The sequence below is a fragment of the Sphingomonas sp. genome (assembly GCF_035998645.1).
Classification (GTDB): Bacteria; Pseudomonadota; Alphaproteobacteria; order Sphingomonadales; family Sphingomonadaceae; genus Sphingomonas.
In genome coordinates this window covers 228,894-680,417 of record NZ_DASYHL010000005.1, presented here as the reverse complement: position 1 = coordinate 680,417, position 451,524 = coordinate 228,894, and the positions used below count along the sequence as shown (strand labels likewise).

Genomic DNA, 451,524 nt, shown 5'->3' with positions numbered 1-451,524 from the left:
TTATATCCGCATCGTCGGTACCGCGCCGGGCGTGCTCGCACAGCCGCCGGCACTGCCGGGCCTGCCTGCCAATCCGGATCAGGCGGTCGAGGTCGCGCTGGCCGACAACCCCGCGCTCGAAGGTGCGCGCAAGGCGCGTGAGGCGAGCGGCTATGACGTTCGCGTCGCGCGTGCCGGCCGCCTGCCGACGGTGAGCGTCGGCGTGGGTGGCGATTATTACAACCGCTTCGGATCGGTCCCCGGGCCCGGCCGTACCGCCGGCCTTCAGAATGACGGCTTTGCGACCTCGGCAGGCGTCAGCCTGAGCCTGCCGCTGTTCCAGGGCGGTCGCCCTGCAGCGCAGGTCCGCCAGGCGCAGGCGCGCGAATCGGCGTCGATCGAGCAGGTCACTGCGACCGAGCGCGGCGTGATCGCGCAGGCGCGTTCGGCCTATGCGGTCTATCAGTCGGCGCTGCGCGTGATCGAGAGCAGCCGCGTCGCGGTGCAGGCGAACCAGCTGAGCCTCGAGGGCGTCCGCGCCGAGAACAGCGTCGGCACGCGCACCATCCTCGACATCCTCAACGCCGAACAGGAACTGCTCAACAGCCAGGTCCAGCTCGTGACGGCCGAGCGCGACGCCTATGTCGCTGGCTTTGCGGTGCTGGCGGCGATGGGGCGTGCGGAGGCATCGGATCTGGGGCTCGACGGCGGGCCGCTCTATGATCCGGTCGCGAATTACGATCGCGTGCGGGGCAGCCTGTCCGACTGGCGCGACAATCCAGCACCCGAAGCCGAAGCGACGCGGACGGTCAACACGCCGGCGCAAACCCCCAATGTCGTCGGCCCGGTCGATCCGCAGCCACGCTGAACGGTTGACAGGACCACTGTAAATCTCACAGGTGGCGGCGTCTGCGATTCCTGGTTAAGGAATGACTATGGGGGACGTGAGCAACGAGCCGTCGATGGAGGATATTCTCTCTTCCATCAAACGCATCATCGCCGAAGAGGGCGATGCAGCGGCCGCGAATCGTCCGCGTCGTCCGGCGCGTGCGGCTGCGACTGCTGCGGTTCCCTCCGACGACGACGAGATTCTCGAGCTGAACGAACCTGCTCCGAGCGAGGCGCTGCGACCCGAGCCGCGGCGCGCGCCGCAGCCGGTCCAGCGCGAAACACCGCGAGTCGATCTGCGCGATGTGACCCCGGAAGCCGTGCCGCAGCCGGCTCCTGCCGATTCGATCCTGTCGCAGACCACTGCCGAGGCGACCCGTGGCCCGCTCGAGGCGCTGTCGCGCATGGTGGTGAAGCCTGAGGCAGCTCCGGCCGCGCCGCCGGTCGGCGAAACCTCGCTGGAAGGCATGGTGCGCGAGATGATCCGCCCGATGCTGCGCGACTGGCTCGACGCCAATCTGCCGCGCATGGTCGAGGAAATGGTTCAGCGTGAGATTTCGCGGATCGCTGCAGGGCGGGACTGAGTCTTGCCTAAGCCGTCCCGCCCGTTAGAGGGCGGGGCATGAGCGAACTTCCAAAGACCTTCGACCCCGCCGAGATCGAGCAGCGCTGGTACGCGCATTGGGAAAGCAACGGGCTGTTCCGGCCCGAGCGTCCGGGCGCGCAGCCCTGGACCATCGTCAACCCGCCACCGAACGTGACGGGTTCGCTGCATATCGGCCATGCGCTCGACAATACGCTGCAGGATATCCTCGTCCGCCATGCGCGGCTGAAGGGCATGGACGCGCGCTGGGTGGTCGGGATGGACCATGCCGGCATCGCGACTCAGATGGTGGTCGAACGCCAGCTCAACGCGCGCCAGCAGAAGCGCACCGACTTCACCCGCGAGGAATTCATCGCGAAGGTGTGGGAGTGGAAGGCGGAGAGCGGCGGCGCGATCACCGGCCAGCTGCGTCGCCTCGGCTGTTCGATGGACTGGTCCGACGAACGCTTCACGATGGACGAGGGCTTTTCGAAGGCCGTGCTCAAGGTCTTTGTCGAGCTGCACAAGCAGGGGCTGCTCTACCGCGACAAGCGTCTGGTGAACTGGGATCCGGGCCTTGGCACCGCGATCAGCGACCTTGAGGTCGAGACGCGCGAAGTGAACGGCAAGTTCTGGCACCTACGCTATCCGCTCGCCGATGGCAGCGGCTTCATCCATGTCGCGACGACGCGACCGGAAACGATGCTGGCGGATATGGCGGTCGCGGTGCATCCGACCGATGAGCGCTATGCTGCGCTGGTGGGCAAGCAGGTGCGGCTGCCGATCACCGGTCGCCTGATCCCGATCGTCGCCGACGAACATGCCGATCCTGAACTGGGTTCGGGCGCGGTCAAGATCACGCCGGGGCATGATTTCAACGACTTCGAGGTCGGCCGCCGCGCCGGGATCGAGGCGCGTGACATGCTCAACATGCTCGATGCCAAGGCGATGATTTGCCAGACCTCGGACGGGTTGATCCCGGCCGAGCTGATCGGCCTCGACCGCTTCGATGCGCGTGAGAAGGTCGTGGCGCGGCTGAAGGACGAGGGCTTCCTCCTTCCCTGGACCGACAAGGACGGCACCGAGCACGATGCCGAGCCGCGCAAGATCCAGACGCCGTTCGGCGACCGGTCGGGCGTGGTGATCGAACCGTGGCTGACCGACCAATGGTATGTCGACGCCGCGACGCTGGCGAAGCCCGCGATCGAGGCGGTGCGGTCGGGCGCGACCAAGGTTGTGCCGAAGAGCTGGGAAAAGACGTATTTCAACTGGATGGAGAATATCCAGCCGTGGTGCGTGTCGCGTCAGCTGTGGTGGGGGCATCGGATTCCGGCTTGGTTCGCCGAGGATGGCAGCGTCTATGTCGCTGAAAGCGAAGCGGAAGCTCAGGCCCAGGCGGGTGAGGGCGTTGCCCTGACGCAGGACGAGGATGTCCTCGACACCTGGTTCTCCTCCGCGCTGTGGCCGTTCGCGACGCTGGGCTGGCCCGACGACAGCGACCCGACGCTGGGCGGACGCTACCCCAATGACGTGCTGATTTCCGGGTTCGACATCCTGTTCTTCTGGGATGCGCGGATGATGATGCAGGGGTTGCACTTCATGAAAGAAGTGCCGTTCAAGACCCTGTATCTGCACGGACTTGTCCGCGCCGCCGACGGCGCGAAGATGTCCAAGTCCAAGGGCAATGTCGTCGATCCACTCGGTCTGATCGATCAATATGGCGCGGATGCGCTGCGCTTCTTCATGGCGGCGATGGAGAGCCAGGGCCGTGACGTGAAGATGGATGAAAAGCGGGTCGAGGGGTATCGCAACTTTGCGACCAAGCTGTGGAATGCGGCGCGATTTGCCCAGTCGAACGGGATTCGCGCAAGCGAACATGTCGACGCTCCTCGCGCCACGCTTGCCGTGAACAAGTGGATTGTCGCGGAGACAGTTTCCACGGTGCAGGCGATGGACATCGCCTTTGCCGACCATCGTTTCGATGGCGCGGCGAATACGATCTACCAGTTCACCTGGAGCCGCTTCTGCGACTGGTATCTGGAGCTGATCAAGCCGGTGCTGCAAACCGAAGGCGCTGAGGGTGCCGAGGAGACGCGGCAGGTTGCGGGCTGGGTCCTCGACCAGATCCTGGTGATGCTGCATCCGTTCATGCCCTTCATCACCGAAGAGCTGTGGTCGAAGATGGGCGACCGGCCCGCTTATCCGATCATCACCGCGAAGTGGCCGATGGCGGATGCGCGCGCGCTCGATCCCGAGGCGGCGCAGGAGATCGACTGGCTGATCCGGTTGGTGAGCGAGTTGCGCGCGGCGCGGACCGAGCTGAACGTGCCGCCGGGCGCGCGGCTGGCGCTGCACGTCCGCGATGCGCATGGCGAGACGCTGGAGCGGCTGACGCGCCAGAATGCGGCGCTCGCCCGTCTGGCGCGCGTCGACCGTGCCGCGGGTGAGGCCCCGGCGGGCGGTGCGCTGCAGATCGTGGTGGATGAGGCGACCTATGTCCTTCCGCTCGAAGGCGTGATCGACCTCGACGCCGAACGCGCGCGTCTGACCAAGGCGATCGCGGCGGCGGAGAAGGAACGCGACAGCCTGAATGCGCGCCTATCCAACCCCGCCTTTGCCGAGAAGGCCAAGCCCGAGGCGGTGGAAAAGGCGCGGGCGGACCATGCCGAGAAGTCGGCTGAAGCGGCGCGGTTGGGGGCTGCGCTGGGACGGTTGGGGTAAGCAGCCTCCACCGTCGCCCCGGCCTTGAGCCGGGGCAGGGCTTCTTCCCCGTCTCAAGGCAGCCCAGCCCCGGGTCAAGCCCGGGGCGACGGGGGAGGGGGTGGAGTCCGCCGCTATTCCCGCACCGCTTGCGAGCGCGCGGGACTTGGCCCAAAAGCCGGGCATGTCCCATTATCCCGCGCTTCGCCTTCGTCGCACCCGTAGTTCGGCATGGAGCCGTCGGCTTCATGCCGAGACCTTGCTGACCCCGGCTGACCTGATCTGGCCGCTGTTCGTGACCGAGGGGGACGGCGTTGAAGAGCCGATCTCCTCACTTCCCGGCGTGTCGCGCTGGTCGGTTGATGGGGTCGTGGCCAAGGCGCGTGAGGCGGCGGCGGCGGGGATTCCGTGTCTGGCGCTGTTTCCCAATACGCCGCCGGCGCTGCGCACCGAGGATGGCGGTGAGGCGCTCAATCCCGATAATCTGATGTGCCGGGCGATCCGGGCGATCAAGGATGCGGTGCCGGAAATCGGCGTGCTGACCGATGTCGCGCTCGACCCCTATACCGCGCATGGGCATGACGGGCTGGTCGATGCGGCGGGCTATGTGCTCAATGACGAAACGGCGGAGGTGCTGGTCGGGCAAGCGCTCAATCAGGCGCGCGCGGGGGCGGATGTGATCGCGCCGAGCGACATGATGGACGGGCGCGTCGGCCTGATCCGCGCGGCGCTGGAGGATGAGGGCTTCGTCAACGTCCAGATCATGGCCTATGCCGCTAAATATGCCTCGGCATTCTATGGCCCGTTCCGCGACGCGGTGGGATCGCGCGGGCTGCTCAAGGGCGACAAGAAGACCTACCAGATGGACCCGGCCAATGCCGAAGAGGCATTGCGCGAAGTCGCGCTCGACCTCGACGAGGGGGCGGACAGCGTGATGGTGAAGCCCGGCCTGCCCTATCTCGACATTGTGCGTCGGGTGAAGGAGCGGTTCGAGGTGCCGGTGTTCGCTTATCAGGTCAGCGGCGAGTATGCGATGATCGAGGCGGCGGCGGCGGCGGGCGCCGGAGACCGCGACGCGCTTGTTCTCGAAACATTGATGGCGTTCAAGCGTGCGGGATGCAGCGGGGTGCTGAGCTATCACGCGCTTCATGCCGCGCGGCTGATGGGCGGATGATCGAAACCGAACGGTTATTGCTGAGACCGCCGGTCGCGGCGGACTCTCCGGCGCTCTACGCGATGTGGGCGGACCCGGTGGTGATGGCCGATCTGGGACCGGTCAAGGACGAGGCGGCGAGCGCGGCGACGCTGGTGCGGCATGACGGCTATCGCGCCGATGGGCTGGGGTTTCTGAGCGTCCTTCGCAAGGAGGATGGCGCGGTGCTGGGCTTTTGCGGGCTCAAGCGCGGCGATCCGCCCAACCCGATCGCGGGGCAGGTCGAGGCCGGGTGGATGCTCGGCCAGGCCTATTGGCGGCGCGGCTATGCGCTGGAGGCGATGCGTGCGGTGCTCGACTGGGGCTGGGCCAATCACGACGTGCCGCACATCGTGGCGATCACCGCAGCGCGCAACGCCGCGAGCCGGGCGATGATGGAGCGGCTGGGCATGGCCTATGTCGCGGGCGGCGACTTCGATCACCATGCCTTTGCGGCGGATGACCCCTTGCGCCATATCGTTACCTACCGCATCAATCGCCCCGTCAGTATAGCGTGAGAGAAGGGGAGGCGATGAGCGCCGAAGCAGTCGCCGAACCACAGCCGGGTGCGCCCGGATGGCTGAAGGGCGCGAGCGGCCCGCTGTTCGTCATCACGATCCTGCTCGGCAGCTTCCTGCTGTTCCTCGTCCAGCCGATGATCGCGCGGATGGCGCTGCCGCGGTTGGGCGGTGCGCCGGCGGTGTGGAACAGCGCGATGCTGATCTATCAGGCGCTGTTGCTGGGCGGCTATGCCTATGCGCACTGGCTGGGCCGGGTGCCGGTGCGGCGGCAGGCGATGATCCATCTCGGCGTGCTCGCCGTCGCGGCCCTGTGGCTGCCGATCGGGCTGATGGCGATGCAGATGCCTGCCGATGCCGAGCCGGCAGTGTGGGTGCCATGGCTGCTCGCGGCGTCGATCGGGCCGTTGTTCTTTGCGATTTCGGCGCAGGCGCCGTTGCTGCAGCGCTGGTTTGCGTCGGCGTCGGGCGGGCGCGATCCTTATGCGCTCTATGCGGCGTCGAATGTCGGCAGCTTTGGCGGGTTGATCGCCTATCCGCTGCTGGTCGAGCCGGGGATGGCGCTGCACGCGCAAAGCTGGCTGTGGACCGGCGGCTATGCGTTGGTGTTCATCGCGGTCGCGGCGTGCGCGCTGCTGTTGCCGCGCAAGGCGGCGAATGAGCCGCATGTCCATGCCATGAGTGCCCCGCCGTCGAAGCGACGCGTGGGACACTGGATCGCGCTTGCGTTTGTCCCTTCGGGCCTGATGCTGGCGACGTCGAGCTTCCTGACGACTGATATCGTCGCGGTGCCGATGCTGTGGGTGCTGCCGCTGGGGCTGTATCTGCTGAGCTTCACGATTGCGTTTGCGACGCGGCGGGCGGTCGCGGTGACGCTGACCCGCTTTGCGCCGATCACGATCCTGTTGTTCGGCGGGCTGATGATCGCCGGGCATAATGCCAATCCCGAGCTGAATGCACTGATGGCGCTCGCCCTGCTGTTCATGGTCGCGGTGGCGCTGCACACGCATATGTACGACTTGCGTCCCGAGCCGGACCGGCTGACCGGCTTTTACCTTGCCATGTCGGTGGGTGGTGCGCTGGGCGGGGTGTTCGCGGCGCTGGTGGCACCGTTGGTTTTCGACTGGACCTATGAATATCCGATCCTGATCCTCGCCGCCGGGCTGTTGGTGCCGCAGGAGTGGCTGCTGCCGTTTTTCCGGCGACTCTGGGGTGAGCCCGGGCAGGGGCGGCGGGTGCGGACCCTCGCCATTGCGCTGATCGTCGCGCTGATCGTGTGGTTCGGCGTGTCGCAGGGGTCGGATATCCTTGGCCAGAGGCAGGCGGGAATCATCTATCTGACGCTCGCCGCGATCGGGCTGTTCACCGTGGGGATGCGGGTGCCGTTCATGATCGTGCTGGCGGGATCGCTGTTCCTGTTCGGCGGGTTCCGATCGATCGCGATGAGCTGGCAGGGTGATTTGCGGACGCGGAGCTATTTCGGGGTCTATACGATCACCGATCTCGCCGACCAAAAGCGGCTGGCGCATGGCACGACGCTGCACGGGGTGCAGCTGGAGGGGACGCCCGAGCGGCTGAAGCTGCCGACCACCTATTATGTTCCCGGATCGGGCGTGGGGCAGGCGATGCAGGCCTTGCCTCCGCTATACGGCCCCAATGCGCGGGTCGGTGTGGTTGGCCTTGGGACCGGGACGCTCGCTTGTTATGCGAAGCCCGGCCAGTCGTGGCGCTTCTACGAGATCGACCCGGCGGTGGTTCAGTTGGCGCGCGGGCCATTCCGCTTCCTTGAGCAGTGTTTGCCCGATGCGAAGGTGGTGCTGGGCGATGCGCGGGTGCGGCTGGTCGAGGAGCCGGCGCAGAGCCTCGACCTGCTGGTGCTCGACGCCTTCTCGTCTGACGCGGTGCCGATGCATCTGATGACGCTGGAGGCGTTTGCGGCCTATGATCGTGTGCTGGCGAAGGACGGGTTGCTGCTCGTCCATATTTCCAACCGGTTCCTGGCGCTGGAGCCAGTGGTCGAGCGGGCGGCGGCGCTAGGTGGCTGGTCGGCGGCGCAGCTGACCTATTACCCGCCGTTGCTCGAGGAATTGAACGAGGCGGCGACGTCGGACTGGATCGCGCTGTCGCGGTCGCCGGAGAAGCTGAAGCAGCTGACGGCGCGGGCGCAGGGGTGGCGGCCGGTGGAAGGGCGGCCGGGCTTTACGCCATGGACCGACGATTATGCCACGATCCTGCCGGTGCTGCGCAGCCTGAACAAGGATCTGCCGTAGGGGGCTTCCAATCCTCCCCCGCAAGGGGGAGGACAAGCAACATGATTCAGCTGCTCAGCGCATCCTCGAGCGCGCGGACCTTTTCGGCCTGCTCGGCAGCGGTGCGGGACAGGCTGGCGAGCGCCGAATCGAGTGCGGGGTAGGGGGCGGTGCCGGCGCGAAGGCGCTCGGCGGCGGTTTCTTCGAGGCTGGTGACGATTTCGACCAACTCGCCGCGCGCGCGGTTGAGGTCGGCGAGCGCGACCTGTGCCGCGATCCAGCTGTCGCTGCCGGGCGGCACGCCGCGCGCCACGGCGACCTTCGATTCGGTTTCCATCGCGAGCGAGCGGAAGCGAGTCGCGATCTTTTCCGCCGCGGCGACCTGTTCGGTGATGCGCGAATCAAGCGCTGCATCGGGCGTGGCGACCGGATCGGGGCGCTCCACCTCTCCCTCATCACGCGATTCGATCGGCCGTGGCAGCAACGAGGGGTAGCCGTCGCCGGTGGTGCTGCACGCACACAGCGCCAGCGGGAGCGCGAGGAGAATGGGATGTCGCATCGCGGCGGGTGTATGCCGCGAAGAAACTCTGCGCAACGGGCTTGCGTTTCCCGAAAACCGCTTCTATCAGCGCCCCTCCACTGCGCACCCGTAGCTCAGCTGGATAGAGCATCAGACTACGAATCTGAGGGTCGGACGTTCGAATCGTTCCGGGTGCGCCATTCAAAGCCCCGCCAGGCAATTGCCCGGCGGGGCTTTGTTGCATCTGGGCCAGGGCGACCAGAAGCAGGGGCTTCCGGCCCGTCGCGTGGCTCGGGCAGCTTGTTATGAGTCCGTAACAAGCCTCTAGATTTCTAGCGTTTTGAGCATTCTATGTGCTAGAAAGCGGCCATGGGAATACTCAGCGTCATCACGTGCCTGATTCGCGGCCATAGATGGACCCATAGCCGCTCGCGTGAGGGCTATCGCACCTGCATGCGGTGCAAGCGTCGTGAGTTGGACCCGTATGGGCCGGCTGCGGATCGCGAGTCGCAGGACCACTAAAAGCTGTAGGGAACGGCCGCGCGGATATCGGGGTCGATGCGAATCTCGCTCGCCGCCGGGGGGAAGGCGCGCTGGTCGCAATCGCTGCGTGGGCAGATGCGGCAGCTGGTGCCGATCGGTGTCGCAACGCCACCCGGACGCAGGCTGTCGGCATAGACGAACTCTGCGGCGTGTGTCTCTTCGCAGCCCAGCGCTACGGCGTAGCGGCGCGGGGGGCGGTCGTAGCTGGCGGACGGCTTTACCAGCCCCTTGGCCATGATCACGTAGCGCGCGCCGTCCGGCGTCTCGGCAAGCTGGGTCAGGATGCGGTCGGGAATCGCCACTGCCTCATGCACCACCCATAACGGGCAGGCGCCGCCGAAGCGGGCGAACTCCAGCCGCGTGGCCGAGTGCCGCTTGGTGATGTTCCCGGCCATATCGACGCGACAGAAGAAAAAGGGGATGCCCTGCGCGCCGGGGCGCTGGAGCGTCGAGAGCCGGTGGCAGGCCTGTTCGAAGCTGGTGCCGAAGCGCTGGCGCAGCCGGTCGATATCGTGGCGCAGGTCGCGCGCCGATTCGCGGAAGCGCGCATAGGGCATCAGCAGCGCCCCGGCGGCGTAGTTGGCGAGGCCGAGTCCGAGCAACTCGCGCGCTTCGGGTGAGGCGAGGCCGCTGGCTTCGGCGACCGCGCGCATCTCGTTCGTGAACTCAAGGCTCGCGAGGCGCTGGGCGAGGAGGAAGGCGCGGCTTTCGGGCGGGAGCACGCCACTGATGATCAGCCGCCGATATTCGGGGTCGAAGCGCGAGAGGCGCAGATCGTCGTCGCGGGCCTCCTCGATCGCGATGCCGTGCCAGCGGTGCAGCCGATCCTCGATCGCGCGGGGATGGTCGAAGCCGTCGGCCAGCGCCTCGGCCGCGCGGTCGAGCGGGTCGATGTAATTGCCCTCGGCCTGATACCAGTCGCGCACCGCCTCCCACGGCAAGGCGCCGCCGCGACCTGCGCCGCTTTCGACCTTGTCGTCGAGCACGTGCAGCTGCGCCTGACTGCGGCGCCAGGCGTCGTGGAGCGCGACCATGCGGCGGGTGAGGGCGGGGTGTTTCTCGACGCCGCGCTGGACGGCGGCTTCGTCCAGCGTTGCGGTGGGGATGCTGGTGTCGGTCGCCGCCTCGATCGCACGGACCAGTTCGGCGGTGCTGTCGTCGCTGCCGACCTCACCCCATAAATCGGGAAACTCGCGGCTGAGCGCGATCAGCACCGGCGGAGTGAGCGGACGTTCCTCATTCTCGATCTGTGAGAGGTAGCTGACCGAAACGCCCAGCCGGGTGGCGAGCGCGGCCTGGGGCAAAGCGAGCCGCTTGCGCAGATCGCGGACGCGGTTTCCGGCGAAGAGACGGCGGCGCTGTTCCATGGCCTCACAATATCCGCAGATATGAACAATGCAACTTCGCAACATTGCATTTGCGTGTGCGCCCGTGTCCTGTGCAGGGGCTGGCCAAGGGAGTACGCCATGTCTTCGACGATCGAGGAACTCGAACGCCGCCGCGCTGCGGCCCGGCTGGGCGGGGGCCAGAAGCGGATCGACGCGCAGCATGCCAAGGGCAAGCTGACCGCGCGCGAGCGGCTGGAGGTACTGCTCGATGAGGGATCGTTCGAAGAGCTGGACATGTATGTCGAGCATAACTGCGTCGATTTCGGGATGCCGGAGCAGATCGTGCCGGGCGACGGCGTCGTCACCGGATCGGGCACGATCAACGGTCGCCTCGTGTTCGTGTTCAGCCAGGATTTCACCGTGTTCGGCGGATCGCTGTCGGAACGACACGCGCAGAAGATCTGCAAGATCATGGACATGGCGATGAAGGTCGGCGCGCCCGTGATCGGCCTGAACGACAGCGGCGGCGCGCGGATTCAGGAGGGCGTCGCGTCGCTGGCAGGCTATGCCGAGGTGTTCCAGCGCAACGTGCTGGCGTCAGGTGTGGTGCCGCAGATTTCGCTGATCATGGGGCCGTGCGCTGGTGGTGCGGTCTATTCTCCCGCGATGACCGACTTCATCTTCATGGTGAAGGATTCATCGTACATGTTCGTCACCGGCCCGGATGTAGTGAAGACCGTTACCAACGAGATCGTCACGCAGGAGGAACTGGGCGGAGCTGTGACGCATACCACGAAGTCGGGCGTTGCCGATGTGGCGTTCGAAAATGATATCGAGGCGCTGCTGGCGGCGCGCGACTTCGTGGACTTCCTTCCCGCGAGCAACCGCGAACCTGTGCCGGAGCGTCCGTGCAGTGACCCGTGGGATCGCCTCGAGCACAGCCTCGACACGCTGATCCCGCCGAGCGCCAACCAGCCGTACGACATGCATGAGCTGATCCGGAATACGGTCGACGAGGGCGATTTCTTTGAGGTCCAGCCGACGCATGCCGGCAACATCCTGATCGGTTTTGGCCGGATCGAGGGGCGTACCGTCGGCATCGTCGCCAACCAGCCGATGGTGCTGGCGGGCGTGCTCGACATCAACTCGTCCAAGAAGGCGGCGCGGTTCGTGCGCTTTTGCGATGCGTTCGAGATTCCGATCGTGACCTTTGTCGACGTGCCGGGCTTCCTGCCGGGCGTCGGGCAGGAGCATAGCGGCATCATCAAGCATGGCGCGAAGCTGCTGTTCGCCTACGCTGAGGCGACGGTGCCCAAGATCACCGTGATCACGCGCAAGGCCTATGGCGGGGCGTATGACGTGATGGCGTCGAAGCACCTGCGCGGTGATTTGAACTATGCCTGGCCGACGGCGGAGATCGCTGTGATGGGCGCGAAGGGCGCGGTGGAGATCATCTTTCGCGGGCGCACCCCGGAAGAGATCGCCGAGAAGACTGCGGAATATGAGGCGCGGTTCGCTAACCCGTTCGTCGCGGCGAGCAAGGGGTTTGTGGACGAGGTGATCATGCCGCATTCAACCCGGCGGCGGATCGCGCTGGGGCTGCGGAAGCTGAGGAACAAAAGCCTCGAGAATCCGTGGAAGAAGCATGACAATATTCCGCTGTGAGTGAAAATACGCTTCTGATGTTAGCGCAGGTGGCGATCATTGCGCTTTTTGGGTCGACGATGATGTTGACGATGATTGCGCTGAAGCAGAGCCCTCATTTTACGATGTTGACCGCCGACCCTCCGGGTTCGTGGGGACGTGTAATGCGCTGGGGCTGGGCGGTTTGGGCTCTTTCGCTTGCGATGATAGCGGTCGTGGCAGTGAAGGTTATTCAACCATGAAACTGGGATTTCTCAATCATGGCGGCGCTGCGCTTGCGGGCGCGCTTGTGCTGCTCAGCGGTTGCCAGCAAGCACCCGAAACCGGCAACACGACCGCGCCGGTGCCGTCTGCGACCCCGACGCCGACCGGCGTGCGCGCACTGCCCGAGACCGAGCAGCTCAAGCTCGCCTTCCGCACGACCTATGGCAAGGATGGGGCGGCGCAGGTGCAGGAAGACGATGCCGGTGTCATCAATGTGAAGCCGCGCCAGCTGTTGTGGATCGGCGATACTGCGGTGCTGCTGAGCCCCGGGGCGAATGAGTCCGATTGCCATGCCTGTTCGGGGGCGCTGGCGATTGCTTATCTGAAGCCGCAGGGTGACGGGTTTGAGGTTACGGGCAAATGGCCGACGCTGGTGCGCGGCTCTGGCTGGGGTGCGGTGCCCGAATGGCGGGTCACCGAAGAGTTTACCGATCGCCCCGCGATTTATGTCGAGAGCGGTGACGCGGCGCAGGGCTATTCGTGCGGCGGGGCGTCGATCACCGAGTTGAAGCCCGAGGGGCCGGTGCAGTCGGAACGGGTGTGGCTGTCGTCGTCGAACGAGGGCGCGGTCGATGATACGACCGGCAAGACCTTTGGCGGCGAACCGCTGATCCGGCTTGAGGGCAAGATCACCGATATCGTGAAGGGCAAGTCGTTCGCGGTGCAGGCGACCGGTACGGCGAAGTTCGTCGAACGCTATGAATATCGCGATGGGAAGTTCGTGCCGCTGGAAAAGGAGTCGCGGCTGTCATGTTGAACGGGCTGGCGCTTGCGGACATCGGCCTTCAGTCCCCCTCCCGCTTGCGGGAGGGGTTAGGGGAGGGCGTGTCCCTTTCCGTCAGCTACACCGCGTGCGGACAGGCCCTCCCCCGGCCCCTCCCGCAAGCGGGAGGGGAGAAGACGTGAAACTCGGCCGGCTCAACCATATCGGCGTTGCGACGCCGTCGATCGCGGACTCGATCACCTTTTATCGCGCTGTGATGGGGGCGGAGACGATCCATGAACCCTTCGACCTGCCGGCGCAGGGGGTGAAGGTGTGCTTCGTCGATACGCCGAACACCCAGATCGAGCTGATCGAGCCGCTGGGCGCGGACTCGCCAATTCACGGGTTTCTGGCGAAGAACCCGGCGGGCGGGCAGCATCACCTGTGCTACGAAGTCCCGGATATTCACGCGGCCAAGGCGTGGTTCGAGGACAAGGGCGCGCGGGTGCTGGGCGAGCCGCGTATCGGGGCGCATGGGACGTTGATCTTCTTCGTCCATCCGCGCGACATGGGCGGGGTGCTGACCGAGATCATGGAAACGCCGAAGGGAGAGGCGCATTGACCGACGAGACCGTCCTTTACAGCCTCGATAATGGCGTCGCGACGATCCGGCTGAACCGGCCCGAGCGGCTAAATGCGGTGACGTTCGACATGCTCGACCTGATCCGAGCATCGCTGTTGCGCGCGGTGAATGAGGGCGCGCGGGCGGTGCTGCTCACCGGGGAGGGGCGGGCATTCTGTTCGGGCGCGGATCTGGCCGGGCGGATGGATCGCGGGCCGGTCGATCCGGCGGAGAGCCTAGAGTTTCATTACAACCCGCTGGCCGAGACGCTATCGAAGCTGCCGATCCCGATCGTCACCGCGATCAACGGGCCGGCGGCGGGTGCTGGTGTCGGCATCGCGCTGGGCGGAGACATCGTGGTGATGGCGAAGAGCGCGTATCTGCTGCTCGCCTTCAGCAATATCGGGCTGGTGCCCGATTGCGGCGCGACCTGGCTGGTCGCCAAGTCGGCGGGACGGGCCAAGGCGCTGGAAATGGCGTTGCTGGGCGAGAAGATGTTCGCCGATGACGCCAAGGATGCAGGGCTGGTCGCGCGCGTGGTCGAGGACGACGCGCTGATGGCTGAGGCGGGCAAGCTCGCGGCGACGCTCGCCGCCAAGCCGACGATCGCGCTCGGCCTGATCCGTGCGCAGATCAAGGCGGCGCTCAACAACACGCTGTCGGAGACGCTGAGCGTCGAGGCGGCGCATCAGCGCATTGCGGGCAAGACCGAGGATTTCCGCGAAGGCGTGATGGCGTTTCTCGGCAAGCGCGCGCCGGAGTTCAAGGGTAAGTAGATGAGTGAGAAGCCGACCCCCGAAGCCTGGAAGGCGCTGGCCGACAAGGAAGTGAAGGGCCGCGACCTGACGTGGCGCACGCCGGAGGGGATTGACGTCAAGCCGCTGTACACCGCGGAGGATGTCACTGCCGATCCGGGGATGCCCGGCTTTGCGCCGTTCGCGCGCGGGGTGCGCGCGTCGATGTATGCCGGGCGGCCGTGGACGATCCGGCAATATGCGGGGTTTTCGACCGCCGAGGAATCCAACGCCTTTTATCGCCGCAATCTGGCGGCGGGGCAGAAGGGGCTGTCGGTCGCGTTCGATCTGGCGACGCATCGCGGCTATGACAGCGACCATCCGCGCGTGACGGGCGATGTCGGCAAGGCTGGCGTCGCGATCGACAGCGTCGAGGACATGAAGATCCTGTTCGACGGGATTCCGCTCGACCAGATGTCGGTCAGCATGACGATGAATGGCGCGGTGATCCCGATCCTCGCCTTCTTCATTGTCGCGGGGGAGGAGCAGGGGGTCGACCAGAGCCTGCTCGACGGGACCATTCAGAACGACATTCTGAAGGAGTTCATGGTCCGCAACACGTACATCTATCCGCCCGAGCCGTCGATGCGGATCATTTCAGATATCTTTGCATATACCTCGGCCAAGATGCCGAAATTCAACAGTATTTCGATTTCCGGCTATCATATGCAGGAGGCCGGGGCGACGCAGGTGCAGGAGCTGGCCTTCACCATCGCCGACGGCATGGACTATGTGAAATACGGGGTCGCCAGCGGCCTCGACATCGACAAATTTGCCGGGCGGCTGAGCTTCTTCTTCGCAATCGGTATGAACTTCTTCATGGAAGTCGCTAAATTGCGGGCGGCGCGCGTGCTGTGGCACCGCGTGATGACGCAGCTGGGCGCGCAGGATGAGCGCAGCAAGATGCTGCGGACGCACTGCCAGACCAGCGGTGTGTCGCTGACCGAGCAGGATCCGTACAACAACGTCATCCGCACGACGATCGAGGCGATGGCGGCGATGCTGGGCGGGACGCAGAGCCTGCACACCAATGCGCTCGACGAAGCCATTGCGCTGCCGACGGATTTCTCCGCGCGCATTGCCCGCAATACCCAGCTGGTGATCCAGGAAGAGACGGGGATGACCAATGTCGTCGATCCGCTCGGCGGCAGCTATTATGTCGAGGCGCTGACACAGGAGCTGGTCGACAAGGCGTGGGCGATCATCGAGCGGGTCGAGGGCGAGGGCGGGATGGCCAAGGCGGTCGCCGCCGGCTGGCCCAAGGCGATGATCGAGGAAGCCGCCGCCGCCACTGCCGCGCGGATCGACCGGGGCGAGCAGGTGATCGTCGGGGTCAATAAATACCGCAAGGCCGAGGAAGACCCGATCGAGACGCTCGACATCGATAACCACGCCGTGCGCGAGGCGCAGGTGGCGCGGATCGCGCGCGTGAAGGCGGAGCGGGACGATGCGGCGTGCCGGGCGGCGCTGGATGCGCTGCGTGAGGGCGCGCGGGGCGATGGTAATCTGCTGGAGCTGGCGGTTGTGGCGGCGCGGCATCGCGCGACGCTGGGCGAGATCAGCCTGGCGATGGAGGATGTGTTCGGGCGGCACGGGACCGTGCCGACGCCGGTCAAGGGCGTCTATGGCGGCGCTTATGATGCGGACCAAAGCTGGGAGCGGCTGAAGGACGGCGTTGCCGCGACGGAGCGGCGGCTGGGCCGCGCGCCGCGCATGCTGGTCGCCAAAATGGGCCAGGACGGGCATGATCGCGGGGCGAACCTCGTGTCGTCGGCGTTTGGCGATCTGGGGTTCAAGGTGGTTCCCGGCCCGTTGTTCCAGACGCCGCAGGAAGCAGCCGAGCTGGCGCTGGCCGAGGATGTCGATGTGGTCGGCGTCTCCAGCCTTGCGGCGGGGCACAAGACGCTGATCCCGCAGCTTATCGGGCATCTGCGCGATGCCGGGCGGAGCGATATCAAGGTGATCGCGGGCGGGGTGATCCCGGCGCAGGACTATCAGATCCTGCGCGACGCGGGGGTTCAGGCGATCTTTGGGCCGGGGACCAATCTGGTTAATGCTGCTGAGGAAGTGCTGACCCTGCTCGGCCACAATATGCCACCGCGCGAGGAGGCCGCCGAATGATCGATGATGACGAAAGCCGCGTTTCAGCCTCGGACACCGATGGCAGCGCGATGCTCTACGATTATTTCAAATACCTCACGTCGCTCTGTGTTCTTTCGCTGGGGGGCGTACTGGCGCTGGCCGATCGCGTGCCCGCGGATGGGCGAGGCAAGGAGTTGCTGGTCGCCGCGCTTGGCGTCCTGTGCCTTGCCGGGCTTTTAGCGTTCACTGGCGTTGGCGAAATGGTGAATGCCCGGTCAAAGGGCGTACCCGTTCGGCCCGCTGCGACCCGTTATGCTGCCGTCGCCCCTCTGCTGCTGGCCGTTGGTCTGGGCATGTTCACTTATCTTTTCACCCGGAGCCTGTTCTGATGCTGCGTACCGACTGGACCCGCGACGAGATCGCCGCGCTGTTCGACCTGCCGTTCATGGAGCTGGTCTATCAGGCCGCCACCGTCCACCGCGCGCAGTTCGCCGCGGATGAGGTGCAGCTGTCGACGCTGCTCAGCATCAAGACCGGGGGGTGCCCGGAGGATTGCGGGTACTGCAATCAATCCACCCATGCCGAGACAGGGCTGAAGGCGACCAAGCTGATGGACGTGCGCGCGGTGCTGCAGGCGGCTGCGCAGGCGAAGGATAATGGCTCGTCGCGCTTCTGCATGGGCGCGGCGTGGCGCAACCCCAAGGACCGCGACATGCCCGCCATCGTCGAGATGGTGAAGGGCGTGCGCCAGATGGGCATGGAAACCTGCATGACGCTGGGCATGCTGACCGAGGGGCAGGCGGCGCAACTCGCCGATGCCGGACTGGATTATTACAACCACAATATCGACACGTCGCCGGAGCGCTATGCCGAGGTGATCACCACGCGGACGTTCGAGGACCGGCTGGAAACGCTGGACCATGTGCGTGAGGCGGGGATCAACGTGTGTTGCGGCGGGATCGTCGGGATGGGCGAGACGCGCGGCGACCGCGTCGGATTTATCCATGCGCTGGCGACGCTGCCCAAGCACCCCGAGAGCGTGCCGGTGAACGCGCTGGTGCCGGTCAAGGGCACGGTGCTGGGTGACATGCTCCACGACACGCCGCTGGCGAAGATCGACCAGGTCGAGTTCGTCCGAACGGTCGCGGTGGCGCGGATCACGATGCCGGAGTCGATGGTGCGGCTGTCCGCCGGGCGCGAGAGCATGAGCGATGAGACGCAGGCGCTCTGCTTCATGGCGGGGGCGAATTCGATCTTCACTGGAGACAAGCTGCTGACCACGGGGAATGCCGGCGACGACAAGGACGCGGCGCTGTTTGCGCGGCTGGGGATGCGGGCGATGGCGGGCGAGGTGAAGACGGAGCTGGAGGCCGCGGAGTGACGGCTCGGGCCAGCACCGCAGCGTATGTGACCGCGACCGTCATCGTGCTCCTCTGGCTTGCATTTTGCTGGTTCGATTACCGCATGGCGGGGTTCGACTGCATGGATCGGCTGGAGCCGACGCCGTTCGAACCTTGCGTGGCATCCGTCAGAACATTCGCGACGGTTGGCGCGATAATCGGGGCGTCGCTCTGGCTCGCCGCCGGCTGGCTATACTTCCGCAATCGAAAGACGCGATAATGTTCAAGAAAATCCTGGTCGCCAATCGTGGTGAGATTGCGTGCCGTGTGTTCCGCACCGCCAAGCGGATGGGGATCGCCACCGTCGCGGTCTATTCCGACGCTGATGCGCGCGCGCCGCATGTGTTGATGGCCGACGAGGCGGTGCGGCTGGGGCCGGCGCCGGCGGCGGAGAGCTATCTCAAGGCTGAGCTGATCCTGGCCGCGGCGAAGGCCACCGGCGCGGATGCGATCCATCCGGGATACGGGTTCCTCTCGGAGCGGGAGAGCTTTGCCAAGGCGTGTGCGGAGGCGGGGATCGCCTTTGTCGGGCCGCCGGCCAATGCGATCGCGGCGATGGGGGACAAGATCGAGTCCAAGAAGCTCGCCAAGGCGGCGGGGGTCAATGTCGTCCCCGGCTATCTGGGCGAGATCGCCGATACCGATGAGGCGGTGAAGATCGCGTCGGACATCGGCTATCCGGTGATGATGAAGGCCTCGGCCGGCGGCGGCGGCAAGGGGATGCGGCTGGCGTGGAGCGAGCAGGACGTCCGCGAGGGCTTTGAGGCGACCAAGCGCGAGGGGCTGGCGTCGTTCGGCGACGACCGCGTGTTCATTGAGAAGTTCATCGAACAGCCGCGCCATATCGAGATCCAGCTGATCGGCGATCAGCATGGCAACATCCTCTATCTGGGCGAGCGCGAATGTTCGATCCAGCGGCGGCACCAGAAGGTGGTCGAGGAAGCGCCGTCGCCCTTCGTCACGCCCGAGATGCGCCGCAAGATGGGCGAACAGGCGGTCGCGCTGGCGCGGGCCGTTGGGTATTACAGCGCCGGGACGGTCGAGTTGATCGTTTCGGGCGCGGACAAGACCGGGGAGGGGTTCTACTTCCTCGAGATGAACACGCGGCTGCAGGTCGAGCATCCGGTGACCGAGGCGATTACCGGGCTCGATCTGGTCGAGCAGATGATCCGGGTCGCGGCGGGTGAACGCCTTGCGTTCACGCAGGATGAGGTGACGCTGACCGGCTGGGCGATCGAGAACCGCGTCTATGCCGAGGATCCGTATCGCGGGTTTTTGCCGAGCACGGGGCGGCTGGTGCGGTATCGGCCGCCTGAGGCGCAGGCGCGGCAGGAGCCCTTCCGGGCGCGGAAGCGGTCAGAAGGCTTGCCCTTCGAACAGGCCCTCCCCCAAGCGGGAGGGGAGCAAGAGCAGAAGGGTTATATCCGCGTCGATGATGGCGTCGCCGAGGGGGGCGAGGTCAGCATGTTCTATGACCCGATGATCGCCAAGCTGATCACCTGGGCGCCGACGCGTGAGGAGGCAGCGGATTTGCAGGTCGCGGCGCTCGATCGCTTCGAGCTGGAGGGGCTGGGCAACAATATCGATTTTCTGTCGGCGCTGATGCAGCATCCGCGCTTTCGTTCGGGGGCGCTGACCACGGGCTTTATCGCGGAGGAATATCCCGAGGGGTTCGCGGGCGCGCCTGCCGATGCGGCGCTGCTGCGCAAGCTGGCGGCGGTGGCGACGGTGCTGGACCTGATTCAGGCTGCGCGGGCGGTCGAGATTTCCGGGCAGCTCGCCACGCCGACCCTGTCGAGCGCGCGTGTCGTGCTGATTGGGGACGAGCGGTTTGATATCATTGTCGATGGCTATGACGGTGGCCTGCTGGTCAATTTCGATCCAAATGAAGCGCCGCTCGACATTGCCACCGGCTGGCAGCCGGGACAGCGGCTGGCGCAATTCCGTATCGATGGTGAGGAATTGCTGAGCGCAGGCGTCAAGCACACGCGGGCGGGCTGGATGCTGCGCGCACGCGGTGCGTCGCACGATGTGAAGGTCTATGCACCGCGCGTGGCTGAGCTTGCCCGCCACATGATCGCGAAGATCCCGCCGGACATGAGCCGCTTCCTGCTCGCGCCGATGCCGGGGTTGCTGACGCGGATCGAAGTGGGCGAGGGCGAGAAGGTCGAGGCGGGTCAGCCGCTCGCGGTGGTCGAGGCGATGAAGATGGAGAACATCCTGCGCGCCGAGAAGGCGGGCGTGGTCAAGGCGATCAACTTTGCCGCTGGCGACAGCCTGGCGGTGGACGCGGCGATCCTGGAGTTCGAATGAGGGTGGTGGCGGTCAGGGCCGAGGCGTAGCGATGCGCGCCGTGGCCCAGACGCGCGCGCGGCGAGCCCAAGGACGCTATTCGATCCCCGCATCAAGCGAGTCGAGAATCCGTCCACCCGCCATGAAGACGGCGATTGGGCAGACCGCGAACAGCAGCCAGCCGCCGATCCCGGGATATTGCTCAAGATAGTGGATTCCGCGATCGACCGCCCCGACGCCAAGGCCATAGATCACGGCAAATGCCTCGAATCTGGTCTTGATGGTGAAGAGACGTTTGACGCGCGACAACATGGTAGTCGTTAAGCAAGGCCCGGGCCAAGCGCGGAAATCGCCGATTTCGCGTTAACGAATATGGTTACCTGTCAATTAACCCGACAGGGCGGCGGGGTCGATGCCGAGCAGGTCGAGCAACGCGGTTCGCGCGGTGGCAATGCGTGCGATGAGCGCGGGGTCGGCGATCTCATCCTGTGCGATCCGTTCGGGCCAGTGCGCTTCGATCACTGCGGCGATGCGATCGAGTTTGGCGGGGTCGACCAGGAAGCGGGGGTCGACCGTCGCGGGGTCGGCGACGACGCGCAGGCGCAGACAGGCGGGGCCGCCGCCATTGGCCATCGACTCGCGCACATCGACCACCTCGAGATGGCGGATCGGGCCGTTGCCCGCGACATGGCGCTGGAGCCAGCTCCACACGCTTGGGGTATCGCAGGCTTCGGTGGGGAGGATGAGGCCGGTCTCGCCGCCCGGCAGCGTCACCAGCTGGGCGTTGAACAGATAGGAGCTGATCGCGTCGGCGAGGCTGACTTCGGCGGCGGGCACCTCGACGATCTCGACGCGGGGCATCAGGCGGCGCAGGTCGGCGTAGAAGGCGTCCTTGTCGGCGAAGGCGAGTTCGTGCGCGAAGAGGACGTTTGCGTTGGCGACCGCGACGACGTCATTGTGGAAGGCGCCGGCGGCGATCGCCTCTTCGGACTGCTGCACGAACAGGGTGCGTTCGGGGTCGAGGCCGTGGCGGCGGGCGACGGCTGCGCTCGCCTCGCGATGCTGGCGCGCGGGGAAGGGGCCGCCGCTGATGCCATAGACGAAGACTTCGACGCCGGGCGCATCATGCTCGGGGGCGAGGCGCATGTGGTTGGCCGCGCCCTCGTCGCCGAACGGGGCGGGGACGGGGCCGTGGACGCGGAAGGCGTCGTGCGCGAAGGCAAGGCGCAGCTGGGCGAGCGTCTCGGGCCATTCATGGCTGCGATGCGGCATCGTCACGAGGTTGGCGACGCTGAGGTGGCAGCGGCCATCGGCGGTGTCGGGGGCGGGGGAGACGGTAGCGGCGTTGGCGGCCCACATCGCCGAGGCCGACAGCGCCTGTGCCTGAAGGTGCGGCGCTGCTTCGGCGTAGGTCGTTGCCAGCGTGTCCAGCCAGCGATGGTCGGGGCGGGCATGGGGGAGGAGAATGCCCTGCGTCAGTCCGAGCGCCAGGTTGGCGCGCATCTTCGCGATCCCCTGCAGTGCGGCGGCGCGGGGTTGCGACACTGCGCCCTGATTGCGGGTGGCGGCGAGGTTGCCGTGGCTGAGGCCGGCATAATTGTGGCTGGGGCCAATGATGCCGTCGAAGTTGATCTCAACGCGGGGCATGGCACACGTCCTGTCCCGCCGCGACGTCGAGCAAAGCGGCGGCGGCGGGGTCGAGCGTCACGCCCTCCGCTCCGCGCGTGATCCGGCCATGACACGCGCGGAACTCGGCGAGCGTGCCGCGCGCGATGATGCTCGCGTCGCCGCCCGGCGCGATGTCCGCCACTGGCTGGGTCCGGCAGTCGCGGATCGTCACGACATGGTCGGTCCGCGCGGTCATGGTTGGGCCGCCGTCGAAGATGTCGATGTAATTCTCGAACGCGAACCCTTCATGCTCCAGCATCCGCATCGCCGCGCGGCCGGACGGGTGGGGGACGCCGATGACGCTGCGGGCATGTTCGGTGAGCATCGCGGTGTAGACCGGGTGGCGGGGCATCAGGTCGGCGATGAACTGGTTGCCGTGGATCGCGTTGAACTCGTCCGCCTGCTGGAAGCTCATCCCGAAGAAGCGGCCCGCGACTCCGTCCCAGAATGGCGATCCGCCGGCCTCGTCGATCACACCGCGCAATTCGGCCAGAATGCGGTCGGCGAAGCGCGCGCGGTGCATCGCGATGAACAGATAGCGGCTGCGCGCGAGCAGCATGCCGAGGCCCCCGGCGCGCTCGCCCGGGTGGAGGAACAGCCCGCCGACCTCGCTCGCCCCCTCCAGATCGTTGACGAGATTGAGAATTTCGGCGCGGAAGGTGCGGTTGAGTGCCTCGCTATGCTTGGTCACCGTGCCCATGCGATAGGAGTAGAAGGGCCAGCGCTGGCCGACCTGGGTGAAGATCTGGCAGGTGCCGCGTACTTCCTGCGTCGCGGTGTTCTCGAGGACGAGGACGAACAGTTCGTCCTTCTTCGCATCATCGGTGCGGGCGAACGCTTCCGCGCTGCGCTCGAGCTTGGTCTTGAGCGCGGGTTTTTCGGGGGGCAGGTTGGTGAAGCCGCCGCCGGTCAGCTTGGCCATCTCGTAGAGATGCTGCAGGTCGTCGGCACGGGCGGGGCGGATGATGAAGGTCATACGCGGCCCTTTTCGATGATGCGCAGGATGGTGAGCGCCGAGAGGGCGGCACGTTCGGGCAGGCTGTCGGGGATCAGAAATTCCTCCTGCGAATGAATGGCGCCGCCGCGCGCGCCCATCGTGTCGACGACGGGGACGCCACAGGCGGCGATGTTGTTGCCGTCACACACCCCGCCGGTGGCTTTCCAGGCGACGGGGATGTCGAGATCGGCACCGGCCTGTTTGACCAGACCAAACAGGCGCTCCGCGCCCGGGTCGAGCGGTTTGGGCGGGCGGTTGAAGCCGCCATGGACATGGACCGAGACATCATGTTCGGCGGCAATGGCGTCGGCGAGGGCGTGGACGGCCACGCCAGCGCGCTGGATAGCGTCGGGCGAGGCGGGGCGGAAATTGACGCGCAGGATGGCGAGATCGGGCACGACATTGTTCGGCCCGCCGCCCTCGATCCGCGCCGGGTTGACCGACAAATCGTCGGTCATCAGCTGCGACAGGCGCAGCGCGAGATCGGCGGCGGCGACCAGCGCGTTGCGGCCGTCGCGCGGGTTGCGACCGGCGTGCGCGCTGCGCCCGCGCACGACGATCGAGAAATTGCCGGTCCCGCCGCGCGCGCCCGCGAGTGTGCCGTCGGGGAGCGCGGGTTCGTAGGTGAGCGCCGCGACCTTGCCCTGCGCGGCCTGTGCGATCAGCGCGGCGGAGGCGAAGGAGCCGGTTTCCTCGTCCGAGTTGATCACGACTTCATAGCCGAAGCGTGCGGCCGCCGGGGTTGCCTCGACCGCGCGCAGCGCGGCGAGCATCAGCGACAGCCCGCCCTTCATGTCCGCCGCGCCCGGAGCGTTGAGGATGCCGTCGGGCAGCCAGGTTGCGGTCTGGAACGGGTGATCGGCGGGGAAGACCGTGTCCATATGGCCAGTGAACAGCATCTGCACCGGCGCTCGCGGCCGTACGCGCAGGTGCAGGTGGCGGCCATGCGCGAGCGACTGGACGGTGCCGCTGGTGTCGACCATCTCGACCGGCGCGGATTCGACCAGCGTCAGGTCGCCGGGCAACGCCGAAAAGGCGTCGGCGAGCAGGCCCGCCATCGTGGCCAGTCCGGTCAGGTTGCGCGTGCCGCTATTGACCGCGACCCAGCGTTCGACCTGCGCCAGCATCGGCGCGGCGCGGGCCGCTTCGACGGCGACGGCTTCGGTTGCATTCAGCCCCATGCACCGGGTGTATCGGCTGATCCGCGGCGGGTGAACCCCCCGTCTCGGTAAAAGTATCAGGCGTTACGAGTTAGAATAGCCGGGTGAGCATGTAGAACAGCGCGCCGACCGCCGCCGATGCGGGAATGGTGATCACCCATGCCGCGATGACATTCTGCGCGACGCCCCAGCGCACCGCGCTCGCACGCCGGGCGGTGCCTGCGCCGATGATGCTGCCGGTGATGGTGTGGGTGGTCGAGACCGGGATGCCGAGCAGCGAGGCGGTGAAGACCATGATCGATCCACCGGTCGAGGCGCTGAACCCCTGATGCTGCGACAGCTTGGTAATGCGGGTGCCCATCGTCTCGATGATCTTCCACCCGCCGGACAACGTGCCCATCGCGATCGCGATGTAGCAGGAGATGGCGACCCAGTGCGGGACGTGGAACTCGCCCGACAGATAGCCGGTCGAATAGAGCAGCACGGTGATGATCCCCATCGTCTTTTGTGCGTCGTTGAGGCCGTGCGCGGTCGAATAGGCGGCGGACGAGGCGAGGTGGAGCCAGCGGAAGCTCTTTTCGGCGTTGCGGTTGCTCACGCGATGCAGCGCCCAGCTCGACAGCAGCATCACCAGCATCGCCAGCAACATGCCGAGCAGCGGTGAGAGGACGATCGCGATGAGGGTCTTGTTGAGGCCGCTCCACTGGATGCCGGTGAAGCCGGCATGCGCGACGCCCGCGCCGACGATCCCGCCGACCAGCGCGTGGCTGGAGGAGGAGGGGATGCCCTTCCACCAGGTGACGATGTTCCAGAACATCGCACCGACCAGCGCGCCGAACACGACCGAAGGCGTGACCAGATCCTTGTCGATCAGCCCCTTGCCGATCGTCTCGGCAACCTTGTGCAGTTCGGGCCAGGCGAGGGTGAGGAAATAGGCCGCGAAGTTGAAGAAGGCGGCGAAACCGACCGCCTGCACCGGGCCGAGCAGCCGCGTCGCGACGACGGTCGCGATCGAATTGGCGGCGTCGTGCAGGCCGTTGAGGAAATCGAACGCCAGCGCGAGGATGATAAGGCCGACGAGCAGCGGAAAGGCGAGTTCGTGCATCGGATCGGATCAGGCGTGGTCGATGACGATGCCGTCGATCTCGTTCGCGACATCCTCCAGCGCGTCGGTGATTCGTTCGAGATGCTTGTAGATCTCGCGCGCGACCATGAACTTCATCGCATCGTCGCCATAGGCCTTGAACGCGCGGCGCACGCCGGCGTCGTGGATGTCGTCGGCATGCCCCTCCATCCGCACCAGACGCTCGGTCAGCTCGTGCAGCCGCACGCCATTCTTCGCGACATCGCGCAGCAGCGGCATCGCCTCGGCAGTCAGCCGCGCGGCATCGACGATGATGGCGACGATGTCGCGCATCTCGGGCTCGAACGTGTTCACCTCGTACAGGTCGACGGCGGCGGCGGCGGCCTGCATCTCGTCGATCGCATCGTCCATCGCGCCGATCAGGCTGGTGATCGCGCTTCGGTCGAACGGGGTGAGGAAGGTCTTGCGGACGGTCTGCAGCACCTCACGGATGATCCCGTCGGCGTCATGCTCACGCTCGATGATCTCACGGATATGGTCCTGCGTCGGACCATTGCCCTGGAACAGGCGCGCCAGCGCGTCTGCAGCGGCGGTGATGGTCACCGCATGCGCCTCGAACAGCTCGAAGAAATTTCCGGTCTTGGGCAGAAGGCGCTGAAACCACGCGAACATGTGATGAGCTTTCGATTTCTGGGCGACGACGGCGAACATGCTCGTGCGCCGCGCGGCGGCATTGAATTCGGTCGGGCCGAAGCTGCGGATCAGGTCGCTGAGGTCGGGTTCGTCGACCGCGTCGGCGGCTTCTTCGAGCGTGAACCAGCGGCGCTCGCGCTGGTCCTGTTCCTTCCAGCGGGCGAGTTCGGCGGTGACGGCGAGCGGGAATACCTCGACATCGGCCATCAGATAGGCGCCGTTGCCGCGCCGCTTGCGATAGCGATAGGCGCCGATCGGGGTGGGGCAGGCCGCGCCGATGACACCGGCCTCCTCCTCGGCCTCTTCGGCCGCGGCGAGGTGCGGGGGCATGCCGCTGGCGACGTTGCCCTTGGGGATCACCCAGCGGCCAGTGCCGCGCGACGTGACGAGCATCACGCGCACGGGGGCATCGATGGCGGTCCCTTCGGTGCGATACGGTAATGCGGCGATCTGGCGAATGGCTGTGGCTCCGGGTTGCGGCCCGATGCCCGATTTCGCCGAATGTTACAATCGTGTGAAGTTACTGTGACAGTTGTTTGCTGTGTTCAGCTTCGCTGAAGCGGCACCGGCCCGCTCCCCCACCCGGCCACCCATATCATGCTCGCGCTGGGTGGCCGGGTTGGGGGAGCGGGCCGGTGCCGCGAAACAGAAGGTAGCCCTAGAAATCCACCAGCAGCGACGCGCGGGTCGTTGTGTCGGTCGACTTGCGGCCGTTGGGCGGCGCGCTTTCATAGTTCACGGCATAGGACATCTGGGTCGAGAAGGGGCCGAACAGCTTGACACGCAGCGCGGTTTTGCCGGTGATCGTGCTGTTCTGTTGCTCGACGAATGCCGAGGCGTCCTGGCTGAAGGTCACGCCCTTGCTCAGCTTCCAGTCGAGGTCGAGTTTGCCGCGCGCGGCGATCTGGCGCTCGGTCGGGGCTGTCACGAAGTCGGTGTAGCGAAACGCAGGGCCGATTTCGAGGTCGAGGGTCAGCGCGGGCGATTTGACCGCCGAATAGCCGGCCCCGGCCGAGATGGCGTAGCGTTCGTCGAAGCCGAGGAAGCGGTCGCTCTCGAACTGCGCCGCGCCATAGACATAGGCGCGGTCGTCGATCTTCCAGTTCGGCTCATAGGCGGCGAGGTAGCGTTCGCGCACCGTCTGGCCGAGGCTTTCCTGATAGTCGGCCTGCACGCGCAGCTTGTGCCGCCAGCGCAATGCCTCACGCTTGACGTCGAGAATGCCGGTCAGGCCCAGCGTTTCGGTGTTGCCGGTGGTAAAATAGCCGCCGAGTTCGGCCCGGCCCTTGACCAGATCGAGGAACTTGGCCTCGCGCAGGCGGCGTTCGGCGGCCTCGCGACGCGCGCGCTTCCACGCGCTGGCGGTGGATTCGAACTGTGCGGCGCGTTCCTTGTCGGCGGCCTTGGCATATTTGACGATCGCGTTGACCGCGCCCTCGTCGCCCGCCTTCATCGCGGCGTCGAGCATCGCCTTGACCTCCGACGAGCGCTCGACCGACTGGTTGGGCGGCGGAGGCGCTTCCGGTGCAGTCGAAGCCGTCACATCGGCGTTGGCGAGCAGCAGCGGGGCCGCGAGGATAAGGAGCAGGGAGCTACGCATGTAACCGGTTACTACCCGATTTTCTGCCAAAGATCGAGTGCGGTGCAGCATCATGCCTCTCCCGCTTCTGCGATGCCGAGCGGCTCGGCGAATATGCGCAGGATGTCGATATAGAGCGTGCGCTTGAACGGCACGATCACGTGCGGAAGCTCGCGCGGGTCGATCCAGCGCCACGCGCGGAATTCGGGCTCGGCGGTGGCGATGTCGATCACGTCGTCACCCGCGTTCAGGCGGAACAGGAACCAGCGCTGACGCTGCCCGCGCCATTTGCCCTTCCATACCTTGCCGACAAGGTCGTCGGGCAGGTCATATTCGAGCTCAATCTCGGGCGCGGCGAGCAGTTCGACATGGTCGCGAACGACCCCGGTTTCCTCCCACAGCTCGCGATAGGCGGCGTCGAGGGGGTCTTCGCCCGGGTCGATCCCGCCTTGTGGCATCTGCCATGCCTCCAGCGTCGAATCGAGCCGCTGGCCGACGAACACCTGACCCTCGGTGTTGAGCAGCATCACGCCTGCGCAGGGGCGGTAGGGAAGATGGGCGAAGCTGGTCATGCCGCCGCCTGCGCCATGACGCGGTTCGCCTCAGCCTCGGTCAGTAGCGCGCGGAACGCGACGAGCATGCCGGCAACGTCACCCTGGGCGGACGGGATCGCGCGACGCAAAGTGATGAAACCGTGGATGGTGCCGACCGCCTCGCGGAAGATGACGGGGACGCCGGCGGCCGCCAGCGCGCCAGCATAGGCGCGGCCCTGATCGCGGATCGGGTCGAGGCTGGCGGTGAGCACCAGCGCGGGGGGCAGCCCCTCCAGCGTCGCATGGCGCATCGGCGAAGCGCGCGGGTGATCGAAGTCGGGGCCGTAGCATTCGTTGAACCACTCCATGCCCTTGGCCGTGAGCAGATAGCCCTCCGCGAAATGATCGGCGGAGGCATAGTCGCCATCGAAATCGGCGGCGGGGTAGATCAGCAGCTGGCCGATCACCGGCACGGCGGCAGGAGCGTCGCGCAGGTCGATCGCGGCGACCGCAGCGATCTGGCCGCCCGCGCTGTCGCCGGCGAGTGCGATCGCGGTGACTGCGCGGCCCAGTTCCGCCGGGTTGGACGCGACCCAGCGTGCCGCTGCCTCGCAATCGTCGGATGCGGCGGGCCAGGGGCTTTCGGGGGCGAGGCGGTAGTCGATCGACACGACGGGCAGGTCGAGCATGCGGCTCATTTCCGCAGTGAAGCTCGCATGGCTGTCGATATTGCCGATGACGAAGCCGCCGCCGTGGAAAAACAGCACGACCGGTCCCGGCTCGCGACTTTCGCGCACGTCGAACAGGCGGGCGGGGATCGGGCCGGCGGGGCCGGGGATGGTCAGATCCTTGACCGTCGCCAGCTCGCCCTGCGGCAGATCGACCAGATCCTTCATCGCCAGATATTGCGCGCGATAGGCGGCGGGCTGCGGCGGCCACGGCATTTCCGGCATCGCGGCGAGCATGTCGAGAAAGGCGCGGGTGTCGGGACGGACGAAATGGTCGGCCAAGATCGGGTCTCCTCTGATGTGCCGGGTCATAGGCGAGGCAACCGCGCGCCGTCCACCCGCGCAACCCGAGCTTTGCCGCAACTAAAGAAGAATTTCGCTGTCGCGCGCGCAACAGTGATGCTAACGGCGCGGCATGTTTCGAAAACGGCCCATTATCACCACCCGGACCGCGACCCGCCGCTGAAGGCCGGTCGCGCGGGTTCGGGTATCCGCCGCGAGACATTTCCATCGGCGCGCCGTGAACGGCCCGCTGACTTCCCACCGAAGAATGACTATGTGCCTGCCCATGTTCCGGGCGGGTCGACCGCATGAAAGGGTCTATTGATGGGTTACCGTGTCGTAGTCGCAGGCGCCACCGGCAATGTCGGGCGCGAGATGCTCGCTATTCTGGCCGAGCGCGAATTTCCGATCGACGAACTAGCCGTGCTCGCGTCCTCGCGCTCGACCGGCGATATGGTCGATTTCGGCGAGACCGGGAAACAGTATAAGATCCAAAATATCGAGAATTTCGATCCCACCGGCTGGGACATGGCGCTGTTCGCGATCGGGAGCGAGGCGACGAAGCTGCACGCCCCGCGTTTCGCCAAGGCCGGCTGTACGGTGATCGACAACAGCTCGCTCTATCGCATGGACCCCGATGTGCCGCTGATCGTGCCGGAAGTGAACCCGGAGGCGATCGACGGCTATAAGGCCAAGAACATCATCGCCAACCCGAACTGCTCGACCGCGCAGATGGTGGTTGCGCTCAAGCCGCTGCACGATGCCGCGACGGTCAAGCGCGTGGTCGTCGCGACCTATCAGTCGGTGTCGGGCGCGGGCAAAGAGGGAATGGACGAGCTGTTCGAGCAGTCGCGCAACATCTTTGTCGGCGACAGCGCGGAAGCGAAGAAGTTCACCAAGCAGATCGCGTTCAACGTGATCCCGCATATCGACAGCTTCCTGGACGATGGATCGACCAAGGAAGAGTGGAAGATGGTGGTCGAGACCAAGAAGATCCTCGATCCCAAGGTCAAGGTGATCGCGACCTGTGTGCGCGTGCCGGTGTTCGTCGGCCATTCCGAGGCGGTGCATGTCGAGCTGGAGCGCGAGCTGTCGGCGGAGGACGCGCAGAGCATCCTGCGCGAGGCACCGGGGATCATGCTGATCGATAAGCGCGAGGATGGCGGCTATATCACCCCGGTCGAGTGCGTCGGCGACTATGCGACCTTCGTCAGCCGGGTGCGCGAGGATTCGACCGTCGAGAACGGCCTCGCTTTCTGGTGCGTCAGCGACAATCTGCGCAAGGGCGCGGCGCTGAACGCGGTGCAGATCGCCGAGCTGCTCGGTCGTCGCCATCTGAAGAAGGGCTGAGCCGAGCCCGATGGGCCTCCCCGCCGCGCAACGCTGGTGGCTGCTCGCATGCCTTGCGGGCGTGCCGTTGAGCGCGGTGGGGGCGGCCTATCCGCCCAATACCTGGTTGCAGGTCGGGCCGGTGGTGGCCGGCGTGCCGCTGGCGTGGTGGGCATTGCGGCGCTGGCCGATGAGCACCGCCAGCGTGGGCTGGGCCTGCGTCTTCGTGCTGCTCCACCTGTTCGCGGCGCGCTGGACCTATAGCAGCGTGCCTTACGACGCCTGGGGGCAGGCAGCATTCGGCTTCAGCATCGATGCCATGTTCGGGTTTCAGCGCAACATGTTCGACCGGCTGGTGCATTTCGCATCCGGCCTGTGCTTCGCGCTGCCGCTGGTCGAGATCGGGATGCGCCATGCCGGGCTGACGCGGCGGATGGCTATGGTGTTCATGCTGCTCGCGGTGCTGGCGATCGGCGCGCTCTACGAGATTTTCGAATGGATGCTGACGCTGGGCCTCAGCCCGGAGGCGGCGGACCAGTATAATGGGCAGCAGGGCGACATGTTCGACGCGCCCAAGGACATGGCGCTGGCGCTGTTGGGCGCGCTCGTGGCGCTTGCCGCCGGGCTCACGGGGCCGCGCACAAACGCGGCTCCGTCTCCGCCCGCCTGAGTGGCGCTACCCTAGCGTCAGAACTCGTCCCAGTCGTCGATCGCCGCTGCAGCAGCGGCACCGGAGCCGTTGGTCGTGATCGGCAGCTTCGGGCGGACCAGCGGCGCGGCCTTGGGCTTCGCTGCAACCGTTGCGCGCACCGGCTTGGGGCGTGCGGGAGGCTGCTGGGCGGGTTGCGCAATCGCGGCGGGTGCCGGCGCAGGAGCTGGCGGCGCGACGGGCTTGGGACGTGCTGAGGTGCTGGCCGCCTGTTGCCCCGCGTCGAACTGCGATGCCTGATCCGACAGCGCGTTGACCTGAGCGAGCAGGCCGCGCGCGGCGGCGGAGGTTTCCTCGACCATCGCTGCGTTCTGCTGGGTCGACTGGTCCATCGTGCCGACGGCAGCGGCGATCTGGATCATCGCGGCGGACTGGGAGCTGTTGTCGGTCGCCATCGTCGCGACCAGTCCGGTGACGGTGCCGACCGTGTCGACGATCCGCGCCAGCGCGCCATCGACGCTGCGCACGGCATCGACCGCGACGGCGACTTCATCCTGGGTCAGGGTCAGCTGTTCGCGGGCGCGCTTCGCCTCTTCCTCGGCGCGCATCGCGAGGGCGGAGACGAGGTCGGCAACCACCGCGAAGCCGCGGCCTGCCTCGCCCGCACGACCCGCTTCGACGGCGGCGTTCATGGCGAGGACGCGGGTCTGGAAGGCGATTTTGTCGAGGCCCTCGATGACATCATCGATCCCGCGCGCGCTTTCGCTGACGCGGCCCATCGTCGCGACCGCGCGTTCCGCCGTGGTGCGGCCTTCCTCGACGACGCTGCCGGCCTCTTGCGCGCGCGACACCACGTCTTGCGCGGCGCGCGCCATCAGCTCGAGCCGGCCATTGATCTGCGCGATCGCGGCGGTGGTTTCTTCGATGCTGGCAGCGTTGCTCTCGGAGCGGCGGGCAAGATCATCGGCCGCGAAGGAGATTTCGCCGGTGCCGGCCTTGATCGCCACGGTCGATTCGATCACCGCACCGACCAGCCCCTGCAGCGCGACAACGGCCGAATTGAAGTCGGTGCGCAGCGCGGCATATTGCGGGTCGAATTCGGCGTCGATGCCGTGGGTCAGCTTGCCCTGCGCCACGCGCTTCAGCCCGTCGCCCAGCGCGCGGACGACCTTGTCGAGCGCCTCCTTGTTGCGCGCGATTTCCGCCTCGGCAGCGGCGCGGGCGGCGGATGCTTCCTGCAGGATGGCGAGGGCACGCGCCATGTCGCCGAGTTCGTCCTGGCGGTGAGCGCCGGCGATCTCGGTGTTGGTATCGCCCTCGGCGAGGCGACGCATCGAGGCGATCATCGCGGTGATCGGCGCAAACAGGCGGCGGCAGATATAGAATTGCAGCGCGCAGCCGATCAGCAGCGCAGCGAGGCCGATTTCCTCAAGCATCATGATTAGCCCGGACGCGCTCCCCGCGACATCCTCGACCGGGATGCCGACATACAGGATGCCGATCGTCTTGCCCGATGCGTCGCGGATGGGATCATAGGCGGTGTAGTATTCCTTGCCGAGAATCTCGGCCTGACCGCGATAGGGCTTGCCGTCGCGCAGCACCGCGTCGAACACCGGGCCGGGGGCGAGTTTGGTGCCGACCGCGCGGCTGCCATCGTCCTTGACCACATTGGTCGCGATGCGGGTGTCGCCAAGGAAGATCGTCGCGGTGCAGCCGACCAGCTTCTTCACCTTGTCGACCGGATCGTTGAACCCGTTGAGCGGGCGTCCGTCGAGCAGCATGCGGTCGCCATCGACCGAGAAGCGCTTGCCGTAGCGGCTCAGCACCTCCTGCGCGACGCCCATGTTCGTCTCTTGCCGCTCGGTCGCCCGCGTCTGCATGTCCTGATTGAGCGCCCATTGGGTCGTGACCACCAGCGAGGCGGCGAGCGCAAGCATCGCGAGACAGGATAGAAGGGTGATCTTTGTCGCGAGCTTGAGACGGCTGAGCATAGCTGGACCTTGGCAAAAATCGATCTGGTTCGGTCAACTATAGAACGGTCGCCGGGCATCCGGTCGTCAGTGGCCAGCCGCCGCCGGATCATTTGCGATCGGGGCCTTGGGCCGCTTGAGGAACAGCACCAGCGGGATTGACGCTGCGGTGACGATCATCATCGCGTGGAAGTCGTTGAGATAGGCGATCATCGCCGCCTGTCGTGTCACTTCCGCATTCGCCATCGCCAGCAGCGTGTCGGTCTGGCCGCCGAGATTGGCGAGCAGGCCGGGGTCGAGTGTCTGCAGCCGCTCGGCGGTGATGTGCGGGGCGAGGTCGGCGTGGCTGACCTGGGTCCCGCGCGCGAGGATCGTGGTGACCAGCGAGATGCCGATCGACGCGCCGATGTTGCGCGAGAGGTTGGTCAGGCTCGCCGCTTCGGTCCGCTGGTGCGCGGGGAGGGTGGCGAAGGCCATGCCGTTGAGCGGCATGAAGATCATCCCCATGCCCAGCCCCTGAACCAAGCCCGAGACGATGAACGGCGTCGACCCCATCTGCAGCGTCCAGGTCGTCATGTCCCACAGCGACCAGGCGGCGAGCGCAAAGCCGGTGCCGACCAGCAGTCGCGGATCGACCCCGCGCGCGACCAGCCGCGCCGACAGCCCCATGGTGATCAGTACGCCGACGCCGCGCGGCATCAGCAACAGGCCGGTGTCGACCACCGGATAGCCATAGAGCGTCTGGAGCATCGGCGGGAGCAGCGCCATCGTCGCCATCATCACCACGCCGACCACCAGCATGAAGGCGAGCGCGGTGACGAGGTTGCGGTTCTTCCACAGGCTGCGCTCGAACATCGGGTTCTTGCCGGTCGTCATATGGACGATGAACATCCACAGCGCGGTGCCCGCGACCAGCGTCTCGATCCAGATTTCGGGGGATGAGAACCAGTCAGCATGCTGGCCACGATCGAGCATCAGCTGAAGCGCGCCGATACCGACCGCAAGCAGCGAGAAGCCGAACAGGTCGAACGCGCGCTTGCGCACCGGACGGCTGGGCAACAGCCACCACAGGATGACGAGGCAGATCAGCCCAAGCGGCAGATTGACGTAGAATACCCAGCGCCAGTTGAAATTCTCGGTCAGCCAGCCGCCGAGCACGGGGCCGAGGATCGGGCCGATCATGATGCCCATGCCCCACACCGCCATCGCCTTTTGCTGATCCTGCGGGCGGTTGATGTCGAGCATCACGGTCTGGGAGAGCGGATTCATGAACGCCGCCGCGATGCCCTGAAGCACGCGGAACAGCACCATCTGCTCAAGGCTCTGCGCCGCACCGCACAGCGCAGAGGCGATGATGAAGCCGATGGTGGAGATCAGGAACAGGTTGCGCGAGCCGATCCGGTCGGAGACCCAGCCGGTGATCGGGATCGCGATGGCCGAGGCGACGATATAGCTGGTCAGCACCCAGGTGATCGTATCCGCCGTCGCGCCGAGCGAGGTCTGCATATGCGGCAGCGCGACGTTGGCGATGGTGGTGTCGAGGATCTGCATGATCGTCGCCAGCATCACGCCAAACGTCAGCAGCCCCTTGTTGCGCACGGGCAGCGCTGCCTGACCCGCCGGTGGCGGGGCAGGGACGGCGGCGGGGGATGCGGCGCTGGCCATCGGGCGCAGATTACTTGCTCGTGTCCACGGTCACTTCGGCGGAGAGGCCGGCGATCAGCTGGCGCTGGCTCTTTTCGTCGATCGCGATGCGGACGGGGACGCGCTGGGTGACCTTGACCCAGTTGCCGTTGGCGTTCTGGGCGGGAAGCACCGAGGTTTCCGAGCCGGTCTGCGACCCGATCGACGCGACATGGCCTCTCAGTTTCAGGCCCGGATAGGCGTCGAAGCGGACTTCGGCGGGCTGGCCGACGCGCATGTCGGCGAGGTCGGTTTCCTTGAAATTCGCCTCGATCCACGATCCGCTCGAGCGGACCAAAGTGACGGCGGGGAGGCCCGACATCATCATCTGCCCGACCTGGAGCCGGTCCGCCTGGCTGACCACGCCATCGACCGGCGCGCGGCGCGCGGTGCGTTCGAGGTCGAGCAGCGCCTTGGCCCGCTGCGCGCGTGCCGCCGCGATGGCTGGATTGACGCCGGGTACCGCGCTGCCGCTCGACAGCTTGGCGCGCGCCTCGTCGGCTTCGGCAACTGCGCTTTGATAGCTTGCGCGCGCCTGTTCGACCGAATGCTGCGCCTGTTCGAAGCGCGCGCGGGTGGTGAAGCCGCGGTCCATCAGCGCCTTTTGCCGATTATAATCCTCCTGCGCAGAGGCGATGCGGTCGCGGGCGGCCTGAATATCGGCGCCGGTGCCGACATAGCTGGCCTGCATCGTCGTCACCTGAACCTGCGCATTGGCGATCGCGGCGTCCGCCTGCGCCAGTGCGATGCGATAGGGTTCGGGGTCGATGCGGAACAACAGGTCGCCGGCCTTGACGGTCTGGTTCTCCTTCACCGCCACCTCGACGATCCGCCCGGCGACGTCGCTCGCCACCGACACCTTGTCCTGCTGGACATAGGCATTGTCGGTCGAGACGGTGCCGCCCGACATTGCCCAGCCGATCGCTGCGGCAATGATCACCAGCAGCGGCACGCCGAACATCAGCAGCGGGCGCAGCAGGTTGCGGCGCGGCTTTTCCGCGAGTGCGGGCTCGGCGGCGGTTTCGATGCGGGGATCGGCTTCAGCCATTCGCGGCCTCGTTGGACTGGTCGGGGTTGAGGTTGGCGCGGAGCTGTTCGAGCAGCGCGTGGAGCTGGACCTGATCGTCGGGGCTGATCCCCACGGCGGCATCGACGAACAGCGCGTCGGCGATGGTCTTGAGCTGGAGCAGGATCGGCTGGGCAGCTTCGGTCAGGTGGATGCGCCACACGCGGCGGTCGCCCGGATCGCGGCGGCGCTCGACCCAGCCGGCTTCTTCGAGCCGGTCGATCATCCGGCCGAGCGTGATCGGTTCAACTTCGAGCAATTCGGCGAGCATGCCCTGATTGCTGCCCTCATGCCGTTTGAGCACGCTGAGCGTCCGCCATTGCTGGCGGGTGACGCCGATGAGCCGTGCGCGTTCGTCGAAGCGCTTGCGGAGCAGGCGGGACACGTCGCTGATCAAAAATCCGAGTGAGTCGGTCATAAGCGGCGATATAATAAGCATGCTTATAGAAAGCCAGCGCTATAGGTTGCGATCTGCGACCTATGCGATTGCACGCAACGCAACCGGCGCGGGTTTCGCGCGGGGCCAATTCGGTGCATCAGGGTTGGCATGACCGAGACTTTTGAGACGTTCGATGGCCAGCGGCTGGCCTGGCGCGAGATGGGCGAGGGGCGGGCGGTGTTGCTAATCCACGGCTTTTTCTCTGACGCGGACACCAACTGGATCAAATATGGCACCGCCGAGAAGCTGGTCGCCGCGGGCTTTAGGGTCATCATGCCGGACCTGCGCGCGCACGGGGAGAGTGCGAAGCCGCACGATCCTGCGGCCTATCCGCCCGACGCGCTTGCGAGCGACGCGGAGGCGCTGATCGCGCATCTGGGGCTAACCGACTATGATCTCGGCGGCTATTCGCTCGGCGCGCGGACGATTGTTCGCGTGCTGGCGCGCGGGATTGCACCCGCGCCGCGCCGTGTGGTGCTGTCCGGGCTGGGCGATGAGGGCGTGACCGATACCGGGCGCCGCGTCGGCCATTTCCGCAGCGTGCTGACCGGCTTTGGCAGTTTCGTGCGCGGGGACCGGGAGTTCATGGCGCAGGCGTTCCTGAAGACCACCGGCGGCGATCCCAAGGCGCTGCTCGGCATCCTCGACACTTTTGTCGATACGCCGCCCGAAGCGGTGGCGATGCTCGACGTGCCGGTGCTCGTTGTGGCGGGGGCAGAGGATGACGAAGTGGGCTCGTTCACCGGCCTCACCGCGATGCTCCCCGATGCGCGCTTCGTCGAAATACCGGGCAATCACATGAGCGCGGTGACGCGGCCCGAGCTTGGCGACGCGATCGTAACATTTCTGACTGCTTGACCCCATCGGAGGGCAGGCGCACTCTTCCCCCATTCACATTCAACCAATCGAGGGATTGATGATCCGCACCGGAATTTCGACGATCGCGCTTGCCGTGTTGCTGGCGGCCCCGGCCTTTGCGCAGAGCCAGAAGGCGGCGACCCCGACGGCGGCCGAAGCCGACGCATTCGTGGCGCGTGCGACCAAGGAGTTCGAGGAATTCTCGATCGACGATGCGCGCATCCAGTGGCTGTATGCGACCTATATCAACGACGACACGTCGGCGCTGGTGGCCAAGAGCGGTGCCAAGGGTACCGAACTGGCGGTGAAGTTTGCGCTGGAAGCGGCGAAATATGACAAGGCGAAGGGCCTGTCGCCTGACACCAAGCGCCAGCTCGACATCCTGCGCAGCGCGATCACCTCGCCCGCGCCGACGCGTGACGGTGCGGCGTCGGCGCTCGCCAAGCTGCAGACCGACATGCAGACGGTCTATGGCACCGGCAAGGGCACGCTGAACGGCAAGCCGCTGAACGGCAGCGACATCGAGGCGGCGATGGGCACCAGCCGCAACCCCGATGAGCTGAAGGAAATGTGGACCAGCTGGCACGACACTGTCGGCGCGCCGCAGCGTCAGGATTATCAGCGCTCCGCCGGGCTGCTGAACGAAGGCGCGCGCGAGCTGGGCTTCAAGGATGTCGGCGCGATGTGGCGGTCGAATTACGACATGCCGCCGGAGGAGTTCGCGAAGCTCACCGACAAATTGTGGAACGAGGTGAAGCCGCTCTATGAGTCGCTGCACACCTATGTGCGGTGGAAGCTGCACGAGAAATATGGCGACGCGGTCCAGTCGAAGACCGGGCCGATCCGTGCCGACCTGCTCGGCAATATGTGGGCGCAGGAATGGGGCAATATCTATGACGTCGTCGCGCCGGCGGGGTCGGGCGATCTCGGCTTTGATGTAGGCGAGCTGCTCGTCGCCAAGGATTATGACGCGATCAAGATGGTCAGGACTGGCGAGGGCTTCTACTCCTCGCTCGGGCTTGAGCCGATGCCGGAGACGTTCTGGAAGCGCTCGCAGTTCGTGAAGCCGGCCGACCGCGAGGTGCAGTGCCATGCGTCGGCGTGGAATCTCGACAATGTCGATGATCTTCGCATCAAGATGTGCATCAAGGTGAATGGCGACGATTTCGTCACGATCCACCATGAGCTGGGTCACAATTACTACCAGCGCGCCTATAACAAGAAGCCGCTGCTGTACCGCAACGGCGCCAATGACGGCTTCCACGAGGCGATCGGCGATTTCGTCGCGCTGTCGATCACGCCGGATTACCTCGTCTCGATCGGCCTGCTCGATGAGAGCAAGGTGCCGAGCGCGGACAAGGACACCGGGCTGTTGCTGCGTCAGGCGATGGACAAGGTCGCGTTCCTGCCGTTCGGCCTGCTGATCGACAAATGGCGCTGGGGTGTGTTCTCCGGCGGGATCCCGGCCACCGGCTATCAGGGCGCGTGGGATGCGCTGCGTCTGCAATATCAGGGCATCACCCCGCCGGTGAAGCGCGATGAGACCAAGTTCGATCCGGGTGCGAAATATCACATCCCGGCGAACGTGCCGTACACCCGCTACTTCCTCGCGCGACTGCTGCAGTTCCAGTTCTACAAGGCGGCGTGCGATCAAGCCGGGTGGACCGGGCCGCTCCACCGCTGTTCCTTCTATGACAATAAGGAGGTCGGCGCGAAGCTGAACGCGATGCTGGAGATGGGCGCTTCGAAGCCCTGGCCCGACGCGCTTGAGGCGTTCACCGGCAGCCGCGAGATGTCGGGCGCGGCGATGGTCGAATATTTCGCGCCGTTGAAGACGTGGCTCGACGAGCAGAACAAGGGCAAGCCGACCGGCTGGTAACGAAAAGGGCCGCCGCGAGGATCTCGCGGCGGCCCATTTTCGATGGCGAGAGCGCGGGGGTTACTTGCCCGGCTTGTCCTTCGACTTGTCGGCGTCGCTGGGGCCGCCCTGACCCTTTTGCACCGCGTAAAAGATGCCGGCGACGGCTGCGCCGATCGCGGCGACTCCGCCGATCACGGTCGCGAAGAAGTTGCGGTCGCCCATCTTCTCACGCGTCTCGGCAACGAACTGCACGGGGGCGGATTCGGTGACGGTTTGCGCGGCGCTCTGGGCTGCCGACGAGACCTTGGCTGCGGCCGCCTCGACCGCGGCGCGCGGGCGGCTGCTGGTTGCAGTCTTGCGCGTCGATGCGCGTGGCTTGGCGCTCGCGGCCGGCTTGCGCGTCGCGGCGGAGCGGCGTGGGGGCGGTGCCTTGTCAGCGGCGGCCGGAGCCTTGGCGGTAGCAGGCTTGCGCGCGGGTGCCGTGGCCGGCGTAGAGGGCTTTTCGATCGCGACGGGCGCCTCAGCGGCTGGCTTGGGCGCGACCTTGGGCTTTGCCGGAGCCTTGGGCTTGGCGGGAGCCTTGGCCTTCGCTGGCGCCTTGGCCGGGACGGCTTCCTTCGCTTCCCCCGCCTTAGCCGCAGGCTTCGCTGCCGCCTTGCGTGGCTTGGCAGCGGCCTTGGCTTCGGTCGGGGTGTCGGCGTCGTTCGATGTGGTCGGGGCTTTCGCCATCACGCAACTCCAGTGGTTTCGTGTCTGTAACCAACCTGAGGCAAATCGGTTTCCCGCGTCAATGAAAAGCGCGTGTTCGGCCCGAACTTACCGGAAGGGCGGCTCATTGAACGCGCGCAGCTTGCGACTGTGGAGCTTTGCGCCCTCGCGCCGCAATTCTTCGCAGGTTTCGATGCCGATCTTGAGATGCTCGGCGATCGCGCGCTCGTAGAAGCGGTTGGCCTGGCCGGGCAACTTGAGTTCGCCATGCAGCGGCTTGTCCGACACGCACAGCAGCGTGCCGTAGGGAACGCGGAAGCGATAGCCTTGTGCGGCGAGCGTCGCGCTCTCCATGTCCACCCCGACCGCGCGGCTGAGCGAGAAACGCAGAGCCGAGCGCGAGAAGCGCAGTTCCCAGTTGCGGTCGTCGGTAGTGACGATCGTCCCGGTGCGCAGGCGGCGCTTGAGCTCGTCGCCCGACTGGCCCGATACCGTCTCCGCCGCGCGGGCGAGCGCCTGCTGCACTTCGGCGATGGCAGGGATCGGGATTTCCGGCGGGAGCACCTCGTCGAGCACATGGTCGTCGCGCAGATAGGCATGGGCGAGGACATAGTCGCCGATGCGCTGGCTCGGGCGCAGGCCACCGCAATGGCCGATCATCAACCATGCCTCCGGGCGCAGCACAGCGAGGTGGTCGGTGATCGTCTTGGCGTTGGACGGGCCGACGCCGATGTTCACCAGCGTGATGCCGCTGCCGTCCTCGGCCATCAAATGCCATGCCGGCATCTGGTGACGCCGCCACGCGCTGTCGGTCAGCAGCATTTCGGGATCGTCGCCAGCCTTGAAAATCATGCCGCCCGGGCCGGACACGCCGGTAAAGCGGCTGCCTTCGCCAACCTGCTCCGCCGCCCAGCTGACGAATTCATCGACATAGCGATGATAGTTGGTGAACAGGATGTACTGCTGCACATGCTCGGTCGGCGTGCCGGTATAGTGGCGCAACCGCGCGAGGCTGAAATCGGTGCGCAGTGCGTCGAACAGCGCGAGCGGGCGGGTGCCATCCTGGCTGATCCAGCTGCCGTCGGCGATCTCGTCGCCGATATGCGCCAGCTCGGTCGCGGGGAAATGCCGCGCGAGTTCGAGCACCGACACCTGATCCATCTTCAGCACATGGCTGGGGTCGATGACGTAGGGGAAGGGGATTTCCTGTCGTCCGGTGGTCGCGGTGACCTCGACGTCATAATCCTCGATCAGCAGCGTCAACTGCTCGATCAGATAATCGGCGAACATCGCGGGGCGAGTGACGCTGATTGCATAGTCGCCGGGCTCGACGAGGCGGCCAAAGCTGCGGGCAGGGGTCGGGCGATCGACCTCGTTGCGGTAGCGGACGCGGATTTCGGGATAGGCGAAGCTGCCGTCGTGACGGTGCTGCGGATCCGGGGCGATCCCCTGGGTCAGATAGAGATCGAGGGCCTCACGCAGGCGGGTGACGGAGGCGGTGTGCAGCCGATCCAGTTCGGCGACGATTGTTTCTGCTTGTGTCATCTTCAACGGCTAATTTGCCGCGATGACATTGGCAAGCGTCGATGGGGCAGTCGACGAAGGAGGCGATGTCGCTTTCGCGGCACGCCGATCGCGGGGATCGACGTGCCGCAAAGCGTCACTTCGCGTCGTCGTCCTTGTCGAGCAGCTTGCTGATGCCGAATGCGGCACCCGCAACTGCGGCGGCCGCGCCTGCAGCAATCGCGGCGGTCGCGACCGGGTTCTTCTTGGCCGCTTCCACCAGATCGTCGACAACATCGCCGATCGTCTCACCGGCGTCGGAAAGTGCTTCCTTGGCCTGGCTGAACAGCGTGTCCTCGCTGGCGGTTTCGGTCGTCGCCGGAGTGGCGGCGGGCTTGGTCTCGGTGGTCATTTCGGGGTCTCCCTTCCACAGTGACAACAGCTTCGCCGCACACCGGTTCCACCGTCAACGGTAAACCGGCGCGCGACTGAAACGGTTAGTCTTCCGATCCCGGTTGATCGTCAATCCGGGCAAGACCCCATGGCGTCAGAGATTCTCGAGCAGATGCTCGGCCGAGCTGACCTTGAACTCGCCCGGTGCTTCGACGTGGAGCTGTTCGACCACGCCGTCGTTGATCAGCATCGAATAACGCTGGCCGCGCGTGCCCATGCCGAACTTGCTGCCATCGAACTCGAGGCCGACCGCCTTGGCAAAGGCACCATTGCCGTCCGACAGCATGGCGATGTCGCCGGCATCGGCGCCCTTCGCCCACGCGCCCATCACGAACGCGTCATTGACCGCAGTGCATGCGATTTCGTCCACGCCCTTGGCCTTCAGCTCCTCGGCCTTCTCGACATAGCCGGGCAGGTGGCGCGCCGAGCAGGTCGGGGTGAACGCGCCGGGGACCGAGAACAGCGCGACCTTGCGGCCCGCGAAATACTCGTCCGAGCTGACCTGCTCAGGCCCGCTTTCGGTCGCCTTGACGAAGGTGGTGCTGGGAATGCGCTCGCCGATCTGGATCGTCATCTGGGTTTCCTCTCTCTCCGCGGAACTGCGGCTTGCCGTCCAAGTGGCATGGTTGTCGGGATTTTCAAGCGTGGCGGAGTGCAAGCCATGCGCCTATGTTGACGCGCGATGGACGATAGCAGCTTTCTGACCGGGCAGATCCTGCTCGCTTTGCCGGGTATAGGCGATCCGCGGTTCGAGCGCGCGGTGATTGCGATGTGCGCGCATGACGATCAGGGCGCGCTGGGCGTGGGGATTGGCCATGAGATCGAAGGGCTGAGCTTTCACGAACTGCTCGGGCAATTCGAGATCGATCCGGGTGTCGCGCCGGATGCACCGGTCCACTATGGCGGCCCGGTCGAGCCGCGACGCGGATTCGTGGTGCATTCGACCGACTGGGGCGGACAGGACACGATCGATGTCGCCGGGCGCTGGGCGCTGTCCGGGACCGTCGACGTGCTGCGCGCCATTGCCGACGGGACCGGCCCGTCGCGCTGGATCGTCGCGCTCGGCTATGCCGGTTGGGCCGAGGGGCAGCTCGACGAAGAGATGACGCGGCACGGATGGTTCAACGTTCCGGGCGACGCGGCGCTTCTGTACGACAACACTGCCGATCGCCGCTGGGAACGCAGCTTCGCCCGCGCCGGCATCGATCCACGGCTGTTGTCGAGCGGCGCGGGGACGGCCTGATCGCATTGCGCGCACCTATCGGGCTGACAGCGGACGCGAGACGGGGCAGGAGCGGGGCATGAACCACCCCCTCGACCGCCCGATCTGGTCCGCGCTGACGAGCGGCTGGACTCATCTCGCCGAAGGCAGCCCCGCCGCGTGGCGGATTGACCGAGCGGTTGGCCTGTTCGGTGCGGCGGCGGATGACTCGCCCGAAAGCCTTGCCGCGCTCGCCGACCTTGTGCCCGAGGATGGCGAGTTGTGGCTGGTTGAGCGTGAGCCTGCCCCTGCGCCACAGGGAACGCGGGTGGCGCGGGAGGGGCTGGCGGTGCAGATGGTGCTCGACACCCTGGTCACCGCCGACCGCACGCCGCCGGTGATCGCGCCGCTGGGCGAAGCCGATGGTGATGCGATGTTCGCGCTGGCGATGCGCACCGAACCGGGGCCATATGTCCGCCACAGCCATCGCCTCGGCGGCTTTGTCGGCGTGCGTGTCGATGGACAGCTGGTCGCGATGGCGGGCGAGCGGATGCGGATGCCGGGCTATGCCGAGATCAGCGCCGTGTGCACCGATCCCGACTGGCGCGGTCGCGGGCTGGCCGGGCATCTGACGCGGCATGTTGCTCAAGCAATATTGGCGCGGGGCGAGACGCCATTCCTGCACTGTTATGCCAGCAACATCCGCACTGTCGCGCTCTATGAAGCGATGGGATTCCGCATCCGGACGGAGATCCGCGCACCCATATTGGTACGCGATGCGCCATAACTTCGTAAAGGACATATAAAGATATCTTTATGTTTCATTTGCACATCGCACGCTGATCGGCTAGGGGCGCGCGCAGAGCCGCGGGCATGCTGCGGCGACACCGTTCATTAGCCGGAGAAAGATCGTGGCCACCGCGCTCGACAAGACCGATTACGTCATTCAGGACCTCAGCCTCGCCGATTTCGGTCGCAAGGAAATCGACATCGCCGAAACCGAAATGCCGGGCCTGATGGCGCTGCGCGAGGAATTCGGCGCGAGCAAGCCGCTCAAGGGTGCGCGCATCACCGGCTCGCTGCACATGACGATCCAGACCGCCGTGCTGATCGAGACGCTGGTCGAGCTGGGCGCCGATGTGCGCTGGGCGACCTGCAACATCTATTCGACCCAGGACCATGCCGCCGCCGCGATTGCCGCCGCCGGCATCCCGGTGTTCGCCATCAAGGGCGAGACGCTTGAGGAATATTGGGACTACGTGATCCGCATCTTCGACTGGGGTCAGGACCAGACCTGCAACCTGATCCTCGACGATGGCGGCGACGCCACCATGTTCGCGCTGTGGGGCGCGCGCGTTGAGGCGGGTGAAGAGCTGTTCACGCCGTCGAACGAGGAAGAGGAAATCTTCGTCGCGACGCTCAAGCGCTTCCTGGCCGATCGCCCGGGCTACCTGACCAAGACCGTCGCCGCGATCAAGGGCGTGTCGGAAGAGACCACCACCGGCGTGCATCGCCTGTATGAGCTGTCGAAGAAGGGCAAGCTCCCGTTCCCGGCGATCAACGTCAACGACAGCGTGACCAAGTCGAAGTTCGACAACCTCTATGGTTGTAAGGAATCGCTGGTCGACGCGATCCGTCGCGCGACCGACGTCATGCTGGCCGGCAAGGTCGCCTGCGTCGCCGGCTTCGGCGATGTCGGCAAGGGTTCGGCGCAGTCGCTCCGCAATGGCGGCGCGCGCGTGCTGGTCACCGAGGTCGATCCGATCTGCGCACTGCAGGCGGCGATGGAAGGCTTTGAAGTCGTGACGATGGAAGAGGCCGCGACCCGCGCCGACATCTTCGTCACCGCGACCGGCAACGAAGGCGTGCTGACCGTCGATCACATGCGCGCGATGAAGAACATGGCGATCGTGTCGAACATCGGTCACTTCGACAGCGAGATCGAGATCGCTGGCCTCAACAACATGAAGTGGACCGAGATCAAGCCGCAGGTCGACGAGGTCGAGTTCCCCGATGGCAAGAAGATCATCATCCTGTCCAAGGGCCGTTTGGTGAACCTGGGCAACGCGACCGGCCACCCGTCGTTCGTGATGTCGACGTCGTTCACCAACCAGGTGCTGGCACAGATCGAGCTGTGGACCGGCGCGGACAAGTACAAGAACGACGTGTACGTCCTGCCCAAGCATCTCGACGAGAAGGTCGCTGCGCTCCATCTGGAGAAGCTGGGCGTCAAGCTGACCAAGCTGAGCCAGAAGCAGGCCGATTACATCGGCGTTCCGGTCGAGGGTCCGTACAAGCCGGATCACTACCGCTACTAAGCGGCGGTCAGTCCTAAACAGAAAGGGGGCGCTTCCGGGATCGGGAGCGCCCCTTTTTTATGCGCTTTGGGGATTATGTGGATGGGTGCGGGTTTTCCGCAGCCGCACCATGTCTTAAGAGCCGTCCTATGCAGCATGGTGGCCGCCGTTGATCGAGATTTCCCAAAGTGCGGCGACGCTGGCCGGCGCCGGTCTGGCGGTGCTGGTCGCGGGTGCTGCGGGTATGTTGTTCGCCGGCCTGCGCGCGCGGTCGCGGGCGGGGCAGTTGAGCGACGCGAACGCGCGGCTGCTTGCGCTGGCGGCGGGGTCGCCGGCGTTGGCGATGATCGTGCGGGCGGATGGACGGATCGAATTGTCGATCGCGCTCGCCAATTTGTTCGGGTTCGACGCGGTGCCGGCCCATTTTTCCGACCTGATCGATAATGACGCGGTGCTGGCGCCTGAAGACGCGCGGGCGCTGGATCAGGAGGTGAGCGCGGCGCAGCGGGCGGGCAAGCCGTTCCGGATGATCGTGCCGGTGCGCGGGGCGAGCCGGACGCTGCTCGCGACCGGCGTCCGCGCGCCCGATGCGGTGCGCGCGCCGGGCGGGGCGGTGCTTTGGTTCCTCGATGCGACCGAGCCGAGCGAGGAAGTGGCGCGCTTTGCGGCGGAGGCGGATCGCTATCGCGTCGCGTTCGATGCGCTGACCGGCCTCATTCAATCCGCGCCGATGCCGATGTGGTATCGCGATCCCGAGCTGCGCATCGCGATGGTCAACAACGCCTATGTCGAGGCGGTCGAGGGCAAGGATGCCGAGCAGGTCGTCGCCTCGGGCGTTGAACTGGTCGATGCCTCTGCGCCCGGCGGGCCGCTCGCCAGCGCGGCGCATGCGCGCGAGGTGGGTGCGCCGCAGATGGTCAAGCTGCCGGCGACGATCGGGGGCAAGCGGCGCACGCTGCACATCCATGACGTGCCGCTGCCGACCGGTGGGGTCGCGGGCTTTGCCGTGGATGTCGAGGAATTGGAACAGGCGCGCGGCGGGATCAAGCGCGCGGCCGAGGCGCAGCGCGCGATGTTCGACCGGCTGTCGGCAGGCGTGGCGCAGTTCGGGCCGGATCGCGCGCTGGTGTTCTGCAACCAGCCGTTCCGGCGCATTTTCGAGCTGAAGAACGAGTGGCTGGCCGACCGGCCCGAGTTCGACCGCATCCTCGAGCGGATGCGCGAGGCCAACCGCTTGCCGGTGGTGCGCGACTTTCCCGGGTGGAAGAATGAGCGGCGCGAATGGTTCCTGGCGGCGGAGAGCGCGCGCGAGGAAAACTGGACGCTGCCCGGCGGTACCCATTTGCGCGTCGTTGCCCAGCCTTTGCCCGAGGGCGGGTTGCTGACGATTTTCGAGGATCTGACCGAGCAGGTGCAGCTGGCGAGCGCGCGAGACACGCTGTTGCGGGTGTGCACCGCGACGTTCGACAATCTGTTCGAGGGGTTGGGCGTCTTCTCCGCCGATGGGCGGCTGCAGCTGTGGAACAACCGGTTCAAACAGGCCTGGGGGTTCGACGACGCGTTCATCACCGGGCATCCGCGGGTCGATGCGCTGGCCAAGGAAGCAGCAGGCAAGCTTGCCAAGCCGGGTCGCGCGGCGCTGATCGGCGATCTGGTGCGTGCGGCGACGGTCGAGCGGCAGCAGCGCGGCGGGTCGATCGACTTTGCCGACGGTCGGATTTTCGAGGTCGCGGCGGTGCCGCTGCCCGATGGCAACGCGCTGTTCACGATGCTGGACATTTCGGACCGGCGGCGGATCGAGAATGCGCTGCGTGAGCGCAACGACGCGCTGGAGGCGGCGGACCGGATCAAGACCGCGTTCGTTGCCAGCATGAGCTATGAGCTGCGCACCCCGCTGACGTCGATCAAGGGCTTCGCCGAGATGCTCTACAACGGCTATGCCGGGGCACTTCCGGAGACGGCGGTGGAGTATTCGGGCGCGATTCTGGAGTCGGTCGGGCGGCTCGGCGACCTGGTCGACGATGTGCTCGACCTGACCCGCGATGGCGGGGCGCTGGCGCGGGAGGTGGTCGATCTCGAACTGGTCGCGGGCGCGGCGGTCGAGAATGTCCAGCCGTCGATCAAGGCGAAGAAGATCGAGCTGGTGGTCGAGATTCAGGGCAGCGCGGGCAGCATCCAGGGCGATCCGCGCCGCATCCGCCAGATTGTCGAGAATCTGCTACGCCATGCGGTGAGCGGGACCGGCGAGGGCGGTCGGGTGCTGCTGCACATCGACGGGTCGGACACGCGGGCGCGGATCGTCGTGTCGGATGACGGCCCCGGCATGGCGGAGGCGGTTGCGGCCAAGGCGTTCGACCGCTTCGCGCAGGCCGGGATCAGTCGCAATGGCGAGCGCGCGCTGCAACTTGGCCTGCCGCTCGCCAAGCAGTTCGTCGAGGCGCATCGCGGTACGATCGAGCTGGTGTCGGAGCCGGGGCAGGGGACGATGGTGGTCGCGGAGCTGCCGCGCGCATGATCACGCTGGCCGATGCTGCCGCGACGCAGGCGTTTGGGCGCGCGCTCGCGGCGCAAGTGCGGCCGGGCGATGTCGTGGCGCTGTCGGGGCAGCTGGGCGCGGGCAAGACCAGCATCGCGCGCGGGCTGCTCGCGGCGCTGGGGCTGGAGGGTGAAGCGCCGTCGCCGAGCTATGCAATCGTCCAGCCCTATGACCCGCCCGAGGTCGCGTTTCCGGTGCTGCATGTGGACCTCTATCGCATCGACGATCCGGACGAGGCCGAGGAACTGGGGCTGGAGGATGCGCGCGGCGATTCGCTGCTGCTGGTCGAATGGCCCGAGCGGCTGCCCGATGCCTGGTGGGCGGATGCCCTGTGGCTGACACTGACGATCGAAGCCGATGGGTCGCGTGGCTTGACAGCGCGGGTACCGGCGGCATGGAAGGACCGATGGCCCCTGCAAGCGATGGCGTGATTTCGCCCCCCGACATGAACCCGCCCGCACGGGCTCCGCATTTCCTGGCCGAGATCGGCTGGGGGGATGGCGAGATCCTGCCGCTGGCGGGGGACGCGTCGTTCCGGCGTTACTTCCGGGTGCAGGCACCGGGGCGCAGCGCGATCCTGATGGACGCACCGCCGCCGCATGAGGACCCGCGCCCGTTCATCTCGATCGCGCGCTGGCTGACCGATCGCGGCTTTGCTGCGCCGACGATCTATGGCGAGGATCTCGACACGGGACTGGTGCTGATCGAGGATTTCGGCGACGCGCGGTTGCGCGAGACCGTCGATGCCGCGCCCGAGAGCGAGTTGCGGCTGTACGAGGCCGCGATCGACGTACTGATCCGGCTGCGCGGGCATGAAGCGGCGGCCATCGACCCCTATGACGTCGACACCTGCCAACGTGAGGCGGCGTTGCTGACGGACTGGTATTGCCCGGCGATCGGGGTCGAGGCGGATGTCGAAGGCTATCGCGCGGCGTGGGATGCGGTGCTGGCCCCGACGCTGCAGGGCCAGCGGGTGACGGTGCTGCGCGACTATCATGCCGAAAACCTGATGCTGATCGAGGGCAGCGAGACGCTCGGCCTGCTCGATTTCCAGGACGCGCTGGCGGGGCATCCGGCTTATGACCTTGTCTCGCTGCTGCAGGACGCGCGGCGCGATGTGCATCCCGATCTGGAGGCGGCGATGCTCGACCGTTATCGCCGGATTACCGGGGCGGATCAGGCGTTCGTCGATGCCTATCATGTGCTCGGCGCGCAGCGGAATGCGAAGATCATCGGCATCTTCACCCGGCTGTGGCAGCGCGACGGCAAGCCGCGTTATCCCGGGCTGTGTCCGCGCGTGTGGGGCTATCTGGAGCGCGACCTTCAGCATCCGGCGCTCGCCCCGGTGAAGGCGTGGTTCGACGCGAACATCCCTGCGCATCTGCGCGGCGACCCGATGGTGGTGGTGCAGGCGTGAGCGCGAAGAAAACGCTGGCGATCCGGCCGATCCCGGCCGGTGCCGTGCCGCGCACCGCGATGGTGATGGCCGCGGGGCTGGGTAAGCGCATGCGCCCGCTGACCGCGACACGGCCCAAGCCGTTGGTCGAGGTCGCGGGCAAGCCGTTGATCGACCATGTGTTCGACCGGCTGCGCAGCGCGGGCGTCGAACGCGCGGTGGTCAATGTCCATTATCTTGCCGATGCGCTGGAGGCGCATGTCACCCATCGGGTGAAGGATATCGAGGTGCTGGTGTCCGACGAGCGCAAGCAGCTGATGGAGACCGGCGGCGGGCTGGTGCAGGCGCGCGACATGCTGGGCGATGACCCCTTTGTCTGCGTCAACAGCGACAATCTGTGGATCGACGGCCCGATCGACGCGATCCGCCAGCTGGCGGCGGCGTGGGACGATGACCGGATGGACGCGCTGCTGCTGCTCGTTCCGCTCGCCCGCGCGCATTGCCATGGCGGGCAGGGGGACTTTCACCTCGACCCGTTCGGCAAGATCGTCGGACGGCGCAAGCCGGGGCGGTTGGCGCCGTTCGTCTATACCGGGGTGCAGATCCTCTCACCGCGCGTGATCCGCGACTGGCCGGAGGGGGCGTTCTCGACGAACCTGTTCTGGCAGCGCGCGATGGAGGCCGGACGGGCGTTTGGCGTGGTCCATCAGGGGCTGTGGTTCGATGTCGGCAGTCCGCCGGCGATTGCGGCGACCGAGGCGGTGTTGGCGGATGGGTGAGGGCACGAAGAGCCTGAACATCCATTTCTGACAGACGACAATCGCGCTGCTTTTCCGCATGATGGGGCGATGGCTGTCCGTAAAACCCTGCTGATGGCATTGGCGCTCGCGGTCGTTTCGCCTGCGAACGCGCAGCAATGGCCTGTGCCGGTGGCCGCCCGGGAAGCATCCGAGCGCAACGACCACCGTCAGGCAGCGGCGACGATCCTTGCCGAGCTGAAACAATGCGAAGTGGGCGAGCCATCCCGCTGCGCGCTGCTGTTGATGTGGGCGGGGTCCGAGACGTTCCAGTTCGATTATCAGGCGGCTGAACGGCTTGCGCGAAGGGCCGTCACGCTGTCTGCCCCACCCGACGGCAAGTCCTATCCTGATCGCGCGCATGCGCTGGACTTCTTGGCTTTGACGCTCGGCACACAAGGCCGGTTCGTTGAAGCGGAGGCGCCCCGACGCGCGGCGCTGGCGCTGCTCGAGCAGACTTTGCCCGAAGCCGATTTGCGGGTTGCAGACGGTTATAATCAGCTGGCCGGCGTTCTGGATCGGCTGAGCCGCCATAGCGAGGCAGAGGTATTTCTTCGGCGTATGCTGCTGCTGCATGAGCGCCATCGGCCGCCGGGGCATTTGTTGATCGCGATGAGCTACAACAACCTCGCAGACAATCTTGCGAGTCAGGCCCGTTACGTCGATGCGGAGCCATTTTATCGCAAGGCAATGGTGCTGCGGGAGCAATTGTCGCCGTCCAATCCATCCGCACTCGCCGCGAGCTACGAAGGATTGGGGCGGGCGTTGATCAACATGTCCCGCGCCGACGAAGCCGAGCCGCTGTTGCGACGTGTCATCGACATTCGCATCAAGACGTTCGGGGCAGAGGAGTATATCGTCGCGTGGAGCTACGACAATCTCGCTATGCTCCTGGAAAATCGCGGTGATCTTCGTGAAGCCGAGGCGCTGCGCCGGAACTCATTGGAAATTCAGGAGGCACACTGGCCCGCTGGCCACCTTACGATTGCTGCTGGTCAATCGATGCTGGCGACCAACCTGGATCTGCAGGCGCGGTACGTTGAGGCCGAGCCGCTGCACCTTAAAGCGATTGCGGCATACGCCGCCGTGACGCCGGAGGATTCGCCAGCGATGGCGGATCTCTACGACAGTCGTGCCTTCAACCTGGAGGGACAGGATCGCGACGAGGAAGCCGAGCAGTTCTATCGGCGATCGCTTCGTGCCCGGGCAACGCTGCCAGCAGCCCACCCCAGACGGATTTTCGGCTACCGGTCATTGGCGGGGTATCTTCGCGATCACGATCGTTCGTGGCCCGAGGTTCGTTCGCTGTATCGTGCCGCGCAGGCTGGCATCTTTGACCGCCTCGCCACCTATTCGAGTTTCGACCGTGAAGCGCAGATCGAACTGAGGGACTACCAGCCGGTGTTCACCGGGCGGGTGCGTGCTGCATGGACGCTATCGAATATGCCCGCCCGCCCATAATCGCCTTGGCGAGGACGGCGCATGGCGGCTACGCATTGGCGGATGACCACCCGCCTCAACTTCTACACCATCCCGCCGCATCGGGCCTTTGCCGATGCGCTCGCGCAGGGGTTGATCCGGCGGCATGGGGGCGATCCGTTGCGGCTGGCGCGGGGGGTGGTGCTGGTGCCGACCAATCGCGCCAAGCGGACGATCACCGATGCGTTCGTGCGGGCGAGCGGGGGTGGGTTGTTGTTGCCGCGCATGGTGGCGATTGGCGATCCCGAGCTGGATGAGGCGGCGGGTCCGTTTCTCGATCCCGCCGACGATGACGCGCCGATCCCGCCCGCGGTCGATCCGTTGCAGCGGCGGATGATTCTGGCGCGGCTGATCGAGGCGCATGACCGCAGCGTCGATGCGGCGGAGGCGGTGCGGCTGGCGGGGGATCTGGGGCGGACGCTCGACCAGATGCTGGTCGAGGAGATCGCGCCGAGCGCGCTGCGCGACGTGGTGCTGCTCGATCACCTGACTGTGCATTGGCAGCGCGCGCTCGACCTATTCGAAATCATTCTCGAGAAGTGGCCGCAAGCGCTTGAACGGCTTGGTCGGATCGACCTGGCCGAGCGGCGCAACCGCTTGCTCGACCGGGTGGCGGCGCGGTGGCGGGCGGAGCCGCCCGAGCGCTTTGTCTGCGCGGCGGGGATTACCACGAGCGCGCCCGCGATTGCGCGGCTGCTGCGCGTGGTTGCGGGATTGCCGCAGGGGCAGGTGGTGCTGCCGGGCGTCGATCTGGCGATGGCGGACGAAGAATGGGCGATGCTGGGGCCGTTCCCGGCTGACCCGGTCAGCGGACGGCGCAAGCGCAGCCTGGAGACGCATCCGCAATTCCATCTGAAGCTGCTGATCGACCGGATGGGGGTGCAGCGCGGCGAGTTCGAGAGCTGGCGCGTCGCGACCGAGCTGGACGCGCCGCCCGCGCGCAGCAAGGCGATTGCGAGCGCGATGATGCCCGCCGAGCGCACGACCTTGTGGAGCGACCTGCCCGCTGGCGAACGGCGGCTGGCGGGGGTGCGCGTGCTGGAGGTCGCGACCCCGGCGGAGGAGGCACAGGGGATTGCGCTGGCGTTGCGGCAGGCGCTGGAGGAGCCGGGGCGGACGGCGGCGCTGGTGACGCCGGATCGCGCGCTGGCCAAGCGGGTGGCGGCGCATTGCGCGCGTTGGGGCATCGCGATCGACGATTCCGCCGGGTCGGCGCTGGCGATCCTGCCGCCGGGGACGCTGTTGCTGGCGCTGGCCGAGGCGGCGGCGCAGGGGTTTGCGCCGATGGCGTTGCTGGCGCTGCTCAAACATCCGCTGGTGCGCGCGGGGGAGGCGCGGATCGGGTGGCTGGAGCAGGTGCGGTCGCTCGATCTGGCGTTGCGCGGGCCGAGGCCGCCTGCCGGGCTCGCGGGAGTAGCGGCGCATCTGGCCGATCCCGAGGGCTATGATGCGCGGACGCGGGGGCGGGCGATCGAGCCATGGGCGGAGATTGCGGCGCTGCTGGAGCCGATTGAGGCGGCGTTTGCGGCGGAGATGGTGCCGCCTGCTACGCTGCTGGCGCAGTTGCGCGAAGGGGCCGAGCGGCTGTGCGGCGAGCGGTTGTGGGCGGGCGTCGATGGGCGTGCGGCGGCGGCGTTGCTCGACGATCTGGAGCGTGAGGCGGTGCATGGGCCCGCGCTGATTGCGCCGGCGAGCCTGCCCGCATTGCTGCGCACGTTGATGGACGAGGTGGCGGTGCGGCCGCCGCAGGGCGGGCATCCTCGGCTCGCGATTCTCGGCGTGATCGAGGCGCGGTTGCATGCTGCCGATCTGGTGGTGCTGGGTGGGCTGAATGAGGGGGTGTGGCCGGGGCTGCCTGCGCCCGACCCGTGGCTGGCGCCGCGTATTCGCAGCGAGCTTGGCCTTCCGGGGCTGGAGCGGCGGATTGGCCTCGCGGCGCATGATCTGGCGCAGGGGCTGGGTGCGCGCGCGGTGCTGCTGACGCGGGCCAAGCGCGATGCGGGGGCACCGACGATCGCGTCGCGCTTCTGGTTGCGGCTGGAGGCGCTGTCGGGGGGGCTGGAGCGGGCGAGCGAGCTGGAGGCCTGGGCGCGGGCGATCGATGTGCCGGGGGTGCATGAACCGGTGACGCGGCCCGAGCCGTGCCCGCCGGTGGCGATCCGGCCGCGATCGATTCCCGTCACCGATGTCGATCGGCTGAAGGCCGACCCCTATGCCTTTTACGCCAAGCGGATGCTGCGGCTGCGCCCGCTCGATCCGGTCGATGCCGATCCGAGCGCGGCGTGGCGCGGGACGGCGGTGCATGACGCGCTGGAGCAATGGGCGCGGCACGATGGCTGTGACCCCGACGCGCTGGAGCCGCGCGTGCTGGAGATGCTGCGCGCGGCGCACCCGATGATGCGCGCGCTGTGGCAGCCAAGGTTGATCGAGGCGGTGCGCTGGATCGTGCGCGAGACGGCGGCGCATCCGGCGCGGCGCATCCTGGCGGTGGAGCAGGAGGGCGGGATCGACATTGCCGGGGTGCGGCTGACCGGCAAGTTCGACCGGATCGACGCGATGGGCGACGAGACGATCGGGATTGTCGATTACAAGACCGGCCAGCCTCCCAGTACGCGGGCGGTGCGCGCGGGGTATAGTTTGCAGCTGGGCCTGCTCGGCCTGATCGCCGAGCGGGGCGGGTTTGCGGGGATTTCGGGGCGGGCGAGTTGCTTCGAATATTGGTCGCTGGCGCGCAAGAATGGCGAGTTCGGCTATGTCGCGACGCCGGTCGATCCGGCGGAGAAATATGGGCGGATGAAGCCGGAGGAGTTCGTGCCGACGGCGGCGGAGAATTTCGCCGATACGGCGGGGCGGTATCTGACCGGGGGCGAGGCGTTCACTGCCAAGCTGCATCCGGAATATGCGCCCTATTCGGATTATGACCAGCTGATGCGCCGGGACGAATGGTATGGGCGGGAGCGGCGGTCTTGAGCGGGGTTTTGGTTCACGCGAAGGCGCGAAGGCGCGAAGAAGAAGTGATTCTTTCACGCAGAGACGCAGAGAGCGCAGAGATGATGGCCCGCCGCGTTAGCGGTTTCCATATTCTCAGCGGGGCCGCTGGGCGCAACATGCATGCGCTTCGCGCAGGGCCTAGCGTCTCTGCGCTCTCTGCGTCTCTGCGTGAACAAAAAGCCTTCGCGCCTTTGCGCCTTCGCGTGAACCAAAGCCGGGGAGTCGCGCATGTCGTCGGCTAACATCTCGGCACTCCCCCCGCTCGCCGGGAGCCAGGGCGCGGCGTCGCAGCCGGAGGCGAGCGTGTGGCTGTCGGCCAGCGCGGGGACGGGGAAGACTCAGGTGCTTGCCGCCCGCGTGTTCCGGCTGTTGCTGCGCGGGGTCGATCCGGGTGCGATCCTGTGCCTGACCTTTACCAAGGCGGGCGCGGCGGAGATGGCGGCGCGGGTGAGCGGGCGGCTCGCCTATTGGGTGCGGGCGAAGCGGACCGAGCTGTTTGCCGATCTGGAAGCGCTGGGCGAGCCGGCCGATGACGCGCAGATTGCGCTGGCGCGGACCTTGTTCGCCAGGGTGCTGGATGCGCCGGGCGGAGGATTGCGCATCCAGACGATCCACAGCTTTTGCCAGGCCTTGCTGTCGGCGTTTCCGGTCGAGGCGGGGCTGACTCCGGGGTTCCGGCCACTGGAGGCGCGCGAGGAGTCGGCGCTGGCGCGCGAGGCGCTGGCGGAGATGCTGGTGACCGCCGAGCGCGAGGGGCGCGGCTGGGTGATCGATGCGGTGGGCGCGTTGAGCTTGCGGCTGGGCGAGGGCAAGGCCGAGGCGTTTCTGAGCGCGTGTGCGCGCGCTCCCGAGGCGATGGCGGCGATGCCGAGCGGGATCCAGCCATGGTTGCGGCGCGCGTTCGGGCTGCCGTCGGGGGATGTCGCAGCGGCTGCGGCGGAGTGGTGCAGCGACGATGCGTTCGACGTGGACGGGCTGGCGCGGATTGCCGATGCCAATGACGCTTGGGGGACGGCGACGGGGACGCGCGATGCCGGCGTCGCGCGGGCTTGGCTGGCGGCGGACCCGGTGGCGCGGGTGGCGGGGCTGAGTGATCTGCGCAAGTTGGCGCTGACCGGCAAGGATGAGCCGCGCAAGGTGTCGGCGAAGCTGGCGGGGATCGACCCGGACTATGAATCGCTGCTGATCGCGCTGGGCGAGGCGTGTATCGCCGTTCAGGGGATGGTGGCGCGGGCGGGCTATGTCGATTGTCTGGCGCAAGGACTGGCGGCGGGGCGGGAGTATGCCGCGACCTATACCGCGGCGAAGCGGCGCGCGGGGGCGGTCGATTTCGACGATCTGATCGGCAAGGCGGTGGCGCTGCTGGAGCAGGACGGGATGGGCGACTGGATCCGCTACAAGCTGGATCAGGCGACCAGCCATGTCCTGATCGACGAGGCGCAGGACACCAATGTCGCGCAGTGGCGGATCGTGCGCGCGCTGGCCGACGAGTTCTTTGCCGGCGAGGGCGCGCATGGCGAGGAGGTGCGGACGATCTTTGCGGTCGGGGATTACAAGCAGGCGATCTTTGGCTTTCAGGGCACCGACCCGGTCAATTTCCGCGCGGCGCAGCAGCATTTCGATACACGCGCGGCGGGGGCGCTGGATACGCTGTCGCTGGTGCACAGCTTCCGCTCAACCGCGCCGGTGCTGGAGTTTGTCGATGCCGCGATCGACGCGCTGCCCCCGCCGGGGATGGGCGCATTTGCCGAGCCCGAGCCGCATGCCAGCCGGGTCGAAGGGCCGGGGACGGTGACGCTGTGGCCGCCGGTGGTAACGGGCGGCGACCCCGAGGATGAGGAAGGCTGGATCGACGATGCGACGCGCGAACTGGCCAACCGGATCGCGCGACAGATCCGCGAGTGGATCGGCACGCTGGAGCTGGAGAGCAAGGGGCGGGTGCTGCGGCCCGAGGATGTGATGATCCTGGTGCGGCGGCGCGGCGAGCTGGCGGGGCTGATCGTCGCGCGGCTTTATGCCGAGGGGGTGTCGGTGGCGGGGGTGGACCGGCTGCGGCTGAATGCGCCGCTGGCGGTGCAGGATTTGCTCGCGGCGGTGCGGTTCGCGTTGCAGCCGGACGATGATCTGTCGCTGGCGGCGTTGCTGGTGTCCCCGCTGATCGGGTGGACGCAGGATGAGCTGATGGTCGCGGCGACGCGCGAGCGCGGGAGCCTGTGGCGGCATTTGCGCGCGACGCAGACGCCGGAGCGGCTGGAGCCGCTGTTCGGGTTGCTGGCGCGGGCCGACTTCATGACGCCGCACCGGTTTCTGGAGGCGATCCTGACCGGGCCGATGGACGGGCGGCGCAAGCTGCTCCACCGGCTGGGGGCCGAGGCGCTCGATCCGATCGAGGAGTTGCTGACGGCGGCCTTGGGGTTCGAGGGGGTGGCGACGCCGACACTGCAACGCTTCCTCGACTGGTTCGACCGGGGGGATGTCGAGATTGTGCGCGACGCGGCGCAACCGCAGGCGGCGGTGCGGGTGATGACCGCGCATGGCGCGAAGGGGTTGCAGGCGCCGTTGGTGATCCTGGCCGATGCGACGGCAGACCCGGTCGCGGGCAATCGCGGGGATTTTGTGGAGTGGGAGCCGGAGGGCGAGGGGTTCAAGCTCCCCGTCTTCCGTCCGGGCAAGGCCGAGCGTGGCGGGCCGGTTGATGCGGCGGTGAGCGCGGCGGAAGCGCGCGAGCTGGAGGAGCATTGGCGGCTATTCTATGTCGCGGCGACGCGGGCCGAGGAGCGGCTGGTGATTGCGGGGTCGCTGGGGCCGAAGGCGAAGGGCGAGCCGCCGGAGTTGAGCTGGTACACGGCTGCTGCGGCGGGGCTGGACGCGCTGGGCGTGCCGGAGGGCGAGGGGGAGCGGAGCTTTGCCGGGCTGGCACCGACCCGTGCGGTGTCGCGCAGGGTGGTTGTTGCGGATGCCGGTGAGGCGGCGGGTGCGGTGCCCGATTGGGCGCGGCGGGCGGCTCCGGTCGAGGCGCGACCGCCGCGGCCACTGGCGCCGTCTTCGTTGGGTGAGGATCTGGTGGCCGATCCCCCGCCTGCTGCGGCGTTGCGCGCGGCGGCGGAGCGGGGGCGGTTGATCCATGCTTTGCTGGAGCGGCTGCCGGTGGTGGCTGCCGAGCGGCGCGCGGAGGTGGCGGAGCGCTGGCTGGCGGGCGCGGGTGGCGTTGAGGATGCGGGCGAGCGCGCCGAGCTGGCGCGGGCGGCGCTGGGGGTGCTGGCCGAGCCGCGCTTTGCCGATTTGTTCGGGCCGGACGCGCTGGCCGAGGCGCCGGTCGCTGCGGTGGTGGGCGGCGGGCATGTCGTTTCGGGAACGGCGGACCGGCTGCTGGTGACCGACAGCCGCGTGCTGGTGGTGGACTTCAAGACCGGGCGGCGCGCGCCGGGGGCGCTCGGCGATGTGCCGCCCTATCATGTTCGGCAGATGGCCGCCTATGTCGCGGCGCTGGAGGTGATCTTTCCGGGGCGCGAGGTGGCCGCGGGGCTGCTCTATACAGCGGGGCCGGTGCTGTTCGAACTGCCCGCCGATCTGGTCGCGGCGCACAAGCCGGGCTTCGCGGCGAGCGAACAAAGCTTGGCACTCGATGCTTGAGACGCGCGGCTGCCGACCCTAGTTAGGTGGCAACACACAGGAGATTTGAGACATGGCGAAGGCCGTTACCGACGAGAGCTTTGCAACCGACGTGCTGCAATCCGACAAGCCCGTGCTGGTCGATTTTTGGGCCGAATGGTGCGGCCCGTGCAAGATCATCGGACCGAGCCTGGAAGAGCTGGCCGAGGAGCTGGCCGACAAGGTTACGATCACCAAGCTGAATATCGAGGAAAATCCCGACACGCCGGGTAGCCTGGGCATCCGCGGCATCCCGACGTTGTTCGTCTACAAGGATGGGCAGAAGGTTGCGCAGCAGGTGGGGATCCAGGAGATCAACACCAAGTCCAAGCTGAAGGCGTGGATCGAGAGCGTGGTGTGATTTTGGTCGCCCGTTGATTTCCCCTCCCTGAAAGGTAAGGGGGCAGGGGTGGGTTCTAGCGGCGGGGGAGGCTCGATGCCTCCCCTGCCGCTTTGTTTCGTGGCGCCAATCGAGTCTTTTGGAGCGCGCAGACACGCGCACCCACCCCCGTCCCCTCGCTTTCAGGGAGGGGTGAATTAGCTCCGATAGTCCGCGTTGATCGAGATGTAGCCGTGGGTCAGGTCGCAGGTCCACACCGTGGCGCGGCCCTCGCCCAAGCCGAGATCGACGCCGATTTCGATGTCCTGGCCCTTGAGATGCGCAGCGACGGGGGTTTCGTCATAGCCTTCGACCGCGAGGCCTCCTGACGCGACCTGCACGCCGCCGAAGGTGATGGCGAGCGTGTCGCGGTCGGCGGGTTCACCGGCCTTGCCGACGGCCATGACGATGCGGCCCCAGTTTGCATCCTCGCCGGCGATGGCGGTCTTTAACAGTGGCGAGTTGGCGATGCTGAGCGCGATGCGGTGCGCGCTGGCGTCGCTCTCCGCGCCTTCGACATCGATGCGGATGAACTTCGATGCGCCCTCGCCGTCGCGCACGACGAGATGGGCGAGCTGGAGGCAGAGGTCGGCGAGCGCGGCGCGGAAGGCGTCGGCGCCGTCGCTGTCGTCATCGCTCAGCACTGCGTTGCCCGCCGCGCCGGTGGCGAAGGCGAGGACGGTGTCGCTGGTCGAGGTGTCGCTGTCGACAGTGATGCAGGAGAAGCTCTTGCGGTTGGCGTCGGACAATGCGCGCTGAAGGAAGGCTGGATCGACTGCGGCGTCGGTGAAGACGTAGCCCAGCATCGTTGCCATGTCAGGGGCGATCATCCCCGACCCCTTGATTATCCCGACCAGATTGACGCTGCGTCCATCGACGATGGCGGAGGTCATCGCGCCCTTGGCGAAGGTGTCGGTGGTGCCGATCGTGTTCGCGGCGTCCTCCCAGCCGCAGGGTTCGGCGGTGAAGGCGGCATCCAAGCCGGCCTCGGCTTTGTCGATGGGAAGTGGCACGCCGATCACGCCGGTTGAGGAGACGAACACGTCGGAGGGCTGGCAGGCGAGATGGCCCGCGACCCGCGCGGCAATCGCCTCAACCGCCGCGCGGCCGCGATTGCCGGTGAAGGCGTTGCTGTTGCCGGCATTGACCACCAGCGCCCGCGCGCGGCCGAGCGGGAGCGCGTCGCGGCACCATTCGACTTCGGGCGAGGGGCATTTGCTGGTCGTGGTGACGCCCGCGACTGCGGTGCCCTCGTCCAGCGTCACGAAAGTCAGGTCGCAGCGGTCCCATTGCTTATACTGCGCGCGGGCGATGCGGAGCGTGACGCCGGGGATTGCGGCGAGTGACGGGAAGGCGGCGGGGGCGAGGGGGGAGCGGGTCATGTCTGTTCCCTAACAAACTTGGCGGCCCCGGCCTGCGCCGGGGCGACGGTAACTTAAGCCAGCGCGCTCGCGGCGCTGAGCACGGCGCGGACGCTGGCGGTGGCGACGTCTTCGTCGATGCCGACGCCCCAGATGGTCTGGCCGTCGGCGGTGCGGCATTCGACATAGGCGGCGGCCTGCGCGGTCGAGCCATGGCCGATCGCGTGTTCGGCATAGTCGGCGATGTCGAGTTCGACGCCGAAGCCTTCGCGGATCGCGGCGACGACGCTGGAGATCAGGCCGTTGCCGCGCCCGCTGACCGATTTGGACACGCCGTCGACTTCGATCGATCCGGCGAAGATGCGTTCGCCGTTCGCGGCGCGGGTCTCGTCATAGGCGCCGAGCGTGAACCGCTGCGGCGTCTCGAGGCGATAGGCGCTCTGGAAGGTCGCCCAGATGTCCTGCGCATTGAGTTCGCGGCTGGTTTCGTCGGCCATGCGCTGGACGTGGCGGCTGAAATCGGCCTGGAGGCGCTTGGGGAGCTTCAGCCCCTTGTCCTGTTCCAGCACCCAGGCGACGCCGCCCTTGCCCGATTGCGAATTGACGCGGATCACCGCTTCATAGCTGCGGCCGAGATCGGCGGGGTCGATCGGGAGATAGGGGACTTCCCACAGATCGTCGTTGCGCGCTTCCTGCGCGGCAAAGCCCTTTTTGATCGCGTCCTGATGGCTGCCCGAAAAGGCGGTGAACACCAGGTCGCCGGCGTACGGCGTACGCGGATGGACCGGGATGTTGGTGCAATATTCGACCGTTTTCACCACCTCGTCGATGTCGTCGAACGCCAGCTTGGGATCGACGCCCTGCGTGTACAGGTTCATCGCGACGGTCACGAGGTCGCAATTGCCGGTGCGCTCGCCATTGCCGAGCAGGCAGCCCTCGACGCGATCGGCGCCCGCCATCAGGCCAAGCTCCGCCGCCGCGACGCCGGTGCCGCGGTCGTTATGGGTGTGCAGCGAGATCACCACGCTGTCGCGGTTGGGGATGTGGCGGCAGAAATATTCGATCTGGTCGGCATAGATGTTGGCCGTCGCCGCCTCGACCGTCGCGGGCAGGTTGAGGATCAGCGGGCGATCGGGGGTGGGCTGGAGCACCTCCATCACGGCGGCGCAGACCTCGACCGAGAAATCCAGCTCGGCGGTCGAGAAGGTTTCGGGCGAATATTGGAAATGCCAATCAGTGTCCGGCTGGGCCGCCGCACCATCGCGCAGCATCCGGGCGGCGTCGATGGCGATGCCCTTTACCTGCGCGCGGTCCATGCCGAACACGATCCGCCGCCATGCCGGGCTGACTGCGTTATAGACGTGCACGATCGCCTGTTTCGCGCCGCGCAGGCTCTCGAAACTGGTCTCGATCAGGTCGCGGCGGGCTTGGGTCAGCACCTGCACCGTCACATCATCGGGGATGCGCCCATCGCGGACGAGGCCGGAGATGAAGTCGAATTCGGTTGCGCCAGCGCTGGGGAAGCCGACCTCGATCTCCTTGATCCCGACACGGCAGATCAGGTCGAAGAAGCGGGTCTTCTTCTCCGCATCCATCGGGTCGATCAGCGCCTGATTGCCGTCGCGCAGGTCGGTGGAGAGCCAGCGCGGCGCTTTGGTGATCGTGCGGCTGGGCCATTGGCGATCGGGCAGATCGACCTGGGGGAAGGGGCGGTATTTGACGCTGGGGTCGCGCAACATGGGACTTCTCGCTTCGAAACGGACGGTCGGGGGAGGGGTTGCTCTGCCCTTAGGCCGTGTGCGCAGGCGATGCCCGCGCGAATCCACGCCCTAAGGGCGGATAAGTCGAAGCAGGGGAAGGTTGGCACCGTGCAACATTATGCGGGGCGCTTAGCCCGGACGCGCAACAAATGTCCAGTACGGATTCCTCCGCCCGGCCACCGGCCTAGCGATATCATTCTATAAAGATTTGAGCGGCATAGGATGAGATGGGGGCCGGACAGGACGAAAAATGCTTCAAATCATGTACATCAGCAGCGCCTCCAACTGCGCCCCGATCGACGTTGCACAGATTTTGACGGTTTCGCGGCGTAATAACGCGCGCGATGGTATCACCGGCTTTCTCTACGCAGACGGGCGGCGGTTCCTGCAAGTGCTGGAGGGGCCGGAAGAGGCGGTCGAGCGCGCCTTTGTCCGGATCGGAGGCGACCCGCGCCATCGCGCGGTCGTGACGCTTTCCCGCCGCGCGACCGAGGCGCGTGAGTTCGGTGAATGGGCGATGGCGCACCGCATGCCCGGTGGCGATTCCGACGCGCTGATGGAACAGATTGCCGAGCGACTCGAGGCCGCGTCACCGAATGTTCGCGCCACCTTTGAGGGCTTTGCGAAGATCCGGCGCGCGGCCTGAACCCTTACTTCTGGAACGCGGCGGCGATGGTCAGTTCGACCTCGTCGCTGACCAGCGGCACGGCATAACCGAGACCGAAGTCGCTGCGCTTGATCTTCGCCTCAGCCTCGAACCCGACATTCTCCTTGCCGCCCATCTGCGCCGGCGCCTTGCCCGCGCCGTAGAAATCGACGTCGAGCGTTACCGGCTTGGTGATGCCGTTGAGCGTCAGGTTGCCATGGACCTTGGCCTCGTCGCCGTCTTCATCGACCATGACATGCGTCGACACGAACTTGGCGTCAGCGGGTGCCGAGCCGAAGAAGTCAGGCTTGCCGCCATCCTTGCCGTCGCGCAGCAGGTGTGCGGTGAAGCCGGGGACGCCAGTCACCATCTTCGATACGGGGATGGTCACGTCGACCTTGGACGCGCCGGGGTTCTTGGGGTCGAGCTGCATCGTGCCGGTGACCTGGCCGAACAGACCCCAGAGCGGCGAGAAGCCGAAATGGTTGACCTCCCACTTCACCAGCGTGTGGTTGGCATCGACGGTATAGGTGCCGCCGGTGATGGCGGCCTTGTCCTTCGTACCCGGCATCTGCTGGGCGACGATGGGCGTGGCGATGGCGGTGGCGGCGAGCAGGGTCGCGAGTACGAGGCGCATGGGTTCGGTCTCCGGATTGCGTTACGGGGGCGCCACGACAATGCGCGACACCCCCGACTTGTTCAAATGGCGAAACGGGAACGCATGGTTTCCCGAACTGCGATCAAAGCTGCGGCAGGATCAGATATTTCTCGCCCGTCGCGCGGCGGTTGTATGCGGCGATGCAGCCGGGTTGGACCGCGTCTTCCAGACTGATGCGGTTGCTGTAGCTGCTGGCGAAGGTGGTGCGTATTTCGGCCGTAACCTTGGCGCGCATCCGCGCCACTTCCTCCATTCCCGCCTTCATCAGATATGGGGTGAGCAGCCAGCCGCCGACGCCCCAGATCATACCGAAACCGCGATTCAGCTCGGTCGGCGCGGTGCTGAGGCCGCCATAGATATAGACCTGCTTCATCGTCGAGGAGCCATAGGGGCCGTTCGCCGGGTTGGTGCGGACCGCCGCCGCCTCCATCGCCGTCAGGATCTGGCCGGCGAGTTTGCCGCCGCCGATCGCGTCGAAGGCGAGGAAGGCTTGCGTCTCGGCGATCGCGTCGGTGAGCTGGGCCATGAAGTCGGGCGCGCTGCTGTCGACGACATGGGTCGCGCCGAGATCGCGGAGCAGCAGCGCCTGCGTCTGGCTGCGCACGATGTTCACCAGCGGCACGCCTTCGGATAGGGTCAGCTTGACCAGCATCTGGCCAAGGTTCGATGCAGCGGCGGTGTGGACGAGGCCCTTATAGCCTTCACGCCGCATCGTTCCGACCATGCCAAGCGCGGTCATCGGGTTGACGAAGGACGAGGCGGCTTCCTCGGCCGCGATGCCATCGGGGAAGACGAGGCAGTCGCGCGCGCGGAGCAGGCGATACTGGCTGTAAAAACCACCGCCTGCCGCGGCGACACTCTTGCCGATCAGCGCCTGTGCCGCGGGATCGTCTCCGGCGGCGACGACCGTACCGGCGCCTTCATTGCCGATCGGCAGCGGCTTGCCCGCGCGCACCGCGACATGGCGGCGGAGTGCTTCGGGGATTTCGGCACGCGCGCCATAGCCGAGCGGCGCGAAGGCGTTCGAGTCGGCGACGCTCAGCATCACCGCGAGGTCGGACGGGTTGATCGGGGTCGCCTCGACCCGGATCAGCACCTCGTCTCCGCTGGGCTGGGGCACCGGCACGTCGCGCAGGGTGAGTTCAAGGCCGCCATCTTCGGTGACGGTCGACAGCATCTGCTTGGCCTGGGCCGGGATCGGGTGGGTCATTGCATCCTCCTTTATCGTTTGAACCGGGCATACCGTGAATTCGAAAGCGGGATCAATGGGGCTTTACGGATTTGCGCGGGGTCGCGATTGCCCCCTCGCATCTGCGGCTGGTTTACGTTAAGGTGAACCCATGACGCGCGCAGCCATCCCGTTCGAAGTGCCCATCCCCGTCGATCCCGCCGACATCGACTTCATGGGGCACGTCAATAACGCGAGCTACCTGAAATGGGTGCAGGAGGCGGTGCTGGCGCATTGGCAGAAGCTGGCACCGGCCGAAGAGGTGGCGAAACACCTTTGGGTCGCGCTCAAGCACGAGATCACCTATCGCAAGCCCGCCTTCCTCGATGACGAGGTGGTCGCGACGGTGCTGCTGGAGAAGGTGCAGGGCGTCAGCGCGTTCTACGAAACCATCATCCGCCGCGGCGACGATGTGCTGGCCGAGGTCAAGTCACGCTGGTGCTGCGTGGATGCAACAACGCTGCGCCCGGCGCGGATCGCCGAGCATATCGTCGAGCATTTCTTTGGGAAGCGTGAGGGTTAGAGCCTCGAAGCTACAGCCAACGCGGGACGTTGTGGGCGTAGTTGATGTAGGGGACGCCGAATTTGTCCGCCATGTAGCGTTCCTCGCGCGCGATCACGCCATAGTGGATCGTCATGATCAGCGGGACGACCAGCCATAATGCGACGGGCGCATTCGCGGCGACGGTGAGGCCGAGATAGGCGAGCGTCATGCCGAGATACATCGGGTTGCGGGTCCAGCGATACACGCCCTGCACGACGAAGGCGGTGGTTGGCTGCCACGGCGGGGCGGGGGTTCCTGCTGCCTTGAACCGGCCGAGCGCGGCGGCGATCAGGCCACCGCCAGCCAGCAGGAACAGCGCGACGACCGTCCAGCGCAGTGAGCCGGGCATATCCAGCCCCTGAGTGCGGACCACCAGATACTCCAGCGCGATCCCGGCGATCAGATAGCCAAGGAAGATCAGCGGCGGCGGGGCGATGACGCCCGGAATGTCGGGTTTCGTGTCGGTCATGGGGCGTTCCTAACCTTCCGAATCGAACTTGTCGCGCTTTCGCTTGCCGAACAACAGGCGGCGTTCGAGATGGCGGCGCGCGGCGGCGTAATAGGCGTCGAGGAAGGCGCGATCCTCGCCGACATGGCTGCCATTGTCGGGGCGGCCGAGCTTGCGCCGGATCACGCCGGCGACGGTGACGATCGTATCCGCCTCGTCACGATGGAGGATGTCGGCGAGGCGCTGCACCTCCATCTGGCCATAGGTTTCGAGTTCCTCGGGCGTGAAGGCGTAGCGTTCGATCCGCTCGGGCTCTGCATCGGCGAGCAGGTCGGGCGCGATCTTGGGCCGCTCATTTTCGACCACCCAGGTGCCCGCGATCAGGTCGCCCGCGCGCAGCCGGTCGCGGTTGAACAGCGGGAACAGCATGAAGATCGCGGTCCAGCCAAAGCCGAAAAGGGTCAGCCAGCGGCTGCTGAACCCCTCGGCCTGTGCCGAGAGCAGGAACAGCAGGGGCAGGAACACCTCGATCTCACGCGTCAGGTTGCGCGCGAGGACCGCGCCGCCGGTGAGCCGGCCGCCGTCGCGGGCGACGACGCGCAGCTTGAGCGCGCGCTTGCCCAGTGTCGCCGCGCGCCCGCCGCTCTCGAACAGGGTGAAGTAGAAATTGCGGAGCAGAAAAAAGCCGAGCAGCCACAGGATCGCCGCGACGCTCGACGATTGCTGATTGGTCAGCAGGCCGACTGCGGCGAGCGTCAGCCCGATCAGCGCGGCGAGCATGATCGCGGCATCGATCGTGAACGCCGCGGCACGCGACCCTGCGTTGGCGAGGCGCAGGTGCAGCACCGCGCCCTCGGGCGTGACCAGTTCGCGGACCAGCCGATCCTTGCGCTCAGCCATGGCGGCGGCGTCCGCCCAGCGTGAAATAGACCACCCAGATCGCGAACATCGTCGCGGCGATCGCGAACCGCGCCGCGTCGGCGGTGATCAGCTGGCGCGCGAACCCTTCGAGCAGGCCTGCGGCGAGCAGCATGATGACGACCCCGATCATGACCAGCGCCCCACGGCGCCCCGCTTCGCCTGCGGCGGCAAGGCGGCTGCGCTCCCCGGGAAAGGCGACTGCGCGGCCGATATGCAGCCCGGCGGCACCGGCGAGGATGATTGCGCTGAGTTCGGTCGATCCGTGGATCATCAGCCAGCCGGTGAAGCCGACTCCCAGCCCCTTGGACATGAACGCGGCATAGAAGGCGCCGAGCAGCACGCCGTTGCTGGCGATCAGGAACAATGTCGGGATGCCGAAGGCGAAGCCGAGCGCGAAGGCCATGATCGACACCTGGCTGTTATGCGTGAACAGCGAGGTGGCGAAGATTTCGAGGCCGCCCTGCCTCGGCGGGCCGTAGATCGATTCGCGCAAGGTTTCGACGCTCGCCTGCATGTTGCGCCCGCCCGCGAGTTCGCCGGGGACGATCGCGCCGAACCAGCCGGGATCGGCGAGCACGAGGAAATAGCCCGCGAGCCCGCTGCCCAGGAACAGCGCGGCGATGATCAGGATTTCCGGGACGACGCCGCGTACAGCGGTGGGCCAGCCTTGCGCGAAGAAGCTGCCAATCTGCTTCCAGAAGGATTCGCGGCAGCCGTAGAGGATGAAATAGGCGCGGGTCGACAGGCTCTCCAGATAGGCGATCATCGACCCGTCGAGCGACGTTTCGCGCGCGATCGATAGCGCGGAGAGTGTCGAGCGATAGAGGCGCGGGAGTTCGAACAGATCTTCGCTGGATAGCCGCCGGGGCGATTTCTTCTCGATCAGGTCGAGCATCGCCTCAAGCCGCTTCCAGTCGGCTTCGCGTTCGGCGCGGAACTGGCTGACGCCAAAGACGGTGCTGCTCATGGGCGTTCGCGGTCCCGGACATAGCGCTCAGCGAGCGCGAGGGCGAGGTCGTCGGGTTCGGCTTCGAGCACGTCGATGCCGAGCCGCTTCAACCGTTCGATGACGATCCGCCGCTCGCGCAGCAGCGCATGGGCGACGTTGGCGCGGGTGACGTCGTCGGGGGTTTCGGGACGCGCCTCAAGAAACGCCTCCAGCTCGATATCGCGGAACAGGACGAACAACAGGCGGTGCCGCTTGCGCATCCGCGCGGCGGCGGTGAGCATCAGTTCGGCGCTGGTCGGATCGGTGAATTCGCTGAACAGGATGATCAGGCTGCGGCGCTGCAGCCGCTGGTCGAGCGAGACGAGCGAGAGGGTGAAGTTGCTCTCCTGCGCGCCGTAATCGAGTTCGGCGGCGGTGCGATGGAGCGTCGCGAAGCCGCGCGCGCCGGTGATGCTGCCTGAATCCGCGGTCGGGCGTCCGGCGAACCCGAACAGGCGGACGGTGTCGCCCGACTTAAGCGCGACGAAGGCGGCGAGCAGGGCGGCGGAGACGGCGCGGTCGATGCGCGGCATTCCGGCGACCGGTTCGCTCATCGTCCGCCCGCAATCGACCGCGAACACGACGCTGTTGTCGCGCTCCGTGCGATACTCGCGGGCGAGCAGCGAGAGGTGGCGCGCGGTCGCCTTCCAGTCGATCGCGCGGCGCTCCATGCCGGGCTGGAAATCGGTGAGCGACTGAAACTCGGTACCGTCGCCGCTCTCGGGACGGATGCGCGCGCCGAACTGGCGGCTGCGCAGGAATTGGCGCATCCCCTGTTCGCGGACGGGGCGCAGGTCGGGGAGGATGCGGATGCTGTCGTCGGTCGTGATGCTACGCTGGCGATAGGCGAGGCCGAGCGGACCGGAGGCACGTGCCCAGATGCGCGAGAGCTTTGCGGTGCCGCGCCGGGTGGCGGTGAAGTTGAGCTTATCCCCCTCCTGCTTGCGGGAGGGAAGAGGTTCCAAGGGCGGCGAGATGTCAGCGGCATATGCGAGGCCCGGAGTTGCGCCTGCAAGTGCAACCGTTCCGCCGACATCCACTGCGCCTGGTCCCTCGACCCTGAGATCGCCTGCCCGGATGCGTGGAGCCATGAGGCCGTCGAGCAGGACAAGCAGTGCGACGCCGAGCGCCCAGGCGACGGCGAGGAGCCAGCCGTCCGGACGCACGACGCCGAGCAGCAGCGCCATCGGCGCCGCCACCAGCGTCAGCGCGACCGCACGCTGGGTCGGAACGATCAACGCGGTGCCTCGACCCGGTCGATCAGTTGCGCGACAATGTCGTCGGTGCGGCGGCCGTCGATCTCGGCGGCGGGCGACAGGACGACGCGGTGGCGCAGCAACGGCTGGGCGAGCAGCTTGACGTCATCGGGGATGACATAGTCGCGGCCCTCCAGCGCGGCGGCGGCGCGGGCCGCAGCGGCGAGCGCGGAGGCGGCACGTGGCGATGCGCCGTGCGACAGGTCAGCGTGATCGCGGGTCGCGCGGATCAGGTCGACGACATAGGCGATGATCTCGTCAGCCAGCCGCACGGTTAACACCGTGTCGCTGGCGGCCTTGAGCGCATCGGGGGTTGCGACCTGTTCGACGCCGCTATCCTCCGGGCGCGGCGACCCGGTGCGGGTGCCATATTGCGCGACGATCGCGCGTTCGGCCTCAGCATCGGGATAGTCGATCGCGAGTTTGAACAGGAAGCGGTCGAGCTGAGCCTCGGGCAGCGGATAGACGCCCTGCTGCTCGATCGGATTCTGGGTGGCGACGACGGTGAAGCGGTCGGAGAGCTTCTCGGTCGAGCCGTCGATCGTCACCGCACGCTCCTGCATCGCTTCGAGCAAAGCGGCCTGGGTCTTGGGCGGCGTGCGGTTGATTTCGTCGGCCAGCAGCAATTCGGTGAACACCGGGCCGCGCCGCAGTTCGAACGACGAACTCTGGAAGTTGAACAGGCTGGCGCCGACGATGTCGCCGGGCATCAGGTCGGGGGTGAACTGGATGCGACCGAAGTCGAGCCCGAGCGTGCGCGCGAAGCTCTGCGCCAGCAGCGTCTTGGCCGTGCCCGGCGCGCCTTCGAGCAGGACATGGCCGCCCGAGAGCAATGCAATGGTGAGGAGGCGCGTCGCGCGCCCCTGACCCACCACGGCCTTGGCGACCTGGGCTTCGATCGCCGCACCGAGGTTGCGGACGTCGTCGAGTGTCATGCCTTCACTTCCTTTCGCCAATCATCGAGCGCCTGTGCGGCGTGGAGCAGTTCGGTTTCTGTGGTCGCGCCGCGGACCCGTTCGGTCGCGGCGGTGTACGAGGTCGTTGTCGGGATCGCGTCGAGCTGCGCGTCGAGCGCCTCGCCCTGTAGCGTGCGCGGCAGCGCGAGCCGGCGCGCAGCCCAGTCGCGGATCGCGTCGGCATAGGCGCTGCCCCCTTCGCGGGTGCGCCGCGCGCGGCGGGCGAGGCTGACGATATTCTCGATCAGCGCGGCCTTGCCGAACGGCACCGCGCGCTGTTCGCGGCGGACTGGGCCGAACCTTACGAGCGTCGCGATCCCCGCAAGCAATGCCGCGATCAGCAGCGCGATGCTGACCCCGGCAAAGGGCGGTTCGAACGCGAGCTGGAGCAGGTTGCGCCCGCCGCTGCCATACGGGACCATCGTGTCGAAGATGACGGTGCCGGGCGTGTCGGGGTCGAGCGCAGCAAGCAGGGCCATCGCGGCACGGGCATTCTGCCTGTACGCCAGACCATGATTGTTGAGCAGATCGGGATCGGCGAGGATGTAGGTGCCGGAAGCGCCGACCTGGGAAAGCACCGACGCACCATCCGGCGCGACGATCAGCGGGACCAGCTTGTCGCTTTCCACCGCCTGAATCTCGCCGTCGATGCGAAACGGAGAGCCCGGCAGCCCGGAGCTATAACGCAGCCGAGTTCCGGACTTCTCCGTGTGCGGGGCGACAGTGACGGTCTGCGCGAGCATCGCGACCAAACGCTCCGGGGACACTGTCGTCAGCCGCTGCTCGCGGTTGGGACGATTCTGGATCGGGGCGGCCACCCATTTGGGCAGGATCACGAGAGTCGGACCTTCGTGCCCGCCCATCGCCTGCCGAATCTCATCGGAACTGGTCCCGACATTGGGGGTCAGGACTAGGATGCCACTTTCCGGCCGCTCTTCCGCATCGCTCGACAGCGATACGGTGCCGCCGGACAGTTCGACCAGCTTGGTCAGGCCGTAAAAGCCTGTGGCAAAGCGCGACGACGGGCTCGGGATGTTGCCGCGCTGGCGATCGAAGCGGTCGCCATAGGCGCTGACCAGCAGGAAGCCGAGCGCGAGGATAAACCCCGCCGCGACGAGGATCAGCACCGTGCGGGTGCGAAAGGGGCTGGCGGTGCTTTGGGTCATCGGCCGAGCGCGAATCCGGCATAATCGGCGCGGGCGCGGGTCCAGTCGGCCTCGCCCAGCGGATGGCCGGCGAACAGGCTGCGCTCCACATCGGCGACGATGCGGCCGAAGACGGTGCGCGCGGCGTCGGGCAGCGCCTCGATCCGGGCGATGTCGCGGCTGGTCCAGGACGGGCGGAGCGGATCGCCGCGCCAGCGTTCGATATCCTCGACGCTGCGGTGGAGCAGCAGGCGGACGGCTTCGTCATAGCGACCGGTGGCGGCGAGTTGGTCGGCCTCAACCAACAGCGCGCGGGCGACCGATGCTTCGGGAGCCCAGCCCGGCGTCGCGACGACACCCCCGCGCGCGGCGATGCGGTTGGCGAGCCAGGCGCGGAGCGGGGGGAAAATCGCGAAGGCGAGCGCGACCACGACCAGCGCGACCGCGACCCACATCAAAACCGCCCAGCCACCGCCAACCCATTCGATGAAGCGGCCGAGCGCGCCGAAGACATCCTTAAGCCATTGCGGCATTTCGCGCTGTTCGGGGATGAACCACGGAAAGTCGAACTGGATGCTCGCATCGCCCTTGAGCGTTTGATGCGCGGCATCGGCGGCTGCCGGATCGCCGAACGACGTCGTGGCGGTGCCGGCGGCCGCGCCATCGCGCGCGGCGGCGCTTGCGCCTGGTGCCGTCATTCGCCTGTGCCCCCCGCAACTGCTTCATCCCCTTGGAGCAAATCGGCAAATTGCGCGCAACGCTTTTCATCCCTAACGTCGCCAGAACGGCGCGGCGGATCGACCGCGCGGCATCGGACAGGGAGAAGTAGGCGTTGATCCGGATCATCATCGGCACGGCTGCGGCGGCGACGTTGGCGGCCTGTAGCGCGACCGCAGGGGGCAAGGCCCAGAGTGCGTCGTCGGAGGCTCCCGCGAAAAAGGGGCCGGGCAAGAACAAGGGATATGATCACAATCCCTATCCTTCGACCTACAAGGCGTATCCCGGCGTGCCGACGCTGTTGACCAATGTCACGATTCTGGACGGCGAGGGCGGAAAGATCGAGCGTGGCGCGGTGCTGTTCCGCGACGGCAAGATCGTCGAGGTCGGCCAGACCATCGCAGCGCCCGAAGGCGCGACGGTGATCGACGGCGCCGGCAAATATGTGACTCCCGGCGTGATCGACGTGCACAGCCATCTGGGCGACTATCCCAGCCCCGGCGTGTCGGCGCATTCGGATGGCAACGAAGCGACCGGGCCGGTTACCGCCGAGGTTTGGGCCGAGCATAGCGTGTGGCCGCAGGATCCCGGCTTTTCGCGCGCGCTCGCCAATGGTGGCGTGACGACGCTGCAAATTCTGCCAGGGTCAGCGAACCTGTTCGGCGGGCGCGGCGTGACGCTCAAGAATGTCTATGCGCGCACGATGCAGGGGATGAAGTTCCCCGGCGCGCCCTATGGCCTCAAGATGGCGTGCGGCGAGAACCCCAAGCGCGTCTATGGCGGCAAGGGACGGATGCCCTCGACCCGCATGGGCAATATCGCGGTGGATCGCCAGACCTGGGCGCGGGCGCAGGACTATAAGAAGCGCTGGGACCGCTATGAGGAAAATGGCGGCGAAGCGCCGTCGCGCGACATGGCGATGGATACGCTGCGCGGGGTGCTGGCGGGCGAGATCATCGTCCACAACCACTGCTACCGCGCCGATGAAATGGCCATCGTGCTCGATATGGCCAAGGAGTTCGGCTACAAGGTCGGCACGTTCCACCACGCGGTCGAGGCGTACAAGATCGCCGACCTGCTCAAGGCCAATGGCACCTGCGCCGCGGTCTGGGCGGACTGGTGGGGGTTCAAGATGGAATCCTATGACGCCATCTCCGAAAACCTCGCCGTGCTGGAGCGCGAGGGTGCGTGCGGCATGATCCATTCGGACGATGCCAACGGCATTCAGCGGCTCAATCAGGAAATCGCCAAGGTCCGCGCCGCCGCCAAGCGCGCTGGCTTCGTGATCTCTGAAGAGATTGCGTGGAAATGGGCGGCGATCACGCCGGCCAAGGCGCTGGGCATCGACAAGGTCACCGGCAGCCTGAAGGCGGGCAAGATGGCCGATGTCGTGCTGTGGAACGGCAATCCGTTCAGCGTTTACACCCGCCCCGAGAAAGTCTGGGTCGACGGCGCATTGCTGTTCGACATGCACAACCCCAAATTGCGGCCGGTGTCCGACTTCGAGCTGGGCCAGCCCGGATCGGGAGATGTGAAGTGAAGAAGCTCCTGATTGCAGCCGCGGCGATGGGCGCCGCTTTCCCCGCAGCCGCGCAGACGGTTGCGGTGACCAACGCGCGTCTCGTCATTGGCGATGGCTCCGCCCCGGTCGAGAATGGCACGGTGGTCGTGCGTGACGGCCGTGTCGTCGTTGCGGGCGCTGGGGTCGCTGTTCCTGCGGGCGTTCCGGTCGTCGACGCCGGTGGCCGCTGGGTGACGCCGGGCCTGTTCGCGGGCTTTACCCGAATGGGCATCGTCGAAGTCGACGGGGTCAGCGAGACCGATGACTCTGCGGCAGGCAACTCGCCGTTCAACGCCGCGATCGACGTGTCGCCGGCGGTCAACCCCAAGACCAGCGCCGTCACGGTCAACCGCGCCGAGGGGATTACCCGCGCCGTGGTTGCGCCCGAGGCGCGCGGCTCGATCTTTGCCGGACAGGGCGCGATCATCGATCTGGGCGTGGACATGGATGCGGTGAGCAAGCCGCGCGCGTTCCAGTTCATGGTCTATGGCGAAGAGGGCGGACGCCGCGCCGGGGGCAGCCGCCCCGCCGCGATCGCGATGCTCAAGAACATCCTGTTCGAAGTGCGCGATTATGCCCGCGCACCCGCCAGCTTTGCCGATCGCGGCAAGGACGCGCTGTTGACCCGCGCCGATGCGCAGGCGCTGGTGCCGGTGGTGACGGGGCAGGTTCCGTTGCTGGTCCATGTCGAGCGTGCGTCGGACATCCTTGTCGTGCTCGACCTCAAGCGCGAGGTACCGGCGCTCAAGCTGGTGCTCGTCGGCGTCAATGAGGGCTGGACCGTCGCGCGCCAGATTGCGGCGGCGAAGGTGCCGGTGCTGGCATCGGCGCTGTCGGACCTTCCGGCATCGTTCGAGCAGCTGGCGGCAACCCAGTCGAATATTGGGCGGATGCAGGCTGCCGGCGTCACGGTGGGCATCGGCATGATCAACGACGATGAGGCGCGTCAGGCGCGGCTGATCAAGCAATATGCCGGCAATCTGGTGGCGCTGACCAAAATTCCGGGTGCGTCCGGGCTCGACTGGGGGCAGGCGTTTGCGACGATCAGCTCCAAGCCCGCCGAGGCGATGGGCATGGGTGGCGACTATGGCTCGCTGCGCCCCGGTCGTCGCGGCGACGTGGTGGTGTGGGACGGCGATCCGCTGGAGATCGGGACTGCGGTGGTGAAGCTGTTCATCGACGGCGTCGAACAGCCGATCGAAACGCGTCAGGACCAGCTGCGCAAGCGCTACTTCGATCCGAAGGAAGGCGCACTGCCCAAGGCGTACGAACGCTGAGCGTCCCCTTTCACACGGCCTGCGCGGGCGATGAGCCGCGCCGTGCGGGCCGCCCGCGTGATCCCGCCAAATATGCGGCGATCATCGAGGCGGCGCGTCAGGCGTTCTTTTCGCGCGGCTTCCACGCTGCGACGATCGAGGAGATCGCGCAGGCCGCCGGCGTGTCGAAGGTCACCGTCTATAGCCGCTTCGGCGACAAGGAGACGTTGTTCGAAGAAGTGATCCGCGTCGAAAGCACGCGGATGGCTGAGGTGTTCGACGCCGGGGTTGCCGACCAGCGGTCGCTGGAGGACCAGCTTAATGCCTATGGCGTGTCGCTGCTCACCTTCATGTTCAGCGAGGATCATGTCGCGATCGATCGGGTGCTGCTGAACGAGATCTCGCAGATCCCGACGTTGGCGCGCCGCTTCTACGAGGCCGGGCCGGGGGTGTGTTTCGGGCGTCTGGCGGAGGTGCTGGCCGAGGCGCAGGCGCGAGGCGAGGTGGAGGTCGATGATCCCAATCTGGCCGCGCAGGATCTGTGCGGACTGTGGAAGGGCGCGGCGGACATGGGCCTGAAGCTGGGGCTGGAGCCGCTGCCATCGCCCGAGGCGATCCGGGCACGGGTCGAGCGGGCGACGCGGCTGTTTCTCAAAATGATCGGATCGAAGCCGTGACGATCGGCGTTATCACCGCAATGGAGGTGCGAACGATGCGAACCATAATGGCAATTGTTGCGGGTGCGGTGCTGCTGGCGGGCTGCGGTGGCGGCGCAGACGAGAGCGTGCCGGATCCTGCGGCCTCGAAGACCCCGGCGGCATTGAGCGACCTTCAAAAGCGGGTCGTCGCGCTGCCCAAGCGGTTGCAGGATGGCGTGATGCTGCGCGCGATCCGCGACGCCGGGCTGAACTGTCAGCAGGTCACCGAACTGACGCGTGTCGATACGCGTGCCGACCGCATCCGCTGGCGGGTCGTGTGCGACAATACTCAGCCTTATGTGGTTGAGATCACCCCGGACGGCACGGCGCAGATTCGCAGCCGTCCCTGATCCGGACCCGGCACAGCTACAAAGAAGGGGGCGGTCGCAAGACCGCCCCCTTTTAGTTGGGGTAACTGGTTAGAGGCCGACGACGCCGCCATCATTCTTGGTGATGACGACTACCGCCGAGCGCGGGCGCGTGCCCGCCGGTGCGGTGCCGGTCGCCTGGGTCGCGGGCCAGCCGCTGTCCGGGGCGGCGGCGGTGCCGTCCTCACCTGGATGCTGGATGCCGACGAACAGGGTGCGGCCGTCCGGCGTCGAGTCGACGCCGGTGATCTCGCAGCCGATCGGACCGACCAGGAAGCGCTTGAGCGTTGCGTCGGTCGCCAGCGCGCCGCGCCGGGTCGCCTGCGTGCCGGTGGTGCCGCCACTGCCGCGGTTGGTGATCGTCACGTTCGCGCCATCGCCGGTGACGCCGGGCATCGCGACCAGCATCTGGTTGTTGGTGCGATCGGTGAAGGCACCGTCATCGGTCTGGATCCACAGCAGCGGCTTCACGAGACCACCCGCGTTGGTCGGACGCGAGAACCACAGGCCGTCGGGGCTGGAGAAGTCGTTCGCCGCGGTCAGGCCCGAAATGTTGACGTCGCTGTTCGCCTCGGCCGAGTCAGCGCCGAACAGGTAGATGTCCCAGGCGAAGGCAATCGCGGCAGGATCGTCGCCAGTTTCGCGCAGGCGCAGGATGTGGCCATTGGGATTGCCATATTGGTTCGACGCACCCTTGGGGTCGTTATAGTGGCGCGGGTTGGCGGCGTTGGTGCCGGTGATCGGGCGCAGCGACGCGTTGTTGTTGGTGAGGGTGAGGTAGATCTCACCGGTCACCGGGTTGGTCGCGGTCCATTCCGGACGGTCCATCCTCGTCGCACCGACCGCGTCGGCGGCGAGGCGGGCGTTGGTCAGGATGTCGGCCTGATCAGCGAAGACATATTCCGGATCCGCGTTCACCGCCGGACGGTTCGGAACCTGACCGAACACCAGCGGGAGCCAGGTGCCCGATCCGTCCGCGTTGAAGCGCGCGACATAGAGCGTGCCAGCGTCGAGATATTTGTCGCCGATTGCGAGGCGGTCAGCCGCCTGTGCATCACTCGCGGTCCAGGTCGCATTGGAGACGAACTTGTAGAAATATTCGCCGCGCGAGTCGTCGCCGAGATACACGGCGAGCTTCTTGCCGGGCGTGGCGTTGCTGAGCCATGCGCCTTCATGCCCCATGCGGCCGAGCGCGGTGCGCTTCCGTGGTGCCTTGGTCTTGTCATAGGGGTCGATCTCGACCACCCAGCCGAACTGGTTCGGTTCGTTGCGCCAATCGGTGGTGGCGGTGCCGCCCGCAGTCGCACGCGCGTCCCAGCGGCGGAACAGCGTGTTGTTGGTATCGGCCGGGGTCACGGTCGACCAGCCATAGCTGCCGCTGCTGCTGGTGACGCCATAGCGGCGCAGTGCAACGAGTTCGCGTGGAGTGCGCTGGGCGTCGTCGCCGCTGCGGCGGAAATAGCCGGCCCAGTTTTCCTCGCAGGTGATGTTGGTGCCCCACAGGGTATGGCCGTTGGCGCAATTGTTGATCGTGCCGCGACCGGCGGTGCCGTCGGTCGAGAACGGGGTACGCAGCAGCGTCGCGCCGCGCACCGGGCCGTTGAACACCATCGGCGTGCTCGGGGTGATGCGGCGATTGAACGTCGAGTTTTGGACATAGGTCCAGGCGCGCCCGGCGCCTTCGACGACTTCGGTCACCGACACGCCGTGCGCCTCGATCTCCTTGAGCGCTTCGGCCTCCGGACGCACGCCGCCGGGCGTGGTCGGGCCGGCGGGGTGGAGATACTGGACGCTGAGATTTTCGTGGTTCTGGACCATCAGCCCGCGCACCGAGCTGTTGTCGTCGCGCGCACCCGCCGCCGACAGGCCATACCAATAGAGCGCGTCGCCATGATCGCCGATGCGGTTGGCGAAATCGGTGTCGGTGCCGTCATTCTTGTACGCCGGGACGCCCGAAGCGATCGGGTCGCCGAGGCGGGTCAGGACGCTCACGGAATAGCCCGCCGGCACGCTGACGATGTCGTTGCGGTTCTTGGCGATCGAGGTGAAGCCCAGTTCGGCGGCTTCGATCGCGACCGTGACGCTCTGGGTGGAGACTTGGCCGGCGCTGTCGACGGCGCGATAGTCGAAGCGCAGCGTGGTGCCACCCGCGACCGACGGCGCAATGAACGATGTGGTTGCAGCGTTCGGGTTGCTGAGCGTTACCGCAGGCCCTTGAGTCTGAATCCAGACCGAAGCAGTCGGGCCATTGTCGGTGGCGTTGCCGGTGAGGGTGACGACCCGACCCGATTTGCTGGCGCCCGACGATCCGACCGAGACGATGGTGGGGAAGGGGTCCGTGCCAGTCGCGGCGCTGTCGCAGCCTGCGAGCACCGCGCCGCCGAACACTGCCGCCGACGCCGCGATCGCGCCCGAGCGCAGCGCCTGACGCCGCGAATAGCGCTGTTCGATCATCGCGTTGAGGCTGGGATTGCTGCTGGTGTTCGTATCGACGTCGCCATCGCTATACGCGAAGCCGTGCGCAGTGAGTTCGGTCATGTCTGTGTCCCCTGACCCCGTGTCCCGTTTGGACTGGGTGCAGATGGCCTGTGGGCGCGGCGCTTTACGGCGTGATGCAGGTTTGTGGACGAACGCGTTGCGATCTGGCGTCATTTTGATGACGTTTGGCAGGGGCCAGCGGCTTCGCTAGAGGCGGGGCGATGAGCGAACCGCGCGACAGCCTGACCGATCGGCTTGCCCGACGCGCCGCGCGCGCGGCGCGGGCGCGACCGGCGCTGGCTGTGCCCGACATCCGGCTGGTGCTGGCGCTCGCCGGAGTCGTGGCGCTGGGGCCGTTGCTGACGATTGTTGGTGCGCAGGTGTTGCGCGGCGGGGTGGAGGCGGACAATCGCGCGCTGGAGAGCCAGTTGCGGAGCCGAACTGCCCCCCAGCTTGCGCGGAGTGCGGCGGCGGCGGTGCTGCGCGATTCGGTGCGCCAACCGGCGCTCGCTGCGACGCTGGACCGGCTGGCGCGGGCGTTGCCCGACGATGCGCGGCTGGTGTCGGCGGCACGTGGCGCAGATGGCCATGTGCAGGTCGAGATTTCGGCGAGCGACCCCGATCTGCTGCGCGGGGCACTGCGGCGCGATCCGTTGCTCGCCGCGATGCGCGAGAGTGGACAGCGGCGGACGCAGGACGCGCGCGTCGTCGTGACGCTGCGGACCCGCGCATGAGGCGGGGGAGTCTCGCGATGGGGCTGGGCGGCGGGCTGGTTGCCGCTGCGCTGCTGGCGTTCCCGGTGGCCGATGCGCTGGTGGAGCTATGGTCCGCGCGCCAGACCCGCGCGGACCTCACGGCGACCCTCGCTGCGCCGCCCTCGCCGGTTCGTCCGCTGGTAGCCCCCGGTCTGGCAATCGCCGCAGCGGATCGCGCGTCCGCCGCGCTGAGCCTTGCAGGGCGAATCCGGGCGAGCGCGGCGTCGGCGGGTTTGCTGGTCGAGACGCTTTCGCCTGTGCCGTCACAAGCCGATATCGTTACGCTGCGCGTTCGCCTGTCCGGCCCCGAAAAGGCGGTGGTCGCGATGATTGACGGGATCGAACGCGGGACGCCGCTGACCCGTTTCCGCAGCTGGCGCGTGACAGCGCTCGCCGATGGCGGGGTGCGGGTTGAGGGGGAAATGGTGGCGGCATGGCAATGAGCCGGACCGAACGCCGCGTACTGATCGCGGCGGGACTCGCATCGGCGATCCTGCCGGTGATCGCGCTCTATCCCTATGCGCGAGAGCCACATCTCGGCGCTGGGCCAGCGGTCGCGACGCTGGTGCCGCCGCCCTTACCGGCGCCCGCGCGGGTATTTGAACGAGCATTGTTCGCGGCGGCAGAAAGCGACGCTGCCCCCGCCGACGCGCCCGTGCTGACGGGCATCGCTGGGCGTCTCAACCGTGACGCAGTGGCGCTGGTGCGGATCGCCGATGGCACCGCGCGAACGCTGGCCGTGGGCGAAAGCGTCGATGGGTGGCGGCTGGAGAGCCTGGCGATCGACGCTGCCTTCTTCACCCGCGGCCGTGAGCGGGTGCGGGTGGCGATGTCAAGCGAACCGCCGCCCGGCGAGTAACTATTGGGCGCAGGTCTTGAGCGCCTCTGCACGGGTCGTGCGTCCGCTCGCGATCCAGCTCTCCGGGATCACGCTCAAATTCTGCTGAGTGATCAGATACGATCCCGGGCGCTGGCGGTAGATCACCAGCGTGCCGCAATAGGCGGCGATCTTTGGATAGGTCGCGGTCACCTTAACGAACGCATAGCGGCCGGGATGCGCCGCGCCCTCCGGATTGTTCACCCAGCCCAGCGTCTGCAGCGTCCAGCGTCCCTGTCCGCCCGAATGCTGCTTGAGCATGTTGGGGACGCTGAGCCATTCGTCCTTCTCGATCTCAAGGATCGACTCCATCATCGGCATACCAGCGAGGTAATCGCTGCGGTCGAGCAGGCCCATATAGCGCTGGGCGAAGGCCGTGAGATCGGCCTGGTCCTGCGCGCTTGGCTTCCAGTCAGCCGGCGCGCGCTGATAGGGATCGGTTGCGGGGTCGTAGCAGGTGAAGCTGGCACGATAGTTGGTGAGGGCCGCTCGGCCGCGCGCATCGGTGCTGGTGAAATATTTGTAGCGGCCCATGCGCGCCGACAGACGGCCACAGCGCTGTTTGGCCAGCGCACTGATACGATTGCTGACCGGGGTGAGTTGCGCGACCGGAAAGGTCTCGACGATGGCGGCGTAACCTTTGCCGGGGACGGTTTCGATCTTGATCACAGGCAGTGGCGGCGGTGCCGGGGGGACAGGTGGTGCCACCGCCGCTCCCGCCGCCTGTGCGCTCGTCGTCCCGCCACATGCGCGAACGAGCCGGTCGATCGCAGATTTCAACATGGCGGCGGTGCGGCCGGCATAGAGAAAACGGCCCCGCGCCGGCTGGTCGGGCGCGACGATCACGACATAGGTATCGGCGTTCGACAGGCGCGTTTCGCGCACGCGATTCCATGCAATCGTGTGTGTATCGGTGCGCGCCGGATGGGTGGTGCCGTTGATCTGATGCGAGGGAAAGCTGACTTCGATCTTTGTCGCGCAGCCTGCGCCGGACACGGAATAGGTCGCGGTCTTGTCCGGTAACGTCGCGCCCGCTGCGGTGTACATCGGCGCACGTACCTGCTCGAGCAGCACCTTGACCTCGCCTTGCCCGCCGGACTGATTATTCTGCGCCGCCGCCGTTACGGGCAGAAGTGACGCGATCAACCCCGGTATCAGCAAACGCATACGACCATCCCCACAAGCATCGCCGAACAATGCGCTGATGTTCCACCCTATTCCAAGCGCGGACTTCATCAAATGAATTCTGGCGATTGCGCGGTGATGCGGGACGGTCAGTAAATCCCGTCGATCTCGAGCGTCAGGCGCGGCTGGAGCGGCTTGAGCAGCAGGTTGCTCGGCGAATTGAGGTCCAGTTCCTCCGACCGCAGCCGGGCATATTTGGCCTTGGCGATGGCCGCTGCATCCTCGCCATTGCGCAGGATCGTCGGCTTGAGGAAGATGAACAGGGTGCGCTTTTGCCGGGTTTCGCGGCGTGCCTTGAACAGCTCGCCCAGGATCGGGATGTCGCCGAGGATCGGCACCTGGCTTTTCACCTGCCCGTAATCGTCGGAGGTGAGGCCTCCGAGCACGATCGTCTGGCCGTTATCGGCGAGCACCGTGGTGTTGATCGCACGGCGATTGGTGATGAGGTCGGTTGCCTGGCTCAGCTGGGTCGCGGCGATCGACGAGGCTTCCTGTACCACCTCAAGCCGGATCGTGTCGCCGGCATTGATGCGCGGGAGCACCTTCAGCGTGATGCCGACATCCTTGCGCTCGATCGAGGTGTACGGGCGCACATCGCTGGAGTCGGTCAAGATCGATCCGGTGACGAACGGCACTTCCTGCGCCACCACGAACTCGCCGACCTTGTTGTCGAGCGTGGTGATCTGTGGCGTCGAGAGCAGGTTCGACTTGGTCGAGGTGCCGAGTGCCTGGACGAGGATCGAAAATTCGTTACCGATCGACACGTTGCCGATCAGCCCTTGGCTTTGTCCCAGCAGCGCGCCCGCCGGAACACCGAGCGTACTCAGGATCGCGCCCAGCGACGGTCCGACGGTGCTGAACGAAGTTCCCGCACCCTCGACCCGATTGAGCGCTGCGCCGCTGGTGCCAAGTTGGACGGCGAGTGCCTCGGCCTCCTCGCCGGTGATTTCGGCGATGGCGGCTTCGATCAATACCTGCGGACGGCGAACGTCGAGGTCGGTGATGATCGCCTCAATCGCGGCGATGGCGCTGGGGGTGCCGCGCACGACGACCGCATTGATGTCGGGCGAGGGCTGGACGGTGATTTCGGGAGTCGAGAAGCCTTGCGGCGTTGCTTCCGACTGCTGGCCGAGCTGCGCCGATTGTGCGGTCGCGGCTGCTGCTGCCGCGGCGGCGGTTTCGGCGGTGCTGGTGCCGCCCGAGGCGATCAGGCCACCGAGCACGCCGGTTGGGCTACGCGTGCTGCTGCGCGAACCCGACAGGCTGCGCGCGACCGGGTTGGTGGTGGTCGATTCCTGTCCGAGAATGCCGCGCAGCACTTCGGTTACCGCCTCGGCGTCGGCATAGTTCAGGCGGAACACGCGGGTCATCGGCGTCGCGCCGCCGGGGGCGTCGAGCGAGGCGATCATGCGGCGCGCATCGGCGACGGCGGAGGGCGATCCGCGCACGATGATCGTGTTGCTGCGTGCATCCGCCGCGACGCGGGCGCCGCCCGATGCGGCGTCGCCGAGCACGGTCTGCAGCGCCTGTGCAACTTCCGGGGCGCTGCCGTTGCGCAACGTGATGGTGGCGAAGGTCATGCCGCTGCCGGTGCCGTCGAGCGAGCGCAGGATCGCCTCCACCCGGCGGACATTGTCGGCATAATCGGTGACGACGACGGCGTTGGGCTGGGCGAGCGGTTCGACGCTGCCGAAGCTGGCGACCAGCGGGCGGACGACGCGCGCGGCTTCGGCGCTGGGGACGTTGGACAGGCGGATCATCCGCGTGACCAGTTCCTGTCCCGATGCCGAGCGCGAGGACACGCCGCCGTCGCGCACGGCGTTACCGGCAGGCACGATCCGCCACGCGCGGCCCGAGCGGACTGCGGCAAAGCCATTGGCGCGCAGGACCGACAGGAACAGCTCCCACACCCCTGCCGAGGTCAGCGGGGTGGCGGAGGTCACGGTGACGCTGCCCTTGACCGCCGGGTCGAGGATCAGGGTCCGGCCGGTGAGGCGCGAGATCTGGTCCGCGACATCGGCGATCTCGACCCCGCGCATGTTGACGACGATGTCCGCGCCGTCGGTCTGCGTGGCCAATACCGGCTGAGCGGTCATGGCGGCGAGCGCGAAGATGAGAGCGGTCTTGCGGATCATGTGCGGCACGGTGGGTTACCTAGCGGGTCGGGATGGTCAGCGTCACGGGCTTTCCATCGCGGGTGATCTGAACTTGGACGGAGCCGCGGCCTTGCGCGGCGGCAATGGCGGAGGCGGCGCTGGCGGGGCTGGTCAGCGGGGTGCCGCCGATCGAGGTGATGACGTCGCCGGTCTGAAGGCCGGGCGGGGCGTTCGCGCCGACCTGCATCCCGCCGCCGGGGGCCGGGGTCATTGCGGCAAGGACGCCGGCCGCTGCGGTCGCGGGGGCCGCTGCTGACTGTGCCGGGGCGGCGGGCGCTGCGGGAGGTGCCGCTGCCGCCGTCTGTTGCTCTGCGGTCAGCGAGGGATCGGGGAAGGCGAGATATTCGATGCGGCCAGCCACGCGCAGGATCACGCGGTCGCGCAGGATGCCCTCGATCGTGCCGCCGCCGGGGGCTTCGCCGATGCGGAAGGGCTTCGCCGCTTCGCCGCCGACCTCGATATAGGCAACCGAAAGCGCGGCGGGGCTGGCGGCGAACACGCCCTTGAGCTTGAGCGGCAGCGCGGTCGCCTGAGTCGCATCCGTTGCCGCGCCCTTGCCGAACGGTGCGAAGGCGAGGGCGGGGGTGACATCGGCGGCAACCGCAACCGGTCGCGCGCCTGACGGGATCGTGACCGCGCCGGTACTGGCATGGCCCGCGATCCGCCAAGTGAGGCCGGCGAGTGCGACCGCGACCGATACGATCACGGCGGCTGCGACGATATCGAGTGTCGTGCGCGCCTGACGCGGCGAAAGATCGAGGAAGCGGATCATGTCCGAGCGCCCTCCACGAAGCCGTCGAGCGATGCAAGCGGCGAACGTTCACCCTCCGGAATCACCTGAATGCGCACTTTGTCGATCGCGGGGTCTTCGGTGCGGGTGCGGGCGACATCGACCAGCCATTGCTGGCCGAGCAGCTCGACCTGCTTCTGCGCGGCGGCGGGGTCGGACAGCTGGAGTTCCGCTAGGCGGTTTTCCGCCACCCACATCGCGGCGGCGCGGCGTTCGAGGCCGCGGGTCGAATCGACATGGCTCTCGACCGCGCGGACAAGGCCAACGGTCGCGATGGCAAGCACCGCGAGCGCGACCAGCGCCTCGATCAGCGAGAAGCCGTCGTCGTGCTTCACGAGGCTTCGGCCCGGCTGGCGGTGGCGGTCATGCCGTCATAGCGCACGACCCAAATCTGCTCGCCATTGCTGATCGTCGCGTTGAGCGGCTTGCCCGCGCCATCCACGCCCATCATCACCGGGGGCGTCACATCGAGTTCGACCGCGATGCCTCCGGGCAGGCGGTGAAAGGCGAGGCCATCGGACAGCGGCGCCATCGACCCGTCGCGGCCGACTGCGGCAAAACCGTAACCGTCCTTCTCCACCGTGAACGCGATAATGCGGTCGCCGATCATTGCGTCGTCGGCGGCAGCCTGAAGCCGCAGGGCAAGGCGGCGCGCTTCGGTTTCGACCGAAGGTGCGCGGGTGGCCGAGCCGATGCCGAGCGCGACTCCGCCCGCCGCGACGCCGATGATGACGAGCACGATCAGCATTTCGATGAGCGTCATGCCACGCTCACCGCTGCGGATGGTCGCCCCCCGCATGTTGCTTATCCGCCCTTGGCGGGCGTCTGGGCCGCATCGCGCGAATCGAGGTCGGCGTCGAGTTCGGTTCCGCCGGGCTTACCGTCACGACCCAATGACTTCAGCTCGAAGCTGCTGCCGGTCGAGACATAGGTGTAGGGATTGCCCCAGGCGTCGACTGGTGCGGATTTCACATAGCCCCCATCGGGCCAGGCGGTGGGCAGCGGCGGGGTGGTCGGCTTTTCGACCAGCGCCTTCAGCCCCTGTTCGGTGGTCGGATACTGGCCATTGTCGAGGCGATAGGTGGTGAGCGCGCTCGATAGGGTGACAAGGTTGGTTTTGGTCGTGGTCACGCGGGCCTGATCGGGGCGCCCAACGACGTTCATCGTCACCAGTCCGGCGACGATCGCGATGATGACGAGAACCACGATCATCTCGAGCAGGGTAAGCCCCACCTCGCCATTTGGCACCGTCCGGCGCTTGCCCTTCGTGGCCTCGACTGCCACGGTGTCATCGAATTGTTTCAAAACTATGCGCATCGCAGCCCCATGCGTGTTCATCGTGAAAGCCATGTTACAGCCGGGACCTCTCAAAGAATGACTGGCAAACCCTTTTCGGAGTCCGCGAACGCCGCGTCCGGCGGCGTGTGGACGCTGGCGGGCGGGCAGGCGATCATAGCCGAGCCTGATGGCCCTGCAACCATCCTCGTCCCGAGCGAATCGGTGTCGCTGCTGCGAGTCGAGCTGCCGCTGGCGAGCCGGGCGAAGCGGATCGAGGCGCTGCCTTTTGCGATCGAGGACCGGATCGCTGACCCGATCGAATCGGTGCATATCGCGCTGGGCGCGGAGGTCGCGCCGCGGACCTATCTGGTCGCGGTGGTGCGGCATGCGCAAATGACGAGCTGGGTCGAGGCGGCGGAACTTGGCGGGCTGGGTCATGCGGCGCTGGTGCCGGATGCGCTCGCTTTGCCTGCGCCGGGGCCGGGCGAGTGGTGTGCCGAGGCGCGGGATGGCCGGGTGCTGGTGCGTAGTGGTGACGGGACCGGATTTGCGTTGCCCATAGCTTTGGTCGGGCCAGCTTGGGAGCGCGCCGGGAACCCGCGCATCTGGAACTGCGGGCCGATGGCGATCGGTGAGTTGCCGCAAACGCCGTGGACTGGCGGCGGTGGGGGGCTGGCCGAGCGGCTGACGAACCCGGCGATCGACCTGCGGCAGGGTGTTTATGCCCGGCGCGGGGCGAATGGGAGCAGCTGGAAGCGGCGTCTGGCATGGATCGCGGCTGCGGGCATTGCGGCGCATGTCGTGATCGCGGCGGCGGACGTGGTGATGCTGCGCGTGATTGCGGAGCGGCGCGCCGAGGATGTGCGGTCGGCCGTGGCGCAGGCGGCGCCGGGGGCCAATCTATCGGGCGATCTTGAGGCGTCGGTGGTCGGGATGCTGCCCATGGCTGGCCCGCCGCCGGGGCGCTTTGTGCCCGCCGTGACCGCTGCGTCGCGGGCGCTGGCACCGTTGTCGAGCGCAGTGACCGCGCGGGCGATGCGGTTTGAGGGGAATGCACTGGTGCTCGATATCGAGCCTGGTCCTCCTGATTTGCCCGAGCGCATCCGCGCGGCGTTCCGTGCGGCGGGGGTTCCGGCGCAGATTGGGGCAGGGGCGGATGGTGCAATTCGCGTGACGGTGACGGCATGAAGATCGAACGTTCGCCGACCATTGACGCGGCGGTGCTGCGGTTCCAGCTGTGGTGGCGTGGCCTTAGCCCGCGCGAACGGGTGCTGGTCGGGACGCTGGGTGCGATCCTGGCGGCGCTGATCCTGGTGTTCGGGATCGTCAAGCCGCTGCAGGGGGCGCGTGCTGATGCCCTCGCCGATATCCGCAGCCACGAAACGCTGGCCGCGCGGGTGCGTGCGGCGGGGACGCTAGTCGCGCCGGGCACACAGCCGAAGCTCAGCGACGGTCCACCAATCGAGGCTGCTCAGGCGGCGGCGAGCGCAGCCGGGCTGACCGTGACGCTGACCCCGGGCGGGGCCGGTGCGACCGGGCAGGTTGCCGAGGCGAGCTATGAAGCCGTGGTCGGCTGGATCGCGGCGGTCGAGCGCACCACGGTGTTGCGCGCGCGCCGGGTCGAGCTGACCAAAGCTGGCGCGCCGGGCCGGGTGAGCGCGAGCGTGGAGTTCGGCCAGTGAATGCGGTGACGATGGATTTGCCGAGCCTGCCCTATGGCTACGCGCGCAACCATGGCGTCGTGCTGCGCGTGGGCGCTGGCGGGGTTGAGTGCGTGCATCGGCCAGATGCTGCGCTCGACGCGCTGCTGGAAGTGCAGCGGGTGGCGCCGGGCGCCCGGTTCGTGGCGGTTTCGGTTGCGGAGTTCGATCAGGCGCTGGCGGCAAGCTATTCGGGCAGCGCGGGTGCGGCGGCGGAGTTTGACCTGGGCGGGATGGACCTTGCCGCATTGGCCGACAGCGCTGCGGCGGTTGATGATCTGCTCGACTCGCGCGATGATTCTCCCGTCATCCGACTGATCAACGCGCTGTTGCTGGAGGCGGTGAAGGAAGGTGCGTCGGACGTGCATGTCGAGACGCAGGAAAAGCGCGTCGTGGTCCGTTTCCGAATCGACGGAGTGCTGCGCGACAAGCTGGAGCCGCGCCGCGAGCTTGCGCCACTGCTGGTCAGCCGCATCAAGGTGATGGCAAAGCTCGATATCGCCGAAAAGCGCGTGCCGCAGGACGGACGCGTGACACTGCGCATTGGCGGGCATGACGTCGACGCGCGCGTGTCGACCATCCCGACCCAACATGGCGAGCGGGTGGTGATGCGCTTGCTGGAGAAGGGCTCGCTCAGCCTTGACATGGAGGCGCTGGGCATGAGCGCGCGCGATCGCGATGTGTTCGCGCGGCTGCTCGAACGGCCGCACGGGATGCTGCTGGTCACCGGGCCGACCGGTTCGGGCAAGACGACCAGCCTCTACGCAGCGCTTCATCGCCTGAACGACCGCAAGCGCAACATCATGACGGTGGAAGATCCCATCGAGTATGAACTTGCTGGGGTCGCGCAGACTCAGGTGAATGCGCGCACCGGCATGACGTTCGCCCGCGGGCTTCGCGCGATTTTGCGGCAGGACCCCGATGTCATCATGGTCGGCGAAATCCGCGATCAGGAGACGGCGGAGGTCGCGGTTCGATCGGCGATGACCGGGCATTTCGTGCTCTCGACGCTGCACACCAACAGCGCGGTCGGATCGGTGACGCGCCTGATCGACATGGGGGTCGAGCGCTATCTGCTCGCGCCGATGCTGGTCGGCGTGGCGGCGCAGCGGCTGGTGCGGCGGCTGTGTCCGAGTTGTCGGCGGCAGGATGTGGCGAACGAGGGCGATGTGCTGCTGATCGGTGGCGGCATCCGTGTCGGCGAGACGCTGTGGCGCGCGGCTGGATGCGATGACTGCCATGGCGACGGGTATCGCGGGCGCGCGGGGCTGTATGAGGTCGTTGCGGTCGATGACAAAATCCAGGCGATGATCCATGAAGGTGCGGCCGAGGCCGAGATCGAGGCGCATGCGCGGCGGAGCAACCCGTCGCTGCTCGATGACGGCGTGGACAAGGTGCGCGCGGGCGTCACTACGGTCGAGGAAGTCGCGCGGGTCGTGAGGGACGAGGCGTGACGCTGGTGGCGGGGAGCAGGTGCTAGATGCCCGCATTTACCTATCGCGCCGCTGATCGCACGGGCGTCCAGAAAAAGGGCACCGTCGAAGCCTCCAGTGCCGCAGCCGCGCGGGCGATGCTGCGCGATCAGGGGCTGCTCCCGCTGGCAGTGGAAGCGGCGGGCGAGCGGCGGTCGATCGGGTCGATCCAACTGCCCAAGCTCGGTCGCTCGGGGATGAGCGCGCGCGAGCTGGCGACGGCGACGCGGCAGATTTCGACGCTCGTCGGTTCGGATATTCCGGTCGAGGAGGCGCTGCGGCTCGCGGCGAACCAGTCGGAGACGCAGCGGGTCTCGGGCATCCTGATGGAGGTGCGCGGCGCGATCCTCGACGGGCGCAGCTTTGCCAGCGCGCTGTCGACCCATCCCAAGACCTTCCCCGAATTCTACCGCGCATCGGTCGCGGCGGGGGAGGCGTCGGGGAAGCTCACGCAAGTGCTCGGCCACCTCGCGCATTTCGTCGAGAACCGGCAGGCGAATGCGCAGAAATTGCAGCTCGCGTTGCTCTATCCCGGGCTGCTGGCGACGGTGTCGCTTGGCGTCATCGTGCTCCTGCTGGTCTATGTCATCCCGGACATCGTCAATGTGTTCGTGTCGCGCGGGACCGACCTGCCGCTGCTGACTCGCATCCTGATTGCGGTGTCGGGGTTCCTGCAGGCTTGGGGACTGTACCTCTTGATTGCCGGGCTCGCGGCGTATTTCGTGTTCAATCGTTGGGCGGCGGTCCCGGCGAACCGGTTGAAGGTCCATCGCGGCTTCACGGAACGCTGGCCGTTCAAGCGCTTTTCCCGCCAGCATAACGCCGCGCGATTTGCGGGGAGCCTGGCGACGTTGGTCGAGAGCGCGGTGCCGTTGGTCGATGCGCTGCACGCGGCGGCGGCGGTGACGCCGAACCTGTGGGTGCGGGCGCGGGCGATGCACGTCGCGGCGCGGGTGCGTGAGGGGATCAGCCTGCGTGCGGCAATGGGTGAGGCAGGGGTGTTCCCGCTAATGCTGACCGCGATCGTCGCTTCGGGCGAGGCATCGGGCAAGCTCGGCCCGGCTTTGTCGCGCGCCGCCGATGAGTTGGACCGCGAGCTGGATGCGGTGACCAGCGCACTGGTCGCTTTGGTCGAGCCGATGGTGCTGTTGCTGATGGGCGGGATGGTGCTGATGATGGTGCTCGCGATCCTGCTGCCGATCATCAATCTGAACGATCTGGTGACGTTGTAGGGGTGGCAGTCCTCCCCGGAACGGGGAGGGGGACCAGCGAAGCTGGTGGAGGGGGCCCGAGGCAACGGATTCCCTTGCCTCGGGCCCCCTCCGTCAGCGCTGCGCGCTGCCACCTCCCCGTTCCGGGGAGGATTTTTGCTACAATTCCCCGGCAATGCTCGCCCCGGCGGGCAATCCTGCAAAGGGCAGGATACGCGCACCCTCCGGCGTCATGCGGATCGTCAGCTGACCATCCTCGCTGAGCGTCGCGGTCATCAGCAGCTGACGGCGTTGCGCGCGGGGGGTGAGGCGGATCTGGGTGGTGGTGCCGATCTTTTCGGAGGTCAGCAGCAGCGCGGGGACCGCGACCGGCGCGCCGCCGCCCTTGGGCGTGCAGGTGCCGGCGTCGGTGGTCAGGCGGCCGTCGATGCCCTGGCTCGACCCGCCGACCGCGATCCGGTCGAACTCGAGCTGCATCACCATGTCGCAGGTGAAGGGGAGGTTGGGCTGCAGCGCCTGAAGCAGCGCGGCGTGGGTGCTGCCGCTGACCTTGTCGAGCACGGTGCTGCTGAAGCCCGCCAGCGCGCGACCGCCCATATCGGTGTCGGGGCCGGTCGCGGTCCAGTCGGTGGCGAAGGCAAGGCTGGTGAGCGAGCGCAGCGGTGCCCAATGCCATTCGAACTTGCTGCCGCCGGCGACGCCGACTTCGCCATTCCACACGGTTCCGGCGACACCGGTGCGCCATGGCTGGTTCTTCACGAACACGCTGGCTGGCATCGTCGCGACCATGGCGAGGGCATAAGCAGCTATGCCCAGCACCACGAAGACGGTAAGACGCCGCCGAGCCGACCAGGATGCCCGTGAAAATGCTGCCGATTCGCCGCCGAGCACTGTTGACTGCTCTGGGATCAGGGCTGGTATTGCCATCGGCATTGCTCGCAAGTCCCTCTGTCTTCGCGGCCGACAAGGTCAAGCGTGACAAGCGGCCGGTGGCGTTGCTGCTGCCGCTGAGCGGGCCGCGCGCCGCGCTGGGCCTTAGCATGCGTCAGGGCGTGTTGCTCGCTGATTCTGGGCCGGAAATCACGGCTTATGATACCGGCGGGACGGTCGAAGGCGCGGCGCTGGCGGCGCGCAATGCGCTCAAGGCTAAAGCTGCGATGATCTTGGGGCCGGTGACCGCCGAAGAGCTGAACGCGGTGACGGCGGAGGTTGCGCGGCGGGTGCCGGTGATCGCCTTTACCAACAACGCCGTTGCGCGCGGCCCGGGCAGTTTCGTGTTCGGGATTACGCCGGCACAGGTGACCAGCGCGGTGCTGCGCTATGCGCGGTCGCGCGGGGTGCGCAATGTGGTGGTGGTCGATGACGGATCGCCCTGGAGCGTCGCGGCCGCGCTGGCGGCGGGCAAGGCGCAGGGCGAGGTCGGTCTCGACATTCGCGTGCTGACAGTCGTTGAGGGCCAGCCCTTGCCAGCTGCCGGGGATGCGCCCGATGCGGTATTGTTGCCGGGTAGCAGCGAGACGGTGTTGGCGGCGGCGCGCAACCTGAAGGGGACCGGGGTGCAGCTGCTCGGCACCGTGCAGGCGCTCGATCATCGTCCGGCGGCGCTGGAAACGCTGGAGGGCGCGTGGATCGCGAGCCCCGATCCTTCGGCGTTCGGGCGGTTTGCGGGGGAGTTTCGGTCGCGCCATGGCGGCACGCCGGGGGCGTTGGCGGCGCTGGCCTATGATGCCGGCGGGGTGGTCAAGACGTTGCGCGCGAAGGGCGCGCTCGACGAGGCGGCACTGCTGGCGGAGACAAATTACAGCTGCGTCACCGGCAATGCGCGGTTCCGCAGCGATGGGAGTGTCGCGCGCGAACTCTCGATCCTCGTCGCCGGGGCGCAGGGGTATGAGCCGGTGGCGGTGAGCCTGGGGGCGTGAACGATGGAGCTGGCGAGGAGGGATTTACCCTGCTCGAACTCATCATTTCGCTGGGCCTGTTCGCGCTGATCGCGGTGGCCGGGCTGACGCTGCTCAACAGCGTGATGACGACGCAGGAGCGGACCGAGGGGCGACTCGACCGGACCGCTGCGATCCAGCGGACGATGTTTGTACTACAGAGCGACCTTGATCAGATTACGCGTGGTGCGGTCAGCGGCGGGGGCAGCAACATCGCCTTTACCCGCGTCGCTGCCGGGATGGGCGGGCCGCCGGTGCCGCTGCGCTATGCCGCGACTGGCGGCGCATTGGTCCGTGCCGCGCCGCAGCCGCAGTTGTTGCTGACGGGGGTGAGCGGGGTGCGATGGCGCTTTCTCGACGGACAAAACTGGGTCGATCGCTGGCCACCGAATGCGGAGCGCAAGGACGCGTGGCCGCGCGCGGTGCAGGTCGAGATGCAGTTGGCGGGCGAGCGCGGGCCGCAGGGAACGTTGCGCCGTGTGGTGGCGCTGCCGGTCAAGCCGCAGGACGAGGCGCAATGATCCGGCGGGACGACGAACAGGGCATGATTCTGGTCAATGTGCTGATGTTCGTCGCCATTGCCAGCGGGCTGGTGCTGCTGATGATTGGGCGCGAAGAACTGGCGCTGGACCGGGCGCTGCGTAGCCGGGAAGCTGCGCGGGCGGCGGCTGTGGTGCGCGGGGGCGAGCTGTCGGCGGTTGCCGCGCTCCAGCGTGATGCGCTGGCTACGCCGCAGGTCGATCATGCGGGTGAAGCGTGGGCGGCGATCGGGGCGAATGGCGCTGCGATCGATGGTGGCACGTTCGACCTGGCCGTCAGCGATGCCGAGGGGCGGTTCAACGTGAACATGCTGCGCAGTGGCGACGCGGTGCCGGTGATCCTGTTCCAGAAGCTGGCGCGGATCGCGGGGCTGGACGAGCAGCAGACGGTGGAGGCGATCGCCTATATCCGCACGCAAGGGCCGGTCAGCGACATCCGCCCGATCCGGCTGATCCCCGGCGCAGACCCGGCGGCGATTGCGCGGCTGGAGCGGATGGTGACGGCGCTGCCCGGCAAGACGACGATCAACCTGAATGCGGCGGACGAGGAATTGCTGGCGTTCCTGATCGGCGATCCGCTCGCGGCGCAGCGGATCGTGGCGATCCGCAAGCGCAATGGGCAGATCACTTTGCGCGACCTGTCCGATCTCAAGGTCAGCCAGCCCCCGGGGACGGCGTTCAGCTCGAACACCTATTGGGTGCGGGTGCGGGCGAAGATCGGCGACACGACGCAGCAGGGCGCGACGCTGATCCAGCGGCGGCGGACGGCGCAGGGTGCGGTGACGACGGTGCCGGTGGCGCGCTGGCGCAATGCTGCGCTGCCGCCCGAGGCTCCGGCGCTGGCCGGCGGGTGACGGAAGTTTACACTGGCTTTACACTATCGGCGGTTTTGGCTGAGCCCCGTGTTGGGGGCGCGGTGCCGGGTGGGCTTTGGTCGGCGGGGTCAAAGAGCGCGGGGCGTTACGCCGCCTGAGATCATTGGATCATTTGAAATCCAACATTGCAAGCGCGAATGGGTCCGCCCCTTGTAATGAAGGATACACTATATCATTTGCGCCACTCAGTGATGGAGTGGTGGCGATGCGGGCGCGGTTGGTGAGTTGGTTCGACGGGTTGGCAGTGGGCGCGTCCGTGCTGTGCCTGATCCACTGTTTGGCGCTGCCAATCCTGATCGCCGCATTGCCCGCGCTGGCCGCGCGGCTCGATCTGGGCGAGGGGTTTCACCTTGCTGTGCTGGCGTTTGCGCTGCCGGTCAGCGCGGTTGCGTTGGGTGAGGGATGGCGGCGGCATCGCGGGCTGACGCCGTTGTTCGTTGGCGCGGTGGGGTTGGTGCTGCTGGCGGCAGGGCTGGCGTTCGAGGAGTGGGTTGCGGTCGAGACGGGGGTGACGGTGGCGGGGAGCCTGTTGCTGGCCGGGGCGCATGTGGCGAATTGGCGGGGGCGGGTGGTTTAGCTCCCCTCGTCGTCCCGGCCTTGAGCCGGGACAGGGCTGTCTTCCGCTCCGCGAAGAAGCCCAGCCCCGGGTCAAGCCCGGGGCGACGAGGGGTTAGAGGATTGCTGGCAGATCCAGTCCCATTTCCCCGGCGCAGGTCTTGGCGATCTCGTACCCAGCATCGGCATGGCGCATCACGCCGGTGGCGGGGTCGTTCCATAGGACGCGTTCGAGGCGCTTGGCCGCGTCCTGCGTGCCGTCGGCGACGATGACCATGCCGCTGTGCTGGGAGTAGCCCATGCCGACGCCGCCGCCGTGATGGAGCGAGACCCAGGTTGCGCCCGACGCAGTGTTGAGCAGGGCATTGAGGAGGGGCCAGTCGCTGACTGCATCCGAGCCGTCCATCATCGCTTCGGTTTCGCGGTTGGGGCTGGCGACCGATCCGCTGTCGAGGTGATCGCGGCCGATGACGATGGGGGTTTCGAGTTCGCCGTTCGCGACCATCTCGTTGAAGGCGAGGGCGAGGCGGTGGCGGTCGCCCAGGCCCACCCAGCAGATGCGCGCGGGCAGGCCCTGGAACGCGATCCGATCGCGCGCCATGTCGAGCCAGTGGTGGAGGTGGTGGTTGCCGGGGAGCAACTCCTTCACCTTGGCGTCGGTCTTCCAGATGTCCTCCGGATTGCCCGACAGCGCGGCCCAGCGGAACGGGCCGATGCCGCGACAGAACAGCGGGCGGATATAGGCGGGGACGAAGCCGGGGAAGGCGAAGGCGTTGGCGACGCCCGCGTCCTTGGCGACCTGACGGATATTGTTGCCATAATCGAAAGTGGGGACGCCCATTTCCTCGAACGCCAGCATCGCGCGGACATGGGTGGCCATCGAGGCGCGGGCGGCGGCCTCGACCTCATGCGGCGCGGTTTCGCGCTTGGCGAACCATTGGTCGAGCGTCCAGCCGGCGGGGAGGTAGCCGTTGATCGGATCATGCGCGCTGGTCTGGTCGGTCACCATGTCGGGGCGGACGCCGCGCCGGGCCAGTTCGGGGAGGATTTCGGCGGCGTTGCCGAGCAGGCCGACCGAGACGGGTGTGTCGGAGGTGCGAATGATTTTAAGTGCTTCATCGATGCTGTTCGCAGCGCGATCGAGGTAGCGGGTGCGCAGGCGCATTTCGATGCGGCTCGGCTGGCATTCGATGGCGAGGCACGACGCGCCCGCCATCGTCGCGGCGAGCGGCTGTGCGCCGCCCATGCCGCCAAGGCCGGCGGTGAGGATCCAGCGGCCCGACAGGTCGCCGCCATAATGCTGCCGCCCGGCTTCGACGAACGTCTCGTAGGTACCCTGAACGATGCCCTGGGTGCCGATGTAGATCCACGATCCGGCGGTCATCTGGCCGTACATCGCCAGCCCCTTGCGGTCGAGTTCGTGGAAATGCTCCCAGGTCGCCCAATGCGGCACGAGGTTGGAGTTAGCGATCAGCACGCGCGGGGCGTCGGGGTGGGTGCGGAACACGCCGACTGGCTTGCCCGACTGGACCAGCAGAGTCTGATCGGCGTCAAGGCGGCGGAGCGTCTCGACGATCTTGTCATAGGCTTCCCAGTTGCGCGCGGCACGGCCGATCCCGCCATAGACGACCAGGCTCTCGGGCGCTTCGGCGACATCGGGATCGAGATTGTTCATCAGCATCCGCAACGCCGCCTCGGCCTGCCAGTTTTTGGCGGAGAGCGTGGTGCCGGTGGGCGCCTTGATGCGGCGGCTATTGTCGGTGCGGGTCGTCATGCTTGGGCTTTCGCGAAGTCGATGGCGGCGGTGAGGAGCGGGCGGAGGGTGGCGTGCGCCTGCGCGGCGTGGATATCGTCCCAGCGCGGGGGCCAGTTGGCGGGGGGTACTTCGGTGACATAAGTGCGCATCGCCAGTTCCATCTGGATGGCGTGGACGCCCTTGTCGGGTTCGCCGTAATGGCGTGTGGTCCAGCCGCCCTTGAAGCGGCCGTCGATGACATGGCTGCGCTGTTGCTTCGCGCAGATCGCGGCGATCGATTGGGCGAGTTCGGGCGCGCAGGATTGACCGCTGTTGGTGCCGATGTTGAATTCGGGCAGGCGGCCGTCGAACAGCTTTGGCACCACGCTGCGGATCGAATGCGCTTCGTAGAGGACGATTGCGGGGTGAAGGGCGCGGAGGCGTTCGATCTCGGCGCGCAGGGCGGCGTGATAGGGCGCGAAATAGGCTGCGCGGCGGCGGGCGATTTCGGCTGCGTCCGGTTCCTTGCCGGGGTGGTAGAGCGGGTCGCCGTCGAAGGTTTCGGTCGGGCACAGGCCGGTGGTAAACTGGCCGGGATAGAGCGTGGCGCCGCTGGGGTCGCGGTTGACGTCGATCACGGTGCGGGAGGTTGTGGTGCGGACGATTGTCGCGCCGAGCTGAAACGCGAAGGCGTAGAGCTGGTCGATGTACAGATCGGCGTCATAGCGCGCGCGGCTCAGCGAAACGAGGTTGGGCGCGATGTCGGGCGGGATTTCGAGGCCGGAGTGCGGGATGCTGACGATCAGGGGGCCTTCGCCGCGGACGGTGACGATCATGCCTCCACCCCCGGCAGTCCGTCGCCCAGCGCGCCGCTGGTCACCAGCGCCGTGGCTAGGGCCATGTCGGGCGCGAAGTGGCGGTCATCTTCCAGCGTCGGCACCGACTCACGCAGCAGGGTGCGGGCGGCTTCGAGCGGGGCGCTGGAGGTCAGCGGGGCGTGGAAATCGCAGCCCTGCGCCGCCGCGAGATATTCGATACCGATGATGTGCGCGAGGTTGGCGGTCATCGCGAGCAGGCGGCGTGCGCCATGGCCGGCCATCGAGACATGATCCTCCTGATTGGCGCTGGTCGGGATCGAATCGACGCTCGCGGGATGGGCGCGCTGCTTGTTCTCGCTGACCAGTGCGGCGGCGGTGACCTGCGGGATCATGAAACCGGAGTTGAGGCCCGGTCGCGGGGTGAGGAAGGCGGGGAGGCCGGAAAGCGCAGGGTCGACCAGCATGGCGATGCGGCGTTCGGCGAGGCTGCCGATTTCGCAGATGGCCAGCGCCAGCATGTCGGCGGCGAAGGCGACCGGCTCGGCGTGGAAATTGCCGCCGGACAGGGCCTCGCTCGTATCGGTGAAGATGAGGGGGTTGTCGGTGACGCCATTCGCCTCGATCGCGAGCGTCGCGGCGGCTTGGCGGATCAGGTCGAGACAGGCGCCCATCACCTGGGGCTGGCAGCGCAGGCAATAGGGGTCCTGCACCCGCTCGTCGCCGTCGCGGTGCGAGGCGCGGATCGCGGAGCCTTCCATAAGACCGGCCAGCGCCTGCGCCACCTCGATCTGCCCGCGATGGCCGCGCACGGCGTGGATGCGGGGATCGAACGGGGTGTCGGAGCCTTTGGCCGCCTCGGTCGACAGCGCGCCGGTGACGAGCGCGGCGCGGAACAGCTTTTCGGTCTCGAACAGTGCGGCGAGGGCATAGGCGGTGCTGAACTGGGTGCCGTTGAGCAGGGCCAGCCCTTCCTTTGGGCCGAGCGTCAGGCCACCGAGCATCGTGCTCGCAGGCAGGCGGCGCGGGCCCATTTCGACTTCGCCGACGCCGATCATCGCGGCGGCGAGATGGGCTAGCGGGGCGAGGTCGCCGCTCGCACCGACCGATCCCTGTGACGGGATGATGGGGGTGATGCCGCGTTCGAGCATGTCCTGAAGCATCGCGATCGTTTCGGGCTTCACGCCGCTATGCCCCTGGGCGAGGCTGGCGAGCTTGAGCGCGATCATCAGGCGCACGACCGGGGCGGGCATCGGGTCGCCGACGCCGGCGGCGTGGCTGAGCACGATGTTGCGCTGGAGCGTTTCGAGGTCTTCGTCGCCGATGCGGACGCTGGCGAGCTTACCGAAGCCGGTGTTGATGCCATAGACCGGTTTGTGCCGGGCGAGGATCGCTTGCACCGCGTCGGCGCTGGCTGCGACCTTTTCATGGCACGCCGGGTCGAGCGGGGCGGGCTCGCCGCGATAGATGGCGTTCCACGTGCTGAGCGGGGTGTTGCCGGGGACGATCATAAGCCTGCGAAAACTCGTGCATGGAGGGGATTGGCGGCGATGCGGTAGACGAGCTCGGCGGGGTCGGAGATGTTCCAGATGGCGAGGTCGGCGGATTGGCCGGGTGCCAGCGTGCCGCCGTCAATGCCCAGCGCGCGGGCCGCGTTGACCGTTACCCCTCGCAGGGATTCGGCGACGGTCAGGCGAAAGAAGGTCGCGCCCATGTTCATCGCCAGCAGGATCGACGCCATCGGCGAGGTGCCGGGGTTGCAGTCTGTGGCGATGGCGATCGGGACGCGCGCGTCGCGCAAGGCCTGAACTGGCGGGCGGCGTTCTTCGCGCGTGAAGTAGAAGGCACCGGGGAGGAGCGTGGCAACGGTGCCGTTGGCGGCCATGGCGGCAATGCCGGCGGCGTCGAGATGTTCGAGGTGATCGGCGGACAGCGCGCCGTGGCGGGCGGCGAGGGCTGCGCCGTTGAGGTTGGAGAGCTGCTCGGCGTGGAGCTTGACCGGCAGGCCGTGGGTGGTGGCGGCGGTGAAGATGCGGTCGGTCTGTTCCGGAGTGTAGCCGATACCTTCGCAAAAGGCGTCCACAGCATCGGCAAGGCCGATTGCTGCTGGGATGATCTCGTTGCAGACCAGATCGACATAGCCATCTGGGTTTCCCCGATACTCGGGCGGGACGGCGTGGGCAGCTAGCAATGTGGTGCGGACGCGGATGGTGCGGACCTCGCCGAGGCGGCGGGCGGCGCGGAGCATCTTGAGCTCGTCGTCGACCGTGAGGCCGTAACCGGACTTGATCTCGACCGTGGTGACGCCTTCGCCGATCAACTGGTCGAGACGGGGCAGAGCGCTCGCAACCAGCTCGTCCTCACTCGCCGCGCGGGTGGCGGTGACGGTGGAGAGGATGCCGCCGCCGGCGCGGGCGATTTCCTCATAGGTCGCGCCCTCCAGCCGCGCCTCGAACTCCTTCGCGCGCTTGCCGGCGTGGACAAGGTGGGTGTGGCAGTCGATCAAACCGGGGGTGATCCAGCGGCCTTCGCAGTCGATGATTTGGGCGGCGTCCGGGGCTTCGGCGTCGGGGCCGACATAGCTGATCGTGTCGCCGACCGCTGCCACCGCGCCAAGCTCGATCACGCCCAGCCCGTCCCCGGTCATCGTCGCGAGACGGGCGTTGCGCCAGAGCTTGTCCGCGGGAGTCGCCATGCGTTTAGTGTTGGACAGCGCGGCCATTATGTCTAGACATATTCGCATGGCGCTCTGGTTTGAAACTGCGTTGCTGGACCATGGCTGGACCGACCGGGTCCGGCTGACGCTGGCGGGCGGGCGGATCGAGCGGGTCGAGGTCGGGGTTGAACCTGACCGGTCAGATGAGCGGCATTTCGCGGCGCTGCCGGGCCTGCCCAATCTCCACAGCCATGCCTTTCAGCGGGCGATGGCGGGGCTGACCGAGGCGCGCGGCGCGTCGGATGACGATTTCTGGTCGTGGCGTGAGCTGATGTACCGGTTCGTGGCGCGGATCGGGCCGGAGCAGTGCGAGGCGATCGCGGCGCTCGCCTATGCCGAAATGCTGGAGAGCGGGTTCACGCGGGTCGGCGAGTTTCACTATCTCCACCATAGCCCCGACGGATCGCCTTATGCGGATGTCGCTGAGATGAGCGGGCGGATCGCGGCGGCGGCGGAGATGGCGGGGATCGGTTTGACGCTGCTGCCGGTGTTCTACGCACATGGCGGATTCGGCGGTCAGGCGCCCGGGGTGGCGCAGACGCGGTTTATCCACGATGTCGATGGCTTTGCGGCGCTGGTCGAGCGCGCGGCGGCGGTGCTGCCCGATGACGGGGTGATCGGCATCGCGCCGCACAGTCTGCGCGCCGTGACGCCGGATGAATTGGGCGCATTGCTGCCGATCGCCAAGGACGGGCCGGTGCATATCCATATCGCCGAGCAGGTGAAGGAGGTGGAGGACTGCATCGCCTGGAGCGGGCGGCGCCCGGTGCGCTGGCTGCTCGACGCGGTGCCGGTCGATGCGCGCTGGACTTTGGTCCATGCGACGCATGTCGATGCCGCTGAGGTCGCAGAGATGGCCGCGCGCGGGGCTGTGGCCGGACTGTGCCCGATCACCGAAGCCAATCTGGGCGACGGGCTGTTTCCCGCAGGCGCATTTCTCGATAGCGGCGGCCCGATTGGGGTTGGGAGCGATTCGAACGTGCGGATCGATGCGGCGGAGGAGTTAAGGGTGCTCGAATATGGCCAGCGGCTGACGCTGCGCGGTCGCAATCAGCTGGCGAGCGATGTGCAGCCATCGACCGGCGCGCGGTTGTTCGATGCGGCGGTGCGCGGTGGTGGCCAGTCGCTGGGCCTCGAAACCGGCCTGGCCGCGGGACGTCCTGCCGACATCATCTCGCTTGACCGGTCCGACCCCGCCTTTGCCGAACGCAGCGGCGACGCGCTGATCGACAGCTGGATCTTCGCCAGCCGCCGCCCGATCGACTGCGTGTGGCGTGGCGGAGTCAAGCAGGTTGCGGGCGGACGGCACCGGTATCGCGACGCGATCGAGGCGCGCTATCGCACCGTGCTCCGCGAGCTGCTGGCATGAGCATCGAGGCGCGCATCCGGGGCGAGATCGAGGGGCGCATCCGCTCGGGCGAATGGGGGCCGGGAACGCGCGTGCCCACCGAATATGAGCTGATGGACGCCTATCGCTGCGCCCGGGCGACGGCGAACAAGGCGCTGAGCCGGCTCGCGAGCGAGGGGCTGATCGAGCGCAAGCGGCGCGCGGGGAGCTTTGTCGCGCGGCCCGCGATCCGCACCCCGGTGGTCGGTGTGCCGGACATCGCTGCGCTGATCGCTGATCGCGGTGAGGCGTATCGCTGGGACTTGCTGACGGTGAACCTGCACCGCCGCGCGCCCGCTGGCTTCCCGGTACGGGGATCGGGCAGCGGCTGGCTGGTGCTGACCGGGGTGCATCATGCCGGATTGCCGCCGTTCGGGTGGGAGGAGCGCTGGCTCGACCTCGCCGCTGCGCCGGGCGCGGCGGATGCGGATTTCTCCGCGACCGCGCCGGGCAGCTGGCTGCTGGCCAACATCCCGTGGACCGATGCTCGGCATCGCATTGCGGCAGTGGGAGCGAGCGCCGAAGCGGCGGGGCGATTGAAGCTGACCGAGGGCGCGCCGTGCCTGCAGGTCGAACGCTGGACCTGGCGCGGCAAGGCGCCGGTGACGTTCGCGCGACAGATCTTTCCGGGCGAGCATTACCAGCTGGTCGAGGATTTCACGCCGCGCGGCTAGCGGCATGCATGGAGACGCACATGTTCAACCGCCTGTTCCTGGACCATCCGCGCGATGTCGGCGAAAGCTATGGCGAGCATTTCGCGACGGCGGCGGGCTTTGGGGTACGGATGGTTGGCGGCGGGCTGGCGTGCATCGTCCATGCGGTCGTGCCCGTGCTGTTCGTGCGGACGGCGAGCGATACGGTGAAGTCGCTCTACGCGACGATGAAGGCGCGTCAGCCGGCCTTTGCCAAGGAGCCGCCCGCCTTCGCCGCGCCGGAGTGGCAGCTCGACTACGAAATTTAGGGGTATGCGGATCGAGCATGTCGCGATCGTTGGGGCAGGCTTTTCGGGCACGTTGCAGGCGATCAACCTGCTGCGCCATAAGGGCCCGCGCGCGACGCTGATCGAGCGGTCCGCGACTCCGGGGCTTGGCCTCGCCTACGGCGCGGCGCATCCCAGTCATGTGCTGAACGTCCGTGCGGGCAATATGAGCGCCTTTCCTGACCAGCCGGGGCATTTTGCGGAGTGGCTGGCGGCGCGCGGGGTGGCGGATGCCGCCAACGCCTTTGCCGCGCGCGTGACCTATGGCGCGTATCTGCGCGAATTGCTCGACGCGGCGGTGGCGGGGAGCGGCGGGCGGCTGGCCGTTGTGCGCGGCGCGGTGTTGGGTCTCGACCAGCAGGAGGACGGCGTTTCGCTGGCGATGGCGGACGGGAGTACAATCGGCGCCGACGCGGCGGTGCTCGCGATCGGTAATCTGCCGCCGCACGACCCGCCGGGCCTCGACCCGGCGGCGCTGCCGGACGATCTCTACAAGGGCGATCCCTGGGCCGGGGATATTGCCGACGGCCTGAACGACAGCGACACGGTGCTGGTGATCGGCACGGGCCTCACCATGATCGACGTTGCGCTGATGCTGGAGGCGCGCGGCTTTGGCGGGCGGGTCGTCGCGCTGTCGCGGCGCGGGTTGCTGCCCCGGCGGCATGAGGCGGGTGCTTCGTGGGCGCGGATCGATGAGCGGCCCGCGACCGTGGCGTCGGATTTGGTGCGAAAGGTCCGCATGCGGGCAGCGGACATCGGCTGGCGCAACGCGGTGGACGAACTGCGCCCCTTTACCCAGCCGATGTGGGCCAACGCGAGCGTGGCTGAGCGGGGACGGTTCCTCCGACATCTGCGACCGTGGTGGGACGTGCATCGCCATCGTTTGGCTCCGCAGGTGGCTGACCGGCTCGACGCAATGGCGGCGCGGGGGCAGCTTGAGGTGGTCGCGGGCAAGACGTTGGGCTTTGCTGCGGCGGATGGGGGCGTCTCGCTTCACTGGCGGCCGCGCGGTACGGATACGGCGCAGACGCTGCAGGTCCGGCGCGTGGTCAATTGCACCGGGCCGCTGGGCGATCTGGGCCGCACCACCGACCCCCTGTTGGTCGCGCTGCGCGAGTGCGGTGCGATCCGGCCCGATGCGGCGCATCTGGGGATCGACGTCAACGGCGCGGGTGAGGTGATCGGCGCTGATGGCCGCGCCAATCCGCGCCTCTTCGCGCTCGGCCCGATGACGCGCGGGGCGTTCTGGGAAATCGTCGCGGTGCCGGATATCCGGCGCCAGACCTGGGATGTCGCCCGGCGGCTGTCCAACGCGCATTGGGTCGGCGGCGAGGGGCTTTGATCTGGCTCACTGCGCCGGCCGAGATCAGAAAATGGTCGGGGAAAGAGGATTCGAACCTCCGGCCCCTGCCTCCCGAAGGCAGTGCTCTACCAGGCTGAGCTATTCCCCGACTGAGCGGCGAAGTCCTTGTCAAAGGCCCCGGGTGGGCAGACCGCGTCGCTTGGAGGCGCGCCTATAACCGCCGCTATCTTGCCTTGCAAGCGCCCCGAGCGCCTTTTTTCAGTCGCCGCGCGCGTCGAGCATTCCGGCGACGCTGGTGAACTTTTCCCGGGGAGAATCGCTGCGCGCGGCGGCGATCTCGGCGGCGTCGATCTTTTGCCAGTCGCGAAACGTGACAACGTCGACGTTGCGCGAGGCGAGGAGGGCGTCGAGCCCCGGACGACCTTGCTTGCCGCTGCCGCCCGGTGCGTCTTCGGCGATCTTCTCGGCGATGGCGAAGCCATCCGGGCGGTTGGTGCCGATCGTGCCGGTCGGTCCGCGCCGCGCCCAGCCGACCGCGTAGAGGCCGGGCACTACACGGCCTTCGTCATTGGCGAAGCGACCCGCGCGATCGTCATAGGGCACGCCTTCGATCTTCGGGGTGCGGTAGCCGATGCACGAGACGACGAGACCGGCGGGGATCGCATAGGTTTCGCCCGTGCCGATCGCCGCGCCGCGTTCGTCGAGTCGCGTGCGCTCCACGATGACCCGTTCGGCGCGGCCGTCGCCCTCGATCCGCACCGGCATGGCGTAGAAGTCGAAGATGATATGGACCGGCTTCTCGACGCTGGCCGCGGCGAAGTTGCGCAGATGCGTCACCGCCTTGCGATGGCCCGGCTCGAGCAGCGCGTCGTCCAGATTCGGCGGGAAGTCAGCGGGATCGACCACCGGGGCGGCGCGCGTCAGATTCGCGAGCTCGCCAAGTTCCTTTGGCGTCATCGCGATCTGGTGCGGACCACGGCGGCCGAGCAGCGTGATCGTCTCGATCCCCGAGCCGACCAGTGCATTGAGCGCAGGGCTGACGATGTCCGATCCGGCGAACTCACCGCGCGTCTTGGCGAGGATGCGGGCGACGTCGAGCGCGACATTGCCATTGCCGATCACCACTGCGCCGGGGCCACCGAGCGGCGGGCTCAGCGCGGCGAAGTCGGGATGGCCGTTATACCAGCCGACGAACGCGGCCGATCCGGTGACGCCCGGCAGGTCTGCGCCGGGAATCTCCAGCGGACGATCGAACGGCGCGCCGGTCGCGAGCACCACCGCGTCGTACAGGCTCATCAGTTCGGGGATCGTCACGTCCTTGCCGACCGTGACATTGCCGACGAAGCGGACCGTGTCGGTCAGCGCGACTGCCTCATACCGCCGCGATACGCTTTTGATCGACTGGTGGTCGGGCGCGACGCCGCTGCGGATCAGGCCGAACGGGACGGGTAGCCGGTCGATGATGTCGACCCGGACATCCTCCCCGAACTGTTTCTGGCATGCCTCTGCGGTGTAATAGCCCGCCGGCCCCGATCCGATCACCGCGATATGCCGCATGCCCGGTCCTTTTCTGTTGTGAGCAGAGGCTAGCGGGGAAATGGGGAAGGGCAAGGGGAATGGTCGCGGCCGTGCGGCGGGCGGGGTCAGTGCCCTTTCTGTGGCGTCTCGAGCGCGAGGCGGACGGCGGCCAGCATCTGTGAGTCGGTGAACGGCTTGACCAGCCAGCCGCGCGGGTCGGCCGCCGCGCCACGCGCCCGGATCGCGTCGTCGCAATGCGCGCTGGCGAACAGGCTGGCGATGTTCATGCCGTGCAGCGCGACGGCGGTGTCGATGCCGTCCAACTCTCCCGCGAGTCGGATGTCCATCAGGACCAGGTCCGGGGCGGCGTCGGCCACGCTTTGCAGCGCCTCCTCACCGCTATCGACGACCGCGAGGACTTCATAGCCAGCGTCCAGCAACGCCGACTCGACGCTGAGCGCGACGAAGTAATTGTCTTCCACGACCAGAATCCGGGCGCGATCCGCCGAGGGTTCGGTCCCTAAGCGCGGGTCCGATTCCGGCGTTTCGCCGGGGGGCGGACCGGCCATCGTCCAGATCATGGCAGTGTCGAGGCCGATCATTGCGACTCTCCCGCGCGTGGGGTCGGCAGCGCAAACCGCGCCATACAGCGCGCGCCGCCCTGATTTTCGATATCGAGCCTGCCGCCAAGCTGGCGGAGCAGGGCCCGGACGAGGCCAAGTCCGGAGGCCCGGCGCTGGGCGTCGGGTCCGGTAAAGCCCGGGCCATTGTCGTGAACAATCATCGTGATGTGCCCCGCATCGTGCCGGAATTCGACGGCGATCTGCTGATTGCCCTGCGCAGGCACGCCATATTTGACGGCATTGACGAGCAGTTCGTTGAGCACGAGCGCGATCGGCGTGGCGGGCTCGATCGGGAGATCGACCGGATCGACATGCTTCGCGGTTTCGAGCGGTGCGCGGGTCATGCCAGCGAGACTTGCGATCAGGCTGTTCACCAGCGCCTCGGACCCGATCGTATCCAGTCGTCCCGAACCATAGAGCAGCTGTTGCACTGCGCTGACCGCTGAAAAGCGATTGGCGGCATCGCGCAAGGCGAGATGCGCCTCGTTGCTCGTCGCCTCACGCGCGGCGCCGAGCAGCATTCCGGCGAGCATCTGCATGTTGTTCTTCACCCGGTGCTGCAATTCGCGCAGCAACAGCTCGCGTTCCCGCAGCGATTCCTGAAGCACCGCCTCGGCATGTTTGCGTTGAGTGATCTCGGTATGAAGCTCATGCACCTTGCGCGAGAGGGCGCCGAACCGATCCTCGTCGGTTTCGAGCATGCGCAGCAGGACTGCCGGGCCGTCTGACAGGGCGATGCGGTTGCCACGGCATTTCAGGCGCTCGCTGCCGCGCGCGTCGGACACGATCAGCGCGCCGACCAGCGGCGCAGACGAGCCGAAACAGCGCTGGATGAAGCGCAGTGCGTCCTGCCCGTCTCCCGCGAGGCGGTCGAGCAAGGAGCGACCCGGAAGATCGCTGCCGAGGCGCTGTTGGGCAGCCCGGTTCAGGCCGAGCACGGTTCCGTCCGCGGACACGATCAGCGTCGCTTCCGCCAGCCCGTCGAGCAGGGCCTTTGCATCCTGAGACAGCAGCGTGCTCACCGTCCGTGATAGGCGCGCGCGGTCAGTGGAAGGTCATCGCTCGCGCGCAGATAGACGGTCACGCGACAATCGGGATGGCCCTCGGCGATCGTGCGTTCCAGATCGACGGCGGCGTAGCCCAGATTCTGTGCGGCGATATGGCCGAACACGTTGGAGGTCATCATGCACAGCGACGGACGGTCGCGCACCAGTTCGCCGAACGGGCAGGCGCGATTGCCAAGGACGATCCGATCCTCGGTCTCTTCGATCACGAAGAAATCACCCTGGATGCGCCGCTTGAGGTCGATCAGCACGTCGGTGACCTGCGCCCGAGTCAGCCGATCGACGGCGAGCGCACTGCGATACTGGTGGTCGATCTGTTCGCCGACCGCGACGCCGACGACGCTGATATAGCCCGACGCGTCGTCGAGGCCGACCACGTCCTGTAGCGTTCCGGCGAGCTCGCGGATCAACGTCCGCGAAAACACGTCGCGTTCGAGCGGAAGCTCAAGTTCAGATGCTTGCATGCGCCATCGCCCCCTCTTGCCGCTCGACGCGTTACGCTTGCGCGGAGCAAGTCAAACTCATCGTCGCCGCGATGCGGTGTTCGCCAACGTCGGTCAGCCGCCGCCGCTTAACCGTCTGCCCCGAGTGAAGGCCAAATCGGGAGCCGACGCAAGGGGTTATCCGAACCGGACATACCCACCTCGCCGCTGCATGGGGACAGCGAACCTGTCCCCATGCGGCTGGCGATGTGACCTTACTGGTCGAGGAAGCTGCGCATTTTGCGGCTGCGGCTCGGGTGTTTGAGCTTGCGCAGCGCCTTCGCCTCGATCTGGCGGATGCGTTCGCGGGTCACGCTGAACTGCTGGCCAACCTCTTCGAGCGTGTGGTCGGTGTTCATGCCGATGCCAAAGCGCATGCGCAGCACGCGCTCCTCACGCGGGGTGAGGCTGGCGAGGACGCGGGTGACCGTTTCCTTGAGGTTCGCCTGGATCGCGGCGTCCACCGGAATGATCGCGTTCTTGTCCTCGATGAAGTCGCCGAGGTGCGAATCTTCCTCGTCGCCGATCGGCGTTTCGAGGCTGATCGGCTCCTTGGCGATTTTCATCACCTTGCGCACCTTTTCGAGCGGCATCGAGAGGCGCTCGGCCATCTCTTCCGGCGTCGGCTCGCGGCCCTGCTCGTGCAGGAACTGGCGGCTCGTGCGGACCAGCTTGTTGATCGTCTCGATCATATGGACCGGGATGCGGATCGTGCGCGCCTGATCCGCGATCGAACGCGTGATCGCCTGACGGATCCACCAGGTCGCATAGGTGCTGAACTTGTAGCCGCGGCGATATTCGAACTTATCGACCGCCTTCATCAGGCCGATATTGCCCTCCTGAATGAGATCCAGGAACTGCAGGCCGCGGTTGGTGTATTTCTTGGCGATCGAGATCACGAGGCGGAGATTGGCCTCGACCATCTCCTTCTTTGCGATGCGTGCCTCGCGCTCGCCCTTTTGGACCATGTTGACGATGCGGCGGAATTCGCCGAGCGCCATGCCGGTCTGCTGGCTGATTTCCGAGACTTCGACGCGGATGCGATCGACGGCGGCGGCCTCATTCGTGACGAACGCGGCCCACTTCTTGTCGAGCTTGGCGACCGATTCCAGCCAGTTTTCGTCCATCTCGTGATCGACATAGCGATCGAGGAAGTCCTTGCGGCTTACCTTGTGGCGCTCGGCAAGACGCAGCATCTGGCCGCCCAGCGCGGTCAGGCGCCGGTTGTAGCTGTACAGCTGATCGACCAGATACTCGATCTTGGCGTTGTGGAACTGGACGCTTTCGACCTCTGCGGTCAGCTCTTCGCGCAGCTTGTGGTATTTTTTCTCGTCCGACGCGCTCAGCTCGCCACCCGCCGCCATCGCGTCGAGCCGGTTCTGCTGAACCTTGCTGAACTTCTTGTAGATCGCCGTGATGTTCGCGAAGCGCTCGAGTGCCTGCGGCTTGAGCGTTTCTTCCATCTGGGCGAGCGAGAGGGTGTTGTCCTCTTCTTCCTCGTCCGAAATGCGCGGAGCACGACGTTCGGTCAGCTCATCGTCTTCATCGGCAGGAGCCTCTTCGGGCTCTTCCTCTTCCTTGAAGCTGGCGCCGGCGGTCTTCTCGCTGATCTCGCCATTATCGTCGGCCTCGGCACCCTCGACCTGCTCGGCCGACGGTCCCTTGGACAGCATCGCGTCGAGATCGAGGATCTCGCGCAGCTGCATCGTGCCTTCGTTGAGCGCGTCGGACCAGCCGATGATCGCGTTGAACGTGATCGGCGATTCGCACAGGCCCAGGATCATCGTGTCCCGGCCGGCCTCGATCCGCTTGGCGATCGCGATCTCACCCTCGCGGCTGAGCAGCTCGACCGCGCCCATCTCGCGCAGATACATGCGAACGGGATCGTCGGTGCGATCGACGATCTCCTTCTTCTTCGCGATTTCAAAGGCGGGTTCGTCGTCCTTACCCTCGGCATCGACCTCGTCGGGCGTGTCGTCTTCGGGCTGATCGTCCTCGCCGACATCCTCATTCTCGACGACGTTGACGCCCATGTCGCTGAGCGCAGACATGACGTCTTCGATCTGGTCAGTCGTGAACTGATCCTGCGGGAGCATTTCGTTGAGCTGGTCGACGGTGATGTAGCCGCGCTTTTTCGCGCGAGCGACCAGCTTCTTGATGGAACCTTCGTTGAGATCGATCAGGGGCGCGTCGCCCGTCTCGGTCGAATCCCCATCGTCTGCCATATTTGCCTTAGCCATCGACTGCCTTTGAAATCATATGGCGGCAATTATACGCCGCCCTAATCACCTAATTACGTCTCGTCCGCAAGCATCAGATTAGCGAGCCGCATTTCCAGCTCTGCCTTTCGCCGTACCAGCGCGACTTGGCGCTCGAATGCCTCGTCACTGAAACGCGCCTGCACCGCCGCAGTTGCCTCTGCCAGCGCCGCCTCGACCTGAGGTCGCGCCGCCAGCACCGCGATCGCCTCGCCAAGGTCGAGCGCGGCCCGCCCCGCATCCCATTCCTTCTGCGTGAAGGTGAAGGGAAGCTGGTCGGCGCGCAGCAACTCAGCTGCTTGTGAATCGAAACCGGACGTCGCCAATATGGTACGCAGGCGCGCGCTATCAAGCGCCCGGTCCTCCAGCGCGACATCGACCACCGCCTCGAACAGCCGCCCGAGCGCGCCATCGGCATGGGCAAGGCTGGTCAGCGTTTCGACATGACGTGTGATTTCGGCAGGGTGGCGGATCAGGCCGGCGAGCACAGCCTTGGCCAGCACCCGGTCGATCCCGCCCGTGCCCACCGCGTGCGCCGCCGGGCTGGGGGGCGGTTCGGGTGGTTGCCAGCGCTGGCCGGGCTTGAACGGGCCGCGGCTCTGGTTCCGGGGCGTGAAGGTGCGCGGGGGCGGGGCGAAGTGTTCGTCGACGCGGCGGCGGAACTCGTTGACATATTCGTGGCGGACATTGCCGTCCTGGATCGTCGCGGCGAGATCGGACAGGCGACGCTTGAGGCCCGCGCGCGCCTCAGGCGTGTCGACCGGCTCGGCGGCGAGTTCGTGGGTCCACAGGCGATCGGCGAGCGGCTGGGCCGACGCCAGCAGCGCCTCGAACGCCTGCGGTCCCGACGCGCGGACGAGGTCGTCGGGGTCTTGCCCTGGGGGCAGCGTGACGAAGGCCAGGCTGCGGCCCGGTTGGAGCAACGGGAGGGCGCGGTGCGCGGCGCGGATCGCCGCTTTCTGGCCCGCATTGTCGCCGTCAAAGGAGAGGTAGGGGATGTCGGCCAGCCGCCACAGCCGCTCCAGCTGGGTCTCGGTCATCGCGGTGCCGAGCGGGGCGACCGCTTCGCCAAACCCGGCCTGCGCCAGCGCGATCACGTCCAGATAGCCCTCTACCGCGATCACGCGCCCGGCCTTGCGCGACGCGGCGGAGGCGCGGTCGAGATTGTAGAGGGTGCGGCCCTTGTCGAAGAGCGGGGTTTCGGGGGAGTTGAGATATTTCGGCTCGCCCTCACCGATGATCCGCCCGCCAAAACCGATGATGCGACCACGCGCATCCTTGATCGGGATCATCAGGCGTCCGCGGAAGCGGTCATAGGGCTCCTTGCCATCGACCTGGATCAGCAACCCCGCCTCGACCAGCATCGCGTCGCCATAGCTTTTCAACGCTTCACGCAGCTTCGTGCGGGAGTCGGGCGCATAGCCCATGCCGAACGTGCGCGCGGTTTCCGCCGTGACGCGGCGGCGCTCCAGCAATGCCCGCGCGTCGGCGCCGGCGATGCCGTGGAGCTGGTCGGAATAGAATTTGGCGGCGTCCGCCATGACCTCATGCAGCCCCTTGGCGCGCTCGGCCCGTTGCGCGGCGCGGGGATCGTCGGCGGGCATGTCGAGCCCCGCCGCCTGTGCCAGTTCCTTGACCGCGTCGATAAACGGCAGCCCGTCATGCTCGGTCATCCAGCGGATCGCATCGCCATGCGCGCCGCAACCGAAACAGTTGCCGGTCAGGATATTGTCTTCGAGCGCGAAGGCGTAGGTTTCCGGGACGGATGCGCAATAGACGGTTTCGATCCGGTCGGACGGCGCGACCGCCCGCACGACCCAACGCAGCCGGTCGAAGCGCTTGGCGTGGGTCGCGAACCGATCGCGTGCGCGCGACAGCAGGAACAGCGCCGGGTCGAGCGAGGACGGAACGAAGTGAATGCGGTGCAGCGCGCTGGGGCTATCCCCAAAGCCTCTCCGCATCAGGGTGGTGCGGCCATAGGTAGCGATGCCCAGCTTGAGCGCGATGTCACGCACGTGTTCCAGCGCGGCGGGATCGGCCGAGTTCAACATCGCGGTTCCGTCCTTTGAGACGTGACCATCTGCAGCGATGTAACCGGCGAGGAAGCCGAGGAGATAGGCGTCGGATCGGTCGAGCGACGGGAGCGCCTTGAACCCCTCGAACGCGCGGCCGCCGTATATCCGAAGATAGGTCTGGCCGTTGGCGCGCGCGTGGGTGTGATGCTCCTGATCAGAGAACCACCGTGCGAGTTCGGCATCCTTGTCGCCGTGCAGGTTGACCGTCCCGTAGACGTCCTTGAACATCGTCCCGTCGCCAAACACGATCCCGTGCCGAACACCCTCTGGATCGAGTTCCCAGTCGGTGCGGGGTTCGGGCAGCACGCTTTCGAGCGCATGCCCCGGACGTAGCTGGTCCGTGCGGACCTCCGACTTCCGGCCCTTGACGAACCAGCGGTGGCCGTCGGTCGCCCAAAGCGTCTTGCTCAACCCGTTGCGGGAGAGATCGATCCGCCAAAGCCGCTGCTGGCCATAATCGTCGAATCGGGCGTCGACCCATTTTCCGCCGCGGGTCAGTACCGTCGCTTGTTGCCCGGCGAGCGATCCGATCGGTCGGCGCCCCGCGCGCGTGACGACGGGCGTTTCGGCGGCCAGGCAGTGATAGAAGCCCTTGTCGTCGTTGATCGTGAACGACGGCGTCTTCTCGTTATGGAAGGGGCAGCACGCCTTATACTCGCGGCCCGCGCGCGTGATTTTCACGCTGCGACCGATCAGGGCGGACAGCGTGGTGCGGGCGCGCAGCTCGTCGAGAAAGGCGGGCGTGAGGCTCATGGGGCTGAGTCGGACATGCCCAACCCTTGCCCGGCCCGCAAGCGGCTGGTCGGGGTCAGAGCGTCGCGACGGTTTTGAGGAAGGCGGCGATCCGTGCCTTGTCCTTGACCCCCGGCGCGCTTTCGACGCCGGAGGAGACATCGACCAGCCGTGCGCCGCTGGTCGCGACCGCCTCGCTCACATTGTCCGCGTCGAGGCCGCCGGACAGCGCCCAGGGCAGGGGATGGTCGAAGCCGCGGAGCAGCGTCCAGTCGAAGCGCAGGCCCATTCCGCCGGGGAGCTTGGCATCCTCCGGGGTCTTTGCGTCGTAGAGGATGCGTTGCGCCGCGCCGCGAAAGGCGTGGGCGGCGTCGAGATCGGCGCGGGTCTTGACCGCGACCGCGATCCACACCGGCAGGCGCGTGCGCGTTCCGATCTCTGCGGCGCGTTCCGGTGTCGCGCGATGGAGCTGGATCGCATCGAGCCGGGCGGAGCGAATCGCCTGGTCGAGCAGCGCATCCTCCGGGTCGACGAACACGCCGACTCGCTCGACATGGCCGGGCACCTGCGCAGCGAGTGCTGCGGACTGGTCGAAGGTGACGTGGCGGGGGGAGGGGGGGAAGAAGACGAAACCGATATGGCTCGCCCCGCCCGCGACCGCGGCGTCGAGCGTCGCGGCGGTGGACAGGCCGCAAATCTTGGCTGTGACGGGCATCGCGGCTGGCAATCGGCCCCGGGTGGCGGTTTGGCAAGCGGAAGTTGGGGCGCGGTGGACATGATCCACCGCGCCGCCAAGCATGCCGGTCCTATTTCTCGAATTCGCGGACCAGCGCGTCGAACAGGCGGACGCCATAGCCGCGCGCACCCTTGGGCATGGTCGGGAGCGATTCGTCGGCGCCATCGACCCCGGCCATGTCGATATGCGCCCATGGCGTCGGCTGGGGCGTCAGGAACCCGATGAAATGCGCGCCGCGCCCGGCACCGGGGCCGGACTTGGTGGTGCCGTTGGCAATGTCCGCGATCGGCGACTCCATGTCCTTGGCGTAGCTCGGGTGGAGCGGGAGCCGCCACACCGACTCGCCCGATGCCGTGGCGGCGGACTGGACGTGTACCGCCAGCGCCTCGTCACGCGCGAACAGGCCGGCATAATCGTCGCCGAGCGCGGTGATGACTGCGCCGGTCAGCGTTGCGATGTTGACGAGGGCGGCGGGCTTGAACCGCTCGATCGCATATTGGTTGGCGTCGGCCAGCACCATGCGGCCCTCGGCGTCGGTGCTGATGATCTCGATCGTCTGGCCGTTCATCGTGCGCACCACGTCGCCGGGACGCGAGGCGTTGCCGCCGGGCATATTCTCCGCCAGCGCGGCGATGCCGACGACGTTGGCCTTCGCCCCGCGCTTGGCCGCGGCATAGACGCCGCCCATGACGGCGGCCGCTCCGGCCATGTCGCCCTTCATATCACCCATGCCCGCGCCGGGCTTCAGGCTGATGCCGCCGCTGTCGAAGGTGATGCCCTTGCCCACGAGCGCGAGCGGGGCGGCGTTCCCGGCGCCGGTATATTCGACGATCATCATCCGCGCGGGGTGCCGCGATCCGGCGGAGACCGAAAGGATCGCCCCCATGTTGCGGCGGCGCATTTCGGCTTCGTCGAGGATGGTGATGCGGACATTGGGGACGCCAGCGAACTGGGCGCGAACGGTGGCGACGAAGCTGTCGGGGGTCTTGGCGTTGGAGGGCAGCGTGATCAGGTCGCGGGCCATGCGCGCGCCGTCGGCGACACCGGCATGGTCGCGCGCGAACGTCGCCTCGCCGGTCGGGGCGACGATGGTCAGGGGCTGAACGGCGGGGGCATCGACGCCGCTCTTGAGCTTGTCGAAGCGATACTGGCCGAGGCTGGCACCGAGCGCGACATGCGCGGCGGGGTCGCTGGCGGCGCTGGACAGGGTTCCGGCGAGAATCGCGACCGGCTGACGGTTGTCGCGCGTTTCCTGCGCGGCGCGGCCACCGAAATCGGCGAGCGCTGCGGAGTCGAGCTGGCCTGCGGGAACGCCGATCAGGACGACGCGGTGATAGCCGCCGACGCCGTAGAGCGAGAGCGTCTTGTCGGCGGCGGCCTTGAACCCCGCGGTCTGCACGGCGCTGGTCACGGCGGCGCGGAGGGCGGCGGGGACGTGGGAAAGGTCGGTTGCGCCCGCCATCGGGATCACGAGGACGCCATCGCTGGGGGCGGTGGCGGCGAAGCGGATCGGGCGTTCGGCGCTGTTCGGGCGCTCGCTGGCGCTGACCCCGGTGCCGATGGCGACCCGTTCGGATTGGGCGAGAGCCGGGGCGGTGGCTAGAATCGTGGCGGCAAGCAACAGGACACGCATCGGCATCAACTCCCTGGACGTTGTGATATCGTCACATCCGTAACCAGCGCGGCGGGTCAGGGCAATTGCTGTTGGTCGAACAACGGTTTGACCAGCACGGCCATGGTCAGCGGGGGATCGACCGGAACGGGGAAGGGGCGGGTCTCGCCCGAGCGGGTGTAGCCGTGGCGCTCATACCAGGCGATCAACTCGACGCGGCGGTCGATCACCGTCATCTCGATGCGGGTGGCGGCGAAGGTGTCGCGCGCGGTGGCTTCGGCGGCGGCGATCAGCTGCTTGCCGATGCCGCCGGCCTGAAGTTGCGGATCGACGCAGAGCAGGCCGAGATAGGCGAGGCCTTCGCCGCGATTGGCGACGTTGACGCAGCCGAGGATGGTGTCGCCGTCGAGCGCGATCAGCAACCGGCTGTCGCCATCGATCAGCGTCGCGAGTGTGGCGAGATCGGTGCGGGTATCGCTGAGCAGGTCCGCCTCATGCGTCCAGCCCTGCCGCGCGGAATCGCCGCGATAGGCGCGCTCGACTACGGGGTGGAGGCGGGGGAGGTCGGTGGGGGTGGCGGGGCGGATGGTGGGCATTGATCAGCCGAATGCCGCCCAAATTCTTCGGCTGCAAGGAAAGGGTTGAGGAAGGCTAGTGGTCGCCGCGAATTCTTCGGACCAGCCAAGCCGCGCCAAGGCCTAGAAGCGCGAGAGCCATCCACGCTGGCAAATAGAAAACCAAGAGGAAGGGCGCGATGACCAAAGCCAGACCGCAACCGTCGCCAGGACTGGAGGAAAAAGCACAGCCAGACGCTAGCAAGCCGAGCGCCAACTCCGCGAACGGGAGAACCGCCAAAACTCCCAAAAGGGTGAATCGCAGTGCGCGGTTGGGCACAAATGACAGGGCTAAGCCTGCAATAAACGCCACCGGCAGATACAGTAATGCGAACAATGGCCCGCCTTACAGCGTCGCCTCGATCTCGCGCGCGGCGAGGTCGGGGTCTGCGGCCTGCGTGATCGGGCGGCCGATCACGAGGATCGACGCGCCGGCGTCGAGTGCGGCGCGGGGGGTGACGACGCGCTTCTGGTCGCCGCTTGTCGCGCTCAGCGGGCGGACGCCGGGGACGACGAAGAAGCCATCCTTCCACGCCGCGTGCGCGGCCTTCACTTCCTCGCCCGAGCAGACGATACCGTCGACGCCGGCCGACTTGGCGAGTTCGGCGAGGCGGACGACCTGTTCGTGCGGGTCGGGCGAAAGGCCGATGGAGGTCAGGTCATTGGCGTCGAGGCTGGTGAGCATGGTCACCGCGACGACCTTGGTGCCCGTTGGGGCGGCGGCCTTGGCATCCTCGAGCATCGCGCGACCGCCCGAGGCGTGGACCGTGATGATCGCGGGCTCGAGCGGGCGGAGCGCCTGCACCGCCTTGCCCACCGTGTTGGGAATGTCGTGGAACTTGAGGTCGAGGAAGATCGGCAGGCCGATATCCGCCATCTCGTGCACGCCGTGGCGGCCGTTCGCCATGAAGAACTCAAGGCCCAGCTTGATCCCGCCGACATGGTGGCGGACGCGGGTGGCGATCGCCTTGGCGCGTTCGATGTCCGGCGTGTCGAGGGCGACGTAGATCGGGCTCATGGCGTGACCAGCGGCGGTGCAGAAGGCGTTTCGGCAGGGGTGTCGAGATCGCCGGGATCGCTCGCTACGACCGGCGCAGGCACGACGGCAGGGGCGGGGCGCAGGTCGTCGACGGTCCGCTCCAGCATCGCGATCCGGCTGCGCATCCGCCAGCGCACGGTGTGGTAGATCGCCAGCATCGGCACCAGGCCGCCGAGATAGACGACGAATAGCAGGAAGGGGAGGTTCACATCGGCGATCAGGCCGCTCCACAGATGGATTTCGACCGGATGCCAGTTGGTCACGGCGAACGCGGCCGCGAGACCCAGGATCAGGAACCAGAACAAAGCCTTCAGAAACTGCATCCGCTGCGATCACCCTGTTGTATGTGCGGGCAGCTTAGGCCCGGACCGCCCGCTTGGCCAGCCTCAGCCGATCTCGGCGCGCAGCTGATCAAACAGGCCGGGCACCGCTTTCAGCCGGGGTTCCTCCTCATCAAGGATGGCGAGGAACAATTCGCGCTTGATCGTCGCGATGCGTCCTGCCGCGAGACGCGCGCCCGGGGGAAGGGTCGAGAGGATGATATCGACCAGCCGGTCCGCACCGTGGAGGCGGCCCCAGAGATAGTCGTTCTCACGATAGGCGCGGCTAAAAAAGGCGCCGAAATTGTTGAACTGAATGCCCTTGAGCGTCGCCGCCGCGCCGCCGCTTCGGATTGCTGTCGCGTCGTCGGGGGAGATGCGGTCAACGCGGATCGGATCGAACTCGTTGAGCCCCTCGCCCCGCAACAGCGGTAGGGTCGCGATGTCGAAAAACGGGAAGCCGAGATAGGCGAGCAGCATCGGTCGGCGCAGGTCGCGGGGCAGTTGACTAAGCCCTTCGGAGAGGCGCGCGTCGGTCTCGTCATCGAGCGTGCGCAGGTCCATCCGCGCGGCGAGCTCGTCCATCAGCGCGGCGGCGTTGCAATCGGTCGCGCGGATCGATTCACGCATGCCGAGGAACGGGTCGGAGCGCTGGCATTCGAGATAGCCAGCGAGCGATTCGTAGATGGCGGTGCGGATCGGCGCCAGCTCCGCGCGGCTATTGTCCTGATCCAGTTCGGTCGCGCGGCGGGCGAGCAGGCGCAGGCGGCGGATGCGGAAGCCCAGATCGTGTGCGCGCAGCAGGTCGAGCGTCGCGGGGTTCGCCGACGCCGTGTGGCTGGTGCTGAAATCGTCCGCGCCACGGCGGACGATCTCCGCCCCGATCGCGGTGCGCATCCGCCGCCAACGATCCGAGCCATGCAGGTCGGCGATCTGATTGAGGTGGGTCGCGATGCGGTCGGCAACGCCCTCGACCTTGAGCAGGCCATAGGCGGCGTGGCCGTAACCGGCGCGGGAGGCTGCGGCCTGTTGCGCGCGGGCGCGCCACGCGGCGAGGCGCTTGGGCGTCGGGTAGTCGAGAAACAGCGTGTAGCCGAACAGCGATTCGACCTGTCCCTCCACCTCCGACCGGATGCGTTCGATGATCGTGAGCATCCGCTCGATCTGCGCCGAGCGCTGGTCGAGCGATTCGAGATTGTCGCGGATCGGCTGCTGGCGGGGGAGTTCGGACAGCGCGCCGATGATCGTACGGAAAAAGCCGGGACCTTCCTGCGGACCGGGACCGGGGCTGGCGATGCGATAGCCCGGCGTCGGGTCGATGAAGACGAACCGGCGATCGATCTGGCGCCGAGCCGGGCGCTCACGCAGCGCGTCGATTGCGGGACGGAACGGCGCATTGGCGAGCACCGACCCGTCGATCAGCGGGGCGGTATCGGCGACGCCTGCGGCAAATTGACGCGGCAGCGCGTGTTCCAGGAAAGAGGCGCGGCCGGGCCAGTCGGTACCGCGTTCGGCCAGCACTGCATCGACTTCGGCGACGGTGGCGGGCGGGAAGGCACCGGGAAAGCTGGACGTGGCGCGCGCGGCGAAGGCGAGCTCTGCAGCATGGCCGAGCGCCCCGCCATCACTGCCGTGATCGCTGAACGAGAAGACCAGGCGATGTTCGGTCTCCACCACCTCGGGCGGTGAGTTCAGCCGCAGCCGTTCGGGATGGCCGCGAAAATCAGTGACGGTGACGAACAGGTCGAGCGGCTGTCCTTCGGGCAGCAGGCGCGGGCCGGCGGGCGCGTCGCGCATCGCCTCCAGCGCATCGAGCAGCATGTTCATCAACTGCTTGCCGCCAAAGGGCGGTTCGAACCAGCGCGAGCGGACGAAACGTTCGAGCTTGGCGCGCACCTCGGCCCGGGCAGCGGGTTCGACCGTCGCATTGACCGCCGAATCGCGACCGGCGAGCATCCACGCGATCGGCATCGCCCACATCTTCGCGAAGCGGTGGGAGGGGCCATGCTCGGGGTTGAGCAGCGCCTCGACATCCGCGATTTCGAGCCACAAATCGGTCAGCGGGTCGAGCGACTGGCCGCTGGTCACCGCCTGGGCGAGGAACACGCCGTTGATGCCACCGGCGCTGGCTCCTGCGACGATATCGACCATGACGCGCAGGTTCAGGCCAGCCTCGTCCCCGATCGATTCGAGCAGCGCGTAATAGACCCGCTCGCTCGCCCCGGCTGCGGGCTCGAAATCGCGATGCGCACGGCTGGCGCGGGCCAGGTGCCAGATTTCCTTGGTGATGCCGTGCATGTAGATCGCGAGGCTGATCCCGCCATAACAGACCAGCGCGAGGCGGAGTTCCTTATCTTGCACGCTCAGCCGCGCCGGACTTCGGCCCAGACGGGCAGGTGATCGGATGCGGTGCGCGCGGCGGCGCTGTCATTGACCCCGCACTCACCGATGCTGAGGTCGCTCGATACCATGATCCGGTCGAGCCGGGCGATCGGGCGGCGGGCGTGGAATGACCGGCCGGTCGGTGCGAAGGCGAACTCCTTGCCGAAGTCGCGCAGGCACCCCGATTGCGCGCTCCAGTCGTTGAGGTCGCCCATCATCACGGTCGGCATGGCGCGCTCGCTGCTCGCCAGATGGGTCAGGATCGCATGCGCCTGACGCCGCCGCCAAAGGCCCGATAGATCGAGGTGCATCCCGACGACGCGCAGCATTTCGCCGCCGATGCGCAGATCCGCCATCACCGCGCCGCGCGGTTCGAGCGCGGGCAGATGGATGATCTCGCAATCGAGCACCTGCGCCTCCTTGCGCACCAGAATCGCATTGCCGTGCCAGCCCATCGATCCCGAGCGGACACCGAACGATACCGCCTTCCACGGACTGTGTTCGTCGAGCATGTGCGGCGAGATCACCCCCTGGCGCTGGCCAAAGCGGCGGTCGCATTCCTGCAGCGCGATGACATCGGCATCGATCTCGCGCAGCACCTCCAGCGTACGCTCGGGGCGGCGGCGGCGATCGGTGCCGATCGCCTTGCGCATATTATAGCTGGCTACTTTCAGCATCGGCCCTGTTTGGGCGGCGCGGCGGCGCGAAGCAAGCGCAGGATCAGGGGGTGACCGGGGGAATGGCCATCGGCGGCTGGTTGCGCGCTTCGGCGGCGGCCTCCTGAAGGCTGCGTGCGGTCGCGTCAGCGGCGTCGGGAGTCATGGCAATCGCGACCCCGTCGGGGCCATCAAGCAGGACGAGGCCTGCTTCCGCGCTGGCAACGCCGGACTTTTGATGAGGTTCGCGTCCCTGACCGTGCATCGCCCTGACTTTCCCTGTTACTCACGTTAACCGCGCCAAACGCGCCGTCTCGGCAAAATATCCCGCGATTTGTGGGGCTTTTGTCGCGTTTTGGGTCAGCGTCCGCCAGCTTCGAGCAGGCGGCGCGGCGCGACAAGCTCCCAACTGATTGCGACACGGTCGCCGACGCGGTCCCAGTCGATGTCGGGGCGGTCGAGATGCATGCCGACCCAGCCCGACGGGCCGAAATAGGGTGGACGGTAATAGAGGTCGGGCTCCATCTCGATCAGCATCGCCTGTTCCTCCGGCCCGCTGGTCTTGACGATCGCGGCGGTGACATCGTCGCCATGGTGCGCGTGCCAGAAAAAGGCGAACATTCTGCCTTTGGTGATGAAGAAGGCGGGCATGCCGTGCGAGAGTTTTTCGTTGGCCTCGGGCAGGGCGAGCGCGATGGCGCGGAGCTTGTCCAGCGCTGCGCTCGCCTGAGAGGTCATCGGCTTAGCCATTGTGCGACAATGCGGGGGTAGAGTTTGTGTTCCTCGGCCAGCACCCGTTCGGCCAGTGCATCGGAGGTGTCGCCGGGCAGGATCGGGACGCGCGCCTGTCCCAGAACCTCCCCGCCATCGAGTTCCTCGGTCACGACATGGACCGAGCAGCCGCCATGGCTGTCACCCGCTTCGATCGCGCGGGCGTGGGTGTCGAGGCCCTTGTAGAGCGGGAGCAGCGAGGGGTGGATGTTGACGATACGGCCCCGCCAGCGCGCGACGAAATCGTCGGAGAGCAGGCGCATGTAACCGGCGAGGGCGATGGCTTCGACGCCGGCGTTGCGCAGGGCCGTGTCCATCGCGGCTTCGTAGTCCGCCTTGGCCATGCCCTTGGGCGATTGGGCGAAGGTAGTGATCCCCTGTTCAGCGGCCCAGGCGAGGCCGGCAGCTTCCGGCTTGTCGGAAGCGACGAGCGCGACGCTGTAGGGCCAGTCAGCCGAGCGCGATCCCTCGACCAGCGCCTGCATGTTCGACCCACGGCCAGAGATCAGGATGCCGAGCTTTCGTCTCATCCGTTCCCCTCCCGCGTGTGGGAGGGGCTAGGGGAGGGCCTGTCCTCACAAGGGGCGGCCTGTAGTAACAGGCCCTCCCCCGACACCTCCCGCAAGCGGGAGGGGAGATTATGCATGATGCGTCGCTTCCCACGCTTCGCGCGCGCTCCAAGTCTCGACGCTGCCCGAAACGGTGCAGCCGCGCTGGCCGGCCTCGATCGTGCCGATGCGGTGGACGGTCTCGCCTGCTGCCTCGAGTTCAGCCGCGACGGCGTCCGCCTGATCGGCCGCGACCACGGCGATCATGCCGACGCCGCAGTTGAAGGTGCGCGCCATTTCCTGCGGTTCGATATTTCCCTGCGCCTGCAGGAACGCCATCAGGCGGGGCTGCGCCCAGCTATCGGCATCGACGCGGGCGTGGCAGCCTTCGGGCAGGACGCGCGGAATATTCTCGAGCAGGCCGCCACCGGTGATATGGGCGAGGCCGTGGATGGTGCCCTTGCGCAGCTGCGGCAGCAGGCTGCGGACATAGATGCGGGTCGGCGCCATCAGCGCGTCGAGCAGGATCACTTCGGGATCGAACAGTGCCGGACGGTTGAGCTTCCACCCCTTGTCGGCGGCGAGGCGGCGGACGAGCGAATAGCCGTTGCTGTGGACGCCGGTCGAACCGAGGCCGAGGATGACGTCGCCCGGCGCGATCTTCTTGCCATCGAGCAGCTGGTCGCGCTCGACCGCACCGACGCAAAAGCCGGCAAGGTCATAATCACCATCGGCGTACATGCCGGGCATTTCGGCGGTCTCGCCACCGATCAGCGCGCAGCCGGCCTGTTTGCAGCCCTCGGCAATCCCCTCGATCACGCGCTCGGCGACGCCGTTCACCAGCTTGCCGGTTGCGAAATAGTCGAGGAAGAACAGCGGCTCGGCACCCTGGACGACCAAATCGTTGGCGCACATCGCGACCAGATCGATCCCAACGCCGTCGTGCGACTCATGGTCGATCGCCAGCTTGAGCTTGGTGCCCACCCCGTCATTCGCCGCGACCAGCAGCGGATCGGTGAACCCCGCCGCCTTGAGGTCGAACAGGCCGCCGAACCCGCCAAGATCGGCGTCGGCGCCCGGACGGCGGGTGGAACGGGCGAGCGGGGCGATGGCACGGACCAGCGCATTGCCGGCGTCGATCGAAACGCCCGCCTGGGCGTAGGTATAGGACTTGGGATCGGTCATGTGGCTGCGCTTAGCGCCGGGGCGTCCAAAGCGAAACCATGGATCGTGTAGAAACCGCGCGCCAACCCTTCTCGTCTGCCCGGGCTTGACCCGGGCCGGGGCTTCTTCCTCTCACGACGGCCAAGAAAAGCCCTGTCCCGGGTCAAGCCCGGGACGACGATTGGAGGAGGATAGCGCTTGGATTTCCACGCCCTCTTCGCCAAAAGGGCGCGGAATGTCAGTTCGTCCTTCCCCCGCCATCGCCGCAATCGGCATTGCAGCCCTGCTTGCGTCAGCCGGATTCGCCGTCGCGCAGTCCGGCAAGGGCGCGGTCAAGACCGATGCGAGCGCGGACGCCGGCAACAGTTCGGGCAGTTTCGAGGTCAGCGGCGTCGATGTCGATGTGCGCGGCAAGAGCGCCGAGGCCGCGCGGCTGGGCGGCTGGCGCCTGGCGCAGCGCAAGGGCTGGTCGATGCTGGCGCGACAGCTGACTGGATCGCCCTCGACCCTGTCCGATTCGGCGCTCGACGGACTGGTCACCGGCATCGTCGTCGAGAATGAGCAGATTGGCCCCAATCGGTATGTCGCGCGGCTGGGCGTGTTGTTCGACCGCAACCGCGCCGCATCGATCCTGGGAGTCGGCGGCACGCTGATGCGCTCGCCGCCGATGCTGCTCGTGCCGGTGCAGGTGTCGGGCGGCACGCATCGCGTGTTCGAGGGCAGTAGCGCCTTTGCCGAGGGCTGGGCGCGGTTCCGGACTGGCAACAGCAGCATCGATTACGTCCGGCCCAACGGCTCCGGCCCTGACCGGCTGCTGATGAATGCGGGGCAGGTGGCGCGGCGCGGGCGTGGCTGGTGGCGCGCGATCCTCGATCAATATGGCGCGACCGACATTCTGGTGCCTACCGTCGAGCTGCGGCGCAGCTATCCGGGCGGGCCGGTCACCGGTATTTTCACCGCGGGCCACGGCCCGGACAACCGCCAGCTGGCGCAATTCGTGCTGCGTGTGAATGACGGCAACGCGATCCCCGCGCTGATCGACGCCGGCATCGCGCGGATCGACAAGGCGTATCAGGACGCGTTGCGCTCCGGCATCCTCAAGCCCGACCGCTTGCTGGTGACAGAGCCGCCACGCCCCGAAGTCCCGCTCGAAGAGACGGGCGAGGAAGACCTGATCGACACCGGCGAGACTCCCGCAGTGGCTACCGGCGCGGTGATCACCATCCAGTTCGATACGCCGACCGTTGGCGCGCTGACCGGCGCGGAAGCGTCGGTGCGCGTTGTTCCGGGTGTCAGCTCGGCGACCACCACCAGCACTGCGCTCGGTGGCGTGTCGCTGATGCGGGTTACGTATGACGGCAGCCAGTCCTCGTTGCGCGCGGCGCTGGAAGCGCGCGGCTGGCAGGTTCAGGAAGGGGCGGGCGTGCTGCGCATTCGCCGGGGCGGTGGATCGCCCGCACCCGCACAACCCTCCGCGCCGATCCCCGAAACGGGGAACAGCAGCAGCGAATGAGCCAGCTTTCCCTGCCGCTCGCCCGGCCAGCCGGTGCGCGCGAGGACAGGTTCCTGATCGGCGAGTCGAATGCGCAGGCGGTGCAACTGCTCGAACGCTGGGCGACCTGGCCGGTGATGACCGGGATGATCGTCGGGCCACGCAAATCGGGCCGCAGCTTGCTCGCGCGGACGATGGTCGCGCGCAGTGGCGGCACGATGGTCGACGACGCCGACCGCGCGGACGAAGTGGCGCTGTTCCACGCCTGGAACACCGCGCAGGCCGAACACCGGCCTCTATTTCTGGTCGCCGAGCGCGCGCCGCCGGGCTGGGCGGTGCGGCTGCCCGATCTGCGCTCCCGGCTGGGCGCCAGCGTGATCGCGCGGATCGAGGCCCCTGACGATGTGCTGGCGCATGATCTACTGGCGCAATTGATCGACCGTCACGAACTTGTCGCCCAGCCTGATATAGTGGCGTGGATCCTGCGGCGGATCGAACGGACGCACCTTGCGATCCTACGCACCGCCGAAGCGCTGGAGGAAGATGCGAGCCGCCGCGGCAACCGGCGCTTGTCGATTCCGACGGCGCGCGCCACATTGACTGCGGCGGGGCTGCTCCGCGAGCCCGACGCCCAATCCTGAAACGAGGCCCGATGACCCGCGCGCGCACCAAAGCCGATCTGACCCGAGCAGAGGGTGGCGAGGTTCCGTCCGCAGCGACATCCGCCGACGCGCGCTATTTCAACCGTGAGCTGTCGTGGCTGGCGTTCAACCGCCGGGTGATGGAGGAGGCGCGCAACACCGCGCATCCGTTACTCGAACGGCTGCGCTTCCTGTCGATCTCGGGCTCAAATCTCGACGAGTTCTTCATGGTCCGCGTCGCCGGCCTCAAGGGGCAGCAGATGCAAGAGGTGGAGGCGCATTCCACCGATGGCCTGACCCCGGCTCAGCAGCTGGCGGCGATCGTGTCCGATGCCGCCGATCTGGTCGATAGCCAGCAGTCGGTGTGGCAGGACATCCGCGCTGAGCTGATCGGACGGGGGATCGAGGTGCTCGACGCCGAAGAAGTGACCGGCGACACCGCGACCTGGCTGGAAGAGCATTTCCGCCTTCAGATCTTCCCGATCCTGACCCCGCAGGCGCTCGATCCGTCGCATCCGTTCCCGTTCATCCCGAACAAGGGGCTGAGCATCATTTTCGACCTTGTCCGCACCAGCGACAAGGAGGCGGTGCGCGAGCTGGTGCTTTTGCCGGCCGCGACCCCGCGTTTTGTGCGCGTGCCGGGCGAGACTGCGCGCTACATCGCGGTCGAGACGCTGGTGAAGCGGTTCGCGCCGATCCTGTTTCCCGGGTTCGAGAACCGCAAGTCCGCCACGTTCCGCGTGCTGCGCGACAGCGATATCGAGCTGGAAGAGGAAGCCGAGGATCTCGTCCTCTACTTCCGCACCGCGATCAAGCGCCGCCGCCGTGGCCGCGTGATCCGCCTCGAAATGGAGGAGGGGATCGACCCCGGTCTTGAGGCGGTGCTGAAGGAGGAGCTCGGCGGCAGCGAGGCGTTGCTGACCGAGACCGGCGGGTTCTTGGGCAATGGCGACCTGGCGCTGATCGTTGACGAGGATCGCCCCGACCTCAAATTTCCGCCCTTCGTCGCGCGCTTTCCGGAGCGGATCCGCGAATATGACGGCGATTGTTTCGCGGCGATCAAGGCCAAGGACATCGTCGTCCACCACCCCTATGAATCGTTCGACGTGGTGCTCGCCTTCCTCAAGCAAGCCGCCAGCGACCCCGATGTGATCGCGATCAAGCAGACGCTGTATCGCGCGGGCAAGCAGTCGGCGGTGATTCAGGCGCTGATCGCTGCGGCCGAGGCTGGCAAGTCGGTGACCGCAGTGGTCGAGATCAAGGCTCGGTTCGATGAGGAGCAGAATCTGCTCTGGGCCAGCGCGCTCGAACGTGCGGGCGTGCAGGTCATTTATGGCTTCACCAACTGGAAAACCCACGCCAAGGTGTCGATGGTGGTGCGGCGCGAGGGCGATGAGTTCCGCACTTACTGCCATTTCGGGACCGGAAACTATCATCCGGTCACTGCGCGGATCTACACTGACCTCAGCTTCTTTACTGCCGATCCCCGGGTCGGGCGCGATGCGGCGAAGATCTTCAACTACGTCACCGGCTATGTCGAGCCGCAGGGGCTGGAGTTGATGTCGGTGTCGCCCCGCCATCTGCGCGAGCGGCTGATTGAGCTGGCGGATCAGGAGATTGCCAATGCGCTGGCGGGCAAACCGGCGGCAATTTGGGCCAAGATGAACAGCTTGGTCGATCCGGTGATGATCGAGAAATTGTACGAGGCGAGCAATGCGGGGGTTCAGATCGACCTGATCATCCGTGGCATTTGCTGTCTGCGCCCCGGCATGCCGGGCATGTCCGAGCATATTCGCGTCAAGTCGGTGGTCGGCCGCTTTCTGGAGCACAGCCGCATCTGGGCGTTCGGCAATGGCAAGGCGCTGCCCAATGACGGCGCGCAGCTGTATATCTCGTCGGCCGACTGGATGCCGCGCAACTTCGACCGGCGCGTGGAGTTCATGCTTCCGATCACCAACACCACGGTGCACGATCAGGTGCTGGACCAGGTGATGGTCGCGAACCTGATCGACACCGAACAAAGCTGGGAGCTGCAGCCCGATGGCCGCTATGTCCGTGACGATCCCGGCACCAAGCCGTTCAACCTCCATCGCTATTTCATGACCAACCCGTCGCTGTCCGGCCGTGGCGCGGCGCTCGAGTCGAGCGAGGCGGTGCCCAAGCTGTCGCTGCGCCGCTGGCGCGCGGAGCGGGGGGCGTGAGCGTCACCTCGCTCGCGCAACGCAAGCCGCGCACGCAGGCGGTGCCACTGGCACAGCGCACCGCGATCATCGACATCGGGTCTAACTCGATCCGTCTGGTGGTCTATGACGGGTCGGCGCGCCTTCCCGCAATCCTGTTCAATGAAAAGGTGATGGCGGGCCTTGGCCGTTCGCTTGCCGCGACCGGGGCGATCACGGAGGATGCGCTGGTGCTGGCGACGACGGCGCTGGCGCGCTTCTCCAGCCTGGCGCGCGAGATGGAGGTCGATTCGCTGCGCACGGTGGCGACCGCAGCGGTGCGCGACGCCAGCAACGGCGCGCGCCTGCTCGACATCGCCCGCGCGCTCGGTCTGAAGGTCGAATTGCTGTCGGGCGAGGCCGAGGCACTGGCCGCCGGCTATGGCGTGCTGTCGGGCATTCCCGATGCCGACGGCATCGTAGGCGATCTTGGTGGCGGATCGCTTGAGCTGGTCCGCGTGGTCGCCGGGACGGTGACCGATCGCGTGTCCTTCCCGCTTGGCGTGCTGCGGCTCGAAGCGATCCGGTCGCAGGGCAAGGGGACGCTCGACAAGACGGTGGCCAAGCTGCTGGAGCAGGCCGGTTGGAGCCGGCGCGGGGAGGGGCTGCCCTTCTACCTTGTCGGTGGATCGTGGCGCGCGCTGGCGCGGCTCGACATGCATCTGACGGGCTATCCGCTGCCGGTGATCCACGAATATGCGATGCCCGCATCGACCATCACCCGGTTGCAGCGAACGATCGCGCAGATGGGCAAGAGCCGCATCCGATCGGTGCCGAACCTGTCATCGGGCCGCGTCGCGACGCTGGAACATGCCTCGGCATTGCTCGGCGCGCTGATCAAGCATCTGGGTAGCAGCGAGACGGTCGCGTCCGCGTTCGGCCTGCGCGAAGGGCTGCTGTACGGCGAACTGAGCATGGACGAGCGGCGTGCAGACCCGCTGATCGTAGCGACGCGCGATGAGGCGCGGCGCTCGGGGCGCTTCCCCGAACATGGCGATTTGCTCGACGCCTGGATCGCGCCGTTGTTCGGCGACGAGGATGAGTCGCTGACCCGGCTGCGCCATGCCGCCTGCCTGCTCGCCGATGTGGGCTGGCGCGCGAACCCCGAATTTCGCGCCGAGCGCGGGATGGAGATCGCGCTGCACGGCAATTGGGTCGGGATCGACGCGCGCGGGCGGGCCTTGCTCGCCCAGGCGCTGTTCACATCGCTCGGGGGCGGGCTCGAATCGCCTGCGCCGGTGGGGCAACTCGCCCCGCCCGAAGCGCTGGAGCGCGCGCGCCTGTGGGGGCTGGCGATGAGGCTGGGTCAGCGGCTGTCGGGCGGTGTCGCCGGGCCGCTGCGCCGATCGCGGGTGGCGGTCGAGGGTGAACTGCTCCAGCTCTATCTGCGCGAGGATGACGCGGCGCTCTATGGCGAAGCGGTGGAGAAGCGACATCGTGCGCTTGCCGGGGCGCTGGGGCTGACGGCGAGTGTTGAGGTGGGCTGAGCTTGAATCTACAAAATCCTCCCCCGCCAGGGGGAGGTGTCAGCATAGCTGACGGAGGGGGCGGAAGCACTGAGGTTGAGGTTAATCCCTTCCTCCCCCTCCGTCGCCTTCGGCGCCACCTCCCCCTGGCGGGGGAGGATTATTCGTTTCACCCGCAGCGCAGCTCCTTGATCGTGTTCACGTCATCCAGTTCGACGTTCAGCCGGTCGGACCGATAGTCCATAGTCACCGCCATGCCGGGCTTGATCACCCGCACGGTCCGCGCGCCCGAGCGCTGCTTGGCGCGCTCGATCACCTGCGGCCTGGCTTCGCGACCGACCAGAGGCTGGACGCGGTCAGCGTTGCATTCGCGGATTCCGGTGCCGGGCGCAGGCCGCTCATAGCTGCACGCGGCGAGGCTCAGCGGCAGGGCGATCAGGGCAACGGCTTTCATGGGTTCGGCTCCTCGGTACGCGTCATCTTGAGCTTACCATTGCGCACGGTGAACCCAAGCTGACCCTCGACCAGCGCGAGCGCGTCGCGGCCGAATTGTTCAAAGCGCCAGCCGCGCAGAATCGACAGCCCGTCGCGCTGACCCGCGGCGAGCGCCTCGAGATCGTCGGAGCGGGCGAGCAGGCGCGAGGCGACGTTGATGTCGCGCGAGCGGATCTTGAGCAGCAGCTTGAGCAGATCGGCGACCAGCGCGCCTTCCTTGCCCAGCGGGAGCTTGCGGTCGTCGCGCGGGGGCATTTCGTCGGCCGACATCGGCTCGGCATGTTCGAGTGCCGCCATCAGGCGACCGCCGATATCATTGCCGCCCCAGGTCGCCGACAGGCCGCGCACCTTGGTCAGGTCGGCCTGTTTACGCGGCGGGTTGCCGGCGAGATCGGCGATCGTCTCATCCTTGACGATGCGGCCGCGCGGCAGATCCTTGCCCTGTGCCTCACGCTCGCGCCATGCCGCCAGCGCCTTGAGGCGGCCCAGCACTTCGGGCTTGCGGCTGGAAATGCGGATTCGCTGCCACGCCTTTTCCGGGTCGCTGCGATAGTTTTCGGGATCGCCGATCCGCTCCATCTCCTCGTCCAGCCAGTCGCCACGGCCGGTCTTCTTGAGCTTGGCCAGCATTTTGGGGAAGATTTCGGAGAGGTAAGTCACGTCGCAGATCGCGTAATCGATCTGGCGCTTGTCGAGCGGGCGGCGCGACCAGTCGGTGAAGCGTGCGCCCTTGTCGACCGTGATGCCGAGATAGGTTTCAACGAGGTTGGAATAGCCGATCTGTTCACCCTGACCCAGCGCCATCGCCGCGATCTGGGTGTCGAACAGTGGATAGGGGGTCTTGCCGGTGAGGTTATAGACGATCTCAAGATCCTGCCCTCCGGCGTGGAAAACCTTGAGCACATCCTCATTGTTGACGAGCAGGTCGAGCAGCGGGGTCAGGTCGAGCCCCGGTGCCATCGGATCAATCGCCGCCGCCTCGTTCGTGTCCGCGATCTGGATCAGGCACAGCTCGGGGTAGAAGGTGTTTTCCCGCATGAACTCGGTATCCACCGTGATGAACGGTTGCTGCGCGAGGCGGGTGCAGAGGTTGGCGAGCGTCGCCGAGTCTTGAATCAGGCCGTGAATATGCATCGCAGGCCCATAGCCGCGCCCGCGCGGGTTGACAAAGGGGCGTGTGAAGGGGAAGCGCGCGAGCAGTAAATTCCAGCCCCAAAGTCCCCCTCCCGCGCGCGGGAGGGGCTAGGGGAGGGGCTGTCACCACAGCGTTCGTGCTGATGGACAGGCCCTCCCCCCGACCCCTCCCGCAAGCGGGAGGGGAGATTTGCGGGGCATAGTCGAGAGAAGAGACCGGACCATGCACGCCTATCGCACGCACACATGCGGCCAACTGACCGCCGATCAGGTCGGCGAGACCGTTCGCCTGTCAGGTTGGATCCATCGCACGCGTGAGCATTCGAATGTCCTCTTCATCGATCTGCGCGACCATTATGGTGTGACGCAGGTGGTGATCGAAACCGGCTCGGACCTGTTCAAGATCGTTGACGCGGTTGGCCCGGAATCGGTGCTGACGGTGACTGGCAAGGTTTCGGCGCGATCGGCCGAGACGCTCAATTCGAAGATCCCCACTGGCGAGATCGAAATTTTCCCCAGCGAGGTCATCGTCCAGTCCGCTGCCGAAAAATTGCCCCTGCCGGTTTTTGGCGATGCCGAGTATCCCGAAGAAATCCGTCTGCGGAACCGCTTCCTCGACCTGCGCCGCGAGGGGCTGCACGCCAACATCATGCTGCGCAGCCATGTCATTGCGTCGCTGCGCCGCCGGATGATCGATCAGGGCTTTACCGAGTTCCAGACCCCGATCCTGACCGCGAGCAGCCCCGAAGGTGCGCGCGACTATCTGGTGCCGAGCCGCGTGCATCCGGGCAAGTTCTACGCGCTCCCGCAGGCGCCGCAGATGTTCAAGCAGCTGCTGATGGTCGCGGGCTTCGACCGTTACTTTCAGATCGCACCGTGCTTCCGCGACGAGGATGCGCGTGCAGATCGCAGCCCGGGCGAGTTCTACCAGCTCGATTTCGAGATGAGCTATGTCACGCAGGACGATGTGTTCGCGGCGATCGAGCCGGTGCTGCATGGCGTGTTCGAGGAGTTCGCAAACTGGCAGGGCAAGGGGCGCACGGTCAGCCCGCTGCCGTTCAAGCGCATCCCCTACCGCGAATCGATGCTGAAATACGGCAACGACAAGCCCGACCTGCGCAACCCGATCCTTATTTCGGATGTCAGCACGCATTTCGAAGGCTCGGGATTCGGGCGCTTTGCCTCGATCGTCGAAGCAGGCGATGTGGTCCGTGCGATCCCGGCGCCGGGCACTGCCGACAAGAGCCGCAAATTCTTCGACGTTATGAACGCCTGGGCGCAATCCGAGGGCTTTGCCGGCCTTGGCTATGCAACGCGCAAGGGCGGCGAATGGGGCGGCCCGATCGCCAAGAACCATGGCGAGGACAAGATGTCGGCGATGGCTGACGCGCTCGGCCTTGGCCCGGATGACGGCATCTTCTTCGCCGCGGGCAAGGAGGCTCAGGCCGCCAAGCTCGCCGGCCTCGCGCGCACCCGCGTGGGCGAGAGCCTCGAGCTGATCGACAAGAGCCGGTTCGAATTCTGCTGGATCGTCGATTTCCCGATGTTCGAATATGACGAGGACGCGAAGAAGATCGACTTCAGCCACAACCCGTTCAGCATGCCGCAGGGCGAGCTGGAGGCGCTGGAGACCAAGGACCCGCTCGATATCCTCGCCTGGCAGTATGACATCGTGTGCAACGGCATCGAGCTGTCGTCGGGCGCGATCCGGAACCACCGTCCGGAGATCATGTACAAGGCGTTCGAGATCGCCGGCTACTCGCAGGAACAGGTCGACGCGAACTTCAGCGGGATGATCAACGCGTTCAAGTTCGGCGCACCGCCGCACGGTGGCTCGGCCCCGGGCGTCGATCGCATCGTCATGCTCCTCGCCGACCAGCCGAACATCCGCGAGGTCATCGTCTTCCCGATGAACCAGAAAGCGGAGGATCTGATGATGCAGGCCCCGTCGGCGGTGAGCGAGAAGCAGCTCAAGGAACTCAACATTCGCCTCGCGCCGCAAGCGATGGACAACAAGGGCTGATTCATGACCAAGTCGATCGATCTTTCCGACTATGAAGAGGGCGGAAAGGTCGACGACTATCACGACCGCCTGACCGCGCTGCAGGAGCGGCTGAGCCATATCCAGACTGCGCACATCATTCATAAGCGCCGCGCGATCATCGTGTTCGAGGGCTGGGATGCAGCCGGGAAGGGCGGGATCATCCGGCGGCTGACCGCCGACTGGGACCCGCGCTATTTCGAGGTCTGGCCGATCTCCGCGCCGACGCCGGAGGAGCTGTCGCACCATTTCCTCTGGCGCTTCTGGCGGCGCTTGCCAGCGCAGCACAATATCGCGGTGTTCGACCGCAGCTGGTACGGCCGCGTGCTGGTCGAACGGGTCGAGGGCTTTGCGCGCGAGGCCGAGTGGAAGCGCGGCTATGCCGAGATCAATGACTTCGAGGCGCAGCAGGCGGAGACTGGCGCGACGCTGATCAAGATCTTCGTCCATGTGACGCAGAAAACCCAAGACAAGCGCCTGCGCGAGCGGATCGAGACACCGTGGAAGCGGTGGAAGACCGGGCTCGACGATTATCGCAACCGCGCGCGGCGGGCGGACTATCTCGATGCGATGCACGAGATGTTCGCGCGGACCAGCACCGACGCGGCACCTTGGGTCGTGATCGACGGCAATGACAAGAAGGCGGCACGGATCGCCGCGCTGACCGCGATCGCCGATGCGCTGGAGGCGCGCGTACCGATGGACCCGCCCGCGCTCGATCCGGCGGTGGAGGCAGCGGCGCGCAAGGCGGGCGTGATCGACTGAAGCGGTGGACGGCGTGGTGTCACGGCTCTAGGCGGTATCAAAGGTTACGAATGGACCGGAGAGCGATGCCTGACCCACAATCCGCGGCAACGCACGACCGCGCGCAGGCGACGATTGGCATCGCCGACCTGTTCACCATCGGGATCGGGCCGTCATCCTCGCATACCGTCGGCCCGATGCGCGCGGCGTTTGCCTTTGCTGAAGCGACACTCGACCGGGGCGTGCCGGTGTCGGTGTCGTGCGAGTTGTTCGGGTCGCTCGCGCTGACCGGCAAGGGGCATGCGACCGATGTGGCGGTGATGCTGGGGCTTGCGGGCTGTCAGCCAGAGAGCGTCGATCCCGATGCGGTCCCGACCATCGTCGACACGATCCGGGCGGAGGCACAGCTAAAGTTGGGCGGACATGTCCCGGTACCGTTCATCGAGGGCACGCACCTTGTCTTTTGCGGCGACCGCTTCCTCCCCGCGCACCCCAACGGCATGCGTTTCGTCGCGCATTATGCCGATGGCGAGCCCTACGAGACCTTTTGGTATTCGATCGGCGGCGGCGCGGTGGTCGAGGGCGGGTGCGAGTTGCCGCAATCGAATGTGAGGCTGCCCTTCGCCTTCTCGTCCGGCGCGGAATTGCTGGCGGTGGGCGAGGCGGAGGGCAAGAGCGTTGCCGATATCGTCCGCGCCAACGAGGCGGCGTGGCGTGACGATGCGGAGACCGACGCCTTTATCGATTCGCTGCGCGGCGCGATGTCGGCATGTATCGAACGCGGCATGCGGGGCGAGGGGGAATTGCCCGGCGGCCTCAAGGTCAAGCGCCGCGCGCGCGACCTGCACGCCCGGCTGATCGCACGCGGGCCGCGATCAGACCCGTCATTGGTGTTCGATTGGGTCAGCCTGTGGGCGCTCGCGGTGAATGAGGAGAATGCCGCGGGCGGCCGCGTCGTTACCGCGCCGACCAATGGTGCGGCCGGGGTGATCCCGGCGGTGCTGCGCTATTACGAGACCTTCTGCGCCATCCCGACCCCGGCGGGGTCGCGGACCTTCCTGCTCACCGCGGCGGCGATCGGTTTTCTCTACAAGAAACGCGCGTCGATCAGCGCGGCGGAGATGGGCTGTCAGGGCGAAGTCGGCGTCGCTTGTTCGATGGCGGCGGCGGGGCTGGCGGCGGCGCTGGGCGCGACCAATGCGCAGATCGAGAATGCCGCCGAGATCGGAATGGAGCATAATCTCGGCCTCACCTGCGACCCGATCGGCGGGCTAGTGCAGATCCCGTGCATCGAGCGCAACACGATGGGCGCGATCAAGGCGATCAACGCTGCCTATCTCGCGATGCACGGCGATGGCAGCCACATCGTCAGCCTGGACGCGGTGATCGAAACGATGCGCCAGACCGGCGAGGACATGCGCTCGAAATACAAGGAGACGGCGCAGGGCGGGCTGGCGGTCAACGTCGTCGCCTGTTGATCCCCTGCCTGCTAGGCTCCTGCTTTATGGGAGCAATCCATGCGCGTCACGATTTTCGGCACCAAGGGCTATGACCGCCGCTTTCTGAGCGAGGCCAATGCCGCGCATGGGCATGAGCTGGTGTTTCTCGAGCCCCGGCTCGAGCTTACCACCGCGCCGCTGGCGAAGGGGTCGCGCGCGGTGTGCGTGTTCGTCAATGACCGCGTCGATGCTGATGTGCTGGCGGCTCTGGCCGAGGCGGGAGTGAGGCTGGTCGCGCTGCGCTGTGCCGGGTTCAACAATGTCGATCTGCCCGCCGCCGCGCGGCTGGGCGTGGATGTGGTGCGGGTGCCCGCCTATTCGCCCCATGCCGTGGCCGAGTTCACGATTGGCCTGCTGCTGGCGGTCGACCGGCAGATCCCGCGCGCATGGGCGCGGGTGCGGGAGAATAACTTCGCGCTCGACGGGCTGATCGGGCGCAATCTGCATGGCCGGACGGTGGGCGTGATCGGAACCGGCCAGATCGGGGCGCTGGTTGCCCGGACGCTCAAGGCCGGTTTCGGGTGCGATGTGCTGGCGAGCGATCCGGTGGTCGACCCTGCGCTGGAGGCGATCGGGGTTCGTTATGTGGCGCGGGAGGCGTTGCTGGCGGAGGCGGAGGTGGTGACGCTGCATTGCCCACTGACGCCCGATACCCGTCATCTGATCGATGCCGCCGCCATCGATCGCGCGCGCGACGGACTGGTGATCGTCAATACCAGTCGCGGCGCGCTGATCGACACCGCCGCGCTGATCGCTGGCCTTAAATCGCGGAAGATCGGTGCCGTCGCGCTCGATGTGTACGAGCAGGAGGCGGACCTGTTCTTTGAGGACCTGTCCAACGAGATCGTCGATGACGATGTGTTCCAGCGGCTGCTGACCTTCCCCAACGTCCTCGTCACCGGGCACCAGGCGTTCCTCACCGAAGAGGCGCTGGCCGCGATTGCGGAGACCACCTTGTCGAGCATCAGCGATGCCGAAGCTGGGCGGGCGCTGACCAACCGGGTTGGGGTAGAGCGTGTGCGGGGCGGCGCTCAGCCGGGATAGGTGATCGTCATCACCTCATAATCCTTTTCCCCGGCGGGCAGCACCACCTTGCGCAGATCGCCCACGGCGGCACCGCGCAGCGCGCGGGCGAGCGGCGAGTTCCAGCCGATCCGACCTGCGCCCGCATCCGCCTCGTCATCCCCGGTCAGCGTCAGGGTGCGGTGGTTGTCATCCTCGTCGGCGATGGTGACGGTCGCGCCGAACCAGACTTTCGAGCGATCCTCCTGCCGTGCCGGATCGATGACCTTGGCCGCCTTCATCCGCTTTGCCAGCCAGCCGAGCCGCCGGTCGATCTCACGCAGCCGCTTGCGCCCGTAGATGTAATCGCCGTTTTCCGAGCGGTCGCCATTGCCTGCGGCCCAGGCGATCGTCTCGACCAACGCCGGGCGCTCGGTGCCGAATAGCGTGTCATACTCGGCCTTGAGCGCCGAATAACCGGCCGGCGTGATGTAGTTCGGACGGTCGATCAAAGCGTGCGGCCCATGCTGATTCGCGGCTCGACCGCGTAGCCCATATGCGCCCAGAAGGCGGCGGCGTCGCGGTTGGTGTCGCGGACCTGTAGGTTGACCTTGGTGCAGCCAAGCTCTGCCAGCCCCTGTTCGGCAGCGCGGATCAGCGCGCGGGCGATGCCGCAGCCGCGCGCCTTGGGATGTACCGCCAGCTTGTAGAGCCAGCCGCGATGGCCGTCATAGCCAGCCAAGATGGTGCCGAGGACGTGACCGTCCTCCTGCGCGACCAGCATCAGGTTGCGCTGCACCGCCAGCTTTTGCGGGATCGCCACTGCGGCGTGGCTGTGCGGTGGGTCTTCGGGAAAGACGGCTCGCCACAACGCCTCCACTTCCGCGAACTGCGCCTCGGCATAGGGCAGGATCACGATCACCCGGGACGGTTCTTCCCCAGGTACCAGCTAGTCCGATACGGCCCGCGCGAACGCGCGCGCTGGGGGTGGAGCAGGTCGTACACCACCGCATTTTCCAGCACCCGGTGGACATAGTTCTTGGTCTCGAAGATCGGGATATTCTCGATCCAGACGAGCATATCGACGCCGGGAAGGCGCGGATCGCCATTGGCGCGGATCCACTTGTTCACATTGCCCGGCCCGGCATTGTAGGCGGCGACGGCGAGCGGGTAGCTCCCGCCATAATAGTTGAGCATCCGCTGAATATAGCTGGAGCCGAGGCGGATATTGTAATCGGTATCGACGGTCAGCGCGTCGCGGTTGTAGCTGAGGCCAAGCTGCCCCGCGACTTCGCGCGCCGTCCCCGGCATCAACTGCATGATCCCGCGCGCTCCGGCATGGCTGATCGCTGCCTTGTCGAACTGACTTTCCTGCCGCGCGATGGCGTGGATGATGGTGAAGTTGCTTTCCTGTCCCAGCGGGACCGGGACGGACGGGTAGCCCGCGACGGTGTAGTCGGTGAGGCCGTTGAGCAATGCACTGCGCCCGACCATGACGCCCAGGTCGGGGCGACCGATCGTGCGCGACAGCTCGGTCGCCAGCACATGATCCTCCGCGCTCGTCGCGTCCGCGGCGATCTGGCGCAGGAAATATCCCTGATCCTCGGTGCGGCCCAAAGTGCCGAGCATCTGCGCGGCGCGGACGACTTCGCGGTTGTAGAAGGCGGTGCGCGCCGCGGGGCTGACCTTGCGGAAATCGACGGGCGGCGGTGCCTTGAGGTCGCGGCTCAGCCGTTCGGCGGCGAGTTGGCCATAGAACAGGTCGGAGTAAGCGGCGGCGCGCTCGTAATAGGCGCGGGCGGCGGCGGCTTGCCCGGCGGCCTCGGCGGCGCGGCCGGCCCAATAGATGCCCTTCGACTGGGTGGTTGGGGTGCGCGACCCGCGCGAATAGCGGTCGAACATGCCGATCGCGTCGGCGGGGCGCCCGAGCTTGTGCATCGCGACAGTGCCGGCGAGCCAGACGAGGCTGGTATAATCGTCGCGGATGCCGAGCCCGAGATCGGAGACGTCGGTCCCCGGCGCGACCGCGTCGTCGACCTGGCTCGCGATGGCATAGGCGAGCGCATATTGCCGGTCGGACTCCGCCGCGCGGGCGTTGGTCAGCAGCACCTCATACCATTCCTCGACATTGCCGGGGCGGCTGTCGAGCGTGCGGGGGCGGGCGAGCAGCGAGCGCGCCGACCCGCTCGCGCCATTGCTGCGATACCAGCTTGCGCGGTCGGCGATGAAGCCGGGATCGCGGAGGCCGAATGCCTCGACCGCAGCCGCGCGGTCCTGCGCGTCGGGGGCGTTGGAATGGAGCGCGAGCCGCGCTTCGAACAACGCGCGCTTCTGCGGCGAGGTATAGCCGATGTGGCGCGCGGCGACTGTGCGGGCGTCCTGCCACAGCAGCGCGTCCATCCGCGCATCATGGTCGGCGGGGGAGAGGGCGCTGGCAAAGGCGCCCAGCACCGCGCTCTCGTCGGTCGGACGAAGGATACCGCTGCGCCAGGCGCGGCGGGCGTGTTCGTCCGCTTCAGCGCGGCGGCCAGTGATCGCCAGCGCCTCGGCAAAGCGGATGCGGCCTGCGGCGGTCAGCGGCGGGAAACGCTCGAAAAAACGGACGGCGAGCGACGGCGCGTCGGTGCCTGCCCCCAGCGAAGCCTCGGCGGCAGCGCGGCGGCTCGTCTCCCCCGGCCAGCCGGGATGGGCGAGCATGAAGTTCGCATAGTCGCTGAACGGCCAGCGATCGGACTGTTGCAGCCGCTTCCACTGGTCGATCGTGTACTGCAGGCTGGACGCCGATGGGGGCGGGGCGGCAGGCAGTACCTGCGCCGCGACCGCAGCGAACTGCGCGCGATACCATTGGGCTCCATCCTGCACGACCTGTGAGGAGACCGCGACACCCGATACGCCGGCGAGCAGAAGCCCGCTCTTGAAAACAGAAGCAAGCATGCTGGACATGATACGCGAACGCACCCTATTGGCCACCCCGAATTTCCGACGATTGGGGCATTTTGACGCATATGTTTTCCGGCTCGATCCCCGCGCTCATCACACCATTCCGTAACGGCAGCTTTGCCGAGGATGTTTTCCGCGATTTCGTGGAGTGGCAGATCGCCGAAGGATCGTCGGCTCTGGTCCCGGTGGGCACCACCGGCGAGGCGGCGACGCTGTCCAAGGACGAGCATTTCGAGGTGGTGCGCGTCTGCGCCGAACAGGTGCGCGGGCGGGTGCCGGTGATCGCGGGTGCCGGGTCGAACGACACCCGCGTTGCGATCGGCAACGTTCAGGCCGCGAAGGATGCGGGCGCCGATGCGGTGCTGATGGTCCCGCCTTACTATAACCGCCCGAGCCAGGAAGGCATCTTCCAGCACTTCGCGGCGGTGGCGGGCGAATGCGATTTGCCGATCATCCTCTACAACGTCCCCGGCCGCACCGTGACCGACATCCAGCCCGAAACGGTGATCCGCATCGTCGAGGCGTTTCCCGACAAGTTCGTGGCGATCAAGGATGCGAGCGGCGACCTGACCCGCGTCTCGAAGCACCGCGCCGCGCTGCGTAGCGGCCTTGCCCAGCTGTCCGGCAACGACGAAACCGCGCTGGCCTTCAACGCGATGGGCGGGGTCGGGTGTATTTCAGTCGCGGCGAACGTCGCGCCGAAGCTTTGTGCGCAGTTTCAGGGGGCATGGGCCGAGGGCGACACGGCGGTCGCGCTCGCGCTGCACGACCGGCTGTTCGCGCTGCACCTCGCGCTGTTCACCGACGCCTCGCCGGGTCCGGTGAAGTACGCCGTGAACAAGCTGCGTCCCGAGATTTCCGCCGAGCTGCGCCTGCCGATGGTTGCGCCGAGCGACGCGAGCAAGGCGGCGGTCGATGCGGCAATGGCGGCGGCGGGGATTATCTGACGCCGTCCGCTTTCCTTTCTCCCCCCGCACGCCTACATCGCGCGTCCCATGGCACGCCCTCGTCCCCTTGAATTCGACAAGAAGAAGATCGTCGCGGAGAACCGCAAGGCGAGGTACGAATATTTCCTCGAGGAGTTTTTCGAGGCCGGCATCGCGCTGCAGGGGACCGAAGTAAAATCGCTGCGTTTCGGCGAGGGGTCGATTGCGGAGAGCTATGCCGAGGTGCGCGATGGGCAGGCGTGGCTGGTCAATGCCAACATCCCCGAATTTTCGCACGGAAACCGCTTCAATCACGAACCGAAGCGTCCCCGTAAATTGCTCCTTCACGAACGTCAGGTAGAAAAGCTGCAGGGCGCGGTCGCGCGGGAGGGCATGACGCTGATCCCGATGTCGATCTACTTCAACAGTCGCGGTCGCGCGAAGGTCGAGCTGGCGCTGGCGAAGGGCAAGAAGACTCACGACAAGCGCGAGTCGATCAAGGAACGGGACTGGAAGCGTGAACAGGGGCGGATCCTCCGCGATCGCGGGTGACATGAAACCGAGTCGTCTCAGCGCTTGGTGGCATCGCAACATGCCGACCCGCGAGTCGATCGAGCAGATCCGCTGGCTGCGTCCCGTCGCCCATCGCGTTCTGGCGCCGGAATTGTGGCGCTTCACCCGTCGTTCGGTGCCGCGTGGCGTCGCGCTGGGGCTGCTGGTCGGCATCTTCCTTCTGATCCCCGGGCTTCAGATCGCGGGTGCTGCGATGCTGGCGCTCCCGTTCCGTGCCAATGTGCCGATCGCAGCAGCAATGACGTTCCTCAGCAATCCTGCGACGACGCCGTTCATCCTCTATGGATCGGTGTACACCGGCAATGTGATGCTGGGGCGCAGCGCCGATGTGTCGGGGTTCATGGCGCTGGTCGAGCATCATGCGGGCGTCGGCGAATGGATGAGCTGGCTGTTTTCTCAGGCGGCTCCGGCGCTGTTGATCGGGCTGCTGGTCATTTCGGTCGCGTCGGCGGTGGCCGGGTACGGCATGTCCATTCTGCTGTGGCGCGCCTGGGTTGCGCGCAAGTGGCGCAAGCGCGTCGCGCTCCGCAATAAAGTTTCTTCCGAGACTTGATCGGGCGTATCATCGGCGTAAGACACGGGCGTTTTCTAATGTCCCGAAGGGTGCCCGATGCGTCTTCTCCTGATCCCCGTCCTCCTCGCCGGAACCGCGCTGGCAAGCGGCTGCACGCCGTCGACCAGCGCTGAAGCGCCGGCGGCTGCCCCGGCGCCGGCTCCCGCAGCCAAGCCGCAACTTGGAAGCTTCGGTTTCGACGTTGCCGGGATGGATCGCAGCGTGGCCGCAGGCGAGGACTTCTACGCCTTCTCCAACGGGAGCTGGGCGAAGAACACGCCGATCCCCGCCGACAAGTCCAACTATGGCATGTTCACCGCGCTCGACGACCTGTCGAAGGAGCGCGTGCGCGGCATCCTGGATGAGGTGAAGGACGATCAGGCCAGCATGGTCGGTCGCGCCTATACCAGCTATCTCGACACGGCGACGGTCGAGGCACGCGGGCTTGCGCCAATCCAGCCGTGGCTCGGCAAGATCAAGGCGCTCGACAGCAAGGCGGGCTATGCCGCGTTGGTTGTCGAAGGCGCAAAGATGGGCATTCCCGGCCCGTTCGGCGGCTATGTCGGCCAGGACGACAAGATCCCGACCCAGTATATCTTCTCGATCTATCAGGGCGGTACGGGCCTGCCCGATCGCGACATGTATCTGCTCGACAACCCGAAGATGGCGGCGATCCGCACCGGCTATCTCGGCTATCTGACGAAGATGCTGACGCTGGCGGGTGAGGGCGATGCCGAGGCGCGGGCCAAGGCGATCCTCGACCTTGAGACCAGCATCGCCAAGGTGCAGTGGACCCGCGAGGATTCGGGCGACGCGACCAAGACCTATAACAAGTTCACGCTGGCAGAGACGGCCAAGCTGTCGTCCAAGACGCTCGACATGCCGGCGATCCTGAAGGCGCTGAGCCCGAAGATCACCGAAGTGCTAGTGGGCCAGCCGAGCGCGGTGACCGGCATCGCCAAGATCATCGACGATGCGCCGCTGGCGGTGGTGAAGGACCAGATGCTGGTGCGCAGCCTGGGTGCGATGGCCGATTATCTGCCCGATGCGGTCGCCGACACCAACTTCGCTTTCTATGGCACGACGCTGCAGGGAACGCCGCAGCGTGAGGCGCGCTGGAAGCGCGGCGTGAGCTTTACCGAGGGTACGCTGGGCGAGGAACTCGGCAAGGAATATGCCGCGCGCTACTTCCCGGCTGAGTACAAGGCGGAGATGAACAAGCTCGTCGCCAATGTCCTCGACGCGATGGGCCGCCGGATCGACTCGCTCGACTGGATGCAGCCGCAGACCAAGGCGCGCGCCAAGGCGAAGCTCAAGAACTTCACCGTCAAGGTCGGCTATCCTGATCAGTGGCGCAGCTATGCGGGCCTCGAGGTCAAGGCCGATGACCTGTTCGGCAACGCCGTCCGCTCCAACCGCTTCGACTATGCCTATATGCTCGACAAGCTGGGCGGGCCGGTGCGGCGGTGGGAATGGGGCATGCTGCCCCAGACGGTGAACGCCTATGCCAATTTCGGCATGATGGAAGTCGTCTTCCCCGCCGCGATCCTGCAGCCGCCCTTCTTCGACCCCAAGGCTGATCCCGCGATCAACTATGGCGGCATCGGCGCGGTGATCGGGCATGAGATCAGCCACCATTTCGACGATCAGGGCGCGAAGTATAACGAGAAGGGCGAATTGTCCGACTGGTGGACGCCCGCAGACGTCAAGGCATTCGAGGCGGCGGGCAAGGCGCTGATCGCGCAGTATGACGCCTATGAACCGCTTCCGGGTGAGCATGTGAAGGGCGAGTTTACGCTGGGCGAGAATATCGGCGATCTCGCCGGCCTCACCATCGCGTACGACGCCTACAAGCACGCACTGGGCGGCAAGGAAGCGCCGGTGATTGACGGGTTCACCGGCGACCAGCGTTTCTACCTTGGTTGGGCGCAGGTGTGGCGGCGGAACTATCGCGAGGCGAACCTGCGTCAGCGCCTGCTGACCGACCCGCACAGCCCGTCGATCCAGCGCGCCTGGGTCGTCCGGAACCTCGACCCCTGGTACGGCGCATTCGGCGCGAAGCCGGGCGAGAAGCTGTATCTGGACCCGGCAAAGCGCGTCCGCGTCTGGTGAGCGCTTGACGCTATGCCAGCGGGGCGGGAAAGGGGGCCATGCCCGCAACTTCCGCCCCGACTGACGACTCCCCCGGCATCACCGGCCCGCTGATCGTCGCCATCGCGGCGGGCGCGGTGGCGGGCGGCGCGGTGCTGTGGGCGATCGACTCGCTGCCGGTGGCGGCCGGGTTCTTCGCGACGGCGGTGCTGATCGCGCTCGCGGTGACGTTGGTGCGGCGACCGACCGTCGCGGCGGAGGCGACGTCGGACGCGAGCGAGATCGACTGGTCGCTGGCCAATATGCTGGCTTCGATGAGCAACGATGCGATCGCGGTGACCGATCGTGCCGGGCGGCTGGTGTGTGCGAACGAGCGGTTCGGGACGCTATTCCCCGGCTATCCGGCGCCCCCCGCAGTGGTCATCGGCGACTGGGCGGCGTCACAGCTGGGCAGCGCCGGGCGTGCGGCGTGGCGCGACGGGCAGGCGTCGAGCGGATCGTTCGACGCCGCCGGGGCCAAGCTGACCGCCCATGTCGCACGCGTCGGGGATTCGCTGCTGGTGTGGCGCTTTGCCGGTGCCGATGCGGTTGACCTGACCAAGCAGGCACAGGCGCTGGTCGCGGGCAAGTCGGGCGACCGGCTGGGACAGGCCGGGATAATGATGGCGCTGATCGGGGCCGATGGCCGGGTGCGTGCCGCCAATCGCGTGTTGCGGCTGCGCGCTGTCGGTGACGAGCTGGCGATGATCGAGGGGCGGGACATCACCCGCTTCCTCATTACCGACAATCGCGGCACGGTGCGGTTCGAGCGCGAAGGACTGTCGGGGACGCCGATCCGCGTACTGGAAATCCCCTTTCTCGATGGCGATGCGACGCCGATGCTGGTGGCGCTGCTCGACGAAGAATACGCCCCGGCGCAGGAGATGGGCGCAGAATCGACCGCGCATGTCCGGTCGCTGATCGCGCTGCTGCCCACCGGCATCGCGCTGGTCGGGGCAGATGGCCGCTTTGCCTTCATGAACGACGCCTTTGTCCGCGCGGCGCATGTCAATGGCGACGCGCCGCCGCTCTATCCGGGCGACCTGGTGGTGCGCGAGGACAAGAGCACGCTGGCCGACGCGGTGCGGCGCTTTGCGGCGGGTGCGGTGCATCCGATCGACCTCACCGTCCGCTTTGCCCAGGCACCGGACGAGGCGGTGTCGCTGTCGATCGCGTCAGCGCGTGGCCTTGGCGACGCAGCCGTTCTGCTCAGCCTGCGCGATGCGGGCGAGGAAGGGCAGCTCAAGCGGCAGGTGGCGCAGGCGACCAAGATGCAGGCGGTCGGCCAGCTGGCCGGTGGCGTCGCGCACGACTTCAACAACATCCTGACCGCGATCATCGGCCATTGCGACCTGATGCTGATGCGCCATGCGCCCGGCGACAGCGATTATGACGACATCCAGCAGATCCTGCTCAACTCGAACCGCGCTGCTGCATTGACCCGCCAGCTGCTCGCCTTTTCGCGGCAGCAGACGCTGCGGCCACAGCTGTTGCAGCTGCCCGACATCATTTCCGAAGTGTCGAACCTGCTCAAACGCCTGCTGGGCGAGACGGTTGAGCTGGTGGTCAATCACGGCCGCAACCTTGGCCCGGTGCGCGCCGATCCGGGGCAGCTGGAACAGGTCGTCGTCAACCTGGCCGTTAATGCGCGCGACGCGATGCTGGCGAAGAACCCCAATGGCGGCGGCACGCTGACGATCGAGACGCTGAGCGTCGCGGCCCATGAGGTGCGCGCGATGGACGAGGATGTCCTGCCGGTCGGCGACTATACCGCACTGCGCGTGTCCGACACCGGATCGGGCATTCCGGCGGACGTGCTCGCGCATATCTGGGAGCCGTTCTTCACCACAAAGGAAGTGGGGAAGGGGACGGGCCTCGGCCTGTCGACCGTCTATGGCATCATCAAACAGTCGGGCGGGTTCATCTTTGCCGAGAGCGAGCCGGGCAAGGGCGCGGTGTTCACCATCTATCTGCCCGTCCACACCGCCCCCGAGCCGACCGCGCAGCTGCCGACCGCCAAGGCTGTGCAGGGCGATCTGTGGGGTACCGGTACGATTCTGCTGGTTGAGGACGAGGCGATGGTGCGCGCGGTCGCGGAGCGTGCGCTGGCGCGGCAGGGCTATACCGTGCTGACGGCCGAGAATGGCGAAGCGGCGCTGGAATTGCTGGAGAAAAGCGGCAAGCCCGATCTGCTGATCAGCGATGTGGTGATGCCGACGATGGACGGCCCGACGATGGTGCGCCAGGCGCGCAAGAAATATCCGGACCTTAAGATCATCTTCATGTCCGGCTATGCCGAGGAACAGCTGCGCAAGTCGATCGACCTCGACAATGTCGCGTTTCTCCCGAAACCCTTTTCAGTCCAGCAACTTGCGGAGCTTGCCCGGTCGGTGATGACCGCGAAATAGCACTCGACCGCGGAACGATAGTCGGGCACATGCTGGCGCGATGAGCGCACCGCAACGCATCCTCGTGGTCGAGGACGAACCCCTGATTGCCATGATGATCGAGGATTTCCTCGACATGCTGGGCAAAGGCCATGCCGGCACCGCCGAAAGCGTGGCCGGCGCGCTGGAGATCGTCGCAGCGGGCGGCGTCGACGCCGCGATCCTCGACGTCAACCTGTCGGGTGGCGAGCAGAGCTGGCCGATTGCCGACGCGCTCGCGGCGAAGGGGTTGCCGTTCGTCCTAGCGACCGGCGGCAGCGGCGACATGGTGGCCGAGGCGTATCGCGACCGGCCGGTTCTGGCCAAGCCGTTCACGATGGACGCGGTCGAACAGGCGTTAGCGGCGCTTTGATTTGGTTTCAGCGAAGCTGAATTCAATCCTACGCGATCCGGTCGGGTAGCTCCGCCGCGTCGGCTTCGATCGCAGCATCCGGTGCGACCGCTTCCCACGGGAACACGAACCAGTCCTTCGTCACCGATCGGTCGATGGTCCGCGCGGCATACTCGACCCGCTGGTGCGACGTCACATTGTCGAGCAGTGTTGCAAAGCGCACGTTCGCGGGGGCCGCGCCAGCCGCAGCCAGCCCGTCGCGCAGCCGACCGATCGTCGCCCCGCTGTCGTTGATGTCATCGATGAACAACAGCCGCGCACCCTCGCGCGTCCGCAGGGCCAGCCGCGCGAGTGCAGGCGCGGCGAGGTCTTCGTTGCGGGCGCTGTAATCCACCGACAGCATCGGGCCGACGATCGCGTGGCTGAGATACACCGCCGGGATCAGCCCGCCGCGTCCGATGCCGATCAGATAATCGGGCTGCCAGTCGGCATCCGCGCGCACTGCATCGGCCAGCGCCAGCACGTCGGCCACGAACTGCTCATGCGAAATCGGGGCGAAGGCCGGCATCAGTTGGCCGCCACATAGGCATCGAGCCGGGCGAGATGCGCGGCCTTCTCGGCTTCACCCAGAAACGACCCGGTGAAGCTGTTGCGTGCCAGTTGGGCGAGCTGGGCCTTATCGAGCCCGCGCGCGGCGGCGACCGCGCGGTAATTGTCCGCGACATAGCCGCCGAAATAAGCCGGATCGTCCGAATTGACCGTGGCATGGAGTCCTTGTTCGAGCATGCGGTCGAGCGGGTGGTTCGTCAGGTCATCGACCACGCAGAGTTTGAGGTTGGAGAGCGGGCAGACCGTGAGTGTCATCCCCGACTCGGCGAGCCGCCGGACCAGCACCGGATCCTCCAGGCTACGATTGCCATGGTCCAGCCGGTCGATCTTGAGCAGGTCGAGCGCCTGCCAGACATAGTCGGGCGGCCCCTCCTCCCCGGCATGGGCGACGCGCTTGAGGCCCATCTCGCCCGCCGCAGCGAACACGCGCGCGAACTTCCCGGGCGGGTGGCCAAGTTCGGACGAATCGAGCCCGACGCCTGCGATCCGGTCGAGCCACGGATCGGCTGCCTTGAGCGTGGCGAATGCCGCGTCCTCATCGAGATGCCGCAAGAAGCACAGGATCAGCTTCGAAGAGACCCCGTGCCGGCTCTCAGCCGCGTGCATCGCGGATAACAGGCCATCGGCGACTACCTGAAACGGGATGCCGCGATCGGTGTGCGTCTGGGGATCGAAGAACATTTCGGCGTGAGCGACTCCGTCCGCCGCAGCGCGTTCGAAATAGGCGTCGGCGAGGTCGTAGAAATCCTGCTCGACACGGAGCACATCGGCGCCCGCATAATAGATGTCGAGGAAATCTTGGAGGTTGGAGAAGCTGTACGCAGCGCGGACTGCCTCGACGCTGTCGAACGGGATCGCGACGCGATTGCGCTTCGCCAGCGCGAACATCAGCTCGGGTTCGAGGCTTCCCTCAATATGAAGATGAAGTTCGGCCTTGGGCAGGCCGGTGATGAAGTCGGATGCGGCGGTCATCGTTTCAAGATCGCGCGATTGCCTTGGCAGGGCAAGACGTTTGGACGTTGACGCGATCGAGAGGAACAAAAAAAGATCGTTCCGCACTTGTTCCTGTGGAACATATGTTGTACGACGCGCTTCAGGCAATGGTTGAATGCAGGCCGCAAAGCCTTTAGCGACGGAGACCTCTCATGGCAGCTTCCCTCAAGGTGATCGAAGGAAAGATGGGCATTTCTCCTGACAAGCAGAAGGCGCTCGATGCAGCGCTGGCACAGATCGACCGCGCGTTCGGCAAGGGCAGCGCGATGAAGCTCGGCTCGAAGGAGACGATGCAGGTTGAGGCGATCTCGACCGGCTCGCTTGGCCTCGACATCGCACTCGGCGTCGGCGGCCTGCCGCGCGGCCGCGTGATCGAGGTCTATGGCCCTGAAAGCTCGGGCAAGACCACGCTGGCGCTGCATGTCATCGCCGAGGCGCAGAAGGGTGGCGGGGTCGCGGCATTTGTCGATGCCGAGCACGCGCTCGACCCGGTCTATGCCAAGAAGCTGGGCGTCAACATCGACGAACTGATCGTGTCGCAGCCGGATACTGGCGAGCAGGCGCTCGAGATCGTCGACACGTTGGTGCGGTCGAACGCGATCGATGTGCTGGTGGTCGACTCGGTCGCAGCGCTGGTGCCGCGCGCGGAGATCGAGGGCGAGATGGGCGACAGCCATGTCGGCCTTCAGGCGCGCCTGATGTCGCAATCGCTGCGCAAGCTGACCGGTTCGATCAGCCGCTCGCGCTGCATGGTGATCTTCATCAACCAGCTGCGCATGAAGATCGGCGTGATGTACGGCAATCCCGAGACCACGACCGGCGGCAACGCGCTCAAATTCTACGCCTCGGTCCGGCTCGACATCCGCCGCACCGGCCAGATCAAGGACCGCGACGACATCGTCGGCAACGCTACCCGTGTGAAGGTGGTGAAGAACAAGGTCGCCCCGCCGTTCAAGCAGGTCGAGTTCGACATCATGTATGGCGAGGGTATTTCCAAGATCGGCGAGATCCTTGATCTGGGCGTCAAGGCCGGGCTGGTCGAGAAGGCCGGCGCCTGGTTCAGCTATGACAGCATCCGCATCGGTCAGGGGCGTGAGAACGCCAAGACCTTCCTCAAGGAAAATGGCGATGTCTGTGCGCGGCTGGAAGCTGCGATCCGCAGCCGGACCGAAAAGGTCGCCGAAGAGATGATGACGGGGCCGGACGCGGACGACGACCTCTGATTCCACAATAGCGGCGACAAAGCCGCCGTTAACCAGTTTCGGGCAGCAATGTCTGTTGCGGGCCGTACCGGATCGACAGGTCGGTGGCGGTCAAGGGACCAGTCTCCCATTGGAAGGCCCGGCGTGGCGTGCGCCGGGCCTTTCCTGTTTTGGGTTGTCTGGAAAACCTGTCGCGGACGCGCTGCTTTGTCAGCCGGTGGCGACGCGCGCTGCGGGGGCGGGGCGTTGGCGCCTCTTCCCATTTTCGCTGCATCCGCCCACAAATGCGTGAACCCGTATGGGACCGGCTATGGAGCGACCAGCGATGATCACCGTCCACCACCTCGAAAATTCACGCTCGCAACGCGTCCTTTGGCTGCTCGAAGAACTCGGACTTCCTTATGAAATCCGCCGCTATGCGCGCAATCCCAAGACCATGCTTGCCCCGCCCGAGCTGCGCGCGGTGCATCCGCTGGGGAAGTCGCCGGTGATTGTTGACGCAGACCCCGAGAGCGACACGCCGCGCACCGTTGCGGAGACCGGCGCGATTATCGAATATCTGGTCGAGAAGGCCGATGGTCGGCTCGGCGCCCCTGCGCACCGTGAATCGGCGCTGCACTACCGCCATTTCATGCACTACGCCGAGGGCTCGCTGATGCCCCCGCTGCTCGTCAAACTGGTGCTGATGCGCGTTCCGATCTTCGGCAAGGCGGCGCAGAAGAAGATCCAGCCGATGATCGACGTCCATCTCGATTTCGTTGAGACCGAACTGGCCAGCCGTCCCTGGTTCGCGGGCGACGCGATGACCGCGGCGGATGTGATGATGAGCTTTCCGCTTGAGGCGGCGCGGTCGCGCGGCGGGCTCAACGCATCGCGTCCCGCGACGATTGCGTGGCTGGACAAGGTTCATGCGCGCCCCGCCTATCAGACGGCCCTCGCCAAAGGCGGCCCCTATGCCTATGCCTGATCGCGCAACAATCTAAGGGGTGAGCATGTCGGGGGCAGAGGCGATTACGGAGGTGCGGCGCGAATCGACGCTGCAATGGCAGATGTTGGGCGGGTTCGTGCTCGGCCTAGCCCTTGGCCTGTTCGTCCACTTCACCTCCGCCGACGCGGCATGGGTCAAGACCGTGACAACCTATGTCACCGGCCCGATCGGCCAGGTGTTCCTGCGCCTGCTGTTCATGCTGGTGATCCCGCTGCTCTTCTCGGCACTTGTCGTCGGCATCGCCGAAATGGGCGAGATCGCCGCGCTCAAGCGCGTCGGCCTGCGCACGCTGGTGCTCACCATCTGCGTTTCGACCATCGCCGTGATCGTCAGCCTGTTGCTGGTGAACCTGCTTCAGCCCGGCGCCGGGGTGGATCGCGCCGAAGCACAGGCGCTGCTCGCCGCATCGGGCGACAGCGCCGGCGCGATCCTAGACCGCACCGCCACCACGCCAACCGGCGTAGATGCAATCCTCAACATCGTGCCCACCAATGTCGTCGCGGCGATGACCGCGAACGACATCCTCGCGATCATGTTCTTCGCGCTGTTCTTTGGCATCGGCATCCTGCTGACCCTCGACAAACCGCACGTCCAGACGCTCAAGCGCGGGATCGAGGGCGTGTTCGAGGTGTCGATGCGGCTGATCGGCCTCGTCATCCGCCTCGCGCCGATCGCGGTGTTCTGCTTCATGTTCAACCTCGCCGCGCTGTTCGGCTGGGAGCTGCTGGTGCGGCTGCTTGCATTCGTCGGCGTGGTGCTGGCGGCGCTCGGCACGCAGATGTTCATCGTCTTCCCGATCCTGTTGCTGCTGCTCGCCCGCAAAAGCCCGCTCGCATTCTTCCGCCAGACGCAGGAGGCGGCGGTGATGGCCTTCTCCACCGCATCGTCCAACGCGACGCTGCCGACCGCGCTGCGCGTCGCGGAGAATAAGCTCAAGCTGCCGCCCAAGGTGTCGCGCTTCGTGCTGACGATCGGGGCGACCGCCAACCAGAACGGCACCGCGATGTTCGAGGGCGTGACGGTGATCTTCCTCGCGCAGTTCTTTGGCGTCGACCTGACGCTGACCCAGCAGATCACGGTGATGCTGGTGTGCATCCTCGGCGGTATTGGCACGGCGGGCGTCCCGGCGGGGTCGCTGCCAGTGATCGCGCTGATCCTGGGCATGGTCGGGGTCCCGCCTGCAGGCATCGGGCTGGTGCTGGGCGTCGACCGGTTCCTCGACATGTGCCGCACCGTGCTCAACGTCATCGGCGATCTGGTGCTCGCGACGATCGTGTCGGCGGGCGAGAAGGAGACGCCGGAGCCTGTGGCATGAGGCTGACCCGGCGCGGGTTGATCGCGGCGGGAGCGCTCGCGCCGATCGGGTTTTCCGCGGTCGCGCGGGCCGCGCAGCCCGACCTGACGGCGCTACAGCCGATCACCGGCGACGCGGTGCCGATCGGGCGGGAGGAGCGCGCCGCGCGGCTCACCCGCGCGCAGACGCTGATGAAGGCGAATGGCATCGGCGCGGTGCTGATCGAACCGGGGGCGAGCCTGCTCTATTTCACCGGCGTGCGCTGGGGCCGCAGCGAGCGCCTGACGGCGGCGGTGATCCCGGTCGAGGGCGATCCGATCATCGTCACGCCGTTTTTCGAGGAGCCGTCGGTCCGCGAATCGCTCGGCATCCCGGCGGAAATCCGGGTGTGGCAGGAGCATGAGGATCCGTTCGCGGTGGTCGCGGGGTTCCTGCGCGAGAAGAAACTGCTCGGGCGCCCGCTGGGGATCGAGGAAACTGCGCGCTTCTTTGCGGTCGATGGCATGTGGCGCGCGCTTGCGGGCGTGAAGATCGTGTCGGCCAACCCGGTCGTGCGCGGGTGCCGCATGTTCAAGACGCCGGCCGAGATCGCACTGATGCAGAAGGCGGCGGATGTGACGCTTGCCGCCTATCGCTGGACCTATCCGCGAATCGAGGCGGGGATGACGCCCGCCGACATCGCCGCGCTGATGACTGCGGCGACGGTGAAGCTGGGCGGGCAGGTGGCGTTCAACCTGATCCTGCTGGGCGAGGCATCGGCCTATCCGCACGGCACCGGCAAGCCGCAGCGGGTGGTGAAGGGCGAGGTCGTGCTGATGGACTGTGGCGCGCGGGTCCACGGCTATGAAAGCGATATCAGCCGCACCTTCGTCCATGGCACGGCGAATGCGGAGCAGCGCAAGGTTTGGGAGCATGTCCGCGCCGGGCAGCAACGCGCATTCGCAGCCGCGCAGATTGGGGTTCCGGCGGGCCGCGTCGATGATGCGGTGCGCGGCTGGTATGCGATGCTTGGCTATGGCCCCGACTATAAGCTCCCCGGCCTGTCGCACCGCACCGGCCATGGCATCGGCATGGACGGGCATGAGCCGATCAACTTGGTGCGCGGCGAAATGACGAAGCTCGCGTCGGGCATGTGCTTCTCGAACGAACCCGGCCTGTATCTGCCGGGCAAGTTCGGCGTGCGGCTGGAGGATTGCTTCCATATGATCGAAGCGGGGCCGAAGTGGTTCAGCGTGCCGCCGAGGTCGATCGAGGAGCCGATTGGGTGAGATTTTTAGCTTTGGTCTCGATTCTACTCGTCGGCTGTGCGCAGCCAACTGATCCTGCCGAAGCGTTGATGAATAAGATTGAGGCTGGGATCGTAATGCCCAGTGAAGCTAGAACGCTTGATCAATATGCAAGGTACTATGCGTACGAACGCGATGGATCGATCCGCGTTGTCTTTACCTTGCCGCTTCCGGAAGCGTCGCCAGACGCTCAGTGTGAGGAGCTTGGCAAGGGTGTCGTTCCTTGTGAAGAGCGCGATTTGTCCTACCCGTCTTTGAAAGCGGGTGAGCGCATCTGGCTGAAAAGCAGCGATGATCTTCCCGCAATCAGCGATGGTGGGTGCTCGGTGATCGAGTTCCCGATCCCAGCCAGTGTAGTCAAGGAGCGGGATCGGAAATGGCGCGTGAAGGCCCGTTGCAACGGGCGCTAGACGATCCCCAATCACCCTGATCGAACCGTTTCGCTTGAGCGAACGCCTCGTCGCGCTTAAGTCGCGAAAATGACCTCGACCAACGATATCCGCCGCAGCTTCCTCGACTATTTCGAGGGCCAGGGCCATGCACGCGTCCAGTCCGCTCCGCTGGTGCCGCATAACGATCCGACGCTGATGTTCGTCAACGCGGGCATGGTGCCGTTCAAGAACGTGTTCACCGGCCTTGAAACGCGGCCCTACACCACCGCGGCGTCGAGCCAGAAGTGCGTGCGCGCGGGCGGCAAGCATAACGACCTCGACAATGTCGGCTATACCGCGCGGCATCATACCTTCTTTGAAATGCTCGGAAATTTCTCGTTCGGCGATTATTTCAAGGAGCAGGCGATCCTGCATGCCTGGACGCTGCTGACCAAGGAATGGGGCCTGCCCGCCGACAAGCTGACCGCGACCGTTTATCACACCGACGATCAGGCGTTCGGGCTGTGGAAGAAGATCGCAGGGCTCCCCGAAGAGCGCATCATCCGCATCGCGACCAAGGACAATTTCTGGGCGATGGGGTCGGATGGTCCGTGCGGGCCGTGTTCGGAAATCTTCTACGACCATGGCGACCATATCTGGGGCGGCCCTCCGGGAAGCCCGGAAGAGGATGGCGACCGCTTTGTCGAAATCTGGAACCTCGTCTTCATGCAGCATGTGCAGGAGGCGGACCAGATCGTCGGCGACCTGCCCAAGCCGAGCATCGACACCGGCATGGGGCTGGAGCGCATCGCGGCGGTGCTGCAGGGCGTGCACGACAATTATGATACCGACACGTTCAAGGCGCTGATCGCGGAGAGCGGCGCGCTGACGCAATCGGCGACGACCGGCGACAATCAGGCGAGCCATCGCGTGATCGCCGACCATATCCGCACGTCCGGCTTCCTTGTCGCCGATGGCGTGCTGCCGGCGAATGAAGGGCGCGGCTATGTGCTGCGTCGGATCATGCGCCGGGCGATGCGCCATGCGCATATCCTGGGCGCGAAGGACCCGTTGATGCACCGCATGGTGCCGGCGCTGGTGGCCGAAATGGGCGGTGCTTTCCCAGAACTGGTCCGCGCCCAGCCGCTGATCGAGGCGACGTTGTTGCAGGAGGAAACCCGCTTCCGCCAGACGCTGGCGAATGGCCTCAAGCTGCTGGACGAGGCGACGGGGTCGATGGGCGAGGGCGATACCCTGCCCGGCGAGACCGCGTTCAAGCTCTATGACACCTATGGCTTCCCCTATGATCTGACCGAGGATGCGCTGCGTCCGCAGGGGATGAAGGTCGACCGCGACGGGTTCGACGCGGCGATGAAGCGCCAGAAGGATGCCGCGCGCGCCGCGTGGAAGGGTTCGGGCGCCAAGGCCAGCGACGATGTGTGGTTCGACATCGCCGAGGAGCATGGGAGCACGGAATTCACCGGCTATAGCTCGACCGAGGGCGAGGGGCAGGTCGTCGCCTTGGTCAAGGACGGCGTGCGCGTCGACCGCGCCGGTGCGGGCGATGAAGTGACGATCCTCACCAACCAGACGCCCTTCTATGGCGAAAGCGGTGGGCAGATGGGCGACGCGGGCACCATCGGCAATGATATGGCTGAGGCGATCGTCAGCGATACCGCCAAGCCGCTCGGTCGGCTGCACGCGCATCAGGCGACACTGGCGCGCGGCGAGATCAAGGTTGGCGACACGGTAAAGTTGGGGATCGACGTGACGCGTCGCGACGCGATTCGCGCCAATCACTCGGCGACCCATTTGCTGCACGCGGCTCTGCGCAACCGGCTGGGCGGGCATGTCTCGCAAAAGGGTTCGCTGGTCGCGCCGGATCGGCTGCGATTCGACTTCTCGCACCCGTCGGCGCTGAGCGCCGCGGAGATTGCGGATATCGAGGCCGAGGTGAATGCCGAGATCCGCGCCAACGAGACGGTCGGCACGCGGCTGATGACGCCGGACGATGCGGTCGCGGCGGGTGCGCTGGCGCTGTTCGGCGAGAAGTACGGCGACGAAGTGCGCGTGCTGTCGATGGGTCGGCAGACCGAGAAGCGCTATTCGGTCGAGCTGTGCGGCGGGACTCACGTCAACGCGACGGGCGATATCGCGATCTTCAAGATCATCGGTGAGAGCGCGGTGTCGAGCGGCGTGCGCCGGATTGAGGCGCTGACCGGCGAGGCCGCGCGCGCGTGGCTGGGCGATCGCGACGCCAAACTGCGCGAGGTGGCGGCGACGCTCAAGACCTCGCCCGATGAGGTCGGCGCGCGCGTTGCGGCGCTGGTCGAAGAGCGGCGCAAGCTGGAGCGCGAACTGGCGGAGGCCAAGAAGGCGCTGGCGATGGGCGGCGGCGGTGCTGCGGCTCCGGCCGGACCCGAGCAGATTGCTGGCGTCAATTTCGTCGGCCAGATCCTCGACGGGCTCGATCCAAAGGCGCTGCGTGGCGCGGTGGATGAGGCGAAAGCGCGGATCGGTTCAGCTGTGGTAGCTTTTGTCGCGGTAAATGAAGGACGTGCAGCGATCGCGGTGGGTGTCACCGACGACCTGACCGGCACCTTCAGTGCCGTCGAGCTGGTCAAGCGTGGCGTTGCCGCGCTGGGCGGGCAGGGCGGCGGCGGGCGGCCGGACATGGCGCAGGGTGGCGGACCCGAGGGCGGCAACGCCCAGTCCGCGCTCGACGCCGTCAGGCAAGCGCTTGCCGAGGAGACAGAAGCTGCGTGATCATGTTTGGACGGCCGCCGCAATTGCTGCGGCCCTCATCGCCGCCCCCGCCGCCACGGCGCAGGGCAAATTGCCCCCTTACCCCGAGGCGTTGAACTGCGCCGCGCTGACCCATGCCGCGCTGAAGATCGGCAAGGGTACGCCGCAGGAGTCGCAGCTGTTCGACCAGCTCATTTATTGGGGCATGGCGGCGGCTGATTCCGGGCGCGCAGTGGGCAAGAACGGCAAGAAGGTGGATGCTGAAGTCGCGGCCCAGTCGGCGCAGCGCGAGGCACGCTTGCGCGCGCAGGACGGCGAGGCGACCGCCGCACTCGCCGCCTGCGTGGCGAGGGTGCCCGCACTCGATAACTGACCCGGAGAAGCCAACCCCTATGACCCTGCGCCGCCGTTCGTTCGTCCAGTCCATCGGCGCAGCAGCGCTTGCCACTAGTGTCCCCGCCGCGGCCCGTGCGGCGGGGCAGGCCCAAGCGGGGACCGGCGATGCAGCGCTGCGCGCGCTCCTCGACCGGATCTTTAACGACCGGCTGACGCAAAGCCCGGAGAGCGCCACCGCGCTGGGGCTCGACACCGGCAAGAATTCGGCGCTCCGGTCACAGCTCTCTGGGCGTAGCGCGGCGGACGCCGCGCGCGATCTGGCCCGCGCCAAAAGCGAGCTCTCCGCGATCAAGGCACTCGACCCGGCGACACTCGGCGACAATGCCCGGCTCGATTACGACATCGTCACCTACCAGCTCGAAAAGAGCATCGCGGGGCGCGAGACCTTCACCTATGGCGCCGCCGGCGGGCGTTATGCGCCCTATCGCCTGAGCCAGCTGACCGGCGCCTATCAGGACGTTCCCGATTTCCTCGATGCCCAGCACCGCGTGCGCGATGCGGTCGATGCCGACGCCTATCTTGCCCGCCTCGAGGCGTTTGCGGTCGTGCTCGATCAGGAAAGCGAGCGCCAGCGCGCCGATTCCGCGCGCAGGGTGTTTGCGCCGGATTATGTCCTCGACACCACGTTGAAGCAGTTCGCGGCACTGCGCGACAAGGCGCCCGGCGAGACCGGACTGGTCGCGTCGTTCAAGGCGAAGCTGGAAGGTGCGAAGCTGCCGTCTGAGCGCGTGGCACAGGCCGAGAAGATCATCTCCGACAAGGTGTTCCCCGCGCTCGACCGCCAGCGCGCGCTAGTCACGGAGTTGCGGGCCCGCGCGACGCATGACGCTGGCGTATGGCGGCTGCCCGATGGCGAGGCCTATTACACCGCCGCAGCGGAGGCTGCGACGACCACGCGGCTTAGCGGCGAGGAAATCCATCGGATCGGGCTGGAGCAGGTGGCCGAGATCAGCGGCCGGATCGACACGGTCCTCAAGGCGCAGGGGATGAGGAGCGGGACGGTCGGTGCGCGGCTGGTCGCGCTCAATGAGCGGCCCGATCAACTCTTCCCGAATACCGATCCCGGTCGTGAGGCGTTGCTGGAAACACTGCGCGGACAGGTCCGGGCGATGGAAAAGCGCCTGCCCGAACAATTTGCGACACTGCCAAAGGCCCCGGTCGAGGTCCGCCGCGTGCCGCCCGCGATTCAGGCGGGTGCGCCGGGGGGCTATTATCAGGCCGCGACGCTCGATGGCTCGCGGCCCGGCATCTATTTCATCAATTTGCGCGACACGTTTGACCGGCCGAAGTTCGGCCTTGCGACGCTCAGCTATCACGAGGCGGTACCGGGCCATCACCTTCAGGTCATGCTCGCGCTCGAATCGCAGGATATTCCGCTGATCCGCCGTCGCGGCGGGTTCAGCGGCTATAGCGAGGGCTGGGCGCTCTATACCGAGCAGTTGGCGGATGAGATGGGCATGTATGACGGCGATCCGCTTGGGCAGGTCGGCTATCTCCAGTCGCTGCTGTTCCGCGCGACGCGACTGGTGGTCGATAGTGGCATGCACGCCAAGCGCTGGAGCCGCGAGCAGGCGACCGATTACTTCATCGCGACCACCGGCATCGCGCGTGGCCGGAGCCAGGCCGAGATCGACCGCTACACCGTCTGGCCGGGCCAGGCGTGCAGCTACAAGATCGGGCACACCGTGTGGGTGCAGCTGCGCGATGAGGCGAAGGCGAAAGGCGGCGACAAATGGGACCCGCGCCAGTTCCACGAGGTGCTGCGCAAGGGCGCGATGCCGCTCGACGTGCTGAAGCGCGTCGTACGGGCGCGGATGGGCTAGGGGCTAGGTCCCGGCCTCTTCCGTCCGCACCCGCCGGATACGCGGTTCGCGCTCCAGCCCGGCGGCTTCCTTGATCGCCTTGCGCATCTCGTCGCGCTTCTCGTGGATCGAAGCGATCACCGGTCCGACCGCAACGCCAAGATCGACCAGTACAGCCTCGGACAGCTGCAGCGAGCTTTCGAGCGTCTCGGGTACCGCATCGGTCGCGCCGGCCTTGTAGAGTTCGGCGGCGTGCGCAGCGTCGCGGGCGCGCGCGATGATTGGGATGTGGGGCACCCAATTGCGCACCCGGCGGGTGAGGCGGACGGTCAGGACGGGATCGTCCATCGTCAGGATCAGCGCCTTGGCATGGCCAAGGCCGAGCCGGTCGACGAGCTCGCTGCGCGACACGTCGCCGAACATGACGGTATAGCCTTCGCGCCGCGCCGCCGCGACGCCGTCGATGTCTGCATCCACAGCAAGATAGGGCTTGTCATGCGCGCGCAGCATATCGGCAACGGTCCGTCCGACGCGGCCAAAGCCGATGATGACGGTGCCACCCACGACGATGTCGGCGGGATCGACGATCACAGCGCGGTGGTCCCGCGCCTCGATCCGGCGCGAGGCGAACTGTCCGGCCTTGGCCAGCAGCGGCGTGATCGTCAGGCCGATCGCGGTGACCGTGGTCCAGAAGGTAGCAGTAGACGGCTGGATCAGCCCCGCCGTGGTCGCGACGCCCAATACGATCAGCGTGGTCTCGGATGGGCTCGCCATCAATACGCCGGTTTCCGCCGCCGTGCCGGTGCGTGCGCCCGACAGCTTGAGCAGGGCGATCGTCACGCCGACCTTGATCGCCATCACCCCCAGGATCGCGCCGAGCAGCATCGCCCAATCCTGCGCCACCATGCGCAGGTCGAGCCGCATTCCGACTGTGATCAGGAACACGCCGAGTGCCAGGCCCTTGAACGGGGCGGTGATGACCTCGACCTCGCTGTGATATTCGGTTTCCGCGATCAACAGCCCGGCGAGCAGAGCCCCGACGATCGGTGACAGGCCGACTGCGGTGGTGGCCATGCTTGCGACGATCACCACCAGCAGGCTAGCGGCGAGGAACAGCTCGGGCGACTTGGTGCGCGCCGCTTGTCCGAACATCCGTGGCAGGATGAAGCGTCCGCCGATGAACAGTGCCGCTACGACGAGCGCACTCTTGCCCAGTGTCGCGGCGAGCTGTGCCCAGCCCGCATCGGCCGCCGCGGGGGCGAGTGCGCCGAGCAGGAAGATGATCGGAACCAGCGCGAGATCTTCGAACAACAGCATCGCGAACGCTGCCCGCCCGACCGCACTCGTCGTTCCGGCGATCGGCAGGACCAGTGCGGTGGAGGAGAGGGCGAGCGCAAGTCCGAGGCCAAGTGCGCCTGCCCAGGTCTGTCCCAAAGTGTAGAGGGCCAAACCGATTAGCAGCGCGGCCCCCAGCAACTCCGCCGCCCCGACTCCGAACACCAGCCCGCGCATCGTCCATAGTCGTTTGAACGATAGCTCGAGCCCGATCGTAAACAGCAGCAGGATGATGCCGAATTCGGCAAAGGGCTCGATCGAAAGGGGGTCGCTGATCGTGAAATAATAGAGCCACGGTATGTAAGGCACGAGCTGGCCTAGCCCCGCCGGACCGACCAGTGCGCCAACCAGGATGAAGCCGATCACCGGGCTGATCCGGAACCGTGCGAAGGCGGGAATGACCAGTCCCGCGGCGCCGAGAATGACGAGCGCGTCGCTGAAGCTGTTGTTGGACAGGTCTAAGGCCATGCACGTACTCTAGCGGGGCGGAGGAGCTTTTGTCATGCCACCGGCGTCGACGGCGCCAAATTAATCCCGCTACCCATTTTAGGGACAAGATTGATATCAATTCCATTCCAACGGGAAGATTTCGGGCCAACGGCTCCGGGCTTGGCAACTTAGGGGGTATGCGTGACTGACGATCGTTTTTGGGTTCGCCCGATCATGCTGTGGTCCATGGCCGCTGCATTGGCAGCCGGCATCTTTGTGCTGACGGCGTATAGCGGCTATCTTTCGATGCTGCGCGGACAGGCCGAAGATACCACCGAAGTGTTGGGATCGATGCTTCGCAGCCTCCCTATATGGGGTGCCGTATGGGCGAGCTTTGTAGCGCTATTCCTAGTCGGATACCGCGGAGGCGCAAAGCTGAGGCCTTCGTTTGGCAAGGGGTTTCTTACGGCGGTTCTTGCGGCTCTCGCCTTTGCCGGGAGCATTGGAAGCCTGTGGATGATCACCCAGATGCCGTATCGTGATGCTGCGCACGCGCCATTTATCGCCTACTGGATTATCTTCGCGCTCTATTTTCAAGCGCTACGCGCGGCCGCAGTATCGCGCAGCATGCCCGAAGCGGATGTCGGAACGGTTTTTGAATGAAGTGTCGGAACCACTGCTTCCTCTCGCATATGCGTGGGTACAGAGCCACTGACGCAGCGTAAGAAAAAGGCCGCGTCCCCGATCGGAACGCGGCCCATTCTCTTGCCGGTGGCAGCGAGGCTTACGCCCAGCTGGCCATTTCGGTCTCGAGGTTCTGGCGGATCGCCTCAAAGAACTGCTCGGTGGTCATCCAGGGCTGGTCCGGACCAATCAGCAGCGCGAGATCCTTGGTCATCTTGCCGCTTTCGACGGTCTCGATGCACACGCGCTCCAGCGTCTCGGCGAACTTGGTGACTTCCGGCGTGTCGTCGAACTTGCCGCGGAACTTGAGGCCGCCGGTCCAGGCGAAGATCGACGCGATCGGGTTGGTCGACGTCGCCTTGCCCTGCTGGTGCTGGCGATAGTGGCGCGTGACGGTGCCGTGCGCCGCTTCGGCCTCGACCGTCTTGCCGTCGGGCGACAGCAGGACCGAGGTCATCAGGCCGAGCGAGCCAAAGCCCTGTGCGACCTGATCCGACTGGACGTCGCCGTCATAGTTCTTGCACGCCCACACGAACTCGCCGCTCCACTTGAGCGCCGATGCGACCATGTCGTCGATCAGGCGGTGCTCATAGACGATGCCCGCTTCCTTGAACTTCGCGTCGAAGCCCTCGGTCTCGAACACTTCCTGGAACAGGTCCTTGAAGCGGCCATCATAGGCCTTGAGGATCGTGTTCTTGGTCGACAGGTACACCGGCCACTTCAGGTTGAGGCCGTAGTTGAACGATGCGCGCGCAAAATCGCGGATCGAATCGTCGAGGTTGTACATCGCCATCGCGACGCCCGAACCCGGGAAGTTGAACACTTCGCGGTCGATGACCTGACCATCTTCACCTTCGAACACGAGGCGCAGCTTGCCGGCACCGGGCACCTTGAAGTCGGTCGCGCGATACTGGTCACCGAACGCGTGGCGGCCGACGACGATCGGCTTGGTCCAGCCGGGGATCAGGCGCGGAACGTTACTGATCACGATCGGCTCGCGGAACACGACGCCGCCAAGGATGTTGCGGATCGTGCCGTTGGGCGACTTCCACATTTCCTTGAGGTTGAATTCCTCGACGCGCTGCTCGTCCGGGGTGATCGTCGCGCACTTCACGCCGACGCCATATTCCCTGATCGCGTTCGCGGCGTCGACCGTGATCTGGTCGTTGGTCTCGTCGCGCTTCTCGACGCTCAGGTCGTAATATTTGAGGTCGATGTCGAGATAGGGCTTGATCAGGCGTTCGCGGATCCATTCCCAGATGATCCGCGTCATTTCGTCGCCGTCGATCTCGACGACCGGGTTCTTGACCTTGATCTTCGCCATGCTCGCTTTCCTGTTCGTATCGGGAGGATAGGGTTTGGCCGTGCGTCTAGGAGCAAGCGCGCGCGCGATCAAGCTATGGCAGACACCGGTATCGGTCAGCGCCACGCAGGATTGTGTTGCGCGGATGACACAGCTAGACCCCCGGCCATGCCTTCACTCGAAACCCCGCCCGCCGTCACGAACACCGTTAAGTGGCGCTTCCCCTCGGTTCATCCGGAGGGGCGTAAATATGTGCTGATCTCCGCGGCGATCACGATCCTGTTCCTTTTTGCGATCTGGGACGAGCTCGGCTTTGCGCTGATCGGCGTGACGATCTGGGTTGCCGCCTTTTTCCGCGATCCGATCCGCGTGACGCCGCAGGGGGCGGGGATGATCATCTCTCCCGCTGACGGATTGGTGACGATGATCGAGCGTGTGCCGGTGCCGCGCGAGATCGCCGGACCGGAAGGATTGAACGAAGCGACGCGTGTGCGCGTTTCGATCTTTATGTCCGTATTCGACGTCCATATTAACCGCACCCCGATGGCCGGCACGATCCGTCAGGTCGTGTACATCGCGGGCAAGTTCCTCAACGCCGATCTCGACAAGGCGAGCGAAGAGAATGAGCGCCAGCATTTCGTGATGGAGTCGCACGACGGTACCCGCGTCGGCTTTACGCAGATCGCGGGACTGGTCGCGCGCCGCATCGTGACGTTCGTCAAGCCCGGCGACATCGTCGCGGCAGGGCAGCGCTTTGGCCTGATCCGCTTCGGCAGCCGCCTCGATGTATTTCTGCCCGACGATTATGCGCCGCAGGTGGCGCTCGGCCAGCGCTGCCTCGCTGGCGAAACCATCGTTGGCCTGAAGGGTGCTCGTGCGGCGGAGGGTATTGCCCAGTGAGCTTTGCCCCATGAGCCTGCGCCCGCGTCCCCTGCGCCGTGGAATCCCGCTACGCACGATCGCCCCCAACGCGATCACCGCTCTCGCACTGTGCTCGGGCCTGACCGGCGTCCGCTATGCGATCAGCGAGAATTGGGAACGCGCGGTTCTCATGATCCTGATCGCGGCGCTGCTCGACGGGATCGATGGCCAGGTGGCGCGCATGGTGCGGGGCGAGAGCAAGTTCGGCGCGGAGCTGGACAGTCTGTCCGACGCGATCTCGTTCGGCGTTGCACCCGCGCTGATCCTCTATCTCTGGGCGTTGATGTATGCGCCCAAGGTCGGGTGGATCGTCGCGTTGCTCTATGCCGTGTTCTGCGCGCTGCGGCTCGCCCGGTTCAATGCTCAGATCGACAGCGATGCCCAGCCGCGAAAACTGGCCGGCTTTTTCACCGGCATACCTGCGCCTGCTGGCGCTGGACTGGCAATGCTTCCGCTCTACATCTGGCTGTGGAGCGGTGAGGAACTCGCCCGCTCGCCGTGGATCGTTACCCCGTGGGTCGCGTTCATCGGCCTGCTGATGGTGTCGAGCCTTGCCACCTATTCGTGGAAGTCGCTGCGGTTGCGGCGTAATGTCCGGTTCGAGGCGCTGGTCGTGGTCGTCGTGCTCGCCGCTGCGCTCGTTAGTGCTCCGTGGCAGACGCTTACGGCAATCTGTCTCGGCTATCTCGCGACACTTCCGTTCAGCATACGGGCGTATCGTCGGACTATGCCGCCGCCCGCAGGATCGGCGAAGCCCGGCGCGGTGCCGCCCGCGGGCTGACGCGGACCCGCGCGGCGTGGGCCGGCGTCAGGGCGGGCACGACTTCGCCACGCAGCAGTGCGCGCATATAGTCGAGGCGCGGTGCGATCGTGGTGAACATAGCCCAGATCGACACGGTGAACGCAGTGGTGAACAGCAGCGTGGCAAGAACAGCAACCATCTTTGGCCTCCCGGATTCTTTCTAAGCGACTGGAATCCTGAAGATTCGCGACGCTCAAGCGCGGCCAAGGTTCCCTGTCCGCCGTGTGAACCCTTTATGTTCCATTAACGTTCCGTGTGTCAAGCGGTGCAATCCGCTTTTGTTCTCTTGCGCCCCGTCGCATTCTCGACTAAGCGCGCCCCCTCAACACCGCATGGGAAGCAACATAACCCGGTGCTGCGGGCCGTCACGGCCTTCGGTCACTCGCTTCCCAGAGGCTCAACCGGAAGGAGTTATCCCTATGGCGGCACCAGTCGTCTCCATGCAGCAGCTGCTCGAATCGGGCGCACACTTCGGTCACCAGACCCACCGCTGGAACCCGAAGATGAAGCCGTATATCTTCGGCGACCGCAACGGCGTTCACATCATCGACCTGTCGCAGACCGTGCCGCTGTTCGCGCGCGCGCTGGACTTCATCAGCTCGACGGTTTCGTCGGGCGGCAAGGTGCTGTTCGTCGGCACCAAGCGTCAGGCGCAGGAAGCGATTGCCGACGCGGCGCGCAAGTCGAACCAGCATTTCGTCAACCATCGCTGGCTGGGCGGCATGCTCACCAACTGGAAGACCATCAGCAACTCGATCAAGCGCCTGAAGACGCTCGAAGAGCAGCTGTCGGGTGACACGCACGGCCTGACCAAGAAGGAAGTGCTGAACCTGACCCGTGAGAAGGACAAGCTGGAGCTTTCGCTCGGCGGCATCCGCGACATGGGCGGCGTTCCCGACATCATGTTCGTGATCGACGCGAACAAGGAAGAGCTGGCGATCAAGGAAGCCAACACGCTCGGCATCCCGGTCGTCGCGATCCTCGACTCGAACGTCTCGCCCGACGGCATCGCATTCCCGGTTCCGGCGAATGACGACGCCAGCCGCGCGATCCGCCTGTACTGCGAAGCCGTCGCGATCGCGGCGACCCGCGGCAACAACCAGGCGCAGATGAGCAGCGGCGATTTCGGTGCTGCCGAAGTGCCGCCGGTCGAAGCAGCGCTTGCTGAGCCGGCTCCTGCCGTCGCAGCTGAGCCGGAAGCTCCGGCCGCTTCGACCGAGCCGGAAACGGCTGCTGAGGGCGAGCGCCAGATCGACGCGTAAGCGCTCTGGTCATCGAACCGTAATGGGGGCGGGGCAGGGCGTTTCAGCTTTGTCCCGCCCGCACCATATTTGAAGCTAACCGCTTAAGCACGAGGAACAAGAACATGGCCGAGATCACTGCAGCAGCCGTGAAGGAACTGCGCGAGAAGAGCGGCGCCGGCATGATGGACTGCAAGAAGGCGCTGACCGAAACCAATGGCGACATCGAAGCGGCCAGCGACTGGCTGCGTTCGAAGGGCCTTGCCGCCGCCGCCAAGAAGTCGAGCCGCACCGCCGCTGAAGGCCTCGTCGGCGTTGCCGTCGCGGGCACCAAGGGCGTGGCTGTCGAGGTCAACTCGCAGACCGACTTCGTTGCAAAGAACGAAATCTTCCAGGGCTTTGTCCGCGAAGCGACCGCCGTTGCGCTTGAGCAGGGTATCGATGATGTCGAGGCGCTGAAGGCGCAGTCGATCACCGGCGGCACGATCGAAGACGTGCTGGTCGCGAACATCGCCACGATCGGCGAGAATCAGGTGCTGCGTCGCGCGAAGAAGGTCGCAGTGACCAACGGCGCGGTGATCCCGTACGTCCACAACGCCGCGGCCCCGGGCCTTGGCAAGATCGGCGTGCTCGTCGCGCTCGAATCGGACGCGGGCGCTGACGTGCTCGAGCCGCTGGGCAAGCAGATCGCGATGCACATCGCCGCTGCCTTCCCGCTGGCGCTGTCGGTCGAAGATCTCGACCCCGAGGTCGTCGAGCGCGAAGCCGCGATCCTGCGCGAGAAGAACGCCGACAAGATCGTCGGCAAGTCCGACGAGGTCGCCGCGAAGATCCTCAACGGCCCGGTCGAGAAGTTCAAGAAAGAGAACGCGCTGCTCACCCAGGCGTTCGTCATGGACGGCAAGACCCCGGTCGGCGACGTGATCGCAAAGGCGGGCAAGGACGCCGGCACGACGATCACGCTGGTCGACTATGTCCGCTTCCAGCTCGGTGAAGGCATCGAGAAGGAAGAGAGCGACTTCGCAGCGGAAGTGGCTGCGGCAGCTGCTGGCTGATCGCGCGACAATGAGCGAACAAGGAGGGCGCGGCCAGCGATGGCCGCGCCCTTTTTGTTTGTGGTTTCGTCGCGGTGAACTTCGATTGACTTGGAACGGGGCGGGGCAGAAGCTCCCGAATAATATAGATCGGGGAGGGGGCTATGATGAAGGCTGTTCTGGTGATTGCCGCGCTGGGCCTTGCGCTCCCGGTGGCGGCGCAGGACCTTGCCTCGCAGGAGGTCGTCGTCACGGGAAGCCGGGTCGAGCAGGACAGCTATGAGCGCGACATGCCTGCCGTTGGCCTGCGGCGCACGGCAGACTTTCTCGTCCAGGAGGTCGTGATTCGCGGCGATACCCGCGACCCGAAGCTGCGCGGGACCGAAATCCGGCAGATGCTGGCGCGCGCGGTCGAGATGGCGGGCAAGCATGGCGTCCAACTGGCGTTCGGCGATTATATCCTGACGCCGCTGACTGCAGCCAATCTGGACGAGGTGACTCTGTCGAATGACAATCGCCCCGACAGCCAGAAGGTCGAGTTTCTGGTCAAGGCGCCGCTTGGCGGCAAGGAAAGTGGTGCGAGCGCCGAAAAGCGCATCGAGGCCTATGTCGATGCCGTCCCAGAGGTCGGACGGGCACAGATGGACATCAGCGGTGATTCGTCGCTGTCGATCGTCGGCCCGGATCAATATCGGCTGCAGATTGCAGAGAGCGTCATGGCTGACGCGCGCGTGCTGTCCGACCGGATGGGCGCTGGATATGCCGTGACGATCGAGGGGCTCAACATGCCCGTGCTGTGGACCCGGGCTGGGCCAGCCGATGTGATGCTCTATATCCCATACAAGCTGGTCATCGTCCCCAAGCCCTGACTGGTCTTACGCGCCTCGTTCGAACCGGTTTCCCCGCTTGGCTTCCCACGCGCCCGCGCCTAAGGTCCGCGCCGCTCCCAACCCCCGACAGACCATAGGGCCAGATGACCGCGCCACGCTTCAAACGCATCCTCCTCAAACTCTCCGGCGAAGTGCTGATGGGGCAGGGGCAGTTCGGGATCGATCCTGCCACCTGTGAGCGCGTCGCGCGCGAGGTGAAGGCGGCGACCGAGGCGGGGTTCGAGATTTGTATGGTCGTTGGCGGCGGGAATATCTTCCGTGGCCTCGCCGGTGCGGCGCAGGGGTTCGAGCGGGCGAGCGCCGATTATATGGGCATGCTCGCCACGGTGATGAACGCGCTGGCGATGCAGAACACGCTGGAGCGGCTTGGTGTCGATACCCGCGTGCAGTCGGCGATCCCGATGGCGAGCGTGTCCGAACCCTATATCCGGCGCAAGGCGATGCGGCATATGGAGAAGGGCCGGGTGGTGATCTTTGCCGCTGGCACGGGCCTTCCGTTCTTTACCACCGACACCACCGCCGCGCTGCGTGCCGCCGAGATGAATTGTGATGCGCTGTTCAAAGGCACCAGCGTCGATGGCGTGTACAATGCCGATCCAAAGAAGGTGGCGAGCGCGACCCGCTATGAGGAACTGACCTTCGATCGCGTGCTGGTCGACAACCTCAAGGTGATGGACGCGACTGCGGTGGCACTGTGCCGCGACAATGACATTCCGATCGTGGTGTTCAACATCCGCGACGAGGGCACTTTGGAAGCGGTCTTGCGTGGTGAGGGTACCTCGACCATCGTCCGCAACCAGCCCGTAACCGCTTAAGTTAAGACAGAATAAGAGGAACCTGAGCTATGGCCGCATATGACAAGGCCGATCTGGAGCGCCGGATGAACGGCGCGGTCGAATCGCTGAAGCATGACCTGGGCGGGCTGCGCACCGGGCGTGCGAGCACCACGCTGCTCGAGCCGGTGACGGTCGAGGTCTATGGGTCGCACATGCCGCTCAACCAGGTCGCGACGGTGTCGGCGCCCGAGCCGCGGATGCTGTCGGTGCAGGTGTGGGACAAGTCGAATGTCGGCCCGGTCGACAAGGCGATCCGTTCGGCCGGCCTGGGCCTCAACCCGATCGTTGACGGGCAGAATCTGCGGCTGCCGATCCCGGATTTGACCGAGGAGCGTCGCAAGGAACTGGCCAAGCTCGCCAGCAAATATGCCGAGGCTGCGCGCATCGCCGTGCGCAACGTGCGCCGCGACGGCATGGACAGCCTGAAGACCGACGAGAAAAAGGGCGAGTTCGGCGAGGATGACCGCAAGCGGCATGAGGCCGACGTCCAGAAGATGACCGATGCGACCATCGCCGAAATCGACGCTGCGTCGAGCGCGAAGGAAAAGGAAATTCTGGGGAAGTGACTGGTGGTCATTCTCTAAGCCCCTCTCCTTTAGGGGAGGGGTTGGGGTGGGGCCTATCCTCGCTCCCGCCAGTCTCGGTGAGACTGACAGGCCCCACCCCAACCCCTCCCCTGAAGGGGAGGGGCTAGCATGGCCTCGAACCCCGCACCTACCGCCGAGGCAGCGCCGATTCCCCGTCATGTCGCCATCATCATGGACGGCAATGGTCGCTGGGCGAAGGCCCGGCGGCTGCCGCGTCTTGCCGGGCACAAGCAGGGCGTCGAAGCGGTGCGTCGCGTGTCCAAGGCGGCGCGCGAGCAGGGCATCGAGGTGCTGACGCTCTACGCTTTCTCGTCAGAAAATTGGCGACGTCCGGAGGAGGAAGTGCGCGACCTGATGGGGTTGCTGCGCCATTTCCTGAAGAATGAGCTGAAGGATCTGGTCGCCGAGAATGTGCGGTTGCGCGTGATCGGCGACTATCATGCGCTGTCGGGCGATCTGGTGGCGATGATCGACGAGGCGATTGCCCGGACATCAGTCAACACCGGGGCGACGCTGGTGATCGCGCTCAACTATGGCGCGCAGGCGGAGATCGTTGCGGCGGCGCGGCGGCTGGCGAGCGCGGCGAAGGCGGGCGAGGTCGAACCGGAGGCGATCGACGAGGCGATGTTCAGCGATGCGCTGACCACGCATGACCTGCCCCCGCTCGACCTGCTGATCCGTACCTCGGGTGAGCAAAGGCTGTCGAACTTCCTGCTATGGCAGGCGGCCTATGCCGAATTGCTGTTCGTCGAGACGTTGTGGCCCGATTTCGACGGCGCGGCGCTGGCCGATGCGGTGGCGCAGTTCGGGCGGCGGCAGCGTCGGTTCGGGGGCCTGTGACAACAGTTCCGCCTCGCAAGAACGCCGATCTTGGCACCCGAGCGGTGGTCGGCATGGCGTTGATTGTGATTGCGGCGGCGGCCTTGTGGTTTGGCGATTTTGCCTTTTGGTTGCTGGTGACGGTCGCGGCGCTGGTGATGGTTCACGAATGGGGCGGGCTGCATGGCGCGACGCCGCAGCAGAAGAAGCTGGCGCAATATGCGCTGATGGTGCCGCTCGCGATTATGTCGCCCTGGGCGGCGGGGCCGAGCTTCCTGGCGTTCGGGCTAGTTCTCGGCGCTGGCTTTTTCATTGCGATCGTCACGCGCAACGGGGCGTTGGGAGCGGGGGCGGTCTATGTCGGGCTGCCGGTGCTGGCATTGTTGATGCTGCGCGACTGGCAGGGTGGGCTGTTGCTCGCCTTTTGGGCGATGGCGCTGGTGTGGGCGTGCGATATCGGAGCCTATTTCGCCGGGCGCACGATTGGCGGGCCGAAACTGATGCCGGCGGTTAGTCCGAATAAGACCTGGGCGGGGTTGTTCGGTGGCGTGAGCGCTGCGGCGGTTTTCGGATTGGTCCTGACCATGTGGGGTCTGCCGATGTTGCTGGCGCTGGCCACGCCGGTGCTCGCGGTTCTGGCGCAGGCAGGCGACCTGTATGAAAGCCATCTCAAGCGCCGTGCTGGCGTCAAGGATTCGGGGTCGGTGCTGCCCGGGCATGGCGGCGTGCTCGACCGTCTCGACGGGCTGGTTCCGGTGGCGCCGGTCGCCGCGCTCCTCGTATTGATCCAGGGATTTTGATGAAAACGGTTACCATCCTTGGCGCGACCGGATCGGTGGGGACGTCGACGCTCGATCTGATCGAGCGCGACCCTGCGGCGTTCGAGGTGGTCGCACTGACCGCCAATTGCGATGTCGAGCGGCTGGCCGCGGCGGCGAATCGGGTGCGGGCGAAACGTGCAGTTGTCGCCGATCCGACATGCCATCAGGCATTGACCGACGCGCTGGCGGGGACGGGGGTCGAGGTCGCCTCGGGTCCTGAGGCGGTGTGCGACGCGGCGCGGATGGGCGCTGACTGGACGATGGCCGCGATCGTCGGGACGGCCGGGCTGAAGCCGGTGCTGGCCGCGCTTGAGGGCGGGCAGGCGGTGGCGCTCGCCAACAAGGAGTCGCTGGTCTCCGCAGGCGATGTGGTGATGCAGGCCGCAGCGGCGACCGGCGCGACGCTGTTGCCGGTCGATTCGGAACATAATGCGGTATTCCAGTGCCTTGAGACGCAGAATACAGACCGCATCTCACGCATCATCCTGACCGCGAGCGGCGGGCCGTTCCGCGAGCGGACGCTGGCCGAGATGCACGCGATCACGCCCGAACAGGCGGTGGCGCATCCCAACTGGTCGATGGGGGCGAAGATCAGCGTCGATTCGGCGACGATGATGAACAAGGGGCTGGAACTGATCGAGGCGTATCACCTGTTCCCGGTGACGCCCGATCAGCTCGACGTGATCGTTCACCGCCAGTCGGTGATCCATTCGATGGTCGAATATGTCGACGGGTCGGTGCTGGCGCAGCTCGGCTCGCCCGATATGCGCGTGCCGATCGCGCATGCGCTGGCGTGGCCGCGGCGGATGGAGACGCCGTGCCAGCGCCTTGATCTCGCCACCATCGGCCGACTGGATTTCGAGGCGCCGGACTATGTCCGCTTCCCGTGCCTGAAGCTGGCGCGTGAGGCGCTGGCGGCGGGCGGGGCGCGTCCGGCGATCCTGAATGCGGCGAACGAAGTGGCGGTCGCGTCGTTCCTGGCGCGGCAGATCGGCTTTCTTGAAATTGCCGCAATCGTCGCGGATACCCTCAATCGCTACGACCCGGCCGCGCCGGAAACGCTCGATCAGGTTTTGGCGATCGATGCGGAGGCGCGGATTTTGGCGGGCGAGCGTGTGAAGGACTGCGTAGCTTGACTGAAACCCCGGGTTTCTTCCTTTACCTGATCGCATTCTTCCTGATCATCGGGCCGCTCGTCTTCGTGCACGAGCTGGGTCATTACGCTGCCGGTCGCTATTTCGGGATCAAGGCTGAGGCGTTCTCGATCGGGTTTGGACGCGAGGTGGCGGGGTTTACCGACAAGCGCGGGACGCGGTGGAAGTTCGGGTGGCTGCCGCTTGGTGGTTACGTCAAGTTCGCGGGCGACATGAATCCGGCAGGGCAGCCGAGCCCCGAATGGCTTGCGCTGCCGGCGGCGGAGCGGGCCCAGACCTTTCAGGCCAAGCCCTTGTGGCAACGCGCGATTGTGGTTGCGGCGGGGCCGATTACCAATTTTCTGGTCGCGATTGCGATTCTCGGCGCTTTTTCGGTGGCCTATGGCGAGGCGAAGATGCCGGCGGTAGCCGGGCAGATCCAGCCGGGCACGCCTGCTGCGGCGGCCGGGCTGAAGCCGGGCGATCGGTTTGTCGCGATTGGCGGGCGGCAGGTCGAAACATTCGAGGACATGATGCGCTTCACCTCGCTTCGCGCGGGGATGAAGGTGCAGATCGATTATGTGCGCGACGGACAGCCGGCGCGTACCGAGGCGGTGATCGGCCGCCGGGTCGAGAAGGATCGCTTCGGAAACGAGACGAGCCGCGGAATTCTGGGGATTGCGCCGAGCGAGCAGGTGGTGCGTACCCCCGTCGCGTGGTGGCAAGCGCCCGTTGTCGGCCTCAACCGCACCGTGTCTCTGGTCGGGACGATGATCGATGGCCTGGGCCAGCTGATCATGGGGCGGGTGCCGGTCAGCGAATTGGGCGGGCCGTTGCGAATCGCCAAGGTTTCCGGGGAGATGCTGTCGCTCGGGGCCGAGCAGTTCATTATCATGGCCGCGCTCATCTCGATAAATCTGGGGTTCATTAACCTGCTGCCAGTCCCGGTGCTGGATGGCGGCCATCTTCTGTTCTATGCGGTTGAAGCGGTCCGCCGGAAACCCGTCGAGCCTGAGGTGATGGAATGGGCATTTCGCGGCGGGATGGTGGCGATACTCGCGTTGATGCTGCTGGTAACATTCAACGATCTGGGCGCCTTTGGCGTTTGGAGAAGCCTGGCCGGGTTGATCGGCTGAACCGGTTGGGGCAGGGCGTGCGAACGAGCGCAAGCTTCCGACCAAAATCTCTTAGATCCGACTGGGGTGGGATGGTGACGGCTATCAAGGTTACAAAATTCGGCGCGCGCGCCTCTGCGGTCCTGTTGGCCGGCACGACATTGTTCGCGCTCGCCACCGCCGCGCAGGCTCAGCAGGCGCCAGCCCCCGCTCCGGTCGCGCAACAGCCGGCCCCACTGCCAGAGGCGTTGGAGGTACGTACGATCCGCACGCTGCGGGTCGAGGGTACGCAGCGGCTCGAGCCCGAGACGGTGCTGTCCTACACGCGCCTGCGCGTCGGCCAGACCTACACGACCGAGAGCCTAGATCAGGCGATCCGCGACGTGCTGGCGAGCGAGCTGCTCGCAGACGTGACGATCGAGGGCGTCGAGTCGGGTGATATCGTGCTGCGCGTGCGTGAGAATCCGGTGATCAACCGCGTCATCCTTGAGGGCAACAAGCGCCTGAAGGACGACAAGATCGTCAAGGAAATCAAGCTCGCTCCGCGCCAGATGTTCACGCGCACCGCAGTGCGCGCGGACGTTGCGCGGATCGTCGAGCTGTATCGCCGTCAGGGCCGCTTTGCCGCGACGGTCGAGCCAAAGATGGTCAGCCTCGACCAGAACCGCGTCGATGTCGTGTTTGAAGTGCGCGAAGGACCCAAGTCCAAGGTCCGCCAGATCAACATCATCGGCAACGAGCAGTTTCCCGACGGCAAGCTGCGCGGTGAGATGGCGACCAAGCAGGCCCGCCTGACCAGCATCATGAGCTCGAATACGAGCTATGATCAGGATCGTCTGGCCTATGACCAGCAGAAGCTGCGCCAGTTTTATCTGACCGAAGGCTATGCCGATTTCCGCGTGGTGTCGGCAGTCGCCGAGCTGACCCCGGACAAGCGCGACTTCATCATCACTTATGTGATCGAGGAAGGGCCGCGCTACAAGTTCGGGCCGGTCAAGGTCGACAGCAACATCCGCGACTTCGACGATGAGGCGCTCGCCAAGGGCCTCGCGATGAAGGAGGGCGACTGGTACAACGCCAAAATGGTCGAGGACACGATCGACCAGCTGTCGGAGACGGCGGGTGCGTTCGGCTACGCCTTTGCCAATGTCAGCCCCGACTTCCAGCGTGATCGCGAGAAGTTGACGATGTCGATCAACTTCAACATCGCCGAAGCGCGCCGCACCTATGTCGAGCGGATCGACATCAACGGCAACACGCAGACGCAGGACAAGGTGATCCGCCGAGAGCTGCGCCTCGCCGAGGGTGACGCGTTCAACACCTTCCTGGTCAAGCGGTCGCAGGATCGCATCAACTCGCTCGGCTATTTCAACGAGAAGTTCGAGATCGAGCAGAAGGAAGGATCGGCGCCCGATCGCGTCATCCTGACCGCGAATGTCGAGGAGAAGTCGACCGGCGAACTGACGCTTTCGGCAGGCTTCTCCAGCCTTGAGCGGTTCATCTTCCAGGGATCGATCCGCCAGCGCAACTTCCGCGGCAAGGGCCAGGATCTGCGCCTGTCGGCCGATTATTCGAGCTATTCGAAGTCGGTCGAGCTCGGCTTTACCGAACCCTATCTGTTCGACCAGAATGTCGCGCTGGGCGGTACGTTGTTCCGCCGCGATTATAACTCGTTCAACTACCTCGGCACCGATCGCCGGACGACCTATGAGCAGGTTTCGACCGGCGGCCAGGTCGTGCTGGGCGTGCCGCTGACCGAGTTCTGGACGCTGTCCGGGCGCTACTCGCTGACGCATGATTCGGTGTCGCTCGACGAGAACAGCTTCTTCACCAACGGGGTCTGCGATCCGCTCAAGGCCGGTCGCTATCTCTGCGAGGCGCTGGGCAATCGCTGGACCTCGGCCGTCGGCCTGTCGCTGATCTATGACAGCCTCAACAGCCGTCTGCGCCCGACGCGCGGGCAGCGGCTGGTGCTCGGCACTGACGTTGCCGGTCTGGGCGGCGATGTGAAATATCTGCGCGGTCGCTTTGACGGCGACAAATACTGGAATGTCGGAAGCGGATTCATCTTCTCTGCCGGCGTCGAAGGCGGGTATATTCACAGCCTTGAGGATTCGGCCGCAGGCGTCGATCCGGTCCGTATTACCGACCGCTTCTTCCTGGGTGAGCCGCAATTCCGCGGCTTCGACATTCGCGGCGTCGGCCCGCGCATCCAGCGCGTCAGCTATACCGGCAGCGTAGCCGCCGGTACCCAGACGCTGATCACTGACGAGGACCAGATCTTCGACGATGCGATCGGTGGCCGTGCCTATTATCTGGGCAAGCTCGAACTCGAAATTCCGCTGGGCGCTGGTGCGCGCGAGATGGGCATCCGTCCGTCGATCTTCCTGATGGCGGGCGCCAACTGGGGTGTGCGTGAGCCGAACAAGACGGCTGAGTTCACCCAGGCGCGCTTTATCACGGACGGTAGCGGGAACAGGACGATCCTGACGGATCCCAATAACCCGGCCTGGGCCGGAGCTTCGTTGTTGACGAACGCCGACGGTTCGCCGTCGCTGTTGCCGATCCAGACGCCGCAGACGACCACCGTCAACGGACAGACAGTGCCGCTTTATGCCGTGCCACTTTCGGACCCGGTGGCCCCGGGACAGCTTACGACGTGTAGCATCGGCTACTCGACCACTGCTGGCGGTGCGTGCGCTGGCACCTCGGTAAACGGGATCTACAATGTCCAGACCGATCCGTTCCTTGAGCGCTTCCTCGGCAACTCGCCAAAGCCGCGCCTGTCGGTTGGCATCGGCGTGAACTGGAACTCGCCGTTCGGTCCGTTGCGGCTCGATCTCGCGCATGCCTTCCTCACCCAGAAGGGTGACGACACCAAACTCTTCACATTCAACGTAGGGACTTCATTCTAATGGGTAACACCAAAACCATTCTCGCCGCGATTGCGGTCGCGGGTGCCACGTTCGGTACCGGCGCTGCGGTTGCACAGACGCTGGCCGACGCCAAGGTAGCCGTTGTCGATGTCGAGCGGGTCATGAGCACCTGCGTCGCGTGCGTCGCCGCGCGCGGCCAGCTTCAGACTCAGCAGACCCAGCTGCAGCAATATGCCCAGCAGCAGACGGCGCCGCTGCAGACTGAGCGCACCGCGATCGAGGCCGCGCTGCGTGCTGCGAACGGAAAGCCCGACGCAGCGCTCGATCAGCGCGTTCAGGCGTTCCAGCGTCGTGCGGAGCCGATCCAGCGCGCGATCTCCGAGCGTGAGCAGACGCTGCGCCGCAACGCGCAATATGTCGACCAGCAGGTCGCCGAGCGCCTCGCCCCGGTGATCGAGCAGGTTGCCAACCAGCGCGGTGCCACGATCGCGGTGTCCAAGAATACGCTGCTGTTCTCGGCAACCTCCGCTGACATCACCGATCCGGTGCTCGCCGCGCTCAACCAGCAGCTGCCCAGCGTACAGACCGTCGCACCGCCGCCGCAGCAGTCGCAGCAGCCCGCACCGGCGCCGACCCAGCCGGCACCCACCGGCCGGTGAGCGACGCCGCCGAAGGAAAGGCCGCCATCGGCCCGCTCGATGTGACGCGGGTGATGGCGGCGCTTCCGCACCGTTACCCGATGCTGCTCGTCGATCGGGTCGAGCAGCTGATCCCCGACGAACGAATCGTCGCGATCAAGGCGGTGTCGATCAACGAGGAGTTCTTCCAGGGGCATTTCCCTGGACGGCCGATCATGCCCGGCGTCCTCCAGGTGGAGGCGCTGGCGCAGGCGGCGGGCGTGCTTGCGGTCGAGAGCCTTGGCCTCGCGGGCACCGGCAAGCTGGTCTATTTCATGTCGATCGATGGCGTGAAGTTCCGCAAGCCGGTTGAGCCGGGTGTGTTGCTGCGGCTCGAGGTTGAGTTCGTTCAGAAGCGGTCGCGGATCTGCAAGTTTGCGGGCAAGGCCTATCTGGGCGATGATCTGGCGACCGAGTGCGAGTTTACCGCGATGATCGCCGATCCGCCGAGCGCGTAGCGGCTGGCACCGAAGTCCATTGCATGAAGCGCGCGGCTCTGTTAGGGGCCGCGCCTTCTTGTTGCCGGTCGGAAACCGGCGCTCAATTCAAGGAATAGATCCGTGAAGCCCGATACGCACCCCGATTATCACATGATCAAGGTCCAGATGACCGACGGCACCGTCTATGAGACGCGTTCGACGTGGGGCAAGGAAGGGGATCTGATGCAGCTGGAAATCGATCCGCTGGCGCATCCGGCATGGACCGGTGGCCGTGGCCAGATGCTCGACAGCGGCGGCCAGGTTGCGCGCTTCAACAAGCGTTTCGGTGGTCTCTCGCTCTCCAAGAAGTGAGCGAGGCGGGCGTTTAGCCCGATCGAACCCGATAAAACGGCCCGTCCCGCATCCCGGGGCGGGTCGTTTGCGTTTCGGCAAGCCGTTAACGCGGCTTTAGCCATCGCGGCCTAGGCTGGCCGCATGATTTCCACGGGCAGACGCAGCTTTACCGCAGAATTCGAACCGGCAGTGCTTGGGCGTCGTCGCGCGCCGCGCGCACCGGTGTCGCTCGATGCCAAGGTCGGGCGGGGTGGACTTGATCGGGCGCTATGCAAGGTCGTCGACCTGTCGACGCATGGCGCGAAGATCGAGACCTATTCGGCAATCCGCCGCGATTCGATCATCTGGCTGACGCTGCCGCATGTCGGCCACTGGGCCGCGCGCGTGGTGTGGTCGAACGACTTCGAAGCCGGCCTCGAATTCCAGATCCCGCTGAGCGAGGACGAGTTCGAGATACTCGCCGCCTGATCGGGCGCGCGTCAACGCACATCCTGTTTGGACTTGCCGGCGAATCCGCTTAAGAGCGGCGAAACGCCGTGATCCATGCTCTCGCCAACCCCACGCGCTTCCTGAAGATCGCGCGCCCGTTGACGCCCATCCTCTTCTGGAGCGGGCTGCTGCTGACGCTTGTCGGCGCATGGGGCGGGTTGACGCAGACGCCGCCCGACTATCTGCAAAAAGAAAGCGTTCGCATCCTCTACATCCATGTCCCGAGCGCGTGGCTGGGGATGGGGGGATGGAGTGCGCTGGCGATTGCGTGCTTTGCCTATCTGGTGTGGCGGCATCCGCTGGCGGTGGTGGCGGCGCGCGCGACGGCGCCGGTGGGGGCGATGTTTGCGGCGCTGTGCCTGATTACCGGATCGATCTGGGGGCGGCCGACCTGGGGCACGTGGTGGCAATGGGACGGGCGGCTGACGTCGATGTTGCTGCTGTTCTTCATCTATATTGCATGGATCGCGCTGGAGCGCGCCGATCGCGAGCGGGGCGGGGACGGGCGGATTCCGGCGCTGTTCGGGATTGCGGGAACCGTGCTGCTGCCGGTGATCCGCTATTCGGTGGTGTGGTGGAACACGCTGCATCAGGGGCAGAGCCTGACGCTGACCAAATCGACGATCCATGATTCGATGCTGTGGCCGCTGCTGCTGACGCTTGGCGGGTTCTCGCTGCTGTTCGGCGGGATCGTGCTGATGCGGATGCGGGCGGTTTTGGCGGAGCAGCGGGTCGAGGCGCGGATTCGGCGGATGGCCCAAGGGTGACAACCACATGAACCATTGGCCGTTCATCATCGCCGCCTATGCGGTCGTGACGCTGGGGATTGGCGGGCTGTCGCTCGCGAGCTGGCGCGCGATGCGCCGGGCGGAAGCGGCATCCGACGCATTGAGGGACCGGCGATGAAGGCGAAGCACCAGCGGCTGATGCTCGGGCTGCTCGCCCTTGCCGCGATCGGCGGCGCGAGCGGGCTGGCGCTGTCGGCGCTGCGCGATCAGGCGGCGTTCTTTTACACGCCGAGCGATCTGGCGACCAAGACGCCCGAGCCGGGCAAGGCCGTGCGGCTCGGTGGGATGGTACAGACGGGCAGTATCAAGAAGCTGGCCGACGGGATCACCATCACGTTCGTCGTCGCGGACAATGGCGGGACGGTCCCGGTGCGCTTCACCGGAGTTGCGCCGGACCTGTTCAAGGAAGGGTCGGGCGTGGTCGCGGAAGGCAAGTTCATGCCCGATGGCAGCTTCACCGCGGACAATCTGCTCGCCAAGCATGACGAGCGTTACATGCCGCCCGAGATCGCCGACAAGATGCCGCCGCCGGAAGCGAGCACGCGATGATCGCCGAAGCGGGCCTTGCCGCCTTATGGTTTGCAGCGGCGCTGGCATTGCTCCAGCTGGTCGCGGCGGCGCTGGGGCTGCGGCTGCAGGCGAGCGCGTCGGGGAATGATCTGATCGCGGCGGTGCGCCCGGTCGCGATCGTTCAGGGGCTGCTTGCGGCCCTGTCGTTTGCCTTGCTGATCACGCTGTTCGTCCAGTCGGACATGTCGGTGCTGTTGGTCGCGCAGAACAGCCATTCGGCCAAGCCGATGCTGTACAAGATCGCGGGCGCATGGGGGAACCATGAAGGCTCGATGCTGCTGTGGGTGACCGTGCTGGCGCTGTCGGGTGGGGCGATTGCGTTGCTGGAGCGGCAGCTGGATCGTGCGACGTTGACCGCGACGCTGGGTGCGCAGGCGGCGATTGCGCTGGGTTTCTATGCCTTTCTGCTGATCGCTTCGAGCCCGTTTGTCCGGCTCGATCCGCCGGCGATGGACGGGCTGGGCCTCAACCCGTTGTTGCAGGACCCGGGCCTCGCCTTCCATCCGCCGACCCTGTATTTTGGTTATGTCGGGCTGTCGGTCGCGTTCTCGTTCGCCGTCGGTGCGATGGTGACAGGCGTGGTCGGCCCCGCCTTTGCGCGCGCGATGCGGCCATGGGTGCTGGCGGCGTGGGTGTTCCTGACGATCGGCATCACCGCGGGCAGCTATTGGGCTTATTATGAGCTGGGCTGGGGCGGCTGGTGGTTCTGGGACCCGGTCGAGAACGCCTCGCTGATGCCGTGGCTCGCCGCGACGGCGCTGCTTCATTCGGTCAATGTGCTGGCTGCGCGTGACGGGCTGCGGGCGTGGACGCTGATGCTGGCGGTGGTCGCCTTCTCGATGTCCATGCTCGGCACGTTCCTTGTGCGGTCGGGTATCCTGACCAGCGTGCATGCGTTCGCGGTCGATCCGACGCGCGGGTCGTTCATTCTGGTGCTGCTTGCGCTCTATATCGGCGGCGCGCTGCTGCTGTTCGCGCTGCGTGCGGGGACCGTGAGAGCGGGGCAGGGCTTCGATCCGCTGAGCCGTGAGGGCGGGTTGGTGCTGAATAACCTGCTGCTGACCGTCATTCTTGGCATCGTGCTGATCGGCACGCTGTATCCGATCGTCGCGCAGGCGATGGGTGAGCAATTGTCGGTGGGGCCGCCCTTCTTCAACAAGACGGCAGGGCCGGTTGCGCTGATTCTGGTCGCGGCGATGGCGGCGGGGCCGCTGCTCAAGTGGCGGCGTGACGATGCCAATGCGCTGCTCACGAAGCTGACCGTGCCGGTCGCGGTGGCGATGCTGGCGATGGCGGCGACCTTCGTGCTCGCACCGGGCACGGGGTGGATGGAGATCGTCGCACTCGGCCTCGCGGCGGGGCTGACCATCGCGAGCTTTGCGCCGCTGTGGAAGCGCAATCTGCTGCGCACGCCGTTGTTCACCTGGGGCATGGTGGTTGCGCATTTCGGTGTGGCAGTGAGCCTGGCCGGGATGGCGGCGGACAGCGCCTTTACCAAGGAGCGGCTGGTCTCGGCGGTCTATGGCCAGCCTTATCAGGTCGGGCCGTGGCGCGTGGTGCTGGATGGGATCGGTCCGGCGATCGGCGATAACTGGTCGGCAGTCGAGGGGCGGGTGACGGCGCGGCGTGACGAACGCGCGGCAATCCTGCTGCGCCCGCAGCGTCGCTTCTATGCCTCGCCGCCAACCGATACCGCCGAAGCCGCGATCGCGACGCGATGGGATGGCCAGCTCTATGCCGTACTGGGCGAGCAGGATGCGCAGGGGCGCTGGCAGCTGCGGATGTGGTGGAAGCCGTTCGTGACGCTGATCTGGTTCGGCGGCGGGCTGATCGCGCTGGGCGGCGCGCTGTCGCTGTTCGGGCGGCTGTTCCGCACGCGCCGCAATGCGCGACGGCGGGAGGAGGCGGAATGAGCCGCTGGAAGCTGTGGCTGCCGCTGATCGGCTTTGTCAGTCTGGTGGCCGTGGCGGTCTATGGACTGCGCGGGACGGGCGAGGCGGTGGTGAAGTCGGCACTGGTCGGCAAGCCGCTGCCGGAGTTCACGCTGCCCGCGATGGTGCAGGGCAAGCCGGGCTTGACCCGCGCCGACCTTGCCACCGGGAAGCCGCGCCTGCTCAACGTCTTTGCCAGCTGGTGCGTGCCGTGCATCGCCGAGGCACCGCAGCTGATGCAGCTCAAGGCCGCTGGCGCACAGATCGACGCGGTGGCCATCGCCGATACGCCCGAGGCGGTTGCGGCGTTCTTGGCACGCCACGGCGACCCCTATGCCCGCATCGGCGATGATCGGCAGCGCGTGGTGCAGATCGGCCTTGGTTCAGCGGGCGTGCCCGAAACGTTCGTGATCGACGGGCAGGGGCGGATCGCGATGCAGCATATCGGCGATATCCGTGAGGATGACGTGCCCAAGCTGCTCGCCGCGCTGGAGGCTGTACGATGAGCCTGATCCTGGCCATTGCGCTTGCCGCCGGCGCGCCCGCCGATCTTGGCTATACCCAGCTGCCCGATGCGCGGCAGGAGGAAGCGGCGGCGGAACTGATGTTCGAGCTGCGCTGTCTGGTGTGTCAGGGCCAGTCGATCGCCGACAGCGACGTGTCGATGGCGGCGGACATGCGCCGCGTGGTGCGGCAGAAGATCGCGGCGGGCGAGAAGCCCGAAGCTGTGCGTGCCTGGCTGATCGAACGCTATGGCAGCTATGTGACCTATGACCCGCCGCTGAGCTGGGCGACCGCGCCCTTGTGGCTCGCGCCGCTGCTGTTGCTGGCGCTCGGGCTGTGGGTCGCGCGCGGTAGTTTCCGGTGGAGGCGCAGCTGATGGGTTGGGTGATGCTGGCGCTGGTCGGTGCCGCCGCGTTCGGCCTGTTGGCGCTGTTCGGGGCACCGCGCGCCTTGTGGAGCTTCGGCGCTGCTGCGCTGATGCTCGGCGCGACCGGCTATGCGCTTCAGGCCAAGCCGGGGCTGGCTGGCGCACCGGCGGCGAGCAAGGCTGTAGCGGTAGATGATGAGGGCGTCGCGCGGATGCGTGAGCTGCGCGGAGCGATGTTCGGACGCTTCACCTCGCTCGACACCGCATTCTTCCCCGCTGACGCGCTGATCCGCACGGGTAACCCCGATAGTGCGGCGCGCATGATGCTGGGCGCGGTGCGGCAGGAGCCGCAGAATGCGGCGCTGTGGACCTGGCTCGGCATGACGCTGGTCGAGGCGGATCAGGGGACGATGTCGCCCGCCGCCGGGCTCGCCTTTCGCCGTGCGACTGCGTTGGCGCCGAAGCATCCGGGACCGTTCTTCTTCTACGGTATGGCACAGGCCCGCGCGGGGCAACCCGATGCGGCGATCCCGTTGTTGCAGCGGGCGTGGCAGCTTACGCCCGAGGGTGCGGCGTACCGTGCCGACATAGCCCGCGCGTTGATCCAGATCCGGATGCTGGCGGCGATGCGGGCGCAGGCAGCGCAGGCACCGGCGCAGTAGTACTCAGCGCGCGGCGGCCTTTGGCGCCAGCTGGGCATCGACCAGCTGAATCGCCTTTTGCACCGCCGCTTCGATCGAGAGGAAGCTGGTGTCCAGCACCGCCGCGTCTGGGGCCGCGACCAACGGTGCTTCGGTGCGCTTGCTGTCGCGTTCGTCCCGAGTGCGGATGTCGGTGAGGACGCGGTCGAGGCTGACGCTCGAACCGCCCTTACGCAATTCGGCGTGGCGGCGGCGTGCACGAATCATCGGGGTCGCCTTCACGAATAGCTTGGCGTCGGCGTCGGGCGCAATCACGGTGCCGATGTCGCGCCCGTCGAGAATCGCGCCGGCCGGCTGGGCGGCGAAGCGCTTTTGCCGCTGAAGCAGCGCGGCGCGGACCAGCGGATGGGCGGAGACGATCGAGGCAGCCTTGCCGACCTCATCGGTGCGCAGCCATTCGTCGGCGAGCAGCAGATCATCGAAACTGGTCGCGGCGACCGCGTCGGCCTCTTGCGTCGGGTCGAGCTCGTCGCGCAGCACCGTCGCGGCAACCGCACGATAGAGCAGGCCGGTGTCGAGATGCGGAAGGGCGAAGTGGCGCGCGAGTGCGCGGGCGATGGTGCCCTTACCGGAAGCAGCGGGTCCGTCGACGGCAATGATCATGGCTGGTGGTCGGTCAGTTGATCGAGGGTGGGGAAAAAGCCCGGATAGCTGGTCGCCACCGGGCTGGCATCGTCGATCGTCACCGCGTCGCGCGCGCCGAGTCCAGCCACCGCCATGCTCATCGCGATACGATGATCGAGATTCGAGGCGATCTGTGCGCCGCCGGGGAGCAGCTCGCCGCCATTGCCGTGGATGGCGAGGCCATCCTCGAATTCTTCAAGCCGCACGCCATTGGGGGCGAGCGCAGCGACCATCGCTGCGATTCGATCCGACTCCTTGACCCGCAACTCCTCCGCACCGCGCGCGACGGTGCGGCCGCTGGCAAAGGCGGCGGCGACGAACAGCACGGGATATTCGTCGATCATGCTCGGCGCGAGATCGGGCGGTACCTCGATCGCCGAAAGCGGGGCGTGGCGGACCTGAAGGTCGGCCACCGGCTCGCCGCCGACGATGCGGGGCTTCAGTTCGGTGATATCCGCGCCCATCATCTTGAGCGCGGTGATGATGCCGGTGCGGGTCGGGTTCATGCCGACGTTGGTGATGACGATGTCGGAGCCGGGGACGATCGACGCAGCGACCATCCAGAAGGCGGCGGAGGAGGGGTCGCCGGGCACCGCGATCTGCTGTGGCTGAAGCTCTGCCTCGCCGCGAATCGCGATGACGCGGCCCTGCGGCGTTTCCTCGACGGTGAGGTCGGCGCCAAAGCCGCGCAGCATCCGCTCGCTATGGTCGCGGGTCGGTACGGGTTCGATCACGCGGGTGATGCCGGGTGTGTTGAGCCCGGCGAGCAGCACCGCCGACTTGACCTGAGCCGAGGCGACGGGAAGCGTGTAATCGATTGGCACGGCGGGGCAGAGGCCGCGCATGGTGAGCGGCAGGCGCCCGCCGGGGCTTGGGGTGAACTCGGCGCCCATGGCCGAGAGCGGGTCGATCACACGGCCCATCGGGCGTTTCGACAGCGACGCATCGCCGGTGAAGGTGGCAGTGATCGGATGGCTGGCGACGAGGCCCATCAGCAAGCGGGTCGAGGTGCCCGAATTGCCCATTTCCAGCGCCGTCTGCGGCTGAAGCAGCCCGCCGACGCCGACGCCCGCGACATGCCACACGCCGTGCGTGTCGCGTTCGATCTGCGCGCCCATCGCCCGCATTGCCGCCGCGGTGGCGAGCACGTCCTCACCTTCCAATAGCCCTTCGATGCGGCTTTCGCCGACCGCCAGGCCCGCAAACATCAGCGAACGGTGGCTGATCGATTTGTCGCCGGGAACGGTGACGATACCGCGCAATGGCCCGCGGGCGGAAATGGCGAGGGGAAGGGGAGAATGTGCGCTCATCGGCGGCGGCTTTGACAGGGGGCTTGCGCTATGGCAAGGCGCGCGCCACTTCAACGGGGACTAGTTTCCCGTCATCCCAGTAATTTCGAACAAAAAGGCATGGAACGCCACATGGTGAAGCCGGAATGGGGCACGAAGCGGAGCTGCCCGAAATGCGCGACCCGCTTTTACGATCTGACCAAGGATGAACCGGTAACCTGCATCAGCTGCGGCTATGCGTGGGAGCCGGAGCCGATCCTGAAATCCAAGCAGCCGCTGCCGTTCGAGGCGGTGAAGGCTGACATCGAGAAGGTGAAGAAGGACGACACCGATCTGGGTGACGAAGATCTGGACATCGATGAGGACGCCGAGGGTTCGCCCGACGACGACGTCGATCTGGGCGGTGACGACGACCTGGGCGTCGATACCGGGGATGCAAACGAAGAAACTTGAGAAAAACCGGTTGCACACCGCGCGGTGGCTGCTAAAGGCCATCGCCTTCCCGGAACGGATGGGGCCGTAGCTCAGCTGGGAGAGCGCTGCAATGGCATTGCAGAGGTCAGGGGTTCGATCCCCCTCGGCTCCACCATCCCTTCCAAGAAACGGCCGGAGCGCATTGCGCATCCGGCCGTTTCTTTGCCTCGCGTACCTGTGTCGTCGCCGTCACGCCCGTCCCGCATCGGTACAGTCGTTAACGATCCTTTAGGGATGGCCGAAAGCGTAAACGGCGCGTTAACTTCCGGCCATGCGACGCGAACTCATCCTGACCGGCGCCAGCCGCAGCCACCCCTTCCGCGCCAGCCTGCCGCAGGTGCGCGCCGAAGTCCGCCGCCGTGAGGATGCGGGCGATCTGAAGCTCTTCGCGCTGAGCTTCACCGCGTTCTTTGTGTGTATCTACACCTTCATTTTCTGAAGGCGCAGCCCAGTTGCGCGGCATCGGCCCGCTCCCCCACCCGGCCACCCAACGGCAGTGTATTCTATGGGTGGCCGGGTGGGGGAGCGGGCCGGTGCCGATTCAGCGTAGCTGAAAACGAGCCTAGTCGCAGATGCGGTGCAGCTTCTGGGCGATCCATGCCGAGATGATCGCCATGCCCGCGACGAACAGAAGCTGATTCGCGGGCGTGACGCCCAGCGCAGTGATTCCCATCACCATCAGCGCGCCCAGCACCATGCCGAAGGCGTTGACGATGTTGTTCGCGGCGACGGTTCGCGCAGTCTGGTCCTTGGTCACCGTCGTGGTGAGGAAGGCGTAGAGCGGGACCACGAACATGCCCCCGGCGATCGCGATCGCCATCAGGGTTGCCAGCACGATCCACGCCTGGGGCATCACGATGAAGCTCATCATATCGTAGAGCCCGCCATCGGGCGCACGAACCCAGAGCTTCGATTCGAACGAGAAGGCGACGACGAACACCGCCATCGCGATCACCGAGATCGGCGAGAACTTCGCGGAAATCTGTCCCTTCAGCATCGCGTTGATGATCACCGATCCGATTGCGACGCCGACCGAGAAGGTTGCGATCATCAAACTGGCCACGCGCTCGTCGGACGTCAGCACATTCTTGGCGAGCGGGGTGAAGATCACGATCAGCACCGAGCCCATCGTCCAGAAGAAGCTGATCGCGCAGATCGCCCAGAACAGGCGGGGGATGTGCATCGTGTTGCCGATCAGCCGCCACGACGCGGTGAAGGGGTTGAAGTTGAGCTTGAGCTGCGCGCCCTGGCGCGGGGCGGTCGGGACCATCCGACCGGTGAACCAGCCGATAATGGCGACGATCAGCGTCAGCCAGCCGGCCGTCTCGATCGAAACCCAACCGGCGATCACGGTGCCAAGCAGGATCGAGAGATAGGTCGCAGCCTCGACCATGCCGGTGCCGCCGAGCACCTCGTCCTCCTTGAGGTGCTGGGGCAGGATCGCGTATTTGATCGGGCCGAAAAAGGTCGAATGGGTGCCGAGCATCAGCACCGCGCCCAGCATCATGCCGACGCCGATCATCGGATAACCGAAATGTGCGACGATGATTCCGCAGCCCCCGAACATCATGATGCCGATCTCCGCCGTCTTCACGATGCGGATGATCTGCGCCTTGTCATAGGTATCGGCGAGCTGGCCCGACAATGCCGAGAGCAGGACGAACGGGAGCAACGCCACGCCGGTGGCAAGCGCGTTGAAGACAAACTCGGTCTCCGGGTCGTTCAGCACCTGATAGGTGGCGAACAGGACCATCGCGGTCTTGAACAGATTGTCGTTGAACGCCCCCAGGAACTGCGTGACGAACAGGGGGAGAAACCGGCGCTCCATGAGCAGTCCGAGCGCGTTGTTCATATGCGTGGCGGGCCCTCGTCCGTCGAAACTGGCGCACGCATAGCCGGGGCGCACATGACGCGGCAACCGCTATCGCGTGCAACGGGGGATGATCACCGCCCCGGGTGGTGCTAGAGCGGGACCATGCTGACGCTGCCCAACATTCTGACGCTGTCGCGAATCGTCACGGTTCCCCTGCTGGTCTTCTTCCTGTGGTGGCCCGAGTGGCAGGCGGGCTATGCGCTCGGATTCGCCACCTACTGCCTGATGGGGTTCACCGACTATTTCGACGGCTATCTTGCGCGGTCGCGCGGGACGGTGTCGAAGCTGGGCGTGTTCCTCGATCCGATTGCCGACAAGATCATGGTCGCGGCGGTAATCCTGATCCTGTGCGCCAAGGAGCTGATCCCCGGCGTGCACATGATCGCGGCGCTGGTGATCCTGCTGCGCGAGATCGCGGTGTCGGGGTTGCGCGAGTTTCTGGGTGGTATTCAGGTGTCGGTGCCGGTCTCTGCGCTGTCCAAGTGGAAGACCGCGCTGCAGCTGACCTCGCTGGGCGGGCTGATCCTTGCTGGCGCGCTGCCGGGCTGGGGGTGGGTGCATGACGTCAGCCTCGCCATGCTGTGGGCGGCGGCGGCGCTGACGCTGATTACCGGATGGGACTATCTGCGCGTCGGCCTTAAGCACATGGACAGCTGATGCGGCTGTTGTACTTCGCCTGGGTTCGCGAGACGATCGGGGTCGGCGAGGAAGACGTCCAGCCGCCGGAGGCGGTGCGCACGGTGTCGGACCTAGTCGATTGGCTGAGCCGGCGAAGCGAGGGGCATGCGCTGGCGTTGGCGGACCTCAAACGGTTGCGCGCTGCGGTCGATCAGAAGTTCGTGCCGCTCGACAGCGATCTAGGACCAGCACGCGAAGTCGCGATCTTTCCGCCGGTGACGGGCGGATGATCCGCGTTTCGGTCGATCCCGCACCGATCGATGTCGGCGTTGAACTGGCTGGCATCGAGGAGAGCGGGGCCGGCGGGATTGCGAGCTTTATCGGCGTGGTGCGCGGCGATGATGGGGTCACCTGCCTTGAGCTCGAACATTATCCCGGGATGACCGAGGCGGTGCTGTGCGACCTGGCCGAACAGGCGATGACGCGCTGGGCATTGATGTCGGCCGTGATTGTTCACCGCGTCGGGCCGATGGAGCCAGGCGAGCGGATCGTGCTGGTCGCGACGGCGGCGGCGCATCGCGGTGCCGCGCTGGAGGCATGTGCGTTCCTGATCGATCGGCTGAAGACCGAGGCACCGTTCTGGAAGCGCGAGCAGCGCGGGGAGCGCACCACTTGGGTCGATGCGCGCGAGAGCGACGTGGAGGCGGCGGACCGCTGGCTTTGAAGTGTCCACGATATTCCGCTATATCGTGACAGAAGGAGCTTCGCATGGCCACGACCTTGAATGTCCGCATCACCGGACCGCTTGAAGACTTTGTCAGCGAGAATATTGGCGCGAATGGCTCGTACGAGAATGCCAGCGAATATGTGCGAGATCTGATCCGGCGGGACCGTGAGCGGGTGGAGGCGGAGCGGTTCGCGACGCTGAAAGCGGAGTTGCAGCGCGCGTTTTCAGCACCCGAGAGCGATTACAAGCCGTTCGATCCCGACGCGTTCCTCCAACGTGCGCGTGATCGGTGGCGGGGGTGAGCAACTATTATCTGCTGGATGACGCCGAACACCCGCTCGACGAGATTATCGATTTCACGCGCGATCATTGGGGCGAGGCGCAAGCGATAAGATACTTCCAGGGAATGGTTGCTAAATTTATCGAGATCGCCTCGCGACAGGTTCCGTGGCGAGCCGTCCCGGCTGAGTTCGGCGTGGTTGGCTTCTTCTGCCGCTATGAACGCCATTTCATTTACTGGCGTATCCTGAGCAGCGGAGAGGTGGGCATCGTTGCCATCCTGCACGAGCGCATGCATCAGATCGCCCATGTCCAGCAGGCGTTCGAAGGCTAGCCGGCGGTTCCCGACTGAGCCAGCACCTCTGCCAGCAACCTGAAATCGCGTTCCCGCGGGCTCGCCTTGCGCCAGACAAGCGCGATGCGGCGCGTCGGGTTGTCCGCACGAAGCGGGCGGGCGGTGATGTGGGTGTGGTCGAGGATGCCGGCTTCGATTGCCATTTCGGGCAGCATCGTCACCCCCAAGCCATTGTCGACCATCTGCACCATCGTGTGCAGCGAGGTGCCAAGCATCGTCGCCTCGGCCCGAAGCTCCGGGCGGTTGCACGCGGCGAGTGCATGATCCTTGAGGCAATGGCCGTCTTCGAGCAGCAGCAGCCGTGTTTCGTCGATCTCGCTTGCGCTGATGCTGGCATGGTCGGGCTCATACTCGCCCTCTGGAAACGCCACGAACAGACGGTCATCGAACAACGGCGCGGTTTCGACATCACCACAGGCATAAGGCAGTGCGAGCAGCACGCAGTCGGTGCGGCCGGTGTGCAGGCTTTCGCACGCTGCGCCGCTCGGCTCTTCGCGCAGGAACAGCTTGAGGTCAGGATAGCCTTTGCGCAGCCGGGGGAGGATGCGGGGCAGCAGGAAGGGTGCGATGGTCGGTATGACGCTCATGCGCATTTCGCCGGACAGTGGCCGCCCGGCCGCGCGGGCGAGGTCGGCCAGCTCATCCGCCTCACGCAGCACGCGCCGCGCCTTGTCGACGATCCGCTCACCCAGCGGGGTGAAGCGCACGACGCGGCGCGTCCGCTCGACCAGCACGACGCCGATCAGCGTCTCCAGCTCGCGCAGTCCTGCGGATAGGGTGGACTGGGTGACAAAGCTCGCCTCGGCCGCGCGACCGAAATGGCCGTGATCCTTGAGCGCGACGAGATATTGAAGCTGCTTGAGCGTCGGGAGGTAGGTCTGCGCCATTGATCGGTCCAAACGATTGATGGCGCCGATATAAGTGAGCAGCGCGATAACGCCACCCCCGCATTCTACGAGGGCGGCGCCATCCGGGTTCAGGCTGCCGCGGCCTCGATCTCTTCGGCTGGGAGCCGGATGAGATAATCGAAGGCCGACAAGGCCGCAGTCGAGCCTGCGCCCATCGCGATCACGATCTGCTTGTATGGAATGGTGGTGGCGTCACCGGCGGCGAAGATGCCTGGCTGGCTGGTTTCGCCGCGCGCGTCGATCTCGATCTCACCGCGCGGGGTGAGCGCGATCGCGTCCTTGAGCCATTCGGTGTTGGGGACGAGGCCGATCTGGACGAAGATGCCTTCGAGCGCGATGTCGTGCTCGACGCCGGTGTTGCGATCCTTGTAGGTCAGGCCGGTCACCTTGTCGGCACCGTTGACGCGGGTCGTCAGCGCCGAGGTGATCACCTGAACATTCGGCAGGCTGCCGAGCTTGCGCTGGAGCACCGCGTCGGCGCGCAACTGGCTGTCATATTCGATCAGCGTGACATGGCCGACGATGCCGGCAAGGTCGATCGCCGCCTCGACACCCGAATTGCCGCCGCCGATCACCGCGACGCGCTTGCCCTTGAACAGCGGGCCATCGCAGTGTGGGCAGTAGGCCACGCCCTTGTTGCGATATTCGTCCTCGCCGAGGACGCCCATCTGGCGCCAGCGGGCACCGGTTGAGAGGATGAGCGTCTTGGCCTTCAGGCTCGCCCCGTTCGCCAGCACGACCTCATGCAGCCCGCCTTCACGCGCAGCCGGGATCAGCTTTTCGGCGCGCTGCAGGTTCATGATGTCGACGCCATTTTCCTTGACGTGACCTTCGAGCTGGGCGGCGAGCTTGGGGCCTTCGGTGTAGGGGATCGAGATGAAATTCTCGATGCCCATCGTGTCGAGCACCTGGCCGCCGAAGCGCTCGGCTGCGACGCCGACGCGCAGACCCTTGCGCGCGGTGTAGATGGCCGACGCCGCGCCCGCCGGGCCGCCGCCGACGATCAGGACGTCGAACGGCTCCTTGGCGGCGAGCTTTTCGGCAGCCTTGGCCTCTGCGCCGCTGTCGAGCTTGGCGACGATCTGCTCCAGCTCCATCCGGCCCGATCCGAACAGCTCGCCGTTCAGATAGACGGTGGGGACGGCGAGCACCTGACGTGCATCGACCTCTTCCTTGAACAGTGCACCGTCGATCGCGACGTGGCTGATCCGGGGGTTGAGCACCGCCATCAGGTTGAGCGCCTGAACCACGTCGGGGCAGTTCTGGCAGCTGAGCGAGAAATAGGTTTCGAAGTGGAGCTCGCCTTCGAGGCCCTTGACCGCTTCGATCACGTCCTGCGCCGCCTTGGACGGATGGCCGCCGACCTGGAGCAGGGCGAGGACGAGGCTGGTGAATTCATGCCCCATCGGGATGCCGGCGAAGCGCACGCCGATATCGGTGCCCGCGCGACGGATCATGAAGCTGGGGGTGCGCTTGTCGTCATCCTTGCGGACGAGCGTGATCTTGCCGGAAAGATCGGCGATTTCGGTCAGCAGGGTTTCGAGCTCACGCGACTTGGCATCTTCACCAAGGCTCGCGACCAGCTCCACCGATTCGCGGATATGGACGAGATAGGCTTCGAGCTGCTGCTTGAGATGCGCGTCGAGCATCGGGAAACTCCTTGAACTGAAAATAGAACGGCCCAGGGCATCGGTGAGGACTGCCCCGGGCCGTGTTCGCACCTGCCAAACTGGGGGAGGGGCGGGTGCGAAGAACCGCGTGGCTTAGATCTTGCCGACGAGGTCGAGCGACGGGGCCAGGGTGGTTTCGCCCTCTTCCCACTTGGCCGGGCAGACTTCGCCCGGATGCGCCGCGATGTACTGCGCTGCCTTGATCTTGCGGAGCAGCTCGGTCGCATTGCGGCCGACGCCCTCGCTGGTGATCTCGACCAGCTGGATCACGCCTTCGGGATCGATCACGAAGGTACCACGGTCTGCGAGGCCCTGGCCTTCACGCAGCACGTCGAAGTTCTTCGACAGATTGTGGTTCTGGTCGCCCAGCATGTAATAGTTGATCTTGCCGATCGCGGGCGAGGTGTCGTGCCATGCCTTGTGGCTGAAATGGGTGTCGGTCGACACCGAATAGACCTCAACGCCCATCTTCTGCAGGGTCGGGTAGATGTCGGCCAGGTCTTCCAGTTCGGTCGGGCAGACGAAGGTGAAGTCGGCCGGGTAGAAGAAGAACACCGCCCACTTGCCGCGCACGTCCGCGTCGGTAACCTCGACGAACTTGCCTTCCTTGAATGCGGTTGCCGTGAACGGCTTCAGCTCGCTTCCGATGAGCGCCATTTTTTGTTCTCCTTTGGATGGTGCAGTGCAGCTTGTGCAATGCGGCATATAGGGTGCGTTGCCGCGCATCCAAATTGGAAGAGTCGCTAGCGGTGATCGATCAAATCACTCAATCGGGCGGAACTGATCGATTGTCAGATGATCGCGCGATAGACGCTGTAGCTGCTCGTCAGGGTGAGAACCACGCCAACGAGGATCAACAGGGTCTTGGTCGGAACGCGCTTGGCGAGGATCGCGCCGAACGGCGCGGCGATTACGCCACCGATCAACAGGCCGACTACAGCCTCGGTAAACGCCGAAAAACCCAAGTGAAAAATGAAGGTGATCGATACGGACAGGGTCAGGAAGAACTCGACGCAGTTGACGGTGCCGATGGTGTAGCGTGGCTGAGTCCCCTGAATCAGCAAATTACTGGTGACCACCGGACCCCAGCCGCCACCGCCCGCAGCGTCGAGAAAGCCCCCGGCGAGGCCGAGCGGCTCTACGATCTTCGGCTCGCGATGGTGGCGGGTCGGAAAGCTGATGCCGCGCCACAGCAAATAAATACCAATCGCCGCGAGATAGGTCATCACATAGGGTCGCGTCACCGAGGCATCGAGCGTGCTCAGCAGATAGGCGCCGGTCACGCCGCCGATCACGCCGGGGACGAGGAGGCGGAAGAACAGCTTCCAGTTCACATTCTTGTGGAGCGCGTGGCTGATGCCGGACACGCCGGTGGTGAAACATTCTGCGAGGTGGACGCCGGCCGACGCGGTCGCCGGCGGGACGCCGAGTACGCTGACCAGCAGCGTGCTCGAGATAACCCCGAATGCCATGCCGAGCGCACCGTCGACGATCTGCGCGGCAAAGCCGACTGCGATGAACGGGAGCAGGGCCTGGAAGTCGATCCCTTCAAACATTCACGCACCCTTCGCAGCCCCATTGGCCGCATGGTTTGGAGGCCGGAAACAATCCCCACAAGATACATAGTGTTTAGCCGTCTCAAGGCATAAACGTCATGCGCTGGAAATGGGAGCGGGGACCGCCTAAATATCATGCCCAGACGAAAAGGGGCCTGGTAATGTTCGGCGGTCTTTCAGCCTATCTCGATTCCATTCGCGCACGCGATCCCGCCCCGCGCAGTCGGGCCGAGATCCTGCTTTATCCCGGCGTTTGGGCGCTGTTCTGGCACCGGGTTGCGCACCGGCTGTTCCGCGCACGGCTGTTTTTCCTCGCGCGCGCCGTGAACCACCTGTCGCGCTGGCTGACCGCGATCGACATTCACCCCGGCGCGACGATCGGCCGCAATTTCTTTATCGACCATGGCTTCGTCGTGATCGGCGAGACCGCGCAGATCGGGGACAATGTCACGATCTACCAGTGCGTCACGCTGGGAGGCACTAGCCCCGACAATGGCGTGGCGGGCAAGCGGCACCCGACCTTGTCCGATGGCGTGATCATCGGATCGGGCGCGCAGGTGCTGGGACCGATCACGGTTGGCCCGCGCGCACGGGTCGGGGCCAATGCGGTGGTGACCAAGGATGTCCCCGAGGGTGCGGTCATGGTCGGCATTCCCGCGAAGCCCACCCTGGTCGAGGCCGGGGCGTGGAAGAAGGAGTTCGTGCCCTACGGAACGCCGTGCAGCGAGCTGTACGATCCGGCGACGCAGAAGCTGGAGATCATGCGATGCGAGCTAGAGACGATGCGCAAGCGGCTGGATCAGTTGCTCGATGAGCGCGCCGCCGAAGGCCGGCCGGAGCAGCGCGACCGGGCGTGAGCGCGAACATCACCCCATTTCCGTCGCGCGGAGCGCCGTCACAGGTCGGGTTCGACCGCAGCGAGCTGACCCGCATCCTCGATCTCTACGGTCGAATGGTCGCAGCCGGTCACTGGAAGGACTATGCGATCGACCTTGGCCGTGACGCGGCGGTGTTCGCCGCGTTCAGGCGAACCGCCGAGCGACCGGAGTTTCGGGTCGAAAAGCGGCCAGCGCTGCGCAATCGCCAGGGCATGTGGGCGCTGGTCAACGAGGCCGGCGCGGTGCTGAAACGTGGCCACGAACTCGGACCGGTGCTCGCCCCGGTCGAACGCCGGCTGATGAAGCTGGTCGAGGACTGACCGCCCGTTTCAGGCGGTAAACCGTTTGGTGAACCCCTTCACATTGCCAAGTTCAGCCGGGTGCGCATCGACCCGCTCGACATTGGCCATGTTCGGACCTTCACGACAGCGATCGACAAAGGTGTCGAGCGCGACATCCTCGCCGTCCGCCAGAATTTCGACTCGCCCGTCCTGAAGGTTCCGGACCCAGCCGGTCACCCCCAGCTGGCGTGCGGTGCGCACTGCCCAGTCGCGATATCCGACGCGCTGGACGCGCCCTTCGATCAGCAAACGCTGCGCCGTCATTCCTGATAATCCCCGCTTACTCATGCGCCCACGCTGCGCACGGGGAATCCATAGTCCGGAGCAGGGCCGCGCGCACAGTCCTCCCCGGCGCAGACAAAGGGCGCTTCGGCGCGCTTTATGGCAGAGATTGACCAAGGATGCTCCTAATTGGCGCAAAGCGGCTCTCGGCAGGCGCAGATTTACGGAGTATTGCGGATCGACCGCGTGCCACCGATCCGATGTTGGGGCGTGTCGAACGGATGCTATAGCCGGCGATAGCGGGATGGAGAGGTCTGCATGGAGCAGAGAAACAGCCGATTGCTGCAATTGCTCGCTGAATGCGCCGCCAAGATGCTGGCCGCATCCGATCCGCGTCAGATGATCGACTATCTGTTCGACCGCGTGCGCGAAGAGCTGAGCATTGATGCCTATTTTCACTATCTGGTCGACGGGTCCGGAGGACTGCGGCTTGAGGGGAGCGGAGGGCTGACGCCCGAACAGATCGAACTGGGCCAACGTCTGGAGTTCGGGCAGGCGGTCTGTGGCGTCGTCGCGCGTGACCGGGTGCCGTGCCTTGCCGAAAATGTGCTCGCCAGCACCGATCCGATGACGGCGTTCATCCGGGCGGTCGGGCTCGACAGCTATGCCTGTACCCCGTTGATCCATGGCGAGACGCTGATCGGCACGCTCGGCTTCGGACGGCGCGCGTCCGAGCCGTTTTGCGACGTCGAGTTGCAGTTCCTGCGCACGATCTGCAGCTATGTCGCCGTCGCGCGAAACCGCCTTGATGTGCAGGCGGAGATGATGGCGACGATTCAGGCGCATGAGACGCTGGCCGCCGAACAGGCCCACCTGATCGAGCGACTGTCGGCGCAACCGGCAAGCTCGGACCTCAGCATGATCGCCCATGAAATCGCGCAGCCGCTGTCGGCGGCGTCGAACTACATCGTCGTCGTGCAGCGGGCGCTGGAAGGGCTGGGCGGGGCGGAAGGGCTGACCGAACTGTCGCAGGCGCGGGCCGAAATCGATCGCTGCTCTCAAATCGTGTCGCGCATGCGCAGGTTGCTGCAGAGCGGGGAGATCAACGCCGAGTTCGCCTCAGTGCGGGTGTTGTTCGAGGATGCGCTGCAGATGGTGCTGGCAGCGCGCCCCGACGCCGGATCGGTCGTGTCGCTGGATATCGGTGAGGGGGTAGGCGACATCCTGGGCGACCGCATTCAGCTGGTTCAGGTGATCGCGAACCTGTTGCGGAACAGCATCGAGGCGGCCCAGGGCGCTTCCGACCCGGTGATTACGATGCATGCGCGGGCGGCGGGGGACTGGATCGACATCGCTGTCGAGGACAATGGCCGTGGATTCGCGGCCGGCATGCTGCCCGAACCCGGTATCTCGACGACCGGGGGAAGCGGGGTGGGGCTGTCGGTCGTCAAGCGGATCCTGGCGGCGCACGACAGCGAGATGGTGCTGGACCCGTCGGCTGAGCGCGGCGCGCGGATCAGCTTTCGCCTGATGCGCCGCGAAGCGCTGATCGGGGAAGAGTCCGCTTCGTCCGCCAGATCCGGTGAACTTGCCGCGCTCAGGCAGGATTGAACGCGCCGCTCTCGTCCATCAGGTGCAGGATGCCATCGCTGATCGCGAAATAGGCGCCATGGATCGTCAGCTTGCCCGCGGCTTCGCGGGTGGGAATGAAGGGGAAGGTCCGCAAGTTGGCAATGGACGTGCGGACGGTTTCCAGTTCCATCTCCCGCGATGCCTCTGGCCCTTCGCCGAACTTCGCCTTCACCCGTTCGCGGGCGTCGTCGAGCAGGCTGACCCAGGCATGGACGAAGCCGCCGTCACCCGGAGCTGAGTCCTGAAACATCTCGGTCAGCGCTGCGTGCGCGCCGCCGCACATGCCGTGACCCAGGACCACGACCTCCTCGACCTCTAACTTGGTCACCGCGAACTCGAGCGCGGCGGAGACGCCGTGGCGACCTCCGTCATTCTCGAACGGAGGGACCAGATTGGCGACGTTGCGGACAACGAAGATTTCACCGGGCAGCGTGTCGAAGATCTGCGCGGGTTCGACCCTGCTGTCCGAACAGGCGATGACCATCACGCGCGGGCTCTGCCCCTCGGATAAATCGGCCCAACGATCGCGCTGCTGGCGCCAGCCGCCTTCCCGAAATCGGTGATAGCCGGCGACGAGGTTGGAAAATCTGGTTTCAGTCAATCGAACTTCGCGCCTCTTACCACTTCGACCCGGCTGATCACGAGCAACAGCCCATGGCTGTCGAGCAGGTCGGCGAGGGCGTCGGTTAGCTGGTCCGCCCGGGTTCGGGAAGTGATGGTCAGAAAAAGAATTTTCGCCTGCGCACCGCTCAGCTGATCGTCGCGCCACGCCCCCGATGCGCCGCGTCCGCCGAACAACGGGACGAGCGTGTAGCCGCTGACACCCGCATCTACCGCGATCTGTTCGACGCGCCGCAACAGCGGTTGATCGACCAGAATTTCGACCCGGACCCGCTCGACGGTGTCGGTCATGCGCCCAGCATCCTCGCGGCGGTGGCGATCAGCGGAATGCCGACCACCACGTTGAAGGGGAAGGTAATGCCGAGCGACATGGCGAGGTACAAGCCCGGATCGGCGGCGGGCAGGGCAAGCCGCATCGCCGCCGGCACCGCGATGTAGGACGCGCTGGCAGCGAGCACGCCTAGAGCGGCTGCCGACCCCACATCCAGCCCGATTGCCGTGCCGATGGCGACCCCGATCATGCCGTTTGCCACCGGCATGGCGATGGCGAGGGTCGCTAGCCGCATCGTCAGCGAGCGTGCATCGCGCAGCCGCCGCACGGCGATCAGCCCCATATCGAGCAGGAACAGGCACAGAATCCCGCGAAACCCGCCCTCAAACACCGGCGCGACCGGAGCGAAGCGCTCTGGCCCCGCGATCATGCCGATGATGAAGCTGCCGACCAGCAGCACGACCGCGCCGTTGAGCAGCACTTCATGCCACAGTCCGCTTTTTTCTTCGGGTCGCGGCTTGCTGGCGCTGGCGCGCCGGGCGAGGAGCAGGCCCGAGACGATCGCAGGGGTTTCCATCAGCGCGAGCGCCGCGACCATATAGCCCGCGGGCGGGGTGCCGGCGATCCGCAGCATCTCCGTCGCGGTGACATAGGTGACGACGCTGACCGACCCATAATGCGCGGCGACCGCGCCGGCATTGGTGGCGTCGAGCCGACCAAAGCCCCGCAGCAGCCCGAAGACGGGTAGGGGGATGAGGAAGCTGAGTATGACCGCGGCGAGTGCCGCCCAGATCAGGCCGGCTTCGAAGCCGTGAGCGGCGACACTGACCCCGCCCTTCAGCCCGATCGCGGCCATCAAATAGAGCGACATCGCCTTGGCGATCGGTTCGGGGATCGTAAGATCGGATCGTGCTAGCGCGGCGAGTGCGCCGAGCAGGAAGAACAGGATGACCGGGCTGAGAAAGGGTTCGACGAGGCTCATCGAGCGGTGGCGTTAACGGGGAGGGTCGCGAAGAGCAAGGCGGCAACGCCCCGGTTGGAAAATGCGGCGCGGGTCGCTATCTGCGCGACATGAACGATCCGACTCCCGTCGCCCGGCCCGCCGAACCCGCTGCTCGCCAGCGCAAGCCTGACTGGATCCGCGTGAAAGCGCCGACGTCCGCAGGCTTTGCCGCGACGCGCGCGCTGATGCGCTCGAAAAGCCTGACGACGGTGTGCGAGGAAGCGGCGTGCCCGAACATCGGCGAGTGCTGGAGCAAAAAGCACGCGACGGTGATGATTCTGGGCGACACCTGCACCCGCGCCTGCGCCTTCTGCAACGTCAAGACCGGCATGCCGCGCGCGGTCGATCCGATGGAGCCGAACAACGTCGCCGATGCCGCGGTGCAGATGGGGCTCCAGCACATCGTGATCACGTCGGTTGATCGCGACGACCTGCCCGACGGTGGCGCAAAGCAGTTCGTCAAGGTGATCGAGGCGATCCGCAAGGCGTCGCCGACCACGACGATCGAGATCCTGACCCCGGACTTCCGCAACAAGCATGAGGCCGCGGTCGAGATGATCGTCGCGGCGCGGCCGGACGTCTATAACCACAATCTCGAGACGGTGCCGCGCCTCTATCCGACGATCCGCCCGGGTGCGCGCTATTACGCGTCGATCCGGCTGCTGGAGCAGGTCAAGAAGCTCGATCCGTCGATCTTCACCAAATCGGGCATCATGCTGGGGCTGGGTGAAGAGCGGCTGGAGGTCCATCAGGTGATGGACGATATGCGCAGCGCCGATATCGATTTCCTGACGATGGGCCAGTATCTTCAGCCGACCCCGCGCCATGCCAAGGTGCAGGATTTCGTGACCCCGGCGGCGTTCGACGCCTATGCGGCGATCGCGCGGGCAAAGGGCTTCCTGCTGGTCGCATCCTCGCCGCTGACGCGGTCGAGCTACCATGCCGGCGATGACTTTGCGAAGATGAAGGCGGCCCGCGATGCCAAGCTGGCAAAGGCAGTGGTCGCGGTCTGATGCCCCGTCATGCCGAGACCCGGCGGCTGCCCTACACGCCGGAACAGATGTTCGATCTGGTCGCCGATGTCGGCCGCTATGGCGAGTTCTTGCCTTGGGTCAGCGCGGTGCGGGTCCGCTCGAACAGTGAGACCGAGATGGTCGCGGATCTGATGGTCGGGTTCAAGGGACTGCGCGAGACCTTTACCAGCCGGGTCGGGAAGCAGCGGCCGGGGCATATCCGGGTCGACTATCTCGAGGGGCCGCTCAAGCACCTGCACAATGACTGGAAGTTCCGGCCGGATGGCGAGGGCGGGGTGCTGGTCGATTTCGAGGTCGATTTCTCGTTCAAGAATCGGGTGTTCGAAATGCTTGCCGGGCAGGTGTTCGACCGCGCGCTGCGGATGATGATCGGTGCGTTCGAGCAGAGGGCGGCGGTGCTTTACGGAGACTCGGCTTCCGGTTCGGCGGGCAGCAGCAGTTCGAGCGCGCACAACGCCGCCTGAAGGCGCACGCCGCCACGGCCGATATCGCCGAATTCGCGGGTGTCGGCGACGATCAAGTCCGGATCAGCAGCTTTTTCTGCACGGGCGAAGACGACATGGCCCACCGGCTTCTTGTCGCTGCCGCCGCCGGGGCCAGCGACGCCGGTGATCGCGACCGCGACATCCGCGCCGCTCTGCTCAAGCGCGCCCTGGGCCATGCTCCATGCGGTGGCGACGGAGACAGCGCCGAAGGTCTCAAGCACGTCGCGGCTGACCTTCAGCTCGCGGATCTTGGCTCCGTTGGAATAGGTGACGAACCCGGCGATCAGGATCTCGGACGAACCGGGGATTTCAGTGATTGCAGCGCAGACCAGGCCGCCGGTGCAGCTTTCCGCGACGGCGACCGTGCGGCCGGCGGCGCGGTTGGTTTCGACAACGCGCCGCGCGGCGTCGACCAGCTCTTTGGGGAGAATCGTGTCCATCATTTGGGGCGGGGCATAGGGCAAAGCGGAAGCTTTGGCCCGCCTTTTCGACGGTCGGCATCGAGCTGTGCCATTCCGACGAACACACCCGCCAGATTCTTCGGGGGCAAGGGCGCGAGGTTGGCGACGATCTTGTCGAGTTTCGGGCAATCGGCGGGTTCGATCATCTGTCCGGCGAGGGGAACGACGATCACCTTGATCGCGGGCAGGACGAACATCGATCCGGCGATCGCCTGCATATCGGGGCCGAGCAGCTTGGCGATGCCGCTGCGTGCCGCCGGAAGCGCCGGGGCGACGCCGGACTGAAGGCGGGCGGCGAAGGCAGGGTTGGGACGGCGGAGGAAGGCGGAGGCCGGGAGGGCGGTGCAGACGCGGCCCATCTCGCCCACCATGTCGGGCAACAGCACCTGGAACAGCGCTTCGGCCTCGCTATCGGTGAGGCAGGGGCGCGGCTGGGCCTGAACGCTGGACGCGGCGAGGCCGGTCCAGAACAGTGCTGTGGCGGCGAGGTGGCGGATACGCATCGACTTACTCCGTCATTGGCCATAGCGGGCGGCCCTATCAGGGACTTGTAGCAGGGGCACGCAGTGCAAAGCCTGAACCGGTCCGCTTTATTCGGTCGTCTCCGGTAGCCGAATGGTCGCGATGGCCTGTGCCGCTATGCCTTCGCTGCGGCCGGTGAAGCCGAGGCGTTCGGTGGTGGTGGCCTTTAGGCTGACCTTGCCGAGCGGGAGGTTCAGGATTTCGGCGATGCGGGCGCGGATCGTTTCGCGGTGCGGGCCGATCTTGGGTTCCTCACAGATCAGGGTGAGGTCGATGAAGTCGATGATCCCGCCCTGGTCGCGGACAAGGGTCGCGGCGTGGTCGAGGAAGCGGTCGGACGCCGCGCCGCGCCATTGCGGGTCGCTAGGGGGGAAGTGCATGCCGATATCGCCCGCGCAGATCGTGCCGAGCAGCGCGTCGGTGATCGCATGGAGCGCGACATCGGCGTCGCTGTGCCCGGCCAGCCCCTTGTCATGCGGGATCAGCACGCCGCCGAGCCAGAGTTCCTCGCCAGCAGCGAGGCGGTGGACGTCATAGCCGATCGCGCTGCGGGAGATGAGGTTGGCGGCATGACGCGCCTCGGCAGCGGCGAAATCGGCGGGGTGGGTGATTTTTTCGAGCATTGCGTCTCCGGGGACGAGGGCGACGTCATGGCCCGCGCGGCGGAGCATCTGGGCGTCGTCGGTGGCTTCTTCGCCGTCCGGCCAGGCGCGGTGGGCGGCGAGGATGGCGTCGAAGTGGAAGGCTTGCGGCGTCTGAATGCGGTTCAGGCCGGCGCGGGGGACATTGTCGCCGAGGATTTCGGTGCCTTTGGCGAGGGTGTCGGCGACGGGGAGCGCGGGGACGGCACCGGGGCCGTGGTCGAGCGCGGCGAGCAGGGCGTCGATCACCGTGGTTGGGATGAACGGGCGGGCGGCGTCGTGGATCAGGACGCGGGTGACGCCCTTGCCTTCAAGTGCCTCCAGCCCGGCGCGGACCGAGTCGCGGCGCTCGGCCCCGCCTTCGACGAAGCTGACATTTTCGAGGGGTATATCGCGGGCGTGTTCCTGCTGTCCTTCGCCGATGACGATGATGATTTGGGTTGTCATCGGGTGGGAGGATAGTGCGGTAACGCTATGCGCGAGCATAGGTTTTCCGCAGAGGGCGGCGAACTGTTTGGGGATGCTTCCGCCCGCGCGGATGCCTTTTCCGGCGGCGACGATGATGACGGCGGTGGTCATGACGCGACAGCCATGCGACTGCTACGCGACAGCGAAGCTACGGGTTTGGACGGGTTGGCGACGCCGGTGCGACCGCGCCGCGACAACTGCGCGACGGATACCGCACCGCGTGCGACGATCAGGCAGCGGCAACGCGACTTGCGCGGAACAGGTCCGTTTGGACGGCGGATGGTCGATGGGAGGTGCATACAACCTGCCTAACGAGGGAGCTGCGTGTAGGAAAGTTTGCTTGTTGCGATGTTGACATCTGCCGAGCTCAATCGGCGGTCAGCGCCTTGCGCGAGGCCTTTGCCAGGTCGCAGTTTTGGCGGGTGTTCCGACATTGCTGCTCCAGCATTTCGACCAGTTTCCGCTGTTCGCGGCGGACATGGTCGTCGTTCCGGATATCTGCGGAATAGACGTTTCGCCCGGGCGATGGCGACCATGCGTTGTCTTCCCCGGTATTGCGGCTACCCGGCAGCCCGAGGTGCGCCGCACGCGGAATCGCGAGCCCGATGGCGATGCCGACGATCAGCAATGCCATCGCAAACAGGGCAAGACTCGAACGTCGGATACGCATGATCGGATCATGCCGTCATCAACGCGCGGTGTCGAACGCTGTGGAACGAAATCGGTGACGGGGCCAGCCCCCCGATCGGCCGGGAACGATCTCCGGCGCTGAAGCGTCCATCATGTAACCCACCAACCAGAGAGGTATGCATGGATTTCCAGTTCAACAGCGACAATCGGATCGACGGCACTGACGCCATGGCGGAGCAGGCGGAGGCGCGGACGCGCGAGCGGCTGGCGCGGTTTGAGGATCGGCTGACGCGGGTCGAGGTGCATGTTCGGGATATCGACGGGACGACGAACGGTGCCGAGGGTGTCGAGGCGGCGATCGAGGCGCGACCTGCTGGAGGTCAACCGGTTGCGGTGACCGACCGAGGCGCAAAGCCGGAGGCGGCGATCAATGGCGCGTTGAAGAAGCTGGTGATGCGCCTGGATAGTGATTTCGGGAAGGCTGACCGGGTTCGGTAAACGGTAGAGAGATCAAACCCCAACGCGCCAGATTGAAGTGTAATACTTATTGGTATAGCTGAGGCCGTTCGGTAGCATCAGGACCATATCATGCCGCGCAACACCTCCGTCACGATCGGCGACCATTTCTCCGACTTTATCGGTGAGCAGGTGCGGGCAGGGCGCTATGGGTCGGCGAGCGATGTTGTGCGCGCTGGCCTTCGCCTTCTGGAAGAGCATGAGGCGAAGGTGCGGGCGTTGCAGGACGCGCTGATCGCGGGCGAGCAGTCGGGCGAGTCCAAACCGTTTGATTTTGAAGCCTTCAAGGCGCGGAAGCGCGCTGCCTTCCGCGGCCACTGAAGGCGCTTGTCCTTTCGCCAGCGGCTCAGGCCGATCTGGACGATATCTGGGACTATAGCGCGATACATTGGGGCCCGGATCAGGCCGATCGCTATACCGATGAGATCAGGGATGCGTGTCGGGCGCTGGCATCGCGCGTGAAGCGGGGCAGGGCGGTCGAGGTTCGACCGGGGTATCTCAAACTGGCGACGGGGTCGCACATGATCTACTTCCGTGAGACGGATGATATGATTGATGTCGTTCGCGTTCTGCATGTGAGGCAGGATACGGAACGGCATATTTAGTGCCCGAGCTGGCGAAAGCAGAAGAAGACTCTCCCCAACACTTCCCGCAAGCGGGAGGGGCTTAAGGAGCGGGAGGCCATGAGGCACGGCAGCCCAGCCCGTCCCAACCGGTGAAGGTGCTAGTGGGTCTGCGATGGAGCGACCCGAATGCCGACCCCCTCTGCCCCGCCTGGGATGTTCACCACCATGTCGAGGGGTTTGCCCGCGTAATCCGCGCGTCTGAACGTTTCGGCTAGAAGATCACCGACCGTCGCAGCCGCGAGATTCGTGCGCACATCCAGATACCAAGAGGCAGTGCCTTCCTCCGGCCAATGCGCGAGCGCTAACCACGCTTCGGTGATCCGGGTGTCATTCCCCAAGACTCTTTGCAACGCGGCCACCAGCGCTGTTGGCGGATCGGCGGGGACGCCGAGCATCACGCTCGTTTCTTTCTAGATGGTTCGTTGCATGCCCTTGCCCAAAACTGCCGACAGCTCTGAGGGTGTCCAATAAACGCTGTAGGGGAAGCCGGGGTTTAGCCACGCACCTTGATTGGCAACCAGCGAAAGGAGTTCCTCCCCACGGATGGCCACAAACCCGACATCCATCCCAAAAACTTCAACGATGCGCTCCTGTGCGGTAAAGATTGCAGCCACTGGGGCACCATCGGGACCTTGAACGTTCAGCAGCGAAAGGCGCTCGCCTTCCTGAGCGATGCGGTTTTCAGCAAACGCGGGTGCCTCGGGGGTTGCCGCATACAGGTCAGCGTCCAGCAACGCACGATGAAAGGCGGCTCTGGCATCAGGATTGACAGCAGCATCCATCAGAGCTTGTTCGATGTCGTTATGCGGTTGAAACGCAACGAAGGGCATTTCCATCGGGCCTCGGTCCGCCGTTTGCGACTCCGCGACATGTGTATGTGGCGTCGAAATGCCCCGGTTAAACAGTCTCTTGAACCAACCGAACATTCGCGCTTCCCCTTTTGCTCGAACATTTTGCTACTAGCGTCGATCCGGGGAAGCGAGACGTAATCGCGCACCGCGATGTGCGATCACGTGCGCGCCGCCAATGAAGGCGCTGGTCTCAGACTTGACGCCGGAGTGTCGGTCGAGGGACGCCCACCCTTGCATCCCCGCCCTTGCCGCTGTAGGCGCTCGTGCCTATTTTTCGGGCACAGATGAGCATGTTGAAACCCATCCAGGTCGGGCCGGTGACGGTCGAGACGCCGGTGATTCTGGCGCCGATGACGGGCGTCACCGATCTGCCGTTCCGGCGGCTGGTGCGGCGCTATGGGTCGGGGCTCAACGTGACCGAGATGATCGCGAGCCAGGCGGCGATCCGGGAGACGCGGCAGTCGGTGCAGAAGGCGGCGTGGGATCCGATCGAGGAGCCGGTGTCGATGCAGCTGGTCGGCTGTACCCCCTATGAAATGGGGGAGGCGGCGAAGCTGAACGAGGATCGCGGCGCGGCGATCATCGACATCAACATGGGCTGTCCGGTGCGCAAGGTGACCAATGGCGATGCTGGCTCGGCGTTGATGCGGGTGCCGGATCTGGCGGCCAAGCTGATCGAGGCGTGCGTCAAGGCGGTGTCGGTGCCGGTCACGGTCAAGATGCGTATGGGCTGGTGCCATGACAGCCTGAACGCCCCCGAACTGGCGCGCGTTGCCGAAGAGCTGGGTGCGAAGATGGTGACGGTGCATGGCCGCACCCGCAACCAGATGTACAAGGGCAGCGCCGACTGGGCGTTTGTGCGCAAGGTCAAGGACGCGGTGTCGATCCCGGTCATCGTCAATGGCGACATCTGCACGGTTGAGGATGCGCGCACCGCGCTGGTGCAATCGGGCGCGGATGGCGTCATGATCGGGCGTGGCGCTTACGGCAAGCCATGGGTGCTGCGGCAGGTGATGGACGCGCTGTCCGGCGCGGGCGAGCGGGCGGACCCCGACATTGACGAGCAATATGCCCTGATCGCAGAGCATTACGCCATGATGCTCGATCATTATGGTGAGATGACCGGCGTCAATCTGATGCGCAAGCATATCGGGTGGTACACCAAGGGGCTGCCCGGATCGGCGGAGTTCCGCAACATGGTGAACCAGGAGCCGAAGGCGGCGACCGTGCTGGGCATGCTCGACGAATTCTATACGCCGTTCCGTGGCATGCCTGCTTTGGGATCATGGCCGTCACGCGAAGCGGCCTGAGGCCGCCGCCGCAGCCGGGTGAGCCGGACCTGACCGAGATTTTCGGCGGGCTGCCGTGCGCCGCATTGGTGCTCGACCCGCAGGATCGCGTGACCCGCGCCAATATGGCGTGCGAGCATCTGCTCAATCATAGCGAGAAAGCGATGCTGGGGCAGCGGCTGGATCGCATCTTCGCGCTGCCCGAGGGCTATGCCGGGCGGCGCGACGGGCATGGTTTTGCCGCGTTCGATGTCGAGATCGAGCCGACGCGCTCGCCCCGCACGCGCGTCGATTTCATCGAGCAGCCGATTACCGAGCATCCCGGCTGGCGCATCGTGACGCTGCATCAGGCGCCGACCTCACGCCGCCTGTCGGTGGGGGCGGACCGCAGCGCGGGCGCGCGCGCGGCGGTGGGTGCGGCGGCGATGCTGGCGCATGAGATCAAGAACCCGCTGTCGGGCATTCGCGGCGCAGCGCAGCTGCTGGCGGGGGATGATGATGCCGAAACGCGGGCGGAGCTGACCCAGCTGATCACGACCGAGGTCGATCGCATCGCCGCGCTGATCGACCGGATGCAGGATTTCACTGATACGCGCCCGCCCAAGCTGGCGCCGCACAATATCTATCCGCTTTTGGACCATGCCCGCCGCGTGGCGCTGGCGGGGTTTGCGCGGGGCATGGTGATCGAGGAGCGCTTCGACCCGTCGCTGCCCCCGGTGATGATGGACAAGGACGCGTTCCTGCAGGTAGCGATGAACTTGCTGAAGAATGCGGCGGAGGCACTGCGCGATACGCCCGAGCCGAAGATCATCCTGTCCACGCAATACCGCCATGGCGTCGCGATGCGGCCGGGGCCGGATCAGCCGCGTCGGTGGCTGCCGATCGAATTTTCGGTGACCGATAATGGCCCGGGCGCGCCGGCGGATATCGCCAGCCACCTCTTCGAGCCGTTCGTGTCGGGCAAGCCCGAGGGCAAGGGGCTGGGGCTACCGCTGGTGGAGAAGCTGGTGCGCGATATGGGCGGGGTGGTCGAATATGCCCGCGCGGGTGATCCGGAGATGACGGTGTTTCGGGTGAATTTGCCGAGGGCGGACGGGTGAGCGCTTCGATCCTCATCTGCGACGATGATGCCGCGATCCGCATGGTGGTGACGCAGGCGCTGCGGCGCGCGGGGCATCGCGTGACGGCGGCGGCGTCGCTGGGCGAGTTGCGGCGCGAGCTGGCGGCGGCGCGGCCCGATGTGCTGGTGACCGATGTCGTGCTGCCCGATGGCAATGGGCTGGATTTCGTGGCGACCTTTACCGGTGAGATGCCCGATGTGCCGGTGATCGTGCTGTCGGCGCAGAATACGCTGTCGACCGCGGTGCGCGCGACCGAGGCGGGGGCGTTCGACTATCTGCCCAAGCCGTTCGACCTGGATGCGCTGACCGCGACGGTGGCGAGCGCGCTGGCGCGGGGGCGGCGGCTGGTGGATGACCTGCCCGCGTCGGAGGAGCAGGCGGTAGCGCTGATCGGGCGGTCGCCGGCGATGCAGGACGTGTATCGCGTGATCGCGCGGGTGGTGTCGAACGAGCTGACCGTGCTGATCACCGGTGAGAGCGGGACCGGCAAGGAGCTGGTGGCGCAGGCGATCCATGATCTCGGGCCACGGCGGCGCGCGCCGTTTGTCGCGATCAACATGGCGGCGATCCCGCGCGAGCTGATCGAGGCCGAGCTGTTCGGGCATGAGAAGGGCGCGTTTACGGGTGCTGCGGCGCGGGTCGCGGGCAAGTTCGAGCAGGCGAGCGGGGGCACGCTGTTCCTAGACGAGATTGGCGACATGCCGATGGAGGCGCAGACGCGGCTGCTGCGCGTGTTGCAGTCGGGTGAGTTCACCACGGTCGGCGGGGCGCGGGCGATCCGGGCAGATGTGCGCATTGTCGCGGCGACCAACAAGGATCTGATGAACCAGGTGGTGTCGGGGCAGTTCCGTGAGGATCTGTTCTACCGCCTCAACGTCGTGCCAATCGCGCTGCCGGCGTTGCGCGAGCGGCGGCAGGATATCCGGTTGCTGGCGCGGCATTTCCTCGATCGCGCGGTCGAGGATGGGCTGCCGCGCAAGCATGTCGGCGACGATGCGATTGCGGTGCTTGAGGCGCATGACTGGCCGGGCAATGTGCGCGAGCTGGAGAATCTGATGCGGCGCATGGCCGCGCTGCATCGCGACGAATGGATCGACGGCGATGCGGTGCGCGCGATGCTGGGCGAGGGGAGCGGGCTTGCCGCCCCGACGCGCGATGCCGGGATCGAGGCGGCGGTGATTGCGCGACTGACCCGGCTGGCGGCGGAGGAGCCGGCGGTGCTGGAGGACGGCACGCTGTATGACCGCATCATCGGCGAGGTCGAGCGACCGCTGATCGAGGCGATGCTGGCGCGGCATGGGCACAACCAGCTGCGCGCGGCGCGGGCGCTGGGGATCAACCGGAATACGTTGCGGAAGCGGCTGGACACGCTGGGGATCGATGTCGGCGGAAGGCTAGACGATCCCGCTTAGCGACAGGTTGAGCGACAAGTGTGTTTTCATGGCAACAATGATGTTGTAGCCATGTCACGATGGATGTTGCCGCCAAGCCACTGACGGATGCGGGTTCGCCCCGCTGGCGGCTGAGCATTACCCCATTTGTCGAAGTGCTGGTGCTGGGCATCGCGCTGGCGGTGCTGATCGCCAGCTATTTCGTGGTGAGCGGGAATACGGGGTCGCAGCGCTTGCTGACCCCGCCGCTGGTCGCGCTGTTGCTGGTCGGCAACCTCATTCCGCTGGTGGCGCTGATCGTGCTGGTCGGGCGGCGGGTGGCGATGCGGCGCGCGGCGCGGTCGCCGCTGGGTGGGCGCGCGCGGTTGCATGTGCGGCTGGTGGCGATCTTTTCGATCCTGGCGAGCGTGCCGACGATCTTCGTGTCGATCGTAGCTTCGTTGTTGTTTCAGTATGGCGTTGAGTTTTGGTTTTCGGATCGCGCGCGCGGGATGCTGGAGAATGCGTCGTCAGTGGCGGCGGCGACACTAGCTGACCTGCAGCAGCGCGTCGCCGCGAATACCGAGGCGATGTCCAACGACCTTGCCGGAGCTTTGGTTAGTGGCGTTCCGATCGATAGCCAGACCTTTCTTGACTACCTTCTCGTTCAAACGACGCAGCGTGAATTGTCCGAGGCCGCGATCGTTCGCCAGACCGCATCCGGAGAGATCATCGTACTGGCGATCCTCAATCCTTACGACCGGTTGATCGAAGAGCAGATCAGCGCCGGCGCGATCAGTCAGCTGAAAACGGGTGCGAAGCAGGTGGTCGTGGAAGATGCGGGCGGGCGAATTCGCGCGATTACCCGCTTTGCCACGGCACCGGACACCTATCTTTATGCTGCGCGCGTCGTCGATCAGGCTCTGCTTGATCGCAAGACGCGCGCTGACTCCGTGGTGACGGACTACAAGACGCTAACTGACCGCTCGCGTTCACTGCAGCTCCAGTTCAACGTCGCATTGCTGGTTCTCTCGCTTCTGATCGTAGGCCTTGCGGTATGGGCAGCCCTGGAAATTGCCGACCGCCTCGTCCGCCCAGTGGGCGATCTGGTGAAGGCGGCGCGCGATGTTGCAGAGGGGGATCTGGGCACCCGCGTTCCGACGCCGCGCGCGGATGACGAGATCGGCACGCTTGCCACCGCGTTCAACCGGATGACCGACCGGTTGCAGGAACAGACCAATGCGCTGGTCGATGCCAATGCTGAATCGGAAGGCCGCCGAGCGCTGATCGAGGCGGTGATGTCGGGGGTGACGGCGGGCGTGCTGTCGATCGATGCCGAGCGGCGCATTCGGCTGATCAATAGTTCGGCCGTGGCGCTGTTGCAGCCGGGGGATGCGCCGGTGGGCAAGCTGCTCGCCGAGGTGGCGCCGGAGCTGGACGCGGTGCTGGGCGGGGAGACGCGTGAGGATATCGTGCAGCTTACCAGCGCGGGCGAGGCGCGGACACTTGCCGTCAAGATCACCCGCGATGAGGCGGGGCAGGTGCTGACGTTCGACGACATTACCCAGCAGTTGCTCGACCAGCGGCGCGCGGCCTGGTCAGACGTCGCGCGGCGCATCGCGCATGAGATCAAGAACCCGCTGACTCCGATCCAGCTCGCCGCCGAGCGGCTGCAGCGCCGCTATGGCAAGAAGATCGAGGGCGATGACGGCACCTTTGCCAAGCTGACCGACACGATCGTGCGGCAGGTCGGCGATCTGCGGCGGATGGTTGACGAGTTCTCGTCCTTCGCGCGGATGCCCAAGCCGATCTTCCGCGAGGAATCGATCATCGACGTCGCGCGGCAGACGCTGTTCCTGCACGAAGTGGCCAAGCCCGATATCCGCTTCAGCTTCGACGCACCCGATGGCCTGCCGCCTTTGGTGTGCGACCGCCGCCAGCTGGGGCAGGCGCTGACCAATCTGGTCAAGAATGCGGTCGAGGCGATCGAGGCGCGCACGGGCGAGGGCGAGACCGACGTGCCGGGCGAGATCAGTATGGAGGTGCGCGAGGCCGCCGATGCGCAGCTGATCATCGAGATCACCGACAATGGCATCGGCCTGCCCGCCGAGCGCGAGCGGATCGTCGAGCCGTACATGACGACGCGCGCGCGCGGCACCGGCCTTGGCCTCGCGATCGTCAAGAAGATCGTCGAGGAGCATTTCGGCACGATGGCGTTTGCCGATCGCGCGGGCGGGGGGACGGTGGTCACCCTGTGCTTCGACACCGCGACGCTTGAGCGACTGGTGGGAACCGGGGGAACGGACGACACGGAACCGGGTGGAGCGGGCTTTGCCGCGCTGACCCCGACGATGAACGGAAACACATGATGAAACTCGATATCCTGGTCGTCGATGACGAGGCCGATATCCGCGAGCTGGTCGCGGGCGTCCTGGAGGATGAGGGCTATGAGACGCGCAGCGCCGCCGACAGCGATGCGGCGCTGGAGGCGATTGCCGAGCGGCGGCCGAGCCTGGTCCTGCTCGATGTGTGGCTTCAGGGGTCGCGGCTCGACGGGCTGGACCTGCTCGACGAGATCAAGCGGCGCGATGCGTCGATCCCGGTGCTGGTGTTTTCAGGGCATGGCAATCTCGACACCGCGGTGGCCGCGATCCGGCGCGGGGCGTCGGACTTTATCGAAAAGCCGTTCGAGGCCGAGCGGCTGATGCTGCTGGTCGAACGCGCGACTGAGACCGAGCGGTTGCGGCGCGAAGTCGCTTCGCTGCGCGCGAGCGTGGGGCGCAGCAATGACCTGCATGGTACTTCGGGCGCGATCAATACGGTGCGCGCGACGCTGAAGCGGGTCGCGGCGACGGGGAGTCGGGTGATGATCACCGGCGCCCCCGGCACCGGCAAGGAAGTCGCCGCACGCCTGCTGCATGAATGGAGCAACCGTGCGAACGGCCCGTTCGTGATCGTCAACGCGGCGCGGATGACGCCCGAGCGGGTCGAGGAGGAATTGTTCGGGGTCGAGGATGGCGATCTGGTCCATCCCGGCCTGCTGGAACAGGCGCATGGCGGGACGTTGTTCCTGGACGAAATTGCCGACATGCCACTGACGACGCAGGGGCGGATCCTGCGCGTGCTGACCGAACAGAAGTTCAACCGGGTCGGCGGTCAACGGCAGGTCAAGGTCGATGTTCGCGTCGTTTCGGCGACGGGTCGCGATCTGACGACGGAGATTGCCGAGGGGCGGTTCCGCGAGGACCTGTTCTACCGCCTCAACGTCGTGCCGGTGCCGATCCCGCCGCTGACCGAGCGGCGCGAGGATATTCCGGCGCTGGTCGAGCATTTCGTCGCGCATTATGCGACCGAGCGGCGCGTGCCGACGCCGGAGGTCGCGGGCGAGGCGCTGGTCGCGCTGCAAAGCTATGAATGGCCGGGCAATGTCCGCCAGTTGCGCAATGTGGTCGAGGCGACGGTGATCCTGGCGCCGGGCGACCGGATTGGGCGGATCGACATCGACATGCTGCCGACCGAGGTGCTGGGCCGCCGCGAGGAAGGCGGGATGGGCTCTGCAACGATCATGGGCGCGCCGCTCAAGGAAGCGCGTGAGAGTTTCGAGCGCGAATATCTGCGGGTCCAGATCAAGCGCTTTTCGGGCAATATTTCCCGCACCGCGCACTTCATCGGGATGGAACGGTCGGCGCTGCACCGCAAGTTGAAGCTGCTCGGCATCCATGAGGCGCGCGACGAGGAGTGAGTTGCGGTTGGCGGCGTCGATGCCACGACGCCGCCCTATGGACGTTGCAGGGGGCAATACCTACATTGCTCCAAACGCGCCGCTGGGTGGCGCGCATCCGACGCCGGGAAACGGCGCGATTGCGGGAAAATCCCGCCAAGAACAGTGAGCTGCATCATGGCCGACAAGCAGACATCCCTTCAGGATCTTTTCCTCAACGCGCTTCGCAAGTCCAAGACCCCGGTGACCATGTTTCTGGTCAAGGGCGTCAAATTGCAGGGCATCGTCACCTGGTTCGACAATTTTTCGGTGCTGCTCCGCCGCGACGGCCAGTCGCAGCTGATCTACAAGCACGCGATTTCGACGATCATGCCGTCGGGCGCAGTCGATGTCGCGTCGATCGTCGATGCGGTGCCAGATACCCAGTCCAAGAACCCGGTTTTGCAGGAAATTTTCTTGGGCGCGGTCAAGCGTCAGCAGGAGAATGTCACCATGTTCCTGGTCAATGGCGTGATGCTGCAGGGCGGGATCGCGGCGTTCGACCTGTTCTGTATGCTGCTCCAGCGCGATGGTGCGTACCAGCTGGTGTACAAGCATGCGGTGTCGACCATTCAGCCGGCGCATCCGCTGGACCTGACCGATCACGGTGAGGAAGCCTGATCGCCTTGAAAGCAGATTTATGAGTACCGGTTTCGAACGCGACCCCGATGAGTTTACGCGGGGCGCGCGGGCAGTGGTTGTCTATCCCGACCTTGGCGGATCAACGCGCGACGCCGAGGCGCGTCTCGAGGAGACCGCGGGCCTTGCGGTCGCGATCGGGGTCGAGGTGGTCGAGCGGGTCGCGATGCGCATCCGCGCGGCCAAGCCGGGGACGCTGATCGGGTCGGGACAGGTCGAGGCGCTGGCCGAAACGGTCCGCGACCGCGACCTCACGCTCGCCGTATTCGACGCCGGGCTGACCCCGGTGCAGCAGCGCAACCTCGAAACCGCGCTCGGCTGTAAGGTGATCGACCGGACCGGCCTGATCCTCGAAATCTTTGGCGAGCGCGCGCGGACGGCCGAAGGGCGGTTGCAGGTTGAGCTCGCGCATCTTGATTATCAGGCCGGGCGGCTGGTGCGCAGTTGGACCCATCTTGAGCGCCAGCGCGGTGGCTTCGGCTTCCTTGGTGGTCCCGGCGAAACGCAGATCGAGGCGGATCGCCGCCTGATCCGCGACCGCATGGCGCGGTTGAAGCGTGAACTCGAGTCGGTGAGCAGGACGCGCGGGCTGCACCGCGAGCGGCGGCAGCGTGCGCCGTGGCCGGTGATCGCGCTGGTCGGCTATACCAATGCCGGAAAGTCCACGCTGTTCAATCGCTTGACCGGCGCTGACGTCATGGCGGAAAATCTGCTGTTCGCGACGCTGGACCCGACTTTGCGCCAGATTTCGCTGCCGGGGATCGACAAGGCGATCCTGTCGGACACGGTGGGGTTCGTGTCGGAGCTGCCGACCCAGCTGGTCGCTGCATTCAAGGCGACGCTGGAGGAAGTGGTGTCGGCCGATCTGCTGATCCATGTCCGCGACATTGCGCATCCGGACAGCGAGGCGCAGCGCGATGATGTCGAATCGGTGCTCAAGGACATTGGCGTTGCTCCGGAAACGCCGCGGTTCGAGGCGTGGAACAAGCTCGACCTGCTCGATGGCGAAGCGCGTGAGGACGTGCTGGGCGATGCGGCGAAGCGCGACGATGTGCTCGCGGTGTCGGCGCTGGGCGGGGAGGGGGTCGATGCCCTGATCGCCAAGGTCGCGGCGCGGCTGACGCATGGGCATCGGCGCTATCAGGTCACGCTTGCCGCCGGTGATGGGGCTGGGGCGGCGTGGCTACACCAGCATGGCGAGGTGATCGATCACTGGATCGACGGCGAGACCGCGATCTACGACGTGCGGATGGCGCCCAAGGACCATGAGCGGTTCGAGGTGCGCAACGGATGACGCCACGGCGCGGGGTGGTGCTGGGGTTGGCGGCGATGCTGCTCGTCTCGGCAGGGCCGGCGTCGGAACCGCCGGTCGTGCGGGTGCGGCTGGTGACCAGCGCGGGGACCGTGACGCTGGCGCTGGATGCGCGGCGGGCGCCGCTGACGGTCGCCAACTTCCTGCGCTATGTCGATGACGGCCGGCTCGAGGGCACGCATTTCTATCGCGCGGCGCGGCGCAAGGGCGACCCGGCGAACGGATTTATTCAGGGCGGGATCGGCACCGATGCACGGCGGATCCTGCCGTCCGTGGCGCTGGAGCCGACCAGCAAGACCGGCATCAAGCATCTGAGCGGCACGATTTCGATGGCGCGAGCGGTGAACCCGAACTCGGCGCATGCCAATTTTTCGATCATGGTCGGCGATAATCCGACGCTGGACGCGCGGCCGGGGAAGCTCGGCTATGCCGCGTTCGGGCGCGTCGTCGGCGGCATGGATGTGGTGCGCAAGATCCTGGCGCTGCCGACCGGCGGCGGGCGCGAGGAGATGCGCGGGCAGATGATCCTGCAGCGGGTGAGGATCCTGCGCGCCGAGCGGATCGACGGGACCGCAAAGCCGACCGGGCGGCCCAAGCCCTGGTTGATCAACCTGCCGTGGCGCAAGGATTAGGACGAAACGTCCGTATTTTCACCTAAGCGGTGTGTCCTGACTTGCTGCGATGCAGCATCGTTGCCATATTGTCATGATGGATACCGAGAAGGGGGCGGAGTCTCCGCCAAACCCAACGCCGATCGTGCTGGAGGGGATCGTCAGGCAGAAATGCATGAACGCGATCTATAACCGCACGCGCATGGTGCTGGCGCCGCACATTCTCTACACCCGTGGCGGGTCGCTGTATGTCGACGCGCAGGTGATTTCGCGCGACTTCGTGATCCCGCGGGAAGAGAAGTTCGGGACGTTCAAGGTGGACGGCCTCAAGAACCTGGCACTGACCGAGCGCGATTTCGCGATCAGCCGGTTGTTTTTGCCGGAATCCGAGAAATATGACGGGACCACGCTGATGGTGGTGGAGCCGCAGGCCGCGCCGGCGTTCTGACCGAACCCCGTTTGCCCTGAGCTTGTCGAAGGGCGATCTGAGTCAGGGTTCGTCGCGAGGCCGGGCTGCGGTGCTTCGACAAGCTCAGCACAAACGGACGGTCGGGACGGTCACTCCGCTGCTTTGACGGCGACCCAGAGGTCTTCCTTGTCATCCAGCGACAAGCCGTTGAACGCGTCGCCCGCCTGGGCCTCCATCGCGCGGAAACGGCGTTCGAACTTGGCGTTGGCGGCGCGCAGGGCCGCTTCGGGATCGATGCCGAGCTTGCGCGACCAGTTGACCGTGGCGAACAGCAGGTCGCCGATTTCCTCGGCGCGGTGGTCATCGCTGGTCGCGGTTTCGACTTCGGCCAGTTCCTCGTCGATCTTGGCGCGGGCATCGGCCGGGTCGGCCCAGTCAAATCCAGTGCGCGCGGCGCGCTTTTGCAGCTTTTCGGCGCGGGTGAGGGCGGGGAGGCCGATCGCAACGCCGTCGAGTGCCCCGCTCGTCCCCTTGCTCCCCCGCTCTTCGGCCTTGATTTGTTCCCACAGGTGATGGCCGCCGTTTTCAGCGCCGCGGAAGATGTGCGGGTGGCGGCGTTCCATCTTGTCGCAGATGCCGGTGATGACGTCGGACAGGTCGAACGCGCCGAGTTCCTGCGCCATGCGGCTGTGGAAGATGACCTGGAGCAACAGGTCGCCGAGTTCATCCTTGAGGTCGGTCAGGTCGTCGCGCGCGATGGCGTCGGCGACCTCATAGGCTTCCTCGATCGTGTAGGGCGCGATCGTGGCGAAGGTCTGGACGGTATCCCATTCGCAGCCGGTGACCGGATCGCGCAGCCGCGCCATGATCGCCATCAGGCGTTCGATGCCGGGGGACTCGATCTGGGTGCCGTTCGGCGCGGGGGAGACCGCCTGCTCGCTCATGGCTTAAGTCCGATAATATACATTATGTTAAATTTAGCTTGGGTTGGGTTCGAGGATCAGCACGTTCCCCTCCACCCGCCAGGATTTGAGGCGTGACAGGAAGTTCATCCCCAACACGTCGAGATCGCCGAAGCTGGGCGCGACGAATACGGTCAGGTCTTCGGTGCTGAGTGCGCCCACCGCCACCCGCCCGGCATTGGCGCGGCGTGCGTTGACGACGCCGTTCGCGGTCGACACCTGAACCGGCGTTCCGTCCGTAAAGTCGATCCCGGCCGCGCGCGCCGTGCTCTCGCTGATCGCGGTCACCGTCGCTCCGCTGTCGATCAGCATGCGGCGTTCGACACCATTGATCGTCGCGCGTGCCCAGAAATGGCCGTCGGGCGACAGGCGGATGCTGACCGATCCCGCGCCGGTGACGGGCGCCGGGTCGGCCAGGCCGCTGCTGGCACCGATCACCTGAAGCTGGTCGAAGATGCGATCCTTGTTGATGACGACAAGAGTGATCAGGCCGGCGATCACCGCCCAGCCGATCACCGTCTTTACGATAAAGCTGAATTGCATGTTGCGGATGCTGAGCGAGCCCAGCACCAGGACGAGAAAGCCGACCAGCGACACCAACTGGATGATTTGGGTTTCGGTCAAACGTGCAACTCCATGCCGTCATGGCCCGGCTCGACCCCGGCGGGCAGCTCGGCCTTCAAGGTCATATAGTCCATCGAGTGATCCATATGAACGAGAACCGTGCGGGGCGCACGACATTGCTGCGCCCAGGTCAGCGTTTGCGCGAGATGCGGATGTGTCGGGTGCGGCTCACGGCGCAGCGCATCGGCGACCCACAGGTTGAGATCGCTGTAGAGCGTGGCCATCTCGTTGGTGAATATATTGAAATCAGTGGCATAGCCGACTGACTTTCCAGCATGTTCAAAGCGCAGGCCTGCGCTGGTGATGCCGCCATGCGGCTGATTGACGGTGCGCACGACGATGTCGCCGATCGCCATGCCGTCGCGCAACGGCTCGATCGTCGCGGTCGGACGGTATGGCCCTCCCCCTTCGAACACATAGCGGAAGCGGTCGCGCAGCCGTTCCTGCGTCTTCCAGTCGGCGAGGCCGCGCACCGGGGCACCGCGCAGATGCATCAGCTGGCGCAGATCATCGATGCCGTGGCAGTGATCGGCGTGATCATGGGTCCAGATCACCGCGTCTACATCCGCGACATTGGCGGCGATCAACTGTTCGCGCAGGTCCGGGCTGGTGTCGACGAGGATGCGGGTGGCGCCCGCCTCAACCAGGATCGAAGCGCGCGTGCGGCGGTTGCGCGGGTCGGTCGGGTCGCAGCTGCCCCAGTCGTTGCCGATGCGGGGGACGCCTGAAGACGTGCCAGAGCCGAGGATGCGGACCTTCACGGGGTCGTCAGTGTCTTTGCGAACAGCCGGTGGAAGTTTTCGCGGGTCGCCTCGGCCAATTCCTCGGCGTCCATGCCGCGCAGTTGCGCGAGGAAACGGCAGGTGTCGGCGACGAAGGCCGGCTCGCCGGTCTTGCCGCGATGCGGGACGGGGGCGAGGAAGGGGGCGTCGGTTTCGATCAGCAGCCGGTCGAGCGGCAGCCGTGCGGCGGTTTCCTGAAGGTCGCGGGCGTTCTTGAACGTCACGATGCCTGATATCGAGATATAAAAGCCCAATTCCAGCGCCTTGTCGGCAAACTCTCCACTCGCTGTAAAGCAGTGGATGACCCCGGGATAGGCCCCCTTCCCCATTTCCTCGGCGAGGATGTTGGCCGTATCCTCCTCCGCATCGCGAGTGTGGACGATCAGCGGCAGGCCGGTTTCGCGGCTGGCGGCGATGTGGGAGCGGAAGCTCTTCTGCTGCTGGGCGCGGTCGCTATGGTCGTAATAATAGTCGAGCCCGGTCTCGCCGATGCCGACAACGCGCGGATGCGTGGCGCGGGACAGCAGCTTGGCGGTGTCGATATGCGGATGTTCGTCCGCCTCATGCGGGTGGATGCCGACCGTCGCCCACACGTCGCTTTCGCGCTCGGCGGTCGCCAGCACCTCGTCCCATTCGCGTTCGCGCGTCGCGATGTTGAGCATCGCCACCACGCCGCTCTCGCGGGCGCGCGCCAGAACTTCGGGCTGCTGTTCGCCGAGGCCCTTATAGTTTAGGTGGCAGTGGCTGTCGGCGAGCCTCATGTAGTTGCTTCCTCTGCCAGCACGAGGCGCGGGAACACGCCGGTCGGCGGATCCAGCCGGAAGCCTGACGCCACGGCGTCTTCATACCAGCCCTTGTAGTCGAGCGCGGCGTGGTCGCGACCATCCTGCCCGAGCTGGTCGAGGATCTTGCCGGCGGATTCGGGGATTACCGGCAGGACCAGGATCGCGAGGTCGCGGATCGCGCGGACCAGTGTGCCGAGGACGGCATGCATCCGCTCCGGGTCAGTCTTGCGCAGCGCCCAGGGGGCCTGAACGTCGATATACTGGTTGCAGGCGAATACGGCGCGCATCCACGCCTCAAGCCCCTGATTGAGCGCGAGGCTGTCGAACGCGGTGCGGAACTCGCGGCTGGCATCGTCGATCGACGCGAGCAGCTCGGCATCGGTCGGGTCGCTGCGCCCGGGCTCGGGCAGCGCGCCTTCGAGGTTCTTGGCGATGAACGACAGCGTCCGCTGTGCCAGATTGCCGAAGCTGTTCGCCAGATCGGCATTGGCGCGGGTCACGATCGCCTCGTCGCTGAAGCTGCCGTCATTGCCGAACGCGACCTCGCGCAGCAGGAAATAGCGCAGCGCATCGACGCCATAGAGCCGCGTCAGCTCCATCGGATCGGCGACATTGCCGGTCGATTTCGACATCTTCTCGCCGCGGTTGAGGATGAAGCCGTGCGCGAACACCTGCTGCGGCAGCGGCAGGTCGGCGGACATCAGGAAAGCGGGCCAATAGACCGCGTGGAAGCGGGTGATGTCCTTGCCGATCAAGTGCAGATTGGCCGGCCAGTAACGCGCCAGATCGCTGGCTTTGTCCGGATAGCCTGTGCCGGTGAGGTAGTTGGTCAGCGCGTCGACCCAGACATACATGACATGGCCGGGCGAGTTCGGCACCGGCACGCCCCAGTCAAAGCTGGTGCGCGACACCGACAGGTCGATCAGCCCGCCCTCGACGAACTTCACGACCTCGTTGCGCGAGCGCTCCGGGCGGATGAAGTCGGGCTGCGCGGCGTACAGGTCGAGCAAAGGCTGCTGATATTTGGACAGGCGGAAGAACCAGGTTTCCTCGGCGGTCCATTCGACTGGCGTGCCCTGTGGCGACAGCTTGACGCCGCCCTCCCCTTCGGTGAGCTCCTTTTCCTCGTAAAACGCTTCGTCGCGGACCGAATACCAGCCTTCGTAGCGGTCGAGATACAGATCGCCCTTGGCCTCCATCGCGGCCCAGATTGCCTGGCTGGCGGCATAATGATCGGGATCGACGGTGCGGATGAAGCGATCGCACGAAACATTCAGTTCGCGCGCCATATCGCTGAAATAAGATGACATTTCATCAGCAAGCTGACGCGGGGTCAGGTCGCGGGCGCGGGCGGTCTGGGCTATCTTCAAGCCATGTTCGTCGGTGCCGGTCTGGAAGCGCACGTCGCGCCCGGCCTGACGCTGAAACCGCGCAATCGCGTCGGCGGCGATCATCTCATAGGCGTGGCCGATATGCGGCTTGCCGTTGGGATAATGGATCGCGGTGGTGATGTAGTAAGGTTCGGACATGGGGGCGCTCTAGAACAATGCGGGGCGGTTCGGAAGTATCCGAAACCCCGTTCGTGCTGAGCTTGTCGAAGCACCGAAGCCTGCGCTTGCGGCCCTTCGACAAGCTCAGGGCAAACGGACGTTGGTTACCGCTTCGCCAGCCGCGCGAGGATGCCGCCCATTTCGAACACGGTCGCCTGCGCATCGAGCGACTGGGCGAGTGCGACCGGGCCGAGTTGCGATGCGGCCTCATAGACCGCAATCGCCTCGGCGAGCGCCGCACCCTGTCGGCTGCGTGCTTCGGCGAGCGCGAAGGCGGGGACGCGGGCGAGGAAGGCTTCATAGCGCGGTTGTGCCGCCTTCGACCCTAGCGTCCGGGCAAGACGCGCGCGGATCGCGTTGTCGGGGTCGCCGCGCGCCGCGATGGCGGCCATCTCGCTGTCGATCGATGCGAGATCGAGGCCAGCGAAGCTCAGCGCGCGACCGGGCGAGCCCTGCCCCGCGCGGACCAGCGCCTCGACTTCCGCTGCGCTTGCCTCGGGCATTGCGGCGCGAACTGCTGACGCCACATCGCTATCGGGCAGCGGATCGAAACGCAGCACGCGGCAGCGCGAGCGGATCGTTGGAAGTAGCCGCCCCGGCGAATGGCTGACCAGCAGGAAGATCGTGCCGGCCGGCGGCTCTTCGAGGTTCTTGAGCAGTGCGTTGGCCGCGCCCGGACGTTCGACATCGTCGATCGCGTCGATCACGATGACGCGGCGGCTCGACATGCTCGGCTTGGTTGCGAACATCGGGTTGAGCGCGCGGATCTGGGCGATGTTGATCGATCGCGCGATATTCTCGCCCGGCTTGTCGGGATCCTTGGGCAGGCGCATGAGAGCGCGATAATCGGGATGTGCGCCGGACTCGATCAGCTTGCGGGTCGGGTTATCCTCGGGAAGGTCGAAGTTGTCCGATGGCGGGACCTGCCCCGCCCCTTCGGCCAGCAGCCGTGCGGCGGCGGCGCGGGCGAAGGTCGCCTTGCCCAGCCCTTCCGCGCCCGCGATCAACCACGCGTGATGCAGCTGTCCGCTCGACATGGCGGCGCGAAACGCGGCCTTTGCCGCAGCATGGGGGCCGGTTGACGTCATGGCAGCAGGTCGGCGAGCGCGCCCATCAGGGACGTCGTGACGTCATCCATGCTGCCCGATGCGTCGATCAGCTTCACGCGATCCGGCTCGGCCGCGGCGATGCGGCGGAACTGCGCGGCGACGGCGGCGTGGAAGTCCGGCCCGCGCGCGCCGAAGCGATCCGCCGCACCGCCGTCGCGCTCGATCGAGCGGGCGTGCCCCGCCCCGTCGGGCAGGTCGAGCACGAGCGTGCGGTCGGGCAACAGCCCCTTCGACCCGAAACCGTGGAGCGCGAGGATCGCGGCGTCGTCGATGTCCTGCGCGCCCTGATAGGCACGGGTCGAGTCGACGTAACGGTCGCAAACGACCCAGCTGCCCGCCTCGACCGCCGGGCGGATCAGCTTTTCGACGTGATCCGCGCGCGCGGCGGCAAACAGCAGGGTTTCGGTGTGTGCGCTCCAGCGGGTGACCGCGCCCTGCATCAACAGGCCGCGGATCGCCTCTGCGCCCTCGGTCCCGCCGGGCTCGCGGGTGAGCACGACATGGATTCCGCGTGCCGCAAGCGCGGCGGCGAGCCGCTTTGCCTGGGTCGACTTGCCCGCGCCCTCCCCGCCTTCGAGGCTGAGGAAGACGCCCCTCACGCGCCGAACAGCGACATGAGGCCCGCCCACATGCGGCCGAAGAAGCCGGCTTCCCCGACATCGGCGGCGGCGACCAGCGGCAGGCGCTGTTCGGGCAGGCCCGGCGAGGTGACGACGAGGTCGGCGATATGCTGGCCGGCCTTGATCGGCGCCTTGATCGGGCCTTGATAGACGACAGTCGCGCGCAGATTGGGGTTGGCGCCCGAGGGAATCGCGATGGCGAGGTCGCGCGGGGCGACCAGACCGACCTGCGCCGCGTCGCCGAGCTGGACATCGGCCTGCTCGACCGTGCGGCCCTTGGTCACCAGCTTGCGCGAGGACCAGGCGCGGAAGCCCCAGTCCATGAACTTGACCGATTCTTCGATACGCGAATTGAAGCTGTTAAGCCCAGCGACGACCATGACGAGGCGGCGGCCATTCTGCTCCGCAGAGCCGGTAAAGCCATAGCCAGCCTCTTCGGTATGGCCGGTCTTGAGGCCGTCAGACCCGCGCACGCGGCCGAGCAGCGGGTCGCGGTTCGCCTGTGTGATCGGCGCGCCGCCCATGGTGGTGCCGAAAGTGAAGCTCTCCTTGGAATAGAAGCGCTTGTAGAGTTCGGGATGGTTGCTGATCGTCGCCTTGGCGAGCTTCGCCAGGTCGCGCGCGGTCACCATCGTGCGGCCCGCATCCGGCCAGCCGTTGGAGGTGCCGAAGCGGCTGTTGGTGAGGCCGATTTCCTTGGCCTTCTGGTTCATCAGATTGACGAACGCTTCCTCGGTCCCGGCGAGATGCTCGGCCAGCACGACGCAGGCGTCATTGCCGGACACAACGACGATGCCGTTGAGCAGATTTTCGACGCTGACCTTCGAACCCGGCGACAGGAACATGGTCGAACCCGCTGACGGACCATGCCATTTCCGCCACGTTTCCGGACGCACATCGGCCATGTCGCTGAGCTTCAGCTTACCCTGCTTGATCAGGTCGAACGCGACATAGGCGGTCATCATCTTCGCCATCGACGCTGGCGGCATCTGGCGGTCGGCATCCTTGGCATAGAGCACCGCGCCCGACGACAGATCCTCAAGATAGGCGACCGGGGCCGCCGTCTCGAACGGCGGCGTCTGCGCGGAGGCGGGCGCGAGCACGAGCGAGAAGGCGGTGGCGGCGAGCAGGAACTTCTTCATGGGGCTTTGTCGGTCCAGGGCTTGAGGGTCAGGGGATCGAAACGATGCGCGAGTCGGCGTAGCCGCGGCGTGCGACATCGGCACGCGCGCGCTCGGCGGCGCCGCTGTTGGGATAGGGGCCGAGTTGCACGCGATACACCCCGCCGCCGGGGCGGACGATGCCGCCCAGCGTATCGGCGAGCGCGCGCGCGCGGGCGGCGCTGGAGAGTGCGGCGACCTGAACGAACAGGCCGCGCGTGGCGGTGGCTGTCTGGGTCGGGCGCGGCGTAGGCCGGGTCGCCGGGCGCGGCGGCGGTGTCGATGCAGTCTCGCGCGGGGTGTCGCCCAAGCGACGGCGGAGGCCGGCGAGCAGCGCTGGCGGCGCATCGGCGCGCATCGGCGCGGGCTGGCCAGCGGCGAGTGCTGTCGCATCCTGTCCGGTGACGCTGACGCGCCGCACGCGGACCGGCGGGTTGCCGGTGACGCCCAGCTGACGCGCGGCGCCGCCGGACAGCTCGATCAAGCCATTCCCCGGTCCGCGGATCAGGACGAGGATCGTCTTGCCGGTGTCGAGTGCGGTAACCTCGGCATGGGTGCCCTGTGGCAGCACGCCGCTGAGCGCGAACACGCCCTCCCCCGCGCCCGCATAACCGGCATAGCCGACACGGTCATAGCGTTCCTCACCGGGGCGCAGGCGCGAGCTGCCCTGCGGGCCTTCGCTCGTGTCGGGGCCGCCTTCGGGTCCGGACGGTGCGCCATAGCCGGCGCCGGGGCCGGATGGCGCAGCCTCCTGCGGCGCGGCAGGTGCCGGTGGCAGTTCTTCCAGGCCCCCGCCCCCACCGCATCCCGCGAGCAACGCGGCGGCGGCGATGGCATTAATGTTCGACTTCATCGGCCAGCAACCCCACCGAAAGCGCATAGAAATTGGAGCAATTATAATCGAGGATCACGCGGTAATTGCCGGTGAGCAGATAGGCGGTCTTGCCCGGCCCGTCAGGCTCAAGCAGCGTCGCCTGAATGTGATCGGCCGGCCAGCTGCCCGATTGCGGTACGATGCCCAGTGCGCGCCATTCGGCCATGCTCCGCCACTGCGAATGCCGTTCGAACACGCGGGTGCAGCGCGTCGGCACCGTGCGGTTGACCAGCGCCGTGCGGTTCAGGTTGGACGGGACGTTGACGGCGACCCCCCAGGGCTGACCCGGACGCCAGCCCGATGCGACAAAATAGTTCGCGATCGACGCCAGCGTATCGGCTTCGTTCGACCAGATGTTCGCGACACCATCGCCATCGCCATCGCGCGCGAGGCGGAGATAGACCGAGGGCAGGAACTGCGGATAGCCGAACGCGCCCGCCCAGCTGCCCTTGAGCGACTCGCGCGGCACGCCACGGTCGACCATCTTCATTGTCGCGATGAACTCGCCCGCGAACAGATTGCGGCGACGACCTTCATAGGCGAGCGTGGCGAGGCTGCGCGGCAGGTCGAACCCGCCGGTGTAGCTGCCGTAATTGGTCTCATGCCCAAAGATCGCGACCATGATAGATTCGGGCACGCCGGTCTCACGCTCGACCCGCTCCAGCTTCGAACGCAGCCGGCGATAGGTCTCACGCCCGCGATTGATCCGCGCGGCATCGACATGGCGCGCCTTGTAGGGGGCGAACGCCGGGATCGCCGCAGTCGAGCTGCCTGGCTGATCGCGGTCGAGCTCGATTACGCGCGGGTTGTAGGTCAGCGAAGGCAGCACCGCATCGAGCGTCCGCGCGCTGACGCCCTCGCGCAGCGCCTGCTCGCGCAGCGGGCCGTTGATATAGCTCTGGAACCCCGCCTCATCCTGCGCGACCGCAGGAGCGCCGCCAATGGCGACCGCCAGGACTGCCGTTCCAACCAGGACGAACCGCCGCATCGAAGACTTGAAGCTACGCATGAGCTGTCTCTGCCACAGGGCGCGGCGGGCATGAACCCCCTTAGGCAGTGAAAACACGCCCTCTTGCGGAAAACACGTCCAACGGCTTAAGGCGCAAGCCGCGCGGAGAGATGGCCGAGTGGTTTAAGGCAGCGGTCTTGAAAACCGCCGTGGGTGGAAGCCCACCGTGGGTTCGAATCCCACTCTCTCCGCCAGTTTTCATTCTAAATCGCTGATTTGACTGAAAATTTCTCGGGTCTCCGATTTTGGTCCCACTTTCGGTCCCATTATCGAGCGCTCTCAATGCGCAAGTTGGCCGGGGAGCCCTCGACCCTTTGCTTACGCGTGGATTGCGCGATCCTCATCCCAAGGGAGCATTTTTCCAGACTGTGTTCGAGCCAACGGCTTGCTTTCGTCTGGATGTGCGGCGGTGGACTGGCTTGCAGAGCTGAACTAACTATCAGTTCAGAGGGGAGATATGGTGCGAGCACCCATTACTGCAGAAGGCGTGCTGAACGCCATCGCCGAGTTCGATGCGCTCGGAAGGGCTACGTTTCTCGATCGCTACGGCTTCAATGGTGCGCGCGACTATTTTCTCGTCCACGAAGGCAGGCGTTACGATTCAAAGGCGATTGCGGCGGTCGCACATAAGTGGGCACCGGGAGGCGATGGGCGTGCTCTGACTGCGCTTGAGCTAAGTGGTGGGCGGAATGACGCCGCCAAGTTGTTGCTTGGTCTTGGCTTCACGGTTACCGATCCTGACCAGAATGCCGACTGGTCGTGGGATGAGCATGTGCTCGCGCTCGACCTTTACATGACCAACCCTGCGTCGCCGCCCGGTAAGGGAAGCAAGGCTGTCGCTGAGCTGTCGGTCTTTCTCAACCGCCTTGGCAAGCAAAACGGTGTTGCGATGACGGACAAGTTCCGAAACGCGAACGGCGTTTATATGAAAATGATGAACTTCCGCCGCCTTGATCCGGCATTTCAATCGCAGGGGAAGGTCGGGCTTGGTCGCGGCAGCAAAGGTGAACAAGCGGTTTGGGATCAATATGCAGCCGATCGTATGGCCTTGAGCGCCGCTGCTTCCGCAATCAAGGCCACTATCGGTCAGGACTACTCGCTAGCCTCCGCGCATACGCATACCGACCGAATGCTCAGCCGTTTGCCATTTGAGAAGGCGTTCGCCGAATTTCAGCGGTCAATCTTGGCGCGCGAGGGTGGGCCGTTCCGCAATTTTCAGGAAGGCGTGGCCGCCGCATGGGAAGGCTACAAGCCGCGACTGCGGGAAATCGCGCGCGAGTTGCTGGCACCACAAAGTTGGTCGGCGGAGCAAGTCGGGAATGGTACGATTCTGGAGCATGCGATTGCCGCAATCGAAGTTCAGGACCAACGCTTCAACGTCGTCAACAACCTAGTATTTTGGCAGAACCGGTTCGGACACGCGAACCGCGATCATCGGGCTTTCCTCGAAGCGCGATCAAACCCCCAACTCCGTCGCGGTCTAGAGGAATTGCTGTTCACACTCTACCGCAGCGACGCTGACGAAGGTCAGGTGTTCGATGCGCTGAGCGAGCTAACCGGCGGGAAGTATCCATTGCTCGCCTATCTGTTCTTTCTGAAGGATATGGATCGGTTCACACCGATCCAGCCGACCGGCTTCGATCAAGCCTTCCGGGCGCTGGACGTGGACTTGGTCACTCTGCGCAACTGCTCCTGGGAGAATTATCAGCGCTTCAACGCCGCGCTCGGCGAGGTTCGCGAGGCGCTAGCTGAGGTCGACGGTCTCGGCTCGACCCGTTTGATCGACGCCCATTCGTTCTGCTGGCTGCTAGTCAAACTGCCAGTGCAGGACGCAGGGGGCGGAAAATGGCGGCAGGAGGCCGGCCGCGTCATCGGAGGACGCGAGAAGTCGATCATTGCAATGCGCTACTCGATTATGAACACGGCGCGCACTGCGAATGGGCAAATCGTAGAGCGGACGCTCAAGAACAAGGAGTTGCTAATGAGCCCACAGGAGCTGGAGAAGCTCCTCGCCACCTTGCTTGAGCTGCAGGACAATCGCTGCGCACTCACAGGCATTCCGTTTCATTTTCACGGGCCCGATGCCGACAGGCATTTGCTGCCCTCTCCTGACCGGATCGATAGCAGCGGTCATTATGCCGCCGGAAACCTTCAAATCGTCTGCCAGTTCGTCAATTTCTGGAAGCGGGATACCGAGATTGAGGAGTTCAAGCGGCTCCTCATGCTCGTACGCGGGATCGACGAGCCCGTCTGACCGCATCGAGAGCGGAATACCTGCGGATTTGGCGAGCAAGACGAAAGGCGCTCAAGTGACATGGCGTTATCCTGCCTCCTTGAAGCCAAGCCAGACTGGACCGCAGCCGCCATTAATTCGGAACGCCATCGGCATTTCCGACATCAGCCTATCCATGCGCTCAATGAAGGATCGCGTCGGCTTCACATCGTTGCGCGCTCCCACGATTAGACAACCGAACCGCTTATCGCCCTCGCTTCGATCCACTTCGTCTGCGTCGCCGACGGCCTCATCCAACTTCTGATGGAGCGTCTCCGCGCGAACATTGCTGAAGCAAAAATGTTGCTTGAACTCGAAAGCCCATGACCGCTCCGTTTTTCCATCTGCGATCCATAGGTCGCATCGGCCCTTCCGGAATGGGCGACCCCGGGTCTTTCGGCGCTTTATCGCAACATATTCGGTCAGGGCCAGATAGCCGACCTTAGATGCTGCATTGGCAAGCAGCGCAACGCTTGCGGCCTCATTATAACGTAGTGGATCAAAGTCCTCCGACCACTTAATGAAGCTACGCCTGATCGCCGGGACGCGCGCCAACCACAGCGACCATTGACGGAGCTCCACTTCACGGGCGTCCCCGGAAAGTCCGACTAAGCCACGAGAAATTTGTCGCAACGCGCGCTCCCCACCATGCGATCTTTCAGTCACCGAGATTGTTGACCAGGTGACCCCTATTATCGCTACTTGCGATCATTGGGGTCACCATCGTCAAGCGGGAAATGGCTGAATTGCGCCGTTTCGGACGGTAAGCTCAGATCCGCACGCACGTTTTCGGGTGGCTGCATTGACAAGAGCTAGCGCTTCCTCGCACGCCACCTGAAAATCCTTGCTTCCGCTGCCATTCGCATGATGCGATTCGCTGCACTTGGGCCGAGCAAACCTGCCTCCTACTGGCTCACAGGATGAGCCCAGCGTAGGGGAAACCCGCAATGACTACGCCGCCATTCCTCTAGCAATAATGCTAGGCAATATGGCCCTCGCAAGCGCGACATCGGCGCCGGGATATTGGAGTTGGCGCATCACGTAGGTGTAGGCGCAGACGAGCACTTCACGATTTCCGAATGCATCCTTGTGTGCCCAGACCCGGCAGGCTTTCACATATTCCGGAACCGCCGTCAGAGCGGCAAAGGCCTCGACGTCGAACCAATCGATGGGGCCGTCCTCCGGCTTCCATTTCAAAAGATCGCGATGGCCATGTGGGTGAAAAAATGGGCTCAATTCCATTGTGATGGCGTCAATTGCGCTTGGCAGCAGATCTACGGAACCATAGTCGAGCATCATGACGCGAAGCTTGGCATCGACTCGCGCATTTTCGCCATGTAAATCGCCATGGCGCGTGCAGAGGTTGACCGAAACGGCTTTGGCTTCGTAGCCGGCACAATCGATTTCCGGAATCAACGAATGGATCGCCGGAAAACGATCCTCCCAGATCAGGCGCTTCGCATGCTCAAACACCGTGTCCTTGCGTACAATCGGCTGTTTCGCCCAAGCCTCCTCTGCTTCCTGCAAGACTTTCACGCAGGCTGCGGCGTCCGGATCTGAAGCTCGGAGAACATCGAAGATCGTCCGATCATAGCCTGCTAGTAGGCGGTAGAACGCTGCCATGCGCCCGAGCACCCGCGCTTGGCCTGGAATTAGCAGAGGCGCATAACTGCCGGACGGCAGGCGCATGACCTCTTTTTCATATCGAAGCATTTCGCTGGCGATATCGGCATGCTTTCCAAGCTTGCCGACCGCCCACATCCGAATTTGCCCGTCGCTAGCCTTAACATCCGCTTTGACTACGCGTGCCCCGGACAAGCCGTCATTTATCGGCTCGACATCCACGCAGATCCCGTCCTGCAGACGGCCGAAGCAGCGGATGAGCCGCGCTTCCTCCTCGTTGAGTCCTAAATCCTTACCCTTGGTGTTGATCTCGATATGGTGAGTGACCCGCGCGGTGCCAACGAGGCTTTCAACCGCCGCGAAGAAAGGGTCGAGCTGGGCTTTGCGGAATCGCAGTACGAGCGGGACCGGCTTGCGGTCGCCATAGATATCCAGCTTCTCGCCCTGGGCGACGATGATATCTACATACTCATCGTCCATGGGTAACGCGGTCAAAAAATAGACGACGGTATGAGGCGCTTCGCCTCGAATATATTCGAGGACGGCGCGACCATGGTCGACATCTGCGTTAAGCTGCCCGGGCCCGCTAGGAATTCGCTGGTCGAGAACGACCAAGTCATAAGGCCGTGCGGAGATTAAGTCGATCGCACTGTCGCGGTCCTCGGCCACATCGACCGCGCCGACTCCGAACGCTGCCTCAAGCTTTCCGAAGATTGCGTCGATTCGGGGCTTCTCGTCTTCGACTAGGAGGCAGCGCATTCAGTTACCCGTCCCCAGGATTGGCCAGGACAGGTTTATCGCGCAGCCTTTGTCTTCCTGTGGAATCATCTCGATCTTTCCAGATAGCGACAGCATTGCCGCTTTCGCCCCGGGAAGTCCGTGGCCACTATGCCCCTTGGTACTGCTGCCGATCTCGAACGCGCCAGCAATATTGCCACCGAATCCGACCCCTTCATCGATGATCGAGATCCAGTTTTCCCGGTCGGTCATCCCCCAATTGATGATGATCGGGGGCTTATGGTCGTCGGTAGCGATAGGCAACGATGCCTCGATTGCGTTCCGCAAGGTGTTGGTCACGGCCATAGTGACTAGCGAGGGATCGCCGTGGACCATCGTCGGCTGGGCACCCGCGAAGCTGACCCGGCAGCGCTGGTGTTCGAGATCGTGGGGCAAGCAATTGCGGATGGTCGCAGCAAGGTCGAATTCCTCGAAACTTGCCGGCTTGGCCGCATTATACAGTTTGACGATCGCCAAAGCTTGGAGCTGGATTTGGCCGACCGCGATCTGGGTTTTGCTCCCTTCATAGTCACCGATTTCAGCTTGCGCGGCCTGCTCGATATCGCCGATCAAAGGGTTCAGCTGATGCAGAATCCGTTCGGTAACTGTTCGCGTCGCTCGCAACAAGGCTTCCTCATAGATAGCCTTTGCCTGATCCTCATCAGGCTCGGCCACCTTGGGGCCGACGGCGTTCAACGCCTTCAGTGCTGCGCCGAACTGCTGCCGAATCTGCGGAACGGTTTCATGATGAAATGCCGCTTCGATGACGGCGCGATCGACAAGCGTGGGGTTGGCCGCGACCTCTCGTCCCGCCAGCCGGCGGTCGGCCGAACGTTTTGAACTGATCATCGCGAGGGCCTGGTCGGGTGTCATTAATGCGGCGTCTGGCTGTAAAACGCGGCGCGCTTCCGAAACGCCTCGTCGCCGCCTTCCATCAATGTTGTGATCGCTTCTACCGATTTCGGGTCGTTGAGCGGTTCGGCATGCACGACAAAACCGCGCTTTCCGTTAGAATTCAGCCGAATCACGTTCGTCGCCTCGCCAAGCACGGGGATGTTGGCGTTGTGAGTGGAAAAGATCAGTTGGCTCCGCTGCGACCGATGTCGGATGGCGCCGATCAGGGTCTCCACAATGAAAGCATTGTCGAGATGGTCCTCTGGTTGGTCGACGATCAGCACGCGGTCGGGATGTTGGAGGAGGATCGACAAGACAACGGTGCAGCGCTGGCCGACCGACAGCTCATTCATAAGCTTGAAGGTCGCACCATCGAGCAGCTCGAAATCGGCGGTATCTTCTAACGCCATGCCGGCAAGCGCTTCGCTACCGGACGCCCTGATCTGAGAAGCCACGCGCTCGGCACGATCTGCCGTGATCTTTGCCGATTTGCTAATGAACTTAATGTCAGAATTCTCGGCAGCCTCGACCAATTCGCGCGGTGTCATCGATTCCGCGAGCGCTTGGGCGAGCTCGTTGTAGCGCAAACCGCTCCCGCGAAGGGCGTTTGTGATTGCCCCGATATATTCGGTGAGTTGCGCGGCCTGGTATACCTTGACGCGGATTGAAGGCATCAGTTTGCTGGAAAGGTTCGCAGCCACCTTTTTCCGCTCGTTAAAAGTGGCGTCGCGCAAGGCGTCGAGTCGGTCGAGAATGGTCCCGCGCTGCGCCTGCACCCTGCCGATCCGTTCAAGCCGTTGCACACGCAATGCTGCAAGTGCCTCGAGCTGGCTCGCCTGCTCGCGCAATCCGGCAAGCTGCCGCGCGGCCGCGCCTGCGCCCTCCCTGAGCGACTCGATTTCGCGGCGAATGACGCGCGCTTGCTCCTCGATTGGAGCCCGGTCTCTCTCGACCGTGCGGATTGCGACGTCGATATCGGCAATCGCCTCTTCGAGCAGTCTGGCCGCTTCCGCCGAATGCTGATCCGCACGGGCAAGCTTTTCACGCACCGCTGACAGCGGGTCGGGTTCTCCTCTCTGGGGCCATTCATCCAGGCCGAAGCCCAGAAGATTTGCCGATAGCAAAGTTTCGCGGTTAGCCGCGGTCGTCTCCTTGGCACGCCGCAGCGCGTCGAGCCGGACCATGAGCCCCGAACTTCGCGCGGACAGCGCTTCGAGTTCCTTCTGCTTCGCGTCGAGCTGCGCCGAGCTTTTCGAAATCTCGGCCGAGCGAGCTTCGGCGCGACTAAGCTCCGTGCGAATTGTCTCGGCGCCAGCGATCCGCTCCGACAACGCATCGCTTTCAATGACCATGTCGCGAATTTCGGTCGTCAGCGACCTTACCTGAGCGACTAGCCGCTGTTCGTTACCCTTCTGCGCGGAACCACCCCAAAAGAAATCGACGATATTGCGCCTGCCCCTGCCGCTGAGGCCAATCGATTCCACATCCTTTTGCGACAAAATGAGCGGCAGCCAGTGCCGCGATTCCATGCCTTCGGGCTCGGCATTAGCTGATCGCGTGATCATCATTATGCTTCCGCCGTCATCGACCGTCAACGTGACCTGACCATCCTGCAAAACAGACAGCGCCTGTTCCAGGGCATGCTTAGCATCCTCTTCGCTAGAGGAGCCACGTACATCCAGACAGTAGCGGATCAGCTCGATCACGGACGATTTGCCGGTACCACGCCCGCCAATCAGAACATTGAGTCCGTCGTGGAAACGCAGATCGAGCCCGTCAAGGAAACCGCCTTCCACTTGCATGCGCCGAAGTATCACCGAGAAGTTTCTCCCACCATCATGCACTGGCTAGGCGCGCAAGAGGGCCAACTCAACCCTGACGCGTGAATACTCCGAGAACCGCAACGAGCCGCGCAAGCGGCGCCGTTATGAGTCGTCGCTATCGCCTGGGAACAACTGCAATGGGCACGCGATGGGCTTACGCTGCCGACATTGGCGGGCGTGCCAGCGCTTGAAGCGTTGAAAACTTTCGGGAAAATCGTGCGCGCGATGGCAGGGCCTTGGCGGCGACGGCGCAAATTCATCTTCCGAAACAACCATTTGCACCCCAGCCGACGGCGGTGCTTTTATCTTGCGATAGGCCCGATCGTACCCAAGGCGGCAAACGACCGGTTCTTCCTGAAACGAACAGCCGGCCTAGTCGGCGTCCAACCGACGCTCGCAAACGGCCTTCACGAGGGTCTGCAGGTTAGCGACACGCTCGGCCAGCCAGCGCAGTTCCTCGTCACTGATTTCGTAGTGGGGCGAGTAGCGGGCGTTCACATATGCCTGACGCAGCAGCTCGAAACAGCGGCGGCTGAATTTGTCCGCGCGGGGCCAAGCGGCGATCAGCTCGGGCGCGATTTCCTCGGCGTGCGAGCGCAGGAAATTCAGCTTGTGAGACTTCGGGCTGTAGAGGGTCAGCACCAACAGCGTGCAGTGGTAGAAGCGCTCGGCTGACTGGTGCAACGCGAACGCAGATTCGTTCGTGTCGCCTGCGGCTCGCGCGCCCTCGGCCATTCGAAGAAACGCCTCGGCGCTCGGGAACCACTTGTCGAAATGCTTCTGAGCCTCCGCGCGAGCTTCCTCCGGCGGCAGATCGCGCGGCTGCGCAAACGGAAAGCCCTCGGCCTCGCACAACGCAATCCCTTGGCTCACGATGTCGACAAAGAACGGCCGCCCCTTCTCAAGCTGGGCGTTCACGTCGGTCAGCGAATGGACGATGAAATTGACCGGTGCGCTCAGCGCCTTGGTGATGGTCGTATCGCGCATCAGCCGGTCCTCGGCTGCCGACCAATATTCAAACTCGGTCAACCGCTCGTCATTGACGACAACAAGGATGTCATAGTCGGATTGATAGCCCCCGACCGGATCGTCCACCCAGTCACCGCGCGCGAACGATCCGTAGAGCACGATCTTGAAGATGCGCCGGGCCTTCTTCCAGTCCTTGGTGCCGATCGCATGCGCGGCCTCGAACTCCTCGCACAGCACGCGCGTCACATGGGCAAGCTCGCGCTGCCGGGAGGCTGGAAGATGGTCGAGAGACGTCCGCAACATGTCCTGAACCTGTGGCATGCGCGGACCCGAAGGCAAGGCCTATCGCGTCCGCGCTATTTCAGTGCTCGGCATCGGCCTGAATCAGCACCACCATCGCCTCCGCAATGCGCCGCTCGACCTCGCCAACCGCAATCCCGAGACGCTGGGCGATCTCGGCATAGCCAAGGCTATCCAGCCGATGCATCAGGAACACCGCCCGCGTCATTGCGTCCATGCGCCGCACCCGACGCTCCAACCGGTCCAGCTCCACATCAACGCCGGACGCCTGCTGCCAGAACCTCCACCGCATCGTCCTGCCTCCTTCCTCAAACCGCATCGGCCCCGGGAAAGGGGGTGGGCGGCAAGGAGCGCACCGCAGTCCCGCCGATCGAGGCGGGCCGCACCCAACGGGCCGCAGCGCAGCGGAGGACCCGGCCCAGCCGGGTTGCGGCACGCTGCGGCGGGACTAAGGGCAGCGACCGCCCAGCCCCTTTGCCGGGGCCGCAAATAGCGCCGTCGCGCAACGCGCGGCGTCCGCAGATCCTGCGCGCCAGCGCACGGCTCCAACGGAGCCCAATCAGAACGCACTCTCGAATCCGGACGGCCGTCGCGGCGGCGTGCGCGCGCAGCTGTGCGCCAGCCGCCGCCGCGCCCTCCGCCCGGATCGAGTGAGCCACGCGGCAAGCAAAGACGCTGCGGACCCTGGCGGCTTCGCAGAAGTCCGCCAGCGCACGCTCATCCAAGCCCGCGTTCAATCACCCGGCACCGCCGACGCGTCAGCGATCGCAACCCGCATGGGCCGAGACGCACAGCGTCTCGGCGGCGCGCATGCGCCGTAGAGCGCGGCCGCGCGACAGCGCGGGACGCCAGGACGCAATCGGCCAACCATCAGCCTACGCCAGAGCCGGTATTCCTAACCGGCTATTTGATCGCACAACTCCGGTCTTGCGCTTTCCTGCCAGGGCGCGCGTCGTCACCGCACCCTACTTGCAAGGAGCCAACAATGACTGAAGTCGTTGACCGAATCATCCGTCTTCCATCGGTGCTCAAAGCCACCGGCCTCAGCCGCTCGACGCTGTATCGCAAAATCAACCAGGGAACGTTCCCCAAACAGATAGCAATCAGTGAGCGATGCATAGGCTGGCGCGAATCTGCCGTGAATGCATGGTTATCAAACCCTGCGCGCTATGGCCGTTCGAGGAAATCGTGAATTAGTCTAAGTCGGAATGCCAAAGGGACAGGCGCGCTTTTCAACGGCATTCTCAACGCCTAACGCACTGGTGGAGACGAAAAATGACGCTCTATATCATCGTAGCCACCACAATCTGGTCTACAGTTCCCGCCACGTCGCCCGCTTTACAAGCACCCCGGCCACAAAATGCGCGCGCATTTTGTGCTCAGCGGGGGGACACTATCGCCGAGATCGAGCAAGATCAGGACACGCTCCCCCTAGACGTGAAACGATCAGGCGTGGGGCCACTAGCGTGGCGTTGTATGGGGGGAAAGGTGCTAGTTTGCTCTATGGGCGCGTCGGGTGCCGCGTGTGCGCGCACCGAACCAATTGACCGACAGCGCTTTGAGGCATTCGAGCAATTTTGTCGCGAGCGTCCAGACAGCAACTACATATCGAAGAGTCTGACGATCGGCTTAGCCTCAACGTGGAGGTGCAACTACAAGACGCCTGTTCAAATGACTACGACGTCAATTGACCGAATGGGATATTATAAACTTAAGTGGAAAATTATTAAATAGATTGACTATAGGGAGTTCCATATTAATTCCCCGTCGTCCTTCTCTACTCTTTGTATATACAGGCAATTGTGGTCGCTTATATCGGCACAACGAATTTGGGCAGTTATGAAATATGTGATCCCCCGACCCTCTGCTCGACAGGTATAATGCCGATCCGCCTTCGGCTGCGGGTTTAGCGTGGGAAGAGTCGCAACGTAGGGTACCCAATCCAACTCTTGTGCGCCCGATAGTATTGCTGGGCAAATTTGATTGAAATTCGCTGCCCGTTTTTCTGCAGGAGGCAGGCACGATTTTGCAGTTGGAGCGATAGCACAAGTTCCGCGCTCCAGTAATCCCGACCCGGTCGTCGCCCAGAGGTACTGGGAATATACTAAAATCGTGACCGGAATTAGTACGAATATAGTCCGCGCTAACGTCGACGCAGGCGTCCGCGGTCCCATTGGAACAAAGAACGCGACGACCGCGAGGATGAGCGTAGCAACGATATCGCCAAGCATTCCCGACATTGCGATCATCCCACGTCAGCGTTTGCGGAGTATAGCGAGAATAACGCCGTATCCAATGCCCCCGCTTTAACGCGCGACCGTCAGCACCCGGAATCAATGATGAATTTATTCGCACAACCCTATTGCACATTTTGCTGCCCCGTGAGCGTGGCCGACGTTCGCCTTTGATCTTGTACGAATGCGAAGCCGACCCTCGGCGACCGCACCAGTTCCAAGCAGGGCGACGGCGCTTGCCTTTTTGACAACTAGGCCCTCCGTCGGATCGGAACGACCTTCGGCGTTTTGGCCGCCCCGCAATAACTGCTCCACGCATCCATGAGCTTACGCCGCTTCTCGAACAGATCGCCGCGCCGATAGGCAGCCTCGGCCTTGTTGGCGATGGTATGGGCAAGCGCGATCTCGCACACCTCATGCGGGAAGCTGGTCACCTCCGATGCCCAGTCCCGGAACGTCGAGCGAAAGCCGTGAACGGTGACGTCGATCTTCATGCGACGGAGCAGCATCGCCATCGCCATCGAGGAATGCGGCGTTCCCGGCTTGGGGCCTGCAAAAACAAACCCCTCGGTGCCTGATTCCGCTATCGCCGCAACGATCTCGATCGCGCGTGGCGACAGTGGCACACGGTGTTCGCGTCCCGCCTTCATCCGCACAGCCGGCACCGTCCACAGCTTGTTCTGCAGATCGATCTCGTTCCAGCGCGCGCCGAGCACCTCGCCCGACCGTGCTGCCGTAAGGATGGTGAACTCCAGGGCGCGTGCGGCAATCGCGCTGCGCCCCCGCAAATCCTCCATGAACGCAGGTGCCGCAGCATAGGGCAACGCGGCATGATGGCCGCGTGACAGCCGCTGGCGCTTGGGCAGAAGCTGGTCGAGGTGACCACGCCAGAGCGCCGGGTTCTCGCCGGACCTATAGCCTTTGGCCTTGGCGGCGCTCAGCACATTCTCGATCCGTCCACGAAGCCGCTCGGCGGTTTCCGGCGTGCGCTTCCACAGCGGCTCCAGCACCCCAAGGATCTCGTGCGTGCCAATCTCGTCGATCGGGCGGTGTCGCAGAGGTGCTGCATATTTGGTCAGCGTCATCTTCCACTGTGCGGCATGCTTGGGATTGCGCCAGGAGGGCGTCATCGCCTCGACATAGGCGTCGGCGAAGTCCCCGAAGCTCGGGACACCCTTGAGCTTGTCGCGCTCGGCCTTGGGATCGCCGCCAGCGGCGAGGATGGCACGCAGCGCGGCGGCCTCGGTCCTGGCGGCTGCGAGCGACATGTCGCGCCCGCCTCCAAGGCCGAGCTCGGTGCGCTTTCCGCGCCGGGTGTACATGAAAATCCAGCGCCGCCGCTTGGCGTCGTCGATGAACAGGTAGAGCCCGCCGCCATCCGAATGTCGGCCCGGCGCAGTGAGCTTTGCGGCCTGAACCGCGGTCAGCTTGTTGAGTGTGCGCGCTGCCATCTCGATGTCTCCGCCGAACCTTTTGGGTCCCACTTTCGGTCCCACTTTGTAGGTTAGATGAAGCGAAATGTCGAGGAAAGCCTTCGGACGCAGAAATCGCCAAAGCACTGGAAACCAATGGAAATATGGAACTTCACGGGCTTCGACGAAACGTCATGAAACAGGGGGTTCGAATTCCACTCTCTCCGCCAATTTTTCCGACAGGCTAGTCGTCGCTCATATCGAGATAGGGAACCACGTCGTTCTCGGTCGCGAGCCAGAGCCCGGCCTGGATGTCTTCCGATTGCTGGCTCGCGATCGCCAGTGCTTCGCTGAGCGGCCCATAGAACAACGTCTCAGCGGCGGCATCCTGCTCGCTAAGATGGTAGAGGCGCACGCTCGCGGTGCCGAAGACAGTGCGCATCCGGATTTAGCCTCGCCCGATCAGCCGCATCGCGATCCGGTCGGCGACTTCGCTTGCCGGGTCGCCGGTGCGGTCGCTTTCGTCCCAAACTTCGGTGAGGCGATCGGGGATGCGGGCGATGCGGGCTTCGACCTCGGCGCGGTCGCCTTGGCCGAGATATTCGAGGCCGACATTGATGATGCCGCCCGCGTTGATGACGTAATCGGGGGCATAGAGGATACCGCGCGCGTGGATGCGGGCGCCGTCGCCTTGCTTGGCGAGCTGGTTGTTCGCGCCGCCGGCGACGACCTTGCACTGGAGCGCGGCGATGCTGGCTTCGGTCAGGATTGCGCCCAAGGCGTTCGGGCTGAAGATTTCGGCTTCGATCGTCGTGATCGCGTCTGCGGCAACGACGTCCGCGCCCAGTTCGGCTGCGAGCGTCTGTGCCTTGTCGGCGTTGACGTCGGCGAGGGTCAGTTTGGCGCCGTCAGCGGCGAGACGGCGGGCGAGACCGCCGCCGACGCTGCCCACGCCCTGTACCGCGACATGCACGCCGGCCATCGAATCGGCGCCGAGCGCGCGCTTCGCCGCCGCCTTGACGCCGAGATAGATGCCGAGCGCGGTGAACGGGCCGGGATCGCCGCCCGCGCTGCCGCCCGCGACGGGCAGGCCGGAGACGTGGCGGGTGCGGGTCGCGATGACCTTCATCCGATCTTCGGACATGCCGACATCTTCGGCGGTCACATAACGACCACCGAGCGATTCGACCGCTTCACCGAATGCAATCAGTTGCGCTTCGGTGATCGTCGCGCCGGATTCGGGGGCGAGCACGACGCCCTTTCCGCCACCCAAAGGCAGGCTGGCCATGGCGTTCTTGAAGCTCATGCCCCGCGACAGCCGCAGCGCATCGGTGATCGCGGCATTGCCATCGGCATAGTGCCAGAAGCGCACGCCGCCCGCTGCGGGGCCGAGATTGGTCGAGTGGACCGCGATCACCGCGCGCAGGCCGCTCGCAGGGTCGGTGATGAGGTGAACCCCCTCATGCGCATCGAAATCAGGCAGGTCCCACACGGCGGTCATGGCGCTTCCAGTCGACTAAGAATATTTCGAGGGCGCGTAATATTCTTCCGCACCGGCGAGCGCCAGCCCAAAATATCAGGGGTAGGAAAATGGGGCGACCGACGGGACTTGAACCCGCAACTTCCGGCATCACAAGCCGGTGCTCTAACCAATTGAACTACGATCGCCGTGAAGGGGCGCGCTTAGCGGCGCCTCCAACGAGCGTCAAGCGCCTGTGATCATGCCATCAACAGATGCGGGTGTACCGAGGCCGCAACCGGCCCCGACCCGGCCGCGCGGGCGATCCGGATGGCGGCCTCGGCGGTGATTCGGCCCTCCCGCGCCAGCGCGCGGGCCGATCCGGCGAGGGTCGGGGTGCCGACAAAGGCATGGCGCGCGAGAATCGCGATGTCGCCGCCCTCAGCCAGCAAGCGGCGCAGGCCGGGGTCGACCGCGACGGTCTCAAACAGCATCACGGGTCCGGCAAAGCCGGTGCCGTCGCACGCGCCACAGCCCGCAGCGCGGTAGATGACCGTCCCCGGATCGACCCCGAGCAGAGCTGATTCGGAGCCCGCCGCCTGAGTCGGGCGGCGGCAGGTCGGACAAAGTCCCCGCTCCTCACGCGCCGCAATCGCGACCCGCAGCGCAAAGGCGAGCAGATGGCGTTCGACGCGCGCAGCGCGGAGGCGGGCGATTGCCGCCATGACATCGGGCGCATCGACGCCCAGCACGATGCGGACGCCGCGCTGGGCGTGGTCGAACGCAGCCGACAGCACCGCGCGGTCGCCATCGGCGCGCAGCAGGATCGCGTCGCAATCCATGCGCGCGGCCGTGTCGAGATCGGCGCGGTCGGCATCGACCTGCACGACATGGCGCTCACCGGGCGCGTGGACGGCAGCCGCCATCGCGGTGGCCAAGGTTGCGGGATCGTCAGACGCGATCAGGATCACGCCGCCTGCGGCCAGTGTCTCGCGCTCGATCGCCGCGCGCATTGAGCCGGGCATGCCGAGGTCGGCAAAGCCGCCGACCACTGCGCTGCGATGGATCAGGTCGATCACGACGCGGTCGCCGCGCCGCGTTGCATTCGGAAGCGCCTGCGCGGCGTCGATCCAGTCGGCGCGCGCAACGACACTGCGCACCGGCGCCAGTCCGGAGACGGTGCGGACGAGGACACGGACGCCCTCCCCCTCGCGCACCAGATGCAATGCGGGGATGCCCGCATCGATCGCGGCCTGTACCAGTTGGTCGAGCGTGTCGGCGTCGCGCATGTTGCTGCGCTATGGCGTCAATGTGACATTTCGCCTGCGCTTTGGTGACGTTTTTAAGTCGTGCAGCGCCTCTGGATGCGGGCAATCGCTTCTGGCAGAAGCGCGCGATGATCGCACCCTCGCCCGCCGCCGGATTTCCGATCGAACCCGTGATCGCGCGCCTGAGCGCTCGGCCGGGCATCCAGAAGGTGCCGACGCCGAAGCTGACGCTGTTCATGCGCAAGGGGTTTCTCGACGCGGATTTCTCTGGCGAGTTGATGGCGATGATCGATCGCGACCGGCGGCCCTCGCTTGTCTCCGACTATAATGGCGACGACGTGTTCCGCACGAGTGAGACCTGTGACCTGGCGGTGGATGACGCGGCGGCACAGCGGCTCGACGCGATTATCTGCGACTTTATCGGCCTCGATCCCGCGCATGGCGAGCCACTGCAGGGCCAGCGCTATGCGGTGGGGCAGGAGTTCAAGGCGCATACCGACTATTTCGAGCCTACCGGGGTCGATTTCGAGAAGTTCTGCGCGGTGTCCGGACAGCGGACCTGGACGGTGATGATCTATCTCAACGCGGTAGAGGCGGGCGGCGCGACGCGGTTCAAGGCGATCGACAAGCTGGTGCAGCCCGAGCCGGGGAAGCTGCTCGCGTGGAGCAATTTGCGGCCCAACGGCACGCCCAACCCCGCGACGCTGCACCATGCGATGAAGGTGCGTGCCGGGACGAAGTATGTGATCACGAAGTGGTTTCGCGAGCGGCCCTGGGGGTGATGCAAAAAGGGCCGCCCCACCGGGACGGCCCTTTCTTCATTGCGCTTGTAACGATCAGAACTTCGCGCTGAGGCTCAGCGAGAATTTCCGGCCGACATCATAGGTGTTGGTGTCGACGCGGACATCATTCGGGAACGTCTGATATTCCTGATAGCGCGTCTTGGTCAGGTTGCGCGCCTGGAATTTCAGCTCGAAGTCCGCGCCCGCCAGCTCAAAGCCCTGGCGCGCGACGAGGTCGATGGTCAGGCCGGGCTTTTCGATGATGTCGGGCAGGCGAACGCCCTCGACCACCGGGCCGCGGTTGGTGACACGCTCGCTGGCATAGTTGAACAGCACGGTCAGCTGCGACAGCGAAGCTGTGTCCTCAAAGCCGATCTGGAAATTCACCAGATGGTCCGACTGGCCGACCAGCGGTGCGCCGTCGTCGAACAACAGCGACGATTCGACCGCCGGAGCGCCGAGGATCGGGCTCGGCACCAGCTGGTTGCCCGAGTCGATCTCAGACTTGGTGTAGGTGTAGTTGCCGATCAGCACGAGCCGCTTGGTGGCAAAGAAGCCGCCGCCCAGCGTGTCGAGCGCGATATGCTTCTGCGCCTCGATCTCCGCGCCGTACAGCTTGGCGCTCGGTGCGTTCGAGAAGCCGGTCTGGAGCGAGGTCGAACCGCCGGCGACGAACGCCACCGCTTCGATCGGATTGTCGATCTTCTTGAAGAAGCCCGCCAGCGTGATCCGCTGGTCACGCGCGAAGAACCATTCGTAACGTGCTTCGGCGTTGTACAGCTGCGAGTCGATCAGCAGCGGGTTGCCGATGAACTGGCGGCTGCTCTCGAAATCCTGATAGAGCTGCGGTGCGAGCTCGCGGAACTGCGGGCGCGCGATAGTCTTCGACCCGTGGACGCGCAGCTGCATGTCGGGCGCGAAGTTCCAGGTGACCGTGGCTGCCGGCAGCCAATAGTCGTTGTCGAGGCTCGTCCCCGCGATCGCCCCGGTCGGCAGTACCTGCTGCTTGGCGGTTTCGTAGCGGACGCCAAGCGACGCGCGCAGACCGTCAAGCAGTTCGGCCTCGCCCTGCACGTAGCCAGCATGGACCTTGAGCGAGGCGTCATACGCCGCCGCACCGGTGCCCGTCGATTCGTTGCGCAGGGTGATGCCGTAGGTCTGGATGTTGTAGTCCGACAGCAGATAGTCGGGACGCTGCTGCGCCACCGTCTGGTTCACCGGACCGTTGTTTGGGCCGATGAAGCGGAAGAAATAGCGGTAGGACTGGCGGGCCGTGTCCGAATAGGCATAGCCGGCGGACAGCGTGATCGGACGCGCGCTATCGAACTCATAGGCAATGTCCGCAGCACCGGTCCACAGATCTTCATTGAGGTCGCTGAACGCGATGGTTGCGCCGCTCGGGCTGTTCAGCGTGTTGATATAGTCATCGAACGCGTCGCTATAGATATAGCGGAACGCGCGCTCATAAGGCGCCTTGCGCTTGGTGTTGGCATAAGCGCCGCGCAGGTCGACGTCGATCGCACCAAAGTCCAGCTCGGCAACGACCTGGCTGGTGAACAGCTGGCGTTCGAACCAGTTGGTATTCTGCGTCGCGAAGGTCGGGACGCCGAATGACCCGGGGATACCGAAATTCTCTTCGTCGAACTGGCCGATGATCGCCTGCTTCAGCGTGTCGTGAATATAGACGTTGGTGAAGCGGACCAGATGCTCGCCGCTCTCAAGGCCGATGCCGAGCAGGCCGTTCGCGATGACGCGGTTGTCGGTGGTCACCTGACGGCCATCGCTGGCGAGACCGCCATCGGCGCCGATCGCAACCTGCTGCGTCTGCGCCCGCGTCTGCCAGCTGTTCGACAAGCCGCCCGAACCGATCAGGCCGATGCGAACATTGCCTGCATCAATCGTCTTGGCAAAGCTGGTGCCGACCGACCAGTTGGCGGGGATATGGTTGTTTTCGAACACCACGGTGGTCGGTGCGTTCGACAGCTGCATCAGCTGGGCTGCATCGGTGACCGAGGTGCCGTTGGCGCCGGCCGCGCTAATGAAGCTGGGAACGCTGCGTTCGCCGTCGTCATAGCCGAACACGTCATGGCTGCCGCCGTCATAGGTATAGCCAAGCTCGCTGGTGGTCGCGGCGTCAAAGCCGATCGAGCCCTCGACCTCGAAAAAGCCGTCACGCGGGGCAACACGGGTGGTGATATTGATCGCGCCGCCGCCGAACTCGCCGGGATAGTTGGCCGAGTAGCTTTTCTGGACCAGCGCCGACCCGACGATGTTCGTCGGGAACAGGTCGAGCGGCACCACGCGGCGCAGCGGTTCCGGGCTGGGAAGCGGCAGGCCGTTGAGCAGCGATGAGGAATAGCGATCGCCAAGGCCGCGCACGAAGACGAAACCGTTACCGACGACGCTGAGGCCGGTGACGCGGGTGAGGGCGCCGGCGATATCGCCTTCGCCCGAGCGCGCGATATCCGCGCTCGACAGCACCGACACGACCTGCGGGGTCGCCTTGATGACATTGGGGATGTTGCGGCCGATGACCACGATTTCATCGCTGGTGTCGCCAGCGCCGGGAGCGGAGATTTCGACCTCTTCCTCGTCGGTCTGCGGGGCTCCGGCCTCCTGCGGCGCGGCCTCTGCGGTCGCATCCTGCGCAGCTTGCGCAAGTGCATGCGGTGCGACGAGTTGCGAGGTCAGAAGCAGCAGACTCCCGAATGCGGTGCTCTTTTTCATCTGGTGACGTCCGTTTTCAGAGGCTGGCGTTTGCAGAGGTCCCGCCAAGGAAAACCGGAACCGGCGGCCCCTTTTCCGCCGGTTCCGGTAGTCGATCACGCTGCGATCAGCTGATCGGAACGGTGGTGCAGGCGCTGCCCGCCGCGCCGAAGTTCGCGCGGTTCGAGTTGCAGGTCCAACCCTGGTACCAGGTGTCGCTCGGCCCGCTGATCGCGCCGATATAGCTGGTGTTAACCAGGAACGAGGTGCCCGACGGGTTGAGCGTCGACGCGTTGAACGCGGTCACGCCCGCTGCGCCGGTGCCGGGCAGATAGCCCGAGGTCAGCGCGTTGGCCGCAGTGCCGGTCTTGACGTTGTTGGTACCCGCATCGACCAGTGCTTCCTGCTCGGCGTTGGTCACGGTGATGCTGTTGACCGCAGTTTCGGCCGACAGGGCCCCGGTGCAGGCGAAGTAGTTCGAACGGAACACCGGAGGACCCTGCTCGTCGATCGCCGCGTTGGCAGCGCGGATCGTCGATTTGCCGCCATTGTCGGTGGTGCCGGCAAGGACGTTGAGGCACGGACGGCCCGACACGAAGATGCCGTTGACGAAGGTGAAGTCCGCACCGCCGCGCAGGCGCAGACCGGCGTTGGTGCCGGTGCTGGTGTGCACGAAGGTGAAGTTCGCGATGCGGCCATTCTGACGCGGGGTCGCGTCTTCGTTGTTGTTGGAGTCGATCTCCATCACATAGTTGTCGCTGGTGGCGTTGCCCGGCTTCTGGATCGCGATCGCGAACTGAATGAAGCCCTTCCAACCCACATCCGTATCGATGCTGTCGTCATCGGCGCCGGTGACAACCCAGTAACGGCCATTGTGCGTGCCGCCGAAGATTTCGATGCCGTCGTCCGAGCTGTTGTGGATCTGGATATACTCAAGGCGCGTGCCGCTGCCGACGCCGCCGGTGGTGACACCCTGAAGCTCGTTGGCCGGGCTGATCACCGTGCCCGAATAACGGACCTGAACGTAGCGCATCACGCCCGAATTGTCGCCCGGGGTCGCGCCGCCGTACAGTGCGTTGCCGGTGCCTTCGACGACGTTCTCGCAGTTGGCCGAACCGCCGGTCACGCCCGACAGGTTGCAGTTCGAGATCGGCGCGCGGCCGGCGAGGATGATGCCGCCCCACAGGCCCTGCGATTCGTCGGTCACGCCGCCGGTCAGGTTCTGCTGCGCGGTGAAGATGATCGGCTGGCTCGCCGTACCTTCGGCCGCGATGGTCGAGCCGCGATTGACGACGAGGAAGTCGTTGTCCGAGTTGGTCGTGTTCGCATAGACGATCACGCCCGGCTGAATGGTCAGGTTGCCGGCGGTGCCCGCAGTGCCCGCGCCACCGCGATCCACACCCACATCGACGCGGCCGTTGATCTCATAGGCAACGCCCGGGAGCTTCTGCAGCGTCAGGCTGGTGATCAGCGCCGGCAGGCGGCAACCGCGGAAGCTGCCGACGACGCCGGCATCGGTGGTGCCGGTGGGGCAGCTTGCAGCCGGTGTACCGGGCGCAGGCGTCGGCGACGGGGTCGGCGACGGAGCCGGCGCAGGAGCCGGCGCGGGGACGACGATCACGCCTTCGCCGGGCGAGGCAACGCTGGATGCGCCGTCGCAAGCGGCGAGCGTGGCGCCCGCGACGCTGGTCATCAGGATGAGGCTGATACGCTTGAAGTCGGCCATGAATTTCTCCGTTCCGGTCGATCCCGGTTTGCAGGATGATGGGCGAGCGCCCTGGATCGACTCGGAACATGCCCCCTGCCGATCACGAGGCTCGCGCTAGGCTGCGTCCGTGACGGTGGGATGGGATTCGCAAGAAACTTCGGTGACTGTGCGATGACGCTTTTGTGACCCGCGTTACAGATGCGTGACAAATACGGGCACCTTACTCACTCAAGTAATTGATCTATAACGGTTAGTGCCTGCGGTCGCGAAGCGCGAGGTGTGGCGGTGACCACGGCTGGCTAGCACGAGGGGCATCCGAATGTTGCTGCGTCGCAACAGCCCGCCCAGCGTGACTCGGCCGATCAGGGACCACCCAGCACCGAAACGCAAAAGGCCCGCCGGCAATGCCGACGGGCCTTTGGGAATGGTGGGCGCGGCTGGGATTGAACCAGCGACCCCTGCGGTGTGAACACAGTGCTCTACCACTGAGCTACGCGCCCGATACCGGATCGCCCCGAAAGGCTTTTCCAGCGGCTCCGACGGATCGGAACTCCCCGAAACGGTCCGGGGAGCGGAGCCTCTAAGGGGACGGAACCGGCTTGTCCAGCCCCGTCGCGCCCCTTTTAGTTGACTGCGTCCTTGAGGCCTTTGCCGGCCTTGAACTTCGGCTGTGACGACGCCTTGATCGTCATCGGCTCGCCGGTGCGCGGGTTGCGGCCGGTCGACGCCTTGCGCTTCGACACCGAGAACGTGCCGAACCCGACGAGGCGGACTTCGTCGCCCTTCTTAAGCGCCGCGGTGACCGCGTCGAACACGGCCTCGACAGCCTTGCTGGCGTCCCCCTTGCCGAGGCCAGCGGTGTCAGCGACCGTGGCGATCAGTTCCTGTTTGTTCATGCCCTTTGAACCCCTGCTTTTATTGTTAGGCGTGTTTTGAAAATCGCTCGGCGGCAAAGCGCCGGTGGGACAGCAAAACGCGTCCGCGCCTCGCTGTAAAGCGGAAAGCGGTGCAATGACGGGCAAAGCGCGGAAAAAGTGACTCTATCCGCGCTCAACCATCAGTGACGCAGCGGATCAGGCGTCGCTGCCGGCGGCAACACCGCCAGATCCTCAGCCTCGGTCCATTCGATCGCGGTCAACGGCTCAGTCAGCGCGAGCTTGAGCACCTCATCGACATGCGCGACCGGAATGATCGTCAGGCCCTCACGGATATTCGCGGGAATCTCTGCCAGATCCTTCTCATTCTCCGCCGGGATCAGCACCGTGGTGATCCCGCCACGCAGCGCAGCGAGCAGCTTTTCCTTGAGGCCGCCGATCGGCAGCACGCGGCCGCGCAGCGTGACTTCACCCGTCATCGCCACATCCTTGCGCACCGGCACGCCAGTCAGGGTCGAGACGATCGAGGTGACCAGACCGATGCCCGCCGACGGTCCGTCCTTGGGCACTGCGCCTTCGGGCAGATGGACGTGGATGTCCTTGCGCGCGAAGATGCTCGGCTTGATGCCGTAGCTGGGACTGCGCGCGCGGATGAAGCTGAACGCCGCCTCGACGCTCTCCTTCATCACGTCGCCGATCTTGCCGGTCGTCTTGATCGCACCCTTGCCAGGCACGGTGACGCTTTCGATCGTCAGCAATTCGCCGCCGACTTCGGTCCAGGCCAGCCCGGTGACGGCGCCGATCTGATGCTCCTCTTCGCCGATGCCAAAGCGATACTTCCGCACGCCCGCGAACTCATGGAGGTTTTCGGGCGTCACGATGACGCTCTCGACCTTGCCCTCAAGGATGCGGCGCAGCGCCTTGCGCGCGAGCTTGGCGATCTCACGCTCCAGCGTACGCACGCCCGCCTCACGCGTGTAATAGCGGATCAGGTCGCGCAGCCCGCCCTCGGTCAGTTCGAACTCGCCGTCCTTAAGGCCGTGCGCGTCGATCTGCTTGGCGATCAGATGGCCCTTGGCGATCTCGACCTTTTCATCCTCGGTGTAACCCTCGAGCCGGATGATCTCCATGCGGTCGAGCAACGGCTGGGGCAGGTTCAGCGAGTTCGCCGTGGTCACGAACATGATGTCTGACAGGTCGACATCGATCTCGAGATAATGATCCTGGAACTTGCCGTTCTGCTCCGGGTCGAGCACCTCGAGCAGCGCCGAAGCGGGATCGCCGCGGAAATCCTGACCGAGCTTGTCGATCTCATCGAGCAGGAACAGCGGGTTGCTGGTGCCGGCCTTTTTGAGGTTGGTGACGATCTTGCCCGGCAGCGAGCCGATATAGGTGCGGCGGTGGCCGCGAATCTCGGCCTCGTCGCGCACACCGCCGAGCGATTGGCGGATGAACTCGCGCCCGGTCGCCTTGGCGATCGACTTGCCGAGGCTGGTCTTACCGACGCCGGGAGGGCCGACGAGGCACAGGATCGGTCCCTTGAGCTTGTTGGTGCGCGCCTGCACCGCAAGATACTCGATGATCCGGTCCTTGACCTTTTCCAAGCCATAATGATCCGCGTCGAGCACCCCTTCGGCCTCGACCAGATCCTTTTTCAGCTTCGACTTCTTGCCCCAGGGCAAGCCCAGCAGCACATCGAGATAGTTGCGCACGACGGTCGCCTCTGCGCTCATCGGCGCCATGGTCTTGAGCTTCTTGAGCTCAGCCTGCGCCTTGCCGCGCGCTTCCTTGGACAGCTTGAGCGTGGCGATCTTCTGGGTCAGCTCGGCGACCTCGTCACCCTCGCCTTCCTCGCCCTCATTACCCAGCTCGCGCTGGATCGCCTTGAGCTGTTCGTTGAGATAATATTCGCGTTGGGTCTTCTCCATCTGGCGCTTCACGCGCGAGCGGATCTTCTTTTCGACCTGCAGCACACCCAGTTCGCCCTCCATGAAGGCGAACACCATTTCGAGGCGCTTCTGGGGATCGTCCTCGACCAGCAGGCTCTGCTTGTCGGCGACCTTGACCGCGATGTTGCCCGCGACCGCATCGGCGAGGCGCGAGGCTTCTTCGATCTCGCCGAGCTGGACGGCGGTTTCAGCGGGCAGCTTGCGGTTGAGCTTGGCGTAATTCTCGAACTGCTCGACGACCGAGCGCATCAGCGCCTGAACCTGCGTCCCTTCGGCCGGCTTCTGCTCAACCGGGGTCACGGTGGCGGTGAGATAGCCGTCCTTCTCCGCCATCGTCTCGAGCTTGCCGCGCTCCTTGCCCGCGACCAGCACGCGCACGGTGCCATCGGGCAGCTTGAGCAGCTGCATCACCTCGGCCGACACGCCGGTGTCGTACAGGTCGTCGCGGCCGGGATCGTCATTGGCCGGATCGAGCTGGGCGACGAGGAAAATTTCCTTGTCGTCGGCCATCGCCGCCTCAAGGGCAGCGACCGACTTGTCGCGCCCGACGAACAGCGGCACGATCATATGCGGGAACACGACGATGTCGCGCAGCGGCAGGACTGGATAGGAAGACTTCATGAACACTCCGGTGCTGCCCACAGGGGACAGATTCGTCCAACTATATGGGGATCGCGCGCATCGCATCAATGCAGTGTTTGCCGCGCTTGCGCTGATCGCCCTCCCCGCGCCGGCGCTGGCGCAAAAGGGCGAGCCGCCGATCACCGCGCTGACCGAGCGATCCGGCGGCGAGATCGAGCCCGAGCGGGCGGCGTTGCGGTTGGAGCATGTCGATCTCGACCTGGAGGTGGACGCGGCACGCAAATATCTGGCGGGGACCGCGACACTGACGCTGAGCACCAGCATGCGACAGACGCGGCTGCTGATCGATCTCGACAAGAATTTCCATGTCTCTGCGGTGGCGATCGACGGAAAGCCGCTTGCCAAAGGTGCATGGCGCAATCCCGAGGGGCGTTTGACCATCGACCTTCCAACGCCCGTTGCGGCGGGCGGCAAGGTCATCGCGCGCATCGCCTATGCCGGGCGACCGCACGAGGCGGTGAACGCACCGTGGGACGACGGTTTCGTCTGGTCGAGCTGGCAGGGCAAGCCGTGGGTGGCGACCACGGCACAGGGCTATGGCTGCGACCTGTTCTGGCCGTGCCTCGATTTCCCGGCTGGCGAAGTTCCGTCAATGCGGATCGGGATCATCGCGCCCGACGGGGTGTCCGCGATCTCCAACGGCGTTCTGCGCTCGATCGACCCGATGAAGGGGGGCGTGCGCCGCTGGAACTGGGAAGCGAAGACCATCAACCCCTATCTCGTTGCGATCAACATCGGCCCGTATCGCGAGATCAAGGGCGGCTACGCCAGCAAGTTCGGGAACAGCGTGCCGCTGCACCTGTGGCACCTGACGGGGAAGGACAAGCAGGCCGCCGGGCTGTTTGCCGAATTCGCGCCGACGCTCGATTTCTACGAAGCGATGATCGGCCCCTTCCCGTTCGCGCATGAGAAGCTGGGCGTGGTCGAGACGCCGCATCTGGGCATGGAGCATCAGACGGTTAACGCCTATGGCAACGACTATCGCAAGGACGCGACCGGGTTCGACTGGCTGTTCCACCACGAGCTGGCGCATGAATGGTTCGGCAACCAGATGACCGCCGCCGATTGGGACGATTTCTGGCTGCACGAGGGCTATGGCCAGTACATGCAGCCGCTATACGGCCAGTGGCGCGAGGGGGAGGCGCGCTATGCCGCGATGATGGCGGAGCAGCGCAAGGGCATCCTCAATCGCCAGCCTTTGGTGTCGGGCCGGTTGCGCACCTCGGACGAGGTGTATCAGCTCGAAAAGGGCGGCCCGGGCACGGATATCTACTACAAGGGCGCGTGGGTACTGCACACGCTGCGCTACCTGATCGGCGACGCGGCGTTTTTCGATGCGACGCGGCGGCTGGTCTATGGTCGGTCTGACCCGAAGCCGGGCAATTTCAAGCCGCGCTTTGCGACGACGCCGGAGTTCGAGACGTTGATGAACGCCGCCGCAGGGCGCGACCTTGGATGGTTTTACCGCGTCTATCTCCGCTCGGCGGCGTTGCCGGAGCTGGTGGAAACGCGTGATGGCGACCGGCTGACGCTGGAGTGGAAGGTGCCGGGCGCAGGCCCCTTCCCGCTCCCGGTCGAGGTTCAGATCGACGGCGTGGTCCAGCGGGTCGCGATGGACGCTGGACGCGCAACCATCGCGGTCCCGGCCAGCGCCCATGTTGTGATCGACCCGATGGCCCGCCTCCTGCGCCGCAGCCCCGCGATCGAGGCGATGCAGGCGCCGCGTTAGGGACTATTCCACCAGCAAATGCGCGTCACCGACGCGCAGCTGGTTCCGGCCCGAGCGCTTCGCGGCGTAGAGCGCCGCATCGGCACGTGCCATCGCCAGCGAAAGCGGTTCGCCCTCGATCGCGACGACGCCGCCCGAACAGGTCACTGCCGCGCCATCGGGCCGTTCGATCAGGCCGTTGCCGAGTCGACGGGCGATGCGCTGAAGGATCGCGGCAGCCTCACCCTCTTCGGTGGCGGGGAAGAACACCGCAAACTCCTCCCCACCCCAGCGCCCGACGCAATCCGCCTTGCGCACGCCGCGGGCGAGGTAGGCGGCGAAATCCTGTAGGATTGCATCGCCCGCATCATGGCCGAACTGGTCGTTGATCGACTTGAACTTATCGAGGTCGAGCAGCGCGATCGCGCCCTCGCCCGCCGCCTCTGCCCGCGCAAGAAAGCCGCGTCGGTTGAGCAGGCCGGTCAGCGGATCACGATGCGCGGCCATGTCGAGTGCAGCCACCCGGACCTTGGTCGCCTCGCTCGCGCGGGTCACCCCGGCGAGGAGTTCGGTCAGCATGTCGCCATCGCTGACCGCTTCCAGCGCCTCGGCCTGTTCGCGTTCCAGCGACTGCACGGCGTCCGTCGCCGTGCGCACCGGGGCGAGCAGCCCGTCGATCCCGATCAGGGTGAAGACCGTCCCGATCAACGTCGCGCCGAGGACAACGCCGAGGTCGGGCCAGTCGATCATGCCGCTGGTGAATTGCCAGCCGGCAAAGGTCAGCAGCGGGATGTGCGTGCCGATGAAGCAGATGGTGAACATCCGCAGCCGCAGGCTGGAGGGGAACAGGAACCGCGTCGCATTGTAAAACCGCAAGATTTCCTCCTGACACCCGCCCCGGGAGCAAGAGGAAAGCGTTAGGCCGGGTTAAGCAGTTGAAAACGAAATTGGTTAAAGCTGTGGATTATGCGGGTTTCGGTCATTTGCGCTGATAGACGCGGACATGGTCGATCTCGAACCGGATCGGAAAGATCGCGTCGTCGACCTCACCACCCATCGCCCCGCCGATCGCCAGGTTGAGCAGCAGATATTGCGGCTGATCGAACGGCCATTGCGCCGCGCCGCTCCCGGCATTGCGATAGCGATGATAAGCCTTGCCATCGACCGCGAAGCTGATCGCATCGGGCGTCCAGACGATCTGATAATCGTGAAATGCGGTGCAGGTGTCCTCGACCCGGATCTTGCCGCCATTGCCATAGGTGCCGGCGGTCGAACGGGTGTGGATCGTTCCGAACACGTCGCCCGGCGTCTTGCCGACATGCTCCATGATGTCGATCTCCCCCCCATCGGGCCAGTTGGCGGTGGCACCCAGCATCCAGATGGCGGGCCAGCTACCCTTGCCGCACGGCAGCTTCGCGCGCACCTCGATCATCCCATAGGTCCATTCCGCCTTACCCTTGGTGATCAGGCGCGCGGATGTGTAGCGCTGTCCGCCATGGTCGGGGCGGTCGGTGAGGGACTCGCGGCGCGCGGTGATGATGAGGCGGCCATTCTCGACCCGCGCATTCTCCGCCCGATCGGCCGCGTAATATTGCAGTTCGTTATTATACCAGCCGGCCTTGTTCGCGTGGGTGTCCCAGCTCCATTTCGTCGCGTCCGGCAACCCGTCGCGGTCGAACTCGTCCGCCCAGACGAGCTGATAGCGGGGCGCGGCAGGTTCGGCCTGTCCCGAGAGTGCGACCAGCGCGGCCATCAGCGATACGGTTCGGGTTGGGTGAAAGGACATGCGGCTGCTCCCCGGTTATTGGTCCTATATTGATTCTGTAGATGTAATGATGAATGATGCAATCTCAGGATCGAGAGGGGGAGCGGATGAGGACCATGATCGCACTATTGCTGCTCAGTGCAGCGACGCCCGTGATGGCGGGGCAATCCGCCAAGGAGCCTGTGGTGCTCAACGAACCGAGCGCCAACTGGGCCGTCCATGGGCCGGGACAGACGCATAAGGGGCGCAAGGATGCGGCCGTGCAGGGCGGCGGCGCGATGCGGGTGACCATCCCGGCCAAGCCGACCAACCCATGGGACATCGGCGCCTCATCGCCGATCAAGGGGGCCATCGCCAAGGGCGACCGGCTGGTCCTCGCATTCTGGGCGCGGCTTGCCGAGGGCGGCGCGGAGGGCCGGACGACGATCTCCGGAACGATCCAACAGGCGTCGGCGCCCTATGGCGCGATCGTCACCGGATCGGTCGAACTGACCGCCGAATGGAAGCTGGTGCATATCGAGGGCGTTGCTGCGGGCGACTATCCGGCCGGGGCGGCGAATGTCGCGCTGACGCTGGGCGGCGCCGCGCACACCATCGACCTTGGCCCGGTGTTCGTCCTCAAGAGCAGCTGAACGAAAACGGGCGCCGGTTGCCCGGCGCCCGTATCATTCGCGTGCAGGGTCGCTGATCAGGCGGCGCCGCCCGCCTTCTTCTTTTCGGCGGCATAGACGCGCACCGGATCCTTCGACCCCGCGACCACGTCCTTGTCGATCATCACTTCGTCCACCCCGTCCATGCCGGGCAGGTCGAACATGGTGTCGAGCAGAATGCCCTCAAGGATCGAGCGGAGGCCGCGTGCGCCGGTCTTGCGCTCGATCGCCTTTTTGGAGACCGAAACCAGCGCATCGTCGGTGAAGGAGAGCTTCACATTCTCCATCTCGAACAGCTTCTGATACTGTTTCACCAGCGCGTTCTTCGGCTCGGTCAGGATCTTGATCAGCGCATCGACGTCGAGATCCTCGAGCGTCGCAACCACCGGAAGGCGGCCGACGAATTCGGGGATCAGGCCGAACTTGAGCAGATCTTCCGGCTCGGTCTGGCGCAGCGTCTCACCCGTGCGGCGCTCCTCCGGCGCGGCGACATAGGCGCCGAAGCCGATCGACTTGCCCTGAAGGCGGTCACCGATAATCTTCTCAAGCCCGCTGAACGCACCCCCGCAGATGAACAGGATGTTGGTCGTGTCGACCTGCAGGAACTCCTGCTGCGGATGCTTGCGGCCGCCCTGCGGAGGAACCGACGCGGTGGTGCCTTCCATCAGCTTGAGCAGCGCCTGCTGAACGCCCTCACCGGACACGTCGCGGGTGATCGACGGGTTCTCCGCCTTGCGGCTGATCTTGTCGATCTCGTCGATATAGACGATGCCGCGCTGTGCCCGCTCGACGTTGTAATCCGACGCCTGGAGCAGCTTGAGGATGATGTTCTCGACATCCTCGCCGACATAGCCAGCTTCGGTCAGCGTGGTCGCGTCAGCCATCGTGAACGGCACGTCGAGGATGCGTGCGAGCGTCTGGGCAAGCAACGTCTTGCCGCAGCCGGTCGGGCCGACGAGCAGGATGTTGGACTTGCTCAGCTCGACATCGGCACCCTTGGCACCGTGGTTGAGCCGCTTGTAGTGGTTGTGCACCGCCACCGAGAGGACGCGCTTCGCCCGCTTCTGCCCGATGACATAATCGTCCAGCACGTCGCAGATTTCCTGCGGGGTCGGGACGCCACCGTCCTTCTTGCTGACCAGTGCCGACTTGGTCTCTTCACGAATGATATCGTTGCAGAGTTCAACGCACTCGTCGCAGATGAACACGGTGGGGCCAGCGATCAGCTTGCGCACTTCGTGCTGCGACTTGCCGCAGAACGAGCAGTAGAGCGTGCTTTTCGAATCGCCGCCGCTGAGCTTCGTCATTCAGTCTTCCTTTGCGTGCCGGGCCGATTACGCAGCCCGGCATCCTACACCCGGGACAGTTCCCGGCAATCCAATTTCGCCTGTTACCCCGGCAAGGGTGAGCGTCAGCTTAAGACGCCGCGCCGTCGGTGTCAGCCGGTTGCGGGCGCTTTTCGTACACTTCATCGACCAGGCCGAACGCCTTGGCCTCATCGGCCTCAAGGAAGGTGTCGCGATCCATCGCCGATTCGATCCGCTCCAGCGGCTGGCCGGTGTACTTGACGTACAGGCCGTTCATCCGATCCTTGATGCGCTGGATTTCCTTGGCCTGGATCTGGATGTCAGATGCCATGCCCTGCGCCCCGCCCGAAGGCTGGTGGATCATGATGCGTGCGTTGGTCAGCGCGACGCGCAGCCCCGGCTCACCCGCGGCGAGCAGGAAGCTGCCCATCGACGCGGCCTGGCCGATGCACACCGTGCCGACGCGCGGACGGATATACTGCATGGTGTCGTGGATCGCCATGCCGGCGGTCACCACGCCACCCGGCGAGTTGATGTACATCCAGATGTCCTTCTTCGGGTTCTCGGACTCGAGGAAGAGCAGCTGGGCGGTGATCAGCGAGGCCATATGGTCCTCAACCCCGCCGGTGATGAAGATGATCCGCTCGCGCAGCAGGCGCGAGAAGATGTCGAAGCTGCGCTCGCCACGGCTCGACTGTTCAATGACAATCGGCACCAGCGCATTGGTGATGGGGTCGCGCGTAAAGCCGTCGGGGGTCAGGTTACCGGCAAGGGGGTGCATGTGGGATGTTCTCGTCAAATCTGTTTTTGCCCAGCGACTACATCGGCGCTCGCATCGCGCGGCGCAAGGGGGGAAGAGGGTGAACGGGGGAGCGTGGGGGGCGCAGCAACCATTTCTGAACCCTTGTCTGTCACGGTCGATCCGAACCGGGAGTCGAAAGGGGCGCCGATGCGCCAGGATATGCGCACCATGATCGTTTTTGCCCTGCTCTACGCGGCATTCGCTGCCGTGGGGCTCGGGCCGCTGTTCGGTGCGGGTGGGTTCAACGATGCGACGTTTGGCATCGCGCTGGTCATTGCCATCGCATTGTTTCCCTTTACCGCCATCGTCCTGACGATGTTCTCCCACATCTTCCTCCGCGCACGCCGCGGGCGTGTCGCCGCCCCCGAAGTGGCGCGGCGCGCGGCTGAGCCGGCACCCGAGCGCGATCATTTCGACTTCGCCTTTGCCGCGTGGAACGGAATCGAGTCGTCCGAGGCAGTTGCCCGGCTGTCGCGTCGCCTGCATGCGCTCGATATCGCGCACCAGTTCACAGATGGTCAGATCAGCGTTAGCGAGGGGGAGGTCCGCTGGAAGGTCGCGCCCGTCGTCGGTGCGCTGCGGATCGCTGGCTGGGTCGAAGCGCCGAACCGCGAAACGCGCGCGATGATCGAGGCGGCGGTCGAGGAATTCCTGATCGACGAACTGGGCATCGCGCTGGAAAAGCTGGCGGCGTGACGTTCCGCTAGAGGTTCGCCGGGGATGGCTGCGCCAGATACGCCAGCCGCCGCATTTCCCGCCGGCCACGCACCACGGTATCGAGGATCAACCCCGCAAAGCTGCTGAGCGCCGCCAGAATCACGAGGCCAGTCGCGAGGATCGCGGTCGGGAAGCGCGGGACCAGCCCGGTTTCCATATAGGTCACCACCAGCGGCACGGCGAGCAACACCGCCAGCGCCGACAGCGCCACCGCGACGATGCCAAAGAACAGGATCGGCTTTTCGATCCGGTACAGCGTCAAAATGGTCCGCGCGATCCGCGCGCCGTCGCGATAGGTCGACAGCTTCGACGCCGAGCCCTCGGGTCGTGCGAGATAGCGGGTCTCCACCTCCCCCACCGGCATCTTGAGTTCGAGCGCGTGGACGCTGATCTCGGTCTCGATCTCGAACCCGGCGGACAGCACCGGGAAGCTCTTCACGAAGCGCCGTGAAAACACCCGATAGCCCGAGAAAATGTCGGTAAAGCTGCGCCCGAACAACCGCGCGAGCAGCCCGGTCATCGCGCGATTGCCGAGCACATGGCCGCGGCGATAGGCGTCGGCGGCTTCATGGATGCGGGTACCAACGACCATGTCGAGCCCCTCGCCTAGCATCTTCGCGATCATCGCCGGCGCGGCGGTTGCGTCATAGGTCGCGTCGCCATCGGCCATGACATAGATGTCGGCATCGACATCGGCGAACATGCGACGCACGACATTGCCCTTGCCTTGCATCCGCTCGGTACGGACGATCGCCCCCGCCGCACGCGCGACTTCGACCGTCCGGTCGGCGCTGTTGTTGTCATAGACATAGATCGCGGCAACAGGGAGCGCCGCGCGGAAACCCGCGACCGTCTGCGCGATCGCGGCTTCCTCGTTATAGCAGGGCAGGATTACTGCGATGCGCGGCTCGGTCACGCCATTCCCCACTACGTCACCCCGGACTTGTTCCGGGGTCCACCGGGAGGCTGAGCGGATCGCGAGAGCCTCTAGCGCTCAGTGTGCGGCACCGTGGACCCCGGCACAACCCGTTAAGGGCGGGCCGGGGTCCCGATGAGTCAGCGGATTCAATCCGCCTTCTTCTTCGCAGGAGCCTTCTTCTTCGGCGCTTCAGCCTCCGCGTCGTCAGCCTTGGCGGCCTTCTTGGCCGGGGCCTTCTTCGCAGGCGCTTCGGCGTCCTCGGCCGGAGCCTCTTCCGCCTTGGCCTTCGCCTTCTTCGCCGGCTTCACGTCTTCGGCAGCGGGCTCAGCGGCGGGCTCGTCGGCCTTCTTCGCCTTGGCCTTCTTCGCGGGCTTGTGGTCGTGATCATGGTCGTGGTTGCAGTCCGGGCCATGGACGTGCGGCACCGCGCCTTCCTCGCTCTCGATCGCAGCTTCCAGCTCCTCGCGGGTCACTTCGCGCTCGCTGATTTCGGCGGTGCCGAACAGGAAGTCGACGACCTTGTCCTCATAGAGCGGGGCGCGCAGCTGGGCGGCGGCCATCGGCTCCTGCTGGATATACTGGAAGAAGCGCTGCTGGTCTTCCGGGCGATACTGCTGTGCCGCCTGAGCGATCAGGCGGTTCATTTCCGCCTGGGTCACTTCAACGCCATTCGCCTGGCCGATTTCCGACAGCAACAGGCCAAGGCGCACGCGGCGCTCGGCAATAGCGCGGTAATCGCCGACTTCCTTTTCGAGATCGGCCTTCGCCGCTTCGGGATCTTCCTCATGGCCGGCTTCGTGCTGAAGCTGCGCCCAGATCTGCTGGAACTCGGCTTCGACCATCGACGGCGGGACCGGGAAGTCATGGCCAGCGGCGAGCTGATCGAGCAGCTTGCGCTTCATGTACGTGCGCGTGAGGCCGCCGGTCTCATTCTCCATCTGGCCGCGCAGGATGCCGCGCAGCTGATCGAGGCTCTCAAGGCCGAGATTCTTGGCAAGGTCTTCGTCGACCTTCACTTCGCCCGAAACCTTCACCGCGGTGATCTTGAGGTCGAACGTCGCCGGCTTGCCGGCCAGCGTGTCGACGCCGTAATCCTCGGGGAAGTTCACTTCGATCTGCTTTTCATCGCCAGCCTTCACGCCGACGATTTGGTCCTCGAAGCCCGGGATCAGACGGCCCGAGCCGATTTCGATCGCCATGCCCTCGCCGGTGCCGCCATCAAATGCGACGCCGTCGACCTTGCCGACGAAATCCATCGTGACCTGGTCGCCCTGCTTCGCCTTATAGCTAGCCTTGGCGTCTTCCCATGACTTTTGCTGACCGGCGATCTGCATGATCTGCGCATCGACCGCTTCGTCGCTGACCGGGACGATCAGACGCTCAAGCTTCAGGCCGTCGATCGACGGGGTGGGAACGTCGGGCAGGACTTCCAGCTCGACCTTCACCTCGGCGTCGCTGCCCGGAGCGAATTCGCCCTCGAGGCTCACCGACGGCTGCATCGCAGGACGCAGCTTGTGCTCGGCGATCAGCTTCTGCACGCCTTCCTGAATCGTCGTGTTCAGCGCGTCCTGGGTCAGCGCCTCACCGTGCATCTTGCGGACCAGGTTGGTCGGCACCTTGCCGGGGCGGAAGCCGGGCATGCGAATCTGCGGGGCCACGCGCTTCACTTCGGCATCGACGCGGCTGTCGATATCCTTGGCGGTGATTTTCAGGGTGTAGGCGCGCTTGAGGCCTTCGTTCAACGTCTCAACGGTCTGCATTCTAACGGGCTTCCTGCTCTGGAAGTGGAATCGGTATCGCGGCATCCACCATGCGCGCCGGGCGGAAACTGGTGCGGGCGAAGGGACTCGAACCCCCACATCTTTCGATACTGGTACCTAAAACCAGCGCGTCTACCAGTTCCGCCACGCCCGCATTCAGGACACCGCAGGTCGGGCGCGTCTATAGCAATGCAGGTGCCGGGGGCAAGGGCGATGCCGTTTATGGTGCAGAATCCCGCAAAAGCCGGGTCGAAACCCCGCTAAACCGGCCCCGAAAGGCCAATCCGCCACGCGTGCGGCGCGACCGGATGGGCCAGGATCAGGTCGCGGGGGCCGATCATCAACCCGTCACGCTCGGGCACGGCGGCCGCATCGGCGATCACCGCGAGCCGCCCGCGCCACCCGCGAAACCGCAGCCGCCCGACCGCAGCCAGGCTCTCGACGCCCGCGCGCACCGATATGATCAGCCAGTCCGCCTCAACCGCCTTGGGATCCTCGGCCAGCGTCGCGGCGCTGTCATAGGAGCGGACCCGATGGCGCTGCCCCGACAGCATCAGATACAGCGCCCGGCGCGACACATCGTCCGGATCGACCAGCGCGATCGCCAGTGCGGCGTCGACTTCATGTCCAGCAGAGGGATTGGGGGCAGGCTGATCCATTTGGACGCAACATGCCGCGCCCGCCCGCGCTTCGCCTTCCGGAAATATCCTTAGTTGTCGACGCTGAGCCCCGCCGCAAAGGCGATGCGCAGCGCTTCGGACAGGCTCCGCACCTCCAGCTTGGTCATCAGGTTGGCGCGATGCACCTCGACCGTGCGCGGCGAGATGCCCAGGTCATAGGCGATCGTCTTGTTCGGATTGCCGGCGACCAGCCCGCGCAGCACGTCACGCTCGCGAGCGGTCAGCGCAGCGATTCGCACCGCGGCCTCCTGCCCTTCCACCTCGGCATTGCCGGCGCGGCCGAGCCGTTCAAACCCGCGATCAAGCGCCGCGAGCAAAAGTGACTTTTCAAACGGCTTTTCGAGGAAGTCGAGCGCGCCCTGCTTCATCGCGGTCACGGCGGTTACGACGTCGCCATGGCCGGTCAGCACGATCACCGGGAGCGCGATGCCGCGCGCGTTCAGTTCGCGCTGGACCTCCAGCCCGTCCATCTCCGGCATGCGGATATCCAGCAGGATGCACCCGGGGTCGGGATGCCGCGCCTCCCGGAGGAATTCCACACCCGAGGAATAGGCACGGACGTCATAGCCCGAGGTCTTGAGCAGGAAGCTCGCCGAACGCCGCACGGCATCCTCGTCGTCGATCAGGTGGATCAGCGGCTTGTCGCTCATTCTTGGGTCTCCGCACTGGGAATGGTGAACCACAGGATCGTGCCGCCACCGGGACGTGGATCGGCGGCGATGCGCCCGCCATGTGCCTCGACGATCGTGCGGCAGATGGACAGGCCAAGGCCAAGGCCGTCGGGCTTGCTGGTGTTAAAAGCGTCGAACAGGCGCGGGCGGATCGCCGGGTCGATGCCGGGGCCGGTATCGCTGACCTCGACCCGGATCATGCCGTCGGGCTGGACGCGGGTGGCAATAGTGACGTCGCGCACCGGCATGTCCGCCAGCGCCTCGACCGCGTTTCGGATCAGATTGACCAGTACCTGCTGGATCTGGACCCGATCGACCAGCGCGAGGCGGGCATCGGGGTCGAGGTCCTTGAGGCCCCTCACCCCCCGCTCCCGCGCCCCGGTCATCGCGAGCCGGGTCGCGTCTTCGACCATCTGGGGCAGCGATTCGACGCGCTTCTCGACCTCGCCACGCGCGACGAACTCGCGCAGGCGGCGCACGATATTGCCTGCCCGCAGCGCCTCATTTGCCGATTCGGAAACCGCCTCGCCCAGCAACTCAAGGTCCGGCTCGCCCGCCGCGATCAGGTCTCGCGTCGCTTCCATATAGTTCGCAATCGCGGTCAGCGGCTGGTTGAGCTCATGCGCCAGCGTCGATGCCATCGTGCCCATCGCCGACACGCGCGAGACATGGACGAGTTCGGATTGCAGCTCCTTCATCTGCAGCTCGGCGCGCTGGCGTTCGGACAGGTCGCGGATGAAGCCGGTGAAGATGCGGTGCCCGGCGCTGCGGGCTTCGCCGACCGCGAGCTCCATCGGAAACTCGCTGCCATCGCGCCGCTTGCCGACCACGATGCGACCGATGCCGATGATCCGCCGCTCTCCGGTCCGGCAATAATGGTCGATATAGTCGTCGTGCCGCAGACGATCGCCATCGGGCATCATCATCGCGATGTTCCTGCCGACGACCTCCGCCTCAGCATAGCCGAACAGCCGTTCCGCCGCCGCGCTGAACGACAGCATCTGGCCGCGCTCGTCGATCACGATCATCGCATCGGGCACGGTCGCCAGGATCGAGCGGAGGTGCAACTCGCTCCGCGCGACCGCGGCTTCGGCGGCCTTGCGGTCGGTAATGTCCTCGATCGTCCCGCCAAAGCCGAGCAATGTGCCATCGTCGTCGCGCAGTGCGATGATCCGGGCATCCGCGGCGAACTCGGTCGCATCCTGCCGCCGCCGCCACCCTTCCTCGGCATAGCGACCATAGGTCACGGCGCGGTCGAGATCGTCGCGCGGCTTGCCGGCCGCGGCGTCGGCCTGTGAATAGAGCATCGCGACCGATTGCCCGACCGCAGCGCTGGCGGGATAGCCGAGCAGGATCTGCGCGCCGGGATTCCAGCTGCGGATAGTCCCGTCCGGATCGACCAGAAACTGCGCGCGATCGAGGTCGCTCGCGATGAACCGCGCGGCTAGCTTCTCGACATTGTCGCCGCTCATTTCCATTCCCCGCCTATGCCCCCGGCATCCGGGCAAAACCCATTGGGAAAACTACCAATGCAGTCGCGCGCCGCAATATCCGATGCCGCCGCCGCGCACCCATCGCGCAGATCGTATCGGGGAACTACCCATGAAAACCACCCATGTCCTCATCGGTGTGCTGGCCTGTGCGGCCGGTGTGCAGCCTGCAATCGCCAAGGAAGGCGATTTCCTTGTACGCGGTCGCGCCATCCTCGTCGCCCCGACCGAAAGCTCCGGCCCGGTGACCCCCGGCTTCCCTGGCAGCGAAGTCGGTGTCAGCAACAGCGTGATGCCGGAAGTCGATTTCACCTATATGCTGACCGACAATATCGGCGCGGAGCTGATCCTGGCGACGACCAAGCATGACGCGCAGGGCCGCGGCACGCTGTCGGGCTTTGACGAACTGGCCAGCACCTGGGTGCTGCCGCCGACGCTGACGCTGCAATATCATTTTGCGCCCGAAGCGAAGGTCCGCCCCTATGTCGGCGCAGGGGTGAACTACACCATCTTCTATTCGACCAAGGCGAGTGACGCGCTGGTGACCGCAATCGGCGCTACCGATGTCGAGTTGGACGACAGCTTCGGCTATGCGCTTCAAGCCGGGATCGACATCGACCTCAATGACAAGATGTTCCTCAACCTCGACGTCAAATATATCGACATGGACACCACCGCGCGGCTGCGCACCGGCGCGGTGACCAACACCGCGCGGGTCAGCATCGATCCAATCGTTGCCGGCGTCGGCGTCGGCTTTCGCTTCTAATGCAAGAAAGGGCGGCGAACCGGTTGGTTTGCCGCCCTTTTCTATTCTATTGATCCGGACCTAAACATTGGGTTCAAGCAGCAGCTTGGGCGGAAGATCGCCATAGCGCAGCACCGTCGCCCGCTCGCGCGCGGTTTGGCGGACGATCGACAGATGCTCCGCGACGAACCGCGCGTCGAGCCCCGGCACCACCGCATCGAAATGGACATGGTGGCAATCGGCAAGGCCGAAAGCGCGGGTCAGATAGGTGTCGAACGCCTGTTTGAGCGCGAGCCACTGTCCCCGCTCCTCCAGCCAGGGCCGCGTCGCTGCCGAGGTCGAGAAGATGATCAGGCGCTTGCCGCGCAGCACCGGGTTGGGCAGATGCGCCTTCAGCTCCTCGGGCGAGAAATCCGCGCCCATCACCCGATCGACATAGCCCTTGATCATCGCCGGCGGCATGCCGAACCAGATCGGATAGACGAGGACGATCGCGCTGGCGCCTTCGATTTGCGCGAGCGAAGTTGCGACATCGGGGCGCGGTTTGAAGCCGGGTCCGGGCAGTTCGTCGCGGCGGAGCAGCGGATCGAAGTTGCGCGCGTAAAGGTCGTCGACCTCGACCACCTGATGCAGGCTTTCGACCTCTTGCCGATAGGCGCGGACGATCGCGTGATTGAAGCTGTCGAGGCCGGGATGTCCAAGGACGACCAGGTGGCGCAGGCTTGCGGGATCGCGAGGCTCGGTCATCGGCGCTGCTCCTTCACTGCGCGAGGAAGACGGGATAGGGGCTGTTGTGCAGCAGGTCGCGTGTGACCCCGCCGAACAGCGTCTCGATCAGACGCGAATGGCCAAAGCCGCCCATCACGATCAGCGCAGGCTCGATCCGCAACGCCTGGGCTAGGATCTGCTGGCCGATGCGACCGGATTCGGCCTGTACGGCCATGATTTCCGGGCGGATGCCGTGGCGCGAGAGGTAGCTCGCCGCCAGTTCGGGCGGGTGCTTGATCGACCCGCGATCGATGCTGAGAATCCGCACTTCGCGAGCGAGCGCGAGGATCGGGATGGCGGCACGCAGCGCCGCGTCGGATTCGTCCGATCCATCCCACGCCACCAGCGCGGTTCCCTGAAGCGCGATCCCGCGCGTGGCGCTCGGCACCGCCAGCACCGGGCGGTTGAGGCGGAGCATCGACGCGACCACGCCATCCATGTCGCCGCCGGGAAATCCGTCGAACACGGTGTTGATGACGACAAGATCGGTCAGCGCGGTATGGCTGGCGAGACAGGAGGCAACGTCGCCCATGCACTCGGCAAGGGTCCAGGGGGCATCCTCGATCAACAGCCGCGCCTTGATCCGGGCGCGGTTATCGTCCTGCACCGCGAGTTCTTCGCTGATGTAGCTGGCGAGCGTCGTCGGCCCGATGACCGGGTCCTCCGCGATCGGGGGCATTGCGGTCACGTCGATCGCGATGAGGTGCCCATGGAGCCCGCGTACCAGGTCGAGCGCGGCCTGAAGCCGCGACTCCTGGCCGGCATCGGCGTGAATCAGTACGGCAACATTCTTCACAGCCCGTCTCCCGAGTTTCATGGGAGCAAGGCTAGGCCCCGTGGGCGGGGGTCACTATGAGGAGTGATACGTAGACGGATCAGACCGCCGCGCTGAACTGGCCGCGACTGACCGCGCGATAGCGGTCGAACGCGGCGGCGGCGAGGCGGGCATAGGGCGCGCCGGTTGGTGTGACTGCGATGCTCCACCCATCGCGAAGGATCACGCCCTGCTCTTCCAGTTCGTCGAGCAGCGCCGGGTCGTGGCAGAGCTGCTCCGCGGTGGTGCTGTGCCGCGCCGCGATCGCCGCGACATCGATCCGCCCGTCGCAGAGCAGGCGTTCGATCGCGTCGCCCGCCGCGGCATCATGGGCATCGCGCACCACGCCGCGAACGCCCGCCAGCTCGCCGGCCAGCACCGCCATGCGATAGCGACCGACATGCTTTTCATTCTGCACGATCGCACCATCGAACTGGCTGATCGCCGATGCGCCAAGGCCGATCAGCTTCGTGGCGCGATCGTCGGTGAAGCCCTGAAAATTGCGGCGGAGTGCCTCTGCCCGTGCTGCGACGGCGAGACTGTCATCGCGCCGGGCGAAATGGTCGAAGCCGATCGCGTCATATCCTGCCTCGACCCACAGATCATGGGCCAGCGCGCGCTGCCAGAAGCGCGCCTCTGCGCCGGGCAATTTGGTCGCGTCGATCTGCCGCTGGCGCGGAAGCATTGCGGGAAGGTGCGCATAGCCGAACATCGCGACGCGGTCAGGCGCCAGCCGTCGTGCGGCAGCGACCGTCGCGGCGATGTCGTCGAGCGTCTGACCGGGTAGGCCGTACATCAGATCGAGGTTGATGCGCTCGATCCCGGCGCTGCGCGCCTCGGCGATGGCTGAGGCGACCTTGGCGAAGGGCTGGATGCGACCAATCGCGGCCTGCACCAACGGCGCAAAGGTCTGCGCGCCGACGCTGATCCGCCCGATCCCGGCCCGTGCGAACGCATAGGCATGGGCGCGACCAAAGAAGCGCGGGTCGATTTCCGCTGCCCAGTCGGCGTCCGGCGCGATGTCGAAGCGCTGACGCAGCGTTCCGCAGATTTCGGCTAAAGCTGTTGGGCTCAGCGCATTGGGGCTGCCCCCGCCGAAATGCACCGCCGTCACCCGGCCCCGCATCCGCGCCGAAACCGTGGCGATCTCCGCCTCGATCGCGGCCCGATAGACGGCGAGCCGCTGCGGCCTCCCCACCGCCCCCGTGTTGCACCCGCAATACCAGCAGATCTGCTCGCAATAGGGGATGTGGAGGTAGAGCGAGACCGGCGTGCCCGGCGCAATGGCGTCGAGCGCGGCGGCCTGATCCCGCGCCCCCACCGCCGGTCCGAACTCGGCAGCGGTGGGGTAGCTGGTGTAGCGGGGCACCGCACGGGCGGCGAGCGCGGGCAGGTAACGGTGGGTCACCGGTTCAGCCTTCGACGATCTGGTCTTCGGACGGCGGCGAATGGAACTCGTGCCAGATGCCGTTGAGCACGGCGACGGCGACGGCCAGCGTCACGCCGAGGATCCAGGCGAAATACCACATGGCGGCTTCCTTTCGATCAATAGAAATCGGGGTTGGTGCGGACCTGTTCGATCGTCACTCGACCGAACAGCACGCGATAGACCCACGCGGTGTAGAGCAGGATGATCGGCAGAAAGACGAGCGTGACGCCCAGCATGATGAACAGCGTGGTGTGGCTGGACGATGCGTTCCACACGGTCAGGCTTGAGGTCGGATCGATCGCGCTGGGCAGGATGAATGGGAACATCGATAGACCGACGGTCCCGATGATCCCGACATTGGCGAGCGAAGAGCCAGCGAACACCAGCACGTCGCGGCGCGCGCGGATCCCTGCCAGCGCCACCAGCGGACCGACGAGCCCGATCAAAGGCGCGGCGATCATCCACGGATAGGCCGCATAATTGTCGAGCCAGGCGCCCGGCGCCGCGACCGCTCCGGCAAGGCGCGGGTTGGGCGGGCCGGCGGTGTCGATCACGCCTTCGACCCGGAAGCCAAGGCCGCCCCAGGCGACATAGAGGCCGCCAGCGAGGAACAGAACGACCGCAGCGACCGCCGCGACCTGCCCGATCACCCGCGCCCGATCGAGCACCGGCCCCTGCTCTGCCTTGAGCGACAGCCAGCCCGCGCCGTGGAGCACCAGCATCGCGACCGAGAGCAGCCCGGCGAGCAGGCTGAACGGCGTGAACAGGCCCAGCAGCGTGCCGTCATAGAAGGAGCGCAAGTCGCTATCGAGGCGGAAGGGCAGCCCGAGCAGGACGTTGCCAACCGCGACGCCGAACACCAACGCTGGCACAAAACCGCCGACGAACAGCGCCCAGTCCCAGCGCGACCGCCACTTCGGGTCCGGCCGCTTCGAGCGGTACTTGAACCCGACCGGCCGCAGGATCAGCGCGGCGAGGACGAGGAACATCGCAAGGTAGAAGCCGGAGAAGCTGACGGCGTAGACGAACGGCCAGGCGGCAAAGATCGCGCCGCCGCCGAGGATGAACCACACTTGGTTCCCCTCCCAGGTCGCGCCGACGGTGTTGATCACCATGCGGCGTTCTTCATCGGTCTTGGCAATCCAGGGCAGCAACGATGCGACGCCGAGGTCGAACCCGTCGGTGAGGGCAAATCCGATCAGCAGCACGCCCATCAGCAGCCACCAGATGACGCGGAGCGTCTCGTAATCGAGCGGTAGGGTCATGATTGGTCTCCTTGTCCCGCGCGGCTCATTCGGCCGCGACGGTCTGGAAGGGGTTGGGCGCGCCGGCGAGGACGATCGGCTCGGCTTCGGGAGCGCCATGCTCCGGGCCATGCTTGATCGCGCCGAGCATCAGCCGCACCTCGATTACCGCGAGCACGCCATAGATCAGAGTGAAGCCGATGATCGTCGTCCACACCTGCCCCACGGTCAGGCTGGATGCGGCGAGGAAGGTCGGCAGCACGCCTTCGACCGCCCAGGGCTGACGCCCGATCTCTGCGATCAGCCAGCCGGCCTGGATCGCAACCCATGGCAGCGGGATCACCCAGACTGCGGTGCGCAGGAACCATTTCCGGTCGAACTTGCGGCTATTGGCGAAGTAGAGCGCGGCACCGAAGAAGGCGATGAAGAAGAAGCCGAGCCCCGCCATGCCGCGGAACAGCCAGAACAGCACCGGCACGTTCGGAACGGTCGACCATGCCGCCTTGTCGATCGCGGCCGCATCGGCCTGACGCGGATCGGCGACATAGCGCTTGAGCAGCATCGCGTAGCCAAGATCGGCCTTGTTCCGCTCGAACTGCTCGCGCGCGGCGAGATTGGTGCGGTCGACCTTGAGCTTTTCCACCGCGTCATAGGCGTCGATGCCGCGAATGATGCGGACGCGGGCCTGTTCGACCAGCGGCGTGATGCCGGCGACCTCGCCGGTCAGGCTGCGGGTGGAAATGAGGCCCAGAACATAGGGGATCTTGACCTCGTACTTGGTCTCGCGCCCCTCATTCGACGGGATGCCGAAGATCGACAGGCCGGCTGGTGCAGGTTCGGTGTGCCAGGCGCCTTCGATCGCGGCGAGCTTCATCTTCTGGTTGTCGGTGAGCGCATAGCCGCTCTCGTCACCCAGCACGACGACCGACAGCGAAGAGGCCAGGCCAAACGCTGCCGCCACCGCGAAGCTGCGCTTGGCGAATTCGACGTGGCGACCCTTGAGCAGATACCAGGACGAGATGCCGAGCACGAAGACGGACGCGAGGACATAGCCGGCGCTGACGGTGTGGACGAACTTCGCCTGTGCGACGGGGTTGAACACCACCGCCATGAAGTCGACGACTTCCATCCGCATCGTTTCGGGATTGAAGCGCGAGCCAATCGGGTTCTGCATCCAGCCATTGGCGACGAGGATCCACACCGCCGACAGGTTCGTGCCAAGCGCGACCATGAAGGTCGTCAGCAGATGTTGCCGCTTGGACAATTTGTCCCAACCGAAGATCATCAGGCCGATAAAGGTTGCCTCAAGGAAAAACGCCATCAGCCCTTCGATCGCGAGCGGCGCGCCGAACACGTCGCCGACATAATGCGAGTAATAGGCCCAGTTCATGCCGAACTCGAATTCCATCGTGATGCCGGTGGCAACGCCGATCGCGAAGTTGATTCCGAACACTTTTCCCCAAAAACGCGTGATATCGCGCCAGATCGGGCGGTCGGTGATCACATAAACCGTCTCCATGATCACCAGCATGAAGGCGAGGCCGAGCGTCAGCGGCACGAACAGGAAGTGATACATTGCCGTGAGCGCGAACTGGAGCCGCGACAGCTCGACAACTGCCATATCTATCATCGTCATTTCCCCCCTTTTGCGGGACGTGTACCGCGCTGCCCTAGGTGGCGCGCTGGCATGCCGACATCGGGAATAGTACGGACTCGACCCGGCATCCGATTAGGCGGAAGGACCACCCATGCGAAAAGGCAGTCGCGCCGGAGGCTTCTGGCTTCTCGATATTGGTGGCGCTGCGGCCTTTGCCTGGGGGCTGGCGGCGGCCGTTTCCGCGTTGACCGACGGATCGACGCCGCTGACCGGCATTCTTGCAATGCTGGGCGGCGGCGGGATCCGTGCGCTGTCGGGCTTTGCCGCCCAGTCGCTCGCGATTCGTGAGGCGCAGCGCAGCGTCGCGCCGTTGCGCGCGCGGCTGCATCGCCGCCTGCTCGGCGAGCCGCTTCCCCGCGCCATCCCGATCGGCGAAAGTGCCGCGATCGCAATCGACCATGTCGACCGGATCGAGGCGCATGCCGCGCGATTCCTGCCCGTCCGGTATGCGGCGGCGATGGGGCCGCTGCTGGTCGCGGGTTGCGTCGCGCTCGCCAGCCCGATTGCAGCCGCGATCCTGATCGGGACGCTGATCCCGTTCATCCTTGGCATGATCCTGGCGGGCACGATGGCGCGCCGCGCCGCCGACGCCCAGCTCCGCGCGCTGGAGCAGCTGTCCGAGTTGTTCGTCGAACGGCTGCGCAGCCTGGCGATGATCCGGCATTTCGGCGCAGGCGAGCGGATCACGCGGCAGATCGGTGCCGCGACATCCGGCGTCGCGACACGCACGCTCGCGGTGCTGCGAATCGCGTTTCTCTCCAGCGCGGTGCTCGAGTTTTTCGCGGCGCTCTCGGTCGCTTTGGTTGCGGTCTATTGCGGGTTCAGCCTGCTCGGCATCCTGCCCTTCCCTGTCCCGGAGACGCTGACCTTTCGCGAGGCGCTGTTCGCGCTGGCGCTGGCGCCCGAATTCTACCTGCCGATGCGCAGGCTTGCCGCCGCCTATCATGAAAAGCAGTTGGGCGAGGCCGCACATGCGGTGGTCGATCCGCTCTGCGCGCCGCTGCCGGCATTAGCTGGCACGCCCGCTTCGTTTTCCGGGATCGAGGTCGCGGGCCTGGTCATCGCATGGCCCGGCGCGCGCATTGGCCCGGTGTCGTTCAGCCTTGGTAAGACCGGCATGGTCGCGCTCACCGGCCCGACGGGCAGCGGTAAGACCAGCGTGCTCGCCGCCTGCGCAGGACAGGTCGCCGCGTCGGAGGGCTCCGTGTCGGCCATCGCCGGGCCTGACATCGCCTGGGCGGCACAGCGCCCGCTGGTGGTGCCGGGCACGCTGCGCGACAACCTCGCGCTTGCCCGGCCCGATGCGCGCGATGCCGAAATTCTGGAGGTATGCCACCGCGTCGGGCTCGACCCGCTGCTCGCGGCGCGCGGCGGGCTGGACCTGCCACTCGATCACCGCGCGGCGGGATTGTCGGGGGGCGAGCTGCGCAGGCTTGGCCTCGCCCGCGCGCTGCTGTCGCACCGACCACTGCTGTTGTGTGACGAGCCGACCGCCGATCTCGATGCCGCCAGCGCCGCGCAGATCACGGCGTTGCTCAAGGAACTCGCCAAGACCCATGCGATTCTGGTCGTGACCCACGATATGGCGCTCACCGCGCATGCGCAGACGGAGGTGCGGCTGTGAGAGCAATGGACCACATCGCGGCGCAATTGGGGATCGGGCGTCGCGTCGGCCTTGGCTGGCCGTTGCTGCTGGCCGGGATCGCGGCGGCGGCATCGGTGGCGCTGCTCGGCATTTCGGGCTGGTTCCTGACCGGTTCGGCAATCGCTGGAGCGGGCGGATTGGCGGCGGTGACCGCGTTCAACTATTTGCTGCCCAGTGCCGCGATCCGCGCGCTCGCCATCGCGCGCACTGCGGCCCGTTATGGCGAGCGGCTGACCAGCCATAGTGCCGCGCTGACGGCGATGGCGGGGCTGCGCACGCGGCTGTTCGGCACGCTCGCCGCCGCTGACCCACGGAGTGCTCCGGATCTTGCCAGCGGTGAGGCCAGCGCGCGGCTGATCGACGATATCGAGGCGATCGAGGATCTGGTCGTGCGCCGCTCGGCGCTGCCCGGCGCACTGGTTGGCGGGGTGGTCGCGACGGGCTGTATCGCGTTGTCCGGGTGGCGCGCGGCGGTTGCGTTCGTCGTGCTTGCGGGGATCGGCCTGATCGTCGGTGCAGCGCTGGCGCGGCGAGTGAGCGCCGGCCCCGCCCGGGCCGCAGCGCAAGCGCGCGGTCGGGTGCGGGATCGCTATGTCGAACTGGCTGCGGCCCGGCCCGAGATCATCGCCTATGGGCTGGCCGATCGCGTGGAGGCAGCGCTGTCCGATGATCTCGCCGCGCTCGACGCGGCGCGGCGGTCACTCGCGCGGGGCGAAGCGGCGCTGAACGGGCTTGTCGCGCTATGGAGCGCGCTGCTGGCAGTCGTGATCTTGCTGGTCGCCGACAACGGTCCCGCGCTGGCAGCGTTGGCAGCGCTTGCCGCCTTTGCCGGAAGCGAGGCGCTCGCAATCCGGGTACGCAGTGCGTTGCGGGAGGCGGTGGTGGGTGAAGGACTGGCGCGTGTGGGGGCGCTGGCGGCCATCGCGCCTCAGCCCGCGCCGGAGCCGGGCGCTGCCGCCCTTCCACTCCGGATCGGGGACATCGACCTTGAACCGGGAGCGCGGCTCGTTGTCACGGGCGACTCTGGCAGCGGCAAGACCACACTGGTCGAGACGCTTGCCGGGCTGCGTTCCGCACCGCTCCCGCTCAGCGTCGGCGCGGCGCCGGTGGCACAGGCCGAAGCCTCAACTCTTGCGGCGCAATTCGCGCTCGCCCCGCAATCAGCGCAGCTGATCGCCGGCACGATCGGCGACAATCTCCGCCTTGCGCGGCCGGGAGTCGATGAAGCCGCGATGTGGGCCGCGCTGGACGTCGTTCGCCTCGCCGACCGCGTGCGCACCATGCCCGGCGGCCTCGACTGCCCGATCGGTGAGGGCGGCGGAACGCTGTCAGGCGGCGAACAGAAGCGCCTGTCGCTCGCCCGCGCTTTGCTGGCGAACCGCCCCTGGCTGATCGCGGACGAGCCCAGCGAAGGGCTCGACCCGGCGACCGAGGCCGAACTGGTCGCGCGGCTGGATGCGTGGCTGACGCAGACCGGCACCGGCCTGATCCTGGTGTCGCACCGCCCTGCCCCGCGCGCGCTGTGCCCGCAGTCGCTGGCGCTTACTCCGCAGCCTTGAGCGTCTTCTCGGCATCCGGCTCCGCCGCCGTGGCATGGCTGGCGAGCAGTTCGACCGGCGGCACGCTCTCGATCTCCCGCGCGCCGGTTTCGATATTATAGTCTCTGAGCTTGCGCGCCGACACGAGCGCGCGGCTTTCGAGCGAGCTGGCGAAGGCGTTGAAATTCTTGACCGCAGTGTTGAGCCCGCTGCCGACTGTACGCAGGTCGCCCAGCGCCTTGGCAAGGCGGTCGTAGAGTTCCTTGCCCAGCGCACCGATCTCGCGCGCATCCTTGGCCAGCATCTCCTGCCGCCACACCGCCGCCACCGTCCGCGCGATCGCGATCAAATTGGTCGGCGTCGCCAGCAGCACGCGCTTCTCGAACGCAAAGTCCCACAGCGCCGAGTCATGTTCCAGCGCAGCTGACAGGAAATGCTCGCCGGGCACGAACATGATCACATAGTCGGGTGCATCGTCGAACTGGTTCCAATAGGCCTTGTTGCCCAGCGCGTTGATATGGGTCTTCATCGATGCGGCGTGCGCGGCGAGGCCGATATTGCGCTCGCTTTCATCCACCGCCCCGAACGCATCCTGATAGGCGTTGAGCGATACCTTTGCATCGATCACCAGCGACTTGCCCCCCGGCACCCGCACGATCGCATCGGGGCGTAACCGCCCGCCATCCTCACCCGCGACGTTCACCTCCAGGTTGAAATCGGTGTGTTCGGCCAACCCGCACGTTTCCAGCACATTCTTCAACTGCTGCTCGCCCCAGCGCCCGCGCGACTTGGGGGCGTTGCGCAGCGAGTTGACGAGCTTCGCCGCCTCGCTGCTCACCCGCTCCTGCCCGATCCGCATCTGTTCGATCTGGCCCTTGAGCTCGCCGAACGCGTCGCGGCGCTCCGCCTCGACCTTGGCGACACCTTCTTCATAGCGCTGCAGCCGCTCGGTCACTGGCTGAAGCAGCGCCTTGAGGTTCTGGCCCGCGACGCCTTCCGATTCCTTGAACCGGTCCTCAGCACGCTTGAGGAAGGCGGCCTGGGTCTCCGCGAGCATCGTCCCCGCCACTTCGCGGAACTGGCCGGTCAGCCTTTCCTCCAGCCCGTCGGCTTTGACCCGCAGCTCCGCCAGCTCGATCCGCGCCGCGTCGCGCTGGTCACGGATCGTGTCGAGCTGGTCGCGCAGTTCCGGGATTTCCTTCGCGCGCTCCTCGGCGGCGGCGAGATCGGCGATTGCTGCCTTGAAGTCCCCCTCACGCCGGTCGCGTTCGGCGCGCAGCGTCGCCGCCGCGCGGCTCCCCGCAAACCAGCCGAGCAACGCCCCGACCACCAGCGTCACCAGCAACGCCAACACGACTTCAATCGACACGCATCTTCCCTTCGGTTCCGTACACGACGGAACATAGCCCGAACGCGTGTCGGGTTACAGGGTTAATCGAACTGCGGGAATTAGAAGGCGTGGGCGAGCCGGTCGAGCATCGAGCGTGCGGGGCTGATCGGAATCCCGGCAACCTCGTCCTGCGCGGCGTCGAGCCGGGCGATGCGGCGGTGCAGGTCGATGCTGGCGGCGATCAGATGCTGGGCGCCGACCGGCATTGCCTCGAGCGCGGCTGCGTCGGTCACCGGCGCCTCACCGAGCCGGCGCGACGGGTCGCGTGCGTCGCCCGGTGCGATCTCCCCCGCCGCGACCGCGCGCTGGGTCAGCAGCCACGCGATGCTGTGCATCAGCCGTGTGGTGACCTTGAGCGACTCGCATGAGAAGACGACGCGGTCCATTGCACCCAACATGTCGCGCTGTTCGCGCCCCACCACGTCGAAATAGGCACGCGCCTCATCGGCGAGCAGCATCGACTCGGTATAGAGCGAGTCGATCAGTGCGCGCTGAACGCGCATGGTTTCCACTTCACCGGTCATGGACATAAACGCTGACAGAAAGAGCTCATTAACGAAATAGGGATTTGCACGGCCCCCATGTCCCAAAGCGACGCGGGATCAGGCGATGATGTCGGGGATCAGCTGATCCTCAAGCATCGCGATCTCGTCACGCAGCAGCAATTTGCGCTTTTTCAGGCGTGCGATCTGGAGCTGATCGGGCATCGTCGTGGTGATGAGCGCATCGATCGCGACATCGAGATCGCGATGGTCGACGCGAAGCAGCTCAAGCCGCCGTAAAATCTCGCTTTCGTCCATCACTCGCCTATCCCCGGACTCAACCCGTCGCATGTCGCCGTTGCCCTGTCGATGGGTAGTTTTGCAAGGGGCGACAAGCCCTGCGAATCGTGATCTACTCGATATTCCCCCAACCAGAGCAGGAGGATTGCTTCCATGCAGAACGCGCATCTCTCGGCACTTGAGGCCAAGCATGCATCACTCGACCGGCGGATTGTCGCCGAGTCGCAGCGGCCGGCGCCCGATCAGATCGTCATCGCCGACCTGAAGCGTCGCAAGCTCAAGCTGAAGGAAGAAATCGCGTTTAGCTGACGCGGCTCACCGGGTTGCCCCGCTTATGCGGGGCGGCCCATCGGTGCCGGTTTGTCGGCGCAATGAAGCCCGAAATATCCGACCGACGCCCGCGCCACATCAAGCGCACCGACGCGGTTTAACCCCGAAAAATCTGCGGCTTTGCGTAGTGCGGCGTGCCCTGTGCATGCCCGACCGGCTTGCGTGCCAATAGCGGATCAATCGGACGGTCGAACGCAATCCCGATCCGGCCCTCCGCGTTCCATGCGATATAGCCGCGGGTCCAGCCGACGCCGCGCACATTAATCTCCACCGGCGTTCCTGAATCAACAGGGTCGCTATACTCAGCCATCAACCCGCCCGCCGAGAGGTTGCGCACGCGAACCGGAACCTCGACCTGTTCGATGCGCAGCGTTGCAGCGAGAAACAGGCTGTCGCGCACCGCATTGCGCTGGCTTGCCGGATCGTCGCTGAAGCGTCCGCTCAATGGGTCGGAAGAGAACTGGTCCATCTGCCGCTCGTGTTCACGTGTTACGCGCGTAGTTTAGAGCAACAATGACTATCGAAACCGTTAACCCGCGGAGGAAAACGCCGCGCTCACTCCTCGCGCGACACCTTTTCATTCCGCTCGTGGCGCTCCTGCGCATCGACAGTCATCGTCGCGATCGGACGGGCTTCGAGCCGGGCGAGACTGATCGGCTCGCCGCTCACCTCGCAATAGCCATATTCGCCCTCTTCGATCCGCCGCAGCGCCGCGTCGATCTTTGAGATCAGCTTGCGCTGGCGGTCGCGGGTGCGCAGCTCGATCGACCAGTCGGTCTCGCTCGACGCGCGATCGGTCAGGTCCGCTTCACGGAGCGAGTCGACCTGAAGCTGGTTGAGCGTCCCCGCCGCCTCACGATGGATCGCATCCTTCCAGGCGAGCAGTTTCTCACGAAAATATTGCTGCTGGCGCGCGTTCATGAACGGTTCGTCGGCAGTCGGACGATAGCCGTCAGGCAAATCGTTCGCAGCGACAGGCTTTTCAGGATCGTCGCGGTGATCGAAAACGGTCGCCATCCCACACTCCACAACGGGATCGGATGGCTGGGCCGATCGCAATCCCCTTATCCCCGCGCGCCCTATATCCGGGCAAATTGGGTATCACAAGCTACCGAATCCACAGATTCGTGCGCCAAGCCGTTCTTGGCACGCGGGAAATTACGCCGCGCTGAACCAACGTGCAGTTTTCTCCCAACAAACTTCGAACCTTGGTTAAAGCATTGAGTAGCCGCAAACGTCCATTCCGTCCCTTTAAGACACATTAACCATAGATGACCCTTGGTCTCTGCAAATATTGGTGTGGATAGCGTCGAAATTTTGGTTAACGACATTGCACTTAATACTTTCTTCTGCACTTTTACCGCAATGGTCCGCCAAACCGGTGCAGCGCGCACCAATCGGCGGCTTGGGACAAGAGAGAAGCACAATGTCGGTTCGGATGGCCTTGGCAAAACTGTGCGCCTGCGCATGCGGCGGCGCCGTAGTTGGTGGCGGAGCGGTGCATGTCGCCGAAACCCGCGCAGAGCGCAGCTATCAGCAGCAGCGCCAGTCGGTGAAGCAGGGTGTCGTTCAGCGCCGCGTCGTCAAGCGCCCACTGCGCAAGCGCGTCGTCCGCCGCACCGTGACAACCACCGCGCAGTGCCAGCCCCAGGTCGTAACCGTTACCACGCAGGGAACCGCAATCCCCCTGCCCCCGCCCACCTATGGATCGAGCGGCGAGATGCCGGTCGTCGGCGGCGGCGGTGGTGGCGCCGCGGCGGCCGTGACCGGCGGCGGCGGCGGCGGCTTTGTCGGTGGCTTCTTTGCGGGCGGCTTCTTCGGCGGATCGAGCGGCGGCAGTGGCGCATCGGGCAGCGGCGGTATTGTCATCTCCTCGACCAGCAGCACCAGCGGTGGCTCGACCTCAACCTCGGGCGGATCGACTTCGACTTCGTCCGGCGGATCGTCCACATCGACCGGCGGCCTGTCGAGCACCAGCACGTCATCGACTGGCGGGTCCTCGACCAGTTCGGCCTCGGGCGGCTCTTCGGGCAATGTCTCGTCGGCTTCGGGCGGCTCTTCGGGGAACGTGTCATCGGCATCGAGCGGGGACGTGTCGTCGTCCGCCTCGTCGTCGGGTGATGTCTCGTCGTCAACCTCGGCATCGTCATCGGGGGACGTCTCGACCTCCTCGTCCACCTCGTCCGCGTCATCGACCTCGGCCTCGTCTTCGGGCGACGTATCGTCGTCGACGTCCAGCGGCTGGAGCACGTCGAGCGGCTGGAGCACCTCGACTTCGAGCAGCACGTCTTCGGGTACGTCGAGCGGGACCAGCAGTTCGTCGGGCGGCCCCGATCCGGTTCCCGCGCCGCCGATGGTGTTGCTGTTCGGCGCGGCCGCAGCGGCGCTAGTGGTGCGCAAACGGTTCCAGAACCGCAAGGCAAAGGACGCCGCGGCGGCTGAATAAGCGCCGCGGCGACCCGGCTTAGTCGGCGTTCATCAGCGCCTGTTCGATGTCCGGAATCGGATGGCCGGTCAGCGTCTTGTCGATTTCACCCGTCAGCCGCTCGCTGACTTCCTTGTGATAATGTTTGCGCAGTTCGCCCAAAGTACGGGGCGGCGCGATGATGATCAGCGATTCGAAATCGTTGTTCAGCGCGCGCTTTTTGAGCAATTCCGCCGTTTCCGCCGCGAACCGGTCTTCCTCAAGCTGGTGGAAGTCGGTCTCTTCATAGGCACTGCGGCCCGTCCCGACGCTTGAATGCGTGCGACCCGGGGTGTCGGTGCCCTGCTCGCGATCCGGCGGATTATCCTGAACCCGCTTGCGCTCGACCTGCAGATTGAGATGCACCGCATCGCCCTCGTTCCTCAGGAACAGCATCTTGCGGCCATCGGCGACCACGACCATTGCGTTATGGGGAACCTGCATCGGTGTTTCTCCTGGTTATGTTGTGCAGGATGAACGCACGCCGTGCGCGCCGGGTTGCCTAGCCCCGCGCGGCTCGCCATAGCCTGCGCCCATGCACGACATCCGCGCCATCCGAGAGAACCCCGAGGCGTTCGACGCCGCCCTTGCCCGCCGTGGCGCCGAGCCGCAGGCCGAAATGCTGGTCGCTCTCGACGAAGCCCGCCGCGCGCTGACCACGCAGCAGCAGGAGGCGCAGACGCGCCGCAACGACCTGTCGAAGCAGGTCGGCCAGGCCAAGGCAGCAAAGGACGAGGCGCGCGCACAGGCGCTGATGGCGGAAGTCGCGGGACTCAAGCAGACGCTGGAGGACCTCAATCTCGCGCAGGGTGCGGCGGACGAAGCGCTGCGGACCGCGCTCGCCGCGATCCCCAACCTGCCCGCCGCCGATGTTCCGGAAGGTGCGAACGAGGACGACAACCAGCTCGTCCACACGATCGGTACGCAGCCGGCCTTTATCTTCGGCCCGCGCGAACATCACGAGTTCGGCCCGGCGCTCGGCCTCGATTTCGACACCGGCGCGATGCTCGGCGGATCGCGCTTCACCCTGCTGCGCGGCCCGGCGGCGAAGCTGCACCGCGCGCTCGGCCAGTTCATGCTCGACACGCTGACCGGCGATCATGGCTATGACGAGTGCGTGCCGCCGGTGCTGGTGCGCGACGAGATCATGTTCGGGACCGGCCAGTTGCCGAAGTTCGCCGAGGATTCGTTCCGCACCACCGATGGCCGCTGGCTGATCCCGACATCGGAAGTCAGTCTGACCAACAGCGTGCGCGAGCAGATTTTGAGCGGCGAGGAACTCCCGCTGCGGCTCACGGCGCTGACCCCCTGTTTCCGCTCCGAAGCGGGCGCAGCTGGCCGAGACACGCGCGGCTTCATCCGTCAGCACCAGTTCGAAAAGGTCGAGATGGTGTCGATCACGACGCCCGAACAGTCGGAGGCGGAGCATGAGCGCATGACCGCGTGCGCTGAGGATATCCTGACCCGGCTCGGCCTGTCCTTCCGCCGCATGCTGCTGTGCGCAGGCGATATGGGGTTCAGCGCGACGCGGACCTATGACCTTGAGGTGTGGCTGCCGGGCCAGGCGCGCTATCGCGAGATTTCGTCCTGTTCGACCTGCGGCGACTTCCAGGCGCGCCGGATGAACGCGCGCTACCGCAATGCTGAGGGCAAACCGGCGTTTGTCCATACGCTCAACGGATCGGGCCTCGCGGTCGGCCGCACGTTGGTGGCGGTACTGGAGAATTATCAGCAGGAGGATGGCGCGGTGGCGGTGCCTGAGGTGCTCCAGCCCTATCTGCGCGGCGTGAACCGGCTTGAGCCGCGCGGGTGAGGATCCTTCTCACCAATGATGACGGCGTCCATGCCCATGGCCTTGAGGTGCTCGAGCGCCTCGCCCGCACTCTATCCGACGACATCACCATCGTCGCGCCACTGGAGGAGCAATCGGGCAAGGGCCGCTCGCTCAGCCTGACCGATCCCGTGCGTCTGCGCCGCTTCGGCGATCGTCGCTTTGCCGTCACCGGCACGCCAACCGATGCGGTGATGATGGCGCTGGCCGAGATCATGAAGGACGGTCCACCCGACCTGATCCTGTCCGGCGTCAATCGCGGCGCGAATCTGGGTGAGGATGTCAGCTATTCCGGCACCGTGTCGGCGGCGATGGAGGGCGCGCTCGCGGGTATCCGCTCGATCGCATTGAGCCAGCGCTACGCCGCGCTCGCGCCGGGCGAGCGGGTGAGTTTCGAGGCGGCGGAGTTATGGGGCGAGCGTGTGCTGCGCCCGCTGATCGCGGCGGACTGGGCACCGCGCACGCTGATGAACGTCAACTTCCCGCCGATCCCGGCCAGCGATGTGGCTGGAATCAAGCCGGTCGGACAGGGCCTGCGCGACTACGGACGGCTCCGACTCGACAAGCGCACCGACCCGCGCGGGTTCGACTATTATTGGTTCGGCCTTGGCCGCGTGCCGCACTCGCCGGTCGCCGATACCGACCTTGAGGCGATCGAGCAGGGCTGGATTACCGTTACGCCCCTGCATCTGGACCTGACGCATCGTGAATCGCTTGTTATGCTTAACCGGACATTTGGCTAAGCCGGGCGGGATATGCGGGGGAACAGCAACAGGGCGGGATTGATTGCGGCGCTGGTGCTGGCACCGCTGACGGCCGGGTGCATTCCGCCGGGAGCGGCGCCCGCCGCCCGTCCCGCTCCCGAACCCCGGCAAGCTGATCCCACCACCGCCCCGCGCCGTGAGGCCGATGTTTCGGCATTGCCCGCGCCGGTCTCGGCATGGGAGGCCCGCCGCGTCACCGCCGATGCCCGCGCGATCGCGGCGTCGGAATATGTCGTCGTTCCCGGCGATACGCTGCGCCGAATCGCGGACCGGACCGGCGCAGGGTCGGAGGCGATCGCGCGCGCCAACAACCTGCCCCCGCCCTATACGATCCGCATCGGCCAGCGGCTGTCGATCCCCGGCGGGCGCTATCACCTTGTTCGTTCGAGCGAGACCGGCATCGCCATCGCCCGCGCCTATGGCGTCGAATGGGGCCGGATCGTGACCGAGAACGACCTGGCCGAACCCTATATCCTGCGCACCGGCATGCGCCTGCTGATCCCGGGCGATCCGCGGACGATGACGATCGAAGAGCGCGCCGCCGCGTTCCGGCTCGACATCGACGACATCGTCACCGGTGGTCAGCCCGCGATTGCCGAGCGTGCACGTCCCACACGCCCCACTGCATCCTCCGCGCGCATTCTTCCCCCGGACGCCGCCGTTGCGGCACCGGCAACGCTACGCGGTGGCTTTGCCTGGCCCGCGCGCGGCACGATCATTCGCCGCTTTGGCCCGATCGCGAGCGGCGAGCGCAGTGACGGGATCAAGATCGCGGTGCCGCTCGACACCCCGATCCTCGCCGCCGCCGACGGTACCGTCGCCTATGTCGGCAGCGAGATTCCTTCGCTCGGTGGCCTCGTGATCCTTCAGCATGGCAGCGGCTGGACCAGCGTCTACGGCCATGCCGGCCAGTTGCTCGTCCAGCGCGGGCAGAGCGTGAAGCGCGGTCAGATGATCGCCCTGTCCGGCGACAGCGGAACGAACCGCCCGCAATTGCATTTCGAACTGCGAGAGGGCCGCAACCCGGTCGATCCGCTACCGAGACTGCCCAGCCGTTGAGCCGCAATCGCATCCCGACCCATGCGGCGCTCCGGCGCAAGTCGCGCATTTCGCCGTGGGTGTCGATCGCGTGGCGGGTCGGGGCGGTACTGGGCCTCTATGCCTTCGCGGTGGCCTTCCACTGGTTCGACCGCGAGGGGCTGCGCGACAATTTCGACGAGCATATCAGCTTTCTCGATATCATCTATTTCACGATGATCTCGATCACCACGACCGGCTATGGTGACATCGTCCCGATCTCGCCCGGCGCGCGGATGTTCGACGCGCTGGTGGTGACGCCGATCCGCATCTTCGTCATTCTGATCTTCATCGGCACGACCTACCAATTCATCCTCAAACGCACATGGGACAGTTGGCGCATGGCCCAGATCCAAAAGATGCTCACCGACCACATCGTCGTCGCCGGATACGGCAAGACCGGGTCCGACGCGGTCAACGAGCTGGTCGCGCGCGGCATCGACCCCGCCTGTATCGTCGTTATTGACGGCAGCGAGCACGCGCTGGCCCGTGCCGAAGAGGCGGGGTGCAACGTGCTGGTGGGCGATGCGACCCGCGACCAGACGTTGCAGGACGTGCGCATCGGTGAGGCAAAGACGCTGATCGTCGCCACCGGGCGCGACGATACCTCGATCCTCGTCACCCTGACCGCCCGCCACCTCGCCCCCAAGGTGCCGATTTCGATCATCATCAAGGCGGACGATAATGAGTTTCCGGCGCGCGCAGCCGGGGCGAACACCGTGATCAACCCGGTCAGCTTCGCCGGCCTGCTGCTCGCCGGATCGGTCGAAGGGACGCATGTCGCTGACTATATGCTCGACCTCGCCTCGGTCGACGGGCGCGTGCATTTGTCGGAGCGCCGCGTCACGACGGCGGAGGTTGGTAAGCCGCTGTCGACGATCACCACGGGCCTAGGCGTGCGCATCTATCGCGACGGGGTGCCGCACGGGTTCTTCGAGCCGGAAGCACAGGCGTTGTGCGAAGACGATGTGATCGTCGAGATTATCCCGACGGGCGTCGCGTCCAGCTAGCAGGTCCGTCAATCCAGCGTCGGAAGCGCGCTTTCACGTTTCACGGTGATGCTGATCGTCGCGCCCTGCCCGCGGTTCCACGCTTTCAACTCGCCGCCATGCACCTCGATGATTCGTCGGCAAATCGACAGGCCAATGCCCAGCCCGTGCTCGGCCTTGGTCGAGATGAATGGCAGATTGAACTGCTCGAGCACGCTGTCGGGAAAGCCCGGGCCGTCATCCTCCACCCGGATTTCGAGCATATCATTGGGAAGGATGTCGCATGATATCCGGATCTCCCGCCGATCGGCCGGCAACGGGGCCAGCGCCTCTTCGGCGTTGCGGATCAGATTGACCAGAACTTGCTGGATCTGGATCCGGTCCATCAGCACGCGGGTCTGCCCATAGCCACCGGAATAGAGGATGCGCGCGCGCGGCCCGGCATTGCCGCCACGGGCCAGTTCGATCGCGTCGTAGATAACCGGATCGAGCAGCTCGACGCGCAACTCCGCACTCCCCTTCGACAGATAGTCGCGAATGCGCCGGATGATGTCGCCCGCGCGGGCGATCTGGCCGCGTACCTGATGGAGCTGCGACGCAACCCCTTCGCGCGTCCCGTCACCCCGGATCATCAGTTCGCCCACCGCCAGATAGTTCGACGCCGCGGTCAGTGGTTGATTGAGCTCATGCGCCAACCCCGCCGCCATCTCGCTCAGCGACGACACGCGCGCGGAATGTGCGAATTCGTTGCGCATCATATCGATCCGGCGCTGTGCCTGTTCCTGATTGATGATGTGCCGGAAGTAGAGCACGAGCAGCGCGCCGACCACCAAGGTCAACGCGGTGGCGAAGCTCAGGAACCAGCCCGCCCGGCGCGCAGCCGGGGCAAGCACATCCGCCTCACCTACGCCAGATGTGACAAATATGGGGTAGTTGGAAAGCCGCTGATGGCTGAACAGCCTCCGCTCACCGTCGAGCACGCTCGGCCCCCAATAATCCCCCATCGGGTTCGCCAGCTGGCGCTGCATGACCAGAGTAAACTGCACGTTCTGCCCCCAGGTCACCCTGCTGCCTTCGCGTCGGGCCAAGGTCATGCCCTTCAGCGAGATGATCGAGATGAGGTCTGCCGCCCGATAATTGAGCCCGACGTTGAAATCGACCAAGCGTTGCGCAGGAATCTCCACCGCCGCGATGCCCCGGAACTTCCCATGCTCATCGCGAAGCGACCGGGCGATCAGCAGCACGGTTTCGCCGGTTTGGCGTCGCAGAATGGGATCTGAAATGGCACGCTCGCGCCCCGGCGTGTCACGTAAGTCACGAAAGACGCGAAGCCTTCTCAAATCTGGGGGCTCGCCGTCCCCGGCGCTGAAGCGAACATTGCCATCCGCGTCGGCAATTTGCGCACCGACAATCGCCGGATCAAAGTAACGCGGTAGGACGATCTGGCGCGGGCTCGCAGCTTCCTGTGCGCGCGCCTGTTCCCCATAGCGTTGATCAAGATATACCGTGGCAAGTTCCGCGGCCTCCAGCGTCTTGCTCACATATTGACCGAATGCGACCACTCGCCCCCGGTTTTCGCGTACCGCCGCCTCAGCCGCAGCGGCGCGATCCTCCATGATCTGCCAGATCACCGTCACCCAAGCGACGATGATGAACAGCGTGCCCGTGATCGTCACGATCCGCGCGGCTGGCTGACGAAGGATCGTCAGCATGATGTTCGGTGCCTGCACCCGCCCCACCAGCCCCATTCAAATGGGTACCTTTCTGTAACCATGTTAGGGCGGTGATTCGGCAAAGACCAGAGACGTCATCACCGCTGCGCCAGCCGCCACGCAGTCGCGACCTTGAACTTGAAGACGGGTGCGTATTCGCGGGTTTCGCGCTGTGCAGCCGCATCGAAATCGCGATAACTCGCAATCCGTTCGAGCAGCAGCCGCCCGGCGTCGGAGAGATAGGGATAGGCACGTGCAGGCTGCGCCTGCGCGTTCAGCAATGCGCCGGCGTACATCTGGAAGTCGATCAACAACTTGTCGCTGCCCGCCTCGGAGCGCTTGGCGACCGCCACCAGTTGCTCGATCACCGGTAACGCACGATCGAACCGGCCTTTGTCCTGCGTGGTGATCATCGCGATCCGCCCGATCAGCAATTTGATCCGAACCGACGCCGGAATGGCGGGATTGCCGGCCGCCGCGTCGAGCCGCGCGATATAGGGTTCGGCCTCAGCGAACCGCCCTGCTTCGATCAGCGCGATCCCGAAACTTGCGCCCGCCATATCGGTCACCGGGGACTTCGCGCCGTAGCGCGCCTCCGCCTGCGCAAACTCGGCACGCGCAGCTTCTAGCGGATCGCTCGTCGGCGCACGTGCCCAGTCGATATGGGACAGGACTTCCGATCCGGGCTTGGCAAGGCCCTCTACCCGCTTGGCCAGCGCGAGGGCCTCGCCGTCACGGCGAAGCCGTCTCAGGGTGTTGGCAAGGCTCGCCATCACGTCGATCGCCTTGCCGCCTTGCTGCCCCTCCGCGCGTTCGAACAACGCTAGCGCCCGCCGGAATGCGATCTCGGCCTCGCGATTCTGATCCATAGAATAATAGGCGGTGCCGGTGCAGTCATAGACGCGACCGGCAAGCTCCATCTCCTCGGGCGTCTTTTCGGGTAGCTTGCCGTGCAGCGGGGTCATCAATTCGACCGCGGCCTGCCCCTTGCCGAGATTCCACTGAACAACGCAAAGCGAGACGGCCGCCAGCACCGTCGAGCGCGCGACTGGCCCATGAAGCTTGCGGGCGAGCGCATAGCGGCGCTCGGCGACCGCACCAAACTTGGCCATGTCCAGCACGCGGTCATAATAGCTCGACAGCATGGCGAGCATTCCGAGAGCATCCTCGGTCTCCCGCCCCACGCGCGTATCGATATAGTCCTGCGCCGTCAGAATGGTCGGTTCGGTCTTCGCATTTCCCGCCACCGCGACCAGCAACGCGACCGCCTTGGCAAGGTCCGTACAGGCTGCGCCGTGGGACTGTGCGGCGCGACAGGCTTCAAACGCCGGGATGATGATCCCCGCTGCCTTGCCATATTCGCCCGCTTCGAAGGCGGCGACGCCATCCGGCGGAACGGGAACGCGACCGTTGCCCTGCGCTGCGGCGGGGTGCGCAAGCAACGCCGCGATGCCGACCAGCGCACCTGCTGCCCAATTCCCGTACTGCCCGATCCGGATCATGGCATTTGCGTCCAATGCGCGGGGCCGCAGCCCCGAGATTAAAAGACACGCACTTACAAGGCCGGGAAAGTCTGACCGCTCCCTGCCCGGACAACAACTGACAAGTTCCGACACCGCGAAGCTGGGCGATCACCCCCGCCCCTATCTTTTTTCGCAAAATCGCCTATGTCGCCGACCGATCATGGCAACGCGACTCCCCGAAGCCCCGAAGGTGGGCATGGTGTCGCTCGGCTGTCCCAAGAATCTGGTCGACTCCGAGCGTATCCTGACCAAGCTCCGTTCCGATGGCTATGCCATGTCCGCCGACTATGCCGGTGCCGACGTGGTGCTGGTCAACACCTGCGGTTTTCTCGACAGCGCCAAGGAAGAGTCGCTCGAAGCGATCGGCGAGGCGATTGCGGAGAATGGCCGCGTCATCGTCACCGGGTGCATGGGCAAGGAAGCCGAAGTCATCCGCGCCCGCTTTCCCAATGTGTTGGCGGTGACAGGTGCGCATCAATATGAAGAAGTGGTCGGTGCCGTCCACGATGCCGCGCCGATGCCGCCCAACGCGTTTCTCAACCTGGTTCCCGAAGGCGGGCTGAAACTCACGCCGCGCCATTACAGCTATCTGAAGATCAGCGAGGGCTGTAACCACCGCTGTTCCTTCTGCATCATCCCGGCGCTGCGCGGCGATCTGGTCAGCCGTCGGCCCGACGCGATCCTGCGTGAGGCGGAGAAGCTGGTCGAGGCGGGGACCAAGGAACTGCTGGTGATCAGCCAGGACACCTCGGCCTATGGCGTCGACATCCGCAAGGAACCGCGGATGTGGAAGGGCGCGGAGGTCGTGCCGCACATGACCGACCTCGCCCGCGAGTTGGGCAGGATCGCACCATGGGTGCGGTTGCACTATGTCTACCCTTACCCGCATGTCGACCAGGTCATCCCGCTGATGGCCGAGGGGCTGATCCTCCCCTATCTCGACATCCCGTTCCAGCATGCCGCACCCAGCGTGTTGCGCACGATGCGCCGCCCGGCGAACGAGGCAAAGGTGCTGGAGCGCATCCACAAATGGCGTGAGATCGCCCCGGACATCACGATCCGGTCGACCTTCGTCGTCGGCTTCCCCGGTGAAACCGAGGCAGACTTCCAGTATCTGCTCGACTGGCTGGACGAGGCGCAACTCGACCGCGTCGGCGCGTTCCGCTTCGAACCGGTCGAGGGTGCCGCCGCCAACGACCTGCCCGGCGCGGTGCCGGAAGAGGTCAAGGAAGAACGCTACGCCCGCATCATGGCCAAGACCGCCGCGATCAGTGCCGCCAAGCTGCAGGCAAAGGTCGGACGCACGCTTGAGGTGATCGTCGACGAGGTCGACGGCGCCGGCGCGAATGCGCGGTCACAGGCTGACGCGCCCGAGATCGACGGCACGGTGTTCCTGCGCGACGCCGGACATCTCAAGCAGGGCGATATCGTCCGCGTCGAGATCGAGGACGCCGACGAGCACGACCTCTACGGCGCGCCGATTGCCTGAATGAGGCGCCTACTCCTTGCCCTTCCGGTCTGGCTTGCCCTCACCGGGATCGCGCCGGACTCGGGTGTGCGCGGCGAGGCGGTCGATCCGCTGACGCTGAACGACGACGATTTCGCCCGTCACGGCGACCCCGCGACGTGGCGCGGGCTGTCGGTCACGAAGATCGAATTTCAAGAAGAAAGAGGGACTTGGCGGCTTTTCCGCATCGTCAATGTCAACAAGCCGCGCGGGCCATTGTGGTTCGTGCCGCATGACAACGAAAATGCCGGGTTCGAGGCGGGGCTGGCCGGGGTGCGCGCCTATGGCGGGGTGATGATCGTCGTCGATTCGGGGATTGCCGAGGATGGCCGTCGCCGGAACGCGGCAGTCGATCGTGGCGGGCCGATTGACCCCAATCGCAATTTCCGTGACGGCACGCCGCTCTACGCCAACACCATCCTCGCCGATGTGCGGCGCGGGGCGCTGCCGATCATCGCGCTGCACACCAACTCGCCCGGCTTCGACACGCGCAATTCGCGTTGCAACCAGTCCGACCCGCCGGGACGTGGCGAGGTGTCGATCCGCTTCTGCGACGACGTCATGCAGCCGCACGCGTCACAGGGCCGGGCATGGCCGTTCGATGACGACGACAGCCTCGCCTATGTCGCCTATCGCTCGGGCCGCTCGCCCTATTCGGCGTGGTGCGGCAAGGCGCTGGCGCTGGCCGATTTCAACGTCGTGTTTGAGCGGGTGAGTGTCAGCGACGGATCGCTGTCCAACTATGCGCTGCTGCGCGGCCTGCCCTATGTGAATTTTGAGACGCAGGAGCGCGGGCTCGACCCCGCCCGCCTTGCGGAAAGCCGCAACCGGCTGGTCGCGATGATCGATCGAGCGATGGAGCGCTGCACCGCGCCAACGACGCGGCTCGCCCGCTAGTTGCCGTCCCCCGATCACCGTCCTAGATCAGCGGTGATGACCGATCTCTCCATGCTGCTTCAGCCCGATCGCGGCCAGACCGCCCGCACCATTCATGTTGTCCACCCCGACCAGTGGCAGGACTGGCTCAAGGGACAGCCGCCGCGCATCCGCACCGCGATCAGCGCGCACAAGCTGACCGGCAAGGCGGGCAACCGCGCCGTGCTTCCCGGCGAGGGGCCGGAGGATTGGGCGATGCTGCTGGTGTGCGACGAGGCGGAGAGCTCGCCATTCCGCATCGCCTCGCTCGGCGAGCAATTGCCAGAGGGCACCTATCGCCTTGCGACCGGCGAACCCGGCGCAGCGATGCTCGGCTGGGTGCTCGCGCAATATCGCTTCGACCGCTACCGCAAGGATGACGCTGCGCAGGGCCCCCGCGTCCTGCTGACCGGTGAGCCGGGGCGGATCGAGGAAACGCTGCGCCTCGCCGCCGCGACCTTCAAGGTCCGCGATCTGGTCAATACCCCCGCCTCAGACATGGGGCCGGCGGAGCTTGAGGCCGAGGTCGATGCGCTGGCCAAAGCTAATGGCGCGACGCTGACCGTCACGCGCGGCGATGCGCTCGAGCAGGGCTATCCGATGATCCACACCGTCGGCATGGCGGCCGCGCGCGGGCGCGAGCCGCGGCTGATCGAACTGGAATGGGGCGATCCGAAGCATCCCCGGCTGGCGCTGGTCGGCAAGGGCGTGTGTTTCGACACCGGCGGGCTGGACATCAAGCCCAGCGCCGGCATGCGGCTGATGAAGAAGGACATGGGCGGCGCGGCACACGCCATCGCGCTGGCGGGCCTTGTCATGGCGCAGCGGCTGCCGGTGCGGCTGCATCTGCTCGTCGCGGCGGTCGAGAATTCGGTAGCGGGCAACGCCTTCCGCCCCGGCGATGTGCTGAGCACCCGCAAGGGCCTAACGGTCGAGAACACCAACACCGATGCCGAGGGGCGCCTGATCCTGGGTGATGCGTTGACCAAGGCAGTCGAGGGCAAGCCCGGCCTGATCCTCGATTTCGCGACGCTGACCGGCGCGGCGCGGGTCGCGCTCGGCCCCGATCTCCCTGCCCTGTTCGCCAATGACGATGCGCTGGCGGGCACGATGCTCGACGCAGGCGATGGCGTGAGAGACCCGCTCTGGCGGCTTCCCTTGTGGGACGGCTATGACGAGATGCTGAAGTCGGACATCGCCGACATGGTCAACGCCCCCGACGGCCCGTTCGCCGGGCCGATCACCGCCGCGCTGTTCCTTCGCCGCTTCGTGCCTAAGGACATCGCCTGGGCGCATCTCGACCTGTTTGCATGGCGGCCCGTTGGCAAGCCGGGGCGACCCAAGGGCGGCGATGCGATGGGGCTGCGTGCAACCTGGGCGATGCTGAAGGCGCGCTACGCCGACAAGCCGTAACCGGCTCGACTTCGCGTTGTCGCGGCGGCAAGGTGCGACGATGACGAACACGCGCAACGGCGGCCGCATCCTGGTCGATAACCTCGTGGCCCAGGGCTGCGACCGCATCTTCCACGTGCCCGGAGAGAGCTTCCTCGCGGTGCTCGACGCGCTGCACGACGTGCCGCAGGTCGATCTGGTCACCTGTCGGCAAGAGGGCGGCACGGCGTTCATGGCGTGCGCCGACGGGGCGATGACGGGGAAGCCCGGCATCTGCTTCGTGACCCGCGGCCCCGGCGCGACCAATGCCAGCATCGGCGTGCATGTCGCGATGCAGGATTCGATCCCGATGATCCTGTTCATCGGCGATGTCGACCGAGGGATGCGCGACCGCGAAGGGTTTCAGGAGGTCGATTTCCCCGCGTTTTTCGGCCCGCTCGCCAAATGGGCGACGCGGATCGAGGACGCTGCGCGCATCCCCGAATATGTCGCGCGCGCGTGGAATGTCGCGATCAGCGGTCGTCCCGGCCCGGTCGTCGTCGCCCTGCCCGAAGACATGCTGCTCGATGTGGCGGAGACGCTCGACCGTCCGCGCCTGACCCGCCACAGCGCCGGCCTCGACCCGGAGGATTTCACCGACGTCCTCGACCTGCTGCGCACTGCCGAGCGCCCGGTGGCGATCGTCGGCGGCGCGGGCTGGGATATCGCCACCGGCGCAGCGTTCGACAGCTTCGCGCGCAGCTGGGGCATCCCGGTCGCCGGCGCGTTCCGGCGGCAGGACGCGATCCCCAACAGCTCGCCGGCCTGGGCGGGCAATCTCGGCTACGGTCCCAATCCCAAGCTCGTCGCGAGGATCAAGGCGGCCGACCTGCTGCTGGTCGTTGGCGCTCGGTTGGGTGAGGCGACCACCGATGGCTATACGCTGGTGACCCCGGACCATCCCGGCCAGACGCTGATCCATGTCCACCCCGACGCTGGCGAACTCAACCGCGTCTATCGCGCCGACCTCGGCATCGCAGCGCCGGTATTCGAATTTGCCGCGATGCTGGCGGCCGCCGATGCGCCCTCAACTCCCCGCCCCGCCTGTGCCGACGCACATGCCGAGTGGCAGGACTGGTCCACGCCAAAGCCGCGCGACGGCGTTGCGCTAGACCTCGGCCAGTGCGTTGCGGCGATGCGAGAGCGGATCGACGCGGACCATGCGATCGTGTGCAATGGCGCGGGCAATTTCTCCGGCTGGTGGCACCGTTACTGGCGCTATGGCGCGCAGCCATCGCAGCTCGCCCCGACCGCTGGCGCGATGGGCTATGGCACCCCCGCCGCCGTCGCCGCCGCGCTGCGGCGCAAGGACAAGCTGGCGGTTGCGCTCGCGGGCGACGGCGACTTTCTGATGAATGGGCAGGAGCTGGCAACTGCGGTCCAGCATGGCGCGGACATGCTGGTGCTGGTGATCGACAATGGCGCCTATGGCACGATCCGCATGCATCAGGAGCGAGAGTTCCCGGCGCGCCTGTCGGGCACCACGCTGCACAATCCCGATTTCGCGGCGCTTGCCCGTGCTTATGGTTGCTGGGCCGACACGGTCGAGCGCACCGAAGAGTTCGCCCCGGCGCTCGACCGTGCGCTGGCTGAGCGCGGGGTTCGCCTGCTGCATCTGAAGACCGATGTGGAGGTCATCAGCCCAGCGACCACGATCACGGCAATTCGGGGGTAGCGATCAGGCGCGGGTGGCCTTCAGGCCAGCCGCCAGCAAGGCGCTAACCGCGTCGACCGCCCAGCGCTCGCATAGCCCCACCGCGCGGGCGAACGCTTTCACAAACCCCTTGATGTAGATCACGCCGGGAATCTCGTCGAACCGCTCCGCCTCAATCGCGGCGAGGTAACGGATCGGCACGCGCGTCTGCGCGGCAATGTCCTCGATCGACAGAGCACAGCGGCGGCGCGCGTCGGCCAGCGCGTTACCCACGCTGCCACGCGGTTCGATCCGCCAGTCACCCCTGGCAAAAGGCAGAACAGGCTGCTGAGTAACGGCGTTCATTGGCGTCGAGCCCCCCGGCTGGCTGACAATGCCGGGGTTAGTCCCGGCCCGGAACGATGTGATGACTCGAATCGTCACAGGAGTCGATTCGATTCGCCCACGAAAAAGGGCCGTTTCCCGAAGAAAACGGCCCCAAATCGGTTAAACGTTGGATTCGATCGATCAGATGTCGTCGCCCAGCGCGCCCTTGACCTTGCCGCCGAACTGCTGGGCCTTGCCCTTGCCTTCCTGAGCGGCACCCTCGGCGCGCGTCTCGGGGTCATTGCTCTGCTGCTTGGCCTTGCCGATCGCTTCGTTGACGTTGCCTTTGATCTTGTCGACGAGTTCGCCCATGATAGTCTCCACTGGCTCGGGGTTGGGATTTCCTGATCAACCGTCGGACCGTGTGAAGAGTTCCGAAATTTCGGCCATTCTCCCGGAGGTTCGGACGATGCCGCACCGGATTGTCGAGCTTTATCAGCGCCACGCTGCGGCGTTCGACGCTGCGCGACGGGACAGTTTTCCCGAGCGGACGTGGCTTGAACGCTTCGAGCGCATGCTGCCGCGCCGGGCCGAACTGCTCGACCTCGGCTGTGGCGGCGGCGAGCCGGTTGGGCGCTTTCTGGTTGATCAGGGGCACCACCTCACCGGGGTCGATACCTCGACCACGCTGATCCACCTCGCCCGCACGCGCTTTTCACGCCACACATGGATTGAGGCGGACATGATGCGCTTCGGCGGCGACAGCGCGGCCTATGACGGCATCGTCGCCTGGTGCAGCCTGTTCCATCTTGAGGTCGAGCGGCAGGAAAAGCTGATCCGCCGGATGAGCGTATGGTTGCGCAAGGGCGGCGTCGCGCTGTTCAACACCGGCCCGGCCAACGGCGTCGCGATGGGCGAGTTCGAGGGCGAAGACCTCTACCACGCCAGCCTGTCCCCCGCCGAATATCGCGCGATCCTTGCCGAAAGCGGGCTGACTGTCGTGAATCACGTCAGCGAGGATGCGAGCTGTGGTGGGTTCACCGTGTGGCTGGTGGGGAAGATGTGAGCGCTTGGCACCGCGCTGGATCAGTCTCTCCCCGTTTGCCCTGAGCTTGTCGAAGAGCGTAGCACCATCCTCACAGAGCGCGGGAATGGTGCTTCGACAAGCTCAGCACAAACGGCGTATTTGAGGGGGGAACCCTGGGCCTTAGATCAACCCCGCCAGCGGGCTCGACGGATCGGCATAGCGCCGCTGCCCCATCCGCCCGCTGCGATAGGCGAGCCGCCCGCTCTCGACCGCCAGTTTCATCGCGCGCGCCATCATGATCGGGTCTTTCGCCTCGGCGATCGCAGTGTTCATCAGCACGCCGTCGCAGCCCAACTCCATCGCCACCGCCGCGTCGCTCGCCGTTCCGACCCCGGCATCGACCAGCACCGGCACCTTCGCGCCCTCGACGATCAGGCGGATCGTCACGCGGTTCTGGATGCCCAGCCCCGAGCCGATCGGCGCGCCCAGCGGCATGATCGCCACCGCGCCGACATCCTCCAGCCGCTTCGCCGCGATCGGATCGTCGACGCAATAGACCATCGGAAGGAACCCTTCCTTGGCCAGCACCTCGGTCGCGCGCAGCGTTTCAACCATGTCGGGGTAGAGCGTCTTCGCCTCGCCCAGCACCTCCAGCTTGACCAGATCCCATCCGCCCGCCTCACGCGCCAGCCGCAGCGTGCGGATCGCGCTTTCGGCATCGAAACAGCCGGCAGTGTTGGGCAGGTAGGTGATCTTCTTGGGATCGATGAAGTCGGTCAGCATCGGCGCATTGCGGTCGCTGACGTTGACGCGCCGCACCGCAACGGTGACGATCTCCGCCCCCGAAGCCTCGACCGCCGCCGCATTCTGCGCGAAATCCTTGTACTTTCCGGTCCCGACGATCAGCCGCGAGTTGAACGTCCGCCCGGCAACGGTCCAGCTATCGTCATGATCGCCGCCGCCGACGAAATGGACGATCTCGATCTCGTCGCCATCCTCGACCACGACCTGATCCAGCGTCGAACGCGGGACGACCTCGAGATTGCGCTCCACTGCCACCTTCTCGGGCACCAGCCCCAGCTCGTTCGCCAGATCGGCAAGGCTGATCCCGGCTGCAACGCGGCGATGCTCGCCATTGACCGTGATCGTGATCGTCCCGTCGGTGTGAGTCATGCTGGTCCTTTCGCTGCGCCGCGATATAGGGAGTTCGGCGCAAGGCTCAAATGCGGGCCGCAAATTCCTGGGGGAAGCGAATTGGCCGACACCATCTTTGTCCTCAACGGCCCAAACCTGAACCTGCTCGGCACGCGCGAGCCGGACATCTACGGCTCCGACACGCTCGACGACATTGCCGAGATGCTGGAGGATCGCGCCCGCGACCTGGACCTGACCGTCGATCTGCGTCAGTCGAATCATGAGGGGCATCTGGTTGACTGGATGCACGAGGCACAGGCGCGCGGGGCAAAGGCGGTACTGCTCAATGCCGGTGCGTTCACCCACACCAGCATCGCGCTGTACGATTGCATCAAATCGATCCGCACCCCGGTGATCGAGGTGCATTTGTCCAACCCCCATGCGCGCGAGGAATTCCGGCATCTGAGCTATGTCGGACGCGCGGCAAAGGGGACCATCGCGGGCTTCGGCGCCGTTTCCTATCTGCTGGCGCTCGAGGCTGCGGCCCGCCTTTGACCCAGGACCGGTTTGCAAGCCGGTCCATCTTGACTATTAGCCGCGTTTTCCTGCGCGCCCTTGGGGAAAGGGCGCGCGTCAAGTTATTCGAGGTCGCATGAGCGAAGAACACAAAAAGGGGATGCACGTTGATATCGAGCTGGTGCGCCAGCTTGCTGCCGTGCTCGACGACACCAACCTGACCGAGATCGAAGTCGAGGACGGCGATCGCAAGGTCCGCGTCGCGCGCAAGGTCAGCGCCGCACCGGTCGCCTATGCCGCGCCTGCGCCGATGGCAGCATCGGCCGCATCTGCTGCTCCAGCCTCTATGCCGTCCGACCCTGCTTCGATCACCCCGGCGCATGAAAATGCCGTCAAGTCGCCGATGGTCGGCACGGTGTACCTCTCCGCCGAACCGGGCGCGAAGGCCTTCGTGTCAGTCGGACAGGCGGTCAAGGCCGGCGACACGCTGTTGATTGTTGAGGCGATGAAGGTGATGAACCCGATCGCTGCGCCGCATGGCGGCACCGTCAAGGCGATCCTGGTCGATAACGGCCAGCCGGTCGAGTTCGACCAGCCGCTCGTCGTCGTCGAGTAACGCGCCTTGCCCGAGATCAAGAAACTTCTGATCGCCAATCGCGGCGAGATTGCCCTCCGCATCCATCGCGCGTGCCATGAGATGGGGATCAAGACCGTCGCGGTGCACTCCACTGCGGATGCCGACGCGATGCATGTGCGTCTGGCGGATGAGGCGATCTGCATCGGCCCGCCGGCTGCGGCGGAGAGCTATCTCAACATCCCCAACATCATCTCGGCCGCCGAGATCAGCGGCGCCGACGCGATCCACCCTGGCTATGGCTTTCTCAGTGAGAATGCCAAGTTCGCCGAGATCGTCGAGCTGCATAACCTGATCTTCGTCGGGCCGAAGCCCGAACATATCCGCACCATGGGCGACAAGATCGAGGCGAAGCGCACCGCTGGCGCGCTCGGCTTGCCGCTCGTCCCCGGGTCGGACGGCGCGATCAGCGACCTTGAGGAAGCCAAGGCGATTGCCGCCAAGGCGGGCTATCCCGTGATCATCAAGGCCGCATCGGGCGGCGGTGGTCGCGGCATGAAGGTCTGCACGTCCGAGGACGAGCTCGAGACGCTGATGCAGCAGGCCGGCCGCGAGGCGAAGGCCGCGTTCGGCGACGCCACCGTCTATCTCGAAAAATATCTCGGCAATCCGCGCCACATCGAAATCCAGGTGTTCGGCGACGGCAATGGCAACGCCATCCATCTGGGCGAGCGCGACTGCTCGCTGCAGCGTCGCCACCAGAAGGTGCTCGAGGAAGCCCCCTCCCCCGTGCTCGGCCAGGCCGATCGCGAGCGGATCGGCAACATCTGCGCCAAGGCAATGGCCGATATGGGCTATCGCGGCGCAGGGACGATCGAGTTCCTGTGGGAGAATGGCGAGTTCTACTTCATCGAGATGAACACCCGCCTTCAGGTCGAGCATCCGGTGACCGAGGCGATCACCGGCCTCGATCTCGTCCGCGAACAGATCCGCGTTGCCGAGGGCCATGGCCTGACGCTGCGTCAGGAAGACGTGCAGTTCCGCGGCCACGCGATCGAATGCCGCATCAATGCCGAAGATCCGCGCACCTTCGCGCCCTCGCCGGGACTGGTGAAGCAGTTCCACGCGCCGGGCGGCATGAACGTCCGCGTCGATAGCGGGCTGTATTCGGGCTATCGCATCCCGCCATACTACGACAGCATGATCGCCAAGCTGATCGTGTATGGCACGACCCGTCAGGGCGCCCTGCGCCGCCTGCGCCGGGCGCTCGAAGAGTTCGTGATCGAAGGCGACGGGATGAAGACGACCATCCCGCTGCATCAGGCGCTGCTCGACGTGCCGGAATTCCAGCAGGGCGACTATACGATCAAGTGGCTTGAGGAGTGGCTGGCGAAGCAGGACGAGGCGTGAACGCCACCATCCTGCACAACCCGCGCTGTTCCAAGTCGCGTGAGGCGCTGGCGATCCTTCAGGACGCCGGTGCCGACGTGACGGTGGTCGAGTATCTCAAGACCCCGCCCACGCGCGACGAACTGGCGCGGCTCTATGCCAAGGGCGGCATGTCCCCGCGCGACGGGCTGCGCAAGGCGGAGGCCGGGGCGAAGCCGCTCAAGGACGCGTCGGACGACGCGATCCTCGCTGCGATGGCCGCCGACCCGATCCTGATCGAACGCCCGCTGGTCGAAACCGACAAGGGCGTGCGGCTGGGCCGACCGCCGGAGCGGGTGCGGGAAATCCTCTAACTCCCCGCCCGACCCGGCGCGTTCAAATTCAGGCCACCAGACCCTTCGCGATCGTCTCGCGCCACGGCGTCGTCGAGCGCCCGATCAACTGGCTCAACGTGCCCGAATCGTCGAACAACGCGCCCTCCCCTGCCCGCGCATCGCTGTCGGCAAGGACCGCCGCGAACGGACCGGGAAGGCCCGCCTGCTCCAGCGCAGCCGCATAGTCCGCTTGCGGCAGGTTCTGATACACGACCGGCTTCCCCGAAATCTCGGCCAGCGCGGCGGCAAGTTCAGCTTGCGTGAACCCGGTATCTCCCGCCAGCTCGAACGTCCCGGTCAGCCCGCGCAGCAGCACCTCCGCCGCAGCCTCGGCATAGTCGGCCCGCGCCGCAACCGATGCGATGCCGTCACCGGAACTGCCCAGCAGCAGGCCATGCGCAATCGCCGCGCCCGCACCCATCAGATAGTTTTCGGTGTACCAGCCATTGCGCAGCAGCGCATGGTCGACCCCGCTTGCCGCCAGCATCTCTTCGGTCGCCTTGTGCTCCGCCGCGAGCAGCATCGGCGAGCGATCCGCGTTGAGGAGGCTGGTATAGGCGATCAGCGCCACGCTCGCAGCCTTTGCCGCAGCGATCACGGCGTCATGCTGGGGAACGCGGCTACCGACCGCGTTGCCCGAAATCAGCAGCAGCCGCGTAACGCCGGCCAGTGAAGGCGCTAGGGTTTCCGGCGCGTCATAATCGAATGCGCGGACCTGAATGCCCTTGGCCGCAAGATCGCTCACGCTATCGGGCGAACGCACCAGCGCGACGATTTCGGTCGGTGCAACCCGGTCGAGCAGGGCATCGATGACCAGGCGGCCCAATTGGCCAGAGGCTCCGGTTACGGCGAACATCCGTCTTTCCTTTCATATGGAATGTTGACCGCACCCATCTAATCGAGCACTTACCCAACGTAAGTACGCACGAAAAGGTTAGTGTAAAAATGTCCGATCCTCTCCGCATGGCCGATATGCTTGCCCGGGGGGACGTGTTCGCGCCCGAATGCCCGAGCCGCATGATCCTGCGCCAGATCACCAGCAGCTGGGGGCTACTCGTGCTGGTCGCGCTACAGCCGGGGACCTTGCGATTCAGCGCGCTACGCCGGCGGATTCGGGGGATCAGCGAACGCATGCTCGCACAGACGCTACAGCAGCTTGAGGCGCACCGGCTGGTCGCGCGGCGCAGCCTGCCCGTGGTTCCGCCGCATGTCGAATACAGCCTGACCCCGCTGGGCATCGAAACGGCGCGCCGTGCGGAGGATCTTGTCGAGTGGATTCAGACCAATCTGGTCGAGATGCTGCCGGACCCAGGGACGTCGGCTAGCGGCTCAAGCGCGGCTTCCGACGGCTAAGTGGCGGACTGCGTCAGGCGCACATGCGCGACGACGCGATGATCTCGTCGGTCACGTCGATCTTGGTGCCATAGAGGTAGCGCGGAACGCCGTCCTCGACCGCCACATCCGCCGTCACCCGCATCCACCGCAATTGGCCATCGGGACGGCGGATCTTCGCCTCGAAGGTGAAGCTGCCACGTTCGGCAATCGCCACTTCGCGCAGCCGTCGCAGTTCTTCTCGCGACTCGGCTGAATACATCGCGACCACCGCCTCGCGCGTCACAGGCGCGCCGCGTTGAAGGCCGAACAGGTCATAGACGCCGTCGCTCCAGCTGAGCGAGTCGTCGCTGAGGTCACACTGCCAGCGGGCCTGGATCGGCATCAATCGCTGGGGGCTTGAAACCGGATTCGTGTCCATGGCGTCTGGTTACCAAGCGCTTCGCTAAAGTCCAGTGAACGCGTGACCTTTCGCGCATGTGAAGGTATCGATCCCTCCATGTCCGCCGGCTCAGACGACTCGCTGCTCCTTGAGCCTGGCCACAATTGCTGGCGCACCGCGCAGGCGTCGCGACTGTCGGTCATCGTCGACGCCGAGGATTATTTCCGCACCGCCCGCGCCGCGATGTTGCGCGCAGAAAAGCAGATCATGCTGATCGGCTGGGACTTTGATGCGCGCATCCTGCTGACGCATGACGATCCGCCCGATCATCCCGAGGCGCCGCGCGAAGTCGGCGCCTTCATCACCTGGCTGGTGCGGCGCAAGCCCGAGCTGAACGTCCATATCCTGCGCTGGGATGTCGGTGCCATCGCCTCGATCCTGCGCGGACGCACGCTGCAGACGCTGATCAAGTGGAAGCTCGCCAAGCGGATCCATCTGAAACTCGACGCGACCCATCCCACCGGCGCCTCGCATCACCAGAAGATCGTCGTGATCGATGACTGCCTCGCCTTTTGCGGAGGGATCGACATGACATTGGGCCGTTGGGACACGCGCGCGCACGCCGACGGTGACGATGGCCGGGTCAATCCGGGTGGCGATCGCTATATGCCCTGGCACGACGCGACGACGGCGATTCAGGGGCCCGCCGCCGCCATGCTCGGCGACCTGTGCCGCGAACGCTGGCACCGCGCGGGCGGGCATCGCCTCGACCGCCCGCAGGTCGAGCATGAATGCTGGCCCGACAAGCTGACCCCCGACTTCACCGATATCCGCGTCGCGGTCGCGCGCACTCAGCCCGAGTTGAACGGCGAGGCACCGGTGCAGGAGATCGAGAAGCTCTACCTCGACCTGATCGGCACGGCGCGCCGCTTCATCTATGCCGAGAGCCAGTATTTCGCATCGCGCCGCATTGCCGAGGCGCTTGCCAAGCGCCTTGCCGAGCCTGACGGCCCGGAATTCGTGATCGTCAATCCGCGCCGCGCCGATGGCTGGCTGGAGCAGAGCGCGATGGACACCGCCCGCGCGCGGCTGTTCCAGGCGCTTAAACAGCGCGACCCGCACGGGCGGCTGCGCATCTACCATCCGTACACAACCGCGGGTGAGGCGATCTATGTTCACGCCAAGGTGCTGGTGGTCGACGACCGGTTCCTGCGCATCGGCTCGTCCAACTTCAACAACCGCTCGCTCGGCCTCGACACCGAATGCGACGTCGCGCTTGCGGCGGGGACGCCGGAGGAAGCGGCCCGCATCGCCGCAATCCGCGACGGGTTGCTCGCCGAGCATCTCGGCACCGATTCGCTGACCGTGGCGGCGGCGATTGCGGACAAGGGCTCGCTGGTTGCCGCGGTCGACGGACTGCGCGGCACCGGCCGCTCGCTGCGACCCTATGAGGTTCCCGACCTCAGCGCGGTCGAGGAGTGGCTGGCGGAGAACCAGATTCTCGACGCGGGGGATGAATCGCCGATGGAAGCGATGACTAAGGGTGGGCTATTGCGAAGGCTGGGCCGCAAACGTTGATCGCCGATCGTTCGGGGCCGTCAGCAACGCTCATTCCTCAGGCGGCAGCCGTTCGAACACCCACTCATGGCTCTCCCGGATCAGCGCCGGCACCGGCTTGCCCGCGCCATCACGCGACGGGCGGAAGCGGAAGCGTTCTCGGATGAGGCGGCAGGTCAGCGCATCCAGGCGGCCGACCCCACTCGACCCCACCACATCGCAATCGCTGACCCGACCGTTCGCTTCGACCAGATAGAGCACGGTTACCCGGCCCCCGATGCCGGCATCGGCGAGATCGTCGGGATAGTCCGAATCGCGGATGCTGCCGCGTATCCAGCGCGGTGGGGTGGTGTCGGGATCGCCGGCACCGCGCCCGTCTCCCCGACCGCCCGCGCCGAAGCCATCGCCTCGCCCACCAGCGCCACTCCCCGGTCCCGGCACGTCCGCTGCCCCGCTGGTCGCTTGATTGCTGTCCGCAGGCTTCTCTGCGACCGGCAGCGGGGGTGGAGGCACGGGTAACGCCACCACGGGCTTCGGGGCGACAATCGGCGTGGCCCGAGACGTTAGATTGGGCGGAGCCGCCTCCCCCTCGGGTCGCGTGTCGCGCTGCGGCGCTCGGATCACCGTCGGCGGCGGCGGTGGATCGGGGGCGACGCGGAACAGCGCCATTCCGTCCCCTTCCTCCCCCACCTGCGCGCGCACCGCCAGCCCCGCGACCAGCAGCGCGCCAAGTGCGACGGTCAGCGCGGCCGCTGCTGCCGCACCGCCTGCGCGCTCTCGCGGTTGGGACAGGATCGTAGCCATGGCCCCCAAAACGCACGAGCCGCCTGAACGATCGCTGGCCGCAAGGGGATGACGAACCCGCGCGGCCCCGCTATGCGCGCGACCATGACTCAGATCACGCCCGAAATCGTCGCCGAGCACGGCCTGTCGCCCGAGGAATATGAGCGCGTCCTGCACGCGATGGGGCGCGAGCCGAACCTGACCGAACTCGGCATCTTTTCGGTGATGTGGTCCGAGCATTGCAGCTACAAATCGAGCCGCATCCATCTGAAGAAGCTACCGACCGAGGCCCCCTGGGTGATCTGTGGTCCCGGTGAGAATGCGGGTGTGATCGACATCGGCGACGGGCAGGCGGCGATCTTCAAGATGGAGAGCCATAACCACCCATCCTACATCGAACCCTATCAGGGCGCAGCGACCGGCGTCGGCGGCATTTTGCGCGACGTGTTCACCATGGGCGCGCGTCCGATCGCCAACATGAATGCGCTGCGCTTTGGCCGCCCCGATCATCCGAAGATGAAGCACCTCATCTCCGGTGTGGTTCACGGCATCGGCGGCTACGGCAATTGCGTCGGCGTGCCGACCGTCGGCGGGGAAGTGAACTTCCACAAGGCCTATGACGGCAACATTCTGGTCAATGCGATGACCGTGGGCGTCGCCGCAACCGACAAGATTTTCTACAGCGCGGCCGCAGGCATCGGCAATCCGGTGGTCTATGTCGGCTCCAAGACCGGTCGCGACGGCATCCATGGCGCGACCATGGCCTCGGCGGACTTTGACGAGCATAGCGATGAGAAGCGCCCGACCGTCCAGGTCGGCGACCCCTTCACCGAAAAGCTGCTGATCGAGGCGTGCCTTGAGCTGATGGCGTCGGATGCGATCGTCGCGATCCAGGATATGGGCGCGGCGGGCCTCACTTCGTCCAGCGTCGAGATGGCGTCGAAGGGCGGCGTCGGGATCGAGCTGGTGATGGACAATGTCCCCCAGCGCGAAACCGGCATGACGCCGTATGAGATGATGCTGTCGGAGAGCCAGGAGCGGATGCTCATGGTGCTCAAGCCCGGCCGCGAGGATTTCGCCGAGGCGATCTTCCGCAAATGGGAACTCGACTTCGCGGTCATCGGTACCGTCACCGATACCGGCCGCATGGTGCTGAAGTGGAAGGGTGATGTCGTAGCCGACATCCCGCTCGCCCCGCTCGCCGATGACGCGCCGCTCTACGATCGCCCGCACGTCGCGACCCCCAAGCCCGCCGACCTGTCGGACGAGCCGGAGTCGACCGACATCGCCGCTGACCTCATCAAGCTGATGGGCTCGCCCGACATCGCTTCGCGGCGCTGGATCTGGGAGCAATATGACCACATGGTCGGCGCCGACACCGTCCAGCGCCCCGGCGGCGACGCTGCCGTGGTCCGCGTGCACGGCACCGACAAGGCGCTGGCGATGACCACCGACTGCACCCCGCGCTATTGCTTCGCCGATCCGGTCGAGGGCGGGAAGCAGGCGATTGCCGAGGCATGGCGCAACCTCACCAGCGTCGGCGCAACCCCGCTCGCGGTCACCAACTGCCTCAACTTCGCCAATCCGCAGCGGCCCGAGATCATGGGCCAGATCGTCGGCTGCCTCGAGGGCATGGGCGACGCCTGCCGCGCGCTCGACTTCCCGATCGTTTCGGGCAACGTCTCGCTCTACAATGAGAGCAAGGCGACCGGCGGCGGCTCGGCGATCCTCCCCACCCCCGCAATCGGCGGCGTCGGCATCCTCGCCGACTGGTCCAAGTCGATGACGATCGCTTTCAAGGAAACCGGCGACGCAATCATCGCAGTTGGTGAGCGAATAGGCCATCTCGGCCAGTCGATCTGGCTGCGCGAAATCCACGGTCGCGAAGAAGGCCCGCCCCCGCCGGTCGATCTGAAGGCCGAAAAGCGCACTGGCGACTTCGTCCGCGACATGATCACGCGCGGCTTCGTCAACGCGGTCCATGACGTTTCGGACGGCGGCGTGGCGGTGACGCTCGCCGAAATGGCGCTCGCCAGCGGCATCGGCGCGACGATCGACCAGGCCCAGCCCTTCGGCATCGCCGGCAGCTTCTTCGGCGAGGATCAGGGCCTCTACATCGTCACCGTGCCGGATGAGGCGCTGACCGAATTCCTCAGCGCCGCCGCCGCCGCCGACGTTCCCGCCGACCCGATGGGCCGCACGATCAAGGACCGGCTGATCTTCGAGCTCGACGAAGGCGACTGGTGCGTGACGATCGACGATCTGCGCACGGCGCACGAAGGCTTTTTCCCTGCGCTGATGGGTCCCGACGCCGCGATGGCGTGACGCACGCCGTCAGTCGGCGGGGTCAATCGGGCCGCCGACATGCTCGATCATGCCGAGCGGTGGCAATTGCGCCATCGCTTCGGCAAGGTTGAACAGCTCAAGTCGCGAATTGATTGCGCAGTATCGCGTGCCCGAAATGTCGAGATTCCCGGCCTCGCGCACCGCGTGGCCCGGGCAATTTTGCTGAAGCATCGTGAATCGCGTGATCATCTTGCCGTCGGGCTCGCGCGCGAGGAGTCGGTAGCTGCTTCCGGGTCGGCTACCGGACTGGATCGCCCATAGTTCGACCATGCGCTCGCCAACCCGCGTTGTCCCGATCGGCACAAAGAAGGAATATTCGACCAGACCTTCTTTCAGTTCGGTACGTTCATGGGCATCGGTAGTCATCGCATAACAGTGGAAGACACCGTAGTTGGTGAAGCGGTACCAGTGTTCGGCTTCGGCATCCTGAGGATCGCTGAACTTCCAGTCGCCCCAACGGACACGTGTAGCGCACCCAAAAGACCAATTGTCGCCCTCCCCATCCGAAACATATTTTGGGTATTTCTCGTCGTCGTGAAGGAAGAGCGGAAGATCGGCGTGGATCAGATCATCGGCCCTCTCGTTCGCCTCCTGCGCCGATGCATATGGCGACATGGCGTGAGCGAGCGCCGGAGCGACTAGGAGCAGGATCGACATGTCGGCATTCTTGCGAATGACATGGCGTTCGACAACCTCATTGCGCCCCATTTCCTCCGCGCCCCCAATCTGGCACCTTCTCACCGCTTCGACCCGCAGGAGGGACCCATGACCGCCGGCTATTCGACCACCCCGCTCGCCGACAAGCTCGGCTTCAAGCCCGGGATGCGGCTGTTCATCGCCGATATGCCCGCCAGCGTCCGGGCCGAGGCGCAGGTCGATGATCTCGGCCTTGAGGTGCTCGCAGCACCCTGCACCGGGATCGACGCGGCGCATATCTTCGTCACCGAGCGCGCGACGCTGGCCCGCGAACTCGGCGCACTGCGCCAGCTCATCGCGCCCAGCGGGTTCGTCTGGGTCTCCTGGCCAAAAAAGGCGGCAAAGGTGGAAACCGACATCACCGAGGACACGATCCGCGAAGTCGCGCTGCCCCTCGGGCTGGTCGATGTGAAAGTGTGCGCAGTGGATGACGTCTGGTCGGGCCTGAAGCTGATGATCCGCAAGGAGCTGCGCGTCGATGCCTGACGTCCCTGCAATCGCTTGGCGCCCCTATCCCGACCTCGACGACGCACAGCGCATCGCCGCCGCCCGCGCGTTTCACGACGCGATGATCACCCGCCGCTCGTGTCGCGCCTTCGCCGATACGCCGGTCCCGCGCGAAGCGATCGAATGGGCGATCCGCGCCGCAGGAACCGCCCCCAGCGGCGCCAACCATCAGCCATGGCACTTTGCAGTGGTCGCAAGCGCGGCGGGCAAGGCCGCGATCCGTTCAGGGGCAGAGGCGGAGGAACGCGAATTCTACGCGGGCAAGGCAGGTACGGAGTGGCTTCGCGCGCTTGCCCCGCTCGGCACCGATGCCGACAAATCCTATCTCGAGATCGCGCCCTGGCTGATCGTTATCTTCGGTCAGCGGCGGGGCGGTCTCAAGTCGGGCGACGACTTTCAGAACTACTATGTGACCGAGAGCGTCGGCATCGCGACCGGCCTGCTCCTGACCGCACTCCACGCGGCGGGGCTGGCGACGCTCACCCACACCCCCAATCCGATGAAGTTCCTCAAAACTGTCTGCGCGCGACCGGACGCCGAGAAGCCGGTAATGATCGTCGCGGTTGGCCACGCCGCGCCCGATGCGACGATTCCGGTTCACGCGCTGCAGAGAAAACCGCTCGAGGAGACGGCGTCCTGGCTCTGACACGACTGGCGCCCGCCGACGAGTAAGTGTATTCCTCGGGCAACACGGGGGGAGACATTTCATGGCGACGACCATGGCGGGTGACCGCCATCTCACGCTCGACACCGTTCGCGGGGTCGCGGTGCTGGGCATTTTGCTGCTCAACATCATCGCCTTTTCGATGCCGCCAGCGGCCTATTTCAACCCGGCGGCCTATGGCGGCGCCGAGGGGATCGATCTGGGCGTATGGTTCGGCAATTTCGTTCTGTTCGACGGCAAGATGCGCGGCCTCTTCTCCTTCCTGTTCGGTGCGTCGACGCTGCTGGTGATCGAGCGCGCGACCGCAAAGGGTGAGAGCGCCGCCAAGGTCCATTATGCGCGGATGATCTGGCTGCTGGTCTTTGGCCTGCTCCACCTCTGGGCGATCTGGTGGGGCGATATCCTCAATCACTATGCGCTGATCGGGATGATCGCCTTCCTGTTTCGCAATGCGCGCGTGAAGACGTTGCTGATCGTGGGCTGCATCCTGCTGGTGGTGCAGTTCATCGTGAGCGCGTTCATCCCGATGCTCGCCGCGATCGCTCAGGTGAATCCGGGCAAGCCCGGCATGGCTGAGGCGTTTGAGGGGCTCAAGCAAGGCTTTGGCCAGCCCTCGACCGAGTGGCTGACGGAGGACGTCGCGCTGCATCGTGGCGGCTGGTGGGCCATCGCTGTCGAGCGGTTCAGCGAAGCCAAGTGGCTGCCGCTCGCCGGGCTGATCCAATATGGCTGGGAAACGCTCGCTTACATGCTGTTCGGCATGGCCGCCTATCGTAACGGCATGCTGACCGGGCAGTGGGAGCGGCGGCGCTACTGGCGCTGGGTCGCGATCGGTTTCGGGATCGGCATCCCGGTCTATGCCGCGCTCGCGCTGTGGATGATCCGATCGGATTTCGGACTGGTCGAGGTGACATCTGCGACGATGGTGCTGACCACGCCGATCCGCCCGCTGATGATCATGGGCTGGGCCGCGCTGATCGTGCTGCTGATGCGTCCGGGCGGGTTCCTGACCGACCGCCTTGCTGCTGCGGGACGCATGGCGTTCACCAACTATCTTGGCACCAGCCTGATCTGCACCACCCTCTTCTACGGCTATGGCCTGGGCTGGTACGGCGCATTGTCGCGGGCGGAGGTCTATCTGGTCGTGCTCGGCGTGTGGGCGCTGATCCTGCTGTGGTCCAAGCCCTGGCTCGAGCGATTCGCTTATGGCCCGCTCGAATGGCTGTGGCGCAGCCTGGCGCGGGGTCGCGCACAGGCGATGGCGGGTGGCGTACTCGCGCGATAAACTGCGAACGCCACGCAATAACTGTTGCGAATCACTCTCACTCGCCTTAGCTTGGCTAGGCGATTGAGAGGGTTCCATGGTCGTCTGCGTCTGCAATGCCATTCGGGAAAAAGACGTCCGCGCTGCGGCGCGTGACGGAGCGATCAGCGCGTGTCAGGCCTATCGCGCGCTCGGTCGTCAGCCGAAGTGCGGTCAGTGTGTCCCGTTTGCGCGAGCCATTATCGACGCCGAACGCGCTGCTGCGTAGCGTTCGCACCTGCGCTAACCCGCAGAAATCCGCCATTTTCTGACTGTCTGAAACGCCCTGCCCGCGCTATACTCGCGTCCGAATTCCGAACGCGAAAGGTGCGACATGAAGGGCGACCCCAAGGTCATCGATTTTCTGAACGAGGTGCTCAAGGGCGAGCTGACCGCGATCAACCAATATTGGCTGCACTATCGCCTGTTCGACCATTGGGGCGTCAAGAAGCTCGCAGAGTTCGAGCGTCACGAATCGATCGACGAAATGAAGCATGCCGACATGCTCGCCGAGCGCATCCTGTTCCTCGATGGCCTGCCCAATTTCCAGCTGCTCGGGCGGCTGCGCATCGGCGAGAGTGTCGAAGAGGCGCTCAAGGCCGATCTGGATCTGGAATATGAAGCGGTCGCGCTGCTCAAGGACGCGATCGAACATTGCGAAAAGGTCCGCGACTATGGCAGCCGCGACCTGTTCCAGCGCATCCTCGACAGCGAAGAAGAGCATGTCGACACGCTCGAAACCCAGTTCGAGATGATCGAGCGGATGGGCATCCAGAATTACATCCAGCTCAACGCCAAGCCTGAACAGGCGGAGTAAGAATTACGCGGCGGGGCGGCGTCCGAACATCGGGCGCCGCTCGACCAGCGGATTGGCCTCGCGCTCCAACAGCGTCAGCGTCGCCTGAAACAGGGGGCGCAATTCGACGACATGCTTGAGCGCCTCGCTCGGCTCATAGCGATTCTCGACGCAATGGCGGGCGATATCCTCAATCGCGGCGGCACATTCAGCCAGCGGCTCGGCACCGAACTGGCGCGATTCCCCTTTCAGCGTGTGGGCGGGCAGCACCATCGCAGCAGCATTGGCTGATCGCATCGCCTCTTCGATCAGCGCGACCGACTTGACGCCGTCCTCCTGGAAATAGCCGAGAATGCGGACGAAATTGGCGCCAAGCTGCGTCCGGGCCTGCGCGAACGCCGTCCAGTCTACCAGCCGGTCACCATCGAGCGTCGCCACATCAGCCTCCAGCACACGCGTTACATCCAGATCACAGATATGGGTAAGCCGGTAAACGTGAGGTTGACGTGAAACGCTTATCCGATCCGAAAACCGCCCACGCCGTCGATTTCGACATGCTGCAGGGTTAGCCCATGCGCGCTGGCGAGCGCGCCGATCTCGCGTTCGGCCGCCGGGTCATCGGCGAGGATGTCGACGCGTTGCGCGCCCGATCGCAAAGCTCGAGCCAGTCGGAGCGCGGGCCAGGGGCAACGCAGGCCGCGTGCGTCGATGCGCAGCGGCGTTGCGCCGTCACTCACGATCGAACGGGTTCTTCGACGGCCGCATCGTCAGCCGCACCGGCACTGCGCCGAAATCAAACTCCTTGCGCATGCTGTTGACCAGATAGCGCTCATAGCTTTTGGGCAGCAGGTCGACGCGCGTGCCGAACAGGATGAAGCTCGGCGGCCGCGACTTGGCCTGGGTGACATAGCGCGGCTTGATCCGCTTGCCGCCGGGTGCGGGCGGCGGGTTCGCCTCGATCGCGCGCTCAAACCAACGATTAAGCTGGCCCGTGGTGATACGCCGCGACCAAGCCTCACGCGTTTCGAACGCGACCTTGATCAGCGTATCGAGCCCCTTGCCGGTCGCGCCGGAAACGGTGAGCAGCGGTACGCCCTTCACCTGCGCCAAGCCCTCGTCGAGTGCACCCTTCACGCCGTTGAACAGGCTCGACTGATTCTCGGCCACATCCCATTTGTTGAGCGCGATGACGAGCGCGCGGCCCTCTTGCAGCACCTTGTCGGCGATCTTGAGGTCCTGGACCTCCAGCCCCTTGGTCGCATCGAGCAGCAGCACGACGACCTCGGCGAAATCGACCGCACGCAGCGCATCGAATACCGAGAGCTTTTCCAGCTTCTCCTGCACCTTGGCGCGCTTGCGCATCCCCGCAGTGTCGATCAGGCGCACCGGGCGTTGATTGCCCTGCTCGTCGGTCCACATCCATTCGATCGCGATCGAATCGCGGGTGATCCCCGCCTCTGGCCCGGTGATCAGGCGGTCCTGCCCGAGCAGCTTGTTGATCAGCGTCGATTTGCCGGCATTGGGGCGTCCGACCACGGCGAGCTTGAGCGGCGCGTCGGGGGATTCCTCATCCTCCTCGGCGAACTCGTCCACTTCGCGGTCGATATAGGGCTGGAGCGCCTCGAACAGGTCGGCGATGCCCTCGCCATGTTCGGCCGAGAACGGAACCGGATCGCCCAGCCCCAGCGCCATCGCCTCATGGATGCCGGGTTCAGCCGCGCGACCCTCGGCCTTGTTGGCGAGCAGAACGATCGGGGTGCCAGAACTGCGCAGCCAGCGCGCGACCTCGGCATCGAGCGGGGTGATCCCGGCGCGTGCATCGATCATGAACAGGGCTACGTCCGATTCGCGCACCGCCGCCTCGGTCTGCGCGCGCATCCGGCCCGGCAGGCTCGCCGGGTCTTCTTCCTCGAACCCCGCAGTGTCGGTCAGCCGGAACTTGCATCCGAGCAGGTCGCCATCGCCTTCGCGACGGTCGCGGGTGACCCCGGGCTGATCGTCGACAAGCGCAAGGCGCTTGCCGACCAGCCGGTTGAACAGGGTCGATTTGCCCACATTGGGGCGGCCGATGATTGCTACGGTAGGAAGACGCATCCGCGCCTCCTACCGCAACTCCTGCCTTAGCGATAGGCGGTGATCTCACCCTTGTCGGTAAGGACGTACAGCATGTTGTTCGCCACGATCGGGGCGAGGCTCAGCTTGCCACCAACCTCGATCGTCGAACCCATGCTGCCGTCGGCGGGCGATGCCGAGACCAGCTCGCCGCGCGAATTGGCGAGCCACAGGCGGTCGCCGGCGAGAACCGGGCCGACCCAGTTGATCGGGCCCTTCTTGTCCTTCTCATCGCGCCACGCGCGCATCTGGCTGATCCAGCGGACCTTGCCGCTGCCGCGTGCGATGCAGACGAGGCGCGCATCGTCGGTCATGACGAAGATCCATTCGCCCGCGACCCACGGGGTCGAGATGCCGGCGAAATTCTGTTCCCACAGCCGCGTGCCCGAATTGAGTTCGACCGCAGCCATGCGCTCGCCCTGCCCGACCGCATAGACGCGGCCCTGATCGATCACCGGCTCGGCATCGATATCGACCAGGCTGGAGACCGAGGTCGAAATGGTCGAACGCGACAACGTGTCGGTCCACAGCGACCGGCCGTTTTCGTAGCGATAGGCGTTGAGCTCACCCGACGAGAAGCCGGCGACGATCGTGCCTTGTCCCGCCGCGGGGGCCGCCACGCCGAACACGCCCTGGGTTTCCGGGGTGCCTGACTGGGTCCACACCACCGCGCCATCGGCCTGCGCCAGTGCGAACAGCTGATTGTCCTGCGACACGACATAGGCGTTGCCGAGGAACAGCGTCGGTGCGCCGCGCAGCGGGCCGCCCGGCTTCTTGCGCCAGACTTCGGTGCCCGCCGCCGCATCGATCGCGACGACATCGCCGATCCCGTTGGTCGCGAACACGCGCCCGCCCTCGACGCTCACACCGCCGCCGAACGCCGCGTTGCGGTTTTCCTTGTCGGCGGACGTCGCGAGCGACCAGAGCTTGCCGCCGGTGTTGGCGTCAAACGCATGGACGACCGCATCGGTATCGACGACGAACAGCTTGCCGTCCGACACGACCGGCGTGGCGGCGAGCCGCACGCGGCCCGTAGTCCCGGCGATCTTCGCCGACCACACGCGCGCCGGCGTTTGGCCGAGCGCGAGATGGCCCATCGCCTTGGACGCGTTGCCACCCGGCTGGGTCCAGCCCGGGTTGACCGCGGCCATCGGCAGTACGACCTGAACTTCCGCGATCGTCTTGTCGGCGGTGATGCCGGACTCGCCCGCGAGGATCGGCACGCGCTGCCCGAGGACCGGGGTCTTGCTGCCGCCGCCCTTGAAGATGCCGCAAGCGCTCAATGCGACCAGCGCCGCGAGCGCGACGGGGATACGAACCGACTTCATCATTGTGCTTTCTTGTCCTCACCCTCGTCGACGATCGCGTCGACACCCAGTACGCCGGCCATCTGAACCGCGCGTTGACGGATCGAGCGCGGAACGCCCTCGTCCTTGGCGATTTCGCCGTATAGCTTGCCCGCATCGGCGCGCTTGCCCTGGCGCAGATAGGCACCGGCGAGCATTTCGCCCGCGCTGCCATACCAGGGGCTGTCCTTGACCGCGAGCGGACGCAGGCGTGCGACGACCGCATCGGGCTTCATCGTGTCATATTCGACCATGGTCTGACGAATCAGCGCGAGGTCGCGAAATTCCTGCGGGACTTTCGTGTCCGCGGCGATCGCACCCATCAGCGCGGCCGCGCCCTTGAGATCGTTCTTCTGCAGCAGCAGCGTCGCTTGAGTGAAGCGCGCGCTCGCGCTGAAACCGGCGGTACCGGAGCCAGCAAGCTCCTTCAGCGACGCCTCGGCCAGTTGCGGCTTGTTCTCACCCAGCGCCTTGAACACCGCGGCATATTTGTCGCCCTCGGCCGCACGCTGCCCTTCATTATGGCTCTGCCAGTAGAGGAAGCCGCCGAACGCGACGAGCGCGGCGATCACCGCGACGATGATCCAGCGTCCGTAATTCTGCCAGATGTGCAACGCCTGATCCTTGCGGAGCTCTTCATCGACCTCACGCAGAAAGGCATCGTTGCTTTGCGGGCTCAGCGCCAAGGGGAAACTCCATCGGGAAAACTAGGGGGGTGCGGGCGCGGACCTTAGCCGCGCCGAACGGGAAACGAAAGCGTCAGTCCTTGGGCTTATAGACTTGTTCGTCGCCCGGAAAACTCCGATCGCGCACGGCCCCTGCATAGCTCTCGACCGCGGCGGAAATGCGGCCAGCCATGTCGTCGAACTTCTTCACGAAGCGCGGGGTGCGCTCGAACAGGCCGAGCATATCCTCGGTCACCAGAACCTGGCCGTCGCACTGCGCCGACGCGCCGATGCCGATCACCGGACAGGACACCGCAGCGACGATCTCGTTCGCCAGCGTCTCGACCACACCCTCGGCGACGATGGCAAAGGCACCGGCCTCCGCCACGGCGCGCGCGTCACCGATGATCTTGGCGAACTCGGCATTGCCGCGTCCACGCGCGCCATAGCCGCCCAGTGCGTTCACCGCCTGCGGCGTCAGGCCGATATGGCCCATTACCGGAATGCCACGGCTGGTGAGGAACGCGACCGTCTCCGCCATCGCCTCCCCGCCCTCCAGCTTCACGCCAGCGGCGCCGGTCTCCGCCATGATCCGCGCGGCCGATTCGAACGCTTTTTGCGGGCTCGCTTCATAGCTGCCGAACGGCATGTCGATGATGACGACCGAATGATAGCTGCCCCGCACCACCGCCGCGCCATGCGCGCACATCATGTCGAGCGTCACCGCCAGCGTCGAAGGCAAGCCATAGATGACCTGCCCGAGGCTGTCGCCGACCAGCAGCATGTCGCAATGCGGGTCGAGCAGCTGCGCCATGCGCGCGGTGTAGGCGGTCAGCATCACCACCGGCTCCTTGCCCTTGCGCGCCTGTATCGCGGGCACAGTCAGCCGCTTCATCGGCGCCGGAGTCGGCGTCGCGCGGCTGGTGGAGGTGTCGATCGTGAAGGTCGTGGACATGGGTCGCGCTCTAGCGGGGCCAACGCGAGCACGCCAGCGACCTCATTCGACATGTATGCCTATCTTGACTCGATGTTCGATATATATAACATTGAGTCGCATAGAGCTTACATGGGAGGAAGCGCATGGCGTTTCGAGAGAAGATTGCGTGGGTGTCGTTCCTCAGCACGGTGCTGATCTGGGGTGCGTTCTTCATCATCCTTGCCCTGACGCCGCACGGCGTGCGCGGGCTGGCGATGCTCGGCCCGTTCATCGTCGCGACGGTGGCACAGGCCGCAGTGATGATCGCGGCGGCATCGATCTGGGCGATCGGCGCGCCCAAGGAGGCCAACGCCCCGGCTGACGAACGCGACCGCGCGGTCGGGCGACGCGCGACGGGATTTGCCTACCTCACCCTGATCCTTGGCGTGGTCGCGGTGATCGTCTGGCTGCACTTCGGGCTGCACGGGCCGGACACGATCTTCGCGCTGGCAGGCGCCTTCATCCTCGCCGAAGCGGTGCGGTTCGGCGCCACCGCGCTCGGCTATCGCAAGGGAGTCTGACAATGGCTTATCGTGAAAAGCTCGCCTGGCTCGAACTGATCGGGATGGTGATCGCCTATGGCGGCTATTTCATAGCGGTCGGCATCGTCGACCCTGCGCCAGGCCGACTGGAGACGCTGACCTATGTCGCGCTGTTCGGGGCGGCGAGCGTGATCCGGCTGCTGATCCTCGGCTGCGGTTGGCTGTTCCTGCGTGCCCGGATGGGGAGCGAGGCGCGGGCAAAGCCCGATGAACGCGACCGTTCGATCGCGCGGCGCGGGGCGAGCACCGGCTATTATGTCCTGATGGGCCTGATGCTGTGGGTCGGCGTCGTGCTACCGCTGACCGACAGCGGCTGGGCGGTCGCCAATTCTGCGCTGGCCGCGATCATCATCGCCGAAATCGTGCGCGATATCATGGTGGTGATCAGCTATCGGCGGGGCTGGCATGGCTAATCCCCCGATCAGCAATCAGATCCGCACGTTGCGCTTCATGGCGGGTGAGATGACGCAGGCCGATCTGGGCGACCGCGTGGGCGTCACCCGCCAGACGATCGCGGCGATCGAGCAGGGAAAATATTCCCCGACGCTCGAAACCGCATTCCGCATCGCCCGCGCGTTCGAAAAGCCGCTGGAGGAGGTGTTCCAGTGGGCGGGGGAGTGATCTCCCTGCCCCCTTACAGCAACGCGGCGGCCCATAGCTCGGGCTTGAACCCGACCAGCAGCCCGCCGCGATACTCGACCACCGGGCGCTTGATCAGCGAGGGGTGCGCCGCCATCAGCGCCAGTGCCTTGGGCGCGTCGATGTCGGCCCTGTCGGCTTCATCGAGCTTGCGAAAGGTCGTGCCGGCGCGGTTGAGCAACGGCTCCCACCCCACCGCCTCGGCCCATTTCGCGAGGCGCGCAGGGTCCGCGCCTTCCTTCTTATAGTCGTGGAAGGCGTAGGCGATGCCATTGGCGTCGAGCCAGGTCCGCGCCTTCTTGACCGTGTCGCAATTGGGGATGCCGTAGACTTCGATGCTCATGCCATCACCTCCGCGCCAACCGCGATCCAATTGGCGCCGCGATGCCCGAAATCGACTCCCGGATGCAGGATTTCCGCGAGGATCTCCGCCGATTCGACGAGGCGCGGACCGGGGCGGTTGAAGAAATACTGGCCATCGGTCGCCGCCACCCGCCCTTCGCGCACGGCGCGCAGCGACTGCCACAACGGATGCGCGGCGAGCGCGGGCAGTTCGTCCAGCGTCTGGGGAATGCGGAACCCGCATGGCATCAGCACGATCGCGTCGGGATCAGCCTCGGCCAGCGCCTCGATCCCGACATAGGGTGAATGCTGACCATGCGCCGCGAGCAGGCTGTCGCCGCCTGCAATCTCGATCAGTTCCGGCACCCAGTTGCCCGCCATCATCAGCGGATCGAGCCATTCGATCGCGGCGACGCGCGGTCGGGGCCGACCGGCAACCGCCGCGCGCACGGCGTCCATTCGCGCCTTGAGCTGCGCCACGACCGGCCCGGCATCCGTCCCCGTCGCCGCCGCTACTGCCGCGAAATCGCCCCACACATCGCCGAGCGTATCCGGCGCGGTACTGATCAACACCGGCGCGGTTCCGGTCCAGTCGTTGAGTGCGGCGCTCAGATCGTCCGGCGTCACCGCGCACACCGCGCATTGCGTCTGCGTCAGCACAACATCGGGGTTCAGCGCGCGCAGGCCATCGGCATCGACTTCATAGACCGACAGCCCGGCACCAACGATCGCACGCACACGATCCTCGATCTCGCCGGAATTCAGCCCCTTGGCGAGCTTGCTCCGCGTGAGCACCGGCAGCCCCTCGACGCGGGGCGGCCAGTCACACTCATGGCTGCGCCCGACCAGCGCATCGCCCAGTCCCAGCGCGACCGCGATCTCGGTGGCGCTGGGCAGCAGCGAAACGATCCGCAGGTCCGACATCAGGCGAGGCGCAGCCGGCGTCCGAACAGCTGCGGCGCGCTGCTGCTCAACACGCCATAGGCGGCCATCAGCACTGCCAGCCACAGCGCATCATTGGCGAGGATGGTCAGCACGATCTTCGGCGTGAAGGTGCCAATGCCACCAAAGGCCAGCGCGACCAAATACAGCGACCCTTCATAGGCGATGAAGCCGAACGCCGCGCCGCCCGCGACCTGTACCAGCGTCGCGCCCTTGCGCGCGACCATCCGCGCCGCGACCCAGGCGAGCATCGCGCCGCCCGCAATCGCCGTGCCCCAGCCGATCGCATAGCCATCGACCGGATAGCCCATGAAACCAAAGCCCATCGCCTGATTCGCCGCCCAGCAAGCCAGCACGGTCAGCGCGCCCGCGCGCCGCTCCATCGTCCCAGCTGCCGCAGCCGCTGCCGCGACGAACGGCGTCACGCAACCGAAGATCGGGGTCGCGGCCAGCACGAACAGGAACAGGGTGGTCGGCCAGGCATAGTTGCTGGCGGAAGGAAGCTGCATCATCTGTCTCCGAAACCGTCCACTTATTCCCACTCGATCGTGCCCGGCGGCTTCGAGGTATAGTCGTACACCACGCGGTTGACGCCCTTCACCTCGTTGACGATCCGCGTTGCGACGCGGGTCAGGAAGCTGGCGTCGAACGGATAGACATCGGCGGTCATACCATCGGTGCTGGTCACCGCGCGCAGGCCGCACACGCTGTCATAGGTGCGCCCGTCGCCCATCACGCCGACGGTCTTGACCGGCAGCAGCACGGCGAACGCCTGCCAGATCGCGTCGTACAAGCCAGCGTTGCGGATTTCCTCCAGATACACCGCGTCCGCCTTGCGCAGGATGTCGCAACGTTCCTTGGTCACTTCGCCGGGGATACGGATCGCAAGGCCGGGTCCGGGGAACGGATGGCGGCCGACGAACACGTCGGGCAGGCCCAGCTCGCGGCCGAGCGCACGGACCTCGTCCTTGAACAGTTCGCGCAACGGCTCGACCAGCTGCATGTTCATCCGCTCAGGCAGGCCGCCGACATTGTGGTGGCTCTTGATCGTGACCGACGGCCCGCCGGTGAAGCTCACGCTTTCGATCACATCGGGATAGAGCGTCCCCTGTGCCAGAAACTCCGCGCCGCCGATCTTTTTCGCTTCGGCTTCAAACACATCGATGAAGGTCTTGCCGATGAACTTCCGCTTCGCCTCCGGGTCGGTGACACCGGCGAGGCCATTCATGAACAGCGTTTCCGCGTTCACATGGACCAGCGGGATGTTGTAATGGCCGCGGAACAGGCTGACGACCTGATCGGCCTCGCCGCTGCGCATCAGGCCGTGGTCGACGAACACACAAGTCAGCTGCTCGCCGATCGCTTCATGGATCAGCACCGCCGCGACCGCGCTGTCGACGCCGCCGGACAGGCCGCAAATGACCTTGCCGCTACCGACCTGCTTGCGGATCTCGGCGATCTTGGTCTGGCGGAACTCCGCCATCGTCCAGTCGCCCTTGAGCCCGCAGACATGCCGCACGAAATTGGCGAGCAGCTTGCCGCCATCGGGCGTATGCACGACCTCAGGGTGAAACTGCATCGCATAGTAGCGCCGGCTGTCATCGGCGATCACCGCGAACGGCGCGCCGGGGCTGGCCGCGACCGGGCGGAAGCCGGGGGCGAGGTCGGTGACCTTGTCGCCATGGCTCATCCACACCTGATGCGTTTCGCCCTCGCTCCACAAGCCGTCAAACAGAGCGCAGCCATCGGCGATGTCGATAAAGGCGCGGCCGAACTCGCCGCTGTCGCCCAGCTGCACCCGCCCGCCCAGCTGGTGCATCATCACCTGCTGGCCGTAACAGATGCCGAGCACCGGAATGCCGCTTTCGAAGATCGCGTCGGGAACGCGCGGCGACCCTTCTTCCAGCACCGATGCGGGCGATCCCGAGAGGATCACGCCACCCGGCTTCATCCGCTCGAACGCCTCTGCGGCGGCATTGAAGGGGGCGATTTCGCTGTAGACGCCCGCTTCGCGCACGCGGCGTGCGATCAGCTGGGTCACCTGGCTGCCGAAATCAACGATAAGGATGGATTCGCCGGGCTGTGTCATGGCGAGCCGATAGGAAGCTGCGGCGTGGGTGTAAAGCCATCGCGCCCTTTGTCCGGAACCATTTCCCGCATGGGGGATTCCTCGCGCCAGCATGGTCACCGCGCGCTTAACCCCACCCGCAAACCATTCCGAAGCGCGGCACCCCTATCCTTCCCCCATGCAGTCGAACCGGACCCCCCGCCGGATCATGCTGTCGATCCTCGGCGCCGCGGCACTGGTCGCGGCGCCCGCTTCGGCATCGATCCTCAACTATGTCGGCGAATGCGTGCCATTCGCGCGCGCCGCGTCGGGCATCCAGATCTGGGGCGATGCCTGGACCTGGTGGAGCCAGGCCGCGAGCAAATATCAGCGCGGACAGGCACCGGAGGTCGGCGCGGTGGTCGCATTTGCCAAGTCGGGCGCCCTCCCCCTCGGCCATGTCTCGGTGGTGAGCCGGGTGATCGAGCCGCGCGTCGTGATGGTCACCCATGCCAACTGGTCACGCTTTGACGGCAAGCGCGGACAGGTCGAGCAGGACGTGACGTTGTTCGACGTGTCGCCGGAAGGCGACTGGACACAGGTCAAGGTCTGGTACCGCGACAATCGCGGCCTTGGATCGACCATCTACCCGGTCCACGGCTTCATCTATGGCCGCCCGACCAGTGGAGCCAAGGTGGCAAAGGCCCGCCCCGCCCCCGAACTGACCGGCGAGCGCCCGGACTATGTCGGATCGCTGATCGACGCCTACGCGCGCTGACCTCTCGTCGTCCCGGGCTTGACCCGGGACAGGGCTTTCTTGACCGCGTGAAAGGCAGCCCCGCCCCGGATCAAGTCCGGGGTGACGAAGTATCTGGACCGGCGGAGCGACTCTCGCCACACTTCCCCCATGTTCTTCTCCTTCGTCGATGAGCTCCGCGCCGCAGGCATCCCCGCCAGCATGAAGGAGCATCTCGTGCTCCTCGAAGCGCTCGACCGCGACGTGATCGACCGCACGCCCGAGGCATTTTACTATCTCGCCCGCGCGACCTTCGTGAAGGACGAGGGGCTGCTCGACCGCTTTGACCAGGTGTTCGCGAAAGTCTTCAAGGGCATAGCCTCCACCTACGGCGTCCAGACCGCCGAGATTCCGGAGGAGTGGCTCAAGGCAATCGCCGAGAAATATCTGACGCCCGAAGAGATGGCGGCGATCAAGTCGCTCGGCTCGTGGGAAGAGATCATGGAGACGCTCAAGAAGCGGCTCGAGGAACAGCATGAGCGCCATCAGGGCGGCAACAAATGGGTCGGGACCGGCGGCACCTCACCTTATGGCAATTCGGGCTATAACCCGGAGGGCGTGCGCATCGGCGGCGAAAGCACGCACAAGCGCGCGCTGAAGGTCTGGGAAGGCCGCGAGTTCAAGAACCTCGACAGCACCCGCGAGCTCGGGACCCGCAACATCAAGGTCGCGATGCGCCGCCTGCGCCGCTTTGCCCGCGAAGGCGCTGCGGACGAACTGGATATTGACGCGACGATCGACGGTACCGCGCGGCAGGGCTGGCTCGACATCCGCATGCGGCCCGAGCGGCACAATGCGGTCAAATTGCTGCTATTCCTCGACGTCGGCGGCTCGATGGACCCATGGGTCAAGCTGTGCGAGGAACTGTTCAGCGCGGCGACCGCCGAGTTCAAGAATCTCGAATTCTTCTACTTCCACAATTGCCTGTATGAAGGCGTGTGGAAGGACAATCGTCGCCGCTTTCAGGAGCGCACCCCGACCTGGGACGTGCTCCACAAGTTCGGCCACGACTATAAGGTGATCTTCGTCGGGGACGCATCGATGTCGCCCTATGAAATCAGCCATCCGGGCGGATCGGTCGAGCATTTCAACGAGGAAGCCGGCGCCGCCTGGATGCAGCGCGTCACGAATACCTATCCCGCGACCGTCTGGCTCAATCCCATCCCCGAAGAACAATGGGGCTATTCGCAGTCGGTGCGGATCATCCGGGAGTTGATGAACGACCGCATGTATCCGCTTACATTGGCGGGTCTGGATGATGCGATGCGGGAACTGAGTCGCAAAACATAACCCGTCGTTTCATGTTTGTCGTCGAACAGGCGAGCACCGTATTTGCTCAGTAAAGCTGAGCATACAGCGATGTTCATAACTGACAAGTTGCTGATTATTCGCGATCATGTCGCGGGCCGGTGCCAGATAAATGTGCCCGGCAACCGGCTGCCTCCTGCCCTTCCTATACAAGTGCATTGACGGGGCGCGGTGAGTGCATCGCTCACATGCCCCGCGACTTCAAAATGGGTAGGGTGAGGATAATCGATCATGGCTAAAACGGCACTCCTCTTGTTCGCTTCGTCTCTGGCACTATCCAGTCCGGCGCTCGCCGTGACGGATCCTGCTGCACCCAATGACAGTGCGACCGAAACGGAGGATCAGGGCAAGGATAAGCCCGCCGCCCAGGCGCAGGAGGTCTTCTCGACCGGCGTCGCCAAGGGGCGCGACCGGCTCGACAGCGCTACGTCGACCAGTGCCCTGCGCGGTGCCGATGTGCAGAAACTCGGGCCGCGTCCGCTCGGCGAAGTCCTGCGCACGATGGCGGGCCTGCGCGTCGCGACCGGCATTGGTGAGGGCAACAATAACTACACCGTCCGCGGTCTTCCGCTCGCGGCAGGTGGTTCCAAATACATGCAGATCCAGGAAGATGGCCTGCCCGTGCTGGAGTTTGCCGACCTCTTCAACGTCGGGGCCGACGTTTATCTGCGCAACGACCTCAGCGTCGCTGCGATCGAATCGATCCGCGGCGGTTCAGCCTCGACCTTCGCCTCCAACTCCCCCGGTGGTCTGATCAACATCCTGTCGCGCACCGGCGATGTCGAAGGCGGTTCGATCCAGCTCTCGACCGGCCTCGACTATGACGAGAAGCGCGTCGATTTCAGCTATGGCGCCAAGCTCGGCGAGAACACCCGATTTCACATCGGCGGATTTTATCGTTCGGGCGAAGGCCCGCGCAACATCGGCTTCGACGGGTGGAAGGGTGGCCAGATCAAGGCCAACATCACCCACCAGTTCACCGGCGGCTATGTGCGGATGTACCTGAAGGTACTCGACGATCGCTCGCCGACCTTCGCGCCCTATTTCGCCAACATCACCGGCACCAACGACAATCCGAATATCCGCAGCTTCGCGGGGTTCGACCTGCGGCGGGATTCGGTGCTCTCCTCGTACCTCGGGCCGGTCGTGACGCTGGACCAGAACAACCAGCCCGCCGCCCTGCCGATGGCCACCGGGCAGAGCGCGGAATCGCGGTCGATCGGCTTTGAGGGTCAGTTCGAGATCGCCGGTTGGACGATCACCGAACGCATGCGCTACTCGGTCAATCGCGGCGATTTCAGCCGCGCCTTCCCCAACAGCGCGAACACCGTATCGGCCTTTGCCGCAGGGCAAGGCGGCGTCGGAGCAACCGCGCGCTACGCCAGTGGCCCGCTTGCCGGACAGCCGATCAGCCCGACGGCCAACATCAACGGCAACGGCCTTCTCTCGCTCTACTTCGTGTCGTTCGTCCGCGCCCGCTCGCTCGACAACTTCACCAACGACATTCGCGGGTCGAAGGTGTGGGACCTGTCCGGCGGCAAGCTGACCACGACCCTCGGCGCCTATTTCGCGTCGCAGGATCTCAACACCACCTGGCTGCACACCGCGATGAACGTCGACGTCAACGGCGACAATGGCACCGCGATGGTCGATATCTTCAACGCGGGCGGTGCTCCGCAGACGTTGAACGGCTATTACGCCTTTGCCCGCGCCAGCAGCCTGTTCCGCCGCGCGTTCGACGTGAATTACAAGGTGTTCGCGCCCTATGGATCGGTCAACTTCCATGTCGGCAAGCTCGCGATCGGCGGCAGCCTGCGGTATGACAAGGGCAAGGTGCGCGGCACGCTGGTTGGCGCTGACCTCAACAACGGCAGCGTTGGCCTGATCACGCAGGACATCAACCGCGACGGCCTAATCAATCCGGCCGAAAACCGCGTCGCCTTCCTGCCCTTCACTCAGCCGGGGGCGGTCAACTATGATTACGGCTATCTCAGCTATTCGGCGGGTGTGAATTATCGCGTCGCCGAGCCGTTCTCGGTCTTCGCCCGCTACAGCAAGGGCGCGCGCGCCAATGCCGACAAGGTGCTGTTCACACCGCTGATCGACAACGCCACCGGCGATATCCGCAGCGAGCGCGACAAGCAGGATGAGGTCAAACAGCTGGAAGGCGGCTTCAAGTTCCGCAAGGACGGCTTCACGTTCAACGCTACCGCGTTCCGCGTCACCGCCGCTGACCACAATGTGCTGAACGGTGCCGCCAACCGCACCGACCGCACCTATCGCGCCACTGGCGTCGAGATGGAAGGCGGCATCCAGCGCGGACCGTTCAGCCTGATGGCGGGCGCGACCTATACCAAGGCCAAGATCACGCAGGATCTGCTTGTTCCCACCCTGACCGGCAAGGTGCCGCGCCACCAACCCGACTGGACGCTGACCGCCACCTCCGCCGTGGACCTCGCCCGGGCGACTGTCGGTGCCAGCGTGGTGACCATTACCAAGAGCTTTGCGCAGGATTCGAACTTGCTGGTCATGCCCGGCTTCACCACGGTCGACCTGTTTGCTCAGGTCAAGCTGTTCAAGGGCGGCAGCCTCGCATTGAATGTGAACAATGCGTTCGATCAGCTCGGCATCTTTGAGGTAAACCAGGCCAGCGTGCCCGCCAACGGCATCGGCTTTGCCCGGACCGCCAATGGACGCACGATCTCGGGATCGCTCCGCTTCGATTTTTAGGAATGGGTTCGGAAACCCATCGCTGACGCAAGGGCCTGCGGCCCTTCCGGAGCGATCCAAAGCGCCCTATAGGCCCCATCGCCGCGCACTCTCGCGCCGCGATGGGGCCACCGATGAGCCTGAACGATTACCGCATCATTCCACGTGACCGCCGCGACCAGCTTGGCGAAGGGCCGCTCGCCGCGCGCGACGGGTCGGTCTATTGGGTCGATATCATCGAACAGCGGATCCACCGCCTGTCGCTGGCCGATGGCGCGGTGGCGAGTTGGGTGATGCCCGAGATGGTCGGTTGGGTGATCGAGCGGCGCGATGCACCGGGTCTGGTCGCCGGGTTCCGCAGCGGGGTGAAGGCGGTGATCCTCGACCCCGCCTCGTCAGTGCCGGTGTCGATCGAGGCTTTGGTCGACCTTCCTGCCGGCGAGCCGGCGATCAACCGGATGAACGATGCCAAGGCCGATCGCGACGGGCGGATCTGGGCCGGGACCATGCCGGTGACGTGTGACGTCCCGACCGGCTCCTTCTACCGCGTCGAAGCCGATCGATCGATCACGCGGATGGATGACGGTTATCACGTCGCCAACGGCCCCGCGATCAGCCCCGACGGACGCTGGCTGTTCCACACCAACACGGTGCTGGGTCAGATCTATCGCTTCCCGCTCGACGGCGCGACGCTCGGCCCGCGCGAACTGTGGCTGCAGTTCGAGCCCGAATGGGGCCATCCAGACGGCATGACCTTCGATGCCGAAGGCGGGCTGTGGATCGCGCATTGGGGCGGGTCGCGGGTCAGCCGGTTTGATCCGCACGGCAAGGTCGAGCGCGCGATCCACGTGCCCGCGAGCCAGATCACCAGCATGACCTTTGCCGGGGGATCATTCGACCGGATGTTCATCACTTCCGCCGCCGACGGCATCGACGAACCGCATGGCGGCTGCCTGTTCGAGGTCGATCCCGGCGTCAAAGGCTTGTCCCCTCAACGCTTTGCGGGCTAGCCGGCGCTGTCATCGCTGAAGCCGGTGCGCTACACCGGCGCGATGCGAACCCCATCCCTGCTCGCCGCGCTGCTGGCCGTCTCCGCCTGCGCCACTGTCCCACGCGACGCGCCGACGACCTACGCCAATCCGGTATTCGACCGCGAGTTCGCCGATCCGGCGGCATTGCTCGCCCCGGACGGCTATTACTATGTCTATGCGACGCAGGGCGGCGAACCCGGGCGGATGAACAATATCCAGGTCGCCCGCTCGCGCGATCTGGTTCGCTGGGAGCATCTCGGCGACGCGCTTCCGCAAAAGCCGGGCTGGGCGAGCGCGACGCAGGATTTCTGGGCGCCGCACGTCGCGCAGCATGACGGCCGCTACTATCTCTATTACTCCGCCAAGCCCGACGCCGCGCTGAAGGACACGACGCGCGGCCTGTGCCTCGCGGTGGCGGTCGCGGACCGGCCGGAGGGGCCGTTTGCCGACAGCGGCCGCCCGCTCGAATGCGGCGAGGGCTTCGTCAATATCGACCCGATGTCGTTCGATGATCCGGCAACCGGCAAGCGGCTGCTCTATTGGGGATCGGGGTTCGGGCCCATCAAGGTGCGCGAACTCGCCCCTGACCGCATCTCCTTCGCAGCAGGAAGCGCCGCAAAGCCGCTGGTCGAGGTCGACAAGACCGACGATCCCGCAAACTACCAGCGCCTGATCGAGGGCGCCTGGGTGCTGCGACGCGAGGGTTGGTATTATCTCTTTTACTCAGGCGACAATTGCTGCGGGCCCAAGGCGCATTATGCCGTGATGGTCGCGCGGTCGCGCAGCGCAACCGGCCCGTTCGAAACGCTGCGCGACGCGACCGGCGCGCCCGCCAGCGTGATCCTCGCCCAGCGCGACCAGTGGGTCGCACCGGGCCATAATGCAGTGATCGCCGACGCGGGTGGCGATCACTGGATGCTGTACCACGCGGTCGATGCCAAGCGTCCGCGCGCTAAGCCGGGCGACGACGTCAACACGCGCCGCATCATGCTGCTCGACCGGATCGAGTGGCAGGACGGCTGGCCGCGCATCGCAGGCGACGGTCCGTCGACCGGCGCGCAACCAGCGCCCGCCGTCCGGCCCTAGCCGGTCGTCACCCCGTCCGGCCCGAAGCCAAGCCGGGTCGTCAGCAGCGCGCGGAATTCGTTGTAACCGCCGGTGCCGGGGAAGAAGGCGTGGAAGAACAACTGCGGCTCATCATCCAGCCCCGGCGCGACCGAGGCATGGCCCGGCGCCCACCAGGTCGTGGTCGACTTGAGCAGCGGATCGCCCTGTTTGACGTAGGGGCCGAAGATATGATCGGCGACCGCGACACCGATGCCATAGGCCGGCGTTCCGAAGTCATTGCCGGCATAGAACATCCAATAGCGGCCCTGCTGCTTCGTGACCCACGGCCCCTCGATCAGATGCCCCTCCCACTCGAGGTCGTTGGTCAGCACCAGATGCTCTTCGCCCACCCGCTCACCGGTTTCGGTCAGCCGTTGTGCGTAAATCGGCGTGCTCATCGCCTCGAGGATCGCTTCGCCCTCCGGGATGTCCGCCAGCGCGGCCTTCACCTGCTGCCAATTGTCGAGCACCGCCTCGATCAGCGGCTGCATCAGGAAGAAGCGTTCCATCGGCCGCTGTGAGTTGGCCCAAGGCTGGAGTGCGGCAGCGAGCGACGCGGTGCGGCGATCGGCTTCGACGGTGAAGACCTGATCGATCAACTCGGGCCGCTGGCGGAACAGACCTGCGAGCGGGCGCGGCCACACGCCGTTCGTGTCGCGCTTCCACAACAGATAACGCTCGCCATCGTCGTCGATGAAGATGTGCGAATCGATCACCCCTCCGCTCATCACTGGCTGGGCGGGATCGGCAGCGATACCAGTCGTGTTGACCGCATGCGCCGTCACCAGCGGATGACCCAGATCGCGCCATGGACCGAACGGACTGTCGCTCTTGGCCAGCCCGATGGCGAGCGCGTTCGATTTCTGGCGCGCGGTATAGACCAGCCAATATTCGTCCCCGACCCGCGCCATTTCCGGCGCCCAGAAGTCGCCGACATGCCGACCATGCGCGGTCCACTCCGGCGCCTCCCCCTCGGCGAAGACGAAGCCCTTGTGCGTCCAGGTCTGAAGGTCGTCCGACTGCAGGATCGGAAACGCATCCGGCGCATCGTTGGAGGTCGCGACGAGGACATAGCCCTGATCGGTCTTCAGCACGGCTGGATCGCCATAGCCGCAAGTGATTCGCGGGCTGGCGTTGGTGGTGAGCAGCGGCTGCCAGTCCGGTGCGGGCAGGTCGCTGGGCGCGGGACCGCTCAGCACATGCGGGCGGCGCGAACCGAAATCGTCGGCCACCCGGTTGAAGAAATCGACATAGGCAGGATGCTCGCCCGAGGCGAGTTGATAGGTGCGTTCGGCGTCGCCGCGGCGGACGGTGATCTGGCTGTGCGGCGCTTGTGCCGCGGCGATGGCTTCGAACTGGATGGTCATGGTCGGTTACGGGTCCCACAGGCGGTTCGGGATCGCTAAACCACAATTATAAGATAAATGCGAGTGTGGTTTCAGCGACGGATTTTGGGCATGCTCCCCGCCGCGATCTGCGCAGCGCGGATTGACGTCCGGCCCGCTTTTGTTAAAAAGTGCGATAAATAAGATAATATGGGATGCCGCAGTGAGCCTCGAGCTTCGTAACGTCCGTAAGGCCTATGGAGAAACGCCGGTCCTCGACGACGTGTCGTTGAGCATGGCCGACCGTGAGTTCATCGCATTTCTGGGGCCATCGGGCAGCGGCAAGTCGACGCTGCTCCGGATCATCGCCGGTCTCGAAACCGCCGATGCGGGCGAGGTGGTTCTCGATGGCAAGCGCATCGACCAGCTCCATCCCGGCGCGCGCGACGTGGCAATGGTGTTCCAGGCCTATGCGCTGTACCCGCATATGACTGTGCGCGAGAATATGGCGTTCGGCCTGCGCAACGCGCGCGTGCCCCAAGCCGAGATCGACGCCCGCATCGCACAAGCGGCAGCGGTCCTTGAGATCGAGAGCCAGCTCGACAAGAAACCGGCGCAGATGTCGGGCGGCCAGCGCCAGCGCGTCGCGATCGGGCGTGCGATCGTCAAGCATCCCAAGCTGTTCCTGTTCGACGAACCACTCTCGAACCTCGACGCCGCGCTGCGCACGCGGACGCGGGTCGAACTCGCCCAGCTGCGCCGTCGCGTCGATGCGTCGATCATCATGGTGACGCATGACCAAGCCGAAGCGATGACGCTGGCGGACCGGATCGTGGTGATGAACGACCGCCGCATCCAGCAGATCGGCGCGCCGATGGACATCTATACCCGTCCGGCGAACAGCTTCGTCGCGCGCTTTGTCGGCTCGCCGGCAATGACCCTGCTCCCCGCATCGCTGGTGCCGGGTGACGGCCCTGCGCGCGTGCGGCTGGGCAACGGGACCGAGGTGACGACCCGGATCGATCGCGCCGCCCTGCCCTCCGGCTCGGTCGAACTCGGCCTGCGCCCCGAACATGTGCGCGTTGCAGCGGCGGGCGAAGGTGCGTGCGATGCCGAAGTTCTGCTGGTCGAGCGGCTCGGCGATCGCACGCTCGTCTATGCCAAGCTGAGCGACGGGCAGGAGATCACCGCCGAGGATGCGGGCCTGAGCGCGGTCAAGCTGGGCGACCGGGTTCGCCTGCGCATCGATGGCGCGGCGGCGCATCTGTTCGACTGCAATGGCGACGGCCATCATGCGCAGGTCACGGACGCCGCAGCATGAGGCGCGGTGATCGTCTCGCCAGTTTCGGCTTCGTCGCGCCGTTCCTCGCGATCTACCTGCTGATCCTGATCTATCCGCTGCTGGCAGGAATCGGGCTCAGCATGACCCGCGTCGATCTGTTCGGCGGGGGCAGCTTCGTCGGGTTCGAAAACTATGTGCGGCTGGCGGGTGATCCGGTGTTCCATGCCGCGATCTTCCAGACGTTGCTGCTCGCGGCGATGATCGTGCCGATCCTGACGGTGCTGTCGCTGATGCTCGCGCTCGCACTGAACCGCCCGACCCGCGACGCGGCGGTGTTTCGCGGCATCTTCTTTTCCTCATCGGTCCTGTCGGTGACGATCGTAACCCTGATCTGGCGCTTCGTGCTCGCCCCCGACGCCGGGCTGCTGGGTGAAGTGGCGCAGGCGCTGGGGACACCGCCGCTGCCGTTCTTGAGCGACCCAACGCTGGCGCTGTGGGCGCTGGCGATCACCACGATCTGGTGGTCGATCGGACTGCCGATGATGCTGTTCCTCGCCGGGCTGCAGCAGATCCCGGGTGACATCTATGAGGCGGCTGCACTCGACCGCGCGAGCCGCTGGACGATCCTGTGGCGGATCACCCTGCCCTCGCTCCGCCGTACGCTGGTGCTGGTGGTCATGCTCCAGACCGCAGCGCAGCTTCAGCTGTTCGGCCAGTCGCAGTTGCTCACCGCCGGCGGCCCCAATGGCGCGACGCGGACGATGGTCCTGTTCATTTTCGAGACCGCGTTCTGGCGCTGGGAACTTGGCTATGCCGCTGCTGCGGCAGAGATCCTGTTCCTGCTGATCGTCGCGCTGACGCTGGCGCAATATTGGTTCACGATGCGGACGTCGGAGGCTGGCAATGGCCGCTGATCGCACCACACCCGCGTTCCGACCGGGCGAGGGCAGGGTCCGTCCCGCGACGCTGATCGCGCTGCTGCTCGCCGCGGCGGTGATGCTGGCCCCGTTGATCTGGACGATCCTGTTGTCGCTCAAGTCCAACCAGGCGCTGGTCGGCAACAGCGGCGCGGCGCTCGAATTTCCCTACACGCTCGAAAATTACTGGGCGATCCTGTCGGGGGATCAGGTGTTTCGCTGGCTGTTCAACAGCCTGATCGTGTCGGTCGGCACGACGATCGGCGTGCTCGCGCTGTGCAGCCTCGCCGGATACGGCTTTGCACGGCTCGAATTCCCCTTCCGCCGGACGCTGTTCGTGTTCGTCCTGCTTGGCCTTGCGATTCCCGAACAGGCGGTGATCCTGCCCCAGCATCAGCTGTTCGCCGCGTTCCACCTTCACAACAGCTATCCCGGGCTGATCCTGCCCGGCCTGGCCGGACCCTTTGGCGTGTTTTTCATGACCCAGTATTTTCGTGCGATCCCGCGGGATCTGGATGAGGCGGCGATGCTCGACGGCGCGTCGCGGCTGCGCATCTTCTGGAGTGTGCTCCTGCCGCTGACCCTGCCCGCTCAGGCGACGCTCGGCGTGTTCACCTTCCTTGCCAGCTGGAACAGCTATTGGTGGCCGCTGATCTCGGCGACGCGCAGCGACATGTATACGCTGACCGTCGGGCTCGCCTCGGCCCAGATGAACTATGCCCAGACCAGCGGCCTCGGCTTTCTGATGGCGCAGGCGGTGTTCGCGTCGGTGCCGATCTTCATCGTCTATGTCCTGTTCCAGAAGCACATCGTCCAGTCGATGGCGGGGACGGCGCGATGAGGATCGCCCTGGCACTTGGCCTCGCGCTGCTCGCCACCGGCTGCGGCAGCAGCAGCGGCGCCGACGATGGCAAAATCTATCTGCAGCGCTTCTTCGGCGAATGCGGTGCGGCCTATGGCACCGCGACCGATGTCGCCGCGGCGAAGGGCGAATGCGGGATCATCACCTCGATGATCAACAAGTTCAACGCCGAGAACGCCGGTGCGCCGGTCAGCAGCAACGTCGTCGCCTGGCCCGGCTATCCGCAGCTGAGCGCGCAGTTCGCGGCCGGCGACCCGCCCGACATCGTCAGCATGCATGGCGGGGTGATCTCCGACTATGCCGCGCGCGGTCTGCTCGAGCCTGTCGAGCCCTATCTCGAGGCCGCCGGGCTGAAGCCCGACCAGTTCACCGATGCCAGCCGCATGGCCGCGACGGTCGACAACCGGCTTTACGGCCTGCCCTGGGACACGCATGGCGGCCTCTATCACATCAACACCAAGCTGTTCGCGCAGGCGGGATTGATGCGCGACGGCAAGCCGATGCTGCCGCGATCGGCCGAAGAACTGCTCGCCCATGCCCGCCAGTTCAAGGCGAGCACCGGCAAACCATACCTGCTGCAAAGCCTTGTCGCCGACACGGCGGCGCAGACGCGGACGCTCTACACCTATCTGATGGCGCAGGACGCGGTGATCTTCCCCGACCCTCTGCACATCAAGCTGCAGACGCCAGAGGCACGGCGCGTCGTCAATTATTTCAAGGCGCTGACGCAGGAGGGGCTGGGCACGCTCGATCAGGACACCCCCGCGGCGATCGCGGCGTTCCTGAGCGGCGAAGGCGGCATCTATCCGACTGGCACGTGGATGATCGACCAGTTCCAGCAGGACGCGATGACGCCCGGCCGTCCGCTGCACGGAAGCTATGCGGTCTATCCCTATCCGCGCCTATGGGGAAAACATGCCGAGTTCGTCAGCGGCCATGTCTGGGTCGTCCCGAAGCGGGAGCGGACCCCGGCGCAGCGCGCGATGATCGCGCGCTTCTTCAAATTCATGACCGCGCATAATCTCGACTGGGCGCGCACCGGGCATCTCCCGGCGGTCCGCAACGTCATCGAGTCGGCCGCGTTCAAGGCGATGCCGCATCGCGCCGAGATCGCGCCGCTGGCGACCATCGGCCATCCGCTGCCCGGCTATGTCCAGCGGCAGTCGGCGATCGAACGGCTTGTCGGCGAAGAGGTCGGTGCCGCGATCACGGGGCAGAAGACCGTCGATCAGGCGCTGGCCGACGGCGAACGTCGCGTCAACGAACTGCTCGCCGAGCTTCCGGTGGTCAGCCCGTCTTCCCCGCCTCGTCGATCAGCGTCATCACGTCCGTAATCAGCGCGATCATCCCGTCGCGCGCCGCGTCGGGATCGCGTGCCTCGATCGCGCTCAGCACTTCGCGGTGCTGCGGCAGGCTGGCGGTGCGTCCCTTGAACCGGTTGGTAAAGCGGATCGAGGTGCGCAGCGCGGTTTCGACGACGTCGCGGAACTGCGCGTAAAACGGGTTGGCCGACGCCGCGAGGATCGCGACGTGAAACGCGATGTCAGCCTCGAGCGGATCGTCCTCGCCAACCTCGGCGGCTTCCATGCGGCGATAGCCGGCCTGGATCAGCGCGAGGCCGGCTGCATCGGCGGCGCGGGCGGCGAGCGCGGCTGCGGCTGGTTCGATCGCGATGCGCAGCTCGGTAAACTGGCGCAGCAGCTCGAGCGAGAAGGTGCGTTCCAGCAGCCAGCGCAGCACATCGGCATCGAACAGATTCCAGTGCGCCGGACGCTGCACCGTCGTGCCCTTGCGCGGGCGAGCGGTGAGCAGCCCCTTGGCGGTCAGCATCTTGACCGCTTCACGCGTCACCGATCGGCTCACGCCATGCTGCTTGGCCAGATCCGCCTCGGTTGGGAAGACGTGCGCATCGTAATGGCCGGTGACGATCGCGCGCCCGAGCGAATCGAGCAGTCCGTAGGTCAGGTTCCGCCCGCCGGTTGCGGGGGAACTCAGCATCGGCGAGTCAGCCTCCATGCGGTCAGGCTCCGTTCCGGGCGCGGCGCGGGTGCGCCGATCGAACTATGGCAGTCATGAGCATCATTGGCGTTAGTAACGCGGGTCAGTCGAATGCTGCAACGCTTTCGCGGCGGGCAACCATGAAAGCGTCGGCAGCGATGCGCAGCGGCTCGCGATCGACCTCGCTTGCGCGCGCGTCGATCAGCGTCGCGAACCGGTCGTAAATCTGCGGATATTCGCTGTCTTCGTCCAGCGCCTGATCGATCCCGTCGACCGTCAGCCGCGCGCCACCATCGCGCAATTCGATCCCCCGCCCGTCGCGCGTGACGATATGGATGATCCATTCCTCCCCCGCATCGAACCGCCAGTCGAACTCGGCGCGCCAGTCGCCACCGATGAAATCGATCGTGGCTGCAATCGGTGCCTGCCGGTTGTGCGGTACCGACAGCGTGGCCGAGCGGACCAGCAGCGGCATCGTCGCGACCCGCGACAGGATCGACAGCGCGTTGATCCCGGTATCGAACACGCCGAACCCACCGGCATTCCAGATCCACTCCTGCCCCGGATGCCATTTTCGCACGTCTTCGCGCCACGAAATGTGCAGCGAGTCGATCGCTGCATCCGCCAGCAGCGCAGCAGCCGGGGCAACCCCTGGCGCAAATTGCGAGTGCCACGCGGTGTAGAGCACCCTGCCCCCCTCCCGCGCCAGCGCTTCGAGCGCATCGAGTTCGCCCAACGTCGTCGTCGGCGGCTTTTCGAGCAGCACGTCGAACCCGGCGAGCAAGGCATCACGGGCGAAGTCATGGCGCGCGCTGGGCGGCGTGCAGATCGCAATCGCGTCCGCCGCCCCGTCCATCGCGGCCAGCAGTTCCGCAGCGTCGCTGTACCAGGGCACGCCGACGCCCGGATCGCCAGCTGGCGTAGCAACCGCAACCAGTTCGAAGCGCGGATCGGCGGCGATGGCGGGGAGATGCTGGTCAGCGGCAATCTTGCCGAACCCGATGATGGCGACGCGGATCACCTCACCGTGCTCCGATCGCCGCGACGAACGCGCGCGCCTGCGCGGCGACCTCGGCGCTGGTCTGTCCCGGCCGATACAGCGCGCCACCCAGCCCGAACCCGTCGGCACCTGCCGCGAAATAGGGCGCCATCGCATCGGGGGTAATTCCGCCCACAACGACGAGCGGCACCTCGAGCGGAAGCACCGCACGGTGCGCCTTCACGACGGCGGGCGATGCGACCTCAGCGGGAAACAGCTTGAGCGCGTGCGCGCCTGCATCGAGCGCGGCGAAGGCTTCGCTGGGAGTGAAATAGCCCGGCGCAGAGACCAACCCCGCCGCAGCGGTGGCGGCGATCACCGTCGTATTGACGCAGGGCGATACGATGATCCGCCCCCCCGCATCCGCGACCTGCGTCACCTGATCCACCGTCAGCACCGTGCCCGCGCCGATCAGCGCCGCATCGCCCAGACGGCGCGCCAGCCGCTCGATACTCACCAACGGATCGGGAGAATTCAGCGGCACCTCGATGATGCGGATGCCCGCCTCAACCAGTACGTCACCAATCGCCTCGACCGCGTCCGGCGTGACGCCGCGGATGATCGCGATTAGCGGGCAAGCGGCGAAGTGGGTGGTGAAGGCGTCAAGCGAACCAGTCATAGAAACTCCGTGATGCGGCGAATGCCGGCCAGAAACGCGGCCTCGCCATCGATTACTTTGCCGACCGTCCCAGCCTGGCCGAGGGCGGCGGAATACAGCGCGCACAGCGCGGGCGCGCCGACGAGTGCGACAGTGGCGCCCGGTGCCCGGCCCGCGAGCGCGGTCCGCACATCGCTGCCGATCAGCAGGCCGCTGGCATAGCCCGCGTCGCTCCGCCCGCCCCCGAGCAAGTGCCGTGCACGAATGCCGAACAGCGATGCGAGCAGGTCGGCGCCACCCAGCGCATCGGCAACGCCCGCAGCAAAGGCTGCGTCGGGGCCGACATCGCCGGTCAATTGCGCCGACAGGATCGAATGATCGCGCAGCACGGCAAACAGTTCGCCGGTCATCATCGTTCGGAACGCGTCGATCCGCCCGCCGCGCATCGCGATCCATTTGGCATGGGTGCCTGGATGGCAGATCAGCCCGTCACCCGGCACCAGCCCGGCGGTTACAGCGCCCAGCGCCTGCACTTCCTCGCCCCGCATCACGTCCGCGCCCGGACCGCGCTGACACACGCCCGGTACGATGCCGACCCGCCCGGCTTCGATCCAGCAGATCGCGTGTGCGAGCGCCTGCGCATCCGCGGGGCAGTCGACATAAGGCGCCTCGCGCCAGCCGCGGTTCGACCCGGCCATCCCCGCGATCAGCATCGCGCAGTCGCCCAAGGCGTCCCGGATTTCGGCAGCAGCACACTCGAATCCGCCCGGCCCGACCGACAGGACGCCCTTGGCATCCTCCAGTTTGGCGATCACCCGGCCATCGGCATCCACCGAATAGGCTCGGCGATTGGTCGAGCCCCAATCGACCGCGACATACCCCTCGCGCCAGCTCATCGGCGGCTCGCTTTGCGTCTCGTTCCCATCGCTGCGGATCATACAGGCGCGTCCCGGCCTTGCTAGATATAATTTATCGGATAAATAGGTTTAATGCCCGGGTGGGGTTTTGAGGTGACCATGAAGATTGCGCGTATCGAGACGTTTCACGTTCCGCCCCGTTGGCTGTTCGTCCGCGTTGAGGCGGAGGATGGCTGTTTCGGATGGGGCGAAGCGAGCCTGGAAGGGCATAGCGAAGCAGTCGATGGCGCGTTCGAATCGCTGCGCGATCGCTTCATCGGCAGCGACCCGCGCCGGATCGAGGATGTCTGGCAGGTCGCCTATCGCGGTGGCTTTTATCGCGGCGGCGCGGTGCTGATGTCGGCGCTCGCCGGGCTCGATCAGGCGCTGTGGGATCTCAAGGGGCGCCATTACGGCCTCCCCGCCTGGGAGATGCTGGGCGGGCAGGTCCGCGACAAGGTCCGCGCCTATGCCTGGATCGGCGGCGACCGCCCCGACGATGTCGGCGAAGCTGCTGCGGCGCGCAAGGCGCAGGGCTTCTCGGCGGTCAAGATGAACGCGACCTCCGAACTCGACTATCTCACCGCACCCCGGTTCGACGATGTGCTCGAGCGGGTTCTCGCCGCACAGGCAGTCGGCATGGATGTCGGGCTCGACTTCCACGGTCGCGCGCACCGCGCGATGGCCAAGCAGCTCGCCAAGCAGCTCGAGCCGCTTGGGCTGTTGTTCATCGAAGAGCCGATCCTGTCGGAAAACCCCGAGGTGCTTGCGCAGATTTCGAGCCAGATCAGCACCCCGATCGCGCTCGGCGAGCGGCTCTATTCGCGCTGGGATTTCAAGCCGTTCCTCGCCAGCGGCGCGGTCGACATCATCCAGCCCGATCTCAGCCATGCCGGCGGATTGAGCGAATGCCGCCGGATCGCCGCGATGGCCGAGGCCTATGACGTCGCGGTCGCCCCGCATTGCCCGCTCGGCCCGCTCGCGCTCGCCGCCTGCCTGCAGCTCGCCGGGTGTACGCCCAACGTGGTGCTGCAGGAGATGTCGCTGGGCATCCACTACAATGAGGGCCACGATTTGCTGCATTTCTGCACCAATCCCGACGTGCTCTCGCCGGTCGATGGCTTCCTGCCGATCCCGACCGGGCCGGGCTTGGGCGTCGAGATCGACGAGGCCGCAGTGCGCAAGGCGCATGCCGAGAAATTCCGCTGGCGCAACCCGATCTGGCGACAGGCAGACGGCAGCTTCGCGGAGTGGTGACCCAAGACGCGACACCATTATCCGATAAATCTTATAATTACCTTGTCAGCGCCGGGAGCGCGCTTCTATAGCGACCACAAGAAGAGTCGCTGACCAAGCGACCGGCGTGCTGTGAATTATCGAAGGGGAGGACATCGATGCGTTTGAGAACCTTGATCCGCTGTTCCGGCTCTGCCGCCGCAATCATGCTAGCCGCCGCACCCGCATGGGCGCAGGAAGGCGGGACGCCAGCGCCGGAAGCGCAGCAGACACCGGCCGCAGAAGGCGACGAGATCGTCATCAGCGGCTACCGCCAGTCGCTTGAGTCGCAGCAGAATATCCGTCGCAACTCGACCCAGATTGTCGACGCGATCGTTGCCGAGGATATCGGCAAGCTCCCGGACATCACCGTTTCCGACACCGCCGCCCGCATCCCGGGTGTGCAGGTGGAGCGCGGTGGCGGCGAAGCCGGACGCGTGCTTGTCCGCGGTCTTCCCGACTTCGTCACCACCTATAATGGCCGTGAGATCTTCACCGCCGAAACGCGCTCGGTCGCGCTGCAGGATTTCCCCTCGGGCGCCATCGGCGCGATCGAGGTGTACAAGACCTCGACCGCCAATCTGGTCGAGCCGGGCCTTGCCGGCCTCATCAACGTGCGCTCGCGCCGTCCGTTCGACTTCGCCGACTTCCACGTCGCCGGGTCGGCATGGATGACCTACACCTATCAAGCGCGCGACTATAACCCGAACGCCAACATCATGGTCTCGGATCGCTGGGACGTCGGTGGCGGTGAGATCGGCGCGTTGCTCGGCCTGTCCTACACCAGCATGCACTATCGGGATTCGACGCGGTCCAACACCGATTTCGTCGCTGGCGGCGGACCGGGCGGCACGCAGTTTCCCGACATTCAGCGCGTGACCTATGACGAAGGCGATCGCGAGCGTCCTTCGGTCAACGGCGCGATCCAATGGCGCCCGAGCCCCGGCCTCGAATTCTATGTCGAGGGTCTGTATCAGGGCTTCCGCAACAAGCTGTCGTCGCGTGAGATGGAAGCGGCACTGTGGGGCGGGTCAGGCTTCTCCAACGCCGTAACCGTGCCGGATCGACCCGATCTGCTAGAGAGCGCGACGGTTACCAATCCGCGCCGCGTGCAGGGCTATCAGGGCGGCACCTACAACACGACCGATACCTACCAGTTCGCAGTCGGTGGCAGCTTCGAGACCGGCGGCCTCAAGATCACCGCGGACGTCGCGCGAACCGATTCCACCTTCACCGGATCGACCGCCAGCGTCGACTATGCCTTCGCTGGCCCGCAGACGATCGTGTTCGATACCAATGCCGATAGCGGCGATGGCGGCGCGGTCTTCTCGATCCCCGGTTTCGACGCGAGCAACCCCGCCAACTATGTCTATCGCGGCTTCTACGAGGAAGCGCAGCAGGCGAAGGGCAAGGATTGGCAGGCCCGCGTCGACGTCACCTATGAAACCGAAATGCCGTGGGTGAAGGCGTTCGAAGCCGGTATCCGCTACACCGACCGCGACGCGCGTCGCGAGTTTGGGAACCGCTATTTTGATCGTGAAGGCGACCGTCGCCCGTTCTCGGCTGTGCCGCTGACCTATGAGTTGTTCGACGCGGGGTTCCGCGGTGCCGACCCACAGCCGGGTATCGTGACCTGGCTCTCGCCGACCTATGACAGCATTCGCGCGAATCTGGCGCAGTTGCGGGAGTTCAATCAGCCCGGCCTGACTGGCGCGCCTCCGGCGGATCCGCAGCAGACCTGGGAGGCGAACGAGAAGCACTTCGCCGCCTACGCCCAGTTGCGCTATGAGATTCCGCTGGGCGGTGAAGCCAGCATCGATGGTACGATCGGCTTGCGCTATGCACGAAGCGATCTTGACCTGTCGGGCACGCGCCTCTTGCTGCCCGCAGGCGACGCTCCTGGCGTGCAGACGCCAACGGCCGTTGAGCGCAAGTTCGAAGCCTGGTTGCCCAACATCAACGCGCGCATCCGTTTCACGCCGCAGATTCAGGCACGTCTGGCCTTTACCGAGACCCAAACGCGCCCGAATTTCATCGACCTTCGCGCCTCTGCCACGCTCGACCGGCCAAATACCAATGGTTGTTTGTCGGAAACCCCGATCCCTGATGGATGCTATCGCACGGGCAATGGGGGCAACCCGTTCCTGAACCCGCTCACGTCGCGCAACTATGACGCCGCGCTTGAATATTATTTCTCGCGCAACGGCTTCGTTTCGGTCAGCGTCTTCCACCGCGACATGGAGGGCTTCATCGAAGGGAATACCTTTACGGGTACGCTTCCGGACGGCACCCCATTGCGCCTGGGCTCCCCGATCAACGCCGGCAAAGGCCGCATCCGCGGCTTTGAAATCCAGGGCTCGACGTTCCTCGATTTCATTGGCCTGCCGCAGTTCGGTCTTCAGGGCAACGTCACCAACCTCGATGCCCGTTCCGACTTCAGCTATGACGACGCCCAACTCAACGGCTCGCCGCTGATCCGAACGGTCAACCGTGAGCTGCTGTTCGTGTCGGACTGGTCGCTCAACGCGGCTGCCTTCTACGAAGCCAATGGCCTGTATGCGCGGCTTGCCTACAACTGGCGCAGTGCGTTCCCGCTGACCTATCAGCGGCGCGGCGACCACCTGTACACCGAAGAGGCAGATCCCGTTAAGCGGCTCGATCTCTCGGTCAGCTACGACGTCATGCCCGCGGTCACGGTGTTCGGCGACTGGACGAATATCCTCGGCGATCCGTTCAGCTCGACGCTGACGCGGACCAACACGGTCGGCAATGCCCTGCCCGCCGCCGGGGCATTCACTGCCACCTATCCGCGCGTCGTCCGCTACGAGGAATCGACCCTCACCGTGGGCATCCGCTTCCGCCTCTGATCGGAGCGGTTGGCATCAACATGGGAGCCGGAGAGCCTTGCTCTTCGGCTCCTGTCGTTTGAGGATCATGGGATGAGCAGCAAAGCCCCCCGCGACGACCGGCCACGCACGCGGGTCGTCATTGTCGGCGGCGGCACCGCGGGGTGGATGGCGGCAGCGGCGTTGATCCGCCGGCTCCCCCATGCCTGCAGCGTGCGGCTGATCGAGTCCGAGGATATCGGCATCGTCGGCGTTGGCGAGGCGACCCTCCCCCATCTGCGCGCGTTCGTCTCGATGCTCGGGATCGACGAGGCCGAGTTCATGGGCGTGACACAGGCGACCTATAAGCTCGGCATCGAATTTCGCGACTTTGGCAAGATCGGCGACGCCTATCTTCACCCGTTCGGCAATTTCGGCCGACCGCTGAACGGAGTCCCCTTCCACCATTACTGGCTGCGGATGCGCGCACAGGGCCGGCAGGACACGCTGTTCGACTATTCGCTGTGCAACCAGATGGCGGCGCAGCGCAGGTTCGCCCCGCCGACCAACGACGCCGCGTCGCTGCGCTCGAGCTACGGCTATGCCTATCAGTTCGATGCGACTTTGTTCGCGCCTTATCTGCGCGATTATGCCTTCGCGCGCGGCGTCGATCGGACCGAAGGGCGTGTCGTCGATGTGTCGCTCGACCCGATGTCGGGGGATGTATCCACGCTGACCCTCGCTAGCGGTGAGCGGGTCGAGGGCGACCTGTTCGTCGATTGCTCGGGTTTTCGCGCGCTGCTGATCGGCGGGGCGATCGGGTCGGCGTGGGAGGATTGGTCGCGCTGGCTGCCGTGCGACCGCGCGGTCGCAGCCCCCTGCCCGTCCCCCGAGGGGCCGATCGAGCCCTATACCCGCGCCGCCGCAATGTCGGCGGGCTGGCGCTGGCGCATTCCGCTGCGGCACCGGGTCGGCAATGGCTATGTCTTCTCGTCCGCGCACCTTGATGAGGATGTGGCCAGCACGGCCCTCGTTTCCGCGCTTGAGAACCCGCCGCTCGCCGACCCGCGCATCCTGCGCTTCCGCGCCGGGCGCCGCGCGCGCAGCTGGGACCGCAACGTCGTGTCGGTCGGCCTCGCCTCTGGCTTTCTCGAGCCTCTCGAATCCACCAGCATCTATCTGGCGCAGGGCGCGGTCGAGCAGCTGATCGCGCTGTTCCCGATCGACGGGCGCATTGCCGATGCCGATCGCGACGAGTTCAATCGCATGGTCGACCTTGAATATGACCGGATTCGCGATTTCCTGATCCTGCACTATCACGCGACGACGCGCGATGACTCGCCGTTCTGGAACGACATGCGGACGATGCGCATCCCCGACAGCCTGGCGGAGAAGATGGAACTGTTCCGCGAATCCGGCCGCGTCGCGCACTACACGCAGGGGCTGTTCTTCGAACCGAGCTGGCTCGCGGTCTATCTCGGCCAGGGAATCACGCCGCGCCAGTGGGACCAACGCGTCGATTCGATCGACCCGGCGCAACTCGGCGGTGCGCTGGACCAGTTGCGCGCACAGGTCGCTGCAGCTGTGCGCGACATGCCCAGCCATGACGCAGCGTTGGGCCGGGTCGCATGAGCGCGCGCGCGATCCGCTCGGTCTGCGTGGTCGGCGACGGGATCGTCGGCCTGTCGGCGGCGGCGGCCTTCGCCCGCGCTTTGCCGCAGGTCGCCGTGACGATCGTACCGGCCACGCCAGACCCGGCAGCAGTCGCGGAGATCCAGTGCGCGACCTGGCCGAGCATCCACCGCTTTCACGCCGCGATCGGCCTCGATGAGCGGGAGCTGGTACGCGACGGCATCGCGACGCATCTGCTCGGCGCACAGTTCGGCAACTGGCCACAAGTGGGGCAGGATTGGGTCCATGGCTTCGGCGAACATGGCCTGAAGGCGGGCGACATCCCGTTCCACACGCTGTGGCATCGTGCGTTTCAGGCGGGAGCGGCGGCACCCTATTGGCGCTACGGCGCGGCGGCATTGCTCGGCGCGGCGGGGAAGTACGCCCATCCCAGCCCCGACCCCGCCTCCCCGCTCGGCGGATTTCTCTACGCGCTGCGCATCGATCCACCCCGCTATCGCGCGCGGCTCGACACGCTGACAGCCCCGCTACCACGCCACGCGCCGTTCGCCTCCGTGGAGCGCGGCGAGGATGGTGCGATCGCTGCCGTGGGTACAGCCGATGGCAGTCGTGTCACCGCCGACCTGTACCTCGACTGCTCGGGGCCGCAGGCGTTGCTGCGCTTCCCCGATGACGCCGAGTTCGAGCCATGGGATGCGTGGCTTCCGGGCCGCTCAATGGCAGTGCGCGATGTGCCGGGCGATGCCGTCGATCCGCTCGACCGCGCCGAGACAACCGCAGACGGTTGGCGCTGGCGTTCGCCGCTCGGGGACCGGACGCGGGTAATCGAACTCAACGACGAGCCTGGCGGAGTCGCCGTGCGCTTCGGCCGCCGCACGCCGGGGATCGGCAACGTTCTGGCGATCGGCGATGCCGCAACCGCGATCGACCCGCTGTTCGGCACCGCACTCCACCTTACCCACGATGCCATCCTGCTGGCGCTGGACCTGTTGCCCGGGCGCGACTTCGGCCAAGCAGAGATCGCCGAATATAACCGCCGCAGCCGGGCGGTTTCGACGCGGATGCGCGATTTCCACGCGCTCCACCATCTGCGCGTCGGGACGATGACCGCCCCGCTTCCCGAAGGACTCGCCCGCACGCTTGAACAGTTCCAACGCCGCGGTCGCCTTCCCCCGTTCGAGGGCGAGCCGTTCGAGGCAGACGCATGGCTCGCGTCGCTGATCGGTCTTGGCCTGACGCCGGATGCAATCGACCCACTCACCGCCTCGATCCACCCGGCACGCGCTGCCCACGCAATGGATGCGCTCGCCTCCCGTCTCGCACAGGCGACGGAGAACGTGCCGCCCTACCCGCAACTGCTCTCGCGGTTGCGGGCGGGCTGAGCGCGATCACTTCTTGGCGGTGGGTCGGATGCTGACACCGACAGCGGGCTTGCCGTCCTTCCACAGCAACGGCGCGACATACAGATAGCGCTTGTTGTCGAGCTTGCGGCACCCCGGGGTCGCGGCCCAGGCGTGGAACGACACGAACTGACGCGCACCGACATTGAAGATGCTCTGATGCCCCGGCCCGCTCAGGCACCCCACGTCGCGCTTGTTGTAGCTGTAGAGGATCGGGTTCTCAGGTGCATCGGTGCACGGCCCCATCGGTCCGTCGCACTTCGCCCAGCCCATCGCATAGGGCGACAGCCGCTGATGCGTCTCCCAGCCATAATGGTTGGACGAATAGAACATGGCATAGCCGGTCGGCGTCTTCACCATCGTCGGCGCCTCGATCACATGCGCCTCCCACGGCTTGTCGTTGCGCAGCAGCGCGACGGCCGGGCCTTCCAGCTTCAGCCCATCGGGACTCATCTTCTGCGCATAGATATCGGTCGGATTGCCAAACTTCGGGTTGTTGCCGTCATTCTTGTAGTAGAGGTACAGCGTGCCATCGGTATCGCGGAACGGCGCGGCGTCGATCGTGCCGCCCAGATCGCGCTGGCAGATCATCGGTTCGGTCTCGGTCGACACGAATGGACCCTTGGGGTCGCTGGCGAACGCCGCGCCGACGCATTGGAGCCCGCTCTCCTTCTCGCGTGCGGTGATGTAGATTACGAAGCCATTGGCGACGCGCTGCACCTCCGGCGCCCAGGTAAAGCCCTCGCGCGCCCACACCGGCAGCGTCGGCATCGCGTCGTGGATCTTGCCGCCGGTCTTGACCAGCGCCCAGTCGGCCAGATTGGTCGAAGTCGCCATCTGCACATTCGCGACATTGCCCGGAGGGTTGGTCGCATAGGCATAGAAAGTGCCGTCGTGCAGCATCACGAACGGATCGGCGAAATCCTCCTCCAGTACCGGTGCAAACGGCGCATCGTCCTTCGCCGGTGCGAACGCGGTGCAGGTCAGCGCCAACACTGCCAGAAACCCGTATTTTGCCATGCCTAACTCCCTTGGCTCCATCATCCTGGCCGGTCGGGTCAAAACGCCCACTCGACCTTTCCCGTCTTTTATCATATAAATCAGCTCAAGAGGAAAGACCGTTTATCGCGGTCGGGAGCCGCATATGAATTTCACTGTGAACCGCGCCGATTTCGGCATGCTGAACGGCGCGCGAGTCGAACTGATCCGGTTGAGCAACGGCGCGGTTGAGGCCACGATCCTGACCTATGGCGCGTCGATCCACTCGGTGCGCGTCCCCGATCGTGACGGGCATCTCGGCGACGTGGCGCTCGGCCATGCGACGCTCGTCGAATATGTCGACCAGCCGCAGTTCATGGGATCGACTGTCGGTCGCCTTGCCAACCGTGTCGCGGGCGGGCGCTTCATGCTGGATGGTACCGAATACCGCGTGCCGACCAACAACGGCCCCAACTCTCTCCATGGCAGCGATCAGGGCTTCGACAAGGCCAACTGGCAAGTGCTCGCGCTGGACACCGACGACGCGGCGTCGGTCACGCTGGGCCATGTCAGCCCGGATGGCGATCAGGGCTATCCCGGCACGCTGAACGTCACCGCACGTTACGCGCTCGACGCTGCCAATACGCTGCATGTCGATTATCGCGCGGTCAGCGATACGGTCACGGTCGTCGCGCTGTCGAACCACGCATATTGGAACCTCGCCGGCGAAGACAGCGGCAGGAGCGCACTCGGCCATATCCTGACCATCCCCGCCGGCCAATACCTCCCCACCGATGCCACCGCGATCCCGACCGGCGAACTGCGCCCGGTGGAGTGCACCGCCTTCGACTTCCGCGCGCCCACGCCGATCGCTGCGCGCGTCCGCGATGCAGGCGAAGCGCAGCTGCGCATCGGGCGCGGCTATGATCACAATTGGGTCGTCGCGCACGACATTGCCGATCAGCTGCGGCTGATGGCGCACGTCCTCGACCCCGTCTCGGGCCGAGTGATGGAGGTCCATTCCACCCAGCCGGGCCTGCAATTCTATTCGGGCAATTTCCTCGACGGCAGCTCGGTCAACAAAAGCGGGCGGATGCTTCGCATGGGCGACGCCATCGCGCTCGAGCCACAGCAATTCCCCGACACCGTCAATCGCCCCGAGTTCGGATCGGTGCGGCTGGAGCCGGGTCAGGTCTATCGCAACCAGATCGCATGGCGCTTCGGCGTCGAGCCAGCCTGAAAACCATACAGCAAGATCAAGGAGAGGCCGTTTTGAGCAAAGGGAAAGCGTGGGCCGCGTTCGGCTTGAGCGCAGTGGCACTGGCGCTGGCGACGCCCGTCGCGGCCAAGTCGCTCGACATGGAGGGCCGCGCCGCCGCTGCCGCCACCGTGACGCGCGGCCAGGCGCGGTTCACCGTGCTGACATCGGGGCTGATCCGGATGGAATGGTCGCCCACCGCCCGCTTCGTCGATGCGCCGTCACAGGTGTTCATCGACCGCGAGCAGCCGGTTCCGCGCTTCACCACGACGGTCGAGAACGGCAGGCTGGTGATCCGCACCGACGCTCTCGAAATGTCCTACATTCTCGACAGCGGACGCTTCACCGCCGCCAATCTCAGCGTCCGGTCGCGCACGCTGAAGCCCGCATTCAGCTGGCGCCCCGGCACTGCCGCGACAGGCAATCTCCACGGCACCGCCCGCACGCTCGACCGCTATTCGGGCGACCGACAGATCGACAACGGCTCCCGGCTCGACCTCGGCCAGGGCCTGATCTCGCGCGATGGCTGGCATGTCGTCGACGACAGCAGTTCGTTCGTGTTCGACGGTGACCGGGAAGCCCCGTGGGTGCAGAAGCGCGACTGTGGCGATTGCCAGGACCTGTATTTCTTCGGCTATGGTCACGACTACACCACCGCCCTCGGCGATTACGCCAAGGTTGCCGGCCGCCAGCCGATGCCGCCGCGCTTTGCGTTCGGTTACTGGTGGTCGCGCTACTGGAATTATTCCGACCGCGAGCTGCGCGATCTGGTCGGCGACCTCGACCGCACCGGCTTCCCGCTCGACGTGCTGGTCATCGACATGGACTGGCATCGCACCGACGATTTGAGCTGGGACCCCCGCTATGTCGTCAAGGACGAGGTCGGCGAAGGTGTTGGCTGGACCGGCTATAGCTGGAACCGCAGCCTGTTCCCCGATCCCAAGCGCTTCCTGAGCTGGCTTGAGCAGCGCAAGGTCAAGGCGACGCTGAACCTACACCCCGCCTCGGGCATCCCCCCGCGCGAGGAGACCTATGCGGCATTCGCCAAGGCGATGGGCGTCACCGATGGCAAGGCGGTTCCGTTCGAAGGCGCCGACCGCCGTTTCGTCGACAATTGGTTCAAGCTGACGCTCGACCCGCTGACCGCGCAGGGCGTCGATTTCTGGTGGCTCGACTGGCAGCAATGGCCAGAATCGAAAGTGATGCCCGGCCTGTCGAACACCTGGTGGCTCAACCACCTGTTCTACACCCGGATGCAGCAGGCCGATGCCAATCGCGCGCTGATCTATCACCGCTGGGGCGGCCTTGGAAATCACCGCTATCAGATCGGCTTTTCGGGCGATGCGGTGATCACCTGGGACTCGCTCGCCTATCAGCCCTATTTCACCGCGACCGCGTCGAATGTGCTGTACGGCTATTGGAGCCACGACATCGGCGGCCACATGTTCGCCGACGGCCTGGCCCCCGAGCAGCGCAAGATCGATCCCGAGCTCTATGTCCGCTGGATGCAATTCGGCGCGTTCAGCCCGATCCTGCGCACCCATTCGGCGAAGGACGGCAACCTGCGCAAGGAGCCATGGCGCTTCTCGCCCGAGGTGCTTTCGACGCTGCGCGACACGGTGGCGCTGCGCTACCAGCTGGCGCCCTATATCTACACTGCCTCGCGCCAGGCCTATGACACCGGCGTCTCGATCCTGCGCCCGCTTTACTATGCATGGCCGGATCAGGCGCAGGCCTATGCCGAGCGCGGGCAGTATATGTTCGGCGACGACATGCTGCTGGCTCCGGTGACCAAGGCCGGGAAGGATGGCGTGACCCAGACCTCGATCTGGCTGCCACCCGGCCAATGGTATGACAGCAACCGTGGCGAGACCCTGTCGGGCGGCCGCACCATCGTGCGCGACTATCTGCTGAACGAAATCCCGCTGTTCGTGCGCGCCGGCGCGGTCATCCCGATGAACCCGCCGTCGATGCAGAACCTGCAACAGGTCGACGGGAGCAAGCTCGTCCTGCGCGTCCTCCCCGGCGGGTCCGCACGCACGCGCCTCTACGAAGATGCCGGCGACAGCGAGGGCTATCGGGGCGACGCCTACAGCTTCACCCCGATCACCAGCGCGCGCGACACCGGGCAGGCACAGCTCACCGTCCACCCGCGCGAAGGGCGCTATCCGGGCATGGCGGCGGCGCGGCAGATCACGATCGAGTTCCCTGCTGCAACGCTGCCCACCCGCGTCACGGTGAACGGTGCCAGCTATTCGCGATCCGACCAGCCGAGCGAAGGGAGCTGGCACTATGTTGGCAACGCGCTCACCGCCCGCATCGTCGTTCCCGCAATCGCCGCCGACGCGCAGTTGAACGTACAAGTCGAATTTGCCCCGGACACCCGCATCGAGGGCCTCGCATATCGCATGAAGCGTACCGCCGCGGCGGTTGCGTGGCTCAAGGACCACTGGCCCGCGCCCGAACCGCTGCCCGACGATGTCTCGCTAGCAGGGCAGTTCGGCCAGCTGGTCGACTATGAGCCGGAGCGCCTAGCCACGCTGATCGCCGAGTTCGACCAGCGATCGACCCGACTGGTGCCGCTGGTTCAGGCGTCGCGTGCATCCCCGGAAGTGAAAGCCGAGTTCGCACGCCGCATCGCAATGATCCGTGCCGAGCGCTGACCGGATCAACCGCGCAGTATCAGAAGGCGATTTGCAGGCTGTTGCGCTGGCGCAAAAGCCGTACCGGGCTCCAGTCATCTGACGGAGCCCGGGTGGCGCCGTCGAGCAGCGGGCGCAGCCGGTCGAGCACGATGCGCGCCTCCAGCCGCGCCAGATGCGCACCAAGGCAGTGCGTCACCCCCGATCCGAACGCCAGATGCCCGCCCGCCGTACGCGCGGGATCGAAACGGTCGGGGTCCGCGAACCGATCGGGATCGCGATTGGCATCGGCGAGCATCAGGTAGACGAGATCGCCCGACGCAATCCGATGATCGCCGATCACCACATCCGCGGTCGCCACACGCCCGATGCCCCGCACTGGCCCTTCCAGCCGGAGCACCTCGTCGATCACCGCATCGACCGACACCGTTCCGTCGGCCAATTGCTGCGCCACCTCCGGATGGTCGATCAGCAACGCGATCGCATTGGCGATCAGATCGCGGGTGGTGGCGCTGCCGGCGTAGAGCAGCATCGTGCCCCAATAGGCGACGAGCGACGGCTCGATCCCCTCTTCCTCGGCGACCGCCCGGATCGCGTCCACCATCGGCGTGGCGCGCGCCTGCGCCATCCGCGTCCCGATCCAGCGCGAAACGGCCGCCTGGGCAAAGCGCGCTTGCTGCCGCTCGGGCTCGGTCGATCCGATGTCATGACCGCGCGTGATCGCTTCGAACAGCGGCCGCAGCTGGCCGTGATCCGAATCCGGCAGGCCAAGCAGTTCGGCCATGACCGCCACCGGCAACGGAAAGGCCAGTTCGCTCACCACCTCCATACCGCCCCGCGCCCGCGCTTCGCCCGCGATCCGGTCGATACTGGCTTCGACGAACGCGTTCAGCGTCACCACTTTTTCGGGCCGAAGCTGTTGCGCCAGCCGCTGCCACAGCGGGCGAACGCGGTGCGATCGCTCCCCGGCAATGGCCTGCGCAACGTGCGTTGCCGCGTCGCCGACGGCGAGCGGCTTGTGGATCACCAGCCGCGCATCGTTCAGCGCATCGCGGACATCGCGATAGCGGGTCAGCAGAAGCGGCGGAGCGCTCATTCGGGCGTCCGCGCGCTCACCACCACATAGGACAGCACCGGCAATTCCTCGATATTGCGGACGAACAGCAGCAGCCGGTTGAACGTCGCCGCGTCGATCCGCTGCGCCAGCAATTCGGCCAGCGCCTTGCTCTTGAAATGCGCGACATAGGCGCGCCAGCTGGCGTCGGTGATATCCTCGATTTCGATATCCGCGAACCCGCACGATTCCCACAGCGCGCGATAGGTGGCGAGGTCAGGATAGCATTCCTGCCCGGACAGCACCTTGGGAAATGCCCTAGGCTCGCCCTGAAACACCATGTCGGCGACGACGATTTCGCCACCGGGCTTCAGCACGCGCCGGGCCTCGTTCAGAAACTCCCGCCGCCCCTTGAAGTGCAATGCCGCCTCGACGCTGACGAGCGCATCGAACATCGCATCTGGGAAGCGCATATTCTCGGCCGGCATCACCTCGAAATGCGCCTCGGGCACGCGCGCGCGGCATTGTTCGATCTGATAGTCGGAGACGTTGATGCCGTACACGCCATCCACCGGGAAAGAGCGCGCCAGATATTCGGTGGTGCCGCCCAACCCGCAGCCGACATCCAGCAACGGTCCCTGGTGTCGACGAAACTTGCCGGCAACCTTCGCCATCATATTGTCGCACGCCTCGCTGAAGTCAGCGGTGTCGGGCAGGAACAACCCCATATTGGCGTAGCCGGACTCAGCCCGGTCGCCGACATAGAGAACCCCTTTCCGGAAAAAGCGATCATAGGATCCGGTCAGGGTCTGCTGATATTCAGTCGGCATCAAATACTCCGTGAAGCTGTACCGGTAAGGATCGCGCTTCGTGTAACAACCAGGCCTCCCGCCATCGCACGGGCCCGGACAGCCGCAGCTTTGGCGCGATCGGTTGAAAGGCGTCAAGCACTGCCCCAATTTCGAGCCGGGCCAGCATCGCGCCCAGGCAATAATAGCGCCCCAGTCCAAAGGTCAGCGGCGGTGCGTGCGGTGCGCCGACGGGCATGCGGTTCGACCCACCGATCAGCAGGCACACGCTCTGTCCGGGCCGGATCACCGCCGCGCCCAATTGCACCTCAGCCCGCGCGACGCGCTTGATCCCGAGCACGGGCGTGTCGAGCCGCAGCAAATCATCGACCTGATAGGGCGGCCGCAATGCATCCGAGTCCGCACCCGCGTTCAGCAGCCGCGCCAGAATATTGGCGATGGCGGCACCGGTGGTGGTGGTCCCTGCGCTGAACAACTTGCTGCACGTATCGACCATGCTGGCATCCGGCAGCGCGAACTCCGCCTGGGTGGTGCGAAGCAGATCCATAAGCTCTGTCGCAGGGGCTTTGCGCCAATGGCTATGGAAATACAGGTCGAGCACCCGCGATGCTGGCGCCGACGCGGTCGGTCGCCCGGTCCATTTGAGGTCATAGCCCAGCAGCAAGCCCTCTGCGGTGTGCTGAAGCGCCGGTATGTCGCTGGCCGGCACTCCCAGCAGCGACGCCATCACGCGAACCGGAATGGCGTGCGCCACCATCGGGGCAAGGTCACCTTCGCCCTGCTCGATCAGCGCCGCCATGCATGCCTTGGTCGCGACGGGGACGGTATCCGTCAGCAACGCCTCGGAAGACGCAAACCACCCCCGCAGCCGTCGCACCACCGTGGCGCGAAACGGATCGGACCGGTCCACAAAGGAGCTGCCCGGGGTAATATCCAGCCGATCGTCGCGCAGCAGGGCTGCAATGTCGGCGCGCTCGGAAATGAACCAGCCGTCACGCTCCTGGGCGTAGTGCACCGGTGCAATGTCCCGCAGGCGAGCGAGCGCGGGATAGGGATTGCGGGCATACTCGATCCCGGGCGGGTCGAGGCCGAACGGTAGCGCGGCGGCGCTCATGCCTGTTTGCGCACCAGATACGGGCCGACCACCAGCGCGTGCAGCCCGGTGTCACGGAACAGCGTCGCGGCCTCCACCGGCGTTTCCACGATCGGCTGTCCGCGGCGATTGAGCGAGGTGTTGAGCAGCATGCCGATGCCGCTATGCGCCTTGAACGCAGTCAGCAGCGCGTGGAAGGCCGCGTCCGCTTCCCGCCGCACCGTCTGCACCCGCGCGGTGCCATCGACATGCACGACTGCGCCGATCAGGCTCCGCCACTCTTCCCGCACCGGCACGACGAAGAGCATATAGGGGCTGTCGCGATCGAGATCGAAATAGGTCGCGGCGTCTTCGGCCAGCACGGCGGGCGCGAACGGGCGGAAATCCTCGCGGAACTTCACCTGCGCGTTGATGTAGTCGCGCAGGTCGGCGCGGCGCGGATCGGCGAGGATACTGCGATGGCCCAGCGCGCGCGGGCCGAACTCAGCGCCGCCGCGATGCCATGCCAGCGTCTTGCCGTCGGCAAGCGTGTCCGCCATCGCCGCCATCAGATCGTCGGGGCGGTCGACCGTGACATTGTCGCCGACCGCCTGCAACGCGCGCTCAATCTGTGCGGCGTCTGCATCATAGCTGCGCCCGAGGAATGGCGATCCCCCATCGCGCACCGCCTCGCCCGCCAGGATCGTGCGCCAGCCATGATAGGCACAGCCGATCGCCAAGCCGGAGTCATCGGCGGCAGGCGGCACGAACATGCGCTCGAACGGCGTCTCGTTCAGGATCCGGGTATTGGCGACGGCGTTGAGCGCTACGCCGCCGGCAAAGCACAGATTGGGGCTGGGATGCAGCGCATGTCGGGCACGCGCCAGTTCGACCAGCGCGCGCTCGACCTCGCCCTGCACCATCCGCGCGACATCGGCGAAATACTGGAACCGCGCCTTGAAGTCCGCCGCCGAGCGCATCCGCTCGCGAAACTCGGCCATCCAGCCATAATCGACGAACACGCGCCCGTCGCGAATGTCGAAGATCCGATGGCGAAACGCGCCCGGCTGACCATAGGGCGCGAGCCCCATCAACTTGCCGAGATCGCTCATGCTTCCCAGCACATAACGGCTGGCACCGGCATAGACCCCGCCGATCGAATGACGCGTGGTGTCGGGGTGCATCGGATAGTCGGTCTGGAACCGGCCCAGCGGCGAAAAGTCCTTGAAAACCGCCCGCATTTCGCTGCCCGATGCGGCGTAATAGCTGTCCTTTTCGAAATAGAGCGCCGCCATCTCGCCCTCCGGCCGCTCGGGCAGGATCGCGCCGTCCAGGTCCATGCAATCCTCAAAGGCGTTGCCGCACCCGTCCACCGTCAGCACCGCCGCGTCATCGAACGGGCTGAGGAAGAACGCGCTGCACGCATGCGCGAGATGGTGGGAGATCGTCTCGACCCGCACGCCCTCGGGGATCGTGCGCTCGCCACGATACCAGCGATCGCCATATGCGAATCTGCCGAAATTGGCGTTCTGAACCACCAGCGCAACATCGTCCCAGCCGATTCCCGCCGCATTCATGCAATAGGCAATCGCGAGCGCATCGTTGCCGCCGTCATTCTTGACCTTGGTCAGCCGTTCCTTCTCGATCGCCACTGCGATGCGGCCATCCTTCAGCAGGCATGCCGCGCCATTGTGCGACAGGCCGACGCCCAGGACATAAACGGGTTTGGACGATGCCATCGACGCGCTGCGCTCCCACCGGAAAGCGTCCGCAATAGGAGAATTCGTCGGATCGGCAAGCATTCCCCCGCGATGTTCGCACCGGCCTGCCGCTGGCGCTCGACCCGCTTTGGCGATAGATCGACCCGATGGATGCCAGCGCCGCTCTGCGAGATTTTTTTCACCCGATCGATCCCGCCGAGATCGCCGCTGCGGTCGCGGAGACGCGCCGGCTGGTCGGAACAACCGAACGCGCATCGGCCTTTGCGCGGCTGTTGCCCTGGGCAACGCTCGGCACGCTGATCACCGCCGACGCGCTGCGCAAAGGGCAAGTCACCATCGCCCGTCAGGGCCGTCCGCTGCCGCTGGAAATGGTTGGCGTCGGCGCCAATGGACTGGCACCAGAGGCCGTGCAGGCGCTGTGCGATCAGGGCGCGAGCCTCGTGCTGGACCATGTCGACAAGCAGGTGCCGGCCATCGCCGCGATGAACGCGATAGTCGAACGTTATCTGCGCTGCGACACCCACACCAACGCCTATGCCAGCTTCAACCGCGAAAGCGCGTTCAAGGCGCATTTCGACGGGCATAACGTGCTGATCCTCCAGCTTCAGGGCCGCAAGCGCTGGTGGTGTTACGGGCAGAAGGTGCGGTTTCCGCTGAAGGGGCAGACCTTCTCCACGCTCGACGACCTGCCGCCGCCAGAATGGGAGGGCGTGCTGGAGCCGGGCGACATGCTCTATATCCCGCGCGGCGATGTCCATCGCGCGATGGTGGAAGGGCCGCAGTCGCTGCACCTCACCGTCACGATGACCCCGCCAACCGGCGCCGATGTCCTGACCCGGCTGGGCCAGAAGCTGCTGCATGAGGAGATCGGCCGGGCCTATCTGCCGGTCCTCGGCGATGCTACCGACCACGCTGCGCATCAGGCCGCGCTGCGTGCGGCGTTCCACCAACTGGTCGAGACGTTCGACATCGACGCCTTCCTTGCCGAAGCGGACCGCGACCGCGCACCGTGCCGCCCGTTTTCGCTTGGACTTTCCCAGGCGATCAGCCACGACACGCGCGTCCAGCCAGCACTGCGCCGCAGGGTCCCGATAGCGGCGCTGGAGGCACGGCATGGTGCGCTTTCCGATGCGGAGCGGGCGGTGCTTGCGCTGCTACTCGCGGAGGATTCCCTGACGGTGCAGCAACTTGCCGACAGCCTGCCGGGCCAGGACACCCATTCCGCGGTCGAAACGCTTGCGCGCCGCGCGCTCGTGTTCCTTTTCGCAGATCTCTGACGTCCCCCTGCGCCGGGCGCGCTTGTCTTGCTACTGCTCCGATGCTAGCGCCCGGCGTACAGGGGCACAGGGTCCTGGAAGGATGTATCATGCGCGATGTGATTGACGACGTTCGGGAAACCGCAAACGAAGCCAAGCTGGCCTATGCGACGCCTGATCTGGTCGAAGCGGGCAAGATCGCTGACGTCACGCTCAGCAACGGCAACAACGGCGGCGGCGACGGCGGGTACTCCTGATCCGACGTTAGTTCTGGCGGGGCGCTCTCGACGCAGTGCGGGACGCCCCACCGAAAAATGCTTTCGCTGGATTGCGCGACGCCCTGACCGTGAGGTGTTCCTCCGGCTTGCGGCACTCTAGCCAGTTCAGCCCAAATTTTGTGACGCGTTTCCCAGGAGCCCCGATGTTCGTACGAAGCCCAAGCGCGCTGTGGACCGAGCTTGATGGCCAGTTCATGCTGATGAACATCGAGAACGGCTCCTATTACGAGATGGCGGGTATCGGCGGCGTGATCTGGCAAATGCTGGAGACGCCGCAGTCCGAAGCGGACATCGTCGAGGCGGTCCTCAACCGCTATCAGGTCGAGCGCGAGCAATGCGCGCGCGACGTCCGCGCGTTTCTCGACAAGCTGGTCGCGACGCATGTCGTCACCGAACAGCCCGAAGCCGCCGGCACCGCGGCTCACCCGGCCGGATGAGCTTCATCGCAGGGATCGTTCGACACGATTCCCTGATAATTCCCGATGACTGGATTTCTGCGCTGGCAGATGCGTCTGGGCGCGCGGTGGAAACCGTCCGCTTTGGCGCCGACGCCGTGTTCGTGTTCGATGCCGAAGCGTCGCGCGGGCATGACGCTGGCACGATCAGCCTTTGCGAGGGCGACGGCGGCCCGGTGTCCATCGTGTCGCACGACGCATCTGCCCCGCCTCACCCGGAAGATGTAGCCCGCGCGCACTGGACGCACGCCACGCGACGGCTGGTCATGTCCCGGTCGCATCTCGGCACCCGATCGATCTTCTATGTCGCGCAGGGCGGTTTTTTCGCCTTCGCGTCGACATTGCCGGCATTGCTCGCACTACCCGGCGTGTCGCGCACGCTCGATGAAGGCGCGATCGCGCGCGCGTTGTGCCTCGATGGCACCGGCCCCGCGAACGATACCTATTATGCCGATATCCGACGCGTACCCGGCGGCCACGCCCTGACGCTGGACGCAGGCGCGCTGGCGCTCACCCCCCTGCCCGCCCCCTGGGATGTCGGACCAGTACCGGGCGAGCCGGAAGACCCCGCCGAAACCCTGCGCGCGCTGCTCATCGCGGCGGTCGAAAGCCGGCTGGACGATGGGAAGACGATCGCCGTTCAACTGAGCGGCGGGCTGGATTCGGCGACCATCGCGTGCATCGCCGCCCGGCGACTGAAGCAGCAGGGCCGCCGCCTGATCGCGCTCTGCTCGGTGCTCCCGCAGGACCATGTCGGCCCGGAAACCGATGAGCGGCGCTTTATCGAGGCGGTACTCGCGCAAGAGGATACGATCGATCCCGTCTGGATCACGCTCCCGAAAGAGGCGGACCCGCTCGGCGCATTGCCACGCTGGTTCGACTGCCTGGGCGAACCGCATTTCAGCACCGTCACTCATGCCGAAGAGGTGCTGGGCAGTGTCGGGCGCGCGCATGGCGTCGATGTCGTGCTGAGCGGCTTCGGCGGCGATTTCTTTGCGTCGGCGCACGGCATCCCGACCGCGGAACTGCATCTGCGCCGCGGACGGTTCGGCGCTGCGCTGGCCGAGTTGCGGCGGCAACACCGCGTGCATGGCACTGGCTGGTGGCGCCTGCTGCGCGACAATGTCGTGCGGCCTTTGGCGCGGTGGCGCTTCGTGTTTCAAAATACCCCGGAAAATTGTGCCACTTCGGCGCTGCTCAGCCGGGTGACGAAGCGCGAAGGGCGACGGCCGGCTGCATCGGTAGCGAAGGTCCGTCCGCTCCCGCATCAGGAAATGGAGCACCTGCTCGTCCCGGGGCATTTGGAGCGGGTGCTGCCAGGGATGCGCCAGATCCTCGCGCAATGCTATGGGCAGGATCTGCGCTTCCCGCTGCTCGACGCGCGCCTGATCACCCTGATCCGCAACTTGCCCGAAACCGAACTGCATCGCGACGGCCAGACCCGCAGCATCATGCGCCGCGCAACGGTCGGCATTCTCCCCGAATTGGTGCGCCTGCGACCAGACAAGGGCCCCGCATTCGACCCGGCGCTGGCCGCCCACTGCGCGACTGCCCGGCCGGCATTGCAGCATTGGGCGGAGCATGCTGCACCGGAATGCTGGGACTATGTCGATCGCACCCGCTTCCTCGCCGCGCTCGACGCGATCCGGCCCAGCGATCGCAGCGGGTGGCAACGCGAGATGTTCTCAATCGTGCTGACCGGCGGGCGGTTCGCGAAGTTCATCGACTGGCATGTCCGACAGCGGGGCCAGCGCCCATGACCCTTCATCTATGCCGCCTCTACGGCCTCACCATCGCAAGCCCGTTTCCGCTGCCCGGCGCGCATCCGCTTGCGACCGCATCGACGGCTGACGTCACCATCGTCTGGGAGCCCGAGACCGCATGGCGCGACGTGGCCGATACCCAGCAAATCCCGCCGCACGACCCGGACGCGCCGCATGTCGGCGAAACTGCTGATGGCGACCTGAGCATCGCGTGGCGCCGCGAATTGCAACTGATCCTCGCGGCGTCGCATGATCGCATCACCGTGGTGTGCACCCGCGCCAAGCTGGAATTCGCGCCGACCGTGCTGGTCGGCATCGGGCTGGGGCTGTTGCTGCATCGGCGCGGCATCGTCTGCCTGCACGGATCAGTGATCGCGCTGAACGGTCGCACCTTTGCGCTACTCGGCGATAGCGGCACGGGCAAGTCGACCGCAGCGGCAGCGCTGGTGGCGCATGACGGGACGCTGGTCTCTGATGACATCGCTGCGTTGCGTCCGGACGGAGACGGGTTCACTGTCGCATGGGGCTGTGCCAATGTCCGGCTCGGCGCTGCGGCGAGCGCCAGGATCGTCGGTACCGACCAGCTGGCGACGGTCCCATGGATCGACAAGCTGATGTGGGACGTATCCGGGAACACCAGCGCCGCGCACCGGCCCGCCCCCCGCCTCGATGCGCTGTATCTGCTCGGCCCGGCGGCGGACGAGCACGGCGTGACGATCAGCGCCCCGATCGCGTCCGCCCGCGCGCTGCCCCGCCTCGTCGACAGCTGGTATCCGCAGGGCTTCACCCCGATGCTGACTCAGTCCCGGTTCGATTCGCTGCGCGCGATTGCGGAGCGGGTGCCGATGTTCGACCTCTCCTATCCCCGCCGTTGGGACATTCTGCCCCAGCTGATCGCTGCGCTGGGCGGATGACCGTGCAGAGCCTGGCGCCGATCCTGCGCTTCGTGCTGGACGAACGCGGGTGGCCGTGTCCCGGCCGGCTGGCGCATCTGGCGACGCAGCTGCCTGCCGTTGCGACTGCCGGGCTGGAAGTGTCGCTGGGGTCGGAGGGCGCCATCGACCTGCAACAACGCGTCCAGAGCGAAGACGAAATCGCCCGGCTGACGCGCTGGCTGGCCCGGACCACGCCCAACGGCGCGGCGTGGCAGCGTCTGACCGCTGCGCTCGACCCGATCGCGGACGATGTCGACGAACTCTGGCTCGAACTCGACGCTGCGGAAGGTTCGGACGAAGCGCCGCTGTCCGTGTTCGCGCGGCTACGCGACCCTGGAGCCCCTGCCATCGCCCGCGCGTTGGCGGCATTCGACATGAAGCTCGATCCGTCTCGGCAGGCGGCACTTGCGCGTTGCCTCGCCGCATGTGGACCGGGTGCGCGCCTGTCCTATCTCGGGCTGATGCTCGGCCGCGCCGGCGCGCCGCTGCGGCTGATCATTGAGGGCGTGGCGCCGCAGGACGCCTGCGCCCTGATCGAACAATCCGGCTGGCCGGGGCCGATCGACAGCGCCGCGGAGTGGATCGACCGGCTGTTCGTCCATGCCGACCGCATACGCCTTGCCTTCACGCTCGCCGACACGCTGACCCCCGATATCGGGCTGGAGTGTTTTGTCGGCGATCCCGGCGCGAACGACCCGCGCTGGCGCTGTCTGTTCGACTTGCTGGTGGAGGACGGGCTGTGCACCCCCGCCCGCCGTGACCAACTGCTTGCCTGGCCCGCAGTACTGACGCCGCTGTCCGCGCAGCATTGGCCGGAGACGCTCATCACCGACGCGCTGTTGCGCACCGATCCCGGCGTTCGCTGGCTCGATTGCCGGATCAGCCATGCCAAGGTGACGCTGACACCCGGCCAGCCTCCCCGGGCAAAGGGGTATTTCGGCTTTATCGAGGTGCAAAACCCGCCAGCGGCCGATCCAACACCGCAAGCCCGCACGGGAGTCTTGGATGTGGCGGCGGCGATAAACGCGGCCACCGATTTCCTGATCGGCGCGCGGACTCAGGCCGGCTGGTGGCTGGACTATGACGGGTTCTCGGAAGGGCCAGCGGATGAATGGGTGAGCGCCTATGTCGCCCATGCGCTGCACGACAGCGACCGCGCCGGCGCGCGCGATGCAGCGGTGCGGGGTTGGCACCTGCTGAAGGCGCGTGCGCGCTCCGGCTGGGGGTGGAATTTCCTCCAGCCGGCCGACGCCGACAGCACGATCTGGGGCCTGCGCCTCGCCGCGGCGCTGGGTCACAGCCAAACGCATGAAGCGCTGACCGGGGCAGTATTTCTCCGGCAGCATCTCGACGCAGATGGCGGCATCGCCACCTATCGCCGCGCGATCTACGCGCACTGGTCGGATGGCAAGGCGGTGAACCCGGCCTGGTATGACGCGCACGCCTGCGTCACGGCGGCGGCGGCGCATGTGGGCGCGCTGGGGCCAGCGCCGCTCGCCTATCTGCGGCATGTGCAGCAGGCAGACGGCACATGGCGCGGCTATTGGTGGCAGAGCGACCGTTACACCACTGCGCTGGCGGCAGAAGCACTCGCCGCCAGCGGGAATTCCGAAGACGTGAGCCGAGTGCAGCGCGCCGTCGCGGGAACCCGCGACTGGCTCGATCAAGCGGGCCGCGCCGAAGCGCTGGCGCAAATCCCGTTCGAGGCGGCATGGGCGCTGCGCATTTTGTCGCTGGGGACCACCGACGAAGCGGGGCATCGTGCGCAGCTGGCCGAGCTGCTCCTCACCACCCAGCGCAAAGACGGTTCCTGGGCCGCGTCGGCGGCGCTGGCGATCCCGAACCGGCAGGGGGATATCGTGCAGGCGATCGACAATCGCCGCTGCTTCACGACCGCAACCGTGCTGACCGCGCTCAGACAGTTCGAGCGTTAGCCGCCGCCTTTACCCTCGCGCAGTGCCCGCAGCGCCCATTCATGCCGAAACGCCTGCTGCAGCGCGCCTGGGTCAAACTCCAGCCCCCGCGCACGACCCAGCCGGCACAGCGCCCCGCTATCGTCCCGCTGCGCGTCAAGCTCGGTACGCAGCGCCGCATCCCGCCGCGCGGTCGCTAGGAACAGCAAGGCGTTCTGGACCGTCATGCGCGAAAGCGCGCAGTCAGCCGACAGGAAGCGGCCTGCGCTGCATCAACATCGTCATCCCCGGCAAGCCAGCGCAGCGTCGGCATCGATCCCCCTCGTCCCGCCAATGATCTGACGCAGCGATAGGGGATCGTCCCCGCCGCTGAAAAGTGGTTTCGCGCCGCCACTGCCGCCCATCACACCAGGGCACTCGGCAGAGCGCGCCGCCTGGTGTAGCGATCGGCGATGGACACACCGCCCGAACTCGCGATCCGCCTGCAACGCGCCCGCTTCAACCAGGCTCTGGCAAATGCGGAGCTCTCAGCGATCAGCCCGCTGCTCACGAACGATGTCGTGCTCGTCGCGGGCACCGACAGTGCGCTGCTGTCCGGCCGCAAAGCGCAGCTGCTCGCGTGGAAGCGGGAGTTCGCCTCGTCCGACCGGACGATCTATCTGCGCACGCCCGACACGATCACCTTGTCGCCAATCGCCCCGATCGCGTTTGAACAGGGGAAGTGGCACGGCACGCTGGCAAGCGGCGCGATGCTGGCGAGCGGGATCTACACCGCAAAGTGGCGGCAGGTCGGCGCGGAGTGGTTGATCGAGGCGGAGCTCTATCTCACGCTGACATGATCACGCGGCGATCACCGCAGGGCACGTCTGCGCGCTGCGGTCCTTCACCGTCTTTGATACCGGATAGGTCGTATAGTCGATCTCCATCACCAGAAACGGCGCCATCGTTTCGTGATAGTGGCGGACGTTACGTGCGAAGATCCGCATCGCATAGTTGCTCGACCCGGACACGGCGTCGCATAGGACGATGCTCGCGGTCGCCGCGACGATCGCCTCGAACTGGCGGACCGTCTCGGTCGAGTAGTCCCGGATTCGGGCCAGCACGATGAACTGGCTGAGATTGCCGAGCCGTTCGATATCGATGTCGGCATGATAGCCGCGTATGTAGCCGGCACGCTCCAACCGCTCGATCCGCATCGCGCAGGGGGTCGGCGACAGGCCGACGATCCGGGAGAGCCTGACCTTGCTGATCCGCCCATCGCGCGCCAGCGCCGCGAGGATCCGAAGGTCGATCGCGTCGAGCGGCGCGCAGATCATCTCCCGCATCGATGGCGCAGCACCATCCCCGCCCGCGCTCCGGTATGTCGGCCCTGATCCAGCGTCAGCACGCCGTTGACGATCACATCGGCGATGCCGGTCGCGGGCCGCATCGGCGCGGTCCAGCTCGCATGATCCTCGACCGTCGCCGCGTCGAAGACGACCACATCGGCGCGCAGCCCTTCGCGGAGCAGTCCCCGGTCGCTGAGCCCCATGCGCTGGGCAGGCCATGACGTCATCTTGCGAACCGCATCCTCCAGCGACAGCACGCCCCGCTCGCGCACATAGGCGGCGAGCACGCGAGCAAAGGTGCCGTAGGAGCGTGGATGCGGCAGGCCCATGCCATCGAGTTCGCCCAGCACCGCAACCGCCGCGCCGTCGCTGCCGATGCTGATCCAGGGCTGGCGGATCGCGGCGTCGATGTCGCGTTCGTCCATCACGAAATAGAGGGCGAAGGCGCGTTCCGGCAGCGCGCCAAGCAGCATGTCCCATGCGGCATCGGCGGGGTCCTTGTTCAGCGCCGCGCCGATCTCGACGAAATTCTTGCCGTGGAACCGCACCATGTCCGGCTGGTGCGAATTGGCGAGAACGATGTTCTGCCAGCCACCCGCCGCCTCGAGCAGACTCGACCATCCGGGGACCGAGCCAGCGGCGGCGTCACGCTTCAACGCAGCGCGCAAGGCCGGGTCGCGCAGCTTGGCAAGGCCCGCCTCGAATCCCTGCGCGAACACATGCCCCGGCACCGTCCCCTCAAGTCCGGTTCCGGCGGCGGTATAGGAATAGAGGTCGGCGGCAACGTCCACTCCGCGCTCGCGCGCCGCTGCGATGCGGGCGATCGCCTGTGGCATCAGCGTGCCCCAGCCGGGGGCATAGGCGGCCTTCAAGTGAAAAATCTCGACCTTGGCGCCGCTTTCCTCACCGATCCGGATCGCCTCATCGACGCTGTCCAGCAGGCGCGCGCTCTCGTCGCGCATATGGGTCGCGTAGAAGCCGCCGCAACGCGCAGCGACCTTGGAGAGTGCAATCAGGTCTTCGGTCGCGTGGAAGCGGTCTGGCGGGTACATCAACGCGGTGCTGATCCCGAACGCGCCCGCTTGCATCGCGCGGTCGACCAGCCCGCGCATCGCGTCGAGCTGGGCAGGGGTTGGTGCTCCCGCACCGTCGCCCATCACCGCGACCCGCGCCTGCGTCGCGCTGTAGTAGGTGCCGAAATTGACCGCGATACCGCGCGTTGCAAGGTCGGCGAAATAACGCGGGATCGCGTCCGCCGCGACCGGTGTGCCCCCTTCCCCGCCGATCAGCGTGGTCACGCCCATACGCAGCTTGTTCTCAGCCGCGCCGTGCGCGAGCAGCACGCTGCCCGACTGGTCCATCATGTCGATAAAGCCGGGGGCGACGTAGCGACCGGTCGCGTCGATCTCCTTCGCACCGCGCGCGGTGATGCGCCCGATCTTCGCGATCCGGCCATCCTTGATGCCGATGTCGGCACGGACCCACGGATTGCCCGCTCCGTCGAGCACGCGGCCGCCGCGGATGACGATATCATAGGCCGGAGCCGGTGCCGCCCCGAGCAGGAGCATTGCCGCGCCACCCGCTGCGAGCTGCCGCCACCTCATGCCGGCCAGCCCCACAGCGCGGGCGGGCACGACGCCAGGCCATTGACGTAGCTGACCGACGGCTCGCGGTCGCGCTCCAGGAAAATCGGACCGTCGAGATCGACAATGTCGCAAAGCTGCCCCAGCACGAATGCGGGGGCCATGGCGAGGCTCGACCCGACCATATTGCCGACCATCACGTCGAGGCCGTGCAGCCGCGCCGCGTCCGCCATCGCCAGCGCCTCGGTCAGGCCGCCGCATTTGTCGAGCTTGATATTGACGACGCTAAACCGACCGACGAGGCGCGGGATGTCGCCGATCGTCAGCACGCTTTCATCCGCCGCAACTGGGATCGGGCATTTGATGCCGTCCAGATCGCCCTCGCGTCCGCGCCGCACCGGCTGTTCCAGTAACGACACGCGCTCCTCGACCAGCATGCTGATGAGCGGGACCAGATCGTCCCGGGCGAACCCCTGATTGCCATCGACGCCGAGCCAGGCATCGGCCCGCGCGGCGCGGATCGCACGCACCCGCGCGCTATCGAGCGGCAGGTCGCCGGTCAGCTTGATCTTGATATGCCGGACATCGGCATAGGATGCCGCGCGGGCAGCCATGGCGTCGGGCTCGTCGGCACTCAACGTGAAGGTGGTGGCGAGCGGCCGGGGCGTGGGGACGCCAGCAAGCTGCCATACGGGTTGCCCGCTACGCTTCGCCTCCAGATCCCACAGCGCCGCGTCGACCGCATTGCGCGCGCCGCCCGGCGGCATCGCCGCGCGCAGCGCGTCGCGGCTCACCCCGCGCTCGATCAGGTCGCGCTGCGCCTGGATCTGCGCGATCATCCGTTCCGGGGTTTCGTCGAGATAATAGACGCCCGACGCTTCACCACGACCGACATGCTCGCCGTCGGTGAGGGTGACGACCACAACGTCCTGCCCATCAAAGACATAGCCCGCGATGCGGAACGGCTCGACAAAGGGAAAGCTCTCGACCGCGATATGCAGTGTGCAGCGCCGCTCAGTCATGGGGCCGCCCCAGGATCGACGCGACCGCGCGGTCCATCGATGTGCGCATCGGGTCGAACGCGGGAACCCCCATCTCCTCGCTGGCGCGCGCGAGTGCCTCGGCGCAGGCGGCATCGTCCAGTTGCGCGGTGTTTAGGCTGACAGCACCCAGCCGCGCCGCCGGATTGGTCACCCGCGCGGCGGCGAGGCAAGTCTCGGCGACCTCCGTCAGCGAACGCAGCGGGAATCCGGTCATCGAGTGGAAATGCGTGCGGCCCGGTTCGTGGCACAGCACCAGCACATCGGGCTGCGATCCATGGATGATGCCCAGCGTCACCCCGGCAAAAGCGGGGTGATGGATCGCCCCCTGCCCCTCGATCACGTCCCAATGCTCCTCGGCAGCATCGGGCGAGAGTGCTTCGGCGGCACCAGCGATGAAATCGGATACGACGGCGTCCATCGGGATTCCCGCACCCGCGATGATGATTCCGGTCTGGCCGGTCGCGCGGAAATCGACGTCGGCACCCGCATCGCGCAGCGCCCGGGTCAGTGCAAGCGCAGTGTATTTCTTGCCGAGCGCGCAATCGGTGCCGACGGTCAGCACGCGCTTGCCGGTGCGCTTGCGACCGGTCGCGGCCTTGATGTCCTGCGGCGGAACCCGCACGTCGATCAGCCGCGCGCCTGCCGCCTTGGCAGCATCCGCGAGGCCGGGAACGTCCGCGAGCCGCGTGTGCATCCCGCTGACGATGTCGAGCCCGCCGCGTGCCGCCGCCATCAGGGCCGCGTGCCACGCCGCAGGAATCTGCCCACCGACCGGCGCGACCGCGACGACCAGCGACCCCGCGCCCTGTCGGACCGCGGTCGCGACATCCACATCGGGCAAGCCCAAGTCTGCCGCCTGATCGCTCAGCCGAAACTGGCCGAGACAAGCGTCGCGCGCCCAGTCGCGGATGCCAAAGCCGGTCTTGGCATGGAGCGGCTTGGCGACATCGCCGACGAACAGGACATAGGGTTTGCGCAGTTCGATCATGTCATCCCTCGACTAGAAGTTGCGCCGATTCAGCTAGTGCAAAGCGCACCGGAATTGCGTCTGAATTGACCCGCCCAAACAGCAGCTTTCACTATCGGTCACGACGCTCAACCCAGCAGCCCCATCAGCGGAACGTCATGCGGCGCACGCACCGACCGCGCGACCGGCAACAGCGCGCAGTCGAGCCCGATCGCGTCCAGCGGCGCGAGCACCGCGCGGCAATGGCCTTCATCTGCAGCATAGACGGTCATCACGAAATCGACCGACCCGAACACCGCATCGCACTCGGCAATCTGCGGGATGGTCGCGACCATTTCCTCAAACCGACGCGCGGCGTCCGGCGTCCATTCCCGGATGCTGACGACCACGGTAAAGCGCGTCAGCCCCGTGATCCGTTCGACCGCGATGTCGGCGTGATAACCCTTGATGAACCCCGCCGCCTCAAGCTTGGCGACCCGCGCGCCGCACGGCGTCGGCGACAGGGACACCACCGCCGACAGCTCCGCCTTGGTCATCCGCCCGTCGTGTTCGAGCGCCGCCATGATCTTGACGTCGAGCCGGTCGATCGGGCGGCGCATCGGCAGGGATCAGGCGCCGATGGTCGCCGCATAGACGCGCATCCAGTTCTCGCCCATGACCTTGTCGATCTCGTCCTTGCGCCAGCCGCGCGCGACCATTTCGGCGCGCACCGCAGGCAGTTTCGAGATATCCTCAAACCCCTGTGCATATTGGATCGGGTCCTGGACGTAGGTCATTTCGGGCGGGAAGGCGAAGGACTCGTCGGGGACAATTTTCGAGGTCGAGCCCACGGTAAAGTCGCCGCCGATGCCGATATGATCGACCCCGACCAGCGCCTTGAGATAGTCCAGCTCGTCGACATAGCGCTTCACATTGGCGCGGGCCTTGGGTTGGGTGCGCTTGCCCGCATCCGCGCTGCTCCAGCTCATGAACGGGTCGATCGCGCTGACGCCGAACAGGCCGCCCGATTTCGCAATCCCCTCGATCACCCGGTTCGACGTGTTGCGCGGATTGGGGTTAAGTGCGGCAAGGTTGGAATGGGTGCACACCACCGGACGCTCGGCCATCGCGATAACGTCGAGGCTCGACTGCTCGCCCATATGCCCGCCGACATCGACCAGGATTCCGAGCTTCTGCATCTCGGCGACCATCACCCGCCCTGCCTTGGTCAGGCCGATATGCGGATCGAGGCAGCCTCCGGCGAACTGATTGGTGAGGTTGTAGATCAGGCCGACGACGCGCAGCCCGGCTTCGTAGAACAGCCGCATCGTCGTCTTTGGCGGCTTCGACCACCAGTCGCTCTCGCCCTTCATCGCGAACAGGTCCGCCTCCTGCCAGCCGATCGTGAGCGAGATCTTGCCCTCCGCCTTCAACCGGCGGATGTCGCCGGCGGTCTTGGCGATCCCGACCTCCTTGGAATGCTGGTCGACAAATTCGTGCAGCGCCGACATCTGCAGCAGGGTCGGGAGCATGGAGATGCTCCAGCTATCCACCCCGCCCTTGCGCAGCAGCGAGAGGTAATTGGCGGTCGGTGCAGACGGGCTGCACCCATCCACGACGATCGGCGGGGTCGCGGGCGCAGCGGCGGGCTGCGTCGCGGAGCCCGATGTGGCGGCCCCCGTCGCGGCAGCGAACAGCCCCCCGCCGGCGAGTTTCATCATGCCGCGGCGGTTCAGGTCAGTCGTCACGGTTCAATCTCCAGCCAGATCTATTTCGACGGTTGCGCGAACGGCACCAGCGGCTCCTGACCCTTGAGGTGCCGCAGGAAATATCCCGCCAGCCGCCGCGCGACATAGGGGTGATAGCCGACATCGTGCGCGGCATTGGGCACCAGCACCAGATCGAACTCCTTGCCCGCCTTGATCAGCGCGTCGGACAAAGCGACGGTCTGGTTGAGCGGCACATTCTGGTCGATATCGCCGGTGACCAGCATCAGCTTCCCCTGAAGCCGGCCGGCGAGGTGTAGATTGTCGACCCGCGTGTAAGTGTCGCCCGCCTCCCCCGGCACGCCGAAGAAACGCTCGAGCGAGATTGACGAGATCATCGTGCGGTAATCGTGCGGCCCGGCGATCGACACCGCCGCCTTGTAGAAGTCCGGGAACAGGAACATCGCGCGCGCCGAGGCATAGCCGCCGAACGAAATGCCGGTGATCCCGACCCGGTCGAGGTCCATATAGGGGCGGCTGCGCGCAGCGGCGCGGATGCCCGCGACATGATCGGACAGCGCGATCGAATCCTCATCCGCCATCGGCGACATGTGGAAATCACGCGACCGCCGCGGCGTGCCCCGCCCGTCCTGCACGACGATCACGAAGCCGAGTTCGGCGAGCGCCTGCATATAGGCGGCACGCCCGGCCAATGCGTCGGTAAAGCCCTGTGGCGCGAACGACACCTGCGGGCCGGCATAGATTTGCTCAATTACCGGATAGCGTCTTGCTGGGTCGAAATTGGTCGGCTTGAGCAGCACGCCATAGATGTCGTGCTTGCCATCGGCGCTCTTCGCAACGAGCCGCTCGGGCGGCGTCCAGCCGGTCGCGCGCAACGCGCTGGCATCGGCTTCGACCAGCTTGGCGACGAGCCGGCCATCAGCAGCGCGGATCACGGTCACCGGGGGCGTCGCGATCGTCGAATAGGTGTCGACGAGGTAGCGCCCGCTCGGCGAGACGCGCGACGCAGGCGTGTCCCAATGCCCGTTCAGGCCGCGCGCGGGATAGTTGGTGAAGCTGTGATCGGCATCCTCGGGCGTCAGCAATTGCGGCGCGCCGCCGTCGAGCGCAACGCGGTAGAGGTGGCGATAATAGGGATTACGCCCCGCCTCGCGCCCGCCAGCGGTGAAATACACCAGCCCGGCCGCCTCATCGACGCGGACAATGTCGAACACCGACCAGTCGCCGGTCGTCACCGCATTCTTCAGCGCGCCCGTCTTGGCGTCATAGCGGTAGAGATGCCCCCAGCCGCTGCGCTGCGACCACCACAGGATCTCGCCGCGCTTGGCCAGCAGGCGGACATTGGGGACGTGATAGTCGAACGGGTTGAGGTTGAGGAACTGCGCGTCACGCTCCTCCACAACCGTCCGGCTCTTTCCGGTGTCGAGGTCGATCGCGACCAGCCCGAGCGCGCGGGAATCGCGGGTCGAGGTGGCGAGGTAGAGCGCATTGTCCGCCATATCCCAGCCCGGCTCGCCGACCAGCGCCCAATAGGGGGCATAATCGTTGATCCCCAATGCCCCGCCATCGACCGTGACGCTGCCGCCATCCTGAAGGTCGATCAGCACCAGCGCATAGCGCTTCTCCGGCGCGTCGGCAGGGGTCGGCATCGGCATCTGGTGCGCGATCGGGCGCGGCGCGTCCGGCGGGAGGAACTCGGTCACATAGGGCGCGGTCTTCACCCCGCGATCATCGGTGCGGATCGCGAGGATGTAGCGCCCATCCGGCGACCAGGTCGCGCCGGGATAGACCGGCACGGCCTCGCCCCGCCGTTCCTCGACATAGGTCGTCTTGAACGCAGTGTAGCGATAGGGGAAGTCCGCGCTGCCATCGCGGGTCAGCGCGCGTTCCGCGCCGGTCGCGGTCTCGCGCAGCCACAGATTATGGTCGCGCTCGAACAGGACTTGGCGTCCGTCCGGCGATGCGACCGACGCCGGGTCGGGCGCGGCGGCGGCTTCGGTGCGGCAATTGGTCGCTGCGCGGTTGCACGCGAAGGTCTGCTTAGCGACCGTGAAGGATATCGTCTTGAGGTCGGCCGAATAGCGGATCGACCCGAACGGCAGCTGGCCCGGCACGACTGCGCGCCCCAATTCCCGTGACAGCATCGCCGCCACGCGCGCGTGATCGAACGCCGGTTCGGCCTTGCCGGTCGCGGCGTTGACGGTGACGAAGCGGACGCCGCCCTCCCCCTCGTGCCGATACCAGAAATAGTCGCTCGCCCCGATCCAGTTAGGCACCGGGGCAGCGTTGCGCACCAGCTTGCGGACATTCGCGGGATAGAAGGTGGACGCTCGCTCGATATCCGCGACGGTCACGGGGGCGTCGCTCTGCGCTGCCGCTGGCGGGGCCAAGGCAAGGCCGCCCGCGATCGACATGGCCACCAGAATACGCCCGACAACGAACAGCATCGATACAATCCCCAGGCTGTCACAAGGAGCGGCGACCCGCGTCATGCGCGAGCCGCCGCCGTTAGGAGCTTCCTTAGTAGCGCACGGTGAAGGTTAGGCCAGCCGTACGCGGACGATTGATAAAGGCGGAGGACAGCGGGCCGTCGAGCACGCCGTTGACCAGCCGCGCCGAGCTGGTCGGGATGGTCGTCGCCTGCAGCTCCAGATCGTTGAGCACATTGGTGACATAGGCGGTCATCGACCACCATTTCCGCTCAAGCCCGACGCGCAGGTTGAGCATTTCCATGCTCCCCAGCTTGCCCGTCGCGAAGTTCTGCGGGAAGGTTTCGCGCTCGCCGATATACTGGAACGCCACCTGCCCGGTCAGCTCCAGATCGTCGCTGCCCAGCGGATAGTTGAAGTCGGCGCCGGTCGAGAACGACACCTTGGGCACGTTGGGCGGGCGGTTGCCCTTGGCGAGATCCTGATAGTCCGCAGGCGCACCGGCGACCGCGAACACCGACATGCCCTCGCTATAGCCGGCCTCGGTCAGGTTCCCGCTGAAGAACAGCGAAAGGTTGCTGCTCGCCTTGTAGCTGCTCTCGACCTCGATCCCGTAGATCCGCAGCTGCGGCCCGTTCGCGGTGAGTGCTCCGGGATTGCTGATCCCGATCTGCGGATCGTCGAAGTCGGAATAGAACGCCGCGACATTGAGCGTCAGCGCACCGTTCATCAGGCGCGACTTCACGCCGATTTCGCCGGTGACGACATCGTCCTGGTCATAGGTCAACGCGTCGTTGAACGCCTGCGACCCGACCGGGCCGAAGCCGAGCGCCGAGAAGGGGCTGTTCAACCCGCCATTGCGGACGCCACGGGCGAGCGTGCCATAGACCATGACGTCGTCATTGACGTCATATTCGATCGCAATGCGCGGCAGGAAGGTGTTGAGCTTGAAATCGAAACTGGTGCCCGGACCACCCGGCGCGTTCAGCGCGTCGACGTCATTTGGCACCGGGAAGTAGATCGGCGCGAAGATGTCCGCCGGATTGGTGAAGATCGGCGAGAAGATGCCGATGACGTAGGACTCGACCAGCGTCGAGGTCACCTTCTCATTGACGTAGCGCGCACCGGCGAACAGCCGCAGCCGATCGGTCGCCGCATAGCTCAGCTCGACGAAGCCCGAGAATTGGCGCGTGTCGGTCTGGGTCGTGCTGCGCTCGATCTCGGTCGATCCGGTGTCGGTGATATTGGCATAGCCATCACCCGAAACCAGCGCGGTCGAGGTCGATTTGGTATCCTGAAAATATGCGCCAGCGACGATGTTGAGCGGCGAGTCGAAGTCGGTGACGAAGCGGAATTCCTGCGAAACCGCGCGCTCCTTGCTCTGGACCTGGGCGATCGCGGTCAGGTCGGACGAGAGCAGGTTGCTCGCCGTGTCGAACGGCGGAAAGGCGTTGAAGAACCCCTGAAACCCATAAGTATAGGCCGAACTGAACGTTTCCGCCTGACGCCGGCGCTTGTAGAGCCCGGTGATCGATTCAACCGTGATCGGGCCGGAATGGTACGAGAGCTTGCCGCTGTAGAGCTCGAAGTCATCCTGGTTGAGTCCGTCGATCAGGCTGAGCGATGGCGCGATCAGGTCTTCGATGCCGACACTGTTGCCGATCGTGGTCGGCTCGATGAAGCTCAATTCGCCGATATCGTCGCGACCGACATGCGCGGCGAGGCGGATGGTCAGATTGTCCGTCGGCTTCGCCAGAATGATCGCGCGACCGCCATAGGATTCGAAGTCGTTCATGTCCTTCTGGTTGAGACCCAGATTGTCGATATAGCCGTCGTCCTTGCGGTAGAAGCCGACCGCGCGGATCCCCAGCTTTCCGGGAAACAGAATCAGGCTCGACGCATTCTCAACGCGATAGTTGAAGCCGCCATGATCGGTGACACTGGCGCCGCCGCTCCACGTGCCGGTGAAGGTCTTGCCATCAAGATCAGGGTCGGCCGCGAAATAGCGGATCACGCCGCCCATCGCACCTTCACCGAAATAGGTCGGCTGCGGCCCGCGCAGGATTTCGACGCGATCGAAGTCGAAGAAGTTGAAGTCGCGCTGCGACGCCGAGGAGGATGCGACCGAGATATCATCGACCAGGATCGAAACCAGCGGCTGCAGCGCATTGCCCGACACCTGGGTGCTGTTGGTCACGCCGCGAATGTTGATCTCGTTGGTGTTCGGGCCGCGATCGAGCATCTCGACACCCGCAACGCGGTTCGCCAGATCCTCGAAATCGACGATGCCGGATCTCTGCAGATCGTCGCCGCCGAGAGCCGTAACGCTGCCGCCGATGTCCTGCACCGATTCCTGACGGAAGCGCGCCGTGACGACGACTTCCTCGACGTCACTCGCCGCAGCCGGAGCGTCCTGTGCGGCAGCCGCCGAACTGAAGCCGAGCGTCGATACGCCCGCGACCAAGGTCGCAATTACCCCCCTTAGTGCCACACTATCCTCCTCTTTATTTGAGCCGGAACACGCCGCTGCGACGCAACGGAACTGATGACGCTTGAGCTGCATCGTCCCGCCCGCGCGAACGGTGTCCGCGCGGCTGGAACGCTATGGCCTGACGGTCCCCGCCGCCTCTTAAGCCCGCTCAACTCCCCACCTGAGTCGTTCTACAATACATCAATGTATTGTCAATAAACCGTCATCGAAATTTCACGGAGTCACGACGGAGCTTCTTGCGACCAGCAGCCGCGAAACCGGCCGCGCGACGATCAGCATGACGAGGCACGCACCGCCCGCGAATGCGGCGTTCAGCGCGAAGAACCGGGCGTGCGCCATCGTCTCCCACAGGGTCGCGACGTGACCGACGAGCAAATTGCCGAGGAACACCGACAGGAACACCGTACCCATCATCGTCGAGTTGATCTGCGCCGGAGCTGCACGCGAGAACAATGCAAGCAGCGTCGGCCAGTAGAAGGTGAAGCCGAGCGCGTTCAGCGCGTAGAGCAGGACGGGCCAGATCGCCCCGACACTCTCGCCCCGGTCGGCCCAGCCGGCGGGCACGACCATCATCACATTCGCAACCGCGATGATCAAATAGCCGATGGTGAGCTTCGCCATCTCACCCGCCTCACGACCGCGCCGCGCCTGCCAGCGCCACAGCGCGATCAGCACCGGCACCGCGAGGATGCAGAACAGCCCGTCGAGTGAATTGAACGATGCAGTCGGCACGGTCCATCCGAACAGGCCCCGCTCCACCGATGCGTCGATGAACAACAGGCCCGCATTCATCTCCTGAAAGTAAGCCGCACAAGCCGGGATGCTGATCGCACCGAGGAACAATAGTGCCGCAACACGCCGCCAATCGTCTTGGCTAAGCGGCTGACGCGCCGCCCCATTCCGCTGACGCCTGCGGTCGGCGGGAAGATGCTTCCAGCCGCTGAGATAGGTCGCCAGCGCGATCAGCATCAGCACGCCCGCAGCACCAAAGCCGACATGCCAGCCATAAAGCTGCGCCAATACCCCGCACAGCAGCGGACCGAGCAATGCGCCGACATTGATCGCCGCCGAGAAGATCGCGAATGCGCGGGTCCGCTGCCCGGCTTCGTCGGCGCCGTAGAGGAAGCCAACCTGGACCGAGATATTGCCCTTCAGGCAACCGGTCCCCGCGATCAGGAACGCGATGGCGAACAGGAAGCTGCCCTCAAACGCCATCAGGAAATGGCCGATCGCCATCAGCACAGCGCCCAGCAGGACCGTGCGCCGCTGCCCCAGCCAGCGATCGGCCAGCAACCCGCCAAAGATCGGGGTGAAATAGACAAGGCCCGTGTAGAGGCTGAACACTTGACTGGCGAACGCCTGATTGGACAGCGGGCCGGTCAGCCCCTCCAGTCCAGCGCGCAGCCCGGCAAAGCCCAGCACACCCTCCGCGACTCCCGGCGTCAGGATATGCTGGAGCATGTAGAGCAGCAGCAACGCCGACATGCCGTAAAAGGAAAACCGCTCCCACGCCTCGGCAAATGCCAGATAAGCGAGCCCCTTGGGATGACCCCAGAGCGTATCGCGCGCCCGAACGTGCGTTGTCTCCGCCACCCGTCAGATCTCCGTCCAAACCGGCGCGTCCGCATCGGCGAAGCGGTCGGTCGCGCGGATCAGCTGGTCGAGGATTCCCGGCTCGGAATAGGCGTGCCCTGCCCCATCGATCAGGTGAAACTCCGCCTCCGGCCAGACGCCGTGCAGCGCATAGGCATAGGTCGCCGGGCATGGCAGGTCGTAGCGGCCATGGACGATCACGCCGGGGATATCGCGCAACCGGTCCGCGTCGCGCAGCAACTGGCCGTCCTCCAGCCACGCGCCATGGGTGAAATAGTGATTTTCGATCCGGGCAAAGGCAAGCGCATAGCGTTCGTCCCGCCACAGCGCGTCGAGCGCCGCATTGGGCAACAGCGTCGAGGTTTCGCACTCCCAGCGCGTCCACGCCTGTGCCGCCTCGATCTGCGCCGCCGCGTCGTCACCGGCCAGGCGGCGGCGATAGGCGGCGACCAGATCGCCCCGCTCCGCCTCCGGAATCGGTGCCTGAAGGCGCGCATATTTTTCGGGAAACACTTCCGACACGCCGAAGCGGTAGAACCAGTCGATCTCGGCGCGCGACACGGTAAAAATTCCGCGCAGGACCAACGCGCTGACGCGATCCGGATGGGTCTGCGCATAGGCAAGGCCGAGCGTCGATCCCCATGATCCGCCAAACACCAGCCACTGCTCCGCCCCGAGCAGCTCGCGCAGCCGCTCCATATCGGCGACCAGATGCCAGGTGGTGTTGTCCTCAAGGCCCGCATGCGGCGTCGACCGCCCGCAACCGCGCTGATCGAACAGCAGGACATCGTAACGTGTCGGGTCGAACAGGCGACGGTGCGACGGAGCAAAGCCACCGCCCGGCCCGCCGTGCAGGAAGATCGCAGGCTTGGCGCCGGGCGTCCCGACCCGCTCATAATAGAGCTGATGCCCGTCCCCCATATCGAGCATCCCGCTCGCATAGGGTTCGATCTCCGGATACAGGCCGCGCAGTTCCGACTGGAGCATTCCGCCATCCCACCATAGCAATACAGATGTGTATTGTTTCAGCGGTTAGATGGTCGGAGTCAAGGCGGCGTGAACCGGTCCGCTCAATCGCGGCCGGTAAACACCTTCACATAGCGATGGATGAGGTCCTGCCGTTGTTCGAGCGATTCCTTAAGGCCGGTCGCGTAATAGCCGACCTGGTGGAAATAGACGATGCGGGCGCGGATCATCGCGTCGTCTTCGCTGTACCCGCCCTCGGCGAACACGGCCTGGATGGCATCGATGCGGACCGCATCGACCTCCTGCACCACCGCCTCGACCTCTGCCGAGAGATTGGCCCAGGCACGCACCGCGCGGTCATAGGCCGGGCTGAACCCCTGTTCGGAAATGTACAGGTGCGCCAACCGCGACAGCCGCTCCTCGACCGTGCCGGATGCGGCAAGCACGTCCAGCATCGGCTGGGTATTGCTCGCCCGCCAGTCCTTGAGCAGCGCGTCGAGCAGTTCGGTATGGTCCTTGAACCGCCAGTAAAAACCGCCGCGCGTCACACCCACCGTCTTGGCGAGCCGGTCGATCTTCACGCCGACGATGCCGTCCTCAATCAAGGTGCGGCGCGCGATGTCGATCCATTCCTGAGTCGAGGGCGTATGGTCGGGCGGCGGAGTACGGCGCCATGTTCGGCCCGTCTTGCCAGCACCCTTCCCCGTCTTGGTCGCTGTCGCTTTATTCTCAGCCATAGTGCCTCATTGCCGGATAACCACGCGCGGGGTCAATCGCCGCTACTGGTGCGCGATGCCGCTGTCGGGAGAGGCTAGACATGTCAATACATAGATGTATTTCTTGACGGAAATCGACACGGGCAGCCTGCCGCGCCGTGAGATCGGGGAGAACAGGGTGGCACGCAGAACCGACAGCCTCGCATTGATCGCCGCCGTCGTGATCGGCAACGGCATCGCGCATATCGGCACTTCGACCATGCCGCTTCAGGTCGGCGCGCTGATGGACCTCGGTCTCAACGGCCGTGAGGCAGGGTTGTTCGGCTTTTTCCAGATCGGCGCACTGGCGCTGTCGATGATCGCGCTCGCCCCGTTCATCCACCGCGCACGGTCGGTCACGGTTGCAATGATCGGGGCCACGCTGGCGTTGGGCGCGCACATGCTGATGTATTTCATGCCGGGGTCGTTCGCGCTGCTGCTGGTCTTCGCGGCGCTGGCCGGCACCGGATATGGGCTGGTTTTCGCTGCCACGATCACCGGCGGATCCACTGCAGCGAACCCCGACCGGGTCTATGCGATCGGCAATGGCGGCGCGGTCGCCTATGTCGTCGCGCTGATGTTCGTGATGCCGCTGGCGAGCATCCATCTCGGCCGGATGGGTGCCTTCCTCGCCGTCGCGCTCGCGATCTTCATCACCATGCCGATGATGCTCGCCTTTCGCGCGCGGACGGAGTTGCCGGCGATCCATGCGGGCGGGCTGCTGCGTCAGCCCGCGATCCTGGCGCTGATGCTGATGTGGGCGGGCTATTCGCTCGGCACCGGGGCGCTGTGGAGCTTTGCCGAGCGGATCGCCAAGGGGCTGGAGATCGCGCCCACCACCACCGCGACGATCCTGTCGCTCAGCGCACTGTGCGGCATTGCCGGGACGGTCGTCGCCGCCTGGCTCGGCGGACGCGCGCCGCGGGTCGCGTCGATGATCTTCGGGCTGATCGGCACAGGTGTCTCATGCCTGTTGATGGGGTTTGCGACCGGGGCAGTCATGTTCGCGATCGGCGTGCTGACCTACTGGATCTTCTACATGTACCAATATTCGGTGTTCCTGGGTGTCGCGGCGGCGATCGACCCGTCGGGTCGCGCCGGGACGATGGGCGGCGGATGGGAACGCTTCGCCTTTGCCATCGGCGCACCGATCGGCGGCCTGGTCGCCGATTTCGGCTCCTATTCGATGCTGGGGATTCTCGGCTTCCTGTCCTGTGTCCTCACCATTCCGCTGTGCATGCCACTGGTCGCGCGGCGGCTCGCCACCACGCAGCCTACTCCAGCCTGAAAATCGCCATTCGGCCATTGCGCAAATACACTTGTGTATTTATGCATCGTGTTTCGCAGGAAGCAGGGGGGGGGAGCGGCGCACGTGACACGATATTCGGCGTGGTCACTTCTGCGCGCGGGCCTTACCGGGCAACGCAACTGGTCGCCTGCCTGGCGCGATGCCGAGCCCCGCAAACGCTATCAGGCAGTCATCATCGGCGGCGGCGGACATGGCCTGGCGACCGCTTATTATCTCGCCGCGCATCACGGCATTCGCGATGTCGCGGTGCTGGAGCGCGGGTGGATCGGCGGCGGCAACACCGGGCGCAACACGACGGTGATCCGGTCGAACTATTTCTTCCCGGAAAGCGCGCGCTTCTACGACTTCTCGCTGACCCTGTACGAAGGGCTGTCGCGCGCGCTCAACTACAACATCATGTTCTCACAGCGCGGCATGTGGAGCTTTGCGCATGACCGGCATGGCATCGAGATGCTGCGCCGCTCCGTCAATGCGATGCGGCTCAACGGGGTCGACGCCGAGTTTCATTGCGGTGAGGAGGTCCAGCGCCGCATCCCCGGCCTGAACCCGTCCCCACGCTTTCCGATCGTCGCCGGCCTGTTCCAGCCGCGCGGCGGCACCGCGCGCCACGACGCCGTCGCCTGGGGCTATGCCCGCGCCGCCGATGCGCTGGGGGTCGACATCATCCAGAATTGCGAAGTGACCGGCTTCGACCAATGCGATGGCCGGATCACCGGCCTGCGCACCAGCCGCGGCGACATCGCGACCGATTGCGTCGGCATGGCGGTGGCGGGGCATAGCAGCGTGATGGCCAAGCGCGCCGGGTTCCGCCTGCCGATCGTCTCCTACGCGCTTCAGGCATTCGTGTCGGAGCCGCTGAAGCCCGTGCTCGACACGGTGGTGCTCGCGCCATCTACCGGCACCTATCTCAGCCAGTCTGACAAGGGCGAGCTGGTGATCGGCAGCGCGCTGGACCTGTTCCCGTCCTATGCCCAGCGCGGCAGCCTGCCCGTGCTGGAGGATACCGCAGCGGGCCTGATCGACCTGTTCCCGCAATTCTCGCGCGTCCGCCTGCTCCGCCAATGGGCGGGCATCGTCGATGTGACGCCGGACTCCACCCCGATCCTCGGCGAAAGCCCGGTAAAGGGACTGTACCTCAACTGCGGCTGGGGCACCGGCGGGTTCAAGGCGATCCCCGGCGGCGGATATTGCCTCGCGCATCACATGGCCACCGGCACCGCGCATCCGCTGGCCGCGACCTTCGCGCTCGATCGCTTTCGGACCGGGGCGCTGATCGACGAATCCGCCGCCTCCGGCATCGCCCATTGAGGTCTTCATGCTGCTGATCGACTGTCCCTGGTGCGGCCCGCGCGCGGAACTGGAATTTCGCTGCGGCGGCGAGAGCCCGATCGTGCGCCCGCCCGATCCGCAGGCGACCGACGACGCCGCTTGGGCCGAGTATCTGTTCCACCGCGATAATGCGCAGGGCGCGAGCTTTGAGCGCTGGCACCATCGCTTCGGCTGCGGCCTGTGGTTCAACGTCGCGCGCGACACGGTGACGCATCGCATCACCGCCGTATACGGCATCACCGACCCCCGCCCCGCGCCGGAGGGGCAGCGATGAGCGGCTATCGCCTGGCAGAAGGCGGAGCGATCGACCGTAGTCGCCCGCTGACCTTCAAATGGGAGGGCCGAACGTACAGCGGCTATGCCGGCGACACGCTCGCCTCTGCTTTGCTGGCATCGGGCGCGCGCATGATCGGGCGCAGCTTCAAATATCACCGCCCGCGCGGGCTGATCGCCGCCGGGCTCGACGAACCCAACTTCATCGTTCAGCTCGAAACGGGCGCGCATGCCAGCCCGAACCTCAAGGCGCCCTATATCGAGCTGTACGACGGGCTGACCGCCGCCCCGGTCAACGCCTGGCCCAGCCTGCGTTTCGACCTGATGGCGGTGAATGGCGCGTTCAAGCGCTTCATCCCTGCAGCCTTCTATTACAAGACCTTCATGTGGCCGAGCTGGCGTCTGTTCGAACCGTTGATCCGCAAGGCCGCGGGTCTCGGCGCGTCGCCGCGACTCCCCGATCCCGACAGCTATGCGCAGACGAGCGCGCATATCGATGTACTGATCATCGGCGGGGGAATTGCGGGTCTTGCGGCTGCGCAGCATGCGGCGGCATCGGGCCAGTCGGTGATGCTGGTCACGGGCGGAGCGCAGTGGGGCGGCCGGCTGGCCGGCACCTGCGAGGTCGTCGAAGGGAAACCGGCGCGGCAATGGATCAAAGAGGCGCTCGGCACGCTCGCAGCGCTGCCCAATGTCACGCTGATGAACCGAACGCTGGCGACCGGGCATTATGATCACGGGCTGGTTTCGCTGTGCGAGCGGCTGACCGATCATCTCCCGATCGCCGAACGCACCGGCCCGCGCCAACGGTTGTGGCGGGTCCGCGCCGACAAGCTGATTTTTGCAACCGGCGCGATCGAGCGGCCTTTGGTGTTCCGCGGCAATGACCGCCCCGGCGTTATGCTGGCGGGCGCAGCGCGTGGCTATCTCCATCGCAACGCGGTTGTCGCGGGGCGCGAGATCGTCGTCGCGACCACCAACGACAGCGCCTGGCACGCCGCATTCGATCTGGCCGAGGCCGGAGCGAACGTCGCCGCCATCCTCGATACCCGCCCCAGTCCCGCCAACACGCTGATCGCGCGCGCCGAAGCGCTTGGCATCGCCGTCCACCTGCGCACCGCTCCGGTCGAGGCGATGAAGCGGACGGCACTCCGCGCCGTGCGGGTCGGGCGGGTCTTCCCCGGCGGGCGCATCGTCGGCGAGACCCGGACCTTGTCGTGCGACCTGCTGCTCATGTCCGGCGGCTGGAGCCCGGCGGTGCATCTTCATTCGCAGGGCGGCGGTCGGTTGAAGCTCGACCCCGGCCTGCACAGCTTCATGCCCGAACCCGCCAGCCCCCAGCACAGCATCGGCGGCGCGGCGGGAGAGTTCCGGACCGACGCGACGCTCGCGGCCGCGCGCGACAGACAGGCCGAACGCAGCCGCGAGGCCCCTCACCCGCCCGTGTGGTCAATCTCGGAAGGCGATACCCTCAACGACGACGCCTGGGTCGATTTCCAGAATGACGTGACCGCAGCCGACATCGCGCTCGCCGCGCGCGAGAATTTCCGGTCGGTCGAACATCTCAAACGCTACACGACGCTCGGCATGGCGTCGGATCAGGGCAAGACTTCCAACGTCAATGGCATCGGTATCCTCGGCGCCGTGCTCGGTAGGCCGATGGAGGCGATCGGCACCACCAAATTCCGCCCGCCCTATGACCCGGTCCCATTCGGCGTATTCGCAGGCCATCGCATCGGCGACGGGCTGCGTCCGCGCCGGTACCTGGCGATGGATCGCTGGCATGCGGCGCAGGGCGCAGCGTTCGAGGAGTATGGCGGCTGGATGCGCCCTGCAGCCTATCCCCGCCCCGGCGAAAGCGAAGCCGATGCGGTCCACCGCGAGGTGACGCACGTGCGCAACGGCGTGGGCCTGTTCGAAGCATCGCCGCTCGGCAAGATCGAGGTCAAAGGCCCCGACGCCGCCGAGTTTCTCGACCGCATGTATGTCAACCGGATCGGCACGCTGAAACCCGGGCGCTGCCGCTACGCGATCCTGCTGACCGAGAATGGCGTGGTGTTCGACGATGGCGTGGTGACCCGGATCGCTGAGGACCATTTCCTCGTCGGCACCACCAGCGGTCATGCCGCCGCCGTTACCGAGCTATTCCGCGAATGGCTGCAGTGCGAGTGGACGAGTTTGCGGGTGCTGGTCGAGGATGTCACAGCCTGCTGGGCGGTCGCCAACATCGTCGGCCCCCGGTCGCGCGCGGTGCTGGAGCGGCTGGCGAGCGACATGGATGTGTCGCGCGACAGCTTTCCCCATATGGCCGCGAAGCAGGGTGCCGTTGCGGGCATTGCGGCGCGGATCGCGCGGGTCAGCTTTACCGGCGAATTGTCGTTCGAGGTGGCCGTGCCATGGGGCGCGGCGGAGGCGCTGTGGCACGCGCTGATGAGCGCCGGCGCCGCCGAGGGGATCGCCCCGTTCGGGGTCGAGGCGCTGATGACGATGCGGGTCGAAAAAGGCTATCTCCACATCGGCGCTGACACCGACGGCACGACGCTGCCTCAGGACATCGGGTTGGGCGAGATCATCCGGAAAAAGCCGATGGATTTCGTCGGTCGCCGCTCCGCCCTTCGCCCGGACGGATTACGCGACGATCGCCGCAGCCTGGTCGGTCTGGCAGTGACCGACGGGGACCCGACCCCCCTCCCGATCGGCGCGCATGTGCTTCCCGCCGGGACGACGCGAGCGCAGCCCGGCGAGGGCTGGGTGACGTCGAGCGTCTGGTCGCCAACGCTGGCCGAGCCGCTAGCCCTGGCAATGGTCGCGCGGGGACAGGCGCGGATCGGCGAGCGCGTTCGTGTCTGGGATCTCGACCAGTGGCGGGAGGCGCGCATCGCTCCCGTCCGCAGCTATGACCCCGAAGGAGCGCGGCTCGATGCGTGAGGAAACCGCGCTGCCCCCCTGGTGCCGGATCGACCGGGATTTGCGGATCACCAAGATCCAACTTCGCGCCGCTCCCGATGCGGCGCAGCGGCTAGCCGCACTGCTCGGTGTCGCGGCGCCCGCGCCGTGCCGCTTCGCCATGACCGACACGCACATTCTGGCGGCCATGGCGCCCGGCGAGTGGCTGCTGCTCAGCAGCGATGCCAACGCGGAACTGACCGCCAGCGGCATCGAAGCGGCGCTGTGCGGAGAAACTGCGCTGATTCTTGACGTGACCCCCGGCGTGGTCGCGCTGCGCCTGACTGGGGCGTCGGCGACGGCGTGCCTTGCTGCCTATACCGCACTGGACCTGCGCGATGCGGCCATGCCCACCGGATCGGCGGTGCGCACGCGGTTCGGCGATTTCGGCGTGTTCGTCGCCCGCACAAGCGACGCACCGGACTACCTGCTGATCGCTGACCAGAGCTACGCGCCCTATCTGCTCACGCTGATCGTCCGAAGCGAGCTCCACACGCATCGATAAGGTGCTGGGGTCGGGCGTGTTTCCGGGGCACCGTGCGGAAAACCACTGGTCGAGCAGGCCGGATTCGAACCCGAGATACCTGTCCCGGAATTGATCAGCGCGAAGAGGCCGGCAACGGCTGCGCGCCCAACAACAACTGTTCGGGTTCAGCTGCGGAAGCCCTGCCGGATCGCATCGCTGCGTGAGTTGACCTCGAGCTTGCGGTAGATCGCCTTGACGTGGGTGCCGACGGTATGGGGCGATATGCTCAGCGCGCGGGCGGCTTCCTTGTAGCTCTTTCCCTCGGCAAAGACGCGCAGCAGTTCGGTCTCGCGCTGGGTGAGCCGACCGTCAGCCTCCGCAGAGGGTACGGCGTGCGATGAGCGCGCAGGCGCGCGCAGCAGATCGAGCAGGTAGACCGCGGCCGCGGGACTGACCGGCGCACCGCCATCCAGCGTGATTGCGATGCCATCGAGGATTTGTTTGGGCGAGCTGTCCTTTAGCAGGTAGCCGTCCGCGCCCGCAGAAAGGGCCTTCACCACCGTGTCGCGGTCCCCGAACGAACTGATGATCAGCACCTTGGCCGCACATGCCGCTTTGATTTCAGGCACCAGATCATAGCCATTGCCGTCGGGCAGGCCGATATCCATCAGGAACAGATCGGGCGCCAGGCTGATGAGCCCACGGCCGGTGGCAAGATCGGGCGCCATCGCGATCACATCATGTCCTTCAGCCGTTCCCATGATCTGCATGAAATAGCGGCGCACCGCCGGCTCATCCTCGATGATTGCGATGCGGACGGGTGCGGAGGGCGAGGCGGTGGTCATGCCAAAGATCTATCGCCCGCCCGCATCCGCGCCCACCCCATGCCAGCGGCAAAGATATGGTATGCGTGCATCAGGCAGGCTGGAGCAGGGCAAGCGTGATGCGCGTGCCGGAGCCAGGTTCGGATTGCACCGCATAATCGGCCCCCACCGCCCGTGCGCGGGCACGCATATTGGCAAGGCCGCGGCCCGCATCGCCCGCTTCCGCGCCGCCTGAGCCATTATCGGCAATGGAGATCGCAACCGCACCATGGACGGTTGCCGATATTTCGACCGCAATCTCGCTCCCGCCCGAATGTTTGAGCGCATTGGTGACGGCTTCCTGCATGATCCGGAAGATTTGCAGCACGTCGCGCGGACCAAGATCGGGGGCATTGAGCGCGGCGGTCTGGCTCCAGCAAAATGCAAAGCCCGCCGCCTCAATGCGCGGTTGGATGCGCGCCCGGAAGGTGGCGAGCGCCGCTTCAAGCGATTCGCCCACCGAATCCATCGAATCGACCATCAGCCGCATCTCGTCGATCACGCTCTGCAAACCTTCGGCAACCTTGGGCGGATCGCTCTCGCCCAGCCTTGCGCTCAGCATCATCGTCATCAGCTGGCTGCCAAGGCCATCGTGCAGGTCGCGCATGATCCGCCGGCGTTCCTCGTCATGCGCCTGTGCGCGCACCAGCGCCTGTTCGCGCACCGCCGCCTCGGCCAGTTCGGCTTCGCGCAGTGTGACTTTTTCCCGCAGCATTGCGTTCAATGCCCCTTGCGACTGGAACAGGCGGAAATTGCGGGTGAGGAACGCCGCTGTCATCGCCAGCAGCAGGAAGACGGCGGAATTGCCGAGATTGTCCCTCTGCAACTGCAGTTCGGGAAACCACTCCGATGCCGCATCCATCAGCAATGCTGCAGCGCTCACCGTCATCAGGGCGCTTTCGAGCAGGCGGTCCTCGGCGTGCGTGGCAAAATGCCAGGCGAGCCGCGCAACCACCGCCACCGCCAATATGCCCAGATACCAGATCCAGATGATCGCCGGCACAATGAAGCCTTCGGGCATCGGCACACGATAAATATGCCAGGCGATCACCGCCACCGCGCCCAGATAGACCGCCATCGTCAAGGGTTGCAGCCAGCAAATCCGATCGCAACAAGGAGAGTGAACCGTATCCCTTAGTGAAAGCCGCCGCCGCGTGACTGTCGCCGGCGCGCTCAGCCTTGCCACCATTGCGCTGGTCGCCAGCCTCGCGGCGGCCGGACTGGGCGTTCCTGCCAGCGCGCAAGGGCAGAACAAGAACATCGTCGAAAAGCCGAGCCGTGCGGTCGCCTGCCCCTCGGGATGGCGCACGCCGAATGGCAACACCGCGCTGTGCGAACCGATGGGCAGCACGTCGCCCAAGATCTACGCGAAGAACGCAAAGGACAGCTGCGCGGACGGCTATTTCGAGGTTTACCGCGTGTGGTGTTCGACGAAGAAGTAGTGATCCGGCGCCCGCAGCGGCGGAGCTGCCGCGACGCGGCGCTCCCTACACCAACCAGACAACCGGCGCGATCTCGGGAGCACGGGATCGGGCTGTGACCATATTCAATTCAGGGGAATATTCGATGCGTTCACTTTCATCCACGACCATGCTTGCCGCCGCTGGTTTTATGCTTTTCACCGTCGGTTCGCTGGCGACTGCCCCTTCAGCTCAGGCACAGGGACGCACAACGGGGCGTCTGGAACTGCCGAGGGAAAAGGGCCGGTGCCCTTATGGATGGAATCGTGAGACTGACACTTTTTGTGTGCCATCTACAGTCGTCAACCCAATGCCAGCGGTTTATGTCCGAGCGAACAAGAGTACTGCGTGCGCTCAGGGCTATTTTGTCGATACAGTCAATGATCTGGTGTGCACCTCAGTTGACATGATGACCAGGCGCTTCGCAGACGTATCCGGGGGCATCAACAGAGCGGGCATTCTCACCCGCTGCCCCACCGGCTGGCGCGCATCGACCAACAACAAGCAATGCTTCACGGAAATCAAAAACGCGCCCGTTCCGCGTTTGAAGAATGGCAAGCCGTGTGCGCCGGGTGAGCTGGACGATTGGGGCATCTGGTGCACATCGAATTACAAGCACCTGTCTTATGCTGAAGTTGATCTCGCTGGGACCAGGGACTTCAATACGATCTACGCCAACGCGATGAACTATTCGCTCGACTACAAGTCCATTCCCGACAGTTCGTTGTCAGCCGACGCCGCCGCCTTCTTCAAGGGCGCAGACAAGACTTCGGGCGCATCGCCCGCTGGATCGTCTTCGGCCAGCCAGCCGGCCGCCACCAAGGCCGACGAATGCATCTCCGGATCGGACGTGGGTGCCGCTGTCGGCGGCGTGCTTGGCGGCCGCACCGGCGCGGCCCTCGGCGGCGCGCTGGGCGGGCTGGGCAAGAAGAAGAAAAAGAGCGGCTGCTGAACCTGTTCCCGTGTCTGGCCAGCGCTTGCGCTGGTCAGGCACCAACATGGCTGGAGAGAGAACCCATGAGACTTCCGATATCTTTGCTGACGATCGTGCCCCTGCTTTGCGCGACACCCGCCGTTAGTCAGGCTGCGAAGACAGATCTGAACTATTCCCACCCGAAAGCCGACGGCATCGAGCGTGAGGAGGTCCAGTTTGTTCAAATCGGATTTGAGGACACTGTCGATCTCGTCTCTGTGAAAATCGTCCATCCCGATGCGACAGAGACCGAAATCTACAACGCGGCGACGGCTTTTTTTAAGAAGAGAAGCGAGATGTTTGCGTTCACCTTGTCCGAATCCTTGACCGCACCCGGGCGATACCGGGTCAGCTACACGGTCGCGGCGATCGGTGCAGCTAGCACCGCCGCTCCGAAGTCTGGTTCGTTCAGCTTCACCCTCGACCTGCCCGCACCGAAATCGGCACACTGAACTGAAGAGGCCAGGACAGCCGAACCCGACTGACATGCCGCTCTGTCGGCGTGAATGAGCGGGGCGGCTGCTCCAAGCATTTGGGGAATCTTTCATGCGCAAGAACGCGTCACTGCTATTGATGGCAAGCCTGGTTGCTGCGCCCGTGTCGGCACAGCCGCGATATTCGGGCGGCAACGAGCCTGTCACCCTCAGCGCGACAGGCACCGATCCGTGCAGCGCTGGCGTTATCGCGGATCAGGGGCCGGAAGGCGCCGTGGGCGTATTTCCCGGCCCCAGCATGGAGCTGGAAATCACCGAATACGTCGCTGGCGGCACGGCGATATGGGTGTGCGAGACCAGCATCGACGGCGATATGTTGGGCATTATCTACGCCAACTTCCCCGACACCGATTGCGAGGTAAGCGCGCCGGTCAAAGTGGATGTCGACTATATCGGCCCGTGTGAATCCGGCTGGGTCGAAGCAGATACGGTGGAACTGCTGGCCGGCTAATGCGCGAAACCTGCCTGGCGGATTGAGTGCTTGCGCAGTCCAGCTGAAATTCAGCGCCAATGCCGGCTGCACGTCCTCGGGGTCGCACTGTGAATTGCAGGAAATCACGGAGGCACGGACAAAGCCGCCGTTCACGTTCCGACCCCATTGCGGACGTTTAGCATAGCGCTCAAGTTGATAAACATGAGCGAACTTCACATTGCCGAGATACCGTTCGAGGATGGCGGCATTCAGTATCGATATGCGCGCAAAATGTCGGCGGACGGGACTCGCTGGATACGGGAAGGTCTCTTTCAGGCCTTCCATCCTAACGGCATCATCGCCTCACAGGGTAACTACGTCGATGGACAAGAACATGGCCTGTGGCGTGACTATCATGACAGCGGACAGATCGCCGCAGAGGGCGAATATGTTAAAGGCGTTGAAACGGGTGCGTGGCGCTATTGGACCGCTGACGGAACGCTGAGCGCGAGCGAGTAGCAGTCTTTCCGCTATCCACCCACTTGTTGCCAGTCTTCGCGCAGCGAAGGGTGCTTGAAAGACGACGCGCGGCTTTGGGCCGCGTCTCGCCAAGACCGGACATTCACCCCGATCAACCCGCGCGACACAGGCGCGGCGCGCGCGCGCCTGTGTCGTTCGGTCGCGTCTGAACGCGATCGTCTAGCCAGAAGCGCGCCGGACATCGTCAAGCCGCTGGGCGATCTCGGTAACCGACCAGCCAAAACCCGCTGCCCGTGCGGACACGGCCCGATGGGTGTGGCGCGGCCACCCTGCAGCGCGACCGTGTCACCGAAACTGGCCTCTTCGCGTCGCCAATAGCAGTTTGTCTCACGCTGAAGGGTGAACTGCGAAATTGTCTCGCTGGTAAAAAATTATTGGCGATGTCGATCGACGCCTTGGCGCAGATTTGATTGAGACGCTGCTGAGTGCCGCCATTCGCTGCCGGCAAATTGACAAGGGATGGATCAAGCGATTTCGCGGTTGGTCGGCTCAGCAGCCTGTTGTGCTCGACGGGCGAGGCTCGCGTAGAACCAAGGGCGCCGTCCACGACAGAGAACAGCGTGATCGCGCTGCCCGCGGCCATTGCCCAGACGCACAAGAGCGGCGCCGTTCCTCGGCCGCCGCGGTTTAGTCTAATGTCGCGGCGACGATTGAACTTGCATTGCCTAGTAGGATCGTAACGGCTCGGTTCATTCGGTTCGTCTAAGGAGCCATGTAACACCGGACTTGGTCGCGATCCGTCGGGCGTCTTGGAACGCAGCGGATTCTGGTGGGATGGTCGGCGAGACACGAGTCTCGACTGCGCAATAAGTAGCTGAAATACGTAGCCATTACGTCGAAATGAGCTCGGAATCACAATAAATTGACCCCAAGAATGTCGGGCTGCAGTGGGCGTTTTGGGGACCTCATGGGCCAAATCGACGAGATGTGCAGGTGCTGCCTTCGCTGAATTGAACTCGCTTGAATGGCAAAATTTGGGCCATTTGCGGAATGGCCGGTTTCGTCAGGCGGGTGGCTTTTGCGGACACCCAAGCATCGCTTACCGGTAGCCGTAAACGCTTCACGAGACAGCGGCGGCGCTTGGGCGTTGATGAGCGGCATCCGACCGGACTATCAGTCCTCGAATGAATTTGAATGTGATGCTCACGACATGAAAACCAGCGCGCTCTCGGCTTTTTCCGCGCTACCCCCATATTGGGTCATTGATGCCGCATTCGGCGCCGATCTGGCTGCACAGCTCGTGGAGTTCGTGCTGGAACGGGAAACGGCCTTCACCGAAGCGATGGTGGGCAAGAACGCTGCCAGGACGGTTCGCAAGACCATCCGAAGTTCCCGTACTATGCAGGATTTTGGAGCGTTACGCGAAACGTTGGAAAACCGGTTTCGCGATGTGCTGCCCGCTGCGCTGTCACGATTGAGGATGGCCCCCTTTTCGCTGACTGGCCTGTCGATGGAGTTGGCCGCGCATGGAGACGGCGATTTCTACCACCGGCATATCGACACGTTCGTCGCCGGCACGATGTCCGGTGCCGATCGCGTGCTGACCGGCGTCTATTACTTCCACGCCATACCCCGCCCGTTCAGCGGGGGGGAATTGCGGCTCCATTCGCTGCATGGTCCCGAACAGGGCGGCAGCCATGTCGATGTCGAACCGCAGAACGATCGATTGGTGCTGTTCCCCGCCTGGGTGCCGCATGAGGTTCGCCCCACCTCGTGTCCGGATGGCGGCTTTGCTCAGTCGCGTTTCGCGATCAATTGCTGGTATCTCCGCGAATCCGCCTGAGCGGACCGGGCATCAGGCGGCGGCTTCAACCCCCGACGTGACCATGTCCTGAGCTTCCAGCCGCGCAAGAAACGCCAGCGCCTCCTGACGGATCACCGTTTCGGGCGCATCATAGCTATCAATCAGCGCCGCCACGATCGCGTCCAGGCTCTGCGCGGATTCGAGCAGGCGCCAGATATGGGCTCCGACCGGATTCAGGTTGAAATACTGGCCGGTCTCGACGCTCATCATCACCAGTTCGGCATTGACCACCGCACTCATGACATTCGGTCGCCGCCGATAGATCGGGTTCGTCGCGTCGCTCACTGCGTTCATCGTCCTCGTTGTCTTTGGCTGCCGCGCCGTCGGGCGGCCTCCATGCCGCTTTTTGCATGATCATGCCAGGTTGATCGACGGCGCCTGTTAGGGCAGAGCCGATCTCAGCGACACGGGCGCCAACCCGGTCAACACATATAAAGGGGCAGCACATGAGCGACATCAAGAGCAAGAATCTGGCTGCGGATACGCCTGTGACCAAGCAGCCGTGGCAGACGCCGGACTTCGAGACGCTGGCCGTCCGCGAGACCGCGAACAATGGCCTCGTCGCCCCCGGCGACGGCACCTTCTCCCCGTCGCCGACCGGAAGCTGATCTTCCGCATCCATGTCGTTTTTTGCTGGCCTTGCCTGCGCAGGCCCGGTTGAACGGCGGGACACGGATCGGCTGGACAGTATCGCCGTCACCCATGGCGGCGGCAAGGGCCGGGTCTGGCGTGGCGACACCGCCGCGCTGGTCCTGACGCCGCGTGCGTTCACTCCGGAAGACGCGCTGGATCGCCTCCCTGCCGCCTTCATGGGCGGGGCGTCGCAGCTGGTGTTCGACGGACGGCTCGACAATCGCGGCGACCTGATCGCATCGCTGAACCTGCCTGAGGCCGACGCCGCCCGGCTGGGTGACGCCGCATTGGTGATGGTTGCCCTCGAACGCTGGGGCACCGATGCCTGCCAGCGCTTGATCGGTGCCTTTGCCCTGGCGTGGTGGAATGAGCGCGATCGTCGGCTCGTGCTGGCGGTCGATGCCACTGGCGGGCGGGCGATCTTTGCGCATGACGACGGCCACAGGCTGGCGTTTGCGACGCGGCCGTCGGCGGTGCTCGCCTTTCCGGGGGTTGATCGGCGCATCGACGAAGCGGCAATGGCGCATCTGCTGCTCGCGCGGGCGATGCCCGCAGGTGCGACACCGTTCCACGGGGTTTTTCGTCTGCCCCCCGCCGGGCTGCTCGAATGGCATGCAGGCCGCTACGCCATCCGCCGCTACTGGCAGCCCGATTTTGCGCGCCGAATCCGCTACCGCGATCCACGCGACTATGTCGAGGCTGGCCGCGAGATGCTGGACCGCGTGGTGGCGGCGAGCCTGCGAGCGGCTGGCCCGGTCGCGTGCCAATTGTCGGGGGGGCTCGATTCCGCGGGCGTCGCGGCGACCGCCGCCCGCCTGCTCGACCCCGCCCGCCTGCACACGCTCACCGCGATCCCCGACACATCGGTCGCGATGCCGTCCGAGCGACCGCGCGCATTCTTCGACGAGTCCGCGCTCGCCCGTGCCACGGCTGCGCTCTATCCGAACATCGACGCGGCGTTCGTCCCTGCGGGTGACCTGACCCTGGGCGAAGAGGACGCCACCCGGCTGTTCTGGGAATTCGGCCTTCCGGTGCGCAACTTCATGAATTTCGGGGCGTGGGCACCGCTGTATGCCCGGGCGCGCGAAAGCGGTGCATCGGTGGTGCTGACCGGGACGTCGGGCAATTACACCCTGTCATGGCAGAGCGAGGCGCTGCTCGCCGATCTCGCACGATCGGGGCGGCTGGTGGAACTGACCCGGCAGCTGCGCGGGCTGCGCCGTCACGGCTATCGCGTCCGATCACAGATTCGCCGCAACCTGATCGGCTACGCTGTCCCGGACCCGCTGCACAGCGCGATCCGGCGGTGGCGTGGCACGCAGGATGACTGGCAGGCGCGCGCCTCTGCATCCGATGCGCTCGCGGCCAGCGTCGATGCCCACGCAATCACTGATATGACGCTCGGCGTCCCGAGCGGCCGTGATCGCGACCGCCGCCTGCGGCTCGCGTTCCTGGAGAAGAACTGGTCGCAGAACCAGTGGCTGGCGGCGACGCCCTATGTCAGCGGGTGCGACCTGCGCGACCCACTGGGGGACCGCAGGATGGTCGACTTCTGCCTCGCGCTCCCGCCCGAGCTGTGGCAGCGCGATGGCCAGCCGCGCGCTTTCGCCCGCGCGGTGCTAAGCGATCGGGTGCCGCAACAAGTGGTGACCGAACATAAGCGCGGCTATCAGAATGGCGACTGGTTCCACAGGCTAAACACGCTGCGCCCGGCCTTCATGGCCGAATTGGAGCGGCTGGAAGCGTCCCCCGCGGCGCGCGCGATGATCGACCTTCCCCGCCTGCGCGCGGTGGCCGAGGATTGGCCAGCCGATGCGGATGCGGCGATGGCGCGCGCCACGGACATGCTCGACCTGTTCGGTCGCGGCATTCACTATGGCCGGTTCATCCGCTGGGTCGAGGGATCGAACGGTTAGAGATAACCGAGCCGCGCCATCACGGTGCCATGGTCGCGCTCAATCCGTGCCGCCTGGGCGGGGCTGAGCGTATCGCGCCAACCGCCGGCAATGCCGCGACGGAAAAAGGGGCGGTCGCCGTGCAGGCTTTCTGGGAAATTGCCCGCCGATTCCTCGGCGCGCAGCCGGTCGAACCGCGTCGCCGCCACCGCCGCCGCAATCGCTGCTTCGCTGCTCGCCCAGCCGAGCGCCGCGCTGACCCGTTCGAGCGTCGACGCGAAATCCGCGACCATATCCTCATAGCGCAGAACAAGGGGCGCATGGCCGGATTCGTCGAGCCAGCTCAGCACATGCTGGCTCCAGCCCGAATAATGCTGCGGCAGGTGGAAATGCGCCGAGTCGGTCTTGGCGGCGACGCGATATTCGGGGTCGGCCATCACCGCGATCGCGCGGTCGACATCCATCTCGAAATGATGCGCAAACGACGCTGCCACGTCACGTGGATCACGCACCAGATAGAGGGTGGCGGCGGTAATCTCTGCCGGGAACAGCGCTTCACCATCGCTGGTGCGCGACCAGCAGTCATGGACCTTCCAGATCGTTGTGTCGCGCCCCTGGGTATCGATCAGGCTGTAGATTTTTGGGCGGAGGAGATCCGCCTCCTCCACCGAGAGGTCGGAAGAATCGATGTCGAGCGCCATGTCGAAGCGATGGCGCATCGCCAGAAAGATGCCGACATTGTTGGTCATGCGCGCCAGATCGAACCTGGCCTCGCCCTTGCGCAGTGCCGCCAGCGCGATCCGCATCCAGGTATTCCCCGACTTGGGATAGGACGCCAGCCAGACATGCGCGCGCGGCGCGGCGCAGGTCATCGCAGCTGCGCCAGCAACGTCGCCAGCTCACCCCCGTGCTGCGCAAGACGCTTGATGCCGTTGGGCAGCACCAGCGCGCGGTGGGGCAATTGCGCCGACAGCGCCGCACAGTCCGCGAACACCTGATCCGACCGGCCGAGCAATCCGGCAGCGGTACGACGATACACATTCTCGTACAGCATCCGCACCGCCGCCAGTCCGTCCAGCGGTACAATGCGCAGGCTGTTCTCACGCATCTGCAGGTTGATCTGGCACACCCCGTCGAGCCGCATCGGCGCGGATTCGAACCGGTCGGCGACCTGGCGGTCGAACTTCTCAAGATGGACGGTACTGCGCAGATAGCGGCCCGGCGCGATGCCGAGCGTATCGAGCGTGTCGCGCCACATCTTTTGACGGGGATAAGTCGGCAGCACGCGCGGACCGCCTTCGGCCCGGATATCGATCACCGTGACATCGTCGGACAGCAGCCACGCGCCCTGCGCCAGCAACAGTGCCGCCAGTGTCGATTTTCCGGCACCCGAATGCCCCGCCATCGCGAACACCTTGCCGTCCAGAACGACGCAGCTCGCATGCAGCGGCAACAGCCCGCGCTGGTGACAGAGAAATCCGAGGACCGAGCCCAACAGGAACAGCGCCACGTCTGCGGTGTCCGGCGGATGCGGGGTATCGATGATCACCGCGTTCCCGTCACGCACCAGATAAGTCGCGACGCCTCGGACGGTGTAGCGCAGCCACCCCTGCGCATTCACCTGAACCAGCGGGGTCCGGCCTGTTATCCCGTCAAGCTCTGCTGGCACTTCACCGATGCGGATCGCGATGTCGGGTGCCCGGTCATCGCCGCTCCACGCGACAAGCTCGGGCAGCGCCCACTCGCTCCGCACGCGCCAGCCACACAGAGAATAATCACGCGCCGTACCAACCACAAAAAACCCTTATCCAAGCGGCTTCGACGCGCGCCGCGTGCTGGCGTTTACAGGGCGTCTTTCTGACAAAGCAACACAAGGTCGAACTTCTTTCGGGCCTGCCGACGGTTGCGCACTCTTCGCCTGTATCGTCTGCGTACTTAGAAGAACCTCGCTAAGGCCGCACGTGCAACCAAGTGCAACGGGCGCGCATTTGCGCACGCTGGCTTCCATGCGCTGAGTACATGCGCAAGGTCGCAAACGGCGAGACCCGCGCGCTCTGGTAAGCTGGCCAGAATCCAATTGCCGCCGACATTTCCCTCCAGCATGACCGGGCCGTCGCTGGAGACGATCACGTCCCAATGCACGACTGGCAGACCCGGGAGAGCGGTCATTGCGCTCAATGCTGCACGCACGGCCTCATTGAAATCGGCGACTTTTCTATTTTCCAGTGCGACTCCATTCCATGGCAACACCCTGAGCCGATCGCGCGGCCGCGCCAGCAGCAGCCCCTGCGCCATGGTGCCCGTTGCGCTATCGACCGGTGCAAAGACCGTTCCCTCCAGGAAGTTTGCAGGATTCTGCCCAGGAACGCCGATCGCCATCAGTGCCGAATGCAGGAATGGCTGGGCTCCGGGATATTGCGCCGTGACCAAGCGCAGGACGGGTGCCCGCCCCCCTTGGGAGAGATTTTCCAGCGCGGGGTGCGCGCGCACGCGTTCCTGAATCAACAAATCGTCATGACGCACCGATCGCGCAATTCGCGCGAGCAGATCAGGCTCTGAAACCGGGCGTCCATCCATGCGCCACTCGGACTCGACGTAGTCGAGTGCGAATCCGCCCCGGCCACCATGCCCATGTCGGGGTTTTGCGAAAAGCGCCGTGCCTGCACACAGTTCAGCGGCAAGCGCGATTGGCTCTTCGGATCGTATGAGCTGGACAAGTTTCGGAAACACCGGTCCCACCGCGGAAAGCGCGGCAGCAGCCGCCAGCTTGTCGGTCAGCAGACGCTGGTCTTCACCGGCACCAAGCCGCGAAATGAGGAGGGCAGACGCCTTCGCTGGCAGCGGGTGGGGCGTTGCATGCAGCGACCGCCAGACATGCGCTTCCAAGGGAGAGGCGCCCGTGCGTACGCAATCGGCATAAACGGTCCACCGTGCGAGGGTCGGCAACCTGCGGGCAAGTCCCGCCACCTGGCCCGCAACGGCCAAGGGCCACAGCAAGCGGCTGGCGAGCCAGATGATTCCGGACGGTATCGGCGCGTGCTTGCTGCGCCACTGCGCTGCGGCCCAACGACGAAGATCGGCCAGCGCGGGGTCGTCCGGGCGCGCCCAGCCTTCCCCATCCCATGGCAGTTCGCGCCAGTATCGCTTGATCATTGCCGCACCTAGGTCCTCGCCCCGGAATTTGAGGCGCTTACCGCAGCGGTCGCAGCGGCATGCCAGTCAGGCACCGGAGCGCGCTTGGCACGCAAAATTCTCGTCACGCTTCACAATTCAAGCGGCCGCCAAGTGGGGCTGACGGATCAGCCAGGGGGCCGTCCAACGCCCCCCCCGGCCGCTGATTACGAACCGGGCTTGAGAAACGCGCTTCCTTCCATGCCCGACGTGCCAGTGCCGCTGGTGATTGCACTGATATCGGCATCCTCGATCACCGGCGCGGACCAGGCCTTGCGCGCGTCGTCCGACTGCGGAAGCGGTGCATCGTTGTTCTTGGGGTCGTTCATCGTAAATTCCCTATCGCGCCATTCGACGGCATCCGTCCTATCGGCCTCGCCGTGCCGCATCAAATCAAAACGGGCTGACGTGGAAAATGTTCGCCAGGGAGCGCTTGTATTTCCGAACAGCGCCTCACATGCGTCGACCGATGTCAGACCTGAACGCACCGCAGCTTTATCGTTATCGTTTGTCCGGGCTGTGCGTGGCATCGCCATTCGCGCTGCCCATGCGATCACTGGTCGCGGACGAAGAGGCCGGTACCCCCGACGTCATATTCCGCTTGGGAGACATCCCCCCTGGCCTGGATGAAGTGACCCATCGCGGCGCGAGCTGGACCGCGAATGCTCAGACTTGCCTGCTGGAACTGCCAGGAATCGGCCGCTTCCTCGCCGAGGGTGGGAAGTGCCTGACCGTTTCACCCGCGCCCGGCGTTCCGCTCGACGATATCCTGGTGTTCGTGACGGGAACGGCCTTCGCGGCTATCCTGTATCAGCGCGGTGCGTTGCTGTTGCATGGATCGGCCGTGGTCTATCACGATCGCGCGTACGTCTTTTGCGCCCCGAGCGGGACGGGGAAATCCACCCTGGCGGGCGCACTTGTTGAGGCGGGCGCGGCGTTTCTGGCCGATGATGTCTGTGCAATCGAACAGACTGCGGACCATGTGCGCGTGCGCGCCGATGGCCGCTGCCTTCGGCTCTATCGCGACAGTATCGACCATGTCGGCCTGCATGGCAGCGTCGGCCAGCGCGTGCGGCAACGGCTCGACAAGTTTCATGTCGCGATTGATCAGCAGGGCAGATCGGCGACAGACACCGCGCCGCTGGGGGCAATCTTCATCCTCGGCAACTCGAATGCGAGTTTGCCACCCGGGATCGCACGAATGCCCTCGTTGATGGCGGCGCAGGCATTGTTGCACGAAACCTATCGCCGACGGCTTGCGCTCGCCTATTCAAGCCAGAGCTGCCTCGCGACGGCCGTCGCGACATTGCTCAGCCGCGTGCCCGTGTACCATTTTCGGCGCCCGCGCGATTTCGATTTGCTCAGCGAAAGCGTTGCAATGGTTCACGCCCATTGGGCAGAGCAACTGTTGGCGGGCGATGGTTGAGATCCCTGCGGGCCTGATCTGGCTCGCCTCCTATCCCAAATCGGGCAATACCTGGATGCGGATCCTGCTCGCCAATCTGCTGTCCGGCGCTACACAGCCCGTCGACATCAACAAGCTGTCCGAACCCAAAACGCTGATCAGCCGCTGGCGGTTCGCGGACGATATGCTCGTCGATGCGGACCTGTTGAGCGAAGCCGAATTGGCGGCGATGCGGCCAGTTCAATGCGATTTTGTCGCGCGTACATGCGCTACCCCATTCTTCTGCAAGACGCATGACCGCTTCTGGGTGGCGCCGGATCAACCGACGCTGGGCACGATGGCGCGAAAGGCGCTCTATATTGTCCGCGATCCCCGCGATGTCGCCGTCTCGCTGAGCCATCATGCGAGCCTGTCGATCGACGGGGCGATCGCCCAGATGACGGATACGAGCACCCGCTCGTCGGGGTCGGCGCAACTGATCTATCGCGTGGGGAATTGGGCGGAGCACGTTGCCGGTTGGACCGAACAGCGGGTCACCGAGACGATGGTCGTCAGATATGAAACCATGCACGCCGACACGATCGGAACCCTGCGCGCGATCATCGACTTCATCGGTGGCAAGGCGAGCGATGCGGCGCTGTCCCAGGCGGTGACGAACGCAAGCTTCAAGGAGTTGCAACGCCAGGAGGCGCGCCAGGGATTCAGCGAGAGTCAGCCGGGTCAGCAACACTTCTTTCGGGCCGGCAAAGCGGGCGGTTGGCGCGACGTACTGACCCAACGCCAGGCGCGTGTCATTGAAGACTGCTTTGGCCCGATCATGGTCGCAAATGGTTACACCTAGCCGGGATCAGAGCGCTCACGAGCGCGGGAAACGCGCGCGGAATCGAAATCAGGAAATTTGGATGACTCAAAAGATTCGCCGAAATGACGATGTGTTTACGGCACCGGTGGATGGCACAATCCTGTTGTTGAACGCTGAAACCGGGAGTTACCACGGCCTGAGTCCGGTCGCTTCCCGAATATGGGAATTGCTGGCCGATCCGACCGACGAGACGGCGCTTGTCTCGCAACTTCTCGCAGAATTCGCGGTAACGCCCGAGCAGTGCGCGCGTGAAGTGACGGACTTCCTCGCCGCGCTGCGTGCGCGCGGGCTGATTGACGAGACCTGACCGATGCGGCTGATCGCGGGTATCGTGCAACTCGATGGCGGGTCAGCCGCGCAATCGAGCCTGTCGCGGATGGCCGCCGCGATGACGCCGCCCGGACTGCATCCAACGCTGGCAACCAGACTGGACGGACCAGCCGGATTGCTTGTGCTGGATTTTTCAGGCGCTGCGGCGCCGTTGGTCGATCGCGACGGCTGGATCATCGCTGCCGATGCCCGGCTCGACCGCCCGATTGGCGAGCCGGAAGCCGATCTGCTGCACGCGGTCGCGCGCCACGGCCGCGACTTTCCCGATCGACTGGACGGAGATTTCGGCGTCGCGCTGTGGGATCGCCAGCGCCGCGAACTGTGGCTGGGACGTGATTTTATCGGTGCCCGACCGCTCGCATGGAGTTGGAAGGCCGGCCGCTACCTGGCGTTTGCGAGCCTGCCCAAGGGGCTGCACGGTTCGGGGATCGCCGCATCGGCACTCGACCATGTCGCGCTCGCCCGGAAGGTAATCCAGACCTATTTCTCGGGGGCGGATAGCGGCTATGCCGAGATTCGCTACCTGGAGGCCGGGCACAGCCTGCGCATACGCGCCGGGGATGACGCGCCACCCCGCGTCCATCGCGCATACCGCCCCGACGCTGCTCAAGTCGGGCAATGGCGGGGAACGCCGCAGCAGGCGGCAGCGCGGTTGCGCGATCTGATCGAAGATGCCGTGTCGGTACGAATGCCGCAAGCGCGACCGGTCGCGTGCCACCTCACCGGCGGGCTCGACAGTTCGTCGATCACGGTGCTCGCGGCACGCCACGCGCGGTTGGCGGGAAACGCGCTGATCGCGCTCGGTATAGGCTCTGAGGCCGATGGCCCCGCCGACCTCGACGAGCGTCCGATGATCGCCGCCGTGCTCGATCAGGAACCGGACATCACCTATCGCGTCATCCGCGATGTTCCCTTCATGCCGGGCCTCACACAAGATTCGGACTGGCCGGGGAGCATTGTCGGCGGAAGCGACGACCAGATCATGGCCGATGCCGCCGCTTTCGGAGCCGATCTCCTGCTGAGCGGGGTCGGCGGGGATGAGGGCGCGACCTATAACGGTGCCAATCTCTATCTCGCCGCACTGCGGGCCGGGCGACTACCGACGCTGGTTCGCGAATTGTCGGCGCGCGCGAAGGTCGATCAGGTATCGGTCATGCGGGAGGTGCGCGGTCGGTTGGCTACCCCGTTGCTCGCCGCAGCCCGTCGGACGGGACGCGGCGTGATGGATAAGCAACATGGCGCGATCCGGTTTCTGGCTCCGGCAATGGCAGCGCAGGTGGAACACGGGCGTCTGACCCCTGTGTTGTCCAGCAATCGCCCCGCAGACCGGGTGCGCGCGTTTGCCGACCATCATATCCCGTCGCGCTGTACCTATTACTCAGTCCTCGCTGCCCGGCACGGACTGGCGGTCAGCTTTCCAATGCTGGACCGCCGGGTCGTGGATTTCATCCTGTCGCTACCCGTCCATTTGTTTCTCGCCGACGGGTATGCGCGGCAACCGTTCCGGCGCGCCATGAAGGGCATCCTGCCCGAGCGGGTACGCCTCTCGACAAGCAAGGTCGGCCTGTTCGACCACCGGTTCCGCCTTTATGCCGAGCATCGCGAAACGTTCCTCGAGCTGGTCGATCGGTTGCGCGCCCTCCAGAATCCCACGCTCACAACCATCTTCGATCTAACCGCGATCCGTGCAGGCATCGAATCGCTGCCGAGCGTCGCGGAGGTCGCGGCGCGAACGTCGCGCGGAATGCGCGTCGTCGGTCAATCCCTGTGGGTCGCGCCCTTCGCGCTGGAAGCGTTGAGCCTCGCCTCCCGCATCGCAGGGGATCTTGAGGCGTACGACGCAGTCGTGCCACCCAACGAGGAATGATTCAGGTCAGACGCGGCGGAACGATACAGGCGCGGGTACGTGTCGTGCGGTTCGATCGAGTTGAATGTCCGGTCCTGGCGAGACGTGGCCCAAAGCCGCACGTCGTCGTTCAAGCAGCCTTCGCTGGGCGAAGACTGTCAACAAGTGGGTGGTTAGGGCGTCGATTGAGGATGTCGCTCGCGGCGGTCTTGCCGTTCCACCGACCGCCTGCTCAACCTCCGAAGCTTTCCGTTGCTATCTCAGTGCTCGTCGAGGGTCGCTTCTAGCGACCGGGTGCTGCTACTTCGGGCGAGCGCTGCGATGCAGTCATTTCTGCCGGGATAGAGCCCACGCCCCAACGGTCGAGCCCGGTTGACTATCGTCAACGCTTCGATATGTAGCGCTACATCACGAATAGATAATTGAGTGCAACCGGTGCTGGCGCATCGAAAGCACGTTCAGGTGAGAGGGTGAAGGCGTTCAACTTTATGGCCCGCATCCTTAAACCCTCGCCAATTGCCGTAATTCCGCTGCAGGCGGATTTGCCGCTGACGGTTGCGATCTCAGATGCTGTGAGCGCGCGTCGCTCGGGCGCGCCAAGGCCGCTTCCATCCCGCCCTCAACAACGCCCCTCCGGCCGACATCCCTCCATCGAATTCGGGTATCAATGACCAGCCTCTGCGCATCCGCAACGCCCATCTTCGCACTCTCGGAGCAAGATCTCTCATGGGTGGAACGGGTGCGTGACGGCCTGACCGCCGAACAAAAGATCGCGCAGCTGTTCGTGCTCTCTTCGCGGCATGACACGATCGAGGAAGTCGACTGGCTGGCCGGCTTTGCACCGGGCGGCGTCCACCGTTTTCCGACGCATGACCTCACCGCGGCCTGGGCCGCGACCCGCGCGCAGCTCGATCGATCGGAAGTGCCGCTGATCCTGTCGGGGGACATTGAGGGCGGGATGCTGAGCGCTCCGTTCGCGACCCCGATCCCCAACCAGATGGGCATCGCCGCCTGCGATGATCCTGACCTCACCGAGCGGCTCGCCCGGATTGTCGGGAAGGAAAGCCGCGCGCTTGGCTATAACTGGTCCTTCACGCCGGTTGTCGACATCAACCGCGCGTTCCGCAACGCCGTGGTCGGAACGCGCTCCTATGGTTCCGACCCGGACCGGATCATTCGCCATGCCAAGACCTATATCCGGGCGCTCCAGGCCGAGGGGTTGGCGGCGTGCGCAAAGCACTGGCCGGGTGACGGGATCGACGATCGCGACCAGCACCTGAGCACGTCCGTCAACTCCCTGTCGATGGACAAATGGGCGGATAGTTTCGGGCGCATCTTCCGCTCCATGATCGCCACCGGGGTGATGACCATCATGACCGGGCACATCGCCCTGCCCGCCTTTGTGCGGGCGCGCTTCCCCAATTCGGGGCGCGAAGCCTTTGCGCCCGCCGCTGTGTCCCGGCTGCTGAACCAGGAACTGCTCCGCGAAGAGCTGGGGTTTGGCGGCGTCATCGTCTCGGACGCCACGGTGATGGGCGGCCTGACCAGCTGGATGGACCGCGACGCAGCCGTCCCGGCGGTGATCGAGAACGGGTGCGACGTGTTCCTGTTCAGTCGGGAGCCCCGCGAAGACATGAACCGCATGCTCAATGGCTTGCGGGAAGGTCGTCTTTCGGAGGCGCGGCTCGAGGAAGCCGTCACCCGAATGTTGTCGCTCAAAGCCGCGCTCGGGCTCCATCGCGCAAGCCCGGAAGAGCGGCTGCCACCGCTTGACGCGCTAAAGGCGCGGCTTGCCACTGACGATCACCGCGAGACGGCACGCCAGGCCGCGGGCAAAAGCATCACGCTGGTGAAAGACACACAGGCGCTGCTCCCTTTGGATACCCAGCGCCATCGGCGCATCGTCGTGATTGCCGATGAGGGCTGGAACTTCGTGTCCGGCGCCGCGCCACGCAGCTTCGACCCGCTGCTCGATGCGTTGACGGCAAACGGGCACGAGGTCCGGCCCTTCGACTCCGAAAACCTGCCGACATCCGACGATTGCGACTTGCTGCTCTATCTCGTCGGGCAGGAGGCGACACCGGCAATCAGCCACATCTACCTCGATTTCACGAAGCTGCATGGCGGGTCACGCCTCGCCATGGTCCAGTTCAATTGCGAAATCCCGACCCTGCTCGTCTCGTTCGGACAGCCCTACTATCTCTACGACGCGCCGAACATGTCGACCTACGTCAATGCCTACAGCGCATTACCCGGTGTTCAGCAGGAACTGGCCCTGCGCCTGTTCGGCCAGCGCCCGTTTATCGGGGACAGCCCTGTCGATCCCTTTTGCGGACTGGAGCAGCTCGCGTGGTAAGCAGAGCCAGCAGTCCCCGTCAGCAGCCGGCGACTGCTGTCACCAGAAGCGGACCAGCATGCGATGAATGAGATCACCGCCCCTTCGACCCAAGCCATGCGGCATATTCGCGGCGGCGTCTTCGCCATGGGATCAGACAAATTCTATCCTGAGGAGCACCCCGTACGGCAGGTGCGCGTCGATGGGTTCTGGATCGACGAAACCCCCGTCACCAACCGCGATTTTGCCAAGTTCGTCGATGCAACGGGACACCGCACGCTCGCCGAAATCGCCCCGGATCCGGCCGATTACCCCGGCATGCCCCCCGAACTCGCAAAGCCCGGTTCGCTGTTGTTCATGCCGACCAGCGGCCCGGTGGATTTGCGCGACTTTACGCGCTGGTGGCAATTCAGCTTCGGCACCGACTGGCGGCATCCGCACGGACCAGACAGCACGCTGGACGACCTGTGGGATCATCCCGTGGTGCATATCGCCTATGAGGACGCTCAGGCCTATGCCGACTGGGCGGGCAAGGCGCTGCCGACCGAGGCCGAGTGGGAATTCGCCGCGCGCGGCGGGCTCGATCGCAGCGACTTCGCCTGGGGCGACGAACTGGCCCCGCAGGGCGCGATGCTCGCCAATTTCTGGCAGGGCGCGTTTCCGCATCAGAACCTGCTGACCGACGGCTTTCTGCGCACCTCTCCGGTCTGCACCTATCCGCCCAATGGCTATGGTCTGTTCGACATGATCGGCAATGTCTGGGAATGGACGGCAGACTGGTATGCGCTGCACCAGCCGGAGCAAAAGCCCGCCGGTGCCTGCTGCGTGCCGTCCAATCCGCGCGGCGGCAGCGAGCGCGGAAGCCTCGATCCATGCACCCCGCACGTGCCGATCGGCCGCAAGGTGGTCAAAGGCGGATCGCATCTCTGCGCCCCCAATTACTGCCAGCGCTACCGGCCAGCCGCACGCCACCCGCAGTCGGTGGACAGCTCGACCAGCCATATCGGATTCCGCTGCATCATCCGGGACAATCAGGAGGACATGCCATCATGACCCGCCCCCGCTCCACCCTTCGCACCGCTGCCTTCGCGGCATGCGTCCTGCTCACCACCGCTGCATGGGCAGGCAGCCCGCCTGCGCCGCGCCTTGACGACCGTCAGGCACCCCAGGCCGGCGCGCGCGCGGGCAAGCCGATGAACATCGTTTTCGTGCTGGTCGACGACCTGCGCTATGACGCGATGGGTTTCCTCAAGCCCGGTCTGAAGACCCCGAACATCGACCGCTTGGCCAAGGAAGGTGTGTATTTCCCCAACGCCGTGGTCACCTCCTCGCTCTGTTCGCCGAGCCGCGCGACGATCCTGACCGGTCAGAGCACGCGCAATCACGGCGTCGTCGACAATCATGATTCATCCGAAGCCCATCTGACCTTCTTCCCGGCCTATCTCCAGCAGGCGGGGTATCAGACCGGCTTCTTCGGCAAATGGCATATGGGCGCGGACACCGACGCCCCCCGCCCCGGTTTCGATCGCTGGGTCAGCTTCAAGGGACAGGGCACCTATTTCCCGACCGACCTGCTGTCGCCGGAACGCATTGCCGCTGGCGAGCGTCAGCTGCTCAATGTCGATGGCAAAAAGGTCAAGCAGACCGGTTATATCACCGACGAACTGACCGATTATGCGATGACCTGGCTTGAGAAGGACCGCGACCGGAGCAAGCCATTCTTCCTGTACCTCAGCCACAAGGCCGTCCATTCGGACCCCGCCCCGCCGGAGCGCTACAAGACGCAATATTCGGATCTGAAGATCGAGCTGCCCGACACGATGGCCAACACGCCGGAAAACAATGCCGGCAAGCCGATGTGGGTCCGCAATCAGCGCAATAGCTGGCACGGGGCCGACTTCCCCTATCACACCGACCGGTCGATGACGGAGCAGGTGCGCGACTATTATCGCACGCTCAGTCCGGTCGACGACAGTCTGGGCCGGATCATGGCCTATCTGCGCAAGAACAAGCTCGACCAGAACACCATGGTCGTCTTTTATTCCGACAATGGCTTCCTGATCGGCGAGCATGGGCTGATCGACAAGCGCAATGCCTATGAACCCTCGGTCCGGGTGCCGATGGTCGTCTGGGCGCCCGGGATGCTGCCCAAGGGCGTGACCAATCCGGCGGTGGTGCGCAATCTCGACCTCGCCCCCACGTTCCTGGATGTCGCGCGGCTCGGCAAGCCGGCGCAGATGGAGGGCAAGAGCCTGCTGCCGGTGGCGGAGGGGAAGGTCGATGAAAAGGCATGGAACGCCGGCGACTTCATCTACGAATATTATTGGGAATGGAGCTTCCCGCAGACGCCCACGACCTTTGCAATCCAGCGCGATCGCGTGAAATATATCCAGTATCACGGCGTCTGGGATATCGAAGAGCTGTACGACCTCAAGACCGACCCCGACGAGCGCAAGAACCTGATCAACGACCCGGCCTGGCTGGAGACCAAGATTACGCTGCGCAAGGCGCTCTACGAACAGCTTGCCAACAACAAGGGCCAGCATGTCGTGCCGTTCAGCGAAAAGACCAGCGCCGGGCTCGTCCACCGCAAGATCGACGGGTCGCGCGCGGCCGATTTCCCCGATGGCTGGTATGTCGAGCCGAACCTGCCCTCCAAGATGAACGGCCTGTTCCCCGACAATTCCGAGAAGCAGGAAGCCGAAAAGCAAAGACGCTTCTACCGCCCGCGCCGTCCCGAAGGCCCCGCCACGTCGCCCGGAGAGCCGAAATGACCCCCGTTCACGACGTCGCGACCGGGGAGACACGCCCGGTTTCAACCGGCTTCATCGCGATCTATGTCCTCGCCCAGTTCGGCATCTGGATCGCCCTGCTCACCCCGGTGATCCTGACGATCGCGCTGCGCGTCGGCGAAATCGCGACCGAGGCGGAAAAGGGGAAGTGGCTGGGCGTCATTCTTGCCACCGGGGCATTCGTGGCGCTCGTCTCCGCGCCCGTCTGCGGCGCACTGTCCGACCGAACCCGCAGCCGCTTTGGCCGTCGTCGTCCGTGGTTGCTGGGCGGACTGGTGGTCAGCGGCATCGGGCTGCTCGTCCTGGCGACGGCACCCAGCCTGTTGCTGCTCGGTCTTGGCTGGATCATCTGTCAGGCCGGTTTCAACGCCATGCAGTCGGCTTGCCTGCCGATCCTCCCCGACGTGATCCCCTTCCGCCTGCAAGGGCGGGTGGCCGGCTTGCTCGGCATGACCTCAACCGCAGCGACCTTCGCAGGAAGCTGGATCACGCAGTTTACCCAGACATCGACGCTGCTGATGTTCCTGGCTCCGTTCGGCATCACCGTGATCGGTGTCCTCGCGCTCGTCCTGATCCTGCCCGATCGGATACCCGCCAATGAGAACAGTGCGCGCACCAGCCTGTCCGCGATCCCGCGCGCGCTGATCAAACCATTTCTGGATCATGATTTCAGCTGGGCATTTATCAGCCGCTTCCTGATCATGATGGCTTGGTCGTTCCTGCTGACCTACCAGCTGTTCTTCCTCACCGATCAGCTTTCGCTCGAAAAGCTCGAAGCGACCCAGGTCATGGTGCGATCGATGGCGATTATCGCCGTTGCCACCATCAGCATATCGATCCTCGGCGGCTTCATTTCCGACTGGTCCGGGCGGCGCAAACCGTTCGTCGCACTCGCCGCGGTCATCGAAGCGGCGGGCTTCCTGCTGGTGGCGCTGGCCCCGTCGGTGCCACAGTTCCTGGTCGGCGTTGCCCTCGCGGGGCTGGGCAAAGGGCTCTATTTCGCCGTCGATCTCGCTCTGCTCGCGGCGATCCTGCCGAATGAGGAAGAGCGCGCCAAGGATATGGGCGTGTTCCAAATCGCGAACTCGCTCCCCCAGTCGCTCGCTCCCGCCCTTGCGCCCGCGATCATCTTTTGGGGAAGTGCGAGTGGCGACAATTACGCCGCGATCTTCATCGCCGGCACCATCTTCGCCCTGCTTGGCGCGGTCGCGATCGCACCGATCCGGCGCTCGCGATGAAGGAATAACGCGCCTGATATCAAAGGGTCAGGTCAAAGGCTTCGGACACCGCCGATTGCCGGACCAGAACCAGTGATTCGGACTTCCTGACCACCGTTTTTTAGCCAGCGCCGCCACCCCCGCCCACGGTTGACGACCATATGTAAGAGGAATATGTAGCGCTACATTATATCGACAATAACGAATTTTGGGGAGGATTATGACGTACCGTTTCAAAACCCTTGCGCTATGCAACATCAGCGCGCTCGCCCTCATCCTGCCGCACGCCGCCGCCGCGAACAGCGCCCAGTCGGACACTGCCGCGACTCAGGAAGGCGAGCAGCCCGACTCCGATGAAATCGTCATCACCGCGACATTGCGCGAGCAGACGCTGCAGGAGGTGCCGGTCGCCGTCTCTGTAGTGAGTGGCGAACGGCTGGACGCGATCGGCGCATCCTCGGTCGAGTCGGTTGCAAACGCCGCGCCGTCGCTCACGTTCACCAAGGGCAGCAACCAGTCCAACAGCTCGCTGAGCATCCGCGGCATCGGCACCACCGTGTTTTCGGCGGCAACCGAACCCGCCGTGTCGGTAATCGTCGATGATGTTCCCACGGCCCGGTCGGGTCAGGGCTTCCAGGACCTGATCGATGTTCAGCGGGTAGAAGTCCTGCGCGGTCCGCAATCAACCCTGTTCGGCAAGAATGCCTCTGCGGGTCTGGTATCGGTCACGACCAAGGCGCCGAGCAGCACGCTCTCGGGCAATTTCGACGCCATGCTTGCCGAGGGCGGCGAACTGCAGCTTCGCGGGTCGATTTCCGGCCCTCTCACCGACAAGCTCGGTTTCAGCCTGAGCGGCTTTTTCAAGGACTTTGACGGCTTCGTCGAGAACGTCTCGGGCGTCGGCGACCGCAAGCTCTCGGGATATAATGTTTGGGGCACGCGGGCGAAGTTGCAGTTCGAACCGACCAGCGACTTCGAGGTCACGCTGATCGGCGACTATAGCAAGGGCAGCGACACCACGGTTCCTACGCTGCGCGCGCTGGGCACCGCTGCCTATGCCAATGCCGTTGCACCGGTCATTCCGTCGGCTGAAAACCGGCAGGTCAATCTGAACGCCGACAACACCAATGACAGCGAGCAGTGGGGCATTTCCGCACGCATACGCGCGCGCCTCAGCGACAATTTCGAACTGGTATCGATCAGCGCGATCCGGAACTGGGATTTCATCGGCCGCGGCGACACCGACTATACGTCGCTGACGGCGCCCGTCGCCGGTGTGAATTTGTGGGACGTCAACAGCGGCACCACGACGCTCCAGCAGCTTACGCAGGAAATCCGGCTTGTTTCGGGTGACCTGGGCGGCTTCGATCTGTTGCTGGGTGCCTTTGCCTCCAAGGTCGACATCGACACCACGTTCCAGCGTCGCCAGGTATTCCTTGCGGGGCCGCGCAGCGGACAGTTTTCGGGCAGCACGTCCAGCTCGAACATCGCGGCATTCGTCAGCACGAACATCGATCTGACCTCGACGACGCAGCTGTTCGGCGGCCTGCGCCTGCTCCACGAGACGCTGGACTGGAGCGCGGTCCGCAGTCCTGCCGACGTGCTGGTTATGGGCGATCAACCGCTGACCGGGGCTACCGGCACGGCAGCCAATTTCTCGAACTCCACCGACGATACCGCGTTGGTCGGAAAGATCGGTATTCGCCAGAATATGGGCGACCTCGGCAATGTCTATGCAAGCTACGCGCGCGGGTACAAGGGCAAGGGCTTCAACCTGATCTTTGCAACCCAACCATCGGACCAGCCCGTGAACCCGGAAACGTCGGATGCGTTTGAGGTCGGCGCAAAATTCCAGACGCTCGACCGCAAATTGTCGGTCAATGCCGCGTTGTTCTACACCAAGTATCGGGGCTATCAGTCGCAGGCGCGCTTGCCCGGGGACATTTCGTTCTACCTGTTGAACGCTGGCACCGTTTCAACGCGCGGAGTTGAGGTTGAAGCGACGCTGAAGCCGACCAGCCTTCTCGATATCTCACTCGGCGGTACGCTGTCGGATGCGCATATCGACAGCTTCCCGATCGGCCCCTGCTATGTCGGCCAGACTGCGGCGCAGGGCTGCGTGGGCGGCTCTCAGGATCTGAGCGGTGGCGTCCTGCCCAACGCTCCGGACTTCCGCGGTACGCTCTATATCCGCCAGAAGGTGCCGTTCGGCGACAGCGCGCCAATCGACGGCTTCGTCCAGACGAACATCGTGTACCAGACCAAGGTGCAGTACAGCCTGGATCAGGACCCGTTGACGGTTCAGGGCGGCTATGCGGTCGTCAACGGCGCTTTCGGACTGGAGTCCAAGGACGGCAACTACTCGATCTCAGTGTTCGTCAAGAACCTGTTCGACAAGAACTTCACGGGTAACCTGTTCAACTCCACCTTCAACGGCGGACGGCTATATCAACAGGTTCTGCGTGACGGCGAGCGCCACTTTGGCGTGCGCGCATCGCTGAAATTCTGACACGCTACGACATAGCGTCTACGACGAAGGGCGGTGGAGCGATCCACCGCCCTTTTTCGCGTCAGTCGCGAACGGGATAGTCGCACACCGACGCGCGCTGCACGATTTCATGGGGGATGTAGATCACGTCATTCGCGCGCTGCTTCGGATTGTGCAGCTCCTGAATTAGCCGTTCCGTCGCCTGTTCGGCAATGCGCGAGAGCGGCTGGCGAACCGTGGTCAGCGTCGGCCAAATCTTCACCGCGATCGGTGTGTCGTCGAACCCGACAATCGACATATCTTCCGGCACGCGCAGGCCACAGCGGTGCATCACATTGACGATGGCGGCGGCGATATCGTCGCTGCCGGCCAGGATGACGCTTGGCCGGTCCTCCATGTTGCAGATCCTTTCGGCCAGAGCGAGGCCCGCCTCATAGATCGGCCGCGCCTCCCAGATGAACCGCTCGTCAAGGGCCACACCTTGCTCGGAAAGCGCGCGTTTGACCCCCGCCAGTCGCGTCTGCCCCACCATGGCTCCGGGCAGCTTCACAAAGCCGATCCGGCGATGCCCCTTTTCCAGCAGCAGCCGGGTGACCTCATAGGCCGCCAGTTCGTCGTCGATCCGAACCGAGGGCATATCCGGCAAATTGGTGCCGGGCGCGAGGCCGATCATCGGGATGCTGAGCTTGGCCGACATCCCGCTGAAACTCACCAGTTCGCACAGCGGCGGCGGAACAAGCAGGCCGTCGATCCCGCTGACGGCAAACGCCGCGACATCATCAAGCGGCTTTGCCTCGTCATAGCTTCGGATGATCAGCTGAAATCCAAGGCGCACCGACGCCTTCAGCGCGCCCATCAACATGGCGCCCACAATGGCGTTCTCGACATCGCGGTACAGCAGCCCGATCCGGATCGATCCGGCGCTCGCGAGCGCGCGGGCCGCGACATTGGGACGATAGTTCAGCTGTTCCATCGCATCCAGCACCGCCTGCCGCCGTTCAGGCAGCACGCTGGGCTTGTTGTTCAGAACGTTGGACACCGTCATCGTCGAGACGCCGGCGACCTTTGCGACATCCGCCATCGTCACAACATTCTTGCTACGGCGACCGGGACCTTTCGTCATGGCAATTCCCTATGCGGTTTGCGCACCGATTGACAAGGCCGCGCCGGACTATATCATTTAGCGGTAAATCAAACGACTGCGTCGACTAAGGGCACGCAATTTGTATGTTGGGAGAGGGTCGGCTGCGATGACGATTGCCTGTGCATCACGGCGCGTCGGATGACCGGTGCTCGCACCACCCGGCGGCAAGTCATGGCAGGCACGGTCGCGGCACTGGCAACCCGCGGTCTTCCGACAGCGGCAGCGGCGAACCGCGCGCTCCCGAATATTCTGTGGATCGTTAGCGAGGATAACTGCCCCTTTATCGGTGCCTATGGCGACCCTCTGGCGCGCACCCCCGCAATCGATCGCTTGGCGAGCCAGGGCATCCTCTACCGCAACGTCTATTCCACCGCGCCGGTCTGTGCGCCGTCACGCTTTGGCATCCTGACGGGCGTTTATCCCGAAAGCTGCGGCCCGGCCCATCATATGCGCGCCAATGCGCATCTGCCTGCGTTTATCCGCACCTATCCCGAACTGATGCGCACCGCTGGATATTATTGCACCAACAACGCCAAGACCGACTATAATTGCGACGTCAATCCCGACGCGATCTGGAGCGCCCACGGAGCGAAAGCCCATTGGCGCGATCGTCCCCCCGGCACCCCGTTCCTGTCCGTCGTCAACCTGATGACGACGCATGAATCCCGCCTGTTCAAACCGGTGAGCGGCCGCGTCGCCTCGTCGGATATCGATGTCCCGGCGCACTTGCCCGACACGCCCGAGATCCGACAGGACTATGCCAGCTACTACAACCTCATGGAGCAGATGGATGGCCAGGTCGCCGGCCTGCTCGATGAGCTGGAGGCTTCGGGCCTCGCCGACGATACGATCGTTTTCTACTATTCCGACAATGGCGGCTCGCTCCCCCGCTCGAAGCGCTACTGTCATGATGAGGGGCTGCGCTGCGCCCTGGTCGTGCGGGTACCGCCCAAATTCGCCCACCTCTCCCCTCACCCGCCGGCCAGCGTGGTGGAAACGCCGGTCAGTTTGATCGACCTTGCCCCGACCCTGCTGTCGCTGGCCGGGCAACGCGCGCCCGCGACGATGCAGGGCAGCGCGTTTCTGGGCAATCGCCGGTCGCCGCCAAAACGCTACGCCTTTGGCATGCGCAACCGGATGGACGAGCGTTATGATTTCGTCCGCACAGTCACCGACGGTCGTTATCGCTACATCCGCAACTATGCGCCGCACCGCCCGTGCGGCCAACATCAGGCCTTTGCCTGGCTGGCACAGGGCTATCAGTCCTATGAACGGGCATTCCTCGCTGGCCAATGCACCAGCCAGCAACGCCGCTTCTTTGAGCGCCGTCCGGTTGAAGAATTTTACGACCTGAAGACCGACCCGGACCAGATCGACAATCTGGCCACGCGCCCCGAACAGCACAAACGCCTGTCCGCGATGCGCCGCGCGCTCGACGCGCACATGCTCGCGATCCGCGACAACGGGTTTATCCCGGAGGGCCTGTCGATCGAGGGGTATCAGGCCAGTCGCTCGACGGCGGCTTATCCGCTTGAAGACATCATGGTGCTGGCCGAGGACGCGGCGCGCGGCGACCCGGCGCAGGCGCAACGTTTCGGCGACCTCCTTTCGCACCCCAATGCCGTGATGCGCTATTGGGCAGCGACCGGGCTGCTAGTCATGGGTCCGGCTGCGCGTCCCGCTGCCGTGAACCTTCGCACCGCGATGGAGTCGGACCCCTGCCCCCAGGTCCGCATCGTCGCCGCCGAAGCCGCGACCCATCTCGGCATGGCGGACGCTGGCGTGCGGGTGCTGGCCGGTCTGCTCGCCGCGGATCAGCCCGACGCCGTCCGCCTCCAGGCGATCAACGGGCTGACGTATGTCGCGCCCGATCATGCACGGGCCGCGCGCCCGACAATCTCGGCAGCAAAAGACGATCGATATTTGTTCGTCAGAAGCTGCGCCATCTATCTCGAGGCGAGACTCACCGGTCGCTACCGACCCTCCATGCCGGTGTTCGACATCGACCGGCTAGGCAAGCAATCCAGAAGCGAAGGTTGATCATGAAGACGCTGACGAAACTTTTGGTCGCCGCCAGCATGTTTGGGATCGCGGGCTGCGCCGCCGCGCCGGTGTTGCCCGTCGTCCCGATGAGCGCAGGACAGGCCCCGCAGGAAAAGAAGAAGCCCAACCTGATCGTCATCCTCGTCGATGACCTTCCCTGGACGGACGTGTCGATCAACAAGGCGAGCACCGTCAGCACGCCCAATATCGACCGTATCGGCGAGCAAGGCGTCAATTTTACCGCAGGCTATGTCGCCGCGTCGGTCTGCGCCGTTTCGCGCGCCGCGCTGCTGACCGGACGGACGCCGGCGCGCTATGGCTTCATGTACAACATCAACGATCGCGGCAACCTCGATGCCGGGGCCGGCCTGCCGACCGATGTGCCGACCATCGCCGAACACCTCAAACCGATGGGCTACCGGACCGCCGTGTTCGGCAAATGGCACCAGGGGGCAGATCCGAAATTCTACCCGACCCGGCGCGGCTTCGACGAGTTTTTCGGATTTCTGGCAGGTGAGACGATTTATGCCGACCCGGATACGCCGGGCCTGGTCACCACACCGACCAAAGCGGATCGCTACGAGCCTAAAGCGCGGGAAGGCGGCGGCCGTCTGTTCGAGGGGCCGGAGATGCGGATCGTCGAGCAACCGAACCAGTATCTGACGGAAACCATCACCGAGCGTTCGGTGGACTTCATCCGGCGCAGCGCCGCGTCGGGCGAGCCTTTCTTCGGCTATGTCGCCTACAACGCCCCGCACTGGCCGCTGCAGGTGCCAAAACCCTATTATGATCGCCGCAGCGAGATCGCCGACCCGGTTCGCCGTACCTATGTGGCGATGGTCGATGCGCTCGATGTCGGGGTCGGGCAAATCCTGAAGGCGTTGAGCGATACCGGCGTACGCGACGACACGATCGTCATCTTCCTGTCCGACAATGGTTGCCCCGTCCAGTTCGGCTTCTGCCCGGAATCGCACCCTTGGGGTGCGGGCAAATTCACCTATCTCGAGGGCGGAACCCGTGTCCCCTTCCTGATGTCCTGGCCCAATGGCCTCAAGCATCGCGGCACGATCGCCGCGCCCGTCAGTTCGATGGACATCCTGCCCACTATCCTCAGGGCCGTCGCGCCTGACCAGCCATTGGACAAGGAACTGGAGGGGCAGGATCTCGTCGCCACCGTGGCCAAGCCCGCGACTGCCGAGCGCACCCTGATATGGAGCCAGCGACCCGTGCGGGCCATTCGCGAAGGCCGCTACAAGCTGTGGCACTCCGACGACTGGGCGCAGACACGCTTGTACGACATCGAAGCCGATCCGTGGGAAACCAACGATCTGTCCGCTGCGATGCCGGATCGGGTTCGCGCGATGAAGGACAAAGTCGACCGCTTCGACGCCTCCCTGCCCAAGCCGCTATGGCCGCTGAAATCCACGCGAGAGATGATCATCGGCGGCCGAAAGACCGAATTCGTTTATTAATAGGGTGACATCGTGATCAGCTTCTCAAAACGGCAGCTTCTGATGGCGGGCATCGCGTCAGCCGCCCTCATGGCCCTGCCCGTGTCCGCGCAGAAACGCAGCTATGTGAAACACGATCTGCGCAAGCGGATGAATCTGGTTCTTATCACGGCCGACGATGTCGACTGGTCGGCACTCGGGTTCATGACCGGGCGGCGTGATCTCACCCCGAACCTCGATCGGCTGGCGGAACGAAGCCATGTCTTTGAACAGGTGCGCACCGCAGCCCCGATCTGCATGCCCTCGCGTCAGGCGTTCATGAGCGGCCTGTTGCCGCATCGCAACGGCGGCAACGGCTTCTTCCCGATGCATGAGGGAACGCCGACGCTGTGCTCGATGCTGAAGTCGGAAGGCTATTATTGCGCCGCCAGTCACAAGATCGGGCATATGCAGCCCGCGACGTCCTTCCCGTGGGATATGATGCAGGAAGGCAAGATCCGGCACCCGATGGTGCATGCCCATCTGGCGCAGCTGGCGATTATCGAGGCCCGCGCGCAGTACAAACCCTTCTTCATCAACTGCAACATCAACGACCCGCACCGCCCCTTTTACGGCAGCGCGGAGGCCGAGGAGCTGGATCACGGCCAGACCGGCCCCTATCGCATCCCCAATCCGATCGGTCCGGACGACGTTACCATTCCCGCCAATCTGGAAGATCTGCCCCAGATCCGCGAGGAGATCGCCCAATATTGGAACTCCACCCAACGCCTCGACATCGCAGTCGGAAATATCCTGACAGTGCTGGAAGAGAGTGGCGCGATGGACGACACGATCGTCCTGTTCGTGTCCGACCACGGCATGCCGATGCCGTTCGCCAAGGCGACATGCTACGATCACGGGATCAGGACGCCAGTCGTGCTGCACGCCCCCGGCCAGACCGCGCCGCGCCGCTTCGACTCTCTCGCGTCCAACCTCGACATTCTACCGACGCTGCTGGAGCTGCTCGACATCGCGCGTCCCGCCAATCTCGATGGCCGGTCATGGGTGCCATTGATGAAGGGGGCCGGGGACGTTGAGCAGCGGCAATATGTGATGTCCTATGTCGATTACACCTCAAGCGGATGGCAATATCCGTCACGCTCGTTGCAGGATCGCCGCTATGCCTTGCACTTCATGGCGTGGGCCGATGGCAAGACGAAGCTCAACCTGGAGAGCATGTGGGGCCTGACCTACCCAGCCATGGCCAAGGCCGCAGAAACCAATGCGGAAATCGCACGGCGCGTTCACCAATATATACATGGCAGACTGCTCGCGCTCTACGATCTCAAGGCCGATCCCGGTCAGCGCGTAAACCTGATCGACGATGCCGCACATAGCGAGATCGCGGCGCGGATGAAGCGGCTCATGCTAGAGGAAATGCAGCGGACGCTCGATCCGCAACTCGAAAACTACCGTCTGGTTCTCGATGGGAAGGTGCCAGTTCTGCAACAGAACCCGGCCAGATATCGCATTGCGAGCGAATAAGTGAAGCCGCTGGGCCAGCGGCACCATGCAAGAAGCCTGGCTTCGGTGAGCTTAGCCTGACTGAACGGCTCTGAGAAAACAGGGTTGGTCGGGGAGACAGGATTCGAACCTGCGACATCCTGCTCCCAAAGCAGGCGCGCTACCAGACTGCGCCACTCCCCGACGCGAGGGGGTCGCCTATACGGGTCTGACGATAAAGGCAATGCGCTGGTGGGCCCGGCAGGACTTGAACCCGCAACCTAGCCGTTATGAGCGGCCAGCTCTAACCAATTGAGCTACAGGCCCCGCCAGCGCGACCCGCCGATTAAGGGCGATCAGCGCCCTCGGCAAGCGCCGCGAGGATCTGGTCGTGCGATGCGGGCGCGATGCCCAGCCGGTCGAGCAGCGCGAACGCCCGCTCCCACCAGCGGCGAAACCCGGCCAGTTCGCCCGCGTCGCGGACATAGGGGGTGTAGCCCGGCGCTGCGGACGGCGAGTGGTAGGAGAACATCAGCAGCCGCACGTCCGAATCGGCCGCCACGCGAATCGCGTCGAGCGCCAGGTCGATCGGCATGTCCTCGGGCGTGAGCGCGACGCGCGACGACAGCTTCAGCCGTGAGGCGATCCCGCGCCCGCGCGGCACCCGGCCCAGCGCCTCATGCAACCCGATCCCGCCGCGCCGGAGTGCGCCGGTGTAAATGGTGGTCAGCGGGATCTCGATCAGATCGCCCTCCCCCGTCGCAAAGGCATGGTTGGGGATCGCGCGATAGTCCGGCCCGCCCTCTGCGGCATAGCTGTAGCCCGATCGCATCGAGCTATCGACGCGATACCCCGCCGCCGCCAGCAGGCCGAGCGTGTCGGGGCCTAGGCCATAGCGCCCGGTCCGCATCATCACCGGTCGCCGCCCGAATGCGTCGGCAATCCCATCGGTCAGCGCCGCGATCTTCGCCGCCTGCAAATCGCGCGGAAGGTTGCCGAGGAAGCTGTTGCGCGGGCTCACCACCTCGTCATGCGGCGGGTTGACCCATGGGTGCAACTGCGACCCGATCGCCGACCCGCCATCGGCCATCAGCGCCTTGAGTATATCGACCGAGCGATCGCAGCGCACGATCGGATCGTCGATCATATAGGTCGCGGGAACGCCATGATCGGCAAACAGCGCATGGATGCCGGGCAAGGCGTCCATCGCCTGCGTGCCCCGGTTTTCGCGCGCCAGCGGCTGCGACCAGTCGAACTCTTCCTCGGTATCGACAAACACGGCAAAGCGCGTGCCGAAACTGTCCGGCCACTGCACGGCCGCGTCCGTTGGCGGTGCAGACGGCCGATAGCCGCCCGGTTCGGGCTGGGGTTGCGCTGCGCTGTTCACAGGCGCTGGTTTAGCGCACCTGTTCCAAAGACTTGGTTACCATCGCGGGAAGCTCGACCGTCACCGCTTCGGGCGTGATCGCCAGCGAGCCGCCCAGCTCGCGCGCAATGTTGCGGACCAGCCGCAGCGCGAAGCCGGTGCCGAGCAGCGCCGTATCCTCATGCTCGTCGTCCAGGTCGAACAGCGTATCGCCGGTATAGGCGGCGAGCGCTTCGGGCCGGTCGAACGCGATCGCAACCCGGCCAGCATCCGCGTTGATCTGCACCCCCACCCGCTCGCCGTCGCGCGCGGCGGACAGCAGGGTGGCCAGCAAACGCGCCATCATCCGCTCGATCGCGCGCGCATCGCCGCGCACCACCGGATCGTCGATCGGCAGCGAAATCCACGCACCCCGCATCTCGGCCAGCGCGGCCAGGTCATCGGCGATCCGCGAGAGCAACGGACGCAACGTCACCTCGCTCGATGCGAGCTTCAGCGCCGACGCATCGATCCGCGCCGCAATGTCGAGATCGTCGATCGCGGCCAGCAGCGCGCGCGCATGCATGCGGATCGTCCCGGCACGCTCACGATAGACCGGCGGCGCGTCGCCCAGCATCTCGCGCTCGATCATCTCGGCAAAGCCCGCAATCGCATTGGTCGGGGTGCGCAGCTCATGCATCAGCTGGCGCAGCGAATCCGCGGCCGGGTTGGGCGGCGGCGGCGTGGTCACCACCGCGCTCTCTTCACGCCGTGGCCGACGCGCGGTGCCACGATAGCCCGAGAAGCGACCGGTCGCGCGGTCGAACGCGGGCGCACCCGAAATCCGCCATTCCCCGGCAGCATCCGATTCGCCGACCACCATCAGCCGCGCATCGCTGAACACCGCACGCTGGCGCAGCGCCCCAGCCGCCACGCCATCGGCGCGCGACGCCCCGCTCGATGCGTTGAGTTCAAGCGACAGGCCGATCAGCGGCGCACGCGACACGCCCTCGACCCAGCGGATCACGCCCTGCTCGTCGGTCTCGAAGCGGAAGCCATCGACGCGCACCGGCATCGGCGTGTGCGCGGCGCGCTCCTGCTGAAGCGTGTAGAAGGCGTCGATCCGCGCGACGACCTCGGCAATCTCGAACGGGCCAGCGGGCTCGGCGACCGCGTCGTCGGTCTCGACCGCATCGCTTTCCACATTACCCAGAATGAAGGAATCATCCATATCCGACGCCTGCCCGTCGTCGGTCTCCGCCGCAAGTGGCAATGCGACGGACGGCTCAGCATCGGTCCCGCTTTGGGCCGTGACAAGGCGATCTTCGTCCTGACCTGCCTCAAGCGCCCGCGCGACCACGGGGATGCCGAGCGCCGCCGTTGCCAGCGACACGAAGGGAGAGATGTTGGCGGGCACCGCACTGGCCTCGGCCTCGTGCTCAGGTTCAAGCTCAGGCTCCGGCGCGACCTCAACCGGCGGCAGCACGACCGGATCGAGCACGGGACGCAACCGCATACGGATCCGCGATTCGATCTTCGCTACCGCATCCAGCACCGAGTCCGCTTCCCCGATCGCAATCGGCTCGGCCTCCTCATCCGCGCGGATCACCGGAAGCGCGACCAGCGCTAGCGCGTCGGCATCGGCGACGTCAACCGGCGCGACGGGCTCCGCCTCGGCCATGGCAGGCACTTCGGCAACCGCTTCGACTGGCGTGGCCTCAGCGTGCTCAAGCGCAGGAGCCTCCTCGGCTATGACCGGAGAAGCGTCGGACACCGGCGAATCCAGCACGGCCGCCTCCGCGGCGACCGTCTGAAAATCCTCCGTCCATACACCAGCCACAACGAAATCGACCGGCCCGAACGCCTCCAGCGCCCGCTCGATCCCCGGCGGAAGGTCGCGGCGTCCGCGCAGCACCGATCGCGCCGCCGACGACATGCGCGGCAGCAGTTCGATCCACTCGCCCGACGCCAGCCGCGCCGAACGCAGCAGCGGGGCCGCCACCGAAATCTCGTCGAGCACGCACAATGCGACCAGCGGCGCGGGCGGATTGGCGTGCTCCAGCGCGCGGGCGCTCGCCGCGCGCACGCCGATCGGCACCTCGTCGCGAATCCGGCGAAGCAGGTTGAACGCGCGCGCATCCGCCGCTACCCGACGCCGGCCGATCAGGTCGACGATCTGACGCCACGCCGATGCCTTGCCGAAAGATGTCGAAACATCGCCGGCCAGCACGGTTTCCAGGGTGTCGTCGTAACGCAAAAAACGGTCTGCCCAGTCGGGCCGGAAATCGGCCGGTAAGGATTCTTTAACCCGCCCGAACCCCCCGTGGAAGCAGGAGAATTCGTCCCGAAAGCGTGCCGTAGCATAGTGGGACAATTGCGCTTGCCAGTAATTATATTATGTCTAACTCGCACAATGCGACCGAATCATGTGGCGCAGGGGAATCATCTATGGCTTTCGACGATATCGACCGGCAAATCATGGCGCATCTGCAGGATGATGGGCGCATGACCAATGTCGAGCTGGCCGATCGCGTCGGCTTGACCGCCCCTCCGTGCCTGCGCCGCGTCCGCGCGTTGGAAGAAAAAGGTGCGATCCGGGGCTATCATGCCGATCTCGACCCCACCTGGCTCGGCTATTCGATCACCGTCTTCGCGATGGTCAGCCTCAAGAGCCAGGCCGAATCCGATCTCGAAGCGTTCGAGGCGCATGTCGCCGCGATCCCCGAGATTCGCGAATGCTATATGCTCAACGGCGATATCGACTTCATCCTCAAGATCGTCGCGCGCGATCTGGCCGGGTTCCAGCAATTCCTAACGACCCGGCTGACGACTGCGCCCAACGTCGCGCATGTCCGCACGTCGCTGACCATCCGCACGTCGAAGTCGCATCCCGGCGTCCCGGTGGACTGAACAAAAAAGGGGCGGCACAACGGCCGCCCCTTCATTTTTCGCTGAGACCCTAGTTCAGGCGGCCGGTGCCTGATCGACCCAAGTCGCCCAGAAGCGCGCAATCTCACCGCGCGGAGCAGCACTCACCGCCTGAAACGCGGCCTTGGCTTCGGCCTTCTGGCCCTGCATCGCGAGCGCAATGCCAAGCCGGGTGTTGACCAGGTTCGCGTCCACCCCGCCCTTTTGCAGCGCGAGGCGATACAGCTCGACCGCCTTGGGATAGTTGCGGCTGCCAAGATACGCGTCGCCGAGATTCTTCGCCGCAGTGCCGTTCGCCGCTGCGCTCGCACCCTTCTCTTCGGCTGCCAGCGGCCCTTCGGCCTTTTCGCGCGTGACCGCCGAACGATGGAGCTCGTTCGCCGCGGTGTTGGTTGCCTGGATCTTGCCGGCCGCGCGCCCTTCCTCGATCACTGCCTTGGCTTCCCAGGGCAGGCCACGGCGCTGCGCCAGATCGGCCAGTTCGATATAATCGGCCTCACCACCCATCGCCTTGGCGGCGCGCATCAGCCGGAACAGGTCGAGCTGCAGGTCGGCGTCCATTGCCACACCCTTCTCGCGCGCCTGCTCCATGTAGATCAGCAACGTGCTGCGCCAGCCCTGCGCGCTCGGGTACGCGGCCATCTGACGGCCCAGCCAGTCGCTCGCCGCGGCCTTCTTGCCACCACGATAGAGCCGGTCGACCGCAAACTTGTACCAGGTCTCCGGCGCCTTGCGGCCTGCAGCTTCCTCGCCCTTGATCGCAGCATCGATATTGGCGACGCCCGCATCAAGCTGACCCGAATCAAGCTGTGCCTGAGCGATCAGCAAGTTCAGGTTCGTGCCGTTGGATGCATAGCCAAGCTCGCGTGCCTTGAGCAGGAACGGGATCGCCTCGGCATGCTTCTTCTGACCAAGCGTCAGGTCACCCCGCACGAAATAATATTGCGGAAGCCGGTCTGGCGCAGTCTTTGGGTTGGCGATCAGCACGTCGAGCGCACGGATGATCGCGACGTTGTCCTTGATCCCGAGCGCGGTCTGCAGGCGAAAATTGGCGACGTAGAATTTCTCGTCCTCATTGGTCGCCAGCGCGTCGAGCGCGTCCATCTTCCCCGCCGCACCTTGGAAATCCTTGGCGTTGAGCAGCGCTTCGACCTCGACCGCCGCCTTGCGGAACGGTTCGCTGACCTTGATCTTGGGTGCCTCTTCCTTCTGCTTTTTCTGCGCGGCCGCAGGTGCCGACACGGCATAGGGCGCAGCAAACAGAACTGCCGCAGCAAGCGCAGCCTTGGAAACAGACTTCATCCGGAACTCTCCTCACGCGATTTGCGTAGCGGTTGACGCGACCGCTCTAGTAATCCGCTCCGCCCGGTCAAGGCGGAGTCTATGCGTTCGCGCCTTCGCATCCGCTGCCTGAACGCATTTTGAACGCTCCGGCTCCAGAAATTTCGCGCACGGCCAAAATCTCTCGCGTGCGTGCGCGCGCGTGCACGAGCGGGTGCGCGGGCTTGGCAGGTAGCCGCTGCGCCGCTAGAGCGGTCACAACACTGAAACAACCCTTCGAAAGCATTGCAACTTGACCGACGAGACCGTCCTCGCGGACCGCTCCGATATCACCCCCATCTCGATCGTTGACGAGATGAAGACCAGCTACCTCGATTACGCGATGAGCGTGATCGTGGCGCGCGCGCTTCCTGACGTGCGCGACGGGCTGAAGCCGGTTCATCGGCGCATCCTCTACGCGGCGCAGGAGGGCGGCTACCTCCCCGGTCGCGCCTATCGCAAGTCTGCCCGCCTGGTCGGTGACGTGATGGGTAAATATCACCCGCACGGCGACAGCTCGATCTATGATGCGATGGCACGCATGGCCCAGGATTGGGCCATGCGGGTGCCGTTGATTGACGGTCAGGGCAATTTCGGTTCGATGGATCCCGATCCCCCCGCCGCGATGCGCTACACCGAAGCGCGTCTGGCCAAGGTCGCGATGTCGCTGCTCGACGATATCGACAAGGATACGGTCGACTTTCAGGATAACTATGACGGCTCCGAAAGCGAGCCGACGGTCCTCCCCGCGCGCTATCCCAACCTGCTCGTCAACGGCGCGGGCGGCATCGCGGTCGGCATGGCGACCAACATCCCGCCGCACAATCTGGGCGAAGTGGTCGATGCCTGCCTCGCCTATATCGACAATGGCGCGATCACCAATGACGAGCTGATCGAGATCGTCCCCGGCCCCGATTTTCCGACCGGCGGCATCATCCTCGGCCGCACCGGTTGCCGCAACGCATATCAGACCGGGCGCGGCTCGATCATGGTGCGCAGCCGCCACACCACCGAACAGCGCGGCGAGCGGCGCTCGATCGTCCTCACCGAAATCCCCTACCAGCAGGGCAAGAACCGCCTGGTCGAGCTGATCGCCGAAGCGGCGAAGGAAAAGCGGATCGAGGGCGTCAGCGACATTCGCGACGAATCGAACCGCGAAGGCGTGCGCATCGTCATCGACCTCAAGCGCGACGCGACGCCGGAAGTCGTGCTCAACCAGCTGTGGCGCAACACCCCGGCGCAATCGAGCTTCCCGGCCAACATGCTCGCGATCCGCGGCGGGCGGCCCGAGCTGCTCAACCTGCGCGACATCATCGAGGCGTTCGTCAAGTTCCGCGAGCAGGTCATCACGCGCCGCTCGAAGTTCGAACTGGCCAAGGCGCGCGACCGTGCGCACATCTTGCTCGGCCTCGTCATCGCGGTCACCAACCTCGATGAAGTCGTCCGCATCATCCGCGGCTCGTCCAGCCCGACCGCGGCGCGCGAAGCGCTACTGATCCGCGAATGGCCGATCGCGGAGATTGCGCCGTACATCCGCCTCGTCGAAGCGGTCGAGACCGAGGTGACCGGCGATGTCTATCGCCTGTCGGACGTTCAGGTTCGCGCGATCCTAGACCTGCGCCTGCATCGTCTTACCGCGCTCGGTCGCGACGAGATTGGCGACGAGCTCAAGGAACTCGCCGATTCGATCGCCGAGCTGCTCGAAATCCTCGCCAACCGCGCCAAGCTCTATGAAGTGCTGCGTGGCGAGCTGGTCGCCGTGCGCGACCTCTACGCCACCCCGCGCCGTACCGAAATCGCCGCCGCCGCCGACGGGATCGAGGACGAAGACCTGATCGAGCGCGAAGACATGGTCGTCACCGTCACGGTGCAGGGCTATATCAAGCGCACCAGCCTCGACACGTTCCGCGCCCAGGCGCGCGGCGGCAAGGGCCGCGCCGGCATGGCGACCAAGGACGAGGATGTCGTCACCGAACTGTTCGTCACCTCGACCCACACGCCGGTGCTGTTCTTCTCCACGCTCGGCCGCGTCTATCGCATGAAGGTGTGGCGCCTGCCCGAAGGCGGGGCGAACACGCGCGGCCGCCCGATGATCAACCTGCTCCCGCTCGCGGCGGGCGAGACGATCTCGACCGTCCTCCCGCTGCCGGAGGATGAGAGCGAGTGGGGCAAGCTCCACGTGATGTTCGCGACTGCGAAGGGCAATGTCCGCCGCAACAGCATGGACTCCTTCACCAACGTGCCGAGCAACGGCAAGATCGCGATGAAGTTCGAGGGCGAGGACGAGGACGATCGCCTGATCGGCGTCGCCCTGCTCGACGAAGGCGATGACGTCCTGCTCGCCAGCCGCGCGGGCAAGGCGATCCGCTTCGCCGGCGACGAAGTGCGCGAATTCCAGAGCCGCAACTCGACCGGCGTGCGCGGCATGCGCCTGCTCGGCGACGATCAGGTGATCTCGCTGTCGATCCTCCACCGCGTCGGCACCGACGCCGATGAGCGTGAGGCATATCTCCGCTTCGCCCCATGGAAGGCGGAGAAGGAGGGCGAACCCGACCTGACGCCCGAGCGGTACGAGGAGCTACGCGCCAAGGAGCAGTTCATCCTCACCGTCTGCGCCAATGGCTATGGCAAGATGAGCTCGGCCTATGAATATCGCCGCACCGGTCGCGGGGGTCAGGGCATCACCAACATCGACAATATCGCCCGCAACGGCCCGGTGCTGGCCAGCTTCCCGACCACCCAGTCGGACCAGCTGATGCTCGTCACCGATCAGGCCAAGATGATCCGCCTGCCCCTCACCTCGCTGCGCGTCATCGGCCGCGGTTCGGCCGGCGTGCGCCTGTTCCATGTCGCGCCGAACGAACATGTCGTCTCCGCCGCCCGGATCGAGGAAAGCGAGGAGGACGCCGAGGTCGATCTGGCCGACAACGAGGTCGAAACCGCTCCCCTCCCCGACGCGACCCCCGGCGACGATCTCGCCGCCGGGCCGGAGGGCGGCGAATAGACTTCGTACCGTAACCGAAATGGGTTAAGCTCCCCCGATCTGCATTCGGGGGAGCCGTCCCATGCAATACAGCCTGCTCAAGCACCGCATTCCCGCCGCCGATCGCCCGCGCGTCGTCGCGCATCTCCAGCGGCTGATCGCCCAGCTCGACCGCGACATCCCGGACAAGGACAGCGAGCGTAACCTGCTGCTCGCGACCTGGAACATCCGCGATCTGGGCAAGGCGGGCAAAGGCTGGGGCCATGGCAACCGCCTGCCCGAAAGCCTGTTCTACATCGCCGAGATCATCTCCCGCTTCGATTTCGTCGCGGTGCAAGAGGTGAACGAGCTTGGCCCGTGGTACGACATCATGGCGATCCTCGGCCCCGATTGGGACTTCATCGCCACCGACGTCACCCACCGCAAACTCGGCGGCAATGGTGAACGCCTGCTCTACGCCTTCGACAAGCGCAAAGTGTGGTTCCAGAAGATCGCGGGCGAAATCGTCCTCCCCGCCGACATGCTCGTCTCCGCCACCACCGGCGACAGCACCGACAAGCTCGCCCAGGGCAAGCAATTCCGCCGCACCCCGTTCATGGCGCGGTTCCAGTCTGGCTGGTTCAAATTCGATATCTGTACCGTCCACCTCTATTATGGTTCGGAACGCGGCGCGGAGTTGCAGGAGCGCATCCAGGAAATCGACCGCGTCGCGAAATATCTCGCCAACCTCGCCGACATCGCCAAGGACAGCGGCCGCGCGACGATCCTGCTCGGCGACTTCAACATCGTCCACCCCGAGCATGAGACGATGAAAGCGCTCAAGGCGCATGGCTTCAAGACCCCCAAACGCCTCGACGCGCCCAGTAATCTCGACCGCACCAAATATTACGACCAGATCGCGTTCATCGCTGACCCGTCGGTGATCGACTATATCGACAGCGGCCCGGCATCGGCGCGCAACGCCGGCATTTTCGAGATGTTCGACAGCATCTTCCGCCCCGAAGACCTGCCCGATTATCAAGCGACCGCCGCGACCACGAGCGAGGGGAAGAAGACGACCGACCTCGCAAAATACTACACCGACGACTGGCGCACCTGGCAGATTTCGGATCACAAGCCGTTATGGGTGCGGTTGAATACGCACCACGCCGCGCGCTATCTCGCGACGCTCGCCGGAAGCTGAAGGAATTGCAATGTCTCGCCCCACCACCGCCTACAAGGTCCTGACCGCCCCCCAGATGGGCGACCTTGAAGCGGGCAGCTTTGAAGGCGCACCGATCGACATCCAGGACGGCTACATCCACCTCTCCACCGCCGCCCAGCTGACCGAGACCGTCGACAAGCATTTCGCCGACCAGGCCGATCTGTGGGTCGCCGCCGTCGATCTCGAAGCACTTGGCGATGCGATCAAATGGGAAGTCTCGCGCGGCGGCGCGGAGTTCCCGCACCTCTATGGCGCGCTGACGCTGGAGACGGTGGTGGCCTATTCCCCGCTTGAGCGGACCGAAGACGGCGCGGTCGCGCTGCCCGTCACAGGCTAAACGCTCGGCAATCTCCCCCCTCCCGCTTGCGGGAGGGCCCGGGGGAGGGCTTGTCAGGCAAACAAATCCACCACCTCAACGCCCTCGCCCTCCGCCTCCAACAACAACGTCCGGTGGCAGACACATGGATCGCGCTCGAAACACAGCAATGCGCTCGGCGTCTCTGCGATCAGGTCACGCATCCGCGCCGCCGCCGCCTGCGCTTCCGGTAACTGAAGCTGCCCGGCATAGATTGCCTCCAGCGTCGCGCGGTCACCCTTCTTCGCCGCGTCGCGACCCGGCTTGGGGGTCCCCAATGCCTTCAAATGCACATAACCAATGCCCCGCTCGGCCAGCGCCGCCGCCAGCGACGATTTCGAAAAGCCCGGACGACGCGATAGCGGCAACTGCCGCACATCGATCACCCGGCGTACCCCGGCGCGTTCCAACGCCGCGAGGAACGACGCGACCGTCGCCCCCTCATATCCGATGGTGAAGACCTTCACTCATTCCTCCGCGTAGCACACGGCTTCCAGATTGATGCCGTCGGGATCAAAGACGAACGCCGCATAATAGTTCGGCCCATAGTTCGGCCGCAGCCCCGGCGCGCCATGGTCGCGCCCGCCCGCTCCAATCGCCGCTTCGTAAAAGGCATCGACCTGCGCGCGCGTCTCGGCGCGAAACGCCACATGCGTTCCCTCGCCCACCGCCTCATTGTCGCCGACCCAGAACTCGCCGCCGCCCTCGACGCCAAAGCCATAGGCGGCACCGCCTGAGCCGCTCTCATCTGCTGGCACTTCGGTCAGGCACTTCATGCCCAGCGGCTTCAACGCCGCCTCGTAAAACGCCTTGGACCGCCCCGCATCGGCGACCGCCACACCCATATGATCGATCATCGTTGACTCTCCTTATTTCTGTAATTACAGAAATTACATCATGACCCGTTTCGCAGAACATCCCGACGCAAAGGCCTTCATCCTCCACTGGGGTGAGATGGGAACGCATTGGGGCGTCAACCGCTCCGTCGCGCAGATTCACGCGCTGCTCTACCTCGCCGACCGCCCGCTCCACGCCGACGAGATCGTCGAAACGCTCGGCCTCGCCCGCTCCAACGTCTCGACCGGCCTCAAGGAGCTGCAAGGGTACAGCATCGTCCGCCGCGTCCATGTCGAGGGTGATCGCCGCGATCATTTCGTGGCGGAAACCGACCTGTGGGAAATGCTCATGCGCATCGTCGCCGAGCGCAAGCGGCGCGAGATCGACCCCACCGTCCAGTTGCTCGGCGAACTCGCCCAGCGCCTCGCGGCCGACAAGAGCGCCCCGCCGCAGCTCCGCGAACGCGTCACCCGGATGCATGAATTCATCGGCACGCTCGGCGGCTGGTACGATCAGGTCCGCGTCCTGCCCAAACCGACGCTGGTCACTCTGATGAAGCTGGGTGGCAAAGTGGCGCGGTTCATTCCCGGCTCTTCGAAGAAGGACTGACACAAGCCAGTCTCCTCCCCCGACCAGCACAATCTCGTCGCATAATTTCTGTATTTACCGAAATGTCAGATAATAAGGACGGACACATGGATCAGCTTCGTACACGCCGTACAGGCGCTGCGGTCCGAATTGCCGCGGTGACGATTTTCGGGCTGACCTTTGCGCTCGGCGTCTATCTGCTGATCGAAGCGGTGAATCCGGCTGGCCTGATCAGTTTCACCTTCCTCCTCATCCTCCCTGCTGCTGTCACCGCATTCGTGACCTATGTCGGCGACCCCCACGCACTGCGCGGCCGCAGCTTCTACACGACCAGCGTGCCCTTCAGCCTGTTCGGTGCGGTGGTGGTCGCCTCGATCGGGTTCCTGCGCGAAGGCGTCATCTGCATCCTGATGCTCGCCCCGTTCTGGCTCGGACTCAGCGCGCTTGGCGGGTACATCAACTGGCGACTGCGCAACCGGCAAGAGCCGGAGGAGAACGTCTTCCGCGCCTCGACGCTGCTGCTCATCCCGCTGGTGGCGATGCAGGTCGAACCGATGATCCCGCTACCTCGCGACACCGGAAGCATCACGCGCAGCGTCGTCATCAACGCCGATCCCGCCACTGTCTGGCACCATGCCCGCGGCGTCCACCAGATCGCATCGGACGACGGTAGGTGGAACATCTCCCAGGATATCATCGGCCTGCCGCGCCCGATTGGCGCGCGTCTCGACCGCGACGGGTTCGGTGCAACGCGACGTGTCGAATGGCAGGACGGGATCCGCTTCAAGGAAGTCGTCACCGACTGGCAACCCGCCCGGCGCCTTTGGTGGAACTTCCAATTCGACGAGACCGACATGGACGCGTGGGCGATGCAGGATCGCCACCTCCTGCCCGACAGCCCGCATTATCGTATCACCGATGGCGGCTATGTTCTCGAGCCACTCGGCGACGGTCGGACCCGCCTGACGCTCAAGACCAACTATTGGGTGGAGACTCCGGTCAACTGGTATGCGCGTCTATGGGGCCAGCTGCTGGTTGGCGACGTGTCGAGCAACGTGCTGGCGGTGATCCAGCAGAAGTCGGAGCGGCCGAATCAGCGCCTGCCCTGATCGTCAGTGAGCACCTGACTCACCCCCCAAGCAATCAACGCCTGCGCCGCAAAATAAGTCGGCCAGACCAACAGCTCCGGCAGCACCGACCCTTCCAGCGGCCCAAAGCGCGAAAAGATCAGCAAGTCCGACACGACGAACAACACCGCGCCCAGCCCGACGCGGTAGCGCGGAAAGCGGCTGGTCCACGCCAGCGCCGCCATCACACCCAGGAACGCCGAATAGGCCCCCGCCTGCACCGCCCCGCCAGCCGGAGCCGCGAACAGCGCCGCGATCCCGATCGTCGCCGGGGCAAGCAGCCACCCGAACGCCTTCTGGCTCACCGTCAACACCGCCCGCCGATTGCGCAGATACAGCACGCACGCCACCACATGCCCCGCCGCAAACGCAGCACCGCCGACCACCAACCCATGCGTCTCCAGCAACAGATCACCCAGCGCCCCCAGCGCCAGCGCCCCGGTCAGCAACCACCCGTCCGCGCACCGCGCACGCGTCGCCGCCCACACGGCAAGCAACGCGACGCCGCTGGTCTTCCACGTCGGCCCCCAGACGCCCGGCTCAACCAGTCCCCATGCCTCCAGGCAATAGCTCGCCCCCGCGACCACCGCCGCCCCGAACAGCCACCCCATCGCTTCCCCTTTCCTACAAGCCTCCCCTTGGCGTAAGGGCATCGCAGGGGTCCGGCACTGTCGGACAGCTGTCAAGCACGCGCATGACAACCCGCATTTTTCGTCAGTTTCCCCACCAAAGGGTGTCAGGCTCGATCGTCATGAATAGCCATCAAGTCCATATCATCGGCGGCGGCCTCGCCGGGTCCGAAGCCGCGTGGCAGCTCGCCAATGCCGGCATCCGCGTGAAGCTCTCCGAAATGCGCGGATCGGGCACCATGACCCCCGCACACCACACCGATGGCCTGGCCGAACTCGTCTGTTCGAACAGCTTCCGCTCCGACGATGCCGAACGCAATGCGGTCGGCCTGTTGCATCGGGAAATGCGCGACCTCGGCTCGCTGATCATGGCCAAGGGCGATGAGCACAAGGTTCCGGCCGGCTCCGCGCTCGCCGTGGACCGCGACCTGTTCTCCGAAGGCGTCACCGCCGCGCTGGCGGCGCACCCCAACATCACCATCGTGCGCGAACGCATCGACCAGCTTCCGGACGAGGGGCTGACCATCGTCGCCACCGGGCCGCTCACCGCCCCCGGCCTTGCCGACAGCATCGGTGCCGCCACCGGCAGCGACGCGCTCGCCTTTTTCGACGCCATCGCCCCGATCGTCCATTTCGAGAGCATCGACATGGACAAGGCGTGGTTCCAGTCGCGCTGGGACAAGGTTGGTCCTGGCGGGAACGGCAAGGATTACATCAACTGCCCGATGACCAAGGACCAGTATCTGGCCTTTCATCAGGCCCTGCTCGACGGCGAAAAGACCGAGTTCAAGGAGTGGGAGAATGTCCCCTATTTCGAAGGCTGCATGCCAATCGAGGTGATGGCCGAACGCGGCGTCGATACGTTGCGCTACGGCCCGATGAAGGGCGTCGGTCTCGACGATCCGCGGACCGCGTGCGACGAATTTCCCAACGGCCGCTGGCCCTATGCCGTGGTCCAGCTGCGGCAGGACAATGCCACCGGCACGCTGTGGAACATGGTCGGCTTCCAGACCAAGCTCAAATATGCCGAGCAAATCCGCCTGTTCCGCACCATCCCCGGCCTCGAAAATGCCGAGTTCGCCCGGCTGGGCGGCCTCCACCGCAACACTTTCATCCGCTCGCCCGAGCTGCTCGATCCGACGCTGCGCCTCAAAAGCCGCCCGCATATCCGCTTTGCCGGGCAGGTGACGGGGTGCGAGGGCTATGTCGAAAGCAGCGCGATCGGGCTGATGGCAGGGCGCTTCGCCGCCGCGGAAATCCTCGGTCGCGAGTTGCCCCCGCCTCCGGTCGAAACCGCGCTCGGCGCGCTGCTCGGCCACATCACCGGCGGTGCTGAGGTCGAGACCTATCAGCCGATGAACGTCAATTTCGGCCTGATGCCGCCGATCGAGGGGCGGACCAAAAAGGCCGACCGCAAATTGCTCTACACCGCCCGCGCCCGCACCGCCTTCGCGGAATGGGTCAAGGCGGCCTAGGCTATTCTTCGGCTTCAGCCAGCGCCTTGGCGACCTCGGCCCGGCAGTCGCAGCGCGGGGTCGTCTTGGGCTTACGTTTCGGCGCGGTGGTGGCGAATTCGGCGCGGGTCAGCGTCCCCGACTTGTCCTTGTCAGCGGCGGCGAATTTGTCGCTGGTCCGCACCGCCCATTCCTCGAACGACAGCCGGCCGTCGCCATTCTTGTCCAGCTTGGCAAACGCCTTGCGCCGCGGCTGTTGCAATTCGGCCAGCGAAATCAGGCTGTTCTTGTCCTTGTCGTTGCGATCGAACCGCTTTTCCTCTCTGGTCCGATCCGGAGCCTCCGGCACCTCCGCCAGCTCCTCGGCCGGCGCCGCGCCCTGCGCAGTCTGGGCGGCGGGGGCAGATGGCAACGGCTCAGGCGTCGCCTTGCTCTGGAACAGAAACACCCCTGCCCCCGCCATCAGCAACGCCGCCACCCCGCCCGCCAGATATCGCCACATGCCGACTCTCCCCTGTCGAACCGACAGGCTAGCGCCTTCAGCAGCGGCAGCAAGACGTCACCGCCCGGTCATCCGATGCCACAGCGCCCGCAACGTCCGCTTGGGTGATCCGACAGGCACCCCGTCAAGCTCCAGTCGCGCCAGATGCACCATCGCCCCCAGCGCCCGCCCCGTCCGGCTCCACCGCGCAGAACAGGCCTCGACCAGCAAACCCTCGGCAATCCGCCGCGCCGCCGCCGCTTCGCCGGGATCGCTCAGCTTCCCCGACAGATCGGCCAGCGCCCAACCCTCGCCCGCCTTCGCCACCAGATCGGCCCCATCCACACCCGCCGCCAGCCCGGCGACCTCGAACAGCCGCCGCCCCCGCTCGGCGTATTCGTGCAGCGCCGCATCATCCAGCTCGGTCTGGAGGAGCATTTGCCACCCATCGACCACCCCCGCGACCGATGCGCCGCTAATTCCCTCCCGCAGCACATCGCGCGCAATCCCCTGCAGCACCGGTTCAGCCGGCGGCGGCGCGCTGTCGAGCCGGTTGAGCGCGTCATGCCACCATTGCATCCGAATCTGCCCGAGCATGGGCTCGCTGGTTGTGCGCAGCGTCTCGGCGAGCTTGTCGTCGAGCGCAAACAGCGCCGCGAGCGCCGCCCTCGCCTCAACGCTCGGCGCATAGGTCAGCACCAGACGGCGTTCGGCTTCGATCACCCGAAACCTCCGCACCACTTGGCCTTAATCATTTCGTTAACCATGCGCATTCAATCCCCGTTAGCCCAACTTCGCGCATAGCGGATGCAGGAACCGGGGATCCCTTACCATGCCGTTGCGCCCAACCACCGTGACCAGCGCTCGCGCCACGATGGCTGCGCTTGCCCGTGACAAGCGCGGCAACACGCTCGCTATCGTCGCCGCATCGTTGATCCCGCTCGCCGGGATGGTCGGCGGCGGTGTCGACTTGAGCCGCATGTACATCGTCAAGACGCGGCTGCAACATGCCTGTGACGCTGGCGCGCTCGCCGGGCGCAAGCAGATGGGCGGCGGCGGTTGGTCGGCGAACAACTATGCCGCGCGGACTCAGGCCGAGCGCTTCTTCGACGCCAATTTCAATCCCGACGCGTACGGCACCACTTCCGAATCCGCCACAACGCGCCGCAGCTTCACCGAAAGCGCGGGCAAGGTGACCGGCACCGGGCGTGCCGTAGTGCCGATGACGTTGATGCGCATACTCGGCAAGCAGACCGAAACGCTCACGGTTACCTGCGACGCGGAAATGCGGCTCCCCAACACCGACGTGATGTTCGTGCTCGACACTACCGGATCGATGGATTTCTGCCCGAACGGGGATACGAGCTGCAATGGCAATGCGAACTCGCGCATTGCCGCGCTGCGAATCGCGGTGAAGTGCTTCTATCAAATCGTCGCGCGCCTCGATGTCGCCGACGCCGATTGCGAAGGGGACGAGCCCAGCGGGGGCACCGGCAACCAGGTACAGATCCGCTTCGGCTTCGTACCTTATTCGACCAACGTAAACGTGGGCAAGCTGCTGCCTAACGAGTATATCGTCGACGAATGGGAGTACCAGACGCGCAAGGCGAATTTGGCCGTGCCGCCGCAGAGCACCAATACATATTGGGAAACCTATGGCGGCGGCTCGGTCACGCAAGCCAATTGCCTCAATTTTATGAAGAATGAGGCATTTGGTAGCTTTACGCCCTCGCCGACCGACTCCGGCGGCCCAGCGCCAGAGCCGACCATCGTTTCGAGCTTTCCGCACGATGGCGCGGCGACCAGCAGCAACAGCGGAGAATGGGGCTGGTCCGGCGCATCCGACCGCAGCGGGACCGAGAGGAGTTGCCGCCGCCGTCGCACCGATACCACCACCTTCTATGCGGAGAAGTTCGCGAGCTGGACGTACAACCAGCTTCCCGTCACGGTAAGCGGTCTGAAAGCTGGTGGCAGTAGCTGGAACAACAGTTTCACCTGGCCAGTCGGCGACACCAGCATCGGCAACGATGTGACCAACGCCACAATCACCTGGGCCGGCTGTATCGAGGAACGCCAGACCGAGGCGACAACGGACTATGATCCGATCCCGACGGACGCGCTCGACCTGGACATCGACATGGTTCCGAACAGCGATGAATCGCGCTGGAAGCCCGCGTTGCCGCGTCTCGTATTCACCCGCGGTAACACCAACGGTACCAACTATGACGGCAACAGCTGGACCAGCGGCAACACCAGTGGCTGGAGCACAGCGGCACTCACCACGAGCACCGACTACAACAATCGATCGACCTTCTATTGTCCAACTGAGGCGCGCAAGCTGCAAAGCTGGAGCGATCCGTCAGCCTTCCAGACTTATGTCAACTCGCTCGATCCCAACGGCAATACCTATCACGATATCGGCATGATCTGGGGGGCGCGTCTCATGTCGCCTACCGGAATATTCAGTAGCGAAAACGCGGCGACGCCGACCGGCGGCGAAATCGAGCGGCACATGATCTTCATGACCGACGGTGACACCAACGCGAACGCTGGAGACTACGCGGCCTACGGCTTGCCCTTTTTCGACCATCGCCAGACGCCGGAGAACCCGACCAAGGCGCAGCTGGACGAGCAGGTGAACCTGCGTTTTCTCGCGGTCTGCAACTGGGTCCGCAACAAAAACATCACGCTGTGGGTAATCAATTTCGGCGAAGGTCAGAGTCAGGCCACGCAGGATCGCTTGCAGCAATGCGCATCGACGGGGCGTTATTTCTCGGCGGCCGACTCTGCCGCGCTTCAGGCGACCTTCAAGTCGATCGCCGATCAGATCTCGCAGCTGCGGCTCACCAAATGATGCGGATGGTCTGCTCTGCGCTCACAATTGCCCGCGACAAGCGCGGCGCGACCGTCGTCGAGTTCGCGATCGTTGCACCAGTTCTGGGGTTGCTGCTGCTCGGCGCATTCGACGTCGCGCATACGCTGTATATGCGCGCAGCGCTGCAAGGCGTCGTGCAAAAGGCCGCGCGCGACCTGACTCTCGAATCCGGCCTGGACGCAACGACCCAGGCGACGCTCGACACTAAGGTGCGGACCCAAGTGCGGGCGCTTGCCAACAACGGGACGGTCTCGATCACGCGGAAGTGGTATCGCTCGTACGAGCATGCCGCGGCGTCGACGTTCGAACCCTTTACCGACACCAACAACAACGGCACCTGCGACCCCCCACAGGGCAGTACGCCGGGCGAGCCGTACGAAGACTCCAACGGAAACAGCCAGTGGGACAGCACGGGCGGCAATTTGAGCCAGGGCGGCGCGAAGGACGCGGTGCTTTACACGGCATCAATCAGCTATCCACGCTTCTTCCCGATCTACAATCTGGCCGGCGGATCACGCACCACCACGGTGACCGCTTCGACGATCCTGCGTAACCAGCCCTATGGTGATCAGGGCGTGCCTACAGTCAGGAATTGCGCGTGAACGCCCTCATTCTCATCCGCGGCACCAGCCGCCGTCTCGGCCGCAACACCAGCGGTCTCGCGTTGCTCGAATTTGCCCTCGCGCTGCCGATCCTGCTGACGGTGAGCCTCACCGGCGCTGAGCTGACCAACTACATCATCGCGAAGATGCGGATCAGCCAGATTGCGCTTCAGCTGGCCGATAACGCGGCGCGGATCGGATCAGGCAGCCAGCTCGAGTCCAAGAAAATCTATGAGAGCGACATCAACGACCTGCTGACTGGCGCCAATTTCCAGGCTGGTGAACTCAATCTGTTTGCCAACGGCCGCGTGATCATCTCGAGCGTGGAGCCGCATGCGAGCACGGCAAACCGTTACCGGATCCGCTGGCAACGCTGCGGAGGCAGCAGGACGAGCTGGACATCGAGCTATGGCACCCCCACGACGGCGACCAGCGTCACGGGTGTAGGACCGACCGGCCGCCAGGTAATCGCACCGCCAAGCGGCGTCGCGATGTTCGTGGAGGTCCGCTACACCTATCAGCCACTGGTTCGAACCTCGCTGTCCCCGACGAGCGAGATCAATGAAATTGCGTCGATGATGGTCCGCGACGCCCGCAACACTTCTGGCGGGGTCGATGGTATTTTTCAGCAAAGCGGCGTCACCGCGTCGAACTGCTGATCGCACGTTGACCCCTCCCCGTCAGGAGAGGGGCCAAGCGTTTTTCAGCGGTACGTAACCTTCTTTACCCCGGCAACCACCTTATCAGCGGTGATCAGCGCGAGCTTCTCCAGGTTCGCGGCATAGGGCAGCGGCACGTCTTCGTTGGTCACGCGGATCACCGGGGCGTCGAGGTCGTCGAAGCCCTGCTCCATGCACACCGCGATAATCTCCGACGCGATCGAACAGACCGGCCAGCCTTCCTCGACCACCACCATGCGGTTGGTCTTCTTCAGGCTCTTGAGCACCGTGTCGGTGTCGAGCGGGCGCAGCGTGCGCAGGTCGATCACCTCGGCGTCGATGCCCTCGGCCGCCAGCTTCTCGGCGGCTTCGAGCGCAACGCCGACGCCGATCGAATAGCTGACCAGCGTCACGTCCTTGCCCTCACGCACGATGCGCGCCTTGCCGATCGGCAGCACCCAGTCGTCCAGCTTTGGAACGTCGAAGCTGCGCCCGTACATCAGCTCATTCTCAAGAAACACGACCGGGTCTTCCGACCGGATCGCCGCCTTGAGCAGCCCCTTGGCATCCGCTGCGTCATAGGGCGCGATCACGATCAGGCCCGGAACGCTCGCATACCACGGGCCATAGTTCTGGCTGTGCTGCGCGCCGACGCGGCTCGCGGCACCGTTGGGACCGCGGAACACGATCGGGCAGCGCATCTGGCCGCCCGACATATAGTTGGTCTTCGCGGCCGAGTTGATGATGTGGTCGATCGCCTGCATCGCGAAGTTGAACGTCATGAACTCGACGATCGGCTTGAGGCCACCCATCGCCGCGCCCGACCCGATGCCGGCAAAGCCGTACTCGGTAATCGGCGTGTCGATCACGCGGCGCGGACCGAATTCGTCGAGCAAGCCCTGGGTCACCTTGTAGGCACCCTGATACTCCGCGACTTCTTCGCCCATCACGAACACACGGTCGTCGGCGCGCATTTCCTCGGCCATCGCATCGCGCAGTGCGTCGCGGACGGTCGTCTTGACCATCTCGGTGCCGGCGGGAAGCTCGGGGTCGGCAACGCTCGCCGCCTTATCGCTCGCCAGCTGCTTGGTGCCGCTATCGGCCTTCTTCGGCTCTTCCGACGCCTTGGGCGCTTCCGGCGCGGGGGCCGGTGCTGCGGCAGGCGCAGGAGCCGAAGCATCCTCGCCCTCGGCCGCGATCGTCGCGATCACGGTGCCGACCTTAACCCCATCGGTGCCCTCGGCGACCAGGATCGAGGCGATCGTGCCTTCATCGACGGCTTCGAATTCCATCGTCGCCTTGTCGGTCTCGATCTCGGCGATGATGTCGCCCGACTTGATCGTATCGCCTTCCTTCACCAGCCACTTGGCGAGGGTTCCCTCTTCCATCGTGGGCGAGAGCGCGGGCATTTTCAGCTCGATCGCCATTTCAGTACGTCTCCACCAGAACGTCGGTATACAGCTCGGCCGGATCCGGCTCGGGTGCCTGCTCGGCAAAGTCAGCCGACTCGTTCACCGCCTTGCGGATCTCGGCCTCGATCGCCTTCAGCTCATCTTCCTTGACGCCGATCGCTTCGAGTTCCTTCTTCACGCCGTCGATCGGATCGCTCTTCTCGCGCACCGACTGGACCTCGTCGCGTGAGCGATACTTGGCCGGGTCGGACATCGAGTGGCCGCGATAGCGATAGGTCTTCATCTCGAGGATGATCGGCCCCTTGCCCGCGCGGACCCAGGCCAGCGCTTCTTCCGCAGCACCACGGCACGCCAGCACGTCCATGCCGTCGACCTGGATGCCGGGAATGCGGAAGCTTTCGCCACGCTTGTACAGCTGGTCCTCGGACGAGGCGCGGTTGACGCTGGTGCCCATGGCGTACTGGTTGTTCTCGATCACGAAGATGATCGGGAGCTTCCACAGCTCGGCCATGTTGAACGTCTCGTACACCTGGCCCTGGTTCGCGGCGCCGTCGCCGAAATAGGACATGGCGACGCCACCGTCACCGCGATACTTGTGCGCAAAGGCAAGGCCCGCGCCGAGCGAGACCTGCGCGCCGACGATGCCATGCCCGCCGTAGAACTTCTTCTCGGTCGAGAACATGTGCATCGATCCGCCCTTGCCGCGGCTGATGCCCGCAGCACGACCGGTCAGCTCAGCCATGATCTCCTTGGGATCGATGCCATAGGCCAGCATATGGCCATGGTCGCGATATCCGGTGATCACCGAATCCTTCTCGCCGTCCAGCGCCGACTGCAGCCCGACAGCGACCGCTTCCTGGCCGATATAGAGGTGACAGAAGCCGCCGATGAAACCGAGACCATAAAGCTGGCCCGCCTTCTCCTCGAAACGGCGGATGAGCAGCATCTGGCGGTAGAATTCGAGCAGTTCCTCCTTCGAGGCCTCGTACCGTTTTGGTTCGTTTGGGCGCTCGCGGTTCGACGGAGCTGGTTCGTTAGTGCGGCCTTTGGCCGGTGATTTTGCCACGATGATCCTCATCCTGGGGAAAGATGGAAGCGGCCCTATAGGCCGGATATCGCACCCGGCGCAATGGCAAGCGCTGCTAGTAACAAACGTGTCTAACGCTATGGCGGGAGCGTGCACGCCCGCCCGGGCAAAGCCCCGACGCGCATCAATCGAGCGTGACGATAACCTCGTCGGGATGGACGACGTTGAGCTTCTTGCGGGTCAGTTCATCCACCATGTCCGGATCGGCGCCGCTCTGCTTGAGCAGCGCCACCCGGTTGCGCAGCTGTGCCCGCTGGGCCTCCAGCTTGGCGAGTTCGGACTTCTTGACCTCAAGCTGGCGCTTGTAATCGCCATAAACCAGCACCCCGTTCGGACCCAGCACCGCCGAATAGGCGAAAAAGCCCATCAGGATGATCGCCACCGCGGGCAAGCCCGCGCGGCGCAAGATCGTATTGAACGGAGTGGACCGGCTCATGAGGTTAATGTCGCGCAAACCGATTCGCCGATCAACCCCGTAGAATGCCGCGACCGGCATAAACCGACCCATCACCCAGTTCTTCCTCGATGCGGATCAACTGGTTGTACTTGGCAAGCCGGTCCGAACGCGCGAGCGACCCGGTCTTGATCTGTCCGCAGTTGGTGGCGACGGCGAGGTCGGCGATGGTCGAATCCTCGGTCTCGCCCGAACGGTGCGACATCACCGCGGTGTAGGACGAACGCTGCGCCAGGCTCACCGCCTCCAGCGTTTCGGTCAGCGTGCCGATCTGGTTGACCTTGACCAGCAGCGAGTTGGCATAGCCACCGTCGATGCCGCGCTTCAGCCGCTTCGGGTTGGTCACGAACAGATCGTCGCCGACCAGCTGGACCTTGCTGCCGAGCTTTTCGGTCAGCAGCTTCCACCCGTCCCAATCGTCCTCGGCCATGCCGTCCTCGATCGAGAAGATCGGGTAGCCCGCGCACAGATCGGCAAGGAAATCGGCATTCTGCGCCGACGACAGCGTCTTGCCCTCACCCACCATCTTGTACGCGCCGTCGCGATAATATTCGGTCGCGGCGCAATCGAGCGCCAGCATCACGTCGTCGCCGGGCTTGTATCCGGCCTTCTCGATGCTCGCCATGATGAAGTCGAGTGCCTCGCGGGTCGATGCGATGTTGGGAGCAAAGCCGCCCTCGTCGCCGACTGCGGTCGACAGGCCCTTGTCGTGCAGCCCCTTCTTGAGCGTGTGGAAAATCTCCGCGCCACAGCGCACCGCCTCAGCCAGCGACTCCGCGCCGAGCGGCACGATCATGAACTCCTGGAAGTCGATCGCATTGTCGGCATGTTCGCCGCCATTGATGATGTTCATCATCGGCACCGGCAGGACATGCGCCGACACGCCGCCGACATAGCGGTAGAGCGGCAGGCCGCGCGCATCGGCTGCTGCCTTGGCGACCGCAAGGCTGACGCCCAGGATCGCGTTCGCGCCCAGCCGGCCCTTATTCTCGGTGCCGTCCAGCTCGATCATCGCATAATCGATCTCGGCCTGATCTTCGGCGTCGAGGCCGGTGATCTCCTCCGCGATCTCGCCATTCACGCCCTCGATCGCTTCGAGCACGCCCTTGCCGAGATACATCGACGCGTCGCCGTCGCGCTTTTCGACTGCCTCATGCGCGCCGGTCGACGCGCCCGATGGCACCGCCGCACGCCCGAAGCTGCCGTCTTCGAGCAGCACATCGACCTCCACCGTAGGGTTTCCTCGGCTGTCGAGAATCTGACGAGCATGGATGTCGATGATTGCGGTCACGAAATGGTCTCCCTACCTTGGGTCAAGACGGTGTCGCGCGGGCCTCTATCCCGTTCGTCGCCGCCGGGCAAATCATGCGTGCGTGGGAACCGCGACCGCGCGGCTTGGTTGTCTGGACGAACAAGCATGAAGGGATTCGAGCGATGGCTGACGACACTTTCCCCAAGGACCAGAGCATGGACCCCGCCAGCGATGCACTGGTGGCAGCGCGACCGGTCAAGGACACCGGCACCTCCGCCGATGAGGGCAAGCGCGGCGCAGGCGCGTTCGTCCGCGACGAAGCCGGCAAGCTGGCTGGCCAGGCTGGCGATAAGGCCCGTTCCTTTGCCGACACCGGCAAGGAGAAGGCGACAGGTGCGCTTGACGAATTCTCGACCATGATGCGCGACGCCGCCGGTACGGTCGATGAAAAGCTCGGCGAGCAATATGGCCAATATGCCCGCTCCGCCGCCGACCAGATTTCCGGCCTCGCCGACTCGCTGCGCGGCAAGCAGGTCGATGATCTGATGGACGACGCGCGCGAGTTCGTGAAGAAGAGCCCCGCAGTCGCAGTCGGCATCGCCGCGGGCGTCGGCTTCATCCTTGCCCGCCTGCTCAAGTCGGGCCTCGATGCCGCAGGCGATCTGGCCGACAAGGGCGATCCGAACCAGGGTGGCCCCGACAGCGGCCCCAAGGCGTAACCATGGTCGGGGGGCGCATACGTGGATGATCGGGACGACGACAGCATCGGCACATTGGCGGCTCAGGCCGTTGCCGATGCGCGCGCCTTTGCCGATGCCGAAATCGCTTATTGGAAGACGCTCGCGCTCGCCCGGCTGGGCGATGCGCGCGCGGCGCTCATCCTTGGCGCGATCGTTTTTCTGCTCGCCAATTCCGCCGCGATCGCGCTGATCGTCGGCTTCGTGCTGATCCTCTCCCCGCATGTCGGCCCCGCCGCAGCGACCCTGATCGTCGTGGTGACCGCGCTGACCGCTGCAGCGTTTGCTGCACGCGCCGCATTTCAGCATTATCGCCGCGCAATCCGCCCCCGGAACACCCCATGACCGAATTGCTCCCCCCTGACCTCACCGAAGCCGAGGCGCGCAGCCGCAACGCGCGTGACCGGCTGTTCGGCACGCTCGGCCGGATGCAGCACAAGCTCAACCCCATGGCGCTCGCGCAGGATGCGGTTGAAAATGTCGCGATCGGCGTCGCCCGCGATACCGTCGCAACGGTCCGCGCCAACCCGCGCACCGTCGCCGCCGTCGCCGGTGCGGCAGTGCTGTTTCTCGCCCGCCGCCCACTCGCGCGCCTGCTGGTCGGCGGTGCAACCGCTGCGGCTAAAGCGAGTTTGAAGAAGCGTAGCGCAACACCCAAATCCAGGGCCAAGCCCCGCCCGACGAAAGGACCGTCCGCATGACCACCCCCCGCAAGACGAAGGCTCCCGCCAGCACCGAGGGCATCGCCAAGAACCCGCTCGCGCTCGTCGCCGGCGGCGTTGCACTGGGCGCCGTGATCGGCGCGCTGATCCCGCGCCCGCAGCAGGAAAAGGATCTGCTCGCTCCGGTCGGCAAGCGCATCGCCGAGGGCGCGACTGCCGCCGCTGCCGCAGCCCGTGAAGCCGGCAAGGCCGAGATCGACGCCATCCTGCCCCAGCGCGACGCCGCCAAGGAACAGATCGGCAAGATCATCGGCTCCGCGATCACCGCCGCAAAGGACGCCGCATCGACCAAGGCCGACGCGTGACATTGGAATAACCCGCGCCGTTTGTGCTGAGCCTGTCGAAGCACCTGCCCCACCCTGTCCGGGAAAGGCCCTTCGACAGGCCTAGGGCGAACGGGCGGCTGCTTTGCGGGCTTCACGCTATTGAGTGCGGCGCAACATCGGCGCTAAGGCTCACCGGGTAATCTCATTCCCCGGGAGCTATCATGAGCAAGCTGCATCTCGTCTTCGGCGGTCGCGTAAACGACCCTATGACGCTCGATTTCAAGGATCCGACCAAGCTCGACGTCGTCGGCATCTTCGCCGACTATGCCAGCGCCGAAAAGGCATGGCGCGGCGCCGCGCAGCGCACGGTCGACGATGCCGAGATGAAATATGTGGTGGTCCACCTCCACCGCCTGCTCGAGCCGGACCTGGAGGCTTAACGAGCAAACTCTCCCCTCCCGCGTGCGGGAGGGGTCGGGGGAGGGCCTGTCCAAGCAGGCACCCCGACAATGGGAGGGCGACAGGCCCTCCCCAAGCCCCTCCCGCAAGCGGGAGGAATTCAGTCAGATAAACTCGATCTTGCTGACCTCATACCAGCGATCACCCGCCGGCACGGTCACTTCGACCTCCTCACCCACGCTCTTGCCGATCAACGCGCGGCCCAGCGGCGAGTTGTAGCTGATCCGACCGGTCTTGGCGTCCGCCTCGGCCTGACCAACGATCTGGTACTTCACCGACTTGTCGGCCTCGTCGAGCAAGGTCACGGTCGCGCCGAACACGATGCGGTCGCCCGACAGTTCGCGCGGGTCGATGATCTGCGCCCGGCTCAGCTTGTCCTCGATGTCCGAGATCGTCGCTTCGACCTGACCCTGCCGCTCCTTCGCGGCGTGATATTCGGCATTTTCCGACAGATCGCCATGCGCGCGCGCTTCTTCGATGGCGTCGACGATCAACGGACGCTCGGCCCTCAGGACTTTGAGCTGCTCGTTGAGCATCTCATAGCCTTCCGGAAGCATCGGCATCTTTTCGACCGTGGCCATTCTACGCGTCCTTAATCAAAACCCCTTCCCCCGGCGGACCCGAATTGGCCCGCCTCGCACCCTAACCTTCGTTGTGGGGGATCAATTGTGCGATTGCGAATAGTAAGCCTGCAAGGGGCGGACTTCAAGGGACTGGCCACTCAGGGCGGCAATCGCCTGTGACGCGGCGACGCTGGCGGGTGCCGTGGTGAAGTACGGAACCTTGAGCGAAAGCGCCGATGCGCGGATCGATTCGCTGTCCTTCAACGACTGCCACCCTTCGGTGGTGTTGAAGATCAGCGCGATGTCGCCGTCGCGGATGCGATCGACGATGTGCGGACGGCCCTGCGCGACCTTGTTGACCCGCTCGACCGGCACGCCATGCTCGGCGAGATAGTCCGCGGTCCCACCGGTCGCGACGATGGTGAAGCCCTGCTCGACCAGCAGCCGCACGCCCGGCAGAATGACCGGCTTGTCGCTGTCCTTGACGCTGACGAAGACATTGCCGCCACTCGGCAGCACCGTCCCCGCGCCCAGCTGCGCCTTGGCAAAGGCGATCGGGAAATCGCGATCGATTCCCATGACTTCGCCGGTCGACTTCATTTCCGGTGACAGCACCGGATCGACGCCGGGGAAGCGGCCCCACGGGAACACGGCTTCCTTCACCGCGACATAGGAAATGTCGCGATCGATCTTCGGCAGGTCCTTCAGCTTCTCGCCCGCCATCACCCGGCTCGCGATCTTCGCGATGGGGGTTCCGATTGCCTTGGCGACGAACGGAACGGTGCGCGACGCACGCGGATTGACCTCGATGAGGTAAACCTCGCCATTCTTGACCGCGAACTGGATGTTCATCAAACCCTTGACGCTCAGCGCACGCGCCAGCGCCTCGGTCTGCCGTTCGATCTCGGCGATGATCGCGTCGGGCAGGCTGTAGGGGGGCAGCGAGCAGGCGCTGTCGCCCGAATGGACGCCGGCTTCCTCGATATGCTGCAGCACGCCAGCGACCACGACATCATCGCCATCGCTGATCGCGTCGACATCGACCTCGATCGCGTCGCGCAGATACTGGTCGATCAGCACCGGGGCATCGCCCGACACCTGCACCGCGGTCTGGATATAGTGATCGAGCTGCTCGACCGTATCGACGATCTCCATCGCCCGCCCGCCCAGCACAAAGCTGGGGCGCGTCAGCACCGGATAGCCGATCCGCTCGGCGACCGCGATCGCCTCTTCGCGGCTGCGCGCAATGCCGTTCTGCGGCTGCTTCAACCCCAGCTTCGACACCAGATCGGCAAATTGCTCGCGATCCTCGGCCAGGTCGATCGCGTCGGGCGAGGTGCCCAGGATCGGAATCCCCGCACTCTCCAGCGCCCGCGCCAGATTGAGCGGCGTCTGCCCGCCAAACTGCACGATGACCCCGACCAGCTCGCCGCGCGACTTCTCGACCTCAAGGATCTCCAGCACGTCCTCGGCGGTCAGCGGCTCGAAATACAGGCGATCCGACGTGTCATAATCGGTGCTCACCGTTTCCGGGTTGCAGTTGATCATGATCGTCTCGAACCCGGCATCGGCCAGCGCGAAACAGGCGTGGCAGCAGCAGTAATCGAACTCGATCCCCTGCCCGATCCGGTTCGGCCCGCCACCCAGGATCACCACCTTGCGCCGCGTGCTCGGTTCGCTCTCGCACTCGGGCTCGCCAAACGACGGCGCCTCATAGGTCGAGTACATGTACGGCGTCTTCGCCGCGAACTCGGCAGCACAGGTGTCGATCCGCTTGAACACCGGACGCACGCCGAGCTTGTGGCGCAGCGCGCGCACATCCGCCTCGGTCGCCCCGCCGGTCATCGCCTTGACGACCTCACCGATCAGGCCCGACGAGCGCGCCATCTGGTCGGTGCCTTCGCGCAGGTTTGCCGAGCGCAGCGCCAGCCACGCGAGACGCTTGTCGCTGAACCCCATCGACTTGAGCCGCCGCATTCCCGCCGCGTCCTGTGGCAGGCCATTGCGGCACACGCCCTCTTCCGCCGCGATGATCTCGGCAATCCGCTCCAGGAACCACGGGTCATAGGACGCGAGCGCATGCACCTCGGCCACCGTGAAGCCCTCACGCAGCGCCTGCGCCGCGATCAGCAGCCGGTCGGGCGAGCGGACGGCCAGCGCGGCTTCGATCACGTCGCGCGGCGCACCCTGCAGATGCTCGACATTGTTGAAGCCGGACAGGCCGGTCTCCAGCCCGCGCAGCGCCTTCTGCATCGATTCATGGATGTTGCGGCCGATCGCCATCACTTCGCCGACCGACTTCATCGCGGTGCCCAGCGTCGCTTCCGCGCCCTTGAACTTCTCGAACGCAAAGCGCGGGATCTTGGTCACGACATAGTCGATCGTCGGCTCGAAGCTCGCCGGGGTCGCGCCGGTAATGTCGTTGGTGATTTCGTCCAGCGTGTATCCGACCGCCAGCTTCGCCGCGACCTTGGCGATCGGGAAGCCGGTCGCCTTGCTCGCCAGCGCCGAGGACCGCGACACGCGCGGGTTCATCTCGATCACGATCAGGCGCCCGTCCTTCGGGTTCACCGCGAACTGCACGTTCGAGCCCCCGGTTTCGACGCCGATCTCGCGCAGCACCGCGATGCTGGCGTTGCGCATGATCTGATATTCCTTGTCGGTCAGCGTCAGCGCGGGCGCGACCGTGATCGAGTCACCCGTGTGGGTGCCCATCGCATCGACATTCTCGATCGAACAGATGATGATGCAATTGTCGTTGCGATCCCGCACGACCTCCATCTCATATTCCTTCCAACCGAGGAGAGACTCCTCGATCAGCACTTCGGTCGTCGGCGACAGGTCGAGGCCCGAGCGCACGATGCCGATAAACTCTTCGCGGTTATAGGCGATGCCGCCACCCGATCCGCCCATGGTGAAGCTAGGACGGATGATCGCGGGCAGCCCGACATAGTCGAGCGCCGTCAGCGCCTCCGCCTCACTGTGCGCGATCGCCGAGCGGGCCGATTCCAGCCCGATCTTGGTCATCGCGTCCTTGAACTTCAGCCGATCCTCGGCCTTGTCGATCGCCTCGGCATCCGCGCCGATCATGATACAGCCGAACTTCTCCAGCGTGCCGTCATTGGCCAGCGCCAGCGCGGTATTCAGCGCCGTCTGCCCGCCCATCGTCGGAAGCACCGCATCGGGCCGCTCTTTCTCGATGATCTTGGCAACCACCGCGGGCGTGATCGGCTCGACATAGGTCGCGTCGGCCAGCTCGGGGTCAGTCATGATCGTCGCCGGGTTCGAATTGACCAGGACGATGCGATAGCCCTCTTCCTTGAGCGCCTTGATCGCCTGCGTGCCCGAATAATCGAACTCGCACGCCTGACCGATCACAATGGGACCAGCGCCGATGACGAGGATGGAGGAGATGTCAGTGCGTTTGGGCATTATTTTTTTGTCTCTGCGCGGCTCTTCGTTATTTCTTTTCGCATGTTGGCGATCCGCTCAACTTCCGAGTCAGGCAATATGCCCCGGTTGAACCAATTCCACATATCAGGTGTGAGAGCGCCTGCACTCGTGACAGGATCAACTATTGCGAGAAAAAAATAACTTCTAGTCAAAAATCGGGTAATCGACTGACTAAGCTCCAGTATGTCGGAGTCAGTCTTAATAAGAATAAATCCTGGGAACGGAGCTAGCCACTGTTGAACATGCCTATTTTCAGATATAAATCCTATAATCTGATCATGAGACGCTTCCGCGCGCGATATATCCCAAGATAGGGCAAAATTTTTCATCGCCCATCTCCGTCGTCAAGTAACGGATTATCAACCGGCGCTGCCGGACGAAGAATTATCTCTGATCCGGAATAATTATCTCCGATTTTAGAAACCACCTGACGTTCGATTAGGTACTTTTCTGATTGCAGGCGGTCGGGCTCTTTTCTCATAAAATGATTGTAGGAATACAGCGCGTTGAAAACCGGCAATGAAGCGAAGGCAATCAGAATGTAATTCATGGGTTCTGGCGCAAAAAAAGAGCCTGCGGTTGCTAGCGGCGTCGTAAGCGCACATAGCCACAATGCTGGATTCATTGCGCTTTTTGTCGTTACCCCTCGCGTAGCGACCGAAAAATTCTCGATGTTCGGCCAGTTCATATACGACCTCCGCCAAGCATCCCCACAAACCGCTCAAACAGATAGAAACTATCCTGCGGCCCCGGCGACGCCTCGGGGTGGTACTGCACCGAAAACGCGCGCCCGCCGTCGATCTCGATCCCGCAATTGCTGCCGTCGAACAGCGACACATGCGTCTCGACCACGCCTGCGGGCAGCGTCGCGCTCTCGACTGCGAAGCCATGGTTCATCGACGTGATCTCGACCGCGCCGTCGCTCAGCCGCTTGACCGGATGGTTCGCGCCGCGATGCCCCTGGAACATCTTGGTCGTCTGCGCGCCCACCGCCAGCGCCAGCAGCTGATGGCCAAGGCAGATGCCGAACAGCGGCTTCTTCGTCGCCAGCAGCTCGCGGATTACCGGCACCGCATAGGCGCCGGTCGCGGCGGGATCGCCCGGCCCGTTCGACAGGAAAATGCCGTCCGGGTTGAAGCTCAACACCTGCTCGGCGGTCGCGGTCGCGGGCAGCACCGTCACCTTCGCCCCGGCCTTCACCAGATTGCGGAAGATATTGTGCTTCGACCCATAGTCGATCGCCACGACATGCGGCCGCGCGCCATCGCCATCGACCTCATACCCAAAGCCCAGCCGCCACACGCCGCCTTCCCACCCGAAATGCGTTTCGGTGGTGACGGTGATGGCAAGGTCCATGCCCTCCAGCCCCGGCCAGGCCTTTGCCTGTTCGATCAGCGCGGGAATGTCGAACTTGCCGTCCGCCGAATGTGCGATCACGCCATTGGGTGCGCCATTGCCGCGAATGCGCCGCGTCAGCGCGCGGGTGTCGATGCCCGACAGGCCGATGCGGTTATGCTTGCGCATCCAGTCATCCAGCCGCTCGACACTGCGGAAGTTGGACGGCGCGGTCACGTCCTCACGCACGATCATGCCGAGCGCATGCGGATTGTCCGCCTCGACGTCATCGGGGTTCGCGCCGACATTGCCGATATGGGGGAAGGTGAAGCAGATCATCTGGCCCGCGAACGACGGGTCGGTCATGATCTCCTGATACCCGGTCATCGCGGTGTGGAAGCAGACCTCGCCCGCCGCCGCGCCCTCGGCCCCGAATCCACGGCCCCAGATGACCTCGCCGCTCGCGAGAACCAGAACGCCTGTAGCTCCTTCAGGCACGATAATAGGCGTGGCTTCGGCCATCAGAGAAGGTCGCTCCTGTCAGTTTTTCCGGCGATGTCGCTAAGCGCTGCCCGCTAGACCGCTACCCCCCTCGCGTCAACCGTCCGTCGCGACTATCTGGGGCAAATTCCGATTCAGTTGAAAGATGAAGCTAATGATCCGCGACGACATCAAGGCAGCCCTGATCACCGCGATGAAGGGCGGCGACAAGGACGGCACCGGCGCCATCCGCCTGATCCAGAGCGCGATCAAGAACCGCGATATCGAAGCGCGCACGCAGAGCCCGGTCGCCGACGACGACGCGCTGGTGGTGGAAGTGCTGCAGAAAATGGTGAAGCAGCGCCGCGAATCGATCGAGATGTTCGAAAAGGGCAACCGCCAGGAACTCGCCGACAAGGAAAAGGCGGAAGTCGCGGTGATCGAAGGCTTCCTCCCTGCCCAGATGAGCGCGGAAGAAACCGCAGCGGCGATCGAGGCGATCAAGGCCGACCTCGGCGCAACCGGCATGAAGGACATGGGCCGCGTCATGGCGGAGTTGAAAGCTCGCCACGCGGCCAGCCTCGACATGAGCAAGGCCAGCGCAGCGGTGAAGGCGGCGTTGAGCTGAGCGAACTTCAATCCTCCCCCGCAAGGGGGAGGTGTCAGCGCAGCTGACGGAGGGGGAGGAAGCACGCCGGCAAGAAGAAGCTAAAGCGCGTCGCCGTCCTCCCCCTCCGTCGCCTTCGGCGCCACCTCCTCCTGGCGGGGGAGGATCAGCGCCCCAAGAATTCCTTCCGCCAACAATGCTTGGCGTCGCGGCAATCCCCGCCTAAACGCCCCTCATCATGAACCAGCCCAACTCCTTCCGCGCCCAGCCCGATGACCGCGGCCATTTCGGCCAGTTTGGCGGACGCTATGTCGCCGAAACGCTGATGCCGCTCGTCCTCGACCTCGAGCGCGAGTATAAGGCGGCGAAAGCCGACCCCGCGTTCAAGGCGCAGTTCGACGACCTGCTCGAACATTATGTCGGCCGCCCCAGCCCGCTTTATTACGCCGAGCGCCTGACCGACGCGCTGCGCGAAAACGCGCCCGACGGCATGGGCGCCGAAATCTGGTTCAAGCGCGACGAGCTCAACCACACCGGCGCGCACAAGATCAACAATTGCATCGGCCAGATCCTGCTCGCGATCCGCATGGGCAAGACGCGGATCATCGCCGAGACCGGCGCTGGCCAGCACGGCGTCGCTACCGCCACCGTCTGTGCGCGCTTCGGCCTGCCCTGCACCATCTTCATGGGCGCCAAGGATGCCTCGCGCCAGCAGCCCAACGTGTTTCGCATGAAGCTGCTCGGCGCCGAAGTCCGCCCGGTCACCAGCGGCGCAGGCACGCTCAAGGACGCGATGAACGAGGCGCTGCGCGACTGGGTCGCGAACGTCCACGACACCTTCTACATCATCGGCACCGCCGCCGGCCCGCACCCCTATCCGGAGCTGGTCCGCGACTTCCAGAGCGTGATCGGCAAGGAAGCGCGCGCGCAAATGCTCGCCCGCACCGGCCGCCTGCCCGACCTGCTCGTCGCCGCGATCGGCGGGGGCAGCAACGCGATCGGCCTGTTCCACCCGTTCCTCGACGACGCTGATGTCGCGATGCTCGGCGTCGAAGCCGCGGGCGAAGGTCTGAACAAGAAGCACGCCGCCAGCCTCGCGGGCGGCGAACCCGGCATCCTCCACGGCAACAAGACCTATCTGTTGCAGGACGAGGACGGCCAGATCACCGAAGCGCATTCGATCAGCGCGGGCCTCGACTATCCCGGCATCGGCCCCGAACATGCCTGGCTCAAGGATATCGGCCGCGTCGAATATACGTCGGTGACCGACACCGAAGCGCTCGACGCGTTCCAGCTGCTCTGCCGCACCGAAGGCATCATCCCCGCGCTGGAACCTTCGCACGCCATCGCAGCCGTCGCGGTCAAGGCACGGGAAATGCGCCGAGATCAGGTGATCCTCGCAAACCTCTGCGGACGCGGCGACAAGGACATCTTCACCGTCGCCGAGGCGCTGGGGGTCGAGATATGACGTACAAGACGTGGACCAACCTGCGCGTCTGGCTGGTGTACTTCGTGATCTTCTCGATCATCGCCGTTGGGCTGCGGATCGGGCATAACATCTGGAAAGGTGAACCCCTGTTGTCGCTGTTCGAGGGCCTAACCGCAGTGATCTTGCCTGCCGTGTTTGCCACTGGGCTTACATACCGCTGGGGTAAACGATGACCCGCCTCGCCACCACCTTCGCCGCCGCCGCGCGCGACCACCGCGCCGCGCTCGTCACCTTCGTCACAGCAGGTGACGGCGACACCGCCGCGATCCTCGACGCGCTTGTCGCGGGCGGGGCGGACGTGATCGAGCTTGGCATGCCGTTCACCGATCCGATGGCCGATGGCCCGGCGATTCAGGCCGCGAACCTGCGCAGCCTTGCCGCCGGCACGCGCACCGCCGACGTGCTCGCCATCGCCGCCGCCTTCCGCCAGCGCCACCCGGAAACCCCGCTGGTGCTGATGGGCTATGCCAACACCATGACCCGCCCGACGCCCGAAGCGTTCGCGCAACGGGCGGCGGACGCAGGCGTCGACGGCGCGATCATCGTCGATATCCCGGCGGAGGAAGCCGACGAGATCGCCGCCTTCGCCCCGCACGGCATCGCCACCATCCGCCTCGCCACCCCCACCACCGACGCAGCGCGCCTGCCCGCCGTGCTCGATGGCGCGAGCGGCTTTCTCTATTATGTCTCGGTCGCCGGCATCACCGGCAAGCAACAGGCGGCACAGGACAGCATCGAAGCCGCCGTCGCCCGGCTCAAGGCCGCCACCGACCTGCCCGTCGCAGTCGGCTTCGGCGTCCGCACGCCCGAACAGGCGGCCGCGATCGGCCGCGTCGCCGATGGCGTCGTCGTTGGCTCAGCGATCATCGACATCATCGCGGCCGAGGGCGCCAACGCCCCCGCCGCCGTCCGCACCTATATCCAATCCCTGTCGGCCGCGCTGGCCGCAGCACGCAAGGAAACCGCCGCATGAGCTGGCTCACCCGCGTCCGCAACGCGATCTCGCTCGTCATCCCCAACAAGGCGGAATCGCCCGATAATCTCTGGCACAAGTGCAAGGGCTGCGGGCAGATGGTGTTCGTCAAGGAACTCCAGGAAAACCAGTCGGTCTGCCCGATCTGCGACCATCATGAGCGCATCGGCGCGCGCGCGCGCTTCGACCAGCTGTTCGACCCCGGCTACACGTTGCTCGCCAACCCCAAGGTCGCCGAAGACCCGCTCAAGTTCCGCGACCAAAAGCCGTACCCCGCCCGCATCAAGGCCGCCCGCGCCAGCACCGGCGAGCAGGACGCGTTCCTCAACGCCAGCGGCACCATCCTCGGCCAGCGCGCGGTGATCGGCGTGCAGGATTTCGCCTTCATGGGCGGATCGATGGGCCAGGCGGTCGGCGAAGCCTTCATCGCCGGTGTCGAAGCCGCGATCGGCGCCCGCGCGCCGTACGTGGTCTTCACCGCCAGCGGCGGCGCGCGCATGCAGGAGGGCATCCTGAGCCTCATGCAGATGCCGCGCACCACCGTCGCCATCTCAATGCTCCACGACGCCGGCCTGCCCTATATCGTCGTGCTGACCGACCCGACCTCGGGCGGCGTGATGGCCGCCTACGCGATGCTCGGCGACGTCCAGATCGCCGAGCCCAAGGCAACCCTCGCCTTCACCGGCCGCCGCGTGATCGAAAGCACGATCCGCGAAAAGCTGCCCGACGATTTCCAGACCAGCGAATATTATCTCGACCACGGCCTGATCGACATGGTCGTCCACCGCAAGGACCTGCGCGACAAGCTCGGCGCCCTGATCGGCCTGCTGGTGGAGGAAAAGGCGGCGGCGTAATCTGCCCCCCCCCCCCCCTGCGGAAGGGACACCTAAAACTCCCCTTCCGCTTGCGGGAGGGGTCGGGGGAGGGCCTGTCACCGGCACCTCCGCTTGCGTGGGTTAGGACAGGCCCTCCCCTAGCCCCTCCCGCAAGCGGGAGGGGAATCATGGACCACGCCACCTCTCCAACCGCCAACTCGCGGGCCACAAATTCCGCCGCCAGCACAAATTCGCACCCTATATCGCCGACTTCTTCTGCCCCGCCAAAGGCCTAGTCGTCGAACTCGACGGAGACACCCACCGCGCCGACCGCGACGAGGCGCGCGACATCTTCTTCCTCCGCTCCGGCTTCACCACACTCCGCTTCACCAACGCCGAGGTGCGGGAGAACATCGACGGCGCGCTCCAGGAGATCCTGTCAAAGCTAGAGGCACTTCCCGACAGGTGGACTGACGATGCCAAGAGTTCCCCACCCCCTCCCCTAAGGGGTAGGGGCTTTAGAGCGCCCCGCTGCCCGACCACGCCCCACCCGCCAACGCTCTGGCCCAAGCCGCGCTTGGCTGTTCGGGAATTGAGTATTGTGTACCCGGAAATCTCTACCCGGAATTCATTTTCATGTTATGTTCGCTATCGAACTAGTATCATGTTGAGGTATTTCGGGTGGAGGCGGAAACCGTGAATTTGTTGGCGCAATCGGAGCCGGGGACGAATCTGGGTAAGCTCGCACTTGCCCTCCCAACTCTGCCTGCTTTCAAGCTGCCTATTCTCCCGCAGTTTGATACGCGACACATGTTTCCAGCGCTGGACGCTTTCCGCGAGTTCGACGCGCGCTGGACGACCATGTTCGCGGGCATTCAAGAGCAGTTCCGCTTGTTCGCTCCGATGTTCGAGCGATTGGCCAAACACGAAGCCCGCTGCGAGCGGCTAGAAGATGCAGGTTGGTTGCCCCATCCTGCATCTCCTTGGCACTTGCTCGATGATGAAGATCTTTGCGGAGAGGAGCTGAACAAGGCTATCGAAGCATACTACCGCGAAAACTGGCGTGCTGTGAAAATCAGCATCAGCGAGGCAATCGCTGGATACACTATCGACGCCGAAGCAAAGGCAACCTTTGGAGAGGCGCTCGCTGCGCATGAGGCTGGTCTACACCGCTGTGTTGCCAGAACCTTGTTCCCCGAAATCGAGCGAGTCTCCCGTGCGGAACTCCACGGAGGCGCGATGGACAAGATCGCAAGCCAACCGAAGTTACAGAAGGCGATCAGCAACCTCTGTCCGTCCGACATCGCTCGCGATGGGATTTCGGGAATGCGGCTCTATAACAAACTCGTCGATCACCTTTATGTGAGCATGCCCACGCCCGAGCGGGTTGAAGTCATCGCTGCGGAGCCGGTGCCCAACCGCCATGCTGCTGTGCATGGCTATGTGGCTTACAATACACTTCGCCACAGCATGAATGCGCTCATTATCGCTGAGTATCTCTTTCATGCCATTACCGTGTTAATGGAACTGGAAAAGCAGGCGATAGAGGCTACCGAGGCGGCTTAACGAACCGAGCCGGCGTGTAATTCTGGGGTCACGTGCTCAATCGACCTCCCCACCGCCCCCACACCCGCTATACACCCCCGCGATGCCCGACCACGCGACCTCCTCCCACCCCGCCGTCCAACACCAGCTCGACCGTCTCTGGGCGCTCGGCCCCGGTGCCGATGTCCTCGGGCTCAGCCGCATTACCGCGCTGCTCGACCGGATCGGCAATCCGCACCTGAGCCTCCCGCCCGTACTTCATGTCGCGGGGACCAACGGCAAGGGCTCGACCTGCGCCTTCCTGCGCGCCGCGGTCGAGGCTGCGGGCCTCACCGCGCATGTCTATTCCAGCCCGCATCTGGTCCGCTTCAACGAGCGCGTCCGCCTCGCGGGCCAGGTGATCGACGACGCCACCCTCGCCGCCCTGCTCGAACAGGTGCTCGACGCGGGCGGCGACATCGGCGCGAGCTTTTTCGAGGTTACCACCGCCGTCGCCTTCCTCGCCTTCGCCCGCACCCCGGCGGACGCGTGCATTATCGAGGTTGGCCTGGGCGGCCGTCTCGACGCCACCAACGTCATCCCCGCGCCCGCCGCCTGCGCCATCGCGCAGCTCGGCATCGACCATCAGGCGTTCCTCGGCGACACCGCCGAAGCCATTGCCGGGGAAAAGGCCGGCATCGCCAAGCCCGGCGTCCCGCTCGTCACCATGTCCTATGGCGACAGCGTCACCGCGCGCATCGCGGAGGTCGCCGCCGCCGCAAACGCCCCGGTCCACGCGCGCGGCACAGCCTGGGACTTCACTGTCACGCCCGATCGCCTGCTCTACCGCGACGCGCAGGGCGAGGTCGCAACCCCGCTCCCCACCCTCGCCGGCCCGCACCAGCCCGCCAATCTCGCGCTCGCCATCGCCACGCTGCGGCAACAGCGCGCGCTAACCATCCCCGCCAGCGCCTTCGCCAGCGCCGCCATCGCCGCGCGCTGGCCCGCGCGGATGCAGCGTCTGACCCCCGGCCCGCTCCACGCGCTCCTGCCCGCCGGGGCCGAAATCTGGCTCGACGGCGGACACAACGAGGCTGCCGCCCAGTCGGTCAGCGCCGCGCTGGCGCAGGTCGCCAATGGCCGACCCGCGCACCTCATCCTCGGCATGTTATCGAACAAGGACGCGACCGGCCTGCTTGCCCCCTTCGCCCCGCTCGCCGCCAGCTTCACCGCAGTCCCGGTTCCCGGCCACGCGCACCGCGACCCGGCGGACCTCGCCGCCACCGCGCGCGCGCTCGGCATCGCCACGACCGGGATCGCGCCCGATGTCCCGACCGCGCTCACCAGCCTGCAAACCGCCGACGCCCCGCTCGTCCTCATCCTCGGCTCGCTCTACCTTGCGGGCGAAGTGCTCCGGGAAAACGACGAACTCCCCGACTGATTCTTACCTTGGCGCTTATTGCGATTGACTATCATTAGAAGAATGGCAGACTGGCACGCCTGAGCAAGGAGTCGCCCCGTTGCGCCAATCGTCCCCCCGCCCCCTCACCGCCGAAACGCTCGGCAACGCCCTGCCCCGCGTCCAGCCCGAAGACCCCGCCGCGCGCCTGTTGCTGTTCGGCGTGCGTCAGCTCGGCGCGCACGGCCTCAATGACGCGGCCACCGCCCACGCCTTCATCACCGCATTCGGCAAGGACTTCCGCCGCCCGCTGCTGCTGTTGCGCACGCTGATGGCGGAGATGTCGGCGGCCAGCTCAGGCCCGATCCAGATCGCCCCATGGTGCTGCGCGCGCATGACCGCGTCGGAAGGTGCGCTGATCGAGGTCGTCGCCAGCGTCGAACGCGACAGCGAACGCGCCCGCCTCCTGCTCGGCGACCTGCTCGGCATCCGCCGCGTCGATAGCGTGCTGGCCACCGCCCACGCGCTCGCCAACGCCTTTGCCGATGCCGGAATGCCCGTGGAGGTTTAGCTTTGGGTGGCTCTACAGCCGTTTGCCCTGAGCTTGTCGAAGGGCCACTCCCGACAAGTGTAGTATGCGGTGCTTCGACAAGCTCAGCACAAACGGCCGTGTGAGTGGGGTCTAACGCGCAATGCTCTAACCGCGCGCCCGCAACTGCGTCAGCGTATCGGCGGCCCAGCGATACATATCCGCCTCCGCCATACGCTGCTGCCGGTCGAGCCGCCGCGACCGCGCCTCGACCTCTTCCAGCTGCTTGCGCGCCTTGTTCTCCCATCCCTGCGCCAGCAGCAGCGCGGCATAGCGACACCGCGCCTCCTCTCCGGGCAGGCGCGTGACGATATCGGCATAGACCTCCAGCGCCTCCTCGCCACGCCCGAGATGCTCGAGCATCCGCGCACGCAACAGGTTCAGCCGATCGCGGTCACCCTGAATCGAAGGTGGATCGAGCGCGTCGAGCAGCGCCAGCGCCTCGGCGGCATGCCCCTGTTCGAACACCACGCGCGCGATCTTGCGCTCGATCGCGGCATCGCCGGGCGCACCCTTGCGCGCGTCGCGATACGCCGCCTCGGCCTCGCTCCACCGCTTGAGCTCGGCGCAGGCGTCGCCCAGCCGCACCCGGTTCGCGACCGTGTCGGCCAGGTCGAGCGCATCGCGCGCCGCACGCAACTCGCGCTCGGGGTCCAGCGCGGCAACCGCCTTGGCTCGCACCGTCCGCACATGCCGATTGCCCGACAGCCCCGGCAAGATCTCGACGATGACATAAGCGATGCTGCCCACCACCGGCAGAAAGATCAGCGCCGCGAGCCACAGCGTGTTCCGGCCCGTCTTCACCATATGCACGACCAGCGCGACCTGAACCGCGATCACCGCGAGATAGGCGATCATCCCGGCTGCCCCTCCGCCCGGGCATCTCCCTCGCCTTCGGTCCCGGCATTGCCGATCGACTTGTCGACCAGCCCGGTGCGCATCATCCACCAGAAGATGGCGACGCCCGGCAGCGCGATCACCCCGGTAAAGATGTAGAAGTTCACATAGCCCATCGATTCGATCATCGACCCTGCGGTGGTTCCGGTGATGAAGCGCCCGACGATGCTCGCCGCCGCCGAGATCAGCGCATATTGCGCGGCGGTGTAACGCAGGTCGGTCAGCGCCGAGAAATAGGCGACTACGACCACACCACCCAGGCCGCTCGCGAAATTCTCGAATCCCATCGCGCCGGCCATCGCCAGGTTCGAATGGCCGATCGCGGCAAGTCCGGCAAAGCTGAAGTTCGACACCGCCATCAGGACCAGGGCGATCAGCACCGATCGCTTCATCCCGATTTTCGCATAGAGCGCGCCACCGACGAACACCCCGATCATCAGCGCGAAAAAGCCAAGGCCGACATCGTAAAATGCGATCTCGTCATTGCTGAAACCAAGGTCGTCGAACAACAGCCGCACGGTCAGCTGGCTCAGCGTATCGCCCAGCTTGTGGACAAGGATGAACAGCAGCACGACCAGCGCGCCCTCGCGGGTAAAGAACTGCGCGAACGGGCCCCAGATCGACTTGGCGACCTGGGCAAACCCTTTCCGCTCGGCCGGTTCGCGGTGGCGCTTGGGTTCGCCGACGATGATCCCGGCAATGGCGGCGGGCAGCGCGAACAGGCCGCACGCGATATACGCCGCCTCCCACCCCATCCGCGCCGCGATCACCAGCGCCAATGCGCCCGCGCCCGCCGATCCGATCCGCCAGCCATATTGCGACATGCCCGACCCGACGCCCAGCTGGCGCGGTTCGAGGATCTCGATACGGTATCCGTCGATGACGATGTCATAGGTCGCCCCGGCAATGCCGACCAGCACCGCCGCGATCACCATCGGCATGATGTTGGCAGCATCGGGTGGGGTCAGCGCGAGGTTGGTCACCGCCGCCATCACCAGCACCGCCGATACGATCAGCCACGACACGCGCTGCCCCAGCTTGCTCAGCACTGGAATGCGCACCCCGTCGACGACCCACGCCCACAGCCATTTGAGGTTATAGACCAGGATTGCGAGGGTGAACGCGGTGATCGTCGACTTGGTGATCCCCTCCTGCGCCAGCCGCGAGGTCAACGTCGCGCCAATCATCGCATAGGGAAAACCCGACGACAGGCCGAGCGCCAGCGCGGCGAGCGGCGCGGTCTCGAAATACGGGCGCACGCTGTCGGGCAGTTCCTCGCGCCACTTTGCGGGGGCGGCACTGCGCGCGGCGAAGAATGCGAGCGCGAGCAACCCGCACCCGACGAACATCCCCCATGCGGGCACCATCACCACGCCCAGCTCGCGCAGCGCCTTAGGCGGCGAGAACAAGGTGTAGATCGCGGCGATCAGCACCAGCGCGAGCGCGACGACACTGCCCGCGACCAGCATCGAAGCCCCGCCGCGCTTGCGCCAGGCGACGCTCAGGCCGAGCGCTGCCAGGATGATCAGCAGGGCGATGTTGAACGTCATCGACGGGGCGAGCGACACGCCCTCACCGCGCACCCCCATCGCCAGATCGATCCCGCGCCCGATCACCGGCTCGGCACCGGGCAAGGCGACCGACAGCCAGGGCAGCATCAGGCTCGCCAGCGCGCCGACCAGCGCGACCTGCGCGATCAGCATGCCGATACCGCTGCGATATTCCGTCCGATTCATCCCCGCCCCTTTGTCTGACGCGCGGACCCTAGCGGGAAAAACGCGGCTGCAAAGCCCGGCGAAGGATTATTGCGCGACGGGCTGGAACAACCGCAGGCCCGATGGAATGCGCTTCGGCATCCGCCCCTCGCTCAGCGCCTCGCAAATATCGATCGCGGCGACCAAATCGCGCTGCTTGTAAGGCTTCATCAGGCAGCCAAGGCCGACCGCTTCAACCTCGTCGGGATTGCGCCCGGTGACGATCAGCACCGGGATATTTTCCGCGCAGGCGGCATGGGCGACATCTTTGCCACTGCCATCGCGCAGACCCAGGTCGACCAGCACGATGTCGGGCTTCTCAACCGCAATGATATGCCCGATCGCCTCGCCCACCGAATCGGTCGTGGCGACGACGGTAAACCCTTCTTCCGACAGGAAATGTTCGGTGTCGAACGCCACCAATGGCTCGTCCTCCACGATCAGCACCCGAACGATCCGCCGCTTCTTCTTCCCGAACACCATGACCCACCCGAACGTTACGGTCCAACAACGCGTTAGGCGCCCTCCGGGTTCGCCCGCGCACAAGATTTTTGCGCGAAAGCCAAACCCGCTGTATCGCGCGCCAATGTCCCCTTCATCCCCCAATGAACCTGAACGGCAACCTGCCAGATCCGGCGAGCGTATCGCCAAGCTGCTTGCCCGTGCCGGAATCGCGTCGCGGCGAGAAATCGAACGCATGATCGCCGAGGGTCGCGTGGCGATCGACGGTCAGGTCCTGACCACCCCCGCAACGGTCCTGACCTCGCTCCACGGCGTCACCGTCGATGGCGAGACGGTCGCGGCGGCAACGCCTGCCCGGCTGTTCCGCTTCCACAAGCCCGCCGGTTTGCTGACCACCGAACGCGATCCTGCCGGTCGCCCGACCATCTACAGCCGCCTGCCCAATGGCCTTCCGCGCCTGATGCCCGTCGGCCGCCTCGATCTCGCGACCGAGGGGCTGTTACTGATGACCACCGACGGCGAATTGAAACGCCAGCTCGAACTCCCCGCCACCGGGGTTGAACGCAGCTACCGCGCCCGCGCTTACGGTCAGGTCAGCCAAGAGCAACTGGAAGAGCTGATGCTCGGGGTCGAAATTGAGGGCGTCCGCTACGGCTCGATCAACGCCAATCTCGAACGCCGCACCGGCGCGAATGTGTGGATCGAACTGACGCTGACCGAGGGCAAGAACCGCGAGGTCCGCCGCGTCCTCGAACATCTCGGCCTCAAGGTCAGCCGCCTGATCCGCACCCGCTATGGCCCGTTCGAACTCGGCGATATGCCCGTCGCGGCGGTGGACGAGATCCGCCAGCACGACCTGATCGTGTTCCGCAAGGCGCTGACCGGCCCCGGCGGCGGCAAGGCCGCGTCGAACCTGCAATTATCGGGCAAGTCCAAGGCAGTCGATGCCGATCCAGAAGCGGCACCGACAGAACCCGCCGCCACGCTCCCCGCCAACCGCGCCGAACGCCGCAAGGTTGGCGCGCAAACCAGCGAGCCCGAAGCCTACAAACCCGCGCGTCCGCAACGGCCCAAGGCCGAAAAGAAAGGCCCCGAGAAATTCGGCGTCGCCCAACGCCGCCGCCATCAGGCCGCGGCGGAAAGGCAAGCCAACCCGACCGCGTTCGGAGAAGGGCAAGGGGACCGGCACCGCGCGAAGCGGGGCGCCACGCCTGACGCGGCCGCGAAATCCCCCCGCCCCCCGCGTCAGGATTCGCCCCGCCGCCCCCCTCAACAGAAGGGCAAGCCATTCACCAAGCCGGTATCCGCGCGACATACCCAGCATGACGACGATGCCGGCCCGCTGCTCGACCGTCCGAAGCGCGCCTTCCGCCCCAATGATCGCCGCCCCGGCACCGCTGCGGGCCCCCGTCCGCCCGCTGGCAAGGGCGGCCCAGCCAAACGAGGCCCCCGCAAATGAGGATCATCGCCGGCACCTTTCGCGGCCGTCCGCTCGTCGCGCCCAAGGGCGAAGCCACCCGCCCCACCGCCGACCGCACGCGCGAGGCACTGTTCTCGATGCTCACCAGCCGCGTCGGCAGTTTCGAGGGGCTGGCCGTCGCCGACCTGTTCGCCGGCTCCGGCGCGCTCGGGCTTGAGGCGCTGTCGCGCGGCGCGGCCTCGTGCCTGTTCGTCGAACAGGACCGCGCTGCGCTCGACGCATTGCGGGCGAACGCCGACAAGCTCGGCATCCGCCCCGACATCCGCGCCGGATCGGTCCTGTCGCTCGGCCCAGCGGCCAAACCGCTCGACCTGATCATGATGGACCCGCCCTATGGCACCGGCGCAGGCGCGGTCGCACTCGACAAGCTCGCCCGCCTCGGCTGGACCAGCCCCGCAACCTGGATCAGCATCGAAACCGCCAAGGGCGAAAAGGTCGAGGTCGACGGCTTTGTAACCGATACGGAGCGGGTTCACGGCAAGGCGATGCTGACGATCTTGCGCCAGGCGACCTAGCGGCGCATACTGCGCAGATGGGAAAGCTCGACCCGATCTACTCGGAATTCGAAACCGAGGAAGAGGCGCAAGCCTATGACACCTGGTTTCGCGCACAGGTGGAGGCTGGACTTGCGTCGACTAAGCCACGCATCCCGCATGCAGAGGTGATGGCGAGGATCGACGCGATTATCGAAAAGCACCGGCGTGCGACGGCGGCTCCCCATCGGGAAGCCGCCGCCTGATCATCACGGAAGCATCCGCACGCCCGGCTCCCGGTCCCAATACCGCTTCGCCGCGGCCGCGATGAAGCCGTCCTCCAGACCCATCACACCGTCGTCGGGCTCCACACCCGCCTTGTCGAGCAAGGGCTGAGCTTCGTCACTCGCCGCGATCGCCTTCAAATGCGCGAACGCATCCATCACGAACTGCACCGCTGCGCCTTCCTTGAGCAGCATCGCGGTGCCTTCCTGCGACAACGCGATCACCACCGCGTCCGCCATCACCGACGGATAGCCCGCCAACTGCGCGTCCGCTTTCAGCAGCGACCCGTCCGACATTTTGGCGCCACCGACCTTGGGCGCGACGATCACCGCGCGCGCACCCGCACCCTCGATCGCCTTGGTCATCCTGGCGACCGCAGCGGCGTCGGAGCCGTCCGCGACCAAAATCGCGATCGACCGGCCGACAATATCCTGCGGCTCCAGCGGCCCGTCGATGATCCGCAACGCCGGCGACAGGTCGAAATCCTGCACCTCCGCCGCCGCCTTCGACGCAGCAGGCACCGGCATCCCGATCCCATCCGCTACGCGCTGCGCCAACTCAGGATCGACATTCACCAGATTGGCCACCGTCCGCACCCGGATATGCTCCAGCCCGACCTTGGACAGCTCGAACACCAGCGCGAAGGCGACATGCGCCTGCTCCGCCTCGGCCAGCGAGCGATAGAACATCCGCGCCTGGCTGTAGTGATCGGCAAAGCTCTCGGGCCGCAGCCGCAGCTTGTCGCCCTGCTCCTGCTCGGTATCGCGCCCGGGATGAGTCTCGAACCCCGTCACCGGGCATTCGCGCGGCCCGGCCACTTCGCCCGCCATGTCCAGGCTGTTCGGCTCGTAATTCGCGCGCCCCTTGGGCACGTTCATTTGCATCTGCCCGTCACGCTGGAAGTTCATCACCGGACATTTCGGCGCATTGATCGGCAGCTGATGGAAATTGGCCGTCCCCAGTCGGCTCTTCTGCGTATCGAGATACGAGAATAACCGCCCCTGCAGCAGCGGATCGTTGGTGAAGTCCAACCCCGGGACGATGTTCCCCGGGCAGAACGCAACCTGCTCGGTCTCGGCGAAGAAATTGTCGGGATAGCGATCCAGCACCATCCGCCCGATCGGGCGCACCGCCAGCACTTCCTCGGGAATGATCTTGGTCGGGTCGAGCACATCATAGGGCAGGCTGTCGGCGAACTCTTCGTCGAACGCCTGGATGCCCAATTCCCATTCGGGAAAATTGCCCATGTCGATCGCCTCGAACAGGTCGCGGCGATGGAAATCGGGATCGGCACCGGCGATCTTGACCGCTTCGTCCCAACAGGTCGATTGCACGCCCTGTTTGGGCTTCCAGTGGAATTTGACGAAGGTCGACTTGCCCTGTGCATTGACCATGCGGAAGGTGTGGACGCCAAACCCCTGCATCGTGCGCAGCGAGCGCGGGATCGTGCGGTCGCTCATCGCCCACATGATCATGTGCATCGATTCGGGCATCAGGCTGATGAAGTCCCAAAACGTATCATGCGCGGACGCCGCCTGCGGATATCCGCGATCCGCCTCCATCTTCACCGAGTGGACGAGGTCGGGGAATTTGATCGCATCCTGGATGAAGAACACCGGGATGTTGTTGCCGACCAGGTCCCAATTGCCCTCTTCGGTATAGAATTTGACCGCGAACCCACGCACGTCGCGCGGCGTATCGACCGACCCTGCGCCGCCCGCCACGGTCGAAAAGCGCGTGAACACCGGCGTCTTCTTGCCCTTCGCACTGAACAGTCCGGCTTTGGTCAGGTCGGACAAATCCTCATAGCTTTCGAAATAGCCATGCGCCGCCGACCCGCGCGCATGCACGATCCGCTCGGGAATCCGCTCATGGTCGAAGTGAAAAATCTTCTCGCGCAGCACGAAATCTTCGAGCAGCACCGGCCCGCGCGCGCCCGCTTTCAGCTGGTTCTGATTGTCCGACACGCGAATGCCCTGATTGGTGGTCAGGTGATCGGCGCCTTCATGGTCGCCCTTGGCCGGAATGCGCTGATGCGTTTCGCCACCGTTGCCGAAGTCGGTGTCGAACTGTGTTTCGTCTGCCATGTGGGAAGCCCCTTGTGATGTCTTCCCCGCTCAACGGGCAGCATCGGGCAAGGGTCCACCGACTAACGTGGATCAGTGCGATTACGCGGCGTCGCGCCCCTTCAGCGCGAGCAGGGCGATCAAGCTCAGCACCGCCGCACCGCTCAGATACCAGCCGACCGGCGCCAGCCCCGCGTCCATCGCCAGCTTCTGCGCGATCACCGGGGTCAGCCCGCCGCCGATCACCCCCGCGACGTTGAACGCCATCGACACACCGGTATAGCGTACCCGCGCCGGAAACAGATCGGTCAGCCACGCGCTCAGCGGTCCATAGACAAACCCCATCGCGAACAGCAGCAGCGCGAGGAACGCGAACACCCCGCCCAGCCCGGCGGCCATCAGCGGCGCGATCACGAAGCCCGTCAGCGCGACCATCACGCATCCCCCAGCCAGCACCCGCCGCGGATCCCAGCGCGCGTCGGCCGCCCATGCGGCAAGGTAGATGCCCGCCGCCATGAACAGGATCGCGACCAACTGCACGCCCAGGAAATCCTGCATCGGATAGCCCAACGTCTTGGTCCCCCAGCCGAGCAGGAACGCGGTCGCGATATAATAGGTCGCGAAACAGCACACCGCGCCCAGCGTCCCGCCGATCAGTACGGCGCCGTGCCGCCCGACGACTTCGCCCAGCGGAACCTTGGCCGGCGGTGCTTCGGCGAGCGAAGCTCTGAACTCTGGCGTCTCGCCCAGCTTCAACCGCACCCACAGCCCGACCAGCACCAATGCCGCCGACAGCGCGAACGGAATGCGCCAGCCCCAGTCGGCGAACTCAGCCGGGCTCATCCAGCTGAGCAGCATCAGGAACAGGCCATTCGCGGCGATGAAACCTGCCGGCGCTCCCATTTGCGGCGCGCTGCCGAACCGCGCGCGCCATCCCGGCGGCGCATTTTCGACCGCCAGCAATGCCGCCCCGCCCCATTCGCCGCCCAGACCAAAGCCCTGCCCGAAACGCAGCACGCACAGCGCCAACGGTGCGACGATCCCCGCCATCTCATAAGTCGGAAGGAACGCGACCAACGTCGTCGACAGCCCCATGGTCAGCAGCGACGCGACCAACGTCGCCTTGCGCCCGATCCGGTCGCCGTAATGGCCGAACACCGCCGCACCCAGCGGTCGCGCAAAGAACGCAACGCCCAGCGTGGCAAAGCTCAGCATCTGCTGAACCCCGGCATCGCTCTTGGGAAAGAAGATCTGCCCGAACACCAATGCCGCAGCGGTCGCGTAGATATAGAAATCGTAGAACTCGATCCCCGTCCCCACGAAACTCGCCCACAGCGCGCGCCGTCGCCGCGTCCGGTCAGCGTCCATCGATGCCCTCCCAGTGCAAGCGCCCCCCGGCGCCACCTACTTCTTCACGTCCTCATAACAGGTCGTGCGCGTCACCTGCACCACCTTGCCGTCCTTGTCCTTGATCTCTTTGCGCCCCTCGACGCATGGCTTCTGCTCGGGCTGCGTCTCGAACCCGCCCATACGCCACCCGACATACAGCCCCACCAGCGCCAGCGCCGCGATCAGCACCAGCCTGCGGCGGTCGAACCGTTTGCGATATTTCTCGAACATCGCGCATCCCTGCCTCAAGCGATGGCGCTGCGCAACGCGTCCGTTCGCGCTCCGGCCGGGTTAGAGGAAATCCTCCAGCGTCAGCGCGACCGAACGGCTCGCCCCGTCGCGCTCGACCGTCAGCGGCAGCACGGTCCCCACCGGCCCCGATGTCTCGCGGATCAGCCGCTCGAACGGCATCCCCGACAGCTGGTCGCCCGCCTTGATCCCCGCCTTTTCCGCAGGGCTCCCCGCACCAACCACGCCAACCACCGTCCCCCGCCCCGCGCGATCGAGCCACATCCCGGCGCGGTTATAACGCGCCGGCTGCGCAGCCTGGCGATTGCGGGTCAGCAGCACCGCGCCATCGCGGTTGCTCGTCGCGATGTTGAACTGGCGCAGGATCGGCAGGCCGATAATCCCGGTGTCGAACTCGTCCCAATCGGGTTTGTCGCGCATCTGGATCACCGGCCGCGCGATCGTCGCACCGGCCAGTTCGAGCCGATCGGGCCGGATCACGCGCGTCTCGCCGCGTGGCGCCGCCGGGGTCCAGCGCGGCGAATCCCACAGCCCCGCCGCCTCGGCGGTCTTGCGATAGATCCGCATGACGGTTGGCATGCCGGTATCAAGCCCGAAGCGAAAGCTGCGCCCGTTGAGCGCCGCATCGGCGAACAGGAAGCGCTTGTCCGCCGTCGCGCCCTTCTGAACGATCGCCTTCTCAAACCGCGTCGCGCCCGCAAGCGTCGGCAAACCGCCCTCATAGGCGCGCCACAGCCCCGCATCGAAATCAAGCTCACCATCGGCCAGCGTCAGCACCCAGGCCGGAAGCGACCCGATCGCGCCATCGCCCAGATCGCGGTCAATCCCGGCCAGTTCGAGCGTCTCGAGCCGCACCCGCCCGCCCAGCATCACGTCCTTCGCCTGAAACACCGGATAGTCGGTATGCCCCCAGGCCAGCCTCAGCCGCTTGCTGCCGATCTTCTTCAGGCCCATCGTTTCGGCGATCCCGGTGTTGATCAGCCCCATCTGCCCCCCGGTATCGAGCGCCAGCAGGAACGCGCGGTCCCCGCCGAACAACGCCTCGACCAGCACCCGGTCTTCGGTCAGCCGAATCGGCACGCTGTACGACGTCGCCGCCGCTACACGCGTCGCGCCGCTCAGCGCCGCCGCAGCCGCCCCGATTAACAATGGCCGTCGTCCGATGTTCATTGCCGATCTCCTTGAGGACACACGATAAAGTGTCTCGCAGCTTGATGACGATAGCAAGACGGCAATCGCGCTTGCCCCGACTCGCCGCGTTCCCTACCTGTTCACAATGTCCGTACCTCAGCCTTCCGCCGACGATCCCCCCTATCTGCGCGGCCTCAATGCGCCACAGCGTGAAGCCGTGCTCACCGTCGACGGCCCCGTGCTCGTCCTCGCCGGCGCCGGAACGGGCAAGACCGCCGCGCTCACCGCGCGCCTCGCGCACCTGCTCTGGACCCGCCGCGCCTATCCGTCGGAGATCCTGAGCGTCACCTTCACCAACAAGGCGGCGCGCGAGATGCGTGAACGCGTCCGCAACCATGTCGGCGACGCGGTTGAGGGGATGCCGTGGCTCGGCACGTTCCACGCGATCGGCGCGAAGATGCTGCGCCGCCACGCCGAACTGGTTGGGCTGCAAAGCAACTTCACCATCCTCGACACCGACGACCAGCTCCGCCTGATCAAGCAGTTGATCGTCGCCAACGACCTCGACGAAAAGCGCTGGCCCGCGCGCCAGCTCGGCGGCCTGATCGACGGGTGGAAGAACAAGGGCCTGACCCCCGCGATGCTCGACGCGGGTGAGTCCGAGCATTTCGCCAACGGCAGGGGCCAGGCGCTCTACCAGCAGTACCAGGACCGCCTGCGCGCGCTCAACGCGTGCGACTTTGGCGACCTGCTGCTGCACATGCTCACCATATTGCGCACCCACCGCGACGTGCTCGCGCAGTACCAACAGCGCTTCCGCTACATCATGGTGGACGAGTATCAGGACACCAACAGCGTCCAGTATCTCTGGCTCCGCCTGCTGGCGCAGGAGCGCAAGAACATCTGCTGCGTCGGCGACGACGATCAGTCGATCTACAGCTGGCGCGGCGCGCAGGTCGAAAACATCCTGAAGTTCGAAAAGGACTTCCCCGGCGCGAAAGTCATCCGCCTCGAACAGAATTACCGCTCCACCCCCCACATCCTCGCCGCCGCCGGCGCGGTGATCGCCAACAACTCCGGCCGC

General features: G+C 65.6%; 433 protein-coding genes, 9 tRNA genes and 1 pseudogene (2 of these 443 running past the window's edge). 233 read left to right on the top strand and 210 right to left on the bottom strand.

Annotation, left to right across the window (positions count from 1 at the left end; all coding sequences use genetic code 11):
- From VGN66_RS16935 to VGN66_RS16910, 6 genes are all read left to right on the top strand, one after another.
- A protein-coding gene (locus tag VGN66_RS16935; RefSeq protein ID WP_327520292.1) for a TolC family outer membrane protein crosses the window boundary here: on the top strand, window positions 1–847 show its 3' portion. The gene continues 656 nt to the left of window position 1, outside the view; 847 of the gene's 1,503 nt are visible here — the last part of the coding sequence; its start codon lies off the left edge, out of view; the stop codon is at window positions 845–847.
- 67 nt (window positions 848–914) lie between these two features.
- Window positions 915–1,451 (top strand): DUF2497 domain-containing protein, encoded by a 537-nt coding sequence (locus VGN66_RS16930; protein ID WP_327519960.1) that lies wholly within the window; start codon window positions 915–917, stop codon window positions 1,449–1,451.
- Window positions 1,452–1,489: 38 nt separating this feature from the next.
- The gene (locus VGN66_RS16925; protein WP_327519959.1) at window positions 1,490–4,171 is read left to right on the top strand and encodes a valine--tRNA ligase; all 2,682 of its coding nucleotides are present in this window, start codon (window positions 1,490–1,492) and stop codon (window positions 4,169–4,171) included.
- A 163-nt stretch (window positions 4,172–4,334) separates the two neighbouring features.
- A complete protein-coding gene (hemB, locus tag VGN66_RS16920) occupies window positions 4,335–5,324 on the top strand; it encodes a porphobilinogen synthase (RefSeq protein ID WP_327519958.1) in 990 nt (329 codons plus the stop codon).
- Complete coding sequence (locus VGN66_RS16915; RefSeq protein WP_327519957.1) at window positions 5,321–5,860, top strand: GNAT family N-acetyltransferase; 540 nt, start codon at window positions 5,321–5,323, stop codon at window positions 5,858–5,860. Before hemB ends, VGN66_RS16915 begins: the two co-directional genes overlap by 4 nt.
- 14 nt (window positions 5,861–5,874) lie before the next feature.
- Complete coding sequence (locus tag VGN66_RS16910) at window positions 5,875–8,130, top strand: fused MFS/spermidine synthase (RefSeq protein ID WP_327519956.1); 2,256 nt, start codon at window positions 5,875–5,877, stop codon at window positions 8,128–8,130.
- 46 nt (window positions 8,131–8,176) lie between these two features.
- On the opposite strand, the gene VGN66_RS16905 is transcribed toward VGN66_RS16910, so the two are convergent.
- A complete protein-coding gene (locus VGN66_RS16905; RefSeq protein ID WP_327519955.1) occupies window positions 8,177–8,668 on the bottom strand; it encodes a hypothetical protein in 492 nt (163 codons plus the stop codon).
- 84 nt (window positions 8,669–8,752) lie between these two features.
- On the opposite strand from VGN66_RS16905, the gene VGN66_RS16900 reads away from it, so the two are divergent.
- Window positions 8,753–8,829 (top strand) — tRNA-Arg (locus VGN66_RS16900).
- Between the two features lie 318 nt (window positions 8,830–9,147).
- Here the strand turns inward: VGN66_RS16900 and VGN66_RS16895 are convergent.
- Window positions 9,148–10,539: a helix-turn-helix domain-containing protein gene (locus VGN66_RS16895; RefSeq protein ID WP_327519954.1), complete on the bottom strand. Its 1,392-nt coding sequence runs from the start codon at window positions 10,537–10,539 to the stop codon at window positions 9,148–9,150.
- 99 nt (window positions 10,540–10,638) lie between these two features.
- On the opposite strand from VGN66_RS16895, the gene VGN66_RS16890 reads away from it, so the two are divergent.
- The 9 genes from VGN66_RS16890 (at window position 10,639) to VGN66_RS16850 (ending at window position 20,322) form a co-directional block, all read left to right on the top strand.
- On the top strand, window positions 10,639–12,165 hold the full coding sequence (locus tag VGN66_RS16890; RefSeq protein ID WP_327519953.1) for an acyl-CoA carboxylase subunit beta: 1,527 nt from the start codon (window positions 10,639–10,641) through the stop codon (window positions 12,163–12,165).
- Entirely contained in the window at window positions 12,162–12,386 is a 225-nt protein-coding gene (locus tag VGN66_RS16885) for a hypothetical protein (RefSeq protein WP_327519952.1), read from the top strand. Before VGN66_RS16890 ends, VGN66_RS16885 begins: the two co-directional genes overlap by 4 nt.
- Window positions 12,383–13,165, top strand: a complete 783-nt coding sequence (locus VGN66_RS16880; RefSeq protein ID WP_327519951.1) for a hypothetical protein — start codon at window positions 12,383–12,385, stop codon at window positions 13,163–13,165. The genes VGN66_RS16885 and VGN66_RS16880 overlap by 4 nt, the downstream gene beginning before the upstream one ends.
- Before the next feature lie 145 nt (window positions 13,166–13,310).
- On the top strand, window positions 13,311–13,733 hold the full coding sequence (gene mce / locus VGN66_RS16875; protein WP_327519950.1) for a methylmalonyl-CoA epimerase: 423 nt from the start codon (window positions 13,311–13,313) through the stop codon (window positions 13,731–13,733).
- Window positions 13,730–14,509 carry an enoyl-CoA hydratase-related protein gene (locus VGN66_RS16870; protein ID WP_327519949.1) on the top strand — a complete coding sequence of 260 codons (780 nt, stop codon included), beginning with the start codon at window positions 13,730–13,732 and terminating at the stop codon, window positions 14,507–14,509. The genes mce and VGN66_RS16870 overlap by 4 nt, the downstream gene beginning before the upstream one ends.
- A complete protein-coding gene (scpA, locus tag VGN66_RS16865) occupies window positions 14,510–16,648 on the top strand; it encodes a methylmalonyl-CoA mutase (protein ID WP_327519948.1) in 2,139 nt (712 codons plus the stop codon).
- On the top strand, window positions 16,645–16,998 hold the full coding sequence (locus VGN66_RS16860) for a hypothetical protein (RefSeq protein ID WP_327519947.1): 354 nt from the start codon (window positions 16,645–16,647) through the stop codon (window positions 16,996–16,998). The genes scpA and VGN66_RS16860 overlap by 4 nt, the downstream gene beginning before the upstream one ends.
- Complete coding sequence (gene bioB / locus VGN66_RS16855) at window positions 16,998–17,990, top strand: biotin synthase BioB (protein ID WP_327519946.1); 993 nt, start codon at window positions 16,998–17,000, stop codon at window positions 17,988–17,990. The genes VGN66_RS16860 and bioB overlap by 1 nt, the downstream gene beginning before the upstream one ends.
- 238 nt (window positions 17,991–18,228) lie before the next feature.
- Window positions 18,229–20,322: an acetyl/propionyl/methylcrotonyl-CoA carboxylase subunit alpha gene (locus VGN66_RS16850; RefSeq protein WP_327519945.1), complete on the top strand. Its 2,094-nt coding sequence runs from the start codon at window positions 18,229–18,231 to the stop codon at window positions 20,320–20,322.
- Window positions 20,323–20,397: 75 nt separating this feature from the next.
- On the opposite strand, the gene VGN66_RS16845 is transcribed toward VGN66_RS16850, so the two are convergent.
- The 9 genes from VGN66_RS16845 to VGN66_RS16805 all read right to left on the bottom strand — a co-directional run bounded on the left by VGN66_RS16845 (window position 20,398) and on the right by VGN66_RS16805 (window position 29,055).
- On the bottom strand, window positions 20,398–20,613 hold the full coding sequence (locus VGN66_RS16845; protein WP_327519944.1) for a hypothetical protein: 216 nt from the start codon (window positions 20,611–20,613) through the stop codon (window positions 20,398–20,400).
- Between the two features lie 75 nt (window positions 20,614–20,688).
- Window positions 20,689–21,948, bottom strand: coding sequence for an N-succinylarginine dihydrolase (locus VGN66_RS16840; protein WP_327519943.1), 1,260 nt, complete (start codon window positions 21,946–21,948; stop codon window positions 20,689–20,691).
- Window positions 21,935–22,945 (bottom strand): arginine N-succinyltransferase, encoded by a 1,011-nt coding sequence (locus tag VGN66_RS16835; RefSeq protein WP_327519942.1) that lies wholly within the window; start codon window positions 22,943–22,945, stop codon window positions 21,935–21,937. Before VGN66_RS16835 ends, VGN66_RS16840 begins: the two co-directional genes overlap by 14 nt.
- Entirely contained in the window at window positions 22,942–24,147 is a 1,206-nt protein-coding gene (locus VGN66_RS16830) for a hydrolase (protein ID WP_327519941.1), read from the bottom strand. The genes VGN66_RS16835 and VGN66_RS16830 overlap by 4 nt, the downstream gene beginning before the upstream one ends.
- A gap of 70 nt (window positions 24,148–24,217) precedes the next feature.
- Window positions 24,218–25,231, bottom strand: coding sequence for an anion permease (locus tag VGN66_RS16825; protein ID WP_327519940.1), 1,014 nt, complete (start codon window positions 25,229–25,231; stop codon window positions 24,218–24,220).
- A 9-nt stretch (window positions 25,232–25,240) separates the two neighbouring features.
- The gene (locus tag VGN66_RS16820; protein ID WP_327519939.1) at window positions 25,241–26,299 is read right to left on the bottom strand and encodes a DUF47 family protein; all 1,059 of its coding nucleotides are present in this window, start codon (window positions 26,297–26,299) and stop codon (window positions 25,241–25,243) included.
- A 262-nt stretch (window positions 26,300–26,561) separates the two neighbouring features.
- Window positions 26,562–27,503: a DUF481 domain-containing protein gene (locus tag VGN66_RS16815; RefSeq protein ID WP_327519938.1), complete on the bottom strand. Its 942-nt coding sequence runs from the start codon at window positions 27,501–27,503 to the stop codon at window positions 26,562–26,564.
- Between the two features lie 50 nt (window positions 27,504–27,553).
- Window positions 27,554–28,054: an RNA pyrophosphohydrolase gene (locus tag VGN66_RS16810; protein WP_327519937.1), complete on the bottom strand. Its 501-nt coding sequence runs from the start codon at window positions 28,052–28,054 to the stop codon at window positions 27,554–27,556.
- On the bottom strand, window positions 28,051–29,055 hold the full coding sequence (locus VGN66_RS16805) for an alpha/beta hydrolase (protein ID WP_327519936.1): 1,005 nt from the start codon (window positions 29,053–29,055) through the stop codon (window positions 28,051–28,053). The genes VGN66_RS16810 and VGN66_RS16805 overlap by 4 nt, the downstream gene beginning before the upstream one ends.
- Window positions 29,056–29,349: 294 nt before the next feature.
- On the opposite strand from VGN66_RS16805, the gene VGN66_RS16800 reads away from it, so the two are divergent.
- Window positions 29,350–30,375: an aspartate-semialdehyde dehydrogenase gene (locus VGN66_RS16800; RefSeq protein ID WP_327519935.1), complete on the top strand. Its 1,026-nt coding sequence runs from the start codon at window positions 29,350–29,352 to the stop codon at window positions 30,373–30,375.
- 10 nt (window positions 30,376–30,385) lie between these two features.
- Entirely contained in the window at window positions 30,386–31,024 is a 639-nt protein-coding gene (locus tag VGN66_RS16795; RefSeq protein WP_327519934.1) for a DUF2238 domain-containing protein, read from the top strand.
- A 17-nt stretch (window positions 31,025–31,041) separates the two neighbouring features.
- Here VGN66_RS16795 and VGN66_RS16790 read toward each other — a convergent pair whose 3' ends face one another.
- The 4 genes from VGN66_RS16790 to VGN66_RS16775 all read right to left on the bottom strand — a co-directional run bounded on the left by VGN66_RS16790 (window position 31,042) and on the right by VGN66_RS16775 (window position 36,140).
- Window positions 31,042–32,940: a methyl-accepting chemotaxis protein gene (locus VGN66_RS16790; protein ID WP_327519933.1), complete on the bottom strand. Its 1,899-nt coding sequence runs from the start codon at window positions 32,938–32,940 to the stop codon at window positions 31,042–31,044.
- Window positions 32,941–33,060: 120 nt separating this feature from the next.
- Window positions 33,061–34,638, bottom strand: a complete 1,578-nt coding sequence (locus tag VGN66_RS16785) for a DHA2 family efflux MFS transporter permease subunit (RefSeq protein ID WP_327519932.1) — start codon at window positions 34,636–34,638, stop codon at window positions 33,061–33,063.
- A 10-nt stretch (window positions 34,639–34,648) separates the two neighbouring features.
- A complete protein-coding gene (locus VGN66_RS16780) occupies window positions 34,649–35,704 on the bottom strand; it encodes an HlyD family secretion protein (RefSeq protein WP_327519931.1) in 1,056 nt (351 codons plus the stop codon).
- The gene (locus tag VGN66_RS16775; RefSeq protein ID WP_327519930.1) at window positions 35,697–36,140 is read right to left on the bottom strand and encodes a MarR family transcriptional regulator; all 444 of its coding nucleotides are present in this window, start codon (window positions 36,138–36,140) and stop codon (window positions 35,697–35,699) included. Before VGN66_RS16775 ends, VGN66_RS16780 begins: the two co-directional genes overlap by 8 nt.
- A gap of 129 nt (window positions 36,141–36,269) precedes the next feature.
- Here VGN66_RS16775 and VGN66_RS16770 point away from each other — a divergent pair, with 129 nt between their 5' ends.
- Together VGN66_RS16770 and VGN66_RS16765 are read left to right on the top strand one after the other, a co-directional pair.
- A complete protein-coding gene (locus VGN66_RS16770) occupies window positions 36,270–37,019 on the top strand; it encodes an alpha/beta fold hydrolase (RefSeq protein ID WP_327519929.1) in 750 nt (249 codons plus the stop codon).
- A gap of 58 nt (window positions 37,020–37,077) precedes the next feature.
- Window positions 37,078–38,898 (top strand): M2 family metallopeptidase, encoded by a 1,821-nt coding sequence (locus VGN66_RS16765; RefSeq protein WP_327519928.1) that lies wholly within the window; start codon window positions 37,078–37,080, stop codon window positions 38,896–38,898.
- Window positions 38,899–38,958: 60 nt separating this feature from the next.
- Here the strand turns inward: VGN66_RS16765 and VGN66_RS16760 are convergent, their stop codons facing one another.
- The 4 genes from VGN66_RS16760 to VGN66_RS16745 form a co-directional block, all read right to left on the bottom strand.
- Window positions 38,959–39,609 (bottom strand): hypothetical protein, encoded by a 651-nt coding sequence (locus tag VGN66_RS16760; protein WP_327519927.1) that lies wholly within the window; start codon window positions 39,607–39,609, stop codon window positions 38,959–38,961.
- 87 nt (window positions 39,610–39,696) lie between these two features.
- Window positions 39,697–41,133, bottom strand: a complete 1,437-nt coding sequence (locus VGN66_RS16755; protein WP_327519926.1) for an AMP nucleosidase — start codon at window positions 41,131–41,133, stop codon at window positions 39,697–39,699.
- Between the two features lie 115 nt (window positions 41,134–41,248).
- Window positions 41,249–41,503, bottom strand: a complete 255-nt coding sequence (locus VGN66_RS16750) for a hypothetical protein (protein WP_224920241.1) — start codon at window positions 41,501–41,503, stop codon at window positions 41,249–41,251.
- A 135-nt stretch (window positions 41,504–41,638) separates the two neighbouring features.
- Complete coding sequence (locus VGN66_RS16745; RefSeq protein ID WP_224920240.1) at window positions 41,639–42,118, bottom strand: peroxiredoxin; 480 nt, start codon at window positions 42,116–42,118, stop codon at window positions 41,639–41,641.
- A gap of 108 nt (window positions 42,119–42,226) precedes the next feature.
- Between VGN66_RS16745 and VGN66_RS16740 the strand changes: the two genes are divergently transcribed.
- The 11 genes from VGN66_RS16740 to trxA all read left to right on the top strand — a co-directional run bounded on the left by VGN66_RS16740 (window position 42,227) and on the right by trxA (window position 58,253).
- On the top strand, window positions 42,227–42,787 hold the full coding sequence (locus VGN66_RS16740; protein WP_327519925.1) for a YqgE/AlgH family protein: 561 nt from the start codon (window positions 42,227–42,229) through the stop codon (window positions 42,785–42,787).
- 58 nt (window positions 42,788–42,845) lie between these two features.
- Entirely contained in the window at window positions 42,846–43,532 is a 687-nt protein-coding gene (locus tag VGN66_RS16735) for a GNAT family N-acetyltransferase (RefSeq protein ID WP_327519924.1), read from the top strand.
- Window positions 43,533–43,656: 124 nt separating this feature from the next.
- Entirely contained in the window at window positions 43,657–45,063 is a 1,407-nt protein-coding gene (gene ahcY / locus VGN66_RS16730) for an adenosylhomocysteinase (protein WP_327519923.1), read from the top strand.
- Window positions 45,064–45,211: 148 nt separating this feature from the next.
- On the top strand, window positions 45,212–47,557 hold the full coding sequence (locus tag VGN66_RS16725; protein ID WP_327519922.1) for a PAS domain-containing sensor histidine kinase: 2,346 nt from the start codon (window positions 45,212–45,214) through the stop codon (window positions 47,555–47,557).
- Window positions 47,554–48,009 (top strand): tRNA (adenosine(37)-N6)-threonylcarbamoyltransferase complex ATPase subunit type 1 TsaE, encoded by a 456-nt coding sequence (gene tsaE / locus VGN66_RS16720; RefSeq protein WP_327519921.1) that lies wholly within the window; start codon window positions 47,554–47,556, stop codon window positions 48,007–48,009. Before VGN66_RS16725 ends, tsaE begins: the two co-directional genes overlap by 4 nt.
- 14 nt (window positions 48,010–48,023) lie before the next feature.
- A complete protein-coding gene (locus tag VGN66_RS16715; protein WP_327520291.1) occupies window positions 48,024–48,995 on the top strand; it encodes an aminoglycoside phosphotransferase family protein in 972 nt (323 codons plus the stop codon).
- Between the two features lie 59 nt (window positions 48,996–49,054).
- Complete coding sequence (locus VGN66_RS16710; RefSeq protein WP_327520290.1) at window positions 49,055–49,753, top strand: nucleotidyltransferase family protein; 699 nt, start codon at window positions 49,055–49,057, stop codon at window positions 49,751–49,753.
- Window positions 49,754–49,822: 69 nt separating this feature from the next.
- The gene (locus tag VGN66_RS16705; protein WP_327519920.1) at window positions 49,823–51,232 is read left to right on the top strand and encodes a tetratricopeptide repeat protein; all 1,410 of its coding nucleotides are present in this window, start codon (window positions 49,823–49,825) and stop codon (window positions 51,230–51,232) included.
- Window positions 51,233–51,253: 21 nt separating this feature from the next.
- Window positions 51,254–54,220, top strand: a complete 2,967-nt coding sequence (gene addB / locus VGN66_RS16700; RefSeq protein ID WP_327519919.1) for a double-strand break repair protein AddB — start codon at window positions 51,254–51,256, stop codon at window positions 54,218–54,220.
- Between the two features lie 249 nt (window positions 54,221–54,469).
- Window positions 54,470–57,874: a double-strand break repair helicase AddA gene (gene addA / locus VGN66_RS16695; RefSeq protein WP_327519918.1), complete on the top strand. Its 3,405-nt coding sequence runs from the start codon at window positions 54,470–54,472 to the stop codon at window positions 57,872–57,874.
- 52 nt (window positions 57,875–57,926) lie between these two features.
- Entirely contained in the window at window positions 57,927–58,253 is a 327-nt protein-coding gene (gene trxA, locus VGN66_RS16690; protein WP_327519917.1) for a thioredoxin, read from the top strand.
- A gap of 176 nt (window positions 58,254–58,429) precedes the next feature.
- On the opposite strand, the gene argJ is transcribed toward trxA, so the two are convergent.
- Both argJ and leuA read right to left on the bottom strand, forming a co-directional pair.
- Window positions 58,430–59,653, bottom strand: coding sequence for a bifunctional glutamate N-acetyltransferase/amino-acid acetyltransferase ArgJ (argJ, locus tag VGN66_RS16685; RefSeq protein WP_327519916.1), 1,224 nt, complete (start codon window positions 59,651–59,653; stop codon window positions 58,430–58,432).
- Between the two features lie 53 nt (window positions 59,654–59,706).
- Window positions 59,707–61,371: a 2-isopropylmalate synthase gene (gene leuA / locus VGN66_RS16680; RefSeq protein WP_327519915.1), complete on the bottom strand. Its 1,665-nt coding sequence runs from the start codon at window positions 61,369–61,371 to the stop codon at window positions 59,707–59,709.
- Between the two features lie 271 nt (window positions 61,372–61,642).
- Here leuA and VGN66_RS16675 point away from each other — a divergent pair, with 271 nt between their 5' ends.
- Entirely contained in the window at window positions 61,643–62,038 is a 396-nt protein-coding gene (locus VGN66_RS16675; protein ID WP_327519914.1) for a BLUF domain-containing protein, read from the top strand.
- Window positions 62,039–62,042: 4 nt separating this feature from the next.
- Here VGN66_RS16675 and VGN66_RS16670 read toward each other — a convergent pair whose 3' ends face one another.
- Window positions 62,043–62,675, bottom strand: a complete 633-nt coding sequence (locus VGN66_RS16670; RefSeq protein WP_327519913.1) for a YceI family protein — start codon at window positions 62,673–62,675, stop codon at window positions 62,043–62,045.
- 103 nt (window positions 62,676–62,778) lie between these two features.
- On the bottom strand, window positions 62,779–63,906 hold the full coding sequence (locus VGN66_RS16665) for a zinc-binding dehydrogenase (protein WP_327519912.1): 1,128 nt from the start codon (window positions 63,904–63,906) through the stop codon (window positions 62,779–62,781).
- Window positions 63,907–64,036: 130 nt separating this feature from the next.
- On the opposite strand from VGN66_RS16665, the gene VGN66_RS16660 reads away from it, so the two are divergent.
- Window positions 64,037–64,447 (top strand): acyl-CoA thioesterase, encoded by a 411-nt coding sequence (locus VGN66_RS16660; RefSeq protein WP_224920221.1) that lies wholly within the window; start codon window positions 64,037–64,039, stop codon window positions 64,445–64,447.
- Window positions 64,448–64,457: 10 nt separating this feature from the next.
- On the opposite strand, the gene VGN66_RS16655 is transcribed toward VGN66_RS16660, so the two are convergent.
- The 7 genes from VGN66_RS16655 to VGN66_RS16625 are packed head-to-tail and all read right to left on the bottom strand — an operon-like array spanning window position 64,458 to window position 70,880.
- On the bottom strand, window positions 64,458–64,937 hold the full coding sequence (locus tag VGN66_RS16655; RefSeq protein ID WP_327519911.1) for an isoprenylcysteine carboxylmethyltransferase family protein: 480 nt from the start codon (window positions 64,935–64,937) through the stop codon (window positions 64,458–64,460).
- Window positions 64,938–64,946: 9 nt separating this feature from the next.
- Window positions 64,947–65,816 (bottom strand): RDD family protein, encoded by an 870-nt coding sequence (locus tag VGN66_RS16650; RefSeq protein WP_327519910.1) that lies wholly within the window; start codon window positions 65,814–65,816, stop codon window positions 64,947–64,949.
- Entirely contained in the window at window positions 65,809–66,804 is a 996-nt protein-coding gene (locus VGN66_RS16645; RefSeq protein WP_327519909.1) for a stage II sporulation protein M, read from the bottom strand. The genes VGN66_RS16650 and VGN66_RS16645 overlap by 8 nt, the downstream gene beginning before the upstream one ends.
- Complete coding sequence (locus VGN66_RS16640; RefSeq protein WP_327519908.1) at window positions 66,801–68,063, bottom strand: DUF58 domain-containing protein; 1,263 nt, start codon at window positions 68,061–68,063, stop codon at window positions 66,801–66,803. Before VGN66_RS16640 ends, VGN66_RS16645 begins: the two co-directional genes overlap by 4 nt.
- Window positions 68,060–69,016, bottom strand: coding sequence for a MoxR family ATPase (locus tag VGN66_RS16635; RefSeq protein ID WP_327519907.1), 957 nt, complete (start codon window positions 69,014–69,016; stop codon window positions 68,060–68,062). Before VGN66_RS16635 ends, VGN66_RS16640 begins: the two co-directional genes overlap by 4 nt.
- On the bottom strand, window positions 69,013–70,203 hold the full coding sequence (locus VGN66_RS16630; protein ID WP_327519906.1) for a DUF4350 domain-containing protein: 1,191 nt from the start codon (window positions 70,201–70,203) through the stop codon (window positions 69,013–69,015). Before VGN66_RS16630 ends, VGN66_RS16635 begins: the two co-directional genes overlap by 4 nt.
- Complete coding sequence (locus VGN66_RS16625) at window positions 70,200–70,880, bottom strand: DUF4129 domain-containing protein (protein ID WP_327519905.1); 681 nt, start codon at window positions 70,878–70,880, stop codon at window positions 70,200–70,202. The genes VGN66_RS16630 and VGN66_RS16625 overlap by 4 nt, the downstream gene beginning before the upstream one ends.
- A 134-nt stretch (window positions 70,881–71,014) precedes the next feature.
- Here VGN66_RS16625 and VGN66_RS16620 point away from each other — a divergent pair, with 134 nt between their 5' ends.
- The 4 genes from VGN66_RS16620 to VGN66_RS16605 are packed head-to-tail and all read left to right on the top strand — an operon-like array spanning window position 71,015 to window position 74,764.
- The gene (locus VGN66_RS16620; protein ID WP_327519904.1) at window positions 71,015–72,439 is read left to right on the top strand and encodes an amidohydrolase; all 1,425 of its coding nucleotides are present in this window, start codon (window positions 71,015–71,017) and stop codon (window positions 72,437–72,439) included.
- Window positions 72,436–73,737 (top strand): amidohydrolase family protein, encoded by a 1,302-nt coding sequence (locus VGN66_RS16615; protein WP_327519903.1) that lies wholly within the window; start codon window positions 72,436–72,438, stop codon window positions 73,735–73,737. The genes VGN66_RS16620 and VGN66_RS16615 overlap by 4 nt, the downstream gene beginning before the upstream one ends.
- Window positions 73,734–74,393 (top strand): TetR/AcrR family transcriptional regulator, encoded by a 660-nt coding sequence (locus tag VGN66_RS16610; RefSeq protein ID WP_327520289.1) that lies wholly within the window; start codon window positions 73,734–73,736, stop codon window positions 74,391–74,393. The genes VGN66_RS16615 and VGN66_RS16610 overlap by 4 nt, the downstream gene beginning before the upstream one ends.
- A gap of 35 nt (window positions 74,394–74,428) precedes the next feature.
- Window positions 74,429–74,764 carry a hypothetical protein gene (locus VGN66_RS16605; protein WP_327519902.1) on the top strand — a complete coding sequence of 112 codons (336 nt, stop codon included), beginning with the start codon at window positions 74,429–74,431 and terminating at the stop codon, window positions 74,762–74,764.
- A gap of 69 nt (window positions 74,765–74,833) precedes the next feature.
- Here VGN66_RS16605 and VGN66_RS16600 read toward each other — a convergent pair whose 3' ends face one another.
- Window positions 74,834–77,320 (bottom strand): PhoX family protein, encoded by a 2,487-nt coding sequence (locus VGN66_RS16600; protein ID WP_327519901.1) that lies wholly within the window; start codon window positions 77,318–77,320, stop codon window positions 74,834–74,836.
- A gap of 161 nt (window positions 77,321–77,481) precedes the next feature.
- Between VGN66_RS16600 and VGN66_RS16595 the strand changes: the two genes are divergently transcribed.
- The 3 genes from VGN66_RS16595 to VGN66_RS16585 are packed head-to-tail and all read left to right on the top strand — an operon-like array spanning window position 77,482 to window position 78,874.
- A complete protein-coding gene (locus tag VGN66_RS16595) occupies window positions 77,482–77,994 on the top strand; it encodes a hypothetical protein (protein ID WP_327519900.1) in 513 nt (170 codons plus the stop codon).
- Window positions 77,991–78,458 carry a GspMb/PilO family protein gene (locus VGN66_RS16590; protein ID WP_327519899.1) on the top strand — a complete coding sequence of 156 codons (468 nt, stop codon included), beginning with the start codon at window positions 77,991–77,993 and terminating at the stop codon, window positions 78,456–78,458. Before VGN66_RS16595 ends, VGN66_RS16590 begins: the two co-directional genes overlap by 4 nt.
- Entirely contained in the window at window positions 78,455–78,874 is a 420-nt protein-coding gene (locus tag VGN66_RS16585; protein WP_327519898.1) for a hypothetical protein, read from the top strand. The genes VGN66_RS16590 and VGN66_RS16585 overlap by 4 nt, the downstream gene beginning before the upstream one ends.
- Here the strand turns inward: VGN66_RS16585 and VGN66_RS16580 are convergent, their stop codons facing one another.
- The 6 genes from VGN66_RS16580 to gspG all read right to left on the bottom strand — a co-directional run bounded on the left by VGN66_RS16580 (window position 78,875) and on the right by gspG (window position 84,373).
- Entirely contained in the window at window positions 78,875–80,059 is a 1,185-nt protein-coding gene (locus tag VGN66_RS16580) for a hypothetical protein (protein ID WP_327519897.1), read from the bottom strand.
- A 107-nt stretch (window positions 80,060–80,166) separates the two neighbouring features.
- Window positions 80,167–82,212 (bottom strand): type II secretion system secretin GspD, encoded by a 2,046-nt coding sequence (gspD, locus tag VGN66_RS16575; RefSeq protein ID WP_327519896.1) that lies wholly within the window; start codon window positions 82,210–82,212, stop codon window positions 80,167–80,169.
- Window positions 82,213–82,231: 19 nt separating this feature from the next.
- Window positions 82,232–83,005, bottom strand: a complete 774-nt coding sequence (locus tag VGN66_RS16570) for a type II secretion system protein N (RefSeq protein ID WP_327519895.1) — start codon at window positions 83,003–83,005, stop codon at window positions 82,232–82,234.
- A complete protein-coding gene (gene gspI, locus VGN66_RS16565) occupies window positions 83,002–83,358 on the bottom strand; it encodes a type II secretion system minor pseudopilin GspI (RefSeq protein ID WP_327519894.1) in 357 nt (118 codons plus the stop codon). The genes VGN66_RS16570 and gspI overlap by 4 nt, the downstream gene beginning before the upstream one ends.
- A complete protein-coding gene (locus VGN66_RS16560) occupies window positions 83,355–83,822 on the bottom strand; it encodes a prepilin-type N-terminal cleavage/methylation domain-containing protein (protein WP_327519893.1) in 468 nt (155 codons plus the stop codon). Before VGN66_RS16560 ends, gspI begins: the two co-directional genes overlap by 4 nt.
- A 5-nt stretch (window positions 83,823–83,827) precedes the next feature.
- Window positions 83,828–84,373: a type II secretion system major pseudopilin GspG gene (gene gspG / locus VGN66_RS16555; protein ID WP_327519892.1), complete on the bottom strand. Its 546-nt coding sequence runs from the start codon at window positions 84,371–84,373 to the stop codon at window positions 83,828–83,830.
- Window positions 84,374–84,397: 24 nt separating this feature from the next.
- On the opposite strand from gspG, the gene gspL reads away from it, so the two are divergent.
- Genes gspL through VGN66_RS16535 form a run of 4 tightly spaced genes read left to right on the top strand, consistent with a single transcriptional unit; the run spans window position 84,398 to window position 88,705 of the window.
- Complete coding sequence (gene gspL / locus VGN66_RS16550; protein ID WP_327519891.1) at window positions 84,398–85,489, top strand: type II secretion system protein GspL; 1,092 nt, start codon at window positions 84,398–84,400, stop codon at window positions 85,487–85,489.
- A complete protein-coding gene (gspM, locus tag VGN66_RS16545; protein ID WP_327519890.1) occupies window positions 85,486–85,983 on the top strand; it encodes a type II secretion system protein GspM in 498 nt (165 codons plus the stop codon). The genes gspL and gspM overlap by 4 nt, the downstream gene beginning before the upstream one ends.
- Window positions 85,984–85,994: 11 nt before the next feature.
- Window positions 85,995–87,455, top strand: a complete 1,461-nt coding sequence (locus VGN66_RS16540) for a GspE/PulE family protein (RefSeq protein WP_327520288.1) — start codon at window positions 85,995–85,997, stop codon at window positions 87,453–87,455.
- A gap of 26 nt (window positions 87,456–87,481) precedes the next feature.
- Window positions 87,482–88,705, top strand: coding sequence for a type II secretion system F family protein (locus VGN66_RS16535; protein ID WP_327519889.1), 1,224 nt, complete (start codon window positions 87,482–87,484; stop codon window positions 88,703–88,705).
- A gap of 138 nt (window positions 88,706–88,843) precedes the next feature.
- Here VGN66_RS16535 and gspN read toward each other — a convergent pair whose 3' ends face one another.
- Window positions 88,844–89,575, bottom strand: coding sequence for a type II secretion system protein N (gene gspN, locus VGN66_RS16530; protein ID WP_327519888.1), 732 nt, complete (start codon window positions 89,573–89,575; stop codon window positions 88,844–88,846).
- A 41-nt stretch (window positions 89,576–89,616) separates the two neighbouring features.
- Here gspN and VGN66_RS16525 point away from each other — a divergent pair, with 41 nt between their 5' ends.
- From VGN66_RS16525 to VGN66_RS16510, 4 genes are all read left to right on the top strand, one after another.
- Window positions 89,617–90,603: a penicillin-binding protein activator gene (locus VGN66_RS16525; protein WP_327519887.1), complete on the top strand. Its 987-nt coding sequence runs from the start codon at window positions 89,617–89,619 to the stop codon at window positions 90,601–90,603.
- Complete coding sequence (locus VGN66_RS16520) at window positions 90,600–91,142, top strand: type II secretion system protein GspJ (protein ID WP_327519886.1); 543 nt, start codon at window positions 90,600–90,602, stop codon at window positions 91,140–91,142. The genes VGN66_RS16525 and VGN66_RS16520 overlap by 4 nt, the downstream gene beginning before the upstream one ends.
- Window positions 91,139–92,014 carry a Type II secretory pathway component PulK-like protein gene (locus VGN66_RS16515; RefSeq protein WP_327519885.1) on the top strand — a complete coding sequence of 292 codons (876 nt, stop codon included), beginning with the start codon at window positions 91,139–91,141 and terminating at the stop codon, window positions 92,012–92,014. The genes VGN66_RS16520 and VGN66_RS16515 overlap by 4 nt, the downstream gene beginning before the upstream one ends.
- Before the next feature lie 226 nt (window positions 92,015–92,240).
- Window positions 92,241–92,612 (top strand): MerC domain-containing protein, encoded by a 372-nt coding sequence (locus tag VGN66_RS16510; RefSeq protein WP_327519884.1) that lies wholly within the window; start codon window positions 92,241–92,243, stop codon window positions 92,610–92,612.
- Between the two features lie 93 nt (window positions 92,613–92,705).
- On the opposite strand, the gene hutU is transcribed toward VGN66_RS16510, so the two are convergent.
- From hutU to hutI, 4 genes are read right to left on the bottom strand one after another with little or no spacing between them, the layout of a single operon-like run.
- The gene (gene hutU, locus VGN66_RS16505) at window positions 92,706–94,364 is read right to left on the bottom strand and encodes a urocanate hydratase (RefSeq protein ID WP_327519883.1); all 1,659 of its coding nucleotides are present in this window, start codon (window positions 94,362–94,364) and stop codon (window positions 92,706–92,708) included.
- Window positions 94,361–95,161 carry an N-formylglutamate deformylase gene (gene hutG, locus VGN66_RS16500; protein WP_327519882.1) on the bottom strand — a complete coding sequence of 267 codons (801 nt, stop codon included), beginning with the start codon at window positions 95,159–95,161 and terminating at the stop codon, window positions 94,361–94,363. The genes hutU and hutG overlap by 4 nt, the downstream gene beginning before the upstream one ends.
- Window positions 95,158–96,651 (bottom strand): histidine ammonia-lyase, encoded by a 1,494-nt coding sequence (gene hutH, locus VGN66_RS16495; protein ID WP_327519881.1) that lies wholly within the window; start codon window positions 96,649–96,651, stop codon window positions 95,158–95,160. The genes hutG and hutH overlap by 4 nt, the downstream gene beginning before the upstream one ends.
- Window positions 96,648–97,835: an imidazolonepropionase gene (gene hutI / locus VGN66_RS16490; RefSeq protein ID WP_327519880.1), complete on the bottom strand. Its 1,188-nt coding sequence runs from the start codon at window positions 97,833–97,835 to the stop codon at window positions 96,648–96,650. The genes hutH and hutI overlap by 4 nt, the downstream gene beginning before the upstream one ends.
- 46 nt (window positions 97,836–97,881) lie before the next feature.
- Between hutI and VGN66_RS16485 the strand changes: the two genes are divergently transcribed.
- Genes VGN66_RS16485 through VGN66_RS16470 form a run of 4 tightly spaced genes read left to right on the top strand, consistent with a single transcriptional unit; the run spans window position 97,882 to window position 101,564 of the window.
- Window positions 97,882–99,225 (top strand): formimidoylglutamate deiminase, encoded by a 1,344-nt coding sequence (locus tag VGN66_RS16485; RefSeq protein WP_327519879.1) that lies wholly within the window; start codon window positions 97,882–97,884, stop codon window positions 99,223–99,225.
- Window positions 99,222–99,917, top strand: coding sequence for a UTRA domain-containing protein (locus VGN66_RS16480; protein ID WP_327519878.1), 696 nt, complete (start codon window positions 99,222–99,224; stop codon window positions 99,915–99,917). Before VGN66_RS16485 ends, VGN66_RS16480 begins: the two co-directional genes overlap by 4 nt.
- Before the next feature lie 20 nt (window positions 99,918–99,937).
- Complete coding sequence (locus VGN66_RS16475) at window positions 99,938–100,204, top strand: DUF6356 family protein (RefSeq protein ID WP_327519877.1); 267 nt, start codon at window positions 99,938–99,940, stop codon at window positions 100,202–100,204.
- Between the two features lie 4 nt (window positions 100,205–100,208).
- Window positions 100,209–101,564 (top strand): FAD/NAD(P)-binding protein, encoded by a 1,356-nt coding sequence (locus VGN66_RS16470; RefSeq protein WP_327519876.1) that lies wholly within the window; start codon window positions 100,209–100,211, stop codon window positions 101,562–101,564.
- Between the two features lie 32 nt (window positions 101,565–101,596).
- Here VGN66_RS16470 and VGN66_RS16465 read toward each other — a convergent pair.
- The 17 genes from VGN66_RS16465 to purM all read right to left on the bottom strand — a co-directional run bounded on the left by VGN66_RS16465 (window position 101,597) and on the right by purM (window position 120,140).
- Window positions 101,597–101,673, bottom strand: a tRNA-Pro gene (locus tag VGN66_RS16465).
- A gap of 110 nt (window positions 101,674–101,783) precedes the next feature.
- On the bottom strand, window positions 101,784–103,082 hold the full coding sequence (locus VGN66_RS16460) for an FAD-dependent oxidoreductase (protein WP_327519875.1): 1,299 nt from the start codon (window positions 103,080–103,082) through the stop codon (window positions 101,784–101,786).
- Window positions 103,083–103,168: 86 nt separating this feature from the next.
- The gene (locus tag VGN66_RS16455; protein ID WP_327519874.1) at window positions 103,169–103,645 is read right to left on the bottom strand and encodes a response regulator; all 477 of its coding nucleotides are present in this window, start codon (window positions 103,643–103,645) and stop codon (window positions 103,169–103,171) included.
- The gene (locus tag VGN66_RS16450) at window positions 103,642–104,688 is read right to left on the bottom strand and encodes a sensor histidine kinase (protein ID WP_327519873.1); all 1,047 of its coding nucleotides are present in this window, start codon (window positions 104,686–104,688) and stop codon (window positions 103,642–103,644) included. The genes VGN66_RS16455 and VGN66_RS16450 overlap by 4 nt, the downstream gene beginning before the upstream one ends.
- Complete coding sequence (locus VGN66_RS16445; protein ID WP_327519872.1) at window positions 104,685–105,194, bottom strand: methanogen output domain 1-containing protein; 510 nt, start codon at window positions 105,192–105,194, stop codon at window positions 104,685–104,687. Before VGN66_RS16445 ends, VGN66_RS16450 begins: the two co-directional genes overlap by 4 nt.
- A 233-nt stretch (window positions 105,195–105,427) precedes the next feature.
- Window positions 105,428–107,452: an RNA polymerase sigma factor RpoD gene (gene rpoD, locus VGN66_RS16440; protein WP_327519871.1), complete on the bottom strand. Its 2,025-nt coding sequence runs from the start codon at window positions 107,450–107,452 to the stop codon at window positions 105,428–105,430.
- A gap of 53 nt (window positions 107,453–107,505) precedes the next feature.
- On the bottom strand, window positions 107,506–110,298 hold the full coding sequence (gene dnaG / locus VGN66_RS16435) for a DNA primase (protein WP_327519870.1): 2,793 nt from the start codon (window positions 110,296–110,298) through the stop codon (window positions 107,506–107,508).
- A gap of 55 nt (window positions 110,299–110,353) precedes the next feature.
- Entirely contained in the window at window positions 110,354–110,992 is a 639-nt protein-coding gene (locus VGN66_RS16430) for a phosphoribosylanthranilate isomerase (protein ID WP_327519869.1), read from the bottom strand.
- A gap of 91 nt (window positions 110,993–111,083) precedes the next feature.
- Complete coding sequence (locus VGN66_RS16425; RefSeq protein ID WP_327519868.1) at window positions 111,084–112,646, bottom strand: leucyl aminopeptidase; 1,563 nt, start codon at window positions 112,644–112,646, stop codon at window positions 111,084–111,086.
- 56 nt (window positions 112,647–112,702) lie between these two features.
- Window positions 112,703–113,221, bottom strand: a complete 519-nt coding sequence (locus tag VGN66_RS16420) for a GNAT family N-acetyltransferase (RefSeq protein WP_327519867.1) — start codon at window positions 113,219–113,221, stop codon at window positions 112,703–112,705.
- 364 nt (window positions 113,222–113,585) lie between these two features.
- On the bottom strand, window positions 113,586–114,257 hold the full coding sequence (pyrF, locus tag VGN66_RS16415; RefSeq protein WP_327519866.1) for an orotidine-5'-phosphate decarboxylase: 672 nt from the start codon (window positions 114,255–114,257) through the stop codon (window positions 113,586–113,588).
- The gene (locus tag VGN66_RS16410) at window positions 114,254–114,601 is read right to left on the bottom strand and encodes a hypothetical protein (protein WP_327519865.1); all 348 of its coding nucleotides are present in this window, start codon (window positions 114,599–114,601) and stop codon (window positions 114,254–114,256) included. The genes pyrF and VGN66_RS16410 overlap by 4 nt, the downstream gene beginning before the upstream one ends.
- Before the next feature lie 63 nt (window positions 114,602–114,664).
- Window positions 114,665–116,959, bottom strand: coding sequence for a patatin-like protein (locus VGN66_RS16405; protein WP_327519864.1), 2,295 nt, complete (start codon window positions 116,957–116,959; stop codon window positions 114,665–114,667).
- Between the two features lie 2 nt (window positions 116,960–116,961).
- Window positions 116,962–117,657: an endonuclease/exonuclease/phosphatase family protein gene (locus VGN66_RS16400; protein WP_327519863.1), complete on the bottom strand. Its 696-nt coding sequence runs from the start codon at window positions 117,655–117,657 to the stop codon at window positions 116,962–116,964.
- A 339-nt stretch (window positions 117,658–117,996) separates the two neighbouring features.
- Window positions 117,997–118,386, bottom strand: coding sequence for an MmcQ/YjbR family DNA-binding protein (locus tag VGN66_RS16395; RefSeq protein WP_327519862.1), 390 nt, complete (start codon window positions 118,384–118,386; stop codon window positions 117,997–117,999).
- Entirely contained in the window at window positions 118,371–118,937 is a 567-nt protein-coding gene (gene purN, locus VGN66_RS16390; RefSeq protein WP_327519861.1) for a phosphoribosylglycinamide formyltransferase, read from the bottom strand. The genes VGN66_RS16395 and purN overlap by 16 nt, the downstream gene beginning before the upstream one ends.
- A 108-nt stretch (window positions 118,938–119,045) precedes the next feature.
- Window positions 119,046–120,140 carry a phosphoribosylformylglycinamidine cyclo-ligase gene (gene purM, locus VGN66_RS16385; protein ID WP_327519860.1) on the bottom strand — a complete coding sequence of 365 codons (1,095 nt, stop codon included), beginning with the start codon at window positions 120,138–120,140 and terminating at the stop codon, window positions 119,046–119,048.
- Window positions 120,141–120,354: 214 nt separating this feature from the next.
- On the opposite strand from purM, the gene VGN66_RS16380 reads away from it, so the two are divergent.
- Genes VGN66_RS16380 through VGN66_RS16365 form a run of 4 tightly spaced genes read left to right on the top strand, consistent with a single transcriptional unit; the run spans window position 120,355 to window position 125,958 of the window.
- On the top strand, window positions 120,355–121,632 hold the full coding sequence (locus VGN66_RS16380; RefSeq protein ID WP_327519859.1) for a heavy-metal-associated domain-containing protein: 1,278 nt from the start codon (window positions 120,355–120,357) through the stop codon (window positions 121,630–121,632).
- Window positions 121,629–122,252: a chromosomal replication initiator DnaA gene (locus VGN66_RS16375; RefSeq protein ID WP_327519858.1), complete on the top strand. Its 624-nt coding sequence runs from the start codon at window positions 121,629–121,631 to the stop codon at window positions 122,250–122,252. The genes VGN66_RS16380 and VGN66_RS16375 overlap by 4 nt, the downstream gene beginning before the upstream one ends.
- 11 nt (window positions 122,253–122,263) lie before the next feature.
- Window positions 122,264–124,453: an RNA degradosome polyphosphate kinase gene (locus VGN66_RS16370; protein WP_327519857.1), complete on the top strand. Its 2,190-nt coding sequence runs from the start codon at window positions 122,264–122,266 to the stop codon at window positions 124,451–124,453.
- The gene (locus tag VGN66_RS16365; protein WP_327519856.1) at window positions 124,450–125,958 is read left to right on the top strand and encodes a Ppx/GppA family phosphatase; all 1,509 of its coding nucleotides are present in this window, start codon (window positions 124,450–124,452) and stop codon (window positions 125,956–125,958) included. The genes VGN66_RS16370 and VGN66_RS16365 overlap by 4 nt, the downstream gene beginning before the upstream one ends.
- 148 nt (window positions 125,959–126,106) lie before the next feature.
- On the opposite strand, the gene VGN66_RS16360 is transcribed toward VGN66_RS16365, so the two are convergent.
- Both VGN66_RS16360 and rnd read right to left on the bottom strand, forming a co-directional pair.
- Window positions 126,107–126,391 carry an I78 family peptidase inhibitor gene (locus tag VGN66_RS16360; protein WP_327519855.1) on the bottom strand — a complete coding sequence of 95 codons (285 nt, stop codon included), beginning with the start codon at window positions 126,389–126,391 and terminating at the stop codon, window positions 126,107–126,109.
- Complete coding sequence (rnd, locus tag VGN66_RS16355) at window positions 126,388–127,566, bottom strand: ribonuclease D (RefSeq protein ID WP_327519854.1); 1,179 nt, start codon at window positions 127,564–127,566, stop codon at window positions 126,388–126,390. The genes VGN66_RS16360 and rnd overlap by 4 nt, the downstream gene beginning before the upstream one ends.
- A gap of 223 nt (window positions 127,567–127,789) precedes the next feature.
- Here rnd and aspS point away from each other — a divergent pair, with 223 nt between their 5' ends.
- The 4 genes from aspS (at window position 127,790) to VGN66_RS16335 (ending at window position 132,894) form a co-directional block, all read left to right on the top strand.
- Window positions 127,790–129,589, top strand: a complete 1,800-nt coding sequence (gene aspS, locus VGN66_RS16350) for an aspartate--tRNA ligase (protein WP_327519853.1) — start codon at window positions 127,790–127,792, stop codon at window positions 129,587–129,589.
- Between the two features lie 3 nt (window positions 129,590–129,592).
- Entirely contained in the window at window positions 129,593–130,372 is a 780-nt protein-coding gene (locus VGN66_RS16345) for a polyphosphate kinase (RefSeq protein ID WP_327519852.1), read from the top strand.
- 65 nt (window positions 130,373–130,437) lie between these two features.
- Complete coding sequence (locus tag VGN66_RS16340) at window positions 130,438–131,829, top strand: L-serine ammonia-lyase (RefSeq protein ID WP_327519851.1); 1,392 nt, start codon at window positions 130,438–130,440, stop codon at window positions 131,827–131,829.
- A gap of 39 nt (window positions 131,830–131,868) precedes the next feature.
- Window positions 131,869–132,894, top strand: coding sequence for a 2-hydroxyacid dehydrogenase (locus VGN66_RS16335; protein WP_327519850.1), 1,026 nt, complete (start codon window positions 131,869–131,871; stop codon window positions 132,892–132,894).
- Here the strand turns inward: VGN66_RS16335 and greB are convergent.
- Genes greB through VGN66_RS16320 form a run of 3 tightly spaced genes read right to left on the bottom strand, consistent with a single transcriptional unit; the run spans window position 132,882 to window position 135,786 of the window.
- Window positions 132,882–133,364 (bottom strand): transcription elongation factor GreB, encoded by a 483-nt coding sequence (gene greB / locus VGN66_RS16330; protein WP_327519849.1) that lies wholly within the window; start codon window positions 133,362–133,364, stop codon window positions 132,882–132,884. The genes VGN66_RS16335 and greB overlap by 13 nt on opposite strands.
- The gene (locus tag VGN66_RS16325; protein WP_327519848.1) at window positions 133,361–133,774 is read right to left on the bottom strand and encodes a GNAT family acetyltransferase; all 414 of its coding nucleotides are present in this window, start codon (window positions 133,772–133,774) and stop codon (window positions 133,361–133,363) included. The genes greB and VGN66_RS16325 overlap by 4 nt, the downstream gene beginning before the upstream one ends.
- Entirely contained in the window at window positions 133,771–135,786 is a 2,016-nt protein-coding gene (locus VGN66_RS16320; protein ID WP_327519847.1) for a lytic transglycosylase domain-containing protein, read from the bottom strand. The genes VGN66_RS16325 and VGN66_RS16320 overlap by 4 nt, the downstream gene beginning before the upstream one ends.
- 71 nt (window positions 135,787–135,857) lie before the next feature.
- Here VGN66_RS16320 and dapA point away from each other — a divergent pair, with 71 nt between their 5' ends.
- The 6 genes from dapA to VGN66_RS16290 are packed head-to-tail and all read left to right on the top strand — an operon-like array spanning window position 135,858 to window position 142,773.
- Entirely contained in the window at window positions 135,858–136,739 is an 882-nt protein-coding gene (gene dapA / locus VGN66_RS16315; RefSeq protein ID WP_327520287.1) for a 4-hydroxy-tetrahydrodipicolinate synthase, read from the top strand.
- A 48-nt stretch (window positions 136,740–136,787) separates the two neighbouring features.
- Window positions 136,788–137,270 carry an SsrA-binding protein SmpB gene (gene smpB / locus VGN66_RS16310; RefSeq protein WP_327519846.1) on the top strand — a complete coding sequence of 161 codons (483 nt, stop codon included), beginning with the start codon at window positions 136,788–136,790 and terminating at the stop codon, window positions 137,268–137,270.
- 1 nt (window position 137,271) lies between these two features.
- Window positions 137,272–137,844, top strand: a complete 573-nt coding sequence (locus VGN66_RS16305) for a DUF2062 domain-containing protein (RefSeq protein WP_224920149.1) — start codon at window positions 137,272–137,274, stop codon at window positions 137,842–137,844.
- 57 nt (window positions 137,845–137,901) lie between these two features.
- The gene (locus VGN66_RS16300; protein ID WP_327519845.1) at window positions 137,902–139,956 is read left to right on the top strand and encodes a M13 family metallopeptidase; all 2,055 of its coding nucleotides are present in this window, start codon (window positions 137,902–137,904) and stop codon (window positions 139,954–139,956) included.
- A gap of 38 nt (window positions 139,957–139,994) precedes the next feature.
- The gene (locus tag VGN66_RS16295) at window positions 139,995–142,382 is read left to right on the top strand and encodes a hybrid sensor histidine kinase/response regulator (protein ID WP_327519844.1); all 2,388 of its coding nucleotides are present in this window, start codon (window positions 139,995–139,997) and stop codon (window positions 142,380–142,382) included.
- 40 nt (window positions 142,383–142,422) lie between these two features.
- Window positions 142,423–142,773, top strand: a complete 351-nt coding sequence (locus VGN66_RS16290) for a response regulator (protein WP_327519843.1) — start codon at window positions 142,423–142,425, stop codon at window positions 142,771–142,773.
- A gap of 28 nt (window positions 142,774–142,801) precedes the next feature.
- Here VGN66_RS16290 and VGN66_RS16285 read toward each other — a convergent pair whose 3' ends face one another.
- Complete coding sequence (locus tag VGN66_RS16285) at window positions 142,802–143,320, bottom strand: phosphoribosyltransferase (protein WP_327519842.1); 519 nt, start codon at window positions 143,318–143,320, stop codon at window positions 142,802–142,804.
- Complete coding sequence (locus VGN66_RS16280; protein WP_327519841.1) at window positions 143,320–144,333, bottom strand: adenosine deaminase; 1,014 nt, start codon at window positions 144,331–144,333, stop codon at window positions 143,320–143,322. Before VGN66_RS16280 ends, VGN66_RS16285 begins: the two co-directional genes overlap by 1 nt.
- A gap of 173 nt (window positions 144,334–144,506) precedes the next feature.
- Here VGN66_RS16280 and recA point away from each other — a divergent pair, with 173 nt between their 5' ends.
- From recA to VGN66_RS16240, 8 genes are all read left to right on the top strand, one after another.
- Window positions 144,507–145,577 (top strand): recombinase RecA, encoded by a 1,071-nt coding sequence (gene recA, locus VGN66_RS16275; RefSeq protein ID WP_224920143.1) that lies wholly within the window; start codon window positions 144,507–144,509, stop codon window positions 145,575–145,577.
- 304 nt (window positions 145,578–145,881) lie between these two features.
- Complete coding sequence (locus tag VGN66_RS16270; RefSeq protein ID WP_327519840.1) at window positions 145,882–146,523, top strand: glutathione S-transferase; 642 nt, start codon at window positions 145,882–145,884, stop codon at window positions 146,521–146,523.
- Between the two features lie 25 nt (window positions 146,524–146,548).
- Complete coding sequence (locus VGN66_RS16265; RefSeq protein WP_327519839.1) at window positions 146,549–147,859, top strand: dicarboxylate/amino acid:cation symporter; 1,311 nt, start codon at window positions 146,549–146,551, stop codon at window positions 147,857–147,859.
- A complete protein-coding gene (locus tag VGN66_RS16260) occupies window positions 147,856–149,106 on the top strand; it encodes a Xaa-Pro peptidase family protein (RefSeq protein WP_327519838.1) in 1,251 nt (416 codons plus the stop codon). The genes VGN66_RS16265 and VGN66_RS16260 overlap by 4 nt, the downstream gene beginning before the upstream one ends.
- Window positions 149,103–149,534: a hypothetical protein gene (locus tag VGN66_RS16255; RefSeq protein WP_327519837.1), complete on the top strand. Its 432-nt coding sequence runs from the start codon at window positions 149,103–149,105 to the stop codon at window positions 149,532–149,534. Before VGN66_RS16260 ends, VGN66_RS16255 begins: the two co-directional genes overlap by 4 nt.
- Before the next feature lie 69 nt (window positions 149,535–149,603).
- A complete protein-coding gene (gene alaS / locus VGN66_RS16250) occupies window positions 149,604–152,261 on the top strand; it encodes an alanine--tRNA ligase (RefSeq protein ID WP_327519836.1) in 2,658 nt (885 codons plus the stop codon).
- A gap of 70 nt (window positions 152,262–152,331) precedes the next feature.
- Window positions 152,332–152,613 carry a hypothetical protein gene (locus VGN66_RS16245; RefSeq protein ID WP_327519835.1) on the top strand — a complete coding sequence of 94 codons (282 nt, stop codon included), beginning with the start codon at window positions 152,332–152,334 and terminating at the stop codon, window positions 152,611–152,613.
- A gap of 25 nt (window positions 152,614–152,638) precedes the next feature.
- A complete protein-coding gene (locus VGN66_RS16240) occupies window positions 152,639–154,459 on the top strand; it encodes a DUF885 domain-containing protein (RefSeq protein ID WP_327520286.1) in 1,821 nt (606 codons plus the stop codon).
- A 3-nt stretch (window positions 154,460–154,462) separates the two neighbouring features.
- Here the strand turns inward: VGN66_RS16240 and VGN66_RS16235 are convergent, their stop codons facing one another.
- Entirely contained in the window at window positions 154,463–156,241 is a 1,779-nt protein-coding gene (locus VGN66_RS16235) for a cation:proton antiporter (protein ID WP_327519834.1), read from the bottom strand.
- Between the two features lie 162 nt (window positions 156,242–156,403).
- Between VGN66_RS16235 and VGN66_RS16230 the strand changes: the two genes are divergently transcribed.
- Window positions 156,404–156,865: a hypothetical protein gene (locus VGN66_RS16230; protein ID WP_327519833.1), complete on the top strand. Its 462-nt coding sequence runs from the start codon at window positions 156,404–156,406 to the stop codon at window positions 156,863–156,865.
- Window positions 156,866–156,986: 121 nt separating this feature from the next.
- Here VGN66_RS16230 and VGN66_RS16225 read toward each other — a convergent pair whose 3' ends face one another.
- Window positions 156,987–158,210 (bottom strand): NADP-dependent isocitrate dehydrogenase, encoded by a 1,224-nt coding sequence (locus VGN66_RS16225; protein WP_327519832.1) that lies wholly within the window; start codon window positions 158,208–158,210, stop codon window positions 156,987–156,989.
- Between the two features lie 147 nt (window positions 158,211–158,357).
- Here VGN66_RS16225 and VGN66_RS16220 point away from each other — a divergent pair, with 147 nt between their 5' ends.
- Window positions 158,358–159,089 carry a phosphatidylserine decarboxylase gene (locus tag VGN66_RS16220; RefSeq protein ID WP_327519831.1) on the top strand — a complete coding sequence of 244 codons (732 nt, stop codon included), beginning with the start codon at window positions 158,358–158,360 and terminating at the stop codon, window positions 159,087–159,089.
- Window positions 159,090–159,099: 10 nt separating this feature from the next.
- Window positions 159,100–159,891: a CDP-diacylglycerol--serine O-phosphatidyltransferase gene (gene pssA / locus VGN66_RS16215; RefSeq protein WP_327519830.1), complete on the top strand. Its 792-nt coding sequence runs from the start codon at window positions 159,100–159,102 to the stop codon at window positions 159,889–159,891.
- Here pssA and VGN66_RS16210 read toward each other — a convergent pair.
- Window positions 159,836–160,051, bottom strand: coding sequence for a hypothetical protein (locus tag VGN66_RS16210; RefSeq protein ID WP_327519829.1), 216 nt, complete (start codon window positions 160,049–160,051; stop codon window positions 159,836–159,838). The genes pssA and VGN66_RS16210 overlap by 56 nt on opposite strands.
- Before the next feature lie 280 nt (window positions 160,052–160,331).
- Here VGN66_RS16210 and rpsB point away from each other — a divergent pair, with 280 nt between their 5' ends.
- The 21 genes from rpsB (at window position 160,332) to VGN66_RS16105 (ending at window position 178,025) form a co-directional block, all read left to right on the top strand.
- Entirely contained in the window at window positions 160,332–161,174 is an 843-nt protein-coding gene (gene rpsB, locus VGN66_RS16205; RefSeq protein WP_224920131.1) for a 30S ribosomal protein S2, read from the top strand.
- A 104-nt stretch (window positions 161,175–161,278) separates the two neighbouring features.
- Window positions 161,279–162,208 carry a translation elongation factor Ts gene (tsf, locus tag VGN66_RS16200; RefSeq protein ID WP_327519828.1) on the top strand — a complete coding sequence of 310 codons (930 nt, stop codon included), beginning with the start codon at window positions 161,279–161,281 and terminating at the stop codon, window positions 162,206–162,208.
- 143 nt (window positions 162,209–162,351) lie between these two features.
- Window positions 162,352–163,056, top strand: a complete 705-nt coding sequence (locus VGN66_RS16195) for a TonB-dependent receptor (protein WP_327519827.1) — start codon at window positions 162,352–162,354, stop codon at window positions 163,054–163,056.
- A gap of 104 nt (window positions 163,057–163,160) precedes the next feature.
- Window positions 163,161–163,892 carry a UMP kinase gene (pyrH, locus tag VGN66_RS16190; protein ID WP_327519826.1) on the top strand — a complete coding sequence of 244 codons (732 nt, stop codon included), beginning with the start codon at window positions 163,161–163,163 and terminating at the stop codon, window positions 163,890–163,892.
- Between the two features lie 29 nt (window positions 163,893–163,921).
- A complete protein-coding gene (gene frr, locus VGN66_RS16185; RefSeq protein WP_224920125.1) occupies window positions 163,922–164,479 on the top strand; it encodes a ribosome recycling factor in 558 nt (185 codons plus the stop codon).
- A 129-nt stretch (window positions 164,480–164,608) separates the two neighbouring features.
- Window positions 164,609–165,340 (top strand): isoprenyl transferase, encoded by a 732-nt coding sequence (locus VGN66_RS16180; RefSeq protein ID WP_327519825.1) that lies wholly within the window; start codon window positions 164,609–164,611, stop codon window positions 165,338–165,340.
- Entirely contained in the window at window positions 165,337–166,119 is a 783-nt protein-coding gene (locus tag VGN66_RS16175) for a phosphatidate cytidylyltransferase (protein ID WP_327519824.1), read from the top strand. Before VGN66_RS16180 ends, VGN66_RS16175 begins: the two co-directional genes overlap by 4 nt.
- Window positions 166,119–167,276 (top strand): 1-deoxy-D-xylulose-5-phosphate reductoisomerase, encoded by a 1,158-nt coding sequence (locus VGN66_RS16170; RefSeq protein ID WP_327519823.1) that lies wholly within the window; start codon window positions 166,119–166,121, stop codon window positions 167,274–167,276. Before VGN66_RS16175 ends, VGN66_RS16170 begins: the two co-directional genes overlap by 1 nt.
- Window positions 167,273–168,409 (top strand): M50 family metallopeptidase, encoded by a 1,137-nt coding sequence (locus VGN66_RS16165; RefSeq protein WP_327519822.1) that lies wholly within the window; start codon window positions 167,273–167,275, stop codon window positions 168,407–168,409. Before VGN66_RS16170 ends, VGN66_RS16165 begins: the two co-directional genes overlap by 4 nt.
- Window positions 168,410–168,480: 71 nt before the next feature.
- Window positions 168,481–171,303 carry an outer membrane protein assembly factor BamA gene (gene bamA / locus VGN66_RS16160; RefSeq protein WP_327519821.1) on the top strand — a complete coding sequence of 941 codons (2,823 nt, stop codon included), beginning with the start codon at window positions 168,481–168,483 and terminating at the stop codon, window positions 171,301–171,303.
- On the top strand, window positions 171,303–171,923 hold the full coding sequence (locus VGN66_RS16155; RefSeq protein WP_327519820.1) for an OmpH family outer membrane protein: 621 nt from the start codon (window positions 171,303–171,305) through the stop codon (window positions 171,921–171,923). Before bamA ends, VGN66_RS16155 begins: the two co-directional genes overlap by 1 nt.
- The gene (fabZ, locus tag VGN66_RS16150; RefSeq protein ID WP_327519819.1) at window positions 171,920–172,399 is read left to right on the top strand and encodes a 3-hydroxyacyl-ACP dehydratase FabZ; all 480 of its coding nucleotides are present in this window, start codon (window positions 171,920–171,922) and stop codon (window positions 172,397–172,399) included. The genes VGN66_RS16155 and fabZ overlap by 4 nt, the downstream gene beginning before the upstream one ends.
- 102 nt (window positions 172,400–172,501) lie before the next feature.
- Window positions 172,502–172,732 carry a 50S ribosomal protein L31 gene (rpmE, locus tag VGN66_RS16145; protein ID WP_066660932.1) on the top strand — a complete coding sequence of 77 codons (231 nt, stop codon included), beginning with the start codon at window positions 172,502–172,504 and terminating at the stop codon, window positions 172,730–172,732.
- A gap of 123 nt (window positions 172,733–172,855) precedes the next feature.
- On the top strand, window positions 172,856–173,182 hold the full coding sequence (locus VGN66_RS16140; RefSeq protein WP_327519818.1) for a PilZ domain-containing protein: 327 nt from the start codon (window positions 172,856–172,858) through the stop codon (window positions 173,180–173,182).
- Window positions 173,183–173,250: 68 nt separating this feature from the next.
- On the top strand, window positions 173,251–173,970 hold the full coding sequence (ccmC, locus tag VGN66_RS16135; protein WP_327519817.1) for a heme ABC transporter permease CcmC: 720 nt from the start codon (window positions 173,251–173,253) through the stop codon (window positions 173,968–173,970).
- Window positions 173,971–173,977: 7 nt separating this feature from the next.
- A complete protein-coding gene (ccmD, locus tag VGN66_RS16130; protein WP_327519816.1) occupies window positions 173,978–174,109 on the top strand; it encodes a heme exporter protein CcmD in 132 nt (43 codons plus the stop codon).
- Window positions 174,106–174,540, top strand: coding sequence for a cytochrome c maturation protein CcmE (gene ccmE, locus VGN66_RS16125; RefSeq protein WP_327519815.1), 435 nt, complete (start codon window positions 174,106–174,108; stop codon window positions 174,538–174,540). The genes ccmD and ccmE overlap by 4 nt, the downstream gene beginning before the upstream one ends.
- The gene (locus tag VGN66_RS16120) at window positions 174,537–176,474 is read left to right on the top strand and encodes a heme lyase CcmF/NrfE family subunit (RefSeq protein ID WP_327519814.1); all 1,938 of its coding nucleotides are present in this window, start codon (window positions 174,537–174,539) and stop codon (window positions 176,472–176,474) included. Before ccmE ends, VGN66_RS16120 begins: the two co-directional genes overlap by 4 nt.
- Window positions 176,471–176,998 (top strand): DsbE family thiol:disulfide interchange protein, encoded by a 528-nt coding sequence (locus tag VGN66_RS16115; protein ID WP_327519813.1) that lies wholly within the window; start codon window positions 176,471–176,473, stop codon window positions 176,996–176,998. The genes VGN66_RS16120 and VGN66_RS16115 overlap by 4 nt, the downstream gene beginning before the upstream one ends.
- On the top strand, window positions 176,995–177,372 hold the full coding sequence (locus tag VGN66_RS16110) for a cytochrome c-type biogenesis protein (protein WP_327519812.1): 378 nt from the start codon (window positions 176,995–176,997) through the stop codon (window positions 177,370–177,372). Before VGN66_RS16115 ends, VGN66_RS16110 begins: the two co-directional genes overlap by 4 nt.
- Window positions 177,372–178,025, top strand: a complete 654-nt coding sequence (locus VGN66_RS16105; RefSeq protein ID WP_327519811.1) for a hypothetical protein — start codon at window positions 177,372–177,374, stop codon at window positions 178,023–178,025. The genes VGN66_RS16110 and VGN66_RS16105 overlap by 1 nt, the downstream gene beginning before the upstream one ends.
- Window positions 178,026–178,028: 3 nt before the next feature.
- Here VGN66_RS16105 and cmk read toward each other — a convergent pair whose 3' ends face one another.
- Together cmk and aroA are read right to left on the bottom strand one after the other, a co-directional pair.
- Complete coding sequence (gene cmk / locus VGN66_RS16100; protein WP_327519810.1) at window positions 178,029–178,667, bottom strand: (d)CMP kinase; 639 nt, start codon at window positions 178,665–178,667, stop codon at window positions 178,029–178,031.
- Entirely contained in the window at window positions 178,664–179,998 is a 1,335-nt protein-coding gene (gene aroA / locus VGN66_RS16095; RefSeq protein ID WP_327519809.1) for a 3-phosphoshikimate 1-carboxyvinyltransferase, read from the bottom strand. The genes cmk and aroA overlap by 4 nt, the downstream gene beginning before the upstream one ends.
- A gap of 111 nt (window positions 179,999–180,109) precedes the next feature.
- On the opposite strand from aroA, the gene VGN66_RS16090 reads away from it, so the two are divergent.
- From VGN66_RS16090 to VGN66_RS16080, 3 genes are all read left to right on the top strand, one after another.
- The gene (locus tag VGN66_RS16090) at window positions 180,110–180,430 is read left to right on the top strand and encodes an FYDLN acid domain-containing protein (RefSeq protein ID WP_224920492.1); all 321 of its coding nucleotides are present in this window, start codon (window positions 180,110–180,112) and stop codon (window positions 180,428–180,430) included.
- A gap of 60 nt (window positions 180,431–180,490) precedes the next feature.
- A tRNA-Ala gene (locus VGN66_RS16085) sits at window positions 180,491–180,566 on the top strand.
- A gap of 156 nt (window positions 180,567–180,722) precedes the next feature.
- Window positions 180,723–180,890: a hypothetical protein gene (locus tag VGN66_RS16080; RefSeq protein WP_327519808.1), complete on the top strand. Its 168-nt coding sequence runs from the start codon at window positions 180,723–180,725 to the stop codon at window positions 180,888–180,890.
- A 123-nt stretch (window positions 180,891–181,013) separates the two neighbouring features.
- Here the strand turns inward: VGN66_RS16080 and VGN66_RS16075 are convergent, their stop codons facing one another.
- Entirely contained in the window at window positions 181,014–182,303 is a 1,290-nt protein-coding gene (locus tag VGN66_RS16075) for an MFS transporter (RefSeq protein WP_327519807.1), read from the bottom strand.
- 123 nt (window positions 182,304–182,426) lie between these two features.
- On the opposite strand from VGN66_RS16075, the gene pgsA reads away from it, so the two are divergent.
- The 5 genes from pgsA to VGN66_RS16050 are packed head-to-tail and all read left to right on the top strand — an operon-like array spanning window position 182,427 to window position 184,282.
- The gene (gene pgsA / locus VGN66_RS16070) at window positions 182,427–182,981 is read left to right on the top strand and encodes a CDP-diacylglycerol--glycerol-3-phosphate 3-phosphatidyltransferase (protein WP_327519806.1); all 555 of its coding nucleotides are present in this window, start codon (window positions 182,427–182,429) and stop codon (window positions 182,979–182,981) included.
- Window positions 182,981–183,232 carry a molybdopterin converting factor subunit 1 gene (gene moaD / locus VGN66_RS16065; protein WP_327519805.1) on the top strand — a complete coding sequence of 84 codons (252 nt, stop codon included), beginning with the start codon at window positions 182,981–182,983 and terminating at the stop codon, window positions 183,230–183,232. Before pgsA ends, moaD begins: the two co-directional genes overlap by 1 nt.
- Window positions 183,229–183,666 carry a molybdenum cofactor biosynthesis protein MoaE gene (locus tag VGN66_RS16060; RefSeq protein ID WP_327519804.1) on the top strand — a complete coding sequence of 146 codons (438 nt, stop codon included), beginning with the start codon at window positions 183,229–183,231 and terminating at the stop codon, window positions 183,664–183,666. The genes moaD and VGN66_RS16060 overlap by 4 nt, the downstream gene beginning before the upstream one ends.
- 44 nt (window positions 183,667–183,710) lie before the next feature.
- Window positions 183,711–183,971, top strand: coding sequence for an addiction module antitoxin (locus VGN66_RS16055; protein ID WP_327519803.1), 261 nt, complete (start codon window positions 183,711–183,713; stop codon window positions 183,969–183,971).
- Entirely contained in the window at window positions 183,968–184,282 is a 315-nt protein-coding gene (locus tag VGN66_RS16050) for a type II toxin-antitoxin system RelE/ParE family toxin (RefSeq protein WP_327519802.1), read from the top strand. The genes VGN66_RS16055 and VGN66_RS16050 overlap by 4 nt, the downstream gene beginning before the upstream one ends.
- On the opposite strand, the gene VGN66_RS16045 is transcribed toward VGN66_RS16050, so the two are convergent.
- The 4 genes from VGN66_RS16045 to VGN66_RS16030 all read right to left on the bottom strand — a co-directional run bounded on the left by VGN66_RS16045 (window position 184,279) and on the right by VGN66_RS16030 (window position 188,437).
- Window positions 184,279–185,190: a hydrogen peroxide-inducible genes activator gene (locus VGN66_RS16045; RefSeq protein ID WP_327519801.1), complete on the bottom strand. Its 912-nt coding sequence runs from the start codon at window positions 185,188–185,190 to the stop codon at window positions 184,279–184,281. The genes VGN66_RS16050 and VGN66_RS16045 overlap by 4 nt on opposite strands.
- Window positions 185,191–185,279: 89 nt before the next feature.
- The gene (ahpF, locus tag VGN66_RS16040) at window positions 185,280–186,860 is read right to left on the bottom strand and encodes an alkyl hydroperoxide reductase subunit F (RefSeq protein WP_327519800.1); all 1,581 of its coding nucleotides are present in this window, start codon (window positions 186,858–186,860) and stop codon (window positions 185,280–185,282) included.
- Window positions 186,861–186,974: 114 nt separating this feature from the next.
- A complete protein-coding gene (gene ahpC, locus VGN66_RS16035; RefSeq protein WP_224920100.1) occupies window positions 186,975–187,538 on the bottom strand; it encodes an alkyl hydroperoxide reductase subunit C in 564 nt (187 codons plus the stop codon).
- A 134-nt stretch (window positions 187,539–187,672) separates the two neighbouring features.
- Window positions 187,673–188,437 (bottom strand): sulfite exporter TauE/SafE family protein, encoded by a 765-nt coding sequence (locus tag VGN66_RS16030; protein ID WP_327519799.1) that lies wholly within the window; start codon window positions 188,435–188,437, stop codon window positions 187,673–187,675.
- A gap of 161 nt (window positions 188,438–188,598) precedes the next feature.
- Here VGN66_RS16030 and epsC point away from each other — a divergent pair, with 161 nt between their 5' ends.
- Both epsC and VGN66_RS16020 read left to right on the top strand, forming a co-directional pair.
- Window positions 188,599–189,294, top strand: a complete 696-nt coding sequence (gene epsC / locus VGN66_RS16025; protein WP_327519798.1) for a serine O-acetyltransferase EpsC — start codon at window positions 188,599–188,601, stop codon at window positions 189,292–189,294.
- Window positions 189,291–189,635, top strand: coding sequence for a DUF2794 domain-containing protein (locus tag VGN66_RS16020; RefSeq protein WP_327519797.1), 345 nt, complete (start codon window positions 189,291–189,293; stop codon window positions 189,633–189,635). Before epsC ends, VGN66_RS16020 begins: the two co-directional genes overlap by 4 nt.
- Before the next feature lie 9 nt (window positions 189,636–189,644).
- On the opposite strand, the gene VGN66_RS16015 is transcribed toward VGN66_RS16020, so the two are convergent.
- Window positions 189,645–189,920 (bottom strand): acylphosphatase, encoded by a 276-nt coding sequence (locus VGN66_RS16015; protein ID WP_327519796.1) that lies wholly within the window; start codon window positions 189,918–189,920, stop codon window positions 189,645–189,647.
- 276 nt (window positions 189,921–190,196) lie between these two features.
- Between VGN66_RS16015 and VGN66_RS16010 the strand changes: the two genes are divergently transcribed.
- Complete coding sequence (locus tag VGN66_RS16010; protein WP_327519795.1) at window positions 190,197–191,489, top strand: GAF domain-containing sensor histidine kinase; 1,293 nt, start codon at window positions 190,197–190,199, stop codon at window positions 191,487–191,489.
- Here the strand turns inward: VGN66_RS16010 and VGN66_RS16005 are convergent.
- Genes VGN66_RS16005 through VGN66_RS15995 form a run of 3 tightly spaced genes read right to left on the bottom strand, consistent with a single transcriptional unit; the run spans window position 191,476 to window position 193,384 of the window.
- Entirely contained in the window at window positions 191,476–192,111 is a 636-nt protein-coding gene (locus VGN66_RS16005) for a carbonic anhydrase (protein ID WP_327519794.1), read from the bottom strand. The genes VGN66_RS16010 and VGN66_RS16005 overlap by 14 nt on opposite strands.
- Window positions 192,108–192,422 (bottom strand): P-II family nitrogen regulator, encoded by a 315-nt coding sequence (locus tag VGN66_RS16000; protein WP_327519793.1) that lies wholly within the window; start codon window positions 192,420–192,422, stop codon window positions 192,108–192,110. Before VGN66_RS16000 ends, VGN66_RS16005 begins: the two co-directional genes overlap by 4 nt.
- Entirely contained in the window at window positions 192,419–193,384 is a 966-nt protein-coding gene (locus tag VGN66_RS15995) for a sodium-dependent bicarbonate transport family permease (protein ID WP_327519792.1), read from the bottom strand. Before VGN66_RS15995 ends, VGN66_RS16000 begins: the two co-directional genes overlap by 4 nt.
- A gap of 89 nt (window positions 193,385–193,473) precedes the next feature.
- Between VGN66_RS15995 and lipA the strand changes: the two genes are divergently transcribed.
- A complete protein-coding gene (gene lipA, locus VGN66_RS15990; protein ID WP_327519791.1) occupies window positions 193,474–194,418 on the top strand; it encodes a lipoyl synthase in 945 nt (314 codons plus the stop codon).
- Complete coding sequence (locus tag VGN66_RS15985; RefSeq protein ID WP_224920092.1) at window positions 194,418–194,903, top strand: type II toxin-antitoxin system RatA family toxin; 486 nt, start codon at window positions 194,418–194,420, stop codon at window positions 194,901–194,903. The genes lipA and VGN66_RS15985 overlap by 1 nt, the downstream gene beginning before the upstream one ends.
- On the opposite strand, the gene VGN66_RS15980 is transcribed toward VGN66_RS15985, so the two are convergent.
- The 4 genes from VGN66_RS15980 to VGN66_RS15965 form a co-directional block, all read right to left on the bottom strand.
- Window positions 194,840–195,367 (bottom strand): CinA family protein, encoded by a 528-nt coding sequence (locus VGN66_RS15980; protein WP_224920091.1) that lies wholly within the window; start codon window positions 195,365–195,367, stop codon window positions 194,840–194,842. The genes VGN66_RS15985 and VGN66_RS15980 overlap by 64 nt on opposite strands.
- The gene (locus VGN66_RS15975; RefSeq protein WP_327519790.1) at window positions 195,364–195,888 is read right to left on the bottom strand and encodes a hypothetical protein; all 525 of its coding nucleotides are present in this window, start codon (window positions 195,886–195,888) and stop codon (window positions 195,364–195,366) included. Before VGN66_RS15975 ends, VGN66_RS15980 begins: the two co-directional genes overlap by 4 nt.
- Window positions 195,889–195,975: 87 nt before the next feature.
- Window positions 195,976–197,127 (bottom strand): bifunctional 2-C-methyl-D-erythritol 4-phosphate cytidylyltransferase/2-C-methyl-D-erythritol 2,4-cyclodiphosphate synthase, encoded by a 1,152-nt coding sequence (locus VGN66_RS15970; RefSeq protein WP_327519789.1) that lies wholly within the window; start codon window positions 197,125–197,127, stop codon window positions 195,976–195,978.
- 256 nt (window positions 197,128–197,383) lie between these two features.
- A complete protein-coding gene (locus VGN66_RS15965; protein ID WP_327519788.1) occupies window positions 197,384–197,650 on the bottom strand; it encodes a hypothetical protein in 267 nt (88 codons plus the stop codon).
- A 176-nt stretch (window positions 197,651–197,826) separates the two neighbouring features.
- Between VGN66_RS15965 and VGN66_RS15960 the strand changes: the two genes are divergently transcribed.
- From VGN66_RS15960 to VGN66_RS15950, 3 genes are all read left to right on the top strand, one after another.
- Window positions 197,827–198,144, top strand: a complete 318-nt coding sequence (locus tag VGN66_RS15960) for an HPF/RaiA family ribosome-associated protein (RefSeq protein WP_327519787.1) — start codon at window positions 197,827–197,829, stop codon at window positions 198,142–198,144.
- Window positions 198,145–198,234: 90 nt separating this feature from the next.
- On the top strand, window positions 198,235–198,483 hold the full coding sequence (locus tag VGN66_RS15955) for a type II toxin-antitoxin system ParD family antitoxin (protein WP_327519786.1): 249 nt from the start codon (window positions 198,235–198,237) through the stop codon (window positions 198,481–198,483).
- Window positions 198,480–198,767, top strand: a complete 288-nt coding sequence (locus VGN66_RS15950; protein ID WP_327520285.1) for a type II toxin-antitoxin system RelE/ParE family toxin — start codon at window positions 198,480–198,482, stop codon at window positions 198,765–198,767. The genes VGN66_RS15955 and VGN66_RS15950 overlap by 4 nt, the downstream gene beginning before the upstream one ends.
- A gap of 119 nt (window positions 198,768–198,886) precedes the next feature.
- Here VGN66_RS15950 and VGN66_RS15945 read toward each other — a convergent pair whose 3' ends face one another.
- Both VGN66_RS15945 and VGN66_RS15940 read right to left on the bottom strand, forming a co-directional pair.
- Window positions 198,887–199,183, bottom strand: coding sequence for an enhanced serine sensitivity protein SseB C-terminal domain-containing protein (locus tag VGN66_RS15945; protein ID WP_414713226.1), 297 nt, complete (start codon window positions 199,181–199,183; stop codon window positions 198,887–198,889).
- Window positions 199,184–199,198: 15 nt separating this feature from the next.
- Window positions 199,199–199,714 carry an SseB family protein gene (locus tag VGN66_RS15940; protein WP_327519784.1) on the bottom strand — a complete coding sequence of 172 codons (516 nt, stop codon included), beginning with the start codon at window positions 199,712–199,714 and terminating at the stop codon, window positions 199,199–199,201.
- 209 nt (window positions 199,715–199,923) lie between these two features.
- On the opposite strand from VGN66_RS15940, the gene dusB reads away from it, so the two are divergent.
- The 9 genes from dusB to VGN66_RS15895 all read left to right on the top strand — a co-directional run bounded on the left by dusB (window position 199,924) and on the right by VGN66_RS15895 (window position 210,189).
- The gene (gene dusB / locus VGN66_RS15935) at window positions 199,924–200,949 is read left to right on the top strand and encodes a tRNA dihydrouridine synthase DusB (RefSeq protein ID WP_327519783.1); all 1,026 of its coding nucleotides are present in this window, start codon (window positions 199,924–199,926) and stop codon (window positions 200,947–200,949) included.
- Window positions 200,925–202,028, top strand: a complete 1,104-nt coding sequence (locus tag VGN66_RS15930) for a two-component system sensor histidine kinase NtrB (RefSeq protein ID WP_327519782.1) — start codon at window positions 200,925–200,927, stop codon at window positions 202,026–202,028. Before dusB ends, VGN66_RS15930 begins: the two co-directional genes overlap by 25 nt.
- Entirely contained in the window at window positions 202,025–203,461 is a 1,437-nt protein-coding gene (ntrC, locus tag VGN66_RS15925) for a nitrogen regulation protein NR(I) (RefSeq protein WP_224920085.1), read from the top strand. Before VGN66_RS15930 ends, ntrC begins: the two co-directional genes overlap by 4 nt.
- Window positions 203,462–203,520: 59 nt before the next feature.
- A complete protein-coding gene (locus tag VGN66_RS15920) occupies window positions 203,521–205,788 on the top strand; it encodes a sensor histidine kinase (RefSeq protein ID WP_327519781.1) in 2,268 nt (755 codons plus the stop codon).
- On the top strand, window positions 205,788–207,161 hold the full coding sequence (locus tag VGN66_RS15915) for a sigma-54 dependent transcriptional regulator (protein ID WP_327519780.1): 1,374 nt from the start codon (window positions 205,788–205,790) through the stop codon (window positions 207,159–207,161). The genes VGN66_RS15920 and VGN66_RS15915 overlap by 1 nt, the downstream gene beginning before the upstream one ends.
- A 129-nt stretch (window positions 207,162–207,290) precedes the next feature.
- The gene (hfq, locus tag VGN66_RS15910; protein ID WP_327520284.1) at window positions 207,291–207,800 is read left to right on the top strand and encodes an RNA chaperone Hfq; all 510 of its coding nucleotides are present in this window, start codon (window positions 207,291–207,293) and stop codon (window positions 207,798–207,800) included.
- Window positions 207,801–207,819: 19 nt separating this feature from the next.
- The gene (gene hflX / locus VGN66_RS15905; RefSeq protein ID WP_327519779.1) at window positions 207,820–209,112 is read left to right on the top strand and encodes a GTPase HflX; all 1,293 of its coding nucleotides are present in this window, start codon (window positions 207,820–207,822) and stop codon (window positions 209,110–209,112) included.
- Complete coding sequence (locus VGN66_RS15900; protein ID WP_327519778.1) at window positions 209,109–209,762, top strand: peptidylprolyl isomerase; 654 nt, start codon at window positions 209,109–209,111, stop codon at window positions 209,760–209,762. The genes hflX and VGN66_RS15900 overlap by 4 nt, the downstream gene beginning before the upstream one ends.
- Window positions 209,763–209,838: 76 nt before the next feature.
- Window positions 209,839–210,189, top strand: a complete 351-nt coding sequence (locus VGN66_RS15895; protein WP_327519777.1) for a hypothetical protein — start codon at window positions 209,839–209,841, stop codon at window positions 210,187–210,189.
- 110 nt (window positions 210,190–210,299) lie between these two features.
- Here VGN66_RS15895 and mazG read toward each other — a convergent pair whose 3' ends face one another.
- The 10 genes from mazG to VGN66_RS15845 all read right to left on the bottom strand — a co-directional run bounded on the left by mazG (window position 210,300) and on the right by VGN66_RS15845 (window position 219,604).
- Window positions 210,300–211,094: a nucleoside triphosphate pyrophosphohydrolase gene (gene mazG / locus VGN66_RS15890; protein ID WP_327519776.1), complete on the bottom strand. Its 795-nt coding sequence runs from the start codon at window positions 211,092–211,094 to the stop codon at window positions 210,300–210,302.
- 33 nt (window positions 211,095–211,127) lie between these two features.
- Entirely contained in the window at window positions 211,128–211,736 is a 609-nt protein-coding gene (locus tag VGN66_RS15885; RefSeq protein ID WP_327519775.1) for a retropepsin-like aspartic protease family protein, read from the bottom strand.
- The gene (locus VGN66_RS15880) at window positions 211,733–212,497 is read right to left on the bottom strand and encodes an MBL fold metallo-hydrolase (RefSeq protein WP_327519774.1); all 765 of its coding nucleotides are present in this window, start codon (window positions 212,495–212,497) and stop codon (window positions 211,733–211,735) included. The genes VGN66_RS15885 and VGN66_RS15880 overlap by 4 nt, the downstream gene beginning before the upstream one ends.
- The gene (locus VGN66_RS15875) at window positions 212,494–213,279 is read right to left on the bottom strand and encodes a TatD family hydrolase (protein ID WP_327519773.1); all 786 of its coding nucleotides are present in this window, start codon (window positions 213,277–213,279) and stop codon (window positions 212,494–212,496) included. Before VGN66_RS15875 ends, VGN66_RS15880 begins: the two co-directional genes overlap by 4 nt.
- Complete coding sequence (gene metG / locus VGN66_RS15870) at window positions 213,276–214,832, bottom strand: methionine--tRNA ligase (protein ID WP_327519772.1); 1,557 nt, start codon at window positions 214,830–214,832, stop codon at window positions 213,276–213,278. Before metG ends, VGN66_RS15875 begins: the two co-directional genes overlap by 4 nt.
- 125 nt (window positions 214,833–214,957) lie before the next feature.
- Entirely contained in the window at window positions 214,958–215,941 is a 984-nt protein-coding gene (locus tag VGN66_RS15865) for a DNA polymerase III subunit delta' (RefSeq protein ID WP_327519771.1), read from the bottom strand.
- Complete coding sequence (gene tmk, locus VGN66_RS15860) at window positions 215,938–216,561, bottom strand: dTMP kinase (RefSeq protein WP_327519770.1); 624 nt, start codon at window positions 216,559–216,561, stop codon at window positions 215,938–215,940. Before tmk ends, VGN66_RS15865 begins: the two co-directional genes overlap by 4 nt.
- A complete protein-coding gene (locus VGN66_RS15855; RefSeq protein WP_327519769.1) occupies window positions 216,558–217,724 on the bottom strand; it encodes a D-alanyl-D-alanine carboxypeptidase family protein in 1,167 nt (388 codons plus the stop codon). Before VGN66_RS15855 ends, tmk begins: the two co-directional genes overlap by 4 nt.
- A gap of 28 nt (window positions 217,725–217,752) precedes the next feature.
- Window positions 217,753–218,595, bottom strand: coding sequence for an SPOR domain-containing protein (locus VGN66_RS15850; RefSeq protein ID WP_327519768.1), 843 nt, complete (start codon window positions 218,593–218,595; stop codon window positions 217,753–217,755).
- Complete coding sequence (locus VGN66_RS15845) at window positions 218,579–219,604, bottom strand: lytic murein transglycosylase (RefSeq protein ID WP_327519767.1); 1,026 nt, start codon at window positions 219,602–219,604, stop codon at window positions 218,579–218,581. The genes VGN66_RS15850 and VGN66_RS15845 overlap by 17 nt, the downstream gene beginning before the upstream one ends.
- Window positions 219,605–219,729: 125 nt before the next feature.
- Between VGN66_RS15845 and VGN66_RS15840 the strand changes: the two genes are divergently transcribed.
- Together VGN66_RS15840 and VGN66_RS15835 are read left to right on the top strand one after the other, a co-directional pair.
- A tRNA-Ser gene (locus VGN66_RS15840) sits at window positions 219,730–219,819 on the top strand.
- A gap of 263 nt (window positions 219,820–220,082) precedes the next feature.
- Complete coding sequence (locus tag VGN66_RS15835; protein ID WP_327519766.1) at window positions 220,083–221,879, top strand: hypothetical protein; 1,797 nt, start codon at window positions 220,083–220,085, stop codon at window positions 221,877–221,879.
- A gap of 66 nt (window positions 221,880–221,945) precedes the next feature.
- Here VGN66_RS15835 and VGN66_RS15830 read toward each other — a convergent pair whose 3' ends face one another.
- The 6 genes from VGN66_RS15830 to VGN66_RS15805 form a co-directional block, all read right to left on the bottom strand.
- Window positions 221,946–222,563: a hypothetical protein gene (locus tag VGN66_RS15830; protein WP_327519765.1), complete on the bottom strand. Its 618-nt coding sequence runs from the start codon at window positions 222,561–222,563 to the stop codon at window positions 221,946–221,948.
- 285 nt (window positions 222,564–222,848) lie between these two features.
- Window positions 222,849–224,279 (bottom strand): hypothetical protein, encoded by a 1,431-nt coding sequence (locus VGN66_RS15825; protein ID WP_327519764.1) that lies wholly within the window; start codon window positions 224,277–224,279, stop codon window positions 222,849–222,851.
- Window positions 224,280–225,170, bottom strand: a complete 891-nt coding sequence (locus VGN66_RS15820; protein ID WP_327519763.1) for an ATP-binding protein — start codon at window positions 225,168–225,170, stop codon at window positions 224,280–224,282. It abuts the gene before it with no gap.
- Complete coding sequence (locus tag VGN66_RS15815) at window positions 225,170–226,987, bottom strand: AAA family ATPase (protein WP_327519762.1); 1,818 nt, start codon at window positions 226,985–226,987, stop codon at window positions 225,170–225,172. The genes VGN66_RS15820 and VGN66_RS15815 overlap by 1 nt, the downstream gene beginning before the upstream one ends.
- Before the next feature lie 399 nt (window positions 226,988–227,386).
- Window positions 227,387–228,304 (bottom strand): HEPN domain-containing protein, encoded by a 918-nt coding sequence (locus VGN66_RS15810; RefSeq protein WP_327519761.1) that lies wholly within the window; start codon window positions 228,302–228,304, stop codon window positions 227,387–227,389.
- 40 nt (window positions 228,305–228,344) lie between these two features.
- Window positions 228,345–228,575, bottom strand: a complete 231-nt coding sequence (locus VGN66_RS15805) for a sigma factor-like helix-turn-helix DNA-binding protein (protein ID WP_327519760.1) — start codon at window positions 228,573–228,575, stop codon at window positions 228,345–228,347.
- 693 nt (window positions 228,576–229,268) lie between these two features.
- Between VGN66_RS15805 and VGN66_RS15800 the strand changes: the two genes are divergently transcribed.
- Entirely contained in the window at window positions 229,269–229,475 is a 207-nt protein-coding gene (locus VGN66_RS15800) for a helix-turn-helix transcriptional regulator (RefSeq protein ID WP_327519759.1), read from the top strand.
- A 1,293-nt stretch (window positions 229,476–230,768) separates the two neighbouring features.
- Here VGN66_RS15800 and VGN66_RS15795 read toward each other — a convergent pair.
- The 5 genes from VGN66_RS15795 to VGN66_RS15775 all read right to left on the bottom strand — a co-directional run bounded on the left by VGN66_RS15795 (window position 230,769) and on the right by VGN66_RS15775 (window position 234,677).
- Window positions 230,769–231,968, bottom strand: a complete 1,200-nt coding sequence (locus VGN66_RS15795) for a tyrosine-type recombinase/integrase (RefSeq protein ID WP_327519758.1) — start codon at window positions 231,966–231,968, stop codon at window positions 230,769–230,771.
- Window positions 231,969–232,173: 205 nt separating this feature from the next.
- Window positions 232,174–232,371 (bottom strand): hypothetical protein, encoded by a 198-nt coding sequence (locus VGN66_RS15790; RefSeq protein WP_224920057.1) that lies wholly within the window; start codon window positions 232,369–232,371, stop codon window positions 232,174–232,176.
- 6 nt (window positions 232,372–232,377) lie between these two features.
- Window positions 232,378–233,430: an amino acid dehydrogenase gene (locus tag VGN66_RS15785; protein WP_327519757.1), complete on the bottom strand. Its 1,053-nt coding sequence runs from the start codon at window positions 233,428–233,430 to the stop codon at window positions 232,378–232,380.
- A 90-nt stretch (window positions 233,431–233,520) separates the two neighbouring features.
- Window positions 233,521–233,597, bottom strand: a tRNA-His gene (locus VGN66_RS15780).
- Window positions 233,598–233,648: 51 nt separating this feature from the next.
- Window positions 233,649–234,677 carry a hypothetical protein gene (locus tag VGN66_RS15775; RefSeq protein WP_327519756.1) on the bottom strand — a complete coding sequence of 343 codons (1,029 nt, stop codon included), beginning with the start codon at window positions 234,675–234,677 and terminating at the stop codon, window positions 233,649–233,651.
- Window positions 234,678–234,784: 107 nt separating this feature from the next.
- Between VGN66_RS15775 and VGN66_RS15770 the strand changes: the two genes are divergently transcribed.
- Complete coding sequence (locus VGN66_RS15770; RefSeq protein ID WP_327519755.1) at window positions 234,785–235,438, top strand: 2OG-Fe(II) oxygenase; 654 nt, start codon at window positions 234,785–234,787, stop codon at window positions 235,436–235,438.
- Between the two features lie 54 nt (window positions 235,439–235,492).
- Here VGN66_RS15770 and VGN66_RS15765 read toward each other — a convergent pair whose 3' ends face one another.
- The 5 genes from VGN66_RS15765 to lon form a co-directional block, all read right to left on the bottom strand.
- Window positions 235,493–238,165 (bottom strand): TonB-dependent receptor domain-containing protein, encoded by a 2,673-nt coding sequence (locus tag VGN66_RS15765; RefSeq protein WP_327519754.1) that lies wholly within the window; start codon window positions 238,163–238,165, stop codon window positions 235,493–235,495.
- Window positions 238,166–238,271: 106 nt separating this feature from the next.
- Window positions 238,272–239,870, bottom strand: a complete 1,599-nt coding sequence (locus VGN66_RS15760; protein ID WP_327519753.1) for a hypothetical protein — start codon at window positions 239,868–239,870, stop codon at window positions 238,272–238,274.
- 407 nt (window positions 239,871–240,277) lie between these two features.
- Window positions 240,278–240,352, bottom strand: a tRNA-Val gene (locus tag VGN66_RS15755).
- 123 nt (window positions 240,353–240,475) lie between these two features.
- The gene (locus tag VGN66_RS15750; protein ID WP_066656000.1) at window positions 240,476–240,748 is read right to left on the bottom strand and encodes an HU family DNA-binding protein; all 273 of its coding nucleotides are present in this window, start codon (window positions 240,746–240,748) and stop codon (window positions 240,476–240,478) included.
- Window positions 240,749–240,909: 161 nt separating this feature from the next.
- Window positions 240,910–243,297 carry an endopeptidase La gene (lon, locus tag VGN66_RS15745; RefSeq protein ID WP_327519752.1) on the bottom strand — a complete coding sequence of 796 codons (2,388 nt, stop codon included), beginning with the start codon at window positions 243,295–243,297 and terminating at the stop codon, window positions 240,910–240,912.
- Between lon and VGN66_RS15740 the strand changes: the two genes are divergently transcribed.
- Window positions 243,296–245,047, top strand: coding sequence for a M1 family metallopeptidase (locus tag VGN66_RS15740; RefSeq protein WP_327519751.1), 1,752 nt, complete (start codon window positions 243,296–243,298; stop codon window positions 245,045–245,047). The two genes, lon and VGN66_RS15740, sit on opposite strands and share 2 nt — an antisense overlap.
- A 3-nt stretch (window positions 245,048–245,050) precedes the next feature.
- Here VGN66_RS15740 and VGN66_RS15735 read toward each other — a convergent pair whose 3' ends face one another.
- Both VGN66_RS15735 and VGN66_RS15730 read right to left on the bottom strand, forming a co-directional pair.
- Window positions 245,051–245,902: a GGDEF domain-containing protein gene (locus VGN66_RS15735; RefSeq protein ID WP_327519750.1), complete on the bottom strand. Its 852-nt coding sequence runs from the start codon at window positions 245,900–245,902 to the stop codon at window positions 245,051–245,053.
- Window positions 245,903–246,005: 103 nt separating this feature from the next.
- Window positions 246,006–246,812, bottom strand: coding sequence for a glycoside hydrolase family 16 protein (locus VGN66_RS15730; RefSeq protein ID WP_327519749.1), 807 nt, complete (start codon window positions 246,810–246,812; stop codon window positions 246,006–246,008).
- A 95-nt stretch (window positions 246,813–246,907) separates the two neighbouring features.
- Between VGN66_RS15730 and VGN66_RS15725 the strand changes: the two genes are divergently transcribed.
- Window positions 246,908–247,423, top strand: a complete 516-nt coding sequence (locus VGN66_RS15725; protein WP_327519748.1) for a hypothetical protein — start codon at window positions 246,908–246,910, stop codon at window positions 247,421–247,423.
- Between the two features lie 56 nt (window positions 247,424–247,479).
- On the opposite strand, the gene clpX is transcribed toward VGN66_RS15725, so the two are convergent.
- A complete protein-coding gene (clpX, locus tag VGN66_RS15720) occupies window positions 247,480–248,748 on the bottom strand; it encodes an ATP-dependent Clp protease ATP-binding subunit ClpX (protein ID WP_224920046.1) in 1,269 nt (422 codons plus the stop codon).
- A 109-nt stretch (window positions 248,749–248,857) separates the two neighbouring features.
- Window positions 248,858–249,529, bottom strand: coding sequence for an ATP-dependent Clp protease proteolytic subunit (locus VGN66_RS15715; protein WP_224920045.1), 672 nt, complete (start codon window positions 249,527–249,529; stop codon window positions 248,858–248,860).
- A gap of 189 nt (window positions 249,530–249,718) precedes the next feature.
- Between VGN66_RS15715 and VGN66_RS15710 the strand changes: the two genes are divergently transcribed.
- Entirely contained in the window at window positions 249,719–250,246 is a 528-nt protein-coding gene (locus tag VGN66_RS15710; protein WP_327519747.1) for a hypothetical protein, read from the top strand.
- A 7-nt stretch (window positions 250,247–250,253) separates the two neighbouring features.
- Here the strand turns inward: VGN66_RS15710 and VGN66_RS15705 are convergent, their stop codons facing one another.
- From VGN66_RS15705 to VGN66_RS15680, 6 genes are all read right to left on the bottom strand, one after another.
- Window positions 250,254–251,183 (bottom strand): glycosyltransferase family 2 protein, encoded by a 930-nt coding sequence (locus VGN66_RS15705; protein WP_327519746.1) that lies wholly within the window; start codon window positions 251,181–251,183, stop codon window positions 250,254–250,256.
- 149 nt (window positions 251,184–251,332) lie between these two features.
- Window positions 251,333–252,946 carry a trigger factor gene (gene tig, locus VGN66_RS15700; RefSeq protein WP_327519745.1) on the bottom strand — a complete coding sequence of 538 codons (1,614 nt, stop codon included), beginning with the start codon at window positions 252,944–252,946 and terminating at the stop codon, window positions 251,333–251,335.
- A 69-nt stretch (window positions 252,947–253,015) separates the two neighbouring features.
- Window positions 253,016–253,100, bottom strand: a tRNA-Leu gene (locus tag VGN66_RS15695).
- A gap of 106 nt (window positions 253,101–253,206) precedes the next feature.
- Complete coding sequence (locus tag VGN66_RS15690; RefSeq protein ID WP_327519744.1) at window positions 253,207–253,605, bottom strand: hypothetical protein; 399 nt, start codon at window positions 253,603–253,605, stop codon at window positions 253,207–253,209.
- Window positions 253,606–253,655: 50 nt separating this feature from the next.
- Entirely contained in the window at window positions 253,656–254,276 is a 621-nt protein-coding gene (locus tag VGN66_RS15685; protein WP_327519743.1) for a response regulator transcription factor, read from the bottom strand.
- Complete coding sequence (locus VGN66_RS15680; RefSeq protein ID WP_327519742.1) at window positions 254,273–255,769, bottom strand: PAS domain S-box protein; 1,497 nt, start codon at window positions 255,767–255,769, stop codon at window positions 254,273–254,275. The genes VGN66_RS15685 and VGN66_RS15680 overlap by 4 nt, the downstream gene beginning before the upstream one ends.
- A 130-nt stretch (window positions 255,770–255,899) precedes the next feature.
- Between VGN66_RS15680 and VGN66_RS15675 the strand changes: the two genes are divergently transcribed.
- Window positions 255,900–256,553 (top strand): OmpW family protein, encoded by a 654-nt coding sequence (locus VGN66_RS15675; RefSeq protein ID WP_327519741.1) that lies wholly within the window; start codon window positions 255,900–255,902, stop codon window positions 256,551–256,553.
- A gap of 60 nt (window positions 256,554–256,613) precedes the next feature.
- On the opposite strand, the gene VGN66_RS15670 is transcribed toward VGN66_RS15675, so the two are convergent.
- The 6 genes from VGN66_RS15670 to VGN66_RS15645 all read right to left on the bottom strand — a co-directional run bounded on the left by VGN66_RS15670 (window position 256,614) and on the right by VGN66_RS15645 (window position 262,414).
- Window positions 256,614–257,279 carry an NAD(P)H-dependent oxidoreductase gene (locus VGN66_RS15670; RefSeq protein ID WP_224920037.1) on the bottom strand — a complete coding sequence of 222 codons (666 nt, stop codon included), beginning with the start codon at window positions 257,277–257,279 and terminating at the stop codon, window positions 256,614–256,616.
- Window positions 257,280–257,292: 13 nt separating this feature from the next.
- Window positions 257,293–258,096 (bottom strand): universal stress protein, encoded by an 804-nt coding sequence (locus VGN66_RS15665; protein ID WP_327519740.1) that lies wholly within the window; start codon window positions 258,094–258,096, stop codon window positions 257,293–257,295.
- Between the two features lie 79 nt (window positions 258,097–258,175).
- Window positions 258,176–259,522 (bottom strand): oxygen-independent coproporphyrinogen III oxidase, encoded by a 1,347-nt coding sequence (gene hemN, locus VGN66_RS15660; protein ID WP_327519739.1) that lies wholly within the window; start codon window positions 259,520–259,522, stop codon window positions 258,176–258,178.
- A gap of 4 nt (window positions 259,523–259,526) precedes the next feature.
- Window positions 259,527–259,643 carry a cytochrome bd-I oxidase subunit CydX gene (gene cydX / locus VGN66_RS15655; RefSeq protein WP_224920034.1) on the bottom strand — a complete coding sequence of 39 codons (117 nt, stop codon included), beginning with the start codon at window positions 259,641–259,643 and terminating at the stop codon, window positions 259,527–259,529.
- 16 nt (window positions 259,644–259,659) lie between these two features.
- A complete protein-coding gene (gene cydB / locus VGN66_RS15650) occupies window positions 259,660–260,808 on the bottom strand; it encodes a cytochrome d ubiquinol oxidase subunit II (protein ID WP_327519738.1) in 1,149 nt (382 codons plus the stop codon).
- Between the two features lie 25 nt (window positions 260,809–260,833).
- Window positions 260,834–262,414, bottom strand: coding sequence for a cytochrome ubiquinol oxidase subunit I (locus VGN66_RS15645; protein ID WP_327520283.1), 1,581 nt, complete (start codon window positions 262,412–262,414; stop codon window positions 260,834–260,836).
- A 121-nt stretch (window positions 262,415–262,535) separates the two neighbouring features.
- Between VGN66_RS15645 and VGN66_RS15640 the strand changes: the two genes are divergently transcribed.
- Both VGN66_RS15640 and VGN66_RS15635 read left to right on the top strand, forming a co-directional pair.
- Window positions 262,536–264,068: an ABC transporter ATP-binding protein/permease gene (locus VGN66_RS15640; RefSeq protein ID WP_327519737.1), complete on the top strand. Its 1,533-nt coding sequence runs from the start codon at window positions 262,536–262,538 to the stop codon at window positions 264,066–264,068.
- 5 nt (window positions 264,069–264,073) lie between these two features.
- Window positions 264,074–265,648, top strand: a complete 1,575-nt coding sequence (locus VGN66_RS15635; RefSeq protein WP_327520282.1) for an ATP-binding cassette domain-containing protein — start codon at window positions 264,074–264,076, stop codon at window positions 265,646–265,648.
- Here VGN66_RS15635 and VGN66_RS15630 read toward each other — a convergent pair.
- From VGN66_RS15630 to VGN66_RS15620, 3 genes are all read right to left on the bottom strand, one after another.
- Entirely contained in the window at window positions 265,632–266,996 is a 1,365-nt protein-coding gene (locus VGN66_RS15630) for a DNA recombination protein RmuC (RefSeq protein WP_327519736.1), read from the bottom strand. The two genes, VGN66_RS15635 and VGN66_RS15630, sit on opposite strands and share 17 nt — an antisense overlap.
- An 80-nt stretch (window positions 266,997–267,076) precedes the next feature.
- Window positions 267,077–267,541, bottom strand: coding sequence for a DUF1465 family protein (locus VGN66_RS15625; protein WP_327519735.1), 465 nt, complete (start codon window positions 267,539–267,541; stop codon window positions 267,077–267,079).
- A 78-nt stretch (window positions 267,542–267,619) separates the two neighbouring features.
- The gene (locus VGN66_RS15620) at window positions 267,620–267,817 is read right to left on the bottom strand and encodes a YdcH family protein (RefSeq protein WP_224920028.1); all 198 of its coding nucleotides are present in this window, start codon (window positions 267,815–267,817) and stop codon (window positions 267,620–267,622) included.
- Between the two features lie 135 nt (window positions 267,818–267,952).
- Between VGN66_RS15620 and VGN66_RS15615 the strand changes: the two genes are divergently transcribed.
- Window positions 267,953–268,108, top strand: coding sequence for a YdcH family protein (locus VGN66_RS15615; RefSeq protein ID WP_224920027.1), 156 nt, complete (start codon window positions 267,953–267,955; stop codon window positions 268,106–268,108).
- 118 nt (window positions 268,109–268,226) lie between these two features.
- On the opposite strand, the gene VGN66_RS15610 is transcribed toward VGN66_RS15615, so the two are convergent.
- From VGN66_RS15610 to VGN66_RS15595, 4 genes are all read right to left on the bottom strand, one after another.
- Entirely contained in the window at window positions 268,227–268,598 is a 372-nt protein-coding gene (locus tag VGN66_RS15610) for a PilZ domain-containing protein (protein ID WP_327519734.1), read from the bottom strand.
- A gap of 86 nt (window positions 268,599–268,684) precedes the next feature.
- On the bottom strand, window positions 268,685–269,146 hold the full coding sequence (dksA, locus tag VGN66_RS15605; RefSeq protein WP_327519733.1) for an RNA polymerase-binding protein DksA: 462 nt from the start codon (window positions 269,144–269,146) through the stop codon (window positions 268,685–268,687).
- A 684-nt stretch (window positions 269,147–269,830) separates the two neighbouring features.
- A complete protein-coding gene (locus tag VGN66_RS15600; protein ID WP_327519732.1) occupies window positions 269,831–270,529 on the bottom strand; it encodes a hypothetical protein in 699 nt (232 codons plus the stop codon).
- Between the two features lie 64 nt (window positions 270,530–270,593).
- Window positions 270,594–271,037 (bottom strand): host attachment family protein, encoded by a 444-nt coding sequence (locus VGN66_RS15595; protein ID WP_327519731.1) that lies wholly within the window; start codon window positions 271,035–271,037, stop codon window positions 270,594–270,596.
- Window positions 271,038–271,128: 91 nt separating this feature from the next.
- Between VGN66_RS15595 and serS the strand changes: the two genes are divergently transcribed.
- Genes serS through VGN66_RS15575 form a run of 4 tightly spaced genes read left to right on the top strand, consistent with a single transcriptional unit; the run spans window position 271,129 to window position 275,275 of the window.
- Window positions 271,129–272,406: a serine--tRNA ligase gene (gene serS / locus VGN66_RS15590; RefSeq protein ID WP_327519730.1), complete on the top strand. Its 1,278-nt coding sequence runs from the start codon at window positions 271,129–271,131 to the stop codon at window positions 272,404–272,406.
- The gene (gene surE / locus VGN66_RS15585) at window positions 272,403–273,167 is read left to right on the top strand and encodes a 5'/3'-nucleotidase SurE (RefSeq protein WP_327519729.1); all 765 of its coding nucleotides are present in this window, start codon (window positions 272,403–272,405) and stop codon (window positions 273,165–273,167) included. Before serS ends, surE begins: the two co-directional genes overlap by 4 nt.
- Window positions 273,168–273,221: 54 nt before the next feature.
- A complete protein-coding gene (locus VGN66_RS15580; RefSeq protein WP_327519728.1) occupies window positions 273,222–274,247 on the top strand; it encodes a M23 family metallopeptidase in 1,026 nt (341 codons plus the stop codon).
- Window positions 274,244–275,275, top strand: coding sequence for a potassium channel family protein (locus VGN66_RS15575; protein WP_327519727.1), 1,032 nt, complete (start codon window positions 274,244–274,246; stop codon window positions 275,273–275,275). Before VGN66_RS15580 ends, VGN66_RS15575 begins: the two co-directional genes overlap by 4 nt.
- A gap of 8 nt (window positions 275,276–275,283) precedes the next feature.
- On the opposite strand, the gene VGN66_RS15570 is transcribed toward VGN66_RS15575, so the two are convergent.
- Both VGN66_RS15570 and VGN66_RS15565 read right to left on the bottom strand, forming a co-directional pair.
- Window positions 275,284–276,966 (bottom strand): ATP-binding protein, encoded by a 1,683-nt coding sequence (locus tag VGN66_RS15570; RefSeq protein ID WP_327519726.1) that lies wholly within the window; start codon window positions 276,964–276,966, stop codon window positions 275,284–275,286.
- 98 nt (window positions 276,967–277,064) lie between these two features.
- Complete coding sequence (locus VGN66_RS15565; protein WP_327519725.1) at window positions 277,065–278,468, bottom strand: tetratricopeptide repeat protein; 1,404 nt, start codon at window positions 278,466–278,468, stop codon at window positions 277,065–277,067.
- 181 nt (window positions 278,469–278,649) lie between these two features.
- Here VGN66_RS15565 and rimO point away from each other — a divergent pair, with 181 nt between their 5' ends.
- The 4 genes from rimO to VGN66_RS15545 are packed head-to-tail and all read left to right on the top strand — an operon-like array spanning window position 278,650 to window position 284,017.
- Window positions 278,650–279,978 carry a 30S ribosomal protein S12 methylthiotransferase RimO gene (gene rimO, locus VGN66_RS15560; RefSeq protein WP_327519724.1) on the top strand — a complete coding sequence of 443 codons (1,329 nt, stop codon included), beginning with the start codon at window positions 278,650–278,652 and terminating at the stop codon, window positions 279,976–279,978.
- Complete coding sequence (locus tag VGN66_RS15555; protein ID WP_327519723.1) at window positions 279,979–280,893, top strand: hypothetical protein; 915 nt, start codon at window positions 279,979–279,981, stop codon at window positions 280,891–280,893.
- Between the two features lie 36 nt (window positions 280,894–280,929).
- Complete coding sequence (locus VGN66_RS15550; RefSeq protein WP_327519722.1) at window positions 280,930–282,324, top strand: leucyl aminopeptidase family protein; 1,395 nt, start codon at window positions 280,930–280,932, stop codon at window positions 282,322–282,324.
- Between the two features lie 40 nt (window positions 282,325–282,364).
- On the top strand, window positions 282,365–284,017 hold the full coding sequence (locus tag VGN66_RS15545; RefSeq protein ID WP_327519721.1) for a thiamine pyrophosphate-binding protein: 1,653 nt from the start codon (window positions 282,365–282,367) through the stop codon (window positions 284,015–284,017).
- 3 nt (window positions 284,018–284,020) lie between these two features.
- Here the strand turns inward: VGN66_RS15545 and VGN66_RS15540 are convergent, their stop codons facing one another.
- Window positions 284,021–284,341 (bottom strand): helix-turn-helix domain-containing protein, encoded by a 321-nt coding sequence (locus tag VGN66_RS15540; RefSeq protein WP_327519720.1) that lies wholly within the window; start codon window positions 284,339–284,341, stop codon window positions 284,021–284,023.
- Window positions 284,342–284,503: 162 nt separating this feature from the next.
- Window positions 284,504–284,674: a CsbD family protein gene (locus tag VGN66_RS15535; RefSeq protein ID WP_327519719.1), complete on the bottom strand. Its 171-nt coding sequence runs from the start codon at window positions 284,672–284,674 to the stop codon at window positions 284,504–284,506.
- A gap of 97 nt (window positions 284,675–284,771) precedes the next feature.
- On the opposite strand from VGN66_RS15535, the gene VGN66_RS15530 reads away from it, so the two are divergent.
- The gene (locus tag VGN66_RS15530; protein ID WP_327519718.1) at window positions 284,772–285,368 is read left to right on the top strand and encodes a class I SAM-dependent methyltransferase; all 597 of its coding nucleotides are present in this window, start codon (window positions 284,772–284,774) and stop codon (window positions 285,366–285,368) included.
- A 141-nt stretch (window positions 285,369–285,509) separates the two neighbouring features.
- On the opposite strand, the gene thiS is transcribed toward VGN66_RS15530, so the two are convergent.
- On the bottom strand, window positions 285,510–286,502 hold the full coding sequence (thiS, locus tag VGN66_RS15525; RefSeq protein ID WP_327519717.1) for a sulfur carrier protein ThiS: 993 nt from the start codon (window positions 286,500–286,502) through the stop codon (window positions 285,510–285,512).
- An 81-nt stretch (window positions 286,503–286,583) separates the two neighbouring features.
- On the opposite strand from thiS, the gene aroQ reads away from it, so the two are divergent.
- The 4 genes from aroQ (at window position 286,584) to arsC (ending at window position 289,295) form a co-directional block, all read left to right on the top strand.
- The gene (gene aroQ, locus VGN66_RS15520; RefSeq protein WP_327519716.1) at window positions 286,584–287,018 is read left to right on the top strand and encodes a type II 3-dehydroquinate dehydratase; all 435 of its coding nucleotides are present in this window, start codon (window positions 286,584–286,586) and stop codon (window positions 287,016–287,018) included.
- 97 nt (window positions 287,019–287,115) lie between these two features.
- Window positions 287,116–287,595: an acetyl-CoA carboxylase biotin carboxyl carrier protein gene (gene accB / locus VGN66_RS15515; RefSeq protein WP_327519715.1), complete on the top strand. Its 480-nt coding sequence runs from the start codon at window positions 287,116–287,118 to the stop codon at window positions 287,593–287,595.
- A gap of 6 nt (window positions 287,596–287,601) precedes the next feature.
- Window positions 287,602–288,963, top strand: coding sequence for an acetyl-CoA carboxylase biotin carboxylase subunit (gene accC, locus VGN66_RS15510; protein ID WP_327519714.1), 1,362 nt, complete (start codon window positions 287,602–287,604; stop codon window positions 288,961–288,963).
- A complete protein-coding gene (gene arsC, locus VGN66_RS15505; protein WP_327519713.1) occupies window positions 288,960–289,295 on the top strand; it encodes an arsenate reductase (glutaredoxin) in 336 nt (111 codons plus the stop codon). The genes accC and arsC overlap by 4 nt, the downstream gene beginning before the upstream one ends.
- 28 nt (window positions 289,296–289,323) lie before the next feature.
- Here the strand turns inward: arsC and VGN66_RS15500 are convergent, their stop codons facing one another.
- Entirely contained in the window at window positions 289,324–290,172 is an 849-nt protein-coding gene (locus VGN66_RS15500; protein WP_327519712.1) for an NAD(P)H-binding protein, read from the bottom strand.
- A gap of 89 nt (window positions 290,173–290,261) precedes the next feature.
- Here VGN66_RS15500 and VGN66_RS15495 point away from each other — a divergent pair, with 89 nt between their 5' ends.
- Window positions 290,262–290,669 carry a helix-turn-helix domain-containing protein gene (locus tag VGN66_RS15495; protein ID WP_327519711.1) on the top strand — a complete coding sequence of 136 codons (408 nt, stop codon included), beginning with the start codon at window positions 290,262–290,264 and terminating at the stop codon, window positions 290,667–290,669.
- Between the two features lie 13 nt (window positions 290,670–290,682).
- Here the strand turns inward: VGN66_RS15495 and VGN66_RS15490 are convergent, their stop codons facing one another.
- Window positions 290,683–291,033 carry a PAS domain-containing protein gene (locus tag VGN66_RS15490; protein ID WP_327519710.1) on the bottom strand — a complete coding sequence of 117 codons (351 nt, stop codon included), beginning with the start codon at window positions 291,031–291,033 and terminating at the stop codon, window positions 290,683–290,685.
- A 114-nt stretch (window positions 291,034–291,147) separates the two neighbouring features.
- Between VGN66_RS15490 and VGN66_RS15485 the strand changes: the two genes are divergently transcribed.
- A complete protein-coding gene (locus VGN66_RS15485) occupies window positions 291,148–292,608 on the top strand; it encodes a phospholipase D-like domain-containing protein (RefSeq protein WP_327519709.1) in 1,461 nt (486 codons plus the stop codon).
- A gap of 30 nt (window positions 292,609–292,638) precedes the next feature.
- On the opposite strand, the gene VGN66_RS15480 is transcribed toward VGN66_RS15485, so the two are convergent.
- On the bottom strand, window positions 292,639–293,391 hold the full coding sequence (locus VGN66_RS15480) for an energy transducer TonB (protein ID WP_327520281.1): 753 nt from the start codon (window positions 293,389–293,391) through the stop codon (window positions 292,639–292,641).
- An 84-nt stretch (window positions 293,392–293,475) separates the two neighbouring features.
- Here VGN66_RS15480 and purL point away from each other — a divergent pair, with 84 nt between their 5' ends.
- Window positions 293,476–295,695, top strand: a complete 2,220-nt coding sequence (purL, locus tag VGN66_RS15475) for a phosphoribosylformylglycinamidine synthase subunit PurL (protein WP_327520280.1) — start codon at window positions 293,476–293,478, stop codon at window positions 295,693–295,695.
- 9 nt (window positions 295,696–295,704) lie between these two features.
- Here the strand turns inward: purL and VGN66_RS15470 are convergent, their stop codons facing one another.
- Complete coding sequence (locus VGN66_RS15470) at window positions 295,705–296,373, bottom strand: hypothetical protein (protein ID WP_327519708.1); 669 nt, start codon at window positions 296,371–296,373, stop codon at window positions 295,705–295,707.
- A gap of 108 nt (window positions 296,374–296,481) precedes the next feature.
- Between VGN66_RS15470 and VGN66_RS15465 the strand changes: the two genes are divergently transcribed.
- The 5 genes from VGN66_RS15465 (at window position 296,482) to bfr (ending at window position 299,703) form a co-directional block, all read left to right on the top strand.
- Window positions 296,482–296,898: a hypothetical protein gene (locus VGN66_RS15465; RefSeq protein ID WP_327519707.1), complete on the top strand. Its 417-nt coding sequence runs from the start codon at window positions 296,482–296,484 to the stop codon at window positions 296,896–296,898.
- Window positions 296,891–297,565 carry a nitroreductase family protein gene (locus VGN66_RS15460; protein WP_327519706.1) on the top strand — a complete coding sequence of 225 codons (675 nt, stop codon included), beginning with the start codon at window positions 296,891–296,893 and terminating at the stop codon, window positions 297,563–297,565. The genes VGN66_RS15465 and VGN66_RS15460 overlap by 8 nt, the downstream gene beginning before the upstream one ends.
- 61 nt (window positions 297,566–297,626) lie before the next feature.
- Window positions 297,627–298,868 carry a DUF418 domain-containing protein gene (locus VGN66_RS15455; protein ID WP_327519705.1) on the top strand — a complete coding sequence of 414 codons (1,242 nt, stop codon included), beginning with the start codon at window positions 297,627–297,629 and terminating at the stop codon, window positions 298,866–298,868.
- A 76-nt stretch (window positions 298,869–298,944) separates the two neighbouring features.
- Window positions 298,945–299,115, top strand: a complete 171-nt coding sequence (locus tag VGN66_RS15450; RefSeq protein WP_224919999.1) for a (2Fe-2S)-binding protein — start codon at window positions 298,945–298,947, stop codon at window positions 299,113–299,115.
- A 105-nt stretch (window positions 299,116–299,220) separates the two neighbouring features.
- Window positions 299,221–299,703 (top strand): bacterioferritin, encoded by a 483-nt coding sequence (bfr, locus tag VGN66_RS15445; RefSeq protein WP_224919998.1) that lies wholly within the window; start codon window positions 299,221–299,223, stop codon window positions 299,701–299,703.
- Between the two features lie 3 nt (window positions 299,704–299,706).
- On the opposite strand, the gene VGN66_RS15440 is transcribed toward bfr, so the two are convergent.
- The 6 genes from VGN66_RS15440 to panB all read right to left on the bottom strand — a co-directional run bounded on the left by VGN66_RS15440 (window position 299,707) and on the right by panB (window position 304,760).
- Window positions 299,707–300,120, bottom strand: a complete 414-nt coding sequence (locus VGN66_RS15440) for an Hpt domain-containing protein (protein ID WP_327519704.1) — start codon at window positions 300,118–300,120, stop codon at window positions 299,707–299,709.
- Window positions 300,121–300,197: 77 nt separating this feature from the next.
- Entirely contained in the window at window positions 300,198–300,419 is a 222-nt protein-coding gene (locus VGN66_RS15435; RefSeq protein ID WP_327519703.1) for a sulfurtransferase TusA family protein, read from the bottom strand.
- Window positions 300,412–301,776 carry a ribosome biogenesis GTPase Der gene (gene der, locus VGN66_RS15430; protein WP_327519702.1) on the bottom strand — a complete coding sequence of 455 codons (1,365 nt, stop codon included), beginning with the start codon at window positions 301,774–301,776 and terminating at the stop codon, window positions 300,412–300,414. Before der ends, VGN66_RS15435 begins: the two co-directional genes overlap by 8 nt.
- Before the next feature lie 26 nt (window positions 301,777–301,802).
- On the bottom strand, window positions 301,803–303,125 hold the full coding sequence (locus VGN66_RS15425) for a PQQ-like beta-propeller repeat protein (RefSeq protein ID WP_327519701.1): 1,323 nt from the start codon (window positions 303,123–303,125) through the stop codon (window positions 301,803–301,805).
- Window positions 303,122–303,826: a tetratricopeptide repeat protein gene (locus VGN66_RS15420; protein ID WP_327519700.1), complete on the bottom strand. Its 705-nt coding sequence runs from the start codon at window positions 303,824–303,826 to the stop codon at window positions 303,122–303,124. The genes VGN66_RS15425 and VGN66_RS15420 overlap by 4 nt, the downstream gene beginning before the upstream one ends.
- A gap of 73 nt (window positions 303,827–303,899) precedes the next feature.
- A complete protein-coding gene (gene panB, locus VGN66_RS15415; RefSeq protein ID WP_327519699.1) occupies window positions 303,900–304,760 on the bottom strand; it encodes a 3-methyl-2-oxobutanoate hydroxymethyltransferase in 861 nt (286 codons plus the stop codon).
- Window positions 304,761–304,885: 125 nt separating this feature from the next.
- Here panB and VGN66_RS15410 point away from each other — a divergent pair, with 125 nt between their 5' ends.
- The 3 genes from VGN66_RS15410 to VGN66_RS15400 are packed head-to-tail and all read left to right on the top strand — an operon-like array spanning window position 304,886 to window position 305,944.
- A complete protein-coding gene (locus VGN66_RS15410) occupies window positions 304,886–305,302 on the top strand; it encodes a hypothetical protein (protein ID WP_224919991.1) in 417 nt (138 codons plus the stop codon).
- Between the two features lie 2 nt (window positions 305,303–305,304).
- Complete coding sequence (locus VGN66_RS15405) at window positions 305,305–305,736, top strand: hypothetical protein (RefSeq protein ID WP_327519698.1); 432 nt, start codon at window positions 305,305–305,307, stop codon at window positions 305,734–305,736.
- Window positions 305,729–305,944 carry a helix-turn-helix transcriptional regulator gene (locus VGN66_RS15400; protein WP_224919989.1) on the top strand — a complete coding sequence of 72 codons (216 nt, stop codon included), beginning with the start codon at window positions 305,729–305,731 and terminating at the stop codon, window positions 305,942–305,944. The genes VGN66_RS15405 and VGN66_RS15400 overlap by 8 nt, the downstream gene beginning before the upstream one ends.
- A gap of 13 nt (window positions 305,945–305,957) precedes the next feature.
- On the opposite strand, the gene VGN66_RS15395 is transcribed toward VGN66_RS15400, so the two are convergent.
- From VGN66_RS15395 to guaA, 4 genes are read right to left on the bottom strand one after another with little or no spacing between them, the layout of a single operon-like run.
- Window positions 305,958–306,305: an ArsC family reductase gene (locus tag VGN66_RS15395; RefSeq protein WP_327519697.1), complete on the bottom strand. Its 348-nt coding sequence runs from the start codon at window positions 306,303–306,305 to the stop codon at window positions 305,958–305,960.
- Window positions 306,302–307,228: a cobalamin-binding protein gene (locus VGN66_RS15390; protein ID WP_327519696.1), complete on the bottom strand. Its 927-nt coding sequence runs from the start codon at window positions 307,226–307,228 to the stop codon at window positions 306,302–306,304. The genes VGN66_RS15395 and VGN66_RS15390 overlap by 4 nt, the downstream gene beginning before the upstream one ends.
- Window positions 307,228–307,755 (bottom strand): hypothetical protein, encoded by a 528-nt coding sequence (locus VGN66_RS15385; RefSeq protein WP_327519695.1) that lies wholly within the window; start codon window positions 307,753–307,755, stop codon window positions 307,228–307,230. The genes VGN66_RS15390 and VGN66_RS15385 overlap by 1 nt, the downstream gene beginning before the upstream one ends.
- Window positions 307,756–307,778: 23 nt before the next feature.
- A complete protein-coding gene (gene guaA / locus VGN66_RS15380) occupies window positions 307,779–309,335 on the bottom strand; it encodes a glutamine-hydrolyzing GMP synthase (RefSeq protein ID WP_327519694.1) in 1,557 nt (518 codons plus the stop codon).
- A gap of 187 nt (window positions 309,336–309,522) precedes the next feature.
- Between guaA and VGN66_RS15375 the strand changes: the two genes are divergently transcribed.
- The 5 genes from VGN66_RS15375 (at window position 309,523) to VGN66_RS15355 (ending at window position 316,223) form a co-directional block, all read left to right on the top strand.
- On the top strand, window positions 309,523–310,071 hold the full coding sequence (locus tag VGN66_RS15375) for a CHAP domain-containing protein (RefSeq protein WP_327519693.1): 549 nt from the start codon (window positions 309,523–309,525) through the stop codon (window positions 310,069–310,071).
- A gap of 129 nt (window positions 310,072–310,200) precedes the next feature.
- Window positions 310,201–311,379, top strand: coding sequence for a VWA domain-containing protein (locus VGN66_RS15370; RefSeq protein ID WP_327519692.1), 1,179 nt, complete (start codon window positions 310,201–310,203; stop codon window positions 311,377–311,379).
- A 312-nt stretch (window positions 311,380–311,691) separates the two neighbouring features.
- Window positions 311,692–314,127 carry a TonB-dependent receptor domain-containing protein gene (locus VGN66_RS15365; protein WP_327519691.1) on the top strand — a complete coding sequence of 812 codons (2,436 nt, stop codon included), beginning with the start codon at window positions 311,692–311,694 and terminating at the stop codon, window positions 314,125–314,127.
- Window positions 314,128–314,240: 113 nt separating this feature from the next.
- Window positions 314,241–315,116, top strand: coding sequence for an SMP-30/gluconolactonase/LRE family protein (locus tag VGN66_RS15360; protein WP_327519690.1), 876 nt, complete (start codon window positions 314,241–314,243; stop codon window positions 315,114–315,116).
- Window positions 315,117–315,158: 42 nt separating this feature from the next.
- Window positions 315,159–316,223, top strand: coding sequence for a glycoside hydrolase family 43 protein (locus VGN66_RS15355; RefSeq protein ID WP_327519689.1), 1,065 nt, complete (start codon window positions 315,159–315,161; stop codon window positions 316,221–316,223).
- Here the strand turns inward: VGN66_RS15355 and VGN66_RS15350 are convergent.
- The gene (locus tag VGN66_RS15350) at window positions 316,220–317,611 is read right to left on the bottom strand and encodes a family 43 glycosylhydrolase (protein WP_327519688.1); all 1,392 of its coding nucleotides are present in this window, start codon (window positions 317,609–317,611) and stop codon (window positions 316,220–316,222) included. The two genes, VGN66_RS15355 and VGN66_RS15350, sit on opposite strands and share 4 nt — an antisense overlap.
- Before the next feature lie 181 nt (window positions 317,612–317,792).
- Between VGN66_RS15350 and VGN66_RS15345 the strand changes: the two genes are divergently transcribed.
- From VGN66_RS15345 to VGN66_RS15330, 4 genes are read left to right on the top strand one after another with little or no spacing between them, the layout of a single operon-like run.
- On the top strand, window positions 317,793–318,890 hold the full coding sequence (locus VGN66_RS15345; RefSeq protein WP_327519687.1) for an ABC transporter ATP-binding protein: 1,098 nt from the start codon (window positions 317,793–317,795) through the stop codon (window positions 318,888–318,890).
- On the top strand, window positions 318,887–319,765 hold the full coding sequence (locus tag VGN66_RS15340; RefSeq protein WP_327519686.1) for a sugar ABC transporter permease: 879 nt from the start codon (window positions 318,887–318,889) through the stop codon (window positions 319,763–319,765). The genes VGN66_RS15345 and VGN66_RS15340 overlap by 4 nt, the downstream gene beginning before the upstream one ends.
- Window positions 319,755–320,609, top strand: coding sequence for a carbohydrate ABC transporter permease (locus VGN66_RS15335; RefSeq protein WP_327519685.1), 855 nt, complete (start codon window positions 319,755–319,757; stop codon window positions 320,607–320,609). The genes VGN66_RS15340 and VGN66_RS15335 overlap by 11 nt, the downstream gene beginning before the upstream one ends.
- Complete coding sequence (locus VGN66_RS15330) at window positions 320,606–321,964, top strand: extracellular solute-binding protein (protein WP_327519684.1); 1,359 nt, start codon at window positions 320,606–320,608, stop codon at window positions 321,962–321,964. The genes VGN66_RS15335 and VGN66_RS15330 overlap by 4 nt, the downstream gene beginning before the upstream one ends.
- Here the strand turns inward: VGN66_RS15330 and VGN66_RS15325 are convergent.
- The 4 genes from VGN66_RS15325 to VGN66_RS15310 all read right to left on the bottom strand — a co-directional run bounded on the left by VGN66_RS15325 (window position 321,918) and on the right by VGN66_RS15310 (window position 325,203).
- Complete coding sequence (locus VGN66_RS15325) at window positions 321,918–322,628, bottom strand: FadR/GntR family transcriptional regulator (protein ID WP_327519683.1); 711 nt, start codon at window positions 322,626–322,628, stop codon at window positions 321,918–321,920. The genes VGN66_RS15330 and VGN66_RS15325 overlap by 47 nt on opposite strands.
- Before the next feature lie 103 nt (window positions 322,629–322,731).
- Window positions 322,732–323,649, bottom strand: a complete 918-nt coding sequence (locus tag VGN66_RS15320) for a Gfo/Idh/MocA family oxidoreductase (RefSeq protein ID WP_327519682.1) — start codon at window positions 323,647–323,649, stop codon at window positions 322,732–322,734.
- Window position 323,650: 1 nt separating this feature from the next.
- Window positions 323,651–324,286: a 2-dehydro-3-deoxy-6-phosphogalactonate aldolase gene (locus tag VGN66_RS15315; protein WP_327519681.1), complete on the bottom strand. Its 636-nt coding sequence runs from the start codon at window positions 324,284–324,286 to the stop codon at window positions 323,651–323,653.
- On the bottom strand, window positions 324,283–325,203 hold the full coding sequence (locus tag VGN66_RS15310) for a 2-dehydro-3-deoxygalactonokinase (RefSeq protein WP_327519680.1): 921 nt from the start codon (window positions 325,201–325,203) through the stop codon (window positions 324,283–324,285). Before VGN66_RS15310 ends, VGN66_RS15315 begins: the two co-directional genes overlap by 4 nt.
- Before the next feature lie 78 nt (window positions 325,204–325,281).
- On the opposite strand from VGN66_RS15310, the gene dgoD reads away from it, so the two are divergent.
- The 4 genes from dgoD to VGN66_RS15290 all read left to right on the top strand — a co-directional run bounded on the left by dgoD (window position 325,282) and on the right by VGN66_RS15290 (window position 332,275).
- On the top strand, window positions 325,282–326,418 hold the full coding sequence (gene dgoD, locus VGN66_RS15305) for a galactonate dehydratase (protein WP_327519679.1): 1,137 nt from the start codon (window positions 325,282–325,284) through the stop codon (window positions 326,416–326,418).
- A gap of 137 nt (window positions 326,419–326,555) precedes the next feature.
- Window positions 326,556–329,303, top strand: coding sequence for a TonB-dependent receptor (locus VGN66_RS15300; protein ID WP_327519678.1), 2,748 nt, complete (start codon window positions 326,556–326,558; stop codon window positions 329,301–329,303).
- A 72-nt stretch (window positions 329,304–329,375) separates the two neighbouring features.
- A complete protein-coding gene (locus VGN66_RS15295; protein WP_327519677.1) occupies window positions 329,376–330,893 on the top strand; it encodes a tryptophan halogenase family protein in 1,518 nt (505 codons plus the stop codon).
- Window positions 330,890–332,275 (top strand): tryptophan 7-halogenase, encoded by a 1,386-nt coding sequence (locus VGN66_RS15290; RefSeq protein ID WP_327519676.1) that lies wholly within the window; start codon window positions 330,890–330,892, stop codon window positions 332,273–332,275. Before VGN66_RS15295 ends, VGN66_RS15290 begins: the two co-directional genes overlap by 4 nt.
- 6 nt (window positions 332,276–332,281) lie before the next feature.
- Here VGN66_RS15290 and VGN66_RS15285 read toward each other — a convergent pair whose 3' ends face one another.
- Window positions 332,282–333,313 carry a glycoside hydrolase family 43 protein gene (locus tag VGN66_RS15285; RefSeq protein WP_327519675.1) on the bottom strand — a complete coding sequence of 344 codons (1,032 nt, stop codon included), beginning with the start codon at window positions 333,311–333,313 and terminating at the stop codon, window positions 332,282–332,284.
- Window positions 333,314–333,437: 124 nt separating this feature from the next.
- On the opposite strand from VGN66_RS15285, the gene VGN66_RS15280 reads away from it, so the two are divergent.
- Window positions 333,438–334,511 (top strand): aldose epimerase family protein, encoded by a 1,074-nt coding sequence (locus VGN66_RS15280; protein WP_327519674.1) that lies wholly within the window; start codon window positions 333,438–333,440, stop codon window positions 334,509–334,511.
- Window positions 334,512–334,543: 32 nt separating this feature from the next.
- Window positions 334,544–337,192: a TIM-barrel domain-containing protein gene (locus tag VGN66_RS15275; protein ID WP_327519673.1), complete on the top strand. Its 2,649-nt coding sequence runs from the start codon at window positions 334,544–334,546 to the stop codon at window positions 337,190–337,192.
- 19 nt (window positions 337,193–337,211) lie between these two features.
- On the opposite strand, the gene VGN66_RS15270 is transcribed toward VGN66_RS15275, so the two are convergent.
- The 4 genes from VGN66_RS15270 to VGN66_RS15255 are packed head-to-tail and all read right to left on the bottom strand — an operon-like array spanning window position 337,212 to window position 341,845.
- Entirely contained in the window at window positions 337,212–338,267 is a 1,056-nt protein-coding gene (locus tag VGN66_RS15270; RefSeq protein WP_327519672.1) for a cytochrome P450, read from the bottom strand.
- Window positions 338,264–339,055, bottom strand: coding sequence for a class I SAM-dependent methyltransferase (locus VGN66_RS15265; RefSeq protein ID WP_327519671.1), 792 nt, complete (start codon window positions 339,053–339,055; stop codon window positions 338,264–338,266). Before VGN66_RS15265 ends, VGN66_RS15270 begins: the two co-directional genes overlap by 4 nt.
- Entirely contained in the window at window positions 339,045–340,148 is a 1,104-nt protein-coding gene (locus VGN66_RS15260; protein ID WP_327519670.1) for a hypothetical protein, read from the bottom strand. The genes VGN66_RS15265 and VGN66_RS15260 overlap by 11 nt, the downstream gene beginning before the upstream one ends.
- Window positions 340,145–341,845, bottom strand: a complete 1,701-nt coding sequence (locus VGN66_RS15255; RefSeq protein WP_327519669.1) for a carbamoyltransferase family protein — start codon at window positions 341,843–341,845, stop codon at window positions 340,145–340,147. The genes VGN66_RS15260 and VGN66_RS15255 overlap by 4 nt, the downstream gene beginning before the upstream one ends.
- Before the next feature lie 128 nt (window positions 341,846–341,973).
- Between VGN66_RS15255 and VGN66_RS15250 the strand changes: the two genes are divergently transcribed.
- From VGN66_RS15250 to VGN66_RS15225, 6 genes are all read left to right on the top strand, one after another.
- Window positions 341,974–343,104 (top strand): JmjC domain-containing protein, encoded by a 1,131-nt coding sequence (locus VGN66_RS15250; RefSeq protein ID WP_327519668.1) that lies wholly within the window; start codon window positions 341,974–341,976, stop codon window positions 343,102–343,104.
- An 89-nt stretch (window positions 343,105–343,193) separates the two neighbouring features.
- Window positions 343,194–343,340, top strand: coding sequence for a hypothetical protein (locus tag VGN66_RS15245; RefSeq protein ID WP_327519667.1), 147 nt, complete (start codon window positions 343,194–343,196; stop codon window positions 343,338–343,340).
- A 164-nt stretch (window positions 343,341–343,504) separates the two neighbouring features.
- Window positions 343,505–343,798: a PqqD family peptide modification chaperone gene (locus VGN66_RS15240; protein WP_327519666.1), complete on the top strand. Its 294-nt coding sequence runs from the start codon at window positions 343,505–343,507 to the stop codon at window positions 343,796–343,798.
- A gap of 86 nt (window positions 343,799–343,884) precedes the next feature.
- A complete protein-coding gene (locus VGN66_RS15235) occupies window positions 343,885–345,576 on the top strand; it encodes an asparagine synthase-related protein (protein WP_327519665.1) in 1,692 nt (563 codons plus the stop codon).
- Window positions 345,573–346,493, top strand: a complete 921-nt coding sequence (locus tag VGN66_RS15230) for a hypothetical protein (RefSeq protein ID WP_327519664.1) — start codon at window positions 345,573–345,575, stop codon at window positions 346,491–346,493. Before VGN66_RS15235 ends, VGN66_RS15230 begins: the two co-directional genes overlap by 4 nt.
- Window positions 346,490–348,448: a hypothetical protein gene (locus tag VGN66_RS15225; RefSeq protein ID WP_327519663.1), complete on the top strand. Its 1,959-nt coding sequence runs from the start codon at window positions 346,490–346,492 to the stop codon at window positions 348,446–348,448. The genes VGN66_RS15230 and VGN66_RS15225 overlap by 4 nt, the downstream gene beginning before the upstream one ends.
- Here VGN66_RS15225 and VGN66_RS15220 read toward each other — a convergent pair.
- Window positions 348,445–348,654, bottom strand: a complete 210-nt coding sequence (locus tag VGN66_RS15220) for a Nif11 family protein (protein ID WP_327519662.1) — start codon at window positions 348,652–348,654, stop codon at window positions 348,445–348,447. The genes VGN66_RS15225 and VGN66_RS15220 overlap by 4 nt on opposite strands.
- Window positions 348,655–348,879: 225 nt before the next feature.
- Between VGN66_RS15220 and VGN66_RS15215 the strand changes: the two genes are divergently transcribed.
- Window positions 348,880–349,266 carry a nuclear transport factor 2 family protein gene (locus VGN66_RS15215; RefSeq protein WP_327519661.1) on the top strand — a complete coding sequence of 129 codons (387 nt, stop codon included), beginning with the start codon at window positions 348,880–348,882 and terminating at the stop codon, window positions 349,264–349,266.
- Here the strand turns inward: VGN66_RS15215 and VGN66_RS15210 are convergent, their stop codons facing one another.
- The 11 genes from VGN66_RS15210 to VGN66_RS15160 all read right to left on the bottom strand — a co-directional run bounded on the left by VGN66_RS15210 (window position 349,267) and on the right by VGN66_RS15160 (window position 363,270).
- Entirely contained in the window at window positions 349,267–349,752 is a 486-nt protein-coding gene (locus VGN66_RS15210; protein ID WP_327519660.1) for an Lrp/AsnC family transcriptional regulator, read from the bottom strand. It abuts the gene before it with no gap.
- Entirely contained in the window at window positions 349,740–351,323 is a 1,584-nt protein-coding gene (locus VGN66_RS15205) for an N-acyl-D-amino-acid deacylase family protein (RefSeq protein WP_327519659.1), read from the bottom strand. The genes VGN66_RS15210 and VGN66_RS15205 overlap by 13 nt, the downstream gene beginning before the upstream one ends.
- A gap of 32 nt (window positions 351,324–351,355) precedes the next feature.
- Window positions 351,356–352,360, bottom strand: coding sequence for a dipeptide epimerase (locus tag VGN66_RS15200; protein ID WP_327519658.1), 1,005 nt, complete (start codon window positions 352,358–352,360; stop codon window positions 351,356–351,358).
- Window positions 352,353–353,369: a DUF1611 domain-containing protein gene (locus VGN66_RS15195; RefSeq protein ID WP_327519657.1), complete on the bottom strand. Its 1,017-nt coding sequence runs from the start codon at window positions 353,367–353,369 to the stop codon at window positions 352,353–352,355. Before VGN66_RS15195 ends, VGN66_RS15200 begins: the two co-directional genes overlap by 8 nt.
- Before the next feature lie 107 nt (window positions 353,370–353,476).
- Entirely contained in the window at window positions 353,477–353,947 is a 471-nt protein-coding gene (locus VGN66_RS15190) for an Lrp/AsnC family transcriptional regulator (RefSeq protein WP_327519656.1), read from the bottom strand.
- A 9-nt stretch (window positions 353,948–353,956) separates the two neighbouring features.
- The gene (locus tag VGN66_RS15185; protein ID WP_327519655.1) at window positions 353,957–355,075 is read right to left on the bottom strand and encodes a dipeptidase; all 1,119 of its coding nucleotides are present in this window, start codon (window positions 355,073–355,075) and stop codon (window positions 353,957–353,959) included.
- 20 nt (window positions 355,076–355,095) lie between these two features.
- Window positions 355,096–357,501: a S9 family peptidase gene (locus VGN66_RS15180; protein WP_327519654.1), complete on the bottom strand. Its 2,406-nt coding sequence runs from the start codon at window positions 357,499–357,501 to the stop codon at window positions 355,096–355,098.
- A 73-nt stretch (window positions 357,502–357,574) separates the two neighbouring features.
- Window positions 357,575–359,974 carry a TonB-dependent receptor gene (locus VGN66_RS15175; RefSeq protein ID WP_327519653.1) on the bottom strand — a complete coding sequence of 800 codons (2,400 nt, stop codon included), beginning with the start codon at window positions 359,972–359,974 and terminating at the stop codon, window positions 357,575–357,577.
- Between the two features lie 213 nt (window positions 359,975–360,187).
- Window positions 360,188–361,567: a peptide MFS transporter gene (locus tag VGN66_RS15170; RefSeq protein WP_327519652.1), complete on the bottom strand. Its 1,380-nt coding sequence runs from the start codon at window positions 361,565–361,567 to the stop codon at window positions 360,188–360,190.
- A 3-nt stretch (window positions 361,568–361,570) separates the two neighbouring features.
- The gene (pip, locus tag VGN66_RS15165; RefSeq protein ID WP_327519651.1) at window positions 361,571–362,554 is read right to left on the bottom strand and encodes a prolyl aminopeptidase; all 984 of its coding nucleotides are present in this window, start codon (window positions 362,552–362,554) and stop codon (window positions 361,571–361,573) included.
- An 83-nt stretch (window positions 362,555–362,637) separates the two neighbouring features.
- Window positions 362,638–363,270, bottom strand: coding sequence for a TetR/AcrR family transcriptional regulator (locus tag VGN66_RS15160; protein WP_224920407.1), 633 nt, complete (start codon window positions 363,268–363,270; stop codon window positions 362,638–362,640).
- Between the two features lie 157 nt (window positions 363,271–363,427).
- Between VGN66_RS15160 and VGN66_RS15155 the strand changes: the two genes are divergently transcribed.
- The 5 genes from VGN66_RS15155 (at window position 363,428) to VGN66_RS15135 (ending at window position 369,650) form a co-directional block, all read left to right on the top strand.
- A complete protein-coding gene (locus VGN66_RS15155; RefSeq protein ID WP_327519650.1) occupies window positions 363,428–364,576 on the top strand; it encodes an MFS transporter in 1,149 nt (382 codons plus the stop codon).
- An 84-nt stretch (window positions 364,577–364,660) separates the two neighbouring features.
- Window positions 364,661–365,905 (top strand): sarcosine oxidase subunit beta family protein, encoded by a 1,245-nt coding sequence (locus VGN66_RS15150; RefSeq protein ID WP_327519649.1) that lies wholly within the window; start codon window positions 364,661–364,663, stop codon window positions 365,903–365,905.
- Between the two features lie 7 nt (window positions 365,906–365,912).
- Complete coding sequence (locus VGN66_RS15145) at window positions 365,913–366,200, top strand: sarcosine oxidase subunit delta (protein ID WP_327519648.1); 288 nt, start codon at window positions 365,913–365,915, stop codon at window positions 366,198–366,200.
- Complete coding sequence (locus VGN66_RS15140; RefSeq protein WP_327519647.1) at window positions 366,197–369,127, top strand: sarcosine oxidase subunit alpha family protein; 2,931 nt, start codon at window positions 366,197–366,199, stop codon at window positions 369,125–369,127. The genes VGN66_RS15145 and VGN66_RS15140 overlap by 4 nt, the downstream gene beginning before the upstream one ends.
- Window positions 369,120–369,650, top strand: coding sequence for a sarcosine oxidase subunit gamma (locus VGN66_RS15135; protein WP_327519646.1), 531 nt, complete (start codon window positions 369,120–369,122; stop codon window positions 369,648–369,650). Before VGN66_RS15140 ends, VGN66_RS15135 begins: the two co-directional genes overlap by 8 nt.
- A 146-nt stretch (window positions 369,651–369,796) precedes the next feature.
- Here the strand turns inward: VGN66_RS15135 and VGN66_RS15130 are convergent, their stop codons facing one another.
- Both VGN66_RS15130 and VGN66_RS15125 read right to left on the bottom strand, forming a co-directional pair.
- Window positions 369,797–370,456 carry a response regulator transcription factor gene (locus VGN66_RS15130; RefSeq protein WP_327519645.1) on the bottom strand — a complete coding sequence of 220 codons (660 nt, stop codon included), beginning with the start codon at window positions 370,454–370,456 and terminating at the stop codon, window positions 369,797–369,799.
- A 70-nt stretch (window positions 370,457–370,526) separates the two neighbouring features.
- Window positions 370,527–371,552, bottom strand: a complete 1,026-nt coding sequence (locus VGN66_RS15125; RefSeq protein WP_327519644.1) for a sensor histidine kinase — start codon at window positions 371,550–371,552, stop codon at window positions 370,527–370,529.
- Between the two features lie 76 nt (window positions 371,553–371,628).
- Here VGN66_RS15125 and VGN66_RS15120 point away from each other — a divergent pair, with 76 nt between their 5' ends.
- The 6 genes from VGN66_RS15120 (at window position 371,629) to VGN66_RS15095 (ending at window position 376,136) form a co-directional block, all read left to right on the top strand.
- Window positions 371,629–371,916, top strand: a complete 288-nt coding sequence (locus tag VGN66_RS15120) for a hypothetical protein (RefSeq protein ID WP_327519643.1) — start codon at window positions 371,629–371,631, stop codon at window positions 371,914–371,916.
- A gap of 124 nt (window positions 371,917–372,040) precedes the next feature.
- Window positions 372,041–372,886: a hypothetical protein gene (locus tag VGN66_RS15115; RefSeq protein WP_327519642.1), complete on the top strand. Its 846-nt coding sequence runs from the start codon at window positions 372,041–372,043 to the stop codon at window positions 372,884–372,886.
- 83 nt (window positions 372,887–372,969) lie between these two features.
- On the top strand, window positions 372,970–373,359 hold the full coding sequence (locus VGN66_RS15110; RefSeq protein ID WP_327519641.1) for a copper resistance protein CopC: 390 nt from the start codon (window positions 372,970–372,972) through the stop codon (window positions 373,357–373,359).
- A gap of 94 nt (window positions 373,360–373,453) precedes the next feature.
- Window positions 373,454–373,852: a hypothetical protein gene (locus VGN66_RS15105; RefSeq protein ID WP_327519640.1), complete on the top strand. Its 399-nt coding sequence runs from the start codon at window positions 373,454–373,456 to the stop codon at window positions 373,850–373,852.
- A 183-nt stretch (window positions 373,853–374,035) separates the two neighbouring features.
- Window positions 374,036–374,332, top strand: coding sequence for a hypothetical protein (locus tag VGN66_RS15100; protein ID WP_327519639.1), 297 nt, complete (start codon window positions 374,036–374,038; stop codon window positions 374,330–374,332).
- A 1,111-nt stretch (window positions 374,333–375,443) separates the two neighbouring features.
- Window positions 375,444–376,136 carry a 2OG-Fe(II) oxygenase gene (locus VGN66_RS15095; protein WP_327519638.1) on the top strand — a complete coding sequence of 231 codons (693 nt, stop codon included), beginning with the start codon at window positions 375,444–375,446 and terminating at the stop codon, window positions 376,134–376,136.
- A gap of 12 nt (window positions 376,137–376,148) precedes the next feature.
- Here the strand turns inward: VGN66_RS15095 and VGN66_RS15090 are convergent, their stop codons facing one another.
- Window positions 376,149–376,442: a PqqD family protein gene (locus VGN66_RS15090; RefSeq protein ID WP_327519637.1), complete on the bottom strand. Its 294-nt coding sequence runs from the start codon at window positions 376,440–376,442 to the stop codon at window positions 376,149–376,151.
- Between the two features lie 161 nt (window positions 376,443–376,603).
- On the opposite strand from VGN66_RS15090, the gene VGN66_RS15085 reads away from it, so the two are divergent.
- Together VGN66_RS15085 and VGN66_RS15080 are read left to right on the top strand one after the other, a co-directional pair.
- Complete coding sequence (locus tag VGN66_RS15085; RefSeq protein ID WP_327519636.1) at window positions 376,604–376,765, top strand: hypothetical protein; 162 nt, start codon at window positions 376,604–376,606, stop codon at window positions 376,763–376,765.
- Between the two features lie 12 nt (window positions 376,766–376,777).
- Window positions 376,778–378,706: an asparagine synthetase B family protein gene (locus VGN66_RS15080; RefSeq protein WP_327519635.1), complete on the top strand. Its 1,929-nt coding sequence runs from the start codon at window positions 376,778–376,780 to the stop codon at window positions 378,704–378,706.
- Here the strand turns inward: VGN66_RS15080 and VGN66_RS15075 are convergent.
- The 4 genes from VGN66_RS15075 to VGN66_RS15060 form a co-directional block, all read right to left on the bottom strand.
- Window positions 378,703–379,557, bottom strand: coding sequence for a sulfotransferase domain-containing protein (locus tag VGN66_RS15075; protein WP_327519634.1), 855 nt, complete (start codon window positions 379,555–379,557; stop codon window positions 378,703–378,705). The genes VGN66_RS15080 and VGN66_RS15075 overlap by 4 nt on opposite strands.
- A complete protein-coding gene (locus VGN66_RS15070; RefSeq protein ID WP_327519633.1) occupies window positions 379,554–380,438 on the bottom strand; it encodes a hypothetical protein in 885 nt (294 codons plus the stop codon). Before VGN66_RS15070 ends, VGN66_RS15075 begins: the two co-directional genes overlap by 4 nt.
- Window positions 380,439–380,620: 182 nt before the next feature.
- Window positions 380,621–381,838 carry a sugar-transfer associated ATP-grasp domain-containing protein gene (locus VGN66_RS15065; protein ID WP_327519632.1) on the bottom strand — a complete coding sequence of 406 codons (1,218 nt, stop codon included), beginning with the start codon at window positions 381,836–381,838 and terminating at the stop codon, window positions 380,621–380,623.
- A gap of 185 nt (window positions 381,839–382,023) precedes the next feature.
- Window positions 382,024–382,185, bottom strand: a complete 162-nt coding sequence (locus VGN66_RS15060; protein WP_327519631.1) for a hypothetical protein — start codon at window positions 382,183–382,185, stop codon at window positions 382,024–382,026.
- A gap of 86 nt (window positions 382,186–382,271) precedes the next feature.
- Here VGN66_RS15060 and VGN66_RS15055 point away from each other — a divergent pair, with 86 nt between their 5' ends.
- The 9 genes from VGN66_RS15055 (at window position 382,272) to VGN66_RS15015 (ending at window position 395,152) form a co-directional block, all read left to right on the top strand.
- Window positions 382,272–383,282 carry a hypothetical protein gene (locus VGN66_RS15055; protein WP_327519630.1) on the top strand — a complete coding sequence of 337 codons (1,011 nt, stop codon included), beginning with the start codon at window positions 382,272–382,274 and terminating at the stop codon, window positions 383,280–383,282.
- On the top strand, window positions 383,275–384,102 hold the full coding sequence (locus VGN66_RS15050; protein ID WP_327520279.1) for a sulfotransferase domain-containing protein: 828 nt from the start codon (window positions 383,275–383,277) through the stop codon (window positions 384,100–384,102). The genes VGN66_RS15055 and VGN66_RS15050 overlap by 8 nt, the downstream gene beginning before the upstream one ends.
- A gap of 61 nt (window positions 384,103–384,163) precedes the next feature.
- Window positions 384,164–384,430 carry an HPr-rel-A system PqqD family peptide chaperone gene (locus VGN66_RS15045; protein WP_327519629.1) on the top strand — a complete coding sequence of 89 codons (267 nt, stop codon included), beginning with the start codon at window positions 384,164–384,166 and terminating at the stop codon, window positions 384,428–384,430.
- 3 nt (window positions 384,431–384,433) lie between these two features.
- Entirely contained in the window at window positions 384,434–386,320 is a 1,887-nt protein-coding gene (locus tag VGN66_RS15040) for an asparagine synthase-related protein (RefSeq protein ID WP_327519628.1), read from the top strand.
- A 646-nt stretch (window positions 386,321–386,966) separates the two neighbouring features.
- Complete coding sequence (locus VGN66_RS15035; RefSeq protein ID WP_327519627.1) at window positions 386,967–388,655, top strand: glycoside hydrolase family 3 protein; 1,689 nt, start codon at window positions 386,967–386,969, stop codon at window positions 388,653–388,655.
- Between the two features lie 96 nt (window positions 388,656–388,751).
- Window positions 388,752–389,687 carry a formylglycine-generating enzyme family protein gene (locus tag VGN66_RS15030; protein ID WP_327519626.1) on the top strand — a complete coding sequence of 312 codons (936 nt, stop codon included), beginning with the start codon at window positions 388,752–388,754 and terminating at the stop codon, window positions 389,685–389,687.
- Window positions 389,684–391,408 (top strand): sulfatase, encoded by a 1,725-nt coding sequence (locus VGN66_RS15025; RefSeq protein WP_327519625.1) that lies wholly within the window; start codon window positions 389,684–389,686, stop codon window positions 391,406–391,408. Before VGN66_RS15030 ends, VGN66_RS15025 begins: the two co-directional genes overlap by 4 nt.
- A complete protein-coding gene (locus tag VGN66_RS15020) occupies window positions 391,405–392,664 on the top strand; it encodes an MFS transporter (RefSeq protein ID WP_327519624.1) in 1,260 nt (419 codons plus the stop codon). Before VGN66_RS15025 ends, VGN66_RS15020 begins: the two co-directional genes overlap by 4 nt.
- A gap of 199 nt (window positions 392,665–392,863) precedes the next feature.
- A complete protein-coding gene (locus tag VGN66_RS15015) occupies window positions 392,864–395,152 on the top strand; it encodes a TonB-dependent receptor (protein WP_327519623.1) in 2,289 nt (762 codons plus the stop codon).
- A 61-nt stretch (window positions 395,153–395,213) separates the two neighbouring features.
- Here the strand turns inward: VGN66_RS15015 and VGN66_RS15010 are convergent, their stop codons facing one another.
- Window positions 395,214–396,254, bottom strand: coding sequence for a LacI family DNA-binding transcriptional regulator (locus tag VGN66_RS15010; RefSeq protein ID WP_327519622.1), 1,041 nt, complete (start codon window positions 396,252–396,254; stop codon window positions 395,214–395,216).
- Between the two features lie 159 nt (window positions 396,255–396,413).
- On the opposite strand from VGN66_RS15010, the gene VGN66_RS15005 reads away from it, so the two are divergent.
- The 3 genes from VGN66_RS15005 to VGN66_RS14995 all read left to right on the top strand — a co-directional run bounded on the left by VGN66_RS15005 (window position 396,414) and on the right by VGN66_RS14995 (window position 401,293).
- Window positions 396,414–398,315, top strand: coding sequence for a sulfatase-like hydrolase/transferase (locus VGN66_RS15005; RefSeq protein ID WP_327519621.1), 1,902 nt, complete (start codon window positions 396,414–396,416; stop codon window positions 398,313–398,315).
- A 2-nt stretch (window positions 398,316–398,317) separates the two neighbouring features.
- Window positions 398,318–399,790 (top strand): sulfatase family protein, encoded by a 1,473-nt coding sequence (locus VGN66_RS15000; RefSeq protein WP_327519620.1) that lies wholly within the window; start codon window positions 398,318–398,320, stop codon window positions 399,788–399,790.
- A gap of 105 nt (window positions 399,791–399,895) precedes the next feature.
- Window positions 399,896–401,293, top strand: coding sequence for a sulfatase (locus VGN66_RS14995; protein WP_327519619.1), 1,398 nt, complete (start codon window positions 399,896–399,898; stop codon window positions 401,291–401,293).
- Between the two features lie 85 nt (window positions 401,294–401,378).
- Here VGN66_RS14995 and VGN66_RS14990 read toward each other — a convergent pair.
- The 4 genes from VGN66_RS14990 to VGN66_RS14975 form a co-directional block, all read right to left on the bottom strand.
- Window positions 401,379–401,455 (bottom strand) — tRNA-Pro (locus VGN66_RS14990).
- Between the two features lie 46 nt (window positions 401,456–401,501).
- Window positions 401,502–401,578: transfer RNA gene (locus tag VGN66_RS14985), tRNA-Ile, on the bottom strand.
- Window positions 401,579–401,597: 19 nt separating this feature from the next.
- Window positions 401,598–402,566, bottom strand: coding sequence for a WalW protein (locus VGN66_RS14980; protein ID WP_327519618.1), 969 nt, complete (start codon window positions 402,564–402,566; stop codon window positions 401,598–401,600).
- An 82-nt stretch (window positions 402,567–402,648) separates the two neighbouring features.
- A complete protein-coding gene (locus tag VGN66_RS14975) occupies window positions 402,649–404,853 on the bottom strand; it encodes a sensor histidine kinase (RefSeq protein WP_327519617.1) in 2,205 nt (734 codons plus the stop codon).
- Between the two features lie 191 nt (window positions 404,854–405,044).
- Between VGN66_RS14975 and VGN66_RS14970 the strand changes: the two genes are divergently transcribed.
- A complete protein-coding gene (locus VGN66_RS14970) occupies window positions 405,045–405,506 on the top strand; it encodes an Lrp/AsnC family transcriptional regulator (protein ID WP_327519616.1) in 462 nt (153 codons plus the stop codon).
- A 54-nt stretch (window positions 405,507–405,560) separates the two neighbouring features.
- Here the strand turns inward: VGN66_RS14970 and VGN66_RS14965 are convergent, their stop codons facing one another.
- Window positions 405,561–406,826 (bottom strand): hypothetical protein, encoded by a 1,266-nt coding sequence (locus tag VGN66_RS14965; protein ID WP_327519615.1) that lies wholly within the window; start codon window positions 406,824–406,826, stop codon window positions 405,561–405,563.
- Between the two features lie 271 nt (window positions 406,827–407,097).
- Here VGN66_RS14965 and gyrA point away from each other — a divergent pair, with 271 nt between their 5' ends.
- From gyrA to VGN66_RS14950, 3 genes are all read left to right on the top strand, one after another.
- A complete protein-coding gene (gene gyrA / locus VGN66_RS14960; RefSeq protein ID WP_327519614.1) occupies window positions 407,098–409,848 on the top strand; it encodes a DNA gyrase subunit A in 2,751 nt (916 codons plus the stop codon).
- 61 nt (window positions 409,849–409,909) lie between these two features.
- Window positions 409,910–411,010 (top strand): endonuclease/exonuclease/phosphatase family protein, encoded by a 1,101-nt coding sequence (locus VGN66_RS14955; RefSeq protein WP_327519613.1) that lies wholly within the window; start codon window positions 409,910–409,912, stop codon window positions 411,008–411,010.
- Between the two features lie 10 nt (window positions 411,011–411,020).
- Window positions 411,021–411,368 (top strand): DUF952 domain-containing protein, encoded by a 348-nt coding sequence (locus VGN66_RS14950; protein WP_327519612.1) that lies wholly within the window; start codon window positions 411,021–411,023, stop codon window positions 411,366–411,368.
- A gap of 53 nt (window positions 411,369–411,421) precedes the next feature.
- On the opposite strand, the gene VGN66_RS14945 is transcribed toward VGN66_RS14950, so the two are convergent.
- Together VGN66_RS14945 and VGN66_RS14940 are read right to left on the bottom strand one after the other, a co-directional pair.
- The gene (locus tag VGN66_RS14945) at window positions 411,422–411,853 is read right to left on the bottom strand and encodes a DUF488 domain-containing protein (protein ID WP_327519611.1); all 432 of its coding nucleotides are present in this window, start codon (window positions 411,851–411,853) and stop codon (window positions 411,422–411,424) included.
- Window positions 411,854–412,243: a VOC family protein gene (locus VGN66_RS14940; protein ID WP_327519610.1), complete on the bottom strand. Its 390-nt coding sequence runs from the start codon at window positions 412,241–412,243 to the stop codon at window positions 411,854–411,856.
- A gap of 40 nt (window positions 412,244–412,283) precedes the next feature.
- Here VGN66_RS14940 and VGN66_RS14935 point away from each other — a divergent pair, with 40 nt between their 5' ends.
- Window positions 412,284–412,832: a GbsR/MarR family transcriptional regulator gene (locus VGN66_RS14935; protein WP_327519609.1), complete on the top strand. Its 549-nt coding sequence runs from the start codon at window positions 412,284–412,286 to the stop codon at window positions 412,830–412,832.
- Between the two features lie 86 nt (window positions 412,833–412,918).
- The gene (locus VGN66_RS14930; RefSeq protein WP_327519608.1) at window positions 412,919–413,920 is read left to right on the top strand and encodes an SRPBCC family protein; all 1,002 of its coding nucleotides are present in this window, start codon (window positions 412,919–412,921) and stop codon (window positions 413,918–413,920) included.
- On the opposite strand, the gene VGN66_RS14925 is transcribed toward VGN66_RS14930, so the two are convergent.
- Window positions 413,905–414,549: a lysoplasmalogenase family protein gene (locus tag VGN66_RS14925; RefSeq protein ID WP_327519607.1), complete on the bottom strand. Its 645-nt coding sequence runs from the start codon at window positions 414,547–414,549 to the stop codon at window positions 413,905–413,907. The two genes, VGN66_RS14930 and VGN66_RS14925, sit on opposite strands and share 16 nt — an antisense overlap.
- Window positions 414,550–414,689: 140 nt before the next feature.
- Here VGN66_RS14925 and trmFO point away from each other — a divergent pair, with 140 nt between their 5' ends.
- Window positions 414,690–416,042, top strand: coding sequence for a methylenetetrahydrofolate--tRNA-(uracil(54)-C(5))-methyltransferase (FADH(2)-oxidizing) TrmFO (trmFO, locus tag VGN66_RS14920; protein ID WP_327519606.1), 1,353 nt, complete (start codon window positions 414,690–414,692; stop codon window positions 416,040–416,042).
- 1 nt (window position 416,043) lies between these two features.
- Here the strand turns inward: trmFO and VGN66_RS14915 are convergent, their stop codons facing one another.
- Together VGN66_RS14915 and VGN66_RS14910 are read right to left on the bottom strand one after the other, a co-directional pair.
- On the bottom strand, window positions 416,044–416,523 hold the full coding sequence (locus VGN66_RS14915; protein WP_327519605.1) for an EF-hand domain-containing protein: 480 nt from the start codon (window positions 416,521–416,523) through the stop codon (window positions 416,044–416,046).
- 57 nt (window positions 416,524–416,580) lie between these two features.
- Window positions 416,581–417,225, bottom strand: coding sequence for a squalene/phytoene synthase family protein (locus VGN66_RS14910; protein WP_327519604.1), 645 nt, complete (start codon window positions 417,223–417,225; stop codon window positions 416,581–416,583).
- A 151-nt stretch (window positions 417,226–417,376) separates the two neighbouring features.
- On the opposite strand from VGN66_RS14910, the gene VGN66_RS14905 reads away from it, so the two are divergent.
- Genes VGN66_RS14905 through VGN66_RS14895 form a run of 3 tightly spaced genes read left to right on the top strand, consistent with a single transcriptional unit; the run spans window position 417,377 to window position 420,638 of the window.
- Complete coding sequence (locus tag VGN66_RS14905) at window positions 417,377–419,356, top strand: TadE/TadG family type IV pilus assembly protein (protein WP_327519603.1); 1,980 nt, start codon at window positions 417,377–417,379, stop codon at window positions 419,354–419,356.
- The gene (locus VGN66_RS14900; RefSeq protein WP_327519602.1) at window positions 419,353–419,979 is read left to right on the top strand and encodes a TadE/TadG family type IV pilus assembly protein; all 627 of its coding nucleotides are present in this window, start codon (window positions 419,353–419,355) and stop codon (window positions 419,977–419,979) included. Before VGN66_RS14905 ends, VGN66_RS14900 begins: the two co-directional genes overlap by 4 nt.
- A complete protein-coding gene (locus VGN66_RS14895; RefSeq protein ID WP_327519601.1) occupies window positions 419,976–420,638 on the top strand; it encodes a pilus assembly protein in 663 nt (220 codons plus the stop codon). The genes VGN66_RS14900 and VGN66_RS14895 overlap by 4 nt, the downstream gene beginning before the upstream one ends.
- 44 nt (window positions 420,639–420,682) lie before the next feature.
- On the opposite strand, the gene VGN66_RS14890 is transcribed toward VGN66_RS14895, so the two are convergent.
- From VGN66_RS14890 to eno, 4 genes are all read right to left on the bottom strand, one after another.
- The gene (locus tag VGN66_RS14890; protein WP_327519600.1) at window positions 420,683–422,065 is read right to left on the bottom strand and encodes a pyruvate dehydrogenase complex E1 component subunit beta; all 1,383 of its coding nucleotides are present in this window, start codon (window positions 422,063–422,065) and stop codon (window positions 420,683–420,685) included.
- A 1-nt stretch (window position 422,066) separates the two neighbouring features.
- The gene (gene pdhA / locus VGN66_RS14885) at window positions 422,067–423,128 is read right to left on the bottom strand and encodes a pyruvate dehydrogenase (acetyl-transferring) E1 component subunit alpha (protein WP_327519599.1); all 1,062 of its coding nucleotides are present in this window, start codon (window positions 423,126–423,128) and stop codon (window positions 422,067–422,069) included.
- Between the two features lie 133 nt (window positions 423,129–423,261).
- Complete coding sequence (locus VGN66_RS14880) at window positions 423,262–423,573, bottom strand: FtsB family cell division protein (protein WP_224920920.1); 312 nt, start codon at window positions 423,571–423,573, stop codon at window positions 423,262–423,264.
- A gap of 31 nt (window positions 423,574–423,604) precedes the next feature.
- Window positions 423,605–424,882 (bottom strand): phosphopyruvate hydratase, encoded by a 1,278-nt coding sequence (eno, locus tag VGN66_RS14875; RefSeq protein ID WP_327519598.1) that lies wholly within the window; start codon window positions 424,880–424,882, stop codon window positions 423,605–423,607.
- Window positions 424,883–425,025: 143 nt separating this feature from the next.
- On the opposite strand from eno, the gene VGN66_RS14870 reads away from it, so the two are divergent.
- The 5 genes from VGN66_RS14870 (at window position 425,026) to VGN66_RS14850 (ending at window position 427,008) form a co-directional block, all read left to right on the top strand.
- Window positions 425,026–425,562, top strand: coding sequence for a hypothetical protein (locus VGN66_RS14870; RefSeq protein WP_327519597.1), 537 nt, complete (start codon window positions 425,026–425,028; stop codon window positions 425,560–425,562).
- 21 nt (window positions 425,563–425,583) lie between these two features.
- Window positions 425,584–425,925, top strand: coding sequence for a phage holin family protein (locus VGN66_RS14865; protein ID WP_327519596.1), 342 nt, complete (start codon window positions 425,584–425,586; stop codon window positions 425,923–425,925).
- On the top strand, window positions 425,922–426,281 hold the full coding sequence (locus VGN66_RS14860) for a hypothetical protein (RefSeq protein WP_327519595.1): 360 nt from the start codon (window positions 425,922–425,924) through the stop codon (window positions 426,279–426,281). The genes VGN66_RS14865 and VGN66_RS14860 overlap by 4 nt, the downstream gene beginning before the upstream one ends.
- Window positions 426,278–426,607: a hypothetical protein gene (locus VGN66_RS14855; RefSeq protein ID WP_327519594.1), complete on the top strand. Its 330-nt coding sequence runs from the start codon at window positions 426,278–426,280 to the stop codon at window positions 426,605–426,607. The genes VGN66_RS14860 and VGN66_RS14855 overlap by 4 nt, the downstream gene beginning before the upstream one ends.
- A 182-nt stretch (window positions 426,608–426,789) precedes the next feature.
- Complete coding sequence (locus VGN66_RS14850; RefSeq protein ID WP_327519593.1) at window positions 426,790–427,008, top strand: DUF4170 domain-containing protein; 219 nt, start codon at window positions 426,790–426,792, stop codon at window positions 427,006–427,008.
- A 123-nt stretch (window positions 427,009–427,131) separates the two neighbouring features.
- Here the strand turns inward: VGN66_RS14850 and greA are convergent, their stop codons facing one another.
- From greA to carA, 5 genes are all read right to left on the bottom strand, one after another.
- Window positions 427,132–427,608, bottom strand: a complete 477-nt coding sequence (gene greA / locus VGN66_RS14845) for a transcription elongation factor GreA (protein ID WP_224920913.1) — start codon at window positions 427,606–427,608, stop codon at window positions 427,132–427,134.
- A gap of 81 nt (window positions 427,609–427,689) precedes the next feature.
- Window positions 427,690–431,022: a carbamoyl-phosphate synthase large subunit gene (gene carB, locus VGN66_RS14840; protein ID WP_327519592.1), complete on the bottom strand. Its 3,333-nt coding sequence runs from the start codon at window positions 431,020–431,022 to the stop codon at window positions 427,690–427,692.
- Window positions 431,022–431,372, bottom strand: coding sequence for a hypothetical protein (locus VGN66_RS14835; protein WP_327519591.1), 351 nt, complete (start codon window positions 431,370–431,372; stop codon window positions 431,022–431,024). The genes carB and VGN66_RS14835 overlap by 1 nt, the downstream gene beginning before the upstream one ends.
- Window positions 431,369–431,731 carry a hypothetical protein gene (locus VGN66_RS14830; RefSeq protein ID WP_327519590.1) on the bottom strand — a complete coding sequence of 121 codons (363 nt, stop codon included), beginning with the start codon at window positions 431,729–431,731 and terminating at the stop codon, window positions 431,369–431,371. Before VGN66_RS14830 ends, VGN66_RS14835 begins: the two co-directional genes overlap by 4 nt.
- On the bottom strand, window positions 431,728–432,900 hold the full coding sequence (gene carA, locus VGN66_RS14825) for a glutamine-hydrolyzing carbamoyl-phosphate synthase small subunit (protein ID WP_327519589.1): 1,173 nt from the start codon (window positions 432,898–432,900) through the stop codon (window positions 431,728–431,730). Before carA ends, VGN66_RS14830 begins: the two co-directional genes overlap by 4 nt.
- A 133-nt stretch (window positions 432,901–433,033) precedes the next feature.
- Here carA and VGN66_RS14820 point away from each other — a divergent pair, with 133 nt between their 5' ends.
- The 9 genes and pseudogenes from VGN66_RS14820 (at window position 433,034) to VGN66_RS14780 (ending at window position 440,236) form a co-directional block, all read left to right on the top strand.
- On the top strand, window positions 433,034–433,486 hold the full coding sequence (locus tag VGN66_RS14820; RefSeq protein ID WP_327520278.1) for a GatB/YqeY domain-containing protein: 453 nt from the start codon (window positions 433,034–433,036) through the stop codon (window positions 433,484–433,486).
- Window positions 433,487–433,703: 217 nt separating this feature from the next.
- Window positions 433,704–434,933, top strand: coding sequence for a tryptophan synthase subunit beta (trpB, locus tag VGN66_RS14815; protein ID WP_327519588.1), 1,230 nt, complete (start codon window positions 433,704–433,706; stop codon window positions 434,931–434,933).
- On the top strand, window positions 434,930–435,127 hold the full coding sequence (locus tag VGN66_RS14810) for a hypothetical protein (RefSeq protein ID WP_327519587.1): 198 nt from the start codon (window positions 434,930–434,932) through the stop codon (window positions 435,125–435,127). The genes trpB and VGN66_RS14810 overlap by 4 nt, the downstream gene beginning before the upstream one ends.
- Window positions 435,124–435,927: a tryptophan synthase subunit alpha gene (gene trpA / locus VGN66_RS14805; protein ID WP_327519586.1), complete on the top strand. Its 804-nt coding sequence runs from the start codon at window positions 435,124–435,126 to the stop codon at window positions 435,925–435,927. The genes VGN66_RS14810 and trpA overlap by 4 nt, the downstream gene beginning before the upstream one ends.
- The gene (gene accD / locus VGN66_RS14800) at window positions 435,924–436,781 is read left to right on the top strand and encodes an acetyl-CoA carboxylase, carboxyltransferase subunit beta (protein ID WP_327519585.1); all 858 of its coding nucleotides are present in this window, start codon (window positions 435,924–435,926) and stop codon (window positions 436,779–436,781) included. The genes trpA and accD overlap by 4 nt, the downstream gene beginning before the upstream one ends.
- 169 nt (window positions 436,782–436,950) lie before the next feature.
- Window positions 436,951–437,442: pseudogene (locus tag VGN66_RS14795) on the top strand (endonuclease domain-containing protein); the annotation flags it as partial.
- Entirely contained in the window at window positions 437,424–438,308 is an 885-nt protein-coding gene (locus VGN66_RS14790) for a hypothetical protein (protein WP_327519584.1), read from the top strand. The pseudogene VGN66_RS14795 and the gene VGN66_RS14790, both read left to right, overlap by 19 nt.
- A gap of 82 nt (window positions 438,309–438,390) precedes the next feature.
- A complete protein-coding gene (locus tag VGN66_RS14785; RefSeq protein ID WP_327519583.1) occupies window positions 438,391–439,707 on the top strand; it encodes a folylpolyglutamate synthase/dihydrofolate synthase family protein in 1,317 nt (438 codons plus the stop codon).
- A gap of 79 nt (window positions 439,708–439,786) precedes the next feature.
- Window positions 439,787–440,236, top strand: coding sequence for a DUF6628 family protein (locus tag VGN66_RS14780; RefSeq protein WP_327519582.1), 450 nt, complete (start codon window positions 439,787–439,789; stop codon window positions 440,234–440,236).
- A gap of 126 nt (window positions 440,237–440,362) precedes the next feature.
- Here the strand turns inward: VGN66_RS14780 and VGN66_RS14775 are convergent, their stop codons facing one another.
- The 3 genes from VGN66_RS14775 to VGN66_RS14765 form a co-directional block, all read right to left on the bottom strand.
- Entirely contained in the window at window positions 440,363–441,112 is a 750-nt protein-coding gene (locus VGN66_RS14775) for a hypothetical protein (protein WP_327519581.1), read from the bottom strand.
- Window positions 441,109–442,500: an AmpG family muropeptide MFS transporter gene (locus VGN66_RS14770; protein WP_414713225.1), complete on the bottom strand. Its 1,392-nt coding sequence runs from the start codon at window positions 442,498–442,500 to the stop codon at window positions 441,109–441,111. Before VGN66_RS14770 ends, VGN66_RS14775 begins: the two co-directional genes overlap by 4 nt.
- 453 nt (window positions 442,501–442,953) lie before the next feature.
- Entirely contained in the window at window positions 442,954–443,388 is a 435-nt protein-coding gene (locus tag VGN66_RS14765) for a response regulator (protein ID WP_327519580.1), read from the bottom strand.
- 103 nt (window positions 443,389–443,491) lie between these two features.
- Between VGN66_RS14765 and VGN66_RS14760 the strand changes: the two genes are divergently transcribed.
- The 3 genes from VGN66_RS14760 to VGN66_RS14750 are packed head-to-tail and all read left to right on the top strand — an operon-like array spanning window position 443,492 to window position 445,586.
- Complete coding sequence (locus VGN66_RS14760) at window positions 443,492–444,826, top strand: pseudouridine synthase (protein ID WP_327519579.1); 1,335 nt, start codon at window positions 443,492–443,494, stop codon at window positions 444,824–444,826.
- Complete coding sequence (gene rsmD / locus VGN66_RS14755; RefSeq protein WP_327519578.1) at window positions 444,823–445,362, top strand: 16S rRNA (guanine(966)-N(2))-methyltransferase RsmD; 540 nt, start codon at window positions 444,823–444,825, stop codon at window positions 445,360–445,362. Before VGN66_RS14760 ends, rsmD begins: the two co-directional genes overlap by 4 nt.
- Window positions 445,363–445,379: 17 nt before the next feature.
- Window positions 445,380–445,586 (top strand): stability determinant, encoded by a 207-nt coding sequence (locus VGN66_RS14750; RefSeq protein WP_327519577.1) that lies wholly within the window; start codon window positions 445,380–445,382, stop codon window positions 445,584–445,586.
- 3 nt (window positions 445,587–445,589) lie between these two features.
- Here the strand turns inward: VGN66_RS14750 and VGN66_RS14745 are convergent, their stop codons facing one another.
- The 4 genes from VGN66_RS14745 to VGN66_RS14730 form a co-directional block, all read right to left on the bottom strand.
- Window positions 445,590–447,692 carry a catalase gene (locus VGN66_RS14745; RefSeq protein WP_327519576.1) on the bottom strand — a complete coding sequence of 701 codons (2,103 nt, stop codon included), beginning with the start codon at window positions 447,690–447,692 and terminating at the stop codon, window positions 445,590–445,592.
- 81 nt (window positions 447,693–447,773) lie between these two features.
- Complete coding sequence (locus VGN66_RS14740; RefSeq protein ID WP_327519575.1) at window positions 447,774–449,039, bottom strand: MFS transporter; 1,266 nt, start codon at window positions 449,037–449,039, stop codon at window positions 447,774–447,776.
- Window positions 449,040–449,075: 36 nt separating this feature from the next.
- Window positions 449,076–449,291: a hypothetical protein gene (locus VGN66_RS14735; protein ID WP_327519574.1), complete on the bottom strand. Its 216-nt coding sequence runs from the start codon at window positions 449,289–449,291 to the stop codon at window positions 449,076–449,078.
- Window positions 449,292–449,351: 60 nt separating this feature from the next.
- Entirely contained in the window at window positions 449,352–450,479 is a 1,128-nt protein-coding gene (locus VGN66_RS14730; protein WP_327519573.1) for an aspartyl protease family protein, read from the bottom strand.
- 106 nt (window positions 450,480–450,585) lie between these two features.
- Here VGN66_RS14730 and VGN66_RS14725 point away from each other — a divergent pair, with 106 nt between their 5' ends.
- Window positions 450,586–451,524 carry the start of an ATP-dependent helicase gene (locus tag VGN66_RS14725; RefSeq protein WP_327519572.1) on the top strand. Its footprint extends 1,392 nt past the window's final position, so only the first 939 of its 2,331 coding nucleotides appear in the window; it begins with the start codon at window positions 450,586–450,588; its stop codon lies beyond the right edge, outside the window.

Excerpts from the sequence above, each read along its gene's own strand:
- VGN66_RS16600 (WP_327519901.1), bottom strand. The coding sequence starts at position 77,320 with ATGACCGAACTCACTGCGCACGGCTTCGCGTATAGCGATGGCGACGTC.
- VGN66_RS14870 (WP_327519597.1), top strand. The coding sequence starts at position 425,026 with ATGGCTGACGACACTTTCCCCAAGGACCAGAGCATGGACCCCGCCAGC.
- VGN66_RS15075 (WP_327519634.1), bottom strand. The coding sequence starts at position 379,557 with ATGACCTGCGCCGCGCCGCGCGCGCATGTCTGGCTGGCGTCCTATCCC.
- VGN66_RS16795 (WP_327519934.1), top strand. The coding sequence starts at position 30,386 with ATGGGCCTCCCCGCCGCGCAACGCTGGTGGCTGCTCGCATGCCTTGCG.
- VGN66_RS14965 (WP_327519615.1), bottom strand. The coding sequence starts at position 406,826 with ATGAAGTCTGTTTCCAAGGCTGCGCTTGCTGCGGCAGTTCTGTTTGCT.
- VGN66_RS16570 (WP_327519895.1), bottom strand. The coding sequence starts at position 83,005 with ATGATCCGCTTCCTCGATCTTTCGCCGCGTCAGGCGCGCACGACACTC.
- VGN66_RS15945 (WP_414713226.1), bottom strand. The coding sequence starts at position 199,183 with ATGCTCGGCGTCCCCGCCGATCCGCCAACAGCGCTGGTGGCCGCGTTG.
- VGN66_RS16775 (WP_327519930.1), bottom strand. The coding sequence starts at position 36,140 with ATGACCGACTCACTCGGATTTTTGATCAGCGACGTGTCCCGCCTGCTC.
- leuA (WP_327519915.1), bottom strand. The coding sequence starts at position 61,371 with ATGTTGCGCGACCCCAGCGTCAAATACCGCCCCTTCCCCCAGGTCGAT.
- VGN66_RS15310 (WP_327519680.1), bottom strand. The coding sequence starts at position 325,203 with ATGATCCGCAGCGATGGGAACGAGACGCAAAGCGAGCCGCCGATGAGC.
- VGN66_RS15980 (WP_224920091.1), bottom strand. The coding sequence starts at position 195,367 with ATGATGGACACGATTCTCCCCAAAGAGCTGGTCGACGCCGCGCGGCGC.
- VGN66_RS16030 (WP_327519799.1), bottom strand. The coding sequence starts at position 188,437 with ATGTTTGAAGGGATCGACTTCCAGGCCCTGCTCCCGTTCATCGCAGTC.
- VGN66_RS15835 (WP_327519766.1), top strand. The coding sequence starts at position 220,083 with ATGGTGCGAGCACCCATTACTGCAGAAGGCGTGCTGAACGCCATCGCC.
- VGN66_RS15000 (WP_327519620.1), top strand. The coding sequence starts at position 398,318 with ATGAAGACGCTGACGAAACTTTTGGTCGCCGCCAGCATGTTTGGGATC.
- VGN66_RS15930 (WP_327519782.1), top strand. The coding sequence starts at position 200,925 with ATGGCCGTCACGCGAAGCGGCCTGAGGCCGCCGCCGCAGCCGGGTGAG.
- moaD (WP_327519805.1), top strand. The coding sequence starts at position 182,981 with ATGCGGCTGTTGTACTTCGCCTGGGTTCGCGAGACGATCGGGGTCGGC.
- ahpF (WP_327519800.1), bottom strand. The coding sequence starts at position 186,860 with ATGCTCGACGCGCATCTCAAGCAGCAGCTCGAAGCCTATCTCGTCCAT.
- serS (WP_327519730.1), top strand. The coding sequence starts at position 271,129 with ATGCACGACATCCGCGCCATCCGAGAGAACCCCGAGGCGTTCGACGCC.
- VGN66_RS14735 (WP_327519574.1), bottom strand. The coding sequence starts at position 449,291 with ATGTTCGAGAAATATCGCAAACGGTTCGACCGCCGCAGGCTGGTGCTG.
- VGN66_RS16860 (WP_327519947.1), top strand. The coding sequence starts at position 16,645 with ATGATCGATGATGACGAAAGCCGCGTTTCAGCCTCGGACACCGATGGC.
- VGN66_RS16630 (WP_327519906.1), bottom strand. The coding sequence starts at position 70,203 with ATGACCCAAAGCACCGCCAGCCCCTTTCGCACCCGCACGGTGCTGATC.
- VGN66_RS15215 (WP_327519661.1), top strand. The coding sequence starts at position 348,880 with ATGGACACACCGCCCGAACTCGCGATCCGCCTGCAACGCGCCCGCTTC.
- VGN66_RS16905 (WP_327519955.1), bottom strand. The coding sequence starts at position 8,668 with ATGCGACATCCCATTCTCCTCGCGCTCCCGCTGGCGCTGTGTGCGTGC.
- VGN66_RS16605 (WP_327519902.1), top strand. The coding sequence starts at position 74,429 with ATGCGAACCATAATGGCAATTGTTGCGGGTGCGGTGCTGCTGGCGGGC.
- VGN66_RS16660 (WP_224920221.1), top strand. The coding sequence starts at position 64,037 with ATGACGCGCGCAGCCATCCCGTTCGAAGTGCCCATCCCCGTCGATCCC.
- VGN66_RS16670 (WP_327519913.1), bottom strand. The coding sequence starts at position 62,675 with ATGCGCCTCGTACTCGCGACCCTGCTCGCCGCCACCGCCATCGCCACG.
- VGN66_RS15810 (WP_327519761.1), bottom strand. The coding sequence starts at position 228,304 with ATGCCACAGGTTCAGGACATGTTGCGGACGTCTCTCGACCATCTTCCA.
- VGN66_RS15845 (WP_327519767.1), bottom strand. The coding sequence starts at position 219,604 with ATGCGGCGGTTCGTCCTGGTTGGAACGGCAGTCCTGGCGGTCGCCATT.
- VGN66_RS16580 (WP_327519897.1), bottom strand. The coding sequence starts at position 80,059 with ATGCGTTTGCTGATACCGGGGTTGATCGCGTCACTTCTGCCCGTAACG.
- VGN66_RS16270 (WP_327519840.1), top strand. The coding sequence starts at position 145,882 with ATGATCACCGTCCACCACCTCGAAAATTCACGCTCGCAACGCGTCCTT.
- VGN66_RS16345 (WP_327519852.1), top strand. The coding sequence starts at position 129,593 with ATGACCAAGTCGATCGATCTTTCCGACTATGAAGAGGGCGGAAAGGTC.
- VGN66_RS15295 (WP_327519677.1), top strand. The coding sequence starts at position 329,376 with ATGAGCAGCAAAGCCCCCCGCGACGACCGGCCACGCACGCGGGTCGTC.
- cmk (WP_327519810.1), bottom strand. The coding sequence starts at position 178,667 with ATGATCATTGCCGTCGACGGACCCGCTGCTTCCGGTAAGGGCACCATC.
- VGN66_RS15265 (WP_327519671.1), bottom strand. The coding sequence starts at position 339,055 with ATGCCGACTGAATATCAGCAGACCCTGACCGGATCCTATGATCGCTTT.
- VGN66_RS15690 (WP_327519744.1), bottom strand. The coding sequence starts at position 253,605 with ATGGATCAGCCTGCCCCCAATCCCTCTGCTGGACATGAAGTCGACGCC.
- VGN66_RS14820 (WP_327520278.1), top strand. The coding sequence starts at position 433,034 with ATGATCCGCGACGACATCAAGGCAGCCCTGATCACCGCGATGAAGGGC.
- VGN66_RS15180 (WP_327519654.1), bottom strand. The coding sequence starts at position 357,501 with ATGCTGTTCGTTGTCGGGCGTATTCTGGTGGCCATGTCGATCGCGGGC.
- VGN66_RS16105 (WP_327519811.1), top strand. The coding sequence starts at position 177,372 with ATGGGTTGGGTGATGCTGGCGCTGGTCGGTGCCGCCGCGTTCGGCCTG.
- gspD (WP_327519896.1), bottom strand. The coding sequence starts at position 82,212 with ATGATCCGCAAGACCGCTCTCATCTTCGCGCTCGCCGCCATGACCGCT.
- VGN66_RS15995 (WP_327519792.1), bottom strand. The coding sequence starts at position 193,384 with ATGAGCCTCGTCGAACCCTTTCTCAGCCCGGTCATCCTGTTCTTCCTG.
- VGN66_RS16805 (WP_327519936.1), bottom strand. The coding sequence starts at position 29,055 with ATGACCCGGCACATCAGAGGAGACCCGATCTTGGCCGACCATTTCGTC.
- VGN66_RS15790 (WP_224920057.1), bottom strand. The coding sequence starts at position 232,371 with ATGCGCACTGTCTTCGGCACCGCGAGCGTGCGCCTCTACCATCTTAGC.
- epsC (WP_327519798.1), top strand. The coding sequence starts at position 188,599 with ATGTTCGGCGGTCTTTCAGCCTATCTCGATTCCATTCGCGCACGCGAT.
- VGN66_RS16480 (WP_327519878.1), top strand. The coding sequence starts at position 99,222 with ATGAGCATCGAGGCGCGCATCCGGGGCGAGATCGAGGGGCGCATCCGC.
- VGN66_RS15390 (WP_327519696.1), bottom strand. The coding sequence starts at position 307,228 with ATGTCGGACCTGCGGATCGTTTCGCTGCTGCCCAGCGCCACCGAGATC.
- VGN66_RS15785 (WP_327519757.1), bottom strand. The coding sequence starts at position 233,430 with ATGACCGCCGTGTGGGACCTGCCTGATTTCGATGCGCATGAGGGGGTT.
- VGN66_RS16925 (WP_327519959.1), top strand. The coding sequence starts at position 1,490 with ATGAGCGAACTTCCAAAGACCTTCGACCCCGCCGAGATCGAGCAGCGC.
- VGN66_RS16055 (WP_327519803.1), top strand. The coding sequence starts at position 183,711 with ATGGCCACGACCTTGAATGTCCGCATCACCGGACCGCTTGAAGACTTT.
- VGN66_RS15740 (WP_327519751.1), top strand. The coding sequence starts at position 243,296 with ATGAACACTCCGGTGCTGCCCACAGGGGACAGATTCGTCCAACTATAT.
- VGN66_RS15770 (WP_327519755.1), top strand. The coding sequence starts at position 234,785 with ATGATCGCACCCTCGCCCGCCGCCGGATTTCCGATCGAACCCGTGATC.
- VGN66_RS15370 (WP_327519692.1), top strand. The coding sequence starts at position 310,201 with ATGTTCTTCTCCTTCGTCGATGAGCTCCGCGCCGCAGGCATCCCCGCC.
- VGN66_RS15725 (WP_327519748.1), top strand. The coding sequence starts at position 246,908 with ATGATCGCACTATTGCTGCTCAGTGCAGCGACGCCCGTGATGGCGGGG.
- VGN66_RS15350 (WP_327519688.1), bottom strand. The coding sequence starts at position 317,611 with ATGACCATCCAGTTCGAAGCCATCGCCGCGGCACAAGCGCCGCACAGC.
- VGN66_RS15850 (WP_327519768.1), bottom strand. The coding sequence starts at position 218,595 with ATGAAGTCGAACATTAATGCCATCGCCGCCGCCGCGTTGCTCGCGGGA.
- ahpC (WP_224920100.1), bottom strand. The coding sequence starts at position 187,538 with ATGGCGCTCATCGGAAGCGAGCTGAAGCCGTTCACGGCAACCGCATTC.
- VGN66_RS16170 (WP_327519823.1), top strand. The coding sequence starts at position 166,119 with ATGAAAACGGTTACCATCCTTGGCGCGACCGGATCGGTGGGGACGTCG.
- VGN66_RS16090 (WP_224920492.1), top strand. The coding sequence starts at position 180,110 with ATGGTGAAGCCGGAATGGGGCACGAAGCGGAGCTGCCCGAAATGCGCG.
- VGN66_RS16225 (WP_327519832.1), bottom strand. The coding sequence starts at position 158,210 with ATGGCGAAGATCAAGGTCAAGAACCCGGTCGTCGAGATCGACGGCGAC.
- VGN66_RS14915 (WP_327519605.1), bottom strand. The coding sequence starts at position 416,523 with ATGTGGCGATATCTGGCGGGCGGGGTGGCGGCGTTGCTGATGGCGGGG.
- VGN66_RS16780 (WP_327519931.1), bottom strand. The coding sequence starts at position 35,704 with ATGGCTGAAGCCGATCCCCGCATCGAAACCGCCGCCGAGCCCGCACTC.
- VGN66_RS14830 (WP_327519590.1), bottom strand. The coding sequence starts at position 431,731 with ATGAACTGGCCGAACATCGAGAATTTTTCGGTCGCTACGCGAGGGGTA.
- VGN66_RS15340 (WP_327519686.1), top strand. The coding sequence starts at position 318,887 with ATGAGGCGCGGTGATCGTCTCGCCAGTTTCGGCTTCGTCGCGCCGTTC.
- VGN66_RS14925 (WP_327519607.1), bottom strand. The coding sequence starts at position 414,549 with ATGGGGTGGCTGTTCGGGGCGGCGGTGGTCGCGGGGGCGAGCTATTGC.
- VGN66_RS15530 (WP_327519718.1), top strand. The coding sequence starts at position 284,772 with ATGCCGCACCGGATTGTCGAGCTTTATCAGCGCCACGCTGCGGCGTTC.
- VGN66_RS15670 (WP_224920037.1), bottom strand. The coding sequence starts at position 257,279 with ATGACCGAGCCTCGCGATCCCGCAAGCCTGCGCCACCTGGTCGTCCTT.
- VGN66_RS15325 (WP_327519683.1), bottom strand. The coding sequence starts at position 322,628 with ATGCTGAGTTCCCCCGCAACCGGCGGGCGGAACCTGACCTACGGACTG.
- VGN66_RS14775 (WP_327519581.1), bottom strand. The coding sequence starts at position 441,112 with ATGATCGCCTATCTCGCGGTGATCGCGGTTCAGGTCGCGCTGGTCGTG.
- VGN66_RS16140 (WP_327519818.1), top strand. The coding sequence starts at position 172,856 with ATGATTTCCACGGGCAGACGCAGCTTTACCGCAGAATTCGAACCGGCA.
- dusB (WP_327519783.1), top strand. The coding sequence starts at position 199,924 with ATGAGCATGTTGAAACCCATCCAGGTCGGGCCGGTGACGGTCGAGACG.
- VGN66_RS16420 (WP_327519867.1), bottom strand. The coding sequence starts at position 113,221 with ATGCCCACCATCCGCCCCGCCACCCCCACCGACCTCCCCCGCCTCCAC.
- VGN66_RS16815 (WP_327519938.1), bottom strand. The coding sequence starts at position 27,503 with ATGCGTAGCTCCCTGCTCCTTATCCTCGCGGCCCCGCTGCTGCTCGCC.
- scpA (WP_327519948.1), top strand. The coding sequence starts at position 14,510 with ATGAGTGAGAAGCCGACCCCCGAAGCCTGGAAGGCGCTGGCCGACAAG.
- VGN66_RS15495 (WP_327519711.1), top strand. The coding sequence starts at position 290,262 with ATGTCCGATCCTCTCCGCATGGCCGATATGCTTGCCCGGGGGGACGTG.
- VGN66_RS16045 (WP_327519801.1), bottom strand. The coding sequence starts at position 185,190 with ATGGCGCAGACCTACCTCCCGACGCTCAAGCAGCTTCAATATCTCGTC.
- VGN66_RS15675 (WP_327519741.1), top strand. The coding sequence starts at position 255,900 with ATGAAAACCACCCATGTCCTCATCGGTGTGCTGGCCTGTGCGGCCGGT.
- VGN66_RS15270 (WP_327519672.1), bottom strand. The coding sequence starts at position 338,267 with ATGAGCGCTCCGCCGCTTCTGCTGACCCGCTATCGCGATGTCCGCGAT.
- VGN66_RS15570 (WP_327519726.1), bottom strand. The coding sequence starts at position 276,966 with ATGCTGACGATCCTTCGTCAGCCAGCCGCGCGGATCGTGACGATCACG.
- VGN66_RS16260 (WP_327519838.1), top strand. The coding sequence starts at position 147,856 with ATGAGGCTGACCCGGCGCGGGTTGATCGCGGCGGGAGCGCTCGCGCCG.
- argJ (WP_327519916.1), bottom strand. The coding sequence starts at position 59,653 with ATGACCCGCTCCCCCCTCGCCCCCGCCGCCTTCCCGTCACTCGCCGCA.
- VGN66_RS16375 (WP_327519858.1), top strand. The coding sequence starts at position 121,629 with ATGAGCCAGCTTTCCCTGCCGCTCGCCCGGCCAGCCGGTGCGCGCGAG.
- VGN66_RS15730 (WP_327519749.1), bottom strand. The coding sequence starts at position 246,812 with ATGTCCTTTCACCCAACCCGAACCGTATCGCTGATGGCCGCGCTGGTC.
- rpoD (WP_327519871.1), bottom strand. The coding sequence starts at position 107,452 with ATGGCTAAGGCAAATATGGCAGACGATGGGGATTCGACCGAGACGGGC.
- VGN66_RS15970 (WP_327519789.1), bottom strand. The coding sequence starts at position 197,127 with ATGACCACCGCCGTCATCATCGTCGCCGCCGGAAAAGGCATCCGCGCG.
- VGN66_RS15395 (WP_327519697.1), bottom strand. The coding sequence starts at position 306,305 with ATGAGCATCGAAGTCTACGGCATCCCCAATTGCGACACGGTCAAGAAG.
- tsf (WP_327519828.1), top strand. The coding sequence starts at position 161,279 with ATGGCCGAGATCACTGCAGCAGCCGTGAAGGAACTGCGCGAGAAGAGC.
- VGN66_RS15460 (WP_327519706.1), top strand. The coding sequence starts at position 296,891 with ATGCCTGACGTCCCTGCAATCGCTTGGCGCCCCTATCCCGACCTCGAC.
- dksA (WP_327519733.1), bottom strand. The coding sequence starts at position 269,146 with ATGGCGACCGTTTTCGATCACCGCGACGATCCTGAAAAGCCTGTCGCT.
- VGN66_RS15865 (WP_327519771.1), bottom strand. The coding sequence starts at position 215,941 with ATGACGTCAACCGGCCCCCATGCTGCGGCAAAGGCCGCGTTTCGCGCC.
- VGN66_RS16835 (WP_327519942.1), bottom strand. The coding sequence starts at position 22,945 with ATGACCTTCATCATCCGCCCCGCCCGTGCCGACGACCTGCAGCATCTC.
- VGN66_RS15920 (WP_327519781.1), top strand. The coding sequence starts at position 203,521 with ATGGATGTTGCCGCCAAGCCACTGACGGATGCGGGTTCGCCCCGCTGG.
- VGN66_RS14750 (WP_327519577.1), top strand. The coding sequence starts at position 445,380 with ATGGGAAAGCTCGACCCGATCTACTCGGAATTCGAAACCGAGGAAGAG.
- VGN66_RS15405 (WP_327519698.1), top strand. The coding sequence starts at position 305,305 with ATGGCTTATCGTGAAAAGCTCGCCTGGCTCGAACTGATCGGGATGGTG.
- VGN66_RS15875 (WP_327519773.1), bottom strand. The coding sequence starts at position 213,279 with ATGAGGCTCGCCGACAGCCACTGCCACCTAAACTATAAGGGCCTCGGC.
- hutG (WP_327519882.1), bottom strand. The coding sequence starts at position 95,161 with ATGATCGTCACCGTCCGCGGCGAAGGCCCCCTGATCGTCAGCATCCCG.
- VGN66_RS15250 (WP_327519668.1), top strand. The coding sequence starts at position 341,974 with ATGGATGCCAGCGCCGCTCTGCGAGATTTTTTTCACCCGATCGATCCC.
- VGN66_RS16625 (WP_327519905.1), bottom strand. The coding sequence starts at position 70,880 with ATGACGGCACCAGGCGCAAGCGCCGCCGCGCGCGATGGCGCGGCCGCC.
- VGN66_RS16915 (WP_327519957.1), top strand. The coding sequence starts at position 5,321 with ATGATCGAAACCGAACGGTTATTGCTGAGACCGCCGGTCGCGGCGGAC.
- VGN66_RS16850 (WP_327519945.1), top strand. The coding sequence starts at position 18,229 with ATGTTCAAGAAAATCCTGGTCGCCAATCGTGGTGAGATTGCGTGCCGT.
- rimO (WP_327519724.1), top strand. The coding sequence starts at position 278,650 with ATGGCAACGCGACTCCCCGAAGCCCCGAAGGTGGGCATGGTGTCGCTC.
- VGN66_RS15125 (WP_327519644.1), bottom strand. The coding sequence starts at position 371,552 with ATGGCGGTCTATCTGGGCGCGGTGGCGGTGATCGCCTGGCATATTTAT.
- dnaG (WP_327519870.1), bottom strand. The coding sequence starts at position 110,298 with ATGAGCCTCACGCCCGCCTTTCTCGACGAGCTGCGCGCCCGCACCACG.
- VGN66_RS15115 (WP_327519642.1), top strand. The coding sequence starts at position 372,041 with ATGCGTTCACTTTCATCCACGACCATGCTTGCCGCCGCTGGTTTTATG.
- VGN66_RS16430 (WP_327519869.1), bottom strand. The coding sequence starts at position 110,992 with ATGCCCGTCACAGCCAAGATTTGCGGCCTGTCCACCGCCGCGACGCTC.
- VGN66_RS16910 (WP_327519956.1), top strand. The coding sequence starts at position 5,875 with ATGAGCGCCGAAGCAGTCGCCGAACCACAGCCGGGTGCGCCCGGATGG.
- carA (WP_327519589.1), bottom strand. The coding sequence starts at position 432,900 with ATGGCCGAAGCCACGCCTATTATCGTGCCTGAAGGAGCTACAGGCGTT.
- VGN66_RS15915 (WP_327519780.1), top strand. The coding sequence starts at position 205,788 with ATGAAACTCGATATCCTGGTCGTCGATGACGAGGCCGATATCCGCGAG.
- VGN66_RS15210 (WP_327519660.1), bottom strand. The coding sequence starts at position 349,752 with ATGCGGGAGATGATCTGCGCGCCGCTCGACGCGATCGACCTTCGGATC.
- VGN66_RS15625 (WP_327519735.1), bottom strand. The coding sequence starts at position 267,541 with ATGACCGGTGAAGTGGAAACCATGCGCGTTCAGCGCGCACTGATCGAC.
- VGN66_RS15940 (WP_327519784.1), bottom strand. The coding sequence starts at position 199,714 with ATGTTCGGTTGGTTCAAGAGACTGTTTAACCGGGGCATTTCGACGCCA.
- VGN66_RS15335 (WP_327519685.1), top strand. The coding sequence starts at position 319,755 with ATGGCCGCTGATCGCACCACACCCGCGTTCCGACCGGGCGAGGGCAGG.
- VGN66_RS15045 (WP_327519629.1), top strand. The coding sequence starts at position 384,164 with ATGACTCAAAAGATTCGCCGAAATGACGATGTGTTTACGGCACCGGTG.
- thiS (WP_327519717.1), bottom strand. The coding sequence starts at position 286,502 with ATGACTCACACCGACGGGACGATCACGATCACGGTCAATGGCGAGCAT.
- VGN66_RS14900 (WP_327519602.1), top strand. The coding sequence starts at position 419,353 with ATGATGCGGATGGTCTGCTCTGCGCTCACAATTGCCCGCGACAAGCGC.
- VGN66_RS16320 (WP_327519847.1), bottom strand. The coding sequence starts at position 135,786 with ATGCTTGCTTCTGTTTTCAAGAGCGGGCTTCTGCTCGCCGGCGTATCG.
- VGN66_RS16845 (WP_327519944.1), bottom strand. The coding sequence starts at position 20,613 with ATGTTGTCGCGCGTCAAACGTCTCTTCACCATCAAGACCAGATTCGAG.
- VGN66_RS15535 (WP_327519719.1), bottom strand. The coding sequence starts at position 284,674 with ATGGGCGAACTCGTCGACAAGATCAAAGGCAACGTCAACGAAGCGATC.
- VGN66_RS14730 (WP_327519573.1), bottom strand. The coding sequence starts at position 450,479 with ATGAACATCGGACGACGGCCATTGTTAATCGGGGCGGCTGCGGCGGCG.
- pip (WP_327519651.1), bottom strand. The coding sequence starts at position 362,554 with ATGCTCCAGTCGGAACTGCGCGGCCTGTATCCGGAGATCGAACCCTAT.
- dapA (WP_327520287.1), top strand. The coding sequence starts at position 135,858 with ATGTTTTCCGGCTCGATCCCCGCGCTCATCACACCATTCCGTAACGGC.
- accB (WP_327519715.1), top strand. The coding sequence starts at position 287,116 with ATGAGCGAAGAACACAAAAAGGGGATGCACGTTGATATCGAGCTGGTG.
- hutI (WP_327519880.1), bottom strand. The coding sequence starts at position 97,835 with ATGGCGACTCCCGCGGACAAGCTCTGGCGCAACGCCCGTCTCGCGACG.
- trmFO (WP_327519606.1), top strand. The coding sequence starts at position 414,690 with ATGAATAGCCATCAAGTCCATATCATCGGCGGCGGCCTCGCCGGGTCC.
- purM (WP_327519860.1), bottom strand. The coding sequence starts at position 120,140 with ATGACCGATCCCAAGTCCTATACCTACGCCCAGGCGGGCGTTTCGATC.
- VGN66_RS15425 (WP_327519701.1), bottom strand. The coding sequence starts at position 303,125 with ATGATGAAGTCGGTTCGTATCCCCGTCGCGCTCGCGGCGCTGGTCGCA.
- VGN66_RS15640 (WP_327519737.1), top strand. The coding sequence starts at position 262,536 with ATGCGAAAAGGCAGTCGCGCCGGAGGCTTCTGGCTTCTCGATATTGGT.
- VGN66_RS14860 (WP_327519595.1), top strand. The coding sequence starts at position 425,922 with ATGACCGAATTGCTCCCCCCTGACCTCACCGAAGCCGAGGCGCGCAGC.
- VGN66_RS16455 (WP_327519874.1), bottom strand. The coding sequence starts at position 103,645 with ATGATCGGCCTCGACACTGCCATGATCTGGACGATGGCCGGTCCGCCC.
- VGN66_RS16220 (WP_327519831.1), top strand. The coding sequence starts at position 158,358 with ATGCCTTCACTCGAAACCCCGCCCGCCGTCACGAACACCGTTAAGTGG.
- VGN66_RS15220 (WP_327519662.1), bottom strand. The coding sequence starts at position 348,654 with ATGACGGTCCAGAACGCCTTGCTGTTCCTAGCGACCGCGCGGCGGGAT.
- VGN66_RS15330 (WP_327519684.1), top strand. The coding sequence starts at position 320,606 with ATGAGGATCGCCCTGGCACTTGGCCTCGCGCTGCTCGCCACCGGCTGC.
- hflX (WP_327519779.1), top strand. The coding sequence starts at position 207,820 with ATGAGTACCGGTTTCGAACGCGACCCCGATGAGTTTACGCGGGGCGCG.
- VGN66_RS14905 (WP_327519603.1), top strand. The coding sequence starts at position 417,377 with ATGGCTGCGCTTGCCCGTGACAAGCGCGGCAACACGCTCGCTATCGTC.
- VGN66_RS16540 (WP_327520288.1), top strand. The coding sequence starts at position 85,995 with ATGGATTTGCCGAGCCTGCCCTATGGCTACGCGCGCAACCATGGCGTC.
- VGN66_RS14970 (WP_327519616.1), top strand. The coding sequence starts at position 405,045 with ATGGCTTTCGACGATATCGACCGGCAAATCATGGCGCATCTGCAGGAT.
- VGN66_RS16155 (WP_327519820.1), top strand. The coding sequence starts at position 171,303 with ATGGGTAACACCAAAACCATTCTCGCCGCGATTGCGGTCGCGGGTGCC.
- VGN66_RS15055 (WP_327519630.1), top strand. The coding sequence starts at position 382,272 with ATGTTCGCCAGGGAGCGCTTGTATTTCCGAACAGCGCCTCACATGCGT.
- VGN66_RS16785 (WP_327519932.1), bottom strand. The coding sequence starts at position 34,638 with ATGGCCAGCGCCGCATCCCCCGCCGCCGTCCCTGCCCCGCCACCGGCG.
- VGN66_RS16110 (WP_327519812.1), top strand. The coding sequence starts at position 176,995 with ATGAGCCTGATCCTGGCCATTGCGCTTGCCGCCGGCGCGCCCGCCGAT.
- purL (WP_327520280.1), top strand. The coding sequence starts at position 293,476 with ATGACTCAGATCACGCCCGAAATCGTCGCCGAGCACGGCCTGTCGCCC.
- VGN66_RS16765 (WP_327519928.1), top strand. The coding sequence starts at position 37,078 with ATGATCCGCACCGGAATTTCGACGATCGCGCTTGCCGTGTTGCTGGCG.
- pyrF (WP_327519866.1), bottom strand. The coding sequence starts at position 114,257 with ATGAGCCCGATCTACGTCGCCCTCGACACGCCGGACATCGAACGCGCC.
- VGN66_RS16460 (WP_327519875.1), bottom strand. The coding sequence starts at position 103,082 with ATGCGGCATATCGCGGTGATCGGATCGGGGCCGGCGGGCTATTACACC.
- VGN66_RS16705 (WP_327519920.1), top strand. The coding sequence starts at position 49,823 with ATGGCTGTCCGTAAAACCCTGCTGATGGCATTGGCGCTCGCGGTCGTT.
- hutH (WP_327519881.1), bottom strand. The coding sequence starts at position 96,651 with ATGATCGTCCCCGGCAACACCCCGCTCAGCACGTGGAACGCCATCTAT.
- VGN66_RS14935 (WP_327519609.1), top strand. The coding sequence starts at position 412,284 with ATGACCCGTTTCGCAGAACATCCCGACGCAAAGGCCTTCATCCTCCAC.
- VGN66_RS16645 (WP_327519909.1), bottom strand. The coding sequence starts at position 66,804 with ATGAGCAGCACCGTCTTTGGCGTCAGCCAGTTCCGCGCCGAACGCGAA.
- VGN66_RS15490 (WP_327519710.1), bottom strand. The coding sequence starts at position 291,033 with ATGCCGATCCAGGCCCGCTGGCAGTGTGACCTCAGCGACGACTCGCTC.
- hemB (WP_327519958.1), top strand. The coding sequence starts at position 4,335 with ATGTCCCATTATCCCGCGCTTCGCCTTCGTCGCACCCGTAGTTCGGCA.
- VGN66_RS16510 (WP_327519884.1), top strand. The coding sequence starts at position 92,241 with ATGCGGGCGCGGTTGGTGAGTTGGTTCGACGGGTTGGCAGTGGGCGCG.
- VGN66_RS15200 (WP_327519658.1), bottom strand. The coding sequence starts at position 352,360 with ATGACTGAGCGGCGCTGCACACTGCATATCGCGGTCGAGAGCTTTCCC.
- trxA (WP_327519917.1), top strand. The coding sequence starts at position 57,927 with ATGGCGAAGGCCGTTACCGACGAGAGCTTTGCAACCGACGTGCTGCAA.
- VGN66_RS15260 (WP_327519670.1), bottom strand. The coding sequence starts at position 340,148 with ATGAGCGCCGCCGCGCTACCGTTCGGCCTCGACCCGCCCGGGATCGAG.
- metG (WP_327519772.1), bottom strand. The coding sequence starts at position 214,832 with ATGTCCGAACCTTACTACATCACCACCGCGATCCATTATCCCAACGGC.
- VGN66_RS15960 (WP_327519787.1), top strand. The coding sequence starts at position 197,827 with ATGGATTTCCAGTTCAACAGCGACAATCGGATCGACGGCACTGACGCC.
- trpA (WP_327519586.1), top strand. The coding sequence starts at position 435,124 with ATGACCCGCCTCGCCACCACCTTCGCCGCCGCCGCGCGCGACCACCGC.
- VGN66_RS15795 (WP_327519758.1), bottom strand. The coding sequence starts at position 231,968 with ATGGCAGCGCGCACACTCAACAAGCTGACCGCGGTTCAGGCCGCAAAG.
- dgoD (WP_327519679.1), top strand. The coding sequence starts at position 325,282 with ATGAAGATTGCGCGTATCGAGACGTTTCACGTTCCGCCCCGTTGGCTG.
- VGN66_RS16475 (WP_327519877.1), top strand. The coding sequence starts at position 99,938 with ATGTTCAACCGCCTGTTCCTGGACCATCCGCGCGATGTCGGCGAAAGC.
- VGN66_RS16395 (WP_327519862.1), bottom strand. The coding sequence starts at position 118,386 with ATGGCTAAGCCGATGACCTCTCAGGCGAGCGCAGCGCTGGACAAGCTC.
- gspM (WP_327519890.1), top strand. The coding sequence starts at position 85,486 with ATGAAGATCGAACGTTCGCCGACCATTGACGCGGCGGTGCTGCGGTTC.
- VGN66_RS16335 (WP_327519850.1), top strand. The coding sequence starts at position 131,869 with ATGCGCGTCACGATTTTCGGCACCAAGGGCTATGACCGCCGCTTTCTG.
- VGN66_RS16810 (WP_327519937.1), bottom strand. The coding sequence starts at position 28,054 with ATGACCAGCTTCGCCCATCTTCCCTACCGCCCCTGCGCAGGCGTGATG.
- VGN66_RS15965 (WP_327519788.1), bottom strand. The coding sequence starts at position 197,650 with ATGGCATTGCTGATCGTCGGCATCGCCATCGGGCTCGCGATTCCGCGT.
- VGN66_RS14785 (WP_327519583.1), top strand. The coding sequence starts at position 438,391 with ATGCCCGACCACGCGACCTCCTCCCACCCCGCCGTCCAACACCAGCTC.
- der (WP_327519702.1), bottom strand. The coding sequence starts at position 301,776 with ATGCGTCTTCCTACCGTAGCAATCATCGGCCGCCCCAATGTGGGCAAA.
- VGN66_RS15595 (WP_327519731.1), bottom strand. The coding sequence starts at position 271,037 with ATGCAGGTTCCCCATAACGCAATGGTCGTGGTCGCCGATGGCCGCAAG.
- VGN66_RS14940 (WP_327519610.1), bottom strand. The coding sequence starts at position 412,243 with ATGATCGATCATATGGGTGTGGCGGTCGCCGATGCGGGGCGGTCCAAG.
- VGN66_RS15975 (WP_327519790.1), bottom strand. The coding sequence starts at position 195,888 with ATGCGTATCCGCCACCTCGCCGCCACAGCACTGTTCTGGACCGGCCTC.
- bioB (WP_327519946.1), top strand. The coding sequence starts at position 16,998 with ATGCTGCGTACCGACTGGACCCGCGACGAGATCGCCGCGCTGTTCGAC.
- VGN66_RS15080 (WP_327519635.1), top strand. The coding sequence starts at position 376,778 with ATGTCGTTTTTTGCTGGCCTTGCCTGCGCAGGCCCGGTTGAACGGCGG.
- bamA (WP_327519821.1), top strand. The coding sequence starts at position 168,481 with ATGGTGACGGCTATCAAGGTTACAAAATTCGGCGCGCGCGCCTCTGCG.
- VGN66_RS14760 (WP_327519579.1), top strand. The coding sequence starts at position 443,492 with ATGTCCCCTTCATCCCCCAATGAACCTGAACGGCAACCTGCCAGATCC.
- VGN66_RS15005 (WP_327519621.1), top strand. The coding sequence starts at position 396,414 with ATGACCGGTGCTCGCACCACCCGGCGGCAAGTCATGGCAGGCACGGTC.
- tig (WP_327519745.1), bottom strand. The coding sequence starts at position 252,946 with ATGCAGACCGTTGAGACGTTGAACGAAGGCCTCAAGCGCGCCTACACC.
- VGN66_RS16595 (WP_327519900.1), top strand. The coding sequence starts at position 77,482 with ATGAGCGAACCGCGCGACAGCCTGACCGATCGGCTTGCCCGACGCGCC.
- VGN66_RS16195 (WP_327519827.1), top strand. The coding sequence starts at position 162,352 with ATGATGAAGGCTGTTCTGGTGATTGCCGCGCTGGGCCTTGCGCTCCCG.
- VGN66_RS15710 (WP_327519747.1), top strand. The coding sequence starts at position 249,719 with ATGATCGTTTTTGCCCTGCTCTACGCGGCATTCGCTGCCGTGGGGCTC.
- VGN66_RS15065 (WP_327519632.1), bottom strand. The coding sequence starts at position 381,838 with ATGATCAAGCGATACTGGCGCGAACTGCCATGGGATGGGGAAGGCTGG.
- VGN66_RS15240 (WP_327519666.1), top strand. The coding sequence starts at position 343,505 with ATGTTCGTACGAAGCCCAAGCGCGCTGTGGACCGAGCTTGATGGCCAG.
- cydB (WP_327519738.1), bottom strand. The coding sequence starts at position 260,808 with ATGACCCTACCGCTCGATTACGAGACGCTCCGCGTCATCTGGTGGCTG.
- VGN66_RS16060 (WP_327519804.1), top strand. The coding sequence starts at position 183,229 with ATGATCCGCGTTTCGGTCGATCCCGCACCGATCGATGTCGGCGTTGAA.
- VGN66_RS16745 (WP_224920240.1), bottom strand. The coding sequence starts at position 42,118 with ATGACGATCCAGATCGGCGAGCGCATTCCCAGCACCACCTTCGTCAAG.
- clpX (WP_224920046.1), bottom strand. The coding sequence starts at position 248,748 with ATGACGAAGCTCAGCGGCGGCGATTCGAAAAGCACGCTCTACTGCTCG.
- VGN66_RS16890 (WP_327519953.1), top strand. The coding sequence starts at position 10,639 with ATGTCTTCGACGATCGAGGAACTCGAACGCCGCCGCGCTGCGGCCCGG.
- tsaE (WP_327519921.1), top strand. The coding sequence starts at position 47,554 with ATGATCACGCTGGCCGATGCTGCCGCGACGCAGGCGTTTGGGCGCGCG.
- VGN66_RS14740 (WP_327519575.1), bottom strand. The coding sequence starts at position 449,039 with ATGGACGCTGACCGGACGCGGCGACGGCGCGCGCTGTGGGCGAGTTTC.
- VGN66_RS15500 (WP_327519712.1), bottom strand. The coding sequence starts at position 290,172 with ATGTTCGCCGTAACCGGAGCCTCTGGCCAATTGGGCCGCCTGGTCATC.
- VGN66_RS16675 (WP_327519914.1), top strand. The coding sequence starts at position 61,643 with ATGCTTCAAATCATGTACATCAGCAGCGCCTCCAACTGCGCCCCGATC.
- VGN66_RS16115 (WP_327519813.1), top strand. The coding sequence starts at position 176,471 with ATGAGCCGCTGGAAGCTGTGGCTGCCGCTGATCGGCTTTGTCAGTCTG.
- VGN66_RS15855 (WP_327519769.1), bottom strand. The coding sequence starts at position 217,724 with ATGAAGAAGTTCCTGCTCGCCGCCACCGCCTTCTCGCTCGTGCTCGCG.
- VGN66_RS16650 (WP_327519910.1), bottom strand. The coding sequence starts at position 65,816 with ATGGCTGAGCGCAAGGATCGGCTGGTCCGCGAACTGGTCACGCCCGAG.
- greA (WP_224920913.1), bottom strand. The coding sequence starts at position 427,608 with ATGGCCACGGTCGAAAAGATGCCGATGCTTCCGGAAGGCTATGAGATG.
- VGN66_RS15230 (WP_327519664.1), top strand. The coding sequence starts at position 345,573 with ATGACCCTTCATCTATGCCGCCTCTACGGCCTCACCATCGCAAGCCCG.
- VGN66_RS16425 (WP_327519868.1), bottom strand. The coding sequence starts at position 112,646 with ATGCGTGTCCTGTTGCTTGCCGCCACGATTCTAGCCACCGCCCCGGCT.
- VGN66_RS15255 (WP_327519669.1), bottom strand. The coding sequence starts at position 341,845 with ATGGCATCGTCCAAACCCGTTTATGTCCTGGGCGTCGGCCTGTCGCAC.
- VGN66_RS15290 (WP_327519676.1), top strand. The coding sequence starts at position 330,890 with ATGAGCGCGCGCGCGATCCGCTCGGTCTGCGTGGTCGGCGACGGGATC.
- VGN66_RS15160 (WP_224920407.1), bottom strand. The coding sequence starts at position 363,270 with ATGGCTGAGAATAAAGCGACAGCGACCAAGACGGGGAAGGGTGCTGGC.
- VGN66_RS15095 (WP_327519638.1), top strand. The coding sequence starts at position 375,444 with ATGAGCGGCATCCGACCGGACTATCAGTCCTCGAATGAATTTGAATGT.
- pyrH (WP_327519826.1), top strand. The coding sequence starts at position 163,161 with ATGACCGCGCCACGCTTCAAACGCATCCTCCTCAAACTCTCCGGCGAA.
- VGN66_RS15010 (WP_327519622.1), bottom strand. The coding sequence starts at position 396,254 with ATGACGAAAGGTCCCGGTCGCCGTAGCAAGAATGTTGTGACGATGGCG.
- VGN66_RS16360 (WP_327519855.1), bottom strand. The coding sequence starts at position 126,391 with ATGAAAGCCGTTGCCCTGATCGCCCTGCCGCTGAGCCTCGCCGCGTGC.
- VGN66_RS15715 (WP_224920045.1), bottom strand. The coding sequence starts at position 249,529 with ATGCACCCCCTTGCCGGTAACCTGACCCCCGACGGCTTTACGCGCGAC.
- purN (WP_327519861.1), bottom strand. The coding sequence starts at position 118,937 with ATGAGACGAAAGCTCGGCATCCTGATCTCTGGCCGTGGGTCGAACATG.
- aroA (WP_327519809.1), bottom strand. The coding sequence starts at position 179,998 with ATGAGCGCACATTCTCCCCTTCCCCTCGCCATTTCCGCCCGCGGGCCA.
- smpB (WP_327519846.1), top strand. The coding sequence starts at position 136,788 with ATGGCACGCCCTCGTCCCCTTGAATTCGACAAGAAGAAGATCGTCGCG.
- VGN66_RS15775 (WP_327519756.1), bottom strand. The coding sequence starts at position 234,677 with ATGCGCGACGCCGACACGCTCGACCAACTGGTACAGGCCGCGATCGAT.
- frr (WP_224920125.1), top strand. The coding sequence starts at position 163,922 with ATGGCCGCATATGACAAGGCCGATCTGGAGCGCCGGATGAACGGCGCG.
- VGN66_RS15190 (WP_327519656.1), bottom strand. The coding sequence starts at position 353,947 with ATGCGCCGCCCGATCGACCGGCTCGACGTCAAGATCATGGCGGCGCTC.
- VGN66_RS16300 (WP_327519845.1), top strand. The coding sequence starts at position 137,902 with ATGCGTCTTCTCCTGATCCCCGTCCTCCTCGCCGGAACCGCGCTGGCA.
- VGN66_RS16470 (WP_327519876.1), top strand. The coding sequence starts at position 100,209 with ATGCGGATCGAGCATGTCGCGATCGTTGGGGCAGGCTTTTCGGGCACG.
- VGN66_RS14950 (WP_327519612.1), top strand. The coding sequence starts at position 411,021 with ATGTCTCGCCCCACCACCGCCTACAAGGTCCTGACCGCCCCCCAGATG.
- VGN66_RS16590 (WP_327519899.1), top strand. The coding sequence starts at position 77,991 with ATGAGGCGGGGGAGTCTCGCGATGGGGCTGGGCGGCGGGCTGGTTGCC.
- VGN66_RS15040 (WP_327519628.1), top strand. The coding sequence starts at position 384,434 with ATGCGGCTGATCGCGGGTATCGTGCAACTCGATGGCGGGTCAGCCGCG.
- VGN66_RS16370 (WP_327519857.1), top strand. The coding sequence starts at position 122,264 with ATGACCCGCGCGCGCACCAAAGCCGATCTGACCCGAGCAGAGGGTGGC.
- trpB (WP_327519588.1), top strand. The coding sequence starts at position 433,704 with ATGAACCAGCCCAACTCCTTCCGCGCCCAGCCCGATGACCGCGGCCAT.
- VGN66_RS15195 (WP_327519657.1), bottom strand. The coding sequence starts at position 353,369 with ATGATCGAACTGCGCAAACCCTATGTCCTGTTCGTCGGCGATGTCGCC.
- VGN66_RS16665 (WP_327519912.1), bottom strand. The coding sequence starts at position 63,906 with ATGACCCACCCGATCCCGGCCCAGGCCAAGCAGATGCTGTCGACCGTC.
- gspG (WP_327519892.1), bottom strand. The coding sequence starts at position 84,373 with ATGGCTTTCACGATGAACACGCATGGGGCTGCGATGCGCATAGTTTTG.
- VGN66_RS15385 (WP_327519695.1), bottom strand. The coding sequence starts at position 307,755 with ATGCAGCTTCCTTCCGCCAGCAACTATGCCTGGCCGACCACCCTGTTC.
- VGN66_RS15550 (WP_327519722.1), top strand. The coding sequence starts at position 280,930 with ATGACCGATCTCTCCATGCTGCTTCAGCCCGATCGCGGCCAGACCGCC.
- aspS (WP_327519853.1), top strand. The coding sequence starts at position 127,790 with ATGCACGCCTATCGCACGCACACATGCGGCCAACTGACCGCCGATCAG.
- lon (WP_327519752.1), bottom strand. The coding sequence starts at position 243,297 with ATGAAGTCTTCCTATCCAGTCCTGCCGCTGCGCGACATCGTCGTGTTC.
- VGN66_RS16075 (WP_327519807.1), bottom strand. The coding sequence starts at position 182,303 with ATGAACAACGCGCTCGGACTGCTCATGGAGCGCCGGTTTCTCCCCCTG.
- addA (WP_327519918.1), top strand. The coding sequence starts at position 54,470 with ATGTCGTCGGCTAACATCTCGGCACTCCCCCCGCTCGCCGGGAGCCAG.
- VGN66_RS15410 (WP_224919991.1), top strand. The coding sequence starts at position 304,886 with ATGGCGTTTCGAGAGAAGATTGCGTGGGTGTCGTTCCTCAGCACGGTG.
- bfr (WP_224919998.1), top strand. The coding sequence starts at position 299,221 with ATGAAGGGCGACCCCAAGGTCATCGATTTTCTGAACGAGGTGCTCAAG.
- VGN66_RS15760 (WP_327519753.1), bottom strand. The coding sequence starts at position 239,870 with ATGGCCGACTTCAAGCGTATCAGCCTCATCCTGATGACCAGCGTCGCG.
- VGN66_RS14770 (WP_414713225.1), bottom strand. The coding sequence starts at position 442,500 with ATGTTCGTCGGGTGCGGGTTGCTCGCGCTCGCATTCTTCGCCGCGCGC.
- VGN66_RS16715 (WP_327520291.1), top strand. The coding sequence starts at position 48,024 with ATGAACCCGCCCGCACGGGCTCCGCATTTCCTGGCCGAGATCGGCTGG.
- VGN66_RS15085 (WP_327519636.1), top strand. The coding sequence starts at position 376,604 with ATGAGCGACATCAAGAGCAAGAATCTGGCTGCGGATACGCCTGTGACC.
- VGN66_RS15355 (WP_327519689.1), top strand. The coding sequence starts at position 315,159 with ATGCGAACCCCATCCCTGCTCGCCGCGCTGCTGGCCGTCTCCGCCTGC.
- addB (WP_327519919.1), top strand. The coding sequence starts at position 51,254 with ATGGCGGCTACGCATTGGCGGATGACCACCCGCCTCAACTTCTACACC.
- VGN66_RS15800 (WP_327519759.1), top strand. The coding sequence starts at position 229,269 with ATGACTGAAGTCGTTGACCGAATCATCCGTCTTCCATCGGTGCTCAAA.
- VGN66_RS15480 (WP_327520281.1), bottom strand. The coding sequence starts at position 293,391 with ATGGCTACGATCCTGTCCCAACCGCGAGAGCGCGCAGGCGGTGCGGCA.
- VGN66_RS15015 (WP_327519623.1), top strand. The coding sequence starts at position 392,864 with ATGACGTACCGTTTCAAAACCCTTGCGCTATGCAACATCAGCGCGCTC.
- VGN66_RS16750 (WP_224920241.1), bottom strand. The coding sequence starts at position 41,503 with ATGACCACCGAGACCAAGCCCGCCGCCACTCCGGCGACGACCGAAACC.
- VGN66_RS16080 (WP_327519808.1), top strand. The coding sequence starts at position 180,723 with ATGCGACGCGAACTCATCCTGACCGGCGCCAGCCGCAGCCACCCCTTC.
- recA (WP_224920143.1), top strand. The coding sequence starts at position 144,507 with ATGGCAGCTTCCCTCAAGGTGATCGAAGGAAAGATGGGCATTTCTCCT.
- VGN66_RS15765 (WP_327519754.1), bottom strand. The coding sequence starts at position 238,165 with ATGAAAAAGAGCACCGCATTCGGGAGTCTGCTGCTTCTGACCTCGCAA.
- gspL (WP_327519891.1), top strand. The coding sequence starts at position 84,398 with ATGACTGGCAAACCCTTTTCGGAGTCCGCGAACGCCGCGTCCGGCGGC.
- pgsA (WP_327519806.1), top strand. The coding sequence starts at position 182,427 with ATGCTGACGCTGCCCAACATTCTGACGCTGTCGCGAATCGTCACGGTT.
- VGN66_RS15635 (WP_327520282.1), top strand. The coding sequence starts at position 264,074 with ATGGACCACATCGCGGCGCAATTGGGGATCGGGCGTCGCGTCGGCCTT.
- rpsB (WP_224920131.1), top strand. The coding sequence starts at position 160,332 with ATGGCGGCACCAGTCGTCTCCATGCAGCAGCTGCTCGAATCGGGCGCA.
- VGN66_RS15820 (WP_327519763.1), bottom strand. The coding sequence starts at position 225,170 with ATGACACCCGACCAGGCCCTCGCGATGATCAGTTCAAAACGTTCGGCC.
- VGN66_RS16285 (WP_327519842.1), bottom strand. The coding sequence starts at position 143,320 with ATGCCGGCCTTCGCCCCGATTTCGCATGAGCAGTTCGTGGCCGACGTG.
- VGN66_RS15400 (WP_224919989.1), top strand. The coding sequence starts at position 305,729 with ATGGCTAATCCCCCGATCAGCAATCAGATCCGCACGTTGCGCTTCATG.
- VGN66_RS16210 (WP_327519829.1), bottom strand. The coding sequence starts at position 160,051 with ATGGTTGCTGTTCTTGCCACGCTGCTGTTCACCACTGCGTTCACCGTG.
- VGN66_RS14890 (WP_327519600.1), bottom strand. The coding sequence starts at position 422,065 with ATGGCGATCGAGCTGAAAATGCCCGCGCTCTCGCCCACGATGGAAGAG.
- VGN66_RS14745 (WP_327519576.1), bottom strand. The coding sequence starts at position 447,692 with ATGGCAGACGAAACACAGTTCGACACCGACTTCGGCAACGGTGGCGAA.
- VGN66_RS16340 (WP_327519851.1), top strand. The coding sequence starts at position 130,438 with ATGCCTGACCCACAATCCGCGGCAACGCACGACCGCGCGCAGGCGACG.
- VGN66_RS15105 (WP_327519640.1), top strand. The coding sequence starts at position 373,454 with ATGCGCAAGAACGCGTCACTGCTATTGATGGCAAGCCTGGTTGCTGCG.
- VGN66_RS15685 (WP_327519743.1), bottom strand. The coding sequence starts at position 254,276 with ATGAGCGACAAGCCGCTGATCCACCTGATCGACGACGAGGATGCCGTG.
- VGN66_RS16770 (WP_327519929.1), top strand. The coding sequence starts at position 36,270 with ATGACCGAGACTTTTGAGACGTTCGATGGCCAGCGGCTGGCCTGGCGC.
- VGN66_RS15825 (WP_327519764.1), bottom strand. The coding sequence starts at position 224,279 with ATGCGCTGCCTCCTAGTCGAAGACGAGAAGCCCCGAATCGACGCAATC.
- rnd (WP_327519854.1), bottom strand. The coding sequence starts at position 127,566 with ATGCATATTCACGGCCTGATTCAAGACTCGGCGACGCTCGCCAACCTC.
- VGN66_RS16180 (WP_327519825.1), top strand. The coding sequence starts at position 164,609 with ATGGCCTCGAACCCCGCACCTACCGCCGAGGCAGCGCCGATTCCCCGT.
- VGN66_RS15140 (WP_327519647.1), top strand. The coding sequence starts at position 366,197 with ATGAGCGGCTATCGCCTGGCAGAAGGCGGAGCGATCGACCGTAGTCGC.
- hutU (WP_327519883.1), bottom strand. The coding sequence starts at position 94,364 with ATGACGACCCGCACCGACAATAGCCGCCGCATCAAGGCGCCCACCGGC.
- VGN66_RS15060 (WP_327519631.1), bottom strand. The coding sequence starts at position 382,185 with ATGAACGACCCCAAGAACAACGATGCACCGCTTCCGCAGTCGGACGAC.
- mazG (WP_327519776.1), bottom strand. The coding sequence starts at position 211,094 with ATGAGCGAGCAGGCGGTCTCCCCCGCGCCGAACGGCACCCAGATCGAG.
- guaA (WP_327519694.1), bottom strand. The coding sequence starts at position 309,335 with ATGACACAGCCCGGCGAATCCATCCTTATCGTTGATTTCGGCAGCCAG.
- VGN66_RS16800 (WP_327519935.1), top strand. The coding sequence starts at position 29,350 with ATGGGTTACCGTGTCGTAGTCGCAGGCGCCACCGGCAATGTCGGGCGC.
- VGN66_RS16380 (WP_327519859.1), top strand. The coding sequence starts at position 120,355 with ATGTCAGTTCGTCCTTCCCCCGCCATCGCCGCAATCGGCATTGCAGCC.
- VGN66_RS15895 (WP_327519777.1), top strand. The coding sequence starts at position 209,839 with ATGGATACCGAGAAGGGGGCGGAGTCTCCGCCAAACCCAACGCCGATC.
- VGN66_RS15035 (WP_327519627.1), top strand. The coding sequence starts at position 386,967 with ATGACCAGCCTCTGCGCATCCGCAACGCCCATCTTCGCACTCTCGGAG.
- rsmD (WP_327519578.1), top strand. The coding sequence starts at position 444,823 with ATGAGGATCATCGCCGGCACCTTTCGCGGCCGTCCGCTCGTCGCGCCC.
- VGN66_RS15100 (WP_327519639.1), top strand. The coding sequence starts at position 374,036 with ATGAGCGAACTTCACATTGCCGAGATACCGTTCGAGGATGGCGGCATT.
- VGN66_RS15130 (WP_327519645.1), bottom strand. The coding sequence starts at position 370,456 with ATGACCACCGCCTCGCCCTCCGCACCCGTCCGCATCGCAATCATCGAG.
- VGN66_RS16735 (WP_327519924.1), top strand. The coding sequence starts at position 42,846 with ATGAACCACCCCCTCGACCGCCCGATCTGGTCCGCGCTGACGAGCGGC.
- VGN66_RS16840 (WP_327519943.1), bottom strand. The coding sequence starts at position 21,948 with ATGCCCCGCGTTGAGATCAACTTCGACGGCATCATTGGCCCCAGCCAC.
- VGN66_RS15315 (WP_327519681.1), bottom strand. The coding sequence starts at position 324,286 with ATGACTGGTTCGCTTGACGCCTTCACCACCCACTTCGCCGCTTGCCCG.
- VGN66_RS16515 (WP_327519885.1), top strand. The coding sequence starts at position 91,139 with ATGATCCGGCGGGACGACGAACAGGGCATGATTCTGGTCAATGTGCTG.
- VGN66_RS15485 (WP_327519709.1), top strand. The coding sequence starts at position 291,148 with ATGTCCGCCGGCTCAGACGACTCGCTGCTCCTTGAGCCTGGCCACAAT.
- VGN66_RS15955 (WP_327519786.1), top strand. The coding sequence starts at position 198,235 with ATGCCGCGCAACACCTCCGTCACGATCGGCGACCATTTCTCCGACTTT.
- VGN66_RS15145 (WP_327519648.1), top strand. The coding sequence starts at position 365,913 with ATGCTGCTGATCGACTGTCCCTGGTGCGGCCCGCGCGCGGAACTGGAA.
- VGN66_RS15135 (WP_327519646.1), top strand. The coding sequence starts at position 369,120 with ATGCGTGAGGAAACCGCGCTGCCCCCCTGGTGCCGGATCGACCGGGAT.
- VGN66_RS16235 (WP_327519834.1), bottom strand. The coding sequence starts at position 156,241 with ATGGCCTTAGACCTGTCCAACAACAGCTTCAGCGACGCGCTCGTCATT.
- VGN66_RS16880 (WP_327519951.1), top strand. The coding sequence starts at position 12,383 with ATGAAACTGGGATTTCTCAATCATGGCGGCGCTGCGCTTGCGGGCGCG.
- VGN66_RS15450 (WP_224919999.1), top strand. The coding sequence starts at position 298,945 with ATGGTCGTCTGCGTCTGCAATGCCATTCGGGAAAAAGACGTCCGCGCT.
- VGN66_RS15615 (WP_224920027.1), top strand. The coding sequence starts at position 267,953 with ATGCAGAACGCGCATCTCTCGGCACTTGAGGCCAAGCATGCATCACTC.
- VGN66_RS16000 (WP_327519793.1), bottom strand. The coding sequence starts at position 192,422 with ATGACCGACACCGTCGAGCGGGTCCGGGTCGAAATTCTGGTCGATCAA.
- VGN66_RS14955 (WP_327519613.1), top strand. The coding sequence starts at position 409,910 with ATGCAATACAGCCTGCTCAAGCACCGCATTCCCGCCGCCGATCGCCCG.
- VGN66_RS16265 (WP_327519839.1), top strand. The coding sequence starts at position 146,549 with ATGTCGGGGGCAGAGGCGATTACGGAGGTGCGGCGCGAATCGACGCTG.
- VGN66_RS15985 (WP_224920092.1), top strand. The coding sequence starts at position 194,418 with ATGCCCCGTCATGCCGAGACCCGGCGGCTGCCCTACACGCCGGAACAG.
- VGN66_RS16825 (WP_327519940.1), bottom strand. The coding sequence starts at position 25,231 with ATGCACGAACTCGCCTTTCCGCTGCTCGTCGGCCTTATCATCCTCGCG.
- VGN66_RS16280 (WP_327519841.1), bottom strand. The coding sequence starts at position 144,333 with ATGACCGCCGCATCCGACTTCATCACCGGCCTGCCCAAGGCCGAACTT.
- VGN66_RS15455 (WP_327519705.1), top strand. The coding sequence starts at position 297,627 with ATGGCGACGACCATGGCGGGTGACCGCCATCTCACGCTCGACACCGTT.
- VGN66_RS15805 (WP_327519760.1), bottom strand. The coding sequence starts at position 228,575 with ATGCGGTGGAGGTTCTGGCAGCAGGCGTCCGGCGTTGATGTGGAGCTG.
- VGN66_RS15030 (WP_327519626.1), top strand. The coding sequence starts at position 388,752 with ATGCGGCATATTCGCGGCGGCGTCTTCGCCATGGGATCAGACAAATTC.
- VGN66_RS16410 (WP_327519865.1), bottom strand. The coding sequence starts at position 114,601 with ATGCAGTTTCTGAAGGCTTTGTTCTGGTTCCTGATCCTGGGTCTCGCG.
- VGN66_RS15545 (WP_327519721.1), top strand. The coding sequence starts at position 282,365 with ATGACGAACACGCGCAACGGCGGCCGCATCCTGGTCGATAACCTCGTG.
- VGN66_RS15300 (WP_327519678.1), top strand. The coding sequence starts at position 326,556 with ATGCGTTTGAGAACCTTGATCCGCTGTTCCGGCTCTGCCGCCGCAATC.
- VGN66_RS15555 (WP_327519723.1), top strand. The coding sequence starts at position 279,979 with ATGAGGCGCCTACTCCTTGCCCTTCCGGTCTGGCTTGCCCTCACCGGG.
- cydX (WP_224920034.1), bottom strand. The coding sequence starts at position 259,643 with ATGTGGTATTTCGCCTGGATCCTCGGCGTGACGCTGGCCGTCGCCGTC.
- VGN66_RS14835 (WP_327519591.1), bottom strand. The coding sequence starts at position 431,372 with ATGAAAAATTTTGCCCTATCTTGGGATATATCGCGCGCGGAAGCGTCT.
- VGN66_RS14765 (WP_327519580.1), bottom strand. The coding sequence starts at position 443,388 with ATGGTGTTCGGGAAGAAGAAGCGGCGGATCGTTCGGGTGCTGATCGTG.
- VGN66_RS16120 (WP_327519814.1), top strand. The coding sequence starts at position 174,537 with ATGATCGCCGAAGCGGGCCTTGCCGCCTTATGGTTTGCAGCGGCGCTG.
- VGN66_RS16760 (WP_327519927.1), bottom strand. The coding sequence starts at position 39,609 with ATGGCGAAAGCCCCGACCACATCGAACGACGCCGACACCCCGACCGAA.
- VGN66_RS16930 (WP_327519960.1), top strand. The coding sequence starts at position 915 with ATGGGGGACGTGAGCAACGAGCCGTCGATGGAGGATATTCTCTCTTCC.
- VGN66_RS16895 (WP_327519954.1), bottom strand. The coding sequence starts at position 10,539 with ATGGAACAGCGCCGCCGTCTCTTCGCCGGAAACCGCGTCCGCGATCTG.
- VGN66_RS16560 (WP_327519893.1), bottom strand. The coding sequence starts at position 83,822 with ATGCGGGGGGCGACCATCCGCAGCGGTGAGCGTGGCATGACGCTCATC.
- VGN66_RS15025 (WP_327519625.1), top strand. The coding sequence starts at position 389,684 with ATGACCCGCCCCCGCTCCACCCTTCGCACCGCTGCCTTCGCGGCATGC.
- VGN66_RS16485 (WP_327519879.1), top strand. The coding sequence starts at position 97,882 with ATGGCGCTCTGGTTTGAAACTGCGTTGCTGGACCATGGCTGGACCGAC.
- VGN66_RS16790 (WP_327519933.1), bottom strand. The coding sequence starts at position 32,940 with ATGCTTGCGCTCGCCGCCTCGCTGGTGGTCACGACCCAATGGGCGCTC.
- ccmD (WP_327519816.1), top strand. The coding sequence starts at position 173,978 with ATGAACCATTGGCCGTTCATCATCGCCGCCTATGCGGTCGTGACGCTG.
- ccmE (WP_327519815.1), top strand. The coding sequence starts at position 174,106 with ATGAAGGCGAAGCACCAGCGGCTGATGCTCGGGCTGCTCGCCCTTGCC.
- VGN66_RS15280 (WP_327519674.1), top strand. The coding sequence starts at position 333,438 with ATGAATTTCACTGTGAACCGCGCCGATTTCGGCATGCTGAACGGCGCG.
- panB (WP_327519699.1), bottom strand. The coding sequence starts at position 304,760 with ATGTCCACGACCTTCACGATCGACACCTCCACCAGCCGCGCGACGCCG.
- VGN66_RS16535 (WP_327519889.1), top strand. The coding sequence starts at position 87,482 with ATGCCCGCATTTACCTATCGCGCCGCTGATCGCACGGGCGTCCAGAAA.
- VGN66_RS15360 (WP_327519690.1), top strand. The coding sequence starts at position 314,241 with ATGAGCCTGAACGATTACCGCATCATTCCACGTGACCGCCGCGACCAG.
- VGN66_RS15900 (WP_327519778.1), top strand. The coding sequence starts at position 209,109 with ATGACGCCACGGCGCGGGGTGGTGCTGGGGTTGGCGGCGATGCTGCTC.
- VGN66_RS16655 (WP_327519911.1), bottom strand. The coding sequence starts at position 64,937 with ATGACCGACACGAAACCCGACATTCCGGGCGTCATCGCCCCGCCGCCG.
- lipA (WP_327519791.1), top strand. The coding sequence starts at position 193,474 with ATGAACGATCCGACTCCCGTCGCCCGGCCCGCCGAACCCGCTGCTCGC.
- pdhA (WP_327519599.1), bottom strand. The coding sequence starts at position 423,128 with ATGAGGATCATCGTGGCAAAATCACCGGCCAAAGGCCGCACTAACGAA.
- VGN66_RS14930 (WP_327519608.1), top strand. The coding sequence starts at position 412,919 with ATGGATCAGCTTCGTACACGCCGTACAGGCGCTGCGGTCCGAATTGCC.
- VGN66_RS15565 (WP_327519725.1), bottom strand. The coding sequence starts at position 278,468 with ATGATCCGGATCGGGCAGTACGGGAATTGGGCAGCAGGTGCGCTGGTC.
- VGN66_RS15680 (WP_327519742.1), bottom strand. The coding sequence starts at position 255,769 with ATGAGCGGCGACAATGTCGAGAAGCTAGCCGCGCGGTTCATCGCGAGC.
- VGN66_RS16740 (WP_327519925.1), top strand. The coding sequence starts at position 42,227 with ATGGACGATAGCAGCTTTCTGACCGGGCAGATCCTGCTCGCTTTGCCG.
- accD (WP_327519585.1), top strand. The coding sequence starts at position 435,924 with ATGAGCTGGCTCACCCGCGTCCGCAACGCGATCTCGCTCGTCATCCCC.
- VGN66_RS16830 (WP_327519941.1), bottom strand. The coding sequence starts at position 24,147 with ATGGGGCTGAATGCAACCGAAGCCGTCGCCGTCGAAGCGGCCCGCGCC.
- VGN66_RS15470 (WP_327519708.1), bottom strand. The coding sequence starts at position 296,373 with ATGTCGATCCTGCTCCTAGTCGCTCCGGCGCTCGCTCACGCCATGTCG.
- VGN66_RS16015 (WP_327519796.1), bottom strand. The coding sequence starts at position 189,920 with ATGACGGCGCAGCGTTTGCTGATCGAAGGGCGCGTCCAGCGCGTCGGA.
- VGN66_RS15225 (WP_327519663.1), top strand. The coding sequence starts at position 346,490 with ATGACCGTGCAGAGCCTGGCGCCGATCCTGCGCTTCGTGCTGGACGAA.
- VGN66_RS16585 (WP_327519898.1), top strand. The coding sequence starts at position 78,455 with ATGAGCCGGACCGAACGCCGCGTACTGATCGCGGCGGGACTCGCATCG.
- VGN66_RS16635 (WP_327519907.1), bottom strand. The coding sequence starts at position 69,016 with ATGACACTCGACGACGTCCGCAACCTCGGTGCGGCGATCGAAGCCCAG.
- VGN66_RS16290 (WP_327519843.1), top strand. The coding sequence starts at position 142,423 with ATGAGCGCACCGCAACGCATCCTCGTGGTCGAGGACGAACCCCTGATT.
- VGN66_RS16305 (WP_224920149.1), top strand. The coding sequence starts at position 137,272 with ATGAAACCGAGTCGTCTCAGCGCTTGGTGGCATCGCAACATGCCGACC.
- VGN66_RS15050 (WP_327520279.1), top strand. The coding sequence starts at position 383,275 with ATGGTTGAGATCCCTGCGGGCCTGATCTGGCTCGCCTCCTATCCCAAA.
- VGN66_RS15620 (WP_224920028.1), bottom strand. The coding sequence starts at position 267,817 with ATGGACGAAAGCGAGATTTTACGGCGGCTTGAGCTGCTTCGCGTCGAC.
- VGN66_RS15540 (WP_327519720.1), bottom strand. The coding sequence starts at position 284,341 with ATGAACGCCGTTACTCAGCAGCCTGTTCTGCCTTTTGCCAGGGGTGAC.
- VGN66_RS15285 (WP_327519675.1), bottom strand. The coding sequence starts at position 333,313 with ATGGCAAAATACGGGTTTCTGGCAGTGTTGGCGCTGACCTGCACCGCG.
- VGN66_RS16400 (WP_327519863.1), bottom strand. The coding sequence starts at position 117,657 with ATGCTGAAAGTAGCCAGCTATAATATGCGCAAGGCGATCGGCACCGAT.
- VGN66_RS15020 (WP_327519624.1), top strand. The coding sequence starts at position 391,405 with ATGACCCCCGTTCACGACGTCGCGACCGGGGAGACACGCCCGGTTTCA.
- VGN66_RS15610 (WP_327519734.1), bottom strand. The coding sequence starts at position 268,598 with ATGGACCAGTTCTCTTCCGACCCATTGAGCGGACGCTTCAGCGACGAT.
- VGN66_RS15465 (WP_327519707.1), top strand. The coding sequence starts at position 296,482 with ATGACCGCCGGCTATTCGACCACCCCGCTCGCCGACAAGCTCGGCTTC.
- VGN66_RS14855 (WP_327519594.1), top strand. The coding sequence starts at position 426,278 with ATGACCACCCCCCGCAAGACGAAGGCTCCCGCCAGCACCGAGGGCATC.
- VGN66_RS16710 (WP_327520290.1), top strand. The coding sequence starts at position 49,055 with ATGGTGATGGCCGCGGGGCTGGGTAAGCGCATGCGCCCGCTGACCGCG.
- VGN66_RS15245 (WP_327519667.1), top strand. The coding sequence starts at position 343,194 with ATGCGCGATGTGATTGACGACGTTCGGGAAACCGCAAACGAAGCCAAG.
- VGN66_RS14880 (WP_224920920.1), bottom strand. The coding sequence starts at position 423,573 with ATGAGCCGGTCCACTCCGTTCAATACGATCTTGCGCCGCGCGGGCTTG.
- carB (WP_327519592.1), bottom strand. The coding sequence starts at position 431,022 with ATGCCCAAACGCACTGACATCTCCTCCATCCTCGTCATCGGCGCTGGT.
- alaS (WP_327519836.1), top strand. The coding sequence starts at position 149,604 with ATGACCTCGACCAACGATATCCGCCGCAGCTTCCTCGACTATTTCGAG.
- VGN66_RS15375 (WP_327519693.1), top strand. The coding sequence starts at position 309,523 with ATGCTGTCGATCCTCGGCGCCGCGGCACTGGTCGCGGCGCCCGCTTCG.
- VGN66_RS15750 (WP_066656000.1), bottom strand. The coding sequence starts at position 240,748 with ATGAACAAACAGGAACTGATCGCCACGGTCGCTGACACCGCTGGCCTC.
- VGN66_RS15205 (WP_327519659.1), bottom strand. The coding sequence starts at position 351,323 with ATGCTCCTGCTCGGGGCGGCACCGGCTCCGGCCTATGATATCGTCATC.
- VGN66_RS14850 (WP_327519593.1), top strand. The coding sequence starts at position 426,790 with ATGAGCAAGCTGCATCTCGTCTTCGGCGGTCGCGTAAACGACCCTATG.
- VGN66_RS16295 (WP_327519844.1), top strand. The coding sequence starts at position 139,995 with ATGCCCGCAACTTCCGCCCCGACTGACGACTCCCCCGGCATCACCGGC.
- VGN66_RS16445 (WP_327519872.1), bottom strand. The coding sequence starts at position 105,194 with ATGCAAGCATCTGAACTTGAGCTTCCGCTCGAACGCGACGTGTTTTCG.
- pssA (WP_327519830.1), top strand. The coding sequence starts at position 159,100 with ATGAGCCTGCGCCCGCGTCCCCTGCGCCGTGGAATCCCGCTACGCACG.
- VGN66_RS16755 (WP_327519926.1), bottom strand. The coding sequence starts at position 41,133 with ATGACACAAGCAGAAACAATCGTCGCCGAACTGGATCGGCTGCACACC.
- VGN66_RS14810 (WP_327519587.1), top strand. The coding sequence starts at position 434,930 with ATGACGTACAAGACGTGGACCAACCTGCGCGTCTGGCTGGTGTACTTC.
- VGN66_RS16010 (WP_327519795.1), top strand. The coding sequence starts at position 190,197 with ATGGAGCAGAGAAACAGCCGATTGCTGCAATTGCTCGCTGAATGCGCC.